479 protein-coding genes, 7 tRNA genes, 1 other RNA gene and 1 pseudogene (1 of these 488 running past the window's edge) are annotated in these 456725 nt (G+C 39.8%); 261 read left to right on the forward strand and 227 right to left on the reverse strand.

Going from position 1 to position 456725, the window contains the following annotated elements; all coding sequences use genetic code 11:
* The 3 genes from SOI83_RS00570 to SOI83_RS00580 all read right to left on the reverse strand — a co-directional run.
* Window positions 1-1159, reverse strand: the 5' portion of a protein-coding gene (locus SOI83_RS00570) for a GTP-binding protein (RefSeq protein WP_320676642.1). 440 nt of this gene lie to the left of the window's left edge; only the first 1159 of its 1599 coding nucleotides appear in the window; its start codon is at window positions 1157-1159; its stop codon lies off the left edge, out of view.
* 72 nt (window positions 1160-1231) lie between these two features.
* Window positions 1232-1711 (reverse strand): signal peptidase II, encoded by a 480-nt coding sequence (gene lspA / locus SOI83_RS00575; RefSeq protein WP_320676643.1) that lies wholly within the window; start codon window positions 1709-1711, stop codon window positions 1232-1234.
* Window positions 1708-2280: a biotin transporter BioY gene (locus SOI83_RS00580; protein ID WP_320676644.1), complete on the reverse strand. Its 573-nt coding sequence runs from the start codon at window positions 2278-2280 to the stop codon at window positions 1708-1710. Before SOI83_RS00580 ends, lspA begins: the two co-directional genes overlap by 4 nt.
* 60 nt (window positions 2281-2340) lie before the next feature.
* On the opposite strand from SOI83_RS00580, the gene SOI83_RS00585 reads away from it, so the two are divergent.
* The gene (locus tag SOI83_RS00585; protein WP_320676645.1) at window positions 2341-2592 is read left to right on the forward strand and encodes an NAD(P)H dehydrogenase assembly family protein; all 252 of its coding nucleotides are present in this window, start codon (window positions 2341-2343) and stop codon (window positions 2590-2592) included.
* A gap of 5 nt (window positions 2593-2597) precedes the next feature.
* Here the strand turns inward: SOI83_RS00585 and SOI83_RS00590 are convergent, their stop codons facing one another.
* On the reverse strand, window positions 2598-3866 hold the full coding sequence (locus tag SOI83_RS00590; RefSeq protein WP_320676646.1) for a pitrilysin family protein: 1269 nt from the start codon (window positions 3864-3866) through the stop codon (window positions 2598-2600).
* On the reverse strand, window positions 3863-5155 hold the full coding sequence (locus SOI83_RS00595) for a pitrilysin family protein (RefSeq protein ID WP_320676647.1): 1293 nt from the start codon (window positions 5153-5155) through the stop codon (window positions 3863-3865). Before SOI83_RS00595 ends, SOI83_RS00590 begins: the two co-directional genes overlap by 4 nt.
* Here SOI83_RS00595 and SOI83_RS00600 point away from each other — a divergent pair.
* The 11 genes from SOI83_RS00600 (at window position 5121) to SOI83_RS00650 (ending at window position 16351) form a co-directional block, all read left to right on the forward strand.
* Complete coding sequence (locus SOI83_RS00600) at window positions 5121-5924, forward strand: phycocyanobilin:ferredoxin oxidoreductase (protein WP_320676648.1); 804 nt, start codon at window positions 5121-5123, stop codon at window positions 5922-5924. The genes SOI83_RS00595 and SOI83_RS00600 overlap by 35 nt on opposite strands.
* 38 nt (window positions 5925-5962) lie before the next feature.
* A complete protein-coding gene (locus tag SOI83_RS00605; RefSeq protein WP_320677775.1) occupies window positions 5963-6826 on the forward strand; it encodes an HlyD family efflux transporter periplasmic adaptor subunit in 864 nt (287 codons plus the stop codon).
* Entirely contained in the window at window positions 6823-7995 is a 1173-nt protein-coding gene (gene devC, locus SOI83_RS00610) for an ABC transporter permease DevC (protein WP_320676649.1), read from the forward strand. Before SOI83_RS00605 ends, devC begins: the two co-directional genes overlap by 4 nt.
* Window positions 7996-8103: 108 nt before the next feature.
* Window positions 8104-8730, forward strand: coding sequence for an ATP-binding cassette domain-containing protein (locus SOI83_RS00615; RefSeq protein WP_414153421.1), 627 nt, complete (start codon window positions 8104-8106; stop codon window positions 8728-8730).
* A gap of 41 nt (window positions 8731-8771) precedes the next feature.
* Window positions 8772-8927: a hypothetical protein gene (locus tag SOI83_RS00620; RefSeq protein ID WP_006171625.1), complete on the forward strand. Its 156-nt coding sequence runs from the start codon at window positions 8772-8774 to the stop codon at window positions 8925-8927.
* Window positions 8928-9024: 97 nt separating this feature from the next.
* Window positions 9025-9978: a glycosyltransferase family A protein gene (locus SOI83_RS00625; RefSeq protein ID WP_320676651.1), complete on the forward strand. Its 954-nt coding sequence runs from the start codon at window positions 9025-9027 to the stop codon at window positions 9976-9978.
* A gap of 120 nt (window positions 9979-10098) precedes the next feature.
* Entirely contained in the window at window positions 10099-10815 is a 717-nt protein-coding gene (gene rpsB / locus SOI83_RS00630; RefSeq protein ID WP_320677777.1) for a 30S ribosomal protein S2, read from the forward strand.
* A gap of 83 nt (window positions 10816-10898) precedes the next feature.
* Complete coding sequence (gene tsf, locus SOI83_RS00635; protein WP_320676652.1) at window positions 10899-11555, forward strand: translation elongation factor Ts; 657 nt, start codon at window positions 10899-10901, stop codon at window positions 11553-11555.
* A gap of 2 nt (window positions 11556-11557) precedes the next feature.
* The gene (locus tag SOI83_RS00640; RefSeq protein ID WP_320676653.1) at window positions 11558-12754 is read left to right on the forward strand and encodes a hypothetical protein; all 1197 of its coding nucleotides are present in this window, start codon (window positions 11558-11560) and stop codon (window positions 12752-12754) included.
* The gene (recG, locus tag SOI83_RS00645; protein WP_320676655.1) at window positions 12724-15261 is read left to right on the forward strand and encodes an ATP-dependent DNA helicase RecG; all 2538 of its coding nucleotides are present in this window, start codon (window positions 12724-12726) and stop codon (window positions 15259-15261) included. The genes SOI83_RS00640 and recG overlap by 31 nt, the downstream gene beginning before the upstream one ends.
* A 355-nt stretch (window positions 15262-15616) precedes the next feature.
* Entirely contained in the window at window positions 15617-16351 is a 735-nt protein-coding gene (locus SOI83_RS00650) for a M15 family metallopeptidase (protein ID WP_320676657.1), read from the forward strand.
* Here SOI83_RS00650 and SOI83_RS00655 read toward each other — a convergent pair.
* Window positions 16306-18102: an NADPH-dependent assimilatory sulfite reductase hemoprotein subunit gene (locus SOI83_RS00655; RefSeq protein WP_320676658.1), complete on the reverse strand. Its 1797-nt coding sequence runs from the start codon at window positions 18100-18102 to the stop codon at window positions 16306-16308. The two genes, SOI83_RS00650 and SOI83_RS00655, sit on opposite strands and share 46 nt — an antisense overlap.
* Window positions 18103-18181: 79 nt before the next feature.
* Here SOI83_RS00655 and glyS point away from each other — a divergent pair, with 79 nt between their 5' ends.
* The gene (gene glyS / locus SOI83_RS00660; RefSeq protein ID WP_320676659.1) at window positions 18182-20362 is read left to right on the forward strand and encodes a glycine--tRNA ligase subunit beta; all 2181 of its coding nucleotides are present in this window, start codon (window positions 18182-18184) and stop codon (window positions 20360-20362) included.
* Between the two features lie 49 nt (window positions 20363-20411).
* On the opposite strand, the gene chlP is transcribed toward glyS, so the two are convergent.
* The gene (chlP, locus tag SOI83_RS00665; protein WP_320676660.1) at window positions 20412-21761 is read right to left on the reverse strand and encodes a geranylgeranyl reductase; all 1350 of its coding nucleotides are present in this window, start codon (window positions 21759-21761) and stop codon (window positions 20412-20414) included.
* A gap of 112 nt (window positions 21762-21873) precedes the next feature.
* Between chlP and SOI83_RS00670 the strand changes: the two genes are divergently transcribed.
* From SOI83_RS00670 to ccsB, 6 genes are all read left to right on the forward strand, one after another.
* Complete coding sequence (locus tag SOI83_RS00670; protein ID WP_320676661.1) at window positions 21874-22608, forward strand: M15 family metallopeptidase; 735 nt, start codon at window positions 21874-21876, stop codon at window positions 22606-22608.
* Window positions 22609-22787: 179 nt separating this feature from the next.
* The gene (typA, locus tag SOI83_RS00675; RefSeq protein WP_320676663.1) at window positions 22788-24590 is read left to right on the forward strand and encodes a translational GTPase TypA; all 1803 of its coding nucleotides are present in this window, start codon (window positions 22788-22790) and stop codon (window positions 24588-24590) included.
* Window positions 24590-24982: a DUF309 domain-containing protein gene (locus SOI83_RS00680; RefSeq protein ID WP_320676664.1), complete on the forward strand. Its 393-nt coding sequence runs from the start codon at window positions 24590-24592 to the stop codon at window positions 24980-24982. The genes typA and SOI83_RS00680 overlap by 1 nt, the downstream gene beginning before the upstream one ends.
* Window positions 24983-25235: 253 nt before the next feature.
* Window positions 25236-25964 carry an LPS export ABC transporter ATP-binding protein gene (gene lptB / locus SOI83_RS00685; protein WP_320676665.1) on the forward strand — a complete coding sequence of 243 codons (729 nt, stop codon included), beginning with the start codon at window positions 25236-25238 and terminating at the stop codon, window positions 25962-25964.
* A gap of 47 nt (window positions 25965-26011) precedes the next feature.
* Complete coding sequence (locus tag SOI83_RS00690; protein ID WP_320677779.1) at window positions 26012-27175, forward strand: LptF/LptG family permease; 1164 nt, start codon at window positions 26012-26014, stop codon at window positions 27173-27175.
* 48 nt (window positions 27176-27223) lie between these two features.
* Window positions 27224-28171, forward strand: a complete 948-nt coding sequence (ccsB, locus tag SOI83_RS00695; RefSeq protein WP_320676667.1) for a c-type cytochrome biogenesis protein CcsB — start codon at window positions 27224-27226, stop codon at window positions 28169-28171.
* A gap of 45 nt (window positions 28172-28216) precedes the next feature.
* Here ccsB and rpe read toward each other — a convergent pair whose 3' ends face one another.
* On the reverse strand, window positions 28217-28885 hold the full coding sequence (gene rpe / locus SOI83_RS00700; protein ID WP_320676670.1) for a ribulose-phosphate 3-epimerase: 669 nt from the start codon (window positions 28883-28885) through the stop codon (window positions 28217-28219).
* 211 nt (window positions 28886-29096) lie between these two features.
* Here rpe and glpX point away from each other — a divergent pair, with 211 nt between their 5' ends.
* From glpX to SOI83_RS00735, 7 genes are all read left to right on the forward strand, one after another.
* Window positions 29097-30101: a class II fructose-bisphosphatase gene (gene glpX / locus SOI83_RS00705; protein ID WP_320676671.1), complete on the forward strand. Its 1005-nt coding sequence runs from the start codon at window positions 29097-29099 to the stop codon at window positions 30099-30101.
* 34 nt (window positions 30102-30135) lie between these two features.
* Window positions 30136-31449 (forward strand): glutamyl-tRNA reductase, encoded by a 1314-nt coding sequence (locus tag SOI83_RS00710; protein ID WP_320676674.1) that lies wholly within the window; start codon window positions 30136-30138, stop codon window positions 31447-31449.
* A gap of 123 nt (window positions 31450-31572) precedes the next feature.
* Window positions 31573-32868 carry a glucose-1-phosphate adenylyltransferase gene (locus SOI83_RS00715; RefSeq protein ID WP_320676676.1) on the forward strand — a complete coding sequence of 432 codons (1296 nt, stop codon included), beginning with the start codon at window positions 31573-31575 and terminating at the stop codon, window positions 32866-32868.
* Window positions 32869-33037: 169 nt separating this feature from the next.
* Window positions 33038-34453, forward strand: a complete 1416-nt coding sequence (gene gndA, locus SOI83_RS00720; protein WP_320676677.1) for an NADP-dependent phosphogluconate dehydrogenase — start codon at window positions 33038-33040, stop codon at window positions 34451-34453.
* Between the two features lie 9 nt (window positions 34454-34462).
* The gene (pgl, locus tag SOI83_RS00725) at window positions 34463-35176 is read left to right on the forward strand and encodes a 6-phosphogluconolactonase (protein ID WP_320676678.1); all 714 of its coding nucleotides are present in this window, start codon (window positions 34463-34465) and stop codon (window positions 35174-35176) included.
* Between the two features lie 88 nt (window positions 35177-35264).
* On the forward strand, window positions 35265-35804 hold the full coding sequence (locus SOI83_RS00730; protein ID WP_320677780.1) for a CIA30 family protein: 540 nt from the start codon (window positions 35265-35267) through the stop codon (window positions 35802-35804).
* Window positions 35791-36231: a hypothetical protein gene (locus SOI83_RS00735; protein ID WP_320676679.1), complete on the forward strand. Its 441-nt coding sequence runs from the start codon at window positions 35791-35793 to the stop codon at window positions 36229-36231. The genes SOI83_RS00730 and SOI83_RS00735 overlap by 14 nt, the downstream gene beginning before the upstream one ends.
* Before the next feature lie 3 nt (window positions 36232-36234).
* Here the strand turns inward: SOI83_RS00735 and ilvD are convergent, their stop codons facing one another.
* From ilvD to SOI83_RS00750, 3 genes are read right to left on the reverse strand one after another with little or no spacing between them, the layout of a single operon-like run.
* Window positions 36235-37905 (reverse strand): dihydroxy-acid dehydratase, encoded by a 1671-nt coding sequence (gene ilvD, locus SOI83_RS00740; protein ID WP_320676680.1) that lies wholly within the window; start codon window positions 37903-37905, stop codon window positions 36235-36237.
* A gap of 37 nt (window positions 37906-37942) precedes the next feature.
* Window positions 37943-38248 carry a hypothetical protein gene (locus SOI83_RS00745; RefSeq protein ID WP_320676681.1) on the reverse strand — a complete coding sequence of 102 codons (306 nt, stop codon included), beginning with the start codon at window positions 38246-38248 and terminating at the stop codon, window positions 37943-37945.
* Window positions 38249-38272: 24 nt separating this feature from the next.
* Complete coding sequence (locus SOI83_RS00750) at window positions 38273-38890, reverse strand: uracil phosphoribosyltransferase (protein ID WP_320676682.1); 618 nt, start codon at window positions 38888-38890, stop codon at window positions 38273-38275.
* A gap of 74 nt (window positions 38891-38964) precedes the next feature.
* Here SOI83_RS00750 and SOI83_RS00755 point away from each other — a divergent pair, with 74 nt between their 5' ends.
* Together SOI83_RS00755 and SOI83_RS00760 are read left to right on the forward strand one after the other, a co-directional pair.
* Window positions 38965-39477, forward strand: coding sequence for a pentapeptide repeat-containing protein (locus SOI83_RS00755; protein ID WP_320676683.1), 513 nt, complete (start codon window positions 38965-38967; stop codon window positions 39475-39477).
* Window positions 39478-39504: 27 nt separating this feature from the next.
* On the forward strand, window positions 39505-40596 hold the full coding sequence (locus tag SOI83_RS00760; protein WP_320676684.1) for a GTP-binding protein: 1092 nt from the start codon (window positions 39505-39507) through the stop codon (window positions 40594-40596).
* Between the two features lie 92 nt (window positions 40597-40688).
* On the opposite strand, the gene SOI83_RS00765 is transcribed toward SOI83_RS00760, so the two are convergent.
* Entirely contained in the window at window positions 40689-41201 is a 513-nt protein-coding gene (locus tag SOI83_RS00765; RefSeq protein WP_320676685.1) for a hypothetical protein, read from the reverse strand.
* Window positions 41202-41902: 701 nt separating this feature from the next.
* Between SOI83_RS00765 and purS the strand changes: the two genes are divergently transcribed.
* Both purS and purQ read left to right on the forward strand, forming a co-directional pair.
* Entirely contained in the window at window positions 41903-42175 is a 273-nt protein-coding gene (gene purS / locus SOI83_RS00770; RefSeq protein ID WP_320676686.1) for a phosphoribosylformylglycinamidine synthase subunit PurS, read from the forward strand.
* Window positions 42176-42180: 5 nt separating this feature from the next.
* A complete protein-coding gene (gene purQ, locus SOI83_RS00775) occupies window positions 42181-42834 on the forward strand; it encodes a phosphoribosylformylglycinamidine synthase subunit PurQ (RefSeq protein WP_320676687.1) in 654 nt (217 codons plus the stop codon).
* A gap of 73 nt (window positions 42835-42907) precedes the next feature.
* Here purQ and fba read toward each other — a convergent pair whose 3' ends face one another.
* The 17 genes from fba to hisA all read right to left on the reverse strand — a co-directional run bounded on the left by fba (window position 42908) and on the right by hisA (window position 59050).
* The gene (fba, locus tag SOI83_RS00780; RefSeq protein WP_320676688.1) at window positions 42908-43981 is read right to left on the reverse strand and encodes a class II fructose-bisphosphate aldolase; all 1074 of its coding nucleotides are present in this window, start codon (window positions 43979-43981) and stop codon (window positions 42908-42910) included.
* 116 nt (window positions 43982-44097) lie between these two features.
* On the reverse strand, window positions 44098-45204 hold the full coding sequence (locus SOI83_RS00785; protein WP_320676689.1) for a Gfo/Idh/MocA family oxidoreductase: 1107 nt from the start codon (window positions 45202-45204) through the stop codon (window positions 44098-44100).
* Complete coding sequence (locus SOI83_RS00790; RefSeq protein ID WP_320676690.1) at window positions 45201-45626, reverse strand: hypothetical protein; 426 nt, start codon at window positions 45624-45626, stop codon at window positions 45201-45203. The genes SOI83_RS00785 and SOI83_RS00790 overlap by 4 nt, the downstream gene beginning before the upstream one ends.
* 14 nt (window positions 45627-45640) lie before the next feature.
* Window positions 45641-46513 (reverse strand): acetyl-CoA carboxylase, carboxyltransferase subunit beta, encoded by an 873-nt coding sequence (gene accD / locus SOI83_RS00795; protein WP_320676691.1) that lies wholly within the window; start codon window positions 46511-46513, stop codon window positions 45641-45643.
* A 23-nt stretch (window positions 46514-46536) separates the two neighbouring features.
* The gene (locus SOI83_RS00800; protein ID WP_320676692.1) at window positions 46537-47025 is read right to left on the reverse strand and encodes an A24 family peptidase; all 489 of its coding nucleotides are present in this window, start codon (window positions 47023-47025) and stop codon (window positions 46537-46539) included.
* A 612-nt stretch (window positions 47026-47637) separates the two neighbouring features.
* The gene (locus tag SOI83_RS00805) at window positions 47638-48537 is read right to left on the reverse strand and encodes a phosphoribulokinase (protein WP_320676693.1); all 900 of its coding nucleotides are present in this window, start codon (window positions 48535-48537) and stop codon (window positions 47638-47640) included.
* Between the two features lie 97 nt (window positions 48538-48634).
* Entirely contained in the window at window positions 48635-49708 is a 1074-nt protein-coding gene (gene leuB, locus SOI83_RS00810) for a 3-isopropylmalate dehydrogenase (RefSeq protein WP_320676694.1), read from the reverse strand.
* Between the two features lie 46 nt (window positions 49709-49754).
* The gene (lpxD, locus tag SOI83_RS00815) at window positions 49755-50786 is read right to left on the reverse strand and encodes a UDP-3-O-(3-hydroxymyristoyl)glucosamine N-acyltransferase (protein ID WP_320676695.1); all 1032 of its coding nucleotides are present in this window, start codon (window positions 50784-50786) and stop codon (window positions 49755-49757) included.
* Window positions 50787-50828: 42 nt separating this feature from the next.
* Window positions 50829-51926 carry a glutamate 5-kinase gene (gene proB / locus SOI83_RS00820; RefSeq protein ID WP_320676696.1) on the reverse strand — a complete coding sequence of 366 codons (1098 nt, stop codon included), beginning with the start codon at window positions 51924-51926 and terminating at the stop codon, window positions 50829-50831.
* Window positions 51923-52432 (reverse strand): YqeG family HAD IIIA-type phosphatase, encoded by a 510-nt coding sequence (locus tag SOI83_RS00825; RefSeq protein ID WP_320676697.1) that lies wholly within the window; start codon window positions 52430-52432, stop codon window positions 51923-51925. The genes proB and SOI83_RS00825 overlap by 4 nt, the downstream gene beginning before the upstream one ends.
* Window positions 52432-52974 (reverse strand): DUF3727 domain-containing protein, encoded by a 543-nt coding sequence (locus SOI83_RS00830; protein ID WP_320676698.1) that lies wholly within the window; start codon window positions 52972-52974, stop codon window positions 52432-52434. Before SOI83_RS00830 ends, SOI83_RS00825 begins: the two co-directional genes overlap by 1 nt.
* 69 nt (window positions 52975-53043) lie before the next feature.
* On the reverse strand, window positions 53044-53475 hold the full coding sequence (ruvX, locus tag SOI83_RS00835) for a Holliday junction resolvase RuvX (protein WP_320676699.1): 432 nt from the start codon (window positions 53473-53475) through the stop codon (window positions 53044-53046).
* Complete coding sequence (locus SOI83_RS00840) at window positions 53475-54464, reverse strand: hypothetical protein (protein ID WP_320676700.1); 990 nt, start codon at window positions 54462-54464, stop codon at window positions 53475-53477. Before SOI83_RS00840 ends, ruvX begins: the two co-directional genes overlap by 1 nt.
* A 119-nt stretch (window positions 54465-54583) precedes the next feature.
* Window positions 54584-55750 (reverse strand): F420-0:Gamma-glutamyl ligase, encoded by a 1167-nt coding sequence (locus SOI83_RS00845; RefSeq protein ID WP_320676701.1) that lies wholly within the window; start codon window positions 55748-55750, stop codon window positions 54584-54586.
* Window positions 55751-55859: 109 nt separating this feature from the next.
* The gene (locus SOI83_RS00850) at window positions 55860-56414 is read right to left on the reverse strand and encodes a thylakoid membrane photosystem I accumulation factor (protein ID WP_320676702.1); all 555 of its coding nucleotides are present in this window, start codon (window positions 56412-56414) and stop codon (window positions 55860-55862) included.
* A gap of 63 nt (window positions 56415-56477) precedes the next feature.
* Window positions 56478-58145 carry a DUF3685 domain-containing protein gene (locus tag SOI83_RS00855; protein WP_320676703.1) on the reverse strand — a complete coding sequence of 556 codons (1668 nt, stop codon included), beginning with the start codon at window positions 58143-58145 and terminating at the stop codon, window positions 56478-56480.
* Window positions 58146-58282: 137 nt separating this feature from the next.
* A complete protein-coding gene (hisA, locus tag SOI83_RS00860) occupies window positions 58283-59050 on the reverse strand; it encodes a 1-(5-phosphoribosyl)-5-[(5-phosphoribosylamino)methylideneamino]imidazole-4-carboxamide isomerase (protein WP_320676704.1) in 768 nt (255 codons plus the stop codon).
* A 118-nt stretch (window positions 59051-59168) separates the two neighbouring features.
* Here hisA and SOI83_RS00865 point away from each other — a divergent pair, with 118 nt between their 5' ends.
* On the forward strand, window positions 59169-60074 hold the full coding sequence (locus SOI83_RS00865; protein ID WP_320676705.1) for an NAD-dependent epimerase/dehydratase family protein: 906 nt from the start codon (window positions 59169-59171) through the stop codon (window positions 60072-60074).
* On the opposite strand, the gene SOI83_RS00870 is transcribed toward SOI83_RS00865, so the two are convergent.
* Together SOI83_RS00870 and SOI83_RS00875 are read right to left on the reverse strand one after the other, a co-directional pair.
* Complete coding sequence (locus SOI83_RS00870) at window positions 60043-60594, reverse strand: CDP-alcohol phosphatidyltransferase family protein (protein ID WP_320676706.1); 552 nt, start codon at window positions 60592-60594, stop codon at window positions 60043-60045. The genes SOI83_RS00865 and SOI83_RS00870 overlap by 32 nt on opposite strands.
* A gap of 240 nt (window positions 60595-60834) precedes the next feature.
* Window positions 60835-61392 carry a hypothetical protein gene (locus SOI83_RS00875; RefSeq protein ID WP_320676707.1) on the reverse strand — a complete coding sequence of 186 codons (558 nt, stop codon included), beginning with the start codon at window positions 61390-61392 and terminating at the stop codon, window positions 60835-60837.
* Window positions 61393-61543: 151 nt separating this feature from the next.
* Between SOI83_RS00875 and SOI83_RS00880 the strand changes: the two genes are divergently transcribed.
* The 3 genes from SOI83_RS00880 (at window position 61544) to SOI83_RS00890 (ending at window position 63469) form a co-directional block, all read left to right on the forward strand.
* Window positions 61544-62164 (forward strand): PCC domain-containing protein, encoded by a 621-nt coding sequence (locus SOI83_RS00880; RefSeq protein ID WP_320676708.1) that lies wholly within the window; start codon window positions 61544-61546, stop codon window positions 62162-62164.
* Window positions 62165-62183: 19 nt separating this feature from the next.
* Window positions 62184-62381 (forward strand): DUF6737 family protein, encoded by a 198-nt coding sequence (locus SOI83_RS00885; RefSeq protein WP_320676709.1) that lies wholly within the window; start codon window positions 62184-62186, stop codon window positions 62379-62381.
* A gap of 197 nt (window positions 62382-62578) precedes the next feature.
* The gene (locus SOI83_RS00890; RefSeq protein WP_320676710.1) at window positions 62579-63469 is read left to right on the forward strand and encodes a GNAT family N-acetyltransferase; all 891 of its coding nucleotides are present in this window, start codon (window positions 62579-62581) and stop codon (window positions 63467-63469) included.
* Between the two features lie 112 nt (window positions 63470-63581).
* Here the strand turns inward: SOI83_RS00890 and SOI83_RS00895 are convergent, their stop codons facing one another.
* From SOI83_RS00895 to SOI83_RS00905, 3 genes are all read right to left on the reverse strand, one after another.
* Window positions 63582-63923, reverse strand: coding sequence for a c-type cytochrome (locus tag SOI83_RS00895; RefSeq protein WP_320676711.1), 342 nt, complete (start codon window positions 63921-63923; stop codon window positions 63582-63584).
* Between the two features lie 214 nt (window positions 63924-64137).
* Entirely contained in the window at window positions 64138-64347 is a 210-nt protein-coding gene (locus SOI83_RS00900; RefSeq protein WP_320676712.1) for a hypothetical protein, read from the reverse strand.
* A gap of 24 nt (window positions 64348-64371) precedes the next feature.
* The gene (locus tag SOI83_RS00905) at window positions 64372-65049 is read right to left on the reverse strand and encodes an SDR family oxidoreductase (protein ID WP_320676713.1); all 678 of its coding nucleotides are present in this window, start codon (window positions 65047-65049) and stop codon (window positions 64372-64374) included.
* A gap of 73 nt (window positions 65050-65122) precedes the next feature.
* Between SOI83_RS00905 and SOI83_RS00910 the strand changes: the two genes are divergently transcribed.
* Window positions 65123-65653 (forward strand): rhomboid family intramembrane serine protease, encoded by a 531-nt coding sequence (locus SOI83_RS00910; protein WP_320677781.1) that lies wholly within the window; start codon window positions 65123-65125, stop codon window positions 65651-65653.
* A gap of 41 nt (window positions 65654-65694) precedes the next feature.
* Here SOI83_RS00910 and nth read toward each other — a convergent pair whose 3' ends face one another.
* Window positions 65695-66348 carry an endonuclease III gene (gene nth, locus SOI83_RS00915; protein ID WP_320676714.1) on the reverse strand — a complete coding sequence of 218 codons (654 nt, stop codon included), beginning with the start codon at window positions 66346-66348 and terminating at the stop codon, window positions 65695-65697.
* Between the two features lie 438 nt (window positions 66349-66786).
* Between nth and SOI83_RS00920 the strand changes: the two genes are divergently transcribed.
* Window positions 66787-67842, forward strand: a complete 1056-nt coding sequence (locus tag SOI83_RS00920) for an ABC transporter ATP-binding protein (RefSeq protein ID WP_320676715.1) — start codon at window positions 66787-66789, stop codon at window positions 67840-67842.
* A gap of 419 nt (window positions 67843-68261) precedes the next feature.
* Window positions 68262-68840 (forward strand): ferritin, encoded by a 579-nt coding sequence (locus SOI83_RS00925; RefSeq protein ID WP_320676716.1) that lies wholly within the window; start codon window positions 68262-68264, stop codon window positions 68838-68840.
* A gap of 63 nt (window positions 68841-68903) precedes the next feature.
* Here the strand turns inward: SOI83_RS00925 and SOI83_RS00930 are convergent, their stop codons facing one another.
* The 3 genes from SOI83_RS00930 to SOI83_RS00940 form a co-directional block, all read right to left on the reverse strand.
* Window positions 68904-69200, reverse strand: a complete 297-nt coding sequence (locus tag SOI83_RS00930) for a hypothetical protein (protein WP_320676717.1) — start codon at window positions 69198-69200, stop codon at window positions 68904-68906.
* Entirely contained in the window at window positions 69201-69794 is a 594-nt protein-coding gene (locus SOI83_RS00935; RefSeq protein WP_320676718.1) for a helix-turn-helix domain-containing protein, read from the reverse strand. It lies immediately after the preceding gene.
* Between the two features lie 239 nt (window positions 69795-70033).
* Entirely contained in the window at window positions 70034-70549 is a 516-nt protein-coding gene (locus tag SOI83_RS00940; RefSeq protein WP_320676719.1) for a ferritin, read from the reverse strand.
* A 138-nt stretch (window positions 70550-70687) separates the two neighbouring features.
* Here SOI83_RS00940 and SOI83_RS00945 point away from each other — a divergent pair, with 138 nt between their 5' ends.
* Window positions 70688-71428 (forward strand): AhpC/TSA family protein, encoded by a 741-nt coding sequence (locus tag SOI83_RS00945; RefSeq protein ID WP_320676720.1) that lies wholly within the window; start codon window positions 70688-70690, stop codon window positions 71426-71428.
* Window positions 71429-71821: 393 nt separating this feature from the next.
* Here the strand turns inward: SOI83_RS00945 and SOI83_RS00950 are convergent, their stop codons facing one another.
* Complete coding sequence (locus SOI83_RS00950; protein ID WP_320676721.1) at window positions 71822-72616, reverse strand: ABC transporter ATP-binding protein; 795 nt, start codon at window positions 72614-72616, stop codon at window positions 71822-71824.
* 213 nt (window positions 72617-72829) lie between these two features.
* Window positions 72830-74245 carry a Rieske 2Fe-2S domain-containing protein gene (locus tag SOI83_RS00955; protein WP_320676722.1) on the reverse strand — a complete coding sequence of 472 codons (1416 nt, stop codon included), beginning with the start codon at window positions 74243-74245 and terminating at the stop codon, window positions 72830-72832.
* 321 nt (window positions 74246-74566) lie between these two features.
* Between SOI83_RS00955 and SOI83_RS00960 the strand changes: the two genes are divergently transcribed.
* The 3 genes from SOI83_RS00960 to SOI83_RS00970 all read left to right on the forward strand — a co-directional run bounded on the left by SOI83_RS00960 (window position 74567) and on the right by SOI83_RS00970 (window position 77174).
* Window positions 74567-75547 (forward strand): ATP-binding cassette domain-containing protein, encoded by a 981-nt coding sequence (locus SOI83_RS00960; protein ID WP_320676723.1) that lies wholly within the window; start codon window positions 74567-74569, stop codon window positions 75545-75547.
* A complete protein-coding gene (locus tag SOI83_RS00965; RefSeq protein ID WP_320676724.1) occupies window positions 75548-76366 on the forward strand; it encodes an ABC transporter permease in 819 nt (272 codons plus the stop codon).
* Between the two features lie 100 nt (window positions 76367-76466).
* Complete coding sequence (locus SOI83_RS00970; protein WP_320676725.1) at window positions 76467-77174, forward strand: ABC transporter permease; 708 nt, start codon at window positions 76467-76469, stop codon at window positions 77172-77174.
* Window positions 77175-77216: 42 nt separating this feature from the next.
* On the opposite strand, the gene SOI83_RS00975 is transcribed toward SOI83_RS00970, so the two are convergent.
* The 3 genes from SOI83_RS00975 to nrdJ form a co-directional block, all read right to left on the reverse strand.
* Window positions 77217-77396 carry a hypothetical protein gene (locus SOI83_RS00975; protein WP_320676726.1) on the reverse strand — a complete coding sequence of 60 codons (180 nt, stop codon included), beginning with the start codon at window positions 77394-77396 and terminating at the stop codon, window positions 77217-77219.
* Between the two features lie 411 nt (window positions 77397-77807).
* A tRNA-Ser gene (locus tag SOI83_RS00980) sits at window positions 77808-77892 on the reverse strand.
* A 1582-nt stretch (window positions 77893-79474) separates the two neighbouring features.
* Window positions 79475-81781, reverse strand: coding sequence for a ribonucleoside-triphosphate reductase, adenosylcobalamin-dependent (gene nrdJ / locus SOI83_RS00985; protein ID WP_320676727.1), 2307 nt, complete (start codon window positions 81779-81781; stop codon window positions 79475-79477).
* Between the two features lie 178 nt (window positions 81782-81959).
* On the opposite strand from nrdJ, the gene SOI83_RS00990 reads away from it, so the two are divergent.
* The 3 genes from SOI83_RS00990 to SOI83_RS01000 all read left to right on the forward strand — a co-directional run bounded on the left by SOI83_RS00990 (window position 81960) and on the right by SOI83_RS01000 (window position 85176).
* Window positions 81960-82625 carry a class I SAM-dependent methyltransferase gene (locus SOI83_RS00990; protein WP_320676728.1) on the forward strand — a complete coding sequence of 222 codons (666 nt, stop codon included), beginning with the start codon at window positions 81960-81962 and terminating at the stop codon, window positions 82623-82625.
* 30 nt (window positions 82626-82655) lie between these two features.
* A complete protein-coding gene (locus SOI83_RS00995; RefSeq protein WP_320676729.1) occupies window positions 82656-84323 on the forward strand; it encodes a peptide chain release factor 3 in 1668 nt (555 codons plus the stop codon).
* A gap of 169 nt (window positions 84324-84492) precedes the next feature.
* Complete coding sequence (locus SOI83_RS01000) at window positions 84493-85176, forward strand: CPP1-like family protein (protein WP_320676730.1); 684 nt, start codon at window positions 84493-84495, stop codon at window positions 85174-85176.
* A 7-nt stretch (window positions 85177-85183) separates the two neighbouring features.
* On the opposite strand, the gene hslO is transcribed toward SOI83_RS01000, so the two are convergent.
* Both hslO and SOI83_RS01010 read right to left on the reverse strand, forming a co-directional pair.
* Entirely contained in the window at window positions 85184-86107 is a 924-nt protein-coding gene (gene hslO / locus SOI83_RS01005; RefSeq protein ID WP_320676731.1) for an Hsp33 family molecular chaperone HslO, read from the reverse strand.
* A gap of 3 nt (window positions 86108-86110) precedes the next feature.
* A complete protein-coding gene (locus SOI83_RS01010; protein WP_320676732.1) occupies window positions 86111-86752 on the reverse strand; it encodes an ABC transporter ATP-binding protein in 642 nt (213 codons plus the stop codon).
* Between the two features lie 111 nt (window positions 86753-86863).
* Between SOI83_RS01010 and SOI83_RS01015 the strand changes: the two genes are divergently transcribed.
* The 3 genes from SOI83_RS01015 to SOI83_RS01025 all read left to right on the forward strand — a co-directional run bounded on the left by SOI83_RS01015 (window position 86864) and on the right by SOI83_RS01025 (window position 88954).
* Window positions 86864-87313: a DUF3531 family protein gene (locus SOI83_RS01015; RefSeq protein WP_320676733.1), complete on the forward strand. Its 450-nt coding sequence runs from the start codon at window positions 86864-86866 to the stop codon at window positions 87311-87313.
* A complete protein-coding gene (locus tag SOI83_RS01020) occupies window positions 87288-88079 on the forward strand; it encodes a 16S rRNA (uracil(1498)-N(3))-methyltransferase (RefSeq protein WP_320676734.1) in 792 nt (263 codons plus the stop codon). Before SOI83_RS01015 ends, SOI83_RS01020 begins: the two co-directional genes overlap by 26 nt.
* 116 nt (window positions 88080-88195) lie before the next feature.
* Window positions 88196-88954 carry a DUF92 domain-containing protein gene (locus tag SOI83_RS01025; RefSeq protein WP_320676735.1) on the forward strand — a complete coding sequence of 253 codons (759 nt, stop codon included), beginning with the start codon at window positions 88196-88198 and terminating at the stop codon, window positions 88952-88954.
* A gap of 47 nt (window positions 88955-89001) precedes the next feature.
* On the opposite strand, the gene SOI83_RS01030 is transcribed toward SOI83_RS01025, so the two are convergent.
* The 5 genes from SOI83_RS01030 to SOI83_RS01050 are packed head-to-tail and all read right to left on the reverse strand — an operon-like array spanning window position 89002 to window position 94115.
* Window positions 89002-89679, reverse strand: coding sequence for a GDSL-type esterase/lipase family protein (locus SOI83_RS01030; protein ID WP_320676736.1), 678 nt, complete (start codon window positions 89677-89679; stop codon window positions 89002-89004).
* Between the two features lie 11 nt (window positions 89680-89690).
* Complete coding sequence (locus tag SOI83_RS01035; RefSeq protein WP_320676737.1) at window positions 89691-91289, reverse strand: phosphonate ABC transporter; 1599 nt, start codon at window positions 91287-91289, stop codon at window positions 89691-89693.
* Window positions 91268-92011, reverse strand: coding sequence for an ATP-binding cassette domain-containing protein (locus SOI83_RS01040; RefSeq protein ID WP_320676739.1), 744 nt, complete (start codon window positions 92009-92011; stop codon window positions 91268-91270). Before SOI83_RS01040 ends, SOI83_RS01035 begins: the two co-directional genes overlap by 22 nt.
* Window positions 92008-92907, reverse strand: coding sequence for a putative selenate ABC transporter substrate-binding protein (locus tag SOI83_RS01045; RefSeq protein ID WP_320676740.1), 900 nt, complete (start codon window positions 92905-92907; stop codon window positions 92008-92010). The genes SOI83_RS01040 and SOI83_RS01045 overlap by 4 nt, the downstream gene beginning before the upstream one ends.
* Before the next feature lie 17 nt (window positions 92908-92924).
* Window positions 92925-94115 (reverse strand): pyridoxal phosphate-dependent aminotransferase, encoded by a 1191-nt coding sequence (locus tag SOI83_RS01050; RefSeq protein ID WP_320676741.1) that lies wholly within the window; start codon window positions 94113-94115, stop codon window positions 92925-92927.
* Window positions 94116-94624: 509 nt separating this feature from the next.
* On the opposite strand from SOI83_RS01050, the gene SOI83_RS01055 reads away from it, so the two are divergent.
* The 3 genes from SOI83_RS01055 to SOI83_RS01065 are packed head-to-tail and all read left to right on the forward strand — an operon-like array spanning window position 94625 to window position 97811.
* The gene (locus SOI83_RS01055) at window positions 94625-95242 is read left to right on the forward strand and encodes a uracil-DNA glycosylase (protein WP_320676742.1); all 618 of its coding nucleotides are present in this window, start codon (window positions 94625-94627) and stop codon (window positions 95240-95242) included.
* Window positions 95239-96465, forward strand: a complete 1227-nt coding sequence (gene ispG, locus SOI83_RS01060) for a (E)-4-hydroxy-3-methylbut-2-enyl-diphosphate synthase (protein ID WP_320676743.1) — start codon at window positions 95239-95241, stop codon at window positions 96463-96465. Before SOI83_RS01055 ends, ispG begins: the two co-directional genes overlap by 4 nt.
* Window positions 96462-97811 carry a S41 family peptidase gene (locus SOI83_RS01065; protein ID WP_320676744.1) on the forward strand — a complete coding sequence of 450 codons (1350 nt, stop codon included), beginning with the start codon at window positions 96462-96464 and terminating at the stop codon, window positions 97809-97811. The genes ispG and SOI83_RS01065 overlap by 4 nt, the downstream gene beginning before the upstream one ends.
* A 43-nt stretch (window positions 97812-97854) precedes the next feature.
* Here the strand turns inward: SOI83_RS01065 and SOI83_RS01070 are convergent, their stop codons facing one another.
* A complete protein-coding gene (locus SOI83_RS01070) occupies window positions 97855-98430 on the reverse strand; it encodes a DUF1543 domain-containing protein (RefSeq protein WP_320676745.1) in 576 nt (191 codons plus the stop codon).
* Window positions 98431-98716: 286 nt separating this feature from the next.
* Window positions 98717-99661 (reverse strand): quinolinate synthase NadA, encoded by a 945-nt coding sequence (gene nadA / locus SOI83_RS01075; RefSeq protein WP_320676746.1) that lies wholly within the window; start codon window positions 99659-99661, stop codon window positions 98717-98719.
* A 70-nt stretch (window positions 99662-99731) separates the two neighbouring features.
* Between nadA and SOI83_RS01080 the strand changes: the two genes are divergently transcribed.
* On the forward strand, window positions 99732-100589 hold the full coding sequence (locus SOI83_RS01080; protein WP_320676747.1) for a TIGR04168 family protein: 858 nt from the start codon (window positions 99732-99734) through the stop codon (window positions 100587-100589).
* Between the two features lie 2 nt (window positions 100590-100591).
* Window positions 100592-101677: a hypothetical protein gene (locus tag SOI83_RS01085; RefSeq protein ID WP_320676748.1), complete on the forward strand. Its 1086-nt coding sequence runs from the start codon at window positions 100592-100594 to the stop codon at window positions 101675-101677.
* 19 nt (window positions 101678-101696) lie between these two features.
* On the opposite strand, the gene SOI83_RS01090 is transcribed toward SOI83_RS01085, so the two are convergent.
* On the reverse strand, window positions 101697-102449 hold the full coding sequence (locus SOI83_RS01090; RefSeq protein ID WP_414153455.1) for a TPM domain-containing protein: 753 nt from the start codon (window positions 102447-102449) through the stop codon (window positions 101697-101699).
* 91 nt (window positions 102450-102540) lie between these two features.
* Here SOI83_RS01090 and SOI83_RS01095 point away from each other — a divergent pair, with 91 nt between their 5' ends.
* Window positions 102541-103758 carry a class I SAM-dependent methyltransferase gene (locus SOI83_RS01095; protein WP_320676750.1) on the forward strand — a complete coding sequence of 406 codons (1218 nt, stop codon included), beginning with the start codon at window positions 102541-102543 and terminating at the stop codon, window positions 103756-103758.
* Here the strand turns inward: SOI83_RS01095 and aroB are convergent.
* Window positions 103748-104857: a 3-dehydroquinate synthase gene (gene aroB, locus SOI83_RS01100; RefSeq protein WP_320676751.1), complete on the reverse strand. Its 1110-nt coding sequence runs from the start codon at window positions 104855-104857 to the stop codon at window positions 103748-103750. The two genes, SOI83_RS01095 and aroB, sit on opposite strands and share 11 nt — an antisense overlap.
* Before the next feature lie 194 nt (window positions 104858-105051).
* Here aroB and SOI83_RS01105 point away from each other — a divergent pair, with 194 nt between their 5' ends.
* Both SOI83_RS01105 and ssrS read left to right on the forward strand, forming a co-directional pair.
* Window positions 105052-106266 (forward strand): 5-(carboxyamino)imidazole ribonucleotide synthase, encoded by a 1215-nt coding sequence (locus SOI83_RS01105; RefSeq protein ID WP_320676753.1) that lies wholly within the window; start codon window positions 105052-105054, stop codon window positions 106264-106266.
* Window positions 106267-106272: 6 nt separating this feature from the next.
* Window positions 106273-106452: non-coding RNA, 6S RNA (gene ssrS, locus SOI83_RS01110), on the forward strand.
* A 528-nt stretch (window positions 106453-106980) separates the two neighbouring features.
* On the opposite strand, the gene SOI83_RS01115 is transcribed toward ssrS, so the two are convergent.
* Genes SOI83_RS01115 through SOI83_RS01125 form a run of 3 tightly spaced genes read right to left on the reverse strand, consistent with a single transcriptional unit; the run spans window position 106981 to window position 107477 of the window.
* A complete protein-coding gene (locus SOI83_RS01115) occupies window positions 106981-107124 on the reverse strand; it encodes a hypothetical protein (RefSeq protein ID WP_320676754.1) in 144 nt (47 codons plus the stop codon).
* Window positions 107124-107324 carry a high light inducible protein gene (locus SOI83_RS01120; protein ID WP_320676755.1) on the reverse strand — a complete coding sequence of 67 codons (201 nt, stop codon included), beginning with the start codon at window positions 107322-107324 and terminating at the stop codon, window positions 107124-107126. The genes SOI83_RS01115 and SOI83_RS01120 overlap by 1 nt, the downstream gene beginning before the upstream one ends.
* Before the next feature lie 6 nt (window positions 107325-107330).
* The gene (locus SOI83_RS01125) at window positions 107331-107477 is read right to left on the reverse strand and encodes a high light inducible protein (RefSeq protein WP_320676756.1); all 147 of its coding nucleotides are present in this window, start codon (window positions 107475-107477) and stop codon (window positions 107331-107333) included.
* A gap of 727 nt (window positions 107478-108204) precedes the next feature.
* On the opposite strand from SOI83_RS01125, the gene SOI83_RS01130 reads away from it, so the two are divergent.
* Complete coding sequence (locus tag SOI83_RS01130; protein WP_320676757.1) at window positions 108205-108867, forward strand: hypothetical protein; 663 nt, start codon at window positions 108205-108207, stop codon at window positions 108865-108867.
* A gap of 594 nt (window positions 108868-109461) precedes the next feature.
* Here SOI83_RS01130 and SOI83_RS01135 read toward each other — a convergent pair.
* A complete protein-coding gene (locus tag SOI83_RS01135; protein ID WP_320676759.1) occupies window positions 109462-109587 on the reverse strand; it encodes a hypothetical protein in 126 nt (41 codons plus the stop codon).
* Window positions 109588-110255: 668 nt separating this feature from the next.
* Between SOI83_RS01135 and SOI83_RS01140 the strand changes: the two genes are divergently transcribed.
* On the forward strand, window positions 110256-110801 hold the full coding sequence (locus SOI83_RS01140; RefSeq protein WP_320676761.1) for a DUF805 domain-containing protein: 546 nt from the start codon (window positions 110256-110258) through the stop codon (window positions 110799-110801).
* 3 nt (window positions 110802-110804) lie between these two features.
* Here SOI83_RS01140 and SOI83_RS01145 read toward each other — a convergent pair whose 3' ends face one another.
* The 5 genes from SOI83_RS01145 to SOI83_RS01165 all read right to left on the reverse strand — a co-directional run bounded on the left by SOI83_RS01145 (window position 110805) and on the right by SOI83_RS01165 (window position 116222).
* Entirely contained in the window at window positions 110805-111233 is a 429-nt protein-coding gene (locus SOI83_RS01145) for a hypothetical protein (RefSeq protein WP_320676762.1), read from the reverse strand.
* 229 nt (window positions 111234-111462) lie between these two features.
* Complete coding sequence (locus SOI83_RS01150; protein ID WP_320676763.1) at window positions 111463-112536, reverse strand: SPFH domain-containing protein; 1074 nt, start codon at window positions 112534-112536, stop codon at window positions 111463-111465.
* Between the two features lie 180 nt (window positions 112537-112716).
* A complete protein-coding gene (locus tag SOI83_RS01155; protein ID WP_320676764.1) occupies window positions 112717-114366 on the reverse strand; it encodes a lectin-like protein in 1650 nt (549 codons plus the stop codon).
* Window positions 114367-115453: 1087 nt separating this feature from the next.
* A complete protein-coding gene (locus SOI83_RS01160) occupies window positions 115454-115897 on the reverse strand; it encodes a hypothetical protein (protein WP_320676765.1) in 444 nt (147 codons plus the stop codon).
* Between the two features lie 16 nt (window positions 115898-115913).
* The gene (locus SOI83_RS01165; protein ID WP_320676766.1) at window positions 115914-116222 is read right to left on the reverse strand and encodes a DUF4090 family protein; all 309 of its coding nucleotides are present in this window, start codon (window positions 116220-116222) and stop codon (window positions 115914-115916) included.
* A 328-nt stretch (window positions 116223-116550) separates the two neighbouring features.
* On the opposite strand from SOI83_RS01165, the gene SOI83_RS01170 reads away from it, so the two are divergent.
* Window positions 116551-117486: an oxidoreductase gene (locus SOI83_RS01170; RefSeq protein WP_320676768.1), complete on the forward strand. Its 936-nt coding sequence runs from the start codon at window positions 116551-116553 to the stop codon at window positions 117484-117486.
* 247 nt (window positions 117487-117733) lie between these two features.
* On the opposite strand, the gene SOI83_RS01175 is transcribed toward SOI83_RS01170, so the two are convergent.
* Entirely contained in the window at window positions 117734-117937 is a 204-nt protein-coding gene (locus SOI83_RS01175) for a hypothetical protein (RefSeq protein WP_320676770.1), read from the reverse strand.
* A gap of 518 nt (window positions 117938-118455) precedes the next feature.
* Here SOI83_RS01175 and SOI83_RS01180 point away from each other — a divergent pair.
* Window positions 118456-118776, forward strand: a complete 321-nt coding sequence (locus SOI83_RS01180) for a hypothetical protein (protein WP_320676771.1) — start codon at window positions 118456-118458, stop codon at window positions 118774-118776.
* 370 nt (window positions 118777-119146) lie between these two features.
* Here the strand turns inward: SOI83_RS01180 and SOI83_RS01185 are convergent, their stop codons facing one another.
* The 8 genes from SOI83_RS01185 to SOI83_RS01220 all read right to left on the reverse strand — a co-directional run bounded on the left by SOI83_RS01185 (window position 119147) and on the right by SOI83_RS01220 (window position 122482).
* Window positions 119147-119320, reverse strand: a complete 174-nt coding sequence (locus tag SOI83_RS01185) for a hypothetical protein (RefSeq protein ID WP_320676772.1) — start codon at window positions 119318-119320, stop codon at window positions 119147-119149.
* A 47-nt stretch (window positions 119321-119367) separates the two neighbouring features.
* Entirely contained in the window at window positions 119368-119511 is a 144-nt protein-coding gene (locus SOI83_RS01190) for a hypothetical protein (protein ID WP_320676773.1), read from the reverse strand.
* 251 nt (window positions 119512-119762) lie between these two features.
* Window positions 119763-120053, reverse strand: coding sequence for a hypothetical protein (locus SOI83_RS01195; RefSeq protein WP_320676774.1), 291 nt, complete (start codon window positions 120051-120053; stop codon window positions 119763-119765).
* 381 nt (window positions 120054-120434) lie between these two features.
* A complete protein-coding gene (locus SOI83_RS01200) occupies window positions 120435-120824 on the reverse strand; it encodes a hypothetical protein (protein ID WP_320676775.1) in 390 nt (129 codons plus the stop codon).
* Between the two features lie 110 nt (window positions 120825-120934).
* Window positions 120935-121102, reverse strand: a complete 168-nt coding sequence (locus SOI83_RS01205) for a hypothetical protein (RefSeq protein ID WP_320676776.1) — start codon at window positions 121100-121102, stop codon at window positions 120935-120937.
* An 85-nt stretch (window positions 121103-121187) separates the two neighbouring features.
* On the reverse strand, window positions 121188-121496 hold the full coding sequence (locus SOI83_RS01210) for an MATH domain-containing protein (RefSeq protein ID WP_320676778.1): 309 nt from the start codon (window positions 121494-121496) through the stop codon (window positions 121188-121190).
* 267 nt (window positions 121497-121763) lie between these two features.
* Window positions 121764-121934, reverse strand: a complete 171-nt coding sequence (locus SOI83_RS01215; RefSeq protein WP_320676779.1) for a chlorophyll a/b-binding protein — start codon at window positions 121932-121934, stop codon at window positions 121764-121766.
* A gap of 275 nt (window positions 121935-122209) precedes the next feature.
* Window positions 122210-122482: a hypothetical protein gene (locus tag SOI83_RS01220; protein WP_320676780.1), complete on the reverse strand. Its 273-nt coding sequence runs from the start codon at window positions 122480-122482 to the stop codon at window positions 122210-122212.
* A 391-nt stretch (window positions 122483-122873) separates the two neighbouring features.
* On the opposite strand from SOI83_RS01220, the gene SOI83_RS01225 reads away from it, so the two are divergent.
* The 3 genes from SOI83_RS01225 (at window position 122874) to SOI83_RS01235 (ending at window position 124250) form a co-directional block, all read left to right on the forward strand.
* Entirely contained in the window at window positions 122874-123143 is a 270-nt protein-coding gene (locus SOI83_RS01225) for a hypothetical protein (RefSeq protein ID WP_320676781.1), read from the forward strand.
* A gap of 416 nt (window positions 123144-123559) precedes the next feature.
* Complete coding sequence (locus SOI83_RS01230) at window positions 123560-123877, forward strand: hypothetical protein (protein ID WP_320676782.1); 318 nt, start codon at window positions 123560-123562, stop codon at window positions 123875-123877.
* Window positions 123878-123992: 115 nt separating this feature from the next.
* A complete protein-coding gene (locus SOI83_RS01235) occupies window positions 123993-124250 on the forward strand; it encodes a DUF3104 domain-containing protein (RefSeq protein ID WP_320676783.1) in 258 nt (85 codons plus the stop codon).
* A 378-nt stretch (window positions 124251-124628) separates the two neighbouring features.
* On the opposite strand, the gene SOI83_RS01240 is transcribed toward SOI83_RS01235, so the two are convergent.
* Window positions 124629-124943 (reverse strand): TIGR02450 family Trp-rich protein, encoded by a 315-nt coding sequence (locus SOI83_RS01240; RefSeq protein ID WP_320676784.1) that lies wholly within the window; start codon window positions 124941-124943, stop codon window positions 124629-124631.
* 66 nt (window positions 124944-125009) lie between these two features.
* The gene (locus tag SOI83_RS01245; RefSeq protein ID WP_320676785.1) at window positions 125010-125297 is read right to left on the reverse strand and encodes a DUF2103 domain-containing protein; all 288 of its coding nucleotides are present in this window, start codon (window positions 125295-125297) and stop codon (window positions 125010-125012) included.
* 66 nt (window positions 125298-125363) lie between these two features.
* On the opposite strand from SOI83_RS01245, the gene SOI83_RS01250 reads away from it, so the two are divergent.
* A complete protein-coding gene (locus SOI83_RS01250; protein WP_320676786.1) occupies window positions 125364-125603 on the forward strand; it encodes a hypothetical protein in 240 nt (79 codons plus the stop codon).
* A 147-nt stretch (window positions 125604-125750) separates the two neighbouring features.
* Here SOI83_RS01250 and clpS read toward each other — a convergent pair whose 3' ends face one another.
* On the reverse strand, window positions 125751-126047 hold the full coding sequence (clpS, locus tag SOI83_RS01255; RefSeq protein ID WP_320676787.1) for an ATP-dependent Clp protease adapter ClpS: 297 nt from the start codon (window positions 126045-126047) through the stop codon (window positions 125751-125753).
* Window positions 126048-126114: 67 nt separating this feature from the next.
* Here clpS and petN point away from each other — a divergent pair, with 67 nt between their 5' ends.
* Entirely contained in the window at window positions 126115-126216 is a 102-nt protein-coding gene (petN, locus tag SOI83_RS01260) for a cytochrome b6-f complex subunit PetN (RefSeq protein ID WP_320676788.1), read from the forward strand.
* Between the two features lie 243 nt (window positions 126217-126459).
* Here petN and psb29 read toward each other — a convergent pair whose 3' ends face one another.
* On the reverse strand, window positions 126460-127257 hold the full coding sequence (psb29, locus tag SOI83_RS01265) for a photosystem II biogenesis protein Psp29 (protein ID WP_320676790.1): 798 nt from the start codon (window positions 127255-127257) through the stop codon (window positions 126460-126462).
* Between psb29 and clpP the strand changes: the two genes are divergently transcribed.
* The gene (gene clpP / locus SOI83_RS01270) at window positions 127258-127848 is read left to right on the forward strand and encodes an ATP-dependent Clp endopeptidase proteolytic subunit ClpP (RefSeq protein ID WP_320676791.1); all 591 of its coding nucleotides are present in this window, start codon (window positions 127258-127260) and stop codon (window positions 127846-127848) included.
* A gap of 60 nt (window positions 127849-127908) precedes the next feature.
* Here clpP and ftsH (SOI83_RS01275) read toward each other — a convergent pair whose 3' ends face one another.
* From ftsH (SOI83_RS01275) to pyk, 3 genes are all read right to left on the reverse strand, one after another.
* Window positions 127909-129819 (reverse strand): ATP-dependent zinc metalloprotease FtsH, encoded by a 1911-nt coding sequence (gene ftsH / locus SOI83_RS01275; RefSeq protein ID WP_320676792.1) that lies wholly within the window; start codon window positions 129817-129819, stop codon window positions 127909-127911.
* 277 nt (window positions 129820-130096) lie between these two features.
* Window positions 130097-131326: an ABC transporter permease gene (locus SOI83_RS01280; protein WP_320676793.1), complete on the reverse strand. Its 1230-nt coding sequence runs from the start codon at window positions 131324-131326 to the stop codon at window positions 130097-130099.
* Between the two features lie 5 nt (window positions 131327-131331).
* A complete protein-coding gene (pyk, locus tag SOI83_RS01285) occupies window positions 131332-132798 on the reverse strand; it encodes a pyruvate kinase (protein ID WP_320676794.1) in 1467 nt (488 codons plus the stop codon).
* Window positions 132799-132874: 76 nt separating this feature from the next.
* Between pyk and SOI83_RS01290 the strand changes: the two genes are divergently transcribed.
* Entirely contained in the window at window positions 132875-133204 is a 330-nt protein-coding gene (locus tag SOI83_RS01290; RefSeq protein ID WP_320676795.1) for a nucleoside triphosphate pyrophosphohydrolase family protein, read from the forward strand.
* A 120-nt stretch (window positions 133205-133324) separates the two neighbouring features.
* On the opposite strand, the gene SOI83_RS01295 is transcribed toward SOI83_RS01290, so the two are convergent.
* Genes SOI83_RS01295 through ilvA form a run of 3 tightly spaced genes read right to left on the reverse strand, consistent with a single transcriptional unit; the run spans window position 133325 to window position 135777 of the window.
* Complete coding sequence (locus SOI83_RS01295; protein ID WP_320676796.1) at window positions 133325-133630, reverse strand: YggT family protein; 306 nt, start codon at window positions 133628-133630, stop codon at window positions 133325-133327.
* Window positions 133631-133661: 31 nt separating this feature from the next.
* A complete protein-coding gene (gene scpB / locus SOI83_RS01300) occupies window positions 133662-134195 on the reverse strand; it encodes an SMC-Scp complex subunit ScpB (RefSeq protein ID WP_320676797.1) in 534 nt (177 codons plus the stop codon).
* A 37-nt stretch (window positions 134196-134232) separates the two neighbouring features.
* The gene (gene ilvA / locus SOI83_RS01305; RefSeq protein WP_320676798.1) at window positions 134233-135777 is read right to left on the reverse strand and encodes a threonine ammonia-lyase, biosynthetic; all 1545 of its coding nucleotides are present in this window, start codon (window positions 135775-135777) and stop codon (window positions 134233-134235) included.
* 120 nt (window positions 135778-135897) lie between these two features.
* Here ilvA and dxs point away from each other — a divergent pair, with 120 nt between their 5' ends.
* Together dxs and SOI83_RS01315 are read left to right on the forward strand one after the other, a co-directional pair.
* Window positions 135898-137832, forward strand: a complete 1935-nt coding sequence (gene dxs, locus SOI83_RS01310) for a 1-deoxy-D-xylulose-5-phosphate synthase (RefSeq protein WP_320676799.1) — start codon at window positions 135898-135900, stop codon at window positions 137830-137832.
* A gap of 6 nt (window positions 137833-137838) precedes the next feature.
* Window positions 137839-139050, forward strand: coding sequence for an NAD(P)/FAD-dependent oxidoreductase (locus SOI83_RS01315; protein ID WP_320676800.1), 1212 nt, complete (start codon window positions 137839-137841; stop codon window positions 139048-139050).
* Between the two features lie 19 nt (window positions 139051-139069).
* On the opposite strand, the gene psaK is transcribed toward SOI83_RS01315, so the two are convergent.
* The 14 genes from psaK to SOI83_RS01385 all read right to left on the reverse strand — a co-directional run bounded on the left by psaK (window position 139070) and on the right by SOI83_RS01385 (window position 150956).
* Window positions 139070-139333 carry a photosystem I reaction center subunit PsaK gene (gene psaK, locus SOI83_RS01320; protein WP_320676801.1) on the reverse strand — a complete coding sequence of 88 codons (264 nt, stop codon included), beginning with the start codon at window positions 139331-139333 and terminating at the stop codon, window positions 139070-139072.
* Between the two features lie 68 nt (window positions 139334-139401).
* Window positions 139402-139713, reverse strand: a complete 312-nt coding sequence (locus SOI83_RS01325; protein WP_320676803.1) for a DUF3593 domain-containing protein — start codon at window positions 139711-139713, stop codon at window positions 139402-139404.
* Between the two features lie 30 nt (window positions 139714-139743).
* The gene (locus SOI83_RS01330) at window positions 139744-140046 is read right to left on the reverse strand and encodes a DUF2499 domain-containing protein (RefSeq protein WP_320676804.1); all 303 of its coding nucleotides are present in this window, start codon (window positions 140044-140046) and stop codon (window positions 139744-139746) included.
* Between the two features lie 159 nt (window positions 140047-140205).
* Window positions 140206-141180 carry an ABC transporter ATP-binding protein gene (locus SOI83_RS01335; protein ID WP_320676806.1) on the reverse strand — a complete coding sequence of 325 codons (975 nt, stop codon included), beginning with the start codon at window positions 141178-141180 and terminating at the stop codon, window positions 140206-140208.
* Window positions 141177-141995 carry a carbohydrate ABC transporter permease gene (locus SOI83_RS01340; protein WP_320676807.1) on the reverse strand — a complete coding sequence of 273 codons (819 nt, stop codon included), beginning with the start codon at window positions 141993-141995 and terminating at the stop codon, window positions 141177-141179. The genes SOI83_RS01335 and SOI83_RS01340 overlap by 4 nt, the downstream gene beginning before the upstream one ends.
* Window positions 141992-142858 (reverse strand): sugar ABC transporter permease, encoded by an 867-nt coding sequence (locus SOI83_RS01345; RefSeq protein ID WP_320676808.1) that lies wholly within the window; start codon window positions 142856-142858, stop codon window positions 141992-141994. Before SOI83_RS01345 ends, SOI83_RS01340 begins: the two co-directional genes overlap by 4 nt.
* Window positions 142858-144126 (reverse strand): ABC transporter substrate-binding protein, encoded by a 1269-nt coding sequence (locus tag SOI83_RS01350; RefSeq protein ID WP_320676809.1) that lies wholly within the window; start codon window positions 144124-144126, stop codon window positions 142858-142860. Before SOI83_RS01350 ends, SOI83_RS01345 begins: the two co-directional genes overlap by 1 nt.
* Window positions 144127-144131: 5 nt before the next feature.
* Window positions 144132-145595, reverse strand: a complete 1464-nt coding sequence (ggpS, locus tag SOI83_RS01355) for a glucosylglycerol-phosphate synthase (RefSeq protein ID WP_414153422.1) — start codon at window positions 145593-145595, stop codon at window positions 144132-144134.
* 119 nt (window positions 145596-145714) lie between these two features.
* Window positions 145715-146266 carry a peroxiredoxin gene (locus SOI83_RS01360; protein ID WP_320676811.1) on the reverse strand — a complete coding sequence of 184 codons (552 nt, stop codon included), beginning with the start codon at window positions 146264-146266 and terminating at the stop codon, window positions 145715-145717.
* A 50-nt stretch (window positions 146267-146316) separates the two neighbouring features.
* Window positions 146317-146553, reverse strand: a complete 237-nt coding sequence (gene rpmB, locus SOI83_RS01365) for a 50S ribosomal protein L28 (protein WP_320676812.1) — start codon at window positions 146551-146553, stop codon at window positions 146317-146319.
* A 60-nt stretch (window positions 146554-146613) separates the two neighbouring features.
* Window positions 146614-148521 carry a molecular chaperone HtpG gene (htpG, locus tag SOI83_RS01370; RefSeq protein WP_320676813.1) on the reverse strand — a complete coding sequence of 636 codons (1908 nt, stop codon included), beginning with the start codon at window positions 148519-148521 and terminating at the stop codon, window positions 146614-146616.
* 85 nt (window positions 148522-148606) lie between these two features.
* Window positions 148607-148834 (reverse strand): ferredoxin family protein, encoded by a 228-nt coding sequence (locus tag SOI83_RS01375; protein ID WP_320676814.1) that lies wholly within the window; start codon window positions 148832-148834, stop codon window positions 148607-148609.
* 31 nt (window positions 148835-148865) lie between these two features.
* On the reverse strand, window positions 148866-150047 hold the full coding sequence (locus tag SOI83_RS01380) for an ATP phosphoribosyltransferase regulatory subunit (RefSeq protein ID WP_320676815.1): 1182 nt from the start codon (window positions 150045-150047) through the stop codon (window positions 148866-148868).
* A 21-nt stretch (window positions 150048-150068) separates the two neighbouring features.
* On the reverse strand, window positions 150069-150956 hold the full coding sequence (locus SOI83_RS01385; protein WP_320676816.1) for an inositol monophosphatase family protein: 888 nt from the start codon (window positions 150954-150956) through the stop codon (window positions 150069-150071).
* Between the two features lie 80 nt (window positions 150957-151036).
* Between SOI83_RS01385 and SOI83_RS01390 the strand changes: the two genes are divergently transcribed.
* Window positions 151037-151123, forward strand: a tRNA-Ser gene (locus SOI83_RS01390).
* 78 nt (window positions 151124-151201) lie between these two features.
* Here SOI83_RS01390 and pstB read toward each other — a convergent pair.
* From pstB to pstC, 3 genes are read right to left on the reverse strand one after another with little or no spacing between them, the layout of a single operon-like run.
* Window positions 151202-152014: a phosphate ABC transporter ATP-binding protein PstB gene (pstB, locus tag SOI83_RS01395; RefSeq protein ID WP_320676817.1), complete on the reverse strand. Its 813-nt coding sequence runs from the start codon at window positions 152012-152014 to the stop codon at window positions 151202-151204.
* 58 nt (window positions 152015-152072) lie between these two features.
* Window positions 152073-152969 carry a phosphate ABC transporter permease PstA gene (pstA, locus tag SOI83_RS01400; protein WP_320676818.1) on the reverse strand — a complete coding sequence of 299 codons (897 nt, stop codon included), beginning with the start codon at window positions 152967-152969 and terminating at the stop codon, window positions 152073-152075.
* Window positions 152970-153002: 33 nt separating this feature from the next.
* Window positions 153003-153956 (reverse strand): phosphate ABC transporter permease subunit PstC, encoded by a 954-nt coding sequence (pstC, locus tag SOI83_RS01405; protein ID WP_320676819.1) that lies wholly within the window; start codon window positions 153954-153956, stop codon window positions 153003-153005.
* A gap of 144 nt (window positions 153957-154100) precedes the next feature.
* Here pstC and dnaK point away from each other — a divergent pair, with 144 nt between their 5' ends.
* The 5 genes from dnaK (at window position 154101) to SOI83_RS01430 (ending at window position 158991) form a co-directional block, all read left to right on the forward strand.
* Window positions 154101-156095: a molecular chaperone DnaK gene (dnaK, locus tag SOI83_RS01410; RefSeq protein ID WP_320676820.1), complete on the forward strand. Its 1995-nt coding sequence runs from the start codon at window positions 154101-154103 to the stop codon at window positions 156093-156095.
* Window positions 156079-156981 (forward strand): DnaJ domain-containing protein, encoded by a 903-nt coding sequence (locus SOI83_RS01415; RefSeq protein ID WP_320676821.1) that lies wholly within the window; start codon window positions 156079-156081, stop codon window positions 156979-156981. The genes dnaK and SOI83_RS01415 overlap by 17 nt, the downstream gene beginning before the upstream one ends.
* Before the next feature lie 55 nt (window positions 156982-157036).
* A complete protein-coding gene (locus SOI83_RS01420) occupies window positions 157037-157444 on the forward strand; it encodes a DUF3110 domain-containing protein (RefSeq protein WP_320676823.1) in 408 nt (135 codons plus the stop codon).
* Window positions 157445-157479: 35 nt separating this feature from the next.
* Complete coding sequence (gene murQ / locus SOI83_RS01425; RefSeq protein WP_320677575.1) at window positions 157480-158409, forward strand: N-acetylmuramic acid 6-phosphate etherase; 930 nt, start codon at window positions 157480-157482, stop codon at window positions 158407-158409.
* A gap of 159 nt (window positions 158410-158568) precedes the next feature.
* Window positions 158569-158991, forward strand: coding sequence for a peptidylprolyl isomerase (locus tag SOI83_RS01430; RefSeq protein ID WP_320677576.1), 423 nt, complete (start codon window positions 158569-158571; stop codon window positions 158989-158991).
* Between the two features lie 8 nt (window positions 158992-158999).
* On the opposite strand, the gene ribBA is transcribed toward SOI83_RS01430, so the two are convergent.
* Window positions 159000-160727 carry a bifunctional 3,4-dihydroxy-2-butanone-4-phosphate synthase/GTP cyclohydrolase II gene (gene ribBA, locus SOI83_RS01435; protein ID WP_320676824.1) on the reverse strand — a complete coding sequence of 576 codons (1728 nt, stop codon included), beginning with the start codon at window positions 160725-160727 and terminating at the stop codon, window positions 159000-159002.
* A gap of 40 nt (window positions 160728-160767) precedes the next feature.
* Here ribBA and argC point away from each other — a divergent pair, with 40 nt between their 5' ends.
* Complete coding sequence (gene argC, locus SOI83_RS01440; RefSeq protein WP_320676825.1) at window positions 160768-161874, forward strand: N-acetyl-gamma-glutamyl-phosphate reductase; 1107 nt, start codon at window positions 160768-160770, stop codon at window positions 161872-161874.
* On the opposite strand, the gene purN is transcribed toward argC, so the two are convergent.
* The gene (purN, locus tag SOI83_RS01445) at window positions 161855-162520 is read right to left on the reverse strand and encodes a phosphoribosylglycinamide formyltransferase (protein ID WP_320676826.1); all 666 of its coding nucleotides are present in this window, start codon (window positions 162518-162520) and stop codon (window positions 161855-161857) included. The two genes, argC and purN, sit on opposite strands and share 20 nt — an antisense overlap.
* Window positions 162521-162567: 47 nt before the next feature.
* Between purN and SOI83_RS01450 the strand changes: the two genes are divergently transcribed.
* From SOI83_RS01450 to SOI83_RS01460, 3 genes are all read left to right on the forward strand, one after another.
* On the forward strand, window positions 162568-162906 hold the full coding sequence (locus SOI83_RS01450) for a hypothetical protein (RefSeq protein WP_320676827.1): 339 nt from the start codon (window positions 162568-162570) through the stop codon (window positions 162904-162906).
* A 26-nt stretch (window positions 162907-162932) separates the two neighbouring features.
* Window positions 162933-164621, forward strand: coding sequence for a signal protein PDZ (locus SOI83_RS01455; RefSeq protein ID WP_320676828.1), 1689 nt, complete (start codon window positions 162933-162935; stop codon window positions 164619-164621).
* A gap of 215 nt (window positions 164622-164836) precedes the next feature.
* Window positions 164837-166438 (forward strand): glucose-6-phosphate isomerase, encoded by a 1602-nt coding sequence (locus SOI83_RS01460; protein WP_320676830.1) that lies wholly within the window; start codon window positions 164837-164839, stop codon window positions 166436-166438.
* Between the two features lie 5 nt (window positions 166439-166443).
* Here the strand turns inward: SOI83_RS01460 and leuS are convergent, their stop codons facing one another.
* Window positions 166444-169050: a leucine--tRNA ligase gene (gene leuS, locus SOI83_RS01465; protein WP_320676832.1), complete on the reverse strand. Its 2607-nt coding sequence runs from the start codon at window positions 169048-169050 to the stop codon at window positions 166444-166446.
* A 141-nt stretch (window positions 169051-169191) separates the two neighbouring features.
* Here leuS and dapF point away from each other — a divergent pair, with 141 nt between their 5' ends.
* The 5 genes from dapF to SOI83_RS01490 all read left to right on the forward strand — a co-directional run bounded on the left by dapF (window position 169192) and on the right by SOI83_RS01490 (window position 173781).
* A complete protein-coding gene (gene dapF / locus SOI83_RS01470) occupies window positions 169192-170040 on the forward strand; it encodes a diaminopimelate epimerase (RefSeq protein ID WP_320676833.1) in 849 nt (282 codons plus the stop codon).
* 45 nt (window positions 170041-170085) lie between these two features.
* The gene (locus SOI83_RS01475; protein WP_320676834.1) at window positions 170086-171255 is read left to right on the forward strand and encodes a cysteine desulfurase family protein; all 1170 of its coding nucleotides are present in this window, start codon (window positions 170086-170088) and stop codon (window positions 171253-171255) included.
* A 51-nt stretch (window positions 171256-171306) separates the two neighbouring features.
* Window positions 171307-171912: a DUF1995 family protein gene (locus SOI83_RS01480; RefSeq protein WP_320676835.1), complete on the forward strand. Its 606-nt coding sequence runs from the start codon at window positions 171307-171309 to the stop codon at window positions 171910-171912.
* A gap of 64 nt (window positions 171913-171976) precedes the next feature.
* Complete coding sequence (locus SOI83_RS01485; protein ID WP_320676836.1) at window positions 171977-172486, forward strand: DUF4330 family protein; 510 nt, start codon at window positions 171977-171979, stop codon at window positions 172484-172486.
* Complete coding sequence (locus tag SOI83_RS01490) at window positions 172483-173781, forward strand: D-alanyl-D-alanine carboxypeptidase (RefSeq protein ID WP_320676837.1); 1299 nt, start codon at window positions 172483-172485, stop codon at window positions 173779-173781. Before SOI83_RS01485 ends, SOI83_RS01490 begins: the two co-directional genes overlap by 4 nt.
* On the opposite strand, the gene SOI83_RS01495 is transcribed toward SOI83_RS01490, so the two are convergent.
* Window positions 173765-174700: a hypothetical protein gene (locus SOI83_RS01495; RefSeq protein WP_320676838.1), complete on the reverse strand. Its 936-nt coding sequence runs from the start codon at window positions 174698-174700 to the stop codon at window positions 173765-173767. The genes SOI83_RS01490 and SOI83_RS01495 overlap by 17 nt on opposite strands.
* 15 nt (window positions 174701-174715) lie before the next feature.
* Window positions 174716-175195 carry a pantetheine-phosphate adenylyltransferase gene (gene coaD, locus SOI83_RS01500; protein WP_320676839.1) on the reverse strand — a complete coding sequence of 160 codons (480 nt, stop codon included), beginning with the start codon at window positions 175193-175195 and terminating at the stop codon, window positions 174716-174718.
* Window positions 175196-175267: 72 nt separating this feature from the next.
* On the opposite strand from coaD, the gene SOI83_RS01505 reads away from it, so the two are divergent.
* The 4 genes from SOI83_RS01505 to SOI83_RS01520 all read left to right on the forward strand — a co-directional run bounded on the left by SOI83_RS01505 (window position 175268) and on the right by SOI83_RS01520 (window position 179054).
* The gene (locus SOI83_RS01505) at window positions 175268-175750 is read left to right on the forward strand and encodes a flavin reductase family protein (protein ID WP_320676840.1); all 483 of its coding nucleotides are present in this window, start codon (window positions 175268-175270) and stop codon (window positions 175748-175750) included.
* Complete coding sequence (uvrC, locus tag SOI83_RS01510) at window positions 175747-177705, forward strand: excinuclease ABC subunit UvrC (protein ID WP_320676841.1); 1959 nt, start codon at window positions 175747-175749, stop codon at window positions 177703-177705. The genes SOI83_RS01505 and uvrC overlap by 4 nt, the downstream gene beginning before the upstream one ends.
* A 130-nt stretch (window positions 177706-177835) precedes the next feature.
* Entirely contained in the window at window positions 177836-178408 is a 573-nt protein-coding gene (hemJ, locus tag SOI83_RS01515) for a protoporphyrinogen oxidase HemJ (RefSeq protein ID WP_320676843.1), read from the forward strand.
* A gap of 34 nt (window positions 178409-178442) precedes the next feature.
* Window positions 178443-179054, forward strand: a complete 612-nt coding sequence (locus SOI83_RS01520; RefSeq protein ID WP_320676845.1) for a PHP domain-containing protein — start codon at window positions 178443-178445, stop codon at window positions 179052-179054.
* Window positions 179055-179077: 23 nt separating this feature from the next.
* On the opposite strand, the gene cobN is transcribed toward SOI83_RS01520, so the two are convergent.
* A complete protein-coding gene (gene cobN, locus SOI83_RS01525) occupies window positions 179078-182809 on the reverse strand; it encodes a cobaltochelatase subunit CobN (RefSeq protein WP_320676847.1) in 3732 nt (1243 codons plus the stop codon).
* Between the two features lie 78 nt (window positions 182810-182887).
* On the opposite strand from cobN, the gene SOI83_RS01530 reads away from it, so the two are divergent.
* Window positions 182888-183799: a branched-chain amino acid transaminase gene (locus SOI83_RS01530; RefSeq protein WP_320677577.1), complete on the forward strand. Its 912-nt coding sequence runs from the start codon at window positions 182888-182890 to the stop codon at window positions 183797-183799.
* 66 nt (window positions 183800-183865) lie between these two features.
* A complete protein-coding gene (gene metH, locus SOI83_RS01535) occupies window positions 183866-187495 on the forward strand; it encodes a methionine synthase (RefSeq protein ID WP_320676848.1) in 3630 nt (1209 codons plus the stop codon).
* Between the two features lie 204 nt (window positions 187496-187699).
* Here the strand turns inward: metH and SOI83_RS01540 are convergent, their stop codons facing one another.
* Window positions 187700-187930, reverse strand: a complete 231-nt coding sequence (locus tag SOI83_RS01540; RefSeq protein ID WP_320676849.1) for a hypothetical protein — start codon at window positions 187928-187930, stop codon at window positions 187700-187702.
* A 113-nt stretch (window positions 187931-188043) separates the two neighbouring features.
* Between SOI83_RS01540 and SOI83_RS01545 the strand changes: the two genes are divergently transcribed.
* From SOI83_RS01545 to rlmD, 4 genes are all read left to right on the forward strand, one after another.
* Window positions 188044-188436 carry a DUF2237 domain-containing protein gene (locus SOI83_RS01545; protein ID WP_320676852.1) on the forward strand — a complete coding sequence of 131 codons (393 nt, stop codon included), beginning with the start codon at window positions 188044-188046 and terminating at the stop codon, window positions 188434-188436.
* A gap of 92 nt (window positions 188437-188528) precedes the next feature.
* Window positions 188529-189386: an ATP adenylyltransferase gene (locus SOI83_RS01550; protein ID WP_320676853.1), complete on the forward strand. Its 858-nt coding sequence runs from the start codon at window positions 188529-188531 to the stop codon at window positions 189384-189386.
* 320 nt (window positions 189387-189706) lie between these two features.
* Window positions 189707-190750: a ribbon-helix-helix protein, CopG family gene (locus SOI83_RS01555; protein WP_320676854.1), complete on the forward strand. Its 1044-nt coding sequence runs from the start codon at window positions 189707-189709 to the stop codon at window positions 190748-190750.
* A 699-nt stretch (window positions 190751-191449) separates the two neighbouring features.
* Complete coding sequence (gene rlmD, locus SOI83_RS01560) at window positions 191450-192826, forward strand: 23S rRNA (uracil(1939)-C(5))-methyltransferase RlmD (protein ID WP_320676856.1); 1377 nt, start codon at window positions 191450-191452, stop codon at window positions 192824-192826.
* Here rlmD and pheT read toward each other — a convergent pair.
* Window positions 192823-195276 (reverse strand): phenylalanine--tRNA ligase subunit beta, encoded by a 2454-nt coding sequence (gene pheT / locus SOI83_RS01565; RefSeq protein WP_320676858.1) that lies wholly within the window; start codon window positions 195274-195276, stop codon window positions 192823-192825. The genes rlmD and pheT overlap by 4 nt on opposite strands.
* A 349-nt stretch (window positions 195277-195625) precedes the next feature.
* On the opposite strand from pheT, the gene rpsR reads away from it, so the two are divergent.
* The 4 genes from rpsR (at window position 195626) to lptC (ending at window position 199280) form a co-directional block, all read left to right on the forward strand.
* Window positions 195626-195847: a 30S ribosomal protein S18 gene (gene rpsR, locus SOI83_RS01570; protein WP_320676859.1), complete on the forward strand. Its 222-nt coding sequence runs from the start codon at window positions 195626-195628 to the stop codon at window positions 195845-195847.
* A gap of 38 nt (window positions 195848-195885) precedes the next feature.
* Window positions 195886-197202 carry a ribonuclease catalytic domain-containing protein gene (locus SOI83_RS01575; protein WP_320676860.1) on the forward strand — a complete coding sequence of 439 codons (1317 nt, stop codon included), beginning with the start codon at window positions 195886-195888 and terminating at the stop codon, window positions 197200-197202.
* Between the two features lie 100 nt (window positions 197203-197302).
* Window positions 197303-198847 carry a methionine--tRNA ligase gene (gene metG / locus SOI83_RS01580; protein ID WP_320676862.1) on the forward strand — a complete coding sequence of 515 codons (1545 nt, stop codon included), beginning with the start codon at window positions 197303-197305 and terminating at the stop codon, window positions 198845-198847.
* Entirely contained in the window at window positions 198837-199280 is a 444-nt protein-coding gene (lptC, locus tag SOI83_RS01585; RefSeq protein ID WP_320676864.1) for an LPS export ABC transporter periplasmic protein LptC, read from the forward strand. Before metG ends, lptC begins: the two co-directional genes overlap by 11 nt.
* Before the next feature lie 16 nt (window positions 199281-199296).
* Here the strand turns inward: lptC and SOI83_RS01590 are convergent, their stop codons facing one another.
* Entirely contained in the window at window positions 199297-199926 is a 630-nt protein-coding gene (locus tag SOI83_RS01590) for a cofactor assembly of complex C subunit B (protein WP_320676866.1), read from the reverse strand.
* 33 nt (window positions 199927-199959) lie between these two features.
* On the opposite strand from SOI83_RS01590, the gene SOI83_RS01595 reads away from it, so the two are divergent.
* The 5 genes from SOI83_RS01595 to SOI83_RS01615 all read left to right on the forward strand — a co-directional run bounded on the left by SOI83_RS01595 (window position 199960) and on the right by SOI83_RS01615 (window position 202512).
* Complete coding sequence (locus SOI83_RS01595; RefSeq protein ID WP_320676867.1) at window positions 199960-200379, forward strand: tellurite resistance TerB family protein; 420 nt, start codon at window positions 199960-199962, stop codon at window positions 200377-200379.
* A 29-nt stretch (window positions 200380-200408) separates the two neighbouring features.
* Complete coding sequence (gene psb32, locus SOI83_RS01600; RefSeq protein WP_320676868.1) at window positions 200409-201086, forward strand: photosystem II repair protein Psb32; 678 nt, start codon at window positions 200409-200411, stop codon at window positions 201084-201086.
* Window positions 201087-201160: 74 nt separating this feature from the next.
* Complete coding sequence (locus SOI83_RS01605; RefSeq protein ID WP_320676870.1) at window positions 201161-201715, forward strand: bifunctional adenosylcobinamide kinase/adenosylcobinamide-phosphate guanylyltransferase; 555 nt, start codon at window positions 201161-201163, stop codon at window positions 201713-201715.
* Window positions 201716-201732: 17 nt separating this feature from the next.
* Complete coding sequence (locus tag SOI83_RS01610; RefSeq protein ID WP_320676871.1) at window positions 201733-202221, forward strand: tRNA (cytidine(34)-2'-O)-methyltransferase; 489 nt, start codon at window positions 201733-201735, stop codon at window positions 202219-202221.
* Window positions 202222-202438: 217 nt separating this feature from the next.
* A tRNA-Met gene (locus tag SOI83_RS01615) sits at window positions 202439-202512 on the forward strand.
* A gap of 262 nt (window positions 202513-202774) precedes the next feature.
* Here SOI83_RS01615 and SOI83_RS01620 read toward each other — a convergent pair.
* Window positions 202775-203044, reverse strand: coding sequence for a hypothetical protein (locus SOI83_RS01620; protein WP_320676872.1), 270 nt, complete (start codon window positions 203042-203044; stop codon window positions 202775-202777).
* Between the two features lie 167 nt (window positions 203045-203211).
* Here SOI83_RS01620 and SOI83_RS01625 point away from each other — a divergent pair, with 167 nt between their 5' ends.
* Window positions 203212-203814, forward strand: coding sequence for a peroxiredoxin (locus tag SOI83_RS01625; protein WP_320676873.1), 603 nt, complete (start codon window positions 203212-203214; stop codon window positions 203812-203814).
* A gap of 63 nt (window positions 203815-203877) precedes the next feature.
* Here the strand turns inward: SOI83_RS01625 and SOI83_RS01630 are convergent, their stop codons facing one another.
* Both SOI83_RS01630 and ftsH (SOI83_RS01635) read right to left on the reverse strand, forming a co-directional pair.
* Window positions 203878-206658 carry a UPF0182 family protein gene (locus SOI83_RS01630; RefSeq protein WP_320676874.1) on the reverse strand — a complete coding sequence of 927 codons (2781 nt, stop codon included), beginning with the start codon at window positions 206656-206658 and terminating at the stop codon, window positions 203878-203880.
* Between the two features lie 68 nt (window positions 206659-206726).
* Window positions 206727-208460, reverse strand: coding sequence for an ATP-dependent zinc metalloprotease FtsH (gene ftsH, locus SOI83_RS01635; protein ID WP_320676875.1), 1734 nt, complete (start codon window positions 208458-208460; stop codon window positions 206727-206729).
* Window positions 208461-208656: 196 nt separating this feature from the next.
* Between ftsH (SOI83_RS01635) and rpmF the strand changes: the two genes are divergently transcribed.
* Complete coding sequence (rpmF, locus tag SOI83_RS01640; RefSeq protein WP_320677578.1) at window positions 208657-208833, forward strand: 50S ribosomal protein L32; 177 nt, start codon at window positions 208657-208659, stop codon at window positions 208831-208833.
* A 126-nt stretch (window positions 208834-208959) separates the two neighbouring features.
* Here the strand turns inward: rpmF and SOI83_RS01645 are convergent, their stop codons facing one another.
* Both SOI83_RS01645 and SOI83_RS01650 read right to left on the reverse strand, forming a co-directional pair.
* Entirely contained in the window at window positions 208960-209289 is a 330-nt protein-coding gene (locus tag SOI83_RS01645; protein WP_320676876.1) for a DUF565 domain-containing protein, read from the reverse strand.
* Window positions 209286-210044, reverse strand: a complete 759-nt coding sequence (locus SOI83_RS01650) for an HAD-IA family hydrolase (protein ID WP_320676877.1) — start codon at window positions 210042-210044, stop codon at window positions 209286-209288. The genes SOI83_RS01645 and SOI83_RS01650 overlap by 4 nt, the downstream gene beginning before the upstream one ends.
* Window positions 210045-210107: 63 nt before the next feature.
* Between SOI83_RS01650 and recJ the strand changes: the two genes are divergently transcribed.
* Window positions 210108-212018 carry a single-stranded-DNA-specific exonuclease RecJ gene (recJ, locus tag SOI83_RS01655; protein ID WP_320676878.1) on the forward strand — a complete coding sequence of 637 codons (1911 nt, stop codon included), beginning with the start codon at window positions 210108-210110 and terminating at the stop codon, window positions 212016-212018.
* Between the two features lie 122 nt (window positions 212019-212140).
* Here the strand turns inward: recJ and psb30 are convergent, their stop codons facing one another.
* Window positions 212141-212260: a photosystem II reaction center protein Ycf12/Psb30 gene (psb30, locus tag SOI83_RS01660; protein ID WP_320676879.1), complete on the reverse strand. Its 120-nt coding sequence runs from the start codon at window positions 212258-212260 to the stop codon at window positions 212141-212143.
* Window positions 212261-212395: 135 nt separating this feature from the next.
* Here psb30 and SOI83_RS01665 point away from each other — a divergent pair, with 135 nt between their 5' ends.
* The 10 genes from SOI83_RS01665 to fmt all read left to right on the forward strand — a co-directional run bounded on the left by SOI83_RS01665 (window position 212396) and on the right by fmt (window position 221674).
* Window positions 212396-212758 carry a YkgJ family cysteine cluster protein gene (locus tag SOI83_RS01665; protein WP_320676880.1) on the forward strand — a complete coding sequence of 121 codons (363 nt, stop codon included), beginning with the start codon at window positions 212396-212398 and terminating at the stop codon, window positions 212756-212758.
* Window positions 212755-213120 carry a TMEM165/GDT1 family protein gene (locus SOI83_RS01670; protein WP_320676881.1) on the forward strand — a complete coding sequence of 122 codons (366 nt, stop codon included), beginning with the start codon at window positions 212755-212757 and terminating at the stop codon, window positions 213118-213120. Before SOI83_RS01665 ends, SOI83_RS01670 begins: the two co-directional genes overlap by 4 nt.
* 2 nt (window positions 213121-213122) lie before the next feature.
* On the forward strand, window positions 213123-213449 hold the full coding sequence (locus SOI83_RS01675) for a TMEM165/GDT1 family protein (RefSeq protein ID WP_320676882.1): 327 nt from the start codon (window positions 213123-213125) through the stop codon (window positions 213447-213449).
* 92 nt (window positions 213450-213541) lie between these two features.
* Window positions 213542-215893, forward strand: coding sequence for an RNB domain-containing ribonuclease (locus tag SOI83_RS01680; RefSeq protein ID WP_320676883.1), 2352 nt, complete (start codon window positions 213542-213544; stop codon window positions 215891-215893).
* A complete protein-coding gene (locus tag SOI83_RS01685; RefSeq protein ID WP_320676884.1) occupies window positions 215883-216497 on the forward strand; it encodes a flavin prenyltransferase UbiX in 615 nt (204 codons plus the stop codon). The genes SOI83_RS01680 and SOI83_RS01685 overlap by 11 nt, the downstream gene beginning before the upstream one ends.
* On the forward strand, window positions 216497-217072 hold the full coding sequence (locus SOI83_RS01690) for a hypothetical protein (RefSeq protein ID WP_320676885.1): 576 nt from the start codon (window positions 216497-216499) through the stop codon (window positions 217070-217072). Before SOI83_RS01685 ends, SOI83_RS01690 begins: the two co-directional genes overlap by 1 nt.
* 91 nt (window positions 217073-217163) lie before the next feature.
* A complete protein-coding gene (locus tag SOI83_RS01695) occupies window positions 217164-217619 on the forward strand; it encodes a DUF2996 domain-containing protein (RefSeq protein ID WP_320676886.1) in 456 nt (151 codons plus the stop codon).
* 213 nt (window positions 217620-217832) lie between these two features.
* Window positions 217833-219278 carry a TldD/PmbA family protein gene (locus SOI83_RS01700; protein WP_414153423.1) on the forward strand — a complete coding sequence of 482 codons (1446 nt, stop codon included), beginning with the start codon at window positions 217833-217835 and terminating at the stop codon, window positions 219276-219278.
* Window positions 219279-220676 (forward strand): TldD/PmbA family protein, encoded by a 1398-nt coding sequence (locus SOI83_RS01705; protein WP_414153424.1) that lies wholly within the window; start codon window positions 219279-219281, stop codon window positions 220674-220676.
* The gene (gene fmt, locus SOI83_RS01710; protein WP_320676887.1) at window positions 220673-221674 is read left to right on the forward strand and encodes a methionyl-tRNA formyltransferase; all 1002 of its coding nucleotides are present in this window, start codon (window positions 220673-220675) and stop codon (window positions 221672-221674) included. The genes SOI83_RS01705 and fmt overlap by 4 nt, the downstream gene beginning before the upstream one ends.
* Here fmt and SOI83_RS01715 read toward each other — a convergent pair.
* The 3 genes from SOI83_RS01715 to SOI83_RS01725 are packed head-to-tail and all read right to left on the reverse strand — an operon-like array spanning window position 221671 to window position 223395.
* Window positions 221671-222354 carry a hypothetical protein gene (locus SOI83_RS01715; protein WP_320676888.1) on the reverse strand — a complete coding sequence of 228 codons (684 nt, stop codon included), beginning with the start codon at window positions 222352-222354 and terminating at the stop codon, window positions 221671-221673. The genes fmt and SOI83_RS01715 overlap by 4 nt on opposite strands.
* Window positions 222326-222676: a DUF6464 family protein gene (locus SOI83_RS01720; RefSeq protein ID WP_320676889.1), complete on the reverse strand. Its 351-nt coding sequence runs from the start codon at window positions 222674-222676 to the stop codon at window positions 222326-222328. Before SOI83_RS01720 ends, SOI83_RS01715 begins: the two co-directional genes overlap by 29 nt.
* Window positions 222673-223395: a TerC family protein gene (locus SOI83_RS01725; RefSeq protein WP_320676890.1), complete on the reverse strand. Its 723-nt coding sequence runs from the start codon at window positions 223393-223395 to the stop codon at window positions 222673-222675. Before SOI83_RS01725 ends, SOI83_RS01720 begins: the two co-directional genes overlap by 4 nt.
* A gap of 95 nt (window positions 223396-223490) precedes the next feature.
* On the opposite strand from SOI83_RS01725, the gene SOI83_RS01730 reads away from it, so the two are divergent.
* From SOI83_RS01730 to SOI83_RS01740, 3 genes are all read left to right on the forward strand, one after another.
* Window positions 223491-224234 (forward strand): hypothetical protein, encoded by a 744-nt coding sequence (locus SOI83_RS01730; protein ID WP_320676891.1) that lies wholly within the window; start codon window positions 223491-223493, stop codon window positions 224232-224234.
* 129 nt (window positions 224235-224363) lie between these two features.
* The gene (gene mfd / locus SOI83_RS01735; RefSeq protein WP_320676892.1) at window positions 224364-227933 is read left to right on the forward strand and encodes a transcription-repair coupling factor; all 3570 of its coding nucleotides are present in this window, start codon (window positions 224364-224366) and stop codon (window positions 227931-227933) included.
* A gap of 24 nt (window positions 227934-227957) precedes the next feature.
* Complete coding sequence (locus SOI83_RS01740; RefSeq protein WP_320676894.1) at window positions 227958-228182, forward strand: hypothetical protein; 225 nt, start codon at window positions 227958-227960, stop codon at window positions 228180-228182.
* Window positions 228183-228210: 28 nt separating this feature from the next.
* Here SOI83_RS01740 and SOI83_RS01745 read toward each other — a convergent pair whose 3' ends face one another.
* From SOI83_RS01745 to SOI83_RS01760, 4 genes are all read right to left on the reverse strand, one after another.
* Window positions 228211-228525, reverse strand: a complete 315-nt coding sequence (locus SOI83_RS01745; protein WP_320676895.1) for a thioredoxin family protein — start codon at window positions 228523-228525, stop codon at window positions 228211-228213.
* Window positions 228526-228642: 117 nt separating this feature from the next.
* Entirely contained in the window at window positions 228643-229293 is a 651-nt protein-coding gene (locus SOI83_RS01750) for a class I SAM-dependent methyltransferase (RefSeq protein ID WP_320676896.1), read from the reverse strand.
* 1072 nt (window positions 229294-230365) lie between these two features.
* The gene (locus SOI83_RS01755; RefSeq protein ID WP_320676897.1) at window positions 230366-230980 is read right to left on the reverse strand and encodes a DUF4335 domain-containing protein; all 615 of its coding nucleotides are present in this window, start codon (window positions 230978-230980) and stop codon (window positions 230366-230368) included.
* Window positions 230981-230990: 10 nt separating this feature from the next.
* Window positions 230991-231506, reverse strand: coding sequence for a DUF3038 domain-containing protein (locus SOI83_RS01760; protein ID WP_320676898.1), 516 nt, complete (start codon window positions 231504-231506; stop codon window positions 230991-230993).
* 180 nt (window positions 231507-231686) lie between these two features.
* Here SOI83_RS01760 and SOI83_RS01765 point away from each other — a divergent pair, with 180 nt between their 5' ends.
* On the forward strand, window positions 231687-232205 hold the full coding sequence (locus SOI83_RS01765) for an adenine phosphoribosyltransferase (RefSeq protein ID WP_320676899.1): 519 nt from the start codon (window positions 231687-231689) through the stop codon (window positions 232203-232205).
* Here SOI83_RS01765 and SOI83_RS01770 read toward each other — a convergent pair.
* From SOI83_RS01770 to dapB, 4 genes are read right to left on the reverse strand one after another with little or no spacing between them, the layout of a single operon-like run.
* Complete coding sequence (locus SOI83_RS01770) at window positions 232199-232408, reverse strand: DUF2949 domain-containing protein (protein WP_320676900.1); 210 nt, start codon at window positions 232406-232408, stop codon at window positions 232199-232201. The genes SOI83_RS01765 and SOI83_RS01770 overlap by 7 nt on opposite strands.
* Entirely contained in the window at window positions 232405-233589 is a 1185-nt protein-coding gene (locus SOI83_RS01775) for an FAD-dependent monooxygenase (protein ID WP_320676901.1), read from the reverse strand. Before SOI83_RS01775 ends, SOI83_RS01770 begins: the two co-directional genes overlap by 4 nt.
* 60 nt (window positions 233590-233649) lie before the next feature.
* A complete protein-coding gene (locus SOI83_RS01780) occupies window positions 233650-234306 on the reverse strand; it encodes a hypothetical protein (protein ID WP_320676902.1) in 657 nt (218 codons plus the stop codon).
* A 15-nt stretch (window positions 234307-234321) separates the two neighbouring features.
* Window positions 234322-235173 (reverse strand): 4-hydroxy-tetrahydrodipicolinate reductase, encoded by an 852-nt coding sequence (dapB, locus tag SOI83_RS01785; protein ID WP_320676903.1) that lies wholly within the window; start codon window positions 235171-235173, stop codon window positions 234322-234324.
* Between the two features lie 115 nt (window positions 235174-235288).
* On the opposite strand from dapB, the gene SOI83_RS01790 reads away from it, so the two are divergent.
* Window positions 235289-239305, forward strand: a complete 4017-nt coding sequence (locus SOI83_RS01790) for a magnesium chelatase subunit H (RefSeq protein ID WP_320676904.1) — start codon at window positions 235289-235291, stop codon at window positions 239303-239305.
* Window positions 239306-239364: 59 nt separating this feature from the next.
* Here the strand turns inward: SOI83_RS01790 and folP are convergent, their stop codons facing one another.
* Genes folP through SOI83_RS01805 form a run of 3 tightly spaced genes read right to left on the reverse strand, consistent with a single transcriptional unit; the run spans window position 239365 to window position 241143 of the window.
* Entirely contained in the window at window positions 239365-240144 is a 780-nt protein-coding gene (gene folP, locus SOI83_RS01795) for a dihydropteroate synthase (RefSeq protein WP_320676905.1), read from the reverse strand.
* 40 nt (window positions 240145-240184) lie between these two features.
* Complete coding sequence (gene tpiA, locus SOI83_RS01800) at window positions 240185-240916, reverse strand: triose-phosphate isomerase (RefSeq protein WP_320677582.1); 732 nt, start codon at window positions 240914-240916, stop codon at window positions 240185-240187.
* Window positions 240917-240942: 26 nt separating this feature from the next.
* Window positions 240943-241143: an RNA-binding S4 domain-containing protein gene (locus SOI83_RS01805; RefSeq protein ID WP_320676906.1), complete on the reverse strand. Its 201-nt coding sequence runs from the start codon at window positions 241141-241143 to the stop codon at window positions 240943-240945.
* A gap of 41 nt (window positions 241144-241184) precedes the next feature.
* Between SOI83_RS01805 and SOI83_RS01810 the strand changes: the two genes are divergently transcribed.
* Together SOI83_RS01810 and SOI83_RS01815 are read left to right on the forward strand one after the other, a co-directional pair.
* Window positions 241185-242930 (forward strand): ABC transporter ATP-binding protein, encoded by a 1746-nt coding sequence (locus SOI83_RS01810; RefSeq protein WP_320676907.1) that lies wholly within the window; start codon window positions 241185-241187, stop codon window positions 242928-242930.
* A 101-nt stretch (window positions 242931-243031) separates the two neighbouring features.
* A complete protein-coding gene (locus SOI83_RS01815) occupies window positions 243032-243262 on the forward strand; it encodes a DUF6447 family protein (RefSeq protein ID WP_320676908.1) in 231 nt (76 codons plus the stop codon).
* A gap of 17 nt (window positions 243263-243279) precedes the next feature.
* On the opposite strand, the gene SOI83_RS01820 is transcribed toward SOI83_RS01815, so the two are convergent.
* The 3 genes from SOI83_RS01820 to carB all read right to left on the reverse strand — a co-directional run bounded on the left by SOI83_RS01820 (window position 243280) and on the right by carB (window position 248756).
* A complete protein-coding gene (locus SOI83_RS01820) occupies window positions 243280-244635 on the reverse strand; it encodes an alanine/glycine:cation symporter family protein (RefSeq protein ID WP_320676909.1) in 1356 nt (451 codons plus the stop codon).
* Between the two features lie 92 nt (window positions 244636-244727).
* Window positions 244728-245402 (reverse strand): DUF3386 domain-containing protein, encoded by a 675-nt coding sequence (locus SOI83_RS01825; RefSeq protein WP_320676910.1) that lies wholly within the window; start codon window positions 245400-245402, stop codon window positions 244728-244730.
* Window positions 245403-245441: 39 nt separating this feature from the next.
* A complete protein-coding gene (gene carB / locus SOI83_RS01830) occupies window positions 245442-248756 on the reverse strand; it encodes a carbamoyl-phosphate synthase large subunit (RefSeq protein ID WP_320676911.1) in 3315 nt (1104 codons plus the stop codon).
* 120 nt (window positions 248757-248876) lie between these two features.
* Between carB and SOI83_RS01835 the strand changes: the two genes are divergently transcribed.
* The 6 genes from SOI83_RS01835 (at window position 248877) to SOI83_RS01860 (ending at window position 252333) form a co-directional block, all read left to right on the forward strand.
* Window positions 248877-249512 (forward strand): DUF3318 domain-containing protein, encoded by a 636-nt coding sequence (locus SOI83_RS01835; RefSeq protein ID WP_320676912.1) that lies wholly within the window; start codon window positions 248877-248879, stop codon window positions 249510-249512.
* Complete coding sequence (rsfS, locus tag SOI83_RS01840; protein WP_320676913.1) at window positions 249505-249867, forward strand: ribosome silencing factor; 363 nt, start codon at window positions 249505-249507, stop codon at window positions 249865-249867. Before SOI83_RS01835 ends, rsfS begins: the two co-directional genes overlap by 8 nt.
* Window positions 249868-250365, forward strand: a complete 498-nt coding sequence (locus tag SOI83_RS01845; RefSeq protein ID WP_320676914.1) for a CGLD27 family protein — start codon at window positions 249868-249870, stop codon at window positions 250363-250365.
* A 22-nt stretch (window positions 250366-250387) separates the two neighbouring features.
* Window positions 250388-251365 carry an asparaginase gene (locus tag SOI83_RS01850; protein ID WP_320676915.1) on the forward strand — a complete coding sequence of 326 codons (978 nt, stop codon included), beginning with the start codon at window positions 250388-250390 and terminating at the stop codon, window positions 251363-251365.
* 46 nt (window positions 251366-251411) lie between these two features.
* Window positions 251412-251488 (forward strand) — tRNA-Met (locus SOI83_RS01855).
* 512 nt (window positions 251489-252000) lie between these two features.
* On the forward strand, window positions 252001-252333 hold the full coding sequence (locus SOI83_RS01860) for a hypothetical protein (RefSeq protein ID WP_320676916.1): 333 nt from the start codon (window positions 252001-252003) through the stop codon (window positions 252331-252333).
* A 26-nt stretch (window positions 252334-252359) separates the two neighbouring features.
* Here SOI83_RS01860 and SOI83_RS01865 read toward each other — a convergent pair whose 3' ends face one another.
* Window positions 252360-252836 (reverse strand): pentapeptide repeat-containing protein, encoded by a 477-nt coding sequence (locus SOI83_RS01865; RefSeq protein ID WP_320677584.1) that lies wholly within the window; start codon window positions 252834-252836, stop codon window positions 252360-252362.
* A gap of 186 nt (window positions 252837-253022) precedes the next feature.
* Here SOI83_RS01865 and SOI83_RS01870 point away from each other — a divergent pair, with 186 nt between their 5' ends.
* The gene (locus tag SOI83_RS01870; RefSeq protein WP_320676917.1) at window positions 253023-253418 is read left to right on the forward strand and encodes a hypothetical protein; all 396 of its coding nucleotides are present in this window, start codon (window positions 253023-253025) and stop codon (window positions 253416-253418) included.
* A 26-nt stretch (window positions 253419-253444) separates the two neighbouring features.
* Window positions 253445-255097 carry a GMC family oxidoreductase gene (locus SOI83_RS01875; protein WP_320676918.1) on the forward strand — a complete coding sequence of 551 codons (1653 nt, stop codon included), beginning with the start codon at window positions 253445-253447 and terminating at the stop codon, window positions 255095-255097.
* Here SOI83_RS01875 and SOI83_RS01880 read toward each other — a convergent pair.
* Both SOI83_RS01880 and SOI83_RS01885 read right to left on the reverse strand, forming a co-directional pair.
* Entirely contained in the window at window positions 255081-255365 is a 285-nt protein-coding gene (locus SOI83_RS01880) for a DUF2811 domain-containing protein (RefSeq protein WP_320676919.1), read from the reverse strand. The genes SOI83_RS01875 and SOI83_RS01880 overlap by 17 nt on opposite strands.
* Window positions 255366-255744: 379 nt before the next feature.
* Window positions 255745-256830 carry a sirohydrochlorin chelatase gene (locus SOI83_RS01885; protein ID WP_320676921.1) on the reverse strand — a complete coding sequence of 362 codons (1086 nt, stop codon included), beginning with the start codon at window positions 256828-256830 and terminating at the stop codon, window positions 255745-255747.
* A 187-nt stretch (window positions 256831-257017) separates the two neighbouring features.
* On the opposite strand from SOI83_RS01885, the gene SOI83_RS01890 reads away from it, so the two are divergent.
* The 7 genes from SOI83_RS01890 to SOI83_RS01920 all read left to right on the forward strand — a co-directional run bounded on the left by SOI83_RS01890 (window position 257018) and on the right by SOI83_RS01920 (window position 264090).
* Complete coding sequence (locus SOI83_RS01890; protein WP_414153425.1) at window positions 257018-258187, forward strand: FAD-binding oxidoreductase; 1170 nt, start codon at window positions 257018-257020, stop codon at window positions 258185-258187.
* A gap of 33 nt (window positions 258188-258220) precedes the next feature.
* Window positions 258221-259783 carry a SulP family inorganic anion transporter gene (locus SOI83_RS01895; RefSeq protein ID WP_320676922.1) on the forward strand — a complete coding sequence of 521 codons (1563 nt, stop codon included), beginning with the start codon at window positions 258221-258223 and terminating at the stop codon, window positions 259781-259783.
* Window positions 259784-259889: 106 nt separating this feature from the next.
* Window positions 259890-260945 (forward strand): amino acid ABC transporter substrate-binding protein, encoded by a 1056-nt coding sequence (locus tag SOI83_RS01900; protein ID WP_320676923.1) that lies wholly within the window; start codon window positions 259890-259892, stop codon window positions 260943-260945.
* Window positions 260946-261842, forward strand: a complete 897-nt coding sequence (locus SOI83_RS01905; RefSeq protein WP_320676924.1) for an ABC transporter permease subunit — start codon at window positions 260946-260948, stop codon at window positions 261840-261842.
* Window positions 261843-261863: 21 nt separating this feature from the next.
* Window positions 261864-262856 (forward strand): amino acid ABC transporter permease, encoded by a 993-nt coding sequence (locus tag SOI83_RS01910; RefSeq protein WP_320676925.1) that lies wholly within the window; start codon window positions 261864-261866, stop codon window positions 262854-262856.
* A 12-nt stretch (window positions 262857-262868) separates the two neighbouring features.
* A complete protein-coding gene (locus SOI83_RS01915; protein ID WP_320676926.1) occupies window positions 262869-263609 on the forward strand; it encodes an amino acid ABC transporter ATP-binding protein in 741 nt (246 codons plus the stop codon).
* Between the two features lie 187 nt (window positions 263610-263796).
* Window positions 263797-264090 carry a type I antifreeze protein gene (locus SOI83_RS01920; protein WP_320676927.1) on the forward strand — a complete coding sequence of 98 codons (294 nt, stop codon included), beginning with the start codon at window positions 263797-263799 and terminating at the stop codon, window positions 264088-264090.
* An 83-nt stretch (window positions 264091-264173) separates the two neighbouring features.
* Here SOI83_RS01920 and SOI83_RS01925 read toward each other — a convergent pair whose 3' ends face one another.
* Entirely contained in the window at window positions 264174-264812 is a 639-nt protein-coding gene (locus SOI83_RS01925; protein WP_320677586.1) for an alpha-ketoglutarate-dependent dioxygenase AlkB, read from the reverse strand.
* A 28-nt stretch (window positions 264813-264840) separates the two neighbouring features.
* Here SOI83_RS01925 and SOI83_RS01930 point away from each other — a divergent pair, with 28 nt between their 5' ends.
* The gene (locus SOI83_RS01930; protein WP_320676928.1) at window positions 264841-266529 is read left to right on the forward strand and encodes an AAA family ATPase; all 1689 of its coding nucleotides are present in this window, start codon (window positions 264841-264843) and stop codon (window positions 266527-266529) included.
* A gap of 10 nt (window positions 266530-266539) precedes the next feature.
* Here SOI83_RS01930 and SOI83_RS01935 read toward each other — a convergent pair whose 3' ends face one another.
* From SOI83_RS01935 to SOI83_RS01960, 6 genes are all read right to left on the reverse strand, one after another.
* Window positions 266540-267448 (reverse strand): homoserine O-succinyltransferase, encoded by a 909-nt coding sequence (locus tag SOI83_RS01935; protein WP_320676930.1) that lies wholly within the window; start codon window positions 267446-267448, stop codon window positions 266540-266542.
* Window positions 267449-267464: 16 nt separating this feature from the next.
* Window positions 267465-268793 carry an O-acetylhomoserine aminocarboxypropyltransferase/cysteine synthase gene (locus tag SOI83_RS01940; protein WP_320677587.1) on the reverse strand — a complete coding sequence of 443 codons (1329 nt, stop codon included), beginning with the start codon at window positions 268791-268793 and terminating at the stop codon, window positions 267465-267467.
* Between the two features lie 47 nt (window positions 268794-268840).
* Window positions 268841-269536 (reverse strand): hypothetical protein, encoded by a 696-nt coding sequence (locus tag SOI83_RS01945; protein WP_320677588.1) that lies wholly within the window; start codon window positions 269534-269536, stop codon window positions 268841-268843.
* A gap of 270 nt (window positions 269537-269806) precedes the next feature.
* Window positions 269807-270322 (reverse strand): hypothetical protein, encoded by a 516-nt coding sequence (locus SOI83_RS01950; RefSeq protein WP_320676931.1) that lies wholly within the window; start codon window positions 270320-270322, stop codon window positions 269807-269809.
* 17 nt (window positions 270323-270339) lie between these two features.
* Window positions 270340-271500, reverse strand: a complete 1161-nt coding sequence (locus SOI83_RS01955) for an aminoglycoside phosphotransferase family protein (protein ID WP_320676932.1) — start codon at window positions 271498-271500, stop codon at window positions 270340-270342.
* 79 nt (window positions 271501-271579) lie between these two features.
* Entirely contained in the window at window positions 271580-273100 is a 1521-nt protein-coding gene (locus SOI83_RS01960) for a hypothetical protein (RefSeq protein WP_320676934.1), read from the reverse strand.
* A 152-nt stretch (window positions 273101-273252) separates the two neighbouring features.
* Between SOI83_RS01960 and stpA the strand changes: the two genes are divergently transcribed.
* Both stpA and arsS read left to right on the forward strand, forming a co-directional pair.
* Window positions 273253-274458 (forward strand): glucosylglycerol 3-phosphatase, encoded by a 1206-nt coding sequence (stpA, locus tag SOI83_RS01965; RefSeq protein ID WP_320676937.1) that lies wholly within the window; start codon window positions 273253-273255, stop codon window positions 274456-274458.
* A gap of 133 nt (window positions 274459-274591) precedes the next feature.
* Entirely contained in the window at window positions 274592-275527 is a 936-nt protein-coding gene (arsS, locus tag SOI83_RS01970) for an arsenosugar biosynthesis radical SAM (seleno)protein ArsS (protein ID WP_320676938.1), read from the forward strand.
* Between the two features lie 21 nt (window positions 275528-275548).
* Here the strand turns inward: arsS and SOI83_RS01975 are convergent, their stop codons facing one another.
* Window positions 275549-276013, reverse strand: coding sequence for a Fur family transcriptional regulator (locus SOI83_RS01975; RefSeq protein WP_320676939.1), 465 nt, complete (start codon window positions 276011-276013; stop codon window positions 275549-275551).
* Between the two features lie 158 nt (window positions 276014-276171).
* Between SOI83_RS01975 and SOI83_RS01980 the strand changes: the two genes are divergently transcribed.
* Window positions 276172-276726 (forward strand): isochorismatase family protein, encoded by a 555-nt coding sequence (locus SOI83_RS01980; protein ID WP_320676940.1) that lies wholly within the window; start codon window positions 276172-276174, stop codon window positions 276724-276726.
* A gap of 161 nt (window positions 276727-276887) precedes the next feature.
* Window positions 276888-277958, forward strand: a complete 1071-nt coding sequence (locus SOI83_RS01985) for a mechanosensitive ion channel family protein (RefSeq protein WP_320676941.1) — start codon at window positions 276888-276890, stop codon at window positions 277956-277958.
* A gap of 453 nt (window positions 277959-278411) precedes the next feature.
* On the opposite strand, the gene SOI83_RS01990 is transcribed toward SOI83_RS01985, so the two are convergent.
* A complete protein-coding gene (locus tag SOI83_RS01990; protein WP_320676943.1) occupies window positions 278412-279401 on the reverse strand; it encodes an SDR family NAD(P)-dependent oxidoreductase in 990 nt (329 codons plus the stop codon).
* 384 nt (window positions 279402-279785) lie between these two features.
* On the opposite strand from SOI83_RS01990, the gene crtL (SOI83_RS01995) reads away from it, so the two are divergent.
* From crtL (SOI83_RS01995) to SOI83_RS02020, 6 genes are all read left to right on the forward strand, one after another.
* A complete protein-coding gene (crtL, locus tag SOI83_RS01995; protein WP_320676945.1) occupies window positions 279786-281072 on the forward strand; it encodes a lycopene beta cyclase in 1287 nt (428 codons plus the stop codon).
* 103 nt (window positions 281073-281175) lie between these two features.
* Entirely contained in the window at window positions 281176-281883 is a 708-nt protein-coding gene (locus SOI83_RS02000; RefSeq protein ID WP_320676946.1) for an SDR family NAD(P)-dependent oxidoreductase, read from the forward strand.
* Between the two features lie 305 nt (window positions 281884-282188).
* The gene (locus SOI83_RS02005) at window positions 282189-282464 is read left to right on the forward strand and encodes a hypothetical protein (protein WP_320676947.1); all 276 of its coding nucleotides are present in this window, start codon (window positions 282189-282191) and stop codon (window positions 282462-282464) included.
* Between the two features lie 1226 nt (window positions 282465-283690).
* On the forward strand, window positions 283691-284431 hold the full coding sequence (locus SOI83_RS02010; RefSeq protein WP_320676948.1) for an MBL fold metallo-hydrolase: 741 nt from the start codon (window positions 283691-283693) through the stop codon (window positions 284429-284431).
* Window positions 284431-285090: a glutathione S-transferase N-terminal domain-containing protein gene (locus SOI83_RS02015; protein WP_320676949.1), complete on the forward strand. Its 660-nt coding sequence runs from the start codon at window positions 284431-284433 to the stop codon at window positions 285088-285090. The genes SOI83_RS02010 and SOI83_RS02015 overlap by 1 nt, the downstream gene beginning before the upstream one ends.
* A 26-nt stretch (window positions 285091-285116) precedes the next feature.
* Window positions 285117-285992 (forward strand): NAD(P)-dependent oxidoreductase, encoded by an 876-nt coding sequence (locus tag SOI83_RS02020; protein WP_320676950.1) that lies wholly within the window; start codon window positions 285117-285119, stop codon window positions 285990-285992.
* 60 nt (window positions 285993-286052) lie between these two features.
* Here SOI83_RS02020 and SOI83_RS02025 read toward each other — a convergent pair whose 3' ends face one another.
* The 3 genes from SOI83_RS02025 to SOI83_RS02035 form a co-directional block, all read right to left on the reverse strand.
* Window positions 286053-286322 carry a hypothetical protein gene (locus tag SOI83_RS02025; RefSeq protein WP_320676951.1) on the reverse strand — a complete coding sequence of 90 codons (270 nt, stop codon included), beginning with the start codon at window positions 286320-286322 and terminating at the stop codon, window positions 286053-286055.
* A 52-nt stretch (window positions 286323-286374) separates the two neighbouring features.
* Window positions 286375-287763 carry a sodium:solute symporter gene (locus SOI83_RS02030; protein WP_320676952.1) on the reverse strand — a complete coding sequence of 463 codons (1389 nt, stop codon included), beginning with the start codon at window positions 287761-287763 and terminating at the stop codon, window positions 286375-286377.
* Between the two features lie 595 nt (window positions 287764-288358).
* The gene (locus SOI83_RS02035) at window positions 288359-289426 is read right to left on the reverse strand and encodes a chlorophyll a/b binding light-harvesting protein (protein WP_320677589.1); all 1068 of its coding nucleotides are present in this window, start codon (window positions 289424-289426) and stop codon (window positions 288359-288361) included.
* A 409-nt stretch (window positions 289427-289835) separates the two neighbouring features.
* On the opposite strand from SOI83_RS02035, the gene SOI83_RS02040 reads away from it, so the two are divergent.
* The 3 genes from SOI83_RS02040 to SOI83_RS02050 all read left to right on the forward strand — a co-directional run bounded on the left by SOI83_RS02040 (window position 289836) and on the right by SOI83_RS02050 (window position 292744).
* Window positions 289836-290015 carry a hypothetical protein gene (locus SOI83_RS02040; protein ID WP_320676953.1) on the forward strand — a complete coding sequence of 60 codons (180 nt, stop codon included), beginning with the start codon at window positions 289836-289838 and terminating at the stop codon, window positions 290013-290015.
* A 96-nt stretch (window positions 290016-290111) separates the two neighbouring features.
* Window positions 290112-290327, forward strand: coding sequence for a hypothetical protein (locus tag SOI83_RS02045; protein WP_320676954.1), 216 nt, complete (start codon window positions 290112-290114; stop codon window positions 290325-290327).
* Between the two features lie 170 nt (window positions 290328-290497).
* A complete protein-coding gene (locus SOI83_RS02050; protein WP_320676955.1) occupies window positions 290498-292744 on the forward strand; it encodes a tetratricopeptide repeat protein in 2247 nt (748 codons plus the stop codon).
* 1077 nt (window positions 292745-293821) lie between these two features.
* Here SOI83_RS02050 and SOI83_RS02055 read toward each other — a convergent pair.
* The 3 genes from SOI83_RS02055 to SOI83_RS02065 all read right to left on the reverse strand — a co-directional run bounded on the left by SOI83_RS02055 (window position 293822) and on the right by SOI83_RS02065 (window position 296054).
* A complete protein-coding gene (locus SOI83_RS02055; RefSeq protein ID WP_320676956.1) occupies window positions 293822-294046 on the reverse strand; it encodes a hypothetical protein in 225 nt (74 codons plus the stop codon).
* Between the two features lie 909 nt (window positions 294047-294955).
* Window positions 294956-295378 (reverse strand): cAMP phosphodiesterase, encoded by a 423-nt coding sequence (locus SOI83_RS02060; RefSeq protein WP_320676957.1) that lies wholly within the window; start codon window positions 295376-295378, stop codon window positions 294956-294958.
* A gap of 157 nt (window positions 295379-295535) precedes the next feature.
* A complete protein-coding gene (locus SOI83_RS02065; protein WP_320676958.1) occupies window positions 295536-296054 on the reverse strand; it encodes a hypothetical protein in 519 nt (172 codons plus the stop codon).
* 239 nt (window positions 296055-296293) lie between these two features.
* Here SOI83_RS02065 and SOI83_RS02070 point away from each other — a divergent pair, with 239 nt between their 5' ends.
* Window positions 296294-296485 (forward strand): hypothetical protein, encoded by a 192-nt coding sequence (locus SOI83_RS02070; RefSeq protein ID WP_320676959.1) that lies wholly within the window; start codon window positions 296294-296296, stop codon window positions 296483-296485.
* 538 nt (window positions 296486-297023) lie between these two features.
* Here SOI83_RS02070 and SOI83_RS02075 read toward each other — a convergent pair.
* Together SOI83_RS02075 and SOI83_RS02080 are read right to left on the reverse strand one after the other, a co-directional pair.
* Window positions 297024-297299: a hypothetical protein gene (locus SOI83_RS02075; RefSeq protein ID WP_320676960.1), complete on the reverse strand. Its 276-nt coding sequence runs from the start codon at window positions 297297-297299 to the stop codon at window positions 297024-297026.
* 334 nt (window positions 297300-297633) lie between these two features.
* Entirely contained in the window at window positions 297634-297771 is a 138-nt protein-coding gene (locus SOI83_RS02080; protein ID WP_320676961.1) for a hypothetical protein, read from the reverse strand.
* Window positions 297772-298455: 684 nt separating this feature from the next.
* Here SOI83_RS02080 and SOI83_RS02085 point away from each other — a divergent pair.
* The 3 genes from SOI83_RS02085 to SOI83_RS02095 all read left to right on the forward strand — a co-directional run bounded on the left by SOI83_RS02085 (window position 298456) and on the right by SOI83_RS02095 (window position 299936).
* Window positions 298456-298644, forward strand: a complete 189-nt coding sequence (locus tag SOI83_RS02085; RefSeq protein WP_320676962.1) for a hypothetical protein — start codon at window positions 298456-298458, stop codon at window positions 298642-298644.
* Between the two features lie 98 nt (window positions 298645-298742).
* The gene (locus tag SOI83_RS02090; protein WP_320676963.1) at window positions 298743-298913 is read left to right on the forward strand and encodes a hypothetical protein; all 171 of its coding nucleotides are present in this window, start codon (window positions 298743-298745) and stop codon (window positions 298911-298913) included.
* A gap of 321 nt (window positions 298914-299234) precedes the next feature.
* Window positions 299235-299936, forward strand: a complete 702-nt coding sequence (locus SOI83_RS02095) for a hypothetical protein (RefSeq protein WP_320676964.1) — start codon at window positions 299235-299237, stop codon at window positions 299934-299936.
* Window positions 299937-299957: 21 nt separating this feature from the next.
* On the opposite strand, the gene SOI83_RS02100 is transcribed toward SOI83_RS02095, so the two are convergent.
* On the reverse strand, window positions 299958-300455 hold the full coding sequence (locus SOI83_RS02100) for a hypothetical protein (RefSeq protein ID WP_320676965.1): 498 nt from the start codon (window positions 300453-300455) through the stop codon (window positions 299958-299960).
* 164 nt (window positions 300456-300619) lie between these two features.
* On the opposite strand from SOI83_RS02100, the gene SOI83_RS02105 reads away from it, so the two are divergent.
* Window positions 300620-300916 (forward strand): hypothetical protein, encoded by a 297-nt coding sequence (locus tag SOI83_RS02105; protein ID WP_320676966.1) that lies wholly within the window; start codon window positions 300620-300622, stop codon window positions 300914-300916.
* Between the two features lie 194 nt (window positions 300917-301110).
* Window positions 301111-301350, forward strand: coding sequence for a lactate dehydrogenase (locus tag SOI83_RS02110; protein WP_320676967.1), 240 nt, complete (start codon window positions 301111-301113; stop codon window positions 301348-301350).
* Between the two features lie 1067 nt (window positions 301351-302417).
* On the opposite strand, the gene SOI83_RS02115 is transcribed toward SOI83_RS02110, so the two are convergent.
* A complete protein-coding gene (locus tag SOI83_RS02115; RefSeq protein ID WP_320676968.1) occupies window positions 302418-302603 on the reverse strand; it encodes a hypothetical protein in 186 nt (61 codons plus the stop codon).
* Window positions 302604-302919: 316 nt separating this feature from the next.
* Here SOI83_RS02115 and SOI83_RS02120 point away from each other — a divergent pair, with 316 nt between their 5' ends.
* The 4 genes from SOI83_RS02120 to SOI83_RS02135 all read left to right on the forward strand — a co-directional run bounded on the left by SOI83_RS02120 (window position 302920) and on the right by SOI83_RS02135 (window position 304559).
* Window positions 302920-303084 carry a hypothetical protein gene (locus SOI83_RS02120; RefSeq protein ID WP_320676969.1) on the forward strand — a complete coding sequence of 55 codons (165 nt, stop codon included), beginning with the start codon at window positions 302920-302922 and terminating at the stop codon, window positions 303082-303084.
* Window positions 303085-303278: 194 nt separating this feature from the next.
* Window positions 303279-303416, forward strand: coding sequence for a hypothetical protein (locus SOI83_RS02125; RefSeq protein ID WP_320676970.1), 138 nt, complete (start codon window positions 303279-303281; stop codon window positions 303414-303416).
* 256 nt (window positions 303417-303672) lie between these two features.
* The gene (locus tag SOI83_RS02130; protein ID WP_320676972.1) at window positions 303673-303885 is read left to right on the forward strand and encodes a hypothetical protein; all 213 of its coding nucleotides are present in this window, start codon (window positions 303673-303675) and stop codon (window positions 303883-303885) included.
* Between the two features lie 458 nt (window positions 303886-304343).
* Window positions 304344-304559 (forward strand): Nif11-like leader peptide family natural product precursor, encoded by a 216-nt coding sequence (locus tag SOI83_RS02135; protein ID WP_320676973.1) that lies wholly within the window; start codon window positions 304344-304346, stop codon window positions 304557-304559.
* A gap of 1097 nt (window positions 304560-305656) precedes the next feature.
* Here SOI83_RS02135 and SOI83_RS02140 read toward each other — a convergent pair.
* Together SOI83_RS02140 and SOI83_RS02145 are read right to left on the reverse strand one after the other, a co-directional pair.
* Window positions 305657-305839, reverse strand: coding sequence for a hypothetical protein (locus SOI83_RS02140; protein ID WP_320676974.1), 183 nt, complete (start codon window positions 305837-305839; stop codon window positions 305657-305659).
* A 353-nt stretch (window positions 305840-306192) separates the two neighbouring features.
* Window positions 306193-306429: a hypothetical protein gene (locus SOI83_RS02145; RefSeq protein WP_320676975.1), complete on the reverse strand. Its 237-nt coding sequence runs from the start codon at window positions 306427-306429 to the stop codon at window positions 306193-306195.
* Between the two features lie 663 nt (window positions 306430-307092).
* Between SOI83_RS02145 and SOI83_RS02150 the strand changes: the two genes are divergently transcribed.
* A complete protein-coding gene (locus SOI83_RS02150; RefSeq protein ID WP_320676976.1) occupies window positions 307093-307410 on the forward strand; it encodes a TIGR03894 family protein in 318 nt (105 codons plus the stop codon).
* 214 nt (window positions 307411-307624) lie between these two features.
* On the opposite strand, the gene SOI83_RS02155 is transcribed toward SOI83_RS02150, so the two are convergent.
* The gene (locus SOI83_RS02155; protein ID WP_320676977.1) at window positions 307625-307999 is read right to left on the reverse strand and encodes a DCC1-like thiol-disulfide oxidoreductase family protein; all 375 of its coding nucleotides are present in this window, start codon (window positions 307997-307999) and stop codon (window positions 307625-307627) included.
* A gap of 271 nt (window positions 308000-308270) precedes the next feature.
* Between SOI83_RS02155 and SOI83_RS02160 the strand changes: the two genes are divergently transcribed.
* The gene (locus SOI83_RS02160) at window positions 308271-309563 is read left to right on the forward strand and encodes a DUF2130 domain-containing protein (protein ID WP_320676978.1); all 1293 of its coding nucleotides are present in this window, start codon (window positions 308271-308273) and stop codon (window positions 309561-309563) included.
* Between the two features lie 347 nt (window positions 309564-309910).
* On the opposite strand, the gene SOI83_RS02165 is transcribed toward SOI83_RS02160, so the two are convergent.
* The 3 genes from SOI83_RS02165 to SOI83_RS02175 form a co-directional block, all read right to left on the reverse strand.
* Window positions 309911-310180, reverse strand: coding sequence for a DUF1651 domain-containing protein (locus tag SOI83_RS02165; protein WP_320676979.1), 270 nt, complete (start codon window positions 310178-310180; stop codon window positions 309911-309913).
* Between the two features lie 134 nt (window positions 310181-310314).
* Window positions 310315-310551: a hypothetical protein gene (locus tag SOI83_RS02170; RefSeq protein ID WP_320676980.1), complete on the reverse strand. Its 237-nt coding sequence runs from the start codon at window positions 310549-310551 to the stop codon at window positions 310315-310317.
* Window positions 310551-311189: an SOS response-associated peptidase gene (locus SOI83_RS02175; protein ID WP_320677590.1), complete on the reverse strand. Its 639-nt coding sequence runs from the start codon at window positions 311187-311189 to the stop codon at window positions 310551-310553. The genes SOI83_RS02170 and SOI83_RS02175 overlap by 1 nt, the downstream gene beginning before the upstream one ends.
* A 127-nt stretch (window positions 311190-311316) precedes the next feature.
* On the opposite strand from SOI83_RS02175, the gene SOI83_RS02180 reads away from it, so the two are divergent.
* Together SOI83_RS02180 and SOI83_RS02185 are read left to right on the forward strand one after the other, a co-directional pair.
* A complete protein-coding gene (locus SOI83_RS02180) occupies window positions 311317-312609 on the forward strand; it encodes a cytochrome P450 (RefSeq protein ID WP_320676981.1) in 1293 nt (430 codons plus the stop codon).
* Between the two features lie 383 nt (window positions 312610-312992).
* A pseudogene (locus SOI83_RS02185) lies at window positions 312993-313139 on the forward strand (rubredoxin); the annotation flags it as partial.
* Window positions 313140-313225: 86 nt separating this feature from the next.
* Here the strand turns inward: SOI83_RS02185 and SOI83_RS02190 are convergent.
* The gene (locus tag SOI83_RS02190) at window positions 313226-313399 is read right to left on the reverse strand and encodes a hypothetical protein (protein WP_320676982.1); all 174 of its coding nucleotides are present in this window, start codon (window positions 313397-313399) and stop codon (window positions 313226-313228) included.
* A 731-nt stretch (window positions 313400-314130) separates the two neighbouring features.
* Here SOI83_RS02190 and SOI83_RS02195 point away from each other — a divergent pair.
* Complete coding sequence (locus SOI83_RS02195) at window positions 314131-314403, forward strand: DUF3303 domain-containing protein (protein WP_320676983.1); 273 nt, start codon at window positions 314131-314133, stop codon at window positions 314401-314403.
* A 123-nt stretch (window positions 314404-314526) separates the two neighbouring features.
* Here SOI83_RS02195 and SOI83_RS02200 read toward each other — a convergent pair whose 3' ends face one another.
* On the reverse strand, window positions 314527-314961 hold the full coding sequence (locus SOI83_RS02200) for a hypothetical protein (protein ID WP_320676984.1): 435 nt from the start codon (window positions 314959-314961) through the stop codon (window positions 314527-314529).
* A 20-nt stretch (window positions 314962-314981) separates the two neighbouring features.
* Window positions 314982-315218, reverse strand: coding sequence for a DUF3721 domain-containing protein (locus SOI83_RS02205; protein ID WP_320676985.1), 237 nt, complete (start codon window positions 315216-315218; stop codon window positions 314982-314984).
* A 400-nt stretch (window positions 315219-315618) separates the two neighbouring features.
* Between SOI83_RS02205 and SOI83_RS02210 the strand changes: the two genes are divergently transcribed.
* Together SOI83_RS02210 and SOI83_RS02215 are read left to right on the forward strand one after the other, a co-directional pair.
* The gene (locus SOI83_RS02210; RefSeq protein WP_320676986.1) at window positions 315619-315924 is read left to right on the forward strand and encodes a hypothetical protein; all 306 of its coding nucleotides are present in this window, start codon (window positions 315619-315621) and stop codon (window positions 315922-315924) included.
* A gap of 61 nt (window positions 315925-315985) precedes the next feature.
* Window positions 315986-316141 carry a hypothetical protein gene (locus SOI83_RS02215; RefSeq protein WP_320676987.1) on the forward strand — a complete coding sequence of 52 codons (156 nt, stop codon included), beginning with the start codon at window positions 315986-315988 and terminating at the stop codon, window positions 316139-316141.
* A 1071-nt stretch (window positions 316142-317212) separates the two neighbouring features.
* Here the strand turns inward: SOI83_RS02215 and SOI83_RS02220 are convergent.
* On the reverse strand, window positions 317213-317560 hold the full coding sequence (locus SOI83_RS02220; protein ID WP_320676988.1) for an AIR synthase: 348 nt from the start codon (window positions 317558-317560) through the stop codon (window positions 317213-317215).
* Between the two features lie 324 nt (window positions 317561-317884).
* Between SOI83_RS02220 and SOI83_RS02225 the strand changes: the two genes are divergently transcribed.
* Together SOI83_RS02225 and SOI83_RS02230 are read left to right on the forward strand one after the other, a co-directional pair.
* On the forward strand, window positions 317885-318217 hold the full coding sequence (locus SOI83_RS02225; protein ID WP_320676989.1) for a hypothetical protein: 333 nt from the start codon (window positions 317885-317887) through the stop codon (window positions 318215-318217).
* Window positions 318214-318387 carry a hypothetical protein gene (locus SOI83_RS02230; RefSeq protein WP_320676990.1) on the forward strand — a complete coding sequence of 58 codons (174 nt, stop codon included), beginning with the start codon at window positions 318214-318216 and terminating at the stop codon, window positions 318385-318387. The genes SOI83_RS02225 and SOI83_RS02230 overlap by 4 nt, the downstream gene beginning before the upstream one ends.
* A gap of 548 nt (window positions 318388-318935) precedes the next feature.
* On the opposite strand, the gene SOI83_RS02235 is transcribed toward SOI83_RS02230, so the two are convergent.
* Window positions 318936-319217: a galactose oxidase gene (locus SOI83_RS02235; protein WP_320676991.1), complete on the reverse strand. Its 282-nt coding sequence runs from the start codon at window positions 319215-319217 to the stop codon at window positions 318936-318938.
* 325 nt (window positions 319218-319542) lie between these two features.
* Between SOI83_RS02235 and SOI83_RS02240 the strand changes: the two genes are divergently transcribed.
* Together SOI83_RS02240 and SOI83_RS02245 are read left to right on the forward strand one after the other, a co-directional pair.
* Window positions 319543-321225, forward strand: a complete 1683-nt coding sequence (locus SOI83_RS02240; RefSeq protein WP_320676992.1) for a protein adenylyltransferase SelO — start codon at window positions 319543-319545, stop codon at window positions 321223-321225.
* Window positions 321226-321371: 146 nt separating this feature from the next.
* Window positions 321372-321527, forward strand: a complete 156-nt coding sequence (locus SOI83_RS02245; protein WP_320676993.1) for a hypothetical protein — start codon at window positions 321372-321374, stop codon at window positions 321525-321527.
* A 449-nt stretch (window positions 321528-321976) separates the two neighbouring features.
* On the opposite strand, the gene SOI83_RS02250 is transcribed toward SOI83_RS02245, so the two are convergent.
* Entirely contained in the window at window positions 321977-322417 is a 441-nt protein-coding gene (locus SOI83_RS02250; protein WP_320676994.1) for a DUF1499 domain-containing protein, read from the reverse strand.
* Window positions 322418-322894: 477 nt separating this feature from the next.
* Between SOI83_RS02250 and SOI83_RS02255 the strand changes: the two genes are divergently transcribed.
* The 4 genes from SOI83_RS02255 to SOI83_RS02270 all read left to right on the forward strand — a co-directional run bounded on the left by SOI83_RS02255 (window position 322895) and on the right by SOI83_RS02270 (window position 325509).
* Window positions 322895-323113: a hypothetical protein gene (locus tag SOI83_RS02255; RefSeq protein WP_320676995.1), complete on the forward strand. Its 219-nt coding sequence runs from the start codon at window positions 322895-322897 to the stop codon at window positions 323111-323113.
* A gap of 82 nt (window positions 323114-323195) precedes the next feature.
* Entirely contained in the window at window positions 323196-323978 is a 783-nt protein-coding gene (locus tag SOI83_RS02260) for an ATP-binding protein (RefSeq protein ID WP_320677591.1), read from the forward strand.
* Between the two features lie 5 nt (window positions 323979-323983).
* Window positions 323984-324799: a metallophosphoesterase family protein gene (locus tag SOI83_RS02265; protein WP_320676996.1), complete on the forward strand. Its 816-nt coding sequence runs from the start codon at window positions 323984-323986 to the stop codon at window positions 324797-324799.
* Window positions 324799-325509: a phosphoesterase gene (locus SOI83_RS02270; RefSeq protein ID WP_320677592.1), complete on the forward strand. Its 711-nt coding sequence runs from the start codon at window positions 324799-324801 to the stop codon at window positions 325507-325509. The genes SOI83_RS02265 and SOI83_RS02270 overlap by 1 nt, the downstream gene beginning before the upstream one ends.
* 52 nt (window positions 325510-325561) lie before the next feature.
* On the opposite strand, the gene SOI83_RS02275 is transcribed toward SOI83_RS02270, so the two are convergent.
* Window positions 325562-325843, reverse strand: coding sequence for a hypothetical protein (locus SOI83_RS02275; protein ID WP_320676997.1), 282 nt, complete (start codon window positions 325841-325843; stop codon window positions 325562-325564).
* 190 nt (window positions 325844-326033) lie between these two features.
* Between SOI83_RS02275 and SOI83_RS02280 the strand changes: the two genes are divergently transcribed.
* The 3 genes from SOI83_RS02280 to SOI83_RS02290 all read left to right on the forward strand — a co-directional run bounded on the left by SOI83_RS02280 (window position 326034) and on the right by SOI83_RS02290 (window position 327020).
* The gene (locus SOI83_RS02280) at window positions 326034-326282 is read left to right on the forward strand and encodes a DUF1651 domain-containing protein (protein WP_320676999.1); all 249 of its coding nucleotides are present in this window, start codon (window positions 326034-326036) and stop codon (window positions 326280-326282) included.
* Between the two features lie 12 nt (window positions 326283-326294).
* The gene (locus SOI83_RS02285; RefSeq protein ID WP_320677000.1) at window positions 326295-326474 is read left to right on the forward strand and encodes a hypothetical protein; all 180 of its coding nucleotides are present in this window, start codon (window positions 326295-326297) and stop codon (window positions 326472-326474) included.
* Window positions 326475-326546: 72 nt separating this feature from the next.
* Window positions 326547-327020, forward strand: a complete 474-nt coding sequence (locus SOI83_RS02290; RefSeq protein ID WP_320677002.1) for a hypothetical protein — start codon at window positions 326547-326549, stop codon at window positions 327018-327020.
* A gap of 248 nt (window positions 327021-327268) precedes the next feature.
* Here SOI83_RS02290 and SOI83_RS02295 read toward each other — a convergent pair whose 3' ends face one another.
* The 5 genes from SOI83_RS02295 to SOI83_RS02315 all read right to left on the reverse strand — a co-directional run bounded on the left by SOI83_RS02295 (window position 327269) and on the right by SOI83_RS02315 (window position 329563).
* Window positions 327269-327526: a hypothetical protein gene (locus SOI83_RS02295; RefSeq protein WP_320677003.1), complete on the reverse strand. Its 258-nt coding sequence runs from the start codon at window positions 327524-327526 to the stop codon at window positions 327269-327271.
* Between the two features lie 533 nt (window positions 327527-328059).
* A complete protein-coding gene (locus tag SOI83_RS02300) occupies window positions 328060-328449 on the reverse strand; it encodes an antibiotic biosynthesis monooxygenase family protein (protein WP_320677006.1) in 390 nt (129 codons plus the stop codon).
* A gap of 93 nt (window positions 328450-328542) precedes the next feature.
* Window positions 328543-328806, reverse strand: coding sequence for a hypothetical protein (locus SOI83_RS02305; RefSeq protein WP_320677007.1), 264 nt, complete (start codon window positions 328804-328806; stop codon window positions 328543-328545).
* A 276-nt stretch (window positions 328807-329082) separates the two neighbouring features.
* Window positions 329083-329283: a hypothetical protein gene (locus SOI83_RS02310; RefSeq protein ID WP_320677008.1), complete on the reverse strand. Its 201-nt coding sequence runs from the start codon at window positions 329281-329283 to the stop codon at window positions 329083-329085.
* A gap of 106 nt (window positions 329284-329389) precedes the next feature.
* Window positions 329390-329563 carry a hypothetical protein gene (locus SOI83_RS02315; protein WP_320677009.1) on the reverse strand — a complete coding sequence of 58 codons (174 nt, stop codon included), beginning with the start codon at window positions 329561-329563 and terminating at the stop codon, window positions 329390-329392.
* 307 nt (window positions 329564-329870) lie between these two features.
* Between SOI83_RS02315 and SOI83_RS02320 the strand changes: the two genes are divergently transcribed.
* Both SOI83_RS02320 and SOI83_RS02325 read left to right on the forward strand, forming a co-directional pair.
* Window positions 329871-330002, forward strand: coding sequence for a hypothetical protein (locus tag SOI83_RS02320; RefSeq protein WP_320677010.1), 132 nt, complete (start codon window positions 329871-329873; stop codon window positions 330000-330002).
* Window positions 330003-330044: 42 nt separating this feature from the next.
* Entirely contained in the window at window positions 330045-330461 is a 417-nt protein-coding gene (locus SOI83_RS02325; protein WP_320677011.1) for a trigger factor family protein, read from the forward strand.
* 169 nt (window positions 330462-330630) lie between these two features.
* Here SOI83_RS02325 and SOI83_RS02330 read toward each other — a convergent pair whose 3' ends face one another.
* Entirely contained in the window at window positions 330631-331446 is an 816-nt protein-coding gene (locus SOI83_RS02330; protein WP_320677012.1) for a sulfotransferase domain-containing protein, read from the reverse strand.
* Window positions 331447-332941: 1495 nt separating this feature from the next.
* Between SOI83_RS02330 and SOI83_RS02335 the strand changes: the two genes are divergently transcribed.
* The 5 genes from SOI83_RS02335 to SOI83_RS02355 all read left to right on the forward strand — a co-directional run bounded on the left by SOI83_RS02335 (window position 332942) and on the right by SOI83_RS02355 (window position 334745).
* Window positions 332942-333154, forward strand: a complete 213-nt coding sequence (locus SOI83_RS02335) for a hypothetical protein (protein WP_320677013.1) — start codon at window positions 332942-332944, stop codon at window positions 333152-333154.
* 7 nt (window positions 333155-333161) lie between these two features.
* Window positions 333162-333461, forward strand: coding sequence for a SemiSWEET transporter (locus tag SOI83_RS02340; protein WP_320677014.1), 300 nt, complete (start codon window positions 333162-333164; stop codon window positions 333459-333461).
* Window positions 333461-333625: a hypothetical protein gene (locus SOI83_RS02345; protein ID WP_320677015.1), complete on the forward strand. Its 165-nt coding sequence runs from the start codon at window positions 333461-333463 to the stop codon at window positions 333623-333625. The genes SOI83_RS02340 and SOI83_RS02345 overlap by 1 nt, the downstream gene beginning before the upstream one ends.
* A 170-nt stretch (window positions 333626-333795) precedes the next feature.
* Window positions 333796-333996, forward strand: a complete 201-nt coding sequence (locus SOI83_RS02350; protein ID WP_320677016.1) for a DUF2905 domain-containing protein — start codon at window positions 333796-333798, stop codon at window positions 333994-333996.
* A 533-nt stretch (window positions 333997-334529) separates the two neighbouring features.
* Entirely contained in the window at window positions 334530-334745 is a 216-nt protein-coding gene (locus SOI83_RS02355; RefSeq protein ID WP_320677017.1) for a hypothetical protein, read from the forward strand.
* Window positions 334746-335094: 349 nt separating this feature from the next.
* On the opposite strand, the gene SOI83_RS02360 is transcribed toward SOI83_RS02355, so the two are convergent.
* Together SOI83_RS02360 and SOI83_RS02365 are read right to left on the reverse strand one after the other, a co-directional pair.
* The gene (locus SOI83_RS02360) at window positions 335095-335712 is read right to left on the reverse strand and encodes a DUF938 domain-containing protein (RefSeq protein ID WP_320677018.1); all 618 of its coding nucleotides are present in this window, start codon (window positions 335710-335712) and stop codon (window positions 335095-335097) included.
* A gap of 282 nt (window positions 335713-335994) precedes the next feature.
* A complete protein-coding gene (locus SOI83_RS02365) occupies window positions 335995-336351 on the reverse strand; it encodes a DUF3764 family protein (protein ID WP_320677019.1) in 357 nt (118 codons plus the stop codon).
* Window positions 336352-336565: 214 nt separating this feature from the next.
* On the opposite strand from SOI83_RS02365, the gene SOI83_RS02370 reads away from it, so the two are divergent.
* From SOI83_RS02370 to SOI83_RS02380, 3 genes are all read left to right on the forward strand, one after another.
* On the forward strand, window positions 336566-336781 hold the full coding sequence (locus SOI83_RS02370) for a hypothetical protein (protein WP_320677020.1): 216 nt from the start codon (window positions 336566-336568) through the stop codon (window positions 336779-336781).
* Window positions 336782-336828: 47 nt separating this feature from the next.
* On the forward strand, window positions 336829-337152 hold the full coding sequence (locus tag SOI83_RS02375; RefSeq protein WP_320677021.1) for a hypothetical protein: 324 nt from the start codon (window positions 336829-336831) through the stop codon (window positions 337150-337152).
* A 424-nt stretch (window positions 337153-337576) separates the two neighbouring features.
* Window positions 337577-338776 carry a tyrosine-type recombinase/integrase gene (locus SOI83_RS02380; RefSeq protein ID WP_320677022.1) on the forward strand — a complete coding sequence of 400 codons (1200 nt, stop codon included), beginning with the start codon at window positions 337577-337579 and terminating at the stop codon, window positions 338774-338776.
* 11 nt (window positions 338777-338787) lie between these two features.
* Here the strand turns inward: SOI83_RS02380 and SOI83_RS02385 are convergent, their stop codons facing one another.
* The gene (locus SOI83_RS02385; RefSeq protein ID WP_320677023.1) at window positions 338788-338982 is read right to left on the reverse strand and encodes a hypothetical protein; all 195 of its coding nucleotides are present in this window, start codon (window positions 338980-338982) and stop codon (window positions 338788-338790) included.
* A gap of 30 nt (window positions 338983-339012) precedes the next feature.
* On the opposite strand from SOI83_RS02385, the gene SOI83_RS02390 reads away from it, so the two are divergent.
* The 7 genes from SOI83_RS02390 to SOI83_RS02420 all read left to right on the forward strand — a co-directional run bounded on the left by SOI83_RS02390 (window position 339013) and on the right by SOI83_RS02420 (window position 340912).
* Window positions 339013-339354 (forward strand): DUF1330 domain-containing protein, encoded by a 342-nt coding sequence (locus SOI83_RS02390; RefSeq protein WP_320677024.1) that lies wholly within the window; start codon window positions 339013-339015, stop codon window positions 339352-339354.
* Complete coding sequence (locus SOI83_RS02395) at window positions 339355-339576, forward strand: carbonic anhydrase (protein ID WP_320667413.1); 222 nt, start codon at window positions 339355-339357, stop codon at window positions 339574-339576.
* 189 nt (window positions 339577-339765) lie between these two features.
* Entirely contained in the window at window positions 339766-339951 is a 186-nt protein-coding gene (locus tag SOI83_RS02400) for a Signal peptidase I (RefSeq protein ID WP_320677025.1), read from the forward strand.
* A 2-nt stretch (window positions 339952-339953) separates the two neighbouring features.
* Window positions 339954-340142, forward strand: a complete 189-nt coding sequence (locus SOI83_RS02405) for a hypothetical protein (RefSeq protein WP_320677026.1) — start codon at window positions 339954-339956, stop codon at window positions 340140-340142.
* Window positions 340139-340357 carry a hypothetical protein gene (locus SOI83_RS02410; RefSeq protein WP_320677027.1) on the forward strand — a complete coding sequence of 73 codons (219 nt, stop codon included), beginning with the start codon at window positions 340139-340141 and terminating at the stop codon, window positions 340355-340357. Before SOI83_RS02405 ends, SOI83_RS02410 begins: the two co-directional genes overlap by 4 nt.
* Window positions 340358-340372: 15 nt before the next feature.
* Window positions 340373-340579, forward strand: coding sequence for a translation initiation factor IF-2 N-terminal domain-containing protein (locus tag SOI83_RS02415; protein WP_320677028.1), 207 nt, complete (start codon window positions 340373-340375; stop codon window positions 340577-340579).
* Between the two features lie 24 nt (window positions 340580-340603).
* Window positions 340604-340912 carry a hypothetical protein gene (locus SOI83_RS02420; protein ID WP_320677030.1) on the forward strand — a complete coding sequence of 103 codons (309 nt, stop codon included), beginning with the start codon at window positions 340604-340606 and terminating at the stop codon, window positions 340910-340912.
* A 56-nt stretch (window positions 340913-340968) separates the two neighbouring features.
* On the opposite strand, the gene SOI83_RS02425 is transcribed toward SOI83_RS02420, so the two are convergent.
* On the reverse strand, window positions 340969-341100 hold the full coding sequence (locus tag SOI83_RS02425) for a hypothetical protein (protein WP_320677031.1): 132 nt from the start codon (window positions 341098-341100) through the stop codon (window positions 340969-340971).
* Between the two features lie 94 nt (window positions 341101-341194).
* Window positions 341195-341341, reverse strand: coding sequence for a hypothetical protein (locus SOI83_RS02430; protein WP_320677032.1), 147 nt, complete (start codon window positions 341339-341341; stop codon window positions 341195-341197).
* Between the two features lie 171 nt (window positions 341342-341512).
* Between SOI83_RS02430 and SOI83_RS02435 the strand changes: the two genes are divergently transcribed.
* Complete coding sequence (locus SOI83_RS02435) at window positions 341513-341713, forward strand: hypothetical protein (protein ID WP_320677033.1); 201 nt, start codon at window positions 341513-341515, stop codon at window positions 341711-341713.
* Window positions 341710-341886 carry a hypothetical protein gene (locus SOI83_RS02440; protein ID WP_320677035.1) on the forward strand — a complete coding sequence of 59 codons (177 nt, stop codon included), beginning with the start codon at window positions 341710-341712 and terminating at the stop codon, window positions 341884-341886. Before SOI83_RS02435 ends, SOI83_RS02440 begins: the two co-directional genes overlap by 4 nt.
* A 67-nt stretch (window positions 341887-341953) precedes the next feature.
* On the opposite strand, the gene SOI83_RS02445 is transcribed toward SOI83_RS02440, so the two are convergent.
* Window positions 341954-342178, reverse strand: a complete 225-nt coding sequence (locus tag SOI83_RS02445; RefSeq protein ID WP_320677036.1) for a hypothetical protein — start codon at window positions 342176-342178, stop codon at window positions 341954-341956.
* 545 nt (window positions 342179-342723) lie between these two features.
* Between SOI83_RS02445 and SOI83_RS02450 the strand changes: the two genes are divergently transcribed.
* Window positions 342724-344136 (forward strand): iron uptake porin, encoded by a 1413-nt coding sequence (locus tag SOI83_RS02450; protein ID WP_320677038.1) that lies wholly within the window; start codon window positions 342724-342726, stop codon window positions 344134-344136.
* 214 nt (window positions 344137-344350) lie between these two features.
* Here the strand turns inward: SOI83_RS02450 and SOI83_RS02455 are convergent.
* Window positions 344351-344424 (reverse strand) — tRNA-Pro (locus SOI83_RS02455).
* 1202 nt (window positions 344425-345626) lie between these two features.
* Here SOI83_RS02455 and SOI83_RS02460 point away from each other — a divergent pair.
* Together SOI83_RS02460 and SOI83_RS02465 are read left to right on the forward strand one after the other, a co-directional pair.
* Window positions 345627-345977, forward strand: coding sequence for a hypothetical protein (locus tag SOI83_RS02460; protein WP_320677039.1), 351 nt, complete (start codon window positions 345627-345629; stop codon window positions 345975-345977).
* 45 nt (window positions 345978-346022) lie between these two features.
* Window positions 346023-346310 carry a SemiSWEET transporter gene (locus tag SOI83_RS02465; RefSeq protein WP_320677040.1) on the forward strand — a complete coding sequence of 96 codons (288 nt, stop codon included), beginning with the start codon at window positions 346023-346025 and terminating at the stop codon, window positions 346308-346310.
* 77 nt (window positions 346311-346387) lie between these two features.
* Here SOI83_RS02465 and SOI83_RS02470 read toward each other — a convergent pair whose 3' ends face one another.
* From SOI83_RS02470 to SOI83_RS02480, 3 genes are all read right to left on the reverse strand, one after another.
* Window positions 346388-346615 carry a hypothetical protein gene (locus SOI83_RS02470; RefSeq protein ID WP_320677041.1) on the reverse strand — a complete coding sequence of 76 codons (228 nt, stop codon included), beginning with the start codon at window positions 346613-346615 and terminating at the stop codon, window positions 346388-346390.
* Between the two features lie 190 nt (window positions 346616-346805).
* Window positions 346806-346979: a Nif11-like leader peptide family natural product precursor gene (locus tag SOI83_RS02475; protein ID WP_320677042.1), complete on the reverse strand. Its 174-nt coding sequence runs from the start codon at window positions 346977-346979 to the stop codon at window positions 346806-346808.
* A 145-nt stretch (window positions 346980-347124) separates the two neighbouring features.
* Window positions 347125-347385 carry a hypothetical protein gene (locus SOI83_RS02480; protein ID WP_320677043.1) on the reverse strand — a complete coding sequence of 87 codons (261 nt, stop codon included), beginning with the start codon at window positions 347383-347385 and terminating at the stop codon, window positions 347125-347127.
* 272 nt (window positions 347386-347657) lie between these two features.
* Between SOI83_RS02480 and SOI83_RS02485 the strand changes: the two genes are divergently transcribed.
* On the forward strand, window positions 347658-347873 hold the full coding sequence (locus SOI83_RS02485; protein ID WP_320677044.1) for a hypothetical protein: 216 nt from the start codon (window positions 347658-347660) through the stop codon (window positions 347871-347873).
* An 86-nt stretch (window positions 347874-347959) separates the two neighbouring features.
* Complete coding sequence (locus SOI83_RS02490; protein ID WP_320677045.1) at window positions 347960-348733, forward strand: sulfite exporter TauE/SafE family protein; 774 nt, start codon at window positions 347960-347962, stop codon at window positions 348731-348733.
* A 25-nt stretch (window positions 348734-348758) separates the two neighbouring features.
* Here SOI83_RS02490 and SOI83_RS02495 read toward each other — a convergent pair whose 3' ends face one another.
* Window positions 348759-348998: a hypothetical protein gene (locus tag SOI83_RS02495; protein WP_320677046.1), complete on the reverse strand. Its 240-nt coding sequence runs from the start codon at window positions 348996-348998 to the stop codon at window positions 348759-348761.
* Window positions 348999-349443: 445 nt separating this feature from the next.
* Here SOI83_RS02495 and SOI83_RS02500 point away from each other — a divergent pair, with 445 nt between their 5' ends.
* Complete coding sequence (locus SOI83_RS02500) at window positions 349444-349794, forward strand: hypothetical protein (protein WP_320677047.1); 351 nt, start codon at window positions 349444-349446, stop codon at window positions 349792-349794.
* A gap of 357 nt (window positions 349795-350151) precedes the next feature.
* On the opposite strand, the gene SOI83_RS02505 is transcribed toward SOI83_RS02500, so the two are convergent.
* The 3 genes from SOI83_RS02505 to SOI83_RS02515 form a co-directional block, all read right to left on the reverse strand.
* A complete protein-coding gene (locus SOI83_RS02505) occupies window positions 350152-350367 on the reverse strand; it encodes a hypothetical protein (protein WP_320677048.1) in 216 nt (71 codons plus the stop codon).
* 163 nt (window positions 350368-350530) lie between these two features.
* The gene (locus SOI83_RS02510; RefSeq protein WP_320677049.1) at window positions 350531-350800 is read right to left on the reverse strand and encodes a glycoprotein; all 270 of its coding nucleotides are present in this window, start codon (window positions 350798-350800) and stop codon (window positions 350531-350533) included.
* 196 nt (window positions 350801-350996) lie between these two features.
* Entirely contained in the window at window positions 350997-351428 is a 432-nt protein-coding gene (locus tag SOI83_RS02515) for a GIY-YIG nuclease family protein (RefSeq protein WP_320677050.1), read from the reverse strand.
* A 587-nt stretch (window positions 351429-352015) separates the two neighbouring features.
* Here SOI83_RS02515 and SOI83_RS02520 point away from each other — a divergent pair.
* Window positions 352016-352315, forward strand: coding sequence for a hypothetical protein (locus tag SOI83_RS02520; protein WP_320677051.1), 300 nt, complete (start codon window positions 352016-352018; stop codon window positions 352313-352315).
* 310 nt (window positions 352316-352625) lie between these two features.
* Here SOI83_RS02520 and SOI83_RS02525 read toward each other — a convergent pair.
* Window positions 352626-352697: transfer RNA gene (locus SOI83_RS02525), tRNA-Lys, on the reverse strand.
* A gap of 212 nt (window positions 352698-352909) precedes the next feature.
* On the opposite strand from SOI83_RS02525, the gene SOI83_RS02530 reads away from it, so the two are divergent.
* The 3 genes from SOI83_RS02530 (at window position 352910) to crtH (ending at window position 356148) form a co-directional block, all read left to right on the forward strand.
* Window positions 352910-353029, forward strand: a complete 120-nt coding sequence (locus SOI83_RS02530) for a photosystem II protein Y (protein ID WP_320677593.1) — start codon at window positions 352910-352912, stop codon at window positions 353027-353029.
* A gap of 46 nt (window positions 353030-353075) precedes the next feature.
* Window positions 353076-354449 carry an FADH(2)-oxidizing methylenetetrahydrofolate--tRNA-(uracil(54)-C(5))-methyltransferase TrmFO gene (gene trmFO, locus SOI83_RS02535; RefSeq protein ID WP_320677052.1) on the forward strand — a complete coding sequence of 458 codons (1374 nt, stop codon included), beginning with the start codon at window positions 353076-353078 and terminating at the stop codon, window positions 354447-354449.
* A 136-nt stretch (window positions 354450-354585) separates the two neighbouring features.
* The gene (gene crtH / locus SOI83_RS02540; RefSeq protein ID WP_320677053.1) at window positions 354586-356148 is read left to right on the forward strand and encodes a carotenoid isomerase; all 1563 of its coding nucleotides are present in this window, start codon (window positions 354586-354588) and stop codon (window positions 356146-356148) included.
* Between the two features lie 42 nt (window positions 356149-356190).
* Here crtH and SOI83_RS02545 read toward each other — a convergent pair whose 3' ends face one another.
* Window positions 356191-356955: a response regulator transcription factor gene (locus SOI83_RS02545; protein WP_414153426.1), complete on the reverse strand. Its 765-nt coding sequence runs from the start codon at window positions 356953-356955 to the stop codon at window positions 356191-356193.
* A 77-nt stretch (window positions 356956-357032) separates the two neighbouring features.
* Between SOI83_RS02545 and SOI83_RS02550 the strand changes: the two genes are divergently transcribed.
* Window positions 357033-357305: a DUF6761 family protein gene (locus SOI83_RS02550; RefSeq protein ID WP_320677054.1), complete on the forward strand. Its 273-nt coding sequence runs from the start codon at window positions 357033-357035 to the stop codon at window positions 357303-357305.
* 36 nt (window positions 357306-357341) lie between these two features.
* On the opposite strand, the gene grxD is transcribed toward SOI83_RS02550, so the two are convergent.
* From grxD to SOI83_RS02570, 4 genes are all read right to left on the reverse strand, one after another.
* Complete coding sequence (grxD, locus tag SOI83_RS02555) at window positions 357342-357665, reverse strand: Grx4 family monothiol glutaredoxin (RefSeq protein ID WP_320677055.1); 324 nt, start codon at window positions 357663-357665, stop codon at window positions 357342-357344.
* A gap of 19 nt (window positions 357666-357684) precedes the next feature.
* On the reverse strand, window positions 357685-357918 hold the full coding sequence (locus SOI83_RS02560; RefSeq protein ID WP_320677056.1) for a BolA family transcriptional regulator: 234 nt from the start codon (window positions 357916-357918) through the stop codon (window positions 357685-357687).
* Between the two features lie 63 nt (window positions 357919-357981).
* Window positions 357982-358503 (reverse strand): hypothetical protein, encoded by a 522-nt coding sequence (locus tag SOI83_RS02565; RefSeq protein ID WP_320677057.1) that lies wholly within the window; start codon window positions 358501-358503, stop codon window positions 357982-357984.
* A gap of 28 nt (window positions 358504-358531) precedes the next feature.
* Entirely contained in the window at window positions 358532-359158 is a 627-nt protein-coding gene (locus SOI83_RS02570; protein ID WP_414153435.1) for a lysophospholipid acyltransferase family protein, read from the reverse strand.
* A 219-nt stretch (window positions 359159-359377) separates the two neighbouring features.
* On the opposite strand from SOI83_RS02570, the gene SOI83_RS02575 reads away from it, so the two are divergent.
* The 7 genes from SOI83_RS02575 to SOI83_RS02605 all read left to right on the forward strand — a co-directional run bounded on the left by SOI83_RS02575 (window position 359378) and on the right by SOI83_RS02605 (window position 372570).
* On the forward strand, window positions 359378-360145 hold the full coding sequence (locus SOI83_RS02575) for a pyridoxine 5'-phosphate synthase (protein WP_320677059.1): 768 nt from the start codon (window positions 359378-359380) through the stop codon (window positions 360143-360145).
* Window positions 360139-363435 carry an exodeoxyribonuclease V subunit gamma gene (locus SOI83_RS02580; RefSeq protein ID WP_320677060.1) on the forward strand — a complete coding sequence of 1099 codons (3297 nt, stop codon included), beginning with the start codon at window positions 360139-360141 and terminating at the stop codon, window positions 363433-363435. The genes SOI83_RS02575 and SOI83_RS02580 overlap by 7 nt, the downstream gene beginning before the upstream one ends.
* Before the next feature lie 147 nt (window positions 363436-363582).
* Complete coding sequence (locus tag SOI83_RS02585) at window positions 363583-364125, forward strand: isoprenylcysteine carboxylmethyltransferase family protein (protein ID WP_320677061.1); 543 nt, start codon at window positions 363583-363585, stop codon at window positions 364123-364125.
* Window positions 364126-364161: 36 nt separating this feature from the next.
* The gene (locus tag SOI83_RS02590) at window positions 364162-367983 is read left to right on the forward strand and encodes a UvrD-helicase domain-containing protein (protein WP_320677062.1); all 3822 of its coding nucleotides are present in this window, start codon (window positions 364162-364164) and stop codon (window positions 367981-367983) included.
* Window positions 367980-369695, forward strand: a complete 1716-nt coding sequence (locus SOI83_RS02595; protein ID WP_320677063.1) for an ATP-dependent DNA helicase — start codon at window positions 367980-367982, stop codon at window positions 369693-369695. The genes SOI83_RS02590 and SOI83_RS02595 overlap by 4 nt, the downstream gene beginning before the upstream one ends.
* A gap of 304 nt (window positions 369696-369999) precedes the next feature.
* The gene (locus SOI83_RS02600; protein ID WP_320677064.1) at window positions 370000-371853 is read left to right on the forward strand and encodes a DEAD/DEAH box helicase; all 1854 of its coding nucleotides are present in this window, start codon (window positions 370000-370002) and stop codon (window positions 371851-371853) included.
* 408 nt (window positions 371854-372261) lie between these two features.
* Window positions 372262-372570, forward strand: coding sequence for an RNA-binding protein (locus SOI83_RS02605; protein WP_320677065.1), 309 nt, complete (start codon window positions 372262-372264; stop codon window positions 372568-372570).
* A gap of 59 nt (window positions 372571-372629) precedes the next feature.
* Here SOI83_RS02605 and SOI83_RS02610 read toward each other — a convergent pair whose 3' ends face one another.
* Window positions 372630-372830, reverse strand: a complete 201-nt coding sequence (locus SOI83_RS02610; RefSeq protein ID WP_320677066.1) for a hypothetical protein — start codon at window positions 372828-372830, stop codon at window positions 372630-372632.
* A gap of 124 nt (window positions 372831-372954) precedes the next feature.
* Between SOI83_RS02610 and SOI83_RS02615 the strand changes: the two genes are divergently transcribed.
* A complete protein-coding gene (locus SOI83_RS02615; protein ID WP_320677068.1) occupies window positions 372955-374766 on the forward strand; it encodes an ABC transporter ATP-binding protein in 1812 nt (603 codons plus the stop codon).
* Between the two features lie 9 nt (window positions 374767-374775).
* Here the strand turns inward: SOI83_RS02615 and psbP are convergent, their stop codons facing one another.
* Window positions 374776-375330, reverse strand: a complete 555-nt coding sequence (gene psbP, locus SOI83_RS02620; RefSeq protein ID WP_320677069.1) for a photosystem II reaction center PsbP — start codon at window positions 375328-375330, stop codon at window positions 374776-374778.
* Between the two features lie 100 nt (window positions 375331-375430).
* On the opposite strand from psbP, the gene recR reads away from it, so the two are divergent.
* Both recR and lipA read left to right on the forward strand, forming a co-directional pair.
* Window positions 375431-376030, forward strand: a complete 600-nt coding sequence (recR, locus tag SOI83_RS02625; RefSeq protein WP_320677597.1) for a recombination mediator RecR — start codon at window positions 375431-375433, stop codon at window positions 376028-376030.
* An 11-nt stretch (window positions 376031-376041) separates the two neighbouring features.
* Window positions 376042-376962 (forward strand): lipoyl synthase, encoded by a 921-nt coding sequence (gene lipA / locus SOI83_RS02630; RefSeq protein ID WP_320677070.1) that lies wholly within the window; start codon window positions 376042-376044, stop codon window positions 376960-376962.
* Window positions 376963-376965: 3 nt separating this feature from the next.
* On the opposite strand, the gene SOI83_RS02635 is transcribed toward lipA, so the two are convergent.
* The 6 genes from SOI83_RS02635 to lysA are packed head-to-tail and all read right to left on the reverse strand — an operon-like array spanning window position 376966 to window position 382509.
* Entirely contained in the window at window positions 376966-377499 is a 534-nt protein-coding gene (locus tag SOI83_RS02635; protein ID WP_320677071.1) for a hypothetical protein, read from the reverse strand.
* Window positions 377500-377502: 3 nt separating this feature from the next.
* Window positions 377503-378423 (reverse strand): rhodanese-related sulfurtransferase, encoded by a 921-nt coding sequence (locus tag SOI83_RS02640; protein ID WP_320677598.1) that lies wholly within the window; start codon window positions 378421-378423, stop codon window positions 377503-377505.
* Between the two features lie 2 nt (window positions 378424-378425).
* Entirely contained in the window at window positions 378426-379421 is a 996-nt protein-coding gene (gene bioB / locus SOI83_RS02645) for a biotin synthase BioB (RefSeq protein WP_320677072.1), read from the reverse strand.
* Window positions 379422-379440: 19 nt separating this feature from the next.
* Window positions 379441-380238, reverse strand: a complete 798-nt coding sequence (locus tag SOI83_RS02650; protein ID WP_320677073.1) for an isoprenyl transferase — start codon at window positions 380236-380238, stop codon at window positions 379441-379443.
* Window positions 380235-381128 (reverse strand): diadenylate cyclase CdaA, encoded by an 894-nt coding sequence (cdaA, locus tag SOI83_RS02655; protein WP_320677599.1) that lies wholly within the window; start codon window positions 381126-381128, stop codon window positions 380235-380237. Before cdaA ends, SOI83_RS02650 begins: the two co-directional genes overlap by 4 nt.
* A gap of 19 nt (window positions 381129-381147) precedes the next feature.
* Window positions 381148-382509, reverse strand: coding sequence for a diaminopimelate decarboxylase (gene lysA, locus SOI83_RS02660; protein ID WP_320677075.1), 1362 nt, complete (start codon window positions 382507-382509; stop codon window positions 381148-381150).
* Between the two features lie 62 nt (window positions 382510-382571).
* On the opposite strand from lysA, the gene SOI83_RS02665 reads away from it, so the two are divergent.
* The 5 genes from SOI83_RS02665 to SOI83_RS02685 all read left to right on the forward strand — a co-directional run bounded on the left by SOI83_RS02665 (window position 382572) and on the right by SOI83_RS02685 (window position 388594).
* Window positions 382572-383060 carry a GNAT family N-acetyltransferase gene (locus tag SOI83_RS02665; protein WP_320677077.1) on the forward strand — a complete coding sequence of 163 codons (489 nt, stop codon included), beginning with the start codon at window positions 382572-382574 and terminating at the stop codon, window positions 383058-383060.
* 183 nt (window positions 383061-383243) lie between these two features.
* On the forward strand, window positions 383244-385820 hold the full coding sequence (locus tag SOI83_RS02670) for an ATP-dependent Clp protease ATP-binding subunit (RefSeq protein ID WP_320677078.1): 2577 nt from the start codon (window positions 383244-383246) through the stop codon (window positions 385818-385820).
* A gap of 32 nt (window positions 385821-385852) precedes the next feature.
* On the forward strand, window positions 385853-386980 hold the full coding sequence (locus SOI83_RS02675; RefSeq protein ID WP_320677079.1) for an iron-containing alcohol dehydrogenase family protein: 1128 nt from the start codon (window positions 385853-385855) through the stop codon (window positions 386978-386980).
* Window positions 386981-386984: 4 nt separating this feature from the next.
* On the forward strand, window positions 386985-387953 hold the full coding sequence (locus SOI83_RS02680; protein ID WP_320677080.1) for an alpha/beta hydrolase: 969 nt from the start codon (window positions 386985-386987) through the stop codon (window positions 387951-387953).
* A complete protein-coding gene (locus SOI83_RS02685) occupies window positions 387953-388594 on the forward strand; it encodes an LmeA family phospholipid-binding protein (RefSeq protein WP_320677081.1) in 642 nt (213 codons plus the stop codon). Before SOI83_RS02680 ends, SOI83_RS02685 begins: the two co-directional genes overlap by 1 nt.
* Window positions 388595-388596: 2 nt before the next feature.
* Here SOI83_RS02685 and SOI83_RS02690 read toward each other — a convergent pair whose 3' ends face one another.
* Window positions 388597-389487, reverse strand: a complete 891-nt coding sequence (locus tag SOI83_RS02690) for a phosphatidate cytidylyltransferase (RefSeq protein WP_320677600.1) — start codon at window positions 389485-389487, stop codon at window positions 388597-388599.
* A 105-nt stretch (window positions 389488-389592) separates the two neighbouring features.
* Window positions 389593-390993, reverse strand: coding sequence for a lysine decarboxylase (locus SOI83_RS02695; RefSeq protein ID WP_320677082.1), 1401 nt, complete (start codon window positions 390991-390993; stop codon window positions 389593-389595).
* A gap of 95 nt (window positions 390994-391088) precedes the next feature.
* On the opposite strand from SOI83_RS02695, the gene SOI83_RS02700 reads away from it, so the two are divergent.
* The 4 genes from SOI83_RS02700 (at window position 391089) to SOI83_RS02715 (ending at window position 395030) form a co-directional block, all read left to right on the forward strand.
* Complete coding sequence (locus tag SOI83_RS02700; protein ID WP_320677083.1) at window positions 391089-392735, forward strand: AarF/ABC1/UbiB kinase family protein; 1647 nt, start codon at window positions 391089-391091, stop codon at window positions 392733-392735.
* Between the two features lie 62 nt (window positions 392736-392797).
* On the forward strand, window positions 392798-393247 hold the full coding sequence (locus SOI83_RS02705; protein ID WP_320677084.1) for a hypothetical protein: 450 nt from the start codon (window positions 392798-392800) through the stop codon (window positions 393245-393247).
* Between the two features lie 123 nt (window positions 393248-393370).
* The gene (locus SOI83_RS02710) at window positions 393371-394108 is read left to right on the forward strand and encodes a pseudouridine synthase (protein WP_320677085.1); all 738 of its coding nucleotides are present in this window, start codon (window positions 393371-393373) and stop codon (window positions 394106-394108) included.
* Between the two features lie 4 nt (window positions 394109-394112).
* Entirely contained in the window at window positions 394113-395030 is a 918-nt protein-coding gene (locus tag SOI83_RS02715) for a helix-turn-helix domain-containing protein (RefSeq protein WP_320677086.1), read from the forward strand.
* Here the strand turns inward: SOI83_RS02715 and malQ are convergent.
* Window positions 394952-396508 (reverse strand): 4-alpha-glucanotransferase, encoded by a 1557-nt coding sequence (malQ, locus tag SOI83_RS02720; RefSeq protein WP_320677601.1) that lies wholly within the window; start codon window positions 396506-396508, stop codon window positions 394952-394954. The two genes, SOI83_RS02715 and malQ, sit on opposite strands and share 79 nt — an antisense overlap.
* A gap of 311 nt (window positions 396509-396819) precedes the next feature.
* On the opposite strand from malQ, the gene SOI83_RS02725 reads away from it, so the two are divergent.
* Window positions 396820-397692 (forward strand): hypothetical protein, encoded by an 873-nt coding sequence (locus tag SOI83_RS02725; RefSeq protein WP_320677087.1) that lies wholly within the window; start codon window positions 396820-396822, stop codon window positions 397690-397692.
* Between the two features lie 80 nt (window positions 397693-397772).
* On the opposite strand, the gene SOI83_RS02730 is transcribed toward SOI83_RS02725, so the two are convergent.
* Window positions 397773-398306 carry a hypothetical protein gene (locus SOI83_RS02730; RefSeq protein WP_320677089.1) on the reverse strand — a complete coding sequence of 178 codons (534 nt, stop codon included), beginning with the start codon at window positions 398304-398306 and terminating at the stop codon, window positions 397773-397775.
* Window positions 398307-398389: 83 nt separating this feature from the next.
* Here SOI83_RS02730 and SOI83_RS02735 point away from each other — a divergent pair, with 83 nt between their 5' ends.
* Window positions 398390-399385, forward strand: a complete 996-nt coding sequence (locus SOI83_RS02735; RefSeq protein WP_320677092.1) for a ribose-phosphate pyrophosphokinase — start codon at window positions 398390-398392, stop codon at window positions 399383-399385.
* 102 nt (window positions 399386-399487) lie between these two features.
* Here SOI83_RS02735 and pepN read toward each other — a convergent pair whose 3' ends face one another.
* On the reverse strand, window positions 399488-402091 hold the full coding sequence (pepN, locus tag SOI83_RS02740; RefSeq protein ID WP_320677093.1) for an aminopeptidase N: 2604 nt from the start codon (window positions 402089-402091) through the stop codon (window positions 399488-399490).
* A gap of 174 nt (window positions 402092-402265) precedes the next feature.
* Between pepN and SOI83_RS02745 the strand changes: the two genes are divergently transcribed.
* Together SOI83_RS02745 and SOI83_RS02750 are read left to right on the forward strand one after the other, a co-directional pair.
* Window positions 402266-403420: a histidine kinase gene (locus SOI83_RS02745; RefSeq protein WP_320677603.1), complete on the forward strand. Its 1155-nt coding sequence runs from the start codon at window positions 402266-402268 to the stop codon at window positions 403418-403420.
* Window positions 403421-403465: 45 nt separating this feature from the next.
* Window positions 403466-403538: transfer RNA gene (locus SOI83_RS02750), tRNA-Glu, on the forward strand.
* 120 nt (window positions 403539-403658) lie between these two features.
* Here the strand turns inward: SOI83_RS02750 and SOI83_RS02755 are convergent.
* Entirely contained in the window at window positions 403659-404138 is a 480-nt protein-coding gene (locus tag SOI83_RS02755; protein ID WP_320677605.1) for an SRPBCC family protein, read from the reverse strand.
* 264 nt (window positions 404139-404402) lie between these two features.
* Here SOI83_RS02755 and SOI83_RS02760 point away from each other — a divergent pair, with 264 nt between their 5' ends.
* The 4 genes from SOI83_RS02760 (at window position 404403) to SOI83_RS02775 (ending at window position 409989) form a co-directional block, all read left to right on the forward strand.
* Entirely contained in the window at window positions 404403-405491 is a 1089-nt protein-coding gene (locus SOI83_RS02760; protein ID WP_320677094.1) for an FAD-binding oxidoreductase, read from the forward strand.
* A gap of 199 nt (window positions 405492-405690) precedes the next feature.
* Window positions 405691-407214: a glucose-6-phosphate dehydrogenase gene (zwf, locus tag SOI83_RS02765; RefSeq protein ID WP_320677096.1), complete on the forward strand. Its 1524-nt coding sequence runs from the start codon at window positions 405691-405693 to the stop codon at window positions 407212-407214.
* Between the two features lie 37 nt (window positions 407215-407251).
* Window positions 407252-408562 (forward strand): glucose-6-phosphate dehydrogenase assembly protein OpcA, encoded by a 1311-nt coding sequence (locus tag SOI83_RS02770; RefSeq protein WP_320677097.1) that lies wholly within the window; start codon window positions 407252-407254, stop codon window positions 408560-408562.
* Between the two features lie 20 nt (window positions 408563-408582).
* Window positions 408583-409989: a cobyrinate a,c-diamide synthase gene (locus SOI83_RS02775; protein WP_320677098.1), complete on the forward strand. Its 1407-nt coding sequence runs from the start codon at window positions 408583-408585 to the stop codon at window positions 409987-409989.
* 10 nt (window positions 409990-409999) lie between these two features.
* On the opposite strand, the gene SOI83_RS02780 is transcribed toward SOI83_RS02775, so the two are convergent.
* Genes SOI83_RS02780 through folD form a run of 4 tightly spaced genes read right to left on the reverse strand, consistent with a single transcriptional unit; the run spans window position 410000 to window position 413806 of the window.
* Window positions 410000-411457, reverse strand: coding sequence for an ATP-dependent DNA helicase (locus SOI83_RS02780; RefSeq protein ID WP_320677099.1), 1458 nt, complete (start codon window positions 411455-411457; stop codon window positions 410000-410002).
* 2 nt (window positions 411458-411459) lie between these two features.
* Window positions 411460-411957 (reverse strand): divergent PAP2 family protein, encoded by a 498-nt coding sequence (locus SOI83_RS02785; protein ID WP_320677101.1) that lies wholly within the window; start codon window positions 411955-411957, stop codon window positions 411460-411462.
* A complete protein-coding gene (gene crtE / locus SOI83_RS02790) occupies window positions 411954-412856 on the reverse strand; it encodes a geranylgeranyl diphosphate synthase CrtE (protein WP_320677102.1) in 903 nt (300 codons plus the stop codon). Before crtE ends, SOI83_RS02785 begins: the two co-directional genes overlap by 4 nt.
* 41 nt (window positions 412857-412897) lie before the next feature.
* A complete protein-coding gene (folD, locus tag SOI83_RS02795; RefSeq protein ID WP_320677103.1) occupies window positions 412898-413806 on the reverse strand; it encodes a bifunctional methylenetetrahydrofolate dehydrogenase/methenyltetrahydrofolate cyclohydrolase FolD in 909 nt (302 codons plus the stop codon).
* Between the two features lie 59 nt (window positions 413807-413865).
* Between folD and SOI83_RS02800 the strand changes: the two genes are divergently transcribed.
* On the forward strand, window positions 413866-415929 hold the full coding sequence (locus SOI83_RS02800) for an HDIG domain-containing metalloprotein (protein WP_320677104.1): 2064 nt from the start codon (window positions 413866-413868) through the stop codon (window positions 415927-415929).
* A gap of 81 nt (window positions 415930-416010) precedes the next feature.
* Here the strand turns inward: SOI83_RS02800 and SOI83_RS02805 are convergent, their stop codons facing one another.
* The 4 genes from SOI83_RS02805 to SOI83_RS02820 form a co-directional block, all read right to left on the reverse strand.
* Complete coding sequence (locus tag SOI83_RS02805; RefSeq protein WP_320677105.1) at window positions 416011-416424, reverse strand: hypothetical protein; 414 nt, start codon at window positions 416422-416424, stop codon at window positions 416011-416013.
* A 139-nt stretch (window positions 416425-416563) separates the two neighbouring features.
* Window positions 416564-416860, reverse strand: a complete 297-nt coding sequence (locus tag SOI83_RS02810; RefSeq protein WP_320677606.1) for an MTH1187 family thiamine-binding protein — start codon at window positions 416858-416860, stop codon at window positions 416564-416566.
* Window positions 416861-416902: 42 nt separating this feature from the next.
* Complete coding sequence (locus SOI83_RS02815; RefSeq protein WP_320677106.1) at window positions 416903-417133, reverse strand: hypothetical protein; 231 nt, start codon at window positions 417131-417133, stop codon at window positions 416903-416905.
* A gap of 144 nt (window positions 417134-417277) precedes the next feature.
* Window positions 417278-418900 (reverse strand): 2-isopropylmalate synthase, encoded by a 1623-nt coding sequence (locus SOI83_RS02820; protein ID WP_320677107.1) that lies wholly within the window; start codon window positions 418898-418900, stop codon window positions 417278-417280.
* A gap of 317 nt (window positions 418901-419217) precedes the next feature.
* Between SOI83_RS02820 and SOI83_RS02825 the strand changes: the two genes are divergently transcribed.
* Entirely contained in the window at window positions 419218-420786 is a 1569-nt protein-coding gene (locus SOI83_RS02825) for a glycoside hydrolase family 57 protein (RefSeq protein WP_320677108.1), read from the forward strand.
* Between the two features lie 10 nt (window positions 420787-420796).
* Here SOI83_RS02825 and crtL (SOI83_RS02830) read toward each other — a convergent pair whose 3' ends face one another.
* Together crtL (SOI83_RS02830) and gyrA are read right to left on the reverse strand one after the other, a co-directional pair.
* A complete protein-coding gene (crtL, locus tag SOI83_RS02830) occupies window positions 420797-422026 on the reverse strand; it encodes a lycopene beta cyclase (RefSeq protein WP_414153436.1) in 1230 nt (409 codons plus the stop codon).
* Window positions 422027-424651 (reverse strand): DNA gyrase subunit A, encoded by a 2625-nt coding sequence (gene gyrA / locus SOI83_RS02835; protein ID WP_320677110.1) that lies wholly within the window; start codon window positions 424649-424651, stop codon window positions 422027-422029.
* Window positions 424652-424800: 149 nt separating this feature from the next.
* Between gyrA and SOI83_RS02840 the strand changes: the two genes are divergently transcribed.
* The 5 genes from SOI83_RS02840 (at window position 424801) to rsmD (ending at window position 428544) form a co-directional block, all read left to right on the forward strand.
* Entirely contained in the window at window positions 424801-425442 is a 642-nt protein-coding gene (locus SOI83_RS02840) for a CAAD domain-containing protein (protein ID WP_320677111.1), read from the forward strand.
* Window positions 425443-425515: 73 nt separating this feature from the next.
* Window positions 425516-426679 carry a GuaB3 family IMP dehydrogenase-related protein gene (locus tag SOI83_RS02845; protein ID WP_320677112.1) on the forward strand — a complete coding sequence of 388 codons (1164 nt, stop codon included), beginning with the start codon at window positions 425516-425518 and terminating at the stop codon, window positions 426677-426679.
* A 220-nt stretch (window positions 426680-426899) separates the two neighbouring features.
* Window positions 426900-427223, forward strand: a complete 324-nt coding sequence (gene trxA / locus SOI83_RS02850) for a thioredoxin (RefSeq protein WP_320677114.1) — start codon at window positions 426900-426902, stop codon at window positions 427221-427223.
* 89 nt (window positions 427224-427312) lie between these two features.
* On the forward strand, window positions 427313-427951 hold the full coding sequence (gene hisH, locus SOI83_RS02855; RefSeq protein ID WP_320677116.1) for an imidazole glycerol phosphate synthase subunit HisH: 639 nt from the start codon (window positions 427313-427315) through the stop codon (window positions 427949-427951).
* On the forward strand, window positions 427948-428544 hold the full coding sequence (rsmD, locus tag SOI83_RS02860) for a 16S rRNA (guanine(966)-N(2))-methyltransferase RsmD (protein WP_320677118.1): 597 nt from the start codon (window positions 427948-427950) through the stop codon (window positions 428542-428544). The genes hisH and rsmD overlap by 4 nt, the downstream gene beginning before the upstream one ends.
* Here rsmD and petG read toward each other — a convergent pair.
* Window positions 428525-428641: a cytochrome b6-f complex subunit V gene (gene petG / locus SOI83_RS02865; RefSeq protein WP_320677122.1), complete on the reverse strand. Its 117-nt coding sequence runs from the start codon at window positions 428639-428641 to the stop codon at window positions 428525-428527. The genes rsmD and petG overlap by 20 nt on opposite strands.
* Window positions 428642-428701: 60 nt before the next feature.
* On the opposite strand from petG, the gene SOI83_RS02870 reads away from it, so the two are divergent.
* The 11 genes from SOI83_RS02870 to SOI83_RS02920 all read left to right on the forward strand — a co-directional run bounded on the left by SOI83_RS02870 (window position 428702) and on the right by SOI83_RS02920 (window position 438240).
* A complete protein-coding gene (locus tag SOI83_RS02870) occupies window positions 428702-429094 on the forward strand; it encodes a cytochrome c (RefSeq protein WP_320677129.1) in 393 nt (130 codons plus the stop codon).
* 2 nt (window positions 429095-429096) lie between these two features.
* A complete protein-coding gene (locus tag SOI83_RS02875; protein WP_320677130.1) occupies window positions 429097-429840 on the forward strand; it encodes an RNA methyltransferase in 744 nt (247 codons plus the stop codon).
* 33 nt (window positions 429841-429873) lie between these two features.
* Window positions 429874-430980 carry a serine hydrolase gene (locus SOI83_RS02880; RefSeq protein WP_320677131.1) on the forward strand — a complete coding sequence of 369 codons (1107 nt, stop codon included), beginning with the start codon at window positions 429874-429876 and terminating at the stop codon, window positions 430978-430980.
* 174 nt (window positions 430981-431154) lie between these two features.
* On the forward strand, window positions 431155-432243 hold the full coding sequence (gene bchI / locus SOI83_RS02885; protein WP_320677132.1) for a magnesium chelatase ATPase subunit I: 1089 nt from the start codon (window positions 431155-431157) through the stop codon (window positions 432241-432243).
* 7 nt (window positions 432244-432250) lie between these two features.
* A complete protein-coding gene (ruvC, locus tag SOI83_RS02890) occupies window positions 432251-432715 on the forward strand; it encodes a crossover junction endodeoxyribonuclease RuvC (RefSeq protein ID WP_320677133.1) in 465 nt (154 codons plus the stop codon).
* A gap of 2 nt (window positions 432716-432717) precedes the next feature.
* Window positions 432718-433335: a 5-formyltetrahydrofolate cyclo-ligase gene (locus SOI83_RS02895; RefSeq protein ID WP_320677134.1), complete on the forward strand. Its 618-nt coding sequence runs from the start codon at window positions 432718-432720 to the stop codon at window positions 433333-433335.
* Between the two features lie 92 nt (window positions 433336-433427).
* Entirely contained in the window at window positions 433428-433880 is a 453-nt protein-coding gene (locus SOI83_RS02900; RefSeq protein ID WP_320677607.1) for a SufE family protein, read from the forward strand.
* A gap of 48 nt (window positions 433881-433928) precedes the next feature.
* Window positions 433929-435245 (forward strand): homoserine dehydrogenase, encoded by a 1317-nt coding sequence (locus SOI83_RS02905; RefSeq protein WP_320677135.1) that lies wholly within the window; start codon window positions 433929-433931, stop codon window positions 435243-435245.
* 98 nt (window positions 435246-435343) lie between these two features.
* Complete coding sequence (locus SOI83_RS02910; RefSeq protein ID WP_320677136.1) at window positions 435344-435595, forward strand: hypothetical protein; 252 nt, start codon at window positions 435344-435346, stop codon at window positions 435593-435595.
* A gap of 90 nt (window positions 435596-435685) precedes the next feature.
* A complete protein-coding gene (locus SOI83_RS02915; RefSeq protein ID WP_320677137.1) occupies window positions 435686-437221 on the forward strand; it encodes an ABC transporter substrate-binding protein in 1536 nt (511 codons plus the stop codon).
* Window positions 437221-438240 carry an ABC transporter permease gene (locus SOI83_RS02920; RefSeq protein WP_320677138.1) on the forward strand — a complete coding sequence of 340 codons (1020 nt, stop codon included), beginning with the start codon at window positions 437221-437223 and terminating at the stop codon, window positions 438238-438240. Before SOI83_RS02915 ends, SOI83_RS02920 begins: the two co-directional genes overlap by 1 nt.
* Here the strand turns inward: SOI83_RS02920 and SOI83_RS02925 are convergent.
* On the reverse strand, window positions 438231-439829 hold the full coding sequence (locus SOI83_RS02925) for an alpha/beta hydrolase (protein ID WP_320677139.1): 1599 nt from the start codon (window positions 439827-439829) through the stop codon (window positions 438231-438233). The genes SOI83_RS02920 and SOI83_RS02925 overlap by 10 nt on opposite strands.
* Before the next feature lie 11 nt (window positions 439830-439840).
* On the opposite strand from SOI83_RS02925, the gene SOI83_RS02930 reads away from it, so the two are divergent.
* Window positions 439841-441055, forward strand: a complete 1215-nt coding sequence (locus SOI83_RS02930; RefSeq protein ID WP_320677140.1) for an MFS transporter — start codon at window positions 439841-439843, stop codon at window positions 441053-441055.
* 28 nt (window positions 441056-441083) lie between these two features.
* Here the strand turns inward: SOI83_RS02930 and SOI83_RS02935 are convergent, their stop codons facing one another.
* Window positions 441084-441449 (reverse strand): DUF2834 domain-containing protein, encoded by a 366-nt coding sequence (locus SOI83_RS02935; RefSeq protein WP_320677141.1) that lies wholly within the window; start codon window positions 441447-441449, stop codon window positions 441084-441086.
* Here SOI83_RS02935 and SOI83_RS02940 point away from each other — a divergent pair.
* The 3 genes from SOI83_RS02940 (at window position 441442) to acsF (ending at window position 445275) form a co-directional block, all read left to right on the forward strand.
* Window positions 441442-441705 (forward strand): hypothetical protein, encoded by a 264-nt coding sequence (locus tag SOI83_RS02940; RefSeq protein ID WP_320677142.1) that lies wholly within the window; start codon window positions 441442-441444, stop codon window positions 441703-441705. The genes SOI83_RS02935 and SOI83_RS02940 overlap by 8 nt on opposite strands.
* A gap of 328 nt (window positions 441706-442033) precedes the next feature.
* Window positions 442034-442885: a PfkB family carbohydrate kinase gene (locus SOI83_RS02945; protein ID WP_320677143.1), complete on the forward strand. Its 852-nt coding sequence runs from the start codon at window positions 442034-442036 to the stop codon at window positions 442883-442885.
* A gap of 1346 nt (window positions 442886-444231) precedes the next feature.
* A complete protein-coding gene (gene acsF, locus SOI83_RS02950) occupies window positions 444232-445275 on the forward strand; it encodes a magnesium-protoporphyrin IX monomethyl ester (oxidative) cyclase (RefSeq protein WP_320677144.1) in 1044 nt (347 codons plus the stop codon).
* A 73-nt stretch (window positions 445276-445348) separates the two neighbouring features.
* On the opposite strand, the gene SOI83_RS02955 is transcribed toward acsF, so the two are convergent.
* The 3 genes from SOI83_RS02955 to SOI83_RS02965 all read right to left on the reverse strand — a co-directional run bounded on the left by SOI83_RS02955 (window position 445349) and on the right by SOI83_RS02965 (window position 447460).
* Window positions 445349-445714 carry a 2Fe-2S iron-sulfur cluster-binding protein gene (locus SOI83_RS02955; protein ID WP_320677145.1) on the reverse strand — a complete coding sequence of 122 codons (366 nt, stop codon included), beginning with the start codon at window positions 445712-445714 and terminating at the stop codon, window positions 445349-445351.
* Window positions 445715-445842: 128 nt separating this feature from the next.
* Window positions 445843-446172: a hypothetical protein gene (locus SOI83_RS02960; protein ID WP_320677146.1), complete on the reverse strand. Its 330-nt coding sequence runs from the start codon at window positions 446170-446172 to the stop codon at window positions 445843-445845.
* Window positions 446173-446374: 202 nt separating this feature from the next.
* A complete protein-coding gene (locus SOI83_RS02965) occupies window positions 446375-447460 on the reverse strand; it encodes a chlorophyll a/b binding light-harvesting protein (RefSeq protein WP_320677147.1) in 1086 nt (361 codons plus the stop codon).
* Between the two features lie 552 nt (window positions 447461-448012).
* Between SOI83_RS02965 and SOI83_RS02970 the strand changes: the two genes are divergently transcribed.
* Window positions 448013-448207 carry a hypothetical protein gene (locus SOI83_RS02970; RefSeq protein ID WP_320677148.1) on the forward strand — a complete coding sequence of 65 codons (195 nt, stop codon included), beginning with the start codon at window positions 448013-448015 and terminating at the stop codon, window positions 448205-448207.
* A 230-nt stretch (window positions 448208-448437) separates the two neighbouring features.
* Here SOI83_RS02970 and SOI83_RS02975 read toward each other — a convergent pair whose 3' ends face one another.
* The 3 genes from SOI83_RS02975 to SOI83_RS02985 form a co-directional block, all read right to left on the reverse strand.
* Entirely contained in the window at window positions 448438-449496 is a 1059-nt protein-coding gene (locus tag SOI83_RS02975; protein WP_320677150.1) for a chlorophyll a/b binding light-harvesting protein, read from the reverse strand.
* A gap of 387 nt (window positions 449497-449883) precedes the next feature.
* Window positions 449884-450981 (reverse strand): chlorophyll a/b binding light-harvesting protein, encoded by a 1098-nt coding sequence (locus SOI83_RS02980; RefSeq protein ID WP_320677151.1) that lies wholly within the window; start codon window positions 450979-450981, stop codon window positions 449884-449886.
* A 298-nt stretch (window positions 450982-451279) separates the two neighbouring features.
* Window positions 451280-452305: a chlorophyll a/b binding light-harvesting protein gene (locus SOI83_RS02985; RefSeq protein ID WP_320677153.1), complete on the reverse strand. Its 1026-nt coding sequence runs from the start codon at window positions 452303-452305 to the stop codon at window positions 451280-451282.
* Window positions 452306-452757: 452 nt separating this feature from the next.
* Between SOI83_RS02985 and SOI83_RS02990 the strand changes: the two genes are divergently transcribed.
* Window positions 452758-454773, forward strand: coding sequence for a tetratricopeptide repeat protein (locus SOI83_RS02990; protein WP_320677154.1), 2016 nt, complete (start codon window positions 452758-452760; stop codon window positions 454771-454773).
* 100 nt (window positions 454774-454873) lie between these two features.
* Here SOI83_RS02990 and SOI83_RS02995 read toward each other — a convergent pair whose 3' ends face one another.
* A complete protein-coding gene (locus SOI83_RS02995; protein ID WP_320677156.1) occupies window positions 454874-455053 on the reverse strand; it encodes a hypothetical protein in 180 nt (59 codons plus the stop codon).
* 132 nt (window positions 455054-455185) lie between these two features.
* Here SOI83_RS02995 and SOI83_RS03000 point away from each other — a divergent pair, with 132 nt between their 5' ends.
* On the forward strand, window positions 455186-455431 hold the full coding sequence (locus SOI83_RS03000; protein WP_320677157.1) for a hypothetical protein: 246 nt from the start codon (window positions 455186-455188) through the stop codon (window positions 455429-455431).
* Between the two features lie 564 nt (window positions 455432-455995).
* Here the strand turns inward: SOI83_RS03000 and SOI83_RS03005 are convergent.
* Window positions 455996-456646: a hypothetical protein gene (locus tag SOI83_RS03005; protein WP_320677158.1), complete on the reverse strand. Its 651-nt coding sequence runs from the start codon at window positions 456644-456646 to the stop codon at window positions 455996-455998.
* Window positions 456647-456725 lie beyond the last annotated feature (79 nt).

The following is a 456725-nucleotide window of genomic DNA, read 5'->3' on the forward strand; positions in this document are numbered from 1 at the left end:
TTTCCATCACCATTTGAGCATTGACTGCTGCTGCACCTAGTAGGTCAACTCCTGGCAATGGTGTTGCAGTGACAATCCCTCCGCTAATCCAGCTATAACGATCGATCGCCCTTTTGGCAGTTTTTTGTCTTTGTTTGTCCAGTAATCGTCGGCCAGCTTCTCCAAGGGTTTTACATTGCAAAAGTAGGTTGTCGGCTAATAACTCTTCTCCATCTTCATGGAGAACCTTGGCAAGACGTTGTAAAAGTGATCTGATCTCTGGGATGGGCTGTAAAGGCTTTTCACCTGGACGAGGTATCGATTGTGGTGCAGCACTGCAAGGAATAACATCTTCTGGATCGAGTAGTTTTTTGCTGTGACCTCTAAGTAGTTTAATTAGACGCCGCTCTTCTTCTTCGCCTCGTAAATCACATTTATTTAGAACAAGCAGTAGACGCTTGCCCATGGTTGTAAGGCTGTTTATTGCTTCCAGTTCAGAGGACCTTATGTCACCATCTACCACAACTATCATTAGGTCTGCTTGAGCAGCTTTTTTCTTTGCTTCTTTTTCTCGGCTTTTGCCATCTTTACCTGACTCAAGTATTCCTGGGGTGTCGATCAGTTGAAGACCTCTAGTAAAACCCTTTAATCTAAGTCTGTATGTTGCACTTTCGGTGGTTGATCCCATCGCGGCACCTACCTCGCCAACGATTTCATTTAGTAATGCTCGAATAAGAGATGTTTTCCCACTAGAGCCAGTGCCAAATACAACAACAACTAAATCACCTCGATCAAGCTCTTTTCCAACACGCTCTCGCTCCTGTTGAAGACTCTCCCTCGCGATATCATCTTGCAGCTTCTCGAGTAATTTATCGATTCCAATTAAACTCTGTCTCGCTGCCTGTTGTCTGGTTCGAGGTGAGAATTTCGGCTGTTGATCAGTTTGCCTTAATTGCTTACTTTTTTTTTGTATGGATTCCCAAAGTGGTGATCCATATTGTAAAATAGAAATTACAATAATTGCTGCTAATAGTAATAGTAATGGGCCTATTATCCAACCAGGTAATAGATAACTAAGGTCCCAAAGTATGCTCCGGAAAACTTGGAGTAATGTTGATAGAACTATAATAGCCGTGAAGGCTATAAGCATCCAAACTAGTAGACCTTTGCGTTGCATCATTTTATTGGAGACATTCTTTCTTTGTTGGGTTTAGAGCATGTCACAAACATGAGATGATGCCTTGGAGCTTTTTCAATGGACTTGCCCTTTGTTTCTGCGTTTTATTACGTCAACTGCGAAGCACAATAGGGCAATATTGATTGCTATGTCGGCCACATTGAATATTGGGAACTCTATTGGCCTTAGTTCAATAAAGTCGATTACATGCCCAAGCCTCCAACGGTCGAAACCATTACCAATAGTTCCGCCTAAAAGAAAGGCTAAGGACAGTCCTTGCCAGGTATTAACTGGAGCATGATTCCATATCCAGACGATTAAACCTATGCCGACTAAAAGGCTTAGTAAGCCAAGAAAAAAGGTTGAATTAGAAAAAAGACTAAAGGCTGCACCTGTATTTCTTACTATTTGTAGTTGTAATAGCCATGGCAAAAGAGGCTTTGTAATTCCAGGAGAAAGGGCTTGGGTGGCCCACTCTTTGCTTAACTGATCAAGCAAGATTATAAGAAAGCTAATTAAAAGTAATTGCTCACGCTTAAGGAATTTTTTGTTCATTTGATTAATAGAAGCTTTCTTAGAGGTATTGCGATTAGGCCAACACATGCACAAAGGCTTAGTTGGGCCGGCAGAGGTGCAAGGGTGTAGGTGAAAAGTAATTCGGGGAGAGGGTTAGACCATCTAATCATTAAAGAGCCAAATATTAAATTCAAGACTCCACAAGCTTGAAGGGCCATCAGGCCAGCAACCGCCGAAAGGGTCAGGCGAGGTAAATTGTTCATCCCAGCCTGGTTGGCTAGCCGACCTGTTAACCAAGCGGCTGGAATGAAACCAACTAAGAATCCAAAGCCAGGGGTAAATAAATAATCTAGCGTTCCACCTCCATGAAATACTGGTAATTGGAATAAGCCAATTGTTATATAAGCCACTGAAGCTATTACTCCGGCATTGGGACCACAAACTAATGCGGTTAATAACAAAGCAGGAACTTGCCAAGTGCTTGGAAGACTCAGGACTTTCGTTGAGAAGTCTTCGCCTGGTATTAATAACCCTGAAGGCATGAGAGTCCCTACAAGGATCATCATTAGCCCGGCTACCGAACTGGTTAAGGTGACAAGGGGACGCAAATAGGGAAAGTTCCATCTTGACCCATCCTGGTGTAATTAAGTATTCCTTGCAGCGGCCTTATGGAATTCAACATTGGAGATCAAGTCACTCTTGTCGGACCACAGAGGTATCTAAAGACGGCAGATGCAATGCCTGTACTTCGTCCACCTGATCTTGTTTCTGTAACTGATATAGGTGAAATTGTTGAATTGCGGGCTAATGGAAATGCCGCTGTGCGTTTTAGGAGAGGTGTCTTCCTGATTGCTTTGGAACAGCTTGCCCTTGAAGGGGCAAACGATAGGACGAATGATTCCTCTGGGCAGCAGGCCTAGAAGATCTAGATCATTGTGCTCCAATAATTAGAAAGCGTTTCAAGAGTCTTGGGAGGTCCACAGAGACTTAGAAATGGTTTTTGAAGATACTTTTTTGCTGCGTTTTGAAGGTCTGTTGTTTCCAATTGTTCTATAGCTTTTAAAGTTTGAGCATCAAAGTCATTAGATAGGCCCAATAACTTCAATTGGGCCATTCGTTCGGCTCTTTGTGCGCATGTTTGATTGCTGTGGGCTAATTGGCCTCTGAATTTAGAACGGCTCAGTTCTAAATTCTGTTCATTGATCTTATTAGAGGTTAAGTTCCACCATATTTCACTTAAAAGTTTTAATGATAGAAGAGCTTTGTCTTCACTTGTTGAAGCGTGTATTACGAAAGGAGCTGGACCATGTCTTATAGGGTGATGGACTCCTACATCATAGGCCACACCGTGATCTTCTCTTAAACATTTAAACAATACACTGGACATGCCTGAGCCAATATAACAATCAAGGAGTCTTAATGGAAGATCCTCTTTAGTTCCATGTGGAACTGTGGGTTGTCCCATAAGAATAAAAACTTGTTCTGTTTCTTCTGGGTGAAGGGAGATTCTTGGTTGATTTTCTACAGTTAAATTAAAAAGTGAATTATTTAAAGAAATTGTTTTTAGCTCGTTTTTTTTCATTATATTTGGCCAACTTGGAAAAGGATCAAGGCTTTTTACTTGATTGGCAAAATCTTCATTTAATGATCCTGATAAAGTAAGGACTGATGAAGTCAATTGAAGTTCATTGGCTAGTGGCTTAAGTTGCTTGCGCTTTAGCTTGCTTAACTCTTCTTTAAACCCCAAAGGATCATGACCATAGGGAGCATTCCCATATGCATTACAACGCCAACCATCGAAAGCAATTTGAAATGGGTTTTCTTTTTGTCGATGTAGGGCTTGAAGACTAAGTTCTCTTTCGAGTTTGATTTGATCCGTCTCTAAATGTGGTTCTATAACCATCCAACCAAGAAGAGGCAGAAGTCGTTTTGCATCACTTTTTGCACATTTGAGGCTAATCAATATTCCGTCTTCATTTATGTCGCACCTCAGTCCTGCGCCGCAGCCTTCTACTAAGTCAGCTAACGCAATGTTGTCATAAGGTCCACAACCTCTGCTTAACAGTGATCCTAGTAATTGATGGGCACCTCTTTGGTTAAAAGGATCAGCACTACTGCCTCCTCTAAGTAAGAGCTTTGCTGCAATGATTCCAGGAGTTTTCCTTGGGTCTAGCAATATTTTGAGAGTGCTCATGGCTTTTCTTTTGTCGGCCTTGCAATGAGAATGAAACCCATCTCAGGTTGAAGTAACGGAAAAATTCTTTTTTGCAAAGCCTCTCCAGACCATTCATTGATTTGTTTAAGGGGCTCTAACAAAGCTTGATGGCGATTCCAAAGAGATTGATTTCCAGAAATTGCAGCAACTTGGCTAGGTGCCTCTAGGTTGAAGCAGAGCCCATTTCTTACTAGTTGGGTGGCTCTTAGCAATTCTTTCTCTTCAAGAGATGATTCGAGGGCTTTTTTAAGAATAAGTGTAATCTCCTTCTCAAGTTCTTCCAAATGGTTCTCCATTAAGCATGCTTCAAGTACAACAAGGCTGCCTTGCTCTAAAACAGTTATATCCATGTCTATCGATTCAACTATTTGTAGGTCTTCTCTTAAATGTTGAACTAGCCGACTTCTTCTGCCTTCGGCCAATAGGGAAGTGGCAATATCTGCACCCATAATCATTTCCTGATTATTTGCAGCTGGCATGGGCCAAGCTATTAGCAATCTTGAAGACTCGAGTCTGGGAATAAATATTTCTTGTCTCCCTTTCCTAAATGTTAGATTTCTTGGATTTTTTTGATCAGCATTATCTTCCTTTTGACTGGAAAGAGTACTTAGAGGACTATTTGAGATTAGCTCCTTAATATTATGAGGAATAGATCCAGCTATTGAAAGACAAATATTTGGGCCAACATAGTGATTCTGGTGAAAGCTTCTCATTTGTTTTGGATTACTTTTTATAAGACTTTCTCTTTGTCCAAGGATTGCTCTCCCGTACGGGTGATTTGGCCAACAACTTTGAAGTAGTTTTTGGATTACTTGCTCGTCAGGTTGGTCTCTATATTGAGCAATCTCTTCTAGAACGACTTCTCTTTCGATTGAATAAGCATTTTCATTTAGTTGAGGTTTCAGGACAAGGTTTAGTAGAAGTTCTAATGCCTTAACTGCACCATCAGGAGGTACAAGTACGTAAAAATGAACATCATCAAAGCCAGTAGCGGCATTACTGCTCCCACCAAGTGCTTCGATTGCAAAATCAAATTCTCCAGCAGCCAGATTTTGACTGCCCTTGAACACCATGTGCTCAAGGAAATGAGCTAGGCCTTCCTCTCCAGGAAGCTCTTTTGCGCTTCCTGCTTTGCACCACAGGTCTAGACATGTCAAAGGGGCGTCTGGCATTGAAGCGAGAACGCAGGTAGTACCGTTTGAAAGTGACCACTCTTGTAGGTTTGGTCCTTGGATGGATCTTGCCAGAGGTTTTTGGAAAAGGTCCATTCTGATCCCTGTTGCAAGCGTGTTGGCTTCTTCTGAAATCAGTTGCGATGGATTTCACCCTTTCTTGGCATCCATGGCTAAGAGGATCAAACTTCGCAGGGACACGTTTCCTGAGCTATTACCAATAGATTTACCTACTGAGTTTAAAGATGTTTCAGGTACCCTTGATGGTGAGGAATTGATCATATTTAATGAGGTTCATTGCTGTCTGGGTCTTCGTAAACTGCATCTTGAAATGGCCAAGATGGGTTCCGGGCTTCAAATTTTGCATTGCGTCTTTTTCCCAGAGCCAAGTTTTGATTTGCCAATTTTTGGAGTTGATCTAGTCGCAGGACCTTCTGGAATATCTGCTGCAATTGTTGACCTTTCTCCTGTAGGCGCAAAATTACCGGGCGAGATCAGAGTGGCTCTGGAATCACTAAGAGTGCCTTCGTTCAAGAATGTGAGGCAGTTGCCTTCGTGGGGATCAATTTTTTCAAGCTTTGTTTGTTTTATTAGACCTTCTTCTCCTAAAGAGGAGGATTCGTTTTTGGCCGTTGTGGACAGTTATTTGTTCATACTCAGGTCTGCTCTGGTTAAGACTGCTGCAGATTCAGTTGATGATGCATCTACTATTCAGCGGCATAAGGGTCAGCTTCTGTATTGCCTTCAACAGAAACGCAACGACAAAACCAGAAGTGTTCTTGCAAACGCTTTCAATCCTCTATGGGCGGATCGCTATATAGAACGAATTTTGTTCGACAACCCACCTCCTTTAAAGAAACACTGAACATTTCTGTGCGCTCGCTTATTCCCTTATTGAGCTTTATGGCCCCTATGGTCCTTTCTAGTTGTGTATTGGGTCCCGAAGCAAATAGAAGTGCTAACGAAACTGAAATAGTTGAGCCTCTTCCACTGACGGCTGTCGCTGCACTCGGGAGGTTGGAGCCAGCTGGAGAGGTACGCCGACTGGCCGCACCAGTTAGTGGTTTTGGTGGAACTCCTCGAGTTGCTGTTTTAAATGTTCAAGAAGGTGATGAGGTTAAGAAAGGGCAAACACTTGCTGTTTTTGACAACAGGCCTCAAATCCTCGCGGATTTGGCTGGTATTCGCGCACGTTTGAGAACTATTGAGATTGAGATTCTTATGAAGGAACGTGAGGTAAGTCGGTATGAATTGTCTGCTCAACAAGGAGGCACACCATTAGTTGTATTTGAATCAAAGCAAGATGAATTAATTAAGTTAGAAGGTAAGAGACAAGAGTCTTTCGCAAAGTTAACTGGTTTAGAGGCAGATTTGGCTGATAGTGAATTAAAAACACCTATAGATGGTGTTGTACTTAGAATCCATACCCGAGCGGGAGAGAGACCAGGTATTAATGGTGTTCTAGAAGTTGGAGCAAATAAAACAATGGAAGCATTAATTGAGGTGTATGAGTCAGACGTAAACAGGGTTAAATTTGGTCAGGAAGTAACTATGATTAGTGAAAATGGAGGCTTTAAAGGCATCCTCAAAGGCCGCGTAGAAAGGATTAGTCCACAAGTACGTCAAAGGAATGTTTTGTCTACTGATCCGACTGGAGATGCAGATGCAAGAATTGTTGAAGTTCGTGTAAGCCTTGACCCTTCATCATCAGCTTTAGTTACTCATCTCACAGGTATGAAGGTAATAGCTCGCTTTAAGCCATCGTGAAGTTTGGTTTTTTGCAAAGACGAAGAATTCCTCTCGCTTGGCTTTTACTTACTAGGCAGCCCTTAAGGCTTTTGGTCGCTTTGGCTGGAATTAGCTTTGCAGGAATATTGATGTTTATGCAGTTGGGATTTAGAGACGGACTTTTTGATGCAAGTGTAACTGTTCACCGCTTATTTGATGCTGACTTAGTTCTAATGAGTCCTAGGTCCATGAGCTCAATAAGTATGAGTGGTTTTCCGAGAAGAAGGCTTGTGCAAGCCATGGCTCATGATGATGTTGTAGGTATAACTCCTGTTAATTGGAATTTTCTTCTTTGGCGTAACCCAGAAACTTTGTCAACACGATCTCTTTTAGCACTAGGTTTTGAGCCGGATGATCCTTTGTTTATTGATCCGAACCTTGCCTTGAAAGCAAGGACTCTTACTAACCCAGGAAGAGTCCTTTTTGATGAGCTTTCAAGGCAGGAGTTCGGGCCAGTAGCTGATTGGTTTCGTCGAGGCAAGATTGTTGAGACTGAGTTGGCAGGTAAAAGAGTTCGAGTGTCTGGCTTGGTCAAATTGGGACCTTCTTTTGGTGCTGATGGAAATGTATTGACTAGTCGAGAGACTTTTCTTCAATTATTGCCAACTACACCACCAGGAAGTATTGAACTTGGCTTAGTCAGGCTAAGAAAAGGAACAGACCCAGAGAGTGTTGCGCAAACTCTTAAAGCAAGTTTGCCTGAAGATGTAAGTGTGTTTACTCGTCAAGCTTTTATTGAATTTGAGAAAAATTATTGGAGGACTAGTACATCAATTGGGTTTATTTTTAGCTTGGGGGCTGCTATGGGTTTTGTTGTTGGCTCTGTAATCGTTTATCAGATTTTATATTCTGACGTAAGTGATCATTTGCCAGAGTATGCCACCCTTATGGCTATGGGCTATCAATTAAAAACTTTATTAGGAGTGGTTGCTAGAGAAGGGGTTTTGTTAGCAATTATGGGGTATGTCCCTGCATATGCTGCTGGACAAGGATTGTATGCATTAGTAAGAAGCTCGACTAAGCTTCCAGTTGCGATGGATTTCTCTAGGGCAACATTGGTATTCCTTTTAATATTAATTATGTGTATGTGTTCTGCAATGCTTGCTATGCGTAGGTTAATAGATGCAGACCCTGCAGAGATTTTCTAGGTAGTTGAGCTAATTTTCTATTTGTTTTTTAACATGCAATTTATAGAGAAAGGTAGTCACCCCTTTGTTGAGATAACTGACTTATGTCACTGGTTCGGCAAGGGAGAAATGAAACGTCAAGTGCTTCAATCGTTGAGCTTGGAGGTGGCGCCAGGGGAGGTCGTATTACTTACTGGACCTTCTGGCTGTGGTAAGACAACACTTTTGACTTTGATAGGAGCATTGCGAAAAGTCCAAAAAGGGAAACTTTTTGTTTTAGGTAAAGATGTACGAGGTCTTGGACGTAGAGGGCGTCAAGGCTTAAGGAGAAATATTGGCATGATTTTTCAGGGTCATAATCTTTTGCGATGTTTGACTGCAGAGCAAAATGTCCAAATGGGCGCAGACTTACTTAAGGGCTTTAGCTACAGAGCAAGACGAGATCAGGCTCGTGAATGGTTGAGAGTGGTTGGTTTGGAAGACCAGTTAAATAAGCTCCCTCATGATCTTTCCGGAGGGCAGAAGCAAAGGGTAGCGATCGCAAGGGCATTAGCAGCGCGTCCAAAGCTCCTTTTGGCAGATGAACCTACCGCCGCTTTGGATAGTGTTACGGGAAGAGAAGTGGTTGATTTGTTGAAAAAACTAGCTAAAGAACAAGGCTCTGCAGTGCTTATGGTCACCCATGACCCCAGGATCCAAGGGGTTGCTGATAGGTTGTTAAAAATGGAAGATGGTCGACTTGCCTCCACTTTTTAGTAAGTTGGTTGAACCTCTTTAAAAACTCCGACTAAACAATCATGGCTAAGCGAAGAAATCTGAAGAAAGAGAAACAAGAGCGCAATCGTGCCTATGCACGCAAATTTAAGAAGAGAAAGCTTCGCAATGATGGAAGGGGTGAGGGTGCTGGAAATGGAGTAACAGGTACTGCAAATAATGGTGGAGCTGCTGACTGATTGTCGATCTGAGAGAAGTCTGTTTATTTTATAGACTTCTTTCTAGAAGCCCTTTAGGGTCATAATCTGTCTTTCACAGGATCTGTGCCCTCCAAGGATGTTTATAAGCGTCGTTATACCTACTTACAATCGGTTGCCTATCCTTAAGAAGTGTCTTTATGCCTTGGAGCATCAGAGATCTCATGCAGAGATAGAAAATTACGAAATTATTGTTGTAGATGATGGTTCAAGCGATGGAACGCAAGAGTGGTTAAGAAGTTGTTCAGAGAATTTTCCTCATCTTCGTCTTTTTCAACAGGAGCATTCAGGCCCAGCTCAAGGTCGAAATCGTGGCGTTGACCAAGCATCAGGTGATGTAATTGTTTTTATTGATAGTGATTTGGTTGTGACAAGTTCTTTTCTAGAATTCCATGCGCTGGCCCTTAAGCAAAGTTGGAAGCTCAACGGAAATCGTAATTGCTTTACCTATGGATCAGTAATTAATACCTCTAACTTTCAATCTCCTACTTCTGAACCTTATAAATTGAATGATCTTTCATGGGCTTATTTTGCAACTGGAAATGTTGCTATCTGCAAGAAATTATTAATTCGCTCTGGCCTTTTCGATACAACATTTAGCCTTTATGGTTGGGAAGATTTGGAACTTGGTGAACGGTTGCGGAAAATGGGGGTAAAGCTAGTACGTTGTCCCAAAGCTGTCGGATATCATTGGCATCCTCCATTAAGTCTTGAACAGATTCCTGGCTTGATAAGAGTCGAACTTGAAAGAGCTAAAATGGGACTTATTTTTTATCGAAAACACCCCACTTTTAGAGTTCGTTTCATTATTCAGTTCACCTGGCTACATTTTTGCCTTTGGGAATTACTCACTCTTTTTGGCTTGATAAATGAAAGGAGTCTTAGACCCTTACTTGCCTTTTTGATCAGAAGAGGTAGGCCAGGACTTGCCATGGAGCTTTTGCGACTCCCTTTAAACAGGATTTGTGTCCGTCAGATCTTTAGGGAAGCATCACTACTAAGGATGCGTAGAGTCGATAATTTGATAAATTAAGACGTTCTCTTAAATTCCGCACACCTGTCTGTTTCGGGTGATGTTGGCAAAGGTAAGCCAATCTTGGTTTATCTCATAACATCCCTGTCAGGTGGAGGCGAACCCGAAACCCCAAAATTTATGGCTGTTGTCACTCTCTCCGAGATGATGGAGGCTGGTGCTCACTTTGGGCATCAGACCAGAAGATGGAACCCAAAGATGTCTCGTTACATCTATTGCGCACGCAATGGAGTTCACATCATTGATCTTGTTAAGACTGCTGTTTGCATGAACAGCGCTTACAAGTGGACTCGATCTGCTGCTCGTAGCGGAAAGAGATTTTTGTTTGTTGGAACTAAAAAGCAGGCTTCTGAAGTTGTTGCAATTGAGGCATCTCGTTGTGGAGCCTCCTACGTAAACCAGCGCTGGTTAGGTGGCATGCTTACTAATTGGTCAACTATGAAGGCTCGGATTGACCGTTTAAAAGACCTAGAAAGGATGGAATCCAGTGGCGCTATTGCTATGCGCCCTAAGAAAGAAGCCGCTGTTCTTCGAAGAGAACTAGAGAGACTCCAAAAATATCTCGGTGGCTTGAAAGGAATGCGACGTCTTCCTGATGTTGTGGTCTTGGTTGATCAGCGTCGTGAGACAAATGCAGTCTTAGAAGCTCGCAAGTTGGACATCCCTCTTATTTCCATGTTGGATACCAACTGTGATCCCGATCTTTGCGAAGTTCCTATCCCTTGTAATGATGATGCAGTTCGCTCTGTTCAACTTGTTCTGGGCAGATTAGCTGACGCAATTAATGAAGGGCGCCATGGATCTAATGATCAACGCGGTCATGGAAGTGACAATTAAGTTTGCTTCTGTAATTAACCTCTCTGCTCTGGCATCTATTTAGCCGAGCTTTTTCTCTTAAATCCTTTTAACTCAAATTAAAAATGGCCGAAGTATCAGCCAAGCTTGTCAAAGAACTGCGTGACAAAACAGGCGCAGGAATGATGGATTGCAAAAAAGCCCTAGGTGAAACTGGTGGTGATGCAACCAAAGCCGTGGAGTGGTTAAGACAGAAAGGCATTGCAAGTGCAGAAAAGAAATCAGGGCGGATTGCTGCCGAAGGAGCTGTTGGCAGTTATATCCATACTGGTGCACGGGTGGGGGTGCTTTTAGAACTAAATTGTGAAACAGATTTTGTTGCCCGAGGAGAACTGTTCCAAGGCCTGCTGAGAGATATATCAATGCAGGTCGCTGCATGCCCGAATGTTGAATACGTCTCTACTGACCAGATTCCGAATGAAGTGGTTGAAAAAGAGAAGTCTATTGAAATGGGGAGAGATGATTTGTCCGGCAAACCTGATCAGATGAAGGTAAAAATTGTTGAAGGAAGGATTGCTAAGAGATTGAAAGAACTTGCATTAATGGAACAACCTTTTATTCGGGATGGTTCAATGTCAGTTGCGGAACTTGTGAAACAAGTTGCAGGTCAGATAGGAGAGAACATTCAAGTTCGTCGTTTCACTCGATATACCTTGGGAGAAGGAATTGAAATTGAGAAAGTTGACTTCGCTACTGAAGTAGCTTCTATGACAGCAGCCTGATTTTGTCGATTAAAAACCAGTTTCCTTCAAAATATGATCCTGAACATCAGCTTGAATCTCTCAAGCTGATATGTAAGAAGTTTGCACCTGTCATTTATAAAGATCAGGCCTTATACCTCCAGTTATTACGAAGTGAATTGAAGAAAGCAGTTCACCAAGCATTGTTTTGTCTTCTTGAAGATTGCGAAAATAACCCTTTAAAGACTTTCCCTGAGAACAAAAGAAGGTCTTTAAAAGAACAAATCGATCAGTTGGTTTCTAAGTGCCTTTCCTTGCTAACGATCGAACATCTAATGGATCTTGCTAGGCAAATGGAGATTGAGAGAAGACTTAAGGATGAGAAGGCTAGAAAACAACTATTGAGAGAGTTGGACCAGGAAGAACCTTCAATTGTTGAGGATAAAGTATCAATTAATTTAGATGAATCCTCCTCAAAAGACCATAAAATTGGCCAATTTCTATTGGGTAGATTTGATAACGACATTTCTTTAGATTCACCTGTTGATAGTTCTAACGAGTTGAATTATGGAGAAGAATTGAGAGATGAACACGACTCAAAAGACAAATGCAATGATCTTTTGGAGGAAGATTTAGGCTCCTCTCCCCCCATTAACAATGATTTAGAGGTTTTACGTTCGCTATTTGCTTTAGCTGGCGAGACACTGAATCCTGACGATGCTAAGGGTGAGGGTGATTTTGAGAATTTAAATCAGCAAGAACTCTCTTTTGAAAGCCAAACAAATTTTGGTAAAGAGTTTCTACCAAGCAATCCAAGAGAGTTGATTAATTGGATGGAATTTATAGACATAGCAACTTCCAGAAGACTAAGGAATCTTTCTCATACGTTAAATATAGAGTTGCTTAGAGCTGGGATTGTAAATACTCTTTTGCCGGTTAACCTTCTTGATGCTGCTATTAGAGGTCAGTTAGAAACACAACCTGTTCCTTCAAATCTTCTTAGGCTCCGACTTCCTGCCCCAAATGGTTCCCTTGAGGACTCTATGGAAATTACTTGTTTATTATTTCGTACGTCTGAGTTGGAATTTGATGCTCCACTTTTACGGAGGTGTAGGTCGCAGTTAAAGCATCATCGTCGTGACCTACTAAGAATGGCTTTACAGCAACGACATTGGCAAAGTCGCTCAGTAGCCAAGGAGGCTCGTCTTTTATGGTGGCAGAAACCTCTAGAAAATTTGTAGAGGTTTCACCTCATGTGCTGACTTCAGATCAGTTAAAACAGTTGTTGGATTGGATTCAACCAATCCAACAGGCTCTTAGAGTGGAAGCAGAGTCTGGTTTTGGCAATCTTCAAGGCAGACAGGAATATTTTGATGTTTTTTTGATTAGGCAACTCTCGAATCCGCCCGACGCGAAGCTTTCTATAGATGCTGTTACTCTTTTAAAACAATTAGTTGAATCTTTTAAGAGTTATTCTCAGAGTAATGATGTAACAAGAAGGAGATTAGTAACAACTACACGCCAGTTCTTACATGAATCTTCAATGAGTTTGAGGCCTGTCGCTCCTGTTGCCTCTCCACGGCTAAAACTTAGTAACTTGGATCAAAAGTTTAAGACTAGAGATGATCTTAATGAATCTTGTAATTTAGATAGCCCTATTTCCTGTATCAAGGGGATTGGTCCTAAGATATCTGAAAAATTAGTTTCTCTTGGAATACTTTTAATACGAGATTTGATTGAGTATTATCCTCGAGATTACCTAAATTATGCCTCTTTAAAGCGCATTCAGGATATTGAAGCAGGAGAAACTGCGACAATTGTTGCAAGTATCAGAAAAGTAAACAGTTTCATTAGCCCTAAAAATCCCAACCTGTCGATCCTTGAATTACATGTGCAAGACCAAACTGGAAAACTTAAGGTAACAAGGTTTTTCGTTGGAAGACGTTTTTCAAGCTATCATTATTTAAAAACTCAGACTAATTTATACCCTCTAGGGTCAATTGTTGCTGTAAGTGGACTTGTTAAAGAAGGCAATTACGGTAAGACTTTTCTGGATCCACTTATAGAAGTTATGGAATCGAAAGAGTCAACTCTTAGATCTAGATGGATAGGTAGATTAATGCCTATTTATTCATTAACTGAGGGTCTCAAAGCAGAACGCTTCCGTTCCTTAGTAGAAGATGTTATGCCCTATGTTTATTTATATAAAGACCCTTTACCTTCGAATAGACTTAAGAATTTAAATCTTGTGAATATTTCCACGGCACTGTCAGATATTCATATGCCAAAGGACAATTCATCATTGCAATTAGCAAGAAGGAGACTTGTCTTTAATGAGTTCCTTATGCTCCAACTTGGTTTACTGCAACGCCGAAAAGAGTTTCGTAAACATCCCTCTCCTGTTTTTGATAGTGTTACAAGAAGAGATGGACTTGTTGGTAGTTTTTTAGCTTTACTGCCTTTTAGCCTTACAGCAGCACAAGAGAGGGTTCTTTCGGAAATCGAGGCTGACTTAACTAGTCTCAAGCCAATGGCACGTTTAGTTCAAGGTGATGTAGGTTCTGGCAAAACTGTAGTTGCTTTAGCATCACTACTTAACGCAGTTCAATCTGGTTGGCAGGGGGCAATAATGGCTCCTACAGAAGTTTTAGCAGAACAACATTATCAAAACTTTTGTAATTGGTTGCCGAAGATCCATGTCACGGTTGCTCTGCTCACAGGTTCAACTTCCTCAACAAAACGTAGGAAGATCCTTGATGACTTAGCGAATGGAACATTAAACATTATTGTTGGCACACACGCCCTTATTGAAGATTCAGTTGTTTTCAACCGATTAGGACTTGTTGTTGTGGATGAACAGCATCGTTTTGGTGTACGCCAACGAAATCTTTTGCTTGATAAAGGTTTGCAACCTCATCTCCTTACAATGACAGCCACTCCTATTCCAAGGACTCTTGCTTTATCTATTCATGGCGATTTGGATGTTAGCCAAATAGATGAACTGCCGCCAGGAAGGATGCCTATTAAAACTCAAATTATTAGCTCAGTGAATAGGAATAAGGCTTACGCGCTTATTAGGAATGAGGTAGATCTTGGGCATAAGGCATATGTTGTATTGCCCTTAATAGACGAATCTGAGAAATTAAATCTCCGTTCAGCGATAGAGACTTACAAGAAGTTATCAGAGGGAGTTTTCGCAGACATTAATGTTGGCTTATTGCATGGACGTATGACCAGTGCTGAGAAGAATGAGATAGTACGAAATTTTGCCTCTGGAACTTGTCAGGTACTTGTTTCTACAACAGTCGTTGAAGTTGGAGTTGATGTTCCTGAAGCAACTGTGATTTTGATAGATCATGCCGATCGTTTTGGTTTGGCTCAACTCCATCAACTACGTGGTCGTGTTGGAAGAGGCCACGCCAAGTCGCATTGTTTGCTTATACATGACCGTAAAAATGATTTGGCTGGTAATCGTTTAGAGGTTTTGGTGAATTCTGACGATGGTTTTGAGATCGCTGAAATTGATATGACCTTACGAGGACCTGGTCAGGTTTTGGGCACAAGACAATCAGGCATTCCAGATTTTGTTTTGGCCAGTTTGGAAGAGGATGGTGATGTGCTTTTGCAAGCAAGGAATGAGGCCATTGCTCTTTTAGAACAGGATCCTGAATTGAATGAGTTTCCTTTGTTAAAAGATTTGCTCAGAAGGTATTGGCATAAGATTCGCGGTAATGAACACCTAAATTAAAGCGCATAATATTTTTTCCACAGGTCCGAGACTCGTATAAGACTCAAATGAGAACAACCTTGCTGTGCGTTGTCTCTTGAAGTCTGTCTATGAATTGAATATTTTGAGACGCTTTCGAGAATTCCTGGATCAAGATTTGCTGACCGAATTCTCGAAAACATACCTTTTTGCAACTGTTTTCGAATAACTGTGACAAAAGGAACAGTCGGGTCAGGCTCTAATAAAAATTTTAAAGTTAAGAGGATTTGAAGGGATTTTGTGCATGCTTTATTTTTAGTCCGTGGGATCCTTAAGAGTTTCCATTTGTGGAAAACCCTCCCTTGCTTGTGGAAATGATTGTTTTAGCCCTTCTTTTATGGACCGACCTTGGACAAAATGGCCAATAAATGAGTGTGGTGAAAACCTTGTAAAAATTCCAGTTTCTTTCTTTCGATTGCAACCTCATCCCTATGTTGCCCTTGGGGCTCCATATCAAAGAATTGATGCGCCTTATTTTTTGAGAAAGGATGTTGTTCGTCGTTTGTTGGCTGCCCAGGATGAGCTTCAGAGAATTGACCCAGAGACCTCTTTGGTAATTTTCGATGGATGGAGGCCTATAAACGTTCAAGCTTTCATGGTTGAACATGCTATTAATCAAGAATGTGAATCAAGGGGTATTGCCCCTCTTGATCCAACTAAAAGATTCGAGCGAAAAAAAGCAATTGAATCTGTTAAGAGGTTTTGGGCGGCACCAAGTTTTGACCCAATGACACCTCCACCTCATAGTACTGGGGGAGCTGTTGACATAACAATTTCTGATGTTAATGGTCGACCACTAGATATGGGGAGTGAGATTGATCAAATTGGAGCTATTTCTGAACCTGATTATTTTTCAGACTTACGGCAGAAAATTGTTACTAATAAAACACGACTTTTTAACTATAGAAGAAGAATTCTGGCTATTGCAATGAGTAAGGTTGGTTTTTTACAACACCCAAATGAATGGTGGCATTTTAGTTATGGAGATCAGATGTGGGCTTTTATCTGTAATGAGAGAGAAGCTATTTATGGAGCTTTGTCTTCAATAGATAATAAGTCTAGAACTGCTTGATCACCAATGGCCTTGATATGAGAACCAAAACTTTTTCTTCCTCCAGATTCTTTCCAATTAATTAATAGTGGCTCAATAGTTCTTTCTAAATCTTTCAAAGGCATTTTTTGAATGTAGGGTTTAGCTAGTCTCTTTAAATTAGGGGTTCCGCCTAGCCACAGCTGATATTGGTCCACTCCACTTCCAACTAATGCCAGCTCGGCCATATATGGCCGAGCACAACCATTAGGACAGCCAGTCATCCTTACAAGGATTGTTTTGTTAATGTCTAGACGTTTCAATTGACTCTCTATTCTTTCAAGGATATTAGGCAAGGATCTTTCGGCTTCTGTTATAGCAAGGCCACATAGTGGTAGTGCTGGACAGGCAATTGCATGTCTTTTAATAGCTGCAGGAGTCGCTGGATTTTTAATACCTAGAGAAGCCAGGGCTTCTTTGATGCTGGAAAGTTGTGTTCCACCAATATTGCAGAGAAGTAAATCTTGGTTGGGTGTAAGGCGGATCTCTAGTTGATATTTTTCTACTATTTCTCTAATACCTTTTTTCAGTCCACCTTCTAACCTGCCTGATAGAAGAGGAATCCCCACAAACCATTTACGGGAACCTTGTCTATGCCATCCAAGATAGTCTTCTAGTTTATCTTTTGGTTCAGGCCTTAGTGGTTTTATTTCATGTTTAAAGTAACTTTTCTGGAGCTCATTCTTAAACCATTCAATTCCTTGGTCGTGAAGCAAATATTTCATGCGAGCATGCCGTCTGGTTTTGCGGTCTCCGTAATCTCTTTGAAGTGCCAATATTGACTGTACTAGTTCTAAAATATAATTTCCAGGTATATAACCAAGAGGATCAGCTGCCCTAGCAAAAGTTTCGTCATTATTATGGGTTCTTCCCATGCCTCCGCCTACGTAAACGTTGCATCCTTTTAGTAGACCTTTTGAATCAGTAAAGGCTACCAGGCCTACATCATTTGTGAGCAAGTCAACAGAGTTATCTCCTGGGACTGTAACTGCACATTTGAATTTACGTGGCATATAGGTAGCGCCATATAGCGGTTCGTTTTTGTCTCCACTAAAGACTCCTTTCTCATATTGTTTGGCACGGGCTTTTTTGACTTGAATGTTGGGTCGTATTTGATAAGTAAGATCTCCATCTACCCAAAGATCCAAATAGGATGTCTCAGCTTGTTTAGGTGATAAAAGATCAGCAATTTGATTGGCAAGCTCTCGCGCTGCAGGATAGGAACCTTTTTCATAAGGAGCTGCAGGAGCCATAACATTGCGAGTGATATCTCCACAGGCCGCGAGGGTTGAACCCATTGACACAAGGATTTTGCCAATTACTTGTTTAAGATTTGCTTTGCTAACACCATGCATTTGAAATGCTTGGCGCGTTGTCGCACGAAGAGTCCCATTACCTAAGGCGTTAGAGAGATTATCTAGTTCAACAAATAATGATGCAGGAATCCTCCCTCCAGGACTCCTAAGCCGGAGCATCATCTGCCAGTCCTTCCCTAGGCCTTTTTTGCGGTTATCTCGATTGTCTTGTTGATAACTACCGTGAAACTTCAGCAGCTGCAGGGCGTCATTTGAGAAATGGTCACTTTTTGCCGATAGTTCCGAGGCAAGGGGCTCTTGTAGATAGCCACTTTTTTCCTTGAACTCCTCGAACTTACTTGTTCCGGAACCAGTTGCTATGCAAGGTGAGAATCTTGTCTCTACCTTTTTGTCCAATGCTGTGTCCCCTGCGGTCACGGCGTCATTATTTTTCTATTACACGGTAGCGAAGTTCACAGCACTTTTTACCAATCGATTTATATACAGTGTCAACCAGATGCCCTTGGCAGACTTGTCGACCTTTTTGCTTGAGATCGGTACTGAGGAATTGCCAGCAGATTTCGTAAGACTTGCACCCCCTCAGCTGGAAAAGTTGGTTAGTCAACACTTTGAACAGCGGAGGCTTGGTTACGGAAAAATTCTTTCAACGGCGACTCCTAGGCGAATTGTCTTATTAGTCGATGATTTGGCTTCAAAGGCTGAGGACTTTGAAGAGGAGAGAAAAGGGCCTCCAGCGAGTACGGCCTTTGTGAATGGTTCTCCAACTGCTGCTGCAATTGGGTTCGCAAAGCGATTTGGCTTAGAAGTCAATGATCTAGAAGTGCGAGAAACTGCAAAAGGGGCCTTCGTTTTTGCAAAGGTTATTGAACAGGGGGTTTCTGCGAATGAATTGCTCGCTGAAATTATTCCTAATTTGATAGCGGCTCTACAGGGGAAGCGATTTATGCGTTGGGGTACTGGTGAAAGACGTTTCTCTAGACCGATTCGCTGGTTGGTTTCTCTTTTAGACAGTGAAGTAGTTCCTGTGTGCCTTGATGGCGGTGACCCTAAAGTTCTTGCGGGTAAAAGCAGCAGAGGCCATAGACTTCACAAACGCATAGTAAATATCGAATCAGCAAGTTCATATTTGGATTCTCTTTTACATGCAGGTGTAATGGTTGAAAGGACTGAGCGCAATCAATTTATTAAAGGAGAAATTGAAAAGTCAGCCGAAAAACTCAATGCTATTGCGGATGTTCCACAAACATTACTAGATGAACTAACTGATTTAGTTGAGTCGCCAGACCTTATAGAAGGTGAAGTGGATGATTCTTTCTTGGACTTGCCAGCAGAAGTTCTTAGTACCGTAATGCGACTTCATCAGCGTTATATACCTCTTTATAAAAAAAATGCATCTAAAGATTCACTTGAACTTCAGGCAAGAAACGATCTTCTCCCCCGTTTTATTTGTATTGGCAATGGATTGAAGGAATCAAGACCTAGTATTAAGCGAGGTAATGAGAGAGTCCTTAAGGCAAGGCTTGCTGATGCGGAATTCTTTGTTCAAGCTGACAGAGCAGTTAAAAGCTCGATCAGATGTGAGCAACTGGCTCAGGTTACCTTTGCCGATGGCCTTGGTTCAGTGCTTGATAGGGTTCATCGACTGGAATGGGTAGCTCAGTTGTGCCTGAGTCATTTAACACTTGCTAACTCTGTCTCTGAAAATGTACTCCGAGCAGCGAGTCTTTCAAAACATGATTTAGTTAGTCAGATAGTTGGAGAATTCCCAGAACTACAAGGGATTATGGGCGCTAAATATTTAATTGCTGAGGAAGAGTCAAGAGAAGTTGCTCTTGCTGTTTCAGAACAATATCTTCCAAGAGGAGCAGGTGATCTTCTGCCTGAGTCTGAGGCTGGGGCTGTTTTAGCTTTAGTAGATAGATTGGAGCTTTTGATAAGCATCTATTCAAAAGGAGAGCGACCAAGTGGGTCTTCTGATCCTTATGGCTTGAGACGAGCTGGAAATGGGATTTTGCAGATTTTGTGGTCAAGAGGATTAAAACTAAATCTTTATGAGGTTTGTCAACTGGCTACAATTCATTGGTCAAAACTTTTCCCTGATTTTAGTATTGATCATTCTTCATTGTTTATTGATATTGGAGAATTTTTTCAGCAAAGAATTAGTACTTTATTGGAGGAGGCTGGGGTTGATATTGATATTGCTCAAGCAGTTTCAGGGAAAGGAACCTCGATAAAAAGATTGCTTTCTGACCCATCAGACTGCAGAACAAGAGCTAATCTCCTGACAGACATGAGAAGAACTGGTGAGTTGATTAAGCTTCAAGCTGTGGTAACTCGAGCATCAAGATTGGCAGAGAAAGGTGATCTTACTCTTGATATATTGAGTGCATCAGGGGTAGTAAATCCTAGTCTATTCGAGAAGAAGAGTGAGCATCAGATGCTTTCTGTAATCAATAGTCTTGAACCTATAGCAGTAGGAAAACTCGAGTCTGGCTATAAACAATTGGCTGATGGTTTGCAGTCAAGTACAGAAGCTCTTTCGTGTTTCTTTGATGGTGATCAAAGTGTAATGGTAATGACTGAAAACTTGGAAGTTCGTAAGAACCGCTTGAACATGTTAGGTGTGCTAAGAAATCAGGCCAGGCTTTTGGCGGATTTCAGTCAAATAGTTGGTTAACTTTATTGGTAAGATTTTTTGGTTAATTATAGACCTGTAAAAACTTGCTTTACTTAGAGCTTTTTCTCGCTCCTACTTTAATACCGCCTTTAATTGTGCTTACTTTTAACATAGCAGTTACTTCTTCTTCATTGCGCACGGCACTCGGTACTGGTTTGTAGCGCGCCGGTGCAAGTGCTCTGCCACGAAGTACTGAACCGAAGGTAAGGAAAGTAAGTTTAATTTGCTGCCAGGGATTCATAGCAACTACACGCTTATATAAGTAACTGTCAAAAGTTAACCTCTGAACATCTTTGTCATCACACATCTCTACAAAAGCTTCTCTAGCAGAATCGCTTGTATAGAAAATATTTTGCAGTATTTCTAGGACTTTATATGTAGTGCCATATTTCTTGTCCCACTTTTTGAGATATTTTTTTAGTTCTCCTTCGCTGGGCACTATCTTGCCACCCTGGCTCGATTCAACAACTTGCTCTGCGCACATTCTCCCACTCTTCGCTGCAAAATATATCCCTTCGCCTGAACTTTTGGTTACGTATCCAGCCGCATCACCAACTAATGCCATTCGTCCTACTACTCTCCTTGGGCGTGGATGTTCGGGAATTGGATGGGCCTCTACCTTGATTACTTCGCCATTAACAAGTCTTTTTTTCGCTCTTTCCCGAACCCCTTCTTGAAGACTTTTAATGAGCGATTGGTTTTCTTGCATCGTTCCAGTACCAACAGCTACGTGATCATATTTTGGGAAAACCCAACCATAGAAATCAGGAGACACATCAGTGCCAACATACATTTCTGCCAGGTTTTCGTAATAACTCATTTCTTTTTCAGGAAGCTTTATTCTCTCTTGAAAAGCTATTGCGACGTTGTAGTCACCAGCATCCATTGCCTTCGCAACACGACTATTTGCACCATCGGCACCAATTAATAGATCAACTTCTAGAGTTTTGGTTTCACCAGTGGCATCACCATTTGAATAGTCAGAATAAGTAAGTGTGTATGGCCCTTGGCGCTGTGCTCCAGTGTCAATTTTGGTAACTAGGCCATTGATTAATGTCGCTCCTAGCTCTGCTGCACGATTTCTCATAAACGCATCCATTACTTCCCTGCGGCACATTCCTATGTATTCGTTCTCTTCTTGAGTGCCATAAACAGTGTCTAGGCTTATGTCCACTTCACGATTTGAAGGTGAAATCATGCGCATATTCCGAACTTTGCGATCAATAATTTCTTCTGGTAAATCAAATTCTGAAACCATACACAGTGGAATTGCTCCTCCACAGGGCTTGGCATTGTCAAGTTTTCGCTCAAAGATCCAGGTTTTTATGCCTGCTTTAGCCAAAGTTTCTGCGGCGCAGGACCCACTAGGACCACCCCCAATCACGGCAACACGCAACATTCTTTAGGACCACAATCTTGATTGTGTTTTGAAAGCTAACACTGCGAGAAACATTCATGCAGATTGAATTGCCTTAGACCGTTACGATCGACACATCTAATGCATCAATTCTGTGGCTCGAGCTAGCACCGCTCAGAGCATCAAGAGGGATGAAATCCCTCTCGCAAAACGTTCAAGTTCCAGGCGCTGGAGAGGACTTTCTCAGTTGTGGCTCTTGGTACTGATGGCCTTCAGCGTGGGAGGAATCGTTTTTACAGCTTCTTTACAAAAAGGCTTTGTCCTTTTCGGTAACACACAAAAAAATACAAACACAACGGCTAAGGAGCTGGTTGAAGATCGACGATTACGAGGACACTTCCCCTATGCAGAAGTTGACTCTTCTTTACTAACTGAGATATCGCCGGGCCTTTCTGTTCATATTGATACAGCTAAGGCATTAAGGAATATGCGTAATGCCGCATCAGCAGCAGGAGTAAACCTGACCCTATTAAGTGCCTACCGGTCTCATGAATTGCAGAGACAAATCTTTTTTGAAATTAAATCTGAGAGGAATCAAACAGCCACTGAAAGAGCAACAGTATCAGCTCCTCCAGGGCACTCCGAGCACAGTACCGGCTATGCGATTGATCTTGGTGACGCAACTCGACCCGAGACGCATTTTGAGACTACGTTTGAAACCACTGAGGCTTTTCGTTGGCTTAGAAACAATGCGGCTAAATATCACTTCATAATGTCCTTCCCTAGGAACAACCCCCATAAGGTGAGCTATGAACCCTGGCATTGGAGGTTTGAGGGGACTGCGGCAGCGCTCCGAGAATTTGAGGAAGCCAATAGATTTACTCCTTGAATACAAGCTCTTTGCTTGTAAAAGCTAACTATCCTTTCGTAATCAACATAAAGGGTTTGAAAGGCTCATTTTGTACGCTACGTATCTGAATCTTTTCATGGCTATTTAATTCCATGCTGATATAGCCTGCTACAGCTACGCCAAAGTCGCTGTCTTTTAATTTCAATGTTGCTAATCAGATGAGCGTCCAGACCCAATCGATTCGCAACATCGCGATCATTGCCCATGTTGACCATGGCAAAACAACACTAGTTGATGCATTGCTTTCACAGTCGGGTATTTTTCGCGATAACGAGGCGGTCCCCACATGTGTGATGGATTCCAATGACTTGGAACGAGAGCGGGGCATAACCATCCTTTCAAAAAACACTGCGGTTACCTACAAGGGAACAAAAATAAATATTGTTGATACACCAGGCCATGCCGACTTCGGGGGCGAAGTCGAGCGTGTTCTTGGGATGGTTGATGGATGTCTATTAATTGTAGATGCCAATGAAGGCCCAATGCCCCAGACACGTTTTGTACTAAAAAAGGCTCTTGAGCAAGGCCTTAGGCCAATAGTATTTGTCAATAAGATTGATAGAGCTCGCGTAGAGCCAGAAACAGCAGTTGATAAGGTCCTTGATCTTTTTTTAGAGCTTGGAGCAGATGATGATCAGTGTGATTTTCAATATTTGTTTGGTAGTGGCTTAGGTGGTTTTGCACAGCCAGATATGAAAACGAAGAGTGAAGATATGCAACCTCTTCTTGATGCAATCCTTCGACATGTGCCGCCCCCGGTTGGAGATCAGACTAAGCCATTGCAGATTCAAATAACAACATTAGACTATTCAGATTTTTTGGGGAGAATTATTATTGGTAGAGTTCATAATGGAATGATTAAAAGTGGGCAAAATGCCTGTCTAATTAAAGAAAAAGGCACTATTAAGAAAGGACGGATTAGTAAATTATTGGGGTTTGAAGGGTTGCAGCGAATTGAAATAGAACAGGCTTTCGCAGGAGACTTGGTTGCTTTAGCAGGTTTTGATGATGTGAATATTGGAGAGACAATTGCATGCCCTGATGAGCCTAAGGCTTTGCCTTTGATTAAGGTTGATGAGCCAACCTTGCAAATGACTTTTGTTGTTAACGACTCTCCTTTCGCAGGGAAGGAAGGAAAGTTTGTAACTAGTCGACAACTGCGAGATCGCTTGAAGAAAGAATTACTTACAAATGTTGCATTACGAGTAGATGAAACTGATTCTCCAGATCGATTTGCAGTGAGTGGTAGAGGTGAGTTGCATTTAGGTATTTTAATCGAAACAATGCGTCGAGAAGGATTTGAGTTTCAGGTCTCTCAACCACAGGTGATTTTTAGAACGATTGATGGAACTCCTTGCGAACCAGTTGAGACACTTGTTATGGATGTACCAGAGCAGGCTGTAGGAGCTTGTATTGAAAAACTAGGTGTTAGACGTGGTGAAATGCAGAATATGGAGGCAGGAGGTGATGGAAGGACTCAATTGGAGTTTGTTGTTCCATCTAGAGGCTTAATTGGCTTTAGAGGAGAATTTGTAAGGGCGACTAGAGGAGAAGGGATTATGAGCCATTCCTTTTTTGACTATCGTCCAATGATTGGAGAGTTTGAAACGCGGCGTAATGGAGTTTTGATTTCCTTTGAAGAAGGGACAGCAACTTTTTACGCACTAAAGAATGCTGAAGATCGAGGACAATTTTTTATCAAGCCAGGTGTTAAAGTTTACAAAGGAATGATTATTGGGGAAAATAATAGGCCTCAAGATCTTGAGATTAATGTATGTAAGACCAAGCAATTAACTAATATGCGTTCAGCTGGGGCAGAAGAATTAGATACTTTACAGTCACCAATTGAGATCACTTTAGAAAGAGCTTTGGAGTATATAGGACCAGATGAAATGCTTGAAGTTACTCCACAATCAATTCGCTTGAGAAAGCTACCCTCTAAGAGGATGGCCAAACGTTAATGAATACATTTTCTGACGAAAAACCTCCCCTTATAGAAGACCCACGCTTTTTGAAGGCTGTGGATTTGTTTAACCAAAAAGACTGGTATTCCTCTCATGACTTTTTTGAGGAAATTTGGCATGAGTCGCATGGCCCTGAGAGGATTACAATACAGGGTATTTTGCAGGTTGCTGTAGCACAATTACATCTCGAAAGCGGCAACAAGAATGGAGCGACGATTTTGTACGGAGAAGGTTTAGGTAGGCTCAGGATGAATAAATCTATAGACCTAGGTATTGATCTGGAAAGTTTTTGTATTTCAGTTAATCAGAGACTTTCTCTCCTACAAAGTGGTGCCTCTATAGATGAGTCGCCGGTTCCTTCTTTGAAAATTAGAGCTGCAAAGGATTAACGGGTTGGCTGATCTTCCTCCCTTCCTCCCTAAGGAAATGTTTTCTGCCAATGAAGTCCTTTTTGTTATTATCTCTTTATGTTCATGGCTATAGCCTTATCAAGTTACGTTGTTTTCGGTTGGAAATCTAAATTATATGGGATTAAATGCTATAAAGGTTGTCTATTTCGCTATGAATTTAATTCATTTCTAGAAAAGCAACTTTTACCTATTCGTAGAGATCTAATCAAACCATTTCAGGAATGAAATTATTATGAGTCTCTTGCTTAATAAAGTGGCCCTAGAGATTGCTGGGAGACCTTTGGTTAAGGATATATCATTGGAAATTAAACCTGGCGAAGTTGTTGGTTTGCTAGGTCCAAACGGAGCAGGCAAGACAACCACTTTTAATTTGATCATCGGTTTGCTTCGACCAGACAAGGGTGAGGTTTTGTTAGATGGGGCTGAAGTTTCTAATTTGTCAATGCCAAACAGGGCCCGCATGGGAGTTGGTTATTTGCCTCAAGAGCCAAGTGTCTTTAGGCAGTTGACTGTTCGTCAGAATTTAGAGGTTGCTCTTGCTCAAAGTGGTTTGAGTGGGCTCATGTCTAGAGGTTTGAGAGACCAGTTGATAGAAGATTTTCATCTATCGCCATTTATGAATCGATTCGGGTATCAGCTTTCCGGTGGCGAACGACGACGTTGTGAGGTGGCAAGAGCTTTAGCTGTAGGAACAGAAGGTCCTAAGTATTTATTGCTTGACGAGCCATTCGCTGGAGTTGACCCGATGGCGGTGGCAGATCTTCAGGGCCTTATTCAATCACTACGTAGTAGGGGAATGGGGATTTTGGTGACTGATCATAATGTTAGAGAAACTCTTGCAATTACAGATCGTTCTTACATATTAAATGAGGGTGGGATCCTTTCTTCGGGTAGATCTCAGAATGTGGCAAACGATCCATTGGTACGTCGTCATTATCTTGGGGAGGACTTTAGGCTTTGAAGATATTGACCTTTACTGAGCTTGAAGAAATTCTTCAGGTAACTTTCATAAGGTTTAAACACTTTCTTTCTATTAATTTGCAAAGGATACCTTTAATTGATAGGTGGCTTTTTGGAGAGTTATTCCCACCATTATTTTTTGCCGTTTCGGCCTTTACTACTGTATCCCTTTCAGTGGGAGTAATGTTTGACCTAGTGAGAAAGATTGTTGAATCTGGCCTCCCCTTAAATGTTGCTGTTCAGGTCTTAATACTCAAATTGCCAGGTTTTTTAGTCATTTCATTTCCTATGGCAATGCTTATGGCAACTTTGTTGGCATATAGCCGTCTTTCTGCAAATAGCGAGCTTAAAGCTTTACGTAGTTTAGGGGTAAAAACTCGAAGGATGATAGCTCCTGCTTTGGTTTTGGCATTTTTAATGACAGGCCTTACATTTATCTTTAATGATGTAATTGTGCCTAATGCAAATCGAACTGCTGAAGTAACCCTAAAGAGTGCTCTAGGTAAATCCATTTCAATGGAAAAAGGAGATGACATTATTTATTCTCGATTTGGCAATATTGTTAGTTCTCAACCTGATAAACGCAAAAAGGGACTCGCTCAGTTGTTTTATGCAAAAGAATTTAGAGGTAGCCAAATGAAAGGAGTAACTGTTCTCGATTTTTCAAGACTTGGTTATACCCAAATGCTTGTTGCTAATACAGCTATTTGGAATGAAAGTGAGGCAAAGTGGGAATTTACTGATGGGCAAATTCTTACTCTTGCTCCTAATGGAACAACTACTACTGTTGGCTTTGATAGTTATTTATATCCTATGGGGACAGGCCCTAGACAAGTCGCTCAGCTGCCTAAAAGTGCAAACGATATGACTGTTGCCCAGGCCATAAGAGCAGAACGCTTGTATCAGGAGTCAGGAAATCGAAAACAAGCAAGGAAAATGAAAGTACGAATTCAAGAGAAGTTCACACTGCCCATGGCTTGTTTGGTTTTTGGTCTTATTGGAAGCAGCTTGGGAGCCAAGCCAAATACACGTACCAGCCGAAGCCAGGGCTTTGGAATAAGTGTTGTTCTGATATTGGTTTATTACGTATTGAGCTTTGGATTTAGCTCTTTGGGAGTTAAGGGAACCCTAATTCCATTTGTTGCAGCTTGGTCACCTGTGTTTATATCCCTTTTTGGTGGTTGTGTTTTGCTTAGGCAAGCAAGTCGCTAAAACTGAATATCAGACTTTTGTCAATCCCTTTCGCTTTGGGAGATTGTTATGAACTCTTTGGACTTGGCATCTGTGGTTGGTGATCCGGTGATTGCGTTGGGACTTGTAGCATTTGCAGTCCTTTTGCTGGCATTACCTTTTGCTTTTTGGGCTGTTGGAGGAAGTCAGAGTTCCTCTGTGGTAAGAGTTTTGATCGCTCTCGCGAACATGGCATTAACTACTCAATTAACTCTTAGATGGTGGCAATCAGGTCATTTCCCAATCAGCAACTTATATGAATCTCTTTGTTTTCTGGCTTGGGCTTGCACTCTTACACAGCTGCTGGTTGAACGTAATTGGCCTTCTCCAATAGTTTCTGCAGCTTCTACTCCAATGGCATTAATAGCAGTGGCCTTTGCGAGTTTTGCTTTGCCTGACCGCCTACAGGAAGCATCGCCGCTAGTACCTGCCCTTAGATCTAGTTGGCTTGTCATGCATGTGAGTGTAATTATGTGTAGTTATGCGGCATTATTAATTGGCTCATTGCTTTCTACCGCTGTTTTATTTACGGATAGAGGAGAGTTTCTTCAATTAAGAGGTAGTTCTATAGGGACAGGTGGATTTAGGAAAGGTACTGTTGTGGCAGGTGGAGCTTCTTCTGATAGAAACATCAGCCTTAGTTCAGTAGAGCTATCTAGAACTGAACAATTGGATAGTCTTAGTTATCGAACGATTACAGTCGGCTTTTTATTATTAACTGTTGGTTTGATAAGTGGTGCTGTCTGGGCAAATGAAGCTTGGGGAAGTTGGTGGAGTTGGGATCCTAAAGAGACTTGGGCTCTTATATGTTGGTTGGTTTATGCAGCATATTTGCATACAAGACTATCTCGTGGCTGGCAGGGAAGAAGGCCCGCTATTGTTGCTGTTATTGGTTTATTTGTGATAGTTGTTTGCTATATAGGTGTAAATTTATTAGGGATAGGTCTCCATAGTTATGGGTGGTTTTTTGGTTCCTAAACCTTTTTTAATATTCTACATTTTTATCGAACCATTTTAAATAATTTATGGCCTCTTGCTATTTCGTATGCCTTGTATGGCATCTGCATAGCTTGGCTGGTTGAACACACCTGACCCGCTGACAATTGCATTAGCTCCCGCTTCTATTACCTTCCAGGCGTTGTTTGCTTTGATTCCACCGTCTACTTCTATCCAGGGATCAAGATTTCTTTCATCGCACATTTTGCGAAGATCAATGATTTTTTGAACTTGACTATCAATAAAACTTTGTCCGCCGAATCCTGGATTAACACTCATTATGAGAACTAGATCACATAGCTCGAGGCAGTATTCGAGGGTGTCAAGAGGAGTGCTTGGATTAAGGACTGCACCTGCCTTTTTGCCAAGATCTTTAATTTGGGCAAGGTTTCTGTGTAGATGAGGACATGCTTCAACTTGTACATATATGTGGTCCGCCCCTGCTTTCGCAAAGTCTTCTACATATTTTTCAGGCTCAACAATCATTAAATGAACATCAAGAGGTTTTGATGTGACAGGTCTCAGGGCTTCAACAATGAGAGGGCCAATGGTGATGTTGGGAACAAATCTCCCATCCATGACATCAACATGAATCCAGTCTGCACCTGCCTCGTCGACTGCTTTTACTTCTTCGCCAAGTCTTGCGAAGTCAGCTGAAAGAATTGAAGGGGCTATGACAAGAGACTTTGAGCTCATCGATCTTCTAGAAGTGGGGTCGATTCTAAGAATTGGACGTACTAGTACCTGCTGGAGTTACTTGCACTGATACAGTTAGCCCCGCTAAAGAGCTGAGAACCATTGCGGTATCGGGCCACTGCAATTGAACGGTTTAATCCGTTCTCTTTCAGAGATTAACCCAGCCACAATCAAAGCTTTTTTCAAAAACATCCCAATCGCCGCTTAGTCTGTGGACCGCACCCTTATCCAGGAAATTCTCGAAGTAGTAGAGCAAGCGGCCATCGCTTCTGCAAAGTTGACCGGTTTAGGTAAAAAAGACGAGGCTGATGCTGCTGCTGTTGAAGCCATGCGAGACCGCATGGGACAGATTGCAATGCAAGGGCGAATCGTTATTGGTGAAGGTGAACGTGATGAAGCACCCATGCTTTATATCGGCGAAGAGGTAGGAAGCGGTAAGGGGCCTGGAGTTGACTTTGCGGTTGATCCATGTGAAGGAACCAACCTTTGCGCTAACAATCAGAGAGGTTCCATGGCTGTTTTGGCAGCCTCCGATCGAGGTGGGTTATTTAATGCTCCTGATTTTTATATGAAAAAGTTAGCTGCTCCACCTTCAGCAAAAGGAAAGGTTGATATTAGGAAGTCCGCCACAGAGAACATCAAAATCCTTAGTGAATGTTTGGGCCTTGCGATTAGTGAACTGACTATCGTTGTTATGGATAGGACCAGGCACAAGGACCTAATAGCTGAAATCCGTTCAACAGGTGCAAGAGTTCAACCAATTTCAGATGGTGATGTACAGGCGGCTATTGCCTGTGGATTTGCTGGGACTGGAACACATTGTCTTATGGGTATAGGAGCAGCTCCCGAGGGCGTTATCTCAGCTGCTGCAATGAGAGCTCTTGGTGGTCATTTTCAGGGTCAATTGGTTTATGACCCTGCTATTGCTCAAACAAGTGAATGGGCCGATTACACAAAAGAGGGAAATATTTCTCGTCTGAACGAAATGGGTATAACTGATATTGATAAAATTTATGAGGCTGAGGAGCTTGCTTCAGGGGAAAATGTCGTCTTTGCAGGAAGCGGGATTACAGATGGTTTGCTGTTCCATGGGGTTAAGTTTGAAACTGATTGCACTCGTACAAGCAGTCTTGTAATTAGTACCTTGGACAACACTGCTCGCTTCACCAATACTGTTCACATCAAGGAAGGCGCTAAAAGCATCGCCTTGAGCTGAATTTTTTCAAGCAAAGGACTTCCGGTATTTATTTATGCACATTGCCGTAGTCGGTCTAAGTCATCGAACGGCACCTGTGGAAATCCGTGAGAAACTCAGTATCCCTGAGCAGAACATGAAGATTTCTCTTAAAACCCTTACGGGTAATGAGCAGGTCCTCGAGGCATCAATTCTCAGCACATGTAATCGGCTAGAGATATATACATTGGTTAGGAATCAAGAGAAGGGGATTTTTGCGGTCAAGGATTTTTTAAGTTCTCATTCAGGTCTTCCTCAGGAAGAACTTAATCCTCATTTATTTACTTTCAACCAAGAGGAGGCAGTTTCTCACTTGATGAGAGTTGCTGCTGGTCTTGATAGTTTGGTCTTAGGCGAAGGACAAATTCTTTCTCAAGTAAAGAAGATGGTTCGCCTTGGGCAGGAATATCAGTCTATGGGCCCAATCTTGAATCGACTTTTAACGCAGGCTGTTAGTACTGGTAAGCGAGTAAGGAGTGAAACCAACCTTGGCACTGGAGCTGTTTCAATTAGTTCAGCCGCTGTTGAACTTGCTCAGTTGAAGCTTGGTCAAGCCCAAGGATTAGATGAATTGGTGAGCCTTGAGTCTGAAAAAGTTGCTGTTGTAGGAGCTGGTCGCATGAGTAGGCTTCTTCTTCAACACCTTCAGGCCAAAGGTTGTTCTGGGGTAACTCTTTTAAATCGAACCCTTAAAAGAGCTGAGGGGCTGGCGGCTGATTTTCCTGATATGCGAATTGATTGTCGACTTCTTGATCAGTTAAATAATGCCCTTGTTACCTCATCACTTGTTTTTACTAGTACAGCTGCTGAGGAGCCGATTATTGATGCTTCACGCCTTAAAACTATTTCAATTAATGGTTCTTTGAGATTGATCGATATAGGTGTCCCTCGCAATATATCTGCAGATGTAGAGGCTATGCCTGGTGTTGAATCCCATGATGTAGACGATTTGCAAGAAGTTGTTTCTAGGAATCAAGAAGCTAGGCAGCAGATAGCTCTCCAGGCAGAGAGCTTGCTTAATGAAGAAGGACGATTATTCCTTGAATGGTGGGAGAGCCTTGAGGCTGTACCAACTATTAATAAACTCAGAGCCTCATTGGAATCAATCCGTAGTGAAGAGTTGATGAAGGCTTTAAGTAGGATGGGACCAGACTTTTCCGCGAGGGAAAGGAAGGTCGTAGAAGCTCTTAGTAAGGGGATAATTAATAAGATCCTTCATACACCCGTAACAAAATTAAGAGCACCTCAGACACGCTCTGAAAGACAACAGGCATTGCTTGCGGTAGAAACCCTTTTTGCACTTGATAATTCTGACCAGCAAGATGACTAGTTCTAATACTTGCCCTGTTCGCAATTTAATTCTTAGCAGTCTTAACGGATCTTTCCAAAACCTCAACTCTTGTGGACCAAATTCCAGTAGGTTTGTTGAACACCGCCAAACTACGGGGTCTGGATGAAGCGTGTTTTGGCAATAATTCTTGGGGGAGGAGCTGGTACTCGCCTTTATCCTCTTACCAAGATGCGGGCTAAACCTGCAGTACCTCTTGCAGGAAAGTATCGACTGATTGACATTCCAATTAGTAATTGCATCAACTCAAGCATCAACAAGATGTATGTGTTGACTCAATTCAATAGCGCCTCGCTAAATAGGCATTTAACTCAGAGTTATAACTTGAGTGCACCTTTTGGCCAAGGTTTTGTTGAGGTCTTGGCAGCCCAACAGACACCTGAGAGTCCTTCGTGGTTTGAAGGAACTGCAGATGCAGTCCGCAAATATCAGTGGCTTTTTCAAGAATGGGATGTTGACGAATATTTAATTCTTTCTGGTGATCAACTTTATAGGATGGATTACAGCCTTTTTGTTGAGCATCATCGGTCCCAAGGAGCAGATCTTACAGTAGCTGCTCTTCCTGTAAATGCAGAACAAGCAGAAGCTTTTGGCCTCATGAGGACTGATAAGGAAGGCAATATTCAAGAGTTTCGAGAGAAGCCGAAGGGGGACTCTCTTAAAGCCATGGCTGTTGATACCTCACGCTTTGGATTAAAGCCTGAAGATGCTCTTGAACGTCCCTATCTTGCTTCTATGGGGATTTATGTATTTAGTAGGGCTACTCTTTTTGACTTACTTAATAAAAATCCTGGTCATAAAGACTTTGGGAAAGAGGTCATTCCAGAGGCTTTATCTCGAGGAGATAAGTTAAAAAGCTATGTTTTTGATGATTATTGGGAAGATATTGGAACTATAGGTGCATTTTACGAGTCTAATCTTGCACTTACTCAACAACCATCACCCCCATTTAGTTTCTATGATGAGAAATTCCCAATTTATACTCGACCAAGATATTTGCCCCCTACCAAATTAGTTGATGCACAAATCACAGAATCAATTATTGGGGAAGGATCAATACTTAAATCTTGTAGTATTCATCACTGCGTACTTGGTGTCCGGAGTCGTGTTGAGAGGGATGTAGTACTTAAAGACTCCTTAGTAATGGGATCTGACTTTTATGAATCTTCAGAAGAAAGAAGTCTTTTACGAAAAGGAGGGGGCATTCCTTTAGGGGTTGGACAGGGAACAACTGTTAAAGGAGCTATTCTTGATAAAAACACTCGTATTGGAAATAATGTCACGATTATCAATAAGGATCATGTTGAGGAGGGAGATTGCCCTGATAAAGGTTTTTATATTCGCAATGGAATCGTAGTGGTCGTAAAGAATGCAACAATTTCAGATGGAACAATTATTTGATTTTCGCTTCAAATTCTTAGCAATATCAAAAAAAAATAAACCTTTCACTCATTGATTCTCTCAGAAGGCTTCAAGACTAACAATGGTTCAACGCTGACATTGAAGCCTATATCCCAGCAGTTTTGCTCCTTAATCGTCACACTATCGCAAGTAAGAAACCCCATTGGTAATGGCCAAGGCACATTTCGGTTTGATTGGTCTGGGAGTTATGGGGGAGAACCTTGTACTCAATGCGGAGCGGAATGGATTTTCCAGCGTCGTGTACAACAGAACTTTTTCAAAAACTGAACAATTTCTTAGTGGTTCTGCTGCTGGGAGAGATATTCAAGGTGCAGTAGACCTTAAAGATTTTGTCAACAAGTTGGAACGTCCAAGGCGCATTTTGATGATGATTAAGGCAGGTTCTGCAATTGATGCCGTAATTGAGCAAATTTCTCCATATTTGGAAGAGGGTGATTTACTTATAGATGGAGGCAATTCGGAATTCCGTGACACTGAACGTCGAGTCGCTGAACTGGAGAGTAAGAGTTTTGGTTATATAGGCATGGGTGTTTCTGGAGGAGCCAAGGGGGCTTTAGAAGGTCCAAGCATGATGCCAGGTGGCACCAAAGCTTCTTATGAAGCAATAGAAGCTTTGGTTTCCAAAATGGCAGCCCAAGTAGAAGATGGCCCTTGTGTTACATACATAGGTCCAGGAGGATCAGGACACTTTGTTAAAACCGTCCATAACGGTATTGAGTATGGCATCGAGCAAATTCTTGCTGAAGCATATGACTTGATGAAGCGTGTATTTAACTTTGATAGCCCTGAGATTGCTGATGTATTCGCTGAATGGAATAAAACTGAGGAACTTTCCTCTTACCTTGTAGAGATAACAGAAGTCTGCTTGAGAACAAAGGATCCTGAAGACAATTCTTACGTTGTTGAGAAAATTTTGGATAAAGCTGGTCAGAAAGGAACAGGGCTTTGGACTGTTATGAGTGCTCTTGAATTAGGTGCTTCTGTTCCGACTATTTATGCTTCTTTAAATGCTCGTGTTATGAGTTCATTGAAGAGCGATCGGGAAATTGCTGAGTCGACACTTAGTGGACCTAATACCGTTTTTGATTTCGATTGCTCTCAAGAAGACATTTCTAATTTGACTGATGCAGTTGTGTTGGCAAGTATTGCAAGTTATGCCCAGGGCTTGGATTTATTGAGGGTTGGGTCTGATCAATACAACTACGAGCTTTCTATGCCTCATATCGCTAAAATTTGGAAAGGTGGTTGCATTATTAGATCTCGTTTACTCAACCGGATTCAAGAGGCATTTACTAAGAATCCAGGGCTATCCAACTTATTGATAGATACTTGGTTCGCTGAACAGGTCAAGATTCGACTTGTTGGTTTATCGAAGATTGTTGCTATTGCCGCAGCAAATGGTGTTCCAGTCCCTTGTTTAAGCAGCACTCTTGACTACATCAATAGTTATCGAACGGCTCGCTTACCTCAAAACTTAGTGCAAGCAATGCGAGATTGTTTTGGGTCTCATACCTACCAACGAGTAGATAAGGAAGGTACTTTTCACACCCATTGGCTTGATTGATTTTCTTTTATGGCTTCTTATCATCTCGAAAAGGCAACTAATTCAGATGACTTCGCTAGACGAGCTGCTGAAACTATCGCCTCCTACATAGATCTAGCTTTAGATCAACGAGATCGTGCTCAAATTGCATTGTGTGGTGGATCTACACCTCAACTTGCATATTCTTTTCTGGGTGAAGAGCACATCCCTTGGGATCGCGTAGATATTTTCTTGGGAGATGAGCGTTGGGTTGATCCTCTAAGTGAGACAAGTAATGCACTAATGATCAAACGAACACTACTTTCAGGAGGCTTGGCCTCAAAAGCAGTTTTTAATGAAGTTCCTACAATTGACCTTCCTAGTCCTAAGGATAGTGCGAAAGCATATGCCTCATTAATTGAGAAAACTTGTTTAGGAAACCCTCCACTTTTTGATTTGACTGTTTTGGGCCTTGGCACAGACGGTCATACAGCTTCGCTATTTCCTGGAACAGATTCTTTAAATGTTAAGAATGAGTGGGTAACTGTCGGAAATGGTAATGGTATGAAAAGAATTACTCTTACTGAGCCCGTATTGAGTGCTTCGCGTAAGGTGATTTTTCTAGTTGCAGGTAGCAATAAGAAAACAGCAATAAGACGCTTGATGGACCCCAATGAACCTCCCTCAAGAACACCTGGAAGATTGGTAAATCCTACTTCTGAAATATTGGTATTGGCAGATCAATTTGCATCAGAAGGGCTTTGAATATTCTTACTTTAATTACTACCTTTATTTCCCAACATACTATTTACTGGATGTGAAAGAAGACTTATTGCCGGCTCAGTCAGACCCAATGGTTCTTTTTGATGTGAACCGATTCAATGCTTGGACATCACTTAATGATTCAATAATGGGAGGGAGTAGTGAGGCAACTTGCCATGTCTGTGAAGATGGTCTTTTACTAGAAGGTGAATTAATTGAAGATGGAGGGGGCTTTGTGAGTTGTAAATCTCCTTTAATTTTACCTCCTTTAAATTTGTCTTCATATCGTGCTCTTCAGTTAGAAGTTGATGGGGAAGGAAGGACCCTTAAGCTTGCTTTGGCTTGCCGAGATAAATTTTTTGGCCTTTCTGAATTGATTCAAGGAGGTATCCGTTGGATTGCTTCCGTTCCTACTAATTCAAAAGGGACAACAAATTTTCAAGTCCCATTTAGTTCTTTGGAACCAACCATTCGCGCAAAACCTGTAAATTTCCCTGTTAGTTTCAATAAGTCGACTATCACACAATTGCAACTACTTCATTCTAAGTTTGGGCAGCCTGGTGAACTGAATGAGGGATTCCGCGCTGGTCCTATAAGAATTCTTATTCGTTCAATTAGTGCAATCCATTAGATATATTTCAGAGCTTTGTGCATTGGTTGCCTCTGCCGCCGATGTTTCTTTTAAACCATGGGTTCATGCTGCCGTTGTTGTTGAGGACCAATCAATTCTTGATTTAAGTGAATCAGATACTTCACTCTCTCTTGTTAAGAAAGAATTCTTTGATCTGACAATTCGTGTTGAGTGTAGAGACCGTGAGGGTAAGAGATATGTAGAACAGGATCTTGAATTAGAAATTTATCGCAGTGGAAAGGAATTGAATCTGATGTTGAGTTGGCTGACTTATGTAAATAGGCCAATCCTTTGGCATGGACAACATCCTATTTGGATGGATGGAGCTACTGGTGAAAGATGTACCCCCCCAAAGGATGGCTCTCAAATGGAGTCTTTTAGTAGAAGATTACGTGCTTTGTTGATGCCCTGTGAAGAAGACAGTTAATCCTTAAGGTTGATCTGTAACTGCTCCTGTACTTGAACTGCTCACTAGGCGTGAGTATTTCCCAAGAATCCCATGTTTGTATCTTGGTTGAGGCTTTTTCCAAACCGAACGGCGTCTTTCCAGCTCAGAATTGTCCACATTTATTTGAATAAGGCGTTCATTTGCATCAACTGTGATGCTGTCACCTTCGTGAATTAGGCCAATATTCCCTCCTACAGCCGCCTCGGGGGCCACATGGCCTACTACGAGTCCATAAGTGCCACCACTAAACCGACCATCTGTTATTAAGGCAACTTTGTCTCCCAGTCCTTGACCAACAATGGCTGAAGTTGGAGCAAGCATTTCTCGCATACCGGGTCCACCTACTGGGCCTTCATAACGTACGACAACCACATCACCCGCAGTGATCTGATTTTTCAAGATAGCTTCAAGACATTCTTCTTCACTTTCAAAAACTTTTGCTGGGCCAGTAAGAACAGGGTTTTTAATTCCACTTATTTTTGCCACACTTCCTTCTTGAGCTAAATTTCCTTTCAGGATTGCTAGGTGCCCTTTGGAATAAAGAGGATTTGAGAGTGGCCTAATCACCATTTTTTCTGTTGAAACCTCAGACGGTACGTTCTCAAGTATTTCTTTTATTGATTTGCCTTCTATATTTCGACATTCGCCATGAAGTAATCCCCCATCAAGTAGGATTTTCATGACTTTTGGAATTCCTCCAGCTTTATGTAGGTCGACTGTCACATAGCGACCACTAGGCTTTAAATCACAAATAACAGGTACCCTTTGTCTAATAACTTCAAAATCGTCAATAGTTAATTCCACACCTGCAGTTCGTGCAATTGCCAGGAGGTGTAATACAGCATTCGTAGATCCTCCTACAGCCATAATTACACTAATTGCGTTTTCAAATGCTTTTTTTGTTAAAAGATCAAGAGGGCGAATATTTCCTTTAATAGCTTCTACAAGTACTTCAGCACTTCTTGCAGCATTATCACACTTTTCTTCATCTTCAGCCGCCATTGTTGAGCTATAAGGCAAACTTAATCCAAGAACCTCAATTGCCGCAGACATTGTGTTCGCGGTAAACATTCCCCCACAACTGCCTGCGCCAGGGCAAGCATTCTTTTCAACCTCTATAAGCTCAGCTTCATTAATCTTTCCACTGGCAAGCTGGCCAACGGCTTCAAATGCACTTACTACAGTTAGATCATTACCCTTTAACTTGCCAGGTTTTATTGTGCCTCCATATACAAAAACAGCCGGAATATTCATCCTCGCCATAGAAATCATTGCACCCGGCATATTTTTGTCACAGCCCCCAATAGCTAATACACCATCCATACTTTGAGCATTGCAGGCAGTTTCGATGGAATCGGCAATTACCTCTCGAGAGACAAGAGAATATTTCATGCCCTCTGTGCCCATTGAGATACCATCGCTGACCGTTATCGTGCCAAACATTTGAGGCATTGCTCCAGCTAATCTAATTGCCTCTTCTGATCGCAGGGCCAGCTGATTTAGGCCAATATTGCATGGTGTAATGGTGCTGTATCCATTAGCGATACCAATAATTGGCTTGTCAAAATCCCCATCTTTAAAACCTACGGCTCTTAACATTGCCCGGTTAGGTGATCTTTGTACTCCTTGGGTTATTGCTTTTGATCGGAACATAGGAGGGACTAAAAATTTGTATCGATAACCTAGTTAATTATTCAGTTCTTGCTCCAAGGTCTTCAAGTTGTCTACGAACATCAGCAATTGCTGAATTGAGTTGCTCAACGCGTTGTTCAAGTTGTTCGCTGGTTTGACCCTCTTTATTTGAAGCGTCGACTTCAAGGGCTTCGGAACCATCTTGAATCCGTGGGGCGTAAAGCATGGCTTGTTGCTTTCGGCTTTTTTGTCTGTTTTCAGCTTCTGAGAGTAACCACCAAGCCAATCCAGCAGCTCCAAGGACGGCGCCGCTTATTAATGAAGGTAGTGAGCTGCCGGTTGCCGGCTCACGATGCTGGCTCATTCGAGCAAAAGTGTTTCCTAGATTTTAGTTCGAGGAATGAATTCTGGTGCGCAAACGCAAAGAAGGGTCTCCTATACCTGGACAAATGGAGCCTTTTTCAGTCAATTCAGCATCTATACATGTTGTGTAAATGGTTAGCTCCTTGATAGCTTCCCCAATAGTTTGTAGTCCTGGACTGCTTGCTATAGCGCTTATAACTCTTAATCTCTCTGGTTGAACTTCTTGTTTCTCTAGCTCTTTAAGGATTTTTAAAAGGGTCTCACCACTCGCAATTTGATCAATGAATACAAGGACTCCCGCATTCCTTTCAATGTTCTTTGGAATCCCTTCAATAGATATCCGAGCATTTGGGACTACTTTTCTAGCTCCTTGCCATAACTCCAACCCCCCTGGGCGAATGGTTATTGAAAGCAATGGAATATTCGATTCAATTACTGTCCCCTCAACTTCACATCCCGAGGCACACACTTTTTCTATACGATATGGAAGCCATTCACGTAAGGCTTCATAGCTAAGCCATCGACCAATTTCCTCCAGACCTGTTGCATAGAGTGGTGCAGGGGTTTGATCGCTCCGTAACACCGTCAACCAATGTGCTATTAGCGGATGAGGAGGAACAACTATTTTTAGGCTTATGGTCATGAGGTTTTTCTTTGGCAATTAATTGCCATAACGTGATTTACAAATTACTGGCTTGAGGTCAAGCTCAACTTAAAATGTTCTATTTAATCAATTTCTCTAAGCGAGCTAAAGCCTTTCTTTCGTTTCTGCTTCTATTTTGGCTTATTGGATTTCATGTCGTTGAGGCTAAGGCGATCACTCCTCCTGAAATAAGAGGTCAGCGAAGTGAGGCAATCACCCAAGATATGCGAGGAAGAGACCTTAAAGGTTATGAATTTGTCAAGGATGATTTGCGAGGAGTTGACTTTTCCGAAGCAGATCTTCGTGGAGTAGTTTTTAATAACACCCTATTGCAATCCTCAAGTCTAAAAGAGTCGGACATGGAGGATGTAGTCGCCTTCGCAAGTATTTTTGATGGTTCAGATCTTAGTGGTGCCAATCTAACTAATGCACTCTTAATGCAAAGTACTTTTAAGGATTCACTTATTGAAGGAGCTGACTTTACCAACGCTGTGCTGGACATTAGTCAGCAGAAATCCTTATGTGAAAGAGCTAATGGTGTTAATTCACGTACCGGTATAAGCACACAAGAAAGTCTTGCGTGTTGAATTTTTACTTCTAAAAAGCTTATTTAAATGAACCAGCGTATACCTGTAACTGTTATCACAGGCTTTCTCGGAACAGGGAAAACCACTGTTTTACGCCATTTACTTCTTCATTCAAAACAGCGGTTAGCTGTAATGGTCAATGAATTTGGAAGTGTTGGTTTGGATGGCGATCTCATTCGAACATGCGGCTTTTGTCCAGAGGAGGAGATTGAAGGAAGACTGGTTGAACTTAATAACGGATGTCTTTGTTGCACTGTGCAGGATGATTTCCTTCCAACGATGGAGAAATTGCTTGGTCGAGCAGACGATCTTGATGGAATTGTTATTGAGACTAGTGGACTTGCATTGCCCAGACCTTTACTGCAGGCCATTGAATGGCCTGCAGTACGAAATCGAATTTTTGTAAATGGGGTTGTAACTTTGGTAGATGGAGAAGCTGTTTCTGCTGGTAGTCCTGTTGGAGATCTTTTGGCATTAGAGAAACAACGAGCGGATGATCCGAACATTGACCATATAAACTCTGTTCAGGACCTTTTCTCGAACCAACTAAGTTCTGCTGACCTGGTTTTAATTAGTCGCGCAGATAAATTATCAACTAATCAAATTGATAATTTAAAGACTCATCTTTCAGAATTGGTACGGTCAGGGACCCCTTTATTGCCAACTACCTACGGGAACATTAATCCAGAGATTGTGCTTGGTATGCAAGTAGGTTCACGAAAGGATTTGAATGATGACCATGACCATGACCATGACCATGACCATGACCATGACCATGACCATGACCATGACCATGAACATGTTGAGATTGTTAGTGAAAATGTACGTTTAGAATTACCTTTTGACCCTGTCTTGATAGAGAAACTTCTGCCAAAATTATCTGCAAAGTATAAGGTTGTACGTTTAAAGGGGCGGTGCTGGTTGCCTGGAAAAGTTTTCCCTCTTCAATTACAGATGGTGGGTCCTCGACTAAGTACTTGGTTTGAAAAGTCACCAGAGGAGGCTTGGAGGCCTAAATCGGGAGGAATTGATTTAGTGATTTTAACTTTTAATGCAGGTACTGCTAAAGCTATTAGCAGAGAATTGCTGCAGGCGGCTTTGGAAAACAAGGATGAATAAATAGTTTATTTAGTAGAAAAATTTAAAGTTTCTTTCATTTTACCTTTGAGACTCCATCTAGTTATTCTATATGGATGCCTAATTTTGGTGGTTTAAGTAAATTGATTGGATGGTGAATTGTTCCCTATAAACTGTCGTAGATTTACTCCTGCTTCTCTAGATGCATTTAGAAGCTGGGCTTTCTGAATTTCATTTAAGCCTCCCCAAAAGGCGTTAAAGACTTCAATAGAAGCTTTGCTTGCTCCTAGTAATCCAAGAATTGATAGTGGAAGTCGCAGCCATGGGAAGACTATTAGTAGACAGCTGAGTGAAAGGCTGATAGCTGCACCTTCTTTTAAAGAGTTAGAAACACTTGAAAAAATTAATTGTATTTGCATGGACTTAGTTATTTGATCTCTATTAACCATTGCTTGACTTCTAAGGCCTGTGAGTAGAACCTGATAAGCCGTGGAGACAACAACTCCTCCTAATGTTGATTTTGCAATGAATTCAGCGTTGTTTAACGTGCCTCCATTTATCTTCAAGTCAATAGACGCTAGTCCAGCCATTGAAGCCATCTCTAGCTTTATGCCTGGCAATTTGGAATGACTACGTTTAGTAAACATTTTCAAGAGGGAGAAGTCTTAAGAATTAAACGCGAAGGATTTGATTGCAGGTTAGGACTCGTCCGGTGATATTTCATTATCAACTTACAATTAATCCATCATTGATCCTATCAATTTCTGAGAGCTTTTAGTCACGGGGAACTTTCCAGCAAGAGTTAGGAGATAGCCCTAGAGGCTTAAGATTTGCTTAATAATCCTAAGCCGATTCTCCCTTGAAAAATAATATCAAGTAAAAATTTTCCACTAAAGGGTTGTTTCTTTTGAGAAGATTGGCGATTCTGTTGAAACGAAGTTGAAAGTTGCTTCCGCTTCGCTTCATCCATTCTCCTTTATTTACCCCAGCGGGCCACCTAGTGACTTCCTTGAATACATTGAATGAGGCAAAATTCCACTCATTCAATTCACCGGTAAAGAAACCTGTAACCATCTGTTCTCATTGTGGTGGGAATGGGTATATGAAGACCAACCCGAACTGCTATCACACCTGCTTGGCCTGCCTAGGGCGTGGATTTGTTATCAATTCAGTTGTTGGCAAATAAAATTTTGTCTACTCTTCAGTTTTCATTTTCCAAATTCGTTTGCAGATCTTTGTATTAAGGGTTGTAGATTTAAATTTCTGTTTAATGAAAATCTGTTTTCAAGCCTCTTTTTTAGCGCTTTATTTGTATGTGGCTAAAATCTATTAATTACTTTTGGAGACCGTGTCCTACTTTAAAGCTCGCGTAGATGTTAGTTTAAGACCTTCAGTGCTAGATCCTGCAGGAGAGGCTGCTAGATCGGCAGCTCAGAAGCTTGGAGTTAAAGGTATTTCCAAGTTGCGAATTGGCAAGGCTATTGATCTTGAGCTAGAGGCGCCAGATGAGGACGAGGCTCGCAGACGTGTTGAGCTTTTGAGTGATCGCTTATTGGCTAATCCTGTAATTGAGGATTGGACTTTTGATGTTGAATCCATTCAATCTTCTAAATTTTCTTAAATTAAATGAATCTTGGGATAGTTGTCTTTCCTGGCTCTAACTGCGACAGAGATGTTCAATGGGCTACTCAAGGGTGTTTGGGGATAAAAACAAGCTTCATATGGCATGAACAAAGAGATCTAAGTGCATTCGATGCCATTGTTCTCCCGGGGGGGTTTAGTTATGGCGATTACCTTCGTTGTGGTGCAATTGCTCGGTTTGCCCCTGTCCTTGAATCTTTAGTTGAATTTGTTCAGCGCGGAGGACGTGTTTTGGGAATATGTAATGGATTCCAGGTTTTAACTGAATTGGGGCTGCTCCCAGGAGTTTTAACTCGTAATCGTGATCTTCATTTTATTTGTAAAGAAGTAACTTTAAAAATAGTGAGCAATAGAAGTACTTGGCTTAACTCTCAAAGCATTGATGACTCTTTGGTACTTCCTATCGCCCATGGAGAGGGTCGTTATCAGTGTAGTGAAGAAACATTTTTGAAACTTCAAGATACAGATTCAATTGCATTGAAGTATGAAAAAAACCCTAATGGGTCGCTCTTTGACATTGCAGGAATCACTAATACTTCAGGAAATGTTTTGGGCTTAATGCCTCATCCTGAGAGAGCCTGTGACCCAAGTTTAGGTGGAGTTGATGGAAGGAAAATACTCGAATCTTTGCTTGGATAATATATATTTATAAAATGTTTGCCAAGCGAATAAAAGAAACTTTTAGCACTTTTATTCGCTTGGCAAAGACTTGCTAAGCAGCAACAGCAGTTTTAGGATCTAATGTGCCATTTGCGTAAAGATCAGCATAGTAATTAATACTTTGCTGTTTGATCTTACTTGCTTGACCTGCGCACCAGAACTGTTGATATCTATCAAGACAAACTTGTTTCATATATTTTCTTGCTGGTTTGTTGAAGTGTCTTGGATCAAAGTTGGTGGGGTCAGCAGCAGCAGCCTCCCGAACAGCTGCGGTAAAGGCAAGACGGTTGTCAGTATCAATATTTACTTTTCTGACCCCATTTCTAATTCCTTCTTGAATCTCTTCTACAGGAACGCCATAAGTTTCAGGAATTGCCCCACCAAATTTGTTGATCATGTCCAACCATTCTTGAGGAACTGAGCTGGATCCATGCATAACTAAATGAGTATTGGGGAGTGCCTTATGTATTTCTGCAATTCTGCTAATAGCTAGTACTTCTCCTGTTGGCTTACGAGTGAATTTGTAGGCACCATGACTTGTACCAATTGCAATGGCAAGAGCATCTACCTTTGTTTTGGCAACAAAATCTGCTGCTTCAGCTGGATCAGTCAGAAGCATGTCTTTGGACAGCTCACCTTCAAACCCATGGCCATCTTCGGCTTCGCCTTTGCCAGTTTCTAATGAACCAAGGCATCCAAGCTCGCCTTCAACGCTCACTCCTACAGAGTGTGCGAAGTCAACAACGGTTTTGGTGACGTCTACGTTGTATTCATAGCTTGCTGGTGTCTTGGCATCAGCTTCAAGAGAGCCATCCATCATTACGGATGTAAATCCATTTATTGCTGCTGAGTAGCACGTTGATGGATCATTCCCATGATCCTGATGCATCACCACAGGAATGTTTGGATAAGTCTCTGTGGCGGCAATAATTAGGTGGCGTAGGAAAATCTCGCCTGCATAGCTTCTTGCTCCTCGTGAGGCCTGAAGAATTACAGGACTATCTGTTTCTGCAGCAGCCTCCATAATCGCTTGCACCTGTTCAAGGTTGTTTACGTTGAAAGCGGGTATGCCATACCCGTTTTCTGCGGCATGGTCTAGTAGAAGCCTTAGGGGAACAAGGGCCATCGATGTCTCCGAGGTGTCAGGAGGACCCAGTTCTCATTTATAAGTCCCGGGTCGGGGGCCCAGGACTGTAAAAGATGAAGGGAAAATGAACAAGACCCTAGAAATTATTTAATCAACTACCTGAGAAATATTTTTTGACCTGATGCAGCTGATTCCAATATTTGATCACATACTTTTTGGCTGGCTGCTCCTTCTACAAGGCCTGGAATCATTGGAATCCCTGATTGAATACTTTCTCCCCACCAATCTTGGAGTCTTCTTACAGGGGCAATGCGACCATCACTCCAGGTCCGTGAGAAGGCAAGGTCTGAATCTGGGCTAATGCTAATAAGTGGTTCCCCTGGATTTGAATGCAAGAGACTAAATCCGTGAACATAGTCTTTTTGGTTATTGCTTCCTAGAAGGAGTGTCCCATCACTGCCATATATTTCAAGCCAAAACCCTCTGCCTTGCCTAGTTACCGCACTTAGGGTTACTTGAGCTGGTATTTCTGCATTTTGATGTGTACCAGCAATCATTAATTGTGCGAGGACTAAATCCTCGCTAGTAACTTTTTTGGGAATCCCATCATTTGGGTCTTTCCTCATTTTGATAGAAGTTGAGCAATGGGAGCCAACTTGAATAGTTGGTCCAAAGAGCCAATGCAAGAGATCAAAGGCGTGTGTTCCAAGAGCACCTAATACGCCTCCTCCTTGGTCTCGTTGTGAATACCAATTCCATGGTCTGTCTGGATTAGCTCTGCTACTCATAAGCCAGTCAAGTTTGACTAGCCATGGCTCCCCAACAGCTCCTTGATCCAACATTCTTTTAGCTTGCATAAATAAGGGCACTGCTCTGTATTCGAAATCGACAGCAACAGATAATCCTTTTGCTAAGGCGATTTTTTGAAGTTCGATAACTTGATTGAAATTTAACGCTACTGGCTTTTCAAGCAGTAAATGCTTACCAGCTTCAAGTGCTTTTTTGGCTAGTTCAAACCTAGGAGCAGGAGGGGTGGCCAATACAATTGCTTCGACTTTGGAGTTTGCAAGGAGCTTTTGCCAATCATTTTCTCCAGGAAGATTGTATTTTTGACAAGGATCTATAAGACGTTCTTTGATTGGGTGCCATAGGCACACTGGCTCGAGGGTATTGGTTGCTCTTAAGGCCGGTAAATGAACAGCTTCTCCAAAACCTATTCCAGCAATTGCCACTCCAATAGAAGCTTGAGTTCCTGCGTTCATGTTTTCTTCTCCGTTTGTGGCATACAAACATCTTTAATTACGCCTTCTATAAGAATATCTCCTTGTGCAGATCTCCAGTTTTGGATGAGTTCAGGTGCGCCATTGACACTTATGTCTTTGAAAGTTCTATTGCTGCAGTTTATATTCATTCCATAGAGAATAGCTTGTTTTTCTCTCGATTCACTATCGCCTTTTGGTATAAATTTTGTCAAAATACTAAGATTTTCGTCATTGTCTTTCATAAGACTTTCTGTATCCCACCATTGGTGGCCAAATTCACTACTAGGGACTTCCTTCCACTTTAGACTTTCTGTTTTTGCTGGAGAAACTCCAATTAATATTGGAAATATGATTGCGATTATTATTATTAGAATCTTTTGAATATGTATAGAAGAAAATTGCTCCTGAATGTAACTTCTCATTAGCTTCTGTCCTACTAAGATTTGACTGGCACACTGCCATGGAGGCGTAAAAGATTGCTTAGGGTTGCTTTTAGCTTTGTTCTGGGAACAATTGTGTCCACGAAGCCATGTTCCTGTAGGTACTCTGCCGTTTGAAAGTTTTCTGGGAGCTTTTCCCGAAGAGTTTGTTCAATAACGCGTCGACCTGCAAATCCTATAAGTGCTTTTGGTTCAGCAAGTATTAAATCTCCCAGCATTGCGAAGCTTGCAGTGACTCCTCCTGTCGTTGGATGCGTTAGTAAGGGCATATAGAGAAGTTCGGCTTCTCTATGACGTTCTAAAGCTCCTGATATTTTTGCCATCTGCATAAGGCTTAGCATCCCTTCCTGCATTCGGGCTCCTCCTGAGGCACAAACAATGAGTAATGGCATTTCTTTTGCCGTAGCTCTTTCGATCAATCTGGTTATTTTTTCTCCGACAACTGATCCCATTGATCCACCCATAAACCTGAAGTCCATTACCGCCATTGCCATAGGAATCCGATCTACACGGCAGGTCCCTGTAATGACGCCATCTTTAAGACCAGTGATTGCTTGGCTTTCTCTAAGGCGATCAGCATATGCCCGCCGATCTTTGAAGCCTAGGGGGTCAGTAGGGCTTAATTCTTTATCTATGGCTTGAAAGCTATCTTCATCTGCAATTAGGCGGATTCGTTCTGTGCTGTCGATTCGATTGTGGTGGCCGCAATTGCTGCAAACACTGGCATTTGCAATTAGATCTTTCCTGTAAACAACCTGCCCGCATTCGGGGCACTTGTCCCAGAGACCATCGCTTTCGTCAGTTTCCTGGCTCACTTTGCCAACAAATTGACCTTTACGGCGATCTGCAAACCAGTCGAAAAGTGACACGGAACTCTAAATCCTTTCCACTATTAAAGACCCATAAGGGCTATCCATTGATTTATCCACCACTCTGGACTTAATAGCCACACACTCCAGATTCCAAATGCAATAAAAGGAGAAAATGGAAAAGGCTGTAGTGGGCTTAGTTTTGAGGTAATCCGACCTGTAAAGCTAAAAAGACCACCACTTAAAAAAGCTATAGCCATCGAAATAGAAATACCTTTAATTCCAAGCCATGCCCCTCCAATCGCTGCCAGCTTGGCGTCTCCTAGGCCAAGAACAGTTTTACCTGTACATCCTTTGCCGAACTGGTTAATAGCAGTCATTGATAAATATGCTGCTGATGAGCCAATTAGATGATTGAAAATCAGAATGTCAATTTCACTATTACAAAGAAACGCGTTGAACCATGTCAAGAGAACTCCAGATAGCCATCCTGAAAGGCATATACTCTCTGGGAGCAACATAGTTTTTAAGTCGTTAACTACTAAGGCAAGTAAAAATGTACCTAAGATCATCCCTTGCAAAGTTACGGTAAATGGATAAATATTGATTTGGCTAATCAACTTGAAAAGATATATAGGTATAAAGACAATAAATAAAATCCAAGCTCTGTTTTGTGGACTTGATTGGTTTACAATTGTTTTCCGAGAAGCCATTATTGATTTAGTGAATTTATGGTTGGCGTATTAGTTAATGAAGGATGTCAACTTAAAAGACAGATCTAAAATGGTGGGAGTGAAATTTAATTTTAATCAGATTGATTCGAATATTTTTTGTTTGAATGTGTTTTGACCACTCTTTTGGTTTTCTGGCAGATGTATTCCAAGCCCAAAAAGTGTTCGAATGGTAATAATGTATTTAATTCGAATACAACATGACCATAGCCAGTCCGTTTATTGATAACAACTCCACTAGGTTTTGAATTTGTCGAGTTCTTTGAGAGATACTCGAAGTAAATCAATCTAGCTTTGCAAATTAAGTCGGCACTATTAATTCTGTCCCATCTAGGAGATTCTAATGATCCACTATGGGAGCCATTTATTAGAAAGGATGGTTGGTTAATTGAGATGAAGGAGATTTAAGCTAAAAGCAATTATATACATTTTTCAGGAATATGGCATTTCAATTTAGGCTTGTCTTTTCTCCTCAATCATTCGGTGGATAATCGGAGTAAGAATTAGTTCCATGGCGAAACCCATTTTCCCTCCGTTGACAACTATACTTGTTGGGCTAGACATAAAGGAGTCGTGGATCATAGTAAGCAAGTAGTTGAAATCTATGCCCCATTTCTCTCTGGATCCCTTGCGGAAATGAATAATTACGAAACTTTCGTCTGGTGTTGGAATGTTCCTACAGATGAAAGGATTTGATGTGTCTACAGTAGGAACTCTTTGAAAGTTTATATCAGTACGACTAAATTGAGGGCAGATATGATTTATATAATCAGGCATTCTCCTTAGGATTGTGTCAACAATAGCCTCTGCGGAATAACCTCTTTCTGCGTTATCTCTATGGATCTTTTGAATCCATTCAAGGTTTGTAATTGGTACAACCCCAACTAAAAGATCTGCCACTGAGGCGACGTCATAGTTTTCACCAACTACCCCGCCATGTAGACCTTCGTAAAAAAGTAGATCAGTCCCACTAGGTATCTGCTCCCAGGGAGTGAATTGCCCAGGCCCTAGAGAAGTTCCTAAGCGAGCATTATGTTCATCTGCCTCTTCTGGGCTATGGAGGTAATACCGCTTTTGTCCAGAGCCGGTTTCTCCGTAAGTACGAAAGAGTTCCTCGAGCTTGTCAAACAAGTTTGCTTCTGGACCAAAGTGGGAAAAGTTCTGACCTTTTGCAAGGGCATCTGCCATTGCCTGCTTCATAGGCATCCGTTCGAAGCGGTGATAGCTATCTCCTTCGACGACAGCAGGGGTGATGTCCTCTCTGGCGAAGATGTGCTCGAAGGCTCTTTTTACGGTGCTAGTTCCTGCTCCAGAGGAACCCGTAACTGCAACAACCGGGTGACGCTTCGACATCTACGCAGGTACTAGTGGATAAGAGATTTTTGCAGGTCGCCTGTCAAAACCACAATCTTTTTGAAAATCCAGTATCAGCTTTAGATGTTTATTTACCTCAAAGGGCTTCCAGCAATTGCTCACCCATTGCTTTACATCCCAGTTTGCTACTGCCTTTAGAGAAGATATCAGCTGTCCGAAACCCTTTATCAAGAACTTTTTCTACAGCAAGTTCAAGATCGTGTGCAGCATTGTTCTCGTTTAATCCAAGTCGAAGCATCATGGCCGCAGAGAGAACCATCGCAATTGGGTTGGCAAGATCTAGGCCTTCAATATCAGGGGCGGAACCATGAACTGGCTCAAACAAGCCGGGTCCATCGCTTCCAAGGGATGCGGAAGGCAACATACCGATTGAACCGGTGAGCATGGCCGCTTCGTCGCTCAGGATGTCGCCAAAAAGGTTACTTGTTAAAATCACATCAAATTGCCCAGGTTCTTTAACTAATTGCATGGCTGCATTGTCCACATATAAGTGAGTTAACTCAACATCAGGGAACATTTTGCTCATATTCGTGACACGTTCTCTCCATAGATGACTTACATCAAGAACATTCGCTTTATCAACAGAACAAAGTCTTCCTCTACGGGATTTGGCTATTTCAAAGCCTATTCTTGAGATCCTATCGATCTCACTACTTGAATAGCACATTGTATTAAAAGCACGTTCTTGTTCGTCAGTTTTTATACGCCCTTTTGGCTGGCCGAAATATATTCCACCGATGAGTTCTCTAACAACCATTAAGTCAACATTACTAATAAATTCAGCTTTTAGACTACTGCTATTTATTAATGCTGGAAGGACTTTGACTGGCCGGAGATTTGCAAAGAGTTTTAATCCTGCTCTTAACTCAAGAAGACCTGATTCTGGTCTTAGCTCTCTTGGGTTTTTGTCAAATCTAGGATTACCTATCGCTGCCAGGAGAACAGCATCACTTGCTTGACAGGCCTTAAGAGTATCTGTTGGCAAGGGTTGCCCAACAGCATCGATGGCGGCACCCCCAAAAGGCTTTTCTTCAAAGATTAAATTGAATTCATGTTTTTTGCTTGCAGCCTCTAGGAGATTCTTTGTTACTGAAGTGATTTCTGGGCCAATCCCATCGCCAGCTAGAAGGACTATGCGGTGTTCTCGCATTACTAATTCCTGAGTAATTGCATTATTCCAAAGATTACAGAGCTGGTCATTTCTGGAGCTGACGAACTGTCTTCGCTAGTTGAGGTAATTTGCTGAAAATTGCAGAGCACCTCAACCACAATTTATTCGACATGGCAGGGAAGCCACTTATAACCTCTCCGGACTGAACATCAGCATGGATGCCAGTTTTTGAACTTGCAATTACTCCATCGCCTACATTTACTCGATTTCCAACGCCGACTTGTCCTGCGAGGATTACACCATTCCCAAGATGGGCGCCTCCAGCAATACCAACCTGAGCAGCCATTGCGCATCCTCTGCCTGTAACCACCCCATGCCCAATTTGAACGAGGTTGTCTATTTTTGTTCCTGCTCCGATTCGTGTTTCACCTACAGCTGGCCTATCTACTGTTGAGCCACAACCTATTTCAACTTCATTCTCTAGAACAACTATTCCGGTTTGGGGCATTTTTCGCCAGCCTTGATTAGTAGGAACAAATCCAAACCCTTCTGAACCGATGACAGCATTTGAATGAATAACACATTGTGACCCAAGATTTGACTTCCTTTGGATCACAGAATTTGCATGAATTTCACACCCCTCGCCAACTACAACTTCTTCATATATAACAGTGCCTGGATGTATCAGGGAATTGGAACCAATACGACAATTATCACCAATGTAAACATTTGCTCCTATAAATACATGCTCTCCAAGTAATACATTCTTCCCAATTACCGCTGAGGAGTGAACTCCTACTAAAGGTTGTTTTTTAGGGTGCAATACGTCAAGGCATTCTGCGAAGGCAAGTCTAGGGTTTTTTAGCGTTGCCCAGGCAATACCTTTTTGGATAGCAATTCCCCGTAGCTTTTCTTCATCAGGTAGAAGGATTGCGCCAGCTTTGCTATTAATTAATTCCGATGAGAGAGAGTTTCCTGTCTCTAGAAAACTTATCTGGTGTGATTCTGCTTTATCAAGAGATTCTGCTCCTAATAGAAGAGGATCTTGTGCGAAATCATATTCTTGAAGCTCGGCCTTTCCTTTTTTGAGACAAGAGATTAATTTACTGAATTTCATCTTAAGAAGGCTCCGCTGTTGATACTAATAGTTCTTTTAGTTCTAGGAGATAAGCCCTTCGGTAAGGACTAATACATCTCTGTGAATTACGACTGGTGATTTTGTTTCCTGGGCATTCTGAGAAACTAGTGATAACTGCAGTTCTTCACTGCTTAGAGAGCTAATTCCTCTGGCAATTTCGATACCAGTGTGATTCATGATTCTTACAGCTTGGTTGGCTGAGAAATTGCCATCAATTTTTTTTACTCCGACTAGCAATAAAGAAGCTCCTTGATTTTTGATTGCATTGCTAGCTCCTTCATCAAGGGTTAGTTCGCCTAATGGTTTTAAGGCGTGAGCCAACCAGCTTTTTCGGTTGCCTATAGGGCTGGGGTGGGGATGAAATACCGTTCCACCTCTAGAGCCTTGAAAAAGATCGGTAAGCATTTCTGGACTCCTGCCATCAGCAAGATGCACTGTTATTCCACTAGCAGTGGCTATGCGGGCAGCTGCCAGTTTTGTTGTCATTCCACCTGTCCCCCATGTATGGACTTCGTTAATTCCATCACTAAAGCACTGAATTTGGTCTGTATGTAGAACATCGGTTATGGGTTTGGCTTCTGAGTTAGTTCTTGGATTATCTGAGTAGAGACGATCAACATCAGTTAAAAGAATTAATTGGTCTGCTCCTATGGCTGCCGCTACTAATGCTGATAGGGTGTCGTTGTCGCCAAATCGTAGTTCTTCTGTAGAGAGAACATCATTCTCATTGACAATTGGTAGGACACCCCAATCCAAGAGTCTTTTTAAAGTATTAGAAGCATTTCGATAGTTGTTTCTAGATCCAAGATCGGCTCTGGTTAACAGGACTTGCGCTACTTTGATGTTTTTGAGTTTCATTTTGGCTTCATAAAGAGCCATTAGTTGGCCTTGGCCAATAGAGGCAGCAGCTTGTAGTGAGATAACGTCTTCAGGCCGCTTTTTTAATCCAAGTTTGTTACAGCCTAGACCAACAGCACCACTTGTAACAAGAACAACTCTGTCTCCCTTTTTATGACATTGAGCAATGGCTTCACTGAATCCTTCGATTACACTTGCAGTAGGGTGATCTTTATTGCCTCTTAGCAAGCTTGTTCCAACTTTTACTACCCAAAGAATCATTTAGAGTAAGCTCCAAGAAACTTTGCAAGTTTTTGCTCGAACTTTTGAACTCTATATTTTCTAGTCGAAGATCCATCATGACTTATAGGTCTTACAAGTACTGTATATAGACCGAGACGATTACCAGCTAGTATATCAGTAAATATTCTATCCCCTATAATTGCAATCTTTTTGGGATCAATCTTCAGGTCATTTAGTACTTTTAATAAAGCACGCTTTCGCGGTTTTGCAGCTTTACAGGTATAGGCAATTCCAAGCTCCTTGGCTACAGATCCAATCCTTTTGCTTGAAGGGTTGTTGCTGCAAAGATGAAGGTGTAGTTGTTCTTTTGCTTGAATTACCCAAGTTTTAACTGAGTGAGGTAAATCAAGATCTCTTCCTGGTAATAGTGTTTTGTCGACATCTAGAACAAGTCCTTTTATTCCTAATTCAAGGAAGTGATTAATGGGTAGTTCCGCAATGCTTAAACCAGGTTCCCAGTTTGGTTCGAGCCAGTGTTTGTGCATTAGTCAGCAGACTCCCTTTCATCTAGTTCCATTTCTATTTTTTGTTGGATCTTGTCGAACTCTTCACCTTCTACGAGGATTGCCTGTCCATTTTCTATCCGTGCAACTATGAAAAATGGATCTAAGGGTATGTAAAGACCATATTCGTCGTCTTCGACTCTAAATGTCACAAGTAGTTCATAGGTTTCTGAATCATCATCAAAATCATCTTCTTCAAGTTCCTCTGGATCCGGTTCATCAAGTTCACCAGTAACAGTGAGCGTTACTGCCGAACGGACCAGTGTTAGATCATGCTCTTGAAGAACAACGTCCGCTACAGACAGAATAGGTTCTGTGCTTGCAACAGTTTCGACGAGTTCTGGGTCAGCGTCTTCTTTGATCTTAAATAGTGAAACAGGAGTATCAACTGGTGTAAGAAGGCCATACTCAATGTTATCTAGTGGAATTAATTGCTCTAAGAAGCAAAGCAAACCACTACCTTTGCTATCCCTAACCTGAACAGTAGGGACCTCTCCGTTGTTACTAAGATCTTGTGAAGACATGAAGGGTGTCTGTTCTTTTGAACAGGATCCACTATCACAGTTGAACTTGCTTGCTTTAGGTGACGCCAATTAGACCGGTTTAAGTTCAGGCCCTTCTCTTAACCACTGTTCAAGCATTAAAGCTGCACAGGCACTGTCTAGCTTTCCACTTTTATCTTTAGAAAAATTAAAGCGTTCGTTGGCTGCCCAGGTTGTGCTGTGTTCATTGACTAAGGCCACTGGCAATCGGAGTGCACTCGCAAGTTTTTCCCCATATCTCTTACATAAAACGGCTTGCTTGGTAATGAGACCGTTTTCATCGAGAGGTAGTCCGATTATTAATCCTTCTACCTTCCTCTTTTCACAGTGGAGCTTTACTCTTTCTAAATCCTCCTCAAATTTTCCTCTTGCGAGGGGGGGGAGTTGCGTAATTGATATGCCTAGTGGGTCACAACCAGCTAGGCCTATTCGTTTGTGACCGACATCAATAGCAAGCACTGATCGAGATCTGGCAATGCTCATTATCGTGGTTCAAGTGATGGTGTAGGAAGAGGAGGTTGTTGAGGTCGCAATCTTCCAAGCATCGATTCAAGTGGACTAGTACCTGTCTTGATATTGTTGGATGTTTGCCTACGCCAAACACTTCTTCCCATAAGTAGCTCTTCACCAACTAAATTCCATTTCAATTCACTTAGAAGATCATTTAAGGGCTTGTCTTCAGTGGCTACAGTGAATTTTAGGTTTGTAGAAGTTGATAGATACTTCTCTAAAACAATTGGGATCGCGCTTGATAATCTTGAGTCCCAGCAGAGATCTCTAACTATTTCAAATATCTTCTCTGGTGCTGACCCAGATCTTTTTATTACTCCTGCAACTGCCACTTCTCTGGATTCTCTATTGCTCAGCAACACTAAGTTCTCTTTTGTGCTTTGAGCTAGTAGGTCAGTCCATTGACGGTCGATGATTTGACGTAGGTGGGCAGATTCAGATGCTTGTTCTAGTGACCAAAGTAATGGTGCCGTTGCTCTAGTAATTGGAGACCATTTGAAACCTTTCATGTTGTTGTAAATTTGTGAACTTTGTACTGCTATGTCTTGTTTGTTTGGAGGGGCCCAATTACTAAATAGCTTTAGTTGTTGAAAACCAAGTTCTCTGGTAACACCCAGAAGATCTTTGTCTAACACAGGACATCGAACTATCCAGCTTTGTGCTCTGTTGCTTTGTAATTCGATTGCCGTTTGAAAAAACTTTAAATTTAACTCTCTTAGAGTTAAGCCTTTTGGATTGTTCAAAAGCTTTGGGTTTGAGATCGACCAACAACTTCCTCGTTTATTACATGGTTGTAAGAGTTCATAAGCAATAATCCTCTCATGTTCTATTGCTATTAAACATATAGGTTGTCTTGAGGGCAGTATTTGCGGAAAAAGGTTTTCTGCTTCTGCAAGCCATCCATTAATTAGTGCTTGTTGAAACCAGCTCAGAAGATCAGACTGCAGGCTGGAACTCAACATAGGAAAGTGAACCGCTTTTAGCGGTTCCACACGAACCGGGCTTTTCGATCCCTCGATCACGCACTTATAAAGACCTTATTGCAATCTATCTATTTATAACTGGAAGTGCCTTTTCGCTATCAGCATGGCCTGACTAGAACAATTGGGGTTTTTTGATCTGCATTTCCTGCAGGATTTGGCTTTAGAGCCTTTTTGAGGAGTAGACGATTACAGTTTTCACTGGCTGCAATAACTTTGACGCGCCCAAGATCGTTGACATCAACAATCGCTACGTCTACCCCAAGAATTGATGCCGCCTCTTCGCAGAAAACTTCTGAAGAGATAGGGCCTAGAACAATTGTTTGGTCGTAAGGTGGTGTAGTCCCAGTTATGTCGTCGATGAGCCTCGCTTGTTCCCCAGCAAAAACATAAAAACCTCCTCTTAATCCTATTAGCTTTGTCACGACTCCTAAAAACCAGGCAATGATTACTCGGCTTGGTCCAACTAAATCAATTAGTGATTGAAATCCACAAGCTGTAGCCAGGCTACTGGTTGGATGGAAAGCCCTGCACATTATCAAGGCTAATAGTCCTGGCTTGATTCCCTCTGGATGTTTATATCTACCTTGCATAATTGCTAGAGGAGTTTCTCCAATTGTCAAGATATCCCTTGGTTTAAGTAGATTCTCTGAATAATAACTAAGAACCTCTATTGGATTGTCAAATACACCTAATAGGTGTGTCTTTATTGGTAATACACTATAACCATTATTTTCGTGAAAACTGATACTTTCGGAGTTAACTCTCTGTGGTCTGTTTAATGCGATATTAAATCCTTCTCTGCGGTTAAGTCTGCCAAATGGACCATAATTAGTCCAGTGGATATCTAACCATAGATTCTCAAAATACCTTGTTTTATAATTTTCTTTTAGATCCTTAATTAATACTCTTATCTCAACTTGTGTTTTCTTTTTTCCTTTGACTATATAGGCCTTCCAGTAATTATCAGGTCGTGAGGTTTGGTCTGGATGATGAGCTATAGTTTTTGTCTCTATAATGATATCATTGAAGTCCATTGAACCCATTAGGACAGGGTTTACTTTGAGCTCAGGAACCATTATCTCAATTGTATCGTTAAGATTCTTTATTTCGAACCAACTTATTATCTCAAGCGCACAATTACTCTCGCTTAACTCGTAACTGATTGCACTTAACTCTAAAGGCGAGGAGGGCTTTAGAAGGTGATACAGCTCAAGAAGTAATAAACCAATGCCTAAGGCCAGGATTAATACAATAGTTGGTGACATGCTATTGGATGGATTTGGAAATTTCGATTCAGCTTGAAAAGCTAAAAATAATTGTTGGAGGTTTCTATTAGGACAAATTTAAGGATAATTTATTTTTAAAGGGAGTCAATTATCGAGGATCTGTATAGCCTTCTTTTGCAGGCTCACTGTTGTATTCGTTAAAGCTTTTTATAGTTACAGAGAATGAGGGGGGCTCAAGTCCTGTAGCAGAACTAATCGCAGTATTTATTGTATCTATAGGTACTTGACCTTCTTGGTCAAGCCAAACTTTTCCATTTCCGTCAATTACCACTACCTGAGGAATTTTTCCATGCCAATAGAAGGCCTCTTCTTTGGGGTCATTTGTTTGTTGACCTTGAATGTTATCTGTTGTTATTGGTAGAAGATCTACAGCTGGACCCCAAAGGAGCTTGATACCTGATAAAACTGGAGCAAATGTTTTGCTGGTTGAACTGTCGTCAAGGTAAAAGACAACAACGCTTGTACGATTTTGTTCAAGAGATTCAGCAAGAGTGTTTGGGGGTGGTACTAAAGAGCCATTACCTGCATAAATAGGAAATATATTCCCGTCATAGCTGTCAGTATCTCTAGCCGCTCTAGCTGGCAGTGCAAAGAAAATTATTGCAATAACTAGGCTGAAGATTGAGCTTAGTGTTTTTGTCATCAGCCTGAATTGATAAGGAAATAGGTTTACAGAAAGATTTTGGATGTTTTTGTCTAGTGGGGGTTAACTCCGTCCAAGGCTTCGCCCCATCCCTTGGGCGATTCCTCGACCAACTAAGCCTATCGATCTTCCTATTACTTGGGTGAGAATAACCACCATAAGATCTCCAAAACGTTGAACGAGTGTTTGCAGTTGTGGGGCAAGGGCATCTCGTGCTTCAAGTAATAGGGCTACTTGTTGTTGCCACCAACCAAGTTGGCGAAGCTCTTCATCGCGTGGTTCTGTTATCAGTAGTGGTTCAACTTTTCCATTACGTATCTTGTACAAGAGTCGTTTGCTTTCATAAAGTTGAATTGGTCTCTGAATTAAGGACGTCCAACGAGCTTTGCTGTTGAGTTGGTTACGCACTCTTTCTAGTTCTCTAGTAGATATCAGCTCTTTGTTTAGGAGGTAACGACGTAACTCGGGCCATTCGCCGCAAGCAGCAAGAATCTCTGCGCTAAGTAATTCAGCTGTTCTTACAAGCCAATTACTTACAAGAACTTCTATTTGTAATAAAGCACGAGGATCGTCAGGCGCGATAAGTTGCCCTTCAAATAACACTGGTTTATTTAGTAGGAGAGGGTCGACAAGGAATTTTGAATTTGGTAATTCCTCATCTTCTTGGAATAGATCTGAAATGGTAAGGAGCTCTTCAGCTACTGCCGTTAACTCACCATTCTTTGGTAGGCGTACGTAGGCTCCCGTGATGTTCCTAAGGGCTTCTTCTTTTAATTCCCGCTGTAGTGAAATCCATGTCTCACAAAGTAATTCTTCAGGGACATTTTCTTGTCCTAGCTTTTCTATGAGTTTATTTAACTGGGATAATAAAGCTAGTAGAAGTTCTTTTTGTTTCAAAGGATTTAAACCTTCCAGTGCCAATACATTTCCAGTTGCATTTTCAACACCTCTATTGATTGTTTGCTGAAGTCGATCGCGAATGGCTGTCCAAACGGCGGCACCATTACGCTCAGTGATAGTGATAGTTGTCCCATCGGTCCCTAGAGAAAGGGCATCCCTAAGGTCTAATCCAAGCCCTTGGCCAGGTGTCTTTTGAGCAATGAAATTTGCATTCGAAGGGTTTGTGGATCCCTGTAATGGTCCCCAAAGCCATAGTAAAAGTGCTTTGGCGGCGGTTAGCTCTCGTTTGCGGCCTTTTAATATGAATTCCCCATGAATTCTTTGGTGGGGCTCATTTAGAATATTAGAAATAAGTTGCAGATCATTATTAATTTGTTGTAGGCCGCTAATTAAAAGCCATTGACCAACACCCATTGCAGGAGTATTTAAGATATTCTTTCGAGGTTCCTCGCTTTGTAGGCTTACTACTCGCCCACCTCCTAAGAGAGTGCTGATAGCTTCTTTAAGTGTTTCTAGATCAGCTGCTTGTAACAGGCCTGGACAATCTAGCTCTAAAAGCTCGAGACTATTAAGCCTTACTTGACTAGGGATAAGTAGTAGAACGGGTGTTGAATTCCAACTTCTTTTAAGTTGTTTTAGTTCGAACTGAATTGCATTTGGGGCTTCAATACTTTCAATAGACCAGATGATCAGAGCTGGCTGGTGAGTTAGCTGATCGCGATTTAGGAAAACTTGAATATCACATTCACTATTATTGAGTTGAAGAGCTAGGGATTCGCCAAGCAAATCTGAAGCCAGCAGCAGTACCTGGTTTGATTCGCTTTTAGCCAAGGCGCTTTTTGCAGAATACGTTTAAACCAAGGTAACCAGATAGTTTCAAATCCTCCAGCCCATGACATTAAATTCGTTTGTTTTGGTTGTTTTTCAAAACAGATTTTTTGTCTTGGGGGACCATTATCTATAAGTAGCTAGGCATTGAATACATTTTCTTTAGGCGGATCTTGAAGGTTGTAATTGCGCACAACTTTGTTAGCCTCTTGTAGCTCAAAAGCGTTGTCGTATAAGGCTCTACCTACAATAATGCCTGTTACCCCAATGGATTCGAGAGGTAGTAAAGCAATTATATCTGCTATTGAACCTACCCCTCCAGATGCAATTACTGGGACATTACTCACACCAGCAACATCTCGCATCGCTTGAAGATTTGGTCCTGCGAGTGTCCCATCAGTCGATATATCAGTACAAATGATCGATGAAATATCTATATCCCTAAAGCTCTTGGCCAGCTCTGTTGCTAGAACATCACTCTGATTCAGCCACCCTTGAGTTGCAACTTTTCCATTTTTGGCATCTATTCCAACAATGATTTTTTGAGGATATAGGTCTGCAAGCTCTTTGACCATTAAGGGTTTCTCTATAGCAATTGTCCCAAGAATTACTTTGTCTAGCCCATACTCTATTAATTCTTTTACTCTTTCCTTTGTACGAACGCCACCACCCAGCTGAATGGGGATATTGACGGCTTTTGCTATTGCAAGAATGCTTGAATCATTTTTTGGCAGGCCGCTCCTTGCTGCGTCAAGATCTACAAGGTGAAGTCTTGTCGCTCCTTGTGATTGCCAGTACAGAGCTTGTTTTACTGGATCATTGTTGAAATGAGTAACCCTGTTGTAGTCGCCTTGGTTCAACCTCACACAATTGCCATCAAGTAAATCAATCGCAGGGATGATTTCCATAGGAATTTTGTTCAGGGCCTTTAAAGACCAATATCTAATTCTTTGCTTGACAATAAATGGCTGCGTTACACGCTTCAATGGTCTGTATTGAATTTCTTGTGCTGTGAAGATTCTCGTAATGGGTGGGACCCGATTTGTTGGTAAGCCCTTGGTTCAGGCTCTTGCTGCGAAAGGGCACTCTTTGACTTTGTTTACACGGGGGATTCATTCGATCCCAGAGGCTGTTGAGCACATACTTGGTGATAGATCAAATGAAGAAGGTTTGAAGGGGTTACTTGGTAGAAAATATGATGTAATCGTCGATAGCTCAGGGCGAACGCTTCAAGACACCAAACGTGTCGTCTCTGTAGTAGGACCCCCTAGCAAAAGACTTGTTTATGTGAGTTCTGCTGGAATTTACGCCTCATCTCATCAGTGGCCGCTTACAGAAGAGAGTCCGATTGACCCTTCTAGCAGGCATATTGGCAAGGTTGAAACGGAAAATTGGTTAAGAAAGGAGGGTATACCTTTTACTAGTTTTAGACCTACTTACATTTATGGCCCTGGTAACTACAACCCAATAGAAAGCTGGTTTTTTGACCGAATTGTTCATAACAAGTCAGTTCCAATGCCTGGAGATGGAAGAACTATTACGCAATTAGGTCATGTTAGAGACCTTGCTGGGGCAATGGTTAGAAGCCTTGATGTAGATAAGGCGATTAATCAGGCATATAACTGCTCTGGTAGTAGCGGTATAACTTTTCTGGGTCTTATTCATGCTGCAGCAATTGCTTGTGGCAAATCTCCACAGGATATTGATATACGTCCTTTTGAACCATCAGGATTGGACCCAAAAGCACGTAAAGCCTTCCCTCTTAGAATTAGTCATTTTCTTACGGACATAACTAAGATCAAAACTGATTTGGCCTGGTTTCCAGAGACAGACCTTCAGAAGGGATTAAAAGATAGTTTTGAGAATGATTATTTACTCAATTCTAATAAAGAACCTGACTTTACTTCAGATCAACTTTTGATTGGAACTTGAGATAGAAAATGGCTGAGCTAATAGATAAAATCAGAGAGATCCAAAAAAAACATAATCCCACTTCGTTTAGGATAATAATTAAGGAATCATTCCCCCAGGAATTAGGCCATACAAGTAACATAAGACTTAGAAATTGAAAGATTGTCTTAGCCTTACCCTGTTTTGAAGCAGGACCTCCTGAGATAAGTTCGGAGCGCCATCCTGAAATAATTGTTTCTCTAGAAAGAACTATCCAAATTGCCCAAAAGGGAAGAATCTTTTCTTCTACTAACCAGATCATTGGTAAGGCTAATAATATTTTGTCTGCAAGTGGGTCGTAACGAGCTCCCCATTTACTGCCTCCACCTGCTCGCCTTGCTAGCCATCCATCTAGAACGTCAGTTATTCCGGCAATAAGCATTAGCAACCAAGCGATCGCAACCTCCCCAATTGAGAAGGACACAACCATTGGGATTGCTATAAAAAAACGTGATGAGGTAAGAGCATTGGCAAGTAGTCTGCTATTTGAGAAAGTCTTCATCTTTGATTTGGTTGTCACAATCTCAACGTATTTGGTGAATAATGCATTTTCAATGCGAACCTGACATACTTAGTAAACTTTGGAGAGCGCCCATGACCACTTTTTTGTTATTGGTTCTAATTGGGTCCCTTGGATTAATGACATATATAGTTAGACGCATGGAGGAGAAGTAACAGTTCTTAGAGCTCATATTATAGTAAACCTTTTGTGTTCATTTGGGCCTGTTTAATAATGTCTTTTTTAAGGCTCATTAAAGCTATTTTCATATAAGAATTGACAATTTAAAATTGCCAATGCCTCATCAGGTAGACCTAAGAATTTATCAAGTATTGTGTTTCCTGTAGGTGCAACATTTGCTATGCCGACAAGTGTTGCTACTCCTTCAGGACTGACGAGCTTTCCTTTAACACTATGACGACTACTTCTTGCCTCTCCAGTGGTTAGATTGGTTTTCACAATGAGATCAGGTGCTTTGATTAGATTCCCAATAGAGAAACAGAATAAGGCTTCAAACTGTAGATTTACCTTCCCATTTAATCTATTAATCTCTCCACAAAGTTTCTTTGTTTTAACCGATATCTCAAGGTAAGGAGGTAAAGGGAGTCCAAGAACCTTGGTGCTTTTTGTGTTAAGTGGTGGTATCAATAAAGTATTGGTGTCGAATGTAATTTTTTCGTGCTCCCCCTGATCATTTGTTGAGACTTGCCCAACTCCACCGCCTCCGGTGGCATCGTATTTAAACCTTGGATAACCACCGATTGCCAATTCGCAATCAATAAGACTTTTTAGTTGAACCACTTATCTTTTAAATTGTGTTAGTCATGATTAATCTCCTTTTGTGGAGCAGGCATCGTTGACTTGAAAAGGTCATGATTTGTTGTTTGACTTTAGTTTTCTACTCTCTCCTCTCCGTCATCTCTTATTGTAGTTAATTGAATTAGAGGAACCAATGCGTGCGTTGCCTTTGAGATTGTCTCCTGGCAGCGACCTTCGCCTAAGTATTGAGGAGGTGGGTCGTAGGGAGAATGGTTCAGGCTTCGTTTTAGGAGTAGTTGGGAATCTCTCTAGAGCCGCCTTTCAGTGTCCCGGGCGGGTTCAGCCAACGGTGCTTGAAGGAAATCTGGAGATAATCACCCTTAATGGGACCTTCTCCCCAAAAGGGGTTCATCTTCATCTCAGTCTCTCTGATGGAGATTGTCAGGTTTGGGGTGGTCACCTCGAGCCAGGCACAATTGTATTAAAAGGGGCGGAGATATTGGTTGGTTTTTCCGAACTCCCTTTGGATGCCGTTGGGGAGGGACGCAAGGACCCATCTATTAAGACTCTTCAAAGTTTTGAAATTGCTGTTTTGCCCGGATGCCCTTGGTCAGCAAGGGCGCTTAGAATGCTCAAGACATTACAAGTCCCTTATAAAGTTTTAAATATAGATGATGATAAATCATTTGAAATGATAAAAAAACGTAGTGATTTGTCTACTTTCCCTCAAATTTTTATTGATGGCAAATTAATAGGTGGGTATGACGCCTTGACAGAATTACATAGGTCTGGAAAATTAGAATCTTACCGGTGACTGAGTAGCTTTAATTTAAATGGAAAAGAACAGTATCTGGTCACAAAAACCCTGGTGGTGCCAGCCTTGGTCGATCCTATTGACGGGAATATTGGTTATAACTTTTAGTTGGTTATTTTTTAATAGCTTAATAATTACGACTTTTGTTTTGGCAGGAGTTGTTCTTTGGTGGTGGCTTTTTCTAATATTTGCTCCAAATGCATATGAAGCGGATTAAGACGTTGCCTTCATATGGATTTCCTGTTATTTGGGATAGTTTTGATAAATATACCTTGTAAGTAAATACAATAATAAGAGTTCTATATCTTTAAGTTCTTTAAACTTATCTACATTCCTATAACTGTTCATGCCTCCAATTAGAAATATTTTTGTAAGGCATTGGGTCCCTGTTATTTTTCTTTTGGCGATTTAGACATGTCATCTTCTCTGCAGATACGTAGCCTTCAGCCCAAAGATATTGCATATGTGACTAATTGGTCGAGAGTTGAAGGCTTTGCACCTGGCGCAGGAGATTTAAATATCTATAGGCACACTGACCGTCAGGGATTGTGGGTTGGTTTGTTAAATAAAAAACCAATTGGTTGTATAGCCGGAGTTCGATATAACGCTAACTATGGCTTTATTGGTTTGTTTTTAGTTGTGCCAGAACATCGTGGTCATGGCTTTGGACTTGAACTGTGGAAACATGCCTTAAAACACTTAGAGGATTTGCCTTGCATAGGTTTGGAAGCAGCATTGAATAGAATTAATGACTACTCAGGATGGGGCTTTCACCCTTCATCTCCTACAACCCGTTGGCAATGTGAAGGGAATGATGATTTTTTTACTGGGGCTGACTATTCCCAAAATGATGCTTCTGGTCTAATGCTTCTCGAAGGGGGTGCTATTCCATCAAAAGCAATAGAAGTCTATGACGCAAAAAGAGAACCAAGTCCTAGGCCCCATTTTCTATTTGATTGGCTGAAGCACCCTGCAGGGAAAGTTTTAGCCATTATTGACAACAATGGGCAATGTCATGGGTTTGGACGCATAAGACCTTGTTTGTTGAAGAATGGCGAAGGCTGGAGAGTAGGCCCTTTGCTGGCTGACACTAATGAACTCGCAGAGCTGCTTCTTAAACAATTAATTCGACGACATAGAGGGACAGTGTTGATAGATACTCCCGGCTTAAATCAATCGGCTTCTCACCTTTGTAGGAAACTTGGTTTTAAGCAAATTTCACAGACCTTAAGAATGTATAGAGGAGAGCTTCCTCCCGTATCAATGAAGGAAGTTTATGGCTTGGCTTGTCTGGAACTAGGTTGAGAATTTAATTTAGCGAGTAAATTAATTATTTACTAAATAGAAATAGTTGATCCGACTATTGATTTGTATTTATTTTGAAATTTATAAAACAGAAGGTTTGGAAGAAGTTTGTCTAGCCCCAGCCTTGATTAGCCATTGACTCAACATAAGCCGCTACATCATCGATTTCTGATGTTGACAATGCATCGCTAAAGGAAGGCATTGCATTTTTACCGGATCTAATTTGAGCTGCAATAGCTGATTCATGATCAGATGAGTAATTACTGAGATAGGCCTCAAGATCTGCCTTTTGGAGAGTGCGGTCTCCATTGACTACATTCCCTCCGCCCATGTGGCAAGCTGCGCAAGTTGAGGAAAAAATTTGAGCACCATTTCCAGCATCAGCTGCAGAAACGAGTTTTGGGCAAAGAAGAATAAGCGCAAAGGCTATGCCGAGTGAGAGTAGCTTTCGCATTCATTGAATGTATCTTTTTTACATTACATCTGTTTTGCGATTGATGCTTAACTATTGAGGGTTCTTAATGAATGCTCAGGAATAGTAAACATTCTTCTACATAAGCCTTGGATACTTAATGTTTTTAGATTTAAATTCTTATTGGTTAAATTATCCCTATAACCAAGATATTTGGGCTCTTTGGATTACTAGGGTTATATCTTTAATTGACCAGTCATTCTAAGTTGTTTGGCACTTTTGCCTCTCTGAGGCATTGCTTTTCGTTTTTCAATTCAGACTCTAGTTGCTCAATAAGCGTTGCTACAAGTGCTTGGAACTCAGGTTGGCATCCTCTAAAGGCGGCTTTGTGCCGAATGGGTTCGTTGCGAGTCCGCAGATCTGTGAGCATTAGTTGCAGAGCATCAATTTTCGCGTTGGTGTTCATTATTCTTTTAATCTTTCTTTAAGCTTATGATGCTTTTGTCCTAAATCCTTTTATTGCCTCTTTCATGGTTGTCCTTTGATAAGTTTTGTCGCTAGTTACTTCGACAATTTGTCCTATTGAACTGACAGTATTCAATGCTTCCATGCAGGACCTCGCTACCAAACGTCTAGGGATATAAGCATCTTCTTGCATATCTGCACCTGTATAACGAATATTTTCATCAGCTATATCTTCTTCTCTTTCGTTAAGACCACCTGGACGAATAACTGTCCAATCAAGTTTGCTTTCTTCAAGAGCACGCTCACCGATTCTTTTCCATATCAGAATCAGACCAAACAGATTTAAAGGATGTTGCCATCTCCCTGCGCAAAGAGAGCTCACCAAAATTACGCGTTTGGTACCTACTTGTTCGCAAGCTTCGACTTGTCTTTTGACACCCCAGGCATCTACGCGTGCCGGACCAGTTAGATCTATAGAGGGTCTGGCTCCTGTGGCTATGAACAAAGCAGAGCAATTCTCAAGTGCAGCTTTTAGAGCTTGGCTATCGCTTAGAGATAAAACGTGTTGAGTGCATTTTTTGAGGTTTTCAGGTACGACAGAGCCTTTTCTAAGAATCAATGAAACCTCATAGCCTTTGGCCAAGGCTTCCTCTGCTATTCGAGAACCAGTTTTTCCAGATGCACCACTAATAGCAATTTTCATGGCTAGCCTTTTGGGAATCATACTTTTTTAGCGGAATTTCCCTCTTGGCTGTGGACATTTCTGATTTTATGTGATGAGAAGTCGACTATTAATCCCTTTTAGCCTTCTTTCTGTTGCCTGGATACAAGAGTTTGTAGATCAGCTTTTTTTTGCCGGGAAGTGGAACTTACCACTTATTCCAAGGTTTTCATGGTGGGGGCTTTTTACAGCTCCGTTTAGTCACGCAGATTACGGACATTTAATTTCAAACACTTTAGCTTTTTTACCTTTAAGTTTTCTAGTTTTATCAAGAGGCTTTAAAGACTATATAGCAGTTTGGATTGGGGTAATTATTATGGAAATTCCATTATGGCTTTTTTGGACAAATTCTTTTCATGGCCTCTCCGGAGTGATTTTTGGAATGGTTGGATATTTACTTTTGATTGGCATCTTGGAACGAAGTATTAGAACATTATTCTTATCCACACTTTGTTTTTGTCTTTTTGGTAATAACTTGCTTTCTTTGATACCTTTCTTTTCACCCTCAGGAGTAAGTTGGGAAGGCCACTTCTTTGGATTTCTTGGTGGACTAGGCTCGGCTTGGATAGTAAGAGGTAGGCATTAAGTTTTTAATTTTTATCTCTTAACTTCTATTGTTTCTAACTATTAGGGCTTAAGAACTTTGACCGGAAAACGCCTTTTTGGATACAATCTTCTGCATAGAGCACATCTCATACCATTACAACCTCTTGCTGTGCAGTATTCACGTCCATAGAAGATGATTTGAAGGTGTAACTTGTTCCATGATTCAATTGGAAATATCCGCTTTAAATCTCTTTCTGTCTGTTTGACGTTTGACCCATTAGTCAGACCCCACCTTTGCGCTAGCCTATGAATATGTGTATCAACTGGAAAGGTTGGGACCCCAAATGCTTGTGCCAAGACAACACTTGCTGTCTTATGGCCTACCCCTGGTAATAGTTCTAACTCTTTAAAAGTTTTTGGTACTTCACCTCCGAACTTATCTACAATTAAATTAGATAGTTTAAATATATGTTTTGCTTTTTGCCGTGCAAGGCCTAGGTGTTTGATTGACTTATAGATTTGATCCTCCCCAAGTTCAATCATTTTGCTAGCGGTATCTGCCAAATGAAATAGACCGGGGGTTACTTCATTTACTTTCTTGTCCGTACACTGGGCACTTAGTAATACTGCTATTAGTAAAGTAAAAGTATCCTTATGGTCTAGTGGAATAGGTGGGTTTGGGTAGAGGGACTCAAGCTCTTGCCGAATTATTTCCGCACGCTTGTTTAATCTCACTATTTCTATTTTCGTTTAGTGACATCCTTTCATACTCTTAGAAGCTCTGGTAAAAAGTTGAATTCCTTGTAATAGGTCATTCCCACAGGACACTAGGCTTGCCTTGCTTGCTAACTGCTCCCGTAAATACTTGTTGAATTCATTTCAACAGGTCAGAATTATCCTGTTGGCCACGCATTGCCATAAGGGACTTGCTGCAAATAAATCACACCTTAGTGTATCTTTTGTCACATTCTCGTATGGATGATATGTATAAATCAAATACTACCTTTGACTAGTCCTAGATTCCTAAACATTGCTTCTTGTAGATTTACCACACCAATGTCGCATAGAACCATTTGCAAAACTGATGATTGTTTTTGCACTTTCTTTAGATCAGTTCACTTGGGCTTAGCGGCGATTGATCTTCGAACACCATTTGATTGAGATCCAATAAAGGTGACTTTTAGCCATGTAAAAATTGAAAATCTTTGGCACCGCTACAAAAAGAGCGCCAGAGATGTTTGGTCTCTTAAGGGTGTGGACCTAGATCTGCATCATGGTGAATTGGTTGGTTTATTAGGCCCCTCTGGATGCGGAAAAACTACTCTTCTTAGATTGATTGCAGGTTTTGAACAGCCATATAAAGGGACAATTTCAATTAATGGAAATATTGTGGCTAGCCCAACTCACATACTTCCTGCAGAAAGACGGGCTGTGGGTATGGTTTTCCAGGATTATGCTCTCTTCCCTCATTTGGATGCCTGGAGCAATGTTTGTTTCGGTCTTCGTAAGGGACAAGACATAAGCAGGCCTCGCTGGTTGATGGAATTACTCGGCTTGGAAGGACTAATGAATCGATATCCTCATGAACTTTCAGGAGGACAAAGACAGAGATTGGCTTTAGCGAGGGCTTTGGCGCCAGGATCATCCCTTGTTTTATTAGATGAACCCTTCTCTAATCTTGATGTTGAGGTTCGACTTCGCTTAAGAAGTGAGCTTTCGAAAGTTTTACAAACCTGTGGTGCAAGCGGCCTTTTGGTTACCCATGACCCTCAGGAAGCTTTAGCAATTTGTGATCGTGTAGCAGTATTAAAGTCAGGACAATTGCACCAATGCTCAGCACCATGTGATTTAGTTCATCAACCTGCAACTCCATTCGTTGGAAGGTTTGTTCTTCAACGTAATGTTCTTCCTGTGGATGTCAGTCATGATCAGTTAAATACACCTTTGGGTCCAATTCCTAGCTCACAGAATAATATCCATGTAACTGAGCTAATGATTGATGAAATGTCTATTCAAATAACACACGATCCAGAAGGAGAAGGCTTAGTCCAAGGGCGTGAGTTTTTAGGTAGTTATTGGTTGTTAAGAGTAGAGCTTGGAAGTTATACTCTCAGAATTAGACAGCCATTGGATAATCCTTTAAAAGTTGGAGATAGATGTTTGGTTAACTTTAAGGAAGGACAAAATGGAATTCTTTTCCCTGGATCAGTGCCATGCTTATTAGCTTAGAGTACTTATATACTTAAATTAATCTATATTTACCTTATTAGTAAAATAACTCTTATACTTATTTTAAATATATTGACCCCTTAAATATTTCCAAACTCTATTTGGTTAATTGTTCCCACATTGACATTTACCACCTTTCCATTTTGAACACTTTTTCTTTTTACAACCCTTTTTTTTTGATTTTTTTCTAGAACGACTGTCTGGGAAGTCGTCTAATGATTTCCCTATGGGTTGCCCCATGTCTTAATACGGCTTGCCGCAGCTGATAGTGATTCTCATTATTATATCCCTTCCTCTTTCGGGATTCGCAAAGGTTTATTTATTTAAAAAACCTTGTATCATTAGTCACGTACGATCATCCAAAGACATAGAACTTACGTTTCTTCTTCACCCCTCTAGCAGTTTCCCCTTTGACAATTATGACTGCATCAACTAGTGAATTCAAAGTCAAAACTCCTTTAGGCCCATCTGGGAGAGCTATGGCTCAGCCTATGGACCCATCGTTAGTGGAGGCTTTTCAACTGCATGTGACTATGGAAAGAAATGCAAGTGCGGCTTATTTAGCAATGGCAATATGGTTGGGTGAAAGAGAGTTGCGTGGGTTTTCTCAGTTTTTTAAGAATGAGTCAACAAGTGAACAAGATCATGCCTGTAAGTTTGCTGATTATTTGATTTCCCGGGGTCAGAAAGTTCTACTGCAGGACATACCATCTCCTCGTCAGGACTGGAGTTCTGTCGAGGAGATCATATCAGCTTCATTCCAGATGGAAGCAGAAGTAACAACCTCTCTCCATAACTTATATAACTTGGCAGAAAGATCATCAGATATGCGTACAACCGTTTTCTTAGACCCTACAATTGATGTTCAGGTTTCCGCTGAAGATGAATTCGCTCATCTTTTAGGAAGGGTCCGTTTTGCGGACAATCAACCTTCAGCGATGTTAATCCTCGATAGTGAGTTGACAAATGGTCAACATACACGCTTTAAACTTGCCTAGAATAATTAAAAGTAGACTTATTAAATAGAATTTTTGTTTTTGATAAAATTAGACCCTCGTTAATTAGGTTAGAGCTAAAGATCTTTTACTAATTTCAATCAAAAACAAAATTGACAGATCATTTTGCTTGATTAATCGTTTGCATTGTAATGCTGTATGAAGTATTTCAGATTTTCTTTGGTTAAGGCCTTTTAGTTCAATATTTAACCTTTTTAATAGCTCTTTATTAGTAGAAGAACTAATTGCATTTATTAGGTAGTAACATCTATTATTTGAGTCATCAATTTCTTTACATAGGCTGCCTATAAGAGATTCTGAGAACAGGGATGCAATATCCCTTTGTTTCATTAATTTATCCATTTAGGCTGCAAGAGGGGCTGTCTCTATTAGTACAGGAGCTAAACGGAGTATGGGTTCTCCCGCAGGGACGTTTAGAAGGTCTGCTGATCGAAGGCGTGAAATCAGCCTTGTGGATGTAACTCTTGTGGAGCCAATTAATTCTCCAATTCGCTCATGGGTAAGGCGAAATGGCAGATCACACCAGTCACCACAACGCCTCCCTAACCTATTTACCAACAGAGCAAGTAATGCTTGTAGGCGTTGTTCTGCACTGCCTAGGTGTCTAATCCTCAAAAGCTGAAGGGTCCATTCATTGACTGCATCAAAACCAGTTGAACTAGTGGATTCATTTTGTGTTTTGAAACAGAGAGGGGTAAGTGCTTCAACGCAAACACCTTCACTACATAGGCGATCAGCACGTATCTGATCGCCTTTTTGAAGAAAGGCAAGAGTCATTCCTTCAGTTTCTTCACAAGGGCAATAGACCCTTGCGACGCCTTCAATAACTTCGATACAGGATTCTCCAAGACGAGAGGAAGGATCTATAAGTATTGATTGTCCAGTAGGCATCCGCACTGCAGCCAGTGAGTCTTCGGATGAATAGGTGAAGCCCATCTACTTAAAAGGTGCTTTGTTGAGAATTGCTCTCAACCTATAGCAGGACAAACTCTTTTTGCAAGCGATTCTCAATAGCAACTGTCTTGTTGAGACCTTATTTGTATTTAATGCTCGATTTTGTGGCCTTTTGCTCATATTCGCGTTTCAATTGATACAAGTAGAGAGAGATGGTCAGCAATCGCTCTTGTCTTATTGCGCAGATATTTTTACTTCAAAAGATTTGTGCGCGGCGAAATTTACCCGGCGGGTCCACCCTTCACTGTAGAAAGCGCTGTTCCATCAAGGAATTGTTGATCCAGCAATAGAAGGGCTGCACTATTTTCTCCAGCAAGACGAAGGCGCTTTCGTACAAATCTTGCTTCAGCTTCTTCTTGAAGTTGTTCAGCTATAAACCAGTCGAGCATTGCCGTAGCACTTCTTTCTCCGGCTTGTTCGGCTATTGAGTAGATCCTGTTTATAGATGCTGTAACCGCTTGTTCCATTTCATAAACCTGATCAAATAATGATTGTGTTGATGTCCAACTCCTTTGCGGCGCTTCAACCCCAGGAAGCTCTACTTGTTCGTCACAGTCAACAAGATAAGCAATTAGCCGGTCTGCATGTCCATGTTCTTCCTGACTTTTTGTTTGCATATAAGAGGAAAATCCAGCGAGGTCCTTCTCCCTTAGCCAGATAGACATTGCAAGATAGGTGTGGCTTGCTTGAAACTCGCATGCCAGATGATTGTTTATAGCCTTTGTAAGTTCTTGCATGATCGAACCAATCTATTGAAATTATAAATTGCAAGCAGCTATATGCGCCGAGTGTGTAAATGACGAATAGATCTACTGTCAAGTTGACTATTCAATGACACAATACGTATATTTCACAAGACAAATACAAAGAGCTCTGTGTTTAGTACTGACGCTATTCGCTTTCTTTTAAACAAGGTAGATTCAACATCCTATCACAAAAACAAAAACAATCTCCTTGTTATTGTTTTTGGTGTTCTTGGCGACTTTGACAGCATTGAATACGCTACTAAGTTGGTTTCTGTATTACCCAGATTTAAGAGTTTAGGTGTTGACTTAATCGGAATTGGAATTGGAAGTACTAAGTCAAGGGAGCTATTTTGTTCCTTCACAGGCTTTCCCAAACACCAACTCTTAATAGAAAGAGATAATACATTGCATTGTCAATTAGAGCTTTATGAAGGAGTGAATACACCATTTGGATCCTGGGGAAATATGTTGATTATGTGTGGCGGTTTTGGTTCCCCTGGAACTTTAAAAGAAGTTTTGCGTGGATACACTGGAGACAGAGATGCTGATCAGTCTATTGCTTCTGATGAGAAAATAAAAATCGGATTTCTGCCTGAACTTAGTGGGAAATTCTTTGATATGGCTGGGGGAAATGGGTTCCAGAGACCATTTGAGTTGGCTACCTTACGACTAAGGAATATGTTAGAGGTCTTACATCATTGGAATGAATATGTTCCTAATATCAACTTCCTGACACAAAGAGGAGGAACCTTTTTATTCGATAGAGATGATCAACTTTTATATTCATATAAGGCTCAAGGCATCCTTTGTTATTCGGAAACAATGTCAGAACCCTTATCTTTTCTAGATAGGAGCCTAGGAATACTATAGAACTATTTACAAATTAAAATAAATTTTGTTTCCGATATCCCAAAACACTTCTGCTTAGAATTTAAACAAATAACTTTTTATACCCGTTGTTTGGTTGGTTTTAATTAGTATTGATGGATTAGTGAATATCGTTTTAAGAATGCACCAACGCTGTTACGCCTGTGGCTCTGATCAACTTCGGGCAGACAGAGCTCTGGCAGGGAGACTCGTTTGCATTAGATGTGGGACTCCGCTAGGTAAGGCTTCAAGGGGAAATGGACTTAGAAATGTTAGAAGTGCTCGATCAGGAAGAAATGTTTTTAAGTTTTGGCTAATAACTTTTTTAAGCATTAGTTTGATCTTAATTCTGGCCTAAAGATTTTAAAATAATCAATTGATAATACTATTCAGGGTTTAATGATCAGGTAAGACTTGCCAATAGCCATTTGCACTAACTACTTTTAAAGGGATATTAAATAATTCGCTTAATTCCTCTGAATTAATTTTTTCCTTTACACTGCCAACATTGTTTACCTTACCTTCTTTCATGAAGACTATTTTATTTATTGTTTTTATTACATTATCAATTTGATGAGTTACAATAAGTAGGGTCTTACCGTTTTTTGAGAGTCGATCTAATATTTGTAATAAAGAATACTTTGCAGATAGATCTAGACCACTGGTTGGTTCGTCTAGAACTATTATCTCGGGATCGTGAACCAAAGCTCTTGCTAGTAGAACCCTTTTCTTTTGACCATCAGAAAGTTCACCAAAATTTAACTTGCAGAGTTTTGTTAACCTCATACTCTCTATAAGTTCATCTGTTCGTTCCCTTTGGGCTGGTGATGGTATTTGGTTCTTTCTTATGCCCAAAGATCCATAAAACCCTGAGCTGATTACATCAGGTGTAAGTATTCTCGGGTTCATCCTTTTGTCGATTTCTTGTGATAGAACTCCTACTCGCTTTCGAAGTTCTGTTAGGTTTATTTCATCACTCCCGAACATCCTGAATATTGTGCTGGATTTTGACACAGGATAAATCTCCCTTCTTATTAACCTTATTAAGGTACTTTTTCCAGCTCCATTAGGTCCTAAGACTATCGTTTGCTCACCACGCATTAGGCTTAAACTTATGTCTTTAAATATTCTTTTGCCACGATGAAATACCTCTGCGTTTTCAATTTCTAACCAAGGTGATTCTTGAGTCATGAATAACTAGTAAGACTTAAATCAATAGGAGGTAGAATTTATTAGTCTATTTTATATGTAATAGACGATGGTTTTAATTAGTTAATTTAGTAAACCAGAATCCATAAAGCTGCCAACTTGTCCATAGAAATATACCCAGAAATGCCCAGTTCATCCATGCTGGTCGATCATTGCCATTTGACATATTAGAGTTTCAGCTGACTTATTCTAGCCTTATTCTTGTAACTTCGATGTGAGAGAAGAGACTCCTTGGTTGAGTAGTGAATTATCCATATCTTTATTGGAGTTAAATACCAGAACACCTTGTACAATTAGTATGACAGGTATTAATAATCTTATGATTGTTTGAATAAGGATTTCTCTGTTGTTCTTATCATCTAAGGTTGGATTCTCTGGTGGATATAGCATCGGCATTTCTTCGTGTACTTTATTTGTATGCTCGTTAGTAGGATGTAGGGACCATGGATTATCCTTTTGCAATGAATTTTGAAACCATCCCCAATAGTATTGAACCATCTTATCCTCACCTAGAAGTTTCACATTATCCTTTTGAATGTATCCCATCTGCTGATTAAATGTTTGAGTTTTTAGGACCATATAGTCTTCACTAAATATTCTATAAAATATCCTATGCTGAAGAGATTTGAAAAGGACTAGTTTGGTCAGGAGCTTGTTTTTAAGGAATTTTCTGTAGTGTCTTACGATTACTCTTGACCTGTTCCGACCAAGTGGAATATGGTCTAAGACTTGTACATATCTTGCAGATTCTGGTGAGCCTTTATATATGAAAATCCTGCCTGGAGGGACAAAGGTAATAGTAATAAACTCACCCTTACTAGGCTGTTTGTGGTTGTATTTGCTTTCGATAAAACGCTCATCTCTTTTTATTTTTTGATTAAAGCTGGTAATTACTTTTCTGTTAACATCTTTGTCCGGTATTGTGTCCCCATGTACCCAGAATATATGTAGTATATCTAAGTGATTTTCTATGATTCTTGCCCAGTCACATTTAAAATCTACACATACTTCCTCAAATGCATATTCTTTGGGCTTGAATCCAAATGTCTCTGGTACATGATTGCTTAGATCTGTCTTTATTGAGAAATCCTGGACATTTGTTTTTGCTGATCCAGTGTAGTAGATGTAAATGTAGCCATCAACTTCAATGCATGGATATTGATAAAGATGAATTTTTTTTGCATAGTTATTATAATTAGAATCAACAATGTGCTGACATGTAATTCTCTCTAGGTTTGTACATTCTCCTTCGGTAGAGAATCTTGCACCATGATAAGGACAAACAATATTGCCATCTTTTATCTGCCCCCCCTGGAACGAGGCCCCTCTGTGAGGGCATAAATCTTTGATACATTTGGCTTTTTTATCCTTATCCCTGTATAGGACTAAGGGCTCGTTATACATAGAGAAGAAATATAGTTGGCCTTCTTTTAAAAGTTGACTGCTGCAGGCCGCATACCAACCTAAAAGGCCACTTCTAAGTTGGTTGTCTGGTTGATTTGAGGTATGTTCGTCAGGAGTTAAGGTTGTATGACTATCAATTTGAGTTCTCAAATTCGACTTATTGGACACGTCGAATGAAGTATTTCGATTTTCTTTTTCTTCTCTCATGAGGGTATTAGCTTTAATTATTAAAGATAATGAAATGGAGATGTTTCAATACATTCTAGTTCATATGCGCCTTTATTTTGCCGGGTTGCAAATCTCTTGGTTTTAATTCACACCATATTGGTGTTTATGAGCCACTCCTAATATAAGAGATGTAAATGTTACAGTATATGTTTTGTCATTCTCATGATGTTTTTATTCCTCTTTTGGGTGTATATGGAGCATAATGCTTAATCTCTGCCCCTATCCTTCGACTTCGTAGAGGATGTCTAGGTAAAGCCATCTGCTTCGATTAGATTTGTCTCAAGGAGCACTAGTTGAAATATGTCCATTATCCAAGTAGAGAATCTTTCAAAAAGTTATTTAATCTCTGAGAAAAAGCCTGGCATCATTGGCACTGTAAGTCATTTCATCAATCGACAGGAACGTCTAATTGAAGCAGTTTCCAGGGTGAGTTTTCGTATAGACAAAGGTGAAATGGTTGGTTTTATCGGGCCAAATGGGGCTGGCAAGACAACCACTCTAAAAATGCTTTGTGGTTTAATTTTCCCTTCATCAGGCGTTGTTCGTGTTGGTGGATATCGCCCTTTTCTGAGAGAAAGATCATTTTTGCAAGACATTACCCTTGTTATGGGTCAGAAGCAACAACTGATTTGGGATCTTCCGCCACTTGATTCGTTAAAAGTTAATGCTGCTGTATATGGACTTAGTGATCTTGAGGCTAATCACAGAATAAAGGAATTATCTGAAATGCTTGAACTTGGATACGAACTTAAAGTCCCCGTTAGGAAGTTGTCTTTAGGACAACGGATGAAGGCAGAACTTTTAGCCTCCTTATTACACCGGCCTTCAGTATTGTTCCTTGATGAGCCAACATTAGGTCTTGATATTAATGCTCAGGTGCGAGTTAGAGATTTTTTAGCTTCTTACAACAGGGAATTCGGCGCAACAATGATCGTCACTAGTCATTATATGGGTGATATAACTTCTCTTTGCAAGAGGGTTTTGTTAATTCATCAAGGAACTCTCCTTAATGACTGTTCACTTGAGGAACTTGAAAAGGAGCTTTTACCGTCTCGCTCTTTAAGAGTTGAGCTTTCTAGACCTTACCCAAAAGATGGTTTCCAAAAATTCGGAATAGTGGAAGATTATTCCGAATCCTTTGTTCAACTGTTAGTTCCTCGTGATGAACTAACAAGGACTCTGACCAAACTACTTAATACCTTTTCTGTAAAGGATTTTGAGGTGAGAGATCCAACTATAGAAAAGCTAATTGGCCAACTATTTACAAAGGGAGGAGCTTGAATGATCTTTAAACTCCGAGTTAATCCAAACTTAATTAAGGGATTCAAGATCGCACGAGCCCTAATTGTGAGTCAATATGCATTAATGCTTGAATATAGAGCTGAAATTATTTTATGGGCAATTTCAGGACTGCTTCCGTTGATTATGCTTGGCTTGTGGAGTGACTCACAAGCTGCCCAGCTCTCCGGTATTAGTAAACAAGAGTTAAATAGATACTTCTTATCAGCATTTGTTGTTAGGCAGTTTACAGCTGTTTGGGTAATGGTTATTTTTGAAGAAGATCTTGTTGAAGGTCGTTTATCTCCATTCCTCTTACAGCCTGTAAAACCATTTTGGCGATACCTGAGTTCTCATGTTGCGGAACAGTTTTCACGTATACCCATAGTAATTATTATACTAGCAATTTTCTTTTTCTTTAATCCATCTAGCTTTTGGCTTCCAGATCCTTTAGACATTTTCTTGGGAATAATTGCAATGGTATTTGCTTTTTTCGCTAGATTTATTATGCATTGGATGTTTGCCATGATCTGTTTTTTCAGTGAGCGAGCCAGTGCTATTGAGAGACTTCTATTGATTCCATATCTATTCCTCTCTGGACTTGTAGCACCTTTAGAGATATTTCCTGACCCCATAAGAAAGTTTGCAATGCTAACTCCATTCCCATATCTACTTTCTTACCCATCAAATATTTTTGCCGGAAATTCTGAAAATATTCTTCTTGGTATATTGGGTCTTCTATTCTGGTTTACTTTGTTTTTGTTGGTAAGCAACTTTGCATGGAAGAAAGGAATAAGACATTATTCAGCAATGGGCTCCTGATTTGTCAAAAAAATACACTCTATTGCGAACAATAAGACTACTTAATGTTTTCTGGACAACAAGTATCTCCAGCGAGTTAGAGTATAGAATCAATGTACTTGTGGAATTTTCTGCAACTATCGGTAACCTGCTTGGTAGTATCTTCCTTCTTTCTCTATTTTATACATCTGGCTCTACATTAGGAGGTTGGAGTTGGGAGGCCTCGTTGATAGTTCTTGGAATATATACCTTATTAGAATCAGTTATATATATTATTTTACAGCCAAACTTAAGTCGTATTGTTCGCCATGTTCAGAACGGAACACTTGACTTTGTTTTACTAAAACCTGTAGATAGTCAGTTGTGGCTATCATTTAGAGTGGTTTCCCCTTGGGGAATTCCTTCTTTCCTTGCTGGAATTTGCCTCATTTTTTATGGGTTAGCTACTAGTAATATTAATTTATCGATTGGAAATTTCCTTTGGTTTTCATTGCTAATGCTAAATAGTTTGGCAATCCTTTATAGTTTATGGTTTTTACTTGCTACTACCAGTATTTGGTTCGTTAAAATTTGGAATGTAACAGAGGTACTCCGCTCCACACTGGTAGCAGGGAGATACCCTATTTATGCTTATCCATTTATGTTAAGAGCAATATTTACCTTCGTTATTCCCATCGCTTTTTTGACGACATTTCCCGCTGAGGCAATATTGGGTTATGTATCCACTGATAAAATAATAGCTTCTGTAGCTGTTTCCATAATATCAATATATTTTACTCGTTGGTTCTGGAGATATGCATTACGATTCTATACCTCTGCTTCAAGTTAAATGATTATTTTGTATTCGAATAGTTGAATAACTTTTATTGTGTTAGCTAGAAACCTCTAAGGTTTTTAAGTATTCACTTGCTTCTTCAAGATTGTTGCAGAATTTACATGATCCCATGTAGCAACCTAGAAATCTTTGGAAGGAACGTTTTCCACCTGTTAGATCGTATTTGTGGATGGTTCCTCCTTGTGGATCGGCATGGACAAGTTCTGGTAGTCCCATGTTGTAAATCAAGATTACCGCCTAAAGGTGCTCCATTTTGTTATTGGGTGCAATAGGTGCATGTACCATCCTTTCTGATTGTGATGGTTTACATAAAAACTCCTTAAATCTGTATTTAAGTATGAAGAAGCTCTGCTAAATGCTTTTTTTTGGTTAATTAGTAATGTTAGCCATCGCTTTGGAAAAGATCCTTAAGAGGATATTGACTAAACTGGCTTCTCTCATCGGTTATAAATGATTATTGTCTTGAATTATGGCTTATATTTATGGTGAATTTTTATTTCTAAACGAGTTTTATGGTTCACTCGTGATTTTGCCCATACGAAAAGCCTATATTTATTAGCTTTCTTCTCCTAAATACATTTCTTTGGCTATTCGGTTTACGAGAAATAATTCTTTATGGGTTGAGAACGGAGGGGGTGGGATTCGAACCCACGGAGGCTCTCACCTCGCTGGTTTTCAAGACCAGAGCCATCAACCACTCGACCACCCCTCCATAATCGTTGCTTTGGCTGGCAACAAAACAATCTTACCAATTGAGTCATGTCGAGCCCTCTGCTTGAAGACTGTCAATTTCCAATCGAGGAAGTCATCTGCCAATGGATATGTCCCTTTAGGAACCTCCTGAACTTTGTTTCATTACCTTTCTAAGATCTTTTTATATGTGGGCGTCTTCAGAGTTATCAGTCCTCTTCCTGTCAAGAGCACTTAATTTTATCCTTTCCTTATGTTCCTTTTTTACTGGCTTGTTCCGGAATTTCCTAAGAAACTATGGCATCGCAGACCTCTTTCTATCTTGACCTTGAGCTCTAGCTTTTCCCTTGAGAGGGTTGTTCGAAAGTTTTGAAGGAAGGCCTTTCTTTTCGCCGTTTTGAAAACAACTGCGTCGAAATGCTTTCTAGAGAGGTGAATGCCAGTGATTAGTTGGTTTCTTATGTCATAATTCCAATTCGAACAGACACCTCACCTGCTATGGCCTCTGGTTCACAAAAGAGCTCCCAGTCTCGTTTTTTGGGCGATCTACCAATGACGGGCCAGATAAGTGAGAAGGAGCGTATTAGATACGTATCTCATCTCATGTTCTTTGGGGGTTGCATCCTGCTTTCTTTCGGAGTCTGGGCATTGACTGGCTTTAACTCCTCTTCTGGAGCAACAGGCCCTTTCCCTTTCTAAGCACTCTTTTCAAAATAGATTCTTCTTTGGCTTTTTTAAGTCAAGAAGAATCTTATGCTTAATTTTTCTGAACGTGCAAAGAAATAATATTGATACTTTACTACTAGTATAATTAAATTAATTATATCAAAGCATATATATTTTAATTAAAATTACTGCCTCAAAATATCCAACTTATTTTCTCTATCTGCTAATAACGTTGATAACCATTTTGCGGCTATTCCCCTTGAAATAGATCTTGTCCGGAGCAATTCACAAACTATTAGGTAGAGAGGGCCAACTGTCGAGTTTGAGTTGAACCTCGATTCATATGAAAGAATTGCTTCTGATGTCTTACAAGAACGAAGTTCATCCACTATCGAATCTCGTTGGACCTTGCTCAACTTCATGGTCTGGTTGTTTTGAAAGATCATTTTGAATTTGTTGGGATTTTCTTGTCCTTAGTCTTGTTCACAGTGATTATCGATGTTTTTTGCGAACAGGTCATATTTTATTTTGACTCACTACAGCAGAACTGTTTTTACTTCTCTGGGTTATGCGATCCTTATCTGATAAAAGTCGTTCTGTTGAATTAATTGGATTTTCCACCTCCCCAGGGTCGGCAGTGCTCTATATGCCAAAAGACTCTGAACCTCAATCTTTTTAGACTTGATAGTGACGTCTGCAGGTACTGTGAGATGGGCCTGCCATCCCCACCTATTGCGGTTCAAGTTCCAACTTCTAAGCCATTAGGCTCGCAGGATAAAAGGATTCCAAAGAAGGATTCCAAGCAAAGCCAGCTCGGAGAGAACAGGTCTCTCTCGGATGAGGAAGATCACATTGAGAAAGAAGTCTCATTAAGCGTTACAGATGAGTTCTTTGATAATGAATGAAACTCACGAATGATGTGGCTTCCTAAAGATTGTTCAATCCCCAGGTTTAGCTAAAGGAAGAAGACACTTGTCAGAGTCACATCCGGCAGGACCTGCTTCAGTAAGTTCCCCTTGGTCATAACGCTGGAGTGCTTCAAAGAAATTACTACTTACTCTCCTATGAAAAACTTCTGATTGGAGTTTTTCATAGGTTTGATAATCAATAGGTTCAAAAGGTAATCTTGGGAATGTAGCGTTTGCATCAAAGCGAGCTAATAAAGCTGCTGAGATATATCCTCTATTGTTGTTTATCGCCTGATATAGGGCTTCACTTAAGGGTTCAATCTCTTCTTCTCTAAATTCTATAGTTGCTGAGGTGTTGTGATCTGTGTAGAAGCTTTGTACTTGCATATAGAAGTCAAATTGAGCCATTGCTGAGAAGTTGTTGATGTTTACCTCGTCAGCACCTGGGATATTGGCCCAGCTGACTTCTGTGGGAATTTCAACAAGCCATTCTGTGCACATAGGGTCAAAAGGATCGTCTAACAGCCTGCCATTCGAGTCTTTATCAGATTGAGATGGCACAACTGTATAGCCATAATCCATGCAGGCCATGGCCACAGGATCGTTTTTGCGGAAAGTAATTCTTCGGATAAAACGCTGTGCTTTGGGTGGATGCCATCCAGGGGAAGCACCGGTTAATAGGCTTTTAGTGCCTGCAGGTTGGACAGTGGTGCATCTATTAGGTCTTCTCAGGCCGTGACGATCGCAATAGTCCCATACAGTTTCGTTGACGATTTTTCGCCATTGACTCAGGTAGGTAGATTCTTGTTTCTTAAAGGATTTCCCTTCTTCTGTATCTGGCCTCCCTGTTTCCCACCACTTCAGCCAGGGGGTGCCGAAAGCGTGAACAAAGAAATCAAATAGACCTGTAAAACTTACACCGACAATTGGGTCCCAGGCTCTACTTTGCCTATACCTTTCAACTTCAAAGCGATGATTTAGTAAACAGGCTACTGATAGGGCTGCAGCTTTGAAGGCATTGGCTTGTCCCTCGTCGTCAGATGGATCTATTTGGTTTAGGTGTATTTCTGCAAGATTGCAATGGAAATCAGCACCTAGAATTTCTCCACATGGATTAAGTCCATATCTTCCTAATCGATGTTTAAGTTCAGTTTGTTGAATTGGCCCATAATTTTTTTGTAACCATTTAGATGCTTCATCCTTTCCTTGATCACAGTAAATATCTATAAATTCCTCTCTAAGTTCAGTAGTTTTGAGAATATCTGCATTCGCTCTGGCTAGAGCCTCAGGGGCAAATTGAATAGCACCCTCTCCAGAATGAAATTGTTTGGTTACAGCTTCTTTTAAAACTTCTAGGCTTGGTCTGGTGTGATAGACGCGAGTGTGATTAGCCATTCGTAATGCATCCCGTTCGGGATCTATGCGCCAATTGCCTTCTGAATCCTGTTGCCATAAATTGTCTTTTGCATTTGCCGCTATTGAATCACTTTCTGAAAATTGACGCATTCCCGCACTCCTTCTTATGTTACCAGCGACAATTGTTACCGCTGCTTCGTCAATTAGTAGACAGCATTCAATTGAAGTAAGTCTTCTCCCTACCGCTTTATTTAATAAGTTGGAAACACGAATATAGAGATCTTTAAGTTTTACTGGATTTGCCATTCCCCCAAAACCTTTTAGGGTTTCTCCTACGGGTCTTACATCTGTTAGATCTACATTTATTTCTATGTAATTGTCCTTAAAAGTCTCATCGCTAGAAAGCTCAAGTAAAAGTTGATAACTGTCAACCCAACTTCGTCTGGTGTCGCCTACTTTTATTTCTACTTTGTTTCCTAGAACTTTGTGTGTTGTACATTCCTGTCTTGAGTTGGCGGGAGTTATTCCAATTTCACTTACATTAATTATCTTTAATTTGTTGCGAATAGGGGGAAGTTGATTGATTAGGTGTGGCTCAATTATTGCACCTGTTCCACAACCCATCATCGCAAGGTCCATCATTAAAGCAAAAGCCTGCCAATCCACCAAATTTGTAGAAGTGCAGTTGTATGCTCCTGAATAATTTTCAGGCTTGTCGATCCAAGAAGTTCCACCTATCCATAGCCATCTACCCGAGGGAAGAGCTTTTTTTTCGGTTTGCATCTGTGCCATCAGATCAACTTCGTCTTCACTGAGAAGACCAAGTTTTTGTAAGCCCTCTAGGTTCCGGTCTCTCACTTCTGCCCAGCTTTCCCTGCCATCACTTGTTTTCCTGCTGTAGGTCCTATAAAAAACTGGATTTGCAGCAGGGGCAGTTGATGGAAAATCGCCTCGTTGGTCTGATGAATTCAATGAAGTCATCTCTATTTCTGGTTTATTTGGGGTCAGAGTCACAGCGTGAAGATGGCTAAGTAAGTACAGAGAACGCTAACGCCACAAATGGTGGCGGCAAGCTTTAGTAACACCATTGACAGTGTCTGCTGGAGAATAGTGGCATATCCGCCTTATGTCTGTGAAGAGGACTCCTGAACCTGAGTTAATGAACAATCCTTTACAAGTAAAGGCTTATGCAGAAGCCGACTTCAGTAAGGGCGATTCCTTCTTTGTTGATGAATTGGAAAAAAATTTGAAACTTTCGGGAAGGCTTCCCAATTCATCAACTCGTATTTTTGATCTTGGCTGTGGGCCAGGGAACATAACAGAGCGCTTGGCATTACGTTGGCCATTTGCCACTGTGTTGGGTTTGGATGGGGCTGAGGAAATGATTGCCCTGGCGAGAAAACGTAAGGACTCTTTAGGAGAGATCAATCGCAGACTGTTTTATCGATGTTTGAATCTTAAGCAGATTTCTGATGGGTCATTTGCTGAGGACTTGTCAGCTGAAATACTCGTCAGTAACAGCCTTTTGCACCATTTTCATGAACCAACTCATTTCTGGAAATCTGTTAAGCGTCTGGCCAAGCCAGGCGGGTTTCTTTTTTTAAGAGACTTGCGCAGACCTAGCTCAAGAGATTCTGCCAAGGCTCTTCAGGAGAAGTATCTTCCTATGTCACCTATGATTTTGATACGAGATTATTTGGCCTCGTTGCACGCTTCCTTTACTGTTGATGAAGTGAATGTTCAGCTTGCAAAGTCTGATCTCACTGGATTAACTGTAACTGAATTTTCAGACTGTTATCTCGAGGTTTTTGGCACAATTGACTAATTGATCTTCAATTTGCATCTATAAGGATTCATGGGTAATGATTCTCTCAAAAAATCTTCTCAAAATGCCTCTGAGAATGAGGATAGTAATCAATTATTTTTGAACTCAGTCGCAAGGCGACGAAACTTTGCGATTATTTCTCATCCTGACGCTGGTAAAACCACTCTGACTGAAAAATTATTGTTATATGGAGGGGCTATTCAACAAGCTGGTGCAGTAAAGGCAAGGGGTGAGCAAAGAAAAGTCACCTCAGATTGGATGGAATTAGAAAAACAGCGAGGCATTTCGATTACATCAACTGTATTGCAATTTGACTATCAAGATTTTACTATTAATTTGTTAGATACCCCCGGCCACCAGGACTTTTCCGAGGATACTTATAGAACTCTTGCGGCGGCTGATAATGCTGTAATGTTAGAGGATGCAGCCAAAGGTTTGGAACCTCAGACACGCAAGTTGTTTGAGGTATGCAGAATGCGAAATATTCCTATTTTCACGTTTATAAATAAGATGGATAGACCAGGTCAGGAACCTCTATCTCTCCTTGATGAAATTGAAGCAGAACTAGGATTGATGACCTGGGCTGTTAATTGGCCGATAGGTAGTGGGGAGTACTTTCGAGGAGTAATTGATCGTAGGACTAAAGAAGTTTCTATTTTTACTAAAGCTGATCGAGGGAAAGAGGCCGCTGAGAAATGTTTTCTCTTAAATGACCCTAGGTTAAAGGAACTTGTTGAGAATGAATTGTTAGAAAAGGCTCTTGAAGAACTTGAATTGTTAGATGAAGCAGGCTCAGGAATGGATCAAGATCTTATTCACGCGGGAGAGCTTACACCAGTATTTTTCGGCTCGGCCATGACTAACTTCGGAGTAAGTCCTTTTTTAAATGCTTTTTTGGAGATGGCTCAAGGTCCTGTTGGTCGCCTGACAGAAAAGGGTACTGTCGATCCATTAGAACCAAATTTTAGTGGCTTTGTTTTTAAATTACAAGCAAATATGGATCCACGGCATAGAGATAGAGTCGCTTTTATAAGAGTTTGTACAGGACGTTTTGAAAAGGATATGATAGTAAGTCATGCTCGAACAGGAAAGACAATTAGGCTTTCTCGACCTCAAAAACTATTTGGTAAAGATAGAGCTGTAGTTGATGATGCTTATCCAGGTGATATTATCGGTTTAAATAATCCAGGTATGTTTGCGATTGGAGATACTTTGTACACAGGAAACCGTTTGGAGTATGAAGGTATTCCTTGTTTTAGTCCAGAAATATTTAGTTGGTTAAGGAACCCAAATCCATCTGCATTTAAAAACTTTAGGAAGGGAGTTAATGAACTCAGAGAGGAAGGTGCCGTACAGATTTTGTATGATAGAGATCAAGCGAAGAGAGATCCCATTTTGGCGGCTGTCGGACAGTTGCAACTAGAAGTTGTCCAACATCGTCTAGAAAATGAATATGGAGTTCAAACTATACTTGAGCCCATGAGTTTTCAAGTCGCAAGATGGGTGGATGGAGGCTGGCCTGTTTTAGAACAAGTAGGCAGGATATTTAACTGTAAAATAGTGCAAGATGCCTGGCTTAGACCGGTTTTACTCTTTAAAAATGAATGGAACCTAAACCAACTCCTTGAGGATCACCCAAAATTGCATCTAAGTGCTGTTGCACCTGTAGTTAGTGGCGTTGAGCCCCTAAGTCTTTAAATTGATCTAATTAATTGGTTAGAACAGACACCCCAGAGAATTTTTGCTAAATCGTTAACCTCTATTGACTCCATCGGACCGGGTTTTCAGATAAAAAGTTTCTAATTTCTATTTCTCATCTTTGTTTGAGTCTACGATCTATACCCTTAGAGAACTTAAGGCATTATTTATGGGCTCTGGCATTGACCCTGGCTCGAATCAAGGTGAGCAAGACCCTTATTCAATGTTTGGTTTGGCGCCAGGAGCCAGCTTTGAGGCGGTTCAGGAGGCACGAGACAAGCTCTTGGAAGAAGTCGGGGAGGATGCGCAGGCCAGGGCTCGTATCGAGGCCTCATACGACACCCTGCTTATGGTGAGTCTTAAAGATCGGCAACTTGGGAAAGTTAGTAACGCTGCTGTGAAAGCTTCCCAAAAGGAAGAGAAGCCATTGGAAGGAGGAGGTATTTCAGGAGTGCGTAGTTCTTTGTCTTCGATGTTTCAGCAGAAGAGTACAACCTCTAGAAATGCTGATTCAGTTGGATTATTACCTGATTTAAGCCTTCCTGAAGGCTCAGGATTAACTATTAGATTGACTGTAGGCATTTTAGCAATAGCTTTTCTATTGATTTCGCCTAATAGTATTGATCTAATATTAGCAATATCTACTCTTGGTGTTTTTCTCAGTCAAATACGAAAAGGGTGTAAAGCTGTTAGTTCTCTTGGATGGAGTGTTGTTTTGCTTTCTCTAGGACTAATACTTGGAGGACTTCTTGTTAAAGTTTCTACTTTACCTATTGGATTCTTAACCTCAGATCAGTTAGAAGCAATACCAGCATTAATATTGCTTTGGATAGGTTCATTGCTTTTGGGTTGAAAAACCCTCAGCTTTGATCTTCTTCGACGATTTCTCTAATAACTTTTTCGATTTCAAATTTTTGAATATGATAAATATTACTGCAGAAATGACAAGTGAGTTCGGCTTTCCCTTCTTCTTTGATCATCTTTCGCAAGTCTTCTTTTCCAAGTAACTTAAGAGCGGAAAGGCTTCTTTCTCTTGTACAACGGCAGGAAAAGAAAATGTCTTGACTTGCTTCTGCATCTTCTAAAACCTCGGTATCTAAATCTGGAAATACATCTTTAAGAAGTTCAGGAAGATTATTTTGGCACTCTTCTAGTTTTTGGCTGAAGCAATTAATTTCTTTACAACGCTCCTCTAAAAGGCTTACTAAGGTTGGTTCTTTAGCTGCTTTTGGTAGAACTTGTACAAGTAAACCTCCAATACAAATAAGGTTTTCGTGATTTATTTTTTCTCCAACAAAGACCGCTGATGGTGTTTGTTCTGAGTGGACAAGGTATGAGGCCACATCCTCTCCAATTCCGCCTCTAACAAGCTCAACTGTGCTACTAAATGGTTCTCCATGTCCTACATCTCTGACAACATGTAAGTATCCGGTCCCTGCTGCTTCAGAGAAGTTAAAACTGTATTGACCATCTGTATTCTTAATAAGATCAAGCTCTAAAGATGGTTCGCCTACATAACCTCGAACAGTTCCATCTCTCCCCGCATCAACCATTAAGCCTTTAATTGGACCGTCTGAACCGAGCCTTAGATTTACTCGTCCGTGTCGCACTTTCATTGAACTAGCTAATAGAAGTCCCGCAGACATAGCTCTCCCTAGCATTACAGTAGTCAGATATGACATGCCATGTCTTTTTTGTGCTTCTTTAGTGGCATTAGTAGCAGTAACTGCTACTAATCTAATTCCACCATTTGCAGCTGTGGCCCTTACAAGTCGATCAGTCATTCTTTAAGATTTTTTTGAAGTAGGAGTTGCTTTAAGCGATCCCTCTTTTAATAAATACTTGCTTGATAAGTTATGGAATAGTTCAGGTTCATGAGTTACTATTATAAGGATTTGATCATTTGTAAGTTTGTTCAAAATTCCTAGGACCTCATTCCTAACTGACCAATCCAGACCCGCAGTAGGTTCATCAAGTAATAGAACCTTTGGTTTGCGAAGTAACTGAATAGCCAGGGCAAGCCTTCGTTGTTGACCACCACTAAGTTTTTCGGGCGCCTGACGAAGATCTATATCACTAAGACCAACTTTTTTAAGAACTAACGTTTGCTTCTCAGTGCTTAGTCTTCTATGTCCTAGCCGTAACTCTTGACTTACCGTAAGACCGAGAAAGTGACGCTCTGGAAACTGAAATACCACACCACAGAGCCATCTCCTTTGACGGGGACTAAGAGCTTTGTTATTCCATGAGATTATTCCCTTTTGAGCCTTTGAGAGACCACTAATAACTTCTACTAGGCTTGTTTTGCCTTCACCACTTGCCCCAGCAATGACAATTGGGTTTCCAAATTCAGCCTTAAGGTTGATCCCGTTGAGAAGATCCTTGGGACAGGCAGCAGGTCTGTAGTGCACCTGACTCAGCTGAAGCATGATATTGAGCTTAGGTCTTTCTACATAATGCTGTATAGGATTAAATAATACTGTGAGGGGTTGCGGGATGTTTGTATTTTCTAGTAATGATGCAAGTGTTGCCGGTTAATCATGGAAGTCTGTTTTAGAGAGGTGGATCCATTCAATTGCTGGATATGGCTTCAATTTAATGAGGTTCCCAGTGAGGGTGAGAAAAATTATATTGACGGTATTTTTGATAGTTGGTATGTGTTGGGGCGTCTTGGTGGTTTTAACGCGGAGAACCTTCAAGCTCATCATGAAGGAATTGAAATTAGTGGCATGGCCTATGACAATAACGAGGCAAATAAAGCCATGCCGGCTTTAATGCACAACATTGGCGAGTTGGAATATCAACGTAATTGGGCTAGATGTTGGGTTGATCTCGGAACAAGTGATGCAATGGCTATTGATGTTTTGATTAATTCTCTTATTCAGGTCGATGAAAGTGTTGTTCAGCTTAAACAGGTTTGCGTTGGTGGGGTAAATACAGATTGGCCAATTGTAGAGCATCCTGATGCTCTCTTCCAAATGGATCGCTGAAATAATTTTGTCTGAATCTAGACGACTATTTGTTGATCCAAAACGATTTTTGAAGATCAGCCCATCAGATCAGCTTCTAGAGCTGGAGAAGACTGAAATTCATTATTTAAGAAGAGTCCTCCGGCTTAGAAACAAAGCCGAAATAGAGATTGTTGATGGTCGTGGAGGCCTATGGAAGGCATTCTTACAAGAAGGAAAATTCCTTAAATTGATAAACCCATTACATTCTTCTCCTGTTCACTCTGAAGAGTTACGCCCTCTTATTTGTGTTGCTGTAGTGGTTCCTAAAAGAGGTTTTGATGAAGCTTTAAGGATGTGTTGCGAAATTGGAGTTGATGTAATTCAACCTCTTTATTCTGAGCGTGGAGTTGTTCAAAATGATGAAAAATTCTCTAGATGGTTGAATATCCTCAAGGAAGCTGTTGAACAATCAGAAAGGCTTTGGATTCCAAAACTATTACCAATTGTTGATTCCTTTCAATTCTGGCCTATGCCGAAATCTTCAGCTGGATTAGCAGTTGCCACAACACGAATTAAAACTCTACCGGATTTTTCAGCTTGGCTTAATAGAGAGGAACATCAGAAAGAGCACATATGGATTGCTATTGGACCTGAAGGAGGATGGACAGAAACAGAAGAAAAGGAAGCTGTTTCTTTTGGTTGGCAACTCGTTCAATTAGGAGATTTAATATTGAGGACATCAACTGCAGCAGTTTCAGCCACTCAACTAATGGCTTCTTGGAGAAGGAATACTAACTTTGGTTAACGTAACTCTTAAACTTTATAACTAATTCTTTTAGAGGTTTATTTTTTTGTGATTCTTATAAAGATTGTATAACGCATCTCTATATAGATTACTCTTATTAAAACATTCTTGCCCTTATGGTTCCTTCATTCAACATAGACCTTCAGTGGTATTTGGCCTTTCTTATCAACTCACTTCTAATTTCGATATTTCATAGGCTCCCTTTACTTACCAGAACTGGGTGGATACATGCAGGTGCCTTGGGAACAATTCTATGGGGGGCTCTTAATTGGCAGGGATGGTCAGCTGTTGTTTGTTATTTCTTAATGGGTTCTAGTGTTACTCGCCTAGGGATAAAATTTAAGCAAAGAATTGGTTTGGCTGAAGGACGTGGGGGTAAGCGTGGCCCTGAAAATGTATGGGGATCAGCTGCTGTTGGCACAATAATTGCCTTATTAATTGGTGCTGGATTTGGATCCAGGGATTTGCTCTTGATTGGTTTTTCGGCAAGCTTCTCTGCAAAATTGGCGGACACTTTTGGGAGTGAGATTGGTAAATTATGGGGAAGGAATACATTTTTAATAACCTCTCTTAAAAAAGTTCCACCAGGCACCGACGGAGCAATTAGTTTCGAAGGAACTCTGGCTTCGTTACTCGGTAGTGTCTTAATGACATTATCAATGGCATGTTTTTCTCTTTTACCTTCACTAGAAATAATATTATTGGTTATCTCAGTAGGATTTATAGCTACATTATTTGAAAGTGTTTTGGGTGCTTCTTTTCAAAACCGATTTCTTTGGCTAAGCAATGAATTAATTAATGCTGTGCAAACTCTCTTTTCAGCGATACTTGCTATGGTTTTGGCCAGTTTTTTGGGGGTAATAAATTTGATCTGAAGGTTACTTTTTTAGACCATATTTATTTTTTCTTAGGAATTACCTTATCAGCTTAATGTTGGAGTAACGTTTTTAATTGGTTTTAGTTCAGCCCATGACAATAAGGGTTGCCAGTTGGCAAGCCTTTCAAGAAGCCAACTATGCCCCTCGCTATTTAAATGGATTCCATCAGGTTCTATCCATGTAAGCCAATCAGGCTCTTTAAGCATATATTGATGCACTGGCAGAAAAGGTACATCTGTCTCCAGACAGGCGCTTTCTATTTGAGCCTCATATAACTTTATCGAGTCGTTTGAATACCATAGACATCCTGAAAACGGCATGGCACCCTCATCAACTGGAGTTATTCCTAAAACCATTACATCAGTTTCTGCCTTGATTTCGCTTAACAATTGGCATAGCCCAAAATAGTATGCATCTGTAGATAGTTGAGGGCGTCCATCTTTACGACCGATACGTGCGGTGTCATTAAGGCCGACTGATAACAAAACCCCATCAGGTACTTTTCTCCTAAGTTCTCCACGAACCATCCATTCGTTGCGCCATCTCTTTGCAACTCTTTCAAGCCCATCACCACGAACTCCTAAAGGATAAACAATCGCTCCTCCAGGTAGATTCATCCAGTTTCTTTTTAATTGTTCGCACCAACCCCCGTTTTCACGATCACCCCAGCCATGAACACCGCTATCACCAATCACTATAAGTTGTTTAACTGAAATAACCATCGATCTCAGAATTAGATTATTTTTGGCCTAGTAAAGGTATTTATAATAAGACTTTCTCTATTTCTATTAACCAGATAATGACGACATTTATCGCTCAGTGCTTCGCCTAACAAGGTGATAGCTGAAAATATAGTCATCAGTAGGATGACTTCGCCCCATGCGAATGAGCTTATCGAATCTATAAGTTGCCATCCAATACCTGATCCTCCTATCACTCCAACGACAGCAGTTTCTCTTAGAATTACATCTGTTCGATATGCAGAGTAGGCAAGATAACTATTAGTTTGCATAGTCATGCTTCCATATAACCATGCTATACGTGAACTTGACCCAGATGTTTCTAATGATGTAATTAGGTTGTTACTTTGTGAGTCCAGCCCTTCTTTTAGTAGACGTCCCATAACCCCAACATTATGCATACCTAATGCTAAAGCTGCTATATAAATACTAGGATTGCTAGCCAGGAGAAGTATCAATGCAGATAATTTAATAGGAATTAGTCTAAGGAATGCCCATAGAGCACTTTGAATACTTTGCCCCGTTTTAGTGGGCCAGATTAATAGACCTAAAGGAGGAATACCTATTGCAATACCTGATGAAAGTATTGTCAATAAAAGAGTAGATCCTATAAGTTGTAATAAAGGTAAGCTTTGCCAGGCAAGCTTTAAATCAATGATTTCGGGTAGAGGGATTGATGTTGGCCGTAATCTATCAAATAGTCCAACATCAACTTGATACAATATGACTAGACTTGAAATAAATCCAAGCAATATCAGTAAAAGTGAGAGTGCTAAATGGTTGGTAATATTAGATCTTTCCTTTGAGATGTTTTGACGCCATAAGGTTAATGACTTCTCAAGAGAAAACATTACAAAACCAATCATCCAAAGAGAGGTCCACATTTCTTCGAATTGAAGAGATTCGATTGTATATTGCAGCTCTGTACCAATTCCCCCCATCCCGAATAGGCCTAACAATGTTGCTCCCCTGAGTGCACATTCAAGTCGGTAACCACCATAAGTAAGTAAAACCGGTATCATTTTAGGGCCGAGTGAACTTGCTAATGCCGAAAATGGCCTGGCACCAGCTTGAATTAAAGCAGTAAGAGATTTTGTCTCTAAAGTGTCAAGTTGATCACTTAAAACTCTAGCAACTAAAGCTGAATAGGGAATTGTTATTGCAAAAATAGCTATCCAGGGACTGAGTCCAAATATTTCTAAAAGAATTATTCCCCAGAGCATCTCATGAATTGATCTTGGTATTGCCAAAAACCGTCGTAATTGTATCGCAATCCATTCTGGGTAATCGCATGTACGCCAAAACACTTTAGAGCTGAGGATTCCTAGGCCTGTCCCAAAAACAAAACTTATAGTCCAACTTAATATTGCTGTAGTGATAGTGATTTTAAGCCCTTTCCATGCGCTATTTATAACAATGCTGTTAAGTGAGGGGTGAAAAGCAGCAGTAAAAAATGATGTTATAAGAGCTGCTCCTCCCTGATGCGCCCCTAAAATTAAACCTACAAAAACAGGTATCATTGCTGCCGCTGGCAGTATTGTTATGAGAACAGATGCAGGCTTGAAATTCTTTATTTTACCGTGTAAATACATGATAAATCTTCTTCTTTCAGATCTTTTATTGGTTTATCGACAACAATTTGACCATTATTCAATCCAACTACTCTTGTGAAATCTTTGATCAATTCGGGGCGGTGAATACTAACAACAATTGTTTCTGCTATACCAAGAGAACACTTTTTATTTGAGTTGACTAGTAGGTTTAAAATTTCATCAACCAGTTTCGGATCTAATCCAGTCAGAGGTTCATCTGCAAGTATTACATCTGCCCCTTGCCGCAGTAAACGGGCAATTGCTACTCTTTGCTTTTGCCCGCCAGACAATTCTTGAACGGGTCTTGTAATGAAGTTTTTTGATAGCCCTGCTGCATAAAGGCAAGATATGCATTCCTGTCTATTAACTATGCCAATTAAATTTTTTATTGCCCAAAGGAAGTTATGTATCCCAAGTGCTCCCGTATTTATATTTTGAATAACACTTAACTCATTAATTAACCTTAGATCTTGCCAAAGTGTGCCAATTTCCTTTCTTTCTCTTCTTTTTAATCTGAGTAGATCTTTCCCTTTCCATTTTACTTCTCCAAAGTCTGGTATTAGACTCCCATTCGAAACTGAAAGAAGGCTGGTTTTCCCTGCCCCACTATTTCCAAGTAATGCCACTCGTTCGCCTTTGAAAATCCTAAGGTGAATGTTTTTCAATCTGTCTCTATTACTCCCTCTTACTCGTATTCCATTTAGCTCAAGGATTGGATTCACTTAATCTTGCCAAGCTGGCGACCAATTGTTTCAATCTTGTTGTATTGATTAGCTTGTGCAGGGATAAATCTTTTAGCACCAAATAGATTTAAAATTTGCAGGTGTGATTCATTTTTGTTATTTAATTTGAAGAATGATTTCTGCAAACTAGTTGTGAACCCTTTCCCAAAACGACTGTCAAGATTAGCTTGAGCTAGCCAATGATAGTCAGCATAGGGAGGGCTTCGCCAGATTACCGAAACTTTTGACTCTTTAATTCGTCCTCTTTCTTTGTTTGATTTCCAGACCTGCTCATTTAGTGCTCCAGCTTGATACGAGCCACTTTGAACAAGGGCAATGGTTGCATCATGACTTCCACTGAATCCTGCAATACCACCGGAAAAGTCTTTTACAATCACACCTCCTTTTTGTAAGAAGTACTGTGGCATAAGTCTTCCTGACGTTGAACTCTCTGAGCCGAAAGTAAAACGCTTACCCTTAAATATACCTAATTGTGATATTTTCTTTATTGGCTTTAATTTTGTAGATTTGTTTGCGATGAAAACACTACGAAAATTTTTATCTATGTCTCTTTGCGCTATTACTTTTGAACCTGGCGTCTGAAGTCTTGCTTGTACTCCAGTTAGGCCACCAAACCAGACCAAGTCAAGGCTTCCAGTTCTGAATGCGCTAACAGTTGCTTGATAACTTGATACAGGAACATATTTAACTAAAACATCTAAATCCTGGCTTAGGTGGGTGGAAAGTAAGTTGTAGAGTCTATTTAGGCGCTCTGGATTTTGATCTGGAATTCCTCCAATCAAAAGGATCTTATTGTTCTTCTGTGTACAGCTAGTGATTGTTAGTAGGGCACATAAGAGTGGTGCTGTTAGTACTATCCTTTTTAGGAACTTCATAAGAGGTATACAGTTGGTTAACCCTTGTTTAAGATTCCCATTATAAAGTTATCAAGTCTATTTAGTCCGTCTTCTATTGTTTTTTGAGAAACAGCACACGATAACCTTATACATCGATCCTCACCAAAGGCAGCTCCCGGAACCAATGCCAATCCAGATTCTTCAAGTGCTTTTTCACAAAAGGTGATTGAGTCCGGACAGCCTTCGGGTAGTTGAGGAAAGGCGTAAAAGGCTCCCTTTGGTGGGACCAGTGCAATACCCTTTATAGACAAGAGACCCTTAGTCAGCTGTTTCCTCCGTTTGTTATAGCTATCAACCATCTCGTAAACGCAATCCATCGGGCCTGTAAGAGCAGCCAATGCACCTTTCTGGACAAAACTACAAACATTACTAGTGCTTTGACTCTGCAATGCAGACGCAGCTTTGATTGTATCTTTGTTACCACAAAGATATCCTATTCGCCACCCCGTCATGGCCCATCCTTTTGCAAAGCCGTTAACAGTAAAAATACGATCCTTTATTTCAGGAGCTAAAGCAGCAAAACTATAATGGGTTGTATTCTCCTCTAGCAAAAACTCATATATCTCGTCACTCATAACACATAGATTAGGGTTGTTTTGAACTAAATCTACAATATTTTTCAACAAATCTAATGACAGTATCTGACCGGTTGGATTTCCAGGTGTATTGAGTACAAGGAGTCTAGATTTTTCATTAATTGAATTATTTAATGCTTCAATATCTAATTTAAATCCATCATTGGGATCTGACTTTATTGGTATAGGCACGCCTCCAGCCAATCGTGCCATTTCTGGATAACTTAACCAATAGGGAGATGGAATTAGAACTTCATCGCCTGGGTTAAGTAATATTTGAAAGAGATTGTATATAGCTTGCTTGCCACCATTGGTCACAAGCACTTCATCTAATGTTGTTTCTATATTGTTTCTACTGGTCAACTTTTCTGCTATTGCATGGCGAAGTTCGGGATCACCTGCTGAAGGCCCATATCGAGTAACCCCGTCTTTTAAGGCTTTTAAGGTTGCTTCGATAATGAACTCTGGCGTGTTGAAATCAGGTTCCCCTGCACTAAGGCTGCAGATGTCAACACCTCGTTTTTGTAAAGCCTTGGATCGTGCACTGATGGCCAGTGTAAGAGAGGGTTGCAGGGCCTTAGCCCTACTTGATAGCTCTGGCGAGATTTGCATTCTCGCTATACCTCCTTTTCCCTGGGTTCTTCAGAATCACATTTTGCCGGATGTTTTCTTCTAGACAATCTTTGTAGCTGTCTAATGTTGTGATGATCCAACCAGAATTGAGCTTCGTACTCCCAGCGAAATCACCTTTAAACCTTGGCAAATTTTACTCTTTTGTTATGGGTGAGGAGATCCAACCTGGTTTCACTAAAGACCATTTGTGCCTAAGTCACCCGAATGGATCGTCTATTCAGATCTTCCGCCCATCAGAAAAGTATCCTTTTCCATTAACGGGAACCTCTCTGGGTCTGTGTTTTTACGGTGAGCCTTCTTCTAACCCTTTAAAGAACTTGGATGACTGGGTCTCTTCAGTCATGTCAAAAGGAGCAAAGAGAATTACCTCATCTTCACTGCAAAGCTTTGGAGCGGAGGTTTGGGTCGCGGACCCTGAGGGCAATTATTTCTTATTGGTTATTCCATTTGAATGCGATTAAGCCTTTATCAAATTATGGTTTCGTTGGATGACTAAATCTCAAACCTCTCTGCCTAGAGGAGATATCAGTTGCACTGAGAAGGATTTGCAAAGGCCCAGAGTGGTTGTTGCGCGGGGCAACCCCTTTGCAGACGTGATGCTAATAGGAGAGGCTCCAGGTGTAGCAGAGGATGCCCTTGGAGAGCCTTTCGTAGGACGCTCTGGACAATTCTTAGAAAACTTAATTAAGGGTGTTGGAATGAACCCAAGCAAAGACTTCTATATTTCTAATGTTGTTAAGTGTCGACCGCCTAATAATCGAAAGCCATCTAAAGCCGAAATTGTTTCCTGGTGGCCCTGGCTTAGAGAACAAATCACCCTTGTTGATCCACATATATTGGTTTTGGCGGGATCAACAGCATTAGAAGCTGTGTTAGGGATTAAAACTGGCATTTCTCGCCTTCGAGGACAATGGCATGATTATGAAGGTCGTCTAGTAATGCCTCTCTTTCATCCTGCATACCTTCTAAGGAATCCTTCAAAGGCAGAAGGTGCTCCAACTTCATTGACCGTGGCTGACCTTATTGAGGTTCGCCAACAGCTTGATAAATTCAAAAGAACTGAAGTTATAACTATGCTCGATTCTGATGCTTGTTTACAGTCATGAACTCAAGCTTTGTCGATAGCGTTGATTCATCATCAAAACGCTACGACACCAAGATTTATAGGCGCTCAACCCGCACGGTGATGGTTGGGGACATTTCCATAGGAAGTGATCATCCAGTAAGAGTTCAGTCCATGATCAATGAGGACACACTGGATATAGACGGGGCTGTTGCAGGAATCAGGCGTTTGCATGAGGTGGGCTGTGAAATTGTTCGATTGACAGTTCCTTCATTGGCTCATGCGAAAGCAGTTGGTGAAATACGTAAAAAGCTAATTGCAACCTATGCAAGGGTCCCTCTTGTTGCAGATGTTCATCACAATGGGATGAAAATAGCATTAGAGGTTGCCAAACATGTAGACAAAGTCCGAATTAATCCTGGACTATTTGTATTCGAGCAGCCTGATCCTCTTAGAAAAGAATTCTCGGCAGACGAGATTAACTCTATTAGTAATCGTATTATTGAAAGATTTAAACCTCTTGTTGCCCTTCTAAAGGAACAAGATAAAGCACTTCGAATAGGAGTCAATCATGGCTCTCTAGCAGAAAGAATGCTTTTTTCGTATGGTGATACTCCTTTAGGTATGGTTGAATCAGCAATGGAATTTGTACGTATTTGTGATTCATTAGATTTTCATAATATTGTTATTTCAATGAAGGCCTCAAGAGCTCCAGTGATGCTGGCTGCTTATAGATTAATGGCTGACAGAATGGATAAGGAAGGATTTAATTACCCTTTGCATTTAGGGGTTACTGAAGCTGGAGATGGTGATTATGGACGAATTAAGAGTACAGCCGGCATAGCTACTCTCTTATCTGAAGGACTGGGGGACACTATTCGTGTTTCTCTCACTGAAGCCCCAGAGAAAGAAATCCCTGTTTGCTATTCGATTCTTCAGGCTGTAGGCCTTCGTAAAACGATGGTTGAATATATAAGTTGCCCAAGTTGTGGAAGAACATTGTTTAATCTTGAGGAGGTTGTTCAAAAAGTTAGAGGTGCCACTCAACACTTAACAGGATTAGATATAGCTGTAATGGGCTGTATTGTTAATGGGCCAGGAGAGATGGCAGATGCAGACTATGGCTACGTAGGAAAAGGCCCTGGAGTTATAGCCCTGTATCGAGGTCGTGAAGAAATTAAAAAAGTACCTGAAGATCAAGGTGTTGAGGCTCTTGTTGATCTAATAAAAGAAGATGGTCGTTGGATTGAACCCCACAAGAAATGAATTTGTTAAAAAAACCTTCTACTCTCAAATTTGCCTTAGAAATCGACAGGAAATTTTTATTTCTTAGCAGTCTTTATTTTGCTTTCTTTATTTCATCACCTGGTTTTAGTTTTCCTAGAAAATTCAATTCTTCAATAGCCGATAGCCCGAAGGAAGTTATTGATCAAGTATGGCAAATTGTTTATAGAGACTATTTAGACCCTACTGGTTCTTTTGATCGTAATGATTGGATAGATATACGTAAGAAAATGCTTAACAGAACCTACTCTGATAATACTGAGTCTTATGATGCTATTAGAGGAATGCTAGAAAGCCTTAAAGATCCTTATACAAGATTTATGGAACCTAAGGACTTTAAAGAGATGCAAATAGATACTAGTGGAGAACTTACTGGTGTAGGTATTCAACTTTCCCTGGATAGAGAAACGAAAGAGCTAATCGTTGTCTCACCAATTGAGAACACCCCAGCTTTTGAAGCAGGTATACAACCTAATGATGTAATTATTTTGATTGATGGTAGATCGACTAAGGGGATGTCAATACAAGATGCTGTGAAGCTAATTAGAGGAAAGGAAGGGACTAAGGTTGTATTAGGAATTCGTAGAAATGGAAAAGTTATTAAGTTCCCTATATATAGAGCAAAAATTGAATTACTCGCAGTTAATAGAAAAATAAATACTACTTTTGATGGGCTGGATGTTGGCTATATTCGGTTAAAACAATTTAATTCCAATGCAGCTAAGGAGATGAGGGTTGCAATAAAAGATTTTGAGTTAAAAGGAGTTGAAGGCTATGTCTTAGATTTGCGTAGCAATCCAGGTGGGTTACTTGAATCAAGTGTAGATATTGCTCGCCAATGGATTAATAGAGGAACGATAGTAAGTACTATGACTAGAGATGGTATTAAGGACACTAGAAGAGCAAATGGAAGAGCACTAACCTCAAGGCCTGTTGTTGTATTGGTAAATGAAGGCTCAGCAAGCGCAAGTGAAATATTGTCAGGTGCTATTCAAGACAATCGTAGAGGTATTCTTGTTGGCCAGAAAACTTTTGGGAAGGGATTGGTTCAGTCGGTGAGACGATTGTCAGATGGGTCTGGATTAACTGTAACTATAGCTAAGTACTTAACGCCTAACGGAACTGATATACATAGAAATGGTATTTACCCAGATATTCAATCTACAATTCCTAAGGGTAAGCTTGAAAAAATGACAACAAGAGACCTCGGAACAGAGGCAGATGTCCAGTATGTAGTTGCAGAAACTGCATTATCAAGATTACTTTCTAGGCAAAATAATGAGAATTCATTTGATTATCATAAATACAATTTAGTTAGCCAATTCTAAGCCGAATAGATTGAAAAAAAACTATTTTATGTAGAACATTAGATTATTTGTCTAATCTCCAATAACCAAACCATTCGGGGATGTAACTCTGACTTCTTTGAAGTGGATCAGGTTGAAGTGCTACAGACCACTCTCCAATACTTTCAATGCGACAATTGTCATCTGCAACGTATGAAGTTTCTATTATTTTCAAATCATCTTTATGCCTTTTTTCATATTTTGGTAGCCAATTTACCTTTGCTTTCTTTATTGCCTCTTTTGAGGAGTTTGCAACGACCATGCCAAATTCATGGGCTTCAGCTAATTGGTCTGACTTGTAGCCACCTAAGTTTACAAACCATAGTTTTTTTAAGGATTCGTTCTTACAACTTATCGAACTTTTGTTAATAGGTTTTAATTTAGAGGCTTCTTTTAAAACTATCTTATAACCATCGACGTATTCTAAATTCATATAACTATCTATATGAAGTCCTTTTTGGTTCCCAAACCATTGGGATTTTAATTCGGGTATAGCTGCCTCTATAGTTTCTGATGCTACCCACCTGACGTCATGTAGCTCGACATTGCAATTTCGGAATCTTCCTCCTAAAACTACTAGGTATAGTTTGACCTTAGACACTTCTTTTAGAAATAATAGAATTCAAGCACATCAGCTTGATGTTTTTAACTAAAGGGAGGAATCTCTTTTTTAATTTTTATTTTTTGAATTTTGGTGGTTGCATTAATTTCATTGGGAAGCGAACTCTTCAAATATTAGTTTATATAATCATGCACATTAAAACATAGGGTAGTAAAGTTGCTAATTTGTAGAATCCCTTTTTGATTTGCGACTTATTGTGCAAAGAGTTTAATTTGATGATTTCAATGATTGAATTGGATACTATATGCTGTGAATTTGCTAATAACTAAGTACTCATTTCAAGCATCCGCTCAATAGGTATTAGTGCTTGGGTGATTAGATTTTTTTCAATTATGATTTCTGGTTCTTTTAATTTTAGACACCTCGCCAGTTTTTCTAAGGTATTTAATCTCATATAAGGACATTCGTTGCATGAACATCCATCTACGCCTGGAACCTCAAGAAATATCTTGTTCGGTTGCTCTAATCGCATTTGGTGCAGTATGCCAGGCTCGGTAAGTACAATGAACTCCCTTGATTTACTTTCTTTTGTTCTAGAAAGCAGTTTGCTGGTAGATCCAATAAATGTAGACATAGCGAGAAGGTTCTCTTGACATTCTGGATGTGCAATGATTTCTGCATTAGGGTATTGAATTTTTAGTTTTATTAATGCTTCCTCGCTAAATGCTTCATGAACAGAACAACTTCCATCCCAAAGTGTAAGCGAACGACCACTTTGTTTCTCTACCCATTTTCCAAGATTTTTGTCAGGTGCAAAAATGATGGGCCGGTCTTCTGGTAATTGTTTTATAAGGTCAACTGCATTGCTACTGGTACAAATAAGATCACTTTGTGCTTTTACAGCTGCACTACAGTTGATATAACTAACTACAAAATGATCAGGATGTTTTGAACGAAAATTTGCAAAATCTTCTGCTGGACATTCATCTGACAAGCTACATCCTGCATCCATATCAGGTATTAGAACCGTTTTGTGAGGATTAAGAATCTTTGCTGTCTCTGCCATGAAATGAACACCGCAAAAAACTATTACCTCTGCTGTTGTGGTGGCTGCCTTCCGAGACAGTTCTAGTGAATCCCCAACGAAATCAGCAATATCTTGTATCTCGGGATCTTGATAGTAATGAGCAAGGATCACGGCATTGATCTCCTCGCGGATTAAATTAATCTCCTTAACTAGTGCAGGGGTTTTTCCCTGAACAGTCTTCATTGAATTTGCTTCCAAAATATTGGTCATTTTGACCATCTGGGGCAGGATGGGAAGAAGCTAAGCATATTTGTTGGCAATCCTCCGCCTTGCTATTGCAGGAGACTTGCATGGCGCATGGGGGTTAGAGGATAAGTCATTGCTTTTAAAGCTCCAACCTGATGGAGTGTTGTTTGTCGGTGATCTTAGTGATGGAGACCTCAAGCTGACAAAGTCAATTAAGGCTTTGCCCATTCCAACTGCAGTAATTCTTGGTAATCACGATACAGGGCGTGATCATTCTGGCCGTTTGCTTCAAGCTCAACTGAACCTTTTGGGGGACCTGCATTGTGGATGGAGCTTACGAAGTTGGGATAAGCCAGACATTTCTGTTGTTGGTGCTCGACCTTGTAGTCCAGGTGGTGGCTTTTATCTTTCCGATGCTGTGAGGGCTGTTTTTGGGTCAATTTCCTTGGTGGAATCTGCTTCTCGAATCTCTTCAGCAGCATTAAATGCTCCGAAAGATAAACCCTTAGTTGTTTTGGCTCATGCTGGACCTACTGGTTTAGGTTCAGAGGCCAATAGTCCTTGTGGTCGTGATTGGAAAAAACCTGCTATCGATTGGGGAGATAAAGATCTTGAGCTAGCAGTCAATCAAATACGAAGAAAACGAATTCCTGATCTAGTGGTTTTTGGTCATATGCATCATTCACTTAAACGATCTTCAACTTTGAGAAAAACTATCTATCAGGATTGCTGGGGAACTGTTTACCTGAATAGTGCATGTGTGCCCAGAAATGGACTTGATGTATTTGGTAGAAATATATCCCATTTTTCATGGGTAGAATTTACAAGTGGGAAGCTTACATTTGTTAGTCATCGTTGGTTCAGTCAAGATGGTGAAATGATCTATGAAGATGTTCTTCTAGATCGCACCAGGACTAATTCTTAGTAATGCTTATCTACGTTTGCTTAAGTAGTCACGGATATGGTCATGCGGCTAGACAGGCAGCAGTTCTGTCAGAGCTTGCTCATCAGGAACCAACATGGAAATTTGTTGTAAGTAGTGTTGTCGATTTTCGTTTTCTAAAGGTAGCATTTAGTCAGATCGATGTAGTCTATCGACACTTTTGCTGGGATATTGGAATAATTCAAAAAGATGCATTGGAACTAGACCTTGAAAGTACACTAATTACTCTTAATGATTTAGAAACTAATTTACCTCAAAAAATTATTAAGGAGCTCGAGTGGGTAAGATCATATAACTCTCCTGTAGTTGTGGTTTCTGATATACCCGCTTCAGCAATTTACTTGGCTGAGCCTCTGAATGCACCCTTATTATTATTAGGCAACTTTGGATGGGATGACATTTATGAACCTCTAGGAGGAGAGTTTGTTAAGCATGCGGATCTAGCAAGAAGTAAATATCGGAAGGCAAATTTTGTGTTTAGATGTCCATTCAGCCTAGATATGGATTGGGGTCTAGATGAACTAGAAATTGGACTTACATCACAACTCCCTAGACCTTTGCCTAAGAGCTTTGAGACTACTCTAGTCAATTCTCGGTCTCCTAAAGTTTTAGTCGGATTTGGAGGATTGGGTATTAATATTGACCCTAAACTTTTTCAAAGGTGGCCAGACCATCTATTTATTTTAGCAAAACCCAAATGTCTCGAATTGACTAGGCCAACATATGTACCGAACAATGTTGTTCATTTGCCTCCAGATTCCTCAGTAGTAGACGCGTTACCATTTTGCTCAAGATTATTAGGTAAACCTGGCTATAGTAGTTTTTGTGAAGCATTAAGTCAAAATGTTGGTTTGCATGTGGTTTCTAGAGAAGGTTTCTCTGAAGCAAAAGTTCTTATAGATCAATTGAAGCTATATGGGAAATTTAGATTACTTGATCAGAAATCATTTCAAACTGGTGAGTGGGAATTAGACATGCCCTTGTGTTCCCCAAGTTATGGATCACTTTTGAATAATGGTGCATTATCAGCCGCTACTATGATTAGGACTATTGCTCATTCTATAGCTTAGTCAATTTCTATCTTAGGAATTAGTTTGAATTTTGGTTCTCTTCTCCCAGGTCTCCAAATGTTGCTTGAGCAAGTAGATATGCAATCAAGGCCGAACTTAAGAAACTTATTCCATTACGCAAAAGTGGTAAATATTCGCTTGTTCTCGTTATTATTGGCGCAATCCCAAAGACTCCAAATAACATTACCCATAAAGGAGAAAATAATAATAGCCAACCCCAAGCGACTCCTTGTTCTTTTTTTCTAGGATATGCGGAGACGCCAGCTATTAAGCCTCCCAATATCGATGTAGAAAGAGTCCAAAGCCACTGCTCTTTTGGTAGGCCTGGTACTACCTGACATCCCCCCTTATTTAGGCAAATCTCTACTGACCCTATTGCATCTAGAATTGCCCCATCTTCACCATGATCTTTTACATAATATTGATTCCCAAAACGTGTTTGCAGTTCTACCCAGAAAATACGAGGCATTAGAGCAAAATATGCATCACCAACATTGAAATTCAGAAGGTTTCCTCCACGAGGATCTGCAACTATCAATAAGCTCCGTTCGTCAAGATCCCAGAAATCTCTAACTGCTAGGCCTGGAGTTCGTTCATATTGAGTGAGTACTCTCAATTTCCATCCAGTTGTGGACTCGTAATTATCAATTGATTTCTCCAGCTCTTCCCGTTGGTTGTCTGTCAATATCCTTGCCAGGTCTATGACCGGGGTGTAATGGTCTGGAAGGAGATCAGGATTGTCAGCTGCAAGAACCGGGCTGCAGAGACACATGCTAAGGATGACAGCAAGAATGCTTGCTAATAGCTGCGTTTGTTTGCTTTTTGGACCCATGGGCTTTTTGGATTGATGAGTATTCTCTCTAATGGAACACCTTTCTGCTATTTGTCCTCCGTGGTTAGCTTCAAGGATTGAGCACTCCAAAGGAGTAGTCAGTTTCTATTCCTTCATGGATTGGGTCTTAAATGACCCTATTCATGGGGCATATGCCACAGGTCGACTTCGTATTGGGAAGGAAGGGGATTTTGTGACCTCTCCTTCGCTAGGTCCAGATTTTTCAGAATTGTTGGCTATCCAAATATCTGATTGGCTTCTACAACTAAAATCTGCTGTTGGATCAGATGAAAGATTGACTTTGGTCGAAGTTGGTCCAGGTGAAGGACATTTGGTTGTTGATCTTGTTGCTGCCCTTAAGAGAATGTGTCCTTCTTTAGTGGGAGAACTAGATGTAATTCTAGTCGAGAAAAATGAAGCAATGGCTCAACGTCAACGAGAGAAATTATCTGAATCTGCTGGTATTTCTGTCAAATGGAGCACCTTTGAAGAACTTGCTTTAAAACCTGTTACTGGGGTTTTCATTATGAACGAAGTCCTAGATGCTTTGCCTGTAGATAGATTGACATGGCATGACAATTCACTTTTTAGACAAGGAATATGTTTGAAGGACTTTGAGAGTCAAAAATATCTGGCCTACACTTGCATGCCAATTACAGAGGAGCTTGATATATCTCTGCAACAACTAGGCCGCAAGTATGGTTTTAGTATTCCACCCTATGACGCCCCCAATGATTGGACTACTGAATGGCATACTGAAGTTTGTCCATTTTTGGAAAAGGCATCAAATTGTATAAAACAAGGTCCTCTATTAGTAATTGATTATTGTCTTGAATCTAGGAGGTATTATTCGTCTGATAGGCCATCTGGAACTCTTATTTCGTACCAAAAACAACAATGCTCTGGTGAATTGCTTTCGAATCCTGGTTTTTGTGATCTAACATCGCATCTTTGCTTGGAAACCCTCTTTGAATTTGCTAAAGAATCAGGATGGAGACTTATCGGTCATACACGACAAGGTCAAGCATTGTTAGCTTTAGGTTTAGCAGAAAGGCTGCACTCTCTACAAAATATACCTTCTTCTAGAATAAACTTGGCGTTTGAGAGAAGAGAGTCTTTGCTTCGACTTGTTGATCCTTCAGGTCTTGGTGAATTTAGGTGGATAGCCTTCCAGAAGGAAGATAGGCTTAATGATTATGATCAAATTAGTCTTATGAAGACCACATTTTTGGAGGAACCTATCCTTTGATGCTGTCTAAACACTTTAATAGTTGTTCGTAATTGATCTCCTCAACTATTTCAACTTCTCCAATTTTTTTTGGCATGATTAATCGGATCTTACCATTTTGTACTTTCTTATCAGTTCTAAGAGTTTCGATAACTTCTTGAGGATTCAAGTTAGGCCAATTAAAAGGTAAGCCTACTTTCTTAATTAATTTTGCCTGACGATCAGCTTCTGACCTGCTCCAACTATTGACCTGTACAGCCAACTCTCCTACAGCAATCATGCCTATTGCGACGGCTTCGCCATGAATCCAAGTGCCATATCCACACAAGGTTTCAACTACATGACCGAATGTATGACCATAATTAAGGATAGCTCTGTTTCCTTTTTCTGTTTCGTCAGAGGCTACAACCTTTGCTTTAGTTGCTGCAGACCTTTCAATAATTTCTTCTAATTCTTGTACCTCTAGTTCATCTAATTTTGTGAAATTAGATAGTAATTCTAGTCGTTCAAATAGTTGAGGATCGCCTATGACTCCGTATTTTATAACTTCGGCTATGCCAGCTCTAAATTCTCTCTCAGGGAGTGTATTTAGGGTATATGGATCTATTAGTACCAGCTTGGGTTGATGAAAAGCTCCTATAAGATTCTTGCCACAAGGATGGTTTACTCCTGTCTTGCCCCCAATTGCAGCATCAACCATTGCAAGCAAAGTAGTGGGTATTTGAACAACAGCAATTCCTCTCAACCATGTCGCAGCGGCAAAACCAGTCATATCGCCTACTACTCCTCCTCCAAGTGCAATCATTAGGGAGCCTCGTTCAAGTTTGTTTTCAAATGCAGCATCATGAATCTTTTGAATTGACTGAGGGGTCTTGTACTTCTCACCTGCTTTGATTTCTAGAAGCTTGGCTGCAAATCCGTGCTTCTCAAGACTTTGCATGCATATTTTTCCGTACGCTTCAGCGACCTCAGGATTTGATACCACCAATACCTTTTGCCCAGAAGTGAAACCCGCCTTAGTCAGCTCTTCGCCTATCCCTTTTAAGGATCCATTACCAATGATGATTTCGTATGGGTTCTTCTCTAAGGGGACTGAGATACGACGTGCTTCTTTGTTCATGCAACTGTTTTGAGTGGGGCTTCGATTAAAATTGTTTAGACAGAGCACTATGTACTCTATTTTGAGGGTTGTCGTAATGGAAGTTTGTACTCTTTCCAAATTACTTAGACGTTCTGAGGATATAACCTTTACCCTTAAATTGCTTCTTCCCACTAATACCTCTTCAACACTTATGAGTTGTTGGTTACCAAAGCATGAGTATTGTTTCTAGTGATGACCGCCAGACCGCTTCTCCACAAATAGGTGTGGTTGGTGGTGGTCAACTTGCACAAATGTTGGCTCTTGCTGCAAAGCAGAGAAATGTTGACATTATGGTGCAATCAGCTTCTCCTCATGATCCTGCAGCTACTCAAGCTACTAGTCATGTTTTATCAGAGCCTATAGAACCTGCAGGGACAAGAGAACTATCCAGGGGCTGTATTGGAATTACTTTTGAAAATGAGTGGATTGATATAGACGGTTTACGCCCTTTAGAGGCTGAAGGAGTGAAGTTTCTTCCTCCTTTATCAGCAATCTCACCCTTGGTGGATAAGATCTCTCAACGTCAACTAATAAATGAGCTGGGTTTCCCAGGTCCAAAATGGATACCACTTAACTCTATTACTAAGGTTAAAAACAAATTAAAACTTCCTCAAGGATGGTCATTCCCCCTTATGGCGAAAGCACGTCGGGGGGGGTATGACGGGAAGGGAACTAAAGTAATAAAGGATTTACGTTGCCTTGAAGAACTTATAATTACGGTTGATTCTTCTCAGTGGTTGTTAGAATCTTGGGTTTCTTACGAGCGGGAGCTTGCCCTTGTAGTTAGCAGAGATAAAGATGGTCAAATTCGTTCTCTTCCCTTAGCTGAGACACATCAATCGTCACAAGTTTGTAATTGGGTAATTGCACCTGCAGAAGTAAATCACACTGTAGAAATAACTGCTTATAACATAGCAGCATCTTTACTAACAAAAATTCAATATCAGGGTGTAATTGCTATTGAATTTTTTCTCGGACCTGAAGGCCTTCAGGTTAACGAAATCGCACCAAGGACCCACAATTCAGCACATTTTTCTATTGAAGCCTGCACTAGTAGTCAGTTTGACCAACAACTATGTATAGCGGCAGGTTTACCGGTTCCTTCCCCAATACTGATAGCCCCAGGAGCATTGATGGTGAATCTATTAGGACTTACATCAAAACAGTCTAGAGTTTTTTCTTTAGAGTCTCGATTAGATGCCTTAAATAAATCCTCAGACCTTAATCTCCATTGGTATGGAAAGGACAAGGAGATTCCTGGGAGAAAGCTAGGGCATATAACTGTTCTACTTAAAGAATCAAGTTTCTCTGAGCGTCGCAAGGAAGCAATGGCAGTTTTAAAGAGAATTCGCGATATTTGGCCCCTTTCGGGGGTCAAAATACACTAAAATTTATCCAAACTACTTTGTTGGTGAGAGCCTTTCCTAGTGCTCTGATCTGACTCTCTTTCGATAAGGGGAGACTGTCGTGAAGGTAACGTAAACCGGCTTGATCGGAAACGAAGCCCCACTTTGTCACCCCATCTGGTTCTTCCAGGTCGAAGCTACTGGGCTCAACGGCAAAGCGGTTTGCTCGACTTAACCACGGATGGCTAAGCTCTCCGTGGTTAAGTCGAGTTTTTATTTGGAATTATTATATTTCAGTAAAGTAAATTCGTATTTTCTTCTAATAAATGCATAAGCGTTTAAATATTCAATGAAATAGTCTTAATACTCAAAAAATAATAGTTTTTGTTTCATAGTGAGTGGCCACTAATATATGTGTGAAAGCTAGGATTTAACCAATAGAAAGATACAAATAACATTAACGAGAGATTTAGCCCAAAAACAGATGCAGACATTAGTATGAACTGAGAATCTGCTGACTTTTTTTGTTTGGACTTTTGAAATTGCACGAGTAAACTCTTGTTAGGAGGATTAAAGTGAAGAAATTTTTTTAATGACTTTATTATAATATTTCAGAGAAGAATAATATTCAGAACAGTTAGACTTAGAGATCTTTTATACTTATAAATTCTTTATAACTTATAAGTATAATTTGAATAAGCAAATAATTCCTATTCGCAGTAGTTTAGCGACTAAAAATTGTTTGTTAAACACTAACTAGATGGGCAATGTAGTGAGAGTCTCTACTGTTAAGTAAACACCAAAGGTAAACACAAAGCCCAACATGGCAGCTCTGCCAAGCAGAATATCTATAGGTGGGTGCGTAGAACCTAAGGCAGAATTGGATGAAGTGGTTTTCATTAGTAAATACCTGGAATTAGTTGACCTGTGGTGACATAAGCACCTATGGCTGCTAAAAAGCCAATAATGGCTAAGCGACCATTTGCTTTTTCAGCCTCATTTGTGAGGTTGGTGTATTCACCAACAATTTGAGGTTGAGCCTCGTTCGCTGAAGTGTTATGGCCAGCGCCCTCGGCAGTCCTCTTAGAAGGAGATGGCATAACTTTTTAAATTACCCCTGGGATGATTTGACCAGTTGTCAAGTAGGCACCAATTGCCGCAAAGAAGCCCAGCATGGCTGCCCATCCATTTATTCTTTCGGCAAGAACTTTTTGAGGTTCAATTGTGAGGTCAGTTTTGGAAGCTTTGTTCATTTATATAATGAAGGTGGTGGACAGCTGAACAAGAAGCCTGTTCTGGCTTGTGAAGAACTGTAACGCATAATATTTCGAAGTGTGACTTTATACCGGTTCTTCTGCCGAATCCTTTATTAAAAAGCTCCAAAAAGGTTTTATTTATTGGCTCTTTACCAATTTTTTGATATTGCCAAGTTTAATAGAAAATTCTCCTTAGATTCATCAAAGTCCAACATGAACGCTTTTATTTGTGCACAGACTTATCAAATAAATAGATTTAGTACCAGTAATCCTTTGTTTACTGTTTTACAATATTAAAAGTCTTAGTCTTTATGGACCTTATGATCTAAACGATGAAATTGGTTTTAAACCCTAAAACTCTCAAGCATTATGTTTGGCTTTTAATACAATTCCTAAGTATAATTAACTTTACCAGGTTAGATTACTTTTCGGTTAGTAACTATTATTATAAAGTTCTTATTTAACTTTAACGGGAATATTAGAGGATGAATTGCTAAATATAATTGCTTGTTCAATGATGGATCAAATTATTGACATGCTTAAGCCCTCCTATGTACTTTATGCGACAAGGGCATGAACCAAAGCCACAATCGAGCAAATCTGAACCAAGGCAATTGAGATTCCGCTAATGCACTAGAAGTGCTTTTGCTTGGCTTGTAAATGTTGATTTATTGGACGACATTAGGGGGAGTAGTATGTGTAGTAGAATTCATTTAACCATTTAATGCAGTCAAGCCAGACTAATAAGTCCTTAATTAGGCAAGGAACAGCAGTTCTTTTAGCAACTTTGCCCTTATGCTCCTGTTCTCAGATCTCAGGACTGTTATCACATTCACCTAATGATCCAAGTGATCCCTCAAGGGATACTTCTGTCCCGGAGCCTTCTAGTAGTAGGAAGGCTCAGATGTTAGAAAAGGAACAGGAGAAAAAAGTAGCGGAGGTTGGAATAGAAACTGCTGATTCAGAAACATTAGACAATCTAAACTTACAAAGAACCGTCTATGTGGGGCAGTGTCCTGGGGTCAGAAATCACAAGACCGACGGGTATTTTGTCGATTACAGTATTTCTACACAACCTGGTTATAAGGTCAAACTGGTAAATTATGCTCGTGGATTATCACCACAAAAACCCCCATTTACGGATCGAAGCTATGACAGGGGTAGAGCTTCAGACCAAATTTCGTTCAAACTTGCCAATAAGCATAAGAAGAGTTATTTAGCAGTTAGAGAAGGTCTTAATCCAATCAAATATCAAATAGTAGATAGTGATAATGTCGTTCAGAGTTCCGGCACATTTATGTTGACTACAAAGGTTATTGTAACTCAACAAAGGAGAGATAAAGAATATAATTCATATAGTAGGGAGTACTATTGCCCTTGGTTCTAAGTACCATGGTTTGTTTTTAGTATATCGCTTTTGATTATTACGTTACCAATCAGAATCCAGAATTTTATCAAACCTTAGAAGTTCCTTTTGCTTCTGACTTAGAGCTGGTTGTCGTTTATTATCGCTGTTATGGTCTCCGACTACTCTGCATTTGTTTATGCTAAACGAAAGATTCCTATAATTTTTTGTGATTCTTAGTGGGCCCTTAACTGAAACTTGGCCTCCAATTCTAAGATCGACCACGTTAGCATGATCACGGGGGCTATAATAGCAATTTAAGTAGCCTTTCCCAGACCTGACAATTACTAGTCTGTCTCTTGACTTAATGCTATATACATTACCATTTATCTGGTAATAATTACCATTAAATCTATCCATTGCAGCGACTTCATTCCTTTGGAATAAACTGAGTATTGGAGTTAATGAATGTAGAACATCATAAGCAGCGACAGTGGTTGCATTAAATAGCGACAGGGTGGTAGAACAGACCACGAGATTCAAGATCTTTAGGCGATTAGACATTTTGACTACTAGGGAGAAACCCATCTACACCACTTTAACCTCCGAAGAGAGGATTTAAAAGAATTAGGCTGCTTATAAAGGTAACTGAGTAAGTATTATGTTTGCAGTTTTAAGTAGTTTATTAATTGTTTTGGGTTCAGTTGCTATTAAGTGGTAGCGCAATAATTGTTCTTTGTACAACATTGCGTTTGCAGTCACTCTTTATACATTCGTACTTTATGAGTTTATTCTGCTCTAGTTCGTATTGCCGTCTTCTGTCAGGTGAGATTTGTCTGCCACTACTACTGAATTGGCCTTGAATTGTCATCATTTTTCCTAGTGTACCGAGTTTCTTAAAGCTTGTCCTTGCTGGTTTGTCTGGCTTTGTTTTGTATACGCTCAATTTATATATCGTATTACCTTCCTGGCAAAATTTATACTCTTTGATACCTGTCCTCTTACCAGGTTTCTCTATTCCAATCCACCTTGCTGTGCTAATTGAACAGCTAACGACAGGTGCAGATTGGTATATTGACTTTAGCCCTTCTGCGTTTGATTTATAGTAAAAAGTATTTAAAGATAGGAAGACTAATCCAGTTACTATGCTTTTAATTTTAGCCATGGCAAATGTTTTTACTCTATTATTATACACCCAATAGTCTTCAAGACAAAGTAAATTGCTAATTGCTTAGTATAACAAATATAATAATTTCATTATAGTACATACCTAAATCATTAACCATATCGCTAAACAATAGAGAGGGTAAACATATATTTATAATAAGTGAATTCTACTTTTACCCCCAAACTCTTTCTTTGCCATTAGCAAAATAGTCCATGCAGATATTCCAGCATTACGATAATATGTAATGAATATTTGAATTAGAATGATTAATTCTTACATAAAGGCTTGGTGGAGAATATTTGATTTCACAGGGCGAACCAACCGCAGGGACTTTTGGCTTTTCCTTTTAGCATATATTTTGATAACAGTTTGTATAGCAGTTCTAGAAGGACTTATCGACTCTTATTCCTATGGATCTATTCTAAATAAACTCGCGAGTATTATTTTATATTCTGACTTGGCTAAATTAATTTATAGTATTTACTCTCTAGGAATCGCCGTCGTAGCTTTATCTATAACCATAAGACGCATAAGAGACGTAGGTAGATCATGGCTATGGTTGCTAATTGCTTTTATACCCTTCCTAGGTCCCTTGTTAGTTATTTATTGGCTTACTCTTCCTACAAATCATTTGCAGCCTTTTAACAAATCCAATATTTTAAGTAGTCTTGGCCTCCGCAAGTTAAGTCTCATAGCTAGTAAAAATCTTAAAGGTAAAGATAATGTCGCTAGAAAATGTAGCCAGTGCGGAGCTATGTTAAAAAGGTTTGACGCTCTAAAATGTGAATATTGTGGGTATGAGAACTAGTAGTCATTTTATTCGAGTAAGTCTATTTAAGATAAATGCCAAATCACTTTCTTGTTTAATTTCTATGAGAGATTCTTCAGCTTCAGGCTTTCTAAAATAGGAACTAAAGTTGAGTATATCCTCAACTCTATTTAATTCTCTAATTATGTCTTCATTATCAATATATTGTTGCTTGGCTTTCAGTATATATTCTGACCAGGCCTTCTTTGACTCAATCCAGAATTGCCTTTCATTAGATCTTGCTTTGAATCCAGTGGTTAATTGACTGTTAGCATAATTTAATAATTCAGATAATACACTATTTACTATAGTTGGTATAATAATAAAACAGAGAGTTAGGAACTGATTGAAGTTAAATAGGGCATTAGCAAGTATTGAAATACTTGCTAATGAGAGACATGTAAGTTGTGACTTGACCATTGCAATTTGCACTATGGAGTCCTCATTCTTATTCCCAATTTCTATTTGTATTTGAAGTACAAGTAGTAAAGATGTTATGAAGTAGATGACTGATGGAATGAGTTCTTCTAGGGTTTTAAGCCCCGTACTCAGATTAATCGTGATTATAAAAGTCCAAAAACAAATAAGGGGAAGCCATAATATACCAATTGATTTGTTAAACTTCATATACATCAAATATAATAATTATATACTAGTGATTCTAGAGGTTATTGAGTAGGTCTTTCTTCTTTTCTTCATATTCATCTTTGGATATAAGACCAGAGTCAAAGAATTCTTTTAGTGCGGTTAATTTCTGCTTAAGATCAGTTGAACCTTGGCTGGGTGATTGATTTCTTGCTGAAATCGTTTCTTTTGTCGGTTCAGTCATTGAGTCTGTGATACTTGATGCCATTTTTTGAGCAGCATTTATACCAAGACCTACTCCTAACCCACCAGCAAGTAAGTTCCCAGCCAAACCACCCTTTTGTTCAACAGCTTTGTCTAGTACATCAAGACTTCTTTCTTGCTGATAGAAACCCTTAGATTCATTAGCAGCCTTAGCTTTTATTCTTAGACTTGCTGCTTCGGCTAGGGTTTCTTTTATCTTCAAGTATTCTGGATTGTCACCAATAACTTCCATACCCTGGATATAAAAATCCATAAGTTTCACGCCAAACCTTGCAAAATCCTGATCTAATGACTCTTTTACCGATTCGGATGCTTCACCCAAATATGAGTCGATGGTGAAAATATCTATATTTTTTTGAATTACGCTATTAGCTATATAGTTTTTCACGTTTCTTTCTATGATTGGAATTAGAAAGGACTTCAAGCCTTCTTTCGTCATAGAAGAATTTTTTCCAACAATCTGCAGCACTAGTGAAGAGGAATCTTCAATTCTTAGAAGCAAAGAACCATATGATCCTAAAGGAACAATAAGTTCATGTATCTTGTCCCTCACCTGTGTTTGAAATCCCCATTTGTAGCTTGGTGAAGCTGTTTTTGTGACGAACCATATTTCAACAATGATTGGAGATTTATTGCTAAAGGATCTTTTAATAAGTCCTTCTATACCAGGAATATTTCCTGTCTCAACCGTATGCCTTCCTGGTTGAAGTATTTGTAGGAGTTGACCGTTTTCATAGATTAAAGCCTCTTCACTCTCATTTACAATAATTTGAGATCCAAGAGTGATTTCCCTTGAAGGATATTTCCAAACCAGGTTTTGATCACCATTGGGACTCTCAATTGTTACGATAGCCACAGCAGACCTAACTATTTTTAAGACCACCATACTATCTTTTATAAAGAAAAAACTTCTAAATGTTTAACAACTTAGAGTGTCTTCACTTTAATAAAACATGACTGTAAGTTAAATCAACTATGTAACTTCTGGTTAAATATACTATCAATAATCTTTTCTGACATTATTAAAGGCATAAATGCTTCTTGGTTTGAATTTCTATTCCTCAGGCTAAGGTGTCTGAAACCTTTTTATTATAGCTATAACTAGTATCACTAATACTGGTAATAACACCGAGTATTTAATGAGCAGTTCTGTGGATTCCTTTCTTAGCCTCTCTGACTTATAATTTTTTTCATTACCTTCGACAATAGTAGACAGTATTGATTTACACTCCTTAGTTATATCAATCTGATCTTCTCCTCCTATTAGCTTTGTAAAGCTATCTGTTGAAGCACCTAACCTTAAACCTTTCACTAGGTCCTCACATGCTTTCCCCCTTTCTTTCCAGTACCTCTCGACACCTCGCTCAAAATAAGCTTGTCCATTTAGCGGGTTGCGCCCAATTTCTTGATCTAAGTCTCTGATAGCACCTTGCCGATCCCCGAGTCTCCTTTTTTGAATTGCTCTTAATAAGTAAATATCTCTGAATCTATAACCTTCATCAACGTACAGGTTTGGCACCTTGATTTCGGCAATTCCATAGCTTGCTCCATATTCCTGGTTATTGCCTGCACTAATTATCCAGCTACCGTTATTATTTATACCTTCACTATTCTGATCATTTAGGTCTATCTTGCCATATAATGTGTTATTTTTGTTCTTAATACTTATATCAGGATAGCCAAGCCCCCAGTTGCTATACCTTAACCTATCTCCTGACTCCCATTCGAATTTTTGATTCTTATATCTTAAGCCTATCCAGTATTGTTTTGTTTGTTCATTTTTATATGATTTTGAGTTTCTGCCAAAAACTGTTTGTAACCACTTATTTTCGTTCCTATCGTTAATTGTGACAAGGTTGCCTCCTAGATCTTTAGAATTTTCACTTGCCTCTTCCCAAGTCGCTCCTTCGACTAAAACATAAGTTCTATCTCCTCTTGTATGACTGACTAAGTCCTTTATATTTGAGAGGTTCTTGTTGGCTCTAATTTCTTCTTGATTCAGTATACTTTCCAATCGGTTAAGGTCATTAATTGCACCTTTGTAGTCCTCTAGCCTAGCTTTAGCTTTACTTCTCCAATAATAACTATCTTTCGACTCTGACTTTTCATTTATTGAATAATTTAAATCTTCGATGGTACGAACATAATTCCCTAGTTCATAATGTATAAGACCTCTATTATAGAATGAAGCCAAGTCGTTATTAATTTCAATTTCCTTTGAATAGGATTGAAGCGCATTTTCCAACCTACCTTCACTCTGTTGTCTTAGACCTTCCTTCAGGTAGAAACCTTGTGGCCGTATCCCTTTGAGGATTCTTTGGGTGGAAGAATTTTCTAAACATTTATACTTACCATTTATCCTTTTAGCTTTACAAGAGTATCGAATTAACTCATCATCTTCAATCTTATATTCATATAATAGTGGTATTGCTTTGAGGATTGGCTTCGGTTTTTGTTGCCTTACCTTCTCGGGCTTGTTTAATCTACCCTTTACCTTATGGACAACACCATTAATATCAATGCGTTGGATCTGACCATTGGTTTTTATACAAAATCTATTTGTTAATTCCCCCGGTGTTATGAAGTCAGGACTGTTCCAGCATTGGCTAAGTGTTCTAAACTTATCGCTAGGTCCTGCATAACCAGGAAGCTGGTTTCCAACTCCTACCCCGAAAATTAATAGTATGCCTAAGGCCAATCCCTTTTTGCTATCCATATACTTTATTGAATTCTTACCAGTAAAGCATTTTTCTGCCTGTTTGAACAATGTAGACTACGCTTCTTAATTACTTAGAACAGTTAATCTTTTCTAGTATTTCACCTTAGTTTTGTTGATTGCTTTACTTCTCTACTTGGAGTATCTACTCCTTGTTAGTTCTTAACTCATTACTTATTTAACTCCCGTGCTAAGTTATTTATTATATTTATAGACTTAAATCCCTTTTTTACTTAGCTTTAATGCCCCTACATTAGCTATTTCTATTTTTAAATATTTATGCCTTGACATATCCTTGTCAGCGAATACTTCTTGATGTCAAGGTAATATATTTCCTTACTATTGATTTAATACATGTATCAAAAGCTACGTCCTTCTGACTTTTTTGCTCATGGATGTCTCGTGTTTACTCTTTGAACTAATGATGTCTCCAAGAACGTGTCTTAGTAGAAATAAAATGATCGTACTTTCTCCAGCTCACCTAAAAACATTTCATCTTTCCCAACCTAGGATCTGCCAGGCAAGGCCTTCCTTGGTGTAGGCCACAAGGTTAATAAATGATTACCGAATTCCATTTGAAGGCTTGTAGGAATTTCAAGCCCACGACCTTAAAAAACAAAGTCGCCTAATAGGAATTCCCTTGTCAACCATTAAATGCAGCGGTCATTGAGCTGATTTAACGATGATTCAAAGATCTTTAACTTAGGCGGAAAAGAAATTTGCAGTGGCCAGAATAGTAAAAATCCAAGCAACCGTTTTCTTTTGCTTCTGCCCAATTTGAGTCAATGGCTTGAAAGGATTGAGTTCCACGATTGCGAATAAATACCTAGTTACAGTTTACAACATGAACCATGCGGGACGCGAGTATTCTGATAATCCAAACCATAAGAGTTGTTTATTCCTGCCTTTAGCTTCCCTTTTGAATCGATTGAGTACGGGCAATTTTCAAGAAAAGGTCTTTATGAGTAATCAGGCTTTAGGTGGATCTACGAATGAAGTAGCATTTTCAGAATATTTAGTGTTTCAGGCTTTAAGGTTTTAACCTTCTTCTCAATTCTCTGGCACTTGAGAACTTGATGTAAAGGAATTATTGAGTTTGTTCTTTCTGAATAATTAGTTCAACAAGCTCTGTCTTTTTAAGTTTGTATAATTGTTGAGTACCAGCTAGTAAAAGCTTTAGTTCCTGGTTGGTTAATTTCATTAAATATTCACGCCTCTCTTTTAATAGAATATTATTAAGAGCATCAGGGCATGAAATGACTAATCCTATTAAGTCATTTCGATTAAATTTAGAGAGTATATCTGTACCGCTGAGGGCATTTTTCAAGTCATCGTCTGAACTCCTGTCTAGGACTTCAGCCCTTTTTAATGTCTCTAAACTGGTTTTGGTGGAAGGATCCTCTTTGATAGTTTCTTTTTTAAAGAGCTCTAAAAATTTAGACAATATATCAAATGTAAAAATGCCTAATAGTATAAAATGTCTTATTATACTATCGGTGTTTTCAGCTTTACTTGAGGATTTATTGATCATGCTCTGGTTTATTCTTTTAGCTAAAGAAGTAGGCTATTTCTGCAGCCTTTAAACCTTCCCAACCCGCATCCAGTAATCTTTTATTTAATGTCTCTTGATCAAAGTGTTTTGAGCCAGTGGCAATAATCTTTTTTCTCATAGCGACTCGAACACGACAGACGCGATCCGCCTCTTTTTGCATTACTTCCTTGTAGAAAGCAACCATATCCTTGGGTAATGGTGCTCCGCTGAGATCGATCCCATCGTCAATAGCGCGATCTATTGACTCAGGGACAGCGTCAAGTGCATCGGGCCCATCAATTGCTTCGGTGATGTTGAGATCCATGCTGTTGATGATTGCTCTTGTTAGGAGGGATGGCTGGGGTTGCAGAAGGTGTATCCCTACACCAAAATAACTCTTTAATCCTCTTTGTTAGTCCCATTAGCAGAGACTGGTGGTTGCTAAAGTACCAGTTTTAACTCTGACCTTGCCAGCATAACAATTTTGCTCAAAAATTCTCTAGATACTGTCCTCGGCTAGGTTATTCATTAAATCTATTCCAATTTTAGAGTTTCTACAAAATCCCCTTGCTAATTACCAGTAAACAATCAATAGCAATTAGGCTACTTTTTCCTTCTTTTAAATCCAGTTAGCTTTCTAATTTCTCTCCGATATGACTTGGACTTTTAGTGATATTCCCAACCAAAGTGGCAGAATTGTCCTTGTTACAGGGGCCAATAGTGGATTGGGATTTGAAACAACTAGAGCCTTACTAGAAAAAAATGCAACCGTAATTATGTGTTGCCGTAGTTTAGCAAAGGGAGAATTGGCTAGAAATAAACTATTACAAGAATTTGATTCCAATAATGTCTACTTAAAGCACCTTGAACTTTCCGATCTATCAAGCATCTTGAAACTTAAGGATGAAGTTAACATGCAATTTGGAGGTCTAAATCTGCTAATTAATAATGCAGGGCTTATGGCTATTCCTAGAACACTTACCAATTGTGGCCTAGAACTGCAATTTGCAGTAAATCATATAGGTCATATGGCTTTAACTCTTTGCTGCCTACCTTTATTAGTTCCTTTTTATGATTCTAGGGTTATAACAGTTTCGTCAGGTGCTCAATATATAGGAACAGTTAATTGGGAGGATCTTCATGGTGAAAACGGATATAATCGTTGGAAAGCCTATGCTCAGAGCAAACTTGCAAATGTAATTTTTGGAGTTGAATTAGATTATCGGCTCAAACAAAAAGATATAGGAGTTAAATCTCTTTTGGCTCATCCAGGCCTGGCTTTAACAAACCTCCAGCCTGCTTCCCTTGAATTAAGTGGATCTTTTTTCGAAAAGTTTGCTTATGATCTTACGAAACCCTTATTTCAAAGTGCTCGCAATGGTTCGTTGCCTCAGCTAAGAGCAGCAACTTCTCCTAATGTAACTGGGGGCGAGCAATTTGGCCCAAGGTTTTCTATAAGGGGGTTTCCTGTCATCTGTCCAATCGCCGAGTTTGCTCTAAAGGTTGAAAATAGAGTAAGGTTTTGGGAAATAAGTAAGAGGATCCTTTCCGATAATGGATTCACTTATGACAAATCCCTAGGACTATGACTCTTGAGGAACACTCTGTATTTCCAAGTGCATCAGCGGTGGTAGGTATTATTTTGCTTTGGATTGGACTTATGGTCAGGTTCGAGTTCCAAATTAATATTCAGGATCAGAGTGAATGATCAATTCCTTGAATGATTCACTATAAGCTTATAAGTAAGCAAAATTTTAACTACCAATAATTAAGAGTTATTGTTCACTTTTTTAGGCTACTAATATACTAATTACTCTTTGGGCTTGATGAATTAAGTTACTTTTTCTTTGATTTCTTTGCTGATTTTGGCTCTAATACGCTTAGCAATGTCTCCATTTCAGTCATCACGGTTCTAACCTCGCCTGGGTCTGGAAGAGTCTGTTGCTCAGTAACCCCAGCATGCATAATCCTAAGTTCCTTACGCAGTTGCTTGAGGTGATTCTTTACCAGTTCACGTTTTTCACTTGCTGTAGGAGCCATTGATCAAATTGTTGTAATGAATTTATCTTCAACTGATTATAGCCTGGAAATGGTTATTCATCACTTGGGATTTTGTTCTTTCAGCCAATCTTTTAAATTGATTTTTCTTTTGAATTAATTTGTTAGAGTTGAGTCTGTAATCAGTTAGATTTTAAGACAAATGGATCTCAATTAGATTGGACAAGATACTTTAACTATCTTTTTACATCATGGGCACAACCATCTCCTTCGTACTTTTCACTGTCATAATATCCATTCCTTGTACCGAAGTAGGCGGTGATCAGGACAAATGGAAGAGAAATCCACACTAGAATGATTGATAGACTCATGAGAAATCGACCCTGGGATGATTAAATCGAAGGTTAAACTAAGCTATTTTGAAACATTAGCAATAGTTTGAAAGGAATGTTTTTCTCCGTTAAGGGGTGCCAATTCTTTTTGTTATTGCTTTTATAGAGGTAAATGGGTGACTTTTGGTTACTCAACATAAAACTCGATTTTTCGAGGAAGCAGACTCAATGAATCAAAAAAAACAGACCTCAATTACGCAGAGCAAGAACAGATGGCTCTCGAGATGGCTTGAACCTGAAACAATTCCTGCAGTACTACCTCGTTCCAAGACAGGCCAACTTGCTTTAAGAGCTAAGTTGGCAAACATTGACGCCGAAAGGGCCGTGGAAAGGGCTTACCAGGCGGAGATTCTTCGTGCTAAGGCCATTACCGATGCGATGTTCAAGTCCGGCAAAGCGCTTAAATATTCGATCAGAAGCTCTATGAGGCAAATTTTGCTATACACCGAGTCAGCACGAAGAAGTTTTGAGCCTGGCTATAGAAATTAGTGAACTGAAATCCCTCGATTCAATCTCTCAGAACTTCTATCCCCAAAAATCCATACGAAAATATTTGGTGTTCTATTGCTGATATGACCTAACAATCACTACAAAAATCTAATAGGTTTCTTCTCCTTTAAACTAATTGGAACCTTGGTTGGAAGAGTAGCTGTTGAGGTTTTGTCTACCTTTTTTGGCTTTCCATTTAGACAACTTCAACTAGCCTGGAAGTTCGCCCCTGTACTAGTAGGAACTCCTTAGCTACAAGGTTAAATTATAATTTTGAATGTTTTCTGAGATGGCCTGAGATTTTATTAGACTTTATATAATGCCAAGATAAATCATGTTCGTAGCACTATCTAATGGTTCATCGTCTGGACTAACTAGTGTTACTTCCCTCTAGGTATGAGTGGAGATCATTAACGACCCAAATAGGCCTATCCTTTCTGCACTTAAGCCAAGCAAGCCCTAAAAGAGCTTCTATTGCTTCTTGCTTTCTGGGGATAAGACAGCTTTTTGCTTTATTGAAGCGAATGTTTTTTTTGTCTGTCATGGCTGGTCCTCCTTAAGCTTGAAAATCCCTATTAGAGGATGAGCTCTCTATGCTTTAGCTCCATTTTTAAAGGCCACAGAGGTTTCCCTAAGTAGTTCACGAATGCCTAGAACGGCAAAAATACAAAGTGTTCCTCCTATTGCTGCAGGTACAAAAGTTTGGATTTGTAGAAAACCATCTTGATAATTCATTTGAATTCTCCTGGCTGATGTTGGAGGAAAACTCTTGTTTAAGAGTCTTTGTCTCCTTTTACTTGATAGAGCTTGCTAGAGAGCTCTAGGCTCTACAAATGGTCTAGTCAAAACATTTTTATTTGTCTATGAGAATAACCACTCACCTTGATTGATTTGTGCATTCGTTGGATCAAACCCTGGTTTGGTTCGCAGAATTGAGTTGTTAAATGCTGCTAGACAATCTGCTATGGAGTCTGTTGAGGTGTAAGTTAATCATTATTAATCGGCTTGAGATAGCTCTGTTCTTCTATATAAGGAGCTGCTGATGCTTCTATAAGCTTTCTAAATGCGAGACCCTCTTTCCTTATTGCATTAACTGTAATTTTAAGTGATTGTCTTTTAAACTTTTCTAGACGATCTAGCTGAACTTTTGCAGAGGCGAGATCGTTGCAATATAAGGAAAGGTGGTCGCAACAAACTCTAAATAACCAACCTGTATCTCCCTTGTAGCAATTGATCGTACCTCCCTGTTTGCTTACATAAACAGGCTTTTTAGCCATTATTAATCCTCATCAATTAGATGTACAGCTACACATTTCTGAACGCATTCTACATCCTCACCACCTAACCAATAGCATTCAGTAATACAATCGAAGTATGAATCAAATGAGTCTTTTTCTTTCTCTATCAAAATTTGTTTTTCATTTTCAGACATTGTTCCTCCTACGTTAGATCTTTATACATTTACTATGTTTTTGTGAAAGTGGAAAGTTTTGATTAAGACATATAAACTTCCTAAGTCTAATCACCTAGGTGTTATTTGCTATTGGCGGCCCTGAAAAGATTTATTGAAGTGTTGAGATTTGATGTTCTATTTCTGGAAGTATTATCCCTTTCTTGTTAAAGTAATAAATTAGAATGTGTGTTTATAATGAAGAATATTAAAGTTCACCACCACTGCAAAATCTCAGAGCTAGGGCCAGCTCTATTTCATTGTTTTTATAATTGCTTTTAATCAAATTGTTTGACTTAAGGTACTGCTTTGCTCCTTCTACACATTGACCTTGAAGCCTTGCATTCTTTATAACTGGATCAATATATACCGTTGCTAATAAAATTATGAATATAAGTTGTAAGGTTTTTTTGTTTTCAGAGATTAACGCTTTAGTTCTCTTTCTGCTTTTCAAGAAGGTGCGTAACCAGTTGTCTGGAAGGCCGATCTGGACAAAAAGGATTTCAACCCAGAAAGGTAGTTTGCTTTCGTTCTTGACTCCTTTCAGTGCAGGAGCAGACTTTGAGGATGAGGAACTTGAATTTCCATCTTTTTTCATGTGTGACCAACGCTTGCTAGGGATGTCCTGCTAATAAACCCATGAATATATATGGTTCGTGACGTTTTAGTTCATTGCATTTGTTGCAGAGAGAGCATGGAGGCCTTTATTCAATTTGAAACTTTATGAACGACTCTGCTGAGTTTTCCAGCAACCATAGGGAAGCGTATGGCATATTTGTGGAGTTCAATTCTTTCGTTTAGTGTTACTTGTTCACCTTTTTCTAGCCGTTCAATTAGTTTTTCTAGCCTTAGACGGGTTGTCGTAGTAAGCATCATTGCTGGGTACAACCATTTACTCACCATATTTAGCGAAGCTGCCTCTAATAGACAAGAGTTTGATTTTCATATGCTGTAAGTGCGTTTAGTTTTCCATGTCGAACGTATCGTGAGCTTGGAGGGCTATACGTAGGTGTGACTCGAGTGCCCCGAGGGCCATCATTGCTCGTTGCTTTCTACCTTCACCAAGGTGTTTGTGGTTGATTTTCAATGTCTTAATGAGTTCCTTGCTGAGACTGGACCAATTAAGGAGCAATTCTTCGAACTCTATAAGCTCCTCAGAGCAATTAGTGTTTTGTTGATCTGAATGGTGGTGTTCTTTCTGGGCTGATTTCAAAAGGTTTTGAAGTTGTTTGTGGCTGATTGATTGTGGGAGATAACTCTTTTCACTCATGACTTATTCGGTTATTGACCTGTACTTTATCGAACGATCTTGTCTGATTGCCAGTAGTGCATTTGTCGGGATGACCGACCATGGACATAATAGAGTATTAATTTTGTGTCGCTTAAGGCCAGATATTAATTGACTTTTGTCAGTTTTTAGAGCTTATCAGTTTCTATTAAGTTGTTCAATCAACTTTTTTAGATACTGATTTATTGGTTTGTAGGGGTTTAATTCCATTTGGTTGAATAAAGAAAAGGTTTGTTGTTCCTATGGTTTCTAGCTTGCATACACCCCAAGCATTAACCAAATATTGGATGGGTCAATGGCTTGAATTTGTTGCATCACCCCACTGCCTTTGGTTATCTCAATAAGTGCTAGACCTGAGACTCCAAGCATCGCAAGCCTGCCATTCAGCCTTTCGGCAAACTTAAATCGACTTTCTTTCATGGCTGAGGATAATTACCTATATTTAAATCCTACACCATTATGAGGAAAAATACCTAGTCAGCCTCTCCCCCCTTTTTTTGGCGGTTGTCATTGCAACCTTTTATCCCTTTTTGTTCACCAGCTTTTCAATTAGGTCGTCTGGCTCTGGCTTACTCGAGGGGCAGTTAATGTCTTCTTAGAAACAGGCCCAAAAAAGGGAGACCTTTTTGCCTCCCTTTTTTGGGATTTACGTTGAGCTTTTAAGTTAGGTGACCTGGAGAAATAGAAAATAGAACTTATCGATCCTTTGCGAGTGCTCCTATCGCATAATTTGCGACAAATCCAACGGCGAGAAGAGCGACTATTCCTGTAGCAACCTGGCTGATGTCTAGACTCTTATTGGCCTCCGAGGGAACTGTGTCAATGCTTGTTCCAACAATATCCTTTTGGGGCTGTGAGAATGTCTGTACTGCCTGAGTTGTATGTGGTTCCCAGATATGGGCCTTGCTAGGAGTCGCTGGAGCCAAGAGGCTGAATGCTGTGATAGATGCGGCAAGTAGAGCTTTCATTCTTTGAGATAGTCTTCATCCATAAACTAATCATGAAACCGTAAAGCGTCAGCATTTGAGCCTAGGTTTTCTATTGAATAGATCAGAGCAGTTTTCTACAGCCACCCAACTATAAACTTTGCCCTTTTTTGAGGTGTATTTTTCAAGGCATCTGTTCCTATCAGAAAGATCCTTATACACACAAGTGCTTAAAATTCATTTAATATTTACGTGACCATCTGTTCGATTGTCTGTTTTTTATGACTATTGACAAACCTCATGAAACTCCCATATTTCCTTGTATTCGTTATTAATCTTTGATTAGTACCTATTTATTATTTCTATATAAGTGTCTTTTGAACAGAGATATTCGCTCTTGCGTTAACCTGATCGACAGGATGCCCAAGATTCAATGCCGAAAAAACGCAGGAAATTGAACCGTGACATGGAAAAGGAGATAGCCACAATAAAAAAACAAGTTGAGTTGATAACTGCAATGATCAATGATATTGAGGATGAGAGTTTACAGGTAGAATATCGACAAGGATTTGAACAGGCTCATGTCACCTGTATTTACCTTTCGAATGAGTATGATTCTCAGGGCTTCACTGAAGAGACACAGGCCGCTTTGTTTTTGTATAAGGAATTGATAAAGAAATTTGAAAGTGAGTATGAGATGTAAATAATAGAATTGACTTTATTCCGAAATGATCCACGAACAATTTGACTCTTGGGAGGTTAATAGCTACTGATAAGTGCCCACAGATACAAAGTTAAGTTTGCCGTTACAGCTATTAGAACTGAGATAAACTTCTTACTCATAGTCACTAACCTTAGTATGGTTCCTTTGCAATTAAACATTTTGTCGCCTGTAATCAAGTATCTGTCAGGCGATGAAGACACTGGACTCACTTAATGATAATATTGTCTTCCAACGACTAACCTCTTTCTTAGACCATTACAAAGAAATCCTTTATTGAGGCCCAATAAGTCCGACACCATATTCTCTATTCCCTATTGTAATACTATCCATTTCTCTATTTTGTTTCTTCAATGCTTAGGCTAATTTAAATTCGAATCCCATTTTTTATTTAACAATTGCAAAATACTTCTAAAAAACAGTTGATTGCATCCTCGTCAGGATGGGTTGCTGCTGTTCTTAATCTTATCCCTGGTCTAGGCGCCGGATACATATACCAGAGGCGCTGGAGAGCATATTGGCTAGCTATTTTGGCGAACTTTCTCCTTATATTTCTGGGTTTTGTAAATGAGATAGGTTTGGACCCTTCAGACCCCGCACCTTCCCAACTTTCTGAATACAGGTTTTGGACCCTTTTGATTGTCTCGTCGATCACATCAATAGAAGCATCTTTTTCTGTTAGGAACTCACGAATTACCCCAACAAAAAATGAATAAATTTCCTACCTCAACTTCAAAAAACCAATCTTTGCAAGGTAGGGGGCCTCTTTTTTAAATCAGCCTTTCTAGACCGTTTTCCCTTGTGCAACATAAAAATTCAATAAAATAATCTATGTGCAATTATAGTACAGGTGTACTGGTGACTGGTATGGCTGTAGCCGTTTTTTTGACCGTTCAAGTAGGTGATTATGTGATTGTTTCTGAGGCTTGTGATTTACATTCCGATGGATGGTGGTTGGGGCAGGTGCTTTTTGTTCAAGGGGGTGCCAGAAAATCTGAGCATCAAACTTTATTCCAAGTGGCCAATATTGATACAGGTGTGATCCATTGGATAAATGCTGACTTAGTTATAAATAAATTTTCTGCTTAGGATATTTGAATTTACTTAAGAGCATTTAAAGAATGTATTTTGTTTTTTGGGAATCTCAAATTTATTATCCTATGAATGTAGCTAATAAATTGTGGAGTTTTAGGTTTTTCTCTGATAAAAGGCAACTGGATTGAGTCTGGTAAATAAATTGGAACTTAAATTTTACCTGAATCAAGTAGAGCTGGTGAGAATGGTTTGAAAATTATGCCCAGTGCATTCTACTGGGAACAATTACTGTCTTTACTTTTAATTTTTAGGTTTATTGAGTTTCTTCTTTTTATTTGTTTCTTGTTAGACATAAATGAACATTACGCTAATTGTCATGAGCTGGTTTATTAGAAGAGTGAAATTTATACGAGAAGCTGATTTATCTAGTCATTACCAGTCTCTTTCATCCCAATCAATTGATGTATAAAGGTGGTTTATATCATTGCTTTTGTATGGTTTTTCAGTGTTTGTTGGCATTGTTGGCATAACAGATTCATCTTTAGGGAGTTGAAGCCATCCGGATTTCCACTTGTTTGTTAGCTTCAGTTCTTTAAGGCTGACGCGAAGGGTCGTTTTAGCATCAAGAACTGCGACCATCTCGATCCAACGATCCCTGCCTTTTCCTCCATAATTTAAGGCTACGAAGTGCCGGAATCCGTTTCTAGGTGTTGTGCTGGTCCATGATTTATTTGGTGGCCATTTCATGTTGACTTGGTTTGGATGCTTTTAATGTTTAATTGGATTTTGCATTGACAAATAGAGTTATGGTTTCTATTTTTCGAAAATTTTTAGGATTTTTTCTACTCTTTCCTCCAATTCCGATTTACCCAAGATGGTAATAATGAATACCTCTTGAGCGGAGGTACCTCGTCTTGCAAGGATTTTGTATCCACCGAGTATGGATGTGGATATTCGTAAGCGAAGTTTAGGCGATTGACCTTTGACTCTTTTTATTTCACCGGGAGTAATGGTTTTAATTCCCGGATCGTTGGAAAGTGCCTTAAGGACTGGGATAAGCCCCTTTATGTATGTGCTGTGAGTAATTACGACCCTTCCCAAAACATTTACTTCGTCAAGTAGTGGCAGAAATTAGCGAAAGTAGCTACGAAAAAGAAGTAGTGGGCAATGAAAATGCTTAAGTCAACAGAGTCACTACTCCGAACGCTGACTGGTCCATTGGGGGACTGTTGCGGGCCAGAGGCAGAGTTGCTTAAAGTTGAAATACATGGAGACGAGGTGCGAGGTACAGCTCTCTGCCCAGGGAAGGTAGTGAAATTTGTACTTGATGCCCAGTCAAGAAGGTTAAAAACAGAAGATATTTTGAAAGTAGCAAAACCAAAAATTTCTATGAGAAGTAGCATATAATTGAAATTTATAATATGATTAGATAGTCTTAAATATTAGTAATGCCTTGGTCTTTTAAGGATAGTTGTTTGTAAGCAAATAATAATTCAATGCTTTTCATGATTTCGTATTTGTTTTCCCAAAATATAATTTTCTAGGTTTTATTGGCTAACATCTTTCAATTGGAGCCATTGTCAACCCTTTGCTTAGTAATTGTTGGTGATAAAGCTCAGCTTGTTCTAAAGGACCGCACCAGACTTCAGCAGATCCTTCTTGGTCAATTTTTGTCGCGAGAGTCCAGGCTCTGTCTTCTGTCATTCCTGGGATGATTTTTGTAAGGCTCTCGACAACGTGATCAAAAGTATTGATATCGTCATTGAGGACTATTACGCGTGCTTCTGGGTAGCGTTGCGACTCCTTTTGACGTTCAAGGAGGGTGGTACCACTAGGAGCAGCGAATGACATGACTGCGTAACAACAAGAGGTCTGCGGTGATGTGATCCTATAGGCTTATGAATATTTGATTGAACAAATGCTATTCACGTTTGCCTGGGCTGCATTGGCTGCAGTATTTAGTTTTTCAATAGCAATGGTTGTTTGGGGGCGTAACGGCGACGGATCAATTAATTTCTAAAGTGTTACAAGACCTCCCTTTTACTGTAGGCAATCAGACGCTTGCGGTTACTGCAATTAGCTTGTTGGTTTTTGTAAGCCTTTCAGTTCTTTATTTAACTATTGTGGAACGACGGGATAAACGTCGTCGAAATAATTCAAATAATTGATCCGTCAAATAAAATCAATCTGTGATATTCAGAGTTTGCTTATATAATATCTTTAGGAATGATGAGCCAGGTACCTTATATTTAGAATGTATAACTTATCTAAATAGACTTGCTGTTAGTGATTCAGGACCTAGCTTTTCAACGTTTGTTCCTTGAGAAATTCTCTCTTTCTTTCTTTTTTCTAGTTCCTTGGCATCTTTTATCAAATCCATTGCTTGAGCCATCCTTTCTAGGTTTGATGAATACAGATTAAGGTCTTTTTCTATTCGTGATTTGGGGACACCAATAGATTCTAAAAGTTCAATGGTTATTTGATTTAGCACCTTTTCGTCATGTAGGTCTTTATCTGAGGTGTTGCTTAGCAAAGTTATTAGACCAATGGCCTTGATACGCGAATAGTGGAAATTGTCAGGGGTGAAAGCCTTGTGACTCTCTAACAATCCTAATGGGAGGTCATTGCTGTTGTTTCTGATAGATGTTTTGACTTGTTCTAATTTGCACGTCTTCACCGCTTCAAGAGCTTTTGTCGATTGATCCCTTATTGATCTGTGTTCGAACCCATTACATTCACATAGAGCCCTTAGCAAGGGCTCTAAATGGGATTCTGGGCGATACCCCCTCATAAAGGTGTTAAAAGCTTGACTTACTCCAATTGCAAAAAAGACATCTGGTTTAAAGCTCCTTTGATGGCTCAGGAGATGCAGTTCAACCAATAGTTCATCGCAGAAACCTCTGTATAGAGCTGGTATTACATAGGGAAATGCTTTATTGAAAGCACGCTTGCTATCTGAGATGGTCTTGTGGTCATTCAAGTGTCTTGCCGGATTCAATTCTCTTTTGACCATAGCTCTGTTGATCCCGCCGTTAAGATCGTGGAAACCGATCAGTGACACATGATCCCGATTGTGATTGAAGAGTCGGGCCGAGGAGAAAGGGCCTTTGATATTTACTCAAGACTGCTTCGAGAGAGAATTATTTTTTTAGGGGAGCCTGTAACTAGTGACTCTGCTAATCGAATAGTCGCTCAACTCCTTTTTCTAGAAGCTGAGGATCCTGATAAGGATATTTACCTGTATATAAATTCTCCAGGGGGTTCCGTTTATGACGGACTAGGGATTTTCGATACTATGCAGCATGTAAAACCTGACATACAAACAGTCTGTGTTGGTCTTGCGGCAAGCATGGGGGCTTTTTTACTTTGTGCAGGGGCTAAGGGAAAACGTAGCAGTCTTCAACATTCTCGAATAATGATTCATCAGCCACTTGGTGGAGCAAGAGGCCAGGCTAGTGATATTCGTATTCAGGCCGATGAAATTTTATTTCTCAAAGACCGATTAAATAAGGAACTTTCAGATCGAACTGGTCAGTCTCTTGATCGTATTCAGGAAGATACAGATAGGGATTTCTTTATGTCCCCTTCAGAGGCTGTAAATTATGGTTTGATTGATAGTGTTATAGATAAGAGGCCTGTAAGACCTGTTTAGCTAACAAAAAACTTTATATCTAATTAATTTTTTATTAGATTTAATTTAATTGTCTAATTACTAAAGAATTGGAGCTGTTCTCTCTTTGTCAGGTATATCTACATATTTAGAGACTACATCTTTGAATTCTTCTCCATCTATTGTCTCTTTTTCGATTATAAGTTCTACCAACCTATCCATTAATTCTCTATGAGGTTTTATTAATTCAATTGTCTCTTGGTAGGAGGTTTTTACCATTCGCCTAATTTGCTCGTCTATTTGTTTAGCAATTGCATCAGAAATATCAGACCTGGTCATTAAATCTCTGCCAAGAAATACTTCTTGGCTACTGCCTTCGAGAGATACAGGACCGAGATCACTCATGCCAAATCTTGTGACCATCTGCCTTGCCATTGAGGCAACTTGTTGAATGTCTCCTCCTGCTCCGGTTGTTACCTCAGCGTGCCCAAAGACTAAATCTTCAGCAGCTCTACCTCCTAAGGCCCCCATTATTCTTGCTTTTAATTGTGCTCGACTGACCAAGGTTTGATCTTCATCTGGGGAGAACCAAGTGAGACCTTGGGCCTGACCTCTAGGAATAAGAGTTACTTTTTGAACTGGGTCATGAGCCTTAACTAGTGTGCCTACAAGCGCATGTCCTACTTCGTGATAGGCGATTAATCTTTTACTTCTGCCATCTGTTAATGGTTGACCTTCCATCCCGGCAATTATTCTATCAACAGCATCATCTATTTCAGTAAGAGTTATATGGTCTTTTCTTCTTCTTGCGGTGAGGATTGCTGCTTCATTCAACAAGTTCGCTAGATCGGCACCAGTAAAGCCAGGTGTTCTTCTTGCAATGCTTTCAAGAGATAGACTTTCCTCTAGCTTCTTGTTCCTTGAATGAACCTTAAGAATAGATAACCTGCCTTTTATATCTGGTGCATCTACTGTGACTTGTCTATCAAATCTTCCAGGACGCATTAACGCAGAGTCAAGTACATCAGGACGATTTGTAGCTGCAATAATGATAATTCCACTATTACCTTCGAAACCATCCATTTCAGTTAATAATTGATTTAGTGTTTGTTCCCGTTCATCATTGCCTCCTCCAATCCCAGCACCCCGCTGTCGTCCAACTGCATCAATTTCGTCAATAAATATCAAGCATGGGCTGTTTTCTTTGGCTCTTTTAAATAAATCTCTGACTCTACTTGCACCAACTCCAACGAACATTTCAACAAATTCTGAGCCAGATAGTGAGAAAAATGGAACTCCGGCTTCTCCGGCAATGGCTTTTGCTAAAAGTGTTTTACCTGTTCCTGGTGGTCCTATTAAAAGTACGCCTTTGGGAATTTGTGCTCCGACAGATGTAAACCTTTCAGGTTGTTTTAGGAAAGTAACTACCTCTTGAAGGTCTTGCTTGGCTTCAGATACGCCAGCAACATCATCAAATTTGACACCTGTATCAGCATCCATTGCAAAACGTGCCTTGGTTTTGCCAAATTGCATTGCCTGCCCAGGACCTCCTGGCATTGAATTAGACCTTCTAGCCAGCAGGATCAGGCCCCCTATCAGTAGTAGCGGGAATAGAAGATTTCCAAGTATTCCTAATGCTGGAGGCGTTGTTCTAACTGGATGGATATCAAAGCTTATGCCTTCTGTTTTTAACGTATTGATTAATTCTGGAGCTAGTCCTGGTAAGTCGACTCGTAGCCTTTGAACCCTATTGTCAAGATCTGGATCTACAGCTTCTACTACTGCGTTCCTTCCCCCTTCATAAATGTCTACTGAGGTGACTCTGCCGGACTCTATATAGTCCAGGAAGCGTCCGTAGCTCATCCTTCCCACAGCTGTATTCATTGGGACTGCAGCAGGTGAACTTGACTTGAGGTTCTTGACTTCAGAGCTTCCGAGTACTTGCCAAAACAGAAGAATTCCCATTGCTAGTGGGATGAGCCATAGAGCAATAATTCTCCAACGCTGATTCATGGAACTTCTGAATTTAGTTCGACTGTAAATGCATAGAAGTTCAAATCGCGTGTTTTTTCAGCTAAATGGAAATGGATACTAAAACGCTGGTTCCTGTCTCAACAGCTATGCGTGGCCTCTAGAAGCCTTGGAAAGCGTTATGCCTGGTTTAAATGGGGGTTAAAATGAATGTCATTATTTGGTAGGTACTAAGTAAATATTGTTTTGTTTAGCTGTACGAACAGATTTTAAGAATTCTATGTTTAATTGATCAAATAAATTTGCACTGAAATTAATATTAGAGGCTTCTTAAAGCAACAATTGGATCAAGAATGGCAGCTCGTCTCGCAGGAACAACTCCAAAGAATAGTCCAATGGTTCCTGATAAAGTTACTGTGATTAATATTGTGACTCCGCCAATTGTTGCTGGTAAAGGTGTTAGTGCTGCGACTGTAGATACAGCACCTATTCCTACAAATGTTCCTATTACTCCACCGAAGCTGGAAAGTATAAGTGATTCTATAAGGAATTGAATTAGTACATCGGAACTTCTTGCTCCTAAGGCTTTTCTTAGTCCGATCTCCTGGGTACGTTCACTTACAGCAACGAGCATTATATTCATAATGCCTATCCCTCCTACAAGTAGAGAAATACCTCCTATTGCGGCTAACATAAGAGTAAGTCCTCCAGTAATCGTACTTACAATCTTTAGAGCATCTTTTTGTGATCTAACAGCAAAATCATCATCTCTAAGGATCTTATGGCGCTGTCTAAGTAAGTTGGTAATTTGAAACTTGGCAGCACCAGTACTCTCACTATTTATAGCTTCTACACTAATAAAGCTTAGGCTAATCCCATAGGTTGGGTCTCTTCCTGTTAATCTACTAACCATTGTAGTTAAAGGGATATATGCATTTTCATCTTGATTATTACCAAACACAGCCCCTTTGGGCTCCATAACCCCAATGACTTTAAATGATTGGTCTTTTATTCTTAGGTTTTCACCCACTGCGCTAGAAACCGGATAAAGTTTATTTTTAAGGTCAGGACCTATGACAACTACATTCCTTGCTGCACGAAGATCTTGATCTGTTATGAATCTACCGTTGGCAATTTCAAAGCTTCTAACAGGTAGAAAGTCTGGTGTAATACCAGAAATTGAACTAGTTGTACTTCTTGGCCCTATTTGTACTACCTCGTTAGAGCTTATTTGTGGAGCAACTCTTTTAATGGAAGGTACTTGTTCTTTAATAGCGTTTGAATCTTCTAGTATTAGGTTCCTAGGAAATGCTACTCCACGTCGCCTTGTATCATTATTGCCGGGAACTACGAAAAGGACATTTGCCCCCAGATTACTTAATTGACCTTCTGCCAGATTTTGAGCTCCTCTACCAACTCCTACAAGAGTTATTACAGAAGAGTTTCCAATAATTATGCCCAACATAGTTAAAAAACTGCGAAGTCTGTTCGACCTCAAAGTTTTTGTGGCCATACCTATCGATTCTACAAGTGGCAGCTTGCTTGCCATATAGATCAAAGAATGTTGTTAATTGCTGACTCTTTATCTACATCATTACTCACTATTGCGACTTTTATGAGATCTGTCGATCCACTTACACCAGTGAGAGTCCCTGCTGTCTGAACAGCTAGATCGCCTTGTTTAAGTAAGCCCATTTGCTTAGCTATAGCCATGGCCTTGCTAAATGTTTTAGAGCTACTTTCATTCGCTGGGATTAATAACGGAGAGACTCCCCAAACTAGTTGCAATCTCCTAGCAACTGCAGATTCACTGGTTATTGCGAGGATTGGAGTGGGAGGCCTGAATTTGCTTACGTTATGAGCAGTCGCCCCGCTTTTGGTGAGGGGAAGTATTGCACTAGCATTTAGTTGCCTAGCAATACTGCTAACTGCAGCACTAATAGCATTAGGAATTGTGCTTGCTAGATGGCTATCAATAGGCCTTTGTGGGTATTCCCTTTCAATGCGTTTTGCGATAGTTGCCATTGTTTTCACCGCCTCTACCGGGTAATCACCTACAGCGGTTTCATTTGAAAGCATTACTGCATCTGTTCCGTCAAGAATTGCATTAGCAACATCACTTACCTCTGCTCTTGTTGGTCTAGGACTTGCTGCCATTGAGTCGAGCATTTGTGTAGCTGTAATTATTGGGATGCCAAGACTATTTGCTTTGCGGATTAGATCTTTCTGTAAAAGCGGAACTTCTTCTGCTGGCATCTCAACGCCTAGGTCTCCTCTAGCAACCATTACTCCATCACAAAGTGGAAGTAGGGCATCTATTTGGTCAATGGCTTCGAACTTTTCGATTTTTGCTACGACAGGCGTTTTGTGTCCTAGTTCTCTTATTAGATCTTTTATCTCTTGCATATCTGAGGGATTCCTTACAAAACTAAGTGCAATCCAATCAACACCTTGCTTTAATCCAAATTCTAAGTCTTCTTTATCTTTTCTTGTAAGAGCTCTAACTGATAGTTGAACGTCAGGGAAATTTACACCTTTGTTGTTTGATAGCACACCTCCAACAGTTACTGAACAGTGAAGAGTCTCATCATTAGTATTTATACGTTCAACTTTCATTTCCACTCGACCGTCATCCAAAAGTATTCTGCTTCCTACAGTTACTTCTTTGGTTAGATTCTTGTAAGTAACAGTAGCAATATTGCTGTCACAACTAACGTCTCGGGAAGTTAAGGCAAATTTGTCACCGCTGGAGAGGGTGATGGGTCCATCGGCAAATCTTCCTAGTCTTATTTTTGGGCCTTGAAGGTCCTGCAGGATCCCTATATGTATTCCCAATTCTTCAGAGGCTTTCCTTATCGTTTGGATTCGTTTTGAGTGTTCATGGTGATCGCCATGAGAAAAGTTCAGGCGAAAGGTGGTTGCCCCAGCCTTGATAAGTTCTTTGATGCGCTGCTCGCTTTCTGTGGCTGGACCGATTGTGGCAACGATCTTGGTTCTTCTCGTAACGTCTATCTTGGTCATTAATCGGACCTTAGATATCTCGAAAAATACCATCTAGGTGTCAAGTCCATAGCCTCAAACTTACTCAATGCTACCCATGGAACTAAACCATTATCAGATTAATGCCAGAAAGACGGCTTTATATCCAGATGTGGGCTTAAACCCTATCTATCCCACCCTTGGTTTGGCCGGAGAAGCTGGCGAAGTCGCTGACAAAGTTAAAAAGGTTATTCGAGATCGCGGAGGTGTTTTCGATGATGAAACTAGGCAAGCAATAAAGCTTGAACTGGGAGATGTCCTTTGGTATGTCGCTCAATTGTCTAGTGAGCTGAACTTCTCCTTAGAAGAGGTAGCAAGAGCTAATTTAGTTAAACTTGAAAGTAGAGCAAAGCGGGGCTTGATCTCCGGTGAAGGAGACCAGAGGTGAGACGATAAGAGAAGAATATGCTTGAAAATACACAATTATGATATCTATTATTGTTTTTAATATAGAGGAAAAACTTAATTCTTGCTCAATCTCTATTAGATTTGAGTTCTAATATGGTGGTTAGTTGTAGTAAACCATTGAACTGTTTAATGCAGTCATCGTTGCTCTACTTAATAAAGATTGCATCAGCTGTAAAGCTAGAAAGGCAAGTAGGGGTGAAAGATCTAACCCTCCTAAAGGTGGTATTAGTCCTCTGAAAGCATTGAGATATGGATCTGTAATTGAGCTGAGATTGCTCAAAAGGGGATTGCTCCAGTCCAAATTGGGGAACCAACTAAGCAGGACTCGAACAAAGAGCAGTAACAAGTAAATAGATATTGTGCTGTAAAAGATCTGGAGGACCTTCGCGAGTATTTCTGTAGACATGAGAGTTACTCCTTACCAGTTGATGTTCACTCTATGCAGCCTGGGGTGGATCAGCTGCACTTAGATCAGGAATTACTGAGAATGTTCTATGGAATTTTTCTGAGAGTGTTAGCCAATATGACCTTCCTTCGCTTTGTCGTTTTCTTTCAACAAAGTTTTGGGCAAGTAACTCTTTGATGTGGTCATATGCTCCAGAACCGCGTAAATCAACCAAGTCAGATTGGAGAATCCTTTTTTTTAAAGCAATTGTTGCAAGAGTTCGCAGGGTTGCTGTTGAGAGGTCCACAGGGAGAAGATCCTTGACTAGTTCTCCAAGCCCTGGACGCAATTGAAGGCTGTATCGACCTTTGTGTTCATGTAAATCTAGTGCTGTATCTCTTTGTGCATACCCGGCCATCAGAGTAAGGAGACCTTCTTGAACTTGTGCTTCACTTTCATTTGTTAGCTCTGCCATCTCTTTCAGCCCAACCGGTCTGCCCTTGAGATAAAGAATGGCTTCAAGCCTTGCCGTTAAAGAGACAAACCTCTCCTCATCCAACAGTTCGGTTGAGGCCTCTATGGCCATTAATGAGCCTCAGTTGATTACAGAAAAAATAACGGCTCTAATCAGTTTGTCCACCTAAAAACAATTTGTATGCAGGGTTTTGGCTTTCCTCCCAGCTTCTGTAACCAACTTCATTAAGAAAATGCTTCCAGTCCTCCAGGTCGCTGTCTTTGACCAGAACACCAACCACGATCCGTCCTACATCTGCTCCATGGTTTCTGTAATGAAAAATGCTAATGCTCCAATCTGGACGAAGGTTATTAACAAATGCCATAAGGGCACCGGGCTTTTCAGGGAATTCAAATCTATATAGAAGCTCCTTAATCCCTTTACCAAATTTTGCTTTTGAGGCTTCTGGCAGTCTTCCTCCAACCATATGACGCAGATGCATCTTAGCTAGTTCGTCATCACTTAGATCTAGACATTTCAAACCATTTTTAGCTATATGTTTGCAGAGGTTTAAACGATCTTCAAGCCCATTTACTTGAACACCCATAAATATCTGGGCTTTGCTTGCTTCTGACATCCTGTAACTAAATTCTGTAAGGCTTCTGTTCCCAAGTATTTGACATAAATTTTTAAGGCTTCCAGCATGTTCTGAAATTTCTACTGCAAACATAGCCTCCCTTTCTTCACCAAGCTCTGCTCTTTCTGCAACGAATCTGAGCCTATCGAAGTTCATATTTGCCCCGCAGGCAACAGCAATAAGGTTTTTATTTGAGAGATTATTTTTAACAATGTCTGCTTTTAAGCCAGCTATTGCTAAAGCACCAGCTGGTTCAAGTATTGATCTTGTGTCTTCGAAGACATCCTTTATAGCAGCACATATTTCGTCGGTACATACTGTTACCATTGAATCAACATATTTTTGTGCAAGAGCGAAAGTTTCTTCCCCTACTTGTCTTACCGCTACACCATCAGCGAATAAACCTACAGAATCAAGTTCAATTCGTTTTCCAGCTTTCAAAGATCTTGTCATGGCGTCAGCGTCGTCAGATTCGACGCCTATTACCTTTGTTTCTGGCCAAAGACTTTTTACATATACAGCGATACCTCCTATTAGCCCTCCTCCTCCAACTGCAACATATATTGCATCAGGTGGGTTTTGACATTGACGAAGGATTTCAAGACCAATTGTTCCTTGCCCAGCAATTACTTCCGGGTCATCGAAAGGATGAATAAAAGTGAGGTTTTGTTGTTTACTTATTCTCTTAGCTTCCTCATATGATTCATCGTATGTTTCTCCAAATAGAATCACCTCTGCTCCAAGAGATTTAACTGCATTTATCTTCATCGCTGGAGTGGTAACAGGCATAACGATGAGAGCTCGACAATTCATTTGCAAAGCGCTTAGAGCTACCCCCTGGGCATGATTGCCAGCACTAGAAGCTATGACTCCATTACTTAATTCTGATTTGCTCAATTGAGCCATACGGTTATAGGCACCTCTTAACTTGAAGGAGAAGACTGGTTGGAGGTCTTCTCTTTTTAACCAGATTTGATTCTTAAGGCGGCGACTGAGATTTTTGGCTAATTCAAGTGGGGTTTCATGAGCTACGTCATAGACGCGAGCACGCAAAATCTTTTGTAGATAATCGTTCATAGGTACATTCTGACAACGCGTTCAACGTGGCATTTCCAAAGATGCATGATTTATTCGCGCATATTTCTTCCAAACAGTGGGGTGTAAGGCCTAGATTAATGAGATCGGCTTAGGACGGGTATGCGTCTCAGCGAATTAACCCATCCAAATCAGCTTCACGGCTTGAGCATTTCAGAGCTTGAGGATGTGGCGTGTCAGATTCGTGAACGACATCTGCAGGTTGTATCCACTAGTGGTGGCCATCTAGGGCCAGGTCTAGGAGTTGTAGAACTCACTTTGGCTCTATACCAAACCCTTGATCTTGATCATGACAGAGTCGTTTGGGATGTAGGCCACCAGGCTTATCCCCACAAACTAATTACTGGCAGATTTACCAATTTCGACAGTTTGCGCCAACAAAAGGGAGTCGCTGGTTATTTAAAGAGAACAGAGAGTTCCTTTGACCACTTTGGAGCTGGCCATGCAAGCACCTCCATATCTGCAGCACTTGGAATGGCTCTTGCAAGGGATCGAAGGGGTGAGGACTTTAAATGTGCTGCAGTTATTGGTGATGGTGCTCTCACCGGTGGCATGGCATTAGAGGCCATTAATCATGCGGGACATTTACCAACTACACCCCTTTTAGTAGTTCTAAATGACAATGACATGTCAATTTCTCCCCCTGTTGGAGCCTTATCGACTTATTTAAATCGAATTCGACATAGTCCACCCCTGCAATTTCTTTCAGACAGTGTTCAGGAGAGTGTTAAAAATCTTCCTTTTATGGGAGGTGAGCTTCCCGCCGAACTTAAGTCCCTTAAGGGAAGTATGCGTCGCTTGGCTGTACCAAAGGTAGGAGCAGTATTTGAAGAACTTGGTTTTACTTATATGGGTCCAATAGACGGTCATGATATTTCCGCGATGGTGCGCACTTTCCAGGCGGCTCATCGTGTAGGTGGGCCTGTGATGGTTCATGTTGTTACTACCAAGGGCAAGGGATACCCATATGCAGAAGCCGATCAGGTGGGCTATCACGCCCAGTCAGCTTTTGATCTAACCACAGGGAAGTCCCTTCCATCCAAGACTCCTAAACCACCTAGCTACAGCAAGGTGTTTGGTCAAACTCTTATAAAGCTTTGCGAACAAGACAGCAAAGTCGTTGGTATTACTGCAGCCATGGCGACAGGCACAGGCCTGGATTTATTGCAGAAGGCACTTCCTGACCAATACATAGATGTCGGTATAGCTGAACAACATGCAGTAACCCTTGCTGCAGGTATGGCATGTGAGGGTCTTAAGCCCGTATGTGCTATTTACAGCACTTTTCTTCAAAGGGCATATGACCAATTAATTCACGATGTTGGCATTCAAAATTTGCCTGTAACTTTTGTAATGGATAGAGCAGGCATCGTTGGAGCCGACGGCCCAACGCACCAAGGTCAATATGACATTAGTTATTTGAGGGCAGTCCCTAATTTCACAGTAATGGCTCCAAAGGATGAGGCTGAATTACAAAGGATGCTGGTCACTTGTTTGGATCACAATGGGCCAGCAGCCCTTCGAATTCCTCGAGGGTCAGGACAAGGGGTTCCTTTAATGGAGGAAGGTTGGGAACCATTGAAGATTGGAAGAGGCGAAGTTCTTCTTGAAGGAGATGACCTTTTGATTGTCGCTTATGGCGCAATGGTTCCGGAAGCAGTAGATACAGCCAAGCTTCTTAACGATTCTGGTATATCAACTACTGTTGTGAATGCCAGGTTTTTACGCCCCCTAGATCAGGCTTTAATTCATCCCTTGGCTCGCAGAATTGGAAAGGTTGTCACAATGGAAGAAGGGGCTTTAGCTGGTGGCTTTGGGGCAGCAATAATTGAATCACTAGTTGATCAGGACCTGTTAGTCCCAACGCTTAGAATTGGAATCCCTGATCAATTAGTTGATCATGCAAGTCCAAAACAAAGTAAGGAGGCATTAGGCTTAACAGCATCACAAATAGCTCAACGTATTAAAGAAAGATTCTCGTTTGAGTTACCAGAGAGTTTAATTACTCAACAAGCAAGTCAGTCTTTAAATAATTAAAGACTATTGTCTATATTAATAGCGGGAGCAGGACCTTCAGGTGCTCGACTAGCAGAGAAATTATCTAACGAAGGAATTTCAGTAACAATCGCAGATAGGCTTAAGGCTCCCACCCAGTCTTCTTTCTCAAGCGCAGCAGTACCCATAAGTGCAATTAGAGATCATGATATTCCTGAAATTTCCATATCTGAATATTGGAATTGTTGGAGAGTTAGAGATCCTTCAGACCGTAACTATGAATGGTCCTCTAATAACAATCTAGGGGTTGTTTTAGACTTTTCAATATTAAGAAATGAGCTTTGGCATAGAGCTAAATCTTCTGGTGTGGAACTCTTGCTTGGTTGGACGGTTAAAGATGCCTGCTCAAAGGATGACCATGTTGATGTTGAGTTACTAAACCCTTTTGGAGAGAGAAGCATTCGCAAATTCCAGTTAGTGGTGGATGCAACAGGAAGTGAAAGAGCATTATTAAAAAAAACTTGTTATAGATCAAAATCTTCATCTGGAACTGAAATTCTTGAAGGTGTCGGGATTGAATGGATAATCCAGGCAGACCTATTAAATAGTCAGATATGGGGTAAGAGAGTTACTTTTTTTCTTGGGTCTAGATGGATTACCCATGGTTACGGATGGATTTTCCCTATGTCAGGGGAACGCCTAAAGGTAGGGGTCTGCAGATTGCCACCACCAGATTTCAAGGCTGTCCACTCTATGAGTATTGATTTAAAAAACCTATTGAAAGCAAATGGACTGGACTCATTTCCAGTAATTGAAAGGCATGGAGGGGTATTGAATAGCTCTATTAACCGTAGTGAACCCCATTTGGTTGGAAGGATTGTAGGAGTCGGAGATGCTGTAAGTACAGCTAACTTATTAGGTGGTGAAGGTATTCGTTATGCGTTGGCAAGCGCTGAATTGCTTGCACCTTTGTTGATTTCAGCAATCTCTTCGTCTAACTCAAAATCTCTTGAAAAGGTTTGTTTGGAATATCGCGATTCCCTACGCCATCTGCTTGGATGGCGCTGGAACATTTCAGGTCGGATCGCGAGGAAGACCTGGTGGGGACTTTCAGGCAAAAAAGCTGACAGTCGTTTAGAAAAGCTGCTCGATGGTCTAGGGAGAAGTGCAAGCGCTGATGACCTCAGCGCTTTGCTTTTTGACTATCGCTTTGAGCGATATGGGATTCGTCTTATTCCTTATTTGCTGGGCTGGCGTTGATTTGGCCAGCCCAAGAGAATCAGAGAACTCCGCGAGATGCCAAGCCAAGGATGGTTCCTATTCCTAGGACATGACCTAAGCAGTTAGCGGCAACAACAGATGCATGGCTCATTCCTCCATAGAAATGAGAATTAGGGATTTCGAACCCTTCGTTTGGTTGTGCGATGTTTGCCCTGGCAATGGCATAGGCGAGCACGTTGCAGGCGATCATCACCAGGCCAACTTTTGGTGACCATGAGAATGTGGCTGGGGCAGCTGCTGCAGCCAATAGGGGTGTGATCATGAAGACTGTGGAAGCGACAAACTATTCTCGTGTATTTATGGCTATTGGGGGGTAATAATTTATGGCTCTTAAGAGTTATTCACTACTTCTGCTTTGCCTAAGCCTGCAAAACCCAAAACAACCAATGCGTCGCTCAAGGTGAGGAAGGCTTCTGCTGTGCCGTGAAGGTAGTCAATATCAGTAAGTTCAGCCCCATAAGAAACCTTGGCGACAATGGCTAAGGCAATAGTCATAAGCACGAATAAAAGTGTCAAGCGAAAACCCCATAGCGCCACTTTTGGAATGCTGTCACTTTTCTGCGCCCACCAGAGAAAGGCAAGGTAGGGGATCAGTGAAAGTACAAAGAATGGGCTGGGGTCGATACCGTTGAGATAATTCATTGATTCATTTGAGCAAAATTTATGAAGGAACTAAGCATCTCGTCTTTTTAGCCTAAGTAGATTCCATGCTGCGGCTGCTAGGCATGTATTACCAAGGGTTGTTAAGGCAGCCTGTACAACGACTAAGCCCCTCAAGGATTCTGCATTATCAAAAATATGCCATGTGATAGCTGCCATTGCACTGGCCAAATTTGGAAGCATGGCAAGCGCAAGCCACTTCATACCATTGTTCTGAGTCTTAAAACCCCAGAGAACTATAAAAATAATGGCAGTGGTCCACTCAAACAGAGTTGTTATGTGGATCCACCATGTACCTAGAGAGAGTTCGTGCAATTGACTATTCCAACACTTCAAGTTTAGTGAACTAACAGATCATATAAGTACCCATTGGGAATACTTTTTAAGTATTTGATGTAAGTTTGTTTGGTCAAGATAGATAAGTAACTGTGGTTAAAGTTTATTTACCTAGCAGCATAATGCTCGTATAAGTCTTTAAAGACTCCTAATACCTGAATTAGCATCGAAATGATGTTCATTTTCATGTGACCAGCCAACTTTAATATTATCTCCTATGTGAGTCTGACTCGAACATAATAACCTTAGTTTTCCAAGCTTACCTTGAATTATTAATAATTGGGTTGTGCCTAACCACTCTCTGTATATAACTTGACATTGAATACCATCCTGACGTATCTCTAAATGTTCAGGTCTAATTGCTTTTATTATACCTACTTCGGAAGGGAGGAAGTTGATTTGTGGTCTTCCTATAAAGCTAGCCACAAAAATAGTATTAGGGTTTTTATAAAGTTCTTTAGGGGTACCAACCTGTTCTATTAAACCCTCATTTAGCACTGCTATTCTATTAGACATTGCCATTGCTTCCTGCTGATCATGAGTAACATATAGAACAGGTTGCTTGCCTTCTGAGAGGATAAGATTTCTCAGCTCTGGACGAAGGTCTTCCCTTAGTTGAGCATCTAAATTGCTCATAGGTTCATCTAGAAGATAGACCCTGGGATCCCTTAATAAGGCCCTAGCTAGAGCTACTCTTTGACGTTGACCTCCGGAAAGTTGTGCCGGCTTTCGATTCGCTAGGCCTTCAAGTCTCATTAGTTGTAATACCGTACTCACTCTTTGTCTTTGTTGTGCGCTAGAAAGCCCTCTAACTCTTAGTCCAAGTGATAAATTTGAGGCAATAGTTAAATGAGGATAAAGTGCATAACTTTGGAAAACCATTCCAATTCTTCTTTCGACCGGGGAGATCTTGGTAATTTCATTGCCATCGAGAAATATCTGGCCTCTGTCAGGCTTGTCAAGACCAGCAATTAATCTGAGGGTGCTACTTTTTCCACACCCGCTAGGACCTAATAATGCAACACACTCACCATTGTCTATCTGCAGATTAATGTCTTTCAGAATCCAAGATGAACCAACTTTCCTGCCAAGGTTCTTTAGAATTAAAGTCATCCTTTTATGGCTCCTTGGGTTAGTCCAGATACGATCTGTTTTTGGAAAACTAATACAATTAGTAATAGTGGAATTGAACCTAAAACTGTAGCTGCAGCGAATGCCCCGTATGGCACCTCATGGACCGATGAGCCTGCTATACGAGCCATTGCAACTGGAAGAGTCATTAATTCTGATTTACTTATCCAAGTAAGTGCAATGGGATATTCATTCCAAGAAAATAGAAAAACTAATATTGCTGTACTTCCGGTGGCTGGTGCGATTAATGGTATTAAAACCCATCTTAGCCGTTGCCATAAGTTAAGGCCCTCAAGTCTTGCGGCTTCCTCTAACTCAGGGGGTATGTCTCTAAAAGCCGATGATAGTAACAAAACTGCCAATGGCATGGATAGTGCTGAATAAGGAATGCCAAGTGCATAAAGATTATTTCCTATGTCTAGAGTTCTTGCTATTTCTAAAAGAGCAAGAAATAGTAGAACATAAGGGAATAATGCAGCTGATAGAAGTAGAGCTTTAAAGCCATTCGCTAATACTGGTTTTATCCTGTTTAGAGAATATGCTGCTGGTGTTGCAATAATCAGAGTGATTAATGTTGATGACATGCCAACTATTAGACTGTTGATTAAATATTGCAGGAAGGGTGGGTCAGCAAAAAGGACTTTTCTGTAATTATCAAATGTCCAATGGTTGGAATTATCTGTTATGAGACCGGTTATGGAATCAGAGGTGCAGAATGAGGTATAAAGTTGCCATACAAGCGGTGAGAGGGACCAAGCCAAAACCAATATGATTAATAGTTTATTTGGACTTTTCATAGTATCCTATTTAGGCTATTAGATAGTTGAATATATAGAACTATAGCCAATATACAAAGAATCAATAATAATAAGAAGCCTCCCATAACAATTGTTGCGCTATAGCCAAAATCCAGAAATCGCATTGCATTAATATAGGCGTACATAGCTATACTTTCTGTGCTACTCGCTGGACCACCCCCTGTCATAACTTGAATTAGATCGAAAACACCAAATGCTTGTGCAAGTCTGAACAATATTGCAATCAACAAATAAGGTTTTAACAACGGTAGAGTTATTTGAAATAATGCCTGACGTGGATTTCCTCCTTCAAGAAGGAATGCTTCATATATATCTGTTGGAATAGTTTGTAGACCGGCTAATAAAATCACTGCAATAAAAGGAGTCGTTTTCCAAACATCAGCAACTATTGTAGCCATCCAGGTAACATCTGGATTAGATAAAATATTTAAATGTTGTATGCCAAGATAACTAGCTAATTTTTCAATTGGTCCATAAGGAGTGTTGAAGATCCATCTCCAACCTAGAGCCATTATTGTTGTAGGTAATGCCCAAGGTAGAAGAGTTATCGTTCTTATATAGTCACGCCCACGCCATTTTTGATTGAGTAATAACGCAATAGACAGGGCTAAAACGATTTCTATCGCTACAGATAATGATGCAAACCTAAATGTTTGAAATGCATCCAACCAAAATCGGTCGTCATTAAGTAGTCTTATCCAGTTACCGCCTTGATTGGGGATAGATTTTAGGCCTGTAATAACTGAATTAGCATTGAGACTAAGTAATGAATAATGTAGGAGTGGTACTCCGAAGAATAAGATTACAAAAATAACAGATGGTAGTAATAGAGCTATTAACATTATTTGCTATAACCTGCTGATCTGAGTAGATAGGAAGTCCTTTTCTGAGCTGCATTCATCGAATCATGTACACTTAACTTGTTAGTAAGCAATGCACTTAACTGGCTTTGCAGAATATCACTCATTTGAGCATATAACGGTGACTCTGGCCTTGGCTTGGTGACTTTTAGCGCGGTATCTAGATCTTTAAGTATGGGAGAATTGGAGACCATAGATTGGTCATTAAATAGATTCTTTCTTGTGGGGGTGTATCCATTATTGAGGAACAAATCCTTTTGAACAGATTCAGATGTTAGAAATTTAATTGCACGAACAGCTGATTTTGGATTTTTTGTCGACTGCATGATTGAGAATCCCCAGCTCCCAAGTGTTGAGCTAGGAGGATTTCCCTCTGTAGAAACCATTGTGGTAAAAGCAACCTTGTCTTTTACTGGACTATCAGCTTTTTGAAGTTCTGCCCATGCATATGGCCAATTTCGCATCATTGCGGCATCGCCTGATTTAAATGCTTGAAGTGCTTCTGATTCTGTGAAATTTAAAACAGACCTAGGACTTACTCCATTATTTATAAGGTCTTTTAGCCATTGTGCTGCTTGAATGCTTTCTGAGCTAGAAAGTTTTACACCATACTCCTCTGAATACCAGTTACCACCGAAACCATTAATTACTTCTAGGAAGACACAACTAAGGCCCTCGTATTGCTTGCCTTGCCATACATATCCCCATCTTACTTTATTTTCAGACTGTAATTTTTGGCTTTTTTGTACAAGCTCTGTGGGTGTTTTTGGAGGGCCTTCAGGCATTAGATCTTTCCGATAATAAAGAAGCCCCATATCAGCCACCAGGGGCCATCTATATAAAATTCCATTATAACTATTCCCAATCTCAGCACCTTTAGCTAGTGAATCCAGATCCTTTTCTTCTATTAGTTGGTTTAATGGTAATAACCAATTAGCTGCCGCATATTTAGGTAACCAGGTTACATCTACCAGTACTACATCAAATGGACTATTTCCTAATAAAAGACTACTTATTGCTAGATCAGAGACGCTCTCTGTTTCTCTAGGACCTCTGGTAACATTAATCTTTATTTTTCCTGTATTTGCTTTATTAAAATGTTCAATACTCTCTTTAGTAGAATCTACGAATGGGGCAGGCATTAATATATTGATTTCATCAATAGTATTTTGACTTGGCCAAACCACACTTCCAAGGATTGTTAAAATAGTAACAGCTATTAAGGTTATTATGTAATTCTTAACTTTCATCTAGCTTATTCATTAGTAGAAGAGATTAGACTTTTAAGTTGCTCATCAGCCCAATCTTGAACAGTGTAAGATTCAACTGCTTGCGACATAGAATCCATTCGACTTTTTTGTTCATCAACAGGCATTTCAATTGCTTGTTCTATTGCTTCATCCATTCGCCTGTGCGAGTAAGGGTTTGTGAGGACCGCACCGTCTAATAGTACTGATGCCCCTGTGAATTCAGAAAGAACTAATACTCCTCCTTTCTTCCTTCTGGCTGCTACATATTCTTTCGCTACAAGGTTAAGGCCATCACGCAATGGTGTAATCCAGCAAACATCTGCCTCTGAGAACCATGCCACCATTTCTTCATATGGAATTCTATTGGTAGAGAATCTTATTGGAACCCAATCGATTTGGCTGAATCTACCGTTAATTCTCCCAGACATTTCTTCTATTGACCTTTGGGTATCTTCGTAAATTTTCATTCCTGATGCGGCGGCGACACACGCAAGCATTAAAACAACCTTGCCATGTATGTCTGGTTTTCGTTCTAGGAGCCTTTCGAACGCAAGTAATAATTCTTCGTTCCCTTTTGTGTAATCAACCCTACTAGCTGAGAGAATAAGCTTTCTATTCTTTTTCGTTCCCTTTCTAATTTCGTCAGCATGTGAACGTACCTCTGAGTCACTAATAAGCTTTTGGATTACGTCGGGTGAAGTTCCAACTGGTGATGAAAGAAGTTTGATATTTCTACCAGCATGTTTAAGCCATGGTGTTACATCAGGTTCAGTGAGTGCACTTCCTACCGCAATGAATTTTTTGTCTACTGATTGTTTTGGGCCCCTTTTGGCTCCAACAAGACAATTAGCTGCTCTAGCAAAATTTTCAGTATACCTAGGGATGTGAAAACCTACTAAGTCACAGGCCAGTAAGCTTTCTATTATTTGTCTCCTCCAAGGAAGAATCGCAAAAACATCATTTCCTGGAAATGGAGTGTGGTGAAAGAAGGCAATTTTTAAATCGGCTCTTTTTGCTCTGATAAATGCTGGCACTAACCATAGGTTGTAATCGTGTACCCATACAGTTGCTCCCTGAGCTGCTTCTATACAAGCAGCTTCTGCAAACCTTTTGTTAACAAGTTCAAATGTCAACCAATCGGCGTTGTTGACATCGAAGTATGTTGGAAATGTATGTAATATTGGCCAAAAGCACTCTTTTGATGTGACGTGGTAGAAACTAGTTATCTCATCTTTGACTAAGGGGATTCGGTTTAATGTAAATTTATTCGGTTTAACCATTTCGATCCGTTCATTATTAATATTATCAAGAGAATCAACTTCTCTCCATGCGATCCACGTTCCATTAGGTCTCAACCTAAATAAATTTCTTAGAGTAGGAATTATTCCATTTGGACTCTTCTGATCAGTCCATATCCTTTTACCATCCTGATCCTTGCCTTCATCAAAGGGAGTCCTGTGGTAAAGCAATATGAAGGAGCTTTGGCCTGGCTGCGTCTCCAATGTTAAGCCTCCATTATGAGATAACAGTTTTCTTAGGTGGAATCACCACTATACCTATATTTGCTTTAATTGATTGCTTATAACATTTATTGAATTGATAGTTCTTTCAATTTATTGTAAACGTCTAGTGGATGTTTTCTTGGATTAACATTTTCCCACTTGGCTCTAATAATACCTTTGGGATCAATTAGGTAGGTTTTTCTTGCGGAATATGGAGGGTTCCATGCATCATATTCTCTACTTATCTTTCCATTTGGATCAGAAAGCAATGTAAAACTAAGTTCAGCACTACTGCAGAACGATTCGTGCTCGTTAAGATTATCGGCACTTATGCCAGCGATCTCTGTGTTTAACTTTACGAACTTAGGATACAGCATTTCAAATCCCTTGGCTTCTATTGTGCAGCCAGAAGTAAAGTCTTTAGGGTAGAAATATAAGATTAACCAGACACCTAAGTGGTTTCTAAGTTGCCAGTTGCTATTTATTTGGCCAGAATTACTTGTGCCTTCTAATTGAAAGTTAGGGGCAATTTCTCCTATATTAGCTCTGTTAGTTTGGAGTGAATAGGCAGTCTTAGGATATGAAAATAAAGAAGCCATATATATAAAAGATGTTTTAATAAATAACCTTCTATCCATTCTCTAATATATAAAGTTAAGAATTAAGTGTGAAGCCCCAAATAAAAGGCTTAAATTTTGTTTAGGTCTATTCCTAAGGATTTCGCGTATGGTCCAAGCCCTTTCTTCTGGATGGTTTTGAGTGCACGTGTTGTTACTTTGAGATTTACCCATTTCTTGCCCTCAGCCCACCAGAGCTTTCTTTGTTGAAGATTTGCTTGTTGAAGCTTCTTGGTTCGAATATGGGAGTGACTGACGGCCATGCCGTTGTTAGCCCTAGTACCAGTCAGTTGACACACTCTGGACATTTCCTAAACCCTCTAAGGTAATAAGACCCACACAAGGCTACTTTAACAAATCATTCAGCCCTATAAGGCTTTCTCAAGTAGTTGGGACATAACGGTTGCCGTGCGCTCCTGAAAGTTTGCCACCTCATTAGGTTCAAGACCTCCAACGCCAAGCTTCGCCATGTCGTAAATATGTCTAGCCAAATCTTTGGAGAGTCGTTCAGTAGGTGAAGATCCAGTCGATCCAACTATTACTGAGCCTGCCTTTAGCTTGAGGAGTGCGTTAACTAGGGGATGTGATCGATTGATTAAGAGCACGTGATTCTCTGGCAGCCCAGGAAGACGTTGCTCCATCAGAGCGCCAATATCATTAATTCTCCTCATTTGTTCTGGTAGAAGAATAATTGCTGGCGGTGAGTCATTACCTTTTAGAGCCTGTACCTGAATGGTAATCTTTTCGTTAGCTAAAGCATCCTTTAGCAATGTTCTAAGTTGTTCTGAGGATGTCTCTCCTCCTTTATCAGAAATTTCTGGCTCGTCTGATTTCAACTTCGTATCTATTTCCGAGTCCACCCGTTGAAATTTAAGGTCTTTTTGTTGATCCTCAAGCCATGGTATAAACTGAGAATCTATTACTGTATCGGCCGTAAGTACCTCTGAACCTTGAGATTTCCATAGATTGAGTGCAGTCGCTTGAGCTATTGGGTCAGTGCAGTAAATAATTCTTTTTTGTTCGCTATCAGCCAACCTAGTAATGTAATCACCAATAGTTGTAAATGTCTTTTCATTACCTTTAATCAATCCCAGAGAATCCTTTTCACCATTCTCGGATAATGCTGTAGTTTGAAAAAGAACTAGATCCTTAGTTTGATCTGCAAATTTTTGGTCTTCCATCGCCCCTATTTTTATATAAGGGGATACTGAGTCCCAAAGCTCGGCATATCTATTCGGGTCTTCTTTCTTGATTGACATCAGTTTATCTGCAACTTTCTTCGCTATAAAATTACCAATGGATCTTACTTTTCGATCGGTCTGTAGAGCGCTCCTACTTACATTTAATGGTATATCTGGAGAATCTATAACGCCTCTTAATGGTACTAGAAACCTTGGTACAACTTCTTTTATGGAGTCACTTACAAAAACTTGATTGCAGAATAGTCTGATTTCACCCTTTTCCCAATCCGCTCTTCCGGTAGTTCTGGGGAAATAAAGAATTCCTTGTAAATTATATGGATAGTCTGTATTAAGATGAACCCATAATAGAGGATCTCCTTGAAAAGGATATAAATAATTATACAGCTCAATATATTTTTTATCTTCAATGTTCTTTGGGTTTTGTCGCCACAGCGGATTTTGCTTGTTTACTACTTCACCATTTAAGCAGATCTCAATAGGCATAAAGTCACAGTATTTAGTTATTAGAGTCCGAATCCTTGTTGGCTCTATAAATTCTTCTTCTTCTTCTAAAAGGTGAAGGATTATATCTGTACCAATTTCTTCTTTATCACATTCTTCTAATGTAAATTTAGGTGAACCATCGCATTTCCAATGAACAGCGTTGGCATTTTCAATTGCTGAAAGTGTTTTTATCTCTACCTGTTTGGAGACCATAAAACTAGAATAAAAACCTAATCCGAAATGACCAATAATTTCATCGCTATCTTTCTTGTACTTCTGTAAAAATTCTTCGGCACTGGAGAAAGCGACTTGATTTATATACTTCTTTACTTCATTCGCACTCATGCCTATTCCATTATCGGAAATGACAATTTGCTTAGTCTCTCTATCGATAGTTATATTAATTTTAGCTGACTCACATTCACTACAATCACCTGCCATTGAGGCCATTCTTCTTTTATTAATAGCGTCTAGGCCATTACTTATAAGTTCTCGTAGAAATATTTCATGATCCGAGTAAACGGCCTTTTTAATAATAGGAAAAATATTTTCTGTATGAATCTGTATTTCACCTTGTTCGGATACTGGCATGGTCTAAGGAACTTTGTAACGACCATAAGGATTTACGGAAGATTGCTCAACCGCTAGTGGGGGAGGGGTCCCCGTACCATGAGAGTTATTGGGGCTTTTTTTGTAGTTCTTGACGTTCTTCAGGTAAAACTGCACCCTGTACAGGACATACTTGAAGACATATCCCACAATCAATACAGGTGCTGAAATCAATCCAGTAATAGTTTGTTCCCTTAGCGTTTTTACTGTTACCTGGTTTGATACAGCCAACTGGGCAAGCATCGACGCAGTCACTTACTCCTTCACATACGTCAGAAGAAATAGTATGTGGCATGAGTCTCTAACTATGGAATTACTCAATAATATTACTTATCGATCCATTCAAGTTGTTTATATCCTCTGACAGCCATACGTTCTTCAGCTTCCTCTTTGTTTAGGCTACTGCTAATATCTACGACTGCCTGTAGACCTTTACTGTGAAGTACGGCTTGTCTTTCTAATGCCACTTCTAAACTAATGTCTTTGTGGTAGGCAACTAATGTTGTTTGGGGTGATTTAGTCACATTATTGTTTGTATCTGTTATTATTTCTCTTATCTCATCAATTGCAAAACTAAATCCAACTCCGGCAGAAAATTCTCTCTTTGCTCCACAGATTCTTACTAATTCATCGTACCTTCCACCTCTAGCGATTATGACCGGAGAAGATTTTCCCTGGCATACAATCTGAAAGACAATTCCAGTATATAGTTCAAAGTGTGGTTGAAATGTAGGGTCTACCTGAATATCAACATTCTGAGCATTGGCCGTAGGTTGAATTAATGTTATTAACCTTTTTAACTCTTCAATAACTATATGATTACCAAAAAAGCTAGTGAGTTTATCAACCACTTTATTAGAACTGCCTCTACATCCGAGGATTTCTATAAGACTATCCTTGATTTCCTTTTCTATTTCTATATTCTCTAGTGCAAGTCTGTTGAAATTTATTAAGGCTTTTTTAACCTGAGATTTGTATTCATCACTCACTGAACAAAGAATTAATTCCATCAAACCAGTGTGCCCAATAAGAACCTTTGTGTTATGAACTTTTTTTAGGTCGAGAGTTTTTAAAGACGCTAATAATAATGAAAGTAATTCCATTTCAGCAGCTATTTCCTTTACTCCAAAGAGTTCAACACCGCTCTTAAGGTTTTCTTGAATAGATACTCCTCCTTCCTCTGAAGGTCTGTTTTCGAAAACAGTTCCCGATGCCCAAAGCCTTAAGGGCCTGGGTTTTTCTGCCAGCCTCGTACAGGCAGCACGGGCAATTGATGCAGTCATCTCCGGACGCAGTCCTAGAGGATCGCTTGAAACAAGACGAACAATATCTTCACTAGAGATTGCTCCCCCTGCTTTAAGAGTGTCTAGTCTTTCAACTCTTGGAGGTGAAACTTCTTCATAGCCCCACAACTTATAGACCTCTGATAAACGTTTTATCAGTTGGTGATTCAACTCCACTTGTTGTGGATTCAGATCTATAGCGCCGGCTGCTGGCTGGAGAGCCATTACTTATTTGCTCCTTTTATTTTACGATCCTATTTCATCGATAGGGATGGCTCTAAAAGCGGAGCTTTCTAATGGTTTAACTAGCTTAAGCTCGTGTTTCAGAGGTTGTTTTAGAAAAGGATTACAAGCAAGTATCCTGCCTGTTTTTATATCAAAATCTCCTCCTGGATAGTTACCCACGTATCCCCCTGAAAGTTCGACAATTGCAACTCCGGCAGCGAGATCCCAAGGTGACAAGCCCCTTTCCCAGTAGCCATCCAATTTGCCAGAAGCAACAAATGCTAAATCAACGGCCGCTGCCCCCCCTCTCCTAACACCTCTAGTTAGGTTGGTTAACCAAGCAAATTCAGCATAATTATTATCCATTCTTGTATGTCTGTCGTATGCAAAGCCAGTGACAAGAAGAGAATCCTCTAAGTTAGCGGTCTTGGAGACTTTTATTTGATTTGAGTTGCAAAATGCTCCTATCTCAGGAGCCGCAAAATACGTTTCGTTTAGAAAAGGTATGGAAATTGAGCCCAATAAAGGAATTTGTTTCCATGTGAGACCTATCGATGTAGCAAAGAAAGGATACCCATGAGCAAAGTTAGTTGTTCCGTCCAGCGGGTCTACACACCAGCGAAATGATGTTTCTTGACCAATTGAACCTGTTTCTTCTGCCAAGACTGAGATTTCAGGAGTATTTTCATTTAGATATCTCAAAACCACTTGTTCAGCCTCGATATCAGCATTTGTCACTAGATCCCCTTTCCGACCCTTATTAGTGACTTTTTCCAAGTTTCCATAATGCTTCATCAATACTTGACCACCAAGCTCACTCGCTTTCTTAGCGACATCAAGTAAACGTTCAAGGTCAGATTTCGAGAGAGCAGATTCAATTGATGCCTTCTCACAAAGGGGTTTATCCATTTTTTAGTGTTCTAAATAGCACATTCTTCCTTATATCTAGGGCATTGTGCTGCTAGATTCAAGCTGGCTAGCCAGTCTATGGAGAGGTGGCCGAGTGGTTGAAGGCGCAGCACTGGAAATGCTGTATAGGGGCAACTCTATCGAGGGTTCGAATCCCTCTCTCTCCGTTGTTAAAAGGTCTCAAATTACTTACTAATACCTTCAAATTTTTAAAAGTAGAAAAGATATTAATATCACACAAATTATCAACCAAACTTACCTGATATGTAGTCTTGAGTTGCCTTCTGAGTTGGAGAACTGAAAATTTTATCTGTATCATTGAATTCTACTAAATAACCAACTTTACCTGTCCCTCCATCCTCTGCTTCTGCATTGTAGAAAGCAGTCATATCACTCACTCTAAGGGCTTGTTGCATATTGTGAGTAACTATGATGATGGTATATTTCTTTTTTAGTTGATGCATTGTCTCTTCAATTTTTAATGTTGAAATAGGGTCAAGAGCGGAGCAAGGTTCGTCCATTAGTATTACTTCTGGTTCAATAGCTATTGTTCTTGCTATGCATAGACGTTGTTGTTGCCCTCCAGATAAGGAATAACCACTATCATTTAATTTGTCTTTGCATTCGTCCCATACAGCTGCTTGCTTTAAGGATTTCTCAACTAATTCATCCATATTACCTGTATAGCCATTAATCCTTGCTCCAAAGGCAACATTCTCATAAATGGATTTTGGGAAAGGGTTGGGTTGTTGAAAAACCATACCTATTTTCCTTCTGACTTCGACAGGGTCAACTGTCGAACTGTATAAATCTGTTCCGTTAAAGAGTAACCTTCCTCTAAGTCTACATCCGTCTATCAGGTCATTCATTCTATTGATTGATCTAAGGACGGTTGACTTGCCACAACCTGATGGACCAATAAATGCTGTAACTTTACCTTCTCTAATATCACAATATATATTTCTTACAGCGTCTGAATTTCCATAACTTATGGTTACATTCTGCATGGAAATACATGCACTTGATTTAATTTTTGATTGTTCAGAATTGCTCATCATCTAGTCATTATACCTGGATAAAGGCATTGTTCTTCTACGTTCCGATTTCGTGACATAACTAATTGTTGGAGGCAATCTTTCCTATCCATCTTGAAAGGATATTCATTATCAACAAAAGAATTACAAGTATGAAAGAGGCCGCCCATGCAAGTGAGTTTTGAGCTTCATAGGGTTCAATTGCAAAGTTAAAGATTAATACTGACAATGAGGCTATTGGATCTAAAAGTGAATTCGGACCATCAGCCCAGTAGAAGGAGAATAATGCTGTGAAGATTAATGGAGCCGTTTCTCCCGCGGCTCTTGCTAGTGAAAGAACAATTCCTGTTGCAATTGGAGTTATTGCACTCGGTATTGTTATTTGAGTTATCATCACAAATTTTGAAGAGCCAACTCCTAGGGCAGCTTTCCTTAAATCGTCTGAAACTAATTTAAGTCCTTCGTCAGTAGTTTTTATTACTGTAGGTAGCATGAGAATAGCTAAAGCCATGCCTCCGGCAACGCCGCTAAAGCTACTGCCGAAGAATATTTTCGTAGATACAATTGTTGCATAAACAAATACACCTGCAATTATTGATGGAATCCCTGACAATACATTTGTTCCAAACCTTATAAATCTTGAAAATACACCATTTTTCGAATATTCAGCTAAATAGATTCCTGCCCCTACTCCAATTGGCACGGCTATTAATGTAGCCAATGTTGTAACTATAAATGTCCCCTGAATTGCATTACCAATTCCACCAGCATTAAGCAGGTCATCCCCTGGGGGTTCGGGTAGTTGTGTAAAGATAGATAAGTTAATCTGTGAAGCACCTTTTATAACGACATAAGCAAGAACAAGTACAAGTGGTAATACAGCTACTATTGAAAAAATAGCTGAGGTAAAGGTAAGGATATTTCCATAGATGTTTCTTGGAAGTTTTGAGTTGAAGTTGAGGTTCGAATTTTTATTCATAGCCTTATTTGAATTGATTTGCATATGTTTTAGTTAGTACTTAAGGCTTAGACGCTTGACCATCCATTGAGCAAATATGTTGACGAAAAGAGTCAGTAACATGAGGATAAATGCAGCGTACATAAGAGATGAAACCTGGCTGCCATCAGCCTCACCAAATTGATTGGCGAGCATAGCCGCAATAGTGTTGGCTGGTGCTAACAAGGAAAAGCTGAAGTTGTTCGAATTTCCTATTATCATTGTTACAGCCATGGTTTCTCCCAAAGCTCTTCCTAGTGATAGTAATATCCCTCCAGTTATTCCAGAAATTGCAGCAGGTAATATTACATTAAATATTGTAATCCACCTTGTGGCACCAATCCCATAAGCAGCTTGCCTTAATCCTTCTGGGACTTGATTTAATGAGTCTCTGGAAATTGCGGTAATGATTGGCAAAATCATAATTGAGAGTATTAATATTGCAGGTGCCATTCCAGGTCCCATAGGCTCAGAACTAAAGATCGGTAACCATCCAAGTTTGGTATTTAAATATACAAGAAATGGTCTTATAAATGGTTCCATAACAAAGATGGCCCACAGTCCCAATACTACGGAGGGTATAGCCGCTAGAAGCTCAACCATGATCCCAATAACATTCCTTATATATATTGGTATAATGTCCTCTGTAATAAATATGGCACATCCAACTCCTAGAGGTACAGCTATTAAAAGTGAAAACAATGAGGTAACTATTGTTCCATAAATTGCTGTAAATGCTCCGTATTCGTCATTCACTGGATTCCAGTTAGACGTGTAAAGAAAACTAAGGCCATACCGACCCATTGAATCGAGTGATTCCCAGAAGACAACAACTAGAATTGAAAAAAGAACAACGGCTACCATTGAAGCCATTGCTAGAGCAAAGTTTTTGAAGCCTGTGTCTACGACTTTCTCGGACGGAGGTCTGCTCCTTAGCTTAAAAAGAGTCGGCGACTCATTAGCCGTCATTAGACATGACCTAACTCATCCTGAAATTAGTGGGTTTATGACCTATTTTTCACTAATGAAGTCTTAACTAATGGATTTCCCTACATTAGAGAGGCTTTTCAATTAAGTTTTGCTCGGTACGGTTGACTTTATTCAGAAATAAACATGGGGCGGATCGTTGGAATTGATCTTGGTACGACAAACTCCGTTTTGGGGGTTTTAGAAGCTGGTCGCCCACTAGTAATAGCTAATGCAGAAGGCTGTAGAACAACCCCATCTGTTGTGGGATATACAAAAGATGCAGAGCTCCTGGTTGGTCAATTGGCCCGAAGGCAACTCGTTTTAAGTCCCAAGAACACATTCGCAAATCTAAAGCGTTTTGTTGGTCGATATTGGGATGAACTTGAGGACAACAGCCTGTCTGTGCCTTATAACGTCAGGGCAAACTCACAGGGAAATGTTCGTATCACTTGCCCAGCAACTGAACGAGAGTATGCCCCTGAAGAATTAGTTTCGTGCATTATTAGAAAGCTTATAGATGATGCAGAGACATATTTAGGGGAAAGTGTTGAATCAGCTGTCGTAACAGTACCTGCATATTTCAATGATGCTCAACGTCAGGCCACTAGAGACGCTGCCAGATTGGCTGGAATCAAAATCGAGAGGATCCTTAACGAACCAACAGCAGCAGCCCTTGCTTATGGTTTTGACAAGAGTTCTGCTCGCCGCGTTCTTGTTTTTGACTTAGGGGGTGGAACTTTTGACGTGTCCTTAATGCGAGTCGCAAATGGTGTTTTTGATGTTAAAGCTACTTGTGGGGATACTCAACTTGGTGGAAATGATTTTGATCAACGAATTGTTGACTGGTTGTCAGAGAACTTCAAAAAAGAATATGGACTTGATCTAAGACGCGATAGACAAGCACTTCAACGTCTTACCGAATCTGCTGAGAAGGCCAAACAAGAGTTATCTGGTGTTCAAAGTACGCCTATTTCCCTCCCATTTATAGCTACTGGCAATGAAGGCCCCCTTCATATTGAGACAACCATTGACAGGGTTACTTTTGAAGGTTTGTGTACAGACCTTTTGGATCGATTGCTAGCACCTGTTCAATCAACACTTCAAGATTCTGGGTGGAGTCCTGATCAGGTGGATGAGGTAGTTCTTGTTGGGGGCAGTACTCGAATGCCTATGGTTCAGCAACTTGTAAGAACGCTTGTCCCAAACCCCCCTTGTCAGTCTGTTAATCCTGATGAAGTTGTGGCTATCGGAGCTGCAGTTCAAGCTGGAATTCTTACTGGTGAGCTTAGAGATTTGCTACTTAATGATGTAACACCTCTTTCCTTGGGCTTAGAAACAGTTGGAGGCCTCATGAAAGTTTTGATACCAAGGAACACTCCTATTCCTGTTCGTCAATCAGATGTATTTAGTACGTCTGAATCTAACCAATCTGCCGTTGAGATACATGTCTGGCAGGGTGAACGTCAATTAGCTGCCGATAACAAGTCCTTAGGACGCTTCAGACTTTCTGGTATACCACCAGCGCCCAGAGGAGTTCCACAGGTCCAGGTGGCATTCGATATAGATGCAAACGGTTTATTAGAAGTAAGTGCAACAGATAGAACTACAGGACGAAAGCAATCTGTAAACATTCAAGGGGGGTCTACCCTTAACGAAGATGAGCTTAAACGCTTGCTTGCTGAAGCTGAAGCTAAATCGTCTGAAGATAAACGAAAAAGGGCCTCTATAGATCGACGTAATAGTGCATTAACTCTTGTTGCTCAGGCTGAAAGAAGACTTCGAGATGCAGCTTTAGAATTGGGCCCCTATGGAGCAGAACGTCAACAACGAGCTGTTGAGTTAAATATGAGAGATGTTCAGGACCTTTTACAAGAAAATAATCCGCAGGAATTAGAACTTGCTGTAGCTTCGCTCCAAGAAGCGCTTTTTGGACTTAATCGTAGGCTTTCATCTGAAAGACGTACAGATGGCAACCCATTACAGGGAATAAAAAATACATTTGGTTCTTTAAAAGATGAGCTTTTCTCAGATGATTATTGGGATGATGACCCTTGGGACTACCCTTCACGTTCTTCTATAGATAGGAGAAGTGGAGGAAGAGGAGGCCTAGATCCTTGGGATAATGACTACTACCGCTAGTACAAATTACTGGTCCTTACTTGGGCTTGATCCAGGCAGTGACCATGAAGAGCTCAAAAGAGCATTTAGGCGGGAGGCAAGAAAGTGGCACCCCGATTTAAACATTAATGATATACATGCAGAAGAACGATTTAAGCTAGTAAATGAGGCTTACGCTGTTCTAAGTGATCCACGTAGAAGGGCAGAATGGGAGAAAAGTCTTGATCCAATAGAAAATATGAATGATCCTTTTGCTATTGGTTTTCCGAGCTTTGAGGATTATCTAGACATTGTTTTAGGAGTTAAAAATACACATCCTTCGGAACAGCTAGAAACTAATGAGGTAACTCAAGAAGATAGAAGGAATTGGCCAACAAGAGTTCAATCTTCTCCCCCACCTGTTCAAGCATTTGAAGATATAGAAAGTCTCGTGGCACTTACACCAGAACAGGCCTTATACGGAACAGACGTTGAACTTGAACTTGAAGATGGCAGACTTATTGAAGTACCAACTCCACCGCTTGCAGGGGATGGCTGGAGATTGAGACTGGCTGGAGTTGCGCCAGGGGGAAAAGATCATTTTCTTCAACTACGTGTTACGACTGAAGATGGCTTAAGAATTGACGGAATAAGGGTTCATTATCGGCTCGAATTATTACCCCCGGATGCTGTTTTAGGTTGTGCTGTAGAAGTGCCAACCATGTCAGGGACCGTAACCTTACAGGTCCCTCCATCATCCTCTAGTGGCAGGCTACTTCGATTAAGAGGTAGGGGCTTGGAATTAGATGGCCGCAGAGGCGATCAGTTGGTAGAAATAGTTGTTGTTATTCCATCTGATACAAGCGAGGCTGAGTTTGCTTTGTATAAAAGACTTCAAGAATTGTCTTTAGATCCAGAAGCCTTTTGAAATGACTCAAACTAAATAGTAGATTGATTTTATTTCTTTACTGAACAAGATTATTATGAGAGTATATGTTCTTCTTTATGATGCAGGTAAAGACAGTGAGGGCATTCATTCAATAGAAGTATCAGCAGAAACTTTAGTTCTTATGTTTGAGAATAAGGATGACGCGGAACGTTATGCAGGACTTTTAGAGGCCCAAGACTTTCCAGTACCTTCTATAGAAGAATTAGACAGAGATGAAGTTGAGGCTTTTTGTGCAGGAGCGGGGTATAAAGCAAAAATCGTTAGCGATGGATTCATCCCTAAGGATGACGAGGAACGGATCTTGCTTGCTCCCCCAGAATTAAATAAAGATGTTACTAACTGGAAGGATGATATAAAAGAAGAAATACCAAAAAACTCCGAGGAAAGCTTAGAGCATACTGAATTGGATGATATAAAGAAAAAACTCGAAGGACTCCTTTGATTCCGCCACTAAACCCTTCAAATATATATACCGCAATGATAACTAACAAAGGTCAGGAAGTACTAACTGAACAAGAAAATCCCCTTAGTCGAAACCTGGATGTAATGAGCACAGAAGAATTAGTCAGTTTATTTGTACAAGAAGATAAATATCCACAACAAGCTGTGCAGAGAGCAATGCCTAGAATTAGTGAGGCGATAGAAGCAATTGCAGGGCGAGTGCATAAAGGGGGTAAGTTGTTTTATTTAGGTGCTGGTACTTCTGGAAGGTTAGGAGTATTAGATGCTTCAGAATGTCCGCCTACATTTTCTACTCCTTCTGAATTAGTCCAAGGTGTTATTGCAGGAGGCGATGACGCCCTACGAACTAGTGCAGAAGGTAGCGAAGATAATACAAAAGCTTCAGTTTTAGACCTTCAATCACGCTCTTTTTCTTCGTTAGATGTTCTAATCGGTATCTCAGCATGTGGAACCACACCGTATGTTTTAGGTGGATTAAACTATGGTCATCAGATAGGAGCTTTAACTGTTTCTATCTCATGTGTCCCTCCAGATGAAATAGTTATTCCTTGCGACATTGATATTAGATTACTTACAGGTCCTGAATTGTTAACAGGTTCTACTAGGTTAAAAGCTGGAACAGCAACAAAAATGACCCTCAACATTATTTCGACAGTTCTAATGATTAATCTTGGAAAAGTATATGGAAACAGAATGATTGATGTTTCTGCGACAAATAGAAAGTTAAAAGATAGAGCAATTCGAATTATTCGAGATTTGACATACTTAGGATTTGATCATGCAAAAAAAATCCTAGATCAAAGTAAAGGCTCTGTTAAGATTGCTTTGCTGAGGCATGCAGCAGGTCTTAACCAGAGCGAAGCCGAGATTATACTCAAGGAAAATAATAACAATTTAAGATCTTCTTTGGATAAATTGAAGGTATCCTTGCCTAAGGCCCCATAAATCATCAGTAACTTTCATACTCAATATTCATTGAGATTACGAATACTCCATCTTGATAAATTGCTGACAAAACTTTCTGAATGCCGATTCAGAAGACAATTTTGAATAATCTGCTAGTATTTAATAGATTTACATGGCTTAACAGTGACTACAGCATTGATGGAAACAGAGGCTGGCATTATCGAGCTTGAACTTTTTGACAATGATGCTCCAAAAACTGTTGAAAACTTCGTCAAGCTTGTCAATGAAGGTTTTTATAATGGTTTAGCGTTTCACCGAGTTATAGATGGTTTTATGGCCCAAGGAGGTTGTCCAAATACACGTGACGGAGCAGGAGGAATGCCAGGAACTGGTGGTCCAGGATATACGATTGATTGTGAAATAAACTCCAAAAAACATTTGCCTGGAAGCTTGTCAATGGCCCATGCAGGAAAAAATACAGGCGGGAGCCAGTTCTTTATAGTTCATGAGTCACAACCACATTTAGATGGTGTGCATACAGTATTCGGCCAAACAAAAAATATGGATGTTGTACTAGGTCTTAAGAACGGCTCTAGAATTAACAAAGTAACCATTAAATAGATATTTTATTAGGACCATTGTATTAGGAGGGTATCATAAGATTTTTTTAAATCCTTTATCATTGTGTGATCAATTTGAGTTAACTCTGAAAGATTGTGGTCTATAATTTCCATATTTTGTGAAGGGTGAATAGCTCGGTTCGCTCTATCTGAAACAAATAGACCAACTCTTTTTGTTCCATTCCAGCTAGACAATTCTAGAATAAATTTCACTAACCTTTTCCAATCAATTTCTGATAGAACATTCGATTCAGATAAAGCTAAGTCTTTTATACTCCATAAAAAGATTGGTCTTTCCCAAATAGCTAATAACCTTGGAGAAAATTCAGCTTTAAGGAAATATTTATGGTCATTTGCCCAGTCATTTATATGTTTTCTTAAATGAGGTAGTGATTCATTATCTACTTTTCCGTCCCATGACAATACGATAAAAGGGTGTGAACTATCCTCGATTTTGAGTTCATTTGGCGGGTCAATAAGATGACCCAACTTTTCTCTTTTGACTGCTAGATAAGACGCATTATAGTCGCTTGGACATATTACTAGGGGTACTCGAGTAACTACTTGGATTCCGTATCCACCTAAGCCAGCAATCTTACGTGGGTTATTAGTAAGTAATCTGAGTCGATTAACACCTAAATCAGTAAGTATTTGAGCTCCCACTCCATAATTTCTTAAATCGGCGGCAAATCCAAGTCTTTCATTCGCCTCCACAGTGTCTAATCCACCATCTTGAAGGCTATAAGCTTTTAGTTTATTTATAAGTCCTATTCCTCTACCCTCTTGCCTTAGATAAACGACAATACCTTCCCCTTCCTGCTCAATTCGGGACAATGCAGCCTCAAGTTGAGGCCTACAATCACACCTTAGAGAACCAAAGGCATCTCCAGTAAGACATTCTGAATGCATTCTTACAAGTATTGGTTCTTTCAAGCTTCCTAAATCTCCTTTAACTAGAGCGACATGTTCTGTTCCATCGAGTTCATTTTTATAACCAATTGCTTTAAATCCTCCAAATTGACTAGGTAGCTCAGCACAAGCTTTTCTATAAACAAAACGCTCATTCTCTAATCTATATCTAATTAAATCGGCTATGCTAATTAACTTAAGGCCCCATTCCCTTGCATATTTATAAAGTTGAGGAAGACGGGCCATTGATCCATCCGCATTCTGTATTTCACATATAACTCCTGAAGGATTTAATCCTGATAGTTGAGACAAGTCAACTGCTGCTTCAGTATGGCCAGCCCTTTTAAGAACTCCACCTTGCCTAGCTCTAAGTGGGAAAATATGACCTGGTCTCCTTAGCTCTAGAGGCTTTGTTTCCGGATTAATTGCAACTTGAATAGTTCTTGCACGATCTTCTGCGGAGATGCCAGTTTGGACCCCATGTTCAGGCCCCCCATCAATACTGACGGTAAAAGCAGTTTGATTAGCATCTGTATTTCTATCGACCATCAGAGGCAAATCCAATTGATCTAACCTCTCTCCATGCATCGCTAGACAAATGAGGCCTCTTGCCTCCGTCGCCATAAAATTAATTTGTTCAGGTGTTGCAAATTGTGCGGCACAAATCAAATCACCTTCGTTTTCCCGGCGCTCATCATCAACAACAACTACGCATTCCCCATTGCGTATAGCAGCCAGAGCATCAGCTATCTCGTCAAATTGCACTTCGTATGAATCGGTCTTTTCCAAAAAATCCTCAGGTCTTGTGGTTGAGATTGCTTGCCTCATTATCGGCAGAAGTACGATCACCTCATAGTTCGATCATCAAATGAATAGATCATCATCCCAATTACCTATACATTCAACAGTTTCGGAAGCGCTCAGAGTTGCTGTGGTGGGAGCCTCGGGTTACGGAGGAATGCAACTGATCAGACTCCTTGAACAACATCCTGTTTTCCATGTGAGCTTTCTTGGGGGTGAAAGGAGTGCAGGGAAGATGTGGAAAGATGTATGCCCATTTATAAATATGGCAGAAGATCTACCAATTGAGGTTCCTGATGCCAGGAAAATTGCTGAAAAGGCAGACTTTGCTGTCTTGAGCCTTCCCAATGGCCTTTCTAGCCAACTCACACCAAAGTTACTGGAGCTTGGCGTCCGGGTTGTTGACTTGTCGGCTGACTATCGATACAAATCTCTGGATCTTTGGAAACAAGTCTACAAAGCTGAAGCAAATAAATTTAAACGAGCTGATGATGAATTATGCAAAAAAGCTGTTTATGGGTTGCCAGAATGGAATCAGAATGCGATCAAAGGTGCCAACCTTGTTGCTGCCCCTGGGTGCTTTCCTACAGCGAGTTTACTTCCACTAATACCTTTCCTAAAGCAAGGGCTAATCGAAAATGATGGAATTGTAATTGATGCTAAAAGTGGTACTTCCGGAGGTGGAAGATCTCCTAAAGAAAGTCTACTTTTAGCTGAGGCTTCAGAGTCTATAAAACCATATGGAGTTATTGGTCACAGACACACATCTGAAATTGAGCAGGTGGCAAGTGAATTTGCAGGTTCATCAATTTGTCTCCAATTTACTCCCCATTTAATTCCTATGGTTCGCGGTTTGCTATCGACTATCTACGCAAGGTTGAGAGACCCAGGCCTTACGGCTGATGATTGCTTTATTCTTTTAGAAGCTGCATATTCTCGTAATAATAATATCAACGTACTCCCTGTTGGTACTTATCCAGAAACAAAGTGGGCTAAACATACAAATTTAGCATTTCTGTCATTGCAGGTAGATAAACGAACTGGCCAATTGATCTTAATGAGTGCAATTGATAATTTATTAAAAGGTCAGGCTTCCCAGGCCATCCAATGTTTAAATGTTATGAATAAATTCCCTGAACAAGAAGGTCTACCTCTCAACACATATTATCCCTAGAAAGATCTTCCAGTCGCCACCTTTCAGCCGCGACAGCTACTCCTATAGGTAATATTTTGTGTTCTTGCTCTTGTATTCTCCTTCTTAGGCTTTGTTTATTGTCGTGCTCGAATATAGGAACTACTGCTTGAGCCAGTATTGGCCCTGAATCAACCTCAGCACTGACTATATGTACCGTACAACCAGTTACCTTCACTCCAAAGGCTAGAGCCTTATCAATAGCATTTAAACCAGGAAATGATGGCAGTATTGATGGGTGAATATTAATAATACGATTATTAAAGGAGTTTATGAGAGTAGGAGTAACAACTCTCATCCAGCCCGCCATTACAATACATTCTATCTCGAATTCTTTAAAACTCTGAATTAGGGCCTTGTCTAGTTCATGACGACTCACATAGTCTCTATGGTCATGTAATAGATATTTAATACCTAATCGTTTTGCTCTATCTATGGCAAAACAACATTCATTATTGACAACTAACAGCTCTACTTTAGCATTCAGGCTAGACGATAGGGTGCTTTCTACTAGTGCTTCGAAGTTGCTTCCATTACCAGATGCCATAACCCCGATTCTTAGCGGAGGATCGATACGAGGTAAAGAATCCATATCAGGGCACAAAAGGAAGTTTTCGTTTATGGGCATTAACGACCTCATTTGACTAGAGTCTAAGGAAAAGTTGTCTGTTAATCATGTCGCATCTGAACGTACTCCCTACATTGCTTAACGACTTATCATTACTTGAACAAGCTTTAAAAGAAGAAGGGTTTCAGGTTCAAGCCCCAGGACTTATTACTGATTTTGATGGAGGAATCCAGATTTGTGATTTGGTTGTGAACGATAATGGCAAGCCTTTCCTTGCATGGAATTCTTCTGATGGTGGAAGAATCGAGTTAATTGTTGATTTAGTTAGATTAACCAAACAGCGTGATACCTCACAACTTCTTCATAGGATTAATCGACGTTATACAGCATTGGTAGCTTTAAAGAGCGCCAAATTAAAATTCCAAAATTTTAGCTTGTCTATGTAACTAATAGAATTATTAATTTGTCAACTATGATTGATATCTTCCTAGATTTAACTCAAGCGTCCTATCAACGTATTCATGTTACCCTACAATGGAAGCCCAAATCCAATTATCTGCTTTGGTCATTACCAATCTGGACACCAGGGTCTTATACCGTTAGAGATCACTCTCAACATTTACATAGTACTAAAGTTTCTCAATTAAGCAAATCAATTGACTTTGTTCGTCTTTCTACGAGTAGTTGGGAATGCTACTTGCAAAATCAGTCTAAGGTCAGTCTTTCATATATTATTGAAGCTCACGAACTTTCTGTTAGAAGTAGTTTTATTGATCCGGAATTTGCTTCATTATGTCTTTCTTCGGTAGTTACACTAATCGAAGGAATGCGTTATGACGAGCATCGTCTATATGTAAATCTACCTTCCGGGTGGACTTCATATACGACACTTGACTTCAGCAACTTCTACAAGGCTGAAGATTATGATCAACTTGTTGACTCACCGCTACATGCTGGAGTATTTAAGACATACGATATTTCAGTCAAAACTTTCAAGCATAAGTTGATTTTACTTGATAATCTCCCTCAGCCCTTACCTTCAAATATAGATATTGATGTCTCTAAGATCTGCGAAGCTTGTTGTGATCTTTTAGGATCTGCCCCGCCATCTGCAAACAAATATCAGTTCATAGTTCTACTACTAAGAAAAGGATATGGAGGATTAGAGCATAATGATTCAAGCACTATTGCTTATGACTGGAATTCAATAACAAATAAGGATGGCTACCGCAAGTTTCTTCAATTACTTGGACATGAGTACCTTCACCAGTGGAATGTACGGAGATTAAGGCCTAGGGAATATCTAAAATATGATTATAATAATGTTGTTCTTAGTGATAGCTTATGGTTCGCAGAAGGAGTGACGTCTTACTATGACACTGCACTAACGTTTATATCTAAGATAACTGATCAGAATTCATACCTGAATGACCTGTCCAATGATATATTATCTTTCTTAAATTATAATGGTTTAAAAGTTCAGAGCCTAGCTGATAGTTCAAGGGAAGCTTGGATCAAGCTTTATAAGCAAAACCCTTCCTCTATTAACAACCAAGTCAGCTACTATAAACTTGGAGCTGCAATGTCTTTTTGTATGGACGTATTACTTAGACAACTAAATTCTTCACTGAGTTATATACTCAGAAGTCTTTGGCATAAATATGGTATAACAAATCTTGGATATACAAGAATAGATATTGTTAATGAGATTAAAGAAGTCAGCGAAAGCTTGGCTGATAAGATATCTATCTGGCTAGACGAGACGGACGCTTTGCCAATTAGGGAATGTGCTCAGATTGTCGGACTTAAGCTGGAGCCTACGCAAATTAATGATATTTACACAGGTCTTACGTTAAAGACTGTTGGAGAAAGAATATTGGTTAAGCAAATTGACTTAAATAGTCCCGGATCTCTCGCCGAACTTATTATAGAAGATGAGATAATAGCAATAAATGATTTCAGGCTGCTAGAAATAAGTGAACTTAAATTATATCTAAAAGAAAGGACATCTAATACCATTACTTACTCACGAAGAAATAGAATTTATACATCAGTTATCAAGTTGCCTTCAAGAACATTTAATTCTTTTGAGTTCAGAATTGATGAAGACGCACCTGAATCAGCAAAAAATTTGAGGGATAGGTGGCTTAGATTTATATAGAAGATATTATTATGGAAATTATAGTGGATGAGACTCGTTGACCCAAACCATTTATCAGAGAACTATCAGCAACATTAGGATTTTCTCGCTCCTTGCAAGGATTTCCTGCAAATAGCTTCCATCATTGGCAACTTTTAAGGCAAGCTGGTGCCAACTAGAACAAAACTCCGCCAACGTGTTGGCATCTTTGAACCATTTAGAAATCGTCTATCAAAATGAGTTTCCCTGATTTTAGCTCTGGCAATGTCCAATCCCAATGGCAAAGGTATTGTGAACTCCTCTGGTACCACGAGGATTTGGAGCTTTGGCTTGATATCAGCAGGATGGATATCAACTCTCTAACTTTAGAGGAATTGCGGCCTTCATTCAAGGAAGCATTTAAAGCAATGGAAGAGCTTGAGAAAGGCGCTGTGGCAAATAAAGATGAGAATAGACAAGTGGGGCATTACTGGCTTCGCACGCCAGGCATTGCTCCAAATTCAGATGTAACTAAATCAATCGAAGACGGGATTGACCAAATTGATTCGTTTTCCAAAGCTGTTCTGGATGGAACAATCCAGAGTGGAAACGGCCAACCTTTCAATTCTGTTTTATGGATTGGTATTGGTGGCAGTGGACTTGGTCCAGTTTTGATGGTTGAAGCTTTACAAAAGAATGAACAGGGATTGCCTTTTTATTTTGTAGACAACGTTGACCCACAAGGTATTGCTGAAGCTATTACATCACTTGGTGATGCAATTACAAATACTCTGTTTGTAGTTGTTAGCAAATCTGGAGGCACGCCGGAACCTCGAATAGCAATGGAGCAATTTAGAAATCATCTGCAAAAGGTAGGAGGCAACTGGTCATCACAAGCCGTTGCAATAACAATGATTGACAGTCGACTAGATCAGTTGGCAAAACAAGAGAATTGGCTGGAAACATTTGATCTTCCCGATTGGGTCGGCGGCAGAACAAGTATCACCAGTGCTGTTGGCCTACTATCTGGCGGTTTAATCGGTTGCAATATAAGAGAATTCTTGGTTGGAGCTTCCCAGATGGATGAGGCGACAAGACTACCTGAAACTTTCAAGAACCCAGCAGCTTTGATGGCCGCAGCATGGTGGAAAGCAGGAGAAGGTAATGGTATTAGGGACATGGTTGTACTTCCCTATAAGGATAGATTAGAGGTTTTTAGTAGATATCTTCAGCAGTTGGTAATGGAATCATTAGGGAAAAAATATGACCGTAGTGGAAATGTTGTTTCCCAAGGTTTAGCTGTTTATGGAAACAAAGGATCTACGGATCAACATGCTTATGTTCAACAACTCAGAGATGGTATTGACAATTTCTTTGTCACCTTTATAGAAATATTGGATGATTCAAGCCACCTTCCAATCCTAAACAATGAATCTCCTGGTGACTTTCTTTCAGGATTTCTTCAGGGGACTCGTTTAGCATTATCCGAAGGAGGGCGTCAAAGTATTACTATCACTCTGAGGTCCTTAAATAGCCGAACACTAGGGGCCTTAATAGCCTTATTTGAAAGAACCGTAGGACTATATGCTGAATTAATAGATATCAATGCATATCATCAACCTGGAGTTGAAGCCGGAAAATTAGCAGCAGCAGATATCTTGTCACTTCAAGAGCGTATAGAACAACTTTTATCTGATGGAGTTACAAGATCCTTGTCTAATGTACAACAGGCTATAGAATGTGATTCTATAGAATCCGTATTCCTTATTATTAGACACCTAGTCCTAAATAACTCAGAATATGTTATTCATGGCTCTTGGGCTAATCCGGTAAGCTTGACATTTACTAAAAGTACATAGTCTCCCTAAGGTACAAGATTCACAAGCTTTCCTGGGACAACAATTATACGAGATGGTGCCTTACCCTCAAGCCACTTCTTTGCTGTGTCAGACTCTAAAGCTGCTATTTCCATTGATTTCTTATCAGTGTTGGCAGGAAGATTTATTGATCCTCTGACCTTACCTTTAATTTGTATAACGAGCTCAAAAGTATCTTCAACTATCGCTTTGGGGTCATGTATCGGCCATTGGGACATATGAACACTTTTTTTAAAACCTGCTAATTCCCATAATTCCTCAGATATATGTGGTGCGAAAGGTGCGAGAAGCCGAAGTAATACGGAACATGCATGTAATCGCGATTCAAGGCTTACTTTGTCAATCAATGGAGAGATATTGTTTGACAATTTCATCAACTCTGAAATGGCGGTATTGAATTGATAGCCCTTTAAAATATCTTCAGTTATTGATTTTATTGCGTAGTTGACATGTTTATTCAGTTCAGACTCAAATGTATTAACACCTGATTTTGTTATTAGCTCTTTGGAAGGATTGCATTCCTTATCGGACAATTTTGTGGTGAGACGCCATATCCTTTGCAAAAAACGAAATTGTCCTTCAACATCAGAATCACTCCACTCTAGATCCTTTTCTGGTGGAGCCTTGAATAAGATAAACATACGAGCAGTGTCTGCTCCGTATTTATCTATAACTGTCGAAGGATCTACTCCATTGTATTTAGATTTAGACATTTTCTCGAAGAGAACCTCAAGCTTCTCTCCAGTTTCTGGGTCCTGAGGATTGCTTTTATTTGAGACTTTATTGGTTGGTATGTATTTACCTGTACTCTTGTTTCGATAGGTAATCCCTTGAACCATTCCTTGTGTTAGTAAATTTAGAAAAGGTTCATTTAGCTCGACAAGTTTTGCATGCTTAATAGCTTTTGTAAAAAATCTTGAGTAAAGCAGATGAAGTATTGCATGTTCAATACCACCTACATATTGATTAACTGGTAACCACTTATTCACTGCATTTTTTGAAAAGGGTTTAGAGTTGTTATGTGGATCTGCAAATCTTAGAAAATACCATGAGGAACACATAAAGGTGTCCATAGTATCTGTCTCACGTTCTGCAGGTTGTCCACATTTAGGGCACTTAGCTTCACGCCAATCCTTGTTTTGTTTGAGAGGTGAACCGCCTTTAGAGGTCAGGTTCGTTGCAGTGGGAAGTTCGACGGGTAAATCTTCATTAGGAACCGGTACTGTTCCACAACTAGAACAATGTATAACGGGTATTGGGCATCCCCAATAACGTTGTCTGGAAATAAGCCAGTCCCTTAGTCGGTATTGAACCTTGCTTTGAGCCCAACCTTCCTTTACTCCCTTCTCAAGAATTAATCTTTTGCCTTCAAGACTATTTAACCCGTTAAACTCCTCTGAATTAACTAGAAACCCTGCTTCTATATAAGGCTCGTTTGGGGAAGAGAACTCTCCATTTTTCGTCGGTTGAACTACATAGTTAATATCAAGTTTGTTTAATTGGGCAAATAAGAAGTCTCTTTGGTCATGTGCTGGAACTCCCATTACAGCACCAGAACCATAATCAGACAAAACATAATCTGCAATTAAGACAGGGATTTTGTCATTGTTAACTGGGTTTATTACATATGTGCCAAGTCTTACTCCTCTTTTTGGTTTATCATGTGTTACTCGTTCCTTTTGCGAAAGTTTCTTTGTTTCTGCTCTCAAAGCATCTACTAAATCTTTGTTTTTGTTTGTAGTTAGTTCATCAACAAATTTATGCTCAGGGGCAAGGACAAGATAACTTACTCCATAAAGAGTATCTGGCCTTGTTGTAAAAACGTCAATTTTGATATGGGGTTTGTTTTGTTGAGTAAAGGATATTAATGCTCCTTCTGACTTACCTATCCAGTTTTTCTGCATGGCTTTTACTCTTTCCGGCCAGCCTCCTAGGTCTTCAATATCTTTGAGTAATTGTTCATTGTATTCGGTTATTCTTAAAAACCATTGTTTTAGCTTTCTTTGCTCTACAAGAGCGCCTGATCGCCATGATCTGCCTTCTGCGTCAACTTGTTCATTCGCAAGAACAGTTTGATCAAGAGGGTCCCAGTTAACGGTAGCCTCTTTTTGATATGCAAGTCCTGCTGAGAGAAGCTGATTAAATAAGTATTGGGTCCATTTGTAGTAGTCACTATTGCAAGTTGCTTGTTCTCTTGACCAATCAACGGACAACCCTAATCGACCAAGTTGGCATTTCATATGTTCAATATTTTTTTGCGTCCAGGTTGCTGGATCAATTGCTCTTTCTATTGCTGCATTCTCAGCCGGTAGTCCAAATGCATCCCAACCCATGGGATGTAACACGGCCCTCCCTTGCATCCTATGCATGCGAGCAATTACATCAGTAATCACATAATTCCTCACATGACCCATATGAAGGCTCCCTGAGGGATATGGAAACATAGAAAGGGCATAAAAGCCCTCTTGTTCGTCTTTGGGCTCTTGTGTCTTGTAGGTCCCTTGCGTTTCCCAATGCTCTTGCCACTTTGCTTCGATCTCTATTGGCCTGTATTGGCCAATAGAGTGACCCTGATCTTGGTAGGAATCCTTCACTGACTAAGTTTATCTGACCATGATGCTGGCACAGTCTGAGGCTTAAATTATTTATTCGTCTCAGACTGGAGGAATTTCAAGGCGAGAATTTGTTAGTTTTACTATTAATGCTAATACCTAAGAATTCTACGAAATTGGGTTATGAATTTCCACAAATATCAAGGCATTGGTAATGACTTCATCATTATCGATGGAAGATTGACAAATTTACCAAGTGGTCTTGAGCAACCTGACAAGTCATTGATTAGTGGAATATGCGATAGGCATTTTGGAGTTGGAGCAGATGGAATATTACTTATACAGTCACCCATTGGTGAGGCAGATATTGAAATGAGAGTGCTCAATTCTGACGGTACGGAGGCAGAAATGTGTGGTAACGGATTGAGATGCGTAATTAAATACCTTCTGGATCAAGCAGAGATTGGGTTCGCAAAAGTTTGTGAGGTAAAGACTAAGGCGGGGATTATACGGGCCCATGCTGATCCTGATCGTCAAATAGTTGTGGATATGGGAGCCCCATATTTAGAGCCTTCAAAGATACCGACAACTTTTAAAGTTCGTTCTAATGGCCTACCACAGGAAGAAGTTATTGTTAATGGTAATGCTATGAATGCTGTTGCTGTTGGAATGGGTAATCCTCATATGATCATTATTGTAGATGACTATTCTGAAATCAACGTAGAGAGATATGGCAAAAAACTAGAAAACCATGAATCATTTCCTGAAAATACCAATGTTCATTTTGTAAATGTGGTAGATAGTTCCAAATTAGAACTCAAAGTTTGGGAGAGGGGCAGTGGGATAACGTTGGCTTGTGGCACTGGGGCATGCGCAACTTTAGTTGCTACACATTTACTAGGAATAACAGGCAATACAGCCAATGTCTTTTTACCCGGAGGGGTACTCTCTATTAGTTGGCCAGCTCTAGACGGTTCTGTATTTATGAAGGGTTCCGCCGAATTTGTCTATGAGGGACACCTAGACTTATAGACTTACTTTTAATCTTGCCAATACATAACTTCTTTAAGTAAGCTGATGAACTCTATCTACCTAGATGCATGTTCTACAACTCCTATACGAAGCGAGGTATTTAATTTTATTCAAAAAGTAGAAACTAGTTGTTGGGGTAATCCTTCAAGCATACACACTCAAGGAGCCTTGGCAGCCGAGACCTTAGAAAGAAGTAGGTTCACAATTGCTGACAATCTTAATGCCCAACCAGAAGAAGTCTTTTTTACTTCTGGTGCAACAGAATCAATACATTTAGCTTTACTAGGTATCACATCTAATATGAAGCCTGCTCGTATCGTTATTTCCTCTGTAGAACATCCAGCTGTTAGAGCAGTCGCAAATAAGTTATTATCGACGGGATGGGATGTTGTTCTTTGGCCCGTGGACCACTTTGGAACAGTTAACTTAGATATTATAGACCAGATACTTAGTCCTCCCACCACAGTTGTATCAGTTATTTGGGGTCAAAGTGAGGTTGGTACGGTTCAACCTATTCAGAAGATTGCGTACGAATGTAGAGCTAGGAATATTATATTTCATACAGATGCAACCCAATATTTTAGCCACTACTTAGTCAACTGGAAAGTTTTACCAATTGATCTCTTGAGTGCTTCTGTTCACAAAATGCAGGGGCCGAAGGGAGTTGGTCTACTTTTAGTTAGAAAGGGTTTATTTAAGTGTATAGAAGCTTTGCAAGACGGCGGTAAACAGGAGATGGGACTGCGTTCTGGTACAGAGCCTGTATCTTTAATTGCTGGTATGAGTAAATCTATTGAATTACTTTCAACTGATCTTAATCATAACAACGTAAATGCAATGAATGAATCTGCAAAAGTTAAGTCAAATAGGGATTTTTTGCTTACCAAACTACAGTTAATATCGGAACTAAGGTTTACTGGACATGAAGTAAATAGATTACCTAATCATATTTCATGCTTAGTTTCTTCTGTATTTGGCACACCTTTGTCAGGACGTGATTTGGTAAGAGAACTTTCAAGTCTTGGAGTGGCCTGTAGTAGTGGTACTGCCTGTGGAGCTTCAAGGAATAGTGAAAGTAATGTCCTAAAGGCAATGTCAATTGGCAAGGATTGGCGGTCGTCAGGATTAAGATTAAGTCTAGGTCGATGGAATACAGAGAAACAACTCGCAAAAGTACCAGATTTAATAAAACAAGCTATCCTAAACTGTGAATAATTTTTCTCTCTTTAGACATTAACTCTAATGGTATTTGAGCTCCCCAAAGATTTGAAAACCGCTGAATTATCACTCCATGAGTCTATGCTTTTGTCAATACGTGCTCAAGAACGAGGTAGATGGACCATTAATTTGAAATTCGAAGGATTGAAATTAATGCCCATCGTTTTTAGAATGCATAAAACATTGTTAGCTGAGAAGATCCAGTCATTACTTTGTTGGCCTGATGCAGGAGCCACAGCTCTTGCAAAACATTCTGAGCCAGAGTTCAAGCAATCAATTGTTTCCTTCTCGGACGTGATTAAAAATAAGGATAACATCACCAACAATAAAATATTGATTGCAGTATCCCCGCAACCTCATGATTATGAAGAATTTGAGCAAATTTCTAATACTTATTCGGATACTATTGTTATATTAAATGGAAAGCTAGAGGATGCAGCCGTTGGAATAGGAAGCGTCGCCAGACAAAGGAGAAGAGCCTTCCTGAGTCAATGGAGAGATTCCTATTGGCTTGAGCCACTAGAAAATGGAGCTTTAATGCACATTTATCCAAATCAATGGTCTTTGTTTAAGAGTGGACCTAATGGATATTCTTTCTTGTCAAATTTCGATAATAAACCTACACCGGAAATTGTTTTTGAGAACTTATCGTAATCAATCCTTTCAGCACATTGGGAAATATCTTATACTATAATTATCAAACTGTATCTAGATAGAAATGACTAATAGGATCCCTATCTTTAAACAAATAACTCTTTTTGATTTTATAGTTGTTCTATTTATAGGCGCAGGATTGTCCGCTTCATCATGGAGTCCTATGTTATATCGGAAAATATTTAGGGAAGCAGGTACTCCTACCTCAGTATTGTTTAGTATTGACCTTGTAAATGTTCCTGCAGCTAACCCTTCCTCATTATATGAGTCAATATTATCAACTGGCAAAACAAGTTTATCTTTAAACTCATCTGAAATTGGAGATTACGATGTTCTTAGAATTATTCGTCCAGGTCAAAACTTGAATCACCTCAGAAGTGGACCAGTTAATTTAGATTTATCCAGCCAAGATATAACCAGGTCAACAGTTAGGATTATACTTTCTACAGAAGCAAATGTCTCTAATGATGGTGTTAGTTTACATGGTGAGAAATTAAAAATAGGTACGAAAGTGTTAATAGAGGGACTTATATATAAGCTTCAAGGTGTTATTAGTGATGTTAGTGTAAAATGAAGGTAGAGTTTCTTTACTATATCAAAAAAATCCTAAGGCCGAAATTAACAATAATAATAAGTCTTGGGCTTCTTGTTCTAAGTTCATTTTTATTAATTGAATCAAAACGTAGAGACTATGAGACTTACCAGCCCTTAGAACTTGCCTTAGATATTCCGAATTTAAACTTTGATTCTATTTGTGAGAGACTGCAAGATCGTCTTTATAAGTTGTTGCCCGATAATGATACAAAATGGGCTCTTACTGTCACTAATAATAAAGGTGATGTACTAGCAGATATAAAAGGAAACCATCCAATGGTTCCTGCTTCTAATATGAAACTTTTAACTACAGCATTTGCTTTAGATACTCTAGGTCCTGAATTTAGGCTTTTCACTACTTTGGCACTAAAACCAAATGGTCATTTTGATCTAAGTGGAGAAGGAGATCCTGACCTAGATCTTGAGGACATTCAACTCATTGTGAATAAAATTCAGTCAAGCACCCCAATTGAAAAGGAGAGATTAATACCAGTAATTAATCTATATGAGGAAAGTTATACTAACTGGTGGCCTTTAGATTGGCTAGATTCCGACAAAGTGCGCAATTATGGAGCACCAATTACTAGGTTGGCCTTAACAAGTAATACCGATGAGAAAGCTATAAAGAACCCCCTCACAAGAATAAGAGATATTCTTGAAGGGGAAATATCAAAAAGGAGAATGAAAGTTACCATTGCCGTTAGGAGGCAAGAATCCCTAGCAGAAAACGATATTAACTCTCTTATTCTATACATTAAGAAATCAGCACCCATGCAATCACTATTAAGCCTATCGAACTCAGAAAGCCACAACTTTACAGCGGAGGTTCTTTTAAAACATTCAGCTAACTCATGGGATACGTATATTGCTGCGGATACGTTGAAGAAATGGTTAGAGCTCAAAAATATCGATACTCAGAAATTAGTTATAAAGGATGGTAGCGGTCTATCTCGAAGTAACCGTTTGACTTCTAGGTCAATAGCGGAGCTTTTAATGAAGATGAGTTATCACGATTACTCATCAATGTTTGAATCTTCCATGGCTATTTCTGGTATCAGAGGAACTCTAAGAGACTTTGCAAGAGGTACTGAGTTGGAGGGTAATTTTTTTGGGAAAACCGGCAGTCTTTATGGAGTAAGAACTGTATCGGGAGGGCTAAGAACTCAGAAAGGTATTCTTTTTGTAAGTATAATGAATCAAGGGGATGTGACTCCAGATAAGGTGTTTATAGAACTATTAAAATCGACGCGGGAGTCAATTAACCAATGTTCCTAAATGGGTTTGGTTTAGAGTTGTGATTTGTTTCTCTATTAATTTGAATTGTCTTATGGGAATTCATTTCTTTAGTTGAAGAACTTTGAGTTGATGTAATTGCTTGTATCTTAGATAGTTCATTTCTACCAGACTGAACAATATGTGTTAGGTGAAAAAGCTTTTCTTCGAGATCTCGAAGTGTTTGCTCAGCATATTGATTTGCTCCGTCCTGGAGTGCAGTAGCCTCTGATCTACTATGTTGGATTAAAGCTTCGCATTGAGCTTGCATCTTAGTTCTATAATTTAATGCATCCGAATGAATTCGTTCAACTTCTTGGTGTGTATCTTGCCTTAGACGTAATGCATCCTTTTTGATTAAGTCAACTTCTTTTAGTGCTTGTTGGCAATTTAGTTCATGTTGTTCTGCCAGATGTCGTTTGCGGTCAATTATTTCTTGTTCCATTTTCTGCCGCGCTTCTATTAATTCCTGTTCAAGAATTTGCCTTTTTGTTGAATAGTCTTGCTCGAGGCTTATCAACTTTGTTTGTGAATCTTGCTCCATTTGACCAGCTTGGGTCCTCGTGGTTTGTAGGAGTTTTTCACATTGATGTCGGGTGTTGTCTAAAAGTTCAGAAACCTGCCTTTCTGCCTCTTTTCTTATGGTGGCAGAGTTAAGTAATTGTTCTCTCTTTAGTTCTGCCTGACAAACTATCTCGTCTGCTTGGTTCTGTGAACGGTTTAGCAGTTGTTCTATGTTTTTCACAAGATCGCCAGCTTTCGCTACTTGTGAAGGTAGAGACTCACGAATTTGGTCAAGCAATTCAATAGCTTCATTCTCGTTGACAAGTCTTCCTCCAGTAAAGGGGATTCGATTTCCCTCGAGGACCAAATCTTCTAATTGATCCAATTGATCGTGGAGGATGAAGGCGGGATCGCCCATTTGCTTTGAAGCTACTTACTCATGATTAAAAAGCCTAATTAGGTCTTTTGCCACTACTGAAGGCACCATATGTGAAATGTTGCCACCATATCTAGCTACCTCTTTGACGACAGAGCTGCTTAAAAAGCTGTGGTGAGCCTGAGTAGCAAGGAATATCGTTTCGAAGTCAGCTGCTAAGGACCTGTTTGTATGAGCGATTTGGAGTTCGTATTCAAAGTCACTCATAGCTCTAAGCCCACGAAGAATTAGATCAACACGGCTTTCGGCGGCACATCGGACTGTCAGTCCCTCAAATTCAATAATTTCTATTCCCGTTAGGTGTTGTGTTGATTCCGTAATCTGACTTATGCGTTGTTCAAGCGGAAATGATGGGGTTTTGTCAGGATTCTTCAGAACAGCTACGACTACCTCGCCAAAGAGGGAGTTAGCCCTCTCTATCAAGTCCAGATGTCCAAGAGTTAATGGGTCAAAGCTACCTGGGTAAAGAACCCTCATGAAAAACCGACGACTCTCTCTGATCGTATTCAACCAAAGCTGTTTAAAGTTGATATAGAAAAAAATTCAAAGATGACCCTTGATCTTGATGCAAAGAAAGTCCTGCTTCGCAAAATCCCTCATGGGCTCTTTATTTGCGGAGTACGTGATGGAGAGGAAATGAATGGTTTTACAGCAAGTTGGGTTACTCAAGGTTCCTTTGATCCTCCGCTGATAGTTATGGCCGTGCGAGCAGAAGGGTCTAGTCATGGAATTATTCAAAGGACTAAATGCTTCTCCTTGAACGTACTGCGGTCAGACCAAAAGGATTTAGCTGCAGTTTTCTTTAAGCCACAAAGTGCTCTTGGAGGACGATTCGAATCAGCACCTTTCCACAAAGGGGAATTAGGTCTTCCTATTCTTGACAATGCGATCGGAGGGGTTGAATGTCAATTAGTTGGAGAAGTAGCTAATGGAGACCACACAATTTTTGTTGCTGAGGTTATGACAGCAGAATTAATTGAAGATAAAGAACCTCTTGTACTTTCTACAACCGGATGGTCATATGGTGGATGAAAGAGGTGACAGGTCGAAATAATCCATTATTACTTCTAAACAACCCTGAAAAGCTACAGAGACTTTTATCAGAAATACCTGTAGAGCCTGGTTGTTATTTAATGAAGGACTCGAAGGATCGTTTATTGTATGTAGGGAAATCTAAATCTCTAAGAAATAGGATAAAGAGTTATTTTCGTTCATGTAGCAATAACAGCTCTAGAATAAGCTTAATGATAAGACAAGTACATGATATAGAAATCATTATTACTGATAGCGAAGCTGAAGCATTGGTCCTGGAGTCCAATTTAATAAAAGATTTACAGCCACATTTCAACATACTCCTTAAAGATGATAAAAAATATCCTTATTTATGTATAACCTGGAGCGAGGATTACCCCAGAATTTTTATTACTAGAAAACGTCGTAATCGTAATACAAAAGACCGATTTTATGGGCCATATGTTGATGTTGGAAACCTCCGTAGATCCCTGGCTTTAGTAAAGAGTGTTTTCCCATTGAGACAAAGGCCACGACCACTATATAGGGATCGTACTTGTTTAAATTACTCCATTGGCTTGTGTCCAGGGGTTTGTCAAGAGCTTATTTCCTCTAGTGACTATCACAAGACAATAAAAAAAATAGCCATGGTTTTTCAAGGAAGGTCGGAGGAGCTAAAGAAATTACTTGGCTCCCTTATGGATAAATATTCGACTTCACTAGATTTCGAACGTGCTGCCAAAGTGAGAGATCAGATTAGAGGTATAGAGCAGTTAAATGAACAACAAAATGTAGGATTGCCGGACTCTAGTGTCAGCCGAGATATTATTGCTTTGGCTTCTAATGATAAACTTGTTTCGGTCCAGCTGTTTCAGATGAGGGCAGGAAAACTTATAGGAAGACTTGCATTTAGTGCTGACGCTACAGGCTTAAAAGAAAGCACAATAATTCAACTTGTGGTAGAAGAGCATTATAGTCAAGTCGATCCAGTTGAAATACCTCAAGAATTAATTCTTCAATATCCTGTCGAAAATCCAGAAGTGGTTTGCACTTGGCTAAAGGAAAGAAGAGGGAGGTCAGTAGACATACAGATCCCTAAAAGAAATAAAAAGGTGGAATTGGTTGATCTTGTATGTAAAAACGCAAAATATGAGTTACAGAGATTAGAGAAGGGGATTCAACAGCAAGAACTAGCACTAGAGGATCTTACCCAGTTGCTTGAACTTTCGAGTGTTCCAAGAAGAATTGAGGGATATGATATCAGCCATATTCAGGGAAGCGACCCCGTTGCTTCTCAGGTAGTTTTTGAAGATGGTTTACCAGCCAAGCAGCATTACAGAAGGTTTAATATAAAAAGTTCATCTATAATGCCTGGTCACAGCGATGACTTCATGGCTTTAGCTGAAGTTATTCGACGACGATTTAAGCGATGGGCTAGAGCAAAGGCTGACGGGTTTCAAATCAAAGATTTAAAATCCAAGAGGACAACATTACAGACTAATGGTTTTAATGATTGGCCGGATTTAGTACTTATAGACGGTGGGAAAGGTCAACTTTCAGCGGTTATGGAAGCTATAAGGGAGTTAGACCTTGAAGAAGAACTTACAGTATGTTCTCTAGCTAAAAAAAATGAGGAAATATATCTACCTAATCAATCCTCAGCCATAATTTCAGAGATAGATCAAATAGGTGTTTTGCTTTTACGGCGTGTACGTGATGAATCACATAGGTTTGCCTTAAGTTTTCATAGAAGTAAACGTGGTGAAAGAATGACTAGATCTAGACTAGGAGATATACCAGGGCTTGGTCCAAAGAGAATAAAGGAGTTGTTATCACATTTCAATTCAGTAGAAGCTATTCAAATGGCCTCAGTTGACACCCTAATGTCAGCACCAGGTATGGGCAGGGTGGTTGCCCAGCAGGTTTGGGAATATTTCCACCCAGACCCAAAAACAGAAGAGCAAGACAAACTTTAAACTGATTATCAACCCAACAGCCTAATGAGAACGAATTGGTTTAGGTCTACAACAAATAACTATTAATAAAGCCAAATGGGAATTAAAAGCTGAGAAAATTACTAATATTTGATAGGACAGCAAAATTACGATGACATTCTCATCAGAAGCTTACCTCTGGTTTAAGTCGCTACATATAATTGGGGTAGTCGTATGGTTTGCGGGACTATTTTACTTGGTCAGATTATTTATTTATCATGTAGAGGCAAACGATCTTGAGCCAAGCCTTCAGCTGGCATTCTCAAAGCAATATTCACTTATGGAAAAACGTCTTGCGAATATAATAACTACCCCAGGGATGATTCTTACTGTTTCAATGGCAATATGCTTGCTTGTCGCCCAACCCCAATGGCTACAACAAAATTGGATGAAAATCAAGCTTTTATTTGTTTTGCTTCTTCTTGTATACCACTTTTTCTGTTACCAACTAATGAAACAACTCGCAGAAGATAGATGTAGTTGGACAGGACAACAACTCAGAGCAATGAATGAATTACCAACACTTTTTCTTTTTGTAGTTGTGCTCTTAGTTGTTTTTAAAACACAATTCCCAACCAGTGCCGCCACCTGGGCGGTCGTTGGGCTAATTATATTTATGGCTGCTAGTATTCAATTTTATGCTAGATGGAGAAGGCTAAATACAGAATCACTGAAGGAATTATAAATTGGAAAACTCTAATTCAAGTCTTATAAGTATAATGAATAGGTGTAATATTGATAGTTGCCCTAAGCAAATCAACCTTCATTGCCATACAATTTGCAGTGATGGAAGTATGACTCCCATAGCACTGATCAAACAAGCACAAGAATTAGGCATTGAACACTTAGCAATAACAGACCATCATTCAATTGAATCCCATAAAATTATTTTAGATAATTATAACTTGGAAAACTCAAGGACAAAATTATGGTCTGGTATAGAGGTGAGTTGCTTGATAAACAAATGTTTAGTTCATATTTTAGGAATTGGCTTCAACTTGAGATCTTCCTCATTGAAACCTTATGTACATGGTGAAGCCCCTACTGGTGAATATCTACAAGGTAAAACAGTTGTTAAATCAATTCATGATGCTGGGGGCCTAGCAATACTTGCTCATCCTGCTAGGTATAGAATTAGCTTTAAGAAAATAATTGATGCATCCGTAGATATAAATATTGATGGGGCTGAAGCTTGGTATGACTATGATATGAAACCACAATTCAGTGCTACCCCGATTATATGCGAAAAGATTGATAACCAGCTTAAACAACTTGGTTTAATTAGTACATGTGGCACAGATACTCATGGCTACAGCTTATTGGGTCGCTAGATATTCCTTAGCCTTCACAGAGCTTAGTCAAATTGCTCTATTATCGACTCTGAATCAATTACAATTCCTTTGATTTTTTGGATTTGTTCTTTTGTTGCATCTTCCCATAGTCCCCTATGAGAAGCCTCTAACAACCTTTCTGAAATGTCTCGTAGCGACCATGGATTATTATCCTTTAAAAAAGTTATAACTTCTTTATTGTCTAGCCATGAACTTGTTATTTCAGAATAACACCAATTAGGAACGCAACCCGTTGAAGCATCGTATGCAAATAGATAGTCCAGGCTAGCTGACATCTCAAAACCTCCTTTGTACCCATGTCCAATCATTCCTTTAATCCACTTGGGATTAGTTAACCTTGAACGTACAACCTTGTCTATTTCTTTAGTAAGCGAATGTACCCTAGGTCGTTCTTTACGTGAATTATCGGCAAATAACATTTCTGGCCTGGAACCGGTAATTTTTTCTATGGCTGCTGATAACCCACCGTGAAATTGGTAATAGTCATCGGAATCAAGTAAGTCATGCTCTCTATTGTCTTGCGTGTGAAGAGCTATCTGAGTTCCTTCTAATGCTTCCTCAAGGCCTTTACGGTCTTCCTTAGGGTTAGCAGAATCGTCATAACTCCACTTGCTCCATTCCATAAATACTTCGCCAAGGTCAGATCTTGTATTCCATTGACCGTTATCTATTAAGCCCTGGAGTCCTGCACCATAAGAACCTGGAGCAGAACCATAAATTCTTCCTTTGTGAGATTGACTCTTGATTGAATGGGAGTAGGGATTCATGTTTTGTTCTTCATCAAGCTTTCCAACTAAAGTAACTGCTTTATGTACCCATCCAATTAATTGAGGAAAGGCATCTCTGAAAAGGCCTGAGATTCTTAATGTGACATCGACTCTAGGTCTTTGAAGAATTTTTATTGGTATAACTTCGAGATCAACCATACGCCTACTTGGTCCATCCCAAATAGGCTTAACTCCAATTAATGCTAATAAAAGTGCAATATCCTCTCCTCCATTTCTCATGGTAGATGTTCCCCAAACTGAAAGAGCTAGAGACTTTAAATATTCACCATGTTTGAGTATATAGTTTTCAATAATAGTTTCAGCATTTCGCCTTCCTAAATCCCAGGCTGATTCAGTTGGAAGTCCGCGAAGATCAACACTAAAAAAATTTCTGCCTGTAGGAAGCACATCGTGCCTACTCCTAGTCGGAGCACCAGATGGTCCTGCCTTAACTCGTCTGCCATTAAGTGAATTTAATAAACTCTTTTTTTCAAATTGGAAGGAATTACATATATTTTGATAGACGACTTCTTTTATGTACTTTAGTAGTGGGTCGTTGTGCCAGCTAAGAACCCATTCATATAGAGGGGGGACTAATTCCTGCTCCTTAAAATTTGGCTGGTCAAGTTCTACTAATAAAGACAGAATATGTAATGCCTGATGTTCTATCCAGTCGATAGCATCGCCTTTTCTCCTTAGAGATTGTTGACAGTATTGCCTAAGTTTCAGGATGTCTTCTGGGTTTAACATATCGCCTTCCTCGTCACACCAAGGGTCTAGAGATAATTCCAGTCTTTCTGATACCGATTGTGTAAAACCTTTGTATTCAGCAAATGGCGATCGAACAATAGTTAGAAGTAACTGAAGTTTTTTGGAAGGATATAGATCTTGACCAAAACTATGAAGGCCTGTCCTTATTTGGGCTTCCTTAAGTTCACATATATACGATTCAGCTTGATTTATATAATCTTTAAAATCATCTATTTTGCTTATACTGTTATCAATAGGCCAGCTTTTTTTATTTAGAAGTTTTAAGATAGACTCTTGTATGATTGGTAATCTGGATGCCTGTAATTGCTCGGCCTCAAAATACTCATCAATTAAATTTTCTAATACGAGGTAATCTCCTGACAACTCAGCCCGATCTAAAGGTGGTGTTAAGTGATCAATTATGACAGCTTGCTTTCGTCTTTTAGCTTGAGAACCCTCCCCCGGATCATTAACAATAAATGGGTAAATAACTGGAATTGCATTTATAGCTACATTAGGGTAACAGTTAATGCTTAACCCTACGGCCTTACCAGGTAACCATTCTACACTTCCGTGTTTACCTAAATGAATGAGTGCTTGTGTATTGTGGATTTCTTGTGCCCATACATATTGGGCAAGGTATCTATGTGGTGGGGGTAAGTAAGGCGAGTGTAAGTCTTCTAGTTGGTCCGAGTCATATCCCCTGCTGGGCTGTATAAGTATAACTATGTTGCCAAATTGAATACCATGAATAGCAAACCCAGATGATTCCAGATCTATAGCTTTTTGTGGCTCACCCCATCTTTTAAGTATTGGTAATTTGGCGGGTTTGGGTAATTTGGACCACCAATTCAAGTAATCATTAAGAGAAAGGTAGGTAAGAGGCGCCCTTGAAAAACTCTCTGGATCGTTTGTTCTGCCCTTTAATATTGAGTCGATAAGTTCTTTAGAAGATACAGGTAATTTCTGTTTAGAAAGATTGTATCCACCATCCTTAAGCCAATTGATTATTGAGAACAAACTTTCAGGTGTATCTAGACCGACACCATTGGCAAGTCTTCCATTCCTTATTGGATAATTGGAGAGGACAATAGCAACTTTTTTGTCGTTATTTTGGGTTCTTTGTAATTCTACCCAGTTATAGACATGGTCTACAATCCATTGTATACCAGATTGATTCGGCGTGTGTTCATGGAGTATTGTAGAGAGTATTTGACTAGATTTTCTAACGGATCTGAAGGCAGCTGGGCGAGTCGTTATTCGTCCATCTAGTTCCGGAAGAACTACCTGTAAGGATAGATCTAAAGGGTCTAGACCTCTATCATTGGTGCTCCACTCCTTCTTCGACCGTGTACTAATTAATGCTTGTAAAACGGGTACATCTAGCGAATCCCAAAGAGGAGCACCAAGACTGGCTTCTTCAAAAATAACAGAGGCAAACGAAGTAAGTGTTAACACTAAGGATACAGATTCATCCTTAAATATTTTTTCTGTAGCTTGTTGTATGACTTTACTACGCAGACTACTGACAAGTATGGTTCTTGGTACCAAATTTCGTAACCTTATTTTTTGGATTATCGAATTAATTAATTTTGTGTCTCCTGACTGTACTAGAGATCGATAAACTACAAGACCAACTCTAGGGCCAGACTCATCTTGCCAATTCCATTTATATGGGTCATCCAAATAATCAATCTTGTGATCTTTTAAGTTAACAGTTCTGTGGTTTTTTATTAATTGAATCATTTGTAAAAATGTCTGAATATTATTTGTACCGCCTTGAATTAAAAGTTCTGCTAAATGGTTAGCTAGCTTGTAATTAACTGTGCCTAAATGGTGAAGTATTTCAAACTGATCCTGTGTTCCAGCAAGTAGAATTAATTCTCTACATTTTTCTTGTTCCTGCCAATTTAAAAGTTGTTCTATTCCGTAACTCCAGTGTTCTCGTCCACCGAGTAATCTGAGGATAATAACATCGGCTTTAGATGCAGTTATTGTCAGATAATGATCGATCTGAGAGGGATGGCTCAAGCATGACAGTGGTAAGGCTCTAATTTCATTTCTTAGAGAGCAATCAAACTCACTGTCAATCGCTGTTGCTAGGGTTGATATGTCAGAGACTGCACTTGTTAAAAAAAGTACGGGGGCAGGAGGCTGCTCAACAAGGGTTACATCATTACTGTCTTCATCACCAGGTAGGCTTGCTATGCGGTGCATTGAACGAACCTCCAAGAATTAACCCTCAGAGAGCCTCTGTACTGGCTCAAAGATTTGCACATCACGGCTTTTTTAGAGATGCATCAGTTCCTTCCCTACGCTTGGTTCCAGGGGAAATGCGTCCCCTTTGAGGAGGCAAGGGTTTCTGTTGCTACTCATGCCTTGCATTACGGCACAGGAGCCTTTGGGGGAATGAGGGCCATCCCCGACCCGAAAGATAGCAACAGCATTCTGCTATTTAGAGCCGAACGTCATGCTAAACGCCTTAGTCAAAGCGCAAGGCTGCTTTTAACAGAATTATCAGAAGAGACAATATTGAACTCATTAAATCTTTTTATTAAGGCAAATAAACCAACTAGACCTATATATCTTCGACCATTTGTGTACACAAGTGATTTAGGTATAGCACCTAGATTACACAACATAGAAACAGACTTTCTAATATATGGCTTGGAATTGGGAGATTATTTGTCTCCTGACGGTGTTAAATGTCGTTTTAGTAGTTGGACACGTCAGGAAGATCGATCCCTGCCACTAAGGGGTAAGATAAGTGGAGCATATATCACAAGTTCGCTAGCCAAGACAGAGGCTGTTTTAAGCGGCTTTGATGAAGCTCTACTTTTAAACAGTCGCGGAAAAATAAGCGAAGCTAGTGGAATGAATCTATTTATTGTAAGAGATGGAAGTTTAATAACCCCAAGTGTTGATCAAGACATACTTGAAGGAATTACGAGGGCTAGTGTTATTGAAATTGCGAAGAATTCGGGAATAAACGTAATTGAGAGACCAGTTGACAAAACCGAACTCCTTATAGCTGATGAGGTCTTCCTGACTGGAACAGCAGCGAAAATTACTCCAATACGGCAAATAGAGTCCACAGTTCTCTCTAATACAAGACCAATCATGGAAAACTTACGTGTAAAGCTTACAAGAATCACAGAAGGTGTAGATCAGGAATTCCGACATTGGATTACCAGGATTACCTTCTGAAACTGATGAAGGCAACCTCCTATCAGCGTAATTTGCAAAGCACTTATTATCCATTGAAGTAACTTTATGACTCCAAAAAATACAAACCACACATCCAAGAATATTGATTTGCTCGAGTATCTTAATGGCCCATCAAATCCTGTATTAGTTTTTGATGGTGCGACTGGTACGTCCCTACAACAACTCAACTTATGTGCAGAGGACTTTGGAGGGCCTCAACTTGAGGGTTGCAATGAAAATTTAGTTATTTCATCTCCCGGGTCCGTGGAAAAGGTACACCGTCAATTTCTGGATGTTGGATGTGATGTAATAGAAACAAATACCTTTGGAGCAACTTCAATTGTATTGGCTGAATATGGATTAGAAAGTGAAACATACAAAATAAATCTTAAAGCTAGTCAATTAGCTAAGACTCTTGCTGCAGATTATTCGACCTCCAAAAAACCAAGATTTGTTGCAGGTTCAATAGGTCCAACAACAAAATTACCAACTTTGTCACATATAAGTTTTGATGAATTACGAGATAGTTATAAGGAGCAAGTAGAAGGACTAATTGATGGGGGAGTTGATTTATTGCTAATAGAAACATGTCAGGACCTACTTCAAATTAAATCTGTACTAAATGCTATAGAGCAAACATTTACGGTGAAGTCAAAAAGATTACCGGTTATGGTTTCTGTCACGATGGAGACCACAGGTACTATGTTGGTAGGTAGTGATATAGCCACTGTAGTAACAACTTTAGAACCATATCAAATAGATATCTTGGGCCTCAACTGTGCGACTGGACCTGAACAAATGAAAGAACATATTAAATACCTATCTAAATATTCTCCTTTTCTGATCAGTTGCATACCTAACGCCGGCCTACCAGAAAATGTTGGAGGTATTGCCCATTACAGATTATCACCTATTGAATTAAAAATGCAGCTCATGCATTTTGTTGAGGATCTTGGAGTGAGAGTGATTGGTGGATGCTGTGGTACGACTCCAGACCATATATCAGCTCTCGCCAAAGAAGTAAGAAATTTAAATCCCGCTCCTCGTAGTCATAGGAATGGTAAAGAACATTTGGAACGAAGCCTCAAAGGTTTCGAACCATCGGCATCATCGATTTACAGCTCAACAACATTTAAACAAGACAACTCCTTCCTTATCGTTGGCGAAAGATTGAATGCTAGTGGCTCCAAGAAAGCGAGAGAGCTTTTAAATTTAGAAGATTGGGATGGTTTAGTTGCACTAGCAAGAAATCAAGTTAAAGAAAATGCTCATATATTGGATATAAATGTTGATTATGTAGGGCGTGATGGTGTCAAGGATATGAACAGCCTAGTTAAGAGATTGGTTACCAACATTAACTTGCCACTTATGCTCGACTCCACGGAGTGGCAAAAAATGGAAAGTGGTTTAAAGGTTGCTGGAGGAAAATGTATTTTGAACTCAACAAACTTTGAAGATGGAGATGAACGCTTTTATAAAGTAGTAGAAATAGCTAGATCATACGGAGCATCAATAGTTGTAGGTACTATTGATGAGGAGGGTATGGCAAGAACCTCTTCCAAAAAGTTTGAAATAGCGCAGCGCGCATTTCAAGCCTGTATCAATTCAGGAATTCCGGAGCATGAAATATTTTATGATCCACTTGCGCTCCCAATATCTACAGGTATAGAAGAAGATCGCTTAAATGCCTTTGAGACAATTAAAGCTATAAAGCTAATTAGAAATCACTTACCTAATGTACATATCATACTTGGTATTTCTAATATTAGTTTTGGCTTAAGCCCAGCTGCTCGAATTACACTCAATTCTGTGTTTCTTAACGATTGCTATGAAGCGGGTCTAGACGCTGCCATTATCTCGCCATCTAAAATTCTACCTTTAAGCAAAATCAATCCCGAACATCAGAAAATATGTAGAGACTTGATTTACGATCGAAGAGAATATAATAATTCCATTTGTCAATATGATCCTCTTACTAAACTTACTTCAGTCTTCGAAGGAGTATCTACCAGTCAGGCACGTTCATCAAGTCAATCCCTAAAGGAATTAGCAATTGAGGAGCGTTTAAAAGTACATATAATTGATGGCGAACGAATCGGGCTAGATGAAGCACTATCTATAGCACTTGAAAAGTATAAGCCTCTTGAGATAATCAACAAATATTTGTTGGATGGAATGAGAGAAGTAGGAGAACTTTTCGGATCCGGTCAGATGCAATTACCTTTTGTCCTTCAATCAGCACAAACAATGAAGTTTGCTGTTTCTTTTCTAGAACCCTACATGGAAAAAAGTGAAGGTGACTCTTCCTCTAAAGGTAAGTTTCTTATAGCAACTGTTAAAGGTGATGTTCACGATATAGGAAAAAACCTTGTTGACATAATCCTAACTAATAATGGTTATGAAGTAATTAACCTTGGCATCAAACAAGATGTAAAAGCGATAATTGAAGCACAAAATACTCATCAGGCCGATTGCATTGCTATGAGTGGTTTGCTTGTAAAGTCCACGGCCTTCATGAAGGACAATCTACAAGCCTTCAATGAAGCTGGAATCTCTGTTCCGGTTGTATTAGGTGGTGCCGCATTAACACCAAAATTTGTTAACGGAGACTGTAGTGAGATATATAAAGGGAAGGTCCTTTATGGAAAAGATGCATTTACAGACTTAAGATTTATGGATGAATACATAACAGCTAAAGCAAATGGTAACTGGAATGATTTTGAAGGGTTTAAAAATGGTTCACCTGAGGGTATTAATTTAGGAGGTCAGCAGTTAATTGAATCTAATTGTAAACAACCTAATAATTTACTCAACGATGAAAAACACCAGATTGAAGCTATTCCAAATTTAACAATATCTACTGAACGCTCTATTACAGTACCAGAGGAAAAAGCAATTCAACCTCCTTTTATTGGTTCTAGGGTTCTTTCTCCAGCAGAAATACCAATAGAACAGCTTGTCTTTTATCTAGATAAACAAGCATTATTTTCAGGTCAATGGCAAATTAAGCGAAACAAGAATCAATCAAGCCACGAATATAAGGCCTATCTTGAGAAGGAAATTAATCCAATACTAGAAAAATGGATTGATTTAATAATTTCTGAGCAACTAATTCTTCCATCCGCGGTATATGGATATTACCCTTGTGGACGAAATGATAATAGCTTAAGAATATACGACGAAGACTCCAACAAAGAGCTAGCAATATTTAATTTTCCTCGACAAAAAGGTGGAAATAAATACTGTATTTCCGATTATTATTTAGATTTAAATAATAATGGCCCTTTGGACTTCCTCCCTATGCAGGCGGTTACAGTTGGAGATCGTGCAAGTCAATACGCACAGAAATTATTTAAATCTGACAACTATTTAGATTACCTCTATTTTCATGGGCTAAGTGTACAGCTAGCGGAGGCACTGGCGGAATTTGTACATTCAAGGATAAGGATTGAATGTGGATTTAGTAACCAAGAGCCAAATGAAATAAAAGACATCCTTGCTCAGCGATATAGGGGATGCAGATACTCATTTGGCTATCCAGCATGCCCCAATGTTTCTGATTCAAGAATTCAACTATCAATCCTTAAAGCAGACAGAATTGGATTAACCATGGACAAAAGCGATCAGTTACATCCCGAACAGAGCACTACTGCCCTCATAGCTCTACATAGCAATGCACGGTACTTTGCTGCATAGAAAGCTCCTCAATGCCACGCAGGAGCCCCTCTGAGCCATTCCAAAGACATTTGGACAAAAAGGGATGGCGAAGCCATTGGAGCCCCGTTCAAGACCTTTTGCGGATTGGCAAATTGATCCGAAGCCCAATTTATTTGGCCTGGGTCTAACGGGAAATTTAATTAGCTGTGATGCGAAGGGATTTCAGTAGGTTTTAATCAAGACCTAGTCCTTGCAAAGAGTTTCCATAGTTTGAATAACGTCTTGTTGAAACTCGTCAAGGGAGTCTGAATCGCTCAGATCAATTCCCTCACCAGCAGCATTCTGGGTTAGCTCTTGAAAATGGAAAGCTCCCTCTCCATTTGCCAAGAACTCTATCGCCGACGTTTCTCCACTTTCACGAAAGGCATCGCAAAGCGCGAGGAAGGCCGCGTCTTCAGTGAACTCCCAATCCATTGAGGAGGTATGACTGATTGACGTTTAACGCCTTCCCCCCTGCATTCGTCAACCTTCTATGTACACAATGTGGCACTAAGTTGTGAGATTGAAGCACCGCTAACCCCGCCATTATGCTCGAAAACCCAGTTCTAGAAAGCTCTTTAAACGTTTACGGACAACCTTTGGAAATTTGCTCTTGTAAACCCATAACGGGTTGGTTTAGAGATGGAACATGTCGAACTGACAGCTCGGATTTTGGCTCGCATACCATCTGTTGTGAAATGACCGAGTCTTTTCTTCGCTATAGCAAGGCTCAGGGGAATGATTTGACAACCGTGTCAATCTTGAACGACTTTCCTGGTCTTAAAGCAGGTGAGAGATGGTGCCTTTGCGCCTCTCGATGGAAAGAAGCTTATGAAGACGGTGTGGCTCCATTAGTAGTTCTTGCTTCAACCGAGATGAGTGCGCTTAAGATCGTCCCGCTAGAAATTTTAGAAAAGTATGCATTACAAATTACAAACTAGAATTGTTGCCTATTTGATTGGCATCATTTTCAAATAAAATTTAGGCAGCTCGTTATGATCGTTAAAAACACCGCCCTAATCTCATTAGTTAAATGACGGACGATGCCAATAAAGATTCATATTGGCGAAAGGCTCTGATAAGAACTAACCAAGCTCTTGAGAATGGAGCTTTAGTACATCTAAGAACAAAAGTAGAAACACTAACGAATAATCCGGGTAATGATTTTGAGTTGCGTTCACTCTCAGTCCCAACTCCCGCCCATTTAAATGCTGCTGGACCAAAGATCAACCCATTTCGCCCATGGGATAAAAGATTAGAAATAGAATGTGTTTCCAAAGAACATGTACTAATACTTAATAAATATCCTGTACACAAGGGCCATATGCTTTTAATAACAAAACGCTGGGAACCACAAAATGGATGGATCTCTATTGAAGATTGGAATGCAATAGCGAAGATTGATTATGATACTAGTGGGCTGTGGTTTTTCAACAGTTCATCAAATGCTGGAGCTAGTCAGCCTCATCGTCACCTTCAGTTGCTCCGAAGGGCTAGTGGGGAAATGATATGTCCGCGGGAAGACTGGTTTATTGATCGTATCAAAAATAAAAAGGATGAAACCGTCCTGGACAGATCATGCCTTGTTATTCAGAGAGAACCAACAAGTAACCAACAAGAGGGGATAATACTTATGCAGAAATATTGTGAATTGGTAACTGCAATGTCGATAGGAGACCCTATGAGAGATGAGGCACCAAGGACACCATATAATTTATTGATTACTCCAAGATGGATTGCTGTAATTAAACGACGAAAAGAGGGTGCTTATGGTTTCAGTATAAATGGATTAGGTTTTGCGGGTTATTTGTTATCCACAGAAGATTCAGATATAGAATGGCTGCAAAAACATGGTCCTACATCCCTAATAGAAAGCGTTGTTTCTTACTAGTCCTCGTCCTTTTATCCTTGGAATATCGGTAGTCCAATTAATTCAGTTAGTCTTCGCTCTTGTCAAATCTGTTGATTTGGGTTTCCAGGGTTGAAATTGACGCATCCATTGCGGCTAATCTGCTTTCAAGGGCATCACGGAAAAGTCGAAGCATTTCAAGTCTTCTGTTCAAAATGGAAAGACGCCTGCTTGTTGGGTCAATTCTGGTTGAACAAAAATGGGGAATTAACATGGTTTAAGAAAAGACTTCCTAATACTCGCGTATTTGAATCAATAGTGTGGACTTTGGGAACTAGGCTTGTGGTAGCAGTAACGTAAATGTGGCTGGGGCAGAAGAGGAGGTAACCCGAAGGATATCCGTGGACTTGCCTAGTCACCTTGTTGAGCGCTTTGATGAGTTAAAGCGTGAGTGGGGTCTGAGAGGAAGAGGGGCTGTACTTCGGAGGTTACTAGAGGAGATACTTCCGAATGAAACAATCGATGAGATTACCAATGAGAGCAAAGAGCAAGGAGAATTAGTTTTTAATACCGTCACTGAGGAAGTTACAGATCCAAAATATGATGAGAATCAAGCTTTAGTTCTTATAGGTAAAAAAACAAACTTTGGTGAGACGTTAGAAGAAATATCAACTTTCCAAAGGCCAATCGAATCAAAGGCTCGAAAGGGATTAGGAGCATCCAGTGATGGTGGTATTGATCTTCCAGGTTTTGTTAGAAGAAAAACAGATAATTTAAAACAGAGCCTATCACCAAGAATTGTTGAAAACACTTACAAAGAAGATTCTGTTGTCCCCATTGTTAGGGAGAAAGATGTTCTTAATAGCCTTGTTATTGCAAAATCGCATTGGATCAATATTTATGGACAAGCTCCTGGAGATAGGGTCGTTGAAGCAGCAATGATTTGGCTAGCTCGGGATATATGGGATCAACTAGATGAAACACAAGGAAGGGCTTTTACATGGAGCATTGCAAATCAATTAATGAATAAATACTTTACTGAGTGGGGATCACGGCCACCAGTCTTTGAAAATATTATTGTTCTCGCGGGGATCTTGGAAGACCCGTTCGCAAGTGATTCACTTGCCAAAAGAATTCCAACATTAATTAAGCGATTCGTTAACAGATTTAAGAGAAGTAAAACTGTGACTTCTTTTCAAACACTTGAATCCACTATGACCGTCCATGGGGCTTTGAAGCTACTAGATCTGCCAACTACTGCAGGGGCTTCGCTCACTCTTTGCCTTATACGTGATTCTTATAAGGCCAAGGCTTTGAAAAGTCACCCTGACGCTGGTGGTTCTACAGAGGAAATGAGGCGATTAAATGAAGCTTATCAATTACTGAAAGACCTATACCGAAAATAAACTAATCAGTCTCATATTGGACTCGTCACAAGTCCAATCATGAGACTATTATAATACCTATAAAAGGAATTCAACTGAAGCAGTTATAAAGCTGCCCATGACTAGGAGTCTGCAATGAATACGGATTATTCGCAGAAGTCGCATATAAGACAATTTCTAAGTCTCATTTTGCGATCAAAATTAGGCTCATGAAACAATAAAAATTCGAATTTTATTGACTTGGCAATGAGCCTTTATTGGTCCATGAGAATTAAAATAAAGAAAAGCAAAAGTTGTCTTTGTCCAATACATGTCCAAAAATTTTGATAGTTGATATATCTGTTGCTATCACTGTGTATTTATTAGTGAGTACCTGTCTCTAAGGCAGGTACTCACTAATAAGTCTATTTCTGACTCGAAGATAACGAGAGGGAAATTAAAACATGGGCTTTATGGATGCAATATGGTCTTTTCAGAGGCCGCGATTAGTAGGGGGTAGATGCATCTCATTTAAAAATTGATTTTTCAATGGCCCAAGAACCTGGCAACAGGTGAACCGCGAGTCGTCTACCCATTCCCGAACGAGACTCGCTATACGCCCTAACACGAGTCTTGCCTGCATATAATAAGACTCACTATAAGACTCGATACGAGTCTTACCTGCGTACAATTAGACTTGCATTAAAGCTTCAAGCGAACCCAAATGAGGGTAACGAAATAATGAAATTCTTAGATGAGAAATTGAAGGCGGGTATGAAATTGGAGGTTGTTTGCAGAGATATTGATTCAGACGGTAAAGGGATCTGCACCTACAAAAAGATTATTATTGCCTCAAATAATTTAATCCCAGGCGAAAGAGCGATTGTCCAACTTGAATACACTCGTGGGTCACGTTGGATTGGTAAAACCATAAAAAGGTTATCTTCCTCGGAAGGCCGTCAAAAAGAAATGTGTCGGCATGCTAAGTATTGTGGTGGCTGCAATCTACAACATTTAACGGACGATTTTGAAATAAGCTATAAGAAAAATATGGTAAGTGAGGTCTTTTCAAGAATTGGAGGAATAAATTGGCAAATGCCATTAGTTAAAAGGGTTAGAACTTGTTCTTATGGTTACAGGAATAGGGCTATTCTTCCAATTAATGAATACTCTAAATCAGATTATGACATTGGTTATTTTCAACCAAGATCTCATAAAATTGTTAACATTAAAGAATGCCCAGTATTACATCCAGTACTAGAGAAACTCCTCTTCCAGGTAATATCTGACTTGCGAGATCAACGAAGTAATACTACTAATTCACTCCTTGTTGGTACGAAACTAAAACATATATGTTTTAGACTCGCTGAGAATACTAGTCGAATTATTATTACACTAGTTGCGAGTTCATATAATATAAGCAATCTTAAAAAGTTAGGCTTTTACTGGGTTGACAAATACAATACAGTTGTTGGTGTGGGTCTAAATATTCAGTCTATGAATACAAACGTTATATTTGGCAAAAAAAATTTCCACTTAGCTGGCGAACGATTCCTAACTGAAAACTTTTCTAATCTTCAATTTCTTCTTTCTGGACAATCATTTTTCCAAGTTAATACTCTGGAGGCTCAAGAGGCTGTAAGAATGATAATTGAATGGTTTGTTCAAAAAAATGTAAAAGAAATTATAGATGCATACTCTGGCATTGGTACTATAAGCTTACCCTTAGCAGCCAATGGTTTTAAAGTTATTGGCTTAGAGTCAAATGTTCATTCTGTTGAATGCGCTCGACTAAACGCCAGCCTAAATAATTTAGTAAATGTAGATTTCGAATGTATAGATGTTAATAATCGGTTGAAGGACCTAATGTCTAAATCTCATTCTCTGGTATTAGATCCACCAAGAAAAGGGCTAGGTTCAAAACTAATAGATGCAATACTTCTAAAGAAACCACTCCATATTGCATATTTGAGCTGTTCCCCATCAACCCTCTCAAGGGACTTAAGTCTCCTAGTAGGAGAAGATTATGGTACCTACAAGATTGAGAAGATCCAACCAATTGATTTTTTCCCACAAACTACACATGTCGAATGTTTAGTTTTTCTAAACAGGAATTAAGTACGTATTACAGCATTAAAAGTCTTGATTACTGAATTTATGATTTTCTCGTGCAAAGGATATATATCTTTTTCCGTCAGAGTCAGCTTCTTATCTCTATAAGTAAGCCGGAAGGTCTTACTACATTTACCAGTTCCTAATTCTTTTCCTTCATAGGTATCTATAAGCTCAACTTTCTCTAAAAGACTTTTACCAGCCTTTTTTATTACAGAATAGACATCCATAGAGGGGCAGTCAATGTCTAGGATAATAGATATGTCTCTTTCCATTGCTGGCATTATAGAGAAATCTTTATATGTAGTTACCCAATTATTTGTTCTCGTAGCTGCTACTAACAGGCTAGAGAAGTCAAGTTCAAATATATAGGAAATTGTTGGCATATCGTAATTTCTAGAGAGGTTTGGATGTATTTGGCCAAAAAAGCCCACATCTCTTCCTTCAAGTTTTATTGAAGCCGATCTTCCAGGGTGCAATATTGAATTTGTTGATAACAGCTTGTCAGTTACTTGTAACTTCATAGAAAGAAAAACTTCCTGAAGTATACCCCTAGCTTCATAATAATTCAGACTTGGATTCTTATCCTGTTGAGACCATTTCTCCATTCGTCGTTTTCCAGAAATCAGACCTCCTAATACCTGCTTTTCTTCAACTCCAATAGTATCTTTCGGAGAGTAAATTTTACCTATCTCATAAATCCAATTTGACGTTTGACCAGAATCTAAGTTTCGTTTCACTATTTTTAAATGTTCTTCATATAGATTTGTCCTTAAGAAACTTGTTTCAGCCAAAAGTGGATTAGATACCCCTATTCTGTTTTCGTTTAAGCTCCCCTCTCCAACGAGAGAAAGGGTTGTTATTTCCTGAACTCCTATAGCGCAAAGTTTTCTTCTAAACATTCTTTCTGCGAGCTGAGTAACTGATAGTCCTCCTGGCTTAATCGGGTTTGGTAGATCTGATTTGAATTTATCGTATCCTATTAATCTTGCAATTTCCTCAATCAGATCGACCTCCCTTGTAAGATCTTTATCTCTGAAAGGCGGAATAGAAACTACCCAACCCTTTTCATTATCAATTAATACACAGCCAAGTGATTCTAATACTTGTCGAATTTCCTTATCGCCTATGTAATGTACTACTGATCCTATATTTTCCAATGGGCCTAGCAAATTATGAATTGCAGATCTACGAAGAATTACCTTGGGTTGATCAAGATATTTAATTCCGTTGAACCAAGTTTTAGTATCACCTACTGTTGTTATTCCCTTTAGCAGTTCTACGGCCCTATGAGCCGAAGATATCGTTTGATTGAGAGGAATACCTTTTTCAAAACGACTACTTGATTCTGTTCGGAGTCCAACAGCGCGCGATGATTTTCTTACGGACTCCGATGTGAAAATTGCTGACTCTAACCATATTTCAGAAGTCTTACTTGTCACAGCACTATCCTGACTTCCTAAAACTCCTGCTATTGCTACTGGTACATCACAACAAGTTACCAAATGAGAATCAGTATCTAAAGCATATGATTTCCCGTCAAGGCCAATAAATTCCTCACCTTTGTAAGCTTTACGTTGTCCAAAGTCATTTGCAGAAACGGTTTTACCTGCTATTTTTTCCAAAGCCAAGGCATCAAAAGCATGCAGTGGCTGACCCTGCTCTAACATTACATAATTGCAGATATCAACTATTAGATTCACTGACTTTATACCTGATCTTAATAACCTTCTACTAATTGTTAGTGGAGTTTTACAACTAGTATTTATATCTTTAATATTAGTGGCAGCATATAATCCTGATTCTTTTATAAAACTACTAGTTAGACTATCAGCTTTAAATTCACAGCACTCTATAATATTATTCTGCGTTGGAAAATTTAATTTTGAATTTGTGAGAGCTCCTACCTCTCTTGCTATTCCCATCATTGACATGCCGTCAGGCCTATTAGCTGTGATCGCCAAATCCAGGATCTGATCATTGAGCCCAAATATTTCTGAAACGCTTGCACCTAAGCCTGGCAGCTCATTCGAATGATCCTCAAGTATTGCTATTCCTTCCGATGAGTCAGAAAGCCCAAGTTCACTCAGTGAGCAGATCATTCCCGAACTTCTGACACCTCTTAGTTCGCTTTCTTTTATTTTTATATTTACAGCGGGTAGAGAAGTCCCAACCACTGCAACTGGGACATGGATTCCTTCTCGAACATTTTTGGCTCCACAGACGATCTGAAGAGCCTCTGTGTCACCAACATTGACCTTGCAGACACTTAATTTGTCTGCATCTGGATGAGCTTCCCGAGACTCAACAAACCCAACTACTACACCCTTAGCTGAAAGGGAAAGGTCCTCTATAGCCTCTACCTCAAAACCTGCCATCGACAGACTTTCAGATAGCTCATCTACGGTTTGAGCAACCTGTACAAGATCCTTTAGCCAGGAGATTGAAACCCGCATAGATCAACTTGTGTTAGTTGAGATCCTAGTTACATGACCATCATTTGATCATCGAGGGGCCTTGCTAGTACGATCTATTGTTGTGATTTCAATTCGCTTAAGCGGCGTAACGCTCTACTTAAATCAATCAAGAGGGCGTCCGGATAGAGTGATGCACACAAGTCGCTCTAAAGGCCGGTCCATTCCCGCCAGATGCTGTTAAGAGCTGTGTACCCCACACACCCATAGCAGCTCAGGAAGACTCCCTAACGGCTGGAGATCAAGCAGGTCTGACCGGACATCCTCATGTCAATTCTCTTATTGAGAGGAATTGACCAAAAGACCACGTCAAAATCCACCGTTCGTAAAAATGTCCAATTCATTCTTCAAAAAGCGCTTATCCCCTATCAAACCAGGTGAGCCAATCGACTATAAGGATGTAGATCTTCTTAAGAAGTTCATAACTGATAGAGGTAAGATTCTTCCAAGACGGTTGACTGGACTGACTGCAAAACAACAAAGGGATTTAACAACCGCCGTCAAAAGGGCCCGCATAGTAGCTTTACTTCCTTTCGTAAACCCAGAAGGATGACCTCGCTTACCTAGAGATCACAAGGAATATTCATTAGAGTGGTTTGCCATACACCCGATATAGGAGCAGAACTCCCTAATAGTTTCCCCAAAGAAGCTCTTACCCAGGCCGCATCCTTAGCAGAAGACCATAAAGACCTTCTCAATCTTGACAGTGACCGCCTGGATCTAACTCATTTAGTCACGTACACAATTGACGATGATGACGCTTTTGAAATAGATGACGCAATCTCATTACAGACTATAGGCAATCAACAATGGATCTGGATTCACATAGCCGATCCAAGTAGGTATATAGGCATTGATACTCCATTAGATTTAGAGGCTCGTAAACGAGCAATCAGTGTCTACCTCACTGACAAGGTAATATCCATATATCCCGAGGTTATAGCAAAATCGGTTTTAAGCCTTAATGCAGGCAGAAAATGTCCAGCTATGAGTGCAGGAGTACATTTAGACGAGTCGGGTGAAGTAATTAAATATCGTATAGAACGAACGTTTATCAAGCCAAAGTATAGACTTACGTATAAGGATGCAGATGAGTTGATAGACTTTGCTCCAACTGAAGAAATAGATCTTGCAGTTCTATCCAAATTACTTAAAGTAAGATTAAACTGGCGACTAAGTCAGTCTGCTATACAGCTTGAACAACCTATAGGTCGATTTCGGGCGAAAAATAATAAGCTAACAGTTGAAATTCTAGAACCATCAGTTGCAAGAAGTCTGGTCTCAGAAGCGATGATTTTGTATGGAACAGTAGTTGCACAACATTGTATAGCTAATCAACTAACAGTGCCGTTTAGAAGTCAGAGCAGATTCGAATTACCTCCAAATTCCTCACTTATTAACTTGCCTGAAGGTCCAGTAAGAAATACAACCATAAGAACTAACATGACAAAGGGTATAAGTGGTATAAAACCCTCCCCACATTTTAGTATGGGTTTGGATGCTTATGTCCAGGCGACCTCCCCTATTCGACGCTACAGTGATTTAATTATACAGAGACAGATTATCTCATTCAGCACGGGTAGACCACAATATTCCGACGAAGATATACTATCACTGATAGACGAATTGTCTGCAGCTTCTAAGCAGTCCTTAGCCATAACAAGAGAAGACCAATATTATTCAAGATATTTATGGTTTAAGAATTCCTCTGCAAATCACTATAGTGCACAATTCCTTAGATGGCTTCGTCCAAACGAGGGAATCGCACTAGTTCACATAACATCCCTTGCGATGGACCTGCCTTCTAAAATTAAAGGTGTACGAGATCTTCCGCCAGGTTCCCTACTTAAAATAAGAGTTGATTCTATTGACGACAAGACCTTCAAAATCTATCTTGTTAATGAATAATTCTATAGGAAACACCACTAGCGATTTCTAATGCAGTTTTACTCCTTCAAGGAATATTCTCAAGCCCTCGTCAGGTCCTCAGCCAAAAGTTCTAATTGAAATGAAATTCACAATTACAACTCCACTCTACTATGTTAATGACAAGCCTCATTTAGGTAGTCTTTATACAACTCTCGCCTGTGACACCATTTCACGTTTTCATCGATTAGAAGGTAATGAAGTAATCTTTATAACCGGGGTCGATGAACATGGTCAGAAAATATTAAGAACAGCTGAATCAAAGAATCTTACGCCCAAGGAACATTGCGATATTATTTGTACAAAATATAAGGAATTATGGCATCTATGGGATATTTCCTATGATAGATTTGTTCGAACCACTGACAATTTGCACAAGCCAATTGTAGAATCATTTTTCAAAATAGTAGAGGCATCAGGCGATATCTATATTGGAAGACAGCAGGGTTGGTATTGTGTTGGATGCGAAGAATACAAAGATGTGGAAAGTAATTCCGAAGAACCTATCTGTCCGATTCATAATAGGAAACTAGAATGGCGAGACGAGGAGAACCTATTTTTTAGACTCTCTAAATATCAGTCACAAATCGAACAACTTATTAGTAAAGAAGGCTTTATTCTTCCCAAATCGCGAAAAAATGAAATTGAAAACTTTGTAAAGAAAGGCTTAAGAGATTTTTCCATTTCAAGGGTAGATCTTCCATGGGGAATAGAGGTTCCTGGTTACAAGCAACATACATTCTATGTATGGTTTGATGCATTAATAGGATATTTGTCAGCATTAAATCCGTCTGGTGAGAATATTACTTTGAATCAATTGAAAAGTCATGGCTGGCCAGCATCTGTGCATGTTATAGGTAAAGACATTCTGCGATTCCATGCCGTCTATTGGCCGGCAATGCTTATATCAGCTGGCTTACCTTTACCAGCACAGGTGTTTGGACATGGTTTTTTAACCCGTGAAGGGCAAAAAATGGGTAAATCTCTTGGAAATGTTCTTGATCCGAATGAGCTTTACCATAAATATGGTCAAGATGCCGTGCGCTGGTATCTATTAAAAGACTTCCAATTCGGGCATGATGGAGACTTTCAGGAACAGCGATTTGTAGAGCTTATAAACAACGACCTTTCAAATACGATAGGAAATCTTCTTAACCGTACTATATCAATGTCAATAAAATGGTTCAATAATCAAACCCCAACTATCAACCATGAGGAAATAGCATATCATCCACTAAATGAACAATTATCTAAGATTATTGATGAGTATAGAACAACTATGTCCACCCTCCAGATTTCAAGATCTGCTGAATTGATATTGAATATAGCTACTCTAGCAAATATTTACCTTAATGAAAAAGAACCCTGGGCAAAAATAAAAGATAAGGCTAATGCTAACGAAGTCGCTAAAGATATATATTGTGTTTTAGAAGCTACTAGAATCGTAGGAGTTATGCTTAATCCACTTTTACCTCAATTAAGCCATCGGATATTAGCTCAGCTTAATTTCGTTATTGACGACACCCATTGGACACAATCACTAAGATGGGGACTACTTAGGACTAAAGAGCAACTTTCCAAACCAATCCCAGTTATGCAGAAACTTGAATTGCAAAATGAATCCTGAATCGTTTTACAAATTCTTGCCATTGGTATTTTGCTTCCTACTAAGTTCGTGCCGATTTTCTCCAAATTCAAATCCAACCTCCAGCCCCCCTTTAGTATTCAATTCTCTTAATCTGAGGAGTCAAAAACAAAGTGGTGTTATGGACTGGTCGCTTAAAAGTCCAAAAGCAAGATATCAACATGGAATAAGATTGATAAAAGCAATAGATCCCTCAGGAATCATTTATCAGGATGACAAACCTTATATATCAATCAAGGCAAAACTCGCAACAATAATAAATGATGGAGAGATTCTATTGTTAGAGGGTGAAGTAAGACTTAAACAGTTAACCAATAACAAAGCAGTAATATTGGGGAAAAGTATGAAATGGACACCAAGTAATTCGCTTATAGTTATAGAACACAGACCCACACTACATATACCTTATGAATAGTAAATTGTCCATTTACCTAATCAATCAGTGTATCAACCAATTTTCGTGACCAACCTTCAATCCATGTCTCATCAGACTTAGAAAAACATCTCTTAGACCAGCCACCAACGATTAAGAATCCCGCTTTATCTAATGGACATACGATAATTGAGGGCAACCCCTTTGCCACAGAATCAAATTCACTTTTACCAGGATATAATGCCGTATTTACTAGTGATATAAATTGCCCTTTTTTGCTGGCCAAAGAGCAAATCTCTCCTACTTCAAATTTACCATCACCCAAAATTCCTCTATGCAGAATTACTGATCCTTGCCAATACACCAATATTGAAGCAGCAGGTGTAGCTGTAAGGATCAGCTGACTCCCCCAGGCAAGTTCAGTCCTCTGATTAAGAGGTAGTGATTCAAGAATTTGAAAACCTTGATTGCCATCAATCTCCTCCGGTAATGATTTCTGAGGATTTACTTCACTCCAAAGTATCGATACAAGCATTAGTCCAACTCCTGAAAGTCCCGCTAGGACTTCTGCACGCTGGAAGCCTGGGGTAATAGTCTCTCCGTCAAACCAATTAAATATTGCCAGCGCCAATACAACAATTCCTGAAACAAGTGTTATGCGAGCTGCTCCATTCATTGGCAAAATCAAGAAAGTAAGACTTCAATTATTTGTAAAACGCTAATGGATACCCCATCTAAACAGATTGAAGCCTTTGTAACAGTCTTACTAGCGGCTGTTGCTAGTGACGGCGTATTGACACCTGGGGAGGCTCATTCGCTACGTGAACAGCTTGAACTGAGACACCCATTTTCTGAAATGACAAAACTTGAAATGGCAGCGTTGTTCGACAGCATTTTGTCAAGACTGAGGAGTACCGCTACAGAAGTATTAGTTGCCGAGGCGATAACTCGGCTTTCGTTTGATCAACAGGAGAGTGTTCTTGCTGTGTCAGCACACTTGTTGCATGCGGACGGTGTGGTCTCTCCACCAGAGGAGGAATTCCTTGAGCACTTGATAACCCAGGTTTCCTTGCCCAGAGAGCATGCAAATATGATTTTGCTATCGATTGTGGCACTAAACCGAGACACTCTTTCCAGATGAAGCAAACTAGAGGAAATTCCTTTGTTGAGATGAGGATCCAATCCCTATCAAAATTAACTACCACGGCTCTAGCCCTATTGATAAGCCTAGTGGTATTTATATTGCCTTCCTATGCTCTATCTCCAAACGACTTCCCTAGTGATAGGCCCGATAAACAGGTTTATGACTCGGCTAATGTCCTTAGTCGTTCGACTAAGGGAGAGATCGAAAAAAGACTTTTAGATTTAGGGGGTGATCGCCTAGATGCTCGACTCATAACCCTCAGAAGCCTTGACTATGGAACTACGCTTTCAGGTTTTGGTGAGGGACTTATAAAAAATTGGACTTCAGGTTCATTACTTGAAAACAAACCTCTTTTGTTAATTCTAATTGATGCGCAAACAAATCAAACAGCAGTCCTCTCTGACGAGCAGTTAAAGAAGCAACTACCCGATTCATTGCTCAGAAGTACAGCTAGAACAACGATTAGTACCCCGTTAAAAGAGGGCCAACGCTATAGAAAAGCCTCTGTAGATGGAATTAATAGGCTAGAAATCGTTCTCAATGGTGGAGAGGACCCTGGTCCCCCCAAAGAAGCCCAAGCATTGCCCTCAAATGTACCCACTCGAAATCAGACCGAAAACAGCAACGCAATTATCTGGGTCGTAGGCTTACTTGTTATCGGAACTATTGTGCCAATGGCTACATGGTGGTTTTTCTCACGATAGCTTCTTCATGATTGATTATGAAATAAGCATGAAATTATCAGGTTAAGCGTACTATTCATCAATAAGCTCCAAAGGTGAACATTAAAAATGTCAGTCCTGATTTAATTTTAGTTACAGGACCCACCAGAGGGGGGAAGAGCTTATGGGCAGAGAAAATAGTATTAAAATCAAAGCAAAGATCTGTTCACTATCTAGCCACATTAGAAATTGATAAGAAAGACAGGGATATTTCCAAACGGATAAAAATCCATCAATCACGCCGCCCCAAAACATGGACATTGCATGAATGCAATATCAATCTCCCTTTAACTCTCGCGAATATTAGTTTATCCGAACCAATCATAATTGATTCCTTAGGTGGATTTGTGGCAAGCCATATTGAATCAAATGATTTTGAATGGTACACACAAAAAAGCTATTTACTAAAGCTCATAACTCAACGAACCGCTAAATCAGTAGTTGTTTCCGAAGAGACTGGTTGGGGAGTAAGCCCACCAACACATATTGGCAATTTATTCAGAGATAGACTCGGTTCCTTTTCACAGGAATTGAGTTCAATTGCATCTACAACATGGCTTGTTGTTCAGGGTAGAGCTATAAACTTAAATGATATAAGCATTAAAATTTAACTTATTAGACTAATGTTATGGATCCTCTCTCAATTGTGCTTCATGAACCACAAATTCCACCTAATACAGGAAATATAGCCAGAACCTGTGCAGCCTTCAGATTGCCGCTACATTTAATTAGGCCCCTTGGGTTTAGTCTCGATGACAAATATCTAAAAAGGGCAGGTCTAGATTATTGGCACCTTGTCAATGTTATGGTCCACGAAAATATATCTACTTTTGAGAGAACACTTAACTCCAATCAAAGAGTACTGGGCACTAGTAAGTTTGGCGGCCTCTCCTTAAATGAGGTGAAATTTACTAAAGGAGATGTATTACTTTTTGGGAGAGAGGATACAGGTATTCCTCCAGTACTTAGAAAAAGATGTGATTTAATTATCTCAATACCAATGCCGGGGTCGATAGATGATTTGGGTAAATCAGGAGTAAGAAGCTTAAACCTTTCCGTAGCATGCGCTCTAGTTGCATATCAAGCATGTACTCAACTTGAGTTAATAAATAATTGAGCATATTCTCTATTTTGTTCCTGTAACTGGTTCCACCTAATAAAAAAAGTGGAGGTGACCGATTTTTTAGATCTTTGATCCAACTATTTTTCTGATTAAATTTCTGACATACGGGTCGGTCCAAACCTCAAGCTTTAGCCATATAGGCCACTCCATATACCTGCCAAACCAGCAAAGCAAGTGGCTTTGGGAAGTGGGTTGTTATGATCCATGCATTGTCTCGGTAGCTCAGCTGGTTAGAGCACAGGATTCATAACCCTGAGGTCGGGAGTTCAAGTCTCCCCCGAGACATTTCCTAAACTATAGAAGGATAAAAGTTCAACTATTTCTATTAGCCATAAAATTTTCCAAAACTCCCAACCAACCTCTACCACTAACTGCTATAAAGGGTCTATTAATATTTAATTAACCTGATAATAGGTGGCCGTACCATCCTTAAATTGAACTAAATTAATTAAACTATAAACAACTATAATGGCCAACCAAAAGCAATCTAATGTTTTTGATTAACTACCGATACTAAAAGAACTGTTTAATTTGCTGTTTAAATCACTTAACACAATTCAATTGAATTGAGCCTATCTCGAAAGGAAGAAGGACCTTCCTCTTGCTGTAAATCCTCATTCTCTTTACCTTCTAGGGCATTAGGTCGTCTATTTACACGCATGGCGACTCCCTTAAAGGGTTTTACTTGCACTGTGAGCTTTTTTGTCTCTGGATCACGGCTAATTGGCTGAGCCTTAAGTTCAGTTCTCACTTGGTTTAACAAGCGAAAGTGTCCGGTACTACTGAACTTTCTTAGAAGAGCTTCATCCCATTTCATCGGTCACCTTCGCTTAAGGGAGCATGAGCTAGTGGCTAGCTCGTTAGCTCATTCTAAAAGTTCACTCATAAAGCCATTGTCATGATAAGTTTTATGGTTAATGGGACTAATTGGCTTCTTGCTATTCAAGTCGTAATTATCACCATCCACTCCATCGCTCCCCTTTCATGACCGCAAACGGCTGCCTTCGTGTGGGCCAACAGGCGCCCGATTTCACCGCCACTGCAGTAATTGATCAGGAATTTAAAGAAATTAGTTTGTCTCAATACAGAGGCAAATATGTAGTCCTTTTCTTCTACCCTCTCGACTTTACTTTTGTATGTCCAACTGAGATCACAGCCTTTAGTGATCGTTATTCTGATTTCTCAAGCAAAAACACAGAGGTTATCGGTGTTTCGGTCGATAGTCAATTTAGCCATCTAGCTTGGATACAGACCCCAAGGAACCAAGGTGGTATCGGAGATATTAACTATCCACTTGTTGCTGATTTGAAGAAAGAAATTTCAACAGCATATAATGTTTTAGAAGATCAAGAAGGAGTAGCACTTCGAGGGCTATTTATTATTGATAGAGAAGGATTAATTATGCACTCAACAATAAATAATCTGCCTGTTGGTAGAAATGTTGATGAAACGCTGAGAATCCTTCAAGCCTTTCAATATGTACAGTCTCATCCCGATGAGGTTTGTCCAGCAAACTGGACTCCAGGTGAACAAACAATGAAACCAGATCCTGTTGGTAGTAAGGAGTTCTTCTCGAAGATAGATTAATTCAACGAAGATACAAAACAAAAAAAGATTCAAAAAGGGATAAGGCTAATTAGTCTTATCCCTTTATTGTTTTGAGGATTCATTAAACGGCTTATTTAGCAAGGATTTTATACCTTCTGAAAGGCTTTTAGCCATCACAATCCTTTTGCCATCACTTACAACAATTCTTGTCAGTGTAGGTAAGCCTCCTTGGCTTGCCTTTAGATAAACTGGTTCAACATATAATAGTGATCGTCCTATTGGTAATACAAGAAGATTACCTTGAATTACTTCTGAACCTGCTCTATCCCAAAGACTAAATTGCTGACTAATTTCTGGATTTTGATTAATAAGAGCCTGAATCTGCTCTGGTCCAAAGATTGTTGTTTGACTAGGGAACCTTAGTAAAACCAATTTCCCATAATTGTCTCCGTCATTCCTAGCGGCCAACCAGGCCGAAAGATTAGGTCTTGCTAGTGGAGAAAGGGGTTGCAGTAGCAAGAACTCCGACCCTTCATTTGGGCCAAGCTGGGCCGTAATGTGATAAGGCTCTACAGGAACTTGTTTTTTGCCATAAAGCTCTACTGGTACTTGCCAAATATCATCTCCGCTGTAAAAAGTTCTTGGATCCTTTACATGATATCGAAGAAGTTGCTGAACCTGTATATCAAACAATTCTGTCGGAACTTTTAGATGCTTTCTTATATTTTTTGGCATTTTACTAACAGGTAGAAACAATTCTGGGAAAATTTTGTTCCAACCCTTAATCAAAGGATCATCTGGTTCAGTTATATATAGATAAACTTTACCGCTATAGGCATCTACAACGGCCTTAACAGAATTCCGAATATACCTTAGAGGATTTCCATCAGGCAGACTAGATGAGTAGGGATAAGTTCGTGATGTAGTAAAACCTTCAACAATCCAATACTGATATTGTGAATCTTGATATCCTTGATTAGTTTTATCAATTGATACTGATATAAGGTATGGGTCACCCATTATCGATATAAAAGGGGCTAAAGCCTTGATTCTTTGTCTAACTTCCCGTTTAATTAGTAATTTTGAGTCTTTATTTATAACGCCTGTAGTTAATATACGTGGTTCACTTAAATATATTGCTGCAGCAAACCTTGTTAAAGGTGATGATAAGGATACTCCCGCTGAACCTGCATAATGATTAAAAATATTCTTATCTCCTTCTGGGTAATCTAGCTCTTCTAAATTTGTAGGTGCTATAGCATAGGGGGAAGGCAGCATGCCAAAATATAATGCAGCTCTTCCTATAGGAATGGAGTTTGAAACGTCCTCTTTCTCAATCTCCAGGGACTTACTGCCTTCTATGCGGGTGGATTCACCCAAATCACTTATAAAATAATCAGGTAGCCCATCCTCTGCTTTAGTATTAACTGGGCTAAGTGTAAATCCATAACCGTGAGTGAATACAAAATGCCTATTTAGCCAGGTTCTTGAACTATCTGGAAGTATTTCCTGATCTAATTCTCTAGCTGTAATCATTACTTGCTGCAATTCATCTGAACCTTTCTTCAGCTTGTATCTATCTACTGCAGCATTTGAAAATTGATAATACACTCTTAATTGTTGAAGTTGTCTATTTGTAGCTAATAATGGCTGACTGTCCCATAGCCTTATGTTCTTCAATGTATTAGAGGCCTCTTCAACGTCTTTTTTAGTTAATCTAGGTTGAGGGTTAAGTAGTCTAGTTGAAATCGAATCCAGTTGGAAAGCTTTTCTAGTTGAACTAATTGCTCTTACAAAGTATGGTGTTTCTAATGTTAATTCTCTAGGCCTCACAAATATCCATTGTATAAACGGAGCGATAAATATTTCAACAACACCAAGAACCAACAATAGAGCCGCCAGGAAAATACGAAGAATCCTTCTATATGGGAAGGATTTTATCGGAATCAATAATAATGCGACTAAAAATAAAGCTACGGAGGCAGAAGTTCTTACAGGGTGTATTAGATTTAAATCTAGCCAGCCAGCACCAGGAACAATTCCATCCTGGGCCCAAAGAAGTTGATGTCTAGAAAGCCATAGAAGTGAAGCAGAGCAAAAAATAATTATAATAACTAATGGCCTTAAATACATCTTCTGAGATGGAGTTAACATTGAAGAGTTCCATTCTGATAACCTAGGCCTTTTAGTAAGATGACTCCAATAGGCACAGCTTGCAGTCAATATTGAAACTATTAAAACTAAAAGTAGACCAAAGGTTATTGCTGGAAATTTACCTAGGGCAAAACTTATGTCTGAATTGTTTACCGGTTCAACCAAACCTGATTGGGGAATGGCCAACGAAATAGACCACAAACCCCAAGACCTTGAAACAATAAAACTAAAAAGTAAAAAGCCAATTTGATTAACGATTCGAGATCCAATATCACTTCTAAATAAAAGATAAATGCTCAGGATTAGAAATGAGATAATAATATAGGTATTAAAGACATTACCTAAGGGCCTGGAAAACCACGAGGTGACATTAAAAGGGTCATAAATGGCTGTTATCGAAAGTCTTGAAAGCAGGAATAGTTGTGTTGTAATTATCAAGAGAAATAATACTAAGACCAAAGAATACTTCCAGCCTTTAAATGCTATTTCAGATAAATTAGGTTTTTTATAACGGTCAAGTTTGTTCCACCTTTTAAGCCAGTGGTAACTGACAAAAGAAAGTATTGCACCTAGAGAAAAACCAATAAGTTGGAAGGCTAAGGTTTTAATGTAAACAACCTCTAGGTTAAATTGATGAAACCAAACCCATTCAATATGAGCTCTTGCCAAAAAGATTGTTAATACCAGGCCGAGAGCAAAATATATGATCCCAATAAGGCGTCTTTTCATATCTATAATGAGGTTCTTTTTGAACGTTCAAGAAGGGGCATCCTGGCAAACGAATATGAGCTGTAAACTTAATTCTGAGGCATATGCTCTAATTCTGCCAGTCTTCTGAACTGTTCCGCATTAAGTGTTTCCTCAACAATTAATACATCTACAAGTTTATCCATAACTTCTCGTTGGGATTCCAAAATCCCTACAGCTTTCAGCATGGCTGTGTTGGCAAGGGTTCGGACTTGTTCATCAATGACCTTGCCAGTTGAATCGGCATATGTAGGTTTTGTCTGTATTAGGTTTTTCCCAAGGAATACTTGTTTGTTCCCTGTTTCAAGGGCAATTGGCCCAAGGGGCGAAAATCCAAACTTTGTAACCATCTCTCTAGCAATTGAGGACACATTTTGTAGGTCACTACTTGCACCTTGGGTAATTTCGTTAGGTCCAAAAACAATTAGTTCTGCAGCTCTCCCACCAAGGGCAACTACTAAACGAGCGAAGAGATAATTTTTAGAGAACAAACCAGAATCTATTGCTTCCTCATCGGGCCAAAACCTTGTAAAGCCACCTATACCCCCAGTCCTTGGAAGAATTGAAACTTTATCTACTTTGTCAGCATGAGGCATATGTGCCGCGACCAATGCATGGCCTATTTCATGATAAGCAATTAACCTCTTTTTTGAATCATCCTGCAGCGGTGGAGAAGCTAATCCCAGTGTGATCCTCTCTAGAGCAAACTCTATTTGCTTATTAGTTATCTGGGTTTTATTTTCTCTAGCAGTAAGTATTGCGGCCTCGTTAAGAAGGTTAGATAATTGAGCGCCGGAAAATCCTGGAGTCCGAAGTGCCCAATCACTTAGTCTTACTTCATCTGCTAAAGGTCTACTTCTAGCATGAACAGACAATATCCCTTCTCTACCTTTTTTATCAGGAAGATTAACGAATATTGTTCGATCAAAACGACCTGGTCGCATTAATGCTGTATCTAGAACGTCAGCTCTATTAGTAGCTGCAAGAACTATCACCCCGGAATTATCTGCAAAGCCATCCATTTCTGTAAGCAATTGATTCAGGGTTTGTTCACGCTCATCATTACCTCCTCCTATACCGGCTCCTCTTTGTCTACCAACAGAATCAATTTCATCAATAAATATAAGGCAAGGCGATTTTTCCTTAGCCTTCTTAAACATATCTCGAACTCTACTAGCTCCAACTCCTACAAATAATTCTACAAACTCTGAGCCTGCTATAGAAAAGAAAGGAACACCTGCTTCTCCAGCTATAGCTTTTGCTAAAAGTGTTTTTCCTGTACCTGGGAGTCCGACTAGAAGGACTCCTTTGGGTATTTTTGCGCCCAATTTCGTAAAAGTTTCAGGGTGTCGGAGAAAGGTTATTACCTCTTCCAATTCTAATTTGGCATCATCTATTCCCTCTACATCCTCAAACCTAATATCTATTGAAGTTAGGGGCTTTAATCTTGCGTCAGTTCTGGTAAAGCCCATCGCCCTATTAGCAGCTTGTGCAGACCTCCTAAGCAGGAAAGAAAGACCAAGAACAACAATGACAACCAACCCCAAATTTCCTAACATTCCTGCCATTGCTTCTTCTTCCCTGACATCCTTAACTTCAAGCGGGACATTCGATATTTTTGCCACTTCAAGTATCTGTTGATCATCAGGCAGTATTGAAACTATTTCCTTACTTCCATTATTTAGTGTGACAATAACTTGTCTCCGTTTGGGGATTAGTAAAAGGGACTTAACTTCACCAGAGCTGATGTTTGAAATTAATTGGCTATAGCTCAGGGGATTCATTTTATATAGAAAGAGATGTCTGTTTGGACTAGAAAGTTCTTATTTGAACAGAGCTCAAATTAATTTAAGGTAATCATCGCAGCAGGTTTATAGGAGATTCCTATGACTGTAGTTGTTCATTTTAAAGACTAGCCATTTGACGATAGGCGTCATAAGGATGGATGATGGTATGGATATATTCAAAAACCCGCCTGAGATGGCTGTACCGAAGAAAAAAACCTCAAAAAGCAAACGCAACCAGAGACACGCCGTATGGAAGGCCAAGGCTGCAACAGCTGCTCAAAAGGCTCTATCTATTGGGAAGTCTGTCCTAAGTGGAAGAGCACAGGGATTTGTATACCCAATGGATGAAGCCGAGGAAAGTGAGGACTAGGACTCCTGGGAGGCGCTTGCTTTAGGCTTTACAAAGTGGATGTGATAAGCCTATTTGGAACTAGTTGGGGGAGGCTTTGTACCCAAAAAAACAAAAGTCCCTAAACCCAGCAACAAATTTGGATGTTTAAGAACCAAGCTTGAATGCTTCCAGAACTACAGCATATACAGCACCAATACGGAAATTATCCAAGGCGAGCCAGGACATAGGCCATGGCTGGGTACGTACCCTTGTCCTTAGCCTCACAAGAACCTCCACAGAAACGACCATAACTAATGAAATCAATGGCCTTCCGAGAATTTCTTTTCCTATCCCAAGTTCACTAGCAACCAGAAAGCCGACTAGTAAAGAAATCAACCCGAGACTACGCTTCCTCCAGGACCCAAAAAAGGATTGGGAAAAATAGCCACCGGTATATTTCTGAAATTTATCAAAACGAGTTTTTTGAAGACTCATTTTGGTGTCACTTCAAGTAATTGTCGTAAATACTCCAGCGTGATTTGCCCTCCATGGCAAGGGGGACCTTTCAATACGGAACAAAGGTTGCTTTCCTGTCCTAGATGATTGACTATAGAGTTTGCCAATTCCAATTCCTTATAGGAGCCATTATTCCAAGCAGGCAATGTAATTAAACAAATTAAATTTGCCTCAATTGCCGCACACATTCCTATTCGTGAATCCTCAATAACTACTATGTCGGAAACTTTAGATTTACTTTTTTCTATTGCCAAAAGATAAGCTTCAGGTGATGGTTTTTTTAGCCTTACTTCATCACCACAGACAAAGCCATCAAAGGGATTCCTCGCTTTCCCAAAGTTTGTCTCCATAAAAGCTTGAACAGCTGTATTACTACTTGTAGTAACAATCCATTGGTTAACACCATTCTCGCAAAGTTCAGTAGTTAGTCTTTTAACTCCAGGCCTAAGTCTAATTTGTCCATTAGATAAGATTTTAGTATATATGTCTTGCTTGCATAGATGTATCTCCAAAATTTCATTCTCACTTAAATCCACCAAGAGACTGCTTGCAAACGCCCTTATACGATTCAGCCCGCCCCCGATTCCCAAGAGTTTGCAATAGGTGTCAGGATCCCAATGCCAATCCAGCCCAGCTTCCAAAAACGCTTTATTAAATGCCACTCGATGACCATGAATCTCTGTATCAGCGAGAGTCCCATCTAAGTCCCAAAAAACAGTTTTTAGCTCAGGCATAAAACACTAATAACTAGCAAAAGACCTTTAAATTCATATGAGGCTTTAGAGGAGGAAAACTAAATGTCGCAACTAGCCTTCTCCAAATATATCCCTGCATCATGGTCTGTCCCTACCGACGTAGGGACAGACCCGTTGCCAGAGCTAACCATCTCCCCTTGCCTTAGGGCTCTTTTAAGTCGTAGGGGCTTCAAGGATGAGCTTGAAGTCAAAAATTTCTTTAAATCCAAAGAACCAAGGGACCCTGTAAACGACTTTCCAGATCTAAAAGTTGCTCTAGAAAGAATACAGATAGCCTGTAAGGACAAGGAAAAAATCGCTATTTGTGGGGATTACGATGCCGACGGAATGACAAGTACATCATTACTACTTAATAGTTTGGGCGCTCTAGGGTGCGAACCAATACCTCTAATACCTAATCGACTTGATGATGGCTATGGCCTCTCAGAAAGAATGGTAAGAGAAGTGGCTTCTAAAGATATTAAATTAATTATTACGGTAGACAATGGTGTTAGTGCAATAGAAGCGATTCTTCTTGCAAGAGAACTATCAATAGAAATCATATTGTCTGATCATCATACTATCCCAAACTCACTTCCTCCTGTACTAGCGTTAATTCATCCTTCTACAACACCTAAGGATTCACCTTATAGATCATTGGCCGGTGTAGGCCTAGCTTTTATCATTACCTTATCTCTCTATAAGTTTGTAAATAGCAAAGTATCCACCAACAGCTATAGAGATTTATTTTGCATTGGTACCATCGCTGATATGGCGCCTCTAATAGGAGCAAATAGGTATTACCTAAAGAAAGGCTTAGCTTCCATTAATAAAAGTCAGTGTATAGGCCTGCGATCACTGGTTGAAATTAGTGGATTAGACAAGAATTCAATACGAGCAAGTGATATTGGATTTAAACTAGCACCAAGAATAAACGCAGTTGGGAGATTAGGTGAACCGAGCCTAATTATTGACCTGCTTACGGCTAAAAGTGAGAAAACAGCATACAATCTAGCCAGAGAGTGTGACAAGTTAAATAGACTTAGGAGAAATCTTTGCGAGGGTATAGAAGCTGAGGTACTAGCACTAATTGAAGCAGATCGAGAAGAAATTCCCTCCTTCATACTCATCGCTCAAAACCATTGGCACCAAGGTGTTATAGGTATTGTTGCATCAAGAATTATGGAACGCTTCGATCGGCCCACTGCAATTCTAACCGCGAATAGTAAAGGGATCTTTCAAGGGTCAGCAAGGGCTCCTGAGGGGTTTTCTCTACCGGATGCTCTTGACACATGTTCAACTGATCTTATAAAGTATGGCGGTCATCCAGCAGCTGCAGGTTTTAGTGTTAGCCCCTCTAAACTGGCTTCACTACATAAAGGTCTTATAAACTTTTCAGATAAACATTATAAGCGAGAAATGAATCCCTCAAGATCTATTACACCAGAAGTTTTAATTAGACTAAAGGATATAGATTGGCCTCTTTGGAAAGAGATTGAAGATCTTGAGCCTTTTGGGATCGGTAATCCGCAACCACTTTTTTGGGCCAGTAATTGTACTGTTGTTAAAAAGAAGTTATTTAGTTCAAGGCACTTAAGCTTAACTTTAAAGCAAGATAACCATATTAAGACTGCGATTGAGTTTAACTCATCTCGTACTACAGTCATAGCAGATAATGTTGATATTGCTTTTAAGATAAATTTGAATAATTGGCAGGGCAGGTCAAGTTTTCAACTAGAAATTGTAGATCTTAGACCTCATCTAACGACATCAATAATTGCTAGAGGAGATAGATTATATAAATGCTGTCTTAAAGAAAAAAATATTATTTCAATCATAAATAAAAATGGTGAGGAAGCAAGGGCCAAGGTATCCAACCATGGTGATATAGGAAATATTGAATATAATAAACAGGGCTCATATATCAGAAGCCTGTTTATTGATGCTTCAATAGCACTAGGTGTAAGGTTATAAATTCAGTTGATTATTTACTACGAAATCAATCATTAAAGCCCGAGTAGTGATTCGAAATCACTACTCGGGCTTTAATAATTGGTCTAGATGGAACTTTTTAGAAAAAGTTTGTAAGACGAGGATTACTCCTTACCCATTAGAGCTAGATGATCTACTGCAGGAGTTCCAATTCTGTAGAAGATAAGAGCAATGATGGCTGGCCCTGCAAGCACAACGGCTGCAAGAGGTATGAGGTTGCCCATGAGTTGATTTGGATTAGTAAGTTGAGTTTACTAGTGTCTGCGACACTCCATTGCCTAAGCTAAAAGAACTTAGACAATAATTGTGAGGTTCATGCCCACCAATGTGACGCGTTGTCACAGCTTTGGCCATATGCCATGAAGAACCAGAACTGGAAATGCATTAAAGGATGCGGAGCCTGTTGCAGGATTGAACCTCTAGAACGCCATGAGGCACTAAAGGTCCTCTCAGAAACCCAACTTGCCAAATACCTAGATATGGTTGGTGAGGATGGGTGGTGCCGTCATTACAACCTCTCTACCAAATCCTGTTCTATATATTCTGAGCGACCTGATTTTTGTAGGGTTTCGAATCTGTCAATTCTCTTTGATATACCAGAAGATTCCGCAGAGGCATTTGCTATCAAATGCTGCAGAGATCAAATAAATTCAGTCTATGGGGGAAGAAGCGTTATCAAAAAGCAATTCGAAAAAGCCCTCCGTTCCTCTAAGCCCAAATGACTGACAACCTTGATTCAAAAACAACTGCACAGAGCTCAGATGAAAATGATGATTCCAAGGGATTCCTTGTTGTCGCATTAACTACCTTTACAACAGTCTTCATTGCTGAAATCGGTGACAAGACTCAATTAGCAACTCTTCTTCTTTCGGCTCAGTCGGGAAAACCAGTTACAGTTTTTTGTGGAGCTGCATTAGCACTGATTTCATCTAGTCTTGTGGGGGTCTTGTTGGGTCAGTGGTTAACAAAGATACTTGCTCCAGAAAGATTTGAAGCCATGGCTGGTCTAATGATGTTAGGACTTGGACTATGGATAGGAATTGGATCTCTTAATTCACTATTCATACACTTTCAAACAGCCTGATAATGACTCTTTCACTACTAGTATCTACATTTTTTACAGTTTTTCTAGCTGAATTAGGAGACAAGACACAGCTTGCGACTGTTGCCCTCAGTGGAACATCTAATAGGCCTGGCGCAGTATTTTTTGGTTCAGCATCTGCCTTAGTCCTCGCGAGTTTATTAGGAGCCCTGGCAGGAGGGTCAATCGCAGAGTTGATTCCTACTGATTACCTAAAGCTATTGGCATCCTTAGGCTTTTTGACAATTGGGGTGAGATTATTGCTCCCAACCTTCAAGATAAAAAGTTCTCTCCAGCAAGAAATTGATGGAAATGAGACTACTGACGCTTAAATTGGCTAGAACATCTGTATAAACACTGGTAGGAGGTAACCACAGAGACCTCCTGAACTAGTAGCACAGATGCCTCAGACCCCTCCATTTCAATGATGCTTTTTACAGTTTCCAGTCTTATAGAACATATAAGACCTCAGGGTGAGATAGAGGTAAAGAAACTTGAAAAGATCCTCAAACTAACGAAAAAGGCAGATCGTCAAAAATTAGAAATAGCAATAAATGCTCTATCAAGACTAGGTTTATTAAAGCAGTTAGATAACGGAATAATTCAGTTAAATGATACGGATAGTTTTGTTGAGGGTAAACTTAGGTGCAGTAGTAAAGGATATTGTTTTGCCTTGAGAGATGACGAAGGAGAAGATATCTACATCAGAGATCAATATTTAAACCATGCATGGAATGGAGACCGCGTATTAGTAAAAGTCACTAGAGAGGGTATAAGAAGGAGGTCCCCAGAGGGCACCATTCAATGTATTTTAGAGAGGTCTACTACTAACCTTCTAGGTGTTGTAGATAAACAAGAAGATGAATTATATGCTCTACCTCTAGATGACAGGTTACTAACAATAATAAAGCTGCCTGAAGCAGATAGTTGTTATTTCCAAGAAAACCCTGAATTAAGCCTTGTTGAAGTAAAGATTGATAAGTACCCTTTAGCACAATTTCCAGCTGAAGGTCATGTCGCTAGGCCATTAACCCTAAAGGGTGGATTATCTGGTGATAGAGATATCTTGTTAACGAAAGCAAGCCTTCAAGATCTTCCGAAGCCTCCTAGGTGTTCTCTCAAAGCAACAAATTCAGCTAATAGACTTGACCTTACAAAGCAACCATCAATCCTCTTAAGAAGTTGGACTTCTGAGAGCAGTCCAACGTTACCTGCTGTACATGTACAACCTCACAATGGAGGATTTCATCTTTGGGTTCATTCACCAGCTATAGCAGAGAGAGTAACAATAGGCAATACACTTGAGAGTTGGTTAAGAGAAAGAAACCAAGCACACTGTCTAGGGGATATATGGATCCCACTATTAAATAAAACGTTAGAAGCCAGAACTAATTTCAAGCTCAATGAAGTACAGGAATCTGTAAGCGTTAAACTAGAAATTGATTCAGAAGGGGATCTAAAAGATTGGGAGTTTGCATTAAGTTCAATTAAACCTGTTGCGGAAGTAAACCAGCAACATCTAGAAGCTATTTCCACGAGAAAGCCAAAAGCTAGAACTATTCCCTCTACATTAAAATCCATAAAGGAAGAGTTGGATCAAATCAATGATTTGATCCACTGCTCAAGAGCATTAAAACGATCTGAAATACAAGCTGGATTAATTGAGCTTGACCTTCCGACACCTGATATAAAACATATTGGTGATTTACGCTTTGTTGATCCTACAAAGATTTTTAACCAATGGACTCTTCCCCTTAATGAACAAGATCCTAATTCATTATTAGCCCCTGTTATAAGGGCTGCATCAAAGGCACTAGGGATTCATCTTAATAGATTAAACATACAACATCTTGCAGTTAACTATGAAGAATTAGCAATTAATAGCCTCAATGAAGTTGCTAAAACCGCACTTGCACTCGATTTGGAATTAGAGTTGACGGATGATGGCAATCCAACGCCAAATGAACTTGCTAGCGCTTTTTCCCAAACTGAATGCAAACGTGTCTTACAAAAACAACTACGTCATGCCCTTCCTGAATTGAAAGTATTTACACACAAACAAAATGACCAAGATACTAATTTAAACGAAATAGGTGAGACTGAAACCAACCAAGAAACAACAATTCATTATGCTAACTGGACTTGCCCAGCGAATCACTACCTTGATATTACAAATCAACAGATACTCGTTAATTTATTAGCCAATGGAAAATCAAGAGCAACTGCAAGGCACAAAATCCAAGTTAACTTAGGGAAAAAGGAATGTTGGTCCGATATTACCTGGGATATATTAAGCCAATCCGTCCAAAGCAACATAGAGTTATTGACTCAAGAAAAATACGTTAATAACATTAACCTAGGAAGAAAACAGGCTGCTGATTTAAATAAGGATATGGTATCAATGTTGCAAGCAAGGTCAGCGGAACATATGGTTGGCCAAATCCAAAAAGCGACTATTAGTGGTGTTCAAAGCTATGGTTTCTTTGCTGAAATCTCCCCTTCTATGTTTGAAGGACTTGTTCACGTAAGTTCTTTAAACGATGACTGGTATGAATATCGATCAAGGCATAATAAACTTGTTGGACGAAAAAGTCGAAAGGTCTATCAAATTGGAGACATTCTAGATGTAAGAGTGTTAAAGGTCGATGTCCTAAGAAATCAAATAGACCTTGAAGTAGCTTCATTACAGGATTCAGATGAGCACCCAAGCGATGAGATTGATGACAGAAATATTGAATCCATAGCCACATCTTCGTCAGATGAAAATGACCAATAGTAAGCCATATGTGTTAGCTATTACAGGAGCATCTGCTCAACAAGTTGCAGAAAGGTGTTTATATTTATTATTAGAGAGTCAATTAACCATTCATCTGGTCCTAAGCAAAGGTGCGCACATAGTATGGCAATCAGAAATTGGCGTAAATGTACCAGTAGACTCTGGGTTACAAGAAAAATTTTGGCGAGAAAGACTTGGAACTTCTAAAGGAAAACTTATTTGCCACAAATGGAATGATCATTCTGCTTCTATTGCAAGTGGAAGTTTTCGAACAAAAGGTATGATTGTTCTTCCATGTACTATGGGCACTATAGGAAGAATAGCCTCAGGGATTTCTTCTGATTTAATAGAACGTTGTGCCGATGTACATTTGAAAGAAAATAGACCATTAATACTTGCTCCTAGAGAAACTCCTTTAAGTCTGGTTCATCTTCGTAATCTAACTAGCCTTACTGAAGCTGGAGCAAAGATATACCCGCTTATACCTTCCTGGTATTCGAAGCCCGAGACATTAGAGGACATTATAGACTTTCTAGTTATTAGATTATTTGATCATTTTGATGAAGAACTAAAGAACATACAACGTTGGCAAGGAGGAATTTAATGAATCGTTTACAAAAAATATTAATCATCCCAATTGTCATTCCAATTTGTACCGTTATTTTTGTCGGTGTACTCAACCTCAATAAGCCTGTAACTTTTAGGCTTTTAGCTTGGAGGACACCAGCCACAAGTATGGGTCTTTGGATGGCTATTGGGGCTTCCTCAGGTGGACTTCTGGGCCTCTTATCATCATTACCATCAAGTTATGAAACATTAGCCCTTAAACGCAAAGTTCGAAAAAGAATAGACATTAATAATAATCCATTTTTCACGGAGGAGGATGAGGTCTCAGACGATTTAGAAGAAACTATAAATTCTAAGGAAGAAAGCTTACCTATAACCGAGTTTCCACCAGAGAGAGATTTAAGAGATCCTGCACCTACAGTTTCTGTTCCATATCGAGTTATACAAAACAAAAAGAGAGTTGCTTCCGTGGAATATGCCAATATTGAGGCAGAAGATAGTTACCACGAAAAAGTAGACTATTACGATGAAGATATCCCTCAAATAAACAACATGGAAATGTCAGAAGAAGAAAAATTGGACTGGCAAGATCAGGATTTTGAGCATTGGTAGCCCTTATATTCCCAAAAGGTCAACTATTGTTTTAATCTGTCTAATGAAAAGCACCGTCTAAAGTAAGTACATTTTTATAAAAGGGCTTCTTATGGTGATCGAATCCCAAGCAAATTCAGAACCAGATCACAATTCAAACTCCGAAAAGCAGTCAAATACAACCCAACAGACTCCACCACCTAAGCCCAAGCCGGAGGAAAAGCCTTTTAAGGACTTTATTCGTGAGGATTTCTTCCAAGCAATAAAAGAGCAACTCAGAAAGGAACAGATAGGCATGAGCTCGCTTGAGCTTGTTGAGGGAGATAGGCCTGTAGTCGGTGGTAAATGCTTTATGGTTCAAGGATGCTTGCTATCAGGTAGGCGGTTTTGGCTGTGTTTTGATGCTGACTCGATCAAGTCAGGAAAAACAATTGCCTTGGCTGAATCCGGAGCAGAGCCTAGTCTTCTGGAATCATTCCTTATAGATGAGAAGCGCATTACGTTGGCCCTTCTAGTTTCTAGACTCCTTCAAAGGCTTAATGGGCAAAAGTGGCTAGGCAGCAACTAAAAGATTTTCAAATCTTTAAATTAGTTTCATTAAGTTGGGTGCATCCAACATGAATCTCACAATTAAAGAACTTAAAAGGCTATATTTGGTCTAGTGAGCCTTATAGCCAAAAGACGGCTAAGCCTTATGACTTTTAGTTAATCCTTCTCTTAGTCCCTACGTAAAAAGTAGCGACTAAAGATACTAAAAGTAATTAAACTTGCCTTAAATTATTTGCAAACATCTAAAAAAGCCAACGATCGCCCACAAAAGGATTCTAGATCTATTGATCTAGAATGGCGCAGTAAACTTGAAGACCTTATAAACAAAGGAATATCAGCAGGAGCGGATTTCGTTGAAATATTTATTGAACAAACAGATAATATAGGAGTCTTAGCTGAAGAGGATTGCGTAACAAGTGTCAGTCCTTCATATGGAATAGGTGCAGGAATAAGAGTCTTTAGAGATCTAAAGGATGGTTTTTATAGTACTAACGACCTTAGCCAGAATGGGTTAACTAGAGCACTCTGCCAGGCCCTCGAAATGCTGGGGTTAGACCCAACAACTAATTCGAACCTACAATTCAATGGTTTAAAAAATATCAGTGATTACGCTAAAGAAAAGAAATTGTACTTAACCAGCTGCCCTGTAATCTCTGAAGCTAGTGATAGATTGCTATTAGGGACAAATCTGCTTCTAAAATATAGTAAACATGCAAATGTTCGTAGAGCTAGTTACTCGCGTAATTTTCAACAAGTTCTTATAGCATCGAGTGATGGAACTTTTGCTAGGGATTTTAGGCTAAGTCAATCATCTGGCCTGAATATTATTGTTTCAGATGGTGATCATCGAGCTTCTATAGGAAGAAGGTATGGGTCTTCCTCAAACCCTCAAGATTTATGTAATTGGAATATAGATAGCAGTGCAAGAGATGTCTGTGAAAGTGCTGGTAAAATGTTATATGCAGAATATGTAAATGCCTCTCAAATGCCAGCTATTCTAGCCAATAAGTTTGGAGGAGTTATTTTTCATGAGGCTTGCGGACATCTTTTAGAAACTACACAGATTGAAAGAGGTACATCTCCATTCTCAGAAATGATAGATTGCAAGATTGCTAACACCGCAGTAACTGCAATTGACGAAGGAAGAACCAAAGAAGCCTTTGGGTCAATATCAATAGACGACGAAGGAATGGAGTCACAGAAAACGGTTCTAATAGAGAATGGAATTCTTAAGAACTTCATTAGTGATAGAGCTGGTGAACTGCGGACGGGACACAAACGAACCGGCAGCGGAAGAAGACAAAGTCATAGCTTTGCTGCAGCAAGTAGGATGCGTAATACCTACATTGCAGCTGGAAGCTATACACCCCAGCAATTGATTGCATCCGTAGATGAAGGCCTTTATTGCAAATCTATGGGTGGAGGTAGTGTCGGCCCTACAGGGCAGTTTAATTTCTCAGTAGAAGAGGGATATCTAATTAAAAATGGCCAGCTTGATAAGCCCGTTAAAGGAGCTACATTAATAGGAGAGGCTAAGGAAATAATGCCCAGGATATCAATGTGCGCAAATGATTTAGATCTTGCAGCAGGATTCTGTGGATCTATAAGCGGGAACATCAATGTAACTGTTGGCCAACCACATATAAAGGTGGATTCTATAACTGTAGGAGGTCGATAATTGACGTTATCCAACCACTCCCAACCTTATTCTTTAAATGATGGGCTCAATGTTGAAATTATTAGTCAATTATTTGAAGCTCATGCCGCCAAAGAAGGAATAATAAAGTGGGATTTGGGAGCTTCACAAAGTAGTGATAGTTCTGTTCAAGTTGACAAAGGACAAGCAAAGCAGATGAAAGCTGCTGAAAGGTATTCACTAACAGTGAGGGTATGGAACCATGATGGACTTGTAGGAATTACCAGTACTTCTGATGTTTCTGAAGACGGATTGAGAAATGCCTTTTGTGGAGCAAAAGAAGCTAGCTATTTTGGTAATCCGAATGAGCCACCAGACTTTTCACCTCTTTCTAAAGCACCTTTACCCAAACTAGATAGGCCACTAAAACAATCACAAGGGATTGGATATTTATTCCATAAACTAAAAGATGCAGAAGCTAGTTTATTGGATAGTCACCCCGCGATTAAAACTATACCCTATAACGGCTTAGCAGAGGCATGTACACATAGGCTTTATGTAAATAGTGAAGGAGCTTGTAGACAACAGACTCGAACATACGGAAGCCTTTATTTGTATGCTAGGGCAGAAGAAGCTGGAAGAAAACCACGAAGTGCTGGCGCTATACGTGTAGCATCCGGAAGCCAAGACCTAGATATCCTTGGTTGTGTTGAGGAAGCCTCAATAAGAACAATTAGTCATCTTAATTACTACCCTATTCAAACAGGTAAATACTTAATTTGCTTTTCCCCAGAAGCATTCCTGGACTTAATAGGTTCATTTACCAGCATGTTCAATGCGAGATCTATACTTGATGGAGTAAGCCTAACTAAAAGAGATGCAATCGGCAGTAAAATAGCAGTACCTAAACTTACTATTAATGACAACGCAATTCATATCGGAAATATTGCTGCATCAAGCTTTGATGGTGAAGGAACACCTACAAGAGACCTATGTATAGTAAATGGAGGAATTATTGAAAACTTCCTCCATTCCGAAGCTACTGCTAGAGAATTTGGGGTTAACCCTACTGGACATGCGGGTATAGGATCTAAGGTCTCAGTTGGCCCAGACTGGTTAGATATAAAAAGATCCACTACATCTAGTTCATTGCCAGAAGAACTAAACCATACCAATTACGACAATCCTTTTATATTGGTTGAAAGCCTTAATGCACTACATGCAGGTGTTAAGGCAAGTCAAGGTTCTTTTTCCCTTCCTTTTGATGGTTGGCTAGTTAAGGGTGGCGAGCGGATATCAATTGAAGCAGCAACAATCGCAGGAGATATTAGAAATGTTCTTAGTACGATTGTCGAAATCGAAAAGAACCAGAGCATTACACCATCCGGAGCTTGTCCACATGTTTGGGTTGAAGAACTGTCAATTACTGGTGAAGCGTGAAAATAGTCTTTTGGGGAACACCAGAATTTGCAGTTCCGACGCTTGAGGCTTTGGCCTCTAGTAAACATGAAGTTTTAGCTGTAGTTACTCAACCAGATAGAAAACGAGGTAGGGGAGGAAACCTGCAACCATCTCCTGTCAAGAAAACTGCTAAGCAACACGAAATCGATGTTTTATCTCCAGCAAAAATAAAATCAGATACAGAAACAAAAGATAAACTTAATAAGCTTAAAGCTGATATGTACATAGTAGTAGCTTATGGACAGATACTTTCAAAAGATTTACTTAGTCAACCAAGATTTGGATGTTGGAATGGACATGCTTCCTTGCTGCCAAGGTGGAGGGGTGCTGCCCCAATCCAATGGAGTCTAATTTCGGGAGATCCATATACAGGAGTAGGAATTATGCAAATGGAAGAAACACTTGATACAGGTCCATTACTTCTCCAAGAAGAAATAAAGATAGGTACATTAGACAATTCAGAAATTCTATCAAAGAAGTTAAGCAATTCGACTGCTAGGCTTTTTATAAATGCTCTTTCAATAATTGAAGATTATATTTTATTCAATAAAATCGATAGTCTTCCATTAACTTCACAAGATTCTATAGGCAAAGAAGTTACATACGCAAGATGTATATCAAAAGGTGATCTAGTAATAAACTGGAAATCATCGGCATCAGATATCCATAGAAAAGTCATGGGACTCTACCCCAATTGTTATACTACATTTAATCAAAAAAGAATCAAGATATTAGATTCAGAGCCGATGACCAAAGCTTCATCAAAAAGAATGACAAATCAAGAGAATTCAATGTTTGGTCCCGGAAGTCTTAAAGAAGTAATTAATGGAAACTCAATAGTTGTATCTACATCAACAGAGGACCTGCTGATTAAACAAGCTCAAGTTGAAGGTAAAAAGCCTGTTAGCGGTGATGTTGCGGCTAAACAACTTAAGATGAAGGCCTCAGATAGTTTCGACAGCAAGACTGATGTCTAGTCAACATATAGCTCATATGACTTTTGACAGGCCTCATCAATTTCTGCTTCTGATAAATAATTTGCCTCAATACAGATATTAGCAATTCTTCTTTTAAGAGAAAGATCGTTATCAGTCTCAAAAAAAAGATTCCCGGCTGATAGTATTCTAAACTTTAATGCTTCTATTAACTTTGCTCTGATAACTTGCTTTGACAAAGCGTAGTATGAATCAGTTGATATTCCTAGTCTAACTGGAAACGAAGTATCTATACTTGAAATGTAGGGAGCGAGAATCTCCAATACATATGGAGATTGATGGTGAATAGTTTTAGTAGATCGATGGGGCAGATATATAAAGGATTCCTTTAAAGTAACTCCCAAAGATGTTTGCACTTCTAAAAAAGTTTTCCAAAATGAAAAGTCCTCTGGAGGTACAGTATCAGTCCAGTTGATATTTTTAAATGAATAATTAGGATTTTGCAAATGTATTATTGTAGGTTCAAATGATACATTTATAGTCCCTGGCCAATAAGAGCTGATATCCAACCCATTTTTCTGAAAATAGGGTGTTTGTAATTTAATAGAACCTTCCGGATAAGGTGTTTTTTTAGAACAACCAGAAGCGACCCCATATCCGCTTACTATGTGACCCTCCAGCCAATCAAAACCCTTATCGGAGTAATAAGTGAGCGCAGGCATTACAATCTCCTTGCGGGTTTATAGCGCATCTTAAGAGTGGACTTCTAGCATTATATTTGCAATCTGGATTGCCTATAACCCAATAATCATCATAGAGTGTTGCATCTTTTGGTACAGATTGTTCCTTTACTAAAAGCTTAACAGTAGAAAGAGTATATTTACCATTTAACAAGGTGTACAAGTGTCTTTGTTCAAGTATAAGGTAAGATTTGCCGTTGTTCTGGATCCAACAGCCGGGATAAGGAGTATTCTCTAAAAAGATCTTGTCAATAAGAACCTCAGAGCTGGAATTAACTAAATACAGAAGTTTCCTTGTCTTCATGGTAAAGTGTAATCAGTACGTTTAGAGAAACCCCAAGCAAACAATAATATAATAATTGTCATAACCAACCATTGGGGTATAGTTATGCCGGTAAATAAAAGTAGCACAATCAATTTAAAACCTACAAAACCTACAGCTAGATATCCCGCCATCTCCAATCTTGTAAATTCCTCTAACCAACCCACGAAGAGTCCAGAAGTGAACCTCAAAGCTAATACACCTATAATTGCGCCAGTTATAACAAGAAGAAGTTGATCACTTATCGCAACAGCTGCCGCAACACTATCTATAGAAAATGCTAAGTCTGTAAGTGCCAAAAGTATTACTGTTTTAAGCATGGATACTGATGTGTTTCGAGGTTCGTCGCCATCATTTTCCTTCGAGATTTCACTATTTTCCGTAGATATTAGCTTCCTGACAAAAATGGAGGTGAGATATAACCCTGCGACAAGTTGAATAATTGGGTACTTAAGCACAAGATTAGCAGTTAGGATCAATATGATCCTGAGGACTAAAGCCAAAAGAATTCCTATATTTAAAGCCCAACGTTGACTTTCGAGAGATCCTTGTGATCTAGCTATAGCGGCTAAGGCAATAGCATTATCTGCAGACAAGACAATCTCTAGTGAAACCAATACTGGCAACAAGGGTGCAAGCTCAGCCCACTTATCAACACCATCGAGAAGTGGGCCTAGTGATTCCAACGCTGCAGAATCCATCAGTCAAAGCTTATACATGTGAATTTCAGCATTAACCATCAGGTGTTGGTAAAGTCCTACCATTAAGACTAGAAAAAATCAGATTGATACTCAATATGCGCATCCAGTCAGATCTTTGCCACATTGATCAAAGTCGCTGTGTAGTGAAGGTTTCTGCATTCGAAAATGATGGGGAAAATCTAATTGGAAGCGCATTAGGTGAAGCCAACGGCGCAGAGGATGCCGAATCAAGAGCCCTAAAGCGACTAATGGAAAGGGTCAGCACCGAAAGTTCACTCAACACATCTGACAAAGAGAATCAAGCACACATATTATCCAAGCAAATAGATAAACCCAAACATATAGCGGAAGAATCAAAAAAAGGCGCATCATTTAAGACAAAAGAAGTGATACCCAGTTCAAGTGCAATTCATAATCAAATTCCAAGTGAAGACCCAGAAGACTGGACTGAAGAGCTAGCTCAAGTTGAGCTTGAAATCAAAAGAATAGGCTGGTCAAGAATAGATGAATCTAAATATTTAGATCGTGCTATGGGTTATAGTAGTAGACAGTTAATTACCCAATATAGCGAGCTAATTAGTTATCTTAATCAACTTAAGAAGTTCGTTAAAGATGAGTCACCTGAATCAGCCGATATCCCTTTAAAAAGAGGTGATTTAATAACAGAATCAAACAGTATTCTCAAGGAACTGAACTGGGACATAGCAAAAAGTAGAGCCTATCTCCTTGAATCCATGAAAGTAAAGAGTAGGCAAGACTTATCTGATGAGAAGCTAATGCAATTTAATAATATACTGTTGGAGAAATTAAAATTAAAATTAAATAAGGATTTGAGTTAGGAATTGTATAAATAATATCTTGTTATAGGGAGAAAATATCGTGTTAACAAATCAAGAGGCGATATCTTGATTTTTAGGCTAACCTTACTGAATAACTAAAATTCTACCTTAAGGGCATTTTTAACAATTATGGTATTGGACTCAATAATTGAACAAATAGAAGGAAGCACACTAACAGAAAGTCTTCTTAAACGAGTCAAGGGTAAAGATAGGCTAACTCTTTCGGGGGCTTCAAGATCAATTAGAGCAATCACTACAACTGCATTTTCTAGAAGGGAAAAAAGGCCTTTGCTTGTTGTAGTACCCACTTTAGAAGAAGCTGGGAGATGGATTTCATTGCTGGAAATAATGTCGTGGCGCTCAGTACAACTATATCCAACAAGTGAATGTTCACCTTATGATGAATTTGAACCTACTACTGAAATAATATGGGGACAATTACAAGTTTTAGGAGAGCTACTAAACAATCAAAACAACTCAGATTTAGCGATTGTAACAACAGAAAGAGCTCTTCAACCACATCTTCCGCCAAAAAGTATATTCGAACAAAATTGTAGGTCCATTAAGCAAGGAGACAATATTGATATTAAACTTTTGTCCAATGAGTTAGCAAACCTGGGCTACAAGAAAGTTCCAACAACAGAACAAGAGGGGACATGGAGTAGAAGAGGAGACATAGTTGATATATACCCTGTAAGTAATGAATTACCGATTAGGCTAGAATTATTTGACGAAGAATTAGAAAAGCTAAGAGAGTTTGATCCTACGACCCAACGATCACTAGACCCAATAAAAAGTGTGACTTTAACACCTACTAGCTTTAACCCGTTAATAGAAAATATCTTAAAAGTAAATGATTATTTAGAGCAGATTATCTCGAAACAATTGAAGTCGAAGAACAACCTAAACAATGGCAACCTAAGTCTCCGTAGATACCTAGGTCTAGCATGGAATGAACCGTCCTCCCTTCTTGATTACATACACCCAGAATCCTTTGTGGTAATTGATGAGCGTAAGCATTGCATTGCACATGCAAAACAATGGCTAGAACACGTTGAACAACAATATAAAGATTTGACCAAAGATCATATTGATGATATTACAGACTGCAAAACGCTTATACCAAGTTACCACTCTTCAATAAGCAAATGTTTTAATCAAGTAGACTCTTTATCTGGCTTTGACACAGCTGAATTATTCGAGGAACTCCAAACCCTAAATCAATTTGATTTAGCAGGTCGTCCTATCGAATGTTTCCCTAATCAATTTGGTAAAATTTCAGAGCATATAAAGAAGCTTAACCAAGAAAACTATCTAACATGGCTTGTATCAATTCAACCGAGCCGGGCTGTTGCTCTTCTAGAAGAGCATGACTGCATAACTAAATTTGTAGCTAATGATTTAGATAAAACTTCCATTAATAGATTGATTAAGCAAAAAACCCCCGTAGCTCTGAAACTTAAGAAGAACAGTGAAATAGAAGGTTTCAAGTTACCAGCCTGGAAAATAGCTTTAGTAACTGACAAGGAATTCTTTGGGCAACATACTCTAGCTTCTTCGAGTTATGTAAGGAGACGAAGTAGAGCATCTAGTAAAACCGTAGATCCCAACAAGATGCAAAGGGGAGACTATGTCGTTCATCGCAATCATGGAATAGGTCGTTTCCTAGGAATGGATAAAATGGCGATCTCAGGTAAAGCAAGAGACTATCTTGTTGTTGAGTATCTTGATGGAACTTTAAGAGTTGCTGCAGATCAACTTGGAACTCTGGGGCGATTTAGAGCTAACACTGATACCCCACCTAAACTAAACAAAATGGGCGGAACTGTCTGGGATAAAACAAAAGAGAAGGCACGGAAATCAATACAGAAGGTGGCAATTGATCTAGTGAAGTTGTACGCAGAAAGAACCAATTCGGTTGGTTTCTCCTATCCACCAGATGGGCCATGGCAAATCGAACTAGAAGACTCATTCCCATACGAAGCAACGCCAGATCAAGTAAGAGCAGTTGCAGATGTAAAGAAAGATATGGAGCATGAAAGGCCTATGGATAGGTTGATATGTGGCGATGTTGGATTCGGAAAAACAGAGGTCGCTATTAGGGCAATATTTAAGGCAATTACAGCTGGAAAGCAAGCAATTGTACTAGCCCCAACCACGGTATTAGCCCAGCAACATTGGAGAACAATCGCGGAAAGGTATTCTCCTTATCCAATAAAAGTTGCATTATTAAATAGATTTAAAACCACATTAGAAAAAAATAATATCATTCAGCAACTCCAAAATGGCAATATTGACTTAGTTGTAGGTACACATATTCTACTAAATAAAAAGATAACCTATGACAAGCTTGGTTTATTAGTTATTGATGAAGAACAGCGTTTTGGAGTAAAGCAAAAGGAGAAAATCAAAGACCTGAAAAAACAAGTTGATGTTCTTACTCTTTCTGCAACTCCCATTCCCAGAACCCTTTATATGAGCCTATCTGGAGTTAGAGAAATGAGTCTTATTACTACGCCACCCCCTTTAAGAAGGGCAATCAAAACTCATCTCGCCGAAATGGATAACGACGCAGTTAGAAGTGCTATAAAGCAAGAAATTGATCGCGGAGGTCAAGTATTTTACGTCGTCCCTAGAATTGAGGGTATTGATAATGTTGCTATTAGGCTAAAACAAATGCTGCCTTCAATTAAGTTGATAGTAGCCCATGGTCAAATGCCTGAGGGTGAATTAGAGAGTGCCATGGTTGCATTTAATGCTGGAGAATACGATGTAATGTTGTGTACTACTATTATAGAGAGTGGTCTAGATATTCCAAGAGTTAACACTATATTGATTGAGGATTCCCAGAAATTTGGTTTATCACAGCTGTACCAATTAAGAGGAAGAGTAGGAAGAAGTGGTGTTCAAGCTCATGCTTGGTTGTTCTATCCAAATGACTCCTTGCTAAGTGACGCTGCAAGAAAAAGGCTCAGAGCAATAAAAGAATTCACGCAATTAGGCAGTGGATATCAACTAGCAATGAGAGATATGGAGATAAGAGGCGTTGGCAATCTTTTAGGGGTTGAACAAAGTGGACAAATGGAAATTATAGGTTTCGACCTCTATATGGAGATGTTGCAAGAGTGCATGGCAGAAATTAATGGACAGTCTATACCTCAAGTTGATGAAGTTCAAATAGATTTACCGGTCACTGCCTTTATCCCAGGTGACTGGATAACAGAACCCGATGAAAAAATTGCTGCCTATCGTTCTGCATCTAATTGCAAAAACAATAAAGAACTAGTTGAGCTAACAGCGTCATGGACAGATCGTTATGGCAACTTACCAGGATCAGTACAAGCTCTTATAGAAATAATGCAATTGAAGTTAGTGGCGAAAAAATGTGGTTTTTCACGAATAAGGCAAGAAAAACAGAATGTGGTACTGGAAACTCCAATGGAAGAACCTGGATTTCGCCTAATACGAAAGGGGATCCCTGAACATCTACATACCAGATTCGTTTACCAAGCTGCTACAGGTCGGTCGGCTAAAGTCACTGTTAGAGGTATTGGTGTTTTGCCAATAGAGAAACTGATCGACCAGCTTAAGGATTGGCTATTACTTATGAGTAAACAAATACCTGATGAAATTCAAGACCGTATATTCCAAGAAGAAGAGCTAACCACCAAAAAGAACGAAACTGTTCTATCGATTTAGGGAGGACGATTACCTAAATGGTCAGTGAATCCACAGTTTCCGAAGAAATTAGGTAAATTTCTTCGAATTGCGTTTTCGAAATTGGGCGAATATCTAGATATTGGAACAAGTCAGGCCCCTTTTGCATATATGGGTACCCTTGTAAGTCTTGTTGCAGTGGCAATTTACCTTCTTTCAGCTCGAGATGCAGGGAATGACGACGATGACTCTGATTCTGGCAGTGGAGGTCTTATGCAGCCTATCTCCTAACAGTAGAAAACTAATGGCGATGTAGTTATTAGGTAGTAGTTAACAAGGATTTTAATTTCTCACGAAATTCACCCTTTTGCATCCCACCCTTTAACTCTCCATGAACTTCAAACTCTGAGTCAGGATTACTTACCAACAAATAGGTAGGCCATCCCATTCCTTCCTTTTTTGGATATTTAGAGAGCAATATCTTGCGATATTTTCTATAGACTTCGGCGTCTTGCAGTTTAACACTTACAAAATTTAATTCAAGTTCTTCGCATACTTTTTGATCATAGTGACTCATCCTATGACATGTTCCACAATCCTCGGAGCTAAATTTAATCATCGTAAGATCATTCATTTCAATAAGGTCTGTTTTCTTTTTAAATTAACCGCTTTTCAATAGAAAAGCAAGAAAAGTTGATCAGTCTTCATAACAAACTAAACTACAGCTTATATATTTTATCACAGAAAATTCTTAGGTATTATTTCTAGCTATAACAGCAAAGAAAGGGTCTCCATTACTAGACCAAAGCTGCTTTAAGCCTAAAGGCTGTGTATTTTCCGCTATTGTTCTTACAACGGTCCATCTCTGAGCTTCCAAAATACTACTAATACACTTAATTCTTTCTTCATCGCTCGATTCCGTCCAAATTCTTGGAGCTTTATTCCAAAATGCACGATTACTAAATGATATTATTAGCTTGCCACCTGGCCTAGTAATTCGTAAAAGTTCTTCCGCAATTGGCTCTGGATACTGTAAGTATTGCCACCCAGCTACTATTAAAACCATATCAATGCTGTTAGATTCTAATGGAATTTCATAGTCTCTATTTAAGTTCTGTACCCAGAAGTGATTCAAGTCTTGATTTGCTTCCAACTCCTCCTTATTAAGGCCATGACCTATAACCTCATTACAAGAATGCTCTTGGGGAAGGTGGCTTACCCAACTACTCATCAAATCTAAAACATCAATAGTCGGTTCAAAAACTTCTGAATATAGAGAGGTTAGTCTGGAACGAAACCCGGAGTCTAAGTGATGCACGTATCGAGGCTGAGAGTAGAAATCTTCGTCGGGACTATTGTCTAGTTTTAATCTATCATTCTCATTTAAAACAACTACTGTCATGATGATGAATATAATGGTCTAACAACTTTATCTTAAGGTATAGCAATTAGTTTGTTTTGTCGTTAACCAATGAAATTAGAGAACCTGACACAAATACCATAAAAATTAAAATTGGCATAAAAAAATAACTTTTATCCGAAAAGGAGATACTAGAGACAAAGTAGATGGAGCCAAAAACAGAAGAGAGCCAAAACAAAAATAAAACAATGAAAGAATGAATTTTAAAAAGCTTAGACTTATTAATGCTTTTGGGAAGTCTTAAATTCTTATTAAAGATACCAATATGAATATAAACGTAAAATACGGAATAGAGTGAAACCATCCAAAAAGAATATCCTTCTCTGGCAAAGTGGTACACAGAAAATAAAGAAAGAATACTTGCTATAAAAACGATTAGAGAGTCAAGTGTTGATTTCATCTACATATATTAGGTTAAATGAATAGAGTTATCTGTCTTATACTATTATCTAAATCTTCTGGAACCAGAATACTGATATCGCTTATTGATCTTCTTACAAATTAATGAAATCACTTTTACGAGCCTCCATAAGCCTCCAAAGAGAATGAAGGTTGACAACACAGCAAATGCAAGCAAGGTCATAACGAAAAGAAGATTAACAAAAGCGATTATAAATTGATATAGACCAACAACTAGTTCTTTAAAAGACTCATTGGTAATAAGGATCCAATCAAAATTTACTAATAATGTATATAATATTATTAGAGCGCCTAGACCGAAAAGGGAAATTAATATTCCCTCAAGAGATTGCCTAATAATAGATTTCTTTTGTTGTTTATCTTTTGTACTAAAAACCTTCCTTGAACGTTCTTTCTGCCTGGGGAATCGTTTATTTATAAGCATAAGACTAATATTTGTTGGTGCCCATAAAGATCTCGACCAGGGAGAGTTTACCGTTAATTAAATAGTTAAAGTAACTTCCTGAAATGGAATTATTACGGGTTTCCTGTTTACGGAATGAACTATTGACTATATAAAAAAGAGATTTATAAACCATGGCAAAATCTGGATATGTGTAAAAGCTCCCTAATTTTGACTAAAAGTTTATATAAGTCAATTGTTTACCTGGGACATCTCTGGCCTGATTTCACTAGTTTCATTCAGAAGGTCAATTTCACTTGTGGGAGTAGGCACAACAAAAGCTACAAAGGCTGCTGCTATTAGAGACAAGCAACCCACGAAAGGCGCTGCAAGTCTCTGGCCAAATGGAATACGCTCAGCCAGGTCTCTTTTCCTTAGAGGGTTATCAGAAGGCAAATGCCAATCAATTGAAACCCGAGGGTCGTTCCTGAGTTCATCTATACAACGGACAATGTCAGCTAGTTCTGAATCATCAATGAGAAAAGCCAATGGTTCAATACCAGGTTGACTACTGCGCAGTGTTAAAAGGTGTTTGTCTTCCTTAGGCTCTATAACAACAAATCCATCTTTCCTCCCAAATGGCTTAGCCAAACCGGACAAACGGTAGCGTGCATAAGGTAAGACCACACTCATCAGTGAATGTAGATGGTCGCGCTTGCCTTCCATTTCAGTAGAGCCCACAACCATAAGCTTCCAAGAAGAAAGAATCCCAATCACACCATCGTCTTGTCCTACTGAAAAGTCTGGAACACCTTCTATTTCAAGAAGCGTAGATGATTGTTGATATTTAAAAGTGAGCTTAAACATTTGAAAGTTCTCAGGGTGTTGGATCACAGAGACTTGCTCTTAACCGACTTGGGCCTCCACAACCAGCACTAAGGGCAAGTGTAAAGACCAACTGTCTCAGAGTTGATTGAGTTTGCTCAATAGGTTGAAGAAGTCTTTGAACAGCTCCTCGCCTTGAATTCATTCTTTCAGCTACTAATTCCTTTAGTCGTTGATCAAGTAAAATCCATCTTTGCTGATTTAACTTCTCTGGCTCCCTTGAAGAAAGAAGTTGATGAATTACTGGATATAAGCGCTCTGCCATAAAACATAAAAGCGAAATCATCGCTTGTGAATCAGAAACTTTTAGTTGTCCCCTTTGTGTCACACGCCTTAAGGGATTATGACAGCGCCTCTTCCAAAGCTCTACACGATTTGGAAAATATGAGTCCAAACCAAGCTCCTTAGAAGCCCATAACATGGCTTCTCCACCGTTTAGGTCCAATGATTCAACTACCAATAGTAGGAGGTCCAATCTTTCTAAGCCCCTTCTTGCAAGTGGTTTCAAGCGAGTTTCAGAATCGCTTTGAAAGGAATTTAATTTTTTCCATTTTGTAGTGGCAGGAAAGGAACCGTTATTTAAATTTGGCATGCATGAGATGATGACAGGACTATGGTTCTTGAAACATCATGACTCTGACAACAAATTGGCTGAACCACACACAAGTCCATTAATTGCATCAGACACTTGAATTTAAGGGATTTTATTGGGCAGACACCAGATTTTCCTAAAAAGGGAATTAATTTTCTTGATATCTGTCCATTGCTACAAGATCCTGATGCCTGGAAAGAGGTTTTAAACCTATTTAGTAAATATTGTGATGAGCTACAACCAGATCTAATCGTCGGAATCGAATCACGAGGCTTCATACTGGGCTCTGCTGTTGCTAGTTACAATGGCCTTGGTTTTATTCCCATACGTAAAGCGGGAAAACTTCCAGGGGATGTAATCAGTCAGGCTTATGCACTTGAATATGGCAATGACAGAATAGAAATTCAAAAAAACAGATTTAAGTCCAAGTCAAAAGTCTTGCTAGTTGATGATCTTCTCGCAACCGGAGGTACAGCATCGGCAGCTTCTAAGCTACTGCAAAAAGCAGGGGCACTAATAATTGGTTATGGCTTTATTATAGAACTATGTGCGATGAATGGTAGAGACAGGTTAAACAAGAACACACCGACAAAATCATTATTGACCTACTACTGACTGTCTTGCCAATCAAATACGTCTTCTAGCTGTTTAAGAGTAAGTAGGCCAAAACTCCAAAGTACAATTGGTAAAGGGGATTGTTCTAATTCAGATTGTCTTTGTCCTAGCTTGAGTGCATTATCGCTAATTCCAAGTTTGTCAGTTAGAAAAGCTATTAATTTTTCGGATGCTTTTGATTGTGAATGACTGGTAAAAATCATAAATTCCTTCGATTAGGCTTCATACTTCTCAGAGAATAGCTTACAAAACCGGGAAACCCCTCTGTCATTAAGCCTAATATAAGCTTTCTGGTATAAGAGGAGCACTTGATTACATGAAAGACCAACTTCCTTGAAAGCATAAATAAAGGATTCCTGTTAGAGAAGATTCTAATAATTAAATCTGTAATGATGTTAATCGACAATACATCTAAGATTCTATTTCTAGTATATCGGCAAGGAATATGCGATTTAACAATAGTACCTCTATTATATTGCAAAAATAAATTACTAATCTCCATTACATCTCTCCAGCAAACATTTAGACCCTGACCTCCAACAGGGTGACATCTATGGGCAGATTCTCCAAGCAACAGGAATTTTTCCTTATCAAATTTTGGACAAATTGAAAAGCCTAGAGGAAACGCAGCAGGATTATCAATAACAACATCTGGCTCAAAACCATTTGGTAAAACTCTTGCCAAAGAGTCTAAAAAGGATGAATGATTTAATTTAGACCTGGCTTGACATGAATTGAAAGGGCCAGACCAAATAACTTGAAACAAATCACCACCCATCGGGAGTAGAGCCAAAGGTCCCTCCTCACGAAAAATTTCATAAGCTGTCCCTGGTGAGACTCCTCTGATCAAAACTTTGGTTGTTAAACAACCCTGTCTATACGGAAAAAATAAAGGTTTGATTTTTAAATCCTTTCTTGTTCGTGAAAAAGGTCCATCAGCAGCAAAGACAAAATCATAATCTTTTAAATTAGCGGAAATGTCTGACCCAAGGTTTAAACTTATAGATGTACTTTGATCTAACCGGGGCAAAACAACTTCCATAAACCTTTTATGGTCTAGCACCCATCCTATTGCCCCATACTTATTATTTCTTTCCGGCAGATCAGATAGTCTGAGATTTAAACGAGTTGAGGTTTCTCTATCCTCAATAGATAATTGATCAAACAAAGTTATATGACTATTCAAATCATTCCAGATATCAATGTTCTGAAAAAGTCTTCTAGTTGAATGGGTTATTGCATATGCTCGACTTTTATTAATAAGTTGAGTTCTATTTTTCGGATCAAAAAGGCAGACGTGAGCTCCGTGTTTCGCAAGAGCTAATGCCAAAATGCTACCTGTAGGCCCTCCTCCTTTTATTAATACTTTTAGGGGGCAGTGCATTAGATAAAACCTTTCAAGAATTTTATAGGGACTGGAATAATAGATGAAATGTTATTTCTATCAAGATCGCCTTTTTGACAAGCGTAAGATGCATAATTCCTCAAATGCAGGTCTTAGTAAAAAAGGATATTCACCCACCCACAATCTCTGAGCTGGTATCCAAGCGTCGGTTAAAGCTGAAATTCGTCGAAAATCCTTATTTTCACTAAGAACAACACATCGAATACAAAGACCTTGGCGAATAGAGTTGTGTTTTTTATCCATTGGGAATCTCAACTCTCCTAAATAGCCATCTTCATCTTCTATATGGAGAATCATCCACAATCTACGATTTTCCACAAGTTCTAATTCGCCACGACTGTTTGCTTGTTCATGACGATTTTCGACCAATTCACGAGTAAAGACATCTCCTATCTCACCTTCGAACATAGCCGCAAATGGAATTCTTCTCAATCGAGAATTCATACGGCCTGCTTCCAAGATTGGTCCCCAAAGTAAATAAGTAAAGAAGACAACACAGACTACGAGCCAAACAGAAGAAAACTGATTACCAGTCTGACTAGCACTAAAAAGAAAGCTTATAACCCCACCGATGGTTGCAATCAGTACTCTTTGAAGGATTTTTTGTGGATCCCCTAAAGCCGAAGAAAATTGATTGCCAGAGGCAACAGCAGGAATAAGTCTTTCTAATTCACCAGGGCGGAGAGGTAACAACATTAGATAAAACCCATTTTATATAAGTCTTTCTAACCCATATACAAGGCCAGGTAATGACCTCACTTTCCTAATAGCAAGTAATACTCCTGGCATATATGCAGAGCGATTAATTGTGTTGTGCTTAAGGGTATATGTTTCTCCATTAGCTCCAAACATTACCTCTTGATGAGCAACCAAACCGGGGAGTCGTATGGAATGTAGACGTAAGCCGCTACTCCGAAGTCCTCCCCGACTGCCAGCAAGGGACTCATGTTCTTCAACATCTGTGCTATTGAAGTTTTTTCCTAGTTCTTCCATTAGCTCTGCTGTCTTAATACAAGTTCCACTCGGTGCGTCAGCTTTCTGATTGTGGTGTAGTTCAGTTAATTCAGCATGATCATAAAATCGGGCTGCTGCGGCTGCGGCTTGTTGCAACAAAACCATTCCGACAGAAAAATTAGGAATGACTGCGGACCCAATAGAAGCCTTTTCAGCAAATATTGCCAATTCATTTATCTGACTTGGGGATAGCCCTGTAGTACCAATTACAGGATGGACTCCGTATGCGATAGCAGTTCTAGTGTGCTCAAAAACTGCAGATGGATGTGTGAAGTCGACAATTACAGCTCCATTCGGTGGTTGATCATTCCGGACTGATTGACTAATTAGACATAAAGAACCCTCTAAATCAGAAGTAACCGTAATGTCTGTCTCCCCGAGTCCCAATTCCAAACCAATATCTTTGCCTTCTGACCCGGGTGAAGTATCCACAGCAGCAACAAGTTTGCAGTCTGCTGTTGTGAAAATGGCTTTTATAACTTCTCGCCCCATGCGACCTAAGGCTCCTGAAACTAAGACTGGGATTGGTTTTGCGGCGGAGAAAGGCATTTTTAACGGATTTTGGTACAAAAACTATGTGACTTCGGATGTAACACCGAGAAAAGGAGACTCGCAAAGGAAGCCCTCATCCCCGTAGGCTTAGCGAAAATACTTAAAGCAAGCAATGTTTACGCAGGTCCGCTCCGCCAATCGCCGAGTTTCTCCTGCAGAAAATCATGGCCACAAAGCCGTGATGAAAGCTGTCTACCTTGTGCTTGAACCTCAATACCAAAACGCCTTAACTCAAGCTGCCAATTCAATTAATTCCCAAAATGGTTCTCTAGGTGTGGAGCTAAGCGGCTACCTAATCGAAGAGTTACGAGATCCGAAAAATCTGGCTGATTTTCAAAAGGACATTGAAAGTGCGGATGTTTTTATTGCATCGCTGATATTCATAGAAGACTTGGCCCAAAAAGTGGTCGAGGTTGTAGGACCCCATAGAGACCGTCTAAAAGCAGCGGTCATATTTCCTTCAATGCCAGAAGTAATGCGCTTGAACAAGCTTGGGACCTTTTCTATGTCCCAGCTAGGTCAAAGCAGTAGTGCTATAGCCAATTTTATGAAGAAGCGGAAAGAGGCAGGTGGTACTGGCTTTCAAGACGCAATGCTCAAACTTTTAAATACTCTTCCCTCAATACTTAAATATCTACCAGTTGACAAAGCTCAAGATGCACGAAGCTTCATGCTGAGCTTCCAGTATTGGCTTGGAGGGACTTCAGAGAATCTCAAGAACCTCCTCCTAATGCTTGCAGATAAGTATGTTTTTACTGATACAGAAAGCGAGCAAAGACCATCTCTTGAAGTTGCTGAACCAGAGGTATTTCCAGATCTTGGGATATGGCATCCACTCGCTCCAAATATGTTTGAAGATATAAAAGAATATCTAAATTGGACATCTAGTAGATCTGATCTTTCTGAGAAATCAAGAAGAGGCCCATTAATTGGTCTTGTTTTACAAAGAAGCCATATCGTGACGGGCGATGAAGCGCATTATGTTGCTGTTATACAAGAGCTCGAATACAGAGGTGCAAGAGTTATACCTGTTTTCTGCGGTGGACTTGACTTCTCCAAACCTGTTAACTCTTTCTTTTTCGATCCTTCAAAAAACGATATACCCCTAGTAGATGGTGTTGTCTCCCTCACAGGCTTTGCCCTAGTAGGCGGACCAGCCAGACAAGATCATCCAAAAGCAATTGCATCATTAAAAAAACTGAATAGACCTTATATGGTGGCTCTCCCACTTGTTTTTCAAACAACTCAAGAATGGGAAGGGAGCGATCTCGGATTACACCCGGTCCAGGTAGCATTGCAAATTGCAATACCAGAATTAGATGGAGCCATTGAACCAATAGTTTTATCTGGTCGTGATGATGCAACTGGTAAGGCACATACCCTTCAAGACAGAGTCGACGCAATTGCAGAACGTGCAATTAGATGGTCTTCACTAAGAATTAAACCAAGAGCTGAGAAGAAGCTTGCTATTACTGTTTTCAGCTTTCCACCTGACAAAGGTAATGTTGGGACAGCAGCCTATTTAGATGTATTCGGTTCAATTCATAGGGTCCTTGAAGAACTAAAAGCACAAGGGTACAAAGTAGAAAATTTACCCAAAGACTCGAAAGCCCTAATGGAAGAGTTAATAAACGACCCGGAAGCATTAGAAGGAGCCCCAGAACTATCAATCGCCCACAGAATGAGTGTTGGAGAATATGAAAAACTGACTCCCTACTCTGAAAGATTAGAAGAGAACTGGGGGAAGCCTCCTGGAAATCTAAATAGCGATGGCCAAAACTTACTTATTTACGGTAGGCATTTTGGGAATGTGTTTATAGGTGTCCAGCCAACATTTGGCTATGAAGGTGATCCCATGAGACTTCTCTATTCAAGAAGTGCGAGTCCTCATCATGGATTCGCCGCCTATTACACCTACTTAGAAAAGGTATGGGAAGCAGATGCTGTTCTTCATTTTGGAACACATGGCTCACTAGAGTTTATGCCTGGAAAACAAATGGGAATGAGTGAAACATGTTATCCAGATTCTCTAATTGGCGGTCTTCCAAATCTTTATTATTACGCAGCAAACAATCCTTCTGAGGCAACAATAGCTAAAAGGCGGGGATATGCATCAACGATTAGTTATCTAACTCCACCAGCTGAAAATGCAGGTCTTTATAAGGGGCTAAAAGAACTTGGTGAGTTGGTTGGTTCCTATCAACAACTGCGTGAAGGTGGTAGAGGAGTGCAAATAGTAAATGCAATAATAGAAACAGCAAGGCAGTGTAATCTCGACCAAGATGTAAACCTGCCAGAAAAAGATGCCTCAGAAATAGATCTAGAAGATAGGGATGCAGTCGTAGGTTCTGTATATAGCCAGCTAATGGAGATTGAAAGCCGGTTACTTCCTTGTGGTTTACATACAATAGGCAAGCCACCTACAGCTGAAGAGGCTATTGCAACTCTTGTAAGTATTGCTGCATTAGAAAGAGAAGATGATGGGCTTCGATCTTTACCGGGTCTATTAGCAGAAGCGAGAGGAAGAAAGATTGAAGACATATATAAAGGTAATGATGAAGGTGTACTAAAAGATGTAGAGTTAAATCGTACAATTACAGAAACATCTAGGAAATCAATTGCGGGTATGGTAAACCTGCTAACAGGAAAAGATGGAAGAGTAACACTAGAAACAGGATTAATTGGGAAGATAAACAACTTAGTAAATCAGTTTGGGTTTAATAATGAGCCAACTTATTTGAAAATATGTAAGCGAGCTGGCTTTAATGATATTGATTCAGTTGCACTTGAAAAACTTTTTGAATACCTACGTTTTTGCCTTGATCAAATTTGTGCTGATAAAGAGATGGAAAGCCTCCTTAAAGCCCTAGAAGGTGATTATGTTTTACCAGGACCTGGAGGAGATCCAATAAGAAATCCAGGAGTACTTCCTAGCGGAAAAAACATACATGCACTTGACCCACAATCTATTCCAACTATTGCAGCCGTTGCAGCAGCAAAAGGTGTAGTCGATAAACTTATTGAGCGTCAACGAAGAGAAGAAGGCGCATGGCCGGAAACAATTGCCTGTGTTTTATGGGGTACAGACAATATAAAGACTTATGGTGAATCATTAGCTCAAATCCTTTGGTTTATAGGAGTAAGACCTAAACCTGATTCAGTAGGCAGAGTAAATAAGCTCGAGCTGATCCCTTTAGAGGAACTAGGCCGCCCAAGAATCGATGTAGTTGTTAATTGCTCGGGAGTATTCCGTGACTTATTTATAAACCAGATGGCATTAATTGACCAAGGTGTAAAGATGGCAGCTGAAGCAGATGAACCTCTTGATCAAAATTTTGTTAGAAAGCACGCTACTGAGCAAGCTAAAGAACAAGGAACTTCAATAAGAGATGCTGCTTGTAGAGTTTTCTCAAACTCAAGTGGTAGTTATAGCTCCAATGTAAATCTAGCTGTAGAAAACTCTACATGGGAAGAAGAAGGTGAACTTCAGGAAATGTACTTGTCCCGCAAAACCTTTGCATTTAATGCAGATAACCCCGGTGAAATGAATCAAAAAAGAGAAATCTTTGAATCCGTTATTAAAACTGCTGACGTAACCTTCCAAAACCTTGATTCAGCTGAAATATCTTTAACCGACGTTAGTCATTATTTCGACTCGGATCCAACTAACCTAATCAAAGGATTACGAGAAGATGGCAAAGCACCAAACAGCTTTATCGCTGATACAACTACTGCAAATGCACAAGTCAGATCTCTAAGCGAAACGATAAGATTAGATTCTCGAACCAAACTACTTAACCCCAAGTGGTACGAAGGTATGCTCAACTCAGGCTACGAAGGCGTAAGAGAGGTATCAAATCGCTTAAATTACACACTTGGATGGAGCGCAACAAGCGGACAAGTAGATAACTTTGTTTATGAAGAATCTAATGAGACATTTATTAATGACCCTGAAATGAGAAAAAGATTGATGGAATTAAACCCTCACAGCTTTAGACGAATAGTAGGAACACTTTTGGAAGTGAATGGTAGGGGTTATTGGGACACCTCAGAAGAAAATATTGATAGACTTAAGGAGCTCTACCAAGAAGTTGAAGACAGAATTGAGGGTGTAAACCAAGAAGACTAAATATAAAGGTTAAATAGAAATAATTTAAAAATTTAAACCCTATTCAAAATCATTTATTGCTACCATAATTTATTAGCAATTGTAAGTGTCTTTGCTGTTCTACCTACGTTATGAACTCTTACCATAGAGACTTTAGCCTGCGTGCATCTACAGACAACAATTTCAGTACCTAAATCTCTGGAATCTAAATCCTCATTACCAAGTATTTCCGCAATAAACCTTTTCCTAGACGGTCCAATTAGTAAAGGGAATCCCTTATTGCAAAGACTTTCCAATCCATACAGAATCTGTATGTTTTGCTCAGTATTTTTGGCGAAGCCTATTCCTGGATCCCAAATTATATTTTCATGTTTAATTCCTGCCTTAAGAGCCTCTTCAGTTCTTTCAGATAACTCTCGATCAACATCATCAATTACATCTCTGTAAGTATTGAGTGTTTTCATATTACGGCTATTGCCACGGCTATGCATTAATACATAAGGACAACCAGCATCAGCAACCACCCTAAAAATATCAGGATCTATTTTGCCTGCTGAAACATCGTTTATCCAATTCGCTCCATTTTCTAAGGCGGCATAAGCAACCCTAGAGAGGAAGGTATCTACAGAAATTAGGGTATTTTTATGTTCATGGCGTATTGTTCGTAAAGCAGGCAATAGTCTTCTTAACTCCTCTTCTGAGCCTACTTCTTCCGCTCCAGGCCGAGTACTTTGTGCACCCAAATCAAGAACATCTGCGCCTTCAGAAATACATTTAGAAGCATGTATCAATGCTTTATTAGGCTGAAGGTATTGACCTCCATCAGAAAAGGAATCTGGGGTAATATTTACTATTGCCATTAAACATACTTTTTCCCCCCAACCAGATGGCCAAGGTAATTTAGGCGACTTTATAGTTGACAATTCTTGCAAAGTTTCTTGGATCAAGAGATGCTCCTCCAACCAAAACACCATCAATATCGTTCATTCCCATAAGTTCATCAATATTTTCTGGTTTAACAGAACCTCCATACTGAATTATTACATCAGATTTACCAATCCATTTTCTGATTAAACCACAGATCCTATTAGCTTCTGAAGATTCACACGTTTTTCCGGTTCCAATAGCCCATATGGGTTCATAAGCGACTATTAGACTCTCAGAGTCTAAATCTTCCAAACCTTGCTCAACTTGACGTCTTATGACTCTTTCGGCCTCTCCTCTATCACGTTGTATATCTGTTTCTCCAACACAAACAATTGGAATTAACCCATGAGTTTGTGCTGACTTAGCTCTTCGATTGATCTGTTCATCGCTCTCGCTGAAATATTTTCGGGGCTCACTGTGGCCAACAATTGCGTATCTAACATCATGCTCAAGCAACATGACGGGAGAGACTTCTGCTGTAAATGCTCCTTTGTCTTCCCAATGAACATTTTGACTTGCCAACTGAACTGCACTTGATTGAGTTATCTGAGCAACGGAAGATATGGCAGTAAAAGGAGGAGCTATGACAAGACTTCTGTCTTTCTCCATTTGCGCTACCAGCGGCAAAAAAATGGCCATGTATTCATTGGCTTCTGCACATGTCATGTGCATCTTCCAGTTGCCAGCAATGACCGCTTTACGCACCATTAGACCTCCGTTCATAAACCAACCTAAGACCCCTTGGCCCCACCTGTCTCCTTCACTATGGCCCTATTAAGACCGGAAACAACGAGATCTCCAACGATAAGCTTTCTACCACGCCGCAGTTCCACCGAATTATTCACAAAAACCAATCCCGACTGAATAAGCTGCTTAGCTTCTCCTCCTGTAGAGACGAATCCTTGGTATTTGAGGAACTGATCAAGTTTCATTTTGTAGATGGTCTTTTTGCCTGAATTGGTATTGTTACGCGATGTTTACTAACTCAAAGGCAAACTTTCGCAGCTTACTGCCATTCCTTCGGCCACATTTACGTAGCTTGTCATGCGGTTTTATCTGTATGTTCATCTATGTAAGTTGCTGGCCTATTTTGGCTGCTCTTGCCGGAAAGCTTATACCAGCAATTGGAGGAGGTGAACTAGAAAGGGTTCTAAAGGTTATGGCTCAGGCTTTAGCGGTCTTTTTAATTCAAAAGATTGCCCAATTCGGGCAAGACACATTCCTCGCAGGTCCAGCTCTTCAAGTTGGCAAAGATCTGAGATCAAATTTATTTCGAGAATTACAACAAACTCAACTTCTTTCTTTAAAGAAATTATCAACTGGAGACATAACATATCGATTAACTGAAGATGCCGACAGGGTAGCTGAAGTGATTTACAAGACAATACAAGATACAACTCCAAGTATTCTTCAGCTCACGGCAGTATTTGTTTATATGTGTTGGCTTGATTGGCAACTATCTCTTGCAACAATATTACTGGCTCCAATTGTTGCCACTCTTGTTAGTCGATTTGGGGCAAGGGTAATGATAGCGGCAGAAAATAGTCAACAAGAAGTAAGCAATTTAGCTGCATTATTAAGCGAATCCATACATGGATTGCCACTAGTACGTGCTTTTGCAGCCGAAGATTGGCTGCAAAATAGGTTTGATTCAAAGGTCGAAAAGCATCGCCAATCTCGCTACAAAACGCTGAAATTACTTGCACTTCAGCACCCTGTAGTTGGATTTATAGAAGCTTTGGGAATCCTTACAGTATTTGGCTATGGAGCACTTAGGATACAAGCAGGAGGATTAAGTGGAGAAGGCTTCAGTAGTTACGTAGCAGGATTACTAATGCTTATCGACCCTATAAGTCACTTGACAATAAATTTCAACGAACTTAGGCAAGGCCAGGCATCACTTAAACGACTATTTCAGATAGGACAGCAGCCAAAAGAATTAGAAGATAAAGCGAATGCAATCAGTCTAGAAAAGCCAAAAGGTCATATTAGTTTTGCCGATATTAGCTTTAGATATCAAAACCAAACTTCAACAATTTCTAACTTCTCTTTGAATGTAGAGCCAGGGAAGATAGTTGCCTTAGTAGGGCCATCGGGGGCAGGCAAAAGTACACTTTTCTCTTTGTTATTGAGATTTAATAGGGTTCAAAAAGGTTATATATTACTAGATGGTATAGACATATCAAACCTAAAGTCTAACGAAATCAGAAAACAAATAGCTATAGTTCCCCAAGTAGTAAATATCTTTTCTGGAAGTATTGCTGAAGCAATCAGTTTTGGTAGGAATGCTTCTGAAAACCAAATCATTAAAGCAGCAAAATTAGCTAATGCTCATGACTTCATCATGTCGATGCCTGAAGGCTACTCGACAACCCTCGATGAACGAGGAACAAATCTTTCGGGCGGTCAACTACAACGCTTAGCAATAGCTAGAGCGGTTTTAGGCAACCCCGCAGTTCTTCTCCTTGACGAGGCAACGAGTGCTTTAGATGCAGAAGCTGAAGAAGCTGTACAGCAAGGAATCCAACAAGCCATGGCGCAAAGAACAGTGCTAGTTATTGCCCATAGACTGTCAACAGTTCAAGAAGCCGACCAAATTGTTGTTATTGAAAATGGTGTCAAGTGTGATTCAGGCACCCATGATGAACTAATGAGTAGAGCAGGTAGATACAGAGATTTATGCGAGAGGCAACTCATAAGAAGTAATACAGAGGAATAGTTCTAACGAGATAAGATCCCATACTGAAAATCCTTAAAATGTTTTAACGGCATTTCAAGGACAAAGCATTATCAATTTTGTGAGCTTTTTGCGACAAACCAATGACTCAATCATCTACAAGCAGACCTGATCCTGTCCTTACCTTTGAAGGTAAGCGATATGACCTCAATTCCTTACCCAAAGAATTGAAAGAGCTTGTCAGAGGTATGCAAGTAGCAGATACACAATTGAAGATGCATGAGGATACACTTAGGGTATTAGCAATAGGTCGTCAGACTATGGCTAGGGAACTTAACGAAAAGCTAAAGGATGTTAAGCCCCTTGAGCAATAACCTAGGAATAACAATGGCTAAGCTTCATCAAATCGATATGACCTAGTTAATCTAAAAACAGTGCCCGATAGAAGTAATAGTGCTACTAGGTTTGGTAAAGCCATTAAACCATTTAATGTATCAGCTATTCCCCAAACAATATTTCTATTAGGATCACCAGCAATTGCACCAAATACAGCAACAGCTACCCAAGTTAATCTAAAAGGTAAAATTGATTTTATACCAAAAAGATATTCAGTACACCTTTCACCATAGTAACTCCAACCCAAAACTGTTGTGAATGCAAATACTGCCAAAGCAATAGTTACTAAAGCTCCAGATCCAGCAATAGATGAATTAAAAGCTTCAATAGAAAGTGTGGCCCCACTGGGCCCATTAACGCCACTTAGAATAATGACTAGAGCGGTCATAGTGCATATAATTATGGTATCTATAAAAGTACCTAACATCGCTATTGATCCTTGACGAACTGCATCATTAGTATTAGCTGATGCATGTGCAATGGGAGCACTACCAAGGCCTGCCTCATTGGAGAAAATTCCTCGCTTAAAACCTTCAAAAAGTACTTTTGTAAATACACCACCAGCTACAGCTCTTCCTGTAAAGGCATCAGTAAATATTGCAGCAAAAGCCGAAGGTATCCTTTCTACATTTAATAGGATTATTGAAAAGCAAGCAAGGATATATAAAACTGACATTAAAGGGACAATTGCGGAAGCTGCTCTTGCTATACGGCTTATACCTCCAATAATTACTATAAAAACAAGTACTCCAATTATCGCTGCTGTTATTTCCTTTGGGACATTAAATGTTTGCAATGCACTGGAAACTTCGAAACACTGAACACCATTTCCAATTCCAAAACTAGCAAGCATACCGAAGAGAGCAAACAGACCTCCAAGCCAATACCAACTTGGTCCAAGACCATTTTTTATATAATACATAGGACCACCGACAAATTTACCGATTGAATCCTTCTCACGAAAGTGAACAGCGAGAACTGCCTCCGAATACTTAGTTGCAATACCAACTAAAGCGATAATCCACATCCAAAAAACTGCACCAGGACCACCCATTGCTATTGCTGTGGCCACACCGACAATATTACCTATTCCTATGGTTGCAGATAAAGACGTCATCAAAGCCTGAAAGGGAGATATTTCTCCTTGACTTGAAGGATCAGGCTCTTTAAAGATTATTTTTAAACCGTAGACAAGGCGACGAAGAGGCATAAGCCTCAAGCCGAACATCAAAACCAATCCAGTTGCTGAAATAAGGGTTACTGTGGGCCAACCCCAGGCAATAGAATTAAGAGCGGAGTTAATTGTCTTGAGGGAATTAATTGCCTCCGATGAGACAGTTGAAAAGTTCATTGAGTAATCAACAAGCCTGAGAAGTGACAAAGTTTAATTCCAATTTTCCTGATTTATATTCTCATAAGCTTCTCTATGTTGCAAGAATCTATTTATTGAGCCTTTAGGTCTAGAAACTTAAAGCATTCAAAACTGTTAGCCTCATTCCCAAAAGATTCTGTTTGAACACTTCTTTCTGTGAGGACCCAAGGACCGTTATTGTAAAGAGGAACAAAAATATCCTTAAATTTGCTTAACCCTCGAATAGGTTCTCCTTTTATCGGATCACTATATTGACTAGTATATTCTTTACTTAAATAGCCTTTCATTGTATTAGTAACACTCTTAGTATTAATTGTAATCAATTGTCCATGAATATGTCGATTTACCATCGTAACCACGTTATCCTTTATTCGATATTTATCGCCTGTATTTTTTCCGCCAACTATCACTTCCATGCCAATATGGTTAACATCTCCAGCAGTAAATGTATTTTCACCGTGTATTTTTGCGAAGCTTCTTCTTACTCTATGAATTGCGACTTCCCAAAGCTGTGATGAGATTGATTTGTGTACTTTTTCATCATCAATATCAAAAACCTCAGCTTTTAAATCGCTATTTAATTTGAAACAGCCTTCTATACTTCGCGCATCCGTCTCCCAGACGCAACGACCCAAATAACCTGAGAAATCAGGATCCCAGGTATAACGATTTTCATATGCAGCCTTAAATTCTTTAGAGCAATCAGTGCCAGGGACTGGTATAGGGTTAGAAACAGGGGAGACCACTAGTTAGTAAGCGAGAGTTGATGCAGACTAAGTTATCTACTAGGAATGTATGTCCTGTAATGCGGCAATTGAAGGTGATTGATCTTGCAATGCAGCAATGCCTTCAACGGCAGCCCTTGCTCCAGCCAGTGTGGTAACTGTTGGGACTGAATAGTCCAAGGCAGCCCGTCGGAGGTACTTATCATCATGTGCTGCCTGACGTCCAATAGGTGTATTAATAACTAATTGGATCTGACCAGATCGAATGAGGTCTTCAATATTCGGTCTCCCCTCATGAACCTTTAAAACTGAATCGACTGCAAGACCACCACTAGAAAGGACTTTTGCTGTCCCAGAAGTTGCTATCAACTTAAAACCTAAGGAAATTAATTTACTAGCAACTGGTATCAAATCAAGCTTGTCACGATCATGTGTAGAAAGAAATACTGTTCCTTTGATAGGCAAAGCTTCACCAGCGGCTAGTTCAGACTTGGCATATGCCATACCAAATCCTGGCGCAGACCCCATAACTTCTCCTGTTGAACGCATTTCAGGTCCTAAAACACTATCTGCACCAGGAAAACGACGGAATGGAAGAACAGCCTCCTTAATAGCTTGAAGTGGCGGTCGTGGCTCAGATGTAATTCCAACATCACTTAGTAATTCCCCATTCATCAATCTTGTGGCAATTGCTGCAAGAGGCACACCTGTGGCCTTAGAGACAAAGGGTACGGTTCTAGAAGCCCTGGGATTTGCCTCAATAATAAAAACTTGTTCATCTCCATCCTCCGTCTTTTGTACAGCAAACTGCAAATTAATCAAACCCTCTACCTTTAGCTCCTTTGCCAAGTCCTTGCTCCATTTGCGGATTAATTTAAGAGCAGGTTGCCCCAAAGAAATAGAGGGCAAACAACAAGCAGAATCGCCTGAATGAATACCTGCAGGCTCAATATGTTCCATCAAACCACCTATTACAACATTGCCTTTTCGATCACACAAAGCATCAACATCAACCTCAATAGCATTTTCTAGGTATTGATCAATAAGAACAGGATGTTGTGGTTGAACTTTAACTGCCTCTCTCATATAGGTATCGAGTTCAGTCTCGTCAAAGACTACTTCCATTGCCCTTCCCCCAAGAACATATGAAGGCCTAACGACAACTGGATAATTAATTCTTGAAGCTATAGATATTGCTTCTTCTTCAGTACGAGCGATTCCATTAAGGGGTTGCCTGATTCCTAAGGCTCTTAACGTGGCTTCAAATTGCTCGCGATCTTCAGCTTTATCAATAGATCTAGGGGATGTTCCAAGGATTCTTGTATTAATACTTTGGTTATTTTCTGATTCAAGCCATTGCAAGAGAGGCAACGCTAACTTCAATGGTGTCTGACCTCCAAACTGAACAATGATACCCTGAGGATTTTCAACTTGAATAATATTTAGGACATCTTCTAATGTGAGAGGTTCAAAATAAAGTCGATCGCTAGTGTCATAATCAGTTGAAACAGTTTCAGGGTTACTATTGACCATTATTGTGGTAATTCCTGATTTCTGAGATGAGAATGAAGCGTGACAACAACAATAATCAAACTCAATACCTTGTCCTATTCGGTTAGGGCCTCCGCCAAGAATCATTAATTTTCTTGAGTTACTAGGTTTTACTTCTGTCTGAGATTCACATTCATGAACAGTGCCTCCGACAGAAATAGTAAACAGTGTTTTTTCATATGTTGAATAGTAGTAAGGTGTGGAGGAGTTAAACTCGGCGGCACATGTATCTACTGTTTTAAAGATTGGGAGAACATTAAGTTCCTCTCTTCTAGATCTGACTAATAACTCCTCACTATTTGTAGCCCATGCTATTTGAAAGTCAGAAAAACCAAGTTTCTTTAATTTTAGAAAATCATCAGTCTCTATTCTAGATAATTTTCCATGATCAAGATAAGTTTTTTGAGCATTAATTATATTTCTAAATTTAGACAGGAACCAAAGATCAATATTTGTCAATGAATTAATTTCAAAATCAGACTTACCATCCAACATTGCCGTTCTTATATACATTATTCTTTCAGGTGATGGCGTCCTAAGTAAACGTTCTAATTCTTTATCATTTGTTTTTACTAAAGAGTCTGATCCATCACAACCCCAGCCCAAAAGTCCGGTTTCTAAAGACCTAATAGCCTTTTGAAAAGATTCCTCAAAACACCTACCGATTGCCATTGCTTCCCCTACAGACTTCATAGAAGTGGTTAATGTTGAGGAGCTTCCTTTAAATTTCTCAAAAGCAAATCTAGGAATCTTTGTTACAACATAATCAATAGTTGGTTCAAAACAAGCCGGAGTTTTACCAGTAATATCATTTGTAATTTCATCAAGGTTGTAACCAACAGCTAGAAGTGCTGCAATTTTCGCAATAGGAAATCCTGTAGCTTTACTTGCCAATGCAGAGGATCTACTTACTCTAGGATTCATTTCAATTACAACAACATCGCCATTAGAGGGATTTACTGCAAATTGAATATTGCTACCACCAGTTGCTACTCCTATTTCACGAATTATAGCGATAGACTGATCTCTAAGCCTTTGATATTCACGGTCAGTAAGTGTCTGAGCAGGTGCAACTGTTATAGAGTCTCCGGTATGCACACCCATAGGATCTATGTTCTCTATACTACAAATAATTACAACATTATCAACTTGATCTCTCATAACTTCTAACTCGAATTCCTTCCAACCAAGAAGAGATTTCTCTATTAATATTTGAGAAACAGGGCTTACATCTAGACCTGACTTGCAAAGCTCATCAAACTCCTCGGGGTTATAAGCAATTCCACCACCACTGCCTCCAAGAGTAAATGCTGGCCTAATAATTCTGGGGAAACTGGAAATTATTTCTCCCACTTCATGAGCCTCTTGTATGTTTGAAGCTATCCCTGAAGGGCAAACTTTCACTCCTATATTTTCCATTGAAGATTTGAACAGTTTCCTATCTTCAGCTTTTCGAATCGCAGAAATATCAGCTCCTATTAGCTCAACTCCGTATTTCTCAAGAATCCCTTGTTCGTAAAGTGAAACTGCCAGATTTAAAGCTGTTTGCCCACCCATCGTTGGCAATAATGCATCTGGACGTTCTTTTTCAATGACCTTGCTTACAACATCCAAAGTTAATGGCTCTACATAGGTTCTATCTGCCATCTCAGGATCAGTCATAATGGAGGCTGGATTGGAATTAACCAAGACGACTTCAAATCCCTCACCTCGCAGTGCTTTGCAAGCCTGCGTACCCGAATAGTCAAATTCACAAGCCTGTCCGATGACAATCGGTCCAGACCCAAGGAGAAGTATTCGACGTAGATCCTTCCGCCGTGGCATTTGGCTTATCCTGGTTACCAATCCAACTAGCTTCCCACGCAGGAGCTTTTAACCCAAAACTATTTAAAATTTGGGATCCAAATTACTAGCTAACTTTGTTGACGAGGAAAGAACAAGCTTATGAGTGAACTCCAGCGACTAAAGGGGCTTTTGCCACCGGAGAATCAAAGCTGGGTGTTCGTGGAGGCAGCCGCAGCCGTTGATCCCCCTCTGATTACCCTTGAAGAGATTGGAAGAGATGAGGTCGAAATTCAAGTCGATCTTGACCCCTGGGACAATCTTGCTATTGATCACCGAAACCTACTTTTCTGGCATGAAGTAGGTCGAATTCAAAATGACACAATTCCTCGGGACGGTTGGGAGATGGCAGCCTTAGCGATTGGATTAGGTGGGGCAATTGGAGAATTATGGGTACAGGATGGCCTCCTGTTGCTTATGGCTTTAGGACTTTCCGGTTTTGCGGGATATCGGCTTTACCTTAAAAACAACTCAGAAAAACGATTACAGGATGCAATCGCAGCAGATGAACGTGCCATAGATTTAGCTTGCCGCTTTGGCTATAGCGTTCCAAACGCCTATAAAAGCCTTGGTGGTGCTTTAAAGGAACTTGTTGAGCAAAGCCGTAAAAAGAAAAAACGGAGCTTCTATGAAGACCGGTTAGAAGCACTCCGCAAGAGCGCAGGAAAAGCCCGAGCCGAAATGGCCCAACAAGAGGGCTCTAGCCAATCCTTAACAAGTGAAAATGTATATGGATAGTCATCAGCTTGCTGAACTTGCAGCAGAAGCCTGTGATGACCGCAAAGCAACTGATATTGAACTAATACGAATAGAAGAAGTTTCTTGCTTAGCTGAATGGATTGTAATTGCAGGTGGTTTTTCTGATGTACAAGTACGAGCGATAGCAAAATCAGTTGAGGACAAATTAAAAACTCAGGCCGAAAGATTGCCCTTAAGGTCTGAAGGCGTCAATGAAGCAAAGTGGGCATTACTAGATTATGGGGAACTTATTGTTCATGTTCTTCAACCTAATGAAAGAAAATACTATGACCTTGAGTCATTTTGGAGCACTGGAGAACGTAAGTTTTTCTCGAGCACATATAAAGACATATAAATGATTGCGCCCTCATCAACATGTCCTGTTCCTAAAGATCAAATTCCACTAGAAGAATATCTTCAGCTAAAAAGGTCATGGTTCTTCTCATGGCCTACGGAAGCAAAGAAACAACTTAATCAAAACCTAATAATAAGCTGGCTCTTGATTCTTCCATTGTCCTTTATTGTTTCAAATGGCAGTTACAACCTAAAAGGAGATATAAATTCACTAATCTTAACCTCTATTTCCTATAGCTTTTTATTGCCTATTCTGCTGCTATTAAGACAACTACTTGGATGGAGACACCTATACAATAGGCTGAGAGAAGAAACAATTAGTTACGAGGAATCAGGCTGGTATGATGGTCAAATTTGGGAAAAACCACAATCATGGATAGAGAAGGACTCTATGATTGCAGAATACGAAATAAAGCCAATTCTTGACAAACTTAAGTACAGCATGACGTACTTTATACTGTCTTTGATAACAAGTATATTTTTCACTAATTACACCTAGGAATTTACTCAAAGCTTTATCAATGAATATTCAAGCAGGTCTAGACATTTCTAAGCGTAATATCATTGCGCCATTAAAAGTAGTCCTAAAAAGAAGTGGCTCTATTGAATCAGTCCATAGAGTTCATGCGGTAGTTTCTGACGAAAAAGGAAGAATCCTTATGAGAGCAGGTAATGCCCATCTGGAAACCTTTATAAGATCCTCCCTTAAACCTTTTCAAGTATTACCACTAATAAGTAGTGGAGCCTCTGAAAAGTTTAATTATGGGGAAAAAGCAATTGCTATCTGTTGTGCCTCACATAACGGGAGTCCCTTACATGCGAGAGAGGCCTTCAAGGTTTTATGGAATGCCGACATCGATGTGGACTTTTTGCAATGCCCTACTCCGGTAGGCAGGAAAAGTCCTTTAGAACATAACTGTTCTGGAAAACACGCTGGCTTCCTAGCTACCTGCAAGAAAATGAATTGGCCTTTAGAAACTTATCTAAAAGGCAATCACCCACTGCAAGTTGAGGTATTTAGGAGAGTAGCTGAGCTACTTGGATTGCCGCCTGAAGAATTGTTAGCCGCTAGAGACGATTGCGGAGCACCAACACTTCGACTTGAGTTATCGCAAATGGCCATGCTTTATGCGCATCTTGGGAGTTCTAAGCAAGCTCAAATAGAAGCAATATCGCGCGCAATGGTCTCTAATCCTGAATTGATTGCAGGTATTAAAAGGTTTGACACTGAATTAATGCTTCGTGCACACCGCCAGGTTGTTAGCAAAGGAGGGGCTGAAGGTATTCAATGTATATCTAGGCTTTCTGACGGAATTGGCCTAGCTATTAAGGTTGAAGATGGATCAGCAAGAGCCAAGAGAGCAGTAGCATTGCATCTACTAAGACAGCTGGAATGGCTAACACCAACAGGTCTTCAAGAGCTAGAAGAACAAGTTCTTGTAATCAACCCAGGAGTAGAGCTTGAAGTACAGGGGGAATTAAAATTCCTTGAATCATAGAAATTGTGGTGCCAAAGCAGCTTGGACATGTATGCTTATTCCAAATCGCGGGGTAGAGCAGTCTGGTAGCTCGTCGGGCTCATAACCCGAAGGTCGCGAGTTCAAATCTCGCCCCCGCCACCAAATCGCCCCCCAAATGGGGGGTATTTTAATGAACGAACTAATCCCATACAAAGTCGATTCTCAAACATCACAAAACAGCTGAGTACCTTTAGACAATTAAATATACATTAATTTAAAATAGTTACTTAAAACTATTAGGCAAATGATTAAAGCCAATACCAAATTACTGTAAGACCTCAAAGCACTTAGAGACTAGGTTTGAAAAACCACATTACATAGAGTAATTACGATAAAAGAAATAATTTAAATGTAGGTTTATCCCTTAGGTGGTGGTCCTTCACTAACAATTAAGTTCTGTCTCTAAAAGACGCTAATTAGACAAGTTATAAAATTAATGATATCTTCTTATGATTGTTGTCATGTTGATCTAGCAAATGATTGAAAATTCAGCAAACCAAAGAAGATTTCGTTTTCTCTATAAGTCAATAATGTTCGCCATCACATCATTTACCACTCTAAGTATTCTTTTTTATTCGAATTTTACAAGCAAGGTCTCTGCAACGACGATATTTATGAAAACAGAACCCAACAAACTGGTAGAAAAAGTTGCAAACGGTTATTCAAATAAGTTTTGCAATGCTATAGGAATTGGGGTATCTCAAGATGGTGCACTAAAAATGACAATAGCAGAAAATAAAAGCGCTACATATAATCCATCTTTATGGTTAGACATAGCTATTTCTGGGAAGGACTCAATCGATAAAGTTGACCAAAATATACTATTAGAACTAGTAGCTAAGAATGTTGTAAACAAATGCGGATATCCAATTGGACTTGAAGGAAGCGAAGGAGTAGAGGATTTTAGATTAAGATTGGAAGAAGCATTATCAGACATAGAAGAGTAATTTAATCATCTATTTCAAATCAACAATTAACACTCCAAAGTTGCTCTTGTTTCTCTTCCGGTAATTGGGTTGATGCCCTCTGCCGCATCGCACAGTTGCCTCAATTCATCTGACCTTATCTGAACATTCGTAAAATCTGCTCCTGTAATTATTACATCCTTAAAATGTGTGTTAAATGCAAATGCATCTTCCAAAATAGCGTTAGTCAAGTTTGTACCCTCCAAGACAGCTGAGTCTAAAGTAGCGTCACGGAGATTCGTATTGCTTAAGTCTGCCTCCTGAAGTTTCGCTCCGAACAAGCTTGCACCTTGGAGGTCACTGCCGGCGAGAGAAGATCTTCTTAGGTTTGTTAAGTTAAAGGTGACACCCTTTAAGTCTCTATTAGAAAAATCTGTTTCAATAAGTACTTGTTTTGCATAATCCATCGCTGAAAAAGCAGGGAGTGGCACGAGGAATAAGTAACAAATCAGTAGGGGAAAGACATGCCTGTTTAGATAGTTCATTATTTTAGAGATTGGAGTTTGCCCTGCTTTAAGTTTTTCCATAGGCTTTAGTTCGTTCCTCTAAAAACCAAGCAACAATCAAAGCATAAATGATTGACTCTTTAAATATGGCGCAAAGTAAGACATTTATACCAATATGGATTAATGGACAGCCAAGCTTTTTGGTTTAAATCAAATTGATAGCGCTTGAAATGGCTTTCTTGCTGGTGCAACGCTTTGTGGCAACCTGATAGCAGAGATGAAATTAGTAGCTATTACAAAAGTAATAAGGTTAAAGGCATGTTGACCAATTCAACAAAAAAGCGCATACAGGAAATCCTGAATCGAATTTCAAATGACCAAGTGATTTCAATTGAAGAGCGCCTTTATCTGCAGAGACTGGCGGATAAGGACCAAACTGTTGCTTCATGGCTACATAAGGCCAGAAGGAAACAACAATATCCACAGAACAATTCTGGTATTGACCAATTGTTGGATGATTTAAGTCTGGGCGCTATTGACCAAGACGATTCCTATCTGCCTGGCAAAGATGATTTAGGCGATTGGTTTAGAGGTGCTCCATCCTGGTTGGGACGAAGCTGAAGACAAATGTATATATAGGCAAGGTTGTGAACAATCATCCCTTTGAAGCAGTTGTAGTCGGCTCAGGAGCTACTGGAGGTATTGCCGCTATGACATTGGCGCAATCTGGAATAAGGACCCTAGTCATCGAAGCAGGGCCTCAATTAAAGGTGGAAAAAGCTTTAGGGTCTGAGCCCACAAATACCTTTAGGAGACTAATTGGACTAGCAAGTGGTGAACAAAAAGTACAAGCGCAACACCCTGGCTACTGGAAATCAAACCCTCTTTTATATACAAATGAAAAATTTAATCCATACACCTATCCACTTAATAAACCTTTTATGTGGACTCAAGGTCGACAAGTAGGAGGAAGAAGCTTGACATGGGGAGGTATTACATTGCGAATTTCTGATCATGATCTAAAAGCACCAATTCAGGATGGGTATGGTTCCGAATGGCCTATTTCCTACAATGATCTATCACCACATTATTCATTTATTGAAAAGTCCCTACTGGTTCATGGAAATAAGGATGGATTAGATTACTTACCAGACGGCGAGTTCCTTAATCCATTACCCTTAACAGAAAGTGAAAAGATCTTTTTTGAAAAGGTTCAAAGCCAACTAAATTACCAATGCATTCATTCCAGAGGGTTTGCACATCACGATTCCGCCGACAAAAATGTATGGCCAAATTCAAGCAGTTTAGGTAGTAGTTTAAAAAATGCTTTAGCAACAGGCAAAGTAGAAATATTACCCAATAAAATGGTAGATCATTTAATATTTAATAAAGATTGTACAAGAGCCAGTGGACTAATACTTGTTGATCAAACTAATGGCAAAAGAGAAAAACTCGATGCCAATCTAGTTGTGCTTTGTGCATCAACAATTCAAACACTAAGGATCCTATTAGAGTCCAAAGAACAAAATTTATCTAATGGCTTTATAGACCCATCTGGCAAGCTAGGACAATGCTTAATGGATCATGTCTCTACTTGTCGATTTTTCTCTCTACCCAACAGAAGTTTAAAAGACAAAGATACACAAAATAAAGAGAAGCATATCCTTTCAGGAGCTGGTAGCTTTTTTATGCCTAATTGCTCTAATAGTGAACATAGCTTAAGAAAAAATTTTCTTAGAGGATATGGATTGTGGGGTGGAATAGAGAGGTTTGAACCTCCAGGTTGTTTAAAGCGGAGAGGAGATTCCTCAATCGGTTTCTTAATAGGTCATGGGGAGGTTCTTCCAAGAAGTGATAACAAAGTAACTCTCTCTCACAAAACCGATAGATGGGGTATTAAAGCCCCACATATCGAATGTTCTTGGGGTGAGAATGAAAAGAAAATGGTCACTCATATGAACAAAACAATCGAAGACTCAGTTGAAGCTTCTGGTGGAACAATTAGCCCTCTTAAAGAACTAGTAAAGATGCCTTTTATAGAGCCCTTTGTTGATAGCGCAATTGCATTGCAAACAAGCTCGCCGCCACCTGGGTATTACATACACGAAGTAGGAGGCGCTCCTATGGGTGTAAACGAGAAGACTAGTGTCGTTGATTCATTCAATAGATTATGGAGATGTCCAAATGTGCTTGTTGTGGACGGAGCTTGTTGGCCAACTTCAGCCTGGCAAAGCCCAACCCTGACAATGATGGCAATCACTAGACGAGCATGCCTAGAAGCTATTAAACCTCAGTCCTAGTGAAGAGTTCATTTAAATAACACTCTCTGACCACCCTATCTTCGCAACCATTCTGGAAAAGGAAATTAGCCAAAGCGGAACTCATAACTCTGTATTGATCCCAATTTGGGTTTGTAGCAATAAATTGCCTCATGCCTCGATATAGGGCCTCTGGGATCTCAGTTTCCAAACTGACGTAACTAGAAGAACTAGAAAGGCAAGAAGAGTCGTCCTGCAATCGTGTAGCAACGTTCTCTTTGACGCAACGCTCTAATTGATTTCGGTCCATTCAGTGCTCCAAGCATTTTGTTTCTGCAGTCCAGGAAGCCACAAACTTTCTGAGACGTCAAAGGACACTTTCAATAATGAGCTGATCACGAGATCACTCAAGACTCATGTCGTAGCAAGCCTTTTATAGTCCGCTCTGGAAATTTACCCTCTACAAAAACCAACTCACCAGTCCTGTCAAGCATCATTCGCCACCAAAACCTAAAACCACAAAAAACAAGGAAATTCAAACCCCCTTTCATATTCACAGTGGAAAAAGGCATTAATCCTGTGGAAAAAGCCGGGGAAAATAGAAACCTGAACTCACATAAGTCCTGCTAATACCTAGGGAGTCTCATAAGTCTCTACCTAGAAGAGACTTATGAGCCTGGGCGTTTCAACTAATTTTCTTTATTTTTCGCCTCTAAAGATTGGTGCTTGCTAACTGGACCTAAAGGGTGGTTCGCATGCGGGTAAACAATATGGTCATGATCATGGGTGTGAGTGTGACCATGATCATGGTCATGGGTATAAAAGGAATCACATGCTCCAGTGCACTCGCTTTCGCAAAGATCGCAGGTTTTATCCAAGCCTTCAACATGACTATGATGACTTCTCTGAACAAGTCCAACTTCATTTTCAAAGCCAAGAACTTGTGATCTGTATTTGCATAATGCACAGTTCATAGCGGTATTTCCTTCCAAGGTGTCAATAATTCTTTCCACAAATGTTTTAACGACCAAAGGTTGATTACCTAGATAGGAAGCTGAAACAAATTCAACCATTGGAAATTCAGCAGAGACTTTCTTTGTATGTTCACGGATCCGGCTAACTAGTACACCAGAAAACAAAAAATATGGAAAGACAATAATCCTCTTAAAGCCAAGTTTAACAAGGTGTCGTAAGCCAGGTTCAACCAAAGGGAAAGTTACCCCAGAGAAAACTGTTTCACCCCAGCCAAAGCCAAATCCCTCTACAAGCATTCTAGTTATCTTAGATACATTTGAATTCGCATCTGGATCTGAAGAACCACGACCAACTACTACTAATAGTGTTTCTGATAGGGGCATTGAATTTAATGGTGATAAGGCCTGCTCGATTCGAAAACCAGCGGCACCTATCATGTGATTACATATACCAAGCTCACGCCCGTATTCAATAGTTAGACCATTTTCGGCTGAATATCTATTAAGAGTGGAGGGAATGTCATTCTTTGCATGACCTGCAGCGAAAAGCATTGCGGGTATAGCAAGGACTCTATTAACTGAAAGGGACTTAAGACGATCTAAGCCTTCCTTCAGGGTTGGTCTAGCAAACTCTAAGTAACCATACTCAACGGGTATACCTGGCAATACCTTGCGAATACCATCTACTAGTTGGGCAAATTCCTCTACAGCCAAACGATTTCTGCTCCCATGCCCACAGACCAGAATGCCCAGATCTAAAGCGTTCTTACCAAAAAGCTCAGGATTCAACGGGTTAACCACTTAGTTTTCCATCAAGTCGAAGTAAGGTGTAAGACCATCCACCTTAGGTACGCTAAAGAGTGAGAATTAAAGGCCCATTATTCAGCATTCTCTAAAAGTACCAAACTCTTTAGCAAACGATGCTCGAGTTACAGGGATTCTTGAAGCAAATCCAGACAACCTTCAAGAATTTCTCTGCAAAGCGAATTTGTCGCTCGAACCGTTTCTTGTATGTAGTGGAGGCACTACAAGTAGATGTGCTGCTAATGGTTGTTTGACAATAGACATGCGTCATGGCTTCAATGAATTTCTCTTAGAAGAGGGTACAAATAATTTAAAAATGGGCTCTAGTCATAACATGATTAGTGTTTTAATAGAGCTAGCGAAGAAGGGAAGGGCATTTCCTGCAGGTTTATCAGGTTTACCTGGAATTGGTTATATCATTACAGGAGGTGTAAGCCCTCTAAGTAGATCCCAAGGGTTAGCAATAGATCAAATACTTAAATTGGAAGGTTTCTGGGGTAACGGAAAAAGATTTTGCTTAACAAAACCCACTTCAAATACAGATAAAAATAAAAAGATCATGTGGAAAGGACTTTGTGGAGCTGCTCCTTTCCTGGGAGTTATTACATCTCTAAAACTAGAAACGACATCTATTCCATCAATACAAGTTATTAAAATAAGACCTAGCACGAAACAACTATCCAATCTAATAAGGGAAGCAGAGAAATGGCCTAACACTATTAGCTTGCAATGGTTCTGGAAAGATAGAATCACAGCATATATAGTAATTTTATTACAGTCAAAGAGTAGGAACCAACAAACAATTGAAATACGAAAGAATTTGCTTAGTAATTATGATGCACAAGCCTTTTTCTATACAGGATTAAATAGTTTCTATAGCCTACTTCAGGAGGAGCAACCAACACAAAGGAAAGTGAAGGTTCACTCAGAGGTAATAAGTTTACTTTCTCCTGGATGGGGAACTAATTCAGAAGATTTGACTCAAAAAATTAAAATGCTTTTAGAAAAGAGACCCCACCCAGAATGCTCTATTGCATCCCAACAGTTAGGTGGAAACACAAAGATAAATTGCGATAATTTAACATCATTCATTCATCGAGAAGCAATCTGGAAGCCATGGATAACTGGAAGCTGGAATGCCGGAGACGCTAGTGGAAAAAAATCAAGTCTCAGATGGGTACTTGAGACATGGGAAGCTCTAGAGCCTTTTTGCCCATGGATTCATATGGCACAGCTTCATTCGCATCTCCCTTGGCACCAAAGAGAAATTGATTGTGCCTTTGGAGATTGGTTACCTGGGCTTAAGCAACTAAAAGACAAATGCGACCCAAACAACCTAATGGCCCCCCTGTGAGATACGGTCAACAAAGAAGAGAGCAAAGCTTTTATGACAAAACGATCGAAAACATCACTAAAACAAGATTGGTTTGGAAGTCCTAGAAAAGACATCCTCTCAGGTCTGGTAGTTGCATTCGCAATGATTCCTGAAGCGATTGCCTTCTCTGGAATAGCTGGTGTAGATCCAAAAGTCGGACTGTTTGGAGCGTTTTGCCTTTCAATCACTATCGCTTTTGTGGGTGGAAGAAATGCGATGATCACATCCGCTACTGGTTCAACAGCCCTACTTATGACAGGGGTAGTTGTAACTGGTGATGCTCAAGGGCCTGGAGTTGGACTTTCTTATTTAATAGCTGCTGGACTTTTAACAGGAGTATTTCAAATCCTATGGGGATATCTCAGGTTGGCTTACCAAATGAGATTTGTGCCCCAAGCTGTACTTAGTGGTTTTGTAAATGCTCTCGCACTTCTTATATTTCAGGCGCAACTACCTCAACTTGGAATTGACTTACTTCACGGGGAGGGATCTGGTGGGTCAATTTTGCCATTCAGCCAAATTCCAATTGTCTGGTTGCTTGTGGGTTTGGGCCTTTTAATTATCTACGGCTTACCAAAGCTAACAAGAGTTCTTCCATCACAATTAGTAGCCATTGCAATACTTACGATTATCACAGTTTCCTTTGATATCAACATTCCAACAGTACAAAGCCTGGGCGAACTTCCTGAGGGGCTTCCAAGCCTGTCGTTACCTTTTGGTTCCATTGAGCAGGGCAAAGTACCATTCAATATGGAGACATTGGGCATCATTCTTCCTACAGCGTTGGCAATATCGCTGGTGGGATTAATGGAAACTTTTCTGACTCAAGATATACTTGATGACATTACATTAACGAGTTCAGATAAGAACACAGAAGCCAAGGGTCAGGGCATAGCTAATTTAGTATCCTCATTCTTTGGAGGTATGGCTGGCTGTGCATTAGTGGGTCAATCAGTTATGAATATAGAGAATGGTGCAAGAACAAAACTCTCTACTTTATTTTCTGGCTTAAGCTTATTACTAATGATCCTCATTGGAAAAGCCTGGCTATATAAAATTCCAATGGCTGCTTTAGTAGCTGTAATGATTGCAATTTCAATAAGTACAGCTGATTTAGTTGGTTTAAGGAATATTAGAAAAATTCCAAGAAGTGACACAGCCGTAATGCTTATGACCTTTGCCGTAACGATGCTTACGACACCGCACAACCTTGCATTAGGAGTACTTGCTGGAGTTGCTCTAGCTGGAATACTTTTCAGCAGAAAAGTAGCAAAGGTAATAAAAGTACAGAAACATGAGATCAATCAAAATGAAATAACCTATGAAGTAATAGGTCAATTATTTTTTGTAAGTAAAATATATTTCTTACAAGGATTTGAATTTGGAGACCCAGGACAAAAAATAACAATTGACATGAGTCAAGCGCATGTCTGGGACCAAAGCGGAGTTGCAGCACTAGATCAGGTAATAAGAAAATTAAGTAAAGCGGGCTCAGACGTTAAAGTCGAAGGGCTCAACAAAGAAAGCCTGGATCTATTCGAGCGGCTAGGAGGCCAGGAACCCATTCATGCCTAAGATCAACCTTAGAGCTGTATAAAAACTTCCAATATTATTAAATTTAATTTAACCCATAATACATAATTCCTAAAAGTAGTAAAATAATATAAGTCTTTAACAACTAATGAATATAAAACTATTCTCTTTGCTTGTAGGCCTTCTTTTCACAGGTACGGGTTGTGCGACTTTAGAAGCTGGTAGAACATCACGCCTAGATATTATTCAAAGGCGTGGCGAATTAAATTGTGGAATTAGCGGCAAAATAAGCGGATTTAGTTATTTACATAAAGACGGATCATACAAAGGCTTTGATGTTGATATATGTAAGGCTATGGCAGCAGCATTTCTAGGAAATAGTGCCCTAGTTAATTTTCGTCCGTTAACAGCACCAGAAAGATTCACTGCACTAAGAACAGGTGAAGTCGACTTACTCTCTAGGAATACAACTATAAACCTTAGTAGAGATTCAAAAGGTGGTAATGGAGTTACATTTGCACCTATTGTTTTTCACGATGGCCAGGGCCTAATGGTAAGAAAATCCTCAGGAATAAGAACAATAGGCCAGCTAAGGAATAGTTTCATTTGTGTAGGTTCAGGTACGACGACTGAGCAAAATCTTAATGACACTTTCCAAGAAAAGGGAATAAAATATAAACCAATTAAATATCAGGATGCAAGCCAGGTCACTCAAGGGTACCTACAGAAACGTTGTAAAGCAATGACATCCGATCGATCACAATTAGCAGCCGCAAAAGCAGGCTTCCCATCAAAAGAAAGAGGTAAGCATATAATTTTATCCGACATGATTAGTAAAGAGCCATTAGCACCTGCATCTTTAGGAGGCGATGAAAAGTTAAGTGATGCAATCAGATGGGTCATTTATGCACTATTGGCTGCAGAGGAATATGGTATTAACAAAAATAATATTCAAGATAAGCTAATTCAGGCAGAGTCAGATAAAAGTCTAAGCTCACTCAGAAGACTACTGGGCATTGACGGAAAGCTTGGATCGAAGCTAGGACTATCTGATAACTTTGTAGTTAAAATCATCAGCAGCACAGGTAATTATGGAGAGATTTATGATAGGAATCTTGGGCCAATGAGTAATGTAAGTATACCTAGGTCAAGAAACAACCTCTATACGAATGGTGGCTTGTTATTTGCTCCGCCATTAAAATAAATGAAGCTTTCAAATTCCATTCTTATTCAATTTGTTTTTGGGATATTCTTATTTTCCCTTTTAGGTATATTAATAAATAATTTAATTGTTAATTTAATAGTTACTGATATGGGTATTAGCTTCAACTGGTTAGGAACCACAGCAGGTTTTGCTCTTTCCGAATCATCCTTGCCATACGAAGCCTCTGACACATATTTATGGGCCCTAATTAACGGCCTAGTCAATAGTCTAAAAGTCATATTTGCTGGTCTCTGTATTTCAACAATTATAGGTATATTTGCTGGCGTAGCAAGACTAAGCGGCAACCTGCTGCTTAGGCATGTTTCGAATCTTTATGTGCTACTAATCAGGCAAATACCACTACTTATCCAGCTATTATTCTGGTACTTTGTTGCAATATTAGGTTTATCAGAAACACCTATTGAAATCCTAGCTGGTGGATTAAAGCTCTCTAATCAAGGTTTATCATTATTTGGAGTAACAGTTAGTGCAGAATTTTCTTCTATACTAATTGGTCTAAGCATTTTTACAGGTGCATATATTGCTGAGGTTGTAAGGGGCGGTCTCAACTCTGTAGACAAGGGACAATGGGAGGCATTTAAAAGCCTTGGATTGAGCCAAAGTATAGGCTTGCGAAAAATTATAATACCTCAAGCCTTACCAGCAATAATACCAGGACTAACAAGTCAATATCTAAATCTTGCCAAGAATAGTACACTGGCAATTGCAGTGGGCTATGCTGATATATATGCTGTAAGTGATACAACTATCACTCAAACAGGTAGGGCCATTGAGGGATTCGCAATGTTATTATGTACTTTCCTTATCATCAATTTACTGATAACAAGAGCCATGAATTTTGTCAACAATCTCTGCATTAAGATAAACACCAAGTAAACCCTAAGAATAACTTTTTACATGAATATTCTAAAGTCAATCAAAAAGAATCTTCTTTCTAGTCCGGTAGACATCCTTATCTCTACTTGTATTATATCAATGGGCATATATATATTTAATAGGACAATAGGTTGGATCTCAAATAGAGCTGACTGGTCAGTAGTCTACGAAAACATAGATTTATTTGCTTTTGGAAGCTATCCAGCTTCAGAGAGGTATAGACCGCTTTTATGGATTATAGCCATACTAGTACTAACTCTATTTACCTTAAATTCAAAAAGGACAGAAAAGACATCAAAGGCCTTAACAATTGCTTGGTTATTGTTCTTACCTATAGGCCTCTTCATTATAAGTGGCGGAATTTTTCTAACCCCTGTAGCAACTTCAGCATGGGGAGGCCTTACTCTAACTCTGGTACTTACATTATGTAGCTGTGCTATCTCTTTGCCGCTGGGAATTTGTCTTGCTTTAGGGCGGCAGAGTAAGGGATATTTCATAAATAATCTGTCTAGAATATATATAGATACTATGAGATCATTTCCATTAATAACAGTTTTATTCTTTGGGCAACTATTGATACCATTATTCCTGCCAATTGATTTAGATATAAATAGAGTTTTACGAGCTATTATTGCATTTGCATTCTTCGCATCCGCTTATATAGCTGAGGATATAAGGGGGGCATTACAAGCTATTCCAAAAACTCAAGAGGAGGCCTCAATCGCACTAGGTTTAACAAAACGACAAACTCTTAGTTGGATAATACTTCCTCAAGCCCTAATAATAGCCATACCTGCACTGACTAACCAAGCAATAGGACTTTTACAAAACACTAGCCTGATGGCAATATTAGGCCTTGTAGAACTTCTAGGGGTCAGTAGAAGCCTCTTGGCTAATCCTGATTATATAGGAAATTACTTAGAGGTATATGTGTTCTTAGCTATTGTGTATTGGATGGCTGGCCTAGTGTTATCCCTACTGGCAAGACATCTAGAAAAGCAATTCTCCCATTGATCCTGTATAAAAATGAGTACTGCAATTAAGGCCGAAAATCTAAGTAAAAGCTTTGGAGGTACCTTTCATGCTCTTGATAATGTTTCACTTGACGTTTATAAAGGAGAAGTACTTGTAGTAATGGGTCCCTCAGGTTCTGGAAAAAGTACTCTCATAAGAACCTTTAATGGGCTTGAAGGTATAGACAGGGGAAGACTAGAAGTGCTCGGTATCCCTATAGGGCCAAATAATGAAGAGAGAAATATTAGAGAGATAAGAAAACGAGTCGGTATGGTGTTCCAGCAATTTAATTTGTTTCCTCACCTTACTGTTCAACAAAACATAACTTTAGCCCCGATAAAGGTTAAAGGGCAAACTCATGTTGAGGCAAATTCAAACGCAATAAAATTACTAGAACTAATGGGTATAACTGAACAGGCAGAAAAATACCCAAGTCAATTAAGTGGAGGACAACAACAAAGAGCAGCAATAGCAAGGGCCCTTGCTCTTGAACCAGATCTAATGCTTTTTGATGAACCTACAAGCGCGTTAGATCCCGAGCGTGTAAAGGAGGTATTAGATGCAATGAGAGTTCTCGCAAAGCAAGGTATGACGATGGTTGTAGTTACACATGAGATTGGATTCGCAAAGGATGTAGCCGATCGAGTGGTTTTTATGGACGAAGGAAAAGTTGTGGAGACCTCGTCACCACAGAGTTTCTTTAATAACGCAAGCGAGGAACGAAGCAGGCGATTCTTAAACCAAGTAATGTAGTCTTCTATGTAAAGAATGAATCAAAAAAAAGGATAATCACATTAAGGTAAAAGGCTTTGGAGCGCTCAAATTAGCAATAATTACTGCTTTCATATCAATTTGTAAGAAAGAACAAGACAAAACTTGCTAGTATTTAAGCCACTAGAAGAATCGTTGTAGACTAGAAAAACAATAAACTTATTAGCAGATGGCTTACAACGAATTCACAATCGTCGCTGGTGGACTTGCTCACGTTCCAATTGTCATCGGGCTTTTCAAGTTCTTTGATGGCACCACTGCAAAAGGGTACGAGGCAGAGAAGGCTGCAAGAGAAGCTGCTGAAGCTAAAGCAAAGGTTGAGGCCGAAGCCAAGGCTGCTGCCGAAGCAAAAGCCAAAGCTGATGCAGCCGCTAAGGCTAAAGCTAAGGCTGATGCGAAGGCTAAGGCTGATGCGGAAGCGGCAGCTAAAGCAAAGGCAGAAGCAGAATCTGCATCAGATTAATTAATTCTCTATATATCATTAATTCATATCCCACAAGAATACCGGCCTAAAGATATAGATTATAAATACGTTAAAAGGTTTCCTTATAAATACCTTCTAAATGTAAGGTTAATTCTTTCTTCCTTAACTCTTCTTCGTTTAGGGAGAGAATGCTTCCAATATTTTTGGCAGTCAGGATGGAAGATAACCAAGTCTCCATTACCAAGAAATAATCGCTCAGAGGTCTTAGTATCATTACTCCTCAGCAACAAATCCCTCCCTATACCTAAAGAGACTGAAGCTATTGATGCTTTCTGATCAAGTTCCGGTTCGTTGTCGGAGTGCCACCCCATGCTATCCAAACCATCACGATATAAGTTTAGGAGGCAGCCATTAAAATCCTCTCCAGAAACTTTATTAACCTTATTTAGTAATGGGATTAACCAAACTGGCCATCCTGAACCTACATGCTGTAATCCACTATATCTATAAGTAACATTATTACTACCTAGAAAAGCACTCATGCGGGGGGTTTTATAAGTTTTTCCATAGACAAATACTTCGTTCACTTGCCAATATAGTTTATCGGAAATTGTTGACTGCCAATACTTAGCCAGTCTTGGTGACAACCAATGTTTAATGTGTGACCAAGGTCGTGAAATGTCGGATGACCCATTTACCTTGATTTTATCTGCAAAAGAATTTATGGGTAGAAAAATACGTAGATATAAGTAAAGTAGAATGAAATAAAGTCAAATTCGAAACAGTTTAATGAATATTACAAGTGTATATAATCAAGAACTATTAGTTAAGAAACTACTTGATCCAAACGCCTACGATCATAGAACAAAAAATTTCGAGCTCATCGAAACTCACATCTCCTGGATTGTCCTAACTGGTTATTATGCATATAAAATTAAAAAACAGCTAAAGTTATCATTCTTAGACACATCTAACATAAACAATAGAAGATTACTATGCCAAAGAGAATATAGAATCAACCAAAAATTTAATACAGATTTGTACATAGGTGTAAATAGAATAATCGGGACTATGCAGAATCCGAGAATTGAGGACAAGGACATTTCTGGTGACGAGTTAGTGAAACCCGGAACGCTTGAATTAGCCGTGAAAATGAACCAATTTGACACTATAAAAAGTCTAGATAAAATTATACATTCTAAATTTAATATAACAAAAGAAACTATCAGGCTTGGCAAGAATCTTGCTAGAATTCACAAGTTAGCTAAATTAAATAGCAATAAGACAAGGCGGTTTCCGTATACTCAACAAGCTGTATTAGATAATATTAATGTCCTTAATGATTTAAATATAATATATGCAGGTAAAAATCGCATGATAGATCATAGAATCTGGGTGAAACGAGAGATAGACCGACTTAGTAATAGGTTTAAAGAAAGAGAACAATCAAAGGCTATAAGGGCCTGTCATGGGGACATTCATCTGAGAAATATCTATTTGAATCAAAACTCTAAACTTTGTATATTTGACGCTTTGGAGTTTAACGATGACCTTAGATATATTGACCCATTAAGTGAAGTATCGTTTTTATTCGTAGATTTGTTTATAAACCAAAAACAGATACTAGCGACAACACTTTTAAATAGTTGGTTGGAAGAAATTGGTGATTATTCAGGTATGGATCTCTTTAGATGGTATAGCGCATACAGATCAACCGTGTTAGCAAAGGTTCATGCAATAAGAAGTAAACAAATACAAGACCGTAAGCATTTAACTAAATCTGATAAGAACTGTATAAAGGAGTATGAATCTAAGGTGAAAATGTATTTAGATTATGCGGTTAAAATGGAATCTGAATCCCAGTCCACATTGATATTAATGCATGGATTAAGTGGAAGTGGGAAAACATTTATCAGTAATTTTCTTCTCAAAAGCATTCCTTCTATAAGGATTCGCTCAGATTTGGAGAGGAAGAGGATACACAAGATGATTAAGCTTGGATTGACAGGTCAATACCCTAAAATATCCATCAAAGAAAAAAATATTTTCATAAATAAAAGACTATCGCTCTACGACAAAAATTATACGGACTGGCTATTTAACAAATGGATTCCTTTAATCGCCTATAGGTCATTGAGCAGCGGCTTAACCACAATTTTAGATGCGTGCTTCCTACGAAGAAGAGAAAGATCGTATCTAATTGAAATAGCTAAGCAACTAAATTCAAGCATCATAATATTACAATGTCACTGTAATGACAGTGAAGCAAAGAGAAGGATCCTATCAAGACAACAAATGGGAGAAGACCCTTCCGATGCATCTTACGAAATCCGGCTAAATCAGAAATCGTATATCGAAGAACTAAACAAAGAAGAAATGAAATATAGTATTAGTGTTGGAGAGGATTGCAACCTCGATGATTTAAAAAATAAAATTATTGATGAGATGAAAAAGCAGAGATTAATCAAACGGATATAAGGCTTGTACCTTATATTGCATTTTCATTATTTAAAAAGCTAACTCTCTGATAACAGAACCATAACCATTGTTGAAAGAGAAGGTTTCGATGTGAACGCCATGAAGTTTGTGGATTATCAGAATCAAAATTTTCTGGTGGTGGCACATCTCCTCTAGCCTTATCGCGTTCCATTTCAGCTAATAGTCTACCTGCATTATATTCGGGATGTCCTAAATGCATTAATTGACGTTGATCAGAGGATTCAAAGATCGTATATCCAACCTTCTCTCCATAAGCCAAAAGTCTAAGTTTATCTTTTCTTTGAGCAGCTTCCATTGCAGAGTCAGATAAACCTGCATATCGACTTTGTGGGCAATAGAATTTATCGTCCTGAGTTCCCATTAATGCATGTCCAGGAACAAGACTTCTCATTGGGTAGACTCCGAAAAGCTTTTGCTTAAAGGAATATTTATCAACACCTGCTAAATAGGCTAAGGCAAAGCCAGCCCAACATAGGCCGAGAGTACTTGCACAATGGATTTTTGCTTCTTCAATCAGTTCTACAAATTCAGTCCAATAATTAACCTCTTCAAAGGGAAGGTGTTCAACAGGAGCTCCTGTCACTATTAATCCATCAAGTGGAGTGGGTGACATAGCTTCGTCCCACCCAACATATAAAGCATCTAGATGCTTCAAGTCCCATGTCTTATATTTATGACTTTTTAAACGGATCCATATGGGCTCAATCTGTAATGGAGAGAGCCCTAATGGATGTAAAAGGTTAAATTCATATTGTTTACCCAGTGGCATTATATTAAGAATGCCTATCCTTAATGGTCTTATATCCTGCCTTTCAGCAAGGGAAGGCTCGATCCAAGAGATCCTGTTTCGCTCAAGGGCCGCAATTTTGTGATAGCTACGTGGAAGAATTAGAGCCATATATAAGTTTAAGGATTTACCTTATTTTTGAAAGAGCAGAACTGAAGTCAGCTTTTATATCTTCAATATGTTCTAATCCAACAGAAACTCTGATCATAGTTGGAGTAACTCCAGCAGATTCCTGTTCAACCTCTGACAACTGTTGATGTGTTGTAGAAGCTGGATGAATTACTAAGGTTTTTGCATCTCCTACATTGGCTAGATGACTGGCCAATTCTAGTGAATCAATAAAGTTTACAGCATCTTCAAACCCCCCCTTCAGTGAAAACATTAACATACAACCTAGACCTCTATCAGTCATATATTTCTTAGCTCTTTCGTGATAAGGATCAGTCGTTAATCCAGGATAATTTACACTTGAGACTTTGGGATGATCTGATAGCCAAGTAGCAAGTTGATGAGCGTTGGATGCGTGTCTTTCTATTCGTAGACTTAGGGTTTCTAACCCCTGTAATAGCAAAAAGGAATTGAAAGGACTGAGTGCTGGCCCCCAGTCCCTTAAGGCTTCAATACGAGCTCTTAGAGCAAATGCAATATTACGATTATTGGGTAGGCCTAACATTTTACAAACATCACTTTCAAAACCAAAGGCATCCCAATGAACTAAACCATGATAAGCCTCACTTGGTTTACTCATTAATGGAAACTTACTATTGCCCCAATCAAATTTACCTGCATCAACAATTACACCTCCAAGAGTAGTTCCGTGTCCCCCTATCCACTTTGTGGCACTTTGTACAACAACATCTGCACCAAACTCAATTGGTCTTATCAGAGCTCCAGCTGCTCCAAGTGTGTTATCTACTATCAATGGAATTCCATTGTCCTTTGCCAGTGAAGAAAGAGATAAGAAATCAGGAATATTAAATCTAGGATTACCCATTGATTCAATGTAAATGCACTTTGTATCTTCATCAATTTGCGAAGCAAAGCTTTTGACATCATCCCCTTCTGCAAACTTTACATTTATCCCTAGTCGTGGAAACTGAACCTTGAACTGATTGTATGTCCCACCATATAAGTATGAGGTCGAGACGAAATTGTCTCCTGCGGACATAAAGTTTGTGATTGCAATGAACTGAGCTGACTGCCCAGAAGCAGTTGCCAATGCCGCCACACCTCCCTCTAAAGCCGCAACTCTTTTTTCAAAGACATCGGTTGTTGGATTCATTAGGCGGGTATATATGTTCCCGAATTCCTTCAAGCCAAATAAGTTTGCTCCGTGCTCTGCATCATTAAACAAATACGAACTAGTTTGGTAAATAGGTACAGCTCTTGAGTTGGTAGTTGGGTCAGGAGCTTGACCTGCATGCAGTTGCAGTGTTTCGAAGCGTTGTGTTGTCAATGGATTCAAGACTAATCTGTTTCTTCTCCTTTTCTAGCTAAAGAAACTCATTCAGGTTGCCAATCGTCCAAAGGTTCACTTAGTTCAGTATCTTTTAGAGACGGAAGAATTTCTCTGATCAAAGGGGTCAGCTTGGAACGCACCTTAGAGCGAAAACCTATGATTGCTCTGGCTGACAAAACAAGATAAGGATTCGGCTGAGATCCAAGTGATTCTCTTAAAGGTTTCCAAGTAGTGGCTTCCTTAGATTTCAAGAGCTCAATTGGTGATTCAAAATCATATGAATATTCCTTAGAGGACTCGGCACCGAGTCCTTCAGCAGATTTAGCCAAAGACTCTCTTACGGATAAAAGACCTTTTGCTTTTAAGGTGTCAGGAAGACCTAGAACTGGCTTGTAATAGTCAAGAAGCCTTAACTCTTCTTCTAAAAGGATCGCCCAAACACCTCTCTCTCCTTCTAAAAGGTCGAATTTGGATTCAGCCTCGTCCATAGAGTCTAAATAAAAGCGTAGCCAGCGGTAATAGGACTTTTCTTGAATTGATTTTCGAACTGAATGTTTCTGTTTAACAATTTCAGGTAAAACCGACTCTGCTTTTCTTAGGAATTGCCGATCTTCTCTTTCGAGATTGATGGCTCCCCAACGCTGACGGTAATCCCAAAGCTCTGCATAACGGTTAACTTCATCTGTTGACCAGCCGAGAGCCTTAAGCTCCTCGGCTCTATGAGTTGTTTCCTTTGCCACGTGAATTGTTCGTATTATTTCTAGGAAGGTTAAACGGCAGTAGGCATTCTGGGAACTGCTGTATATATACGGATATGGGTATTTTTCTCGAACTGCTATAAACGACTGGAAACCAGAGATCTCCTTCAACAACCTGATAGTGAAATACCCAGTTATATAATTTAGAGATATGGATGAACTACTGTCTTTACTTAAAGAAGTGATTAGAAGAGTTGGCTCAGGAAAAGTAGCCGAAATAAATATAGATATTATATATTTGAAAAAGTCAATTTAAGGGGTGAAGAAATTAGCTCTTGAGTGGAAGTCAACCTTATTTTCATTGTGATGATTAGACCAATATGATAACCCTTTGTCTTTTATATCCAAAATAGTTGCAATACTAATTTCTAATGGAGAAGAGTCTGGCAACCAGCCCTTAGGATCAATTGAGATAGTAAGTCTAAAATGGTCTTTTGCCATAGAAAAGTCAACCAGTTGTGACTTGATATTCGCTAGCTTTTGTTTGCCTTTTCTATAATCTGAAAAGTAATGCAAAGAATAAGATCCATTATAATTAAATGAATGCTGCCAATAAGCGGTGGATTCTGGAATTGAAAAAAATATTTCAAAGCTGGTAGATTCGTAATTATCAGAATCTAATAAAATGGATTGTTCCCAATCATCTAGACTGACAAGATAACTGAGTTCTATAAAGCAACCTTCCTTCCAAAAATAAGAAGCAATCACAGAGCAATGTAAAAGTTCCTCCTTTACGAAGGGTATAAGAGGAATTATTTGGTTAATCATTTTAGAATACCTGGACATTACATGCTCCCCCGATATGATTGTATGATTTTCTCTATGCAAGTAAAATTAGAGTCAACACTCAAAAATAATTTGAATTGTACCTCGGCTCTAGCTAGATTTTGATCCTTATATAAAGTTTTAAAATACGTATTGTCATACAGGTAATCATTTAGGAAACGAAGGCCCAGTTCAAAAGGCAAGGATCTAATTGAGTGAGCAAGGTAAGAGAAGTCATTAGGCGTAAAAAACGGATTGTCTATAGAAAAGTATCCGTTTAAAAAAGAATCTAAAATCTCGAGATCAATAAAAACTTTATCCAAAGATGACGACTCCTCTCCGGATTTATTCGCTATAGATCGAACACAATCACCAATGTCATGTATTAGGTAGCCTGGCTGTACTGTATCCAGGTCTATCATTGCAATAATCTTATTAGAGTCTACATCAAACAAAAAGTTATTGATTTTTGGATCTCCATGAACAGGAAGCAAATTTAACTTTTTCCTTTTTATGCATTGATCGACGATAATTGCCTTGCTCCTTTCTTCCTGTACTAGTCGATTAAGAGCTAAAACACGTTTTACATTCTCTTTTGATATTTCGGATAGTTTTTTATTTAGAGGAAGGGAGTCATAAGTTTCTAGAGATTTATGAGCGACATGAAAGTCATTAATTACATATTCTAAATTTTGTAAAGGCAAATCACTTAATAAAAGATGGAATTTAACCAAACCAACTCCAAATTCATAAGGACTAATGTGCTCTGGTATTACTTCGTAATTGGAGGAAGATTCGATATAGGTTAATACCCTCCATTTTTCACCTTTAAAAGAAATCAGATTATTACCTGAAATTCGACTGGAAAGTAATTTTGGGCAATGCAATTGAGGACTTGGTAACGAGTTATTTGTGAAAATGGTGGACCTGCTTATATGAGATGAGATAATAGACAAATTGTTATTGAGTCGACTTATATCTTCAAAGGCCTTCTTGCTAAGTTTCTGAAGAATATAATAGCTTTTAAGGGTACTCGTATTTAGCTTAACAAGGTAAGTTTCATTTATATTTCCGTTACCAATAGGTTCAATAGAATAAATGTCCTGCTTCTTAAAAAAATAGGAAGCTACTTGCTCTAACTCTAAATAATTGTGATCTGTGATAGAAGAAATGGGTTTCAAAAAATTGATCTAATGAAATTGATGTGGACTGATCTAGAAGACCCCTCAAGTTAAGATACATTCATATATTACCTATGCTTTACGAGTTAGCAAACATATCTTCAATTTTTTGCATAGCAAGAAGATATATCTCATCGCTGCTTTCCCTAGGATAAGATGATTTGTAATTAAGATATTTTTCAAACCCCTTCGCCTGAGTTCTTTTTACTGCGTCAACTAATATTTTCATTGATGAGGTGTCATCAGGATTATTAATTGCTTCTGAATACGCACGGCTGTGTGTAGGTCGAACAGATTCCTGACAATAGTTTGTTAATTCTCTACTTTCTGTAAAAACTTTATATACTAAAGTTTTTAAATCTCTATTGCCATAAATCGAAGCATACAAAAGGTTAACCATAGAAGAATCATGCAGGGGTATAGAATAGTTCTTTCTCACCTTTGGCCAAAACTGAAGAGATTTTAAACCTTCTAGAGCTCTTATATTAAGATTGTGATTACGGCACCACAAATTGAATTCATCAATATCTTTAGGACACCTTTTATGACTGTACATCTCCTTAGCAAGTATTTGACCAGCCTGAAAATTTCTAGTAGGAACAGCTGAAATAGGTAACATCATACTGCCTCGTACATCAGCTACCATTGCTGTAAGTTGGGAAAAAGTGTGGTCTCTTACTTTCTCCATTTGACCGTCTCTAACCAATGCCGCCTCAATCTTCTGAACACCGTAACCTAACTCTGTAAGAGGAAATGGTTGTAAATTATACAATGCATATCTATCTGTTCTTGACATAGAAACACTGGCTGCCTGGTCTAAACATTGTTCAAGAAGCAATGTTAATAATGTTGGCAATACTCCAGGATTACTTCGGTGGTATTCATATCCAAATCCTGCAAAGATGGAAGACATATTTTTAGCAGCTTTGAGATATTGACCTTCAACATTGTGAACTCCAGACGAGACTTGAATGTTTGGAGAAAGTTTGTCGAGTAACTTTGCTCCAAAAAGAGCCGTTAGGGCATTTGGGTGACAGAAATTTGCGGTAAAGCTATCTAAAGGATTACGGAGGGATCCATGACGATGAAAACCAGAGAAGAAAGCTAATTCAGGTTCGATTTCGCAAAGGATGTAAGATGAATCTGTGGATTGGTTGTTGGAAAAGGAACCTGACAAACAACCAAATACCACATTGGGCCTATGTAACTGAGATCGTAATTTGCAAGCAAGAGCAAGGTCCTCTTCAATATGGTTACTGTTGGCACTTAGGATTACAAGTTCGCATCTTAGGATAAGATCACAGAGATTGTTATTAACTTCTACGTTGTTCTCCAGATGAGTAGACATACTTTTAATTGAGGACACATGTTTTTGATCCATGCCCTCAATGGTCGATCGATCAAATGCTCCCATGAGGCTCCTGCCTGGTCTAGGAGCTAACAACAAACTGCTACCATCAGTTTGCATTGCACAGTTGTATGCCAATGAAGCAGGATAAAGGCCAACGCTATAAAAACCTACCTTGCCTGTTGAAAGTTCTAGAATCCTCCTCCGGATGGAGTTCTCGTCAGATGCATTGGTAAAAAAATCATTTTTCATTCGACCTCCAGGTTTTAAAATTCATCATGAAAGAAAAAAAGAAATTAAACGAATTTCACACCTTCAAATGGATAGAGTTCTAATGCTAAGCCAAAATATCGAATCTTGCAAAATGCATTTTAAACAAAGATACCTTATAAATTGGACATATTATGAATAAGCACATTAAGACCCATCTAAGGTCACTATTATCTAATAAGGGAAAATGGCTAATAGTCCAAGATCTGGACGGCGTATGTATACCGTTAGTACATGATCCTCTTAATAGAGTCCTGGATTCGTCCTATATATATTCAGCAGCAAAACTAGGTTCTCATTTTAGAGTTTTAACTAATGGAGAACATGAGGGTTCAAGAGGTGTTAACCGCTTAGTAGAAAAGGCCTTACAGAAGAATCAAAATACATCTGATCAAGCCCTTTATCTACCAGGTCTGGCTGCTGGTGGAATCCAATTTCAAACTAAACAAGGAAAGGTGAGCCATCCAGGAGTATCAAAAGAGGAAGTTTTCTTTCTATCTCAAGTACCTAATATCCTTTATAGCCTATTAATAGAAGAGTTAGTAAACATATTTCCAGAGACACCGAATGAGAAATTGAATAAGCTTGCTACAAATTCGATTCTCGACACCGAACTTTCTCCCACAATAAATTTGAATGCATTATTTAATGACATAGCATTAGAAGTAAAAGACAAAGTCAGGCTTCAGCATAGTATTCATTCAATAATGCAGAAAGTCATTTCATCGGCTGAGGAGAGTGGCTTAACAGATAGTTTCTTTCTACATATTGCACCCAACCTAGGACAGAAGGATCAGAAAGAAATCCCTAAACTTGCTACTCACGATGACATAGGTACAACCGATATACAATTCATGATAAGAGGTGCCAAAAAGGAAGCTGGTTTGTTAGTACTAATAAATGAATATCTATACAACAAATATAATGAGTACCCTTTTGGAGATAGTTTTAATGTTAGAGATGCACCATCAACGTTAGAAGAACTACTAGATCTATGTGTATCTAAGATTCCAAAGAGTAAGATGCCATTACTAGTAGGTGTAGGGGATACGATTACCTCTAATTGGTGTACTGAACAAAAAAAATGGCTTAGAGGAGGAAGTGACAGAGGTTTCCTTACATTAATAATGAGATTAGGCAAGAAATATGAGCAGGACAATTTAGTTTTAGTAGTAGATAGTAGTGACGGAGAGGTTAATAGACCAAGTCTAAAGAATGGTAATCTCGACGGGATCAGCGACATTGAAGATGAATTGAAGTTTGATTATATTTTTACCGATGGGCCAACAGAATATATCACCTGGTTCAACACACTTTCGAATCAACTTATCATCCAATAGTTGTTGTGTGCAATGAAAGCATTAAACTCTTAGTAGTAAGTTTTTTCTATTACAAAAAATTTTAATGGCTTCTCATAAGAATTGTTCTTAGCAAGAATATAAGAAGATTTTATTAATTCCTAATCAATTTACAATGTTTCCAAAGTTTGTAGGTCCTGCTCGCGTAGCCCCAGAAGTTCTTCAGGTTAACCTTGGATATCGCTGTAACCAAAGATGTACACATTGCCACGTTAACGCTAGTCCAGAAAGAGAAGAAATGATGTCTGGCGAATTAATTCCTAAGTTACTTGATGTACTGGACCTATATAGAATCAAGGTTTTAGACATTACTGGAGGAGCACCAGAATTACATCCACATTTCAAATCGCTTGCTGAGCAAGCAAGAAGTAAAGAAGTAGAGGTTATTGATAGATGTAATCTCACCATACTCTTTGAGAATGAGCAAAAAGAGCTGGCAAACTTCTTAGCTAATAACAAGATAACGATAGTAGCTTCCTTACCTTGTTATTCTCAAGAGAATGTAGACAAACAGAGAGGGGAAGGTGTTTTTGAAAAAAGCATTAGAGCGCTAAATATACTAAATGGACTTGGCTATGGGAAGAGGGATACTGGCCTTACGTTAAACCTAGTATATAATCCAGTGGGCATGTCTTTACCCCCTGAACAAAAGGAACTGGAGGAACAATATAGAAATCAACTAAGAAACAGCTATCGAATTGAATTTTCAAACTTGATAACAATTACAAACATGCCTATACAAAGGTTTTCGAATGAACTAAAACGTAATGGGAATTATAATGAATATATGAATCTATTAATAAGAAAGTATAATCCCAACAATCTAGAGCATCTTATGTGTAGAAACATAATTAGTGTAGATTGGCAAGGTAAGCTTTATGACTGCGACTTCAACCAACAACTAGGAATAGGAGTTAAAACAGGGCCTAGAAACATAGACGAACTCCTTCACCACAAAACCGATTTTGAGGGAAATCAAATAGCTTTTGGAAGTCATTGCTATGGATGTACTGCTGGAAGTGGATCAAGCTGCTCAGGCTCTCTCCTGTAGGGAAAATGAGAAAATAACAAATTAACTTTTACTTGTCTGACATTTAGGACAAATAGCTCTCACATTTAAGGTGGATTCCACTAAATGAAAACCAATCCTCTCAGCAGCTATTCTTCCCTCTAATAAAACCTGTTCACTTTCAAATTCTTCAGTTCTACCACACCTTACACAAACTAAATGATGATGATCAGGGTGATCATGACTGGCAAGCTCAAATCTATGACCTCCTTCAGTTAGTTCAAGCTCATGTAAAAACCCCATATCGACCAGTAAACGCAGAGTTCGATATATGGTTGCCAGTGAAACCTTTAATTTTGCATTGACGAGATATTGATGGACATCCTCTGCACTCAAATGTGAACCAGATCCAATATTTTGAAATAGCTCTAGGACTCGACGCCTCTGAGGAGTCATCCGCCTACCATCCTTGTGCAAGCCTACCTGAAGTGGTGGTTCAGAGATAGAGCGTGGGGAGGAGGAAGTCAAGCCAACTCCAGCAGATCTTTCTCAATAGTAGCCACTAATGAGAGTGATCGGTAGTGCTTTTACAAGAGTCAAAATTCTGAAATTTTGTTTTATTGGCTGTAGAGTAAAGCTAAGTTTTAAACAATGAATGCTCCAGCTAATTTTAGCCTAGGTTTATTATGAAAGATTTTTCTACTATAGACGGTGATGAAGGAATATTGTTGTTGGTAGTTGATGTACAAGAAAAACTATTAAATGTGATACCTGAAAAACAAAAAGTTTTAACAAGCATTATAAGACTTATAAAGTTTGCGAATCATACAGACATTGATATATTGCTGACCGAACAATATCCAAAAGGGTTGGGCAGAACAATAGAAACTATAAAGAAGCTTATTGCCAGAGAACCTTTTGCGAAGACTACCTTTAGTGCTATTGGTGCGGAAGGTTTAATGACAAAGATTGAAGAGCTTGGAATTAACAATATAATAGTTTGTGGAATAGAGGCCCACATTTGTGTGCAGCAAACAGTTATAGATTTAACCAATAGGGGTTATAGAGTTTATATCCCGATTGATTCTATATCTAGTAGAAATAATCAAGACAAAAGCGTTGCTATTAACAGAATGGAACATGCCGGTGGAATCATAAGCACGACAGAATCAGTTATATACGAGTTTATAAAAGATTCTAAACACCCTTGCTTTAAAGAAATAGTGAAATTAATCAAATGACTAAAAACTAAATCGTAAAACTATAATTAAAGAACTAGGAGTGAATATTTCTATCCAAACCCAGGTGAAACTGATATAAGGGTAAAGAAATAAATGGAGTTATTTCTGGCTTAATTCGCTTATAGGCGGCAAAGTGGATAAAGATAACATTCTTGAAATCAATGCCAAGCTGGATCCAAATCCCTTCAGAGGCGTTTACTGAGACGTCAGTAGAGAATATCTATAATGCGGTGACTCAGTTTATATTAATTCTTCTAGCTGGCTTTCTTTTCACATTAATACTCAAAAGAATAACCAGGTTTACTTTATTGAGGCTTGCATCTAAGACAAAAAGTGAAACAGACGATTATGTTGCCTGGATAATTATTGGAGCTATTAAACCACTATGTTATCTGGCTACTTTTATTATTGCCTGGGAAGTTTTTCCAATATCTGAGTCTATTGATGTATTCGTATATGGTTTAATAAAATTGATTGTATTAGTTATTTTAATTCGCTTAATCAATAAAATTTTATTTAGGCTAATACAACGCATGACATTAAAAATCGACGATACATCAATTAGCAATATGTTGCGTGCTTTAACTCCCATGATCCGCGCTGTGGTCTGGAGTATTGGCTCAGTATTTTACCTGCAGAATATGGGCGTTCAAATGGCAGCGATCTGGGCATTACTTAGTGCGGGTGGAATTGGTGCAGGGTTAGCACTAAGAGAACCTGTTCTTGAGTTCTTTGAATACATAACAATATTACTAGACAAGCCCTTTCAAAATGGAGAGTTTATAAACATTGGAGATGTCTGGGCAACAGTTGAGAGAGTTGGTGTTAGGTCAACTCGTCTTAGGAGTCTTAATGGAGAAGTAATCGTCATGAGCAATAGTTCTCTTATGAATGGAACAATATCTAATTATGCTCAGATGAAGAAAAGAAGAATTGTGCACAGACTGGGAGTTGTTTATGAAACATCACAAGAAAATATGACAAGAATTCCATCTCTGATAAAAACAATTGTAGAAAAGACAGAAGGTGCTTTATTTGACAGATGTCATTTTGTCGAATTCGGTAGTTTTAGTTTGGATTTTGAGCTTGTATATTGCATACCAACTAATGATTACCTTCTAGCAATGAATGCTCAAGAGCAAATAAACCTAGAAATCATGCGTATATTTGAGTATGAACAAATTCAATTTGCTTTCCCAACAAGTACAATAAATATAAATAGAGCTGAGTAAAATTGTATAAAATATCTTATATAGAAAGAAGTAGGTTAATACAATTATTTCTATTTAGAAAGTTTCTTGTGAGTCTTATCTGCTTTGCGTATTAGTTTTTTAGCTTCTTCTCGAGAAGTGCAGAGCTCAGCCTTCATTGCAAGCTTAACCAATTTTTCATGTTGTTTGTCTTTGTTCAAAATAACCTTTTTTTTTCATAATAGCATATGATCGAATTCTTGCAGGTCTCCCAGGTAAAGGATTATTTGCCGTGGGTTTTCATCTAAAAGGAACAAACACGAGTTTTAATCTATCAGGTTTTTACTTAGGCGGTATATTTCATTATTTAAAATAAAGTTTTCCTTTGAAGGCAAGAATAACAAATTAGAATAATTTTCGTTCAATTCTGATTGCATTATAAGATTCGCTAGTTATAGTATCTTTTTTTAAAAGCTAGAAAATGGTTATTCTAAATTACTTTTTGTTGAATTTAGATAGTATGTACTCAGAAGCTATCCACAGAGATCTTGCTAAATCAACCTTTTCCGCTTCTTCACTGACAGAAGAAGCGGAAAACTTTAAAACTCCTGGACGTATTAATTGATTACTGTAGAAGGAGAAACCACTTCTGAAGTAAACAGAACTGGTGGCTAATTCCTGCAGTATATGTCCTGCATGTTCTGTAGTCTCAGAAATTTTTAAAAGATCTCGAGCAATAAAAGCAAATATTCTTTGACCTATCTGATTATATTGGCGGCTATATCGAAAGAAGCCCTGACTTGACTTGGGTATTACTAATCCTGGTGCCCAAGCTATTACTGCGAAGTCTTCCCGTATTACTGCTATTCTCCTATACAACTCTTTTGCAAAAAGGATATTGCATAACTTACTATTTTTGTATGCCTTGTCTGCATTAAAATCTGATAAACCATAAATCAGGTTAGATTTAATTTGATTTTCCAATTCACATATCTTCCCTAAGCTGGCAGGTGTGCCTATACGACCACCAGGAGACAGAGGATTATGAACTTCAGAGGAAGTGACTATAACCCTAGGAGAGCTAGAAGAAAGTAACAAAGGTAAGAGCCTTTGTGTAATTAACTGATGGCTAAGATGATTAACAGCAAATGTCAACTCAAACCCTTGTTTGGAAAATCTTGGATTTTTATCTCCGACGTACTGAAGCCCAGCATTAAGAATTAGTACATCAATTTTAATCTTACTTTTTAACAATTCATCCGTAAAATCATTAATTTGATTCAAATCAGAAAGGTCTGTATCCGAAAAAATAGGGGTAAGGTGGTTATCTTCCCTAAAACCTACATCTGAGATTAATTTTTTTTTCGTTCGTTCAGACGTAGCATTATCTCGACACGGTAGAATCAATTTGTGTCCTTCACTTACAAGCTTCTTCGCACATTGGTAGCCAATACCTGAACTTGCTCCGGTTAATAGAATATTCAATGACAACCTCCAACCATTTTGTCAAATTAACATAAAAGAAGGTTCATGACTTTATAGAGCTATAGCTAATGGCTTAAAAACAAACGTTGATATGAGAGAAATGTGATAAACGAATTCCGCTTAGTAAAATACCAAGTACCTAACCGGACAAAAGACAATCAACAGAAACTAGACTTGGCTGAGCCAGGAGGATCCTTAACATCTTGGTCTAAGAGGGGATTTTATCTGTAAGGTGAATGACTGTAACCGGATTAACAACACCAGTTGATATGTGGAGGTAAGGATAGTGATCTTCGACACTCCCACCAGTTTTCCAAGCATTTCTCCTGAGCCTTATGGTGCAATTGATCCAAATGTTATGAGGCTTCATTACATGAGGTGTCGATGATAAAGGCATCTGCCGATGCCTTGGTCCTTGGGGCAGGGCCAGGAGCTCTTGCTATTGCAGCGGCACTTAGCAGTGAAAATCTCAAAGTCGAAGTGTTGGCCAACTCGGACCCTCACGAGCCATGGCCATACACATATGGAATTTGGGGTGAAGAAGTAGATGACCTGGGCTTAGCTCATCTTCTTGAACACAGATGGAAAAATACAGTTAGTTTCTTTGGTGAAGGCGCTGACAACCCAAGTTCAAAATCAAATATCCCGACACCTCATAATCGTGACTATGGTCTTTTTGACAAAAATAAGCTTCAACATCATTGGTTAAGTCAATGTGAATTAGCAAAAGTACAATGGCACAAAGGACTTGCTCAAAAACTTGATATAAATGAGACGGAGAGCAGAGTAACTACTGAAGAAGGCAAAACAATAACAGCCAGACTAGTAGTTGATGCAACAGGCTACGATCCGGTTTTTCTAAAAAGCAGCGAAAGTGGACCTGTTGCTGTTCAAACTTGCTATGGAATAGTGGCGAAGTTCAATAAGCCTCCAATAGCAGAAAATCAATTTATTCTAATGGACTATCGTTGCGACCATCTAAGTGAAAAAGAAAAATCTGAACCACCAACATTTTTATATGCAATGGATATGGGAGAAGGAAGTTTCTTCCTAGAGGAAACTTCCTTAGGTCTTGCGCCTCCAGTATCCATAGAAACTCTGAGGACAAGGTTAGAGCTTAGATTAGCTAACAAAGATATAAGAATTACCAAATTAGAACATGAAGAGTTGGGTCTATTCCTTCCAATGAATCTACCTATACCAGATCTAAAACAACCTGTTCTTGGCTTTGGCGGAGCAGCTGGAATGGTTCACCCAGCTTCAGGATATATGGTTGGAGGAATGCTTAGAAGGGCCCCTGGATTAGCAAAGGCTATTGCTAAAAAGATTAGAGATTCAGAAGCTTCTCCTGCCCAAATAGCACAATGTGGTTGGGCAGAGCTATGGCCAGAAGATTTAATTCGGAAACAAGCCTTATATAAATTCGGGTTAGAAAAGTTGATGAGGTTTAGTGAACCTCAACTAAGAGAATTCTTTAAAGGTTTTTTTGACTTGCCTAGCTCACAATGGTATGGATTTCTTACTAACACTTTAACTATAAAAGAGCTTGTAAGTGCTATGTGGAAGATGTTTGTCAAAGCACCTTGGAGCGTGCGTATAGGTCTAATGGGTATGCAAGGGAGAGAAATTAAGCTGCTGTGGGAATTCATGAAGCCTAAAATAAAGAATTAATGTAAATAGAATTAAAGACTTATTTTATAAATTAAATTTGATTTAAATAAATAGCAATCCTACTAGAATTAGTTAGATTTCACATAGCTTACCCAAAAAACTGATGCGAACGATAATGATTAGTGGTGCATCAAGAGGTATTGGAAAGTCTATAGCAGAGAAGATGCTATTGAAAGGACACAGAGTAAGTTTGGGTGTAAGAAATCCAAGCCAATTAAAAGATACGAGTCTGGACTCTAAGAATTATTCAAACAAGCAATTGATAACATGCAAATATGAGGCTGTTGATATTAAAACAGCTGAGGATTGGGTAAATGAGACAAAGAGCGCTTTTGGTGGATTCGATTCAATAATCCATTGTGCTGGAATATTCCGAAAAACGAGACTAATTTACCGAGACATTGAATTAAAAGACATCGATGAATTATGGCAAATAAATGTTCTTGGTCCATGGAACTTAACGAGGAAAGCTTGGAGCGAACTAGAAAGGCATAAAGAAAGTAGAATTCAAGTCCTGGTATCTATGAGTGGGAAAAGATCAAAAGGAACGTTAGCTGGATATACCGCAAGCAAATTTGCTCTAATGGGTCTATGTGAAACCATTCGCAATGAGGGTTGGGAAAAAGGAATTAGAATTACAGCTATATGTCCAGGTTGGGTTAACACAGATATGGCAAAAGCTGTAGTTGCCATTAGTAAAAAAGAAATGACACAACCGGAAGATATTGCAAAACTGAGTGCATCACTTTTGGAATTACCAAACAGCTCAATCCCATTCGAACTTAAGTTGAACTGCTGCCTAGAGAAATAATTTTTTGGTCCGTTGTCAAACTAAAAGGATTCTCAAACACCCTTTACCTTGTCAAAAAACCATAATCACACACAAAAGCACCCTAGAATAAAAGCAGACGCTATATATGGTGCCTGCCTTTGTTCTAGGGTACCAGATATTAGCTATTCATTTATTTTAAAAAAACATAGCTTTGTTCCTATAGAAAGTGCTATGAATAATTAGAAAGTACTTCCTACCCAAATAAACAACCAACACACATTTCACTCGCCTACAAGCGAGTTTAAAACCCTTCCAACTAATCCAATCAATAAGGAGGCAAAACAATGAGCCACGAACATCAAGAGATGGATAGTTTTGTTGATTGCATACATGTTGCAATTGCAGACCAACTAAGGGCATGTCGTACTCCAGAGCAACTATTGGACTTAGAAAGAATGGTCAGCTTGAAGACTGACGTAGGTCCTCTTTACCGGTTAATATGCGATTTTCTTAGAGATAGGACTGTAGCCCCTGTTGAGGCGGCCAGTTGGATGGGTACTCTTATGGATAACAAAGAAAAGGAGTTAAATGCTTGCCGAAGCAGTAATTATGTTAAATAAACTCGATAAGCCAATGGCTAGAGAACAAGTACGTTCACTATTAAAAGATTAAATCCTACGGTCATCCAACTTGTGTTTGCTTACTTTCATTTCTGGACTTAAAAATAAAATTAATTAAAGTAAATGACATTGATCTGATATATTTATGTAAATAAGAATGGTAAAATCTACCTAAGGCTTTCCCAGTAGAATATGTGCGTTGAATAAGACCAATCAATAGATTAATGCACCAGAGAATTAATACGATCCCAATTAGTTGCGAAGTAGTCGAATAGAATTTAGAAATATTCTCTTGAATGGGCACGAAAAATTGAACTGAATCTATAAAGTTAGAAAAGTAATGGAGTTGAGACATTGAAACAGAAAGAAAATGGGTATTCACTTGGTTAGTTATGCTCCATCAGAACCAATTATGCAAGTATTTAACGGGGTAATGTTTGTAAATTTGTACAAACAACTAAATGACCTAAATAACCATTTTTATTAATGGCAAATCAAGAAGATATTAAATGTACTATTTATCTAGGAGTTGTTAGGTTTTTGTGAAGCCTAATAGAAAATTAGTTGAAGGCATATCCGTAGTTACTAATTTACTAAAACCATACCTGGCTGCGAGTGTTGAGATTCCTCAAGCTCTCTAAGATCGAAATCGTTGTTTTGCGAACGTAGATCCTTATCTAGTAGATAATTACTTTTCCCTTCATATTTCCATTAAGGAAAAAGAGTACATAGATCAACATAGGTTTTTCTTCGTTAAGTTTTTGTAGTTTCGCTGGATAAAGCAAGTATGTATGGCCATGAGGAATAATGTATAAGTTAATACGAATAATAGCTGAATTCTTTTTAACGAAATCAAGTGGAATTGGCAAGGAGTATCAATTAAATCAATACATAAAGTTAGTTGCATTATTTGGCTAAATCCTTCAATAAAAATCCAAGACAAATACTGTCCAAACTTCACAGGGATCTGTCACTTTCTTGCCACTAAGATAAGGAAATTGCTGTTTAAAAGCTACCGGATGTTGTCCTCCACCGCTTGCAATTTCAGTCGCTGCTTGTTTACCAGAAAAAAAGGCCTAAGGCAACGACTAAACCTCGCGATTCTAATCAAAGATTCGGGTAAAAATTTCAATGCAGAATTAATAAGGTAGATAACAACATGCAAGAAGGGATTTGCATCAAATAATAGTAGGATGATAAATATACTGATTCTTATAGGTAAGAGAATGGGACTTTTCGCTACATATTACGGTGGTAACAGCTGGTATATAGAAATCGAAGGGAAAAAGATTCTTATTGACCCATGGCTTAGAGGCCCCCTTAAATTTGCTCCAGGTTCATGGTTCATTGAAGGAAACCTTCTAAAAACATGGGAAATACCAAACGATGTTGACATTGTTCTATTGACGCAAGGACTCCCAGACCATGCTCATAAGCAGACATTAAAATTACTTCCCAAAGACATAAAGGTCATAGGAAGCCCTTCAGCAGTTAAAGTAACTGAGGAACTTGGATTTAAAGACAGCAGTTGTTTATCACCAGGAGAATCATTAGTCATCACTGAAATTGAAATAATGGCTACAAGAGGAGCTTATGTACCTCAAGTTGAAAATGGATATATAGTTAAGTCAAATAATAAATCATCAATATATATTGAACCTCATGGATATCTGGACCCTACAATTTACTTTCCACACATAACAGCAGCAATAACTCCCGTAGTAGATCTCGGAATAACAAAGTTTATACCTTTCGTCACAGGAAGAAAAGCTGTAGATCAGATAATTACTCAGCTAAAACCCAAATATTTACTTGCTAGTACAACTGGTGGAGAAATAGAATTCAAAGGACTAGTGAGCAAACTCTACACTCAACTGGGTAGCTTTGATGAGATAGTCGAGAAGTATTCTGATAAAACAAAGGTTATAAATCCTGAACCAGGGAAAAGAATAGAACTAAAAGACTAATGAATACTCATATACTTTATAGCTTTAGAAGATGTCCATACGCGATCAGGGCGAGATGGAGCCTGCTGCTCGCAGAAATACCAGTGGAGTTGAGAGAAGTATCTCTTAAAGATAAACCAAATGAATTATTAACTGTTTCCTCAAAAGGGACAGTTCCCGTATTAATCTGTTCAAATGGATTTGTAATTGAAGAAAGCCTAGAAATAATGTTATGGGCTTTAAATAGTCCTAACGACAGAAAAATTAACCTTAGTTTTAGCCGAGAAGTAATTAACTTAATTCTCCAAAATGATAACGAATTTAAATATCACCTTGACAGGTATAAATACACTTCTAGGTATAAAGATGCTGATCGTAAATCAGAACAAAATGCAGCTAGAAACATATTAATAAATTTCAATGATCGTCTATCATATGAATCAAGAGGGGAAAACTTATGGTTAGTTGGAAATTCAATGAGTTTTGCAGATATAGCAATATGGCCTTTTGTAAGGCAATACAAAATAGCAGCTGGAGATGACTTCACCAATGATCCTAAGTTAAGTAAGCTAAGAAAATGGTTAAATTACTTTCTTAACCATGAACTATTCAACGTAGTAATGAGTAAATACAACTTTTGGAGTACAGGAAATATTCCAAGAAAATTCCCACCGGAGTAAGATATTGGACATCAGTATAGTGAAGTATGTCAGCTCTAAGATCATTACCACAAGTTTCAATTATAGGGATAGGTTCCATAGGTTTTCCTGTTGCTCTAAACTTATTAAAATCAGGATATTCTTTAAATATATATAATAGAACAAAACGTGGTTATATAAACAAAGCATTTAAAAAAGAAAATATTTGCGAAACCCCAAGAATTGTAGCCGAAAGATGTGAGATATTAATAATTTGTGTAAGTAACGACTCTTCTGTAGAAGACGTATTGTTTGGGGAAAGTGGGGCTATTGAAGGTTTAGCAAGAAATAGCCTAGTAGTTGACCTATCAACTATTTCCCCTAAGAGATGTATACAATTTTACAACATACTCGCAGAAAAAAGAATTGGCTATATCGACGCACCTGTTACTGGAGGTACAGAGGCAGCTAAAAATGGAAACTTAACAATATTGCTGGGAGGAGATAGGAATCATGTGGAATATGCAATGCCAGTTCTCAAATCAATTGGCAAGATAGTAGAACATTTGGGTCCTATTGGGACAGGCCAGAAAGCAAAGGCTGTAAACCAAGTACTCGTTGCAGGTTCATATGCGGCATTAGGTGAGGCAATCGCATTAGGTGAAAAACTATCTCTTCCAATCAACTCAATTGTAGATATTTTAAAACATGGAGCTGCAGATTCATGGGCTTTAAGGAATAGATCAACTAATATGATTAATGACGATTACCCGCTTGGTTTTAAATTAAAACTTCACCATAAAGATTTATCGATAGCAATAGAAGCTGCAAGGGAATTTGGGCTCGAACTTCCAATAACAAAAGCAGTTAAGTCTATTGAAGAGGATCTTATTGATAAGGGGTTTGGAGATATGGATCTCTCTGTTTTAAAGAAAGGAGTATAGATAAGAACTAATTATGTCTGTAGACGAATATATATTGTGAGACTTAGTTTTCTCACATCCTTATAACTTATTAGTGCTGTCAAGCCTTCTCTTATCTATAATCCTACTCAGCTCTAGGAAGTAGCCTGCCGTACAAAACTTGCCTAGGTTACGTTCCCTATTACTTGAGTCACTACGAATCTCTGCTGTTTCTGCCATTATCAAATCCAACTCCTCTTCAGGCATATCGTACAACTCGCCTAGTTCAACTTCCCTGTCTAAAAGGTGACTTTTAAACCACTTTTCTCGGAGTTCCTGTTGCGGTATTTCCCTTTTTAGGTGTTGCGTCATAAGTTGAAAGGGAATTAGTAATGGTAGGCAGACAAATCAGTCCGCAAATAAATTATATCTCTCTGGGCGACATTCTGCTAAAGAAAAATGATAAGGCTATAAAAAAGAAAGCAAAAAGTCCAGAAACCTCAGTCCAACTGACTAAACCAAACCTATTAATTGCAATTGGTGCGAACAAAGTAATTACTCCTCCTGATAAAAGTGGTTGTAGAAATAGTTGTTTAATTGAAAAGACTTGCAATGTATTGGTGGTATTACGAGGGTCTGCAAGTCTAAGAAGTAGAATTCCACTTGCAGCTACACCAGTAGCATTGCCAAATTCGGCCAAAGCCCTCTCGAAGGATTCCTGAGTAAAAATATACTTAGAGTAAACGAGTGAGCCAAACAAATTCCAACTAAGCCCAACAATAGAAAGAATTAGAATAGGTACCCAATCATTTTTAATGAGAGGCAAATTCAAGCTTGCCATAGCCGTAACTATTAACAAGTCAGTTGATAAAGTTCCTATTTCCCGTTGTAGTAGCTGAGAAACTAGGTCTGTTTTATTTAGTAGTTCAAGTAAGAAACGAATAATCAAAGATGCCAAAAGAGCTAAGGGGAAAACAGGGAAAACTTCAATAACCTCTGAGTAAATACCTCCAAAATATGGAGACATGAGTCTTAGTATATAAAGGGCAAATACTCCAATACCAACAGCTAGTCCAACAAAAAAAAGATTAATCGCAAGTTCTTTAATTTGACCAAAGAAATCTATCTGTTCTTCTCTTGCTCCAGTTATACCAGTTCCTTGAATGGTCTGAACGCCAATCCACCCTAAAGAACGACCAATGACAACCAAAGCGCTCCCAATGATGGTGGACGAAAGTAAACCTACTGTAGCCATGGCAAATCCAAGATCTGGACCTCCCGAAAACCCTAATTTGATGAAACTTTTGCCCATCACGGCTGCGGCTCCATGCCCACCCTCAAAACCAACCTCAATAAGACAGCCCATTAATGGGTCTACCCCAAGCCAAGGTATTAGTAGGAAAATGACAGCCAAACCACCCACAAGATATTGACCGAATCCAAGAAAAAAACCTAAGGCTGCTTGTGATGCAACAGGTTTCCACAAACCCTTACCTCTTGGCAAAGGTCTGCCCAACATCAAGGTTGCGAAAACCAAAGTCAATAAGGGTGTTGGTAATTTCACCCAAATATCAGTGACCTTTTGAGGGAACAAAGAGACTGGCCCATATGGTCCTAGGAAAAGAGCCAAAGTACCTAATAAGAGTGCTATCGGAATGCCAACCCTTTCTAATTTCAAGGCAGGCTCTAGTCGCCTACCTAGACTCAAAAGGAAAATCAAAAGGCAAAGCAAAGTGATCGCTAGCCAGAATCCTGGTAAAAGTTCAGTACTTAAAAAAACAAATTTATTTTCAACCACTGAAAAAAGCTGCATGCCGTCAGAGTTAAAAGTAAATCGAGTGTAAAGCTCTAAGTATTGATAATAAAACGAAAAAACTCATTAAAGGCTTTCCCATGTGAAACCTTCTAGGAATCACTGAATTACGTATCGTATTGCTTTTGCTTCGTCCAAAGATACAAGAAAAATCTGTCTAAACAAGCATTAATAGAGCAAAAGCGTGAAGGACTAATTCCAAAAGTCCTAGTTTCATTTTCATATCCAAATTAGGACTCGACTTTGAATCAATATCCATAACAAATTCACTAGATTTAACTTGCTGCTTTGACCCATTCATAATTTATTAGCTACATACCAATAAAGCGAACTTTCGCCAATAATAGCAACTACCACATCTAGAGACAGGTCTGCCTAGAAAACACTATATAAGGTAGATTTTTTTAAAGGCTCGCTATTTAGCTTATCCAAATGAGGCAATAACAAAAAATAGGTTAAGAGAGGCAAAAACACTTGAAACCTGATATTAGAAAATCAAAAGAAAAAGCCTCGCCATAGGACGAGGCTTTGTAAGTTGAGTAATAGCCAAACCTAAAAGTCAATAAACAAAATTGAGTTCTAGATTTAAACCATATCAATCGTTAAGAGTAACTGTTGCGTTGTCCAGATTACCAATCGCATTTGTTACACGCTTGAAGTCGAAGCCCATAGCGCGCAATGCATGCCATAGATGACCTTGGATGTAGAAGAATCCAAAGTAATAATGGACATTTGTAAGCCATGCACGAGAAGTATGCAGGCCATCTGGAAGGTCAACTGTATCTACCCAGAAAGGTGAAATACCAAACTTGAGTGCCAAAGGCTCACCGAAGAATTCAGTTGGATAAACAGTTGTGTTTGTTGCACACCAGAAAGCTGCAACGATTGCCATCCAGCCAATACCAGCAAGTGACCAAGAAAGGATTGCTTCAGCAGAAAGTAATCCTGATCCCTTGAATTTGGTGTAAGAACCCAATAATCCAGAACCCATCTTGGTCGCAATGTGATGCGCACCACCAAGGATTTGAGCAAATGCCAAGAAGGCATGACCACCCATTACATCCTCAAGATTGTCGATATTTAAGAAATCGAATTGATGGTTCCAGATATGAGCCAAGTTCAGGTTGTACTCAACAGGGTGAACTGCGCCTACAGCTGGGTCGTAAATTCCATGGACTCTTGCCCATTCAACGAACCAGATATTCGCAATACCAAAGAGTATTAAGTGATGGCCAAGAATGAAAGTCTGATTATCAGGGTTGTCCCACTCAAGCTTGAACTTTCTGGCCTGAGAAACCTCAGAGTCCTGCATATCACCGGTAAAAAGAAGTGAATGCAGAAGTCCGCCTGCTCCATAGACCATGGAAGCAACCAGGTGAACAACAGCAACTGAAACAACAGCACTACCTCCAACCCAGACTCCAGCATCATCGAATCCGATACCAAGAGCTGCAAGGTGTGGAAGAGCGATTAACGGCTGATGCCCCATTGGTACTGAGGGGTCGTAACGCGCTAGCTCAAACAGGGTGAAAGCACCTGCCCAGAATGCAATCAGACCGGTATGCGCGGCATGAGCTGCAATAAATTTGCCTGAGCGGTTTGTCACCCCTGAATTACCAGCCCACCACCCATAGGTGACGTCTGGGTTTCCGTAGGTCTGCATGATTAGTAGTTCAAGGGGGCAAGGCCGTATGAGATTACTCTTATCCATGGTCGATCTGAGGACGATGCCAAGACTTTTACAATATGTAAATTCTTGCGCTAAATACCTAGTGAGAAGAATGGGGCTATAGAGCTCGGAAATAGCAGAACATTGCAGAATTTTCATAGCATCTAAGAGATTGGGGGGATCTCGAAAGCTTCAAAGGTTGATTTCTCAAGCGAAGAAACTAGTTTTCTAGAAGCAAACCGTTAATTAGACCTTTGATTCTTAACGGCATAGGTCTTGCATTTTTATTAAAAGGCTAGTTAAAAGAAAAAAAGTTTTAAGTCACTTCAAAAACCAGTAGAAAGACTCTAATGTGTATGTTTGGAATTCAAATCGGAAATTTATGGACAATGCCCAAAAAGAAATGCAGTCAACTCCTGAACAGAAAGCTGATAACACGCCCAAATGGGACTACACCACCAGAGGGCAAACCCTTGCTATCGGTGCAGGAGTAGTGGGATTAAATGTACTTGTAATCATTGTAGTTATTCTGGACAGAACAATACCTGCCGTACATGCCCTTATCACAGGCAAGCCTATTTAATGATAAGAACAATGTATAACAATATTAAAGCTATAAAATCTTAAGCTATAACTTTAAAGATATCATCACTAGATAGATAAACTTGAATTCAAAAGCATGGAAGAACCAAATCCTAACCAAAATCAAGATGTAGATTTAGAAAAAACAGACCCAAAAAATAATGATCTAGATAAAAAGACAATACTTAATTTCTTAGGAGTTGAAATAACAGCTCCAAAAGGTATGGCGAACCCATTAATAAAGCTCTCTGGATTACTCATCATTAATCTAGCATTGTTATTGTTATTAAGATACGCATTAAATAAAGGCTAGATTTATTAATCAATTAAATACATGCGTTGTACTAAGCAAACAGAGTCGAGAGTTAAGCGGTATAGAATGTATATGAAACTAGTTAGCGAAGAAAATTGAAAGGTTTTGGAAAAAAGGGGAAACAAAAGGGCCATATCTCTAAAAAGAGATTGCGGATGCCACCGGAGCAATTGAAGGCTGCTTCAATAAAAAGTCACTTAGAAGGAGATATCGAACAAGCAATAAAAGGATATCAAGCCTTTATAAAAACAGGTATTAATGATGCAGATGTGCTTTCAAACTATGCTTTGATATTACAGGAAATAGGAAAACCTGACGAAGCCTTAAAGATGTATGAAAAGACAATAGTTCTAGACCCTAAACATGTCTTTGCTTTGTCTAATCTAGGATATCTTCTATACAGCATGGGAGAATTAGATAGGGCTGAAGATTTAACAAGAAAAGCAATTAAACTTAACCCTAAGGTAAGTAATGCCCATTCAAATCTTTCTTTAATTCTAAAAAGCAAAGGTGATCTTACAGCTGCAGAAGATAGTGCAGATAAAGCAATAGAACTAGACCCTAAACTAGGGGACGGTTACCTAAACTTAGGTTTGATTAAAAAAGAACAAGGAGATCTTAAAGCTGCCATATTAAACACCGAGAAAGCAATAGACCTTAAGCCAGACTTTGCAGATGCATACCTCAATAAAGGTGTTTTGTGCCAAGAAGGAGGGGACCTGCCTGAAGCAGAAAAAATGACTAGAAAAGCAATGGAATTAAATCCAAGACTAAAAGATGTTCACCTAAACCTGGCTACAATCCTAAGGCAAGTAGGTAAATACGAAGAGGCAATAATACATTTAAAAGAGGAAATAGATGTTAGTCCAGAGATACAGTCTAGTTATCTAATATTAATCGATTTAATTGGGCAATGTGATTTATCCTTATTCAAGGATAGTCAATTAAGATTCTTAATCAATATCCTTACTAAAAGAACAGACATCAGCCACAATAATTTATTCAAGGCATTAAAGAGGCTGATTTCCATAGACAGTCTAGAGAAAAATATCATTAGTGAAAAATCGATATACGCGAATGATTTTTATGAAACAATCGTAGTAGACAAGCAGTTTATAAGATGTCTAGGCTTGGTAACAATAAATGATTTAAGGTGGGAAAGTTCGTTAACGAATTTAAGGAAACAACTGCTAACTACTGAAATACCTAAAAACCTAACGAATAAAGAGAATTGGATTACATTTGTGGCATCCTTAGCACAACAATGCTTTTTAAATGAATACGTCTTTGAAGTAACACAAGAGGAATTAAAAATAGTAAGTGAAAAAGAAGAATTATTAGAGCAAGATAATATCGACGAACTTTTAATAGCCATATTAGCTTGTTACAAACCGATTATTGAATTGCGAGCTAGTAATTCAGTAAAAATACACAAAACGAAGATTGCAGCCTTCAGTGAATTAACAGAAATGCAATTATTTGAACCTCAAAAGGAAGAATTAATTAAGCTAAAGATAGAAAACCCGGGAGAAATAAATAATGACGTTTCAATATCAGTTAAAGAGCAATATGAAGAAAATCCTTATCCAAGATGGAGATACACAACTTTAGCCGAAACTAAAATCCCGATAGAGGAAGCAATTAATAATGAAATAAGCCCTAACAGAATAGAGATAAACTATAAAAAAGAATGCTCTGATGTACTTATTGCTGGGTGTGGTACAGGTCAACAACTAATAGATGCACATTCGTATTCTAATTCAAGGATAACAGCAATTGATTTAAGTTCTTCAAGCTTAGCTTACGCTCAAAGGAAACTAAATGAATACAAATTAGAACAGGAAAGACTATTTCAATTGGACATACTTGACTTGGACAAGCTAAATATGAAATTTGATGTGATTGAATGTACCGGCGTATTACACCACATGAAGCATCCCATTCAGGGATTAGCTTCACTAAGAAAGTCCATTAAAAACGATGGTTTTATTAAACTTGGTTTATATAGCAAATTAGCGAGAAGGTATATTAGTATTGCTCAAACCCTTATCAATAAAGAAAAAATTAACGCAACTAAGGAGGGAATTAAATATTTTAGGAGTAAGGTTATTCAGGCTGAAACACAAGACTTAGAAACTCTTCCTCAATGGAATGACTTTTATACAACTTCTATGCTTAGAGATCTATGTTTTCACGTACAAGAAAAAGTTTATACAATGCATGAAATAAAAGAAATGCTGGCAGAGTTGAATCTGGAATTTCTTGGTTTTGTTTTGCCACAAGAGATAAAACAAAGGTACAGTTTAGAATTCCCTGAAGACACTACACAAACAAACCTAAATAACTGGTATCGATATGAAGAAGAAAATCCCGATATCTTTCGTGCAATGTACCAGTTTTGGGCGAAAGCAATTTAATAGATGGTCAACGTAATTACCCTACTATGTATATTTTATCTAATTGAGGTGCCAGGACGAATCGGTAAATTCATGCCTAGCAGCTCAATTCACCATTCTTAAGCTTAGCTTTGGACTTTAAGAGTGAAGATTAAATTGACCTCTAATGCCTTGGATAGGTACTGGTACTAAAGTCTATTTCACTTGTTTTGGGGAGTTTTAAAAGCCAAAAACAAAATCATGTGCGATAAGAGCTTTTGAGAAGATGCCTGGAAGACCAGAGATGGGTAAATATGCAAAGGTAATATTTCAGCTTATGTTCTAATTCCAGCTCCAATACTGACAAAAGATCACATAAGGGCCCTTAATGACTTAGTTTTGAAGAGCAATCGAATGGAATGGAAATGGCAGGTGGACCAATGCTGGACTTGTGGGAATCAATCCTCCCACTCGTCAAGGACCTCAGACTACGTTTTGCCTTCGCAATGTTGGGCAACCTATTGGCTTTATGGTTTCTAATAACCTATTTCAAGCGATTGATACCTAATCTCCCAGCTGATCTAATCAACTGAGGCAGATTCGACATATCTATAAACTACTCATCTGATGTACTTTACTAATTTTGTAGACCCATAGACTACAAAACAACCTTATTGAGACTTACATAAATAAAGGATAACTTTTATGATAATAAAGCAATAATCCTTCCCATATCTAAACAGAAATTTAAATACCATTAATATATTGATATCTATAAGTCTAGTTATCATTAAGGTATTCCTATTATATTTGTGACTTAATCAATTATATTGTTTATGGATAAAAACTTTAAAATCTTCTGAAGTATAACTATTATAAATAAAGAGAAGATCATACTGTAGTAAAGACACATTATGCTTTTCTCTCAAAAGTGAATAACTTGTTCAGTAGTTACCAGAAGTAAAGTAGAGCTAAAAATGGAAACAATATTATGTATATAAACTGGGGAAGGTTCCAAAATAATTAGTGTAATGTTTGTATTTCTTACAGCTCTTTAATTAAAAGAATGGGAGATTACCTAGGAGCCTGAGTCATTTATTTAATTTGAAATAAGGATCCTTAAGGGCCAACAAAAGCATCTCTACCCCACCAACTAGACATTTCCTGCTTGCAAAGCTCTACTTGGTAGAAAAACAGCGCATCATCCTTCTCTTCATTTCGATGCCAGTGCGTACCATTCTTAAGGTAACCACATTCACACCAACAGCGAAGGGATTTTTCACTAAAACCTAATTTCTCGCTTGCCTCCTGCGCTGTGACCCAATCGGAGTTAAACAAGTTCATTTTCGAAAGCCATTCACCTAGTGATAACGCATTGAGAGGTACTAATGCCCTAGCCACTAATACTCATTTAGGATTTATTGGTCATAGGTAGCAAATCCTTTCTTCATTCTATATTAAAAGTGTTAATACTCAGGAATATAATCGGAAGACTCAAAACTCTTCCTGCCTTTATAGGCTCTTAGTTGAGGTTGACTTCTACTATATCTTCTAAATGCTTTAGTGTTAGAACGCAAATTCTTAAAAGGAACAACTTCTAATCGTATTGGAGTGGTCGATCTAGGCAACTCTATTTTCATTGGAGTAATTAATGGTGGTAGAAGCTTGTACGACGGAATACAGTTATAAGCCTTACCTTTCTTAACAGCACATAAAGAGTTATCCCGAAAAGGAATTTCAGCTTTAACCTCAAAGCATGAGGAGAAAAGCAGAGAAAGGAAAAGAATCACTTTCAAAATTGTTGAAGGCTTACACAAAATGATCTAAAGTTATCCTAACAAAAAAAACTCTATTGAAAAGAGGCTGAATTAATTGATATTCAACTCTTATTTACTATTTTGAGTTACTTATATCAATATAGAGTCTAGGTATAATTAATTATTTCTGAAAAATGTTGATCTTTAAGACCTATCAATTACAAGATTTTTATGTATCGCTGTTTCCGTCATCCTCAAACAAATCCTGTGAACTTTCGAAGAGTTTTAATGAACTTAACCCCACTGACATAAATATAAAGAGAGTAAGACCTATAAGGAAGAAGACGGTGAGATTAGAAATCTCAAGTTCTCCAAATGAAACCAACAAAATTGTTAATGTCATGAAGCCATTAGAATGAATGAATGAACGAATGAATGAACCTGGTAAATTGATTTAGTATTTAAATCATAGTGTAAACCAGAATTCATTCATTACTTATTTCGTATTCGTATTATTCTTTTGTTGGCTTAAGGTCTCATTAACTCTTGTTTTAACATCTTCAGGGACTAGCTTCGGGCAAAAAAGAATTGATCCAGCAAGGACTTGATCTGCTGCTCCTCTAAAAAGCCTCTTATCTGGTAATTTTTGAGAACCTGCCGATTTAACAATGGACCCATGGCGTTCTTTTAGCAACTGTGCATAGGTTCTCGCTGCAATGCCTAATGCTTTATCAAAGTCAACCTTCGCGACTCTTGCATTGCAAAGATAGGAAGTTCCTATACTTCTATACAAACGAATATCAGAATCGGTTGCAGGTCCAGGTTTCGAAGAGGTCTTTGAACAGGACCCTAGTCCTAAAAGGGCTAAAGCTATAGGAGCTAATAAAACATTGCGGAGGTGAGTGCTGGATTTCCTCAAAAGAGTAAATGTGATGTGATTTACTTAAATTTTAACCAATCCAGAAGCCTTTTTTTTAAAAGAGTTGGATTTTTCTTTACTTGTTCAATTATTACCAAAAATCAGTTCAAAGTTGAGAAATTAGGATCCTGGACTATAAATTACTAGAAGCAACAACTTAACAGCCTTGTAAAACGAAGATGGGTATACCAAAAGACTGTTCTGTTTTTTCTAAAGTAAATTTTATTGACCCTTTGCCACCACTTATATTCTTGCTGATAACTGTATCCTCCCAAAGGATGTCAATGTTATATTCACCATAAATTAAACCATAAATTCCGTTTGATTCACCTTCACTACCAGAGACATAATTACTATATTTAAGTTTCCTCAATCTTCCGTCAAGCTTCATAACTACTGTTCTATTTTTCTCATATAATGGATAATACCAAGCGACATAAGGTAGTCCATTCCACTCATAACTTCTAGGCTTATACGCGCCACCCTGACAGGATCTAACCATTCCTATTTCTTTTGGATTAAAACCTTCAACGGTAGGCAAGGAGTAAGCAGAAGTAATCAAAAATGGTGCACTAAAAATAAGAAGCCCTGAAGTTAATAACGTCCTGAATTTGGTTATAAGCCATGAATAAGCGGAGTGCATTTCAAAAAAGACTGGTCTTTTGTCTGATTTCATTGAAATTGTCCTCAAATGCCTTTCCGATATGAGCTAAGTGAACAAAGCACTCAGACAAAAGTCTGTGATAGACGAAGATATAACGAAACTCGCTTCTTTAGGTGTAACTGAAATTGTTAGCTGAGCCAACAATTCCTCGCTAAAAAATTAGGAAAAGTGAATTTTCGGGAAAAATTAGGTTAGGAAAGAGCTTTATAGGATTAAATGTATCTACCGATACATAATTCAGGAGGCTTTGGATGGCTTCAGATAATTCCAAGGCAAAGGGTATGAACTTAATCCCTGTTCAGAGGAAGACAACTTTAAAGTGGAGTTCAAATGGAGAGCTATCAGCAATAGATATGGCAAGAATCCTTGACCAATTAACTGATAGGGAGCTCACTGAATGCGATTTGACCTGCGAATTGGAGAGTGAAGACCAAGTTAGCTGATTTGAAAGAGAAGAGATGACAGGCGGGCGATCAAAACTTCCTTTTCCCCTTCTTAGAAAACCTTTGTCCGTTTGGCCGTTGGTACACCTCCTCGATTATTTCTCCATTATCAATAATTACAGTAACCAATTGAGCTTCTACAAATGAAGTTGGCGCATCATCCTTTCCCTTAGGTGGATGAATAGGGTTTGTAGTGGACTTACTAGAGAGATTGGACTCTTTGGCAACCAATTGTGTTTTTTTATGCGATTGACTGCTCAACCACCAAACGAAGAGAAAGCCGACTACCAAAAGGGAATAGAGAATTACCATCACTGATCGATTGGGTATTACAAGTAAAGCAAAAAGCCTTAGATCAATCCACCTTTGAAAGTCTTTATATAGCGATAATAAAGTCTATAGAGGTCGAGTTGTCATAAAGTCTAGAAGTAACGTCAAACAAGGCAAAGAATAGATTTTCACCAAAATTACTTTGTTACTGTAGTTATATCAAATGCCTCATTGGAAATTGCAATATCAAAATGCTGTTTTAATTTATTCACCTACCTGATACGCAAATCCATCGATTATCGAAATTCCAAACTGGCTTATAAATCTCCTTAGTGATCTCAAGCCCAGCAGCCTTACACTGTGCCAAGGTTTTCATTGGAATTGCATAGACAGATGGACTTGTGATCCCACTTACCGAAGCCTTACCACCTGGGCCTTGTCTATAACTACCAATCACAAGCCAATAATCTGCCTTCACTTGGGAAGGGAATGATAGAGAAGCTAAAAGAGAAATCAATAATGAGGCCAGAGTTCGTTTTTGCATGGATTAAGTACAGATATGTTTATTATGCGATGAAAAAGAATTATTGAAAATATAAACCGCTAACTGAGAAGGGGATGGCATCCATATGGAAATATTTAAAGGAAGAAATTTTAGGTTTATTATTTTGGTAAAAACAGCAAAAAGTCCAATGTTAGCAGTGCAATATAAGAATTTAAGCTAAAAAAGATAATTACAAAGTAAATTTAGTTTTTCTGTGAAATCAACATTCGTTGAACCAGACAAGAATGGAAATATTCAAAAGAAACGCAAAAGACAAAAAAGGCAGGGCATAGGCCCTGCCTTCAAGAAAAACATAAAGTCGGTTTTTAGACCTTTATTTATCTGATGGGTCATTAAGACCGTAGAAAATAAATTGGGAAACTTGAATCAGAGCGATTGCTCCGAAAGCGGCTGCTAGAGGCTGGAAACCTCCTATCGCTATCGTTGCGAAGAAGTCTGTTGAGGGAATCATTGCTTACGGGTGGAGGTTAAAGCGATGTACTTATAACGCACAAGGACCAACCACGGCTGACACATTGGCTATTTCGATACTGACGTTAATAAGATTCGTTGGCAACGAAGGCATTCCAAACTGGTCAAAGCTGCAAAGACAGGCTTCAAAACAAGTTCTACAGGCATTTTGTGGTGCTCTTAACCATTCGCAGAGCCCCTCGTTGGTATTAGGCCTCAAATCAATGGGAATCGAAATAGTGGTTGTACTTGCCCCTAACGGTCATAATCCCTTGCCCAGGAATACTCAGTAGACGTTTCAGGACCTTCACTTGGTGGAGGAGACTGCGCAAAAACTATGGGAGCCAATCCAATATCTTTTCCAAACGGAACAGAGCAAGATGATTGGAGCATTCCTAAAAAGAGGGTCTTTAACATTGTTGAATAAACTGTTTTCTCAGCTAAACGCATCTAGAAATAAAAGGCGATAAGAACTATTACTCAGAAATAAAAAGAGAAAACTCTTAAGGTAGTAAATTGTAAAAAATTAATATCTATCTTCTAACATTACTGATACACATATTTAACTACACGAACTACTTGAAAAGTTTATAGTGACTAAGATGTCTGGATGAAGTAATTATTAAAACTTTTCTTCTTTTTCGCTTCCTCCCACAAATACAAAAGGGTATAGGGTGAAAGGGCAATGCCCAAAAAAGGAATAATTAGATGCTTTAGGGTCATTGAACTAATTGCCATCTTCTATTTGATAGCAAAAAGTCATGAGAATAGGAATAGAGGGCCAAGTAAAGAAATGCTTAAGTATTATTGGTTAGAACCCTTTAAACCCTTGCCTGAAGCTCTTTTAAAGATTATTGGTAGCTCGAAAGTATGAGACACCCAAAGTACACAAAGATTTAATTGCAAAAGTGGTGTCTTTCCATTTGATATATCTAATGTTGTTTTATAGCCAATTAAACGAGTATCAACACAATGGATCCCCTACTCCAATATGGTCCAAGCGAATATGGTGGCCCGGGTCCTCTCACAATTGCATTAGTTGTAATAGGAATACTTCTTGGGTCTTGGTTGTTTGGCGCAGCTTTGGCTTTTCTTTCCAAGGGGAGCGCCCAGAGGCCGAATGACAAGGATAAATCTGAATGAATCGCACACCTAACTGGGACTTATTTCAAAAAAAGCTCAAGGGTTCCTAAAAAAGAAAAGCGATTGCGAATCAGAATCGAGGATTATCTCTATATGTCTTGACAGAAGGTTTTTATTAAGTTAACAAAAGAGTATATTACACATTTTATTATCTTAGTAAAGCTAATCACTCTTATGGCTTTCATCTCTTAAAATTTTTATAAGATAAATTCCTTTCTGGCCCCTTCTAAATAGATACTGGAGATATCTCAGAGAATTTCACAAGCTATAAATTGAGATTCTCCACCAAAATTCCTTTTCAGCCTTTCAGGCAATAACAGCATGAAAGAAATCAATTCAGACGAAATTCCAAGTTCAAAGGATCCCTGGTCTCCTTCTACCCAAGAGAATTCATCAAGCAACAATCCGGAAGGCATAGAAATTCAAGAAGAAAGCAGCACTAATTCCCAGTCTCAATCCATTTCAGAAGTTCTAGATAGCCCTAAGCCAGACTCTGAGCCCCTTGTTGATTCCGAACCTATAGACACTCCTCCTCTACCTGTCTCTGAGCCCCTTGTTGATTCCGAACCTATAGACACTCCTCCTCTACCTGTCTCTGAGCCCCTTGTTGATTCCGAACCTATAGACACTCCTCCTCTACCTGTCTCTGAGCCCCTTGTTGATTCCGAACCTATAGACACTCCTCCTCTACCTGTCTCTGAGCCCCTTGTTGATTCCGAACCTATAGACACTCCTCCTCTACCTGTCTCTGAGCCCCTTGTTGATTCCGAACCTATAGACACTCCTCCTCTACCTGTCTCTGAGCCCCTTGTTGAAACAGATTTAACAAGTAAATCAGGCTTTACCCCACTCAATGAACCTTCATCATTTATGCAAATTGACCTGAACCGAGAGAATCAACTTGCAAGAAAACCCATTATCCCGAAAAGTTTTACAGATACAAAATCAGTATTGCAAGTAATTGGTGCTCTTGTTGCAATTTTATTACTTAGACTAATCTATATATTATTAACAGAGTTCTAAACAATTTTGATAGCCTTAAAGCTAGTCGTGGCCTCCATTACAAGCCTTAACATAATCAGGAAGTATCTGAGAATCCGAATTCATTTGTCGTGAAAGTTTCTCAATACATTGATTCTGAGTTTCTGCCCATTCAGAGATTGGGGCCAACTTTGATACCCCAAAAACAAGTGAAAAGGTACTAACTGTTGCCAGAAAAGGATAAAAATAATTTTTACCCTTTGCCATAGTATCTGAATGTAATTTTTCTTCGTTTTTTTGTTCTTTCATTTTCTCAGATAAGGATTCAATAGGTTTTGGGCTCACTTCTTTTTGTGAGGGCTTAGGTTTTGTGAACTGAGTTTCTGCTGGGGAGACAGGTTTAGGTATTTGCTCTTTTGAGCGTCTTAGAGAATCTGAAACTGTAATTGCAAGAGATACAGTCGCTACAAACAAAGCTCTCACGCCTGAAAGAGCTTCCTTGAGCTCCCGCGCAAGACGCTTTCTTTTAGAAGTCGTATTGGAAGGGGGTGTCTGAGTCATGCTTCTTTTTAGCGTTTAATCCATCTATGCGCGAGTTTTGTTTGCTGAAAATTAGCTAAATAGTTTGAAGCTATTTCCTAATGATTAATAAAGATTGGTCTTAATCACTGTTGCACAAGCATCCTAAGGGGACTATCTAAGAATAGTAACCTTAAATTTAGATCATGAAATTTTCTAAGAAAATTGCGTTAGCAATTCTAATTTGCTGTTCAGCTTGTTCAAATACTAATGCCCCAACTACTGAAAGTAGAAAGTCTCTAACAGAGATCAATTCGGAGTTGGGCCGAATAGAAGAAGCAATCCAACGCGGTAATATCAAAGAAGCATGCAAACTAAATGTTCAACTCACAAAAAACATAGATATCACTAGCGGACTTTCAGAAGGGTCTTTGAAATCAATCAAAGCAATTCAAGTTAAATGTAAAACAAGAACAATTTCAATTCAAGTAAATAACGACTAGCACACCCCTGCAACACTTACAGATCAAACGCTAGTTATATATACTTCCCAGAAAACACCTAAGAGTAAACACAGATGCTCTCTAAGTAAATCCTTGCTAAAAAGCTAAAAGCGGACTTTTGCTAATCAAGTTCAGAAAAGTAAAAACAAACTTTTTCTTCAAAGTACGCCATAGTTTTTTTCCGGAAGATTGCTATGCAAACCACCACTACCAACTCAAAGATTGATTCATCAGATGCTTATAAAAAGACTGCACCAAATCAGGACTTCAATAAAAGACGAAGATTGGAAATAAAAAGGCGTCAAGGACTTTTAACCTATAGAAGAGAACGACTTGAAAGGGAATTACATGCAATAGAAATTTGCCTAACCTCATTAGACAAACAACTACAAAAAGAACATACATACGAACAATTATCAATCTATAAAACATAAGGTCATGTTTAGTAATATATACCACTGCCTTGTAAAATTTATCTGACAACAAAATTTTATAACTAGAGTTAATACCACGCCTAGAAGCACATATTTTTAGTGCTTAGTACTCATGGCAATTATCCTCTTGTTCAGTAAATTTATTGCAATAACCGGGTGATGGGGAACAGTCGGTTATTACACCATGTTTATAAAGTTAAACAGGTGTATCAACTACTGCCAGGGAGATGAGTATGTCTTTCCAAAAGCTCAGTCAAGTTGAAATAATCCATGGACGGGCGGCATGGACATGCTTAGCACTATTAGCAGTACATCAAATCTTCAAACATTTAATTAATTAGGTGCTCACAATAAATAAATATGTTTATTTCATATCGAATGGCTCAAAATAAATGCCTTAAATATTGATAAATAAAACATAAATATTTAATCAAGCTATAAGCGACATCCCAATTGAATCAGGCCTCTGTCCAGCAGCCTGCCAAGCTTTAGAGCAGTGGCTTCCTCAAGCCTTGAAAACTCAGATTGATGAGTTACAACCCAAGACATCTCATCCGGTGTAATAACGCCAGTAGAAACAGACTCAAGGAAAAGGCTACCTAGGTTCATTAGTGGGATAAGGAGAAACAACAAGGTTTTTCTTTAAAACCACCGACTGATCCCCATCACCCGGTCGTTTGAACGACAATAGTCTTCTTTAGCCAAAACGTCATGAGTAGTAAACACTATATATAGACCCTAGGCGCAACTCAAAATCAAAACAGCTCTATTTATGGGGGCTTGTCTTTTATCCACAGAACAACCTAGGCAATAAGATCGCCATCACAGGGGCCAAGGAATCCACGCAAGGGTCTTTTTTCGACAACTCATAGAAGCTGGTATTAAAATTATGAAGACACTGGACTTAGCGGCTAGTTCGTGGGAAATAAAGGCAAGGGGGGTAAACGAATAAGAAGACTATAGAAACCCTAGAGAAAAATTAAGGCAAGATAAACAAAGGGCTTTGCCTGATGTTTCTTAAAATAATACAAGGAACATATCAGGGACTATATACAAAGAGCGATCGACTACCTACTCCTAACAGATTTAACAATCGCACCTTTAAGCTCTTCCGGAACATCAAGGCCAAATTCTGCCAAGAGGTCCTTGAGAAGGGCCCTATTTCTATGTTGCTTGGATGCTTGCTGCCTAGCAAAAAGAGCAATTCCCAAGCCAATAAAAGTTGCAATAGTACAAGTAGTCAATAAGAGCATAAGGATTTCCTGAATAATTCACAATGTCTCCTTTCTTCGACCAAAGATCTAGTACCTCGTTACAAAGAGAAGTCTCATCAATCAACTGTTCATCCTTAATATTTCCAATCTAATAACTGGTTTCGTGAAAAAGTCAAGCCAAGTAACTTTAGATTTAAAACAAATATTCAAAAAGAACTGAAACGAGGTCGGCGTGAGTTCGTAGAAATGAATAACAAAAGGAAATTATTAGGTTTTGTGAAAAGTTTTCAAATTATACGCACCGATTAATTCCAGATCAATAAGGGCTTAAAGTAAAAAAAATCGCAAAACCGTTATGACCCTACCTAATCCGTCTTCAGACCAGTTAATTGTTGTCAACCTGGCGGCGATAGTCGTAGGTACTACCTTTAATGCCCCCCAAAAAGCTATCAAATGGGGAGGTCTTGTAGTAGCAGTAGTAACCACGACCTGTGCTCTTTGGTGCACTCATCACGCTTAAGTCGCAAACAAGTTGATTCGACATAAACCAATCAACTCCCGCAAAGCCTTGTCGTATCAATGGAATTAAGCCGCCGGTAGATGTTAGAGCTAATCTTCTCTATCTCCTATACCGTATCAACCTCACAACTAGATAAGAAAAGCTAGCCTGCTCTGGTCAATCGTACTAATGTTTTAGAGCCATAAAGGTTCATCATGAACACAGACCAACTGACCGTTATCAACCTCGCAGCAATCCTTGTCGGCACAACATTCAATTCGGACCAGAAAGTAATCAAATGGGGTGGACTCATTATTGCAGTAGCTTCTGCTGCAGCGACAGTTCTTTCCTAAGACAGAACTCTACTGAGTTATTAGCCTCATAGCAGGGGCTCCATCCAAAGACCCTCTCATAAATTTATGAGAGGGTCTTTTACTATTCAAATTATCGCTGCATATGCCTCAAAGTCAGCTTATTAGATAAACCCACGTCAATAAGACTCATTTATCTAGCTGCCAAAGAAAAACTTATATCTTTAAATCCGAAAAAACATGGCGACTTGATTTGTAGAGATGTATCTTTCTAGAGACTAATTTAGTTTCAGAAGGAATGAACCCAAGAGAAGCGATTCGAGCACATGCTTATCCTGTACTTGCTGTAATAAGTACATTGAGTCTTGTGGGCATTTTCACCTCACTAGTCCCTATTGCTAAATGGACCAGAACTCAAAATGAATGTATAGAGAGAACTTTCCGAATAGATGGAAAAAATACCCAAGGTATTCCCGCTAAGGTCTGGAGTTGCAATGGAGGTGGTAATTAATAGTATAAATATACTTAAGTTGATATCTAGAAGTTAATACAACAATTAAAAAACAGGTTAAAACAACTCATACGACAATACTTTCTCTCAGATAATATTACCTATTTCCCTAAGTAGTAATGTAACTAGTTAACTCTACCCAATTTTATTTAGCTTATATGTTATATATTTTGTCTGTCTTTCTACATAGTTTCAAGAAAGTATAAAATTTATTCCCTGCATGCCTAAGGACTTTACAATAACAAATGTGCTTAGCTGAATCAGCACTCTCGACAATTATCCATTCTTATTTACTTTACGAATCATCTAGGTTAATAAGGTTTATTGTGTTTAAGCTCAATGGATTTTTACTAACAGCCTCAATTATTGATTAGAGTTCTTTATGTATACCTAGTTTCAAAGGGAAAGTCCTTAGAGATCTAATCAAGTTGAAAAATCCATTTCTTTTCTTCAATGTCATGTCTACTGATCAACTAAAGGCCTTTTTACAAAAAATGCAAGGCGATTCGGAATTAAAATCAAGAGTACTTGCTTCCTCAACTGCTGACGATGTGGCATTAATTGCCCAAAAGCATGGCTTCGAATTCTCAGGCGATGAACTTCTAAGATTTTCTGGTAAAAAAGTTGGAAAGGTTACAGTCAAAAAGAATGATGTCCCTGGAGAGTATAACTAATAAAATATTAGCTATATCTATATTTGTTTGTCCTTCGGATAAAGCCTGGAAATTTTCTCTGCTTGAGACTTGGCACGTGCATCCTCATAACGTTTTTCAGCGATCCTTCTAACGATTATTCCTGGAATAAACCATATAGCTCCTATCACCACAATCATAAAGATCGGGTTATACCAAGTCATTTGCAAGAGACTATCCAACATTTTTGAGAAAGATCCTCCAAGTTAGATTTCCGAGAATAATCAGATGAGCATATGAAGAACTGCAAACCTAATTATAATTACATTGATCTTACCGCTGATAAGGGAATTTTGAGTTCTCTTCAGGAGAGTCATTTCTTTTGCTTATATAGGATGTGGTCAACATCAAATTCTGAAGAATTATTCCCAAATAGGAGGTTGCTGTATTTGTATTGCTTCACCAGATCTTTAAAAAACATACAACTTCGAAGCCTTTTAAGAAATAAAAAGCTCTATCAACTCTCACTACTCGAGAATACACTTGCCTAACAAAATCTTCTTGTGGAGCAAGTGAGCACTTAGGTTCTAGGAGCTTCACCTATTCCAAAAAACCTAGCTAACGTTTCTTCCCTGAGTGATGGGGTAACACACTTTTTAGTCGCATCGTCAAGGAAATAACCCCTTTCTTCAATGGGCTCAGAACATAAAGATAATAATTTGGGGCTACATTTATATTGGAACAAATTAACATTCTTGCATTGACAAACTTTACTATCTTTATAAGCTATTTGTAATAATAGTAGTTATTCTTGCGAATAGTTAAACAAGAGTCCTCATAAATAGAGGATAAAGTTTCTTCTATAGAACAAAACATTGCTTAAACTTTATTTAGTCGAGCCTGCGTTTCACAGGAATCAATGGGGCAAGAATTGAATCACCAACATTCCCACTCCAGCAGCAAATACAGCAGAAAGAGCTATTGCCACTAAGCCTGGAACCATTCCACCACCTTCTTCTGAACTCATGATCAAACTACCAAATACTTCCTCTAGACTACAACAGGGCTAGGGACTTCAATTAAATTAATAGCTAAAAAAAGAAAAATCAGCAACTACCACAGTGAACCTTAGATATTTGCTACTCAGAATCTAATGCCAAATAGAATTCAGCAACGTTATTCAGCATCTCAACGACAACTTTATTTGGGCACTGGGTTCTCTCCTGAAGTCTTTTGCAGGCTTCTTTTACGCTAACGAAAGCATCCTCGCAAATTTCCGAGAGCTCTTCGTCTGTGTATTTTCTCTCGTCCACTGGATTCATAGCGTTTATATAATTATGATGCATAAAAGCTCAAACCGTGGATAAGTCGAGTGTTTTTTTTGCATAAATCTCTGGTAAAAAAGGTATAGCTATTTTGAAAGATCCTTATATGTAATATGAATCAGAAAAAGAAGAGGAAGTTAAGTATCAATTTAATGCTTATTTTCCCATAAACTTTTAGCAGAGTCAATCATCTTTATAATTTCACTATTTGGGCAACCAGTCCTTCTTTGGATTATTTCACATTGAGAATTAATATCTCTCCAGATCTCTCTAATTTCATTAAATTCTTGTTCCGAAAATTCAAATTCATTCATCTTCTTAAATCAGGCTAAACGTAGTCTAAGTCAATTTTATTTAAAATATCTTCTGCCACAATAGGCTGCTGCATCACTGGGTTTTTTATGATCATCCATAGTTAGGTTTAAGACACAATCACACCATTTTTCAATTTCCATTCCAGGAACACCTACAAGCAAAGGCGACATCTTTGCACCATTAAAACATTGATTCAGTTGAGCTGCTGGGTAAGCAATAACCATTGGTGTACGAAGTAGAAAGATAAAGAGCAGTAGGCAGACTATCTTCATTATGATAATTAGTATTGGGGTTAGTAGTTAAAATATTGAATAGTAATTCAGCAGAAATCGGTCATCTACTGGCATTTTTTTTGTCAATAAGAGACCTCAAGATAGCAGCAACAAAAAATATACCTATGAAGAGATATGCCCCCCTCTCGATCAGAAGAGCCAAAGGGTGGCCAACAGGATCATCCAATTTTTCAAAGCGAGTCTTCATTAGGGTATTGCGATTTCCACCAACCAAGCAAGGTGTAAGTTATGCATTTGAACCACCGAGCAAGAGTAAAGTCCAATAATTGAAGGCCTGAAAAGCAAAAATTGCTTGCTAAGGACGCCAAATTATTAGATCCAGGAAGTATTGACCTTGACAAAAATGCTTCGCAAAATCTCCAAAAGCCCTTATTGATACAGGAAAAACCGTTTCTAGTTACCTGGACCTCTAGAAAAAAGCAGGTACATGGGTATAGGAAAAGGAAATTTGGATAGGGCAAGCTTCTTGCTCTAAGAAGGGAAAAGGACCATGAACAATGGGGAGTTGAGTCTGAGATATAGCCATTAAGGCTCGCATAACCAAACCCAAAAACCCAATTTTGTAGAGGAAACCCCCTTAATAAGCAACACCGACCATTTCCTATCTAATAAAGTCATAGAACAATACCCAGAAGAATTATTTTGGTAACCGACAAGGCTCTACTCAAGGAAGTAACGAAAGAACTTTGGCAATCAGTTAAAAAGCTGCGCCCTGGCCTGCCAAAAGACTCCCGCATGCAGCTTGTGCTCAAAGCTCTAATAACCATTGGAGACCTTCCAAACCCAATTGAAGCGGCAATGGTTGTAGGGACCTGCCTTGATCAAGAAGAGCTAGAAGAAACAGGTACTGAAGGAGACTCTTCAGAGGACAAGAAGCAATCAACTAAAAAGGAAAGCCCCGAGGTTCAAGAATTACCGGATGGGAGAAGAATCGTGCGTAGAAGATCTGCCGCAAACTAATTAGAGTGATCAGCAGCTATCTGCTTCTAACCAAGGAATATGGTGTGTAATCAATTTGAAGAATTTACCTTTAAGAAGTTTAGATAAATAATTATAAAGTGAATGAGTTAATTGAATTGCTTTATCTTACATGTAATTCTCTCGCAGAGTAAATGCCGTGAAATAAAAAAACTTACTACAGCTCAATAAAGGAAACAAAGAAATTGACCAATATTTACGTAGATATTTTTGCTGGTACTCCCTTCAAAAAGAGAAGTATTCTTCTTGAGATTAATAGAAGAGGGAATAAATTGATGGCACGAGACTTAGAGGAAAATACTTGCGAAAGCAGTTTTAATAGGCCATCTGAAGGGTTATTTAGTTTGGTGCATACCCAATTAATTGCCTGTGACCCATACATGATTTCATCATCAACTAACAAAATAGCTCCTTGAGTGTCAATGTCATAACCATTGGGTATGTGATCAGTATTTGTTCTTGCGTTTTGAATTTTAATTCCAGGAATATTGCTTTTGAGTTCAAGTAAATGAGCGAAATGATTACAGAAAGGACATTCTCCATCGTAGATAAAAAGAGGGCTCAACGTCATCTATACACCTTTAAAGAGAAATTACTGATCTAGGGTTCATTATAAGGCTTTTTCAAGCCAGACGGCCTTCTGAATCAATAGGAATTTGAAGTACTACTTCTTGCTGGGGAATATAAGAACGATAGAAACTGCAACCTTTCATTAGTAACAAAGCTCTAGTCAGTTAGATTGAGTACTACATATTGTTTTTCGACCATAAATTTCTCTTGCCTATCAAAGCTAAACAAGATAAAAAGGGACTGATTACTGTCAGCATTTAAAAAGCAGAAAAATGAACAAAATCAACTGTCCAGAATGTGGAAAGGTATTCAAACTACACGAAAGTGATTACGGGAATATCTTGAAACAAGTAAAGGATGATGCATTTGAAGAGGAGCTAACCAAAAGACTAAAATTAGCTGAAAAAGATAAGCATAAATCTATACAGCTTGTCCAACAAAACCTAAGGATTGAACAAGAAAAACGTATACAAGCTTATGAAAGAAAAATCATCGAATTAGAGTCTAACCTATCTACAGCTGCATTGGAGAAAGACCTGGCGGTTAAACAATCTAAAGCAACCTCAGAAAAAGAACTCAATTTACTTTCTTATGAATTAAGAATGCTCAAGGAGAATAAAGAAGTTGATAGGGAACTTGCTGTTTCAAAAGCCATAACCAAATTGCAATCTGAATACAATCAATTGAAATCCTCTAGTGAAAAGGCGGATTTGGAACGACAACTGGCAGAAAAGTCACTAAAGGAGAAATACCTAACACAAATTCAGGATAGAGATGACGCTATTGAAAGGCTTAAGGATTTAAAAATACGCCTCTCTACCAAAATGATAGGAGAATCACTAGAACAACATTGTGAAACTGAGTTTAACCGAATAAGAGCAACCGCTTTCCCATCAGCCTACTTTGACAAAGATAATGATGTTAGATCCGGTAGTAAAGGAGACTATATATTCCGTGAATTTGATAATTCAGGTAGCGAACTGGTATCAATTATGTTTGAAATGAAAAACCAGTCAGATACTACATCTTCGAGGAAAAAGAATGAGGATTTTTTAAAAGAACTTAATAAGGATAGGATAGAAAAAGGCTGTGAATATGCTATATTAGTCTCATTGTTAGAGCCAGACAGTGAATTATATAACTCTGGAATAGTTGATTTATCTCATAGATATAAAAAGATGTACGTAGTCCGTCCCCAATGCTTCATTCCAATAATAACTCTTCTACGTAATGCCTCATTGAAATCACTTAAGTATAAGTCAGAACTCGAACTAATTAAGGCACAAAATATAGACATTACCAATTTTGAGAACAACCTGGAAACATTCAAATCCGCCTTTGGAAAAAATTATGAACTCGCCTCAAGACGTTTTGATGGGGCTATACAAGAAATAGATAAGTCAATCAACCATTTACAAAAAACAAAGGATGCTTTACTTGGAGCAGATAGAAATTTACGGCTCGCAAATGACAAGGCCCAAGAAGTGACTATTAAAAGGCTTATACGAAATAATTCAACAATGTCAGCAAAGTTTCAGGCCTTAGAGGACCAAAAAGCAGCCTAATTTCAATTAAAAAGTGAAACCTTAAGAACTAAAGATAATGATTCATTTAGGAGCATTCACCAGCCTCTCAAAGCAAAAACTATTAGAACTCTCCAAATAAAGCATTTATAAATACCCCCTACGATACGTTAGTGATTTTACATTTAAACCTTAAGAAATATCTAGTATGCAATTTTAGACGATACCTAAATGTTCTTCCTGACGTAAAACAGTAAGATAAATATTGAGGTGTCAAATAATGAAAACTATAGTTCGCTAAGCATATTTTTAACCAGCCAGTCGCCTGCAAAACTTAAATGAGGCCATTAGTATTTCATGCTATTAAAACCGGATTAACTTCGATTGAATTAAGCGTAACTCCTAAATCGAGTAACTAGTTTGGACCAACCTTCCAATAACATTTGGCAACAAAGCTCAAGCGCGTCATCCAAGGGAAGCTTGCTTCTACGCTTCAACTGAAAAGGGATCCCATCAGGCCTCATTGTCCACTCATTTATAAAAACAAATGGAAAACCCTCTAGGAGGGATTTAGGATTCAAATAAAATTGATAGCACAAACTTCCATCTGGACTTACTAACCATCCGTTTAAGATCCGACCCGAAACCTGATACACCATCGACGAGCAAGTACGCTAGTACTAGCGCAGCTTTTGCCTTTGTCAACAAATTGTGCTGACCCTGAATTAAATAGAAGATTATTCTCGGCAACTGAAATTCCTATTTTGTTAACTTGATCTGTTTAAGCTAGCAACTAAAAAGAATTAAATTTGCCGGTTCCACTATCACGATGATTGTCTGGTAAAAAAGGGAACTTATCTTTAGGTCCAAGTAGATAATCAATACTAGATTGATCCCTGTCTTTATCATTCTCTATCTTTTGATTATCCATATTTTCTCTAACTGATGGTAATAAAGCATTTACAGAGCTTACAAAAGAAATCAAAGCCAAGGTCAAACTCAGCAAAAAAATAGCTATGGTAGTCATCATTAGAATAAGCTCAATTGAGAGGTTGGGGTTTTAAGAATGGGTTCTGCCATCCAATCGTAATGGTTCCATCCCTTTAAAAAAGGGTGAAGTGCTTTCAGCCCAGTTAGATCTTTAACTGATTCTATCCATTCTTCTTCAAATCCGTCAGGAATAACTACTGGCATTCTGTTATGAATGGGCCTGACTAACTCATTTGGCTGAGTAGTTAACACACAACATGATTCAAGTTCACTACCTTCAGGACTCATCCATCTATTCCAAATTCCCGCAAGCCAAAAAGTCTGAGAATTCTTTTTCCTGAATCGATAACCTTTTTCAAAAAAAGCGGTAGCAGGTATTAGACATCTATTGTGTTTCCAGCTTCCCCGAAATAATCGTTTATCACCAACAGTTTCAGCTCTAGCATTGAAGGGCCTTAATCTAGATGCATCTAATGGATTTTTACTCCACTGCGAAATAAATCCCCAGAGCATTAGTGAAGTTTTAGCCTTGCCTTCGTTTTTTAGAACTATTACTGGGTCACCTGGCCTAATACAAGATTGCATCTCATATTTTAGTTCAAGCCCTTTTGGAAAGTCATTCCTTAAAAGTTTTGGGAGTTTATAAAACTCTTCTATCAACTCAAAACTTCCGCACATAAACATTATATGTCATATGATTAGTACCTTAAGTAGTCAGGTCTTATATTTGAAGTCATATTCATTACACCAAGACAAAACACTTCACAAAATGATATTTTTTTACTGTCTTTAAAGCAAAGTTTTTATGAGTAAATCAGAAATACGACCGCTACCAAGTACGGGGGCAATATCGGGAGCACTTGAAGCTATCGATTTTTTTCGTAACCCCACTTTTGCAAAACAACGCTTTGAACGTTATGGGAATGTTTTTCAAACTTCAATGCTTGGACAACCCATGGTTTTCATTCAGGGTTCAAAAGCTATTTCTGACTTGCTATCGCAATCAGAAGCAGTTGAAGGATGGTGGCCGGAAAGTGTACGCAACTTATTGGGGAGTCATTCTTTAGCTAACCGTTCAGGCCCCTCTCATAAAGCACGTAGAAAGATAGTGGCTCAATTGTTCTCAACATCTGCATTGGAGCGATATAGCTCAGAGATCATCTCTATGGTCGAGGCTTTAGCCCAGGAAATCAAAGCGGCCCAAAGGCCTATAGCGTTGGCAGAAAAGATGAGACATTTCGCCTTCTCTGTAATTGCTTCTACCGTTCTTGGAATAAAAGGTACTGATCGTGATGATCTGTTTTTGGACTTCGAAATCTGGATTAAAGCACTTTTTTCAATACCTATAGCGATACCTGGCAGTCCTTACGCAAAAGCTCTTAAAGCACGTACACGTCTTCTAAAAAGACTTCAAAAAGTTCTTACACAACCTATTAACGAATTAGGAGGCTTAAAGGTCCTCTCAGGAAGCTTTGATGAATCGGGAGTTCCTTTAACGAAGAATGACCTCGTAGAACAACTTCTACTTCTCCTATTTGCTGGTTACGAAACCACAGCCTCTGCCCTGAGCTGTCTAATGCGGGAGTTGCTTCTTAATCCCATAATCGAAAATTGGTTAAGGGAAGAAATCGATCATCTCTGTTGGCCACCATTAACAGGTCAAGCAATCAACTCTTATGCCCCAAACAGTGCTCCAAAGCTAGATGCAACCGTTAATGAGGTAATGCGTATCACACCCCCAGTAGGTGGTATTTTCCGCCGTACTAAGCAACTTTTAATAGTTGATGGGATTGCGATACCTGAAAATCGAGTGATCCAAATTGTTCTAGCGCCATCCAATCAAGATGGGATTGGAGATTTTGAAAGCTTTAGACCTCAAAGGCATCTTGAAGATGGATCTCAACTTCAATTCATGCCTTTTGGTGGTGGCGAGCGTGTCTGCCTAGGAAAGTCTTTGGCTGAACTAGAGATACGTTTAATGGTGGTCGGTTTATTTCGAAAGTTGAGACTTACAGCTATGCCAGATCAAAATTTCACATTAAAACAATTACCCAGCCCTACTCCTATAGATGGGTTACTAGTTAAAGCCTCTAATTAAGACTAGAACTTAAATAATTCTGATGAACAATTACTTTCTTTAAAAGGTCTTAGTGGCAGCAGTCAATTATCGAAAATTAGTTGTTAGAGTTATTAAAAACTCAATTTTTCTTCTTGATTTATCAAGCCCTTCTCAATTCCTCCTAACCTGTCAGACTCCTAGCTGAATTAGCTATAAAAACATAAAGTTCCATCATTCTTCGAATTTAGGTAGTCAAGAAAGGCTAGTCATAATGTTTAATTCAAAATCTATACCGACGCACAGTTTTATACTAAGGGCACAATAAGAAAACAACTGTTAATATATAGGTTTAAGGTACTAATTCAAAGAGGAGGCATGCCATGGCATCGACTGAACAAACAATGAGATGACAATGTAAAGATTGCATCTATTCATATGAACCTGCAAAGGGTGATCCTTCACAAGGAATTGCACCAGGTACTAAATTTGAAGAACTACCTGAAACTTGGATTTGCCCAATATGTGGAGCAAAAAAAGGAAGGTTTAAAAACATCTTAGGCGAAGCATAAACCCTCATTAATATAATCACTTAACTGGTTAGGAAGGAAATCCCTGTTGAATTCGCTTTCCCCTAATTAAAGATTAAGTGAATTTTTTATTCTTTTCTATAGAGATTTTCTAATTGCTGTTTTTGCTCTTTAAGTGAATCTTCACTAGATCTTAGAGGTTTTTCATTTTGGCCATTCCTTATAGTCATACCAATCCACCAAACCTGAAGGCCTAGAAAGGCTAAGACAACAAGGATTAAATCAAGGTTTCCTAAGTTCACTCATTTTTTAACGAAGGTCATAAAGCTTGCTTATCTAGATATTGCCTTAAAGGAAAAGACAAAGCAGTATGGTCGTAACAAGCATTCAGATAAATGATCAAATCTTCTAAGAAATGCTCGGCGAGACACAATCACCTAGAAATAATACACGAGTTGAGCAGTTAAGATTAACCAGAGCATTAAAAGCTGCCTATGGCAATTGTTCTAATTAGACAAAGATTACTTCTAGAACACTATTCTAAAGGTTTATGATAATACATAAAGTATACATATATGATTTATTCTAAATCAGTTCTGGCGAGGATCATGACCCAGCACTATTTAACCTAATCCAATCAATAATCAAATAGACACCAAAGATTAGACCAATATATAAGGGCAAGCGTGGATATTTAACCAACAAATTTAGAGATTTTTTTGTTGGTTCTGTTTTTGTGGTCTTTGGAGCCAATCCCTGCTCTTTACGTCGCCTAGCTTCTCCCATCGATCAGTTTTGTGAAACGGACTACAAGCTGAAGAACCATTTTTAGCAGCAAAATCTATATTTTTTTCAAGAGATCATACTTCTGCAAGAAAAGTTAGCTTGTGAAACCAGTCTCCTCGAAACATAAACTTGAAAGATTTAAACTATCCGTTAACTAAAACAAACTAAATATCCTAGCATCCGCAAAACTAGTGAAACCTAATAATTATTCTGGTATAAGTAAATGTATTGTGAACACTCTCATGTCATGCTCTACATCCAACACTGGAAATTTAAAACTGGCTACCATGAAAAGGCCGCGAGGAAATTTCTTTCCACGCAGGCTCCATATCCAAGAGCGAAGATGTTAGGCCGGTATCATGGTCCAGGCTCTTTAGAGGGTTGGATACTTGTTGAGACTAATGATCCAACAGCCTTGTATGAACATGCAGCAGATTGGGGAGAGTTTATGGAATGGAGCACAACTCCAGTATTCACAGACGAACAGGCAGGCCCAATAATTGCCAATATCTATAGTTAATTTCTTTATGAATTATAATTTTTAATTATATGCATTAATAATGCATATAATTCTAACTCGAATTATTAAAATTTAATTCTCTTCAAACAATTAAAAAGATTCAATATAATGATTTTCTTTAAGTTATTGATGAGTCCCATGGTTTGCACATGGCATCCAATATTTTCCCATTTTATGTACTCCTAAGCAGCCTAATCTTTTAGCTTCAGCTTCTGCTCTTGACCTTGTGGGATAAGCATAAATATTACTTCCCGAAGATTCATTCGGCATGTCAACAGATCTACTAAGAACTGGTCCCTCCGGACTCCATACTTTAAGTCCCATAGTTGTTATACCCGCAGAAAAGATCCCCATTCCAACTATGGATGCGTTAACAACTCCCATAGCGACAACCCCCAAAGAGACAACTCCCATTGGAACTATTCCAATTGTGACGATACCCATCGGGACAATTCCTATGGATATGACACCAAGAGGAGCTATTCCAATGGCAATCTTTTTGGGTTTACTACCGCAATGAGCAGGGGCGTCTGATTGCTGTTGGTCAGAACTATTCATCGTTTTGAATAAAGGAGGGCTTAGTGGTTGTGCTGATGCTTATGCCCTAGTTGTTTGTTGGATTTTTCATGGGCCTTGTGACTCTTGCAAGGCATCCACTTGTCTCCCATCTTGTGTGCCCCTTTGCAATCAAGGTCTTTAGCAGCTTGTTCAGCTTCTGCTTTGGTTTCAAAAATAACCCGAGTCTTAACCTTATTGGATTCAGTTGAACATCCAATTACTGAAATCAAAAGCAGAGATGATAAAAACTTTGTCATTTAATAAATCCTTGCCATTTAAATCTATTCAAAATTCACTTCTATTGCATAATTCAGGCCTCCATTTCAGGACGGAGATCTGACTTGGAATGAAAGGCCAAATCTGATTCCCATCAACCGGCCAATAGATGACTAATAGTTGTCAAGGAATTTGTCACCGGTAGATACACCCTATTTGTGGGGCGGGCTATAAGTTTGAAAAGAAAAAACACTACTTGTGGGGGGGTTGATTTTAGTCTGAATTTCTCCTAGAAAACAAGTTCCCCATCACCCAGGCCCACTGCGTTACGCAAGGGTCTTTTTTTTTGGATAACACTCGTTTAAAAGATCTCTGGTAACTATTACCTATTTGACTATCAACAGTCCAGAAAGAGATGTCAAACACGCTCACGCCTTCATCATGAACTACCAATTGCTATTGGAGTGTCATGCTGCGGGAACAGCCATTACCCAACAAGAAGCTCGACTCTTGGACCTAGAGCTTGACTCACAGCTGGCAAGTATCAAAGTTTCCCGTACCCAAGGTTGCATTGAGATAGCCCCTCCTCACATCTGTAGGGCAGCTAATGTCCGCCAAGATAGCTTTTGGATAACTTGCTTCGCAGCAATCCTCGACGAGTTAATCCCTGTAGCGGTAGGAGAAAAGTCAAGAGGAGCAACGGTCTTTGATGAACTCGTGTGGAATGGTTATTTAGTTCATGACTAGTCAAAAAACTCTGCCTTAATCAAAAAACCATTTAAGATAATTTGTCTCAACTGTAATCAACATGAAAAAGGTTTTTCCATTAATAATTGCTCTCTCCCTAGGTATTGAACCAGTTCTCGCCTGGGGCTGGGGTGATTGCCCACATTCCCAAAAAGGACCCAATCAGGAAACTTCTAATGAGAAAGTTGAAAAAAACAAATCCTCCAAAAAAGACTAAGTAAGTACTTTCAAGATCAAATAGTCTTTCCATATCGGTCTTATTTCCTCTTACCAGAACCAAATAGTTATTGAACTGAGGCTTTCATTTTTCCAGTTAAAGCAAAATAAACTATAAAGACAAGAAACAAAGTAAAAGCAATCAGATTTGGAATTATGCCACCAATCATTTCAGGTTGTCCAAATAACATGTAAGTGATCACAACAGAGAAGCAAGTCAAGTTCTCTAGCATGTTCAATTAACTAATGATACAAGAGAGTAAAGTAAGGTCCCATGCTTTACCTCTATTAGCAATTATTTACAGAGAAAATTCAATGTGGCTTTACTTCTTGAAGGAATCATCTAAAACAAACCGGGAAGCTCCTATACAGTTTTAGGCAATTCATTAATCGATCTAGCTAGAAAGCAATAAGCTTTATATAATCAGGTATATGGATAATCTCGGACATTGGCAACTATGGACTCCAGTAATCGGAGGAATTCTTCTTTATCTAGGATTAAGGATCAGAATCACTGAAATCGAAGAGGATTAACCATGCTCAGCTTCTTTTCTAATAACAAAAACAAATGGTTCCTAGGTTTCGCATTAATGGCACTAGCAGTGGGCATTAATGCGAAAAATGTAATCTCCTACCCAACTGAATGCATGCCGAACTCACCTTTAGAACTAAACTCTATTCAAATTCCTAAATAAATACTAGGGACTTCATACGATCCTTAGAACCAACCGACAACAAAGATAAAGAGTACTAAGAATTCATTCTCCAGCTTAGGATTAACAAGAGTTGAGATCTGAAATGTAGATCCTTAGTAAAATTTCCAAAACTTAAATTATCCACTCTAAAGCCATAATTAAAAGAATGTAGTCCTAACAATGAAAAAGAAATTGATGTTATAATAAGCATTATCAAATCAATATTTTAAACTATAAAGGGCAAGTCCTCTTCTCAAGGCCAAATGCGAATAGAATTATAATTTCATGGATATTATCTAAAAACATCTTAAGCCTCTTATTGTCCATATAATTACAAGCATTAGCAATAAGGCTAAAGATTTAAAAGGGCTTCATTACTACAATTGTTCATTACGTAAAATTTTAAAACCCGAACCACAAGGACTTTTTTCTGCCCCTTCTGGGGTACTAATCAAAAAGCCTCCTCCACTCAAATCACCGTAGTAATCTAGACTTAGGCCAATTAACAAACTAACTTGATCTGAAGGAGCAAATAAAGTGACTCCATCTGCTCTTGCAACAGGAATACCATCTTGTTTACCACATCTCAAACGAACATATAACCAGCCTTCATCAAAACCATCGGGCAACAAATCAATATGCATTTCACCTGGAGTGCCTCCAAATGCAGATTGTCTTATCAATTCAGCCGCAGCAGACTTTGAAATGATCAAGTTACAGGCCATCTAAAATTTTGCCTTATTATCATTCACTTTAGATTAATGCGTTAATCAATCCCTTCAAAAAATCTTTAAAATTCCCTTTAACAAGAGTCATGAGCAAAAATTGCTTTTCATCCTTTTCACTCTTTCTGTGAAATGCCTTTATTTAGATATAGGCGTTATAGGGTGTTGGACGCATAATCAAATGAGAGCCTTTTAAAACCCTTATAAAAACTATTAAATTCTGAGTTTGACCTCATACAGTATTTAAAAACCTCTAAATCTATTAATTCTACAAACACTTTATAGTCAAGACAACTCTCCAGGCAGTATCAAAGGAACAAAGGGTTGCCGCTTGGGAGACATCCGAACCACACTTTCGAAATGCAGCTAACTCAAAACAAACTTACTTGGTTTGCCTTAAACGTTGTTTTTTGCGTTCTTTGGCTATTTGTTGGTGGGTTCCTTTCAGGAATGATCATGGTCGGAGGAATTTCACTCCCAAGCACAGCTTGGATTCCCCTATGGCTTCAATATCTTATTGTTGTCATCCCAATGGTTTTCGCAACTAGACAAATCTGGTGTGTTCAACTCAAAACCAAAACGACTTGGAGTCGTCAGGAAAAATTAGCGGGTAAGAAATGGGACGCTGTTGTTGAAGAGCTAAGGAATCGAAAATGAGTGACGCCACAAAATGGAATCCCTCTAATGAGGAACATGCTGTTATGGATTCAGTATGGATGCAAATTAAAGGAGCATGCGAAAAGCTCAAAGAAGAAACCAAAGCCAGCAATGAAAACGTGGCTCACATGCTTCATGAAATGGCAGATACTTATTACCGAAAAAATTAATCGCAACCTGAAATACTTTATTCAGATTGCCTACTGAAAGTTAGCAGCTAATTCAGCATCTACTGTTCTTCCAGGAAATTTGAATCAGGGCAGTCCCAAGCAAAAGGGGATTTATGCTTAGGAGATCACTCTAAAAGGTTTAGCGTCCTTTACGAATTGGAAAACAAACTCAAAAACTGTAGGTCCTATTAATCCTGAAAAGGACATGCTCGAAGCAGAAGAAAGCTACTAGGCCTACTCATTAAGGTCATGAATGTATTATATGAGACGAACAAAATCAGTAAGTATGGTAAAACTATCCTATGGATAAACACCCCAAAAAAGTCCTCCGTCTGGAATCTCAACCAGATTTTGAAGAAATAGATGCCCGATTAGCCGCTGGTTGGTATGTCTCAACTCACGATAGTGGTCAACGGAAGAGGTATTTAAAGTCTATCAAAAGTGATTCTAGGGGTGTTGCCTGAATTCTATTAATCTCCTATTCAGCCCAATAACATGTTTCTTATAGCTAGTACTTAAGAGGGTTCTTTCTCCACTCCATGGGGGAATTAAGCCCATTCAGGACACCAACCAATCTCTTTCTCACTTCTTCGTTGCCAAAAGGCGCATCTGGAAGACAAATGCTCACCATGGGGAATCAAACGTTGTTGAAGGCCGCAAGTTAAAAGTGTTCGGCAATGCTTATCGCAGCAATAGGAAAAATGCTGGCAAGTTATGCAAACGCAAGCTGTACGTGATTCCTTGAGGGTTCCATATTCGAGGTAGTCCCACTCCTCTTCTTCGTTGATTTTGAGGGGGGGTAACGCTTTGGCGGTCTGACCCTTACGCATTGACCTAGTCCAATAGGAGCAGGTGGCATCATCCAATCCTCAGCAGTGAAAACTGAATAGGGGGAAGCGGACAAAGCCATTGAACTGCTAGTAGTACATGTGTTCTAGCCCGGAAGGGTTGCTATGTCAACTAAGCAATCCAAAAGCACTAGTTAGCCCTTTTTCAAGCCAAAACCTCCAATCACCTAGTTGTCGCAATTAAACCGTTATTTCGAAAACATTTCTCGTTGGTCGATAATGATCTAAGCCAAAGGGTCATGCCTGGCCAATCCAAAAATTTTAGAGACAAGTGACAACCGGCCTAACTCCTGCTCCCTCGAATGCATTGAAATCACCAAGTACGAAAACCTTCACTGAGTTCACACAACTTGCGGACTATTCGCTCCTAGATTCACTCAAAGCGGATCCCCAAGCGACTGACAACGGTCTCGATCACCGCGCTCGGCAAGTTTTCTCAGGTCATTACGTACCTGTGACTCCTACTCCCATTCCAGAACCGGAATACATCACACATAGCAGAACCCTATTCAACGAACTCGGCCTCAGCCATGAGCTTACTCGAGATCATCAATTCAGCCAGTTGTTTTCAGGCGACATGACGGTCGCCAGTAATCCCATGCGTCCCGTTGGTTGGGCAACCGGCTATGCCCTATCCATCTATGGCACTGAATACATACAGCAATGTCCTTTTGGAACCGGCAATGGGTATGGGGATGGTCGGGCAATTTCAGTCTTCGAAGGTCTCTTCAACGGCAAACGCTGGGAAATGCAGCTGAAAGGAGGTGGCACCACGCCATACTGCCGTGGTGCCGATGGACGAGCAGTCCTACGTTCCAGTGTTCGAGAGTTTCTAGTACAGGAATACATGCAGGCCCTGGGAGTTCCCACTTCTCGCTCCCTAACGTTGTATGTATCGCGATCCGAGACTGTTGGCAGGCCCTGGTATAGCGAAGGGTCTAGATGGATAGACCCTGACATTCTGGTCGACAATCCTGTAGCAATCACAACACGTGTAGCACCTTCATTTATACGTGTCGGTCAACTTGAGCTATTTGCCCGTCGTGCACGCAGTAATGAACATCAAGATGCATTGGAAGAGCTACGAATGATTGTGCAACACCTAGTCGATCGAAACTATCCAGATTTAGCGGGTTCAAGTCTTTCTTTCTCCGATCAAGTAGTCGGGCTGGCCAATTTATTTCGCGGACGGCTCACATCACTTGTTGCCAACTGGATGCGTGTTGGCTACTGCCAAGGAAATTTCAACAGTGACAACTGTGCCGCGGGTGGTTTCACTCTCGATTACGGTCCCTTCGGATTCTGCGAACTATTCGTACCCCGATTTCAGCCCTGGACAGGAGGTGGAGATCATTTCTCATTCTTCAACCAAACCGTTGCTGCCGAAGCCAACTATGACATGTTCTGGGCAGCCATACGCCCTCTACTTGCCGACAACATCGAGGCATTAAAAAAGCTAGATCAAACCCGAGAAGGCTTCGCAGAAGCAATGGCTATTGAAATGGAAGCTATGTGGGCAAAGAAGCTTGGCCTAACCAGTTTTGACTCAACTCTAGTGGAAGAACTGCTAGAGCTTATGGTTGAATCCAGAGTGGATTACACGATTTTTTTTCGGAAGCTCTCAAATATTCCAGAGGACATCTCATTCTTAAAAGAAAGTTTCTACTTTCCCTGCTCAGAACAGATTCATTCGAAATGGGAGAGGTGGTTGAGACACTGGCGGAATCACAGTAAGAGCGCTGGTGACCTCAAAAAGAGATCCGCCACAATGAAAAGCATCAACCCCAAATACACATGGCGAGAGTGGCTGATTGCACCTGCCTATAAGAAAGCTGAGCAAGGTGATTACAGTCTCATCAAGGAGCTTCAGGCTCTTTTCAGCAATCCCTACGAAAAACAAGCTTCGGAAATGGAGAGCAAGTACGACCGCCTAAAACCCAAGGAATTCTTTAACGCCGGAGGTATATCTCACTACAGTTGTTCATCTTGAGATCACAAAACCCTGCCTATTAAAGATATGGAAAGGCAGAAGCAATACCCTAGAAATATAGAGTAACGTAATAACAACTATTTAATGACTGATAAAGGTATCGCGAGAGTCTAGGAGCGATACTCAAATCAATGTCCTTGGAATAAATGAAAAACAAAAATGAGCCGGCAGAACTGCCAACTAGTGAAGAAACGATGAAAACGAAAAAGAAAGAGCCTATTCCTAATAAAGAACAATATCTAGATTCTCTATTAAACTATGAATACGATGAAGAGGATGATGGTGTTGACTGGGAGGCCTGACTAGGACTCCCTCACTAAGGGGAATTAAAATGAAGAAACAAATAACAAAAGCTGAGCACAAATTCAACATCACCGAGCCACCTGATAACCGCATACGATTCGAAATAGCAATTCCGGCTGAATGTTTCAATCCAGTTATGAAGATGCTTTATCTCGTTTAAGCTGTCAATTGCCTGCTTTCACTAGCAAGAGACGTTTAGTTTGTTTTCATCTCTTAGCTGATTATGCAGAAGATACCAGCCTAAAATAGAAACAAACTTTTTGAAATAGTATTATTTAAGACCAATTAGGTTAGTGCCCAAGTATTTTAACTACCTTTATTTATTGGAGTATTTTTCAGAGGTTGAGATCAATTCTACTTACAAATTTCGAATTAATGTCTTTTTACTAGTGCACACCTTGTACATAAAGATACAATCCTCAAGAAACATTCCTTCCCATAGAAACCTTCAAAGGGTGTTCTTTTCTAATTGCTTCAATAAATAGTTAATTCTGCCTCGATTAACCCCAAGATCACTCGCACCAATTCTGGAAGCAGACTTGATTTGGATAATCTCTTGATTGACTTTTAATATCTCAAGGTCATCTGGAAATCTGAAAATTAAACTTCGACAAACACCTTTCCAATAATTATTGCTGTCCTCTAGGACTGTTGTTCTAGGAATGTTGCCAGCAATTTTCTTAAGTTCACTAAAGGCTTTATCCACGTCATTAAAGTCTTTCTGAACAAAAACGCAATTCAAAGGACTCATGCAAGCAGTTAGACCAGATCGTTGAGCTGTCATATCAAGTGAGTTGGTTATCCTTCCCTTTTTAGCTCTAACAAACCGTGCCAACATCACCGATGCAAGGGAGTGATCAATGACAGAAGAGAAGAGCCCCAGTCCCATGAAAGACTTCACTGACAGGCTTTTTGATCTATGTAGGGAATATCAGCAAGAAATACCACCCCACAAAATTGCTGAAGTTTTGAGAGATTACGCAGATAGGTTGGATGGTTGATGCGTTTCTTCTGGCCTATCGGTCGTGTCGTTTTCTGTCAGCCGATCATCGGGTTCCTTGCCTAACAGAGATTGAGCCGGAGATATGCAATGGTAAAGCATGCGTTTTCAAGAAGAAGTCAATCTGCAAATAGAGAAAGTTGGCCTAAAGGCGGGATAATTCAAAAATGCAAAAAATACTAATTACCCTTGGACTTGATATTGCTGAGATCGGAGTCCTCTATGTCTATCTAAAGAGTTTGGGATTAGAACAACTCCCAGAGGGCTAATGTTGAAGAGTGAAAACTCAACTTTTTACTTTCCAATCGTAAATTGAATTGTTGTGAGCTTAGTATTTTCGATCACGTTTAATTGCTCAGCAAATAGGTGACTGGATCTTCTATTACTGGAATTGGGTTGACTCTTCTATGGCTACTAGGTCATGCGGGTTTTACTTTTTGGGCAGGAGGATTTGAACCAGGTAGTCCAACTGCAAACGTGTTCGTAGCTGTTGATTCAATAGTGACACTAACCATGGCTTTTTTCTTATACAAAAGAGCTAGAGCAATGGCTAGCGAATTTTTAAATTTTAAAGTTGCGCGCTAAAACGAATCTTCAGATCCTAAACAAAATGATTATCGTTTTCATTTGCTGGTAGTCTCTCCCTGTGGCTTTCATTGTCCAAGATATGGGTCAGACATGGCTAATCTCAGGCCCGCCAGGATGCGGTAAAACGACCTGGATACTCAACATGATGAACAACTACCAAGGTGCTTGTGGATATTTGAGACTCACTGGCTACTCCGATAACAACTTAGAGCAGGTACCTAACTCGGAGATTGATTTGACGTTTCTCAAAGATCAATCCCCTGAGATGCGAGCTCTATCAGGCAAACAAACTTCCATCGCAGAACAAGAAGACATCCTGATATTGATTGAACTTCCACAGTTCCACACTCCTAAAGAAGTGGGGATGTCTTCTATCGATCCTCGTGCAAAGAATCAGCTAGAAACATTGCAACTTCGCCCTGATCGGTATCTCCACTTTGGCCGAGATCCTGAATTACCTAATAAGGACACATTAGAGTTAACCAAATTGGAATCCTGGAGCCTCGGCCTACAAAACAGTGTCTGGGACCCAGCCTCTCTCAATACCTTTTGGTTCGAGTTAGTAAATGGAGCCTATGGCGACGTATATCGAGCTAAAGCCTTAATGAATTTGCCAGATGGGCGATCTATCTTTTGCAATTGGATCGTGACTCAAGAAGGTTCACAATTCATTCCTCTAAAAGCAATTGCGCCTCCAGATGGTAGACCTGAAAACTTTTCTGAACTTGTGGTGCAAGGCAAAGCACTTGATTGCAAACGAATTCAATCAACAATCGACCTCTGCCTACTCAGCGATGCCGTGCTCGACATGCATCAAATGTCTCTGAGAGATCGACAACAAGAAGCTACTTACTCACATTAATCGCCATGAAACATGCAATTATCTCCTGTTTACACGCCAATCTCCCTGCAACGGAAGCTGTGCTGAATGACATTGACCGACAGGGCATTAACACCATTACCTGTCTTGGTGACTTAGTAGGTTATGGTCCCCACCCCAATGAAGTAGTTGAGCTAGTGCAACAGCGTGGCATCGCTACCTGCCAGGGGTGCTGGGACGAAGATATCATCGATGGTCTTAATGCCTGTGAGTGCAGTTACCCTTCACAGCTAGCAGAAAGGCGTGGGCACCTGGCCCACCAATGGACAGCCGATCAGCTAACAAATGAAAACAAACTCTTTTTAGCTGGCCTCCCAACATCCTTACGTCGAAATCAACTTCTATTCGTGCATGGCAGTCCCAACAGCCAGCATGAGTACCTACTACCAGATATGGATGCATTTGCAGCGCTCGAGCGTGTAGAAACAGCGGGAGCAGATACTCTGTTTTGCGGACATACCCACCAGCCTTATGTACGTGAATTAATGGATGGATCAATCCGTGTGCGTTTACAAAACGGCAGTAACGATAAAGCTGAGGAAAAGGAACTTGCCTTGCCGATGCGCAGAATCGTCAATGCTGGATCAGTTGGCGAACCACGTCATGGGAGCACAAATGCGACCTATGTAATTCACGACGATGCTAATGATGAAGTTGAGATCAAAGAGGTGGCCTATGAGGTCGAGCGAACGTGTCAAGCGATTATTGAAGTAGGGCTACCGAAAGTGTTCGCATGGCGCCTAAGTCATGGCTTTGAATTCGCAGAACAGGCTGAAGATGCTAGTCACGTCTGTGAACGATGATTGAAAGATGGGCACTAATAAGTGGTCTACGCGGAGATCTGGAGGTCTACGAGCAGATTCAGCGCGATTTAAAGAAAACTAGCGGTGTTAAGTCATTATTTGTCCTTGGAGATCTGATCGGACCCGAGCGGAACTGTGACGTCCTATTAAACCGCCTTCAAAATCCTCAACGCGGAGACTTAAAGCCAGCTTGCATCTATGGCTGGTGGGAAGAGCAACTGCTTGCAGAGCGGGGGTTTCGTGGTGATCGAAAAGCCGACGATCTGCGGGACAGCCAAGGAGAAGACGCAGTTGCTGCATTACTGAATACTGTTGATCCTTCTCACATGAACTGGCTCGCATCACTTCAATTTGGCTTTATTGAACTTGACTGCGCACTCATCCATGGAAGCTCTTCAAACGTAGGAGACAACCTGACTCCTAAGACCTCTCCACTTATCCTTCTTGATCGACTAACCCGCCTTAGCGTGAACAGACTTTTCACAGCGCGTAGCACTCAACAGTTTCATCTTGAACTAACTGGAGGAGGGATCGACTCGCAAGTAAAGGACCTGAGCGGTAAACGTCAATATCAACAGACAGTTCCCAAGCGAAAAGTGATAGGCATTGGGGCAGGGCTGAATTACACCATTTATGACGTTGGTAGTGATAAAACACACTTTCTTACCGCCAGCAATCAAACCAAGACAACAGGGCTGGGATTCGCTTAAGAAGCTTCAGCATTCTATAAACGAACCCAATCCCTGAGATCTATAAGCATCTTCAAGGCATCTCTTGTTCAAGAGTCTCCTTAATCATTTCGATGGTGATGCCATCTTTCAATGTGCTTTGAATCTCATTTTCCACTTCTTCAGAAGATGCATTGCAATACCAGTCAACTACCTGCTCTTTAGCCTTATCTACATCCTTTAACTCAACTGAGAGTTGCATCGCCTTCCAAATCAACATTCCAGCAAAGACGTAGGGCTTAGCTATTTCAGGAGGATGTCCCATAGCTGTAGCTTGGATTCTTTTACCCTGTGCTCTAGTAAAAAAATTTTCCATGACAATCAGCTGTTTTTTCTATTGAATTGCTTGATCAAATAGTTGACAACTGCACCACACCCCTGCTAGTACATAAGTACTGCTACTGAAAGAGGAGTAAGAGCATGGCCCCATCTGCATCTCCATATGCGCTCTGGCGTGCTGAAGGCTGGAGAGCTGTAGCAACACCATTTCCTAAGCGAAAAGAAACATGCAAAAACAAGGTTGGTTGCAAGATCCAAAAACGAAAAACACCAAGCGTTTTCATCGAGATGAAAAAAGCTGGTTGCGTTACCCAAAAGTGTTTATTGATTCAGGAAGACCACTACCAAATGAGCATACTCTTTTAAAAAGTCGTAGCTATGTTGCTTTACATGAAGCCGAAGAAGAGTGGATGAAGCTCCAACAAGAGGGCTGGAGAAAAGTCAGTCCTCAATGGGGCTCTGACGTTGACGTTTAGCCAGGAATGATCATGACTAAAGAAGAACTAGCTCAACAAATAACTAGAGCTATGCACAAACGAAAGGACGACTACGCAAGCTTCAATGCCTATAAGTGCATCAAAGGCTATTTCCTAGACCTTGAGATAGAAGACTTGATTGGTATTGCAGGTCAGTACGGAGTCAAAGTCGTGGAAAACGAGCTGATATAGCTCGTTAGATTAGGGATAGGGAACAGTTATGTGCTAGATATATAAATTGCCTATTTAGTAAATAGCCATTAAATGTCTAGCCTAACCATAAAAGTGAGCGCCAAGGCAGATGCCATGATCGCTCAGCTTCAGAAAGAAGTCTTCAACCGAAGGCGTAAGAAGATTACGGCTGAAGGTGTTGTTGAGTCTTTAGTCGAAAGTGGGGCGAAATCCCAGTCTGACAAGCGTTATGCAGCTTCTTGGAAAAACCTAATCAAGGATATTGAAAAAGCTGCAAAGGTCTCTGAAGAACATGGCAACAAACCGCCAAGCATCTCTGCAGAAGAGTGGGCCCTCATCTTGTCTCACCGAACTCGTAAAGGGACAACGACCAAAAAAGCAGCTAAATCCCCAAAATTAGCTCTTAAAAAGACAACGGTTAAAAAGCCCGCTTCCAAAAAAGCTATTGCAAAGCGCATGACTAAAGCAACCCCTACTAAAGCGGTTGGAAGACCAGCTAAAAGCGCAAGAAAAACTACAAAAGCTGTAGCAGTAGCAGCAAAGTAAAGCTTCCGCAGATTGTTAGGAAAGGCTGGGCAAGTATTTGCCCAGCCTTTTTTTTGTGTGGAATTCTCAAAAACCACTGGTGATTTGGATCAAATCTCAGAGTTCCGCTTCACTACAAATTGCGCCTTTTACTCCGCTGCCTTCCTCTCATCCTTGAGCTTTCATGTTTTGTCTATCAAGGCTTTCCTATTGGCACTAGACATCACCTTAAAGCGTTCTTTTCTTTCCTCTCGGAGTTTCGTGATTGGTCAAGGTTTTGAACGAGTTTTATCAGTTTTCAATTTAGGTTCATAGACAGCACCATTACATACACCAACCGCAAGAGCCTGTTTGGCTTTGTCACCCCAGCCATGTAAATCAGAAGCTTCATTGATCCAACCGAGTGTGCTATCTAGGCAACGGTTCCAGTAAGCAGCATGCCTCGCAACAGGTACCAGCTCTATAGCGATGCAAGACAGGCCCAAAGCAATAATACCCAAGAAAGCTTTCTGAAGTGAATCACCCATAACTAATTAGTTAGACCTGAGAAGAAAAAGAACCACATAAATACTGATGCATTAAGAACAACCGTCAAAGAGATGACAAAGATTTTGAAGGTATTCCCAACCTCATCTAGATCTGGATTTAATTTGACTCTGCTCATCAGCAATCTAGGTAGATCAAATCATCACTGAAGGAATCCTAGTAGAACTTCTTCAGTGCAATACCTCGTTGATAAGCAAAAAAATGCAAGTGCTAAGAATGTCGCATGATTAGGGCTCAGGGAAGGCTCGTCTAATACCCAATAACCAAGTCATAGTTTCAGTAATATACACTTGAAGAGGGCATCTTCTTCTCAAGGATTCCAAAGAAATAAAAAGTGCAGCTAGACAACTTATGTTTTCTTGCCCAAACTCTATTGGGTTTCTATACTAATTTTTAATCTTATTCATTGATCATTATAGGATTGATAGCAAGATATTCTAATAAACCTAATAGCAGATATATCACATAAAAGAATTGGGTTCAAAACCAAATATTCATGGCCCCCGTTTAATCTTTATAGCCTGCTATATCCACACTTGCTCTCAAATATTTTGACAGGAAGGCCTGTTTCCTCTAAAGCAGTCTTACACTTATCTCCAACTGTTCCATAAACCTCAACGGTAAATCCGTCTCCTAATTGCGCATGTCCTTGCAAATATGCTCCAACTGGTGGATTCGCCAGATGGGAAAGGAAAGCTTCATCATCTTTGTAGACCTCTGACCATGTAAAACAAAGAGGGTTTTCTGGATCTTGATCAAAGGTGTGATGCAACATGCCTGGCTCAGAAGCTTGAACAGCAGCATCAGTGTTAGTTGCAAGTTCTAAATATTCTGAAACTTTATCAGGCTTAATTTGAATACGAGCAATAAGGATGAAAGGAGTTGAACTGTCAAATTTGACCATCAAAAGAACTCACAAGTCGATAAAGCATTAAATATATTTCTAGGATTTTCGATGTCAAGAGGCATCTCTTCACGGTCTACTGACAAAAGCCAGTCATAACTCCGTTCCTATTAGAGCTTTTACGACTTGTATGCTTCTTTGGGGTTGAGGTCTCTTCCAGTCTTGGATAAAAGAAAAAGCCGTAATTAGCAAAGGAGAAATGAAGGCAATTGCTGCTATGAATGAAAATATCTGAGTTAACTTTATAGTAGGCTCTTTCACTAAAGGGTCTCCGCAATAACCACAAACCATGACGCCATCAGAACGTTCTTCATGAATCTGATAATGAGGTGAGCAATACGGGCAGAAGTAGCGCATTAACCCTGTCTAGGTATTCCCACAATTCTGTTCTTATTTATTTCCTCTTGGACCTTGTTGAAGTCAGCGATCTCTTGAGAATCATTAGAACCAGAGCTATAGCCTATCTTTGATACGAGGTAAATCTCGTGTTGTCTATTGGGATTAAGAGCCACCGATCTTTATGGCTTTCCAAAAAACCTTTTGAACTGCCAAACCAAGTAGGCAGTACTTGCAGCAAATAAAAGAAACCCGACAATACCAACCGCTCGATTAGCGGCTTCAACAGTTGGCCAATTATCCATCCTTTTTACCTTTGCCAAATAAAGGGCCAGTGAACAAAAGATAGCCAATAGCCGCAAAAAACAAACCAAAGCCAATCAGGTTTGGAAGTATGCCTCCAACAATTTCAGCCTTGGCAAAACTAGTATTCGCTGCATCAAGACCTAAGACACTCATCACAACAAATAATCGGGCGTAATTGTCAGCAAGGTTCATTGCCAATCTGGATAGATGAAATCTTCATCGATCGGTTACTCATAAAACTGGCCTACTGCTATACCTCGTTGAGGAGCTTGGAGAAATAAAAGTAGTAAGCGCTGCATTAGTTTTCATCTTTCTTTCTAAGTCCCTTCCATACCAGAGGGTTTTGACCTTTGGTCATCACAGTGATGGCACGACCAAGGAACCAAGAACCCACAAGGAACCCAACAACAGCAACCCCATAAAGAAGGTTTACCCGCCCAGCATTCCCAAGAAGAAAGAAGGTGTTATGCATCGTTCTCTTAGAAGTCTAGAACTTCTCTTAATCATGCTTTGATTTTTAGGAAAGGCTAAAACAAAGCATGAACCACCTCACTGCCACCTAGATGGATTTTATTCAGACCATTGGCGTCTTGGTGATCTTTGGTGTTGCGCCTATGCTCCTAAACAAATGCTGCTTGAAGCTGAGCAGCAGTAATAGCCAGTCAATCTGAGAGTTGAACAATGAACATGATTAATATCTATCTATTGGTTGATGGCATCTTGATGCTTTTGGGTTTGCCACTGCTACTGATATGGAAAGGCAAAAAGGAAAACAAGTAATGACTGAACACAAAAGGAACTTTGATGACGACTCATATGACGAAGTAGAAGAAAGCTTCAGAGATCATGCTCCAGGCCAAGAAGATCTTGCTTACTTCCCTCTTGAGGAGTCAAAACCTCCCCATTATTGAACTGCTGCTGGGGAGGACTAGAAAAGGATTCAGAAACTACCAATGAAAAAAACCGAACTCAAAATCAAAGTCACGGAGCTTCCTGAAAATCGCATATCAGTGGAAATCGAAGTCCCAGCAGCACGTTGTAAGTCCAGTTATGACGAAGCTTTATCGCGTTTAGGTCGTTCCATCCAACTTCCAGGGTTCCGTCCGGGCAAGGTCCCTAAGCCAGTCATTCTTCAGCAAATCGGTGTGGCACGAATTAAAGCTGCAGCCCTAGAGAAACTGATTGATCGAGCCTGGAAGGAAGCCTTGGTTCAAGAGTCACTCGAACCCAGCTCTGAAGCCGAGATGAAAGAAGAACTTCAAACTCTGGTAGATCGCTTCAGACCTGATCAGAATGTTACTTTCAGCCTTCAAGCCGAGGTGGTTTCCAAGGAAAAGCAGAGAGGAATCCAACTAGGAATTACTACTTAATAAGAAGAATGGAGATTACTATCACGTGATCGAAGTAAAGCTATTGATTAGTAAAACCCTCTCTTAAAAAGTCTTAATTTCCATCAAATCTAGTCCTTTGGTTTTGGTGGTCCAGATACAAATAAAGACCTACTTTTTTACACCTGGGATTTATTTAGCATTTAACTTTCTACTTTTCCCTCTTTCTAGCGCTTAGCAGTGAAGCTAAATTAGGATATTTTTCCAGCTCTAAACTGCAAAATTTCCTTAATTCTAATTCTTGATGTAGAGTAACTGGGATGTCATTACCTTTAATATATGAAGTTTGAGACTTTTTGGGTAATGTTATTTCATTAAAGCATTCAAGTGATAATGATGAATAAAGTTGTTTCATAGTAAGTGAATGTCTTTCTAATAAGTCTTCGTAGAAAATAATCCAAATATTGGGGTTATTCTCTGCCATTATTAAAGCAGATGATACATGATAAGCCCAGCGCTCAAAATAATTAGCGTGAGTTTTAAGTTGATATCTTTGAGATCTGCCCTCGGGAATATGTTTCGCTAGTTCTAATGGAGAAGCAGTGGATGGCGCCTCAAACCAGTCTAATGAACAAACAAACCGCCAATAGGATAAGATTACCTCGTAAGGGTCCCTATAGATATAAGCAATTTTCATTCCTTGATCTACTGCTTCTTTAACAAATTCTATTGGGAAGTGTGATTTTATTATGCTATTCATATAAAACGGCTTACCACCTTCCTTAAAGGATTTAATTTTTACTAAGAAATCTGCAATTTGACTGGAATCAAAGAAATTAATAGCATTACCTAAATTGTGGTAGTCGAAATCAAGGAAAGGGTTACAAGTATATTCAGAAGAATTATTAATTGAATTCATCAAGAAGTGAGTACCACTTCTTTCATGAGAACAAACCATTAGGGGTGCATTTACTTTTTCCGATGCCGAAAGAGTGCAATCATTAAATTTGATTTTAATTATTGTCACAACATTCGCATTAGTTGTGGATCATGCCTTCTGTTCAAAATCATATTACATGTTCTTTAATATTTACGAGCATAAGCTATAGGCTCCGACTTGCTGAACAAATTAAAGATAAGCGAAACCACCAAAATCAAAACAAATTTCTAACTAATTTTAAAAATAAGGCCAATACAGTTTTGACAGTCGTGTTTCAGGAGATGGTATTTGAGGTTTTGAAAAGTTGTTATTAGCAATCTCTATATGAATACCCGCCTCCTTTACTGAAGAATTTTCAGCGAGTATGAAGACAAGCTTCGGGTCTCCGAAAAGGCTCTAAAGACCATCAAAACGCCATTTTTAAAGTTCGAGAGATCCCTTCTGAAAAATCCAATCACTAAAAAACCAGGCAAGGCGACAGGAATAGTTCAGTTTTCAAGATGCGGTAGACCACCTCCTAGCAGTGATAACTGAAACCTTGTCCTTATCTGCGAGATATGTGGCAAGTTCTGCAGCCAATAAAAAAGGTCCTAGCGAAACGCTACGGACCTGGGTGATGGGGACCTTATTTCTAAGGCTGATTCAGCTCAAAATCAACCCCCATTTGTAGGGTTTTTTCTTATCAAAGATATTAAGAAACCCCATAAATAGCGTGTATCTACCGATGACAAATCGCTTGACAGTGTGTAGGTTCCATTCAACGGCCGGGTGATGGGGATCAAACGGTCTTAATACAAGAGCCTCTTTTCTGCATGGGGGCTTTTTTTGTGGGTGGAATGCTCGGGGATGGAGTGATATGACGATCAGAGTTTTGGAGCTTGCCGAGAAGCTCCAAGTTGGCACGGATGACTTACTTGCAGTTTGCACGCTTCTAAAAATACCAGCGACTTCAAGGATTAGTTGCCTTAGCCCTGATCACATCAAAAAGCTGACGACCTATTACAAAAAAAAGCCTGATAAATAAGACCTTTCTGCTGAATCTTGCTCCCTGAGGCGTTCTTCTACCTCCTCATATAAGTCGTCATGAAAGTTTCATTCGCGATTAGTCATTGGTCGTCTTTATCCTTTCCTTGAAACCAACCCTGCTCTTTCCTCCCTCTCATTAGGGAGGTAATCAACGCACCAGAAAAAAACGCTCCAATACATCCCATGATCAGAAGCAGCGAGGAAGGAGCATTAGCTCCAGCAACTTGGCTTAGCGGGTCAAGAGTATCCACTTAAGTCTTCTACTTTGATTTGTACTTTCTCTAAAGAAGGCAGCATCTGTTTAACCGCATAGGCGCAACACCAAAGATCACCAAGACGCCAATGGTCTGAATAAAATCCATCTAGGTGGCAGTGAGGTGGTTCATGCTTCCTTTCTAGCCATTGCCAACTTGATCCGCATTGCTGGTCTTAAGCGTTGACTTGCTGGCATGACAGACCTTTAGGCGAAAAGAAACGCTGCCCAAAAGCTGCGTAGATTATTCACAGTGTTTTGTTTTCAATGATCCTCGTAAAGATCACCAATTCGACAGAAGTAGTGGCTTCTAAAACCCATAAGCTTTTTGCGAAGGTAACTCCTGAAAAGGTTGACGAGAATCTGGTGGAGGCGGAAGTTATCAAACAAATGGGCTCAGATCTTGCTTCCTTTGGCCTTAAAGGCGAAATTTCAATCGTCAAAGGGATTGATGTTGTAGAAGAGGCCCTTATTACTAAGAAAGGTTTTGTAGTCAAAAAGAGTCAGAGCTTTTGATTTCTAAATGGGAATTGATCCACTAATAAAGCCTGACACCTTCGGCTTTATAGCAGCTGCATTAACGACCATTGCTTTCTTACCTCAGGTCATAAAGACATGGAGAACTAAAAAGGCTGAGGATGTGTCGGTCGTGATGCTCTTGATGTTCATCACTGGTCTCTTATTTTGGATCGTCTATGCAATACAAACAAATGCTCTCCCTGTTCTTATCGCAAACATAATTACCTTCATCCTTAACGTGACAATCCTTACTCTTAAGTTGATCTACGGAAAGCAACCTAGTAGTACTCAAACAAGTGAGTAATGACTCTTAGCCCGCATAGACAACACAAGATTTACCTCGCAGCAACGATGGGATATGGACTTGGTTCAAATGATCCTGAAGAGATCACTTACTACAACAAGGTCAAGGAGGAGATCAATAAGGACAAGGAGAACAGAAATTTGGGAATACCCAGGGAGGAATAATGCGCTACTTCTGGCCTATCGCTCCTATCGTTTTCTGTCCGCTCACACTTCTGTTTATTTATCTCAGCTTCACTGAGCCATCAGGAGATAAGCAAGAGCAAAACATCCACATGCAGTAGGAAGTCATTCTGCAAATAGAAACGTTGGTTTAAACGCTGCATAATTAGGGAATGCAAAAACTGCTAATTACTTTTGGGCTTGGTATTGCTGCTATCGGAGTTCTTTATCCTTATCTGAAGAATTTGGGTTTAGGTCAACTACCAGGCGACATTGTTTTGAGGAGTGAGAACTCAACCTTTTACTTTCCAATCGTGAGTTGCATTCTTGTGAGTTTGGTGGTTTCAGTCATTTTTAATTTGCTCAGCAAATAGGTGACTGCATCTTCAATTATTCAAATTGGGTTGTCCATTCTATGGCTATTAGGCCATGCAGGTTTTACCCTTTGGGCTGGAGGGTTTGAACCAGGGAGCCCAGCCGCAAATGTTTTCGTAGCTTTAGATTCCCTGCTGTCACTAGCCTTAGCTTTTTTCATCTACAAGAAGACTATTAATACCTAGTGATTCAATTCTCAAGGTTCTACCGCCCATCTCCTAGCAGTGGTAACTGAAACCTTGTCCTTATCTGCGAGATATGTGGCAAGTTCTGCAGCCAATAAAAAAGGTCCTAGCGAAACGCTACGGACCTGGGTGATGGGGACCTTATTTCTAAGGCTGATTCAGCTCAAAATCAACCCCCATTTGTAGGGTTTTTTCTTATCAAAGATATTAAGAAACCCCATAAATAGCGTGTATCTACCGATGACAAATCGCTTGACAGTGTGTAGGTTCCATTCAACGGCCGGGTGATGGGGATCAAACGGTCTTAATACAAGAGCCTCTTTTCTGCATGGGGGCTTTTTTTGTGGGTGGAATGCTCGGGGATCGATAGTGGCATTAAGTTTGAGGTCACAGCTTTGGTATCAGATGCAGAATTTGCAGCAAGCTTGGAGCATTTGCTTTTAGTCCGGAGTTCAGTTATAGCCATCGCTTTTCGTCCTTGTGAATCCGTATTTTTTAAAGACCCAGTCCGATCTCTTGTCTATGTAACCGGTATTGAAGAGGAAGGCTCGAAGTCTTACTAGGCTCGACTCTTAACAAGTGTGGACAGTTAACACTTAACTAAGGGCATTGCCTCTAGCAGTTAGCACGGTATTGGCGACCATAGATTCACTCAAACCTTCTTGTTTTAAATACCTACGACCTTTTGCATCTTGATATAAAAGTCATCTAGGCAACCCTTATCGATCCATGAATAAAGAGTTGATCTACTTTTAAATCCTAAAATTCTTGCCGTTCTACTAATTGTTGCAAATGTCTTACGCATTAATTAGTTATCTTTAGCTAAAAATTCTATCGCTAGAGAATTTACGAGCATCGAATACCCCTCTTGAACAAAGCTCTACAAAGGACCCATAACCAGCTCTACTGTGTCTATCGCCTCTGAAAAATGACAGACAGGTTATTGGCAGGCATTTCAAAAATATCAGGGTTTTCAAATCCGTTCTTTATTCCTACTTCACTGACCCCATCTAAATCCCGAACACCCCAAGTTGGGTTTTGTACCTTTAGTGACTGGTCAAATCGCGCATTGCTTTCACTAGTGTGTTCACCATTCCTTTTGAAAGGTCCGTATAACATCAACCATTGATCCTTCTCTAGGAGTTTCCCAGATTCTTCAAACAACGCCTGTGAACAACCCCATGGAGATATGTGAATCATGTTGATACAGACGATGGCTTTAAGAGACGATCGAAATTCTTTAGTTAGAGGCCAAGGTCTTTTTTGAGCATCCAGGTCTAATGGTTGAGGCATCTTGGCCATTAATCCTTGATGCTTAATCCAAGCGCTAATACTTTTTCTATAGGAGGGATCCGGATCACTTGTTTGCCAATGAATATTGGGAAAGCGTTCTTGAAATGTCACTCCATGCTCTCCGCTACCGCTAGCTATTTCTAGAACAAATCCATTTGAAGGAAGAATTTTAGAAAGGACCTCTCCTATGGCGCCTCTGTTTCGTTCAGTTGCCGGGAAAAAGAGTCTTTGGTCCATTAGTGCATGGTATGAACCATTTAAGTCTTATCTCCTAACTAAGCATTCAGCTTCTTCAAAAGTAAACCCCAACCAACCGTGATATCAGGGTGCATGACGCGACCTACCCCAAAGGTTTCCCAAGATTTAATTAGGGTCCTTCCTGGAGCTTTCATCGTGAGTCGTCCGAAGGCTCAGGCTTTACCTAGCCCTTAACTGCTCGATTTAGAGACATCACTGTTTCTAAACCTCTATCCGACTCACTAGTGATGATGACTTAGTTGCTAATTAGAACTAAAGCCTTTACTGGGATGACCAATTCGTTGTTCGGGTAGTTTTCATAATGTGACCACCTGCCTCAATCATTTTTTTGTTTTCAAAAAGGATCTTCTCAACGAACCCTGGTCTTGATTGATGAATTACAACAACCTTAGTTGGATCATCGATATTGACACCTCTGAATAAGGGCTTAATCGCATTGGCTTTATGCATCTGATCAGCTTCTTTGCTATCAAAGCCTGCAGCCCATTGGTCAAATGGAACTTTAATTTTGAAAGTAGTTATAGAAACCGGAGCAGAAACGACCTCCCGTGGAAGTTGACTACCAATCAAAACTCCAACAGCAGCAGCAGCTAGTCCAACAATTGCAGAGGTTCTCATGAGAAAATCAATCCTCTATAAAGATCAACCAAAACCTTATGTTGTCAAGGTTCAGAACAGGATGTGAATAATAAAAAAACGGTAAGTAAACAAGTGAGTGTGATTCGTCATGCATTTCTATGCCTACTTGCTTTAAGGCATTGGTTTTCCGGTCCATCCGACGGCTCACCACCTTGTCTGTAATGCCAAACGAGACGATGAATCCTTCGAAAAGATGATGAACTTTCACGAGTACCAAATTCCTTACAACTGGAATAGCGATCGAATCGAAGGTGAGGTCGATGCAATGGTTGCGCTGATGAACCAGCACGAGATTCCAGAACCGAATGAATGCTGCAAGAACTTTGCTTATTCAGAGCAGTATGCAAGGCCTATACATCAAAAAAGCATCAATCAAGAACAAGACCTCCAAAGATCATTATTCGGGTAACTAATTTCTGAATTGGTCGCCGTTGATTATTTACCTATGATTGATTTATGACCTATCTCGTCTTATACGTTGCCGGTATCGTTTCAATTTGGTGGATCTATCGAGTCGGTTGGTTGGAAGCCCTTAAAACAATCCTGGCCGTATTGATCCCTTCCATATTGATCATCCTTTTTAATGTGAAAGCTGGTCGATTACTTTTTAGGAGCCCAGTGGTTGGAATTATTAGTGTTCTTCCCACTGCTGTTTTTATCTTTCGAGGTTCTCAACCTCTTGTAAGTGGAATCAACAATTGGATAGACAAAAAAAACAATGACTTTAGTGAAATGCAAGATGTAGTTGATGCAGAAGTGGTTTCAGCAGAGGAGGTTTGATTAAGTTGCTTTGGTAGCACTCGAACAGGTATTGCCACTACTAGGTTTTGAGTCATCTCAATTACTTTGAGGATCTGTGAGGTGGCACGAGTGCTTATGAGGGGGGAGCTAGAGCAGCAGTAACCCTTGCGAATAGGGCTATTGAAATCTCTTAGCTACCCCTAGAGCTACCCTTTCTCAGTTGAGACCTTTCGAGCTTCCTCGAAAAGCATTGCAATTACTAGTCGGGGCGACAGGATTCGAACCTGCAACCTAGTGCTCCAAAAGCAACCGGTCAAACTTAGTTAAATCAGGGGATCTCAGTCCTAAACCTTTATAACAGCTAGATTCTTTGTTCGTCGTAGTTCGGAAAAAGCCGCTAAAGGTTGACGTTTTCCCACGCCTTTCCCACAGTATGACCTAGTGAATCCCAAGCACCCGGTCGATGCCTAAGCAAGTTGAGAAAGACAGTTGGGTGATAGCAGTTAGGGAACTTCTCAAGGAATCTTTGGCCTCTACCGACCAATGGTTCATCTCTCAAAGTCGCGGACAAATTCGATTAGAAATAAGAGACAACGGCAAGCAATCAAAAGTTTTACCTTTCGCATGGACTAAAAAAGGCGGCTCGCAGGCTCTACCAAGAATCCTGGAAATCTATAAGCGATATGTCCAAGGGAAAGGAAAACTAACTCTTGCCCAATGTTGTGAAGTAACGGAAGTATCTAGTTCAAAACATGAAATTGCATGGAATGAATTAATCAAGGACTTCAAACCTTTTGTTCCTAATGCCAGTGAAAAAACTTGGCAGAAAAGTTATGTCCCTGTTTTGAATCGAGCAGCCGTCTTAATGCAAAGGACAAAAGGCAAACCAAAGGACGGTGAAGAGCTGATGATGAAAGCGCTTGAGCAATGGGAACAAGGAAGCAGATCAAGACAGATTGCTCGTCGCAGTCTCAAGAACTTTCTTCAGTGGGGTGTCCTGCGTGGAAAGTTGATCGCTGCTTATGCTCCGCCAGCTCATATCCCGGAAACAAGAAAACCTAAAAGGATCGGTTATGCCTTAACTGATTTGCAAATCCTTCGGCTTATTGAATTTGAGCCTGATGAGAAGTGGCGATTCGCTTTTCAACTTTGCTCGGTCTATGGACTAAGACCAGAAGAACTTCGCCACCTAGCCATCAAAGAAGGACCAAATGGCAAAGAACTCTGGTGTAAATATCAGAAATCAAAAGGTGGAAAGAGGGGAGATAAAACTGAGCCTCGAAGACTCCATTCTTTGTTTTTGAAAGATATGGACGGCAATCTTGTTGATTGGAATCTGCAAGTAAGGATTGAAGCTGATGAATCTCTTCCCCCTTTAGGTGATGAAGGTGATGGGGGTGAAGCGTTAAGAACTCATCTAAGAAGACGACCTGTATGGAAAGCACTTAAAAAAGAAGCCGAGCATGTAGGCGAAGTATTGGTGCCATATACCTTCAGGCATAGATACGCCAAGGCTTCTCATGCTGCTGGATTCCCTGTTTCCAATATCGCCGCGGCTATGGGTCACACCCTTGAGGTTCATTTAGAGAGCTATGCCCGGTTCATTCCAGATGGGACAGCAGACCTATATGCCAAGAGAAACGCAAGGGAAAAAGCTGCTTAGTTATTCAGTTTTCAAGGTGCGATGAGGTGAATGGTCGTGATGATGCTGAGCAATACAAAAAGAGTTTTCTGTTTGCCCTGGAGGTCTTTGATTACTGCGTCTTGCTGATCGACCAACTCGCAAGCAGCCGTAATCACCTCGTCCTTACGGGACGTTTCAGTGATGTTAATTAGGCAAAGAAATGCTTTGATGTCGATGGAGGGCACATGCCCTACGCTTTCGACTAACTTATTCTTATGGACAAAAAAGGTGCAAAAGGCTATTGGATCTCAACCTCAACAGTTATTAATCAAGAACTCTTTGCTGAATACGTAGAAAAGGTAGGGCCTTGGCTAAAAGAAGTTGGGGGCAAAGTCTTCGCAAAAGATACTGAGCCGCTTGGGAAAGAACAAACAGAAGGTGCAAACTTAGCTGTTATTTGTGAGTTCCCTTCCATGCGTATAGCTGTTGAGGCTTATGAATCAGCGGAGTATCAAGAGCTAAGCAAAATCCGCAAAGCCGCTACAGAGAATGCAACCTTCACGATCATGGAAGGGATGGATGAAGCAACAAAACTAAGAAGAGCAATGGGCAAGTAAATGTCTTTACGTCACCCCCTTTTCCATAGAACCATCTTGGCTCTTTTATTAGATGTTCAAGAATCAGGGTACGAACCACCAACGCTTGAGAATAGAGAAGTATTTAAAGCTGAGCTTCTACAAGAATTAGAAGAAGGTATAGCTCCCATTATTGATCGATGTTGTTATCGGAATCCATCAGTGAAAAGAAGCGAAGAAGAGTCAAACCTTCCTAAGTGTTGAATGGGTCCCTCTTCGGACTTCTTTGTAGGTCGTCCGGAGGCTTGATTGTTCTTGTCTCAGATTTCCGAGGGCCTCTTCATATAGAACAGGAATATCACCTCGCCACCCTGGGTATATAGCCGTATCCCTTAGAGCTAAAAGCATCAAACACAGCTAGAAAGAATCAATGATCTAACTCTTTTGAAATCAATGGCAGAGGTGAAAGAACAAAAAGGCTTTCTAAAAAAGTTTGGCAAATGGGCTCCAATCATTGGAGGAGCTTGGATCGTGTTGAACATTGTTCTTCCTTTAGCCCTATTACGTATTCCAGCCGTTCAGAAAGTCTTAGTAGCGGTAGGAGACAAGCTTCCTTTTGATATCCCAGGGATTGGATAACAATGATTTTTGCTGATACCTGGGCGAGAGTATTTGTTGTGATTACCTTTCTAGGTTTTGGGGAGGCACAGATTATTGGAGGGATTGTTCCCAATCTGATTGCTTTTGGATTGTTTGTTGCGGCTATTGGATACTTTGCTTTAACTGGCAAGATGGCAGAAATGTTCGGTCTAAAGAAACCATCCAAATGAGTGAGAAGTGGAAGCCAACAGAGGAACAAAATACTGGGCCTATTTCTCGTGTTTCTGAGTTCTTCATTGATGAACTGAACGAATTACAAGAGGAACTTGATTGTCCCGATGAGTTTATTTACGACTTTATGGAAGCAATAAGAAACCGCTGGTCCCCTGAAAGCTGCCATACAAAAGCAAGGCAACACAAACGAGATAATCCTGATGCCTTCTAGAACAAAACAACCGGAATGGGTCGAGGGCTTTCGATAAGGTCACTGCCTGAAAGTGATATGACGATCAGAGTTTTGGAGCTTGCCGAGAAGCTCAAAGTTGGCACGGATGACTTACTTGCAGTTTGCACGCTTCTAGAAATACCAGCGACATCAAGGATTAGTTGCCTTAGCCCTGAGCACATCAAAAAGCTCACGGCCTACTACCAAGAGAAGTCGTCCTAAGTTTGAGTAAAGGGGAATGGCTCCATGGCAAAACCCACTCAAAAAAGAAAACTTCAAAACTATTGGAAGCTTGCCTCAGTTTGCAAAGAAACTGAAGACAAGATCAATTTCTTTGACCTCTATCAAGAGGCGTTTGAATTAATGCCTGAAACACAAGAAGAGCTTAAAAATGCAAGGATATACTTTCAACAGGAGTGGGGGATTGATCTTGAAGAATACGAAAAGAAAAACGCTGATTACCCTAATGAATTTAAGGTCATCGCTTTTAATTCTTGTATTTTGAATGGCGTGGCGTATTCAGAGTTCAAAGATCTTTATGGCTTTTATTACTAATAGATATTAGGGAATACCTTCCCTAAAGTACTTTCTAGTGCCTTTGCGGCAGCCTCTCAATAATTCGGAGGTTTTGACTCCTCAACAGGGAAGTAAGCACGATCTTCTTCGTCTGGATTTTGCTCCCTGAGGCGTTCTTCTACCTCGTCATAAGAGTCGTCATCAAAGTTGCGTTCAGGCTTGGTCATGACTTGGCTTCTTTTCTGCCTTTCCAAATCAGGAGCAGTGGTAAGCCAACGAGCATCAAGCTGCCATCAATTAATAGGTAGGTGTTGAGCATGCTCATTCCTCAACCCTCACATCGACTCTCTCTATCCGCTGCTCATCTTTAAGCAGCATCTGTTTGACCGCATAGGCAGCAACACCAAAGATCACCAAGACACCAATGGTCTGAATGAAATCGATGTAGGTGGCAGTGAGGTGGTTCATGTTCCCTTTCTAGCCCTTGCCAACCATGTCAGCATTAGAGATGTGGAGGATTAACCAATGTTTTCCCCCTAATGACTGAGGGTTCCATCAACTTCTACGCCTTTAACCAAAGACAATTCAGGAATACAGGGATTCATTTCATGACGACGAACCACTCGCTTCTTAAACAACATGATTGAAAAGATCACTGGCTATTGGCAAGACCTAACTGATGACAACAGGCTGCTTATCAAGCAGATCGGTGTAGCTGCCATTGCTTTATATGTTGTCTTTCAACTCGTAGGCTTCTTACTTCCTATAGCTATTACGGGATACGCTTGCTACTGGGTTTATAAGAACGTCTTAACTGAAAACCCTAAGGTAATGAAATGAAGAAAATTATTGACTGGCATAGAAACCTGATAGAGCGTGGTCAAGAACAATTGAAGTTGTCTAGTTACACCTTGTATTTGTTTGGAATTCTCGAAGGTGCTCTCTACATGTGGATAGTGCTGAAAGTCATACCTTGGTTATTTGGAAGCAGAGCTGAGTTCCCTGAGTTCTAGTTATGAACCTGATCGAGTTAGATAAGAAAGCTGTCAAAGCAGTACAGAAACGCTTTGGACTAAGCAACTAAAGCATTAGCTCCCTTTGCGTGATTGCTAAAGCACAGCCAAACTCCACTACCAACTCAGGTAAGAACTTGCTTAGAACACCTCTACCTTCAATAGATCTGAAGGTTGAAGTCAATACTTCAGCAAGGATTCCAAGGGAAGGATGAACCGCATTTATAGGTCGGTTAGTTGCTCCAAAACCTAGTGCTCCAGGCACTTCTGCCATACCAATGGATTTGGGCATTTGTTGGCTCAAAAGGGCCAACAAAATATTGGGCTGACTAGATAATAGCCAAAACCATTGCAATTACAGCATTATTCCAGTCGGAGCGACAGGATTCGAACCTGCGACCTAGTGCTCCCAAAGGACATTGACTCAAAAGATGAGACTTGCTCAGAACGATTGCTGTTAAAGGGTTTTTAGAAGCGATGCAAATCGATTTGAGACTCAATATTGCAAGAACTTAGAACGTATTTAAAGGGCTTTCAACTTGCTAGCGCCCCCTAGAGCGCCCCCCTGCGACCTAGTCCTTTGGGAAAACTAGTTTGTTCAAAACTCGATCCATGAACACCTCCTAACCAGATCTTTCTATGGAAGATTCTTGCTCTTAGGTGCTGATATTGATTGTCCTAATCTGAGTTAAGGAATGAGCAAGTTTTTACTAGTTATCTGTCTTTTCTAAAGTTTGAGATCCAATATGTGGCAAATATCACACTCTAAGGTGATTAATTTGCAAATATTGCTAATAATGCCCAAGTGCATTTCTGCACTTTTCGTGTGAGGAACAAATGAAACTTTTTCAGAAATTACTGGTAGCTCCAGCTGCGTTGGGCCTTTTAGCTCCTATGGCTGCCAATGCCGCTGAGTTAAATGTCAATGGTATTTCCGTCTACTCAGCTTCTAGTTCAGAAGTCAAGAGCATCTCAGAATTCTCTGATGTTCATCCAAATGATTGGGCGCATCAGGCCTTAACTCAACTCGCTGAACGCCATGGATGTTTAGCAGCCAATCCTCAAGGCAGCATGACTCGCTATGAAGCAGCTGACCTTCTTAACACCTGCCTCGGCGAAGTTGCCCAGGTTAACCAAGAAGAGAGTCGCCTAATCACTGAGTTCGGATCTGATCTTTCTGTAATCAAAGGTCGTTCCTCAGAACTAGTAGCAGATGCAGGTGGTATGGATCACTCAGCTATGGGACATGGAGAACATGTTCCAAGAACCATGATTATGGGAAAAACTAGTTTTGTAGTTGGTGGTGTTGATGGAGTCAGCGGTAAGGAAGCAGTCACTTTTAATTACGACACCAAGCTAATGGCTCATACAAGCTTTACTGGTAAGGATTTGTTGAAAACGGTTATTCGAACTGGCAACTTCAACAACATGGATCCATTTGGAATGATGGGCAGTGCACGCTTGGAGACGGCTTTCAACAGTAGTGATGGGTTAAATCTCCACCGTGCTTACTACAAATTCCCAGTAGGCGATAACTTCAACGCAACATTTGGTACAAAGCTTCGTCAAGATGATCTACTTGGCGTATGGCCCAGTGCATATCCAAGTGATTCCATTTTGAATGTCTTGACCCATGCAGGAGCTAATGCTGCATATAGCAAAGCAATGGGTGCTGGAGCAGGTATCACCTACTCACAAAATCAATTGAGCGCATCACTTCTCTTTGTTTCTGATGAAGCAGATGATGCATCTCAAGGTGTTTTAACAGAACAAGGTTCTGATGATTTAAGTGCTCAGCTTTCTTGGAATGGAGATAACTTCACAGTTGCTGCTATTTACACCACTTCTGATGGAGGGAACGCAACAAACACTGCAAATACCAATGACTATGACGCCTATGGAATTAGCGGCGTCTATCGACTAGAAAACAGCCTTGCATTCAGCGCAGGCATGGGATGGAAAACTCCTGAAAAGGAAGATGACACCAACAACATCGAAGATGAGACCACATGGTCTATTGGAGTTGTGTGGAGCGATTTCGGTGCTGAAGGTAATGATCTTGGAGTAGCAATCGGCACTGCCGAAGGCCATAGAGATGACTCTGGCTATGACGATCCTCTGGCTTATGAGGTTTATTACTCAATGGCTGTTAGTGACAATGTCACCGTTACACCTGCTCTTTTCACAATTCAGAAAGATGGTGCTGATGACGTTACCGGTGGCTTAGTTAAAACAACTTTCCAGTTCTAATAATTCCTTTAAATCAAATTTGAAGCACCCATCGATTTGGTGGGTGCTTTTTTTTGACAGAAAGTTGGCCCTATGACTTAGTTAGTCCATTTGATTCTCATAGTTCCACTTGGGGGCGCTTACAACGCACCAAAAGGCTGTAGGGACAAGCTATTGCAATAAGCTAGCGCCCCCTACAGCGCCCCTTTCTCAATTGAGATCCGTCAAAAGCCAGTCGGGGCGACAGGATTCGAACCTGCGACCTAGTGCTCCCAAAGCACCCGCGCTACCAAACTGCGCCACGCCCCGTTTTTTAATATTAGTGCTTGAAAGCAAGGAAGCCAATCTGTGTTTGGTTTCCCTGTAAGCTCTCTATAGAGCTAAATATTTAATTAATTTTTTGGGCTAGACATCCCTAGCCATGAATGGGACTGCTTGAGGACATAATTAACAAATAGTGTTGTGGAGAAAAATTTTTAATGGTGCGAGCTGCTCTTTATTCGCTGCAAGAAAGGTCTAAAAACAGCTGTTGCAAGGAGTTATCTCCCATAAACTAAATCCTTTAATTACTTAGCTGCTCAATTTATGTACATATATATTCACCTAAATACAACAATTTATAGATATTCAATTTTCAAGTCTCAAGCCCTATAAATCAGCCTCTTCCTTCTCATCATCATCCTTAACAGGCATTGCCAATACGAAAAAGAAAACAACAAAGCCAACTGCCAAAAAGGCATCCCCCAACCAATGAAACACGATTGACCTCCTATTAACTAGTTAATTTAACTGCTATCAGAGAGAGCTCGACAATAAGAAAGATGGTTGTCGATCAATCCGGATTAAGAATGTTTATGGTAAAGCATAGACAAAAAGCTCCTTAGAACAGGAGACGCCTGTCATGCCAAGGGATCGCTGATAGAAGAGATCCAAAAACAAACTGGATGCACTAAATGGCTAACACCTAATTCTTTCAGAACTTATTTCCAGCTTTAGCATGCGACTCTGAAAGATCCAAAAGATGATGAAATAAGAATCTTTAGACAAAAAGAGGTACTCGATTTTGCACAACCGATTTCCAAGATGAAAATGTCAAGGGCATGAATTCTTTACATACAAGGAGATGACCAGAAGTACATCTCTGCCTAAGCTAGTTCTAGAATTTCTTGAATCCAATGCCAGTAGCAACAGCAAAGGCTCCTAGTCTCAATAGACTTGGCAAATATGCCACTAGTAAATTAATTCAGAATTTAGGGTCCAACCAACCTCAATTTAGTTTCACAGGCAATTTTAGAAGCGTTCATGGTAGAGACTAATTCTAAGATCAACCTATCAACTAACAAAAAAATATTTATAGCAGCTGAAAATACTGTTCCAGTTCGTTTACTTTCCTTTTACATATCTACATCAAATGGCTTGAAACAATTAGAAGTCTCATTGAAATCACTTCTATTTCATCTTGATTTGTAATCTCTGAGATAATACCTAAAATAAGCAAACCGCATATTGACATGAACCCCAAAAACCTAACGGTCAATGAAAGGGTCAAGTTATTGGTTGAAGCTCTAGATGGGGCCGAAAAGACCAATGAGGCCTTGTCAAATGCCGAAGATGTGGAAGCAATGGTTGCAGTACTTCTCGAAGCCTCACAAAAGTTGGGGTTAGCTCTAACGAGAGACGAATTAATGAAAACACCGCCAATACGAGATTGGATTTGGTACAAAAGTGGGGGTGCACTTGTAACAGTCGGTGATGGGATCCCTCGTTACCAGCAAGATAAATTTTCTGGAAACCTCCTTTACATTGGTGGCGGGCTTGTCATAGCCCTACTCTTTATATTCGGTATACTTACAGGCTTCTGAATAGTAACTGCAATAGAATATTTATGAATTACAAAAATCAAGCTCATGGAGAATCTTGAATCTATAGACATACTTGGGCTAGTAGCTGGAAGTCTTACCACAATTGCGTTCGTACCTCAATTAATAAAAGTTTGGACATCTAAGTCAGCAAAAGATATCTCGTACGTTATGTTTATCTTGTTTGTAACGGGCATAGTTTTATGGGAAATATATGGATGGGGAATACACTCGCTGCCAGTAATTCTATTTAATATAATTACCTTCATCCTGGGGATCACTATTCTTATCCTCAAGTTCATTTTTGACAGTTTGCCAAAAGAGTCAGAAGTATAAAATATTTAATCAGTAACTCAATACAGAGAAAACGAAAAATCTGTATGTAATAAAAATAACTCTAAAATCAACAGGACTCAAGGGCCAGGGACCCTGCCATTACAGTAACTAACCTCATAGGCAACACCAACATTCCCTTTTTGACTTTCTACACACTCATTTTGATGTTTTGCCCACTGAGATAACGGCAAGATTGAAATAGCTATTACCAAAAGGCTCGCCGCACTGCTAAGGGATAACAATAAAGAGGAAAGAGACCTTAACAAGTCCAAAGTCGAAGAGCTTGACTCCTGTTTATCAGTCATAGGAAACTCCTTCTAAGCTACGGACATCGAGGTATTAGCTAAATAAACCTACTTCAAAGAAGCTACAAAGCATATAAAGAAGCCGCTTTTTTTCTAAAGGCAAATAGTTTAATCGGCAATGACATCCTGACTTAGTGAATATCAGTGCCGATATTTTTATCCTTATATAAAAAATTTCATATCTGCAGAGCTAACTATGGTCTCTCTGCCAATGACTGACTGTGGCAGGTGAAAACTTGTGGCCATAACTCTTACCAACAGCAACTATGCAGCTGTTGTTAGGTCCGCAATCACTTATCTGGCCTTGAAGCCTCTTATCAGTCTTAGCCTTTGCAAAAAAGGCTTCAAGCTGCTTCTTAGACATAATTACCTCCTAGCTGGGGGGTCAATACATCGCTAGCTACGGAGGGGCATGTTCGGCAAGTAATATACAAACAAAGTTTGTATATAGAAAGATCTAAAAGGCGCTCACACAACGCAACAAAAAAGTTTTTATTAGGTATGAATGCCTATTCTTCCGCAGTGGATCGCTGAATATCAGGTTGGGTAAATCCAACCTCAATAATATTAAAATCAAAGCCAAGGTTTGTACTTTTTGTAAGGACTTCTTTTTTCCTAAAGCCCTTAAAGAAAGAAGAAATTAAAACAACTAGGGATTCAACAAAAAGGATAAAACCTATTAAGGCAACGAAAATCGCCTGGTCAGTGATACTTTCTTCTTCCACGGCTAGTCGTCTGTAAAGTAAAAAGCCTTGCCGAAAGGCTGTCAATAAATACTAGTATTTTTCCAATCGCAAGCATTCATTGAATCAATAGGCGATACAAGGGGCATCAAAGCTCTAAGCATTTACTCCTAATGCGATTGAAGTTATTGAATGGGAAAGGGAATTCAGATGATCCTGCAATGCGAGACAAAATCAAGTATGAGCACTTCGAGCAGAAGAAGGAATACCAAGACATTTGCAGCCGTATGATCACGAGAGATCAACTTCTTCATTATTAGACTCTATCAAAGATGGAACAAACTAGTATTCACTACGAAATGTCAGACGAAGAGAAGGCCGAATACTTCGATGCTTTTACTTTAGACATATTCAATAGCAAGGAAAATATTTTAGTAGACTTCATAGTAGAATGTACTGATGAAAGTGGGCTAATAGATAGCCTGAAAAGTTGGCCAAAGGAAATTAAAGTAGCAGTAGTGAACAGATTCATAAAGAACCATATGAATAAGGCTGAAGGAAAAGCAAACAAATGAATCAGTCGAACTACATTCAGATTGACCTAGTGTAAGACTTAGTCTCCAGCAATTAGTCCAAATAGTCTTGAAAGAGTAATCACAAAATGACCCAAGAAGACATATTATTTCAACTCATCCTCTGGTTAATTTCATTTATTGCAAATATGTTCTCTGCTTTTGCTGGTGGAGGAGCAGGATTAATTCAGCTGCCAGCACTTATCCTACTAGGATTGCCATTCACTATTGCATTAGGCACTCATAAGTTAGCCAGTGTGGCTTTAGGTGTTGGGGCTGGCTTGCGACATATGAGAGAGGGAGCGCTGGACACAAGACTAACTAGTATAATTCTGTTCTGTGGACTTCCAGGAGTATATTTTGGTTCGCAACTTGTCGTTTCTGTTCCAGAGAAACTTGCCACATATTTACTTGGTTTATTGACTATATGGCTGGCTCTTTTCTCGTTTAAAAAAAAGAATTTAGGGACAATAGATTCGAGATACAAACCAAATATTAAAGAACTAATAAAAGGAGGATTAGTTCTATTTCTTATTGGCCTTCTAAATGGATCACTTTCGTCAGGTACTGGCCTATTCGTAACTATCTGGTTGGTTTATTGGTTTGGCCTGTCGTATACAAAAGCTATTGCCTATACATTGATTCTGGTAGGTCTGTTTTGGAATGGTACAGGCGCTATTGTTTTGGGTATGAATAGTGATATCAAATTAAACTGGCTTCCCTCTCTAATTAGTGGTTCTCTTATAGGTGGATATTGCGGAGCCCATATAGGTATAACCAAAGGTAATTCTATTGTTAAAAAAGCTTTTGAATCCATTTCTTTCCTAATGGGAGTATCACTAATAATTAGAAATTTCTTCTAAAGCCAATCAAAAGATCCCATTAGCATTAATACCTGAAGCGCTTAACTACCTTTGCAGGGCCATCATTTGAACCCTTAAGATACAAAAGCCATTGACTTGTCTCAATGTCATGATCACAGCCATACTCAGAATTGGAGCCATAATCCTTTATTTGAGCAAAATGACAAGCCTGGTCAGCCTCAAAGGCTGATCTATAGGTAGTTAGAAAAAACAACAAAACCAAGGATACGGCCAAAAGAAGTGTTGAAAAAATTGCTAGTCTCATTAATGTAGAACAACTAACTTGGTTTTTCTATTAACTATTCTACTTTAAAAACCTAAATACCCAAACCCAACATGAAAAACCCTATAGAGCAACTATACTTAAAGTTCTGGGTACCAGTTTTTGGACGAATATTAATGCTATTTTCTAAGTGGATAGAGGGAGAGCCTGTCAAGGAAACACCCACATATGATCTTGAAAATATAAATAAAATCGACAAGAAATAAATGTATTTTCATACGATACTTTTATCAGTTCTTTCACCTGAGATCTTAAGCTTCATAAAAGTTGTAGCTTTATTAGGTCCTTTCCTGATAGGGGCTCTTATTCTTACTTTAAAAAGAATCGAAAACACTCATCCAAAAAGGATTAGATGGAAATGATCAAACCTCTAGCAAGCTAAGCTTGGGTAGTGAATCTTTTATGAGATCTTTTTTGAAACACAATTATGCTCAAGATTAATTTTGTAAAGTCCCATTGGTACGCAATCCTAATTTACTGTCTTTTATTTCCTACAAAAGCCTACTCTGGAGTCAATGAATTTACTCCCCTGGATCAAGTAGAGGATTGGGTCATAGAGCGACGAGTTAATTCAACAACTAATAAAGTACTCTGCAGAGCATTTTTACCAAACAACTCGACATGGTTTAGTGGCAGAATTCGCCTAGATATAAAAAACCAATTAATAATTCCTGAAGAGATGCTAAATACAAGACTGCCCGAACTATCGAGTATAAAAAAGGTTATTAATGCACTAAAGAATTGTCGTTCTAGTCTTATCTATCTAAAAGAGAGTTAATTGAAAACCCCTTGTTTCTGGGAAGCTCCTAACGATAGAAATTAGTAGCGTTTGCTCTAAAAGCCTAATAATTTACTAGTAATCAGTTTTAGGTCCTTGATCCTTTTGGTCTGAGGGACTCACCAAGTACCAAATTACAAACACAATCAAATAAATGGTTGTTTCCACAAGTAGTTGCTTCGCCTTTCTACGGCCTAGCAAGAGAATGGGCTATTCGGCAGCAGGTTCGTTACATATGAACTCACTGCTTCTTGACTGAAGAGCACTATTTAGGTATTCGGAGAGGGACAAACCTTCTATAAAGAGAGGCTGGATACCTAGCGACTAGCATTGCCCTGAAAGAAAACCTAGGGGGAATTAGCTATAAGCAGCAATAACTCTTAAAACCTCAAGGTAAAGAACACTACAAGTAGCCACCAAAACAGTAATCAAAACCCCACCCCACTTAATGATTTTCTGATCTGGATTGGTTCTGCAGGCCTCTATAGCTGCTGGTGTTGCACCAAGAGGGGTAAAGGTCAGTCCCACAATTAGAGCCGTGAGGCTTATCACTACTAATTGGGCGTTGCTCATTACGAACCTCGTTGAACGCCAGGAGCTTAAGCCGATGAGACTTGATTAATGCGATCTAGATAACCTGCGTTACCTTCGAAAGCAATAATTCAGAGCCATAGCTCACATGAATTGGAATACATGCTTTGCAGGTTGAAATTTTTCGTCGCTATAGAAAACAAGCTCACTTGTCTCCCTTTACTTTTGGAGACTCCCTTCTGATTGCCTTGTACTCAGAACGGATCTGATCTAACAAAGCCTCGCGTCTTTTCAATGAAAGATCCATTTCCTTTTGTTCTAGGGAAAGTCTTTCATTACGGCTCAATTGCATCCAACTATTTATATTGCTTTTCATCACAGTTTTACTTGGCTGAACCAAACGACGTCGCAAATAAGGCGAAAAGAATAAAATAAAAAGAGTAGCTCCTAATAAAAAAGCATAAAAATTACTCATAGGCTCAAAGAGTTACTCAAGTTAAATACCTAATCCAGACCTTAACAGCTCGACTAGCAAAGTAGCTAATAAGGCCTAAAGGCCTCATGAAAAGCAGCTATTGTCTAAAAAATTTTAACCGGGCCTGAAGGACGCCTAGAAGGCCGATGAGAAACGAAGTCAATTGTTGAATCTTTAGTTAGAGACATATTAATTACTACATGAACCTGTCCAAAAGAGGATCTACTAAAAAGAGTATAACAATACAAGACAAAATTACCCAGGCCAATAAAAATAAAATGAAGGCTTTAAACCTTTTTGCCACAGGGCTAATAGAATTTGCACCTTCCTTTAGAAGGGTGGCTTTACAGTCGGATAGTTGGAAATTGTTTAACCTAAAGTATTCAGACAAAGGTAAGCGTACTTCGGAATATTGGCTCTGCAATCTTGCTGCAAATTTCTCGGGTTGCGCAGTTTGCAATGTCGCAACAATTTCGTCAGGGTTCAACTCGTTTAGTCGCTTCTCAAGATTCGTAGTCCATCCCAAATTAAACAGATTCCCATTACGGACAAGGTAAACATAGCCAATCATGGATAAAAAAGTCTTGGAGTTTGGCTGAAGGCTCTTGCCACTTAAAATCTTAGCCAAGAGGAAACTTTTTAAAAGTTATCAAATCATTTTACTGAATTGTTATTAAAAATAAAACCAATAAAAGAACTAATAGGGTATTAAATGAAGCCAGAACAATTGCTGCGAGTCTTTTGCTTGATGCAGAAACTCCATTCTGCTCATTTATCATGCTAAGTATAAGAAGATACTAGAAAGCCCTGCCTGAATCTAAAGACAGGCTACCAAAAGTCTGAAGCAAAGCTGTTGGACACATTATTTGGAGTAGCTGAACAGTCAGGGTAAAAATGTCCTGAAGTTGACCAAAGCTGCCTACTATTAGCAGCCCTCAAAATGGCCTTGTACTGCTTGTCAGACCTTGAATGCGAAGAGACATCTCGCTGAGGGATTGGTCTAGCACGACGCAAAATTTGCAACATCATGCTTTCTCGGAAACTACGCAAATGAAACCGCGAAATAACCCAACAAGCGATAGTGAGTATTACCTAACAACCTGTGATCTACCAAAAGACCAATTCATACAGCCATCTGCTGGGCCAGAAGACTAAGCCTCACCAAAAATATTCAGTTGTAATGCGTAATGCGCTATAAAGGCCCCCACGTAAGCCATGGCTATGGATTCAGCTAGTAGTTCGTCAAAACCTTCTATAAAAGAACAACTAAAACAGCTTCTTGATGAAAAGTGGGAAAGCTTAAACCAATCTCAAAAGAAGTTCGCCAAAAAGGTTTGGGGGATAATTACATACAAATGGCGTTGGCAAATCGCAATGAACATTCCATATCTCGCGATTTTTATCTTGGACAAAACAATCCCTTCAGTTCATAAATTTGACGTAGAGCTTTTAAGCTATATCACCGCAAAGTTACCTATTCCAGCATTTATATCTTCCTGGATAGGTCTAAATTAAAAAGAAGTCAAGAATACCATTTCAAATTTAGGTTATTCACCTGATTAGTTTTATTTCAACAAAGTTAATTTAGGCTAAGGGCCAAGGGAACTGGATCCCAAGCCTATCAATCAACCACAAGCCAAAAGCGACCTTAAATCCTGTAGCCAATAAGCCCCACCCAAGAAGCTGCTTCTTCGACAATCCAAAAAACATCTAAAAAATTCAAAGGGCCTTTAAAGACAGCTTAATAAATAAATCTTTTTAGATGGGGTCAAAAGAACAAACCTCAAAGAAATTAAAGGTTAAGAAGTTTGCCTCTAGTTTTAAATGGGTCGCCTGAGATTCGAACTCAGGACCAGCCGGTTAAAAGCCGGATGCTCTACCGCTGAGCTAGCGACCCTTCAAATGAGTGCCCTTAAAGCACCGATGGAAATTATCACGCTGAGTGTCCCCGCGTATCGATGTGTGTTGCCGCTTGCATCCCCGTCCAGCCTGAATCTTGGGGCAAATTGAACCTCATCTAAATAGTGACAATTAGAACACCTAGAAACCAGAGTCACATTTAGACCCGATTAAAGCGTAAAATCCGCGGTGAAATTCACGTCCCTGACCATGATCGTCTTTGTAGCTCTGCCAATCGTTGCTGCTTTGGCCTGGGTCGTCTTCAATATTCAACAGCCTGCCAGAGAGCAATGGTCAAGGCAATTCGGAGACGACAACAAGCCTTTCTAAGAGTTTGACCTCTTAGAAAAGTGCATTCAGGTGACACCCTGAAACCTTGAATCCTTCAAAATCAGTAGTCGTAATTGGTGCCGGCCTAGCCGGTACTGAGGCCGCTTGGCAAATTGCAATGGCGGGGGTAAAGGTAACTCTGATTGAGATGAGGCCAAACCATAGAACCCCTGCACACCACACAAATGAATTCGCTGAGCTTGTATGCAGTAATAGCTTTGGAGCCATTAATAGCGATAGGGCTTCAGGGCTTTTAAAACAAGAATTACGTGAACTTGATTCACTCGTAATCAAAACAGCAGGGATTCATTCCGTTCCTGCAGGTGGGGCTTTAGCTGTAGACAGATCGAACTTTAGTTCTAAGTTGACAGAAATAGTTAGTTCCCACCCATTAATTTCTGTTGAAAGGAAAGAGCAAAAGGAGTTGCCAAATCCCCAACAGATCACAGTTCTGGCAACAGGACCTTTAACAAGTGAATTACTTGCTAATGATCTTCGGAAATTTACAGGTCTTGAGGAATGTCATTTTTTTGATGCAGCAAGTCCAATCATAGAAGGCGAAAGTATAGATTTCTCGAAGGCCTTCTCTGGTAGTCGTTATGACAAGGGGACACCAGATTACTTAAATTGTCCGTTAAATAAGTTGCAATATCAAGCATTTCGAAATGCACTTCTAAATTCTGATCAAGCTGAATTAAAAGACTTTGACAAAAAAAATGCAAACTTCTTCGAAGGCTGTTTACCAATAGAAGAGTTGGCAAGGCGTGGAGAAGATACTATGAGATTTGGCCCCTTAAAACCCATAGGTCTTTGGGACCCAAGGTGGGGCGATTTAAATGACCGAAATGTTCGTAAGGAAAAACGTGCTTATGCAGTTGTTCAATTACGAAAAGAAGATATCTCAGGAAGGCTTTGGAATCTTGTTGGGTTTCAAACAAATCTGAAGTGGAGCGAGCAAAAACGAATCTTTAGAATGATTCCAGGGCTTCAGAACGCAGAGTTTGTACGTCTAGGAGTAATGCATCGCAATACCTTTTTGGAGTCTCCACAATTATTAAAACCCACCTTGCAATTCAAAAGAAGGCCCTACCTTCTTAGTGCTGGACAAATTACTGGAACGGAAGGATATGCAGCAGCAGTCGCTGGTGGATGGCTAGCTGGGACAAATGCGGCCAGACTTGCAAAAGGCGAAAATCCAATTGACCTCCCCCCAACAACAATGATCGGTGCATTAACCCATTTCATTAGTGGTATGAACACCACCTCCAAAAGGTCAGGGGAGTTCCAGCCAATGCCAGCCAACTTTGGCCTATTACCTGCCCTCAGTAAGCAAATCAAAGATAAAAAAACCCGCTACGAAGCTTACAGAGATCGAGCGCTCAAAGACCTTGAAAAAATATCCCAAAACCTATCATCTTAGTAATGAGACCAATAACTCAGAAAGAATAAATTCAAGATGCAGACTATTAAAACAATCCGGGTTCAACCCTGTTAACAATCACCTATAAAGTATAGAGCTCAAACAATCTTCTAAATCTTAACTAGAATCGTTCAACATGAATGCAATCAAGAATCAACAGGCAGATTCAAACACATGGGATGCAATTGTAATTGGATCTGGAATAGGCGGACTGGTTACAGCTTCTCAACTTGCCTCAAAAGGGGCAAAGGTACTTGTTCTGGAGAAATACACAATCCCTGGAGGAAGCGGAGGAGCATTTCAAAGGAAGGGATATACCTTTGATGTTGGCGCATCAATGATTTTCGGTTTTGGGGAAAAGGGATATACCAACCTTCTCACTAGAGCTCTAGCTGATGTCAATGAAAATTGTGAGACATTTCCTGACTCAGCCCAACTCGCATACCACCTACCTAACAATTTGGAGATTGTTGTTGATCGTGATTACAACAGTTTTATTGAATCATTGATAAGACGTTTCCCTCATGAATCTTCTGGGATTAAAAAGTTTTACGGAGTTTGCTGGCAAGTTTTCAACTGCTTAGATTCAATGCCATTACTTTCAATAGAAGAGCCTTTATATCTAGCAAAGGTTTTCTTCAAATCTCCCTTAGCTTGTCTCGGATTGGCCAGATGGCTGCCAGTAAATGCTGGTAAAGTCGCTAGACAATATATAAAAGATCCAGAGCTCCTTAAGTTCATTGATATTGAGTGTTTTTGTTGGTCTGTAATGCCTGCTAATGAAACACCAATGATTAATGCAGGCATGGTTTTCTCAGATAGACATGCTGGTGGAATAAATTATCCCAAAGGAGGTGTAGGAGTAATTGCCCAAAAACTAGTTACTGGCCTAGAAAATCATGGTGGACAAATTAGATATAAATCAAGAGTCAAAAATATTCTTTTAAAAGGTAAATGTGCAATCGGGATTGAACTTGCGAACGGTGAAAAAATTTATTCAAAGAAAGTAATTTCAAATGCCACACGTTGGGACACATTTGGAGGGGAAGGGGCTAAACATGCTCTTGTAGATATAAAAGATACGCCATCATCCGAGCACAAATGGAGGCGAAGGTATAAGCCTTCACCATCGTTCCTTTCACTTCATTTAGGAGTTGAAAATTCAATCATTCCCAAAGGATCCCACTGTCATCATTTAATATTGGACAGTTGGGATAAAATGAATGCAGAACAAGGAGTTACTTTTATATCAATTCCGACAATCCTAGACTCAGGCCTAGCTCCTGAAGGAAAAGGAATAGTACATGCTTTTACCCCTTCTTCAATAAAAGATTGGGAGAATCTAAGTCCTAAAGAGTATTCCGATAAAAAGACAAGAGACGCTGATCGTCTTATAAAAAAAATTGAAAACATCTTCCCAGGTCTAAAAAGCTCTATCTGTCATAAAGAAATAGGAACCCCTCGGACTCATAGGCGTTTCTTAGGCCGTTTTCAGGGCAGTTATGGTCCAATACCCTCTTTACCCCTCCCGGGATTGCTCCCTATGCCTTTTAACTCAACTGGTATTCAAAATCTCTTTTGCGTTGGTGACTCATGCTTCCCTGGGCAGGGACTTAACGCAGTTGCGTTCAGTGGATTTGCTTGTGCCCATCTAATTGGTGCTGACCTTGGGATTAATCCTTGGGAGCTCCCTAGCTAAACCTATCGATAACAGAAAACTTATTTTTAAGGAGAGATTTTTCTATTCAGGCAATGTGTCCAGGCTAAACCTATAACCTTGCTGCCGAACAGTTGTAATACCTCCACCTTCTCCAAGTCCAGCCTGCTCAAGCTTCCTCCTGAGAGTTAGTACTTGAGTGTCAACAGAACGAGGTCCCCCGCTAAATGGGGGCCATGCCATCCGGAGAAGTTCTTGACGACTACGAACCATGCCTGGTGGCATCAAAAGGGCACAAAGGAGAGCAAATTCCCTCGGGCTCAATTCAACTGGTTTCTCTCTTAGGGTCACCTGTCTAAGAAGGAGATGTACCTCCAAGGGACCAACTGCAACTCTCTCTTGCAAACCACTGCGCCCTCTCTTTAAAAGAGTTCTACAACGTGCGGCCAATTCCTCTAATCCGAAAGGTTTTCGCAACACATCATCAGCACCCTCATCAAAAAGCCCAACCACTGGCTCAACACCAGCACGGGCAGTAAGGACTATCACAGGGCACCCCAAATGTTGGGCCAGACGAAGAGCAGAGCTCTTTTCAAGCAGTTCTGAACTAACTAGCAGATCTGGGGTTTGTTCTCTACAAAGATCTATTGCTGCTGCTGCTGAATCGACTGCAGCAGTTAGATGCCCATCCTGTCTCAACCGTTGAACTAAAACGGTCCTAAGTGTCGGATGTGGCTCTACTACGAGGACCTTTGCAAGATTCTGAGTAGAAGCTTGCATAGTAGAAGAACCAGAAGATGGCACCGAATTATGGGCTGACGAAAGAACGTCTTGAGGAATAGAGGTCACTTTCTAGAACAGAACCCCGGGTACGCTAAGACAATTCAATGCCAGACTGGTGAAAGAAGTCGGCTTACGGGGAGACCATGACATCACTTGAAAGCCCTCAAACTATTCGACACTTCCAATCTCTTTGCGATTCTTGCCAAGAGCTTACTAGCCGATATCACAACCCATCAGAATTAAGACTCTATGCAGATGGTTATTTACATGCCCTTCGATGTTGTGGGCAGTTAGATCAAAAAGAACTTCTAAAGCTCGAAAGGCTTATGGAAAGATGGATATTGGATCCATCTAGTTTTATAGGACCTGATGGGGACTTAAGCAGCCTGTTTATAAAAAAAGAAATTGGGTTATAAACTTAATCAAGAGATGGATTAAATGAACTTTTAAATCTAAGAAGCAAGTGCTATTTCCAATTTCTCTCGAAGCTCTCCTGAATTGTACATTTCTATAAGTATATCTGATCCACCGATAAACTCTCCTTTAACATAGACCTGAGGAATCGTTGGCCAATTTGAATATTCCTTTATTCCTTCACGAATTTCCATATCAGCAAGAACATCAAATGTTTCAAAAGTAATCCCTAGCGAATTTAAAATCTGAACAACATTATTAGAGAATCCACATTGAGGCATTATCTTTGTTCCCTTCATAAAAACCACAATTGGACTAGCCTGAATAAGGCTCTCAATTCGCTTCTTGGTGTTTGAGTCCATAATTAAAATAGCAATTGGTTTAATTAGGGGTTGAGGTGTTTAAAGCTAAAGCATGAATTGCCTCACTGGCCAACTCATCACGCAAAGCGCTATAAACTAATTGATGTTGACGTACAAGAGAAAGTCCAGCAAATGACTCAGAAATAACATTTACCTGTAAGTGGTCACCTCCTCCATTTAGATCTTCAACTGAAACTTTTGCATCTGGTAAAACACGCCGGATAGCTGTGCTTACTTCGTTTGCTTGAACCATGAGTGACTAAAAAAAGATGGAAAACCTAGTCATTGCTATAAAGCAATTTTAATCAAAGGATACTCAATTAGCCGCGGAATATGGAGTCTCTACAAAACCTAATTCCAAAAGCCTCTGATATGCCTTTTGCCCCTCTGGCTTAACAGGAGTCATTAATCGGACAACCTCCACTAGTACAGGTACAGCAATTTCCGGCTGATCCATTCGACGGAAAAGTGCAGCGAGGCGAAGGTTTGTATTTGCTAACAATCTCATGGCTTCTCGTCCTTTCTGATCCATTTCTCGAGGGATCCGCGCATCTAAACCACGAAAAGATCCACTGATGTCTCTGTAAAACGAAAGCAATTGCTTGGAAGCATTTCTAGATTTGTCGTAATACCGACGAGCTTCTTCCAAATCTCCTCTTGCAGATGCAGCATCACCTTTCTTAAGGAGACTATTAACTGCAGAAACATTGAAGCCATTGACTTCCTCTGCCAAGACCCTCGTAGCAGTTGTCGAAGATTTCTCCTCTGGTGAACAACCTGAGAAAAGAGCCAAGCCTGCCAAAAGTGCCAAGGCCGTCATCGGTAGGCGACAACGCATCGATTTGATTTGTATTTACAAAACAACTTTAGAGTGAATTAGAAAGTCGACCAACTGCGCTAAGGGCAGCTTGTTCAGCTGCATGCATACTCAAAGCCAACTTGTCATTAAAGTTGTTTGCAGCATTTCTACCGGTGCTAGAAACCATTAATGGCTCTTCGAAACAAATTGCGGCACGTCCAAAAGGCTTAGGAACTGCTTCGCTATATCCAATCCCAACTGGCACTACTTGAACATCAACACCCTTTCCATGAGCCAACTGTGCTAAACGAGCAAGCCCCTGTTTAAGCCGAATAGCCTTACCAGTTCGATTAATTTTGCCTTCAGGGAAAACCACAAGTTGCTGACCATCAACCATTAAATCAATGGCATATCTCAATGTGGCTAAGGAAGGCCGAGCCTGATCTACAGGGAAGCATCCAAGCCTATGAAGGAACCAACCTTGAATACCTTTCATCTCAGTTCTAGTGACCATGAACCTACAGTCCCTTCCTGTGACCCTTCTTCCAGCAGCCATTGGCAACATAAGTCCATCCCATCTAGCTCGATGAGTTGGAGCAAGCAGAACAGGCCCTGCAGATGGCAAATGTTCCTTTCCTAGAACAAGTCTTTGCCTAAAGAAATTACGCAAAACCAAATCCTGCGTAGTCACCATGGCAAGTGGGCTCCAAAAGGGATCCACCCCAAGACATAAATTTGTTTCTCGGGTCTTTAAATCCCGGGACACATTTTAAAAGCGATCCAATCCAACAAACTTAACGTCGATATATAGGCTTCACTCCACTTGAAAGGGCAGTTGAGTTAGCGGCCAAGTACAAAAAAACACTTACCAAGCGAAAGTTCTCAATAGAATCCAGATCAGAGACAAAACCTTATGGCAAAACTCGGGGTAAATATCGACCATATCGCGAGTGTGCGCCAAGCAAGGCGTACCGTTGAGCCTGATCCTGTCAATTTGGCGTTTATTGCCGAACTTGGAGGGGCTGACAGCATCACTGTTCACCTCAGAGAAGATCGACGACATATACAAGACCGTGATGTGCGACTACTTAGGAAAACAATTCGAACGCAATTAAACCTAGAGATGGCCCCTACAGACGAAATGGTGAATATTGCTCTTAATGTTTGCCCTGATATGGTAACTCTAGTGCCAGAAAGAAGAGAAGAAATAACAACCGAAGGGGGATTAGATATTATTGTAAACCAAATTTATATCAAGGAAGTGATTTCTAAGTTGCAAGATGAATCAATACCAGTAAGTTTATTTGTAGATCCTAGTTATGATCAAATTCAAGCTTCAGCAGATACTGGAGCTGATTTTGTTGAGTTGCATACAGGTTGTTATGCAGAAGCTTCCACCAAAGAAAGAGTCAAACAACTCTCCTTGATAAAAGAAGCAACGGCAATATCTCAATCATTAGGTTTAGGAGTAAACGCAGGGCATGGTCTTACATACCAAAATGTTTCCGCAATAGCAGAAATCAGAGGTATACAGGAATTAAATATTGGCCACACAATTATTGCAAGGTCCTTAGCCGTCGGCCTTAAAGAAGCAGTGCAAGAAATGAAAGCCTTAATAAGTGGTAAAGGGAGCAACTACATCAGGAATCATCGAAACAATCATTCAAAAGAACCTTGTTAAAGGTTTATCGCAGCAACCGAGCAGAATGGTTGGCTCAATTACTTTCTGAAAAACTACGTCTAGAACCTCCTGGGATTTTTGAGAAAGTAGAAATAGTCGTGAATACTTGGCCTACAAGTCGTTGGTTAGGGGAACAGATCTCAATTACAAATGGGATAAATGCATTAGTAAGATTTCCCTTTCCAGGTACATATTTAAAACAACTAGTCAAAATAATCCTTAATGAAGATCTAGATATTGAAGACCCGTGGAAAGGCAACCGATTGGTTTGGGAAGTTATAGATCTTCTACCAAACCTACTAGAAACTGATCAAGGTAGATCCCTTCGCGAATGGTCTAAGCAACAGACTTATAAAGAGGGTTTATTGAATAGATCTAAATGGCAATTAGCAAATAGTATTGCAAATCTTTTTGATGACTATGTTCTATATCGTCCTGAACTATTAATGAACTGGTCTAGACATAATAAAAATCCAAAACCAAGAAATCTTACATCGAGTTTCCTTTGGCAGCCGGTTCTCTATCAAATGCTTGAAGAGAAAATAGAAACTGATCCATTCGGAGTAAAAGTCAAAAAGGCAATTCAAAAACTTAAAGAAGGCAAAGTTCCACACGCAAAGCTTCCAAAGAATATACGACTATTTGGGATTAGCAGCCTTGCTCCGATTCAAATAGAACTTATTCAAGCAATTTCTGGCTACACAAATGTCGAGATATATCTACTCACACCTTGCCCCAACCTGTGGCAAAGACATCCAATTGGAAGCCGGGAATTCAGTCAAAAACTAGGAGTTATTAACGACTTGCGTCCAGAAGGTCTCGAAAAGAAATTCGGACGGATGGCATCAGAGTTTCAACAGTTATTAGAAGGTAGTGGAGAAAACCAGCTAGGGGCTTATGAAGAGAAGGATCTATTCGCCGCTCCTATTAGTATGGCAACAGAAAAAGGAAGGCTGCCAACGTTATTAGAGCAACAACAGCAGCAATTAGTCATCGAAAATGAAGTCCAAGAAATTAAAACTAATTCCAAGGATAGTTCCTTGTTATTCATGTCTTGCCCAGGAGATATTAGACAAATTCAATTAATAAGGGATCAAATCCTGCAATGGTTTGCAGGAGACGCAACATTACAGCCTAAAGATGTATTAATAATGACACCTAAGATCAATAATTATGCACCACTAATATCCTCAGTATTTAATGACACATCAGCAACGGGTATAAAAATTCCATGGCGCATTACTGACCGTAGTCAACAAGAGTCTCCTGGAGTCATCAAAGGATTCATAGAGATACTTGAATTAGCTGAAGGACGACTTACTGCCACATCGCTAAAATCACTTATAAGCAATCCGTCAATATTAGAAAAATATAGACTAACGAGGATAGATGTAAACGAATTAAACAACTGTCTACAAAAAACAGGTTTTCGCTGGGGACTCGATAGAAAAGAGAGGAAGGGAGATGAAACACATAGTCTTAAATGGTGTTTAGATAGATGGCTTCTTGGCTTAGTACTACCACCAACCCTAGGAGCATCAGCTGATGAAACAGCTCCATTCTCAGAAGGGGTCACAATTAATCAACTAGCCAAATGGTGGAATCTCATATCAAACATTACCAAGACTATCGAGCTACTAAGAATCAACAGGTACGCCAATGAATGGATCGAAGTTCTACAAAATCTTATTGAAGACTTATTTGATGATTCGGATTCCTGGGCTTGGGAGAAACAATGTCTTCTTACTGAAATTGAAAACTGGAGAGAAGTATCAACAAATTGTAAGTTAAAGATTGGAGCATCAACAGTAGCAGATATTTTAAGTAGAGAAATCTCCTTACAGACAGGAAGGTTTGGTCACAGAAGTGGTGCTTTAACTATTAGTGAGTTAGAGCCAATGAGAGCAATCCCTCATAGAGTTATCGTTTTAATGGGACTAGATGCAGGGTTATTCCCAAGGTACAGAGAGCGACCTGGCTTTGACTTATTAAATCAAAAATGGGAATTAGGGGATCCAAGGAGTAATGACCAAGATCGCTATATTCTCTTAGAAGCACTCATTTCAGCCAGACAACACCTACTTATAACCTGGAATAGTAGAAATGAAAAAACAGGTGAGGTCAAACCCTTATCGACACCAATTCAACAATGGCTGAAAAAGTTGGAGAATGAACTTGAGCCAGAATCTTTTGAAAATATATACAAGCGGCCTGACCCTAATCCACTAAGTCGAAAGAATTTTCTTTCTCAAAATGGGTGTTTTCCAATTAGTTGTGATCGAAGAAATCTGGAAGCACGAAAGTTGATTGATAAAGGAATTAGCACAAAACCAATTGCAATTGCGATACCTTTAAAATGGGACTCAAATTTTAGAATCAAAAGTAATCAAAAGATTTCATATGAACAATTAAAAAATTGGCTAATAGCTCCACAACGAATTTGGCTAGATACGATGCAATTAAGACCCAGAGAATGGGTGGACAGGGTAGAAGACTTAGAGGCTCTAGAATTAAATGAATTACAAAGACAAAGTCTATTAAGAGAGAAGTTAGACCAACTGACAAAGAACCAATCATCGATTGATGAGTCAATAGAAATCAATGAATTTAATAATGACTGGGAGTACCTCTATCAAGGCCGGGGAATACTACCGCCAAAATCTGCTGCGAAACTAGAGTCGGAAAGATTAAATGAACGTTGGTATGGCTTATTCAAATCAATTAAAGAGATAGGTTCATTTAATGTTAAGGAGCTTCTAGTCGAAAATGATATGAGGAAATTCATTTTTGCAGGAGATCACATGATAATAGTTCAACTAGGGAAATATAATGCGAAGGGGATAATGCAAGGATGGTTAAATCATCTCTATCTTTGCAGAAATGAAGAACATACAAAAACTACAATCTTATTATCAAGAAGTTTATCTAAAAACAAATCTAATGATTATACAAGATCTGCCACTTGGAAACCGGTAGACTCTAATGAAGCTGCAAAGCAGATTGAAAGCTTGAAATCTCTAACATATCAAGGAACAACAACTTGTTGGCCAATACCGCCTGAAAGTGGATGGGCACTTTGCAGAGGTAAAATAGATTCAACAGAGAAAGGTGAAAAGCTCTTTCGTCAAACATGGGAAGGCAACTTTAAGCTAAAGGGTGAAAAGGCCAAGCCAGAAATGGAACTTTGCTTCGGAACCAACTACGATGCTTCAGAAATCTTAAGTAATCAATATTTCAATGAGGCATATTGCTCTCTTTACGAACCTTTGTCAAAAGCATTGCTTAGATAAATATCGATCTTACTGAACACTAAAATAAAACATGTATCAGGTACATCACTTTTATTTAAAAATTAGTAAAGATAGTCTTTTATTGATTGGCTTGCTCCAAAGTAATAGTTAAATTTAGTAGGAAGGGCAAATTCTTGTAATCTAAAAGTGAACCATAACGAACTCAAGAATGCACTCTCTGGCTGGGGTTTTAGCTGGAGTGGATTAATTTACAACAAGCAGGGTGAATGGTGGTTAATTTGTCAATTATTGCTAATTGGAGCACATCTAATCCCACTTTTAATGCATCAACACATTCCGATAAGAAATTGGCCCATTTATTTAAGCCTTGTAGGATCAATAATTTTTTTTCTTGGCATCTTATTAGCTATAAGAGCCTTATCAAGCCTAGGTGAAAGCCTCTCACCACTCCCAGATCCAAAACAAAATGCCAAGCTTGTTACCAACAGAGCATATAGGCTGTGTCGGCATCCTTTATATCAGTCGATATTAATAAGCTCAATAGGTGTTTCTCTAGGAACTGGAAGTCCTATCCATCTAGTACTTTTTTGTCTTCTCTGCATAGTGCTTAAAGGCAAAGCAAAAAGAGAGGAAGAGAAGCTAAGTAAACTACATGGTCATTATGAAGATTACAAAAAAGATACACCCGCAATAATTCCACTAGTTCCTTTTTTGGACTGGCGTCATTAATCCTTAGCCTCGCCAAACAAAAACAACCACTGATTCATGGATAAAACTTTTAACAATCCAGTAAATTTGTTTAAGCCTAACGAATATCCTCTTACACCTGGTGTTCGACTAATTGAAGCTAGTGCAGGAACTGGAAAAACATTTGCACTGGCTCATTTAATTCTTCGTTTGATTACAGAAGGCCAACATGCAATTGACCAGATTTTAGTAGTAACTTTTACGGATGCAGCAGCAGAAGAACTACGATCAAGAGTTTCATGCCGCATAGAAGAGGCAATCGAGGCTATAAGAAAACTGAAAAATGAAAAACAGATCAGCATCGCTGATGAAGTCCTCTCTTGTTGGCTTAAAAAGCATCAAATAATAAATCCAGGTAATAACAAATGGGAGGAGCTGCTGATAAAAGCACAAGAAGGCCTTGACCGAGCTGACATAACAACAATTCATGGATTCTGTCGTCGGGCCTTAAGGCGTGAAGCAATAGAAGCAGGTACGGCAATTGAACCTCGACTTGAAGGAGAAGACAAACAACTAGTAACTGAAGTTGTGCACGAATACTGGAAGGAACAAGTCTTGTCGCTAGAAGCTGAGGATGTCAAAGGACTGATTCAAGCAGGGCTTAATATTGAAAATCTAATAAAGCAACTAATAAGAATTGATAGTGATCCAAGCATTACTTTAGATAGCGAATCTAAAAACCTTGACAAGGACCAAACACTACATAAACAATTCAAGGACTATCTAAAAGATAAATGGATAAAATTTAAATCCTTGTGGCTTGAAGAAGGTTATCAACTTGATCTAGACCTTCGACATTTCGCCGAAGGGCTACGTTCAATAGGAGTTAAAGATACTAAACCATTTAGTCCGAACCCTACTAAGGATAGATATGGGGCTATTCAAGATTGGATCGATTTAAACACTCCAAATATAGAAATTAATAAAGATGTTTCTATACCATTATACGGAAGAATTCGAGATCAAGATATTCTAAGCAACTATTATCACCCTTCTATCTTCTGGAAAAGCTGGAGAAAATTTTACAGCAATACACCAAAACTTCCTAAACAAGAACTACAAGTTGCTATAGCAAACTTATTAGATGGCCCAGCGGAACTTGTATGGAACCATGCCCTACTTTGGGGAATAATAGAGCTTAAAAATAGAAGAAATGAAAGCGGAACTCTTAGTTATAGTGATTTACTATCATCACTAGACCCTAAGAAAGGTGAGAACGAAGAAAATGAGGTGCTAAATAATTGGCAAATGCCTTTAGTAAAGCAAATAAGAAATTATTATGAAGTTGTATTAGTGGACGAATTCCAGGATACAGACCCTGTGCAATGGAGAATCCTTAAACACACTTTTGGCACAAGTCAAAAGCACCTTCTTTTGATGGTAGGAGATCCAAAGCAGGCAATTTATGGTTTCCGAGGTGGAGATCTTGATACATACCTTGAAGCAAGGGACTTTGTCGAACAAGTTGATGAATTAAGAAACAACTATAGAACAACTAATGAGCTAATGATTGGTTTAAATCAATTTATGGAAGCAGGATTAATACGCTCTGGTTTGCCTGTACCATCATTAAAGTCATCGTCAAAAAGAAAGGCTTATTCACTAGATAAGAACAAACACCCATTACAGGTAATTATAAGTAATCCAATGGATAAATCCAAGGATGATGTAAATTTAGTAGAGGAATCTAAGACTACAGTAGAACAAAGAATCCCATTAGTTGTCGCCCACTTAGTCCTTAAACTTCTTAGAACTAATAATCAATTAATTCAGCCGAAGGACATATGTATACTTGTAAGCCGTCATGACCAGGCTGCAAGTATCCAGAACGGCCTAGACATATCAGGAATTCCCACACAACTAATTAGCAGAGGAGATGTTTTAACAAGTGAAGCCTCACAACTCTTACAAAGACTATTAGATTGCCTTGCACGGCCAGGTGACTCTTTCTCTCTAAGGCTTTTAGCCTGTTCTTCATTACTACAATGGAGTCCGACTAAACTTATTGAGGCCGAAATAAATGGAGAACTTGATCAATTAGCACTTAAGTGTAGATATTGGTCCAAGAATCTTTCTTCTATAGGACTTTTTGGATGTTTAGGTGAACTCCTAGAAGGCGAACAAATGGCCGATTTATCACAGCGCGGTCGCCTTCTTAGTGACTTGCATCAATGTGCACAACTAACTCAAACTGAAATTCATACTCAAGACTTAGATGCGGAAAGTGCCTCACAGTGGTTAAGGTTTCAAAGACTGCAAGCTCTTGAAGTCATACCCGAAAGCAGACGACCACATAGCGATGTTGTTGAAAGTGCTGTGAGTGTGTTGACAATTCATAGAAGTAAAGGCCTGGAATACCCAATAGTTATTTGTCCATACTTATGGCAAGCACCTCCAACCCCTGAGGGACCACTATGGAAACATAAAAAAAACAATTCCTGGCAAATTGCCCTAAACACTCACTGGGGGATGGGAGAGCAAGTTGCTCAAGATGCAAAAGCATCCTCACTCCAAGAAGCAGAAAGACTTGCTTATGTAGCACTAACTCGAGCTTCTGACCAGGTTTTAGTGTTGTGGGCAAAAGCTAATAAACAGGAAACTAATCCACTAATGAACTTCTTATTCGGGGGCAAGGTAATAAAAGAACCTTTCGAAAATATTTCATTAAAGATGATGGAGGAGCATCTCAGGGGATTAAACATATCAGTCAGTATTGACTCAAGCCATATAGATAAAGATGAAAAACCATGGGAGCAAGCAAACCCAATAGGTGAACTTAATATAGGTCCAGTACCAGACAAATTAGACACATCATGGGGTCGTAGTAGTTATTCGTCCTGGATATCTAGCAAAGGCAATGAAAATACAATAAAAGATATTAACCCTAGAGAAGCAGAAGAAGGGAGGGATATTGATCAACAAAACCAATTAAATGATTCAAATAATGAGTTACCACTAAAATCATTACCAATAAAGGAAGATTTTACAAATATAAACTGGTCAAAACAAGGTCCACTTGATGAATTCCCTCGAGGTAGCTCAGCAGGAGAATGTTTGCATAAAATACTTGAACAGATAAATTTCACTATCTCAATTAATAAACAAGATGCCAATCAGATCATTGAAAAAGAACTCAGGAATACAGGAATAGATTTATGTCATGTAAAAGCAATTAAGGAAACATTAGATAGATTACTTTCACTGCCAATAGGTGGGGCTCTACAAAATTTAAAATTTAACGAGCTTAATGAGAGAAGACGGATTCATGAACTGAAATTTGATCTTCCAATTAGGCAGAAGGGGAAATCGATTAATTCAGAGGATATAGCAAATGCCTTTAAGTTAAACAGCTCCTCAAGGTTTGGTAATAGCTATATAGATGAAATTAAAAAATTAAATATTAATAGCAAAGGTTTCTTAGTAGGAGCCATTGACTTAGTTTTTTGTGACGAAGAAGATGTCCAAAACGGACGTTGGTGGGTTGTTGACTGGAAAAGTAACTGGATAGGCGAAAGTTCAACAGAAGAAAAGGATGCAAATTGTGGTCCATTTTTTTATGATAACGAATCTATGGAAAGACAAATGATTTATCACCATTATCCCTTACAAGCCCATCTATACCTTGTTGCCCTACATCGTTTTCTTAAATGGAGACTGCCTAGCTACATACCCAAAAAACATCTAGGAGGGTATGTCTACGTTTTTCTAAGAGGATTACCTAAGAGATCCGAAATAGATGAAAATAACCTTAAGAATAAATTACCAGGACTTATAGTCGAACCTTGCCCAACTGAAAGGATATTAAGAATAGATGAAGTAATAAATGGACACGACAAATGAAAAATAATGAAGGAGAGAGCTTATCCGATAATTTAAAAGGTGAAGTGTATAAGGTTTTAATAAGGAAAATACCTCCAAAGCATCATTCTGAACATCTTGAAGACTTAGTAAATGCTCTTATGAATGCAGTTTCTAGAGGTGAGCTTGGTATAAGTTTTAACGGGGAAATACCCTTAATTGAACCAAAAGCTACTGGTTGGCCAGAAGCACATATAGAGGCACTTAGAAAGAGTGGTTGGCTTAATGGAAATAATCCACCTATGGTCATAACAAATCAAACGTTAAGATGGCATAGGTGGCATATAGAAATTAGCAATATTATTAATTGTCTTAAAGCGAAAGTGGAATTAAAAGAATCTACTTTAGATAATATCTCATTAGAAAACTGTCCCGCAGAAAATTCAAGACTTAACCGAGAACAGAGAAAAGCTATTCTTGCAATCTCCAATGAAAAATTAATCCTACTGAGTGGAGGCCCTGGAACTGGTAAAACTACTACTATTGTCGGAATGCTAGAAAGAGCATTCTTCTCTAAAAAACAACTTAGAGTTGCTCTTGCTGCTCCAACAGGCAAGGCAGCTAGACGGTTACAAGATGCGCTGCAAAAAGGGATTAATGAATTACCAATTGAAATGCAAGAAAACTTATTTGGTCTTAAATGTAATACTTTGCACAGATTGTTAGAAGCTAAAAAAAATAGTTTTGGAAAAAATAATCTTGACCAGCTGCCTATCGACCTTCTAGTAGTTGACGAGATGTCAATGGTGGATATCTCTCTTCTTCAAGCCTTGCTAGCCGCTTTGCCGATTAAAGCCAGATTAGTTTTAGTAGGTGATCCAAATCAATTACCCCCAGTATCAGGTGGTTCGATATGGGATGAGCTTTTAGAAAGTGAGCTAAGGCAAAACTTTCCTACTTGCGTTATACACCTTAAAGAGGTTCATAGAAATAGAGGTGCCATAGCAAAATGCAGCAAAGTTCTCATAGAAAAGGGTTTGAAGGATTTTACTAGAGAACTATGCAGAACGACTAAGTCTGAAAATATAGAATTACATACTGCCAAGCCAGGTTATATTCCTTCTCTAATAACCAAACACCTTAAAAGTCACTGCAAGAAACTTTCAGATTTAGCCTTGAATTTAGATTTTCAACCAGATATCCACGAATATAAATCCCATTCCAATGTTAATGCAGAGTTACTTATTAACACATTGAATCAACTAATGATCTTGTCTCCAAAAAGAAAGGGGCTATGGGGAGTAAATGAAATCCACCAATCTATTCTAGGTCCAACATGGAATGAAGGACCAGCCCAATGGCCAGTAGGTACTCCTGTAATTTGTGGAGAGAATCAACCCGAGTTAGATCTTGCTAATGGTGATATAGGAGTTATAATAAAAACAGGTATGGGAAAACGTCTTCTATTCAAAGTAATAAACAATGAAGGCGACTCCTTCATAAAGCTTTTTCATCCAGCAAGATTAAAATCCGTCGAACCCTCTCTTTCAATTACGATTCACAAGTCACAAGGAAGTGAGGCTTCACAAGTAATAATACTTTTACCAGAATATCTTATTAATAATGATTCGGCCTATAACACAAAGAAAGTTCCTAATTACCAAGAAAAATTATTATATACTGCAATAACTAGGGCTACACAAAAGGTAGACCTTTTCCTTCCTGATACAATCTCTTTGGATAAGTTCAAGTAGAATGAATAAATATTAGTCCAAAATCATATATAAAAGACCCATTAATATAAATATCCAATTTGATTAAAATAATTATTTATTAAACAGTCCTATCAAAGAAATGAAAACTTACCCTGCTAGAGCTTACAAACAAAATCAGTCTTAGAACAATCCATATTAATTTGAATAATGATTAGGACTTGCAGGATGATAAGATTGGGTTTCAACCTTTGAAGTAAAGGCAAAGCAACTAGAGAACGGCCATTTGCCGATAGGAAGTTGCCAGCCTGATTTGAAGGATCAATCAGGCTCATTCCTTCTAGAAATGACTAATACAACAACACACGAGGAAGTCTCGTGCTCAGTAGTTGAGAGTTTTGAATCTACCCCCAGCGATCAAGGTAAAACGCAACCGCAGCCAAGCAAAAGCAAAAGCATCGAAAAGGTTGACGGGCAAAACACAGATTCAATTCCTGGAGAAGCTACAGAAGATGATTCCGTTGAATCCAACTCATCAGGGTTCGAAGGTTTTGGATTCAGTCCACAATTATTAAAGACACTAGAAAAAAAAGGGTATAAAGAGCCTTCTCCTATTCAGGCAGCAGCATTTCCTGAGTTGATGCTCGGAAGAGACTTGGTTGGCCAAGCACAAACAGGAACTGGCAAGACAGCTGCTTTCGCCTTGCCTCTTCTTGAACGGCTACAAGAAAGTGGGAAGTTTCCTCAAATTTTAGTTTTAGCTCCTACTCGGGAGCTAGCGATGCAAGTTGCAGACTCATTCAAGGCATACGCAGCCGGCCATCCGCATCTAAAAGTACTCGCTGTCTATGGAGGAGCTGATTTCCGCAATCAAATAAACACCTTAAAAAGAGGAGTCAATGTAGTTGTAGGAACACCTGGAAGAGTTATGGATCATATGCGGCAAGGAACATTGAATACATCTGAATTAAAGACACTCGTCCTAGATGAAGCAGATGAAATGTTGCGAATGGGTTTCATCGACGATGTCGAGTGGATTTTGGAACAGCTGCCGGAAGATAGGCAGATGGTTCTTTTTTCGGCAACAATGCCGAATGAAATTCGCAGGCTATCCAAAAAATACCTAAATGATCCAGCAGAGATCACAATCAAAGCCAAAACCAATGAGCCAAGGCTTATAAGACAGAGATATATAACACTTCAAAATAGCTATAAGCTAGAAATTTTAAATAGAGTTCTAGAAGCAGTAACTGGTGAAGGGGTAATCATATTTGCGCGCACAAAACTAATCACAATAACTGTTGCAGAATCCCTAGAGGCAGCAGGACATGATGTTGCCGTTCTAAACGGAGATGTCCCACAAAATCAACGCGAAAGAACGGTAGAACGATTAAGGAAGGGAACGGTCAATGTATTAGTTGCGACAGATGTTGCAGCCCGAGGATTAGACGTTGATCGTATCGGTCTGGTTATTAACTACGATATCCCCTTTGATAGTGAAGCCTATATTCACCGTATTGGTCGTACTGGAAGAGCAGGCAGAAGTGGTGAGGCGATTTTATTCGTAAACTATAGAGAAAAACGTTTTATAGGAACACTCGAAAGAGCTGTGGGAACTTCTATCGAGCCAATGGAGATCCCAGACAACGCAGCTATAAACAAAAACCGACTTGAGAGACTCCAGAAACGTCTTCACACCTGGGCAACTGAAGGTAGAGAGCAGAAAGAAGAAACAGCCTTGCTCAAGCAGCTTCTTAAACAAACATCAGAAGAATTAGAGTTAAGTTATGAAGATCTATCCTTAGCAGCTTTAAACCTAGCTATTGGTTCAGAGCCTCTGTTAGTTCAGTCAGATGAACGCTGGTTAAAAGAATCAACCCAACGATTGAGAAGAAAGGAAGGGAGTCTTGGGCGAAGGAACGAACGGACGTTAAGGGGCCCCGATGAGAATATGGAACGGTTCAGAGTGGAGGTGGGTCATCGTGATCGTGTTAAACCAGGCAACCTTGTAGGGGCTATAGCAAATGAATCAGGGCTCCACGGGCGAATGATTGGAAGGATTCAAATCTTTGATACCTTCAGCTTGGTAGACCTGCCGAAAGGAATGCCAGAAGATATTTTTGATTGCCTTAAACGTTTAAAAGTTATGAACCGTGAGTTACGCATCCAAAGAGATTCTCATGAGAATAGGCAAGGATAGCGCTAGATATTTTTTCATAAAGAGATTAACCAAAGCACTAATTCCCTTTCAAAGCAATTTTTTTAAGAAAATCTTGTACCTATGATCTAATTTTAATATTGATGCCTCAACCTTAAGGAAGGAAATCAGAATCATAAAAACCCTAAAAAAGCTCTGGAAGTATTGCCAACAAAGAGTTCGGAAGGTTTCGCTTAATTAAAATTGTCTCTTTGAAGCAGCTTGAATACTCTCATTCCTGAAAGTTTTCATGACTCACCAACCGCCCACCCTGTAGTTTGGTGTTATATCAGCTTCAGCTAACCGGCCCAAACGGCTCGGTCCCCAAGCTTCAGCTTTGCAGCTCCAGCATCCAGGACTTTCCTTTTCGGACCCAGGCTTCACTGATCAAATCCCATCAGTCCCATAGGAATGACCATTTACATAGGAAACTTGTCTTTCCAAGCAGAACAAGAAGATCTTCTCGATCTCTTCAGTCAGTACGGAGAAGTCAAACAATGCAGCCTCCCTCTAGATAGGGAAACAGGCAGAAAGCGAGGTTTTGCCTTTGTAGAAATGACTAATGAGGCTGATGAACAAAAGGCAATCGATGATCTTCAGGATGTTGAATGGATGGGGCGGATGATAAGGGTTAACAAAGCAACCCCACGGGAACGCTCTGGTGGTAATCGTGGGGGATACCAGGGTGGCGGCGGCGGCGGCGGCGGCGGTCGATGGTGAAATCTCCTCAGGAATTAATTATTCCAAGGCCATCCCTAAAAGGATGGCCTTTTTATTTTTCACCCTATCTCTAAGGGCTCAGAAAAATCTAAAACAAGGGCTCTTTCCCAAGCTCGCCGACGAAGCTTCTCACTATTATCAATCGAACTTGCTGCCTTGCCATATTCAGTCTCTTGAATAGGTAACGCAGCTCGCAAAGCCTTCCTGCGCCTCTTCGCAGTGAACCTATGAAAGCGATTAAATGCCCTAGAACGTGTCATCAAATCTCCTCAAGGGATAGTCACGTTCTACCTACAGAAGTCTAGGCAAACCACTGAAAACCAAAATCAGGTCAAGATTTTCAACAAATCACTAAATAAAACAATCAAATCTGAGCTGAAGAGTATGTCAAATCAAATTCCCAAACCCAGGGGAGCAAAACAGAGCTCACTCAGAAGACTTATAAGAAGCCTTAAGTCTCAAAAAAGATTAATCATTGCAGCGATTAGCTGCTCAACTCTAAATAAGTTCTTCGACTTGGCACCTCCAGTCTTAATTGGCCTAGCCGTAGATGTAGTAGCAAGAGAAAATAATTCCTGGTTGGCTGGACTAGGTTTTTCCACTGTTCCGACCCAGCTTACTTTACTTGCCTTAGTATCATTTTTTATATGGAGTGCAGAATCATTATTTGAATATTTATATGGTCTCTTATGGCGTAATTTAGCACAATCAACTCAACACAATCTTCGTTTAAGAGCTTATGAGCATATACAGAAGCTAGAGATGGAATTTTTCGAATCTGACAGTACAGGACGCCTATTAACAATATTAAATGATGATATAAACCAGCTCGAAAGGTTCCTAGATCATGGCGCGAATCAAATTCTCCAACTAATTGTCACTGTATTTCTAGTAGGAGGAGCAATGGCAGCTCTCGCTCCCAAAGTTGCTTTTCTTGCTTTTATACCAATACCTATAATCCTATGGGGTTCAATCAATTTTCAAAAATTACTTGCTCCTCGCTATAAAGAGGTACGAGAAAAAGCTGGAGATCTTGCTGCACTGATTAGTAATAACCTTGGCGGGATGTTAACGATTAAGAGTTTCACAACTGAATCCTGGGAATTACAACGCCTAAGCAAAGAAAGTGAGGACTATAAAACTAGCAACAAACAAGCAATAAGGTTATCAGCAGCTTTTATACCGCTCATTCGCTTTGCGATTCTTTTTGCTTTTCTTGCGATTCTAGTAATTGGCGGATTGCAAACCTGGAAAGGAGAAATGGCCATTGGAACATATAGTTTTTTAGTGTTTATAACCCAGCGATTACTTTGGCCTCTGACAACACTAGGAAACACTCTTGACGAATATCAACGATCTATGGCTTCAGCCAACAGAGTTTTAAGCCTCATAGACAGGCCAATAAGAATTTATAGTGGTAAGAGAAGATTAAATCAAGAAAATGTAGATGGGTCTATCGAATTTCAAAATGTTAGCTTTAAATATATCGATAGAGAAATACTATTTGAAAACTTTAATCTTTGCATACCTAAAGGACAGACCTTAGGGGTAGTTGGCTCTACAGGTTGTGGGAAAAGCACACTAGTCAAGTTATTACTAAGACTCTATCCAATAAGTTCAGGCAAGATACTTGTTGATGGAATACCAATAGATACAATTAATTTGACGGACCTTCGCAGGTCAATCGCTTTAGTCAGTCAAGAAGTGTTTCTCTTCCATGGCACTATTGCAGAGAATATTGCCTATGGAAACAATAACGCATCATTAACTGATATCAAAAAAGCTGCTGAGCTCGCAGAGGCCAGTGAATTTATAAACATTCTTCCGAAAAAATACCACACATTAGTTGGAGAGAGGGGTCAACGTCTCTCTGGTGGACAAAGACAGAGAATTGCTCTAGCCAGAGCAATTCTAAAAGACTCTCCAATACTTATTCTAGATGAAGCAACTGCTTCGGTTGACAATGAAACCGAAGCAGCTATTCAACGTTCGATTGCAAAAATAACCGCTAATAGAACAACAATTGTAATTGCACATCGCCTTAGCACCGTTAGACATGCAGACCACATCATAGTGCTTGAAAATGGGAAACTACTTGAGCAAGGTAGTCATGATTTACTCTTAAAAGAAAAGAATGCATATTTTGATCTATGGCGAGTCCAAGCCGGATTGGCAAGTAAAAAATCTAATGACTAAATATTTGTATTAAATCTGAAAAGTAAAAGAGGTAATTACCTTCTTAAAAAGACCCTTAACCTTTGGCCACCTTGATTCATTCGTACTAGTTGCAAGGGTGTACAAATAGCCACGATCTAAAACCACAGTTGCAAGCTCATGTCTATCCCTCTCGCCTAGATGAACTACATATTCAAGATCATAAAAGGTATGCCCTGATGTCTCACGCTCATCAGCCTCTAATAAAGAAACGGTTCTTCCTGTGCCATCAGGTGCTACTACATTGCTTAACAACCTTTTTCCCACATCACTAGGGCTCCCAAGCCCTTCAAGTTCAATATCAGAATCAACTTTAGAAACAACCAAACTCAAAGTTTCATCACTATTGATCAGGTCATGAAAAACGACTTGAGGCCCTCCATTAACTGAGACTCTGCTCCAACCAGTGGGGTACAAAAATGCATAACGACCGTCTGGACTCTGAAAAGAGTTCAGACCTGCAGCTGCACTGCTACATGCCGTTAAAAGAAGAACCAGAGCGCCTACCAAGAGCAAGCGAGGAGTGGACCGAAAAAATCCAATCATGCAATCAGCCATTTACCTATTTCCATTCTGCAGGAGATTTGTAATTACTGTCTCGTATTGATGTCTACTTCCTTAGATTCCTATTAGATGCATTGGACTCCTGAAAGGCTTTACAAGACCACTTTCAAGGCTTATAGACCAATTTGAACAACTCCCTGGTATTGGGCCCAGAACAGCTCAAAGGCTTGCCTTATACCTTCTCAGACAGCCTGAAGAAAGAACAAAAACGTTTGCTGATGCCTTAATAAATGCCAGGACTCAAGTGGGTCAATGCCAAAAATGCTTCCACCTAAGCGCAGAAAGCCTTTGCGAAATCTGCCAAAATGAATCACGAAACAAACAAATTATTTGTGCAGTTGCTGATTCAAGAGATCTATTAGCTCTTGAGCGCACACGAGAATATAAGGGGCAATATCACGTTTTAGGTGGGCTAATTTCCCCTATGGATGGTGTTGGACCAGAAGGCTTAGAGATTTCCAGCTTAGTAAATCGTGTACACCAAGACCATATTGAAGAAGTAATACTAGCCCTCACACCAAGTGTTGAAGGAGACACGACCAGCCTTTATTTAGGAAGATTGTTAACCCCATTTACCAAAGTAACTCGCATAGCATATGGTCTACCTATGGGTAGCGAGCTTGAATATGCAGACGAAGTAACGCTATCAAGAGCCCTAGAAGGTAGACAATTAATTAAATAGGAGAAATTCTGATGACAACAAAAATTAATCGGACACACTACAAAAAAGTTTTGCCCAAAGAACATTTACCAGAATGGATAAAACCAAAATTAGGCAGAGCTTCGGAAATCGAGAGAGTACAAAAATTAGTAAAAAGTTCTCAGTTGCATACAATTTGCGAAGAAGGTCGATGCCCTAATAGAGGAGAATGTTATGCCTCAGGAACAGCTACATTCTTGTTGGGAGGGTCTATTTGCACTAGAAGCTGTGCCTTCTGCCAAGTAGATAAAGGCAAAAGCCCAGAAGAAATTAATCCGAATGAACCAGAAAGGGTTGCTGAAGCTATTGCACAATTAGGACTTCGTTATGTTGTCATAACGTCAGTGGCAAGAGATGATCTTTATGATCATGGAGCCAGCTTATTTATTAATACCATTAAAGCAATACGCTCTTTAAATCCCTTAACAGGGATAGAAGTTCTAACTCCTGACTTCTGGGGAGGTTTTAAAAATCCAACCGAAGCCAAACAAGCACAAAGAGATAGGTTGTCTGCCGTCCTTTCTGAAAAACCCATATGCTTCAACCACAACCTTGAAACAGTAAAGCGCCTTCAAGGAGAGGTTCGAAGAGGCGCTACTTACCAACGTTCACTAAGCCTTCTAAAGGCCGCAAGAGAACTAGACCCAAATATACCTACAAAATCAGGTTTAATGGTTGGCCTTGGTGAAACATATACTGAGATAATTCAAACGCTTAAAGACTTAAGATCTGTAGATTGTCAAAGGATAACTATTGGACAATATTTAAGGCCCTCGTTAGAACATATACCGGTCGCTAATTACTGGCACCCTGACGATTTCGACAAGCTTGGGGAGGCTGCCAAAGAATTAGGCTTTAAGAAAGTAAACAGTGGTCCACTGGTTAGAAGTAGTTACCATGCAGAAGAAACCTAAGATTTATTTTGGAATAGCAAGTAAACGCAAATAGCTATAATTAAAGACCTCACTACATCTACCAACCATTAAGTTACCTGAGCCACCCCAGACCATCCTAATAGGTAAATCTAATAAAGAACTTCCCACTTCCTTCACGCTAATGAAACCCCTTCTTCGGAAATACCTGGTCAAAGCATAATGTTTCTTTTCCGAGTCACAAATAGCAAGTAGTCGTGCCTTCCTACATGGAGTTTCCTCTAAAGCCCATGCCATAGTTGCACACCAAATAAAGTCTCCTATTCCATATGGTGCATCTGGATGAACCCTCATGGTATCTAACTGAAGGCCATTATATCCACGGTAAGCCCAGGCCTTCATTTCACCCCATATTTGTATTTTACCAAGAACAGTTTTCTCTGCAATAACAACCTTAACTGCCCAAATTCCAAGAGGCTTTCTAACTTTTATTCGTAATAAGAATCCAGAGTCTGAGGCTAATTTCTCAAGTTGGTTTAATTCTATTATTTCATTCTCTGAAAGTTTTTCCAAAGGCACTATCTATTTCTCCATCTGACGTTGTCTTTCTGCAAATCTAATCCTATCTTTATCACTAAATTTATCAAGACATTGATAACACTGAACCCCTGGCACATAACTAGGTTTCTTTAGATCCTCAGGGTTAAGTGGCAAGCCACAGGCATGGCAAAGGCTATGGGTTCCTTGACGCAAATAATGGTCAAGAGCAACTCTCTGATCAAAAACATAACACTCACCACTCCATCTACTTTGATGTTTCGGGATTTCTTCTAAATAACGGAGTATTCCACCTTCTAGGTGGTAAACATCCTGGAAACCCTTTCTATTGAGATATGACGTTGCCTTCTCACATCGAATCCCACCTGTGCAAAACATTCCAATACGAGCAGGCTTAACTTTTTCAATTAAAGGGGCCAGGTAGCTATCAGCCCAAGCAGGAAAGTCCCTAAATCGTTGCGTGTGAGGATTGATAGCCCCTTCAAAACTACCTATAGAAATTTCATATTCGTTTCTTGTATCTATAACAATCGTACTTGGATCATCAACAAAATCATTCCAATCGCTTGGCTTGACATATTTGCCTACTGTTTTAAGAGGGTTAACTTCCTTAACTCCCATTGTTACTATTTCAGCTTTTCGCCGAAGCCTAAAACGACGAAAAGCTTGTTTATTAGACCAACTAATCTTTACTTCTAATGAGTCTGCAGAAAGAAGAGTATTGAGAATGCCAAGAAATGCAGAGACGCCATCATTAGACCCACAGATAGTTCCATTAAAGCCTTCAAAGGCAATAAGGACGGTGCCCTTGAGATTATAATCATCAGCAACAGATCTTAAATCATCAATCAAAGATAAAATCAGTTCCTCTGTAAAAGGAATAAAGCAATAGAAAGCTGCAATTTTATATTTATCCTGCGAAGAAAAACCCTCACCTAATTCCATCATTATTCCAACATCTCCCAATTTGCCTGAACACCAGCTTGGGCTAAGAGTTCTCGATCAGCTTGAACATCAGGGTTGCTTGTAGTCAATAAAGTGTCTCCATAAAAAATTGAATCAGCACCTGCCTGAAGACATAAAATTTGAGCTTCTCTTCCAAGCTGTTCTCTTCCAGCACTTAATCTCACACGACTCTTTGGCATAAGAATTCTGGCAGTTGCAACCATACGAACCATCTCCAATGGGTCCACTGATCTTTGTCCCTCCAAAGGAGTACCTTCTACAGCTACCAATGAATTAATTGGAACACTCTCAGGGTGAGGGTCCAAATTGGCCAAAACCTTTAATAAGGAGGCTCGATCTCCAAGAGATTCGCCCATACCTATTATTCCCCCACAACAAAGGCTGATTCCAGCCAATCGAACTCGATTCAGTGTTTCCAATCTTTCCTCATAAGTCCTTGTAGAAATGATCTCCCCATAATGCTCAGGACTTGTGTCAAGGTTGTGGTTATAAGAGGTTAACCCTGCCTCTGCAAGCAAAGATGCTTGAGTATCAGTCAGCATTCCAGCAGTTACACAAGCCTCTAAACCAATATCTCGAACACCTCTAACCATCTCCAGCATTGCTTGAAAAGGAGCTCCATCACGAATTTCTCTCCAAGCCCATCCCATACAAAATCGATCAGCGCCGGCAGCCTTGGCAGCTTTAGCTCTTTCTAAGACAGACTCAACATCAAGTTCTGGTTGACCCGTTACGTCACTGCTGTTGTAAATCGACTGAGGACAATATGCACAATCCTCTTCACACCCCCCTGTCTTAACGCTCAAAAGAGAAGCAAGCTGAACCTTATAGCCCGGGTTCGCATTCCGATGAACTAGTTGTGCCTCCCATAGCAAGTCAACCAAAGGTTTTTCCAAAAGGCATTGAATCTCCTCCTTTGTCCAATCGTGACGAAGAAGTACTTGATGGTCTTTAGGCTTGAGATCGAGCAAATTCATAAAATCCAAAAGTCTCTATTCAAGGCATCAGCTGATCAGCCGAAATAGGAGTCAAACCACCGAAACGACGGCAACGTGACTGGAAATCAACTAAGGCTATTTTTAAAGCCTCCGCATCAAAGTCCGGCCATAAAACATCAGTTACATAAATCTCGGCATAAGCTAATTGCCAAAGCAAAAAGTTACTAATACGACGTTCACCACTAGTCCGAATAAGTAAATCAGGATCAGCTTCACCAGCTGTTAATAATTCAGCGGCAAAGGACCCCTCATCAATATGGGACGGATCAAGAATCCCTTTAGCAGATAGTTCAGCAAGTCTTTGAGCAGCCAAAACCAACTCCCGTCTTCCTCCATAGTTCGTGCAGACATTGAAATGTATTCCACCGTTTAAAACCGTTCGTTGCTCTGCCTCGGCAATTAAATCTTGCAAACTAGTTGGGAGTGCATCTAAATCTCCTAGAAATTTAATTTTTACTTGCTCTCTCTCAAGAGACTCCAATTCCTTTTGTAAGACACTTTGAAAGAGAGTCATTAGGAAATTAACTTCATCAATTGGTCTTGACCAATTTTCAGTAGAAAAGGCATATGCAGTTAATGCTCCTATTCGCAAATCACTGCAAAGTCTCAAAGTATTTTTTAGAGCTTCAACACCTGCACGATGTCCCATCATTCTTGGCAAGCCACGTGCCTTGGCCCACCGACCATTACCATCCATGATGACAGCAATATGCTCAGGCATCCTTTTAGGATCCAATCCATTAATGGACGCACAGACTGATGAATGCTCTGCACTACTGGCCAAACGGCTGGTCACTTAAATGATTCTTGGTTTGTACTACTGATACCACCTTTAGGAGGAGGTGTAGCAGACTCTAGAGAACTAGTTGAATTTAGCTGGAGATTTGGAGAATTCTTGTTAGACGAAGATCCTGATGTGGTCTCAATCAACTCTTTCAAAAGATCCAACAACCTACTACTAGTAATAGGCCGTTCAAGTTTTCCCTGATTGGCTAAAGACAAGGTCCCCGTCTCCTCAGAAACAACAACACAAATACACCTATCAAACCTTTCGGTTATTCCTAGAGCTGCCAAATGCCTAGTGCCATATCGACTGATGCCTTGCCTAGACAAAGGCAAAATCACTCCTGCTGAAATAATGCGATTACCTTTGACCAGAACTGCTCCATCATGAAGTGGTGTATCTGATGCAAAAAGATTGAGCAACAACTCACTGCTTAACTGAGCATCAATATCAACACCCGGATAAAGAAAGTCCTCAGGACGCAAATCACTACCCATATCAACAACTACCAATGCTCCTCTTCGACTTTGAGAAAGGCGTCCTGCGGCCTCAGTCAACTGAGAAACAGTGCTTTCCGAGGCAATAAATTCATTTTGAGGCTTACCAAAAAGAACAGCTAAGCGACCAGTACCTAACAATTCCATCAGTCGTCTTAACTCCCCCTGCCATAGAATTGCCAAAGACAATGAACAGGCAAGAACAAGAGCATCTATGAGCTTTGAGGTCAGAGGCAGGCTTTGAGATTTCTGAACAAACCAAGCAAGTGAAACAAGAAATAAATATCCCCTTAGAAGCCAAAGTGTTCGTTGTTCCTTGACCCTTGAAAAAAGAAGAACACCAAGGCCCGATGCCAGTAAAACGTCAATTAAAAGGCGAGGATCTAAGAGCTCCCTCAAATTCACTCGCAAGCCCCGGCCTGACTTACTTTACAGCTCCGAAGCGCGAAGGTAAAACATCAAGCCTAATTAAGTCCTCTGGAACCTCTCTGCGTTGGACTAAATCCGATTGTCCATTTTGAACCATGACAGTTGCTGGCCGAGGAATCCTGTTGTAATTAGAACTCATTGAAGAGTTATATGCACCCGTTGAAAAAACCACCAAAACATCTCCACTTTTAGAAGGAGGCAACTCAAGTCTCTTGATCACAACATCTCCAGACTCACAATGCTTCCCAGCAATCGTAACCGTTTCAACTCCAGAAGCTAATGGTGCTTCTGCTAAGCAAGCGGTATAAAGAGATTGATAAGTAATCGGTCTGGGGTTATCACTCATCCCACCGTCAACAGAAAGGTAAGTACGAATACCAGGAATAACTTTTCGAGATCCCAACCTATACAGTGTTACGCCTGCAGTTGCTACAAGAGATCTTCCTGGCTCACAAATTAGACGGGGCAATTCAAGTTTTCTCTCCATACATGCTTCCTCAAGTGATCGAGAGATAACAGCAACCCATTCATCAATTGAAGGTGGATCATCTTCCTTTATATATCTAATACCAAGGCCACCTCCAACATTAAGGTCATCTACAGGGTGCCCAAAGTCTCTGGCAAGCTTTAATGCATCAGCTAAAACTACAGCCAAGTCTCTATGAGGCTGAAGTTCGAAAATCTGAGAGCCAATATGAGCATGAAGCCCTGTTAGACGAGCCCATGGAGCATTCTTAAGTCTTAGAAGAACCTCTTCAAATTGATCAGGGTCAAATCCAAACTTACTATCCAGATGACCAGTCTTTATATATTCATGAGTATGACATTCAATACCAGGTGTAAGTCTCAACATCAATCTCGCAGGCTTAGACGAAACTATTTCCTCTAAGCAATCAAGATCATGATTATTGTCCACGACAACAGTTACATCATTATCGTATGCAAGCGAGAGCTCTTCGATAGACTTATTATTTCCATGTAAAAAAATATCTTCGCCTTTCACTCCACTTTCTAAAGCTGTAATTAATTCCCCTTCAGAGACTACATCTAAACCAAATCCCTCTGAAGAAACAAGTTTTGAAAGAACCAATGAGCTATTAGCCTTAGACGCGTATAAAGGTAAAGAACTCCCTTTATAGTGGTTCTTCAATGCCTTTATATAACCTCTACAAGTTGCTCTAAGAGTTAATTCGTCGAGTATATAAAGAGGAGTGCCGTAACGAGAGGCAAGGGTAGGCAGATCACAACCTCCTATAACTAAGGCACCCTCATCATTAATCTCTGTTGTAATAGGTGCAATATTACGATTAGGACTCAAATGATCAGAATTAGACTCATAAGGGGTTTTGCTTTTCATGAAAATAAAAGATTAGGTGGAAAACTTTGAGGATCAGCAAACCTTCTTAGAAGGCTACTGTAATGAATCAAACTATTTTCCCACCCGACAGTGACTTACATCACGTTATCGAACTCAATATCTCCCACTTAGATTCGTGCATAGCTCTTGACAAGCTCGTCTTGCAAGGCTTTTGGAGTAAAAGTCATTGGGAAAAGGAGCTTATCGATCCTCAACGTCTTTGCATTGGGATTATTCAATACTCCAAACTGATTGCTATTGCATCTGGTTGGCTTGTGCTAAACGAAGTTCAACTAACATTGATTGAAGTGCATCCCAAATATCGAAGGAAGGGCTTTGGTCAATTAGTGCTCTCAGAACTCCTTTGCAGAGCCTATGAATTGGGAATTCGTTCGGCGACATTAGAGGTAGCTATAGATAACGAATCTGCAAAAGCTCTCTACCGAAAGTGTGGCTTTGAAATAGTTGGTCTCCGCCGGGGTTTCTACAAAAATGGAAAAGATGCCCTCATGCAAACAAAAAAAATGCCCACAGAGCCAAATAGTCCTTAGGAACTTTGTAGTGGTTCGGATTACCGTCCTCAGAGAAGAAACAGTTTGCTGAAATAAAGGAATTTATTGTTAATTAGGAAGGCCCTTAGTTCCTGACAATAAAGGGATCAGGTGGAAAGATGAAAGACTCCACATTCGCCTACTAATCCTGATAGGTTAGTAGAGGTGCACGTGGCATAGACCATGTTCGAGCGGTTTACAGAAAAGGCAATCAAGGTGATCATGCTTGCCCAAGAGGAGGCTCGTCGCCTAGGGCATAATTTTGTAGGCACCGAGCAAATTCTCCTTGGGCTTATAGGTGAGGGGACTGGGGTTGCCGCAAAAGTTCTCAAGTCGATGGGTGTCAACCTCAAGGATGCTCGGGTTGAAGTCGAGAAGATCATTGGACGTGGATCTGGCTTCGTAGCAGTTGAAATCCCATTTACACCACGTGCAAAAAGAGTATTAGAACTTTCATTAGAAGAAGCTCGTCAGCTAGGCCACAACTACATCGGTACCGAGCATCTGTTATTAGGCCTTATACGAGAAGGTGAAGGAGTAGCAGCAAGAGTTCTAGAAAATCTTGGTGTTGACCTTGCCAAAGTAAGAACTCAAGTCATACGAATGCTTGGTGAAACTGCTGAAGTAGCTGCAGGCGGCGGCGGCGGTGGAAAAGGGTCTATGAAAACTGCCACCCTTGATGAATTCGGCACAAACCTCACACTTTTGGCTAGCGAGTCGAAATTAGATCCTGTTGTTGGAAGGCAAAATGAAATTGATCGAGTAATTCAGATTCTCGGAAGACGTACAAAAAACAACCCTGTACTCATAGGAGAGCCTGGTGTAGGCAAGACAGCTATCGCCGAAGGACTAGCTCAAAGGATCCATCAAGGAGATATTCCCGATATTCTTGAAGAGAAACGAGTGCTTACTTTAGATATTGGGCTTCTGGTTGCAGGTACAAAATATAGAGGTGAGTTTGAAGAGCGCTTAAAAAAAATAATGGAAGAGATAAAAACAGCCGGTAATGTAATTCTAGTAATAGATGAAGTGCATACTCTTATAGGTGCAGGTGCTGCAGAAGGAGCAATAGATGCTGCAAATATTCTCAAACCTGCTCTTGCCAGAGGGGAGCTTCAGTGCATAGGTGCCACAACACTTGATGAATATAGAAAACATATAGAGAGGGATGCTGCGCTTGAAAGAAGATTCCAACCTGTAATGGTAGGAGAACCATCAATCGCAGATACCATTGAAATACTTAGGGGATTGAGAGAAAGATATGAACAGCATCACAGACTAAGGATTACCGATGAAGCACTAGAAGCTGCTGCAAACCTTGGGGACCGATATATTTCAGATAGATTCTTACCAGATAAAGCAATAGATTTAATAGATGAAGCGGGAAGTAGGGTTCGTCTTCTGAATTCAAAGTTACCTCCTGCGGCCAAAGAGGTAGACAAAGAGTTACGCAAAGTGCAAAAAGAGAAAGAAGAAGCTGTACGTAATCAAGACTTTACAAAAGCAGGGGAATTACGAGAGAAGGAAGTTGAACTTAGGGAAAAAATAAGAACTGTTCTTCAAACAAGTCGTCCAGAAGAAAATAAGAATTTGGAAAAGGAAGAAAAAGCTGAAAAAGAAAACAATTCAAACTCTGAAGCTATTAAAGAACAAGCAAAATCAGTTATCACTGGAACAAACTCATCACCAGTAGTTGATGAAGAAGATATAGCGCATATTGTCGCATCTTGGACAGGTGTACCAGTCCAAAAACTAACTGAAAGCGAATCGATCAAATTACTCAATATGGAGGACACTCTTCACCAGAGACTTATTGGTCAAGATGAAGCAGTTAAAGCCGTTTCAAAAGCAATCAGAAGAGCCAGAGTTGGACTCAAAAATCCAAACAGACCGATTGCTAGCTTCATATTTTCTGGTCCAACAGGAGTGGGCAAAACAGAGCTAACCAAAGCACTTGCGACTTATTTCTTTGGTAGTGAGGAAGCAATGATTAGACTAGATATGTCTGAGTTTATGGAAAGGCACACAGTTAGCAAGTTAATAGGGTCTCCTCCAGGGTATGTAGGTTTCAATGAAGGAGGTCAACTTACGGAGGCTGTGAGAAGAAGGCCTTATACTGTTGTGCTTTTTGATGAAATTGAAAAGGCACATCCAGATGTTTTCAACCTACTTCTACAATTACTTGAAGATGGAAGATTAACTGACTCAAAAGGAAGAACAGTTGATTTTAAAAATACACTCATAATAATGACATCAAATATTGGATCAAAAGTAATAGAAAAAGGAGGTGGAGGACTTGGCTTTGAATTTTCTGGAGAGAATGCTGAAGATAGCCAATACAATCGAATCAGGTCTCTTGTAAATGAAGAATTAAAGCAATATTTCAGGCCAGAATTCCTAAACAGATTAGACGAGATTATTGTTTTCCGACAACTAACTAGAGAAGAAGTCAAATCAATAGCTGAAATCATGTTGGAAGAGGTTTTCTCTCGGATAAAAGAAAAAGGTATCAACCTTCAAGTATCTGATAAGTTCAAGGAACGACTAGTAGAGGAAGGCTACAACCCTGCCTATGGAGCAAGACCCCTGAGGAGGGCTGTTATGCGTTTACTGGAAGACAGCCTTGCAGAAGAAGTATTATCAGGGCGAATAAAAGATGGTGACAATGCAATTGTTGATATAGATGATGAAAAGAAGGTCGTCGTAAAGCATCTTTCTACAAGCACAAATACTCCCGAACTTGCGAGTGCAGGAGTCTAAACGTCAACTGCAATAAATAAAACTCAATTAAAATGAGCAATTATCTTGTGATTAATAGAACTATATCCCCAACCAATCTAGTCAATGGAAGTCACGTGTGGACCTCAGCTCGTTTATTAATTCCTGGCATATCTAAAAGACCATTGTTATTAGGAAGAGGAAATCAAACAATGAGTACTAGATCAACCTTATTCAACGGCCTTGTTGAGATAGGTGTAGAGCCAATCTGTGAAAATCTAAAATATGACTGTTGCGAGGAAGATTTAACTTATATCAGAAATGTTGCAGAGAAAAATCATTGTGATGGCATTATCGCTGCCGGAGGTGGAAAAGTTCTTGACGCAGGCAAACTTTTAGCAAACAGAATGGATATCCCTTCGGTGACAGTTCCACTTAGTGCATCCACTTGTGCAGGGTGGACTGCATTAGCAAATATTTATTCTCCCACTGGGGCTTTTATTAGAGATGAATCACTAAAAAGATGTCCTGAGTTGATTATTTTTGACCATCAGCTTGTACGACAAGCTCCGAAAAAAACACTTGCCAGTGGAATTGCCGACGCTCTTGCAAAATGGTATGAAGCATCTCTCAGCGTCGGAGAAAGTGATAATGGGCTTGTCCAACAAGCCGTACAAATGGCAAGGGTATTAAGAGATCAATTGTTCTTAAATGGGAAGACAGCACTAGACAATCCAAATAGTAATGAATGGGTCATAGTCGCTGAAGGATGTGCTCTCACTGCAGGGCTAATAGGCGGAATAGGAGGGCCTAGATGTAGAACTGCAGCTGCTCATGCAATCCATAATGGTTTGACACAACTTCAAAGTGAACACATTTCTCTTCATGGGGAAAAAGTGGGCTATGGAATCCTTATTCAATTACGTCTAGAAGAAAAAATTACTGGAAACAAGCTTGCAGGTCAAGCCAGAAAACAACTATATAGATTTCTTGAGGAACTCAACCTGCCAATCTCTCTTAAAGATCTAGGACTAAAGAATAATAGTCTAAAAGGACTTAAGGAGCTGTGTAATTTTGCCTGCAAAGATGGATCTGATATTCACAACCTGCCTTTTAAAATTACACCAGAATTACTACTGGAAGAAATAATTAAAGCGGAAAAAGAAATTTCACCTAAAAAGATTGATTCCCTACAAAGATAAAATAATGAAAGCAGCTAGTGAAAACCAAAATGATAATCCAGAGGCTTTAGCACCAATTGAACTTTTCAATCAACTAATCCCTAAACTTTTAGATCCTTTAGCACGCAATTTAGCCAAAGATATGCAGTGGTGGGAATTAAACGGCCTTGAAGAACTTCTAAGTTATGTTCAAGAAGATTGTCACAACAATACCCCTACAAGCTCTCAGTCACTTACCTTCCCAGTAACAGTATCAGGGGAAGGGCAACCATTACTCCTATTACATGGATTTGATAGCAGCTTTCTAGAGTTTCGTCGTTTAGCACCATTGCTAAAGAAATACTATCAATTAATAATTCCAGACTTATTTGGATTTGGGTTCTGTCCTAGACCAATAAAAGCAAAATATGAAACCGAGTCCTTGGTCATTCATATTGGCAAGATCCTTTCTCAAATACCATCCGATTCCACTGTGGGGGTAATAGGTGCCTCCATGGGTGGAGCCTTGGCAATGGAAGTGGCGAGACGTTTTCCAGAAAGGATAAATCGTCTAATGCTTTTGTCACCCGCAGGATTAACAGGCAGCCCTAAGCCTATTCCACAACCCCTAAATAAAATAGGTGTCTGGTTTCTAGGACAACCTTGTGTACGAAAAAGATTGTGCAGGCAAGCATTTGCAGATCCAAATCGAAGTGTTGGAAAGCAAGAAGAACAAATTGCTTCATTACATCTAAGCGTCCCTAATTGGGCAGAGTCACTTGCAGAATTTGCAAGAAGTGGAGGGTTAGCCAACTTAGGTGAACCAATCCCCAAACAACCTATTAAGATTATTTGGGGAGCAAATGATCGGATTCTTACACAACAACAAAAGAAAGAAGTATTTCAATTACTAGGCAATTGTGTAGAAGAGGTAAACGACTGTGGTCATTTACCTCACTTAGATCAGCCAAATATTGTAGCTGACCGTTGGTTAAATGATCCCAATCATTATTAATGCCAAAGGAATTATCCGAAAGCCAGGGACCATTCTTAAAGATTATCTCTGAAAGCTTGAAGTTATGGCTGAAAGCCCAATGCGATAGTGTTGAAAGTATAGATATAACTTTATATGGCTCTTTGATTAAATTGCTTCAAGGAAATCTTCCTAAGGTTAAATTGCTTTCTACAAAATTAAGCTTTAAGAATATTCCCATGCATAAGGTAGCAATAGAAGCGAAAGATATAAGTATAAAAACAAAGAAGCTTAGGGAAAGTAAGGTATTTTTGTTAAACAGAATTCCAAAAATCAGTTTAGAAGTATCATTCTCCGTAGCAGACATCAACAAAATACTTTTATCTAAGAACTGGGAATCACTATCTAAGGATCTGGCACAAAGGCTTTTAGGGAATGTAATTTTGAAGGGACTAGAAATTGACAACCAAAACTTAATCCTAAACGCCTATGATCCTCAAATAGGTAATTTATCAGCCAAAAGCTTTACACTTGAAGCAAGCGAAGGAACTATTCTCATAACAAGTAAGGATTCCCCAAGTATTGAATTTAAGATACCAATGGATCCGAATATAATGATTCAAAGTGCGCGACTAGACAATGAAATGCTCCTTATAAAGGGTCAAGCTATTGTTAGCATCTAATTTCATTTATTTACGAGAGGTATTATAAGAGTTACGACATAAAAAACGACTGCGGGTGTAAACAAATAACTGTCAATCCTATCAAGTACACCTCCATGACCAGGCAAAGCATCTCCTGAGTCTTTTAAGCCCGCATTCCTTTTCATCATGGACTCTGTTAAATCTCCCACCAAAGCAAAAAGGGCTACCAATGCACCTAAAAGACCGCCCATAAGAAGCCCAAATTCCCACCCAAAGATTTCTCCAAAAAGTGCACCTACAGCCATTGCACAAAAAAGACCACCTATTGCACCCTCTACTGTTTTGCGAGGCGATATTGGAGACAAAGGTTTACGTCCAAAACTTCTACCTAAACTATAAGAACCAATATCACTAGCTATTATCATCAAGCATGCTGCAAAGGTTATTACCATGCCTGTGGTTAATGTTCCATGCAAAGAACTTGAGAATGAATCTAAATTAGGTACTAAATTTAACTCATTATTCAAGTTTCGTAGCCTTAACCAATGACTTGGAAGAAAGCCCAAGTAAAATAAACCAAAAATTGAAGCAGCTATATCTGCTATTGAACCAGTGACAGGTTGCAGCAATAACCAGCAACAAATAGCCGCCCCTGATAATGGCAATACAGCCGCAGACAAATCTGCAGCAAGCCCCCCGTCAAATCCCAACTGAGTACTTAAAAGAAGAAACTGACAAGCGACAAGTGTAGTTTTTGTAGCGGGCCTAATACCTGTGTATTGGGCCATTCTGAAGAATTCCAAAAGAGCAAGGTGAACTATCACCCCAACTGCAATAGCAAACCACCAGCCTCCAAGGGAAACAAACAACAAACCAAATGCACCTGCGGCAATGCCGCTACTAAATCGTTTGGGAGGTAATCCAAAAGCCATCGAGACTAAAACCAAGTCCCACTAAGAAGTGGGTATACAGGATTAGTGCTTTGTCTGAGCACAATACGACTATTCAAAACAAAGGTTACATTTGTTTTAGTCCACCTATATAAGAACTGCCAGTTGATCTGGGACGTTACCTACCCACATTTTTTTTTGTTTAACCAACCAATCCCCCATAGCCTGGTCAATTTTCTCACCAGGAATCACCAAAGGTATACCTGGTGGATAAGGACAGATCAACTCTGCAACCACCTCACCGACAGCCTCAGATAACGCAACGATTCGAGTAGGCCCTTTAAAAGCTCTTAACGGCTTTACTGCTGGAACAACAACTCTTTTGGAAGGTGGAGGCACAAAATCATGAAAAGGTGTTGTATCTTTTTTAAAGGCTAGTAAATCCTGCCAATGTTTATTTATAAGGTCAGAAACACCTTTTTGAGGGGAGAATCCAAGACAAAAAGTAATACATCCAGGTTCCGGAAGTTCAGCAATAAGGCCTCTATCTAAAAACCATTTATCAGCTTCAAAACCATTAATGCCAACAGATGCTGTATGAAGTATTAATCGTAAAGGGTCTTGTGTTTCAAGCAGTGGCAATCCATGATTCAAAAGTTTCCTAGATATTTCACGGGCTTGTTGAACAGCACTTTTAAGTCTTTCTAAACCGTTTGGGGTGTTCCATTCATCTAAAGCACTTTCACAAGATGCAAGTAGCAAAGAGCTTGGACTACTTGTTTGAAATAATTCAATACTTTGTTCCAAACGAGTTACATCAACAAGGTCTCCCTTTAACCATAGAACTGCTGTTTGAGAAAGACCTAGCCCAGATTTATGCAAGGAATTAACGATAAGGTCTGCTCCGGACTTCAAAGCAGAGGGAGGCAATCCCTCTCCAACTTCAGCCGCCAAATGAGTCCCATGTGCTTCATCAACCAATACCGGCAATCCAACCTCATGTAGTTGATCAACTAATGGTTTTATATCCAACGCATAACCGTGATAGGTAGGGTGTAGCAAAACTGCTGCAGCAATTGCTAAACCTTCCATTGGCAATGAATCAATTACTTCCTGTAACCACATCTCATCAGGAGGAGCATTGTGCCCCCGATCTACGAGAAAAGGGACCTCATAGATAACAGGAGTCAAACCACCAATAACGCATGCCTGAATTAGGCTCTTATGAGCATTGCGAGGAATTAATACAGCTTCTCCAGGTCGAGCGACTCCTAAAAGTGCAGATTGCAAAAGCCCGGTAGCACCATTAACCCCATACCAACAACGTTTAGCCCCCATAGCATCGGCGGCAAAGCTTTGACTCTGCTGGACGACACCTTCAGCGATAAGAGGTCCCCCAAAGCCAGGTAATTCCGGGACATCCCAGATCCCTGCCTTTAGACGCAAAAGCCTTTTAAACGAATTAGGGATAGCAACTCCATGTCCGTGGGCAGGAAGACAAAGCATCCTGCCTCTATTGTTGTCGATCAAATTCGAGATAATGCCCATGAAATTGCAATGGGGTTTCTAGAGTCTGGCCAACAAGAAGTTTGATGTGGGAACCATCTCGGGTCAAATCTGTAAAAAAAAACACAACCGTTCTAATGAACTACCAACCAAATCAAAGCCTGCTGTTACTACTACTTAAACCATGGGTCTTGATTCCGCGGGTAATAAAGGTCATAACTTCATTCGCTTCTTTAATAATTTTAATTATCTTTCAAGGATCCAGGGAAGAAGAGTCTGTACAAAAGTTCATTGGAACAAAGATACTTAAAACACTTACAGATCTGGGTCCATGCTTTATAAAAATAGGGCAAGCACTTTCTACACGCCCTGACCTAGTTAAAAGAGCTTGGTTAGATGAATTAACTAAACTTCAAGACAGCCTTCCACCATTTAGCCATTCAATTGCTATTGACACGATTGAAACAGAGCTAGGATCGAATCCCAATATTTTATTTGAATCTTTTCCCGAGGAACCAATTGCTGCAGCAAGTTTAGGGCAAGTCTATAAGGCCAAATTACATGGAGAATATTGGGTTGCCGTAAAAGTACAACGTCCAGGACTTGAATGGATATTGCAAAGGGACCTAGTAATCATCAAGGCACTTTGCATTATGGTAAGTCCAGTACTTCCGCTAAACCTTGGAGTTGGCCTAGGCGAGATAATCGATGAATTTGGTCGAAGTCTATTTGAGGAAATTGATTATAGAAAGGAAGCAGATAATGCAGAAAGATTTGCAGACTTATTTGCTACCAATCCTGCTGTAATTGTTCCAAAAGTCGAACGCCTACTCTCCTCTAAAAAAGTTATTACTACAAGCTGGATAAATGGGACCAAACTCCAGGAAAGAGACGAACTATTAGATAAAGGATTAAACCCAAGCAAAATCATTCGAACTGGGGTTACAAGTGGCATACAACAACTACTTGAATTTGGCTATTTCCATGCTGATCCTCATCCGGGCAATATGTTTGCGTTAAATGGCACCACTGGTGAGCTAGGACATTTAGCATATGTTGATTTTGGAATGATGGATTCGATAAGCAATAAAGATAGAATTACTCTCACAAGTGCCGTAGTTCATTTGATAAATAAAGACTTCTATTCACTTGCAAAAGACTTTCAAAGCTTGGGATTCCTAACTCCAGAACAAGAACTTGAACCAATTGCCCCCGTCCTCGAAGAGGTCTTAGGAGGATCATTAGGCGAATCTGTAGAATCATTCAACTTTAAGTCAATTACTGACAAGTTTTCTGAATTAATGTTTGATTACCCATTTAGAGTTCCTGCCAGATTTGCCTTAATCATTAGAGCAGTTGTTAGCCAAGAAGGCTTGGCTTTAAGACTCGACCCAAAGTTCAAAATAATAAGAGTTGCATATCCATATGTTGCAAAAAGGCTACTAACTGGAGAGACAAAAGAAATGATTGGGGTTCTACTGGAGGTAATATTTGATAAAGACAGTAATTTACAAATAGAAAGACTAGAAAGCCTAATAAGAGTTCTATCAGATACTGAAACTTCTACAGTGTCTAGCCTTATTCCTATCGTAAAAGCTGGAACAAAGCTTTTACTAAGCGACCAAGGGGATGAATTGAGGAAAAAACTTCTTATGACATTAATAAAAGACGAAAGACTAAACACTTCAGATTTAAAGTCTCTTGTTAAACTTCTTGGCAGAACATTCAATGCAAGAAATATAGCAGGAGGATTAGCACAACGTTTTAATCCACTCGCTGCTTAGCCCTAAACAATAACCTTAGGAATGGCAATGCTCAGCTCCCTCACAATCAAGAGAACCAATCCATGATCAAATTATTTATTGCTAGTCTTAGAGATATAGGAGAATATCCTCTCGACCAGATTCAAAGTGACAAAGCTATAGAGCTTAACTACATGGCTAGTCCAAGCAACTATCCATGGCTGATGATAGGCCTAGGTGCCATACTCACTATCATATGCGGCATATTTTTTGCAAGGAATATGCAATCAAGATTAATTGCTTGGGAAAACGATGGCACTCCTCCATTACCATTAAGCTCATTATCAACGAACATAAGCTGGACAGGTGCATTTATTGGTATCACATTCTTTTTTGGAGGAATTTTAGAAATTCTAAACTTTTCTCCTGAAAAATCACTTATCTCCTCATTCCTGATAAGCTTTTCAAGCGGTATTATAATGTGGGCGTTAATAACAGATCTAATGAAACAAGTCCAATCAGGAACCATAAGGGAAATTGATAAATATCTCTAGGGATTCAATCGATGGCTTCCAATCCATTGACAGGAGTCATAATCTAATTCAATCATCTTTAAATTCTGCTCTTTGGATTCTGCTTTAGATCTAAGGAGATGATAAGTAAAGTTCACTAGGACCATGGGAGAGCAAAGGCTGCAGAAGTTAATATCAGCATCAAGGCTTTGCTCAAGGCGAAGTGCGGAGATTTTTATACTAGAGTCTAGAATCAAAGTAAATGGTCAGATTGCCCAGATAGGCGACAAAGCAGATCCAGATATTGATGAGATAACAATGGATGGTGTACGAGTAACTATTAACATGAAACCAAGAGTTGTTCTATTAAACAAACCATCGGGAATAATTACCTCCTGTCACGACCCACAAGGTAGAAGAACTGTCTTAAACCTATTACCAAAAAAAGTTTCGCAAGGTTTACATCCAGTGGGGAGACTTGATTTCAATAGTCGGGGAGCTTTATTACTTACAAATATAGGTGATTTAACATTACAACTTACTCATCCAAGTTATTCACACCCAAAAACATATATGGTCTGGGTTCAAGGACTACCTTCTGAAGATTCCTTAAAAAGGTGGCGAGAAGGGATAGACCTAGATGGCAAAAAGACTTTAAAGGCAAAAGTAATTCTACTTAAGACCTACAGAAATCAAAGCCTTTTAAAAGTTATCATGAAAGAAGGAAGAAACAGGCAAATTCGCAGAATAGCAGAACTATTGCATCACCCAGTGGTAGATCTTCAGCGAATAGCTATTTCGAATATTTCAATAGAAGATATTTCGGAAGGCGACTGGAGAGAATTAAAGAAGAAAGAATGGTCCAAGTTGATTCAGAATAATAAAAGTACTAAGGCGGAATAAATCCATGAAACTAAACTTAAGTTGGTTAAAATCAAGCTTTTCAAGCTATCAAGAGTCAAATAATGGGAGCAAGTCCGATAGTAAGTTATTAGAAGCTGGTAAAAAGTTGCGTACTCGTAGAGAAGAACTGGGCATAAGTCTTTCAGGCCTAGCTAAACGAACTCGAATTACTACAGCTGTGTTGGAAGCAATTGAAATGGGTTGGCAAAGAAAACTTCCAGAGCCAGCTTATCTTTCTTCAATGCTTTATTTACTTGAAAATGAGCTCGGGCTTGCCCGTGGAGAATTAAGAGGTGCTCTAAAGGGAGGAGTTAAAAAACAATCAAATAATAATGCTAAAAATATAAATAAATTCTCACTGGAGAATATAGAAGTCCTAACAACATGGCAAGGCAGTATAGTCTACATATTCATAATGTTATCAAGTTTATTTGCGATCAACCATCAACAAAGACTTCTTTCATCACTTAATAGCAAAACTCTAGAACCAATAAAGGTTAAACTTAATTTTGACGCCTCTAGTAGGCTAATTGATAATTTAGATGGGTATAGGCCAATAGAGGGAAGCAAGGCAAGAAAACCAGATGATTGGTTTGAAGTAGCACTTGACCAACTTAGAATACAAAGAAAAAAAGGTTGGTTAGAAATTAAACTCAATCAGAAAGCCAATATAAGGCTTCTAAGTGCTGGAGGAGATCAAGCCAAGCTAGAAAAACTGAAAGGTGAAATAAGGTTGGAGTTAAGACCACCGATAATGCTCCTAATTGAACCGCCTCCTGGTAAAAGCGACAGTATTATTTGGGAAGGAGAAAACTATCTTCACGAACCAGGTACTCCAGGCCTTTATAGGTTTTCTGAGGGCCTAACTAAACCAAAGGAAGATTCAAAAGACCTTTTCCAAAAAACACCTCTTTCTCCATAACCTTTAAGAGCTCCACAGATTTCTGAATCAAAAGACCTTAACCTCCATTTCCAATTATTACCGACTGTTCCTGGAGTGTTAAAACGAGAATCATCGTCTAAATGAAGCAAATCCTGCAAAGGCGCAACTGTTAAACAGGCCTCACTAGATAATGCAAGTTCAAGCAATTGCCAGCCTGGGGCATCGACAGAGCCTCCAAATCTTGAGCGAACTCTATCTTTGGTTTGTTCATCTGATTCATTCCACCAAGATATTGTTGTTTGATTATCATGTGTTCCTGTATAAATTACCCAGCGATTACCTTTAATATTTTCAGGTAAATAGGGATTCTCCAAATCACCATTAAATGCAAATTGAAGGATTTTCATTCCAGGCAATTGAAATTTATCCCTTAAGGCCTCAACCTCGGGAGTGATAACTCCTAGATCTTCTGCCACCAGAGGTAGTGGGCCCATACAATCTTTTTGTAATAATTCAAGTAGAGACTTGCCTGGTGATTTCTTCCATGATCCATTTTCTGCTGTAAGACTTGATCCAGATACTTCCCAATACTCAACAAGGGCTCTAAAATGATCTATGCGCAATAAATCTACTTGTTTTAATTGTCGAGCAAATCGACGTCTCCACCATCGAAAACGATTTAGATGGTGAATGTGCCACCTGTAAATAGGTGTACCCCACAATTGACCCGTACTTGAAAAATAATCAGGCGGCACACCACTCTGAACCTTTAGTTCCCCATCTTTAAGTATCGAAAATAGACCACGGTTACTCCAAACGTCCGCACTATCTCTTGCAACATAAAAAGGTAAGTCACCAAACAAAACCACTCCCAATTCCCGAGCGAGCTTTTTAATTGATATCAGTTGACGGTCAAGATGCCATTGCAAAAGAGAATGTTCCAATAAATTATGCTCATTTTGCATTCTCCATCGGGTTAAGTATTTCCTATGACGTTGCGCGAACTGAACTGGCCATTCCCACCAAGGAAGTCCGTCATATTGACGACGGAGTTCCATAAAACAACTATGGTCCTCTAGCCAGAATTGATCTCGACTCCAATCATTAAATTCTAGATGTCTTTCCTTACTCTGATCTGGCCAAAATCTCCTCAATAAATGTCCCAATTTCTCTGCTCGGGATTCTGCATATCGGAAATCAACAGAGCTACTTTCTACTGATCCAACAAAAAAATCATCTAACGCGTTTTCTGGGAGGAAGCCTTGATCAACCAAATCGCGAGCATCCAACAACATAGGATTTAGAGCAAAACTTGATGGAGAGCTATATGGAGAGCCAGTTTTATCTGGGGGAGATAAAGGCAAAACCTGCCAAACTCCAATCTGGTTGTTTGCAAGTAGCTTCAACCATTCCCTTGAAGGGCTGCCCAAACTTCCGCAACCTGGACTAGAAGGCAATGCTGTGGGATGAAGCAAAACGCCTAAAGTACGAACAGGTTTTTGATCCAATGTAGACATCAAGACAAATAATAAAAAGACAAATCCCACTCGTTCATATGGGGTTTACAGAAACATTTGGACAAGTTCCACTTAAATAATAACGGTGATCACTAAAATTAATGGAAATGAACTAATATACAAATAAATTATGGCTTAATGCTGATAATACAAACCAAATTGAACCACTTTCCCCATTCAGATCAAAATATTTCATAATGCTCTTCCTTAAAACAACCGCTCATCTCTACGCAAAGCATTAACATCCTTATGAAAAATCTGTTGTATTAGATAGCGTTCAAAACCCCAGCCTGCTCCCTACCACTCTCTATATGTCACTTAGAACACCAAGAGCTAAATCTTCAGGCTTGCTAGGCCGTTATCCGGGTCGAACATTACAGCGTATTGGAGTAGCACTAACTGGCGTATGGCTTACAAATTTGGCAATGGGTATTGCCTGGCCAGAGCCTGATCAAGTTGCCTCAAGAAATTCTTCCGATGAGTATCAAACTAAATTCAATCCCTTACCAAAGAAACCTGTGGTTGTTATATTTATTAGAATTAAAGGAAACCCTCAGGAAACAAGAGATTGGAGTCCTTTAGAAGAATCAGAGATATCTAATTATCTTCTTGCAAAGATAGAAAAAGGAAAACCACTTGATGTTATTGCTGTCCCGCTAGAGCTCCCAGTTAGCCTGCCCGCTCTAGAAGGACTAAGTTCATTTGCAAATGCTTATAGGCATGGAGGGTTGGCAGTAACCTATGAAATGTTAAAAAAAAGGATAAAACTACCAAAGGATTCCGCAGTTAGATATGCATTAATAACAGATAGTTCTTTAATTAAGTTAGATAGTCAACTAGATAGTCTTCAAATTAAATCAAATCCACCCTCGCAAGTTAGCAAAGAAAAATACATAGGTCTTCTCCCAAAACAGTCACAGAATTCAAACAGAGAATTGGAAGACTTTACGCAAAGTACAGAGAGGAGTAGAACCACAAGTTTAAGAGATATAGAGCTAGAATTGAGACTTAATGAATTTACCAAGAATTTAAATGAGCTAAAGCTTCAAAAACGCTTATCAACATTTCTAAGTGAAATTCATTCAAGTATCTCAACAAATATTTCCAGGAAAGAGTTGTCTAGTCTCACATCGGCAATATTGGCGATTGATAAACCGAGTAAGTTCAGCAAGCTCTCACCCTAAAGTTTAACAATCAAACTCCAGATCTAAAGATATCAGCTAATATTTATAGTTTAACAAACTCGCAAAAAAGTTTGCCAAACTCAAAGAATAGCTCCAACTCTATTCCGTAAGCATGCCACAACCTCTAAAAGATTCTTATCAGTTATCCGATTCAAATCTAACGAAACCTCAACATCATTCAATGCAGATCCTGGTATATATCCAGACCAAGGGAGTCCATCCAAACGCCTGATTTCCTCCTCCCACGGTTCACCTAGCTGCACAAGCCCAAGAAGGGGGACCCCTAAAGAAGCACTTAGAGATGCATAAGCGGCAGCTGAGCCAGATATATGCCCTGAAGACAAAGGTTCGACCATTAAAACTGTTGGGATCCGCCAGGAACCCAAGGTTTCTAGCCAACTGCCACCTCCAACCATTGACATGGCCACATCACCGCTAAGACACACAAGCACCTTTTCTTCACCCAGATTCCTTAGAACCTTTAGAGGTTCTTCATAGGAAAAATGCTGGATCAAAGTAATGCCCAATGCATCTGCCAAAGCACGAGAACCTAGTCTCAATGAATGATCTGAAAGGTCACTCGTTCCGATCAGGAATGTAGAGGAGTTAATCATTTAACTGATTTTTCAAAATAAAATTTGGTCAAGTGCCTACACAGGATTAGCATCGGAACACAGCGATTTTGCTAGCGGGCAACGTGACTAGCTTCTTAACTGCAGCCCGTGGAGAACAAGAGAGCATTAAGCATGACACGAGTCGTCTAAGGCTTTTCAGTGGGACGTCTAATCCTGCCCTGGCAAGGGAAATAGCGGCATACCTAGGTGTAACTGATGGGCCACTTGTCTGTAAGCAGTTTGCAGATGGAGAGCTCTACGTTCAAATTCAACAATCAATTCGTGGGTGTGATGTTTTCCTTGTCCAACCAACTTGTGCTCCAGTGAATGACAACCTAATGGAATTGATGATCATGGTTGACGCTTGCAAAAGAGCGTCAGCCAGACAGGTCACTGCTGTTATCCCTTATTACGGCTACGCAAGGGCAGATCGAAAAACTGCAGGCAGAGAATCCATTACTGCAAAGTTGACAGCCAACCTTCTCGTTAAGTCAGGAGTTGATAGGGTTTTAGCAATGGACTTGCACTCTGCACAAATTCAAGGTTACTTTGATATCCCCTGTGACCACATTTATGGTTCACCAGTCCTCGTTGACTACCTATCAACAAAAGAACTAGGCGAAATAGTAGTAGTTTCACCTGACGTCGGAGGGGTTGCTAGAGCAAGAGCTTTTGCAAAACAAATGCGTGGAGCACCTCTTGCAATAATTGATAAGCGTCGTTCAGCTCATAACATTGCTGAAAGTCTTACTGTAATTGGGGATGTAAAGGATAAGACAGCAATTCTTATTGACGACATGATCGATACAGGAGGAACAATTTGTGCAGGTGCAGAATTACTTAGAGAACAAGGAGCCCAACGTGTAATTGCTTGTGCCTCCCATGCTGTTTTCTCACCGCCAGCATGCAAAAGACTTTCGGAAAAAGGACTTTTTGAGCAGGTTGTAGTTACTAATAGTGTTCCAATTGAAAAAGAAAGGCAGTTTTCACAATTAAAGGTCCTTTCGGTTGCGAATATGTTAGGCGAGGCTATTTGGCGAATACATGAAGAAAGTTCAATTAGCTCAATGTTTAGGTAGCTACTTATTAATAGAACTTCAAATTATTTTTCCATGTTCCCTATTGGTTTTAGTTGATGAAATCAAATCTTGAAGTATAAGTATCTATAATTAAAAGGTGTATCAAGCTCTAATTAGTTCCAAAACTTCATTTGTATTAGCCGACAAATTATTTTGCGAGAGTCTTTCAATAGCACTCAACATACCCTTTTGCTGAGAAGAAGTATAATTTCTCCAACGACTAAATATTTTTGTAATTCGAGATGCTGTAATAGGGTTTATAGCGTCTATTTTTGCAATTTCTTCTGCCATAAATATATACCCACTTCCATCTAAAGCATGAAACAAAACTGGATTAGCAGCCAACCCACCAAGTACAGCTCGTACCGAATTTGGTGCAGTAGGGTCAAACCTAGGGTGTAAAAGTAATTGATTTACTCTCTGCAAACCCTCTTTCCAAGGAGTTGAAGCTTCAAAGGAAAACCATGTGTCCAAAATTACTGGCATTTTGTTCCATCTATCGTAAAAAGCTTGAAAAGCTAATTCCCTTTCATAGCTCTCTACCTGTTGTAGTGCACTAAGTGCAGCTTTTGATAAAGTCATCGAAGGTCCATTTACAGCTGTTAAGGCATCACTAAGAACATCTGGGTCTCCAATGCTTGCCAACCAATTCCAAGCCAAAGCAGTAATTTTTCTCTGTCCATTTCCATTAGGCCATGGATCAAAAAGATTAGGATAGCTCTTTTCTATTAGATTCTTTAGTTCTGCATGAAGATGCTTAGCTAATAACATTTTGAATGAATTTCTTGCATAAAATATTTTTAAAGGATCCACTTGATCCTGATCTCCCTCTAGCTCGGCCAAACCAGGCAATGCTAACAGAGTTGACAAGAGTAAAAAGTCCTTTTCATTAAAGGAGCAGATCAACGAATTAAAGGCTTCAAAAAGCTCCCATTCAAGGGATTGATTTATCTCAGAATTAGCTCTAGATAGGATAGCCATAGACTTTAACTTTTGGCCTGCATTCCACCTTGAGAAAGGGTCATCATCAAACTTTAAAAGATGAAAATAATCTGATGTTGTCATATTTGTTTCCCACTTTACCGGCGCCGAAAATCCTCTGAAAAGAGATACCCTAGGAATCGAAGAATCAGAAGGTATATTGTCAACAAATAACTCGTCTTCACAACTTTCTAGAATAAAAGTCCTTTCTTCACCAATTCTTCCATCATTACCTATTAATGCATAAACAACTGGGATTAATAGGGGTTCTCTAACATTTGAGGAAGGCGGAAAATCCAAATCTTGATGAAAAGTTATTTTTAATCTATGAGAGGTTGAATCCAATTCACTTTCTACTCTTACTTTTGGTGTTCCTGGTTGATAATACCAATGATTAAACTTTTCAAAATCTATTTCTTGATTAGAAGCTGAATCTTTCATAGACCTTACGAAATCCTCAGTTGTAACTGCCATTCCATCAAATCTCTCAAAATAAATCTTCATTCCTTTCATAAAGCCATCATGGCCGAGCAAGATATACATCATCCGAATCAACTCAGCACCTTTTTCATAAATCGTTGTTGTATAAAAATTATCTATTGATTGGTAACTATTAGGCTTTACAGGGTGAGAGGTTGGGCCGGAATCTTCTCTAAACTGAATGTTTCTGAGCAAAGATACATCTTGCAGTCTCTTAACAGCCTCTGAATGGAGATCAGATGTAAAGAATTGATCTCTAAAAACAGTTAATCCTTCTTTTAAAGAAAGCTGAAACCAATCTCTACAAGTAACTCGATTACCAGTCCAATTATGAAAATATTCATGGGCAATAACAGCCTCTATCTTTTCGAGTTCTTCGTCGGTAGCAATTTCTCCATCTGCTAAGATTAACTTTGAATTGAAAATATTTAGGCTCTTATTCTCCATCGCACCCATATTAAAATGCCTAACAGCAACAATATTATATTCGTCTAAGTCATATTCTAATCCAAAAACTTTTTCGTCCCAACTCATTGCCCTCTTTAAAGAGTCAAGTGCATGCCTAGTAAATAAAGCATCTCCATATTCAACATATATATTAAGAGCTACCCTCCTACCTGAAGCTGTAAAATAAGCATCTTCTACTTTTTCCAAATCTCCTGCTACTACAGCAAATAGATAGGATGGTTTTGGGAAGGGGTCAACCCAAATAGCCTGATGACGTTGCCCACCTTCCAATATCTTCATAGGAGCTACCTGATTCCCATTAGATAACAAAACAGGGAATCTATTTCGATCAGCCTCTATACAAACTTTATATTTACTAAGAACATCAGGACGGTCTGGATGAAAGATAATTCGTCTAAATCCCTCAGCCTCACATTGTGTGGTAATAATATTCCCACTTAGATACATGCCCTCCAATGTAGTATTAGAAAAAGGATCAATCTTCGAGACAATCTTTAGTTGGAAAGGAGCAATACTACGATGTTTAATGATTAGTTGCTCAACACCCATCTCATATCTATCACTAGGCAATTCTTCGTTATTTATACTTATACTTTCAAGTTCTAATCCAACCCCCTTCAAGACCAAAGGAGTCTCATCTAATGTACTTGGCTCTACATCAAGGCAGCTTAAAACCCGAACAAAAGTCTCTTGTATATCCAGCCAAATTTCAATAGATGGTATTTTGAATAAATAAGGCTTGTATTCTGAAAGTCTAGTTGAATTAGCTTTTGTCATGTAAGCAAGAAACTATTTGGGATTAAGGCCTTCAAAAGAGCTGAGGGACAACTGTCCTTTAAACACTAAAAATGGGTCAGTTAGCAACAGAGTGTTCCACAAGTTCTCACTTGGTCTTTCAGTAAATCGCAAAAACCAATAATGTGTGACTCTAAAGATGAGGCACACACCACGGTGGATGTGGTCGAAGCCAACAAGAAGCGTCAACAGCTGAAACTGTTGCTAGTGGCAGGTCGCCAACACCTCTCTAGAGGTGACTTGAGGGAACTTATAAAGTTCCTCGAAGGGCAAGATTGTGGATTTGATGTAACTCTAGAGATCTCTGACCCTGGCGAGCAACCTGAGTTACTTGAATTTCATCGGCTCATAGCTATTCCAGCATTAATAAAACTTTCACCAGCTCCTAAACAAGTCTTTGCTGGTAGCAGCATTTTCAAACAACTAAGGGACTGGCTCCCACGCTGGAAACAGGATGGCTTCGTGAAAGGGCTTGCCTTAAGCCTTAAACCTACGGAACTTGATGGCACTCGAACACCAAAAGAGTTGCGACTAGAAGATGAGCTACTAGTTCTTCGCCAAGAGAATGAAACCTTAATAGATCGAATAGGAACACAAGAAAGATTATTGAGAATGGTCGCTCACGAACTAAGGACCCCCTTATCAGCAGCAGTTTTAGCAGTACAAAGCCAACAGCTTGGACAAATTGACCTGAAACAATTTCAAGACGTCATCCAACGACGATTAGAGGAAATTGAGTTGCTATCTAAGGACCTTTTAGAGGTAGGCAGTACTCGCTGGGAGGCTCTTTTCAATCCACAACGTCTTGATCTAGCAAATGTTGCTGCCGAATCAATACTTGAACTAGAGAAGCTATGGCTCAAAAGGGGAATAATCATAAACACTGATATTCCTTCCGATCTGCCCGATGTTTTTGCTGACCAGAGAAGGATGAGGCAAGTTTTGCTAAACCTTATCGAAAACGCTCTCAAGTTCACAAATGAAGGTGGAAAAATTTCCTTAACAATCTTGCACCGAACAAACAATTGGGTTCAAGTGAGCGTATCTGACAGTGGTCCAGGAATTCCTATAAACGAACAACACAGGATCTTTTTAGACCAAGTAAGGCTTCCACAAACCTCTAAGAACGCCTCTGGGTTTGGGGTTGGGCTATCTGTATGCAGACGGATCGTAGAGGTACATGGAGGCCGAATATGGGTTGTATCAGAGCCTCAAGAGGGGGCCTGTTTCCACTTCACAGTTCCAGTTTGGCAAGGCCAAGAAGGTCAAAGAGCTGGAGACTCCTTGACGGAGGGAGAGGCTGAACCGTAGTTTTCGAATGTGATTATTATCATCATTGGATCTGATCACGGCCTCGCCCCCATCGTCTAGAGGCCTAGGACACCTCCCTTTCACGGAGGCGACAGGGGTTCGAATCCCCTTGGGGGTATTAGTATTTTTCAAACAAAAGCCATATAAAACCCTTGAATGAGGCTAAAAATTAGCTTGTTATTAAGCAGGAAATATTTTCCTTTGGGCTTATTTAGGGATTTCCCCAAGGCTAATAAACCTAAGGCTTTATCAAACTTCTCCTTGCAGCCTCTGCCTCAACTGCAAGGAGATTCGTCTTCAGATCTTCTCTAAGTCTTTGCTCAATTAGAGTTACAGGCATCCCTATGCACCCTTGCACAGTCAATTCATAAAAAAGTCGACTTCCCTTCCCTTCATTAGTTTCTTTTATTCTCCAAGCACCTTCAAACCTTCTAAAGTCTCCCTTAAGCAGACGAAAATTTAATGTACGTTCTTGGTAATACTCAATTAATTCAATCTGAACCTTGGCTGAGAATTTTAACCCCATTAATTGTTGGCAACCAACCTGTTTTAGGTGAACACAATTATCGACTTTACTAATCAAAATACTAGTAGAAAGATTGGGAATAAAATCACTTAAATGATCATAGTCAGTAAGTGCCGACCAAATGAAGTCGCTATGGGTTTGAGTTGATAACTGTGCTGCTAGACGACGAGTCCCATGTGGCAACCTTTCCATTGTTTGCTCAATGGTCTGGCCAATGAACCTGTTTGATTCGTGGAAGCCTGATATTGCTTTGCCAGATGGTCCTGGAATCGAAACCAAGTTCTTTGGCCCTCTATTTGGCCATGAAGAATACCAATATCTAAAGAATTGCAAGAAAATTTGTTCGGAATCCCAGTGATTTAGCTGTGCCAATCACTAAACGTGACCTATGCGCATCAAATTAATAACGAATTTCGCCAATGGATTGGTAATCTCGGCTTCGGTTTTGAGTTCTTGATGGCTTACTCGCAAGCAACAGTAGTAATTGGCGGGCTACTACATGTACCAATCATTATTGGGGTTTTTTGGCTCTTTCAGAGTTACGTAGCCAAAAGGTCTGGTTCAGGCTCAACAACTAATGCTCGTCCGTCTACAAGCGCTGCAAAAGTCACAGCTTCTGGCTCAACCCCTAAAGCTCCTACAAGCAAATCAACTCACGCAGCAGTACCCGTTAATACCTACAAACCCAAGGCACCATTCTTAGGGACCGTTCTCGAGAATTACAGTCTCCTGAAAGAAGGTGCTATTGGAAGGGTTAACCACATCACCTTTGACCTGGCAGGAGGAAATCCTCAACTCGAATACATAGAAGGTCAGAGTATTGGAATAATTCCTGCTGGAGAAGACGCAAAAGGGAAGCCCCACAAAATTCGTCTTTATTCAATTGCAAGCACTCGTCATGGCGACAACTATGCAGGAAATACAGTTTCACTATGTGTTCGTCAGCTGCAATACGAGAAAGATGGAACAACTATCGATGGTGTTTGTTCAACCTACCTTTGTGACATAAAGCCAGGTTCAAAAGTCAAAATCACCGGTCCTGTTGGGAAGGAAATGCTTCTTCCGGAAGATGAGGAAGCAAACATCATCATGCTTGCGACAGGAACTGGTATAGCTCCTATGAGGGCATACCTTCGAAGAATGTTTGAGCCCAAAGAACGAGAAAAAAATGGCTGGAACTTTCAGGGCAATGCCTGGTTATTCATGGGCGCCCCAAAAACTGCCAACCTTCTCTATGACTCTGATTTCGAGTGGTACAAAACCAACTTCCCTAACAACTTCCGTTATACAAAGGCAATAAGTAGGGAGCAGAAGAACTCAAAAGGCGGACGGATGTACATCCAAGACAGAGTTCTGGAGCATGCTGATGAAATCTTTGGAATGATTGAGAATCCAAAAACACACATTTATCTCTGCGGATTGAAGGGAATGGAACCAGGGATCGACGAGGCTATGACTACTGCTGCTGCTGCCAAAGGGATCAAATGGTCCGAACTAAGACCAACACTCAAAAAGGCTGGCAGATGGCATGTAGAGACGTACTAGAGCTGCTTTAAGAGGAATTAGGAATAAATCCCTTCTTGTTTTTTCAAGTTGACCTGAAAAGCACACCATCCTGTGAAAGGAGAGGCTCACAAACTTTAAAAAATAATCTTTTTGGTGATCCGACAACAAAAGATGGCGAGATTCTCCTAAGCCTCTTGAATTTGTTGGTGAAAGAAACCATCGGCAGAGGTAAGTTCCAATGAGCATGCCGATCACCAACCCTTTAAGGATTGGTCTTCGTCAAGAAAGAGTCATTCCTCCCCAATGCCTAGTGATATTTGGGGCAAGTGGCGATTTAACTCAAAGGAAGTTAGTTCCTGCACTTTTCGAACTTTTCAACCAAAGAAGGCTGCCAAGCGAGTTTGCATTACTTGGATGTGCAAGGCGACCGTGGACCGACAAAGAGTTTCGGGCTCGAATGAAGGCTGCTCTCGGTCCAATTGCTGATAAGGATCCAATTGCATTTGACCAATTCATTCAGAGCATTTTTTATGAACCAGTTGATCTACAAAAGCCTGAAACCATTGAAAAGCTAAAAATTCGGCTTGATGAGATTGATCGAATCCGAGCGACACATGGGAATAGAACCTATTACCTTTCAGTCTCTCCAAACTTTTATGGGAGCGGCTGCAGGGCCCTTTCCGCGGCAGGACTACTCAACGATCCAAAACGGAGCAGAATAGTAATTGAAAAGCCCTTTGGAAGAGATTATTCAAGCGCTCAATCATTAAATCGATTAGTACAAAATTGTGCTCAAGAAAGTCAGGTCTTTCGAATTGATCACTATCTAGGGAAGGAAACAGTACAAAATATTCTTGTAATGAGATTTGCAAACACAATCTTTGAACCAATTTGGAATCGAAACTATATCTCGAGTATTCAAATCACCGCAGCAGAAACAGTAGGAGTTGAAGACCGTGCAGGTTACTACGAAACTTCTGGTGCCTTACGAGACATGGTCCAAAACCATCTCACACAAATGCTTGCGATTACGGCAATGGAACCCCCTGGGCATTTTGATCCAGAGGCAATAAGAAATGAAAAGTCAAAAGTTCTACAAGCTGCACAACTTGCAAATGAATATGAACCATGGAAATGCTGTATTCGTGGACAATATGGACCTGGTGGTAATCAAAAACATCCCCTAACTGGATATAGAGAAGAATCTGGTGTTGACCCAAATAGCACAACAGAAACATATGTAGCCATGAAACTTTTCATAAATAACTGGAGATGGCAAGGAGTACCTTTTTACATAAGGACAGGAAAACGTCTCGCGAAACGACTTAGTGAAATTGTTCTAACTTTCAGAGATGCTCCAGTTCACTTGTTTGATTCAGCGGGGGGAAGTCCTACTTCGAATCAACTAATTCTTAGGATTCAGCCAAATGAAGGGGCAGAATTTCATTTTGAAGTCAAATCCCCCGGATCTGGCATGAGAAGCAGGCCTGTGGAAATGGAGTTTTCCTATGAAGACTCTTTCGGCGAGCCTTCTGACGAAGGTTATGTACGCCTTCTAGCAGATGCAATGCTCGGAGACCCTACCCTTTTCACACGTAGCGATGAAGTGGAAGCCGCTTGGAGGCTTTACACCCCAATTCTTCAACTAATTGAGAACAGTCCATGGCAATTACCCATCCATAGATATGAATCTCGAACATGGGGGCCAACGGCAGCCGATGATTTACTCGCAAAAGATGAGCTTCTTTGGAGAAGACCTTGAAACGGCATCGTTCAAAAAACTTCTATCATTTTAAAAAATGTCTCCCCAACTAACCCTCCAATCCCCTCTTGAACTTCCACCTGATGAGATTCCCAAATATTTAGATCAACTTTGGTCAAAAGATCACCTTGAAAATAATGGTGCAAATACTTTCTGCTTGCTCATTTGGCAACCCGCATGGCTAGAACAACATCTTGTAAGAACGGGCCTCATCCCAGGGCCAATAATTGGTACAAATCGCCAAGACCTCATAGAGGCGTCCCGCAAAGTGATTTTGGAAAGAGAGTTGCCTCATAGCACCGCAGCTCTAGACATAAAAGTCAATGCAGAGCTAGAAAGTCTTGAAGATATAAACAAGCCTGAAGACCTGCGTGGTCAGCATATTGATTCAGCAATCAGCGCTCTAGAGCCCAGGCGCCTAATTACGCTTGCCCCAACCCTTCAAAAAAGTGAGGGTTTAAAAAGTCTTGTAGCTGCTTATTGCCCTCTACCAGAAGAAACAAATACCAAAACAGCATGTGGCGATGTTGTAGTTCTGCGAGGACATCAAACCTCGCTAAAAAAAGGATTGGGGATTCTGCAACCACTTTTGCCTGATGACTTGCCATCATGGGTTTGGTGGAATGGCAGTTTGGATGAATCACCTGATCTTCTGAAAGATCTAGCCCTACCGCATAGAAGAATAATTATTGATACTGCATTAGGAAATCCTTTGAATTGTATGCGATTCCTAAAACAACGGATTGAAGAAGGCCAAGCCATAAATGATCTGAATTGGTTGCGCTTAAGAACTTGGAGAGAAACTTTGGCAATGGTTTTTGATCCACCAGATAAACGAAATGCCCTAAATAATATTGTTCAGATTGATATTGATATTGAAGGTGATAACTATGTGCAAGGCGTCTTATTTGCAGCCTGGATGGCTGATCGACTTAATTGGCAACTGAAAAATTGTCAAAGAGAAGTAGGCATAGAAATAATCTCAGCTGAGTTCACACGTCCTGATGGAAACCCAGTGACTATAAAAATAATTCCATTGCCCATAGGTAAACCAAGTATTCATCCTGGACAAGTTGTTGGCATAAGAATGATCTGTAATCCAAATCTAAATCCAAGCAAAAAGATGTGCGTAATACTTGCATCCCAGTCTGGAGAATGCATGAGACTTGAGTCTGGCGGCATGGCAAATATGGAACTTCTTGAAGAAGTTGTGCCGATCCCGATCACAGCTGTAGAGGCTGATGTAGCTAGACTACTAAGAACTAGTAGAGGATCCACAAGTCCCCTGCTTTCGAGTGCCGCACCTATTGGAGCTGAGTTAATTAACTTGGCTTTAGCTAATAAATGATTTTCTAAATTAACGATTTCATGGCGTGCGTAATAGCGGCACCATCAAGTGGTAGCGGTAAAACTATGGTTAGCCTTGCCTTATCTGCATGGGCCAAAACTAAAGGTATAAATATTCAGACTTTTAAAGTAGGTCCTGATTATCTAGACCCTCAACAATTAACTGCCACCTCTGGGAGACCCTGTAGAAATTTAGACCTTCAACTAAGTGGTCCTGAATGGGTGAGAAAAAGTTTTCGTGCATTTGGAGGGGCTGCTGAGCTTACCCTCATTGAAGGCGTGATGGGTTTATTTGATGGCATTGGCTCAACTCAAAAAGCAAGCACCGCAGATCTAGCTAAATCATTAAATTTACCAATTGTACTAGTAATAGATTCGCGTGGGCAAGCCGCATCAATAGCTGCACTGGTAAAGGGTTTCTTTGAACATGATCCAAAATTAGAATTTGCGGGAGTAATCCTAAATAAAATCAATAGTCAAAGGCACAAACAATTACTAGAAGAAGTACTTAGACCCATTCAAGTAAAAGTATTAGGTTGTTTACCAGAAGACCAAAGCTTACGAATTCCCAGTGGAAACCTTGGTTTATCACCAGCCCATGAAGAGCAAGATTTTAAATCAAAAATACAGTCCTGGGCAATATTCGCAGAATCATATTTGAACATGACTGAATTCAAAAGATTACTTCAGTCGCCTAAACCTTATAAGAATCCAATTCCAGAACTATTTATAAATGAGAATCAAATAACACCTTTAAGGCCACTATCAATAGCTGTTGCACAAGATGAGGCATTTCACTTCCGTTATCCAGAAACAAGAGAATGCCTTGAAGCCCTAGGAATAGAATCTATTCCATGGAAAATCTTGGCCGATGAGTTGATTCCTAAAGGTGTCCATGGAATACTAATTCCTGGAGGTTTTCCTGAAGAACATGCTGCCAGAATAAGTCAATCTTTAAATAGCTTATCCCATTTAAAGAAATCATTTGGCAAAATACCAATTTATGCTGAATGTGGAGGAATGTTGCTGCTTGGAGAAAGCATTACTGACCAAAATGGAATTGACCATCCAATGGCAAATCTACTCCCGTTTAAAGCAAAAAAAGGAAGGCTAAAAGTAGGCTATAGAAATATCTATGTAAGCACCAACGGCCTTATTACAAGATCAGGAGATTGTCTAATTGGTCATGAATACCATCGTTGGGAACTAACTAATAAAGCCTCTAAAGATAAAAATAGCTCCAAGCAATTATTACTCCCAGAAACAAAGATTTTAGCGCCCGCCTGGGAGGTTCAAGGCTGGAAAGTACCTAGACGAAAAGAAGGTTGGTCAAACAAAAATCTCCATGCAAGTTGGATACACCTACATTGGGCAAGTTGTCCTAAAATTCCTATTAGATGGCGAAGTTCTTTAGAGAAGAGTGTCTAAAGAACCATATTTATAAAAGCTGCTCTTCCCATGAATTATTTCTAGCTGAATCTTGATAAGTACCCCATAGCCAAACAGATTTCCTGGCTCTACTTACTGCCACATATAAAAGCTGCTTTCTTAAGGTAAGATCTTTTGGCCAGAAAACATCTGAAGCAACAAATACATTATCAAAACTACTCCCTTGACTTCTATGAACTGTTAAAACAGCTGCAGGTCCTAATGAGGCGAAAGCATCCCTAACTTGAAAGAATTGACGCCAAAATACTCTGCCTTCACTTTTCCCTACTTCTTTAGCCTGATTTTTCAACCTATTAAGAGTCGCATCAAGAATTGCCCTCCCCTCAGTGCCTATCGAAGGTAAAAGGCGAAGTGACAATTCCAGCTCACCAGAACGGACTTCCAATTGCAAAGTATCAATACATGGTGGAGTCCAATTATCATGAAGAGCAAGTCCGATTTCCGCTAAGTTAAATTTCTCTGGGGTTACATCTAAAACAACCATCTCACGATTAGATCCAAGAACCATGTCTGGTGCTTCACCAACCTCTCCTTCTTCACGTGAGGCACCAGCCATAACTGCTTTTCGAGTAATTAACACTTCTCCTGGCAAAACAGGTAATTGATCTGCCATCTCCCCATGAATTGCTCTACGTGCAATTGGCACTAATCCTTCTAAACAGCGATTGGTGTAGCAAAGAATTCTTGCTTCATCTGGGTTATCATTTTTCGCTGAAAGACTTAAAGCTTCTTGGGCTTTTTTCAACCAGTTGTTCTTTTCCAAAGAGCCAACAACACCATCTAAATTATTAACAACAACCTCGCTTGGTGGTGATGTGCATGCAAAACTTCCATCTCGGACAGCGCTTGCCAATTTCAATACGGGTCCTGCATGTCGAACTACTTTTTTTAACTCAAAAGTAATTGCCCTTCGCATTGAAAAGATTGGGCTTGCATCTTCGTCAACAGGAGGCAACTGCGCCGGATCTCCCACAAAAACAAGTCTCGTGGAAAATGGTTGTGCACACTCAAGAGCTATCTCTAACAAGGTGCTATCAATCATGGAAGCTTCATCAACAAGAACTAATTGCAGGTTCTCCAGAGAATTAGGTGTTAAATCAGTCTTTTCACAAACTTCCAAATCACCCTTGCGTTTAAGCTTTAGGCGAAGGAGTCTATGGATCGTTGAAGGATGCCAAGTTGGCCAAAGATTTTCAGACACAAGAGATTGCCGCAAAACGCCAACTGCTTTATGAGTTGGAGCTGCTACGGTCCAACAAAGTCCAGAATCTTCAACCATTTGAAGAAACCTTGTTGAAAGAAAGGTCTTCCCACTTCCTGCAAATCCACTAAGTACAAAAGGGATACTGCTATTAGTGTCTTCAAGCCATTTACTAAATAAAACTAGCGCCTGCTGCTGATCAAAGGTCAGTTCTAACGGAACAGAATTAATTGATTTAACCTTCACTCTTAAGACAAGCCTATCGACCTGAGAAGATCAAGTGGTGTTCCTATGAAAAGCATTCCAGGGAAAACCACTGCTGGACCTACCAAACTCCCTACAAAAACTTCTAAACGGGAGTGGCCAAGATTTTCTTTAAGTTGACTTTCAGCAAACTCTTTATTTATTTCTGAAGATATTAAATTTACCCGCGCTGCAGTCACGCCAGCAGCTCGCCTGATCCCGCTTGCGTCATACATAACAACAAAAGCAACTGTAGAGGCAATAGCAAAAGCAGGATGACTAAAACCAAGTTCTAATCCCACACCTGCAGCAGTTCCTGTAACAAGTGCTGAGTGACTCGAAGGCATTCCACCAGTCTCCAATAAAACCTGTGGCCGCCAACGTTGATATTTAACTATTTCAAAAACTAACTTCAATAATTGTGCAATACCACATGCGGCTAGAGCCCAGGCTAAAACTCCATTGTCCAAGATTTCCAAAATTGAACTGTCGTTTAAGGTCATCTATCTCGATTTGTAATGTAGTCAGCGAGAGCCAATAAAGGAGAGGCAGATTGCTCCCATGGCTTAAGAACATCCTTGGCCTTAGAAACAAGTTCATCAGCTCTTCGGCGAGATTCTTCAAGCCCAAGGAGTTTCGGATAAGTCGTTTTATCGGCAAGAAGATCCTTGCCGGCTGTTTTGCCTAAGACCTCACTACTAGCAGTTACATCAAGGATGTCATCAATTATTTGAAATGCTAGGCCTATACCTTTTGCATAAGTCCTCAAGGCTTTAAGCAGTTCTTCATCAGCTCCACCTATAAGAGCCCCGCTAATAACACATGCCTTTAAAAGAGCACCTGTTTTATGCAAATGAATAAATTCCAAAGTTTCAAGATCAACCTCTTTTCCTTCACTCTCAATATCTACTACTTGCCCTCCAACCAAACCTGGAGCTCCTGCGACCAAGGATAATTCTCCTACAACCTTTAAAAGCCTTTCAGCGGGAACTCCTTGAGTGCGAAGAGAAACCATCTCAAAAGCTCTAGTGAGCAGAGCATCCCCAGCAAGTATCGCAAGAGCATCCCCATAAACCTTGTGATTTGTTGGGCGCCCCCTTCGCAAATCATCATTGTCCATGGCCGGCAAATCATCATGAATCAAGGACATTGTGTGAATCATCTCTACAGCAACAGCTGTAGAGATGGCCTTTTCAGGGTCCCCTCCGGCAAGTTCACATGCAGCTAAACAAAGAATTGGCCTAAGCCTCTTTCCTCCAGCAAGCAACGAATATCGCATTGACTCTCTGAGCTGCTCTGGCCTTTCAGGTCCAAGAGATTGATCTAATGCACTTTCAACGCGAGCCTTGGCTTTTGCCAAGTAGGCGGAGAAGTCGAATGAACTGCTGACCACTGCCACCATGAAAATTTCCTGTTTGGCGGGATTCTCTCAGGCTAAAAGACTTAAGGAACTAAATCGCTCAATGAGAAGGACAAACCGCAATGGTCTTGCCACCTCATAACGGTGTTAACAAGCAACATAGTAACTGTCATAGGTCCTACTCCACCAGGAACAGGAGTAATAGCACTAGCAACTTTGGATACCTCTTCAAATCGAACATCTCCACAGAGACTTGCCTTGTTTTTGCCCCCAGTAGTTGATTCTCCAGCAAGACGATGAATCCCAACATCCACAACTGTTGCACCAGATTTCACATACTCAGAACCAATCAACAAAGGTTGTCCTGCGGCAACTATCAATAAATCAGCTTGTTTGGTCAATTTAACCAAATCCCTAGTTTTGGAATGAGCAACTGTCACGGTCGCATTTGCAGCCTGCAGCATTAGAGCCATAGGCTGGCCAACCAAGATGCTTCTGCCTACTACTACTGCTCTTTGACCAGCCAAAGGTATTTGATTGTGAGCAAGTAAAGCCATTACACCTGCAGGGGTACAAGAACGTGGGCCTGGTTCACCTTTAAGTAATTTCCCCAAGTTGAGCGCATGAAGGCCATCAGCATCCTTTTCAGGATCAATTTCTGCCAACAAAGCACTTTCTTGAATACCTTTAGGCAAAGGTAACTGCAGCAAAATCCCATCAACCCTCTCATCAGCATTTAATTGATGGATCTTTTTCACTAAATCTTCTTGAGATGAATCCGGCGGAAGATGACTAACAAAGCTACTAATGCCAATTCGCTTACAGGCCTTCGCCTTGTTCGAAACATAAACAGCACTGGCAGGGTCATCTCCAATTCTCAGCACGGCCAAACCAGGAGGCCTTCTAACATGTTCAAGACCAACTGAAATTCTGGAATAAAGCCTTTTCTCGATTTTCTCGGCTAGTTTCTTTCCATCAAGCCTTAGGGGCATGAGCAAACTTTTTCGCTACTTCCAGCATGCCTCGAGAAGAGCATTAGCGTGAGCCCCATTTGCGAACTGCTTTGAAAAATATCCTCAATCCAAAAAAACTCTGGCGTATTTGGCTTCGTAACGAGTCTCCGAGGAGAGAAGTACTCGACTGGTCGCAGCCAAGCAAAATAGGCTTGATCACAATTTGTATTGTTGTCAGCTTAGTAACAGCTTGGAAACCTGATTTAGCCATTGGGACATATGCCCCATTCGACTTAATTGCGACCAAAGACGTAAGTGTTATAAATACAAAAGCCATAGAAGAAGAGATTTTAAAAGAAGAAAAGATAACTTTCATGCAAGTAATAAACAAACAAGAGTCTAGAAAGATGAAAGAATCGCTAAAAAATAAACTAAAAGATTTAGAAAAGTCGTATAAACGAAAAGAAATCAACTCCTTTTCTAGCCTAGAGATAAGTGAAGAAGAAAAGCTATGGCTTGAGAGGCTAACTACTGCTCAATTTAAGGAATGGACAAGCCTTATAAATGTTGCAGCTAATCGTATGTTAAGCCAAGGGCTTGCACATATGACTAATAATCAGCTTCTAGAAGCTACATCAATTCAACTTAGCCAGCCAAATCGGCCTGATCTCCCTGGGACGACATTAGGAAGCAAGCTACTTACAACGAACTTTAGTGGTAAAAGCAACCTAAATGTAGACCAGCAAGGCAGTAAAGTTCTTAGAAAGCAAAAAATATCCCAGAAAAATACTCCTAGAATTCATGTAAAAAAAGACGATATCATAACCAAGAAAGGAAGAAAGATAACCCCTCTAGATTTTGCCAAGCTAAGAGAGTTAGAGCTGGTAAGCCAGAGACAAAGCATCTTTACCTTCTCAAGAGATTTCTTTGAAGCCATTGCAAGTTGTGGAGTACTAATGTTAATCATGAGAAGAGAGAAACCATCTCTACAAGCAAGACATGCATTGCTTTCTATATTTCTGCTATTAATAGCGCAAATAATAACAAAATCATGGTCAGGTGCTTCAATTAGTCCAGTATTAATAATAATTCCACCCACTTTACTTCTATCTCAGGCATTCGGTTCAACATCAGCTTTCGCTTGGATCGCTATATCTAATATTCTATGGCAAGCACCTATAGAAGCTATAGGCGAAAGAAGAATGATTGTGGCCTTCGCTGCTTCTGCTGTGGTTGCGTTGCTAGGAGGAAGAATCAGAAGCCGAGCACAACTTCTCCAAATGGCTGTTTTACTTCCATTCGGGTCATTACTGTGTGAATGGGTCTTACTTGGAGGCCAAGTTCAAGAACCACGTATTAATGAAGCATTGGCACTTGGCGGAGTTCTTTTACTAACTATTCTTCTTATTCCAATTCTAGAGAGTGCTTTTGGCCTAATCACAAAAGCAAGGTTACTGGAGCTTGCCGATCAAGAACGTCCTCTTCTTAGGAAGCTTTCTTCGGAGGCACCTGGCACTTTTGAGCACACCTTAATGATTTGTGGACTAGCAGAAGAAGGAGCAAGAACAATAGGAGCAGATGTCGACCTAATAAGAACAGGGGCTTTATATCATGATGTTGGGAAACTACATGCACCGCAATGGTTCATAGAAAATCAGACTGATGGAACAAACCCTCATGAAGACTTAAATGATCCACATTCAAGTGCTGCAGTTTTACAAGCTCATGTTGATGAAGGCCTCAAACTTGCCAGAAAGAATAGGCTTCCAAAACCCATTTCGGACTTCATTCCAGAGCATCAGGGAACATTGAAAATGGGATATTTCCTTCACCAAGCCAGACAAATCAATCCCGAGGTTCAAGAAAGAGATTTCCGTTACAAAGGGCCTATCCCAAGATCAAGAGAGACTGCAATTTTAATGCTCGCAGACGGATGTGAAGCAGCTCTAAGATGCCTAGGTCCCGAAAAGTCGGACTTAGAAGCTTCTCAAACCGTTCGCAGAATTATTGAATCCCGCCAACTTGATGGTCAATTAAAGGCCAGCAGCCTAAGCAGATCTGAAGTTGAGTTAGTTACACGAGCCTTTGTACGTGTTTGGAGAAGAATGAGGCATAGACGGATACCTTACCCGATTCCACTAAGAAGTAGATACCAAGATTAAAGTTAATAAATATTAAATTTTAATATGGAATTACTCCAAAAAAAACAATACGACGTCTAAACCTAAAGTTTTCGTTGAGAGTCAAAGTCTAAGCCCCTTTCTATGAATCGGACGACACCAATAAATCAATGCCAGAATATTTAGTGCAGAAATAACAAGACATAGAACTCCTAAGTAATAAGGGTCGCCCTGAGGACTAAAAGACTTACCTAGAACCACTAAACGAACAATTCCGTAGGGCAAAGTCCCCGAGATCACCATAGCTAGCGAAACCATCGCCAAGATTACTCCCCATATCCTTTCAGCCAAAAGGCCGGCCGAGGCAACTATTCCAACTATTGCAGCTGGCCATGCAAGGCTAAATGCGAGACTCAAGTTGACTGCCTGCCATGGAGGGCCAGAAAAAGCCACAAGGCCTATAAATGGCAAAACAGCCACATTGGCGAGCAAGCCAATCCAAGTCATCAACCAATACCCTCTTACCTTTGCTCCCATCTTTTGAATGAATCTCCTACCAAGTTACGCAAACATTTATCTAAGGTAGCGAATACTAAATTAAAAGTTTCTTTTTTATAGGCCCTAAAAAGCTGATAATCAAATTAACCAACGAAAACAACATTTAATTATCAGCTTACTAAAGATATGTTTTAACTTTGGGTACCTTTTCATGAAAAGATTGCCTTCTGTCATTTCTTGTATTTATCTTTAGGGTGGTATAAATACGAGGGACTTCAAGGTCATGCAAAGCAAGATGACAGTCCTTAATGCAATCGAAGACTTCTTCCCAATAACCTTCTATAGCGGTTCCATTAGGACCTAACTCATAGTCAAGGCCCTTGCCTTCTATAACCTTCTGACATGTCCCAATGAATGGAGCAAGTGATACTCCTACTCCAAGAGGTACAACACACAAATCGACACTTACCCACAGACCTTTAAGCTCAGGTTCTTTTTTCATTGATCGGGGTTGCTACTAAGGGTTTAAACAATTAATGGGATATTCCACTGTTCGCCAAGATCCACAAGCAGTGTTGACTTCAATGCCAATACCTTTATTTCTAATTGAACAATTCAGACCTTGGCCGACACACCAGTTATCGGCGGCATTTATGGCCGCCTCTATAGATTCATAAGGGGCATCAAGAACAGGATGCGGAGTCCCATCAAGTCCAACCAACCTATAGAGCTTTCGATTTAGCCCCATAAATATCCAATTCTCGAAATCCCAATATATGTTCTTTGGGAAGTAGTGAAAGGCAAAAAATAAAAAAAATTATCTGAGCATTCCTACCTAAAAAACCAAGTCAGGTTAAAAGTTTCCAGAACACATTAGGAATTCAAATCAAAATCACAGAGTTGGTCGATTTTCAGTTAAGACAACATCTCTTTGAGGATGCAGTTGCTGACTTGCCTTTCCTGCAACCAAACGATTAAGCGCATTTACAAAAGCTTGTGCAGCAGCTACTACGACATCTGTATCTGCGGAGTGTCCTGAATAGAGCTTGCCTTCTCTTCTCAGTCGAATAGTCACCTCACCCATTGCATCAATTCCTTCAGTAACTGACTTAACAGCAAATTCGACCAACTCATTCGGTTCTTCAGCAAGTGAATTAAGAGCTTGGCAAACCGCATCTACTGGTCCTGTGCCTAATGCCACTGAAGTCTCCTCATGACCATCCTGATCAGCAAGAGTTACTGTTGCTGTTGGCTTGAGACTATTTCCACAAGTTACTTGAACTAAGCGCAATTGAAAACGCGCTTCCGGCTGTTGGACCTGTTCACTAACTATTGCCTCAAGGTCACGGTCAGTTATATCTCTTTTTCGATCAGCTAGCTCCTTAAATCTTGTAAATGCTTCGTTAAGGTCTTCCCTGTTTAAATCATAACCAAGCTCCTCAAGTCTTGCTCTTACAGCGCTTCGACCACTCAACTTACCTAATGATATTCTGTTGTCACTTAATCCAACAGTGCGTGCATCAACAATCTCGTATGTCAAAGGATTCTTTAAAACACCATCCTGATGAATTCCTGACTCATGAGCAAAAGCATTTGCACCAACAATTGCTTTATTTGGCTGAACAACCATCCCGGTAAGATTTGAGACTAATCTTGATGTCTTTGTTATTTCTTCTGTTCTAACAGCCGTAAGAGGAGTAGGACTTCCTGAAGGACGAGAAAAGAATGGATTAAAGTATTGACGCCTGACATGAAGAGCCATTACTAATTCCTCTAATGATGCATTACCTGCTCTTTCTCCAATACCATTAACAGTGCATTCTAGTTGTCTTGCTCCATTCTTTACAGCTTCAAGAAAATTAGCGACTGCCAAACCTAAATCATTATGCCCATGAACAGAAATAATTGCCTCATTTATGTTGGGAACATTTTCATTAATTCCTTTAATCAATGATCCAAACTCCGATGGAGTCGCATAACCAACAGTATCTGGGATATTAATTGTAGTTGCTCCTGCAGAAATAGCTGATTCAATGACCTCATAAAGGAATTCATGATCACTTCTACCCGCATCTTCACATGAAAATTCCACGTCCTCAACTAAAGAGCGTGCATAACTAACCATCTCAGGAACTATAGCTAAAACATCATCTCTAGATTTTCTAAGTTTGTGCTCTAAGTGAATATCACTCGTAGCAATAAATGTATGAATTCTTTTTCTTTGAGCAGGAGCAATTGCCTCAGCGCAAGCCTTAATATCATTATGTGATGCTCTAGCTAAACCACAAATAATTGGCCCCTCAGTTGCTCCTACTTGTTCAGCTATTCGTTTGACAGCAGCAAAATCGCCTTGGGAAGCGAAGGGGAAACCCGCTTCAATAACATCGACCCCTAGCCTGGCTAATTGCTGAGCAATCGCCAACTTTTCCTCAAGATTTAGACTCGCACCTGGAGACTGCTCACCATCTCTAAGGGTGGTATCAAAAATCAAAACTCGACCAGGATCTTTAGACATATCCACTCAAGCCACAAAGGAAGCAGAAATAACTACTAATTTTAAATACTAATTCAACATTCAACACTTAACAAAAATTTCAACCCTTGAAACCCTTGATTGACCAAGTCCATTCTCTGCCAAAGAGTTTTCCATACAAAGCTGATTTGTCCTAGGTGGGCTATATCTACGATTTTTTTAAACGATCTTTGCTAGGGCACCCCAATCCAAAACACCTCGAAGGGCTTTGACAATTGGATACACCTGAACAAGAAACGGGAATGAAGAGTTTGATATAACGAAAGGGGGTATAAATTTGATCAACCGGCACTTATAAGTTGACCAAAGGCGAACTCGCCCTTGTACTGCATGCCCACCTTCCCTATGTGCGGTCAGCAGAACATAGTTCTTTAGAAGAGGACTGGTTCTACCAGGCTCTTATGGAGTGCTATCTCCCCCTATTAGAAATACTGGAAGCAGCTGAACGTGACCCAAAACAAAACCCTAAAGTCACAATCGGGCTCTCCCCTACGCTCCTATCGCTTCTCAATGACAAAGATCTAAAGAGACGTTTCCCAAAATGGCTTTCTATTCGCCTCGAATTACTAAAAAGTGCACCCAATGAACACAAAAATGCCGCCGAACACTTAACTAAGAGAATAGAACTCCAATTAGATCATTGGCAAAAAGGCCAAGACGACCTAATCCATCGCTTTGCAAACCTGCAAAATTTAGGAGTATTAGACCTTCTTACATGTGCAGCCACCCATGGATATCTCCCCCTCTTAAGAGAGAACCCTGAAGCTATTCGAGGCCAATTAAACACCGCTGTTCGAGAACATGAACGTCTAATTGGGGTGCCCCCAATAGGGATATGGCTTCCTGAGTGTGCCTATTACGAAGGCCTTGACGTATTAATCCTTGAAGCTGGACTTAAATATGCAGTTCTTGATGCCCATGGAATCCTCCATGGGAACCCTCGACCTAAATACGGAATCTATGCACCAATTTGCACCAAAAATAGAGTTGCTTTCTTTGGTAGAGATAGCGACTCAACACTTCCAGTTTGGTCAGCTAAGGATGGCTATCCAGGTAATCCATACTATAGAGAATTCCATCGAGACCTCGGATGGGACCTTCCTATAAAAGATTTAGAAGGCTTAGGTCTTAATGAACCTAGGCCCCTTGGACTAAAACTTCATCGTGTAACTGATCCAAGGACAGCTCTACAAAATAAAAAGCCCTACGAACCAGAGTTGGCCAATAAACTTGTCAGAAAGCATGCAAAACATTATCTAAAGGGGAGGAAACTTCAACTTGAAAGCTTAGCCAGTACAACAGGCATTATCCCATCTGTAGTAGCCCCATTTGACGCTGAACTCTTTGGGCATTGGTGGTATGAAGGGCCAGCTTTTTTATCTGAATTATTTTCACAGTCAGAGGAGCACCAAGTAACTTTTACAAGACTCAGAGACTTACTTAGTAATACACCAAACCTCCAAGTTTGTGATCCCTCTCCTTCAAGTTGGGGGCAGGGTGGCTATCATGATTATTGGCTAAACGAAAGCAATGCTTGGGTTGTAACTGAATGGAGCAAAGCTGGGCTAGCAATGCAAAGAAATATAGAAAATCTAGGTCACGAAAAATCTAAATCACGTCTATTTAAGCAAGCTGCAAGAGAACTTTTACTAGCTCAATCCTCCGACTGGAGTTTTATTTTAAGAGCAGGTACTACCACATCACTCGCAAAAGAACGTATTCATCGTCATCTTGAAAGGTTCTGGAGGTTAATTGAAATTATAGAGGGGCATAAAACATTCTCAGAAGAATATTTAGGGCAACTAGAAAAAGAAGATAATATATTTCCAATGATACAAATTAAAGATTGGTCTCCTCTTAAGGTCTAGGAGGATTCAATTAATCAGAAACACCAAATAACATTCCTACCCTTACTTGCCATGGAGACATCCAAAACAACCTAAGCATTACTGCTATTAAACGAGAAAGGGGGAGAGTATTTGCGAGGAAACCAGACCAATCTTCTCTAGGCAAGCAAAAGAAAGTTGCAAAGAAGCTACGAAGTCTTGCCTCATCAAAACTCATTAATCTCCTAAGCCCAAATTGATAAAGACGATGGCGTTGTATTAATTCAGAAGTCCACAAGACATTCCATCCCTTCTGAGCCAATGCCTGCGAGTCAAGAGGAGGATCTGCAGCCAACTCCAACGCCAACTGTTTGGCCAATGTTGGAGCTCTGCGCAACAAAGCACCAACCATATACCCAGATGCTGGATGCACCATGCTTGCTGCACCACCAAAAGCCAAAACAGACTGAGATCTATCTGGAAGAGGAAGGTTCATTGGAAATAAACAATTCTCTTCATGAAGTATCTCTTTTATTTCTACTCCACGGTGCTCAAGGCGTTTATGAAGTCTTTCTCTAAGAATCTTGGAAGAAAGTGGTGGTGAACAAGCGAGTGAAGTCTCCTCTACAAAGAAAACCCCTTCACCAAAATCCATTGCATAAAGGAAAGAAGGAGGTTCCTCTCTTTCCTTTAAAGTCAAATGATCAGGGCGAAAATCCATAAGAACAAATTGGCTTGATTCAACTGGTGGAGAACTAAATCGACCAACAACTCCATAGGCTGCCTGTTCAGCTACAGGACCATGATCAGGGCGCCGAACAAAGCGGCTCCTGTGACCACTTGCATCTATTACTAATCGAGCCCTATACGTATTCCCCGAACAACATAGAACCTCTGTTTGTGATCCAAGAACACTAATTTTGAGTGCTGTTTCAACACTCCACTTCAAATCACCACATCGCCTCAGTAGTTCCTTCTGAAAAGCAGCCTGATCAAAAAGTCCATAGTCAAATTGATGTTCAGTCGGTACTGATCCCTCAGCGCCAATGCCATCGCCAAAATAACTAACAGTCTTGTCCCAGCGATGTCCTAAAAGAGACGCAATTCCGAGCGTCTCAAGTTCCTCTGCCCATATCCCATAGGTATTTGGCCATTCCTTATCAGGCAAATGAGAGGCAAGAGCTGTTACTTGCAAGCCCTGTTCAACCAACTCAGCGACAATGCACAAAGCCGCTGGACCGGCTCCCATAACCAACACGTCAGCGCATTTGGTCAAAGTCAGCTATGGGGTAGGAGGAACTTGAGCATTACCATCTTTATCTTCGGGGGAAGTGCCATCTAAGTCGTTTTGTTGGTTCTCAGGCTCTGGAGGAACCAAAACAACCTCGGAAAGACTGTCGCCGGAATCTAACCGCTGAAGGCGAACACCTGTGGCAGCCCTTGACTGTTGCGGAATTTTGTCAGCGCTCGTGCGAACAATTACTCCTTTTTCACTTACCAAAAGAAGTTCTTCTCCCTGACCAAGCACTCTTAAACCAACCAGCTCATCTCCCTCGCGTCTAAATTTTATTGCACGTAAACCCATACCTGCTCTTTTCTGCAAACGAAATTGAGTCACGGGGACCCTTTTACCAAGACCCGTCGCAGAAGCAACTAGGACCCAAGGCCCCTCACCAACGGAATCTGTTTCATTTTCCAGCTCGGCCTCAACACTTTGATCAACCTGATCAGCCAACTCTGCTGGCAAAACATCCATACTCACCAAAGAATCTTCTGACCTCAAATTCATTGCACGAACGCCACGAGCTGTTCTGCCTAATGGTCTTAACTCATTATCATTTAATCGAAAATGAATTGTCATGCCTTTCCTTGACCCAATGAGGACACTGTCACCAGAAACAGCAAGACGTACCCACTTAAGTGAATCTCCTTCTTCAAGACAAATTGCAATTAAACCATTGGCTCTGATTTTGCCAAAGGCTGATAAACGAGTTCGCTTTATAAAGCCAGCTTGAGTTAACATTAAAAGATGTGCATCTTCTTCAAAAGAAACTACTGAAAGCAAAGATGTAATAGCCTCTTCTCTTGGAATTGGAAGAAGTTGTACTACGGGTGTCCCCTTAGCAGAGCGGCTGCACTGAGGGACTCTATAGGCAGGAAGAGCATATGAAACTCCTCTATCACTAAACAAAACTAAGGTATCGTGATCATTGCAGCTAATAAATAATTTTACTGCTTCCTCTCCTTGAGTTCTAGTGCCAGCCTTACCACGTGTACCTCGACTAGTTGCTTCAAACTCATTGACAGGCATTCTCTTTAAATAACCTGTTTGTGTTAGCAACACAACAGATCTCTCATTTGCTATCAAATCAATATCTTCTAGCCCTCCTCCTAAATCAAGGATCTCAGTTCTTCTAGGAAAGTAATAACGTTCCCTTAGCTTTGAAAGCTCCTCAGTTATAATTGTAAAAACTCTTTCCTTTCGATCAAGGATATCCTTATAGTCAGCAATCTTTTCAACAAGATCCTCATGTTCAAGTCTTATCTTGTCTGCCTCCAAAGCAGTTAGGCGGCGTAATTGCATTTGCAAAATGGCTTCAGATTGAACTTCTGTTAGTCCATGATCTGCTTGAAGCTGCTTCTTTGCTGTCGCTGTATCAGAAGCAGCACGAATCAAAGCAATAATTGGGTCTAATTGGTTTAAGGCCAATAAAAGTCCCAAAAGTATATGATCACGCTCTTCTGCCTTCCTTAACATATAACGAGTGCGCCTCTCAATTGTCTCAACTCGAAATTCGAGAAACACCTTCAACATTTTGCTAAGATTTAGCAGCACTGGTTCACTATTAACTAGTGCAAGTAAATTTGCACTGAAGTTACTCTGAAGAGGGGTGAGTTTAAACAAATTATTTAATACAACCTGTGGATACGCATCACGGCGTAACTCCACAACAATGCGCATTCCATCTCGGTCACTTTCATCCCGTATATCTGATATACCTTCAAGTTTTTTATCATTTACCATTTCAGCAATGCGTTCTATCAGAGCGGCTTTATTTGTTTGATATGGCAACTGAGTAACAATTACAGCATCTCTATCGGGACGACCAGAGGCCTCAATTGTCTCGATATTTGCTACACCACGCATTGTTATTGAACCTCTTCCTCCTAAATATGTCTCTCTAATTCCACTTCTACCTAGTATTTGGCCACCTGTGGGAAAATCTGGCCCTGGAATAATCTCCATCAACTCCTGATCACTTATATCAGGGTTAGCAATTAACGCTAAAAGCCCATCAATTAATTCACCAAGGTTATGCGGTGGAATATTAGTTGCCATTCCAACCGCAATACCTGAAGACCCATTAAGGAGTAACTGAGGGATCCGCGCTGGTAATACTGTGGGTTCTTGCTGCGAACCGTCAAAATTATCCGCAAAATCTACAGTTTCTGCCTCAATGTCCTCAAGGAGGCTGTCAGTAGTTAATGCTTGCAACCTAGATTCGGTATAACGCATTGCAGCAGGAGGATCATTATCAACCGACCCGAAATTTCCATGCCCATCAATTAAAGGCATCTGCATTGAGAAGTCCTGAGCCATCCTCACCAAGGCGTCATAGACCGCTGTATCTCCGTGAGGGTGGTATTTGCCAAGCACCTCGCCAACAACACGAGCACACTTTCTATAGGGCCTATCACTAGTAAGACCTAGTTCATACATTGCATAAAGAATGCGTCTATGAACTGGCTTCAAGCCATCACGAGCATCGGGCAAAGCACGCCCAACTATGACGCTCATCGCGTACTCCAAATAGGAGCGCGACATCTCATTCCTCAGGTCAGTCTGGATGATCCGATCGTCGGACTCGCCGGGAGCGCCACTTTCGGGCCCCAATGGATCAGCCATATAAGAGCTGGATTTGATTCTTTAGATTATCTCGGCAACTGGAGAGTTGAGCAAAATCATCAATGATTTGCACTATGAGCTCTTGATACATGCATATGGTTTCAAAAGCAATCTGCTCTTAAAGTCCTACAAACACTAAGGAATGAGCAATGAGCTCTGCTGAGGAATCAAAAAACGAGGAGAAATCCAGAACATCAAAATCAGCAGAATCCTCTAGAGCTAGCGCTGATTCTCCAGCAATAAGCTCGCAAAGAAAGGCGGTTCCCAACCAAAATCAATCTGTTCCTCTAGATAGTGATTCAACCGATTCATTTACTGCACCAAAGCCAATGTCGATTGATCCAAACGATAAGTCTGAGATTCCTAACATTAATAGTCAGGAATCTCAGACAAAACCGAAATCCTCTTCGGGCCCCTTAAAAAGCTTCAGCATCATTAAAGAAGCAAGTTCTAAAGAGGAAGAAGGGGGTGAATGGGACTTACTTTCAGGAAATATTAAAAATTGGTTGCAAAAAAAAGATTTCCAAGCCCTCTTAAGGAATTTAGTTAAGCCACTACTAATTTCAATTGGAATAACAATCCTTATTCTTTTGCTTCTAATTTATGGCAATATTCTTAACGTAATAGCCAAGTTCCCTCTAGCCCCAAGGCTTTTTGAATTAACTGGAATAATTTGGTTAATCTATTTCTCTACAACAAGACTGGCCCGTAATCAAGACAGAAAAGAGTTAGTAGAAGCAATTCTTTCCCGCTGGGAAAGCTTTCTTGGCCAGACTGAGAGCAAAGATTAGAGATTATCAGTATTTTCAAACTCCCACTTCGGCCACCCAGGTTGGTAATTTGGCAAAACTGTATTCATAAGCTGTGAACATTCAGCTCGGACGCTCCAAAACCGTTCGCCGGGCCTATGGCATCGATGAAATCGCCCTTGTTCCTGGCGGTCGCACGGTGGATCCCGAAATTACCGACACAAGCTGGAATCTTGGTGGTATAAACCGAGAGATCCCAATCATTGCTAGCGCAATGGATGGGGTTGTTGACGTTCAGATGGCTGCCTCACTTAGCGAGCTTGGCGCATTGGGTGTTTTAAACATTGAGGGAATCCAAACCCGTTATGAGGACACCTCTCCTGTTCTTGATCAAATCTCCTCAGTTGGTAAAGAAGATTTTGTCCCATTAATGCAAAAGCTATACAGCCAACCAATAACCGAAGATCTAATACGCCAAAGGATCGGAGAAATCAAAACAAAAAAAGGGATTGCAGCTGTAAGCGGTACTCCTCTCGCAGCAATCCGTTTTGGGAAAACAATCGCAGAAGCTGGCGCAGATTTGTTTTTTGTACAAGGCACAGTTGTATCCACTGAACACATTGGTCCTGAAGGCCGAGAGAGTCTCAACCTTGAGAGCCTTTGCAAAACTCTTGGAATTCCAGTTGTAATGGGAAATTGTGTCACTTATGACGTAGCACTTCAGTTAATGCGTGCTGGAGCTTCCGGAGTAATGGTTGGAATAGGGCCAGGTGCAGCATGCACTTCAAGGGGAGTACTAGGAGTAGGGATACCACAAGCCACTGCAGTGGCAGACTGCGCTGCTGCAAGAAACGACTATGAGAGTGAAACTGGGCGATACGTACCAATCATTGCTGATGGTGGCATTGTCACCGGAGGTGACATCTGCAAGTGCATTGCATGCGGTGCCGATGCCGTCATGATTGGCTCCCCAATTGCTAGAGCTAAAGAAGCTCCAGGTAGAGGCTTTCATTGGGGCATGGCAACTCCAAGCCCAGTCCTACCAAGAGGTACCAGAATTAATGTTGGAACAACAGGAAGCCTTGAAAGAATAATTAGAGGCCCAGCCATTCTTGACGATGGGACTCATAATCTCCTGGGAGCGCTCAAGACCTCGATGGGTACATTGGGCGCCAGAACAATCAAAGAAATGCAACAAGTTGAAGTAGTTGTAGCCCCCGCACTTTTAACAGAAGGCAAGGTTTATCAAAAGGCTCAGCAGTTGGGGATGGGGAAGTAATTGGTGTTCTCTAGATTTTCCTAGATAGTTTGTATCCCAGAGTTAGTATCGGAATTGTGAGGGCTTCGGCCCACACACTCCTCACACCACCTGCCCGACGAGCTCGGGCTTTTTGTATTTTCCCTTACGAGACCGTCACAGTTCCTACAGCTAAAAGCACTAAACCCTGAATTAAACAAAATCGGTTGCTAAATTTGCTCGAGATGGACTTCATTTAAGTATGTCAGGCGCTATTGCCGTTACTGATTCTTCGTTTGAACAAGAAGTCCTTCAAAGCGATTTGCCAGTGCTTGTGGACTTCTGGGCCCCCTGGTGTGGCCCATGCCGCATGGTGGCTCCAATCGTGGAGGAGATTTCCAAGGAATTTGAAGGCAAAATCAAAGTCTTCAAACTCAATACTGACGAAAATCCCAACGTTGCCAGTCAATACGGCATCAGAAGTATTCCCACTCTCATGGTCTTCAAAGGAGGCCAAAAAGTCGATACCGTTGTTGGAGCTGTTCCAAAAGCAACTCTTTCTGGAACCATCTCCAAATACCTCTAGACCCTCCTCTAAAGCTCCTCAAGGGGGCCACGGGCTTTCCCAGGGGGTTTTAGTGGCAATTCCCCTAAACCCACTAACTATCCTTTGGGATGACTCAGATTGGTCTAATCGATTACGGGATGGGCAACCTGCATTCGGTAAGGCTTGCCTTCAAGAGATTGAAAAGAGAACTCAAATTGGTTAACAGCCAAGCTGATCTTAAATTTTGCGATGCTCTTGTCTTGCCTGGTGTTGGATCATTTGACCCAGCAGTTCATCATTTAAATCAAACAGGTCTAATTCCAAGCATCAGGTCATGGGCTAAAGAAGACAAACCTCTTCTGGGCATATGTCTTGGTCTTCAACTGCTCTTTGAATCAAGTGATGAAGGGGTTTCTCCAGGACTAGGCATACTAAAAGGACACGTTCAAAAACTTCCAAATGAACTGGGAGAGAGGATCCCTCATATGGGTTGGAGTCCTCTAAATCAAGTCAATAAATCTCCTCTATTAGATAAACACGAACAAAACTGCTGGATGTACTTTGTTCACTCCTATTCAGCTATACCAAGCCAAAAGGAGGTTCTTGCTGCTACAGCAAAATTTGGCAAAAAAGAAGTTACTTCAATTGTCTGGAAAAGCAGAATAGGCGCTTGTCAATTTCACCCTGAGAAATCTGCCAAAGCTGGTCAACGCATGTTGCACAAGTGGCTCCAGTGGTTAGAGAACGGTGCAAAGCCTCCAAATTGACTGGGCAATTAAGGCTACTAAGTGGCAGAAAGTTGAAGAGTCCTCATGGGATAGGGACAAGGCCAACTGTTGCTCGAGTAAGAGAGGCAGTGATGAATCTTCTAAGAGAAAGGTTGGCTAACAGCAAATGGTTAGATCTCTGTAGTGGTAGTGGTGTAATTGGCTGCGAAGCCTTGGAAAGAGGTGCTAAGGAAGTAATTGCTATTGAAAGTGACTATAAGTCAGCACAAATATGTAAAGAAAATCTTGCAAAAACCCGTTCAGGCCTGTCTCATCAAAACTATATCAAGGTAATTAGATCTGATGTGCTCAAATGGCTGAAATCAAACTCTGGAGAAAATATCAAACAATTTCCGACTAATCGAGTAAATATTGAATTCGATGTTGTTTACTTTGATCCCCCATATGAATCAAATTTATATTTACCTGTACTAAAGGCACTGCATAGCTGCAACTTCTTAAGCGAAGATACCTTAGTGATTTGTGAACATGCAGCAAATCAAGCCTTTAACCCACCAAAACAGTGGAAAACAAAATTTCGTCGAGTTTATGGGCAGACAGCCTTGACAGCTCTCACCCCTCACCGAGAGTAGTAGTACGGCGATACTGATTCCAAGCATCAACGAAAAGCCCAAGAAGAGTTACAGGGATGAGCCCCAAAACAATTCCACAAAGAAGAGGTTCGATCATTGATGGACTCGCGCTAACAGAACTGATTTAGCACAATTGTTTCATGAGCACGAAAAATCCGTGACAGTACCGACATCAAGCTCTGCAGACGAAGCGGACAAAACCAAGCTCCCACCAAAAGCCCTCCTGATCTGGGTACTCGCTATAGCCATTGTGATAACAGGGTTTTGGGTATTTAAGATTAATCAAAAAGATCCATACATCAGAGACACTCTTAATCTTCAGGGAGATACAGAAAAAGGAAGTCAACTATTTCGTATGAACTGTGTTGGTTGCCATGGAATCAGCGCACAAGGACTAGTTGGCCCAAATCTGCAAGGTGTCAGTTCCAAAAGGAACGATGCCGAGTTAATTCATCAAGTTATAAGTGGGAAGACACCACCGATGCCAAAATACAAACTTGACCCGCAATCAATGGCAGATCTACTCGAATACATGCATTCATTAAGCTAAATTTGAACCCGAATTCGACAAATACAAAAGTTGTTCTAGTTGAGCCAGCAGGGCCAATAAATGTAGGAAGTGTTGCAAGGCTTTGCGCAAACTTCGGAATAACCGAACTGAGGCTAGTGACACCCAAATGTGATCCTTTGGATCCGCAAGCCCAGAAGATGGCTTTAAGAGGCTTAGCGCTACTGAAAAACGCCCCAATATTTTCCTCTCTTTCAGAAGCAGTCGCTGATTGTCGTCATGTTGTCGCCACCTGTGGCCGTCTTGATCATGGGGATATTCCACTTGATACTCCAGAGTCAGTTATTCAATGGTTAAGCGATGGTTCAGAGATAGTTCCTACTGCCCTTGTTTTTGGGAGAGAGGACAGAGGTCTTTCAAATAAAGAGCTTCTTATGGCACAGAGAGTTATTTCTATTCATACAGAGCCTGATTGTCCGTCATTAAACCTTTCTCATGCCGTTGCTGTAGTTCTCTATCAACTTCATAGTCACGAAAAAAGAGGCTCACCAAAGAATCAAATCAAATCTGAACAAGAGCCAGCTTTATCAAAACAAATGGAAGATTTCCTAAAAGATACCGAAAACCTTTTGCTAGAGATTGGGTTTATTTTTCGCCATACTTCCACATCTCGCATGGCCAAGATTCGAGCTTTACTTCATAGAGCAGATGCACGATCAAATGAAATTGCGCTTTTGAGGGGGATTTTGAGACAAGTTCGCTGGGCTATGAAGTCAAATCGCTCTTAATCTCAGGAAAGTCCACTTGACATCCAAGCTTCCTTGTCTAGTAGTCGCTCTTCAAGAAACTCATCTAGTTTTCTCAGTGCCTTCGGGCATCTTCTACGTCTAAGCATCGTTGGAGTTGGCTTAGGCGTAATAGCAGGCACGACAATGAAAGTACTTGCGCCTGAGGAGCTAAAAGGCCAATCACCTAAAAGAAATATCTTTTCTTTTATAGAAATCACCAAAAGGGCCAAACATCTTGGAACCTTCAATAGGACTGTTAGTAAAAAAAATCTTGGGAGATTTATAGCAAAGGACGAAATTGCTTCCCTTAGCAATAAGTGGGCTTCACTTGCTAACAAGACGCAAGACTTAATAGCGAGTGGGTACCTATTAATACTAGACAATGGCAAATATGCTGAATTAACACCTGACCAAGTTCTTCCTGCTGCTAGTTCAATAAAAATACCAATACTGATAGCAACACTCGAGATGGTTGATTCTAAACAAATACAATGGAATGAAGAGCTCAAGCTTACAGAGGAAGTATTAGCCGGTGAAGCAGGTTGGATGGCCTTAAATCCAATAGGTACAAGTTTCCCAATACACAGAATTGCGACTGAAATGATCCGTATAAGTGATAACACAGCAACAAATTTACTAATCAAAAGGATTGGCGGGAAAGAAATTCTTAATAGACGTTTCAAAGCTTTAGGATTAACTTCAACACAATTAAATAATTGGTTGCCCGACTTAAAGGGTACAAACACTACCAGCACGAAAGATTTAACTCGCGCGATAGCATTAGTAGAAACAGGAAGTTTACTAACGCCTCGCACTAGAGATTTATTTAGAGAAGTTATGAGTACATCAAGAACTAATCGCCTTTTACCAGGTGGATTGCTAAAAGGATTAAACGCAAAAACAGACAACCCTGATTACACCCTTCAAATCAAGGGATATAGGGTTCTAAACAAAACTGGTGACATCGGCATTTCATATGCGGATGCAGGCTTAATAGAAATGCCAGATAACACACGAGCTGTTGCAGGCTTTATCGTCAAAGGTCCATTTAATGATCCACGCTCTACAAGGCTAATTAGGCAAATGGCAGCAGCGATGGCCCCTGCACTCAACCCAGAGAACCAATTTTCAAATAATTAAAGCAGCAAATCTCAAAAGACAATCTAAAGCAGTATCGTCAAAACCCCCTATTACATCAGCAAAAATCCTCCACGGAACATAGTGAGAGAGAATCGGCTCTTAGACACAAAACGGCATTAATGCGCTGCATCATGACCTTGCTATGAAACAATCCAGAACAATAGAAATGGTCTCGTGAGTTCAAACAGGAAGCGGAGGGTCTTCCCCTTTACAGCCGTAATCGGGCAAGAAGAAATGAAGTTGGCACTATTGCTCAACGTCATAGACCCAAGGATTGGGGGTGTAATGATCATGGGTGATCGAGGGACTGGTAAGTCCACCACTATCAGGGCCTTAGCTGACCTACTGCCTGCAATAGATGTCATTGCAGGAGATCCCTACAACAGTTCGCCAAACGATCCAGACCTTCAAAGCAGTGAAGTCAGACAAAGTTTTGAACAAGGGGAAGGACTTACTACAGAGCAAAAACAAGTCCCAATGATCGACCTGCCTCTTGGAGCTACAGAAGATCGGCTTTGTGGAACTATCGATATAGAGAAAGCACTGAGCGAGGGAGTAAGAGCCTTCGAACCAGGTCTCCTTGCTAAAGCAAATAGAGGGTTGCTTTACGTAGATGAGGTCAACCTTTTAGATGATCACTTGGTTGACGTATTACTTGATTCAGCAGCCTCTGGCTGGAACACAGTTGAGAGAGAAGGTATATCAGTAAGACATCCTGCAAGATTTGTCCTCATAGGATCTGGAAACCCTGAGGAAGGAGAGCTAAGGCCTCAACTTCTTGATCGATTTGGAATGAGCGTTGAAGTTCGTACCGTTAGGGAAGCTGATCTGCGTGTACAGGTAGTTGATCAAAGAACAGCCTTTGATAATGACCCAGAAAGCTTTTCCACCTCAGCCGAAGCGAAACAAGATGCTTTGCAGAAAAAGGTCGTAGAAGCACAAAACCTCTTAAAGGAAGTAATAATTGATGATGATTTGCGTTTAAAGATTTCAGCAGTATGTGGTGAATTAGATGTAGATGGTCTCAGAGGAGACATTGTTACCAATCGAGCAGCTAGAGCGCTTGCTGCCTTTGAAGGTCGCAAAGAGGTTGCAGAAGAGGATGTTGCCAGAGTAGTTTCCTGCTCACTTAGACATCGATTACGAAAAGATCCACTTGAACAAGTCGACTCTGGAGATCGTGTAGTAAAAGTCTTCTGTAAGGTTTTTGAAAGAAACGAAAATGAAGATCTAACTGATTTCCAGTTAGCAGTTCAAAATTAATTAGAAATTGATAATACTAGGAATTGACCCTGGGCTAGCCAGAGTTGGATATGGGTTAATAAAAGCAACTGAGCAAGAACTTACCCTTCTTGATTGTGGAGTAATTGTCACGGAAAAAAGTGAAGCAGAAGGCGATAGAATGGTAGAAATTGCCAATGACCTAAGGAAAATCATTCGTACATGGAAGCCACAACTATCAGCTGTTGAAAAATTCTTCTTTTACCGTTCAAGTACAACTATCAACGTTGTACAGGCTCGCGGAGTAATATTAATGACCCTTTCAAGGTTTTCAATACCAATAGTCGAATTTGCACCCATGCAAATCAAACTAGCTTTAACTGGCTCAGGTCGAGCAGATAAAGATGAGGTGCTTGAGTCAGTAATGCGAGAGCTAAAATTAGACTCGGCCCCAAAACCAGACGATGCTTCTGACGCCCTAGCGACTGCCTTAACAGCGTGGTTTCAACTTTGAAAATGACGTCAAAGGATAGCAAAACAAAAAAACGTGAGCAATTTATTAAATTACGAGATGTACATTTGCAGTCTGTAGAGCCAAGTATTAGGAAGCAAGTATTCAATTTTCTACAGCATTTAGTTACAAGTGGATCTATTAATGGTCATATTGGCGTCTACTGGCCATTAAAAGGCGAAGTAGACATTCGGAGTATAAAAAGCCTGGTAGAAATTCCAATTGCCCTTCCAGCAGTAACAGAAGAAGGCAAGCTGATCTATTATCCCTGGGAAAACAATTCTCTTGAAAAAGACTACGTTGGAATCCCTGCTCCAGTTAATGAAACTCCTTTAACACCTACAGCCATTGATCTATTGCTTGTACCAGCTTTGTCTATTGACAAAAAAGGAATAAGGCTTGGCTATGGGGGTGGCTTTTTTGACAGGTTGAGAAGTCAAGCAATTTGGCAAAATATACCCGCACTTGTAATTCTTCCGCAAATATGTGTATCTTCCAACCTTCTACCAAAAGATAACTGGGATATACCTTTTGACGGCTGGATAAGTGAACTAGGTATAACTAAATCTCAAATTCCATCCAATGAAAAACTCAAACGCCTGCTTTCAATTAACATTGACTAACTAGCAAACCAGGAATGTGTTAGAGGACCTCAGACAAGCCAGTATGCTTCTTTTAGCTACAACTTCGATCTACCCAGACTGAAGCCTAATTTATTACTGTGCCATCTCAATCATCACAATCAAATTTCGGCAGTGAGGTTCTCAACAAGATTGTTGAGCGTCTACAAAGTACCAGTGACAAGAAAAAACGTTATGAATATGTTCTATGGCTAGCCAAAAAGCTGCCACCCATGGATAAAGAGCTTCAAAAAGAGGACGTTAAAGTCAAAGGGTGTATATCTAAAGTCTACGTACATGGAGAATTAATGGATGGGCGCTTAAAATGGCAAGGCGATTCAGATGCCCTAATAACAAAAGGCTTACTTGCTTTATTAATTCAAGGTCTAAATGACCTAACTCCCGAACAAGTCATTGCAATAGATCCTGGGTTCATTTCTGCCACAGGTCTTAATAGCAGTCTCACCCCTTCAAGAGCTAATGGATTTATGAACATCTTGCTTACAATGAAAGCCCAAGCACAAAGACTATCAATTGAAGGATCTTAAAGAGATTTATAGGCTCCTAGAAGAACACAAGTTTATTGGACACTTTCAATGGTCATGAAAATCGGGATTGGTCTCTTAGGTCTAGGGACAGTTGGTACTGGAGTCGCAAGAATCCTTCTTGAGCCAAAGGGACGCAACCCATTGGTTTCTAACGTTCATATAGCCAAGGTTGCTGTAAGAGATCTAAATCGACCACGCAAGATTGAACTCCCTTCAAGATTGCTAACCGCAGATGCTCAATCAGTAGTGGACGATCCAAATGTCCAATTAGTAGTTGAAGTGATGGGTGGAATTGAGCCTGCACGAACACTAATCATGCGTTCTATTGCAGCGGGTAAATCAGTTGTAACTGCAAATAAAGCCGTTATTGCTAGGCATGGTCAAGAGATTGCTGCTGCTGCAGAAGCAGCTGGTGTTTATGTCTTGATAGAAGCTGCAGTGGGAGGAGGAATCCCAATTATCGAGCCTTTAAAACAGTCGCTTGGAGGGAATAAAATTACAAAGGTAAGTGGAATCATTAACGGAACTACTAATTACATCTTGACCAGGATGGAACAAGAAGGAGTCGCTTACGAAAATGTATTAAAAGTCGCACAAGATTTAGGATACGCAGAGGCAGATCCCGCTGCTGATGTTGAGGGAATGGATGCAGCTGATAAAATATCAATCCTTAGTGGATTAGCTTTTGGTGGAGCTATAAATCGCGAACTAATTCAAACTCAGGGCATTAGCAATCTTAAAAGTCGAGACGTTGACTATGCCACTCAACTTGGATATCGAGTCAAGTTACTTGGGATAGCAGAACGACTAAATGACAACTTGATTGAATCTAACTCTTTACCACTAGCTGTTTGGGTCCAACCAACTCTTGTACCATTCAACCATCCACTGGCTGGAGTAAACGGGGTTAACAATGCGATCCTCATAGAAGGAGAACCAATAGGAGAAGTTATGTTTTATGGGCCAGGTGCTGGTTCTGGACCAACAGCATCAGCTGTAGTAGCAGATATCTTAAATATTGCTGGCATCTATCAACTTGGAAATTTAGAAACCAAGTTGGATCCACTGTTAGCGGCTCATAGCTGGCGTGAATGCCACTTGGTTGACCCAGTTGACATTCGCAAAAGAAATTATGTTCGCTTTAAGGCAGAGGACACTCCAGGCGTTATTGGCCGCATAGGTACTCATTTTGGAGATAGAGGAGTCTCAATTCAATCAATTGTTCAATTCGACAGCTCAAATGAAGACGCAGAGATAGTTGTAATTACTCATAAAGTAAGGCAAGGAGAACTAGAGGAGTCACTGAAGGCTATTAAACAGCTTCCTGAAATTAAGGGGCTTGCCTCTTACATGGGTTGCATCTAAAACATTAGAAAGTTGTGGCAATCATGTCCTTTTTCAGCCACATTAGTAAGAGACGCCTAAAAGCATCTTTCTCAGCTGACTTCTAATGGCACAAATTCATGCCCAATACTCTTAGCTCTCGCCCAAACCTTCTATCTAGAGAAGGTTTACTTCACCCACAAGAGCTCAATCAGGGTGATTGTGTCCAACTGACGACCAAAGAAGAGCTTTTTCAAGTTATTGGCATCGACCCCGAACATAAAAAATGCTGGGTAAGACAATGGCCGCTTTTGCCAAATGGCTCCCCAGTCTTTGAAGTATCAGTTGGAGAAGTTATTTCTCTACCAGACCACTCAAAGCAAAATCAATAAGTAATACTTGAACCAATTCCCAAGATTCCCATTTTCCTACCTAAACATTTCACACGAGCTAGTCGAAACTGCTCCATAGCAATAACTTGGTTGGTATTCACAACATGTCTTGTTTCATGTCAACCACCCAGACAAAACTCCCTTTTAACGATTGCTAGTGCAGGAAAGATAAAATCCTTAGACCCAGCTCAGGCAAGTACCTTTGACGCATTACAACTTTTATCGGCCTTAGGAGACCCACTTTATAGACTTTCTTCTAAAGGAAAACTTGAACCTAGGTTAGCCTCAGGGCCACCCAAAGTTACTGATAACGGTCTAACAATTACTATTCCTCTACGAAAAAATATAGTCTTTCACGATGGAACAGAGTTTAACTCCGCAGCCATGGCCTTTAGCCTAAGGAGATTTATAGAGATAGGCACCTTAAACTATATAGTTGCAGGAAAAATTGACAAGATTGAAATTATAAATAACCACACTATTCGCCTAAGGTTAACCAGGCCCTCTTCGTCACTGATTGGGCTTTTAACCTCAACTAATCTTACTCCAGTTTCACCAGCAGCATATCAAAAGCATAAAGATAAATTTCTAAATAAGAACTTTATAGGCACAGGCCCTTATCAACTTAAAAGTTTCAACTCCCAACAGAAGCGAATTGAGCCTTTCCCTCACTACTGGGGGGATGCTCCTAGCAATAACGGCATAAACTTTATTAACCTTAGCAATTCCACTGCACTTTATGGCGCATTATTAACAGGGGAAGTTGATGTACTACTTTCGAACTCTATTGATGAAGATCAACGACTTGCCTTACACAAATTATCTGATCAAGGAAAACTTGTTGAAGGGAAGGGTCGTCAATTAGAAATAGGCTATATAACACTACTTAGCAATAAAGCGCCACTTAATAACCAGCTAATACGAAAAGCTCTTTCCTATAGTCTTAACAGGCAACTAATAAGCAAACGTGTGAGCTATGGGCTAAGAGAACCATTAAGGTCATTAATACCTCCAAGCCTACAGAAGTTTAAATCAGAAGCTTGGCCAACATATGACCCGGAAAAAGCAAAATTTTTACTGGCGAAAGCAGGTTATTGCAACAAAAAGAGCCTAGATTTAAAACTAACTTTTAGGTCAAATATTCCTGCTGACAAGCTTTTAGCCATAACTTGGCGATCCCAACTAGAGAAGGATCTCCCAAATTGTATAAATCTTTCTATTGAAGGAATCGAATCAACCTCAGTTTACAGACAGCTCGGAGAAGGAAATTTTGAAGCAGTTGTTTTGGACTGGAGGGGAGCCTATCCTGACCCAGAAGCCTATTTAACACCCTTACTAAGTTGTAATAGTGCTAAAGAATTTGTATGTGAAAAAGGTGAGGCTTCTATTAGCGGTAGCTTTTGGACTCATCCAGGGTTGGAACAAGAAATACGAAGAACTGATTCACTCACTGGAGTAGCTCGAATAAAAGCACTAAATAATATTGAACAGATCGCGGCGAAAGGCTCAGCTTATCTTCCTGTTTGGCTAGTAACGCCTAAAGCCTGGGCGCAAGTAGGTTTTAATACACCTAAATTTGATGGTGCAGGGAACCTACAAATGCATAAGCTAAAAGTTATCGATTAATGGCAAAAGAACGAGCCTTATTTAAATATTGTGCTACTCGAATAGCGCTCACCCCCTTGATGCTCTGGTTGATTTCAACCTTAGTTTTTCTTATGTTAAGAGTCGCACCTGGTGATCCAGTTGATGCAATATTAGGTAACAGAGCAAACGAAGCCGCAAGATTTGCTCTTCGAACAAGACTTGGACTAGACAAACCACTTTGGGAGCAATACCTAAACTTCATAGGAGGACTACTTAAAGGAAAACTTGGAGAATCACTAACAAACCAAGAACCAGTTAAAGAGATTATTGCCGGAGCACTTCCAGCCACTATTGAACTAGGAACAATTGCTCTACTAATAGCAATTTGCATAGGCATAGTTGTTGGTTTTAGTGGAGCTGCCAAACGCGAAAGCAAAATTGATCTCCTAGGCCGAGTCTTTGGAATAAGTACCTATGCTTTACCGCCATTCTGGGCAGCAATGATGATGCAATTGTTGTTCGCAGTCCATTTGGGATGGCTTCCTGTTGGAGGAAGATTTCCACCAAGCCTAATAACACCTCAAGGGAGTGGCTTTCTAATTCTTGACAGCTTTCTTGCTGGGGATTGGCTGGCATTACAGGGAACTTTGCGCCATTTGTTTTTACCAGCACTGACACTAGGCATTTTATTAAGTGGGATCTTCAGTAGATCATTAAGACTGAATCTAGGGAAAGCACTTAAAGCTGATTATATAGAAGCAGCCCGAAGCAGGGGAATTAGTGAGAAGAAAATAATTACTAAGCATGCACTTCCAAATGCTTTATTGCCTGTATTAACAATTGCAGGGATAACTATTGCCTCTCTTATTGGGGGAGCACTTCTTATTGAAGTTACATTTTCATGGCCAGGTATAGCCCTCAAACTACAAGAAGCTATCAGTCAAAGAGATTACCCAGTTGTTCAGGGTATCGTTGTAGTTATAGCTTCTTTAGTAGTACTGATTAGTGTACTAATTGACTTGGTGATAGCCGTTATAGACCCCAGAGTTCAATACTGAGCCTCAAGAAGTCGGTTGACAGAAGATCTATCCAATAGAAGGATTCGCAAATCGCCATCCTCAGTACGCAATGAACTTAGAAAAGCTTGCTTACTTTCAACATCTTCTAAAAAATCACTAATAGTTGAAGCCAAAATTTGTTGCACCCGCAACGGTTGAACTCCCACCAACTCCTCACCTAGTTGAAAAAGGTCCCTACCCTTCTCCCCATCTAGTTGACCTTCAACCCTCACTGGCGAAAAATGACTCGCGCCAATTATTAATAACGATCTACTAGAAGCATGATTGGAAGTTGTAGACAATAAAAGTCCTAATTGTTCTGTAATTGGTGGGGTTATTAAATCAAGTGTCCCTCCTGCTAAAAAAACAGGAACAGGTACTAAGGCACCGCCTTCATTTGGCCAAAGCAAACTTCCAAAACTATTTAAAGCAACAATCGCCTGAAGTTCTTTTATTGGCTTTTGAGGCTGAACTGGCACATCAATCATTTGGCACTGCAGAAGTTGCGAAAGATTTGTCAAAGAGAGATCATCTAATGCTTTTTCGCATCTCTTCTCTAACCCTGGCTCTGGCACAGCACCCGAGGCTAAAAACGCCGTCAACGCCCCTAAGGAATGCCCCATGAGAACCAAACGTTTGGCAGAAATCTTTAATCTGCCTTCTTCTTTGGCAGCTAAAACCGACCTCAGATCTTCAAGCCTTTCTGGAATGACCTCAGCACCTGGAGGCAACCGACGACCTTCTAACAAACCTTTGACAGCTTTCCCATCACTTCCTGGATGCTCAAAAACAACAACAGGCCATCCTTGAATAGCAAGCTTACGGGCTAACCACTGAAAATGGCCCTTACTTCCCCCCAGTCCAGGCATAAATACAACCCAACTATTTTTTAATGGCATACCTATTTGTGGACGCCATACCTCTAGTGGAAGTGGCTGATTACGATGTTCAACTTCAAGAAACTGCTGTTCAGGAACAAGATCGACTTTTTCTAAAGAAAGTTTTGGGGACCTAATACTTAACTTAGAGGTTTTAATTTTTTGAACAGAAAAAACAAGATTCTGCTGTCTTTGCAACTGAACACGCCATCTATTTGCTAAATTTAAAAGTGCATCTAAGTCAAGGCGAATGCTTTCTGCAGGTAGAGCCTCCAAAAGGTCGAGCGTCGACACCTGAGGCTGGCTCTCGAACAAAGACTCGAGTGTGTGAAATACCTTGTTTCCACTAGTGTCTTCATCCAAACGTATCAAATCACTAACCTCATCCAATAACTGCCTTCCCGCCCAACTTCGCAACATCTGCCGCCCCATACTTTGTCTCTTAAGGAGGGGAGCTTTAAGCAAATTTCTCAAGCCCTGTTTACTTTCGGAGTCCAATAGGTTTAACCATGTTTCCAACTCAGAGCTTCGCTGAGGGGCAGAACGACTCCATGCCGCAAGATCTTTAATTGAAATAGGAATAGCCATTTCCTCAAATTCAACATCTAATCTCTCTGCGCCAGCAATAGGCAATATCCCAGACAAGCCAAATACCAGGCTTACTAAAAGTCCATTCAAAACCCTCTTACCAATTGATCGTTTTAAGAACAACTCCTCGTCCTATGCGTTGGTGGAACCAGTTTCCCTCAAGTCTGAGGTTTATTGCCAGTACAAGACTCTTGGCCTCTCTAGGAACAGGTGGTGTGATTTATTTCACAGCACTGGTCTTTAAGCAATTAGCTTTTTCTGCAACTGAGATTGGCACAGGATTTGCTGCTGCAGCTATTACTGGATCAATTGCAAGAATACTGTCAGGGAAACTTGTTGATAAGACGGAGGACTGCCTCTCTCCAGTGATTTGGGCAGCAAGCGTAGCAATCTTGGCCGACATAACTCTTTTAAGGGGATACAGCTTTAACAGTTACCTCCTAGGACAATTGCTCTTGGGAACAGCTGCTGGACTTTATTGGCCAGCAATAGAGGTGGCGGTACCAATAAGCTGTAAAACATACCCATCTAACAAAGGGTTCGCACTAGTCCGTAGCGCTGATGCTCTTGGCATAAGCCTAGGAGCACTAATGGGAACCACCTTCGCTTGGCTGAACATACTTCGAGCAATATATATCTTCGACACATTCTGCATGTTTTTGTTGTTACTTTTAATGAGAAAGAACCGGTCCTTAATAGGAAGAAAAGCTGACAAATTAATGACTTTAAGAGAAAACTCATTGGCGAGTTATGAACCAAGAGAAGATCACACAAAGTGGATAAAACCATTAATTCCTATCCTAGTCATTAGTTTAATTTCAACTCTTATCTTTTCCTTGCTTCAAAGTGCTCTCCCCATAGATCTAAGAAATGGTAGTCTTGATAGATTGGCATTAGATAATAGATGGACAGGAGGTATTATTGCAATTCAACTTTTCCTCTTAGTAATCTTTCAATGGCCGCTAGGTGAATGGCTTTCAAGACGAACTACTGGGTTTGGCCTAAAGCTTAGTCTTTCATTGCTTGCTTGTGGCTCATTATTAATTGGCTTTTCTGGCTTTAGTAGCAATGGATGGTTAATAGTTTTATTAGCACAAATACCAATTGCTTTAGGCCTAGCGGCATTCCTACCTACAGCAACAGAATCCATTATTCAGCAAACCCCTGCTAATAAAAGAGGTATAGGAATGGCGTTGTTCTCTCAGTGCTTCGCTATTAGCGCAATAATTGCTCCAATAGCAGGAGGAAGACTCTTAGATTCTCAGGGCAATGGTGTCCTACTCTGGACAATCACTGCTATCGCATGCTGCTTAGCTATACCACTAGAGACTACAAACAAGAAAGACTAAACAAACCTATTAAAATAGAATATTACGACTATTTTTCAGACTCTGAAGACATCTCGATCAGTCGCCTTTCTCTTAGAAAAAGAAAGAAAGGTGCCGCAAATGCAAAGGCTATTACAAAAGAACTTAGCACAACTAGCCACAGGTTCTTCATCTGCAAACGTCTACTTTCAACAAAAAACCAAATCGTGATAGAGGAGGCAGATATAATTAGATCTCTAGAAAGTGACTGAGCCGCTGGATTAGAATTCGCTAGATCAATAAATAATTTTATGTCAAAGGTAGGACCATACTCACTGATAAATTGAATATTAGCAAGAGTTGGCAACACGGCTCCTGATATTGCAAGCATTAAATAGATAAAACATAAAACCTGCCTGGAAAGATTAATGTTCATAGCTAATTTTTTACTGAAAAGCCCAAAAGGGTTGCCTAGGAGACTAAGAAAACTTTGTCAGCCCTGGGATCGACAAATACAACCTATTACCCAACTCCCAATAAGCACTCCACTCCAAATATCGGCGAAATCAGCATTTAAGGCAATGGGTGTAAAGGCTGATTGCATTCAAGCTGAATCAGCAGGATGCTTACAACATCGAATACGGAGGCGTCCATGGACGACACGCCACCTGAGGATTTTTAGAAGCAGCTGATTCAGGTCCCTGCTCCAACAGTCTTCACCCATATGTGGGCTTTCGTCTGGCGAGACATTCAGCAGGTTCGTCAAGCCAGTCGACCTCCTCAGCATCGTTTAGGTGCCCTTTAAGGAGAGTTGCCTAACACCTGAACACTTGGCCCCAGGTTCCAACTCAGAAGCTTCCTAACCTTCTAATTTCTTTGTAACCGACTCCTATAAGGGGTCGGTTCTTTTATGAGTAAAAACTAAATCTCTCAAGACAAAGCCATCATCCTCAATCCCAAGGTTTTCAAATAACGCAAGTTGGTAGAAAAAATTTCACCTAAATCAAAAGGAAGTTAACAATGCGCTCTATAAAAAAAAAGGACCTCCCCAAACTTCCTTCAATGAGGGTTGCTGTTATTGGTCACGTAGAATGGGTTTCATTCATATACCCAAACCAACTACCAAAACCTGGAATTATTTGCCATGCTATAGAAAGTTTTGAGGAGCCCGCTGGTGGCGGTGCAGTAGCAGCAGTAAAGCTAGCAAAATTGATTGGACAACCAGTAGATTTATTTACAGCTCTAGGAAAAGATCTTATTGGAGAAAGAAGCTACCAAAGGCTAACAGAACTTGGCGTAAATGTTCATGCCGTATGGAAAGATTCCCCTACAAGAAAAGGAATAAGTATGGTCGACTCCCAAGGAGACAGAGCTATTACTGTTATTGGTGAAAGGCTTCAACCTAATGGTGCAGATGATCTGCCATGGGAGATTTTAAAAGTTTGCCAAGGCGCTTTTGTGACCGCAACAGATGCACTAGGCCTAAAACATAGTAGAGAAGCTAATTTACTAGCTGGGACCCCAAGAATAAGGATTCCTACACTTAACAAGTCCGAAATTCAACTAGATGTATTAATTGGAAGCAAGTTAGACCCTGATGAAAATATCTCCAATAATGTACTTGTCAAACCTCCAAAACTACGGATCGCCACAGAAGGTGAACAAGGTGGAGAAGTAATACCAGGAGGTAGATACAAAGCAGCGAAAATTAAAGGAGCTGTTATAGACACATACGGATGCGGAGACAGTTTTGCCGCAGGAGTAACAGCTGGCTTGTCTGCTGGCTGGAATCTCGAATCAGCTATCAATCTTGGAGCTCATTGTGGAGCTAATTGTGTTGAGCACAAGGGTCCATACGGACCCAATCAATAAACTCTTAAATCAAACTTAAAAGCGAAGAGCAGGATGGACTTAAAACGTCAAATGAGAATTGCAACAAACTTAACCTACTTAAAATTTCACCCAATAGAATCCAAATCAGGTCTTTTGACTCTAAAAGCGTATCTGTGGAAGCTCTCAACGCTATTTTAACCAACATCAAGCATCCTATTGAAGGAATAGCATACCTATTCTATATAGGACTAATAGTTCGCTGGAAATGGCCTAAATCATGGAACAGACTTCTACACGCCCTTTCAGCCCCAACAACATCATTAAACAAATAAATACAAGCATGTGATTTAATCAAAAGAAAGCATGAAGCTATTTATTTCGACTAATAGCAATGTGCTTATACATAAAAGATGCTTACAAACATATTTTGCATGGCTTTCAAACTAATTTCTAGCCTCTCATTATTATTGTTCTTTGCCTATGCAATAAAAAGGATGATTTTTTCAACAAGGAAACCAAACTCAATCAATAGATTGCGCAAGGAAAACCAATTTAGATCTAAGGCAAAAGAGAGCTATTCAAACTTTTTGATGTTAGATCCCGATCATGATATAAAGATGGAAACCTGGAATAACGAACATGAGCTGCGCGAGAAGGCTGACATTCATCGAGCAAGATTAAATAAGTTTGGCAGTTCGCGCCTAAATGGCGAAATTTTGTACATGGACAAGTCTGGGCTTATATACAAAATCTCATCAACCAACACGAGAATGTACCTTTAATCTAAAAAAATTAGCAGTAAACCTTCATCATTAAAGCCTACTTATTCAACCAATATCACGAAAACCCTAAAAGTCTATAATCTAAGAGTTTTCAAAGTGATATGACCATGAGAATTATTCAAGCTCACAAAAAATTAATTTCCTGGTATCAGAAAAAATTAGGTCTTAGCGACTATGGACTTTTGTGGCTCGTATTCTTTAAAGGAATTGTTCTCACAATTATCATACAGAAGATATTTCTAAAATAATTATAATGACCATTAAGTACAAAAGGGTCCCTAATAGTTAGGGTTGTAATCACTTCCAACTCAAGTGCTTTGCTACAGCAGCCTTTTTAAACCAAGACTCCTAAACCAAGCATACTTTTAACCAGTCACATACCTCTCACGGCAGGGAGAATGAAGGCAGATGTCCGTAAACCCTTTATAGGGCATGCTTTTCAAGCTTAAGCTGTTTAAATTGATCCACATTTATATTAAGAGGCCTACAACCCAAACCCTTTACAAACAGAAGCTTTATGCCAACTCTATTAAGTGCTGAGGCAAATCAGCTTAATTCATGGACTTAAAGGCTTAAAATGCTACTCCGGTTTAGAGAAAGGGAATGACAGCTACTACTGCTCCTGCCATGAGAGGTGGTGGAAGGAATGAACTTCCACCCCATCTTGATGAAAACCTCTTAACACCACGGTTTTACACAACAGAGTTCGACAAGGCCGCTAAGACAGATCTTGAGATTGCCAGAAAGGACTTTGAGGCGATGTTCAAGGAAATGGAGGCTGATTACAACCTCAAGCACTTTGACCGTAAAGCTTCACTTGATCGGCTCAATGAACTTTCCCCTGAAGACAAAGCTATTTACGAAAGTTATCTAGTTCGTTCTGTTGTCTCCGAATTCTCGGGGTTTTTACTTTTTAAAGAAATCTCTAATCGCTTCAAAAAAGCTGGTAGACAGGAGCTCGGGCAATTTTTCCAGTTTCTATCTAGGGATGAAGCCCGTCATGCAGGATTCCTTGGAAGAGCCCTCAAAGCAGAAGGCATAAATGTTGACCTTCCTAACTTAGGGAATAAAAGAGCTGCAACATTTTTCCCATTAAGTTGGGTCTTGTACTCCTTATATCTCTCAGAAAAAATTGGATATTGGCGTTACATCCTTATCAACAGGCACCTAAAAGATCATCCTGAAAAGGCATGTGCCCCTCTTTTTGATTTCTTCGAGCCTTGGTGCCAAGACGAAAACCGTCACGGAGATTGCATAAATCTGATGATGCGTTGCTGGCCTGGAATGACCAAAGGCTTCCGCGGAAAAATACTTAGCAGGTTCTTCTTATGGACGGTTTTCCTTACTCACACACTCACTGTTTGTGAGCGAGGCGACTTCTACAAAATGTTAGGTATTGACCCTGTTCTTTTCGATGAAGAGGTAATCATTCAAACAAATAATACCTCTAAAAATGCATTTCCTTGGGTGTACAAATTCGAGGACGGGAAGTTTTTAGAAATGCGAGTTCAAATATTAAATGCCTTTAAAAACTGGAGAAAAAGTTCAGGATTAGCAAAGCCTTTGGCCTTTAGCAAGTTTGTCTCATTAATGCTTAGACAATTTGCTCTTCCTATGGAGAAAACAAATTCAGTTAGATATTCTTAAAAAAATCCAGACAAGAAACTAATTAGAAACGAATGGATTAAAAGATAAGTTTCACTAACTAAAAAATATCAATCTATAGGTCAAAGGGGCTTCCTGGTTGAGCGTTTACTTGACCTAAATACTTCCCAAATTGTTTTTCATACACTTCATCTTCATCTTGAGTTTCAAGTTCTAATGGCCCAGTAGCACGAGCTATACAAAGCAATCCATAACCTTGTGCGACCATTTCCTGAGACAAACCTATACCAGTGGACTGATCCATAGACCCAGATAAAATTCGTACAGCACACGTTGTACAGCAACCATTCCTACAGGAAAATGGAAGTTCTTCGCCATGGGATTCAAAGCATCTAAGGATATAATCTCCCTCAGGCACATCAAAAGTAATAGTTCGTCCCACTTTTCGATGATGGATAGTTACTTTGTGAAGAGGTTTCATATCAATGAGCCAAAACAGAGGACAAGGGATTAAACAAAAGAATCATTATTAAATGGATAGCTATATTAGAAATTAAAGGATCTAATTTGATAATCTTTCAATAAAGAAAGGTCAAAAGTAAATTCCTACTAATTACTGCTTATATCTCTATGAATGGGCGGCGGAGGAAGGGCACCTGCGTGAATATGTAATTCTTCAACGTCCAGTTCTGCTGTAAAGCATTCCCCACCAAAACGTAGTTTTAACCAGTCAATAGCTTTTGGGTCCTCTGCAACTACTGCTTCAACTCCATTACCAGGTAGCTTAAATTTCTCTACCAAGTCTGGCGAAAGGTACCAAAAAGCAACATCCTTACCCTTTCTATTACGCCTTTCAGTAATTGTTTCACGTAACTGCCCATTGCCTGCCAATTGGCCTACAGGGGCAGAAAGTACATATAAAGACTTGGGGCCTGACATAAATTAAAAGCCAATGAATATCCCTAAATTAATTATAGCCAATTCATCAGATGTCTTTTAAATGAAAGCTTCTGAAAAATCGAATAAAATCCAAAATCAATTATTTAATTGATTTGAAGCCTAACTAAGACATAAGTTGCAATTAAAAAACCCCACCCTTACGGTGGGGTTTTTTAATTGCAACTTATGTCACTTCGACTATTTAAGAGTCAATAGTGAAAGTCGCATTCTTTTCATTACCAATAGACGCACTGACCTTACTAAAATCAAAGCCAAGTGCCCGTAATGCATGCCAGAAATGTCCCTGTAGGAAGAAGAAACCTAAGTAGTAATGGACATTAGAGAGTGCCGCTCTAGTTGTGTGACCCCAAAAAGCCCCACCACCTTGGAGATCAACTGTATCGATCCAATATGGACAAACAGTGAACTTCAACTGAAGAGGCTCTCCATACCAAGCTTCGGGATAAACAGTGGTATTGGTTGCACACCAGAAAGCAGCAACAATAGCCATCCACCCGATACCGGCCAAAGACCAGGAGAGAACGGCTTCTGCTGAAAGCAATTCAGCTCCTTTGAACTTGGAGTATTCACCAAGCCTTTTCTTTTCCCAAGGAGTAGATCCTGCAACCACATGTAATGCCCCACCAGTAATCTCAGCAAATGCCAAGAATGCGTGACCTCCCATGACATCCTCAAGGCTGTCAATTGCTAGGAAATCAAACTGTCGGTGCCAAATCATTGTCAGGTCAAGGTTGTAATTAACCTGACGGATAGCGCCTATAGCAGGGTCATAAATACCATGCACTCTTGCCCATTCAACGAACCAGGCACAAGCAACACCAAAGAAAATCAGATGGTGACCAAGAATAAAAGTCTGGTTATCTGGGTTACCCCATTCCAGCTTGAATTTTCTAGCTTGGACAACTTCTGAGTCCTGCATATCGCCAGGGAAAAGAAGAGAGTGAAGAAGCCCACCCCCTCCATAGACCATGGAGAAAATCAAATGGAGAATTGCAATTGTTGCAACCCCAGCACCTGTCCAAACACCAGCTTCATCGAAGCCAATGCCGATAGACGCCAAATGAGCGAGAAATATCGAACTCTGATGCCCCATTGGCACCGAGGGGTCAAAGCGAGCAAGCTCCCATAGGGTGCTTCCACCAGCCGCAAAGCAAATCAGACCAGTATGTGCGGCATGAGCTGCAATGAATTTGCCTGAGCGGTTGGTGACCCCAGAATTGCCAGCCCACCATCCATAGGTGATGTCTGGGTTTCCATAGGTCTGCATAATTGCTTAGGAGATAAGGGAGAAAAACCTTCTGAACAGTACAAGCGACTGAATTGATATGGACGGAATAGTTAAAGGTCTTTATTTATAGAGAGCAAAAGTACTCTGATTAAAAAAAAAAAAACCCAGATTTTTGAAGGCTGCTCAATCTATTGAATGGGTAGGGCAAGACTGCAGAACAATCAGAAATCACTTGCACTGCAATGGATCTAACCGACAAAGGGGCAGTGGACTAAGGCTATAAAGGATAGAAGCTCATTCGAGCAGAAAAGAAAACTACAAGCAAGCTGGTCGTAGGTCTCCAAAAGGCAACAAATTAATTGTGCAGCAGTCTTTAGGGCAAGAAGGAACAAATGGCTTGAAAGAATCGATCAAATAAGCTTTCAACCATCCAAGAGAAGCGTAGTAAAAGCGACTAACAGCTCATAGCTTCACGAAACATATGCAAAGGGCTTATTAAAACTAATTTCAAATCCTCTTAGAGGGTTGAAGAGGATTAAGGAGTTAGGTTATCTATATCCCCAATTCGAATCAAAACTGCTAGTGCTACCAATGATTCACTTCTCTGAGCTCCTGACTCTTCTCCCACACCCATCCGACCTTGGCTTAATCAAGCCTTCAGGAGGGTTTGAGCTGCTACCAGCCATATGTGCCCTAGCGGTAGTCTTCGGAGCATCTCAGTTCTTCTACTATTCAGACGACTCCAAAAGGATTGACCCTTGGGCGAAACCTGAAAACTACAAGTAGGAGAGCCTAAAGAAGGCAATCCACGCTTAGGTAATTAAGCCAAAGTCAAAAGCAGGGCTAAGTCCCTGCTTTTTTTTTTCTAACATTCAAAGTTTCTAAAAAATTAAATCCAAGGAGTGGATACTAGGAATAGGAGTCATTAAAAAAACATATAAAAAGGGCCTCGTAAAAACGAGGCCCTAAAAGTTCTAAAGTTAAATCGAATACATTCAAACTAACTTTAAAGCTTTTTAATCTGCTGCAGGCGCAGCTAAGCCGGAGAGATTACCGAGAATCCTCCTGAAATCAACTCCCTGTGCTCTTAAGGCATGCCATAAGTGACCCTGGATGCAGAAGAATCCAAAGTAATACTGAACATTTACTAGAGCTGCTCTAGTTGTATGCCCAAGGAAGTATTTGCAATCAGAAATATCACCAGTATCAACCCAATATGGGGAGATGCCAAATTTAAGTGACAAGGTCTCTCCATAGAACTCAACTGGATAAACAGTGGTATTTTGCGATGCCCAAAATGCAGCAAGAATACCCATCCAACCTAAGCCAGCCAATGACCAAGAAAGGACCGCTTCAGCAGAAAGAAGGCCTGCACCTTTGAACTTGGTGTATTCACCAATTTGGCGGGTAGCAATGTGCCAAGCACCGCCACTTATTTGCAAGAAGGCCAAGAAGGCATGGCCACTCATTACATCCTCAAGGCTGTCAATGGTGAAAAAGTCAAATTGGTGGCTCAAGAGCATTCCGAAGTCCCCATAACCAGGGAAGACGGTACGGACTGCGCCGATGGCTGGATCATAAATTCCATGGACCCTTGCCCATTCAACAAACCAAATATTCGCGACACCTAAGAAAATTAAATGGTGTCCAAGTATGAAAGTCAGGTTGTCAGGGTTGTCCCACTCAAGCTTGAACTTAGGAGTTGTAGGGATTGGTCCACTCTGAAGGTCTGGGTCAAAAACCAATGCATGTAGAAGAGCTGCTCCCCCATACACAGCAGAAAAAATCAGATGGAAGATTGCGATAGTTGCAACCCCTGCTCCTGTCCAGACACCAGCTTCATCAAAGCCAATGCCTAACGTGGCTAAATGGGAAAGATAAATCGAGCTCTGATGGCCCATTGAGACCGAAGGGTCAAACCGGGCAAGCTCCCAAAGACAGCTTGCACCCGTAGCAAAACAAATAATTCCTGTATGCCCAACATGCGAGCTAATAAATCGTCCAGCTCGGTTGGTCACTACAGAATTACCAACCCACCACCCGTAGGTAGGGTTTGGATTTCCATAGGTCTGCATAATTTAAGAGGGCAGGGAGGTAATACGCCAAGAAGACTACACTCATCTGGAGCTGGATCGGCAAGGCCGTTCAGCATCCGTAAAGGTCTGCGGCACAAGGGTTTTACCTTCCGGGATTGAGACACCTTATAGGTGTCTCAATGAAGTAAATAATTAGAGCCTCACTTTCCTTGCCCTAACAGGGTTTTCAGGACAGCTAAAAAAATTCTCATCCCAGAAAAAGAAGTATTAATCAATCCAAACGACTATTCGCTCATCAAAATGGAGATAAAATTCCGTAAAAGTCCAACAAGAAAGCCCTCCCCAAATAAGGGAAGGGCTTTCTTGTTTATTGAAAGAAGGTTCCCCTAGTGAGACTTCATTAGGGGATCAAAATTGATCTTAAAATCAATTGAGAGTAAGTCTTGTGTTATCGAGATTTACTACCGCATCACGAATTCTCTTGAAGTCAAAGCCCATAGCCCGTAAAGCGTGCCACAAATGACCCTGGATAAAGAAGAAGCCAAGGTAGTAATGGACATTTGTTAGCCAAGCTCGAGTTGTATGCCCAAGAGGAGCGCCATCAATTGGTCCTACAGTATCAACCCAATAAGGTGAAATACCAAACTTAATTGCTAACGGCTCGCCATACCAAGCTTCGGGATAAACAGTGGTGTTGGTTGCACACCAAAACGCAGCGATAATTGCCATCCAGCCGATACCGGCTAAAGACCAAGAAAGGATAGCTTCAGCAGAAAGAAGGCCTGCACCTTTAAACTTGGTGTATGGACCAAGTAAGCCAGAACCCATCTTGGTTGCTATGTGATGAGCTCCGCCGAGGATCTGAGCAAAAGCCAAAAAGGCATGACCGCCCATGACATCCTCAAGATTATTAATGGTTAGGAAGTCAAACTGATGATTCCATATGTGGGCCAAATTTAAGTTGTACTCAACCTGACGAATAGCGTCTATTGCAGGGTCATAAATTCCATGAACCCTTGCCCATTCAACAAACCAGATATTTGCAACACCTAGAAATATCAGGTGATGGCCGAGAATAAAGGTCTGGTTGTCAGGATTATCCCACTCAAGCTTGAATCTTTTCGCCTGGCGATGTTCCGGACGATCAGGTGCAAACAGGCCAGAACTATTTTGAGTATCTTCACTGAAAACAGCAGAATGGAGGAGACCAGCACCTCCATAAACCATTGAACAGATGAGATGGAAGGCAGCTATGAAGAAAACACCAGCCCCAGTCCAAACTCCTGACTCGTCAAAACCAATCCCAATAGATGCCAAATGAGGAATACTTACCAAGCCTTGATGACCCATAGGTACTGAAGGGTCATAGCGAGCTAAATCCCAAAGGGTGCTCGCTCCAGCGGTGAAGCAAATCAATCCTGTATGTGCAACATGCGAGCCAATGAAACGGCTTGAGCGGTTGGTCACCACAGAATTACCAACCCACCACCCGTAGGTAGGGTTTGGATTTCCATAGGTCTGCATAATTTAAAGAGATCCAAGCGGTAATACGCCTCGAACACTACACTCAATTGCGACTAACAAGGCACTGCTGTTCAGCATCCGTAAAGATATGCCGAATTAAGCCTGAAGAAATTTGTGAGGTATTTGATCGTACAAATCCTCTTTTGTTTGTCTTAGCTCTCAAAACTCCAATTCTTTCTTGAAAATTGGTTAAGCAGCAATAAAAGTTAAAAGTAAAAAAGCCCCATCAACTCTGATGGGGCTTGGTATCTATTTAAAAATAATTAACCTATTTCCTCAACACCTATTAAGCAGGTGCTCAGTTATTTGCAGCAAGGCGATTAGTAACAGTCTTGAAGTCAAAGCCCATTGCCCTTAGTGCATGCCATAGGTGACCCTGAATATAAAAGAATCCAAGATAGTAATGGACATTAGTAAGCCAAGCTCGAGAAGTGTGTAGCCCATCAGGAAGATTAACCGTGTCAATCCAATATGGAGAGATGGCAAATTTCTGAGCTAAAGGTTCACCAAAAAATTCCGTTGGATAAACGGTGGTGTTAGTAGCACACCAGAAGGCAGCGACAATTGCCATCCAGCCTATTCCTGCAAGCGACCAAGAAAGAACGGCTTCGGCAGAAAGAAGTCCTGCACCTTTGTACTTGGTGTATTCACCAGTCTTTTGAGCAATGTGAAGTGCTCCACCACTAATCATCAAGAATGCCAAGAAAGCATGTCCGCCCATGACATCCTCAAGATTATTTATCGAGAGAAAGTCAAATTGATGATTCCAAATTGCATTCAAATTCAAGTTGTACTCAACTTGTCTAACTGCACCAGCAGCAGCGTCATATATCCCATGGATTCTTGCCCATTCAACAAACTGAATATTCGCGACCCCCAAGAAAATCAAATGGTGTCCAAGAATGAATGTTTGATTTTCTGGGTTGTCCCATTCCAGCTTGAACTTTCTGGCTTGCGCCACCTCTGAAGACTGCATGTCTTCATTGAAAAGAACTGCATGAAGAAGGCCACCAGCCCCATAAACCATCGAAAAAACAAGATGGAGAATTCCAATAGTTATGACACCAGCACCAGTCCAAACACCAGCCTCATCAAATCCAATGCCAAGAGTTGCTAAATGAGGAAGGACTATGAGTGGCTGATGCCCCATAGGAACCGATGCGTCATAACGAGCAAGTTCCCATAACGTGAAGGATCCAGCCCAGAAAGCTATTAAACCTGTGTGAGCAGCATGTGCTGCGATGAACCTGCCTGAGCGGTTGGTAACCACAGAATTACCAGCCCACCACCCGTAGGTAACATCCGGGTTTCCATAGGTCTGCATAATTTAAAGAGTTCAAAGCGGTAATACGCCTCGAACACTACACTCATCTAGAGCTGGATCGGCAAGGCGGTTCAGCATCCGTAAAGGTCTGCGGCACAAGGGCTTTGACCTTTGCTCTTTGTTTGAGGCTTGAAATCGACATTTATAGGGATTTCCAATTCGCCTGCAGAGCAATGCCTGACTGCTTTTTGGAGAAATTAATTTTCAGAGACCAGCTTGTAGAAATACATAAAACCCCAGCATAAAATTGACGAAATAACATATGACAGTGTTAAGCAGTGTGATTGGAGAGATCTCCCTCCGCATAAGTATCCTGAAACCATAAGCTGTTTTTAAAATCAAATAGTCCAGAATGGATCGAGTGAGCAATACGATTGGCTTTTGAGCTTTAACAAGGTCAGCCATCAATAAGTTCCATGGAGATATCAGAGCAACCGCTAATAACTAAAGCCTTGAGGGAACATTCTCTAGGCAATCTTGAAGAAGCATCCAACTTATACAAGTTAATTATTGAAGTTGAAAAACCGGACTACAGAGCATTTATTAATTATGGGGTCATTTGCCACCAAACTGGGCTTACAAAAAAAGCAGAGGGTTTATATCTAAAATGCATTGATTTATTTCCTCTAGAATCTGATGCTTATGCAAATCTAGGTGGGTTATTAAAAGACCTTGGCAGATTAGATGAAGCCGAATCTGCATGTAAAAAAGCTATTGGAATCAACCCAAAGAATATAACTGCTCTATCTAACATGGGTAGCATTATGAAAGAGAAAGGAGATCTTAAAGGTGCATATGATTTTACAAGAGAAGCAATTAAATTAGACGAAACACAGCCAGTTCTATACGCAAATATGGCGGGAATTTTGCAATCACAATCAAAACTTATGGATGCGGAGAAAAATATTAGAAAGGCTTTAGAACTAGATGCTAATTTGAAAGATGGGCATATGAAACTAGGAATCATATCAAGAGAACAAGGAAAATTAGATGAAGCAAATAAGGCATTTAAAGAAGCAGTCTTAGGAGATCCTGAAGATCTAAACAAGTATCTACTAGCAAGTTTACAACTAATCGATATTCCAAAATCAAAAGATGAAATAAGATCCGAGAGAAGAAAGTACTACTCAAAAATAGATAAGCTTCTTAAGCTAGAAGTAAATCCTAAAAATAACAGTCTTGACATATTTACAGAGATGTTTTGGCTTGCCTATCACAATTGCGATGACGACAAGAAGATACTAGAGAGCTTAGGCCTCGTACTACAGAAAAAACTAGCCAAAGCACAATACAAGTCTATTCAGAAGAAAAGCATCAAAGGCAAAGGGCCTATTAAAATAGGAATTTGTTCTGAATTCCTTAGAAATCATACAATCGGGAAATTAAACAAAGGCTTAGTTGAAGGCTTAGTACAACAAGGCTTTGAGGTGTTTGTTATCACACCTCCAGCCACTAAGAATGATCCAATAAGAGCGGAAATAGAAGCATTAGCAACAAAATCGCTGGCGCTTCCATGTTCACATGAGCAAGCTTCTTTAATAATTAATAATTTAAATCTAGATTTTTTATATTACCCAGATATAGGGATGAGTCCTTACACTTATAAATTAGCACTATTTAGACTGGCAAGAATACAAGTGGTTAGCTGGGGGCATCCAAGTACAACAGGATTGAATACAATTGACTATTTCATTTCCTCAAATTACCTAGACAATGATTCAGCCCAATATAATTACAGTGAAACCTTGATTAGATTTTCACGCATACCTTGCATTTACAAGGCACCCTTGAAGCCTCTAGAAATTTCCATAAAAGATTTGATTCCATTAAAAAAGCAAAAAATTCTTCTTGGCATCCCACAATCACTATTTAAAATTCACCCCGATTACGATTTAATCTTGCTTGAAATACTAAATAGAGAAGAAGATACCTTATTAGTGCTGATAGAAGGTGCAAATATAAATCAAACAAATAGGCTTAAAGAACGCTGGAAAAATTTAGATTCGAAATTAATAGAAAGATCTCTATTCCTAGCCAGAATGGATCAAAATAGCTACTTACAACTTTTAAATGATGTTGATATTCTTCTTGACCCTTTTTATTTTGGTGGTGGAAATACATTTTATGAATCAATGGTTTTTGGTACTCCATGGGTAACAATGCCGACAAATTTTCTACGAGGGCGAATAGCTTACGCATGCTATAAACAGATGGAGATAAAAAATGCTCCTATAGCAAATAACCCTAGAGAGTACATAAAACTATGTTTAGAATTAGCTAATAATCCTGCATTGAGGGCATCAATTAGGAAAGAAAGTCGAAAAGCGGCAAAAACAAAGCTTTTTGAAGACAAAGAAATAATTAATGAGTATGTTCAATTCTTCAAGAAAGCACTTGAAGCGGAGCAACAAGGGGAAAAACTGCCAAAGGGGTGGACGCCTCAGAAGGGGAAAAGCATCCAAATCTAAAATTACTCAAATTAGAGTTGTGCAAAAGCACAATCTCCTTACCTCTCAAGGGTTAGAAAGTAGAGGAGTTCAAAGGATGGAAAGAATTTTCTAGACGAGTTCATTTTTTATCGCGGTTTCTTCTGGATTCGTCATTTGCCAACGTGGTCTTTACAAGATCCTGAAAGCCTCCCTTAGCAGAAGCTATACCAAACATAACAAGGAATGACATTCCAGAAATAACAATGACAGTTACCTCTAATGGACTTAAGGCCAAAGCAACGGAAAAAAATAGATTCATCTCTTTAAAGTTCCTTGCTGACTATTAGAAGCTAAGCAAAAAAGGGGGAAATCAGAAAACTGGTCAGCAATAGAAGATCAAATTCACATTTAATGTCTTGAGTGTATAGATTCTGTTGGATTGCAAAGAACATTGACTAACATCCTTCCTCTTCTAGAAGAGTCTCTTGGGCAACCACCTATAGGTGAAACGAAGAGTTTCATATGGCTAGCGACTCCTATTGGTATAGCTGCATTATGTAGACCTGGTAGTCAATTGGGCAAACCACCTTTTGATGAAGCAGTTAAGGAGGGTGTTGAGGTATCAATTGACCTCAGCAGAGAAGATAGAGAATTTCATCAAACTGAACAGGGTCTTGTATTATTGTTCTACTCATAAATTGCATGCCAGAGATAGAGAATATATTTCGGCCTTCTATAAAAAGATACCATCAGAGAATCAAAATTTTAACATTTGCTGAATAGTATTTATTGGATTATTAATTGCCTCAAGTTTACTAAGGAAATCTATAACCACTACATTTAATTTTTCCTATAACATTATTAGAGTATCCTTATCAACCAGGAGAAAGTGATGATTTATTGGCTAATAAAAGGAGCTTAATAGAGTTAGTATATAATTAATGAATAGAAAAATCGTAAGGTATGAAACTTAAGTATCTTTATTTAGTAGTTCTAATTACTTCTATCACTAATATTCCAGTTGTTGAAGCAATGGGCCTACTGAAAAAGCTATGTTATGCGAGCTTAAACACAAGAATTTTTACAGCCAGGCAAGTATTACCGATTGGCCTAAGAGAGTATTCTTGTAATTGCTTTATAAACGAATTCAAGTCAGGCAAGTCGATAGGTTCCTCAAAAACGATCTGCAAAAAAAAATCAATTGAAAAGTATAAACTCAAGTCGAAAGTTAAATAAAAAAGAGTTTTTTAAACAAAAGGTGTTAATTAAGATTTTTCCAAAGAGCCAAGCCTCCTCCTCTACCCCTAGCCGATAGCCATGAACAATCAGGGCCTATACCAATAAGAGCAAAGAAGGGCCAGTTATTTTTTGATGGGCCTTTGAGAGAGCGAGTAAGGAAAGGTTTTTCAGCCACTAGTAGTTCTATTCGCTCAAAGAAAAAATATAAAATAGGCTGAGAACCTTGTAAGTATCCAAAGCCAAAAAACTTGATGCCAAGAATTCCGAACTGAATTGAGTTAGTAATGCATAGAGTGCAATCTTTATTGGGGACATTCTCATCTAAACTATCTTTGTCTAAAACGTCTATCTTAAGGTTAGCGGAAAAAATCCTTAGGAATGAACTTGTAAGGTTATCTTGCTTATTCTCTTTATTCTTCCAAACGGTTTCAAAAGTCCAGGTTCCTATAAGCTTCTGTAGCATTATTCCACTACCATTCTTTCTAACATAGTTCTCTTTTTCTAAAAGCTGCTTTAAATCAGGCATAGGAATTGGTTGATTACTAGAATTTTTATCGTGATCTAAAGGTTCATCTAACTGATCCCTATCAGCAAATTTTCTAATTCCTTGTCGCAAAGCATATATGGTGAAGAAGATTATTAGATCGATTAATAGGAACTTTTCAATATTCATAAATTTAGAGCATTAGAAGTACGAATTGTTTATCGATGAAGGAGAGATACTTACTATAATAAAAGTAAACATTAAGCTG

Source organism: Prochlorococcus sp. MIT 1300 (assembly GCF_034092375.1).
Lineage (GTDB): Bacteria > Cyanobacteriota > Cyanobacteriia > PCC-6307 > Cyanobiaceae > MIT-1300.

Bases quoted from the DNA above. Each gene is read 5' to 3' on its own strand.
- lspA (WP_320676643.1), bottom strand. From the start codon at position 1,711: ATGAACAAAAAATTCCTTAAGCGTGAGCAATTACTTTTAATTAGCTTT.
- SOI83_RS00585 (WP_320676645.1), top strand. From the start codon at position 2,341: ATGGAATTCAACATTGGAGATCAAGTCACTCTTGTCGGACCACAGAGG.
- SOI83_RS00590 (WP_320676646.1), bottom strand. From the start codon at position 3,866: ATGAGCACTCTCAAAATATTGCTAGACCCAAGGAAAACTCCTGGAATC.
- SOI83_RS00600 (WP_320676648.1), top strand. From the start codon at position 5,121: ATGGATCTTGCCAGAGGTTTTTGGAAAAGGTCCATTCTGATCCCTGTT.
- SOI83_RS00595 (WP_320676647.1), bottom strand. From the start codon at position 5,155: ATGGACCTTTTCCAAAAACCTCTGGCAAGATCCATCCAAGGACCAAAC.
- SOI83_RS00605 (WP_320677775.1), top strand. From the start codon at position 5,963: ATGGCCCCTATGGTCCTTTCTAGTTGTGTATTGGGTCCCGAAGCAAAT.
- SOI83_RS00615 (WP_414153421.1), top strand. From the start codon at position 8,104: ATGAAACGTCAAGTGCTTCAATCGTTGAGCTTGGAGGTGGCGCCAGGG.
- SOI83_RS00620 (WP_006171625.1), top strand. From the start codon at position 8,772: ATGGCTAAGCGAAGAAATCTGAAGAAAGAGAAACAAGAGCGCAATCGT.
- SOI83_RS00625 (WP_320676651.1), top strand. From the start codon at position 9,025: ATGTTTATAAGCGTCGTTATACCTACTTACAATCGGTTGCCTATCCTT.
- rpsB (WP_320677777.1), top strand. From the start codon at position 10,099: ATGGCTGTTGTCACTCTCTCCGAGATGATGGAGGCTGGTGCTCACTTT.
- tsf (WP_320676652.1), top strand. From the start codon at position 10,899: ATGGCCGAAGTATCAGCCAAGCTTGTCAAAGAACTGCGTGACAAAACA.
- recG (WP_320676655.1), top strand. From the start codon at position 12,724: ATGGTGGCAGAAACCTCTAGAAAATTTGTAGAGGTTTCACCTCATGTG.
- SOI83_RS00650 (WP_320676657.1), top strand. From the start codon at position 15,617: ATGGACCGACCTTGGACAAAATGGCCAATAAATGAGTGTGGTGAAAAC.
- glyS (WP_320676659.1), top strand. From the start codon at position 18,182: ATGCCCTTGGCAGACTTGTCGACCTTTTTGCTTGAGATCGGTACTGAG.
- chlP (WP_320676660.1), bottom strand. From the start codon at position 21,761: ATGTTGCGTGTTGCCGTGATTGGGGGTGGTCCTAGTGGGTCCTGCGCC.
- typA (WP_320676663.1), top strand. From the start codon at position 22,788: ATGAGCGTCCAGACCCAATCGATTCGCAACATCGCGATCATTGCCCAT.
- SOI83_RS00680 (WP_320676664.1), top strand. From the start codon at position 24,590: ATGAATACATTTTCTGACGAAAAACCTCCCCTTATAGAAGACCCACGC.
- lptB (WP_320676665.1), top strand. From the start codon at position 25,236: ATGAGTCTCTTGCTTAATAAAGTGGCCCTAGAGATTGCTGGGAGACCT.
- ccsB (WP_320676667.1), top strand. From the start codon at position 27,224: ATGAACTCTTTGGACTTGGCATCTGTGGTTGGTGATCCGGTGATTGCG.
- rpe (WP_320676670.1), bottom strand. From the start codon at position 28,885: ATGAGCTCAAAGTCTCTTGTCATAGCCCCTTCAATTCTTTCAGCTGAC.
- SOI83_RS00710 (WP_320676674.1), top strand. From the start codon at position 30,136: ATGCACATTGCCGTAGTCGGTCTAAGTCATCGAACGGCACCTGTGGAA.
- SOI83_RS00715 (WP_320676676.1), top strand. From the start codon at position 31,573: ATGAAGCGTGTTTTGGCAATAATTCTTGGGGGAGGAGCTGGTACTCGC.
- gndA (WP_320676677.1), top strand. From the start codon at position 33,038: ATGGCCAAGGCACATTTCGGTTTGATTGGTCTGGGAGTTATGGGGGAG.
- pgl (WP_320676678.1), top strand. From the start codon at position 34,463: ATGGCTTCTTATCATCTCGAAAAGGCAACTAATTCAGATGACTTCGCT.
- SOI83_RS00730 (WP_320677780.1), top strand. From the start codon at position 35,265: ATGGTTCTTTTTGATGTGAACCGATTCAATGCTTGGACATCACTTAAT.
- ilvD (WP_320676680.1), bottom strand. From the start codon at position 37,905: ATGTTCCGATCAAAAGCAATAACCCAAGGAGTACAAAGATCACCTAAC.
- SOI83_RS00745 (WP_320676681.1), bottom strand. From the start codon at position 38,248: ATGAGCCAGCATCGTGAGCCGGCAACCGGCAGCTCACTACCTTCATTA.
- SOI83_RS00750 (WP_320676682.1), bottom strand. From the start codon at position 38,890: ATGACCATAAGCCTAAAAATAGTTGTTCCTCCTCATCCGCTAATAGCA.
- SOI83_RS00755 (WP_320676683.1), top strand. From the start codon at position 38,965: ATGTTCTATTTAATCAATTTCTCTAAGCGAGCTAAAGCCTTTCTTTCG.
- SOI83_RS00760 (WP_320676684.1), top strand. From the start codon at position 39,505: ATGAACCAGCGTATACCTGTAACTGTTATCACAGGCTTTCTCGGAACA.
- SOI83_RS00765 (WP_320676685.1), bottom strand. From the start codon at position 41,201: ATGTTTACTAAACGTAGTCATTCCAAATTGCCAGGCATAAAGCTAGAG.
- purQ (WP_320676687.1), top strand. From the start codon at position 42,181: ATGAATCTTGGGATAGTTGTCTTTCCTGGCTCTAACTGCGACAGAGAT.
- fba (WP_320676688.1), bottom strand. From the start codon at position 43,981: ATGGCCCTTGTTCCCCTAAGGCTTCTACTAGACCATGCCGCAGAAAAC.
- SOI83_RS00785 (WP_320676689.1), bottom strand. From the start codon at position 45,204: ATGAACGCAGGAACTCAAGCTTCTATTGGAGTGGCAATTGCTGGAATA.
- SOI83_RS00790 (WP_320676690.1), bottom strand. From the start codon at position 45,626: ATGAGAAGTTACATTCAGGAGCAATTTTCTTCTATACATATTCAAAAG.
- SOI83_RS00800 (WP_320676692.1), bottom strand. From the start codon at position 47,025: ATGATCTTAGGTACATTTTTACTTGCCTTAGTAGTTAACGACTTAAAA.
- SOI83_RS00805 (WP_320676693.1), bottom strand. From the start codon at position 48,537: ATGTCGAAGCGTCACCCGGTTGTTGCAGTTACGGGTTCCTCTGGAGCA.
- leuB (WP_320676694.1), bottom strand. From the start codon at position 49,708: ATGCGAGAACACCGCATAGTCCTTCTAGCTGGCGATGGGATTGGCCCA.
- lpxD (WP_320676695.1), bottom strand. From the start codon at position 50,786: ATGAAATTCAGTAAATTAATCTCTTGTCTCAAAAAAGGAAAGGCCGAG.
- proB (WP_320676696.1), bottom strand. From the start codon at position 51,926: ATGATTCTTTGGGTAGTAAAAGTTGGAACAAGCTTGCTAAGAGGCAAT.
- SOI83_RS00825 (WP_320676697.1), bottom strand. From the start codon at position 52,432: ATGCACAAACACTGGCTCGAACCAAACTGGGAACCTGGTTTAAGCATT.
- SOI83_RS00830 (WP_320676698.1), bottom strand. From the start codon at position 52,974: ATGTCTTCACAAGATCTTAGTAACAACGGAGAGGTCCCTACTGTTCAG.
- ruvX (WP_320676699.1), bottom strand. From the start codon at position 53,475: ATGAGCATTGCCAGATCTCGATCAGTGCTTGCTATTGATGTCGGTCAC.
- SOI83_RS00840 (WP_320676700.1), bottom strand. From the start codon at position 54,464: ATGTTGAGTTCCAGCCTGCAGTCTGATCTTCTGAGCTGGTTTCAACAA.
- SOI83_RS00845 (WP_320676701.1), bottom strand. From the start codon at position 55,750: ATGTCACCAACTATTGTATTAATCCTGGCCTTAGGCATTGGTTTATTA.
- SOI83_RS00850 (WP_320676702.1), bottom strand. From the start codon at position 56,414: ATGACAAAAACACTAAGCTCAATCTTCAGCCTAGTTATTGCAATAATT.
- hisA (WP_320676704.1), bottom strand. From the start codon at position 59,050: ATGGAAATCATCCCTGCGATTGATTTACTTGATGGCAATTGTGTGAGG.
- SOI83_RS00865 (WP_320676705.1), top strand. From the start codon at position 59,169: ATGGGTGGGACCCGATTTGTTGGTAAGCCCTTGGTTCAGGCTCTTGCT.
- SOI83_RS00870 (WP_320676706.1), bottom strand. From the start codon at position 60,594: ATGAAGACTTTCTCAAATAGCAGACTACTTGCCAATGCTCTTACCTCA.
- SOI83_RS00880 (WP_320676708.1), top strand. From the start codon at position 61,544: ATGCGTGCGTTGCCTTTGAGATTGTCTCCTGGCAGCGACCTTCGCCTA.
- SOI83_RS00885 (WP_320676709.1), top strand. From the start codon at position 62,184: ATGGAAAAGAACAGTATCTGGTCACAAAAACCCTGGTGGTGCCAGCCT.
- SOI83_RS00890 (WP_320676710.1), top strand. From the start codon at position 62,579: ATGTCATCTTCTCTGCAGATACGTAGCCTTCAGCCCAAAGATATTGCA.
- SOI83_RS00895 (WP_320676711.1), bottom strand. From the start codon at position 63,923: ATGCGAAAGCTACTCTCACTCGGCATAGCCTTTGCGCTTATTCTTCTT.
- SOI83_RS00900 (WP_320676712.1), bottom strand. From the start codon at position 64,347: ATGAACACCAACGCGAAAATTGATGCTCTGCAACTAATGCTCACAGAT.
- SOI83_RS00905 (WP_320676713.1), bottom strand. From the start codon at position 65,049: ATGAAAATTGCTATTAGTGGTGCATCTGGAAAAACTGGTTCTCGAATA.
- SOI83_RS00910 (WP_320677781.1), top strand. From the start codon at position 65,123: ATGAGAAGTCGACTATTAATCCCTTTTAGCCTTCTTTCTGTTGCCTGG.
- SOI83_RS00925 (WP_320676716.1), top strand. From the start codon at position 68,262: ATGACTGCATCAACTAGTGAATTCAAAGTCAAAACTCCTTTAGGCCCA.
- SOI83_RS00930 (WP_320676717.1), bottom strand. From the start codon at position 69,200: ATGGATAAATTAATGAAACAAAGGGATATTGCATCCCTGTTCTCAGAA.
- SOI83_RS00935 (WP_320676718.1), bottom strand. From the start codon at position 69,794: ATGGGCTTCACCTATTCATCCGAAGACTCACTGGCTGCAGTGCGGATG.
- SOI83_RS00940 (WP_320676719.1), bottom strand. From the start codon at position 70,549: ATGCAAGAACTTACAAAGGCTATAAACAATCATCTGGCATGCGAGTTT.
- SOI83_RS00950 (WP_320676721.1), bottom strand. From the start codon at position 72,616: ATGACTCAAGAATCACCTTGGTTAGAAATTGAAAACGCAGAGGTATTT.
- SOI83_RS00955 (WP_320676722.1), bottom strand. From the start codon at position 74,245: ATGAGAGAAGAAAAAGAAAATCGAAATACTTCATTCGACGTGTCCAAT.
- SOI83_RS00960 (WP_320676723.1), top strand. From the start codon at position 74,567: ATGTCCATTATCCAAGTAGAGAATCTTTCAAAAAGTTATTTAATCTCT.
- SOI83_RS00965 (WP_320676724.1), top strand. From the start codon at position 75,548: ATGATCTTTAAACTCCGAGTTAATCCAAACTTAATTAAGGGATTCAAG.
- SOI83_RS00975 (WP_320676726.1), bottom strand. From the start codon at position 77,396: ATGGGACTACCAGAACTTGTCCATGCCGATCCACAAGGAGGAACCATC.
- nrdJ (WP_320676727.1), bottom strand. From the start codon at position 81,781: ATGACTTCATTGAATTCATCAGACCAACGAGGCGATTTTCCATCAACT.
- SOI83_RS00990 (WP_320676728.1), top strand. From the start codon at position 81,960: ATGAACAATCCTTTACAAGTAAAGGCTTATGCAGAAGCCGACTTCAGT.
- SOI83_RS00995 (WP_320676729.1), top strand. From the start codon at position 82,656: ATGGGTAATGATTCTCTCAAAAAATCTTCTCAAAATGCCTCTGAGAAT.
- SOI83_RS01000 (WP_320676730.1), top strand. From the start codon at position 84,493: ATGGGCTCTGGCATTGACCCTGGCTCGAATCAAGGTGAGCAAGACCCT.
- hslO (WP_320676731.1), bottom strand. From the start codon at position 86,107: ATGACTGATCGACTTGTAAGGGCCACAGCTGCAAATGGTGGAATTAGA.
- SOI83_RS01010 (WP_320676732.1), bottom strand. From the start codon at position 86,752: ATGCTTCAGCTGAGTCAGGTGCACTACAGACCTGCTGCCTGTCCCAAG.
- SOI83_RS01015 (WP_320676733.1), top strand. From the start codon at position 86,864: ATGGAAGTCTGTTTTAGAGAGGTGGATCCATTCAATTGCTGGATATGG.
- SOI83_RS01020 (WP_320676734.1), top strand. From the start codon at position 87,288: ATGCTCTCTTCCAAATGGATCGCTGAAATAATTTTGTCTGAATCTAGA.
- SOI83_RS01025 (WP_320676735.1), top strand. From the start codon at position 88,196: ATGGTTCCTTCATTCAACATAGACCTTCAGTGGTATTTGGCCTTTCTT.
- SOI83_RS01030 (WP_320676736.1), bottom strand. From the start codon at position 89,679: ATGGTTATTTCAGTTAAACAACTTATAGTGATTGGTGATAGCGGTGTT.
- SOI83_RS01035 (WP_320676737.1), bottom strand. From the start codon at position 91,289: ATGTATTTACACGGTAAAATAAAGAATTTCAAGCCTGCATCTGTTCTC.
- SOI83_RS01045 (WP_320676740.1), bottom strand. From the start codon at position 92,907: ATGAAGTTCCTAAAAAGGATAGTACTAACAGCACCACTCTTATGTGCC.
- SOI83_RS01050 (WP_320676741.1), bottom strand. From the start codon at position 94,115: ATGCAAATCTCGCCAGAGCTATCAAGTAGGGCTAAGGCCCTGCAACCC.
- SOI83_RS01055 (WP_320676742.1), top strand. From the start codon at position 94,625: ATGACTAAATCTCAAACCTCTCTGCCTAGAGGAGATATCAGTTGCACT.
- ispG (WP_320676743.1), top strand. From the start codon at position 95,239: ATGAACTCAAGCTTTGTCGATAGCGTTGATTCATCATCAAAACGCTAC.
- SOI83_RS01065 (WP_320676744.1), top strand. From the start codon at position 96,462: ATGAATTTGTTAAAAAAACCTTCTACTCTCAAATTTGCCTTAGAAATC.
- nadA (WP_320676746.1), bottom strand. From the start codon at position 99,661: ATGAAGACTGTTCAGGGAAAAACCCCTGCACTAGTTAAGGAGATTAAT.
- SOI83_RS01085 (WP_320676748.1), top strand. From the start codon at position 100,592: ATGCTTATCTACGTTTGCTTAAGTAGTCACGGATATGGTCATGCGGCT.
- SOI83_RS01090 (WP_414153455.1), bottom strand. From the start codon at position 102,449: ATGTGTCTCTGCAGCCCGGTTCTTGCAGCTGACAATCCTGATCTCCTT.
- SOI83_RS01095 (WP_320676750.1), top strand. From the start codon at position 102,541: ATGGAACACCTTTCTGCTATTTGTCCTCCGTGGTTAGCTTCAAGGATT.
- aroB (WP_320676751.1), bottom strand. From the start codon at position 104,857: ATGAACAAAGAAGCACGTCGTATCTCAGTCCCCTTAGAGAAGAACCCA.
- SOI83_RS01105 (WP_320676753.1), top strand. From the start codon at position 105,052: ATGAGTATTGTTTCTAGTGATGACCGCCAGACCGCTTCTCCACAAATA.
- SOI83_RS01115 (WP_320676754.1), bottom strand. From the start codon at position 107,124: ATGAAAACCACTTCATCCAATTCTGCCTTAGGTTCTACGCACCCACCT.
- SOI83_RS01120 (WP_320676755.1), bottom strand. From the start codon at position 107,324: ATGCCATCTCCTTCTAAGAGGACTGCCGAGGGCGCTGGCCATAACACT.
- SOI83_RS01125 (WP_320676756.1), bottom strand. From the start codon at position 107,477: ATGAACAAAGCTTCCAAAACTGACCTCACAATTGAACCTCAAAAAGTT.
- SOI83_RS01130 (WP_320676757.1), top strand. From the start codon at position 108,205: ATGCAGTCAAGCCAGACTAATAAGTCCTTAATTAGGCAAGGAACAGCA.
- SOI83_RS01140 (WP_320676761.1), top strand. From the start codon at position 110,256: ATGATTAATTCTTACATAAAGGCTTGGTGGAGAATATTTGATTTCACA.
- SOI83_RS01150 (WP_320676763.1), bottom strand. From the start codon at position 112,536: ATGGTGGTCTTAAAAATAGTTAGGTCTGCTGTGGCTATCGTAACAATT.
- SOI83_RS01155 (WP_320676764.1), bottom strand. From the start codon at position 114,366: ATGGATAGCAAAAAGGGATTGGCCTTAGGCATACTATTAATTTTCGGG.
- SOI83_RS01160 (WP_320676765.1), bottom strand. From the start codon at position 115,897: ATGATCAATAAATCCTCAAGTAAAGCTGAAAACACCGATAGTATAATA.
- SOI83_RS01165 (WP_320676766.1), bottom strand. From the start codon at position 116,222: ATGGATCTCAACATCACCGAAGCAATTGATGGGCCCGATGCACTTGAC.
- SOI83_RS01170 (WP_320676768.1), top strand. From the start codon at position 116,551: ATGACTTGGACTTTTAGTGATATTCCCAACCAAAGTGGCAGAATTGTC.
- SOI83_RS01175 (WP_320676770.1), bottom strand. From the start codon at position 117,937: ATGGCTCCTACAGCAAGTGAAAAACGTGAACTGGTAAAGAATCACCTC.
- SOI83_RS01180 (WP_320676771.1), top strand. From the start codon at position 118,456: ATGAATCAAAAAAAACAGACCTCAATTACGCAGAGCAAGAACAGATGG.
- SOI83_RS01185 (WP_320676772.1), bottom strand. From the start codon at position 119,320: ATGACAGACAAAAAAAACATTCGCTTCAATAAAGCAAAAAGCTGTCTT.
- SOI83_RS01190 (WP_320676773.1), bottom strand. From the start codon at position 119,511: ATGAATTATCAAGATGGTTTTCTACAAATCCAAACTTTTGTACCTGCA.
- SOI83_RS01195 (WP_320676774.1), bottom strand. From the start codon at position 120,053: ATGGCTAAAAAGCCTGTTTATGTAAGCAAACAGGGAGGTACGATCAAT.
- SOI83_RS01200 (WP_320676775.1), bottom strand. From the start codon at position 120,824: ATGAAAAAAGATGGAAATTCAAGTTCCTCATCCTCAAAGTCTGCTCCT.
- SOI83_RS01205 (WP_320676776.1), bottom strand. From the start codon at position 121,102: ATGATGCTTACTACGACAACCCGTCTAAGGCTAGAAAAACTAATTGAA.
- SOI83_RS01210 (WP_320676778.1), bottom strand. From the start codon at position 121,496: ATGAGTGAAAAGAGTTATCTCCCACAATCAATCAGCCACAAACAACTT.
- SOI83_RS01215 (WP_320676779.1), bottom strand. From the start codon at position 121,934: ATGAAAGAAAGTCGATTTAAGTTTGCCGAAAGGCTGAATGGCAGGCTT.
- SOI83_RS01220 (WP_320676780.1), bottom strand. From the start codon at position 122,482: ATGAAAGCTCTACTTGCCGCATCTATCACAGCATTCAGCCTCTTGGCT.
- SOI83_RS01225 (WP_320676781.1), top strand. From the start codon at position 122,874: ATGCCGAAAAAACGCAGGAAATTGAACCGTGACATGGAAAAGGAGATA.
- SOI83_RS01235 (WP_320676783.1), top strand. From the start codon at position 123,993: ATGTGCAATTATAGTACAGGTGTACTGGTGACTGGTATGGCTGTAGCC.
- SOI83_RS01240 (WP_320676784.1), bottom strand. From the start codon at position 124,943: ATGAAATGGCCACCAAATAAATCATGGACCAGCACAACACCTAGAAAC.
- SOI83_RS01250 (WP_320676786.1), top strand. From the start codon at position 125,364: ATGAAAATGCTTAAGTCAACAGAGTCACTACTCCGAACGCTGACTGGT.
- clpS (WP_320676787.1), bottom strand. From the start codon at position 126,047: ATGTCATTCGCTGCTCCTAGTGGTACCACCCTCCTTGAACGTCAAAAG.
- petN (WP_320676788.1), top strand. From the start codon at position 126,115: ATGCTATTCACGTTTGCCTGGGCTGCATTGGCTGCAGTATTTAGTTTT.
- clpP (WP_320676791.1), top strand. From the start codon at position 127,258: ATGATCCCGATTGTGATTGAAGAGTCGGGCCGAGGAGAAAGGGCCTTT.
- ftsH (WP_320676792.1), bottom strand. From the start codon at position 129,819: ATGAATCAGCGTTGGAGAATTATTGCTCTATGGCTCATCCCACTAGCA.
- SOI83_RS01280 (WP_320676793.1), bottom strand. From the start codon at position 131,326: ATGGCAAGCAAGCTGCCACTTGTAGAATCGATAGGTATGGCCACAAAA.
- pyk (WP_320676794.1), bottom strand. From the start codon at position 132,798: ATGACCAAGATAGACGTTACGAGAAGAACCAAGATCGTTGCCACAATC.
- SOI83_RS01290 (WP_320676795.1), top strand. From the start codon at position 132,875: ATGGAACTAAACCATTATCAGATTAATGCCAGAAAGACGGCTTTATAT.
- SOI83_RS01295 (WP_320676796.1), bottom strand. From the start codon at position 133,630: ATGTCTACAGAAATACTCGCGAAGGTCCTCCAGATCTTTTACAGCACA.
- scpB (WP_320676797.1), bottom strand. From the start codon at position 134,195: ATGGCCATAGAGGCCTCAACCGAACTGTTGGATGAGGAGAGGTTTGTC.
- ilvA (WP_320676798.1), bottom strand. From the start codon at position 135,777: ATGAACGATTATCTACAAAAGATTTTGCGTGCTCGCGTCTATGACGTA.
- dxs (WP_320676799.1), top strand. From the start codon at position 135,898: ATGCGTCTCAGCGAATTAACCCATCCAAATCAGCTTCACGGCTTGAGC.
- psaK (WP_320676801.1), bottom strand. From the start codon at position 139,333: ATGATCACACCCCTATTGGCTGCAGCAGCTGCCCCAGCCACATTCTCA.
- SOI83_RS01325 (WP_320676803.1), bottom strand. From the start codon at position 139,713: ATGAATTATCTCAACGGTATCGACCCCAGCCCATTCTTTGTACTTTCA.
- SOI83_RS01335 (WP_320676806.1), bottom strand. From the start codon at position 141,180: ATGACTTTAATTCTAAAGAACCTTGGCAGGAAAGTTGGTTCATCTTGG.
- SOI83_RS01340 (WP_320676807.1), bottom strand. From the start codon at position 141,995: ATGAAAAGTCCAAATAAACTATTAATCATATTGGTTTTGGCTTGGTCC.
- SOI83_RS01345 (WP_320676808.1), bottom strand. From the start codon at position 142,858: ATGTTAATAGCTCTATTACTACCATCTGTTATTTTTGTAATCTTATTC.
- SOI83_RS01350 (WP_320676809.1), bottom strand. From the start codon at position 144,126: ATGAAAGTTAAGAATTACATAATAACCTTAATAGCTGTTACTATTTTA.
- SOI83_RS01360 (WP_320676811.1), bottom strand. From the start codon at position 146,266: ATGGATAGAAGGTTATTTATTAAAACATCTTTTATATATATGGCTTCT.
- rpmB (WP_320676812.1), bottom strand. From the start codon at position 146,553: ATGTCCAGAGTGTGTCAACTGACTGGTACTAGGGCTAACAACGGCATG.
- htpG (WP_320676813.1), bottom strand. From the start codon at position 148,521: ATGCCAGTATCCGAACAAGGTGAAATACAGATTCATACAGAAAATATT.
- SOI83_RS01375 (WP_320676814.1), bottom strand. From the start codon at position 148,834: ATGCCACATACTATTTCTTCTGACGTATGTGAAGGAGTAAGTGACTGC.
- SOI83_RS01380 (WP_320676815.1), bottom strand. From the start codon at position 150,047: ATGGCTCTCCAGCCAGCAGCCGGCGCTATAGATCTGAATCCACAACAA.
- SOI83_RS01385 (WP_320676816.1), bottom strand. From the start codon at position 150,956: ATGGATAAACCCCTTTGTGAGAAGGCATCAATTGAATCTGCTCTCTCG.
- pstB (WP_320676817.1), bottom strand. From the start codon at position 152,014: ATGATGAGCAATTCTGAACAATCAAAAATTAAATCAAGTGCATGTATT.
- pstA (WP_320676818.1), bottom strand. From the start codon at position 152,969: ATGAATAAAAATTCGAACCTCAACTTCAACTCAAAACTTCCAAGAAAC.
- pstC (WP_320676819.1), bottom strand. From the start codon at position 153,956: ATGACGGCTAATGAGTCGCCGACTCTTTTTAAGCTAAGGAGCAGACCT.
- dnaK (WP_320676820.1), top strand. From the start codon at position 154,101: ATGGGGCGGATCGTTGGAATTGATCTTGGTACGACAAACTCCGTTTTG.
- SOI83_RS01415 (WP_320676821.1), top strand. From the start codon at position 156,079: ATGACTACTACCGCTAGTACAAATTACTGGTCCTTACTTGGGCTTGAT.
- SOI83_RS01420 (WP_320676823.1), top strand. From the start codon at position 157,037: ATGAGAGTATATGTTCTTCTTTATGATGCAGGTAAAGACAGTGAGGGC.
- murQ (WP_320677575.1), top strand. From the start codon at position 157,480: ATGATAACTAACAAAGGTCAGGAAGTACTAACTGAACAAGAAAATCCC.
- SOI83_RS01430 (WP_320677576.1), top strand. From the start codon at position 158,569: ATGGAAACAGAGGCTGGCATTATCGAGCTTGAACTTTTTGACAATGAT.
- ribBA (WP_320676824.1), bottom strand. From the start codon at position 160,727: ATGAGGCAAGCAATCTCAACCACAAGACCTGAGGATTTTTTGGAAAAG.
- argC (WP_320676825.1), top strand. From the start codon at position 160,768: ATGAATAGATCATCATCCCAATTACCTATACATTCAACAGTTTCGGAA.
- purN (WP_320676826.1), bottom strand. From the start codon at position 162,520: ATGCCCATAAACGAAAACTTCCTTTTGTGCCCTGATATGGATTCTTTA.
- SOI83_RS01450 (WP_320676827.1), top strand. From the start codon at position 162,568: ATGTCGCATCTGAACGTACTCCCTACATTGCTTAACGACTTATCATTA.
- SOI83_RS01455 (WP_320676828.1), top strand. From the start codon at position 162,933: ATGATTGATATCTTCCTAGATTTAACTCAAGCGTCCTATCAACGTATT.
- SOI83_RS01460 (WP_320676830.1), top strand. From the start codon at position 164,837: ATGAGTTTCCCTGATTTTAGCTCTGGCAATGTCCAATCCCAATGGCAA.
- dapF (WP_320676833.1), top strand. From the start codon at position 169,192: ATGAATTTCCACAAATATCAAGGCATTGGTAATGACTTCATCATTATC.
- SOI83_RS01475 (WP_320676834.1), top strand. From the start codon at position 170,086: ATGAACTCTATCTACCTAGATGCATGTTCTACAACTCCTATACGAAGC.
- SOI83_RS01485 (WP_320676836.1), top strand. From the start codon at position 171,977: ATGACTAATAGGATCCCTATCTTTAAACAAATAACTCTTTTTGATTTT.
- SOI83_RS01490 (WP_320676837.1), top strand. From the start codon at position 172,483: ATGAAGGTAGAGTTTCTTTACTATATCAAAAAAATCCTAAGGCCGAAA.
- SOI83_RS01495 (WP_320676838.1), bottom strand. From the start codon at position 174,700: ATGGGCGATCCCGCCTTCATCCTCCACGATCAATTGGATCAATTAGAA.
- coaD (WP_320676839.1), bottom strand. From the start codon at position 175,195: ATGAGGGTTCTTTACCCAGGTAGCTTTGACCCATTAACTCTTGGACAT.
- SOI83_RS01505 (WP_320676840.1), top strand. From the start codon at position 175,268: ATGACCCTTGATCTTGATGCAAAGAAAGTCCTGCTTCGCAAAATCCCT.
- uvrC (WP_320676841.1), top strand. From the start codon at position 175,747: ATGAAAGAGGTGACAGGTCGAAATAATCCATTATTACTTCTAAACAAC.
- hemJ (WP_320676843.1), top strand. From the start codon at position 177,836: ATGACATTCTCATCAGAAGCTTACCTCTGGTTTAAGTCGCTACATATA.
- SOI83_RS01520 (WP_320676845.1), top strand. From the start codon at position 178,443: ATGAATAGGTGTAATATTGATAGTTGCCCTAAGCAAATCAACCTTCAT.
- cobN (WP_320676847.1), bottom strand. From the start codon at position 182,809: ATGCACCGCATAGCAAGCCTACCTGGTGATGAAGACAGTAATGATGTA.
- SOI83_RS01530 (WP_320677577.1), top strand. From the start codon at position 182,888: ATGCATCAGTTCCTTCCCTACGCTTGGTTCCAGGGGAAATGCGTCCCC.
- metH (WP_320676848.1), top strand. From the start codon at position 183,866: ATGACTCCAAAAAATACAAACCACACATCCAAGAATATTGATTTGCTC.
- SOI83_RS01540 (WP_320676849.1), bottom strand. From the start codon at position 187,930: ATGGATTGGGAGTTCACTGAAGACGCGGCCTTCCTCGCGCTTTGCGAT.
- SOI83_RS01545 (WP_320676852.1), top strand. From the start codon at position 188,044: ATGCTCGAAAACCCAGTTCTAGAAAGCTCTTTAAACGTTTACGGACAA.
- SOI83_RS01550 (WP_320676853.1), top strand. From the start codon at position 188,529: ATGACGGACGATGCCAATAAAGATTCATATTGGCGAAAGGCTCTGATA.
- rlmD (WP_320676856.1), top strand. From the start codon at position 191,450: ATGAAATTCTTAGATGAGAAATTGAAGGCGGGTATGAAATTGGAGGTT.
- pheT (WP_320676858.1), bottom strand. From the start codon at position 195,276: ATGCGGGTTTCAATCTCCTGGCTAAAGGATCTTGTACAGGTTGCTCAA.
- rpsR (WP_320676859.1), top strand. From the start codon at position 195,626: ATGTCCAATTCATTCTTCAAAAAGCGCTTATCCCCTATCAAACCAGGT.
- metG (WP_320676862.1), top strand. From the start codon at position 197,303: ATGAAATTCACAATTACAACTCCACTCTACTATGTTAATGACAAGCCT.
- lptC (WP_320676864.1), top strand. From the start codon at position 198,837: ATGAATCCTGAATCGTTTTACAAATTCTTGCCATTGGTATTTTGCTTC.
- SOI83_RS01595 (WP_320676867.1), top strand. From the start codon at position 199,960: ATGGATACCCCATCTAAACAGATTGAAGCCTTTGTAACAGTCTTACTA.
- psb32 (WP_320676868.1), top strand. From the start codon at position 200,409: ATGAGGATCCAATCCCTATCAAAATTAACTACCACGGCTCTAGCCCTA.
- SOI83_RS01610 (WP_320676871.1), top strand. From the start codon at position 201,733: ATGGATCCTCTCTCAATTGTGCTTCATGAACCACAAATTCCACCTAAT.
- SOI83_RS01620 (WP_320676872.1), bottom strand. From the start codon at position 203,044: ATGAAATGGGATGAAGCTCTTCTAAGAAAGTTCAGTAGTACCGGACAC.
- SOI83_RS01625 (WP_320676873.1), top strand. From the start codon at position 203,212: ATGACCGCAAACGGCTGCCTTCGTGTGGGCCAACAGGCGCCCGATTTC.
- SOI83_RS01630 (WP_320676874.1), bottom strand. From the start codon at position 206,658: ATGAAAAGACGCCTTATTGGGATCATATATTTTGCTCTCGGCCTGGTA.
- ftsH (WP_320676875.1), bottom strand. From the start codon at position 208,460: ATGAATCCCCTGAGCTATAGCCAATTAATTTCAAACATCAGCTCTGGT.
- rpmF (WP_320677578.1), top strand. From the start codon at position 208,657: ATGGCTGTACCGAAGAAAAAAACCTCAAAAAGCAAACGCAACCAGAGA.
- SOI83_RS01645 (WP_320676876.1), bottom strand. From the start codon at position 209,289: ATGAGTCTTCAAAAAACTCGTTTTGATAAATTTCAGAAATATACCGGT.
- SOI83_RS01650 (WP_320676877.1), bottom strand. From the start codon at position 210,044: ATGCCTGAGCTAAAAACTGTTTTTTGGGACTTAGATGGGACTCTCGCT.
- recJ (WP_320676878.1), top strand. From the start codon at position 210,108: ATGTCGCAACTAGCCTTCTCCAAATATATCCCTGCATCATGGTCTGTC.
- psb30 (WP_320676879.1), bottom strand. From the start codon at position 212,260: ATGGGCAACCTCATACCTCTTGCAGCCGTTGTGCTTGCAGGGCCAGCC.
- SOI83_RS01665 (WP_320676880.1), top strand. From the start codon at position 212,396: ATGAAGAACCAGAACTGGAAATGCATTAAAGGATGCGGAGCCTGTTGC.
- SOI83_RS01670 (WP_320676881.1), top strand. From the start codon at position 212,755: ATGACTGACAACCTTGATTCAAAAACAACTGCACAGAGCTCAGATGAA.
- SOI83_RS01675 (WP_320676882.1), top strand. From the start codon at position 213,123: ATGACTCTTTCACTACTAGTATCTACATTTTTTACAGTTTTTCTAGCT.
- SOI83_RS01680 (WP_320676883.1), top strand. From the start codon at position 213,542: ATGATGCTTTTTACAGTTTCCAGTCTTATAGAACATATAAGACCTCAG.
- SOI83_RS01685 (WP_320676884.1), top strand. From the start codon at position 215,883: ATGACCAATAGTAAGCCATATGTGTTAGCTATTACAGGAGCATCTGCT.
- SOI83_RS01690 (WP_320676885.1), top strand. From the start codon at position 216,497: ATGAATCGTTTACAAAAAATATTAATCATCCCAATTGTCATTCCAATT.
- SOI83_RS01695 (WP_320676886.1), top strand. From the start codon at position 217,164: ATGGTGATCGAATCCCAAGCAAATTCAGAACCAGATCACAATTCAAAC.
- SOI83_RS01715 (WP_320676888.1), bottom strand. From the start codon at position 222,354: ATGCCTGCGCTCACTTATTACTCCGATAAGGGTTTTGATTGGCTGGAG.
- SOI83_RS01720 (WP_320676889.1), bottom strand. From the start codon at position 222,676: ATGAAGACAAGGAAACTTCTGTATTTAGTTAATTCCAGCTCTGAGGTT.
- SOI83_RS01725 (WP_320676890.1), bottom strand. From the start codon at position 223,395: ATGGATTCTGCAGCGTTGGAATCACTAGGCCCACTTCTCGATGGTGTT.
- SOI83_RS01730 (WP_320676891.1), top strand. From the start codon at position 223,491: ATGCGCATCCAGTCAGATCTTTGCCACATTGATCAAAGTCGCTGTGTA.
- mfd (WP_320676892.1), top strand. From the start codon at position 224,364: ATGGTATTGGACTCAATAATTGAACAAATAGAAGGAAGCACACTAACA.
- SOI83_RS01745 (WP_320676895.1), bottom strand. From the start codon at position 228,525: ATGAATGATCTTACGATGATTAAATTTAGCTCCGAGGATTGTGGAACA.
- SOI83_RS01750 (WP_320676896.1), bottom strand. From the start codon at position 229,293: ATGACAGTAGTTGTTTTAAATGAGAATGATAGATTAAAACTAGACAAT.
- SOI83_RS01755 (WP_320676897.1), bottom strand. From the start codon at position 230,980: ATGTTTAAGCTCACTTTTAAATATCAACAATCATCTACGCTTCTTGAA.
- SOI83_RS01770 (WP_320676900.1), bottom strand. From the start codon at position 232,408: ATGATTTTTACCAGTCATTCACAATCAAAAGCATCCGAAAAATTAATA.
- SOI83_RS01775 (WP_320676901.1), bottom strand. From the start codon at position 233,589: ATGCACTGCCCCCTAAAAGTATTAATAAAAGGAGGAGGGCCTACAGGT.
- SOI83_RS01780 (WP_320676902.1), bottom strand. From the start codon at position 234,306: ATGTTGTTACCTCTCCGCCCTGGTGAATTAGAAAGACTTATTCCTGCT.
- dapB (WP_320676903.1), bottom strand. From the start codon at position 235,173: ATGCCTTTCTCCGCCGCAAAACCAATCCCAGTCTTAGTTTCAGGAGCC.
- SOI83_RS01790 (WP_320676904.1), top strand. From the start codon at position 235,289: ATGTTTACGCAGGTCCGCTCCGCCAATCGCCGAGTTTCTCCTGCAGAA.
- folP (WP_320676905.1), bottom strand. From the start codon at position 240,144: ATGGCAATAGTAAATATTACCCCAGATTCCTTTTCTGATGGAGGTCAA.
- SOI83_RS01805 (WP_320676906.1), bottom strand. From the start codon at position 241,143: ATGAAACTTGATCAGTTCCTCAAATACCAAGGATTCGTCTCTACAGGA.
- SOI83_RS01810 (WP_320676907.1), top strand. From the start codon at position 241,185: ATGTTTACTAACTCAAAGGCAAACTTTCGCAGCTTACTGCCATTCCTT.
- SOI83_RS01815 (WP_320676908.1), top strand. From the start codon at position 243,032: ATGACTCAATCATCTACAAGCAGACCTGATCCTGTCCTTACCTTTGAA.
- SOI83_RS01820 (WP_320676909.1), bottom strand. From the start codon at position 244,635: ATGAACTTTTCAACTGTCTCATCGGAGGCAATTAATTCCCTCAAGACA.
- carB (WP_320676911.1), bottom strand. From the start codon at position 248,756: ATGCCACGGCGGAAGGATCTACGTCGAATACTTCTCCTTGGGTCTGGA.
- SOI83_RS01835 (WP_320676912.1), top strand. From the start codon at position 248,877: ATGAGTGAACTCCAGCGACTAAAGGGGCTTTTGCCACCGGAGAATCAA.
- rsfS (WP_320676913.1), top strand. From the start codon at position 249,505: ATGGATAGTCATCAGCTTGCTGAACTTGCAGCAGAAGCCTGTGATGAC.
- SOI83_RS01845 (WP_320676914.1), top strand. From the start codon at position 249,868: ATGATTGCGCCCTCATCAACATGTCCTGTTCCTAAAGATCAAATTCCA.
- SOI83_RS01850 (WP_320676915.1), top strand. From the start codon at position 250,388: ATGAATATTCAAGCAGGTCTAGACATTTCTAAGCGTAATATCATTGCG.
- SOI83_RS01860 (WP_320676916.1), top strand. From the start codon at position 252,001: ATGAAAACAGAACCCAACAAACTGGTAGAAAAAGTTGCAAACGGTTAT.
- SOI83_RS01865 (WP_320677584.1), bottom strand. From the start codon at position 252,836: ATGAACTATCTAAACAGGCATGTCTTTCCCCTACTGATTTGTTACTTA.
- SOI83_RS01880 (WP_320676919.1), bottom strand. From the start codon at position 255,365: ATGGACCGAAATCAATTAGAGCGTTGCGTCAAAGAGAACGTTGCTACA.
- SOI83_RS01895 (WP_320676922.1), top strand. From the start codon at position 258,221: ATGACAAAACGATCGAAAACATCACTAAAACAAGATTGGTTTGGAAGT.
- SOI83_RS01900 (WP_320676923.1), top strand. From the start codon at position 259,890: ATGAATATAAAACTATTCTCTTTGCTTGTAGGCCTTCTTTTCACAGGT.
- SOI83_RS01905 (WP_320676924.1), top strand. From the start codon at position 260,946: ATGAAGCTTTCAAATTCCATTCTTATTCAATTTGTTTTTGGGATATTC.
- SOI83_RS01910 (WP_320676925.1), top strand. From the start codon at position 261,864: ATGAATATTCTAAAGTCAATCAAAAAGAATCTTCTTTCTAGTCCGGTA.
- SOI83_RS01915 (WP_320676926.1), top strand. From the start codon at position 262,869: ATGAGTACTGCAATTAAGGCCGAAAATCTAAGTAAAAGCTTTGGAGGT.
- SOI83_RS01920 (WP_320676927.1), top strand. From the start codon at position 263,797: ATGGCTTACAACGAATTCACAATCGTCGCTGGTGGACTTGCTCACGTT.
- SOI83_RS01930 (WP_320676928.1), top strand. From the start codon at position 264,841: ATGAATATTACAAGTGTATATAATCAAGAACTATTAGTTAAGAAACTA.
- SOI83_RS01935 (WP_320676930.1), bottom strand. From the start codon at position 267,448: ATGGCTCTAATTCTTCCACGTAGCTATCACAAAATTGCGGCCCTTGAG.
- SOI83_RS01950 (WP_320676931.1), bottom strand. From the start codon at position 270,322: ATGATTAACCAAATAATTCCTCTTATACCCTTCGTAAAGGAGGAACTT.
- SOI83_RS01960 (WP_320676934.1), bottom strand. From the start codon at position 273,100: ATGAAAAATGATTTTTTTACCAATGCATCTGACGAGAACTCCATCCGG.
- stpA (WP_320676937.1), top strand. From the start codon at position 273,253: ATGAATAAGCACATTAAGACCCATCTAAGGTCACTATTATCTAATAAG.
- arsS (WP_320676938.1), top strand. From the start codon at position 274,592: ATGTTTCCAAAGTTTGTAGGTCCTGCTCGCGTAGCCCCAGAAGTTCTT.
- SOI83_RS01980 (WP_320676940.1), top strand. From the start codon at position 276,172: ATGAAAGATTTTTCTACTATAGACGGTGATGAAGGAATATTGTTGTTG.
- SOI83_RS01985 (WP_320676941.1), top strand. From the start codon at position 276,888: ATGCCAAGCTGGATCCAAATCCCTTCAGAGGCGTTTACTGAGACGTCA.
- crtL (WP_320676945.1), top strand. From the start codon at position 279,786: ATGATAAAGGCATCTGCCGATGCCTTGGTCCTTGGGGCAGGGCCAGGA.
- SOI83_RS02000 (WP_320676946.1), top strand. From the start codon at position 281,176: ATGCGAACGATAATGATTAGTGGTGCATCAAGAGGTATTGGAAAGTCT.
- SOI83_RS02005 (WP_320676947.1), top strand. From the start codon at position 282,189: ATGAGCCACGAACATCAAGAGATGGATAGTTTTGTTGATTGCATACAT.
- SOI83_RS02010 (WP_320676948.1), top strand. From the start codon at position 283,691: ATGGGACTTTTCGCTACATATTACGGTGGTAACAGCTGGTATATAGAA.
- SOI83_RS02015 (WP_320676949.1), top strand. From the start codon at position 284,431: ATGAATACTCATATACTTTATAGCTTTAGAAGATGTCCATACGCGATC.
- SOI83_RS02020 (WP_320676950.1), top strand. From the start codon at position 285,117: ATGTCAGCTCTAAGATCATTACCACAAGTTTCAATTATAGGGATAGGT.
- SOI83_RS02025 (WP_320676951.1), bottom strand. From the start codon at position 286,322: ATGACGCAACACCTAAAAAGGGAAATACCGCAACAGGAACTCCGAGAA.
- SOI83_RS02030 (WP_320676952.1), bottom strand. From the start codon at position 287,763: ATGCAGCTTTTTTCAGTGGTTGAAAATAAATTTGTTTTTTTAAGTACT.
- SOI83_RS02035 (WP_320677589.1), bottom strand. From the start codon at position 289,426: ATGCAGACCTACGGAAACCCAGACGTCACCTATGGGTGGTGGGCTGGT.
- SOI83_RS02040 (WP_320676953.1), top strand. From the start codon at position 289,836: ATGCAGTCAACTCCTGAACAGAAAGCTGATAACACGCCCAAATGGGAC.
- SOI83_RS02045 (WP_320676954.1), top strand. From the start codon at position 290,112: ATGGAAGAACCAAATCCTAACCAAAATCAAGATGTAGATTTAGAAAAA.
- SOI83_RS02055 (WP_320676956.1), bottom strand. From the start codon at position 294,046: ATGAACTTGTTTAACTCCGATTGGGTCACAGCGCAGGAGGCAAGCGAG.
- SOI83_RS02065 (WP_320676958.1), bottom strand. From the start codon at position 296,054: ATGAAATCAGACAAAAGACCAGTCTTTTTTGAAATGCACTCCGCTTAT.
- SOI83_RS02070 (WP_320676959.1), top strand. From the start codon at position 296,294: ATGGCTTCAGATAATTCCAAGGCAAAGGGTATGAACTTAATCCCTGTT.
- SOI83_RS02075 (WP_320676960.1), bottom strand. From the start codon at position 297,299: ATGCAAAAACGAACTCTGGCCTCATTATTGATTTCTCTTTTAGCTTCT.
- SOI83_RS02080 (WP_320676961.1), bottom strand. From the start codon at position 297,771: ATGATTCCCTCAACAGACTTCTTCGCAACGATAGCGATAGGAGGTTTC.
- SOI83_RS02085 (WP_320676962.1), top strand. From the start codon at position 298,456: ATGCCCAAAAAAGGAATAATTAGATGCTTTAGGGTCATTGAACTAATT.
- SOI83_RS02090 (WP_320676963.1), top strand. From the start codon at position 298,743: ATGGATCCCCTACTCCAATATGGTCCAAGCGAATATGGTGGCCCGGGT.
- SOI83_RS02095 (WP_320676964.1), top strand. From the start codon at position 299,235: ATGAAAGAAATCAATTCAGACGAAATTCCAAGTTCAAAGGATCCCTGG.
- SOI83_RS02100 (WP_320676965.1), bottom strand. From the start codon at position 300,455: ATGACTCAGACACCCCCTTCCAATACGACTTCTAAAAGAAAGCGTCTT.
- SOI83_RS02105 (WP_320676966.1), top strand. From the start codon at position 300,620: ATGAAATTTTCTAAGAAAATTGCGTTAGCAATTCTAATTTGCTGTTCA.
- SOI83_RS02110 (WP_320676967.1), top strand. From the start codon at position 301,111: ATGCAAACCACCACTACCAACTCAAAGATTGATTCATCAGATGCTTAT.
- SOI83_RS02115 (WP_320676968.1), bottom strand. From the start codon at position 302,603: ATGCTCTTATTGACTACTTGTACTATTGCAACTTTTATTGGCTTGGGA.
- SOI83_RS02120 (WP_320676969.1), top strand. From the start codon at position 302,920: ATGACCCTACCTAATCCGTCTTCAGACCAGTTAATTGTTGTCAACCTG.
- SOI83_RS02125 (WP_320676970.1), top strand. From the start codon at position 303,279: ATGAACACAGACCAACTGACCGTTATCAACCTCGCAGCAATCCTTGTC.
- SOI83_RS02130 (WP_320676972.1), top strand. From the start codon at position 303,673: ATGAACCCAAGAGAAGCGATTCGAGCACATGCTTATCCTGTACTTGCT.
- SOI83_RS02135 (WP_320676973.1), top strand. From the start codon at position 304,344: ATGTCTACTGATCAACTAAAGGCCTTTTTACAAAAAATGCAAGGCGAT.
- SOI83_RS02140 (WP_320676974.1), bottom strand. From the start codon at position 305,839: ATGAATCCAGTGGACGAGAGAAAATACACAGACGAAGAGCTCTCGGAA.
- SOI83_RS02145 (WP_320676975.1), bottom strand. From the start codon at position 306,429: ATGAAGATAGTCTGCCTACTGCTCTTTATCTTTCTACTTCGTACACCA.
- SOI83_RS02155 (WP_320676977.1), bottom strand. From the start codon at position 307,999: ATGACGTTGAGCCCTCTTTTTATCTACGATGGAGAATGTCCTTTCTGT.
- SOI83_RS02160 (WP_320676978.1), top strand. From the start codon at position 308,271: ATGAACAAAATCAACTGTCCAGAATGTGGAAAGGTATTCAAACTACAC.
- SOI83_RS02165 (WP_320676979.1), bottom strand. From the start codon at position 310,180: ATGGTGTATCAGGTTTCGGGTCGGATCTTAAACGGATGGTTAGTAAGT.
- SOI83_RS02170 (WP_320676980.1), bottom strand. From the start codon at position 310,551: ATGATGACTACCATAGCTATTTTTTTGCTGAGTTTGACCTTGGCTTTG.
- SOI83_RS02175 (WP_320677590.1), bottom strand. From the start codon at position 311,189: ATGTGCGGAAGTTTTGAGTTGATAGAAGAGTTTTATAAACTCCCAAAA.
- SOI83_RS02180 (WP_320676981.1), top strand. From the start codon at position 311,317: ATGAGTAAATCAGAAATACGACCGCTACCAAGTACGGGGGCAATATCG.
- SOI83_RS02195 (WP_320676983.1), top strand. From the start codon at position 314,131: ATGCTCTACATCCAACACTGGAAATTTAAAACTGGCTACCATGAAAAG.
- SOI83_RS02200 (WP_320676984.1), bottom strand. From the start codon at position 314,961: ATGAATAGTTCTGACCAACAGCAATCAGACGCCCCTGCTCATTGCGGT.
- SOI83_RS02205 (WP_320676985.1), bottom strand. From the start codon at position 315,218: ATGACAAAGTTTTTATCATCTCTGCTTTTGATTTCAGTAATTGGATGT.
- SOI83_RS02210 (WP_320676986.1), top strand. From the start codon at position 315,619: ATGAACTACCAATTGCTATTGGAGTGTCATGCTGCGGGAACAGCCATT.
- SOI83_RS02215 (WP_320676987.1), top strand. From the start codon at position 315,986: ATGAAAAAGGTTTTTCCATTAATAATTGCTCTCTCCCTAGGTATTGAA.
- SOI83_RS02220 (WP_320676988.1), bottom strand. From the start codon at position 317,560: ATGGCCTGTAACTTGATCATTTCAAAGTCTGCTGCGGCTGAATTGATA.
- SOI83_RS02230 (WP_320676990.1), top strand. From the start codon at position 318,214: ATGAGTGACGCCACAAAATGGAATCCCTCTAATGAGGAACATGCTGTT.
- SOI83_RS02235 (WP_320676991.1), bottom strand. From the start codon at position 319,217: ATGCGTAAGGGTCAGACCGCCAAAGCGTTACCCCCCCTCAAAATCAAC.
- SOI83_RS02245 (WP_320676993.1), top strand. From the start codon at position 321,372: ATGAAAAACAAAAATGAGCCGGCAGAACTGCCAACTAGTGAAGAAACG.
- SOI83_RS02250 (WP_320676994.1), bottom strand. From the start codon at position 322,417: ATGGGACTGGGGCTCTTCTCTTCTGTCATTGATCACTCCCTTGCATCG.
- SOI83_RS02260 (WP_320677591.1), top strand. From the start codon at position 323,196: ATGGGTCAGACATGGCTAATCTCAGGCCCGCCAGGATGCGGTAAAACG.
- SOI83_RS02265 (WP_320676996.1), top strand. From the start codon at position 323,984: ATGAAACATGCAATTATCTCCTGTTTACACGCCAATCTCCCTGCAACG.
- SOI83_RS02275 (WP_320676997.1), bottom strand. From the start codon at position 325,843: ATGGAAAATTTTTTTACTAGAGCACAGGGTAAAAGAATCCAAGCTACA.
- SOI83_RS02280 (WP_320676999.1), top strand. From the start codon at position 326,034: ATGCAAAAACAAGGTTGGTTGCAAGATCCAAAAACGAAAAACACCAAG.
- SOI83_RS02285 (WP_320677000.1), top strand. From the start codon at position 326,295: ATGACTAAAGAAGAACTAGCTCAACAAATAACTAGAGCTATGCACAAA.
- SOI83_RS02290 (WP_320677002.1), top strand. From the start codon at position 326,547: ATGTCTAGCCTAACCATAAAAGTGAGCGCCAAGGCAGATGCCATGATC.
- SOI83_RS02295 (WP_320677003.1), bottom strand. From the start codon at position 327,526: ATGGGTGATTCACTTCAGAAAGCTTTCTTGGGTATTATTGCTTTGGGC.
- SOI83_RS02300 (WP_320677006.1), bottom strand. From the start codon at position 328,449: ATGGTCAAATTTGACAGTTCAACTCCTTTCATCCTTATTGCTCGTATT.
- SOI83_RS02305 (WP_320677007.1), bottom strand. From the start codon at position 328,806: ATGCGCTACTTCTGCCCGTATTGCTCACCTCATTATCAGATTCATGAA.
- SOI83_RS02310 (WP_320677008.1), bottom strand. From the start codon at position 329,283: ATGAACCTTGCTGACAATTACGCCCGATTATTTGTTGTGATGAGTGTC.
- SOI83_RS02315 (WP_320677009.1), bottom strand. From the start codon at position 329,563: ATGCATAACACCTTCTTTCTTCTTGGGAATGCTGGGCGGGTAAACCTT.
- SOI83_RS02320 (WP_320677010.1), top strand. From the start codon at position 329,871: ATGACTGAACACAAAAGGAACTTTGATGACGACTCATATGACGAAGTA.
- SOI83_RS02325 (WP_320677011.1), top strand. From the start codon at position 330,045: ATGAAAAAAACCGAACTCAAAATCAAAGTCACGGAGCTTCCTGAAAAT.
- SOI83_RS02340 (WP_320677014.1), top strand. From the start codon at position 333,162: ATGGGAATTGATCCACTAATAAAGCCTGACACCTTCGGCTTTATAGCA.
- SOI83_RS02345 (WP_320677015.1), top strand. From the start codon at position 333,461: ATGACTCTTAGCCCGCATAGACAACACAAGATTTACCTCGCAGCAACG.
- SOI83_RS02350 (WP_320677016.1), top strand. From the start codon at position 333,796: ATGCAAAAACTGCTAATTACTTTTGGGCTTGGTATTGCTGCTATCGGA.
- SOI83_RS02360 (WP_320677018.1), bottom strand. From the start codon at position 335,712: ATGGACCAAAGACTCTTTTTCCCGGCAACTGAACGAAACAGAGGCGCC.
- SOI83_RS02365 (WP_320677019.1), bottom strand. From the start codon at position 336,351: ATGAGAACCTCTGCAATTGTTGGACTAGCTGCTGCTGCTGTTGGAGTT.
- SOI83_RS02370 (WP_320677020.1), top strand. From the start codon at position 336,566: ATGATGAACTTTCACGAGTACCAAATTCCTTACAACTGGAATAGCGAT.
- SOI83_RS02375 (WP_320677021.1), top strand. From the start codon at position 336,829: ATGACCTATCTCGTCTTATACGTTGCCGGTATCGTTTCAATTTGGTGG.
- SOI83_RS02380 (WP_320677022.1), top strand. From the start codon at position 337,577: ATGCCTAAGCAAGTTGAGAAAGACAGTTGGGTGATAGCAGTTAGGGAA.
- SOI83_RS02390 (WP_320677024.1), top strand. From the start codon at position 339,013: ATGGACAAAAAAGGTGCAAAAGGCTATTGGATCTCAACCTCAACAGTT.
- SOI83_RS02395 (WP_320667413.1), top strand. From the start codon at position 339,355: ATGTCTTTACGTCACCCCCTTTTCCATAGAACCATCTTGGCTCTTTTA.
- SOI83_RS02400 (WP_320677025.1), top strand. From the start codon at position 339,766: ATGGCAGAGGTGAAAGAACAAAAAGGCTTTCTAAAAAAGTTTGGCAAA.
- SOI83_RS02405 (WP_320677026.1), top strand. From the start codon at position 339,954: ATGATTTTTGCTGATACCTGGGCGAGAGTATTTGTTGTGATTACCTTT.
- SOI83_RS02410 (WP_320677027.1), top strand. From the start codon at position 340,139: ATGAGTGAGAAGTGGAAGCCAACAGAGGAACAAAATACTGGGCCTATT.
- SOI83_RS02415 (WP_320677028.1), top strand. From the start codon at position 340,373: ATGGGTCGAGGGCTTTCGATAAGGTCACTGCCTGAAAGTGATATGACG.
- SOI83_RS02420 (WP_320677030.1), top strand. From the start codon at position 340,604: ATGGCAAAACCCACTCAAAAAAGAAAACTTCAAAACTATTGGAAGCTT.
- SOI83_RS02425 (WP_320677031.1), bottom strand. From the start codon at position 341,100: ATGACCAAGCCTGAACGCAACTTTGATGACGACTCTTATGACGAGGTA.
- SOI83_RS02430 (WP_320677032.1), bottom strand. From the start codon at position 341,341: ATGAACCACCTCACTGCCACCTACATCGATTTCATTCAGACCATTGGT.
- SOI83_RS02435 (WP_320677033.1), top strand. From the start codon at position 341,513: ATGATTGAAAAGATCACTGGCTATTGGCAAGACCTAACTGATGACAAC.
- SOI83_RS02440 (WP_320677035.1), top strand. From the start codon at position 341,710: ATGAAGAAAATTATTGACTGGCATAGAAACCTGATAGAGCGTGGTCAA.
- SOI83_RS02445 (WP_320677036.1), bottom strand. From the start codon at position 342,178: ATGCCCAAATCCATTGGTATGGCAGAAGTGCCTGGAGCACTAGGTTTT.
- SOI83_RS02450 (WP_320677038.1), top strand. From the start codon at position 342,724: ATGAAACTTTTTCAGAAATTACTGGTAGCTCCAGCTGCGTTGGGCCTT.
- SOI83_RS02460 (WP_320677039.1), top strand. From the start codon at position 345,627: ATGAACCCCAAAAACCTAACGGTCAATGAAAGGGTCAAGTTATTGGTT.
- SOI83_RS02465 (WP_320677040.1), top strand. From the start codon at position 346,023: ATGGAGAATCTTGAATCTATAGACATACTTGGGCTAGTAGCTGGAAGT.
- SOI83_RS02470 (WP_320677041.1), bottom strand. From the start codon at position 346,615: ATGACTGATAAACAGGAGTCAAGCTCTTCGACTTTGGACTTGTTAAGG.
- SOI83_RS02475 (WP_320677042.1), bottom strand. From the start codon at position 346,979: ATGTCTAAGAAGCAGCTTGAAGCCTTTTTTGCAAAGGCTAAGACTGAT.
- SOI83_RS02485 (WP_320677044.1), top strand. From the start codon at position 347,658: ATGTCAGACGAAGAGAAGGCCGAATACTTCGATGCTTTTACTTTAGAC.
- SOI83_RS02490 (WP_320677045.1), top strand. From the start codon at position 347,960: ATGACCCAAGAAGACATATTATTTCAACTCATCCTCTGGTTAATTTCA.
- SOI83_RS02495 (WP_320677046.1), bottom strand. From the start codon at position 348,998: ATGAGACTAGCAATTTTTTCAACACTTCTTTTGGCCGTATCCTTGGTT.
- SOI83_RS02500 (WP_320677047.1), top strand. From the start codon at position 349,444: ATGCTCAAGATTAATTTTGTAAAGTCCCATTGGTACGCAATCCTAATT.
- SOI83_RS02505 (WP_320677048.1), bottom strand. From the start codon at position 350,367: ATGAGCAACGCCCAATTAGTAGTGATAAGCCTCACGGCTCTAATTGTG.
- SOI83_RS02510 (WP_320677049.1), bottom strand. From the start codon at position 350,800: ATGAGTAATTTTTATGCTTTTTTATTAGGAGCTACTCTTTTTATTTTA.
- SOI83_RS02520 (WP_320677051.1), top strand. From the start codon at position 352,016: ATGGCTATGGATTCAGCTAGTAGTTCGTCAAAACCTTCTATAAAAGAA.
- SOI83_RS02530 (WP_320677593.1), top strand. From the start codon at position 352,910: ATGATCGTCTTTGTAGCTCTGCCAATCGTTGCTGCTTTGGCCTGGGTC.
- crtH (WP_320677053.1), top strand. From the start codon at position 354,586: ATGAATGCAATCAAGAATCAACAGGCAGATTCAAACACATGGGATGCA.
- SOI83_RS02550 (WP_320677054.1), top strand. From the start codon at position 357,033: ATGACATCACTTGAAAGCCCTCAAACTATTCGACACTTCCAATCTCTT.
- grxD (WP_320677055.1), bottom strand. From the start codon at position 357,665: ATGGACTCAAACACCAAGAAGCGAATTGAGAGCCTTATTCAGGCTAGT.
- SOI83_RS02560 (WP_320677056.1), bottom strand. From the start codon at position 357,918: ATGGTTCAAGCAAACGAAGTAAGCACAGCTATCCGGCGTGTTTTACCA.
- SOI83_RS02565 (WP_320677057.1), bottom strand. From the start codon at position 358,503: ATGCGTTGTCGCCTACCGATGACGGCCTTGGCACTTTTGGCAGGCTTG.
- SOI83_RS02570 (WP_414153435.1), bottom strand. From the start codon at position 359,158: ATGGTGACTACGCAGGATTTGGTTTTGCGTAATTTCTTTAGGCAAAGA.
- SOI83_RS02575 (WP_320677059.1), top strand. From the start codon at position 359,378: ATGGCAAAACTCGGGGTAAATATCGACCATATCGCGAGTGTGCGCCAA.
- SOI83_RS02590 (WP_320677062.1), top strand. From the start codon at position 364,162: ATGGATAAAACTTTTAACAATCCAGTAAATTTGTTTAAGCCTAACGAA.
- SOI83_RS02595 (WP_320677063.1), top strand. From the start codon at position 367,980: ATGAAAAATAATGAAGGAGAGAGCTTATCCGATAATTTAAAAGGTGAA.
- SOI83_RS02600 (WP_320677064.1), top strand. From the start codon at position 370,000: ATGACTAATACAACAACACACGAGGAAGTCTCGTGCTCAGTAGTTGAG.
- SOI83_RS02605 (WP_320677065.1), top strand. From the start codon at position 372,262: ATGACCATTTACATAGGAAACTTGTCTTTCCAAGCAGAACAAGAAGAT.
- SOI83_RS02610 (WP_320677066.1), bottom strand. From the start codon at position 372,830: ATGACACGTTCTAGGGCATTTAATCGCTTTCATAGGTTCACTGCGAAG.
- SOI83_RS02615 (WP_320677068.1), top strand. From the start codon at position 372,955: ATGTCAAATCAAATTCCCAAACCCAGGGGAGCAAAACAGAGCTCACTC.
- psbP (WP_320677069.1), bottom strand. From the start codon at position 375,330: ATGATTGGATTTTTTCGGTCCACTCCTCGCTTGCTCTTGGTAGGCGCT.
- lipA (WP_320677070.1), top strand. From the start codon at position 376,042: ATGACAACAAAAATTAATCGGACACACTACAAAAAAGTTTTGCCCAAA.
- SOI83_RS02640 (WP_320677598.1), bottom strand. From the start codon at position 378,423: ATGGAATTAGGTGAGGGTTTTTCTTCGCAGGATAAATATAAAATTGCA.
- bioB (WP_320677072.1), bottom strand. From the start codon at position 379,421: ATGAATTTGCTCGATCTCAAGCCTAAAGACCATCAAGTACTTCTTCGT.
- lysA (WP_320677075.1), bottom strand. From the start codon at position 382,509: ATGAAAAGCAAAACCCCTTATGAGTCTAATTCTGATCATTTGAGTCCT.
- SOI83_RS02665 (WP_320677077.1), top strand. From the start codon at position 382,572: ATGAATCAAACTATTTTCCCACCCGACAGTGACTTACATCACGTTATC.
- SOI83_RS02670 (WP_320677078.1), top strand. From the start codon at position 383,244: ATGTTCGAGCGGTTTACAGAAAAGGCAATCAAGGTGATCATGCTTGCC.
- SOI83_RS02675 (WP_320677079.1), top strand. From the start codon at position 385,853: ATGAGCAATTATCTTGTGATTAATAGAACTATATCCCCAACCAATCTA.
- SOI83_RS02680 (WP_320677080.1), top strand. From the start codon at position 386,985: ATGAAAGCAGCTAGTGAAAACCAAAATGATAATCCAGAGGCTTTAGCA.
- SOI83_RS02685 (WP_320677081.1), top strand. From the start codon at position 387,953: ATGCCAAAGGAATTATCCGAAAGCCAGGGACCATTCTTAAAGATTATC.
- SOI83_RS02690 (WP_320677600.1), bottom strand. From the start codon at position 389,487: ATGGCTTTTGGATTACCTCCCAAACGATTTAGTAGCGGCATTGCCGCA.
- SOI83_RS02695 (WP_320677082.1), bottom strand. From the start codon at position 390,993: ATGGGCATTATCTCGAATTTGATCGACAACAATAGAGGCAGGATGCTT.
- SOI83_RS02700 (WP_320677083.1), top strand. From the start codon at position 391,089: ATGAACTACCAACCAAATCAAAGCCTGCTGTTACTACTACTTAAACCA.
- SOI83_RS02705 (WP_320677084.1), top strand. From the start codon at position 392,798: ATGATCAAATTATTTATTGCTAGTCTTAGAGATATAGGAGAATATCCT.
- SOI83_RS02710 (WP_320677085.1), top strand. From the start codon at position 393,371: ATGGGAGAGCAAAGGCTGCAGAAGTTAATATCAGCATCAAGGCTTTGC.
- SOI83_RS02715 (WP_320677086.1), top strand. From the start codon at position 394,113: ATGAAACTAAACTTAAGTTGGTTAAAATCAAGCTTTTCAAGCTATCAA.
- malQ (WP_320677601.1), bottom strand. From the start codon at position 396,508: ATGTCTACATTGGATCAAAAACCTGTTCGTACTTTAGGCGTTTTGCTT.
- SOI83_RS02725 (WP_320677087.1), top strand. From the start codon at position 396,820: ATGTCACTTAGAACACCAAGAGCTAAATCTTCAGGCTTGCTAGGCCGT.
- SOI83_RS02730 (WP_320677089.1), bottom strand. From the start codon at position 398,306: ATGATTAACTCCTCTACATTCCTGATCGGAACGAGTGACCTTTCAGAT.
- pepN (WP_320677093.1), bottom strand. From the start codon at position 402,091: ATGACAAAAGCTAATTCAACTAGACTTTCAGAATACAAGCCTTATTTA.
- SOI83_RS02755 (WP_320677605.1), bottom strand. From the start codon at position 404,138: ATGGAAAGGTTGCCACATGGGACTCGTCGTCTAGCAGCACAGTTATCA.
- SOI83_RS02760 (WP_320677094.1), top strand. From the start codon at position 404,403: ATGGCTTACTCGCAAGCAACAGTAGTAATTGGCGGGCTACTACATGTA.
- zwf (WP_320677096.1), top strand. From the start codon at position 405,691: ATGAGCATGCCGATCACCAACCCTTTAAGGATTGGTCTTCGTCAAGAA.
- SOI83_RS02770 (WP_320677097.1), top strand. From the start codon at position 407,252: ATGTCTCCCCAACTAACCCTCCAATCCCCTCTTGAACTTCCACCTGAT.
- SOI83_RS02775 (WP_320677098.1), top strand. From the start codon at position 408,583: ATGGCGTGCGTAATAGCGGCACCATCAAGTGGTAGCGGTAAAACTATG.
- SOI83_RS02785 (WP_320677101.1), bottom strand. From the start codon at position 411,957: ATGACCTTAAACGACAGTTCAATTTTGGAAATCTTGGACAATGGAGTT.
- crtE (WP_320677102.1), bottom strand. From the start codon at position 412,856: ATGGTGGCAGTGGTCAGCAGTTCATTCGACTTCTCCGCCTACTTGGCA.
- folD (WP_320677103.1), bottom strand. From the start codon at position 413,806: ATGCCCCTAAGGCTTGATGGAAAGAAACTAGCCGAGAAAATCGAGAAA.
- SOI83_RS02805 (WP_320677105.1), bottom strand. From the start codon at position 416,424: ATGGGAGCAAAGGTAAGAGGGTATTGGTTGATGACTTGGATTGGCTTG.
- SOI83_RS02815 (WP_320677106.1), bottom strand. From the start codon at position 417,133: ATGGGGCTAAATCGAAAGCTCTATAGGTTGGTTGGACTTGATGGGACT.
- SOI83_RS02820 (WP_320677107.1), bottom strand. From the start codon at position 418,900: ATGTCTAAAGATCCTGGTCGAGTTTTGATTTTTGATACCACCCTTAGA.
- gyrA (WP_320677110.1), bottom strand. From the start codon at position 424,651: ATGGCTGATCCATTGGGGCCCGAAAGTGGCGCTCCCGGCGAGTCCGAC.
- SOI83_RS02840 (WP_320677111.1), top strand. From the start codon at position 424,801: ATGAGCTCTGCTGAGGAATCAAAAAACGAGGAGAAATCCAGAACATCA.
- trxA (WP_320677114.1), top strand. From the start codon at position 426,900: ATGTCAGGCGCTATTGCCGTTACTGATTCTTCGTTTGAACAAGAAGTC.
- hisH (WP_320677116.1), top strand. From the start codon at position 427,313: ATGACTCAGATTGGTCTAATCGATTACGGGATGGGCAACCTGCATTCG.
- petG (WP_320677122.1), bottom strand. From the start codon at position 428,641: ATGATCGAACCTCTTCTTTGTGGAATTGTTTTGGGGCTCATCCCTGTA.
- SOI83_RS02895 (WP_320677134.1), top strand. From the start codon at position 432,718: ATGACGTCAAAGGATAGCAAAACAAAAAAACGTGAGCAATTTATTAAA.
- SOI83_RS02905 (WP_320677135.1), top strand. From the start codon at position 433,929: ATGGTCATGAAAATCGGGATTGGTCTCTTAGGTCTAGGGACAGTTGGT.
- SOI83_RS02910 (WP_320677136.1), top strand. From the start codon at position 435,344: ATGCCCAATACTCTTAGCTCTCGCCCAAACCTTCTATCTAGAGAAGGT.
- SOI83_RS02920 (WP_320677138.1), top strand. From the start codon at position 437,221: ATGGCAAAAGAACGAGCCTTATTTAAATATTGTGCTACTCGAATAGCG.
- SOI83_RS02930 (WP_320677140.1), top strand. From the start codon at position 439,841: ATGCGTTGGTGGAACCAGTTTCCCTCAAGTCTGAGGTTTATTGCCAGT.
- SOI83_RS02940 (WP_320677142.1), top strand. From the start codon at position 441,442: ATGTTCATAGCTAATTTTTTACTGAAAAGCCCAAAAGGGTTGCCTAGG.
- SOI83_RS02935 (WP_320677141.1), bottom strand. From the start codon at position 441,449: ATGAACATTAATCTTTCCAGGCAGGTTTTATGTTTTATCTATTTAATG.
- SOI83_RS02945 (WP_320677143.1), top strand. From the start codon at position 442,034: ATGCGCTCTATAAAAAAAAAGGACCTCCCCAAACTTCCTTCAATGAGG.
- acsF (WP_320677144.1), top strand. From the start codon at position 444,232: ATGACAGCTACTACTGCTCCTGCCATGAGAGGTGGTGGAAGGAATGAA.
- SOI83_RS02955 (WP_320677145.1), bottom strand. From the start codon at position 445,714: ATGAAACCTCTTCACAAAGTAACTATCCATCATCGAAAAGTGGGACGA.
- SOI83_RS02960 (WP_320677146.1), bottom strand. From the start codon at position 446,172: ATGTCAGGCCCCAAGTCTTTATATGTACTTTCTGCCCCTGTAGGCCAA.
- SOI83_RS02965 (WP_320677147.1), bottom strand. From the start codon at position 447,460: ATGCAGACCTATGGAAACCCAGACATCACCTATGGATGGTGGGCTGGC.
- SOI83_RS02970 (WP_320677148.1), top strand. From the start codon at position 448,013: ATGATTCACTTCTCTGAGCTCCTGACTCTTCTCCCACACCCATCCGAC.
- SOI83_RS02975 (WP_320677150.1), bottom strand. From the start codon at position 449,496: ATGCAGACCTATGGAAATCCAAACCCTACCTACGGGTGGTGGGTTGGT.
- SOI83_RS02980 (WP_320677151.1), bottom strand. From the start codon at position 450,981: ATGCAGACCTATGGAAATCCAAACCCTACCTACGGGTGGTGGGTTGGT.
- SOI83_RS02985 (WP_320677153.1), bottom strand. From the start codon at position 452,305: ATGCAGACCTATGGAAACCCGGATGTTACCTACGGGTGGTGGGCTGGT.
- SOI83_RS02995 (WP_320677156.1), bottom strand. From the start codon at position 455,053: ATGAATCTATTTTTTTCCGTTGCTTTGGCCTTAAGTCCATTAGAGGTA.
- SOI83_RS03005 (WP_320677158.1), bottom strand. From the start codon at position 456,646: ATGAATATTGAAAAGTTCCTATTAATCGATCTAATAATCTTCTTCACC.